At 36.6% G+C, this 461,373-nt stretch carries 440 protein-coding genes, 5 tRNA genes, 9 pseudogenes and 1 other annotated feature (2 of these 455 only partly in view); of the genes and pseudogenes, 171 read left to right on the top strand and 283 right to left on the bottom strand.

From position 1 onward, the window contains the following. The 7 genes from NBG71_RS03285 to NBG71_RS03255 form a co-directional block, all read left to right on the top strand. Nucleotides 1-751: the 3' portion of an anthranilate synthase component 1 gene (locus NBG71_RS03285; protein WP_235409970.1), read on the top strand. Its footprint begins 827 nt before the window's first position; 751 of the gene's 1,578 nt are visible here — the last part of the coding sequence; its start codon lies beyond the left edge, outside the window; it ends in the stop codon at nt 749-751. Then, complete coding sequence (locus NBG71_RS03280; RefSeq protein ID WP_250916531.1) at nt 751-1,344, top strand: aminodeoxychorismate/anthranilate synthase component II; 594 nt, start codon at nt 751-753, stop codon at nt 1,342-1,344. Before NBG71_RS03285 ends, NBG71_RS03280 begins: the two co-directional genes overlap by 1 nt. A gap of 1 nt (nt 1,345) precedes the next feature. Further along, the gene (gene trpD, locus NBG71_RS03275) at nt 1,346-2,344 is read left to right on the top strand and encodes an anthranilate phosphoribosyltransferase (protein WP_075672112.1); all 999 of its coding nucleotides are present in this window, start codon (nt 1,346-1,348) and stop codon (nt 2,342-2,344) included. A 4-nt stretch (nt 2,345-2,348) separates the two neighbouring features. Next, entirely contained in the window at nt 2,349-3,704 is a 1,356-nt protein-coding gene (trpCF, locus tag NBG71_RS03270) for a bifunctional indole-3-glycerol-phosphate synthase TrpC/phosphoribosylanthranilate isomerase TrpF (protein ID WP_075672114.1), read from the top strand. Between the two features lie 39 nt (nt 3,705-3,743). Beyond that, on the top strand, nt 3,744-4,934 hold the full coding sequence (trpB, locus tag NBG71_RS03265; RefSeq protein ID WP_036937130.1) for a tryptophan synthase subunit beta: 1,191 nt from the start codon (nt 3,744-3,746) through the stop codon (nt 4,932-4,934). Next, nucleotides 4,934-5,740, top strand: coding sequence for a tryptophan synthase subunit alpha (gene trpA, locus NBG71_RS03260; protein ID WP_075672116.1), 807 nt, complete (start codon nt 4,934-4,936; stop codon nt 5,738-5,740). Before trpB ends, trpA begins: the two co-directional genes overlap by 1 nt. A gap of 275 nt (nt 5,741-6,015) precedes the next feature. Further along, nucleotides 6,016-6,330 carry a BON domain-containing protein gene (locus NBG71_RS03255; protein WP_006536978.1) on the top strand — a complete coding sequence of 105 codons (315 nt, stop codon included), beginning with the start codon at nt 6,016-6,018 and terminating at the stop codon, nt 6,328-6,330. A 675-nt stretch (nt 6,331-7,005) separates the two neighbouring features. On the opposite strand, the gene ompW is transcribed toward NBG71_RS03255, so the two are convergent. Continuing rightward, complete coding sequence (gene ompW / locus NBG71_RS03250; RefSeq protein ID WP_006536979.1) at nt 7,006-7,641, bottom strand: outer membrane protein OmpW; 636 nt, start codon at nt 7,639-7,641, stop codon at nt 7,006-7,008. 435 nt (nt 7,642-8,076) lie between these two features. On the opposite strand from ompW, the gene NBG71_RS03245 reads away from it, so the two are divergent. Continuing rightward, nucleotides 8,077-8,850, top strand: coding sequence for a YciC family protein (locus NBG71_RS03245; RefSeq protein ID WP_075672118.1), 774 nt, complete (start codon nt 8,077-8,079; stop codon nt 8,848-8,850). 116 nt (nt 8,851-8,966) lie between these two features. Here the strand turns inward: NBG71_RS03245 and NBG71_RS03240 are convergent, their stop codons facing one another. After that, a complete protein-coding gene (locus NBG71_RS03240; RefSeq protein WP_223672446.1) occupies nt 8,967-10,787 on the bottom strand; it encodes a SulP family inorganic anion transporter in 1,821 nt (606 codons plus the stop codon). Between the two features lie 309 nt (nt 10,788-11,096). Here NBG71_RS03240 and NBG71_RS03235 point away from each other — a divergent pair. Further along, nucleotides 11,097-11,645, top strand: a pseudogene (locus NBG71_RS03235) (septation protein A); the annotation flags it as partial. Between the two features lie 372 nt (nt 11,646-12,017). Then, nucleotides 12,018-12,449, top strand: a complete 432-nt coding sequence (gene yciA / locus NBG71_RS03230) for an acyl-CoA thioester hydrolase YciA (RefSeq protein WP_006536988.1) — start codon at nt 12,018-12,020, stop codon at nt 12,447-12,449. 143 nt (nt 12,450-12,592) lie between these two features. Here yciA and tonB read toward each other — a convergent pair whose 3' ends face one another. Both tonB and NBG71_RS03220 read right to left on the bottom strand, forming a co-directional pair. Beyond that, the gene (gene tonB / locus NBG71_RS03225) at nt 12,593-13,312 is read right to left on the bottom strand and encodes a TonB system transport protein TonB (RefSeq protein ID WP_099659689.1); all 720 of its coding nucleotides are present in this window, start codon (nt 13,310-13,312) and stop codon (nt 12,593-12,595) included. Between the two features lie 112 nt (nt 13,313-13,424). Beyond that, nucleotides 13,425-13,607, bottom strand: coding sequence for a YciY family protein (locus NBG71_RS03220; protein ID WP_036913581.1), 183 nt, complete (start codon nt 13,605-13,607; stop codon nt 13,425-13,427). Between the two features lie 305 nt (nt 13,608-13,912). Here NBG71_RS03220 and cls point away from each other — a divergent pair, with 305 nt between their 5' ends. The 3 genes from cls (at nt 13,913) to NBG71_RS03205 (ending at nt 16,071) form a co-directional block, all read left to right on the top strand. Then, nucleotides 13,913-15,373 carry a cardiolipin synthase gene (cls, locus tag NBG71_RS03215; RefSeq protein ID WP_075672124.1) on the top strand — a complete coding sequence of 487 codons (1,461 nt, stop codon included), beginning with the start codon at nt 13,913-13,915 and terminating at the stop codon, nt 15,371-15,373. Between the two features lie 109 nt (nt 15,374-15,482). Continuing rightward, a complete protein-coding gene (locus NBG71_RS03210; RefSeq protein ID WP_369961051.1) occupies nt 15,483-15,812 on the top strand; it encodes an HI1450 family dsDNA-mimic protein in 330 nt (109 codons plus the stop codon). 61 nt (nt 15,813-15,873) lie between these two features. Further along, nucleotides 15,874-16,071 (top strand): hypothetical protein, encoded by a 198-nt coding sequence (locus NBG71_RS03205; RefSeq protein WP_075672126.1) that lies wholly within the window; start codon nt 15,874-15,876, stop codon nt 16,069-16,071. Nucleotides 16,072-16,159: 88 nt separating this feature from the next. On the opposite strand, the gene NBG71_RS03200 is transcribed toward NBG71_RS03205, so the two are convergent. From NBG71_RS03200 to NBG71_RS03170, 7 genes are all read right to left on the bottom strand, one after another. Continuing rightward, on the bottom strand, nt 16,160-16,591 hold the full coding sequence (locus NBG71_RS03200) for a carboxymuconolactone decarboxylase family protein (RefSeq protein WP_075672128.1): 432 nt from the start codon (nt 16,589-16,591) through the stop codon (nt 16,160-16,162). A 198-nt stretch (nt 16,592-16,789) separates the two neighbouring features. Further along, nucleotides 16,790-17,071, bottom strand: coding sequence for a hypothetical protein (locus NBG71_RS03195; RefSeq protein ID WP_075672130.1), 282 nt, complete (start codon nt 17,069-17,071; stop codon nt 16,790-16,792). A 171-nt stretch (nt 17,072-17,242) separates the two neighbouring features. Continuing rightward, nucleotides 17,243-17,698: a GNAT family N-acetyltransferase gene (locus tag NBG71_RS03190; RefSeq protein WP_191902037.1), complete on the bottom strand. Its 456-nt coding sequence runs from the start codon at nt 17,696-17,698 to the stop codon at nt 17,243-17,245. 202 nt (nt 17,699-17,900) lie between these two features. Beyond that, on the bottom strand, nt 17,901-18,440 hold the full coding sequence (locus tag NBG71_RS03185) for an Ail/Lom family outer membrane beta-barrel protein (RefSeq protein WP_075672134.1): 540 nt from the start codon (nt 18,438-18,440) through the stop codon (nt 17,901-17,903). Nucleotides 18,441-18,909: 469 nt separating this feature from the next. Continuing rightward, the gene (locus NBG71_RS03180; protein WP_075672136.1) at nt 18,910-19,227 is read right to left on the bottom strand and encodes a hypothetical protein; all 318 of its coding nucleotides are present in this window, start codon (nt 19,225-19,227) and stop codon (nt 18,910-18,912) included. 63 nt (nt 19,228-19,290) lie between these two features. Then, the gene (locus NBG71_RS03175) at nt 19,291-19,593 is read right to left on the bottom strand and encodes a putative quinol monooxygenase (protein ID WP_075672138.1); all 303 of its coding nucleotides are present in this window, start codon (nt 19,591-19,593) and stop codon (nt 19,291-19,293) included. A 273-nt stretch (nt 19,594-19,866) separates the two neighbouring features. Then, nucleotides 19,867-20,235 (bottom strand): hypothetical protein, encoded by a 369-nt coding sequence (locus NBG71_RS03170; protein ID WP_191902035.1) that lies wholly within the window; start codon nt 20,233-20,235, stop codon nt 19,867-19,869. Nucleotides 20,236-20,344: 109 nt separating this feature from the next. Here NBG71_RS03170 and leuE point away from each other — a divergent pair, with 109 nt between their 5' ends. Together leuE and ttcA are read left to right on the top strand one after the other, a co-directional pair. Beyond that, nucleotides 20,345-20,986 (top strand): leucine efflux protein LeuE, encoded by a 642-nt coding sequence (gene leuE / locus NBG71_RS03165; protein ID WP_083629078.1) that lies wholly within the window; start codon nt 20,345-20,347, stop codon nt 20,984-20,986. Nucleotides 20,987-21,333: 347 nt separating this feature from the next. Beyond that, complete coding sequence (gene ttcA / locus NBG71_RS03160) at nt 21,334-22,257, top strand: tRNA 2-thiocytidine(32) synthetase TtcA (RefSeq protein ID WP_075672144.1); 924 nt, start codon at nt 21,334-21,336, stop codon at nt 22,255-22,257. 307 nt (nt 22,258-22,564) lie between these two features. Here the strand turns inward: ttcA and zntB are convergent, their stop codons facing one another. Beyond that, nucleotides 22,565-23,548: a zinc transporter ZntB gene (gene zntB / locus NBG71_RS03155; protein ID WP_075672146.1), complete on the bottom strand. Its 984-nt coding sequence runs from the start codon at nt 23,546-23,548 to the stop codon at nt 22,565-22,567. 374 nt (nt 23,549-23,922) lie between these two features. On the opposite strand from zntB, the gene NBG71_RS03150 reads away from it, so the two are divergent. Both NBG71_RS03150 and NBG71_RS03145 read left to right on the top strand, forming a co-directional pair. Continuing rightward, nucleotides 23,923-24,264, top strand: a complete 342-nt coding sequence (locus NBG71_RS03150; RefSeq protein ID WP_075672148.1) for a DUF4377 domain-containing protein — start codon at nt 23,923-23,925, stop codon at nt 24,262-24,264. A 281-nt stretch (nt 24,265-24,545) separates the two neighbouring features. Next, nucleotides 24,546-25,106 (top strand): Ail/Lom family outer membrane beta-barrel protein, encoded by a 561-nt coding sequence (locus NBG71_RS03145; RefSeq protein ID WP_191902034.1) that lies wholly within the window; start codon nt 24,546-24,548, stop codon nt 25,104-25,106. A 593-nt stretch (nt 25,107-25,699) separates the two neighbouring features. Here NBG71_RS03145 and NBG71_RS03140 read toward each other — a convergent pair. Next, entirely contained in the window at nt 25,700-27,319 is a 1,620-nt protein-coding gene (locus NBG71_RS03140) for a peptide ABC transporter substrate-binding protein (RefSeq protein WP_075672153.1), read from the bottom strand. Nucleotides 27,320-27,552: 233 nt separating this feature from the next. On the opposite strand from NBG71_RS03140, the gene tpx reads away from it, so the two are divergent. Further along, a complete protein-coding gene (gene tpx / locus NBG71_RS03135) occupies nt 27,553-28,056 on the top strand; it encodes a thiol peroxidase (protein ID WP_099659684.1) in 504 nt (167 codons plus the stop codon). A gap of 68 nt (nt 28,057-28,124) precedes the next feature. Here tpx and tyrR read toward each other — a convergent pair whose 3' ends face one another. The 8 genes from tyrR to pspA all read right to left on the bottom strand — a co-directional run bounded on the left by tyrR (nt 28,125) and on the right by pspA (nt 34,878). Then, a complete protein-coding gene (gene tyrR, locus NBG71_RS03130; RefSeq protein ID WP_075672157.1) occupies nt 28,125-29,690 on the bottom strand; it encodes a transcriptional regulator TyrR in 1,566 nt (521 codons plus the stop codon). A gap of 153 nt (nt 29,691-29,843) precedes the next feature. Then, nucleotides 29,844-30,263 (bottom strand): hypothetical protein, encoded by a 420-nt coding sequence (locus NBG71_RS03125; RefSeq protein WP_083629079.1) that lies wholly within the window; start codon nt 30,261-30,263, stop codon nt 29,844-29,846. A 535-nt stretch (nt 30,264-30,798) separates the two neighbouring features. Continuing rightward, nucleotides 30,799-31,842, bottom strand: a complete 1,044-nt coding sequence (locus NBG71_RS03120) for a YcjF family protein (protein WP_075672159.1) — start codon at nt 31,840-31,842, stop codon at nt 30,799-30,801. Beyond that, nucleotides 31,839-33,233 carry a YcjX family GTP-binding protein gene (locus NBG71_RS03115; RefSeq protein WP_075672161.1) on the bottom strand — a complete coding sequence of 465 codons (1,395 nt, stop codon included), beginning with the start codon at nt 33,231-33,233 and terminating at the stop codon, nt 31,839-31,841. Before NBG71_RS03115 ends, NBG71_RS03120 begins: the two co-directional genes overlap by 4 nt. Beyond that, the gene (locus tag NBG71_RS03110; RefSeq protein ID WP_223672449.1) at nt 33,214-33,468 is read right to left on the bottom strand and encodes a phage shock protein PspD; all 255 of its coding nucleotides are present in this window, start codon (nt 33,466-33,468) and stop codon (nt 33,214-33,216) included. The genes NBG71_RS03115 and NBG71_RS03110 overlap by 20 nt, the downstream gene beginning before the upstream one ends. A gap of 118 nt (nt 33,469-33,586) precedes the next feature. Beyond that, on the bottom strand, nt 33,587-33,943 hold the full coding sequence (gene pspC, locus NBG71_RS03105; protein WP_075672163.1) for an envelope stress response membrane protein PspC: 357 nt from the start codon (nt 33,941-33,943) through the stop codon (nt 33,587-33,589). After that, on the bottom strand, nt 33,943-34,173 hold the full coding sequence (pspB, locus tag NBG71_RS03100) for an envelope stress response membrane protein PspB (RefSeq protein ID WP_069369279.1): 231 nt from the start codon (nt 34,171-34,173) through the stop codon (nt 33,943-33,945). The genes pspC and pspB overlap by 1 nt, the downstream gene beginning before the upstream one ends. 36 nt (nt 34,174-34,209) lie before the next feature. Beyond that, on the bottom strand, nt 34,210-34,878 hold the full coding sequence (pspA, locus tag NBG71_RS03095) for a phage shock protein PspA (protein WP_075672165.1): 669 nt from the start codon (nt 34,876-34,878) through the stop codon (nt 34,210-34,212). A 214-nt stretch (nt 34,879-35,092) separates the two neighbouring features. On the opposite strand from pspA, the gene pspF reads away from it, so the two are divergent. The 9 genes from pspF (at nt 35,093) to gstA (ending at nt 44,485) form a co-directional block, all read left to right on the top strand. Further along, nucleotides 35,093-36,088 (top strand): phage shock protein operon transcriptional activator, encoded by a 996-nt coding sequence (gene pspF / locus NBG71_RS03090; protein WP_099659682.1) that lies wholly within the window; start codon nt 35,093-35,095, stop codon nt 36,086-36,088. A 292-nt stretch (nt 36,089-36,380) separates the two neighbouring features. Next, nucleotides 36,381-38,066, top strand: a complete 1,686-nt coding sequence (gene sapA / locus NBG71_RS03085) for an ABC transporter substrate-binding protein SapA (protein ID WP_099659681.1) — start codon at nt 36,381-36,383, stop codon at nt 38,064-38,066. 3 nt (nt 38,067-38,069) lie between these two features. After that, nucleotides 38,070-39,035, top strand: coding sequence for a putrescine export ABC transporter permease SapB (gene sapB / locus NBG71_RS03080; protein WP_075672193.1), 966 nt, complete (start codon nt 38,070-38,072; stop codon nt 39,033-39,035). Next, nucleotides 39,022-39,915 (top strand): putrescine export ABC transporter permease SapC, encoded by an 894-nt coding sequence (gene sapC, locus NBG71_RS03075; protein WP_075672171.1) that lies wholly within the window; start codon nt 39,022-39,024, stop codon nt 39,913-39,915. The genes sapB and sapC overlap by 14 nt, the downstream gene beginning before the upstream one ends. Beyond that, nucleotides 39,915-40,916 (top strand): putrescine export ABC transporter ATP-binding protein SapD, encoded by a 1,002-nt coding sequence (sapD, locus tag NBG71_RS03070; RefSeq protein ID WP_075672173.1) that lies wholly within the window; start codon nt 39,915-39,917, stop codon nt 40,914-40,916. Before sapC ends, sapD begins: the two co-directional genes overlap by 1 nt. Continuing rightward, complete coding sequence (gene sapF, locus NBG71_RS03065; protein WP_075672175.1) at nt 40,906-41,715, top strand: putrescine export ABC transporter ATP-binding protein SapF; 810 nt, start codon at nt 40,906-40,908, stop codon at nt 41,713-41,715. The genes sapD and sapF overlap by 11 nt, the downstream gene beginning before the upstream one ends. 207 nt (nt 41,716-41,922) lie before the next feature. Next, nucleotides 41,923-42,711, top strand: a complete 789-nt coding sequence (gene fabI / locus NBG71_RS03060; RefSeq protein ID WP_075672177.1) for an enoyl-ACP reductase FabI — start codon at nt 41,923-41,925, stop codon at nt 42,709-42,711. Between the two features lie 245 nt (nt 42,712-42,956). Next, a complete protein-coding gene (locus NBG71_RS03055; protein WP_099659679.1) occupies nt 42,957-43,661 on the top strand; it encodes a DUF3592 domain-containing protein in 705 nt (234 codons plus the stop codon). A gap of 212 nt (nt 43,662-43,873) precedes the next feature. After that, the gene (gene gstA, locus NBG71_RS03050; protein WP_075672181.1) at nt 43,874-44,485 is read left to right on the top strand and encodes a glutathione transferase GstA; all 612 of its coding nucleotides are present in this window, start codon (nt 43,874-43,876) and stop codon (nt 44,483-44,485) included. A 68-nt stretch (nt 44,486-44,553) separates the two neighbouring features. Here gstA and pdxY read toward each other — a convergent pair whose 3' ends face one another. The 4 genes from pdxY to anmK form a co-directional block, all read right to left on the bottom strand. Further along, a complete protein-coding gene (gene pdxY / locus NBG71_RS03045; protein ID WP_075672183.1) occupies nt 44,554-45,423 on the bottom strand; it encodes a pyridoxal kinase PdxY in 870 nt (289 codons plus the stop codon). 122 nt (nt 45,424-45,545) lie between these two features. Beyond that, nucleotides 45,546-46,820, bottom strand: a complete 1,275-nt coding sequence (tyrS, locus tag NBG71_RS03040; protein WP_250916529.1) for a tyrosine--tRNA ligase — start codon at nt 46,818-46,820, stop codon at nt 45,546-45,548. 132 nt (nt 46,821-46,952) lie between these two features. Next, nucleotides 46,953-47,606 carry a pyridoxamine 5'-phosphate oxidase gene (gene pdxH / locus NBG71_RS03035; RefSeq protein WP_069369294.1) on the bottom strand — a complete coding sequence of 218 codons (654 nt, stop codon included), beginning with the start codon at nt 47,604-47,606 and terminating at the stop codon, nt 46,953-46,955. Nucleotides 47,607-47,649: 43 nt separating this feature from the next. Beyond that, a complete protein-coding gene (gene anmK / locus NBG71_RS03030) occupies nt 47,650-48,762 on the bottom strand; it encodes an anhydro-N-acetylmuramic acid kinase (RefSeq protein WP_075672185.1) in 1,113 nt (370 codons plus the stop codon). A 221-nt stretch (nt 48,763-48,983) separates the two neighbouring features. Here anmK and NBG71_RS03025 point away from each other — a divergent pair, with 221 nt between their 5' ends. After that, nucleotides 48,984-49,451, top strand: coding sequence for an outer membrane lipoprotein (locus tag NBG71_RS03025; RefSeq protein ID WP_075672187.1), 468 nt, complete (start codon nt 48,984-48,986; stop codon nt 49,449-49,451). 316 nt (nt 49,452-49,767) lie between these two features. Here the strand turns inward: NBG71_RS03025 and slyA are convergent, their stop codons facing one another. After that, the gene (gene slyA / locus NBG71_RS03020) at nt 49,768-50,196 is read right to left on the bottom strand and encodes a transcriptional regulator SlyA (RefSeq protein ID WP_075674400.1); all 429 of its coding nucleotides are present in this window, start codon (nt 50,194-50,196) and stop codon (nt 49,768-49,770) included. A gap of 451 nt (nt 50,197-50,647) precedes the next feature. Then, nucleotides 50,648-50,887, bottom strand: coding sequence for a DUF1289 domain-containing protein (locus tag NBG71_RS03015; RefSeq protein ID WP_109418925.1), 240 nt, complete (start codon nt 50,885-50,887; stop codon nt 50,648-50,650). A 185-nt stretch (nt 50,888-51,072) separates the two neighbouring features. On the opposite strand from NBG71_RS03015, the gene gloA reads away from it, so the two are divergent. Together gloA and rnt are read left to right on the top strand one after the other, a co-directional pair. After that, on the top strand, nt 51,073-51,480 hold the full coding sequence (gene gloA, locus NBG71_RS03010) for a lactoylglutathione lyase (RefSeq protein WP_036937247.1): 408 nt from the start codon (nt 51,073-51,075) through the stop codon (nt 51,478-51,480). Between the two features lie 96 nt (nt 51,481-51,576). Continuing rightward, nucleotides 51,577-52,215: a ribonuclease T gene (gene rnt, locus NBG71_RS03005; RefSeq protein WP_099659676.1), complete on the top strand. Its 639-nt coding sequence runs from the start codon at nt 51,577-51,579 to the stop codon at nt 52,213-52,215. Between the two features lie 125 nt (nt 52,216-52,340). Here the strand turns inward: rnt and NBG71_RS03000 are convergent, their stop codons facing one another. Together NBG71_RS03000 and NBG71_RS02995 are read right to left on the bottom strand one after the other, a co-directional pair. After that, nucleotides 52,341-52,682, bottom strand: coding sequence for a Grx4 family monothiol glutaredoxin (locus NBG71_RS03000; protein ID WP_006537039.1), 342 nt, complete (start codon nt 52,680-52,682; stop codon nt 52,341-52,343). Nucleotides 52,683-53,037: 355 nt separating this feature from the next. Further along, nucleotides 53,038-53,502 (bottom strand): OB-fold protein, encoded by a 465-nt coding sequence (locus tag NBG71_RS02995; RefSeq protein WP_075673238.1) that lies wholly within the window; start codon nt 53,500-53,502, stop codon nt 53,038-53,040. Nucleotides 53,503-54,048: 546 nt separating this feature from the next. On the opposite strand from NBG71_RS02995, the gene NBG71_RS02990 reads away from it, so the two are divergent. Beyond that, nucleotides 54,049-54,864, top strand: coding sequence for a sulfite exporter TauE/SafE family protein (locus tag NBG71_RS02990; protein ID WP_075673237.1), 816 nt, complete (start codon nt 54,049-54,051; stop codon nt 54,862-54,864). A gap of 142 nt (nt 54,865-55,006) precedes the next feature. On the opposite strand, the gene NBG71_RS02985 is transcribed toward NBG71_RS02990, so the two are convergent. Then, nucleotides 55,007-55,363: a hypothetical protein gene (locus tag NBG71_RS02985; protein ID WP_159242175.1), complete on the bottom strand. Its 357-nt coding sequence runs from the start codon at nt 55,361-55,363 to the stop codon at nt 55,007-55,009. A 373-nt stretch (nt 55,364-55,736) separates the two neighbouring features. Between NBG71_RS02985 and sodB the strand changes: the two genes are divergently transcribed. Continuing rightward, nucleotides 55,737-56,315: a superoxide dismutase [Fe] gene (sodB, locus tag NBG71_RS02980; protein ID WP_072062546.1), complete on the top strand. Its 579-nt coding sequence runs from the start codon at nt 55,737-55,739 to the stop codon at nt 56,313-56,315. Nucleotides 56,316-56,452: 137 nt separating this feature from the next. On the opposite strand, the gene cydH is transcribed toward sodB, so the two are convergent. Further along, nucleotides 56,453-56,536 (bottom strand): cytochrome bd-I oxidase subunit CydH, encoded by an 84-nt coding sequence (gene cydH, locus NBG71_RS18835; protein WP_103004765.1) that lies wholly within the window; start codon nt 56,534-56,536, stop codon nt 56,453-56,455. 268 nt (nt 56,537-56,804) lie between these two features. Here cydH and purR point away from each other — a divergent pair, with 268 nt between their 5' ends. Next, entirely contained in the window at nt 56,805-57,830 is a 1,026-nt protein-coding gene (gene purR, locus NBG71_RS02975) for an HTH-type transcriptional repressor PurR (protein ID WP_075673235.1), read from the top strand. Between the two features lie 26 nt (nt 57,831-57,856). On the opposite strand, the gene punR is transcribed toward purR, so the two are convergent. Continuing rightward, nucleotides 57,857-58,759 carry a DNA-binding transcriptional activator PunR gene (gene punR, locus NBG71_RS02970; RefSeq protein ID WP_075673234.1) on the bottom strand — a complete coding sequence of 301 codons (903 nt, stop codon included), beginning with the start codon at nt 58,757-58,759 and terminating at the stop codon, nt 57,857-57,859. Nucleotides 58,760-58,877: 118 nt separating this feature from the next. Here punR and punC point away from each other — a divergent pair, with 118 nt between their 5' ends. After that, nucleotides 58,878-60,095, top strand: a complete 1,218-nt coding sequence (gene punC / locus NBG71_RS02965; protein WP_075673233.1) for a purine nucleoside transporter PunC — start codon at nt 58,878-58,880, stop codon at nt 60,093-60,095. Between the two features lie 305 nt (nt 60,096-60,400). Then, complete coding sequence (gene cfa / locus NBG71_RS02960) at nt 60,401-61,555, top strand: cyclopropane fatty acyl phospholipid synthase (RefSeq protein ID WP_099659674.1); 1,155 nt, start codon at nt 60,401-60,403, stop codon at nt 61,553-61,555. A gap of 96 nt (nt 61,556-61,651) precedes the next feature. On the opposite strand, the gene NBG71_RS02955 is transcribed toward cfa, so the two are convergent. After that, nucleotides 61,652-62,308 carry a riboflavin synthase subunit alpha gene (locus NBG71_RS02955; RefSeq protein WP_196563475.1) on the bottom strand — a complete coding sequence of 219 codons (657 nt, stop codon included), beginning with the start codon at nt 62,306-62,308 and terminating at the stop codon, nt 61,652-61,654. Between the two features lie 313 nt (nt 62,309-62,621). Between NBG71_RS02955 and NBG71_RS02950 the strand changes: the two genes are divergently transcribed. From NBG71_RS02950 to NBG71_RS02930, 5 genes are all read left to right on the top strand, one after another. Then, nucleotides 62,622-63,995 (top strand): MATE family efflux transporter, encoded by a 1,374-nt coding sequence (locus NBG71_RS02950; RefSeq protein WP_250916528.1) that lies wholly within the window; start codon nt 62,622-62,624, stop codon nt 63,993-63,995. 148 nt (nt 63,996-64,143) lie between these two features. Further along, nucleotides 64,144-64,220, top strand: a tRNA-Val gene (locus NBG71_RS02945). A 30-nt stretch (nt 64,221-64,250) separates the two neighbouring features. Further along, a tRNA-Val gene (locus NBG71_RS02940) sits at nt 64,251-64,327 on the top strand. Nucleotides 64,328-64,794: 467 nt separating this feature from the next. Further along, complete coding sequence (gene pykF, locus NBG71_RS02935; protein WP_075673229.1) at nt 64,795-66,207, top strand: pyruvate kinase PykF; 1,413 nt, start codon at nt 64,795-64,797, stop codon at nt 66,205-66,207. Nucleotides 66,208-66,644: 437 nt separating this feature from the next. Continuing rightward, nucleotides 66,645-66,884, top strand: a complete 240-nt coding sequence (locus NBG71_RS02930; RefSeq protein WP_036913221.1) for an Lpp/OprI family alanine-zipper lipoprotein — start codon at nt 66,645-66,647, stop codon at nt 66,882-66,884. Between the two features lie 86 nt (nt 66,885-66,970). On the opposite strand, the gene NBG71_RS02925 is transcribed toward NBG71_RS02930, so the two are convergent. The 11 genes from NBG71_RS02925 to ydiJ form a co-directional block, all read right to left on the bottom strand. Next, nucleotides 66,971-67,498, bottom strand: coding sequence for a hypothetical protein (locus NBG71_RS02925; protein ID WP_075673228.1), 528 nt, complete (start codon nt 67,496-67,498; stop codon nt 66,971-66,973). A 153-nt stretch (nt 67,499-67,651) separates the two neighbouring features. Then, nucleotides 67,652-68,569, bottom strand: coding sequence for a L,D-transpeptidase family protein (locus NBG71_RS02920; protein WP_075673227.1), 918 nt, complete (start codon nt 68,567-68,569; stop codon nt 67,652-67,654). A gap of 116 nt (nt 68,570-68,685) precedes the next feature. Then, complete coding sequence (sufE, locus tag NBG71_RS02915) at nt 68,686-69,114, bottom strand: cysteine desulfuration protein SufE (RefSeq protein WP_075673226.1); 429 nt, start codon at nt 69,112-69,114, stop codon at nt 68,686-68,688. Nucleotides 69,115-69,135: 21 nt separating this feature from the next. After that, nucleotides 69,136-70,374, bottom strand: coding sequence for a cysteine desulfurase SufS (gene sufS, locus NBG71_RS02910; protein ID WP_075673225.1), 1,239 nt, complete (start codon nt 70,372-70,374; stop codon nt 69,136-69,138). Between the two features lie 11 nt (nt 70,375-70,385). Next, nucleotides 70,386-71,693, bottom strand: a complete 1,308-nt coding sequence (gene sufD, locus NBG71_RS02905; RefSeq protein ID WP_109418930.1) for a Fe-S cluster assembly protein SufD — start codon at nt 71,691-71,693, stop codon at nt 70,386-70,388. Then, entirely contained in the window at nt 71,668-72,414 is a 747-nt protein-coding gene (sufC, locus tag NBG71_RS02900) for a Fe-S cluster assembly ATPase SufC (protein WP_075673223.1), read from the bottom strand. Before sufC ends, sufD begins: the two co-directional genes overlap by 26 nt. A gap of 44 nt (nt 72,415-72,458) precedes the next feature. Next, a complete protein-coding gene (sufB, locus tag NBG71_RS02895; RefSeq protein WP_075673222.1) occupies nt 72,459-73,961 on the bottom strand; it encodes a Fe-S cluster assembly protein SufB in 1,503 nt (500 codons plus the stop codon). Between the two features lie 17 nt (nt 73,962-73,978). After that, entirely contained in the window at nt 73,979-74,347 is a 369-nt protein-coding gene (gene sufA / locus NBG71_RS02890) for a Fe-S cluster assembly scaffold SufA (RefSeq protein WP_075673221.1), read from the bottom strand. A 421-nt stretch (nt 74,348-74,768) separates the two neighbouring features. Beyond that, complete coding sequence (locus NBG71_RS02885) at nt 74,769-75,389, bottom strand: hypothetical protein (RefSeq protein ID WP_075673220.1); 621 nt, start codon at nt 75,387-75,389, stop codon at nt 74,769-74,771. 169 nt (nt 75,390-75,558) lie between these two features. Then, nucleotides 75,559-75,972 carry a 1,4-dihydroxy-2-naphthoyl-CoA hydrolase gene (menI, locus tag NBG71_RS02880; RefSeq protein ID WP_075673219.1) on the bottom strand — a complete coding sequence of 138 codons (414 nt, stop codon included), beginning with the start codon at nt 75,970-75,972 and terminating at the stop codon, nt 75,559-75,561. Continuing rightward, entirely contained in the window at nt 75,969-79,025 is a 3,057-nt protein-coding gene (ydiJ, locus tag NBG71_RS02875) for a D-2-hydroxyglutarate dehydrogenase YdiJ (RefSeq protein ID WP_075673218.1), read from the bottom strand. Before ydiJ ends, menI begins: the two co-directional genes overlap by 4 nt. A 216-nt stretch (nt 79,026-79,241) precedes the next feature. Here ydiJ and ydiK point away from each other — a divergent pair, with 216 nt between their 5' ends. Then, on the top strand, nt 79,242-80,354 hold the full coding sequence (gene ydiK / locus NBG71_RS02870; RefSeq protein WP_075673217.1) for an AI-2E family transporter YdiK: 1,113 nt from the start codon (nt 79,242-79,244) through the stop codon (nt 80,352-80,354). Nucleotides 80,355-80,809: 455 nt separating this feature from the next. On the opposite strand, the gene ppsA is transcribed toward ydiK, so the two are convergent. Beyond that, nucleotides 80,810-83,182 carry a phosphoenolpyruvate synthase gene (ppsA, locus tag NBG71_RS02865; RefSeq protein ID WP_075673216.1) on the bottom strand — a complete coding sequence of 791 codons (2,373 nt, stop codon included), beginning with the start codon at nt 83,180-83,182 and terminating at the stop codon, nt 80,810-80,812. A gap of 221 nt (nt 83,183-83,403) precedes the next feature. Between ppsA and ppsR the strand changes: the two genes are divergently transcribed. The 10 genes from ppsR to NBG71_RS02815 all read left to right on the top strand — a co-directional run bounded on the left by ppsR (nt 83,404) and on the right by NBG71_RS02815 (nt 94,853). Then, nucleotides 83,404-84,270, top strand: coding sequence for a posphoenolpyruvate synthetase regulatory kinase/phosphorylase PpsR (ppsR, locus tag NBG71_RS02860; RefSeq protein WP_075673215.1), 867 nt, complete (start codon nt 83,404-83,406; stop codon nt 84,268-84,270). A 121-nt stretch (nt 84,271-84,391) separates the two neighbouring features. Continuing rightward, nucleotides 84,392-85,438, top strand: coding sequence for a 3-deoxy-7-phosphoheptulonate synthase (locus tag NBG71_RS02855; protein ID WP_075673214.1), 1,047 nt, complete (start codon nt 84,392-84,394; stop codon nt 85,436-85,438). 260 nt (nt 85,439-85,698) lie between these two features. Then, nucleotides 85,699-85,881 carry a hemin uptake protein HemP gene (gene hemP / locus NBG71_RS02850; protein WP_075673213.1) on the top strand — a complete coding sequence of 61 codons (183 nt, stop codon included), beginning with the start codon at nt 85,699-85,701 and terminating at the stop codon, nt 85,879-85,881. Between the two features lie 81 nt (nt 85,882-85,962). Next, the gene (locus tag NBG71_RS02845) at nt 85,963-88,149 is read left to right on the top strand and encodes a TonB-dependent receptor domain-containing protein (protein ID WP_156733373.1); all 2,187 of its coding nucleotides are present in this window, start codon (nt 85,963-85,965) and stop codon (nt 88,147-88,149) included. A gap of 68 nt (nt 88,150-88,217) precedes the next feature. Then, nucleotides 88,218-90,245 (top strand): TonB-dependent hemoglobin/transferrin/lactoferrin family receptor, encoded by a 2,028-nt coding sequence (locus tag NBG71_RS02840; protein ID WP_250916527.1) that lies wholly within the window; start codon nt 88,218-88,220, stop codon nt 90,243-90,245. A 39-nt stretch (nt 90,246-90,284) separates the two neighbouring features. Next, complete coding sequence (locus NBG71_RS02835; RefSeq protein ID WP_250916526.1) at nt 90,285-91,334, top strand: hemin-degrading factor; 1,050 nt, start codon at nt 90,285-90,287, stop codon at nt 91,332-91,334. A gap of 15 nt (nt 91,335-91,349) precedes the next feature. Further along, nucleotides 91,350-92,165 carry a heme/hemin ABC transporter substrate-binding protein gene (locus tag NBG71_RS02830; protein WP_075673209.1) on the top strand — a complete coding sequence of 272 codons (816 nt, stop codon included), beginning with the start codon at nt 91,350-91,352 and terminating at the stop codon, nt 92,163-92,165. Continuing rightward, nucleotides 92,165-93,169: a FecCD family ABC transporter permease gene (locus NBG71_RS02825; RefSeq protein WP_075673208.1), complete on the top strand. Its 1,005-nt coding sequence runs from the start codon at nt 92,165-92,167 to the stop codon at nt 93,167-93,169. The genes NBG71_RS02830 and NBG71_RS02825 overlap by 1 nt, the downstream gene beginning before the upstream one ends. Then, complete coding sequence (locus NBG71_RS02820; RefSeq protein WP_075673207.1) at nt 93,166-93,960, top strand: heme ABC transporter ATP-binding protein; 795 nt, start codon at nt 93,166-93,168, stop codon at nt 93,958-93,960. Before NBG71_RS02825 ends, NBG71_RS02820 begins: the two co-directional genes overlap by 4 nt. Nucleotides 93,961-94,484: 524 nt before the next feature. Then, on the top strand, nt 94,485-94,853 hold the full coding sequence (locus NBG71_RS02815) for a helix-turn-helix domain-containing protein (RefSeq protein ID WP_069369334.1): 369 nt from the start codon (nt 94,485-94,487) through the stop codon (nt 94,851-94,853). Between the two features lie 87 nt (nt 94,854-94,940). Here the strand turns inward: NBG71_RS02815 and lplA are convergent, their stop codons facing one another. The 19 genes from lplA to thrS all read right to left on the bottom strand — a co-directional run bounded on the left by lplA (nt 94,941) and on the right by thrS (nt 113,536). Next, complete coding sequence (lplA, locus tag NBG71_RS02810) at nt 94,941-95,960, bottom strand: lipoate--protein ligase (protein ID WP_075673206.1); 1,020 nt, start codon at nt 95,958-95,960, stop codon at nt 94,941-94,943. A 77-nt stretch (nt 95,961-96,037) separates the two neighbouring features. Next, nucleotides 96,038-96,529 carry a C40 family peptidase gene (locus tag NBG71_RS02805; protein WP_036937364.1) on the bottom strand — a complete coding sequence of 164 codons (492 nt, stop codon included), beginning with the start codon at nt 96,527-96,529 and terminating at the stop codon, nt 96,038-96,040. A 149-nt stretch (nt 96,530-96,678) separates the two neighbouring features. After that, a complete protein-coding gene (arnF, locus tag NBG71_RS02800) occupies nt 96,679-97,077 on the bottom strand; it encodes a 4-amino-4-deoxy-L-arabinose-phosphoundecaprenol flippase subunit ArnF (protein ID WP_099659664.1) in 399 nt (132 codons plus the stop codon). Next, a complete protein-coding gene (gene arnE, locus NBG71_RS02795; protein WP_075673204.1) occupies nt 97,074-97,415 on the bottom strand; it encodes a 4-amino-4-deoxy-L-arabinose-phosphoundecaprenol flippase subunit ArnE in 342 nt (113 codons plus the stop codon). Before arnE ends, arnF begins: the two co-directional genes overlap by 4 nt. Further along, on the bottom strand, nt 97,415-99,079 hold the full coding sequence (gene arnT / locus NBG71_RS02790; protein WP_075673203.1) for a lipid IV(A) 4-amino-4-deoxy-L-arabinosyltransferase: 1,665 nt from the start codon (nt 99,077-99,079) through the stop codon (nt 97,415-97,417). Before arnT ends, arnE begins: the two co-directional genes overlap by 1 nt. A 7-nt stretch (nt 99,080-99,086) precedes the next feature. Next, nucleotides 99,087-99,980 (bottom strand): 4-deoxy-4-formamido-L-arabinose-phosphoundecaprenol deformylase, encoded by an 894-nt coding sequence (gene arnD, locus NBG71_RS02785; protein WP_109418938.1) that lies wholly within the window; start codon nt 99,978-99,980, stop codon nt 99,087-99,089. Between the two features lie 9 nt (nt 99,981-99,989). Further along, nucleotides 99,990-101,972 carry a bifunctional UDP-4-amino-4-deoxy-L-arabinose formyltransferase/UDP-glucuronic acid oxidase ArnA gene (gene arnA / locus NBG71_RS02780; RefSeq protein ID WP_075673351.1) on the bottom strand — a complete coding sequence of 661 codons (1,983 nt, stop codon included), beginning with the start codon at nt 101,970-101,972 and terminating at the stop codon, nt 99,990-99,992. Next, the gene (gene arnC, locus NBG71_RS02775) at nt 101,972-102,952 is read right to left on the bottom strand and encodes an undecaprenyl-phosphate 4-deoxy-4-formamido-L-arabinose transferase (protein ID WP_075673352.1); all 981 of its coding nucleotides are present in this window, start codon (nt 102,950-102,952) and stop codon (nt 101,972-101,974) included. The genes arnA and arnC overlap by 1 nt, the downstream gene beginning before the upstream one ends. After that, a complete protein-coding gene (gene arnB, locus NBG71_RS02770) occupies nt 102,953-104,098 on the bottom strand; it encodes a UDP-4-amino-4-deoxy-L-arabinose aminotransferase (protein ID WP_250916525.1) in 1,146 nt (381 codons plus the stop codon). It lies immediately after the preceding gene. Between the two features lie 134 nt (nt 104,099-104,232). Next, the gene (locus NBG71_RS02765) at nt 104,233-104,982 is read right to left on the bottom strand and encodes a vitamin B12 ABC transporter ATP-binding protein BtuD (protein WP_075673354.1); all 750 of its coding nucleotides are present in this window, start codon (nt 104,980-104,982) and stop codon (nt 104,233-104,235) included. A gap of 1 nt (nt 104,983) precedes the next feature. Next, on the bottom strand, nt 104,984-105,994 hold the full coding sequence (gene btuC / locus NBG71_RS02760) for a vitamin B12 ABC transporter permease BtuC (RefSeq protein WP_075673355.1): 1,011 nt from the start codon (nt 105,992-105,994) through the stop codon (nt 104,984-104,986). A gap of 361 nt (nt 105,995-106,355) precedes the next feature. Next, nucleotides 106,356-106,652, bottom strand: a complete 297-nt coding sequence (gene ihfA, locus NBG71_RS02755) for an integration host factor subunit alpha (RefSeq protein ID WP_023582381.1) — start codon at nt 106,650-106,652, stop codon at nt 106,356-106,358. A 4-nt stretch (nt 106,653-106,656) separates the two neighbouring features. After that, nucleotides 106,657-109,044, bottom strand: a complete 2,388-nt coding sequence (pheT, locus tag NBG71_RS02750) for a phenylalanine--tRNA ligase subunit beta (RefSeq protein ID WP_075673356.1) — start codon at nt 109,042-109,044, stop codon at nt 106,657-106,659. Nucleotides 109,045-109,058: 14 nt separating this feature from the next. Further along, the gene (gene pheS, locus NBG71_RS02745) at nt 109,059-110,042 is read right to left on the bottom strand and encodes a phenylalanine--tRNA ligase subunit alpha (RefSeq protein WP_023582383.1); all 984 of its coding nucleotides are present in this window, start codon (nt 110,040-110,042) and stop codon (nt 109,059-109,061) included. A gap of 100 nt (nt 110,043-110,142) precedes the next feature. After that, nucleotides 110,143-110,266 (bottom strand) — a sequence feature (Phe leader region). After that, on the bottom strand, nt 110,218-110,265 hold the full coding sequence (gene pheM / locus NBG71_RS18830) for a pheST operon leader peptide PheM (protein WP_120655563.1): 48 nt from the start codon (nt 110,263-110,265) through the stop codon (nt 110,218-110,220). It overlaps the preceding feature by 48 nt. Before the next feature lie 107 nt (nt 110,267-110,373). Continuing rightward, nucleotides 110,374-110,730 carry a 50S ribosomal protein L20 gene (gene rplT, locus NBG71_RS02740; RefSeq protein ID WP_006537111.1) on the bottom strand — a complete coding sequence of 119 codons (357 nt, stop codon included), beginning with the start codon at nt 110,728-110,730 and terminating at the stop codon, nt 110,374-110,376. Between the two features lie 42 nt (nt 110,731-110,772). Beyond that, on the bottom strand, nt 110,773-110,970 hold the full coding sequence (gene rpmI, locus NBG71_RS02735; protein ID WP_004263702.1) for a 50S ribosomal protein L35: 198 nt from the start codon (nt 110,968-110,970) through the stop codon (nt 110,773-110,775). Nucleotides 110,971-111,064: 94 nt separating this feature from the next. Further along, entirely contained in the window at nt 111,065-111,604 is a 540-nt protein-coding gene (gene infC / locus NBG71_RS02730; protein WP_036937410.1) for a translation initiation factor IF-3, read from the bottom strand. Nucleotides 111,605-111,607: 3 nt separating this feature from the next. Further along, a complete protein-coding gene (thrS, locus tag NBG71_RS02725) occupies nt 111,608-113,536 on the bottom strand; it encodes a threonine--tRNA ligase (RefSeq protein WP_075673357.1) in 1,929 nt (642 codons plus the stop codon). 628 nt (nt 113,537-114,164) lie between these two features. On the opposite strand from thrS, the gene NBG71_RS02720 reads away from it, so the two are divergent. Then, entirely contained in the window at nt 114,165-114,605 is a 441-nt protein-coding gene (locus tag NBG71_RS02720) for a PACE efflux transporter (RefSeq protein ID WP_075673358.1), read from the top strand. Between the two features lie 4 nt (nt 114,606-114,609). Here NBG71_RS02720 and NBG71_RS02715 read toward each other — a convergent pair whose 3' ends face one another. After that, on the bottom strand, nt 114,610-115,299 hold the full coding sequence (locus NBG71_RS02715) for an AraC family transcriptional regulator (protein ID WP_075673359.1): 690 nt from the start codon (nt 115,297-115,299) through the stop codon (nt 114,610-114,612). Between the two features lie 96 nt (nt 115,300-115,395). Continuing rightward, on the bottom strand, nt 115,396-115,734 hold the full coding sequence (locus NBG71_RS02710) for a tRNA-binding protein (protein WP_075673360.1): 339 nt from the start codon (nt 115,732-115,734) through the stop codon (nt 115,396-115,398). Nucleotides 115,735-115,998: 264 nt separating this feature from the next. On the opposite strand from NBG71_RS02710, the gene NBG71_RS02705 reads away from it, so the two are divergent. After that, nucleotides 115,999-116,592, top strand: coding sequence for a GNAT family N-acetyltransferase (locus NBG71_RS02705; RefSeq protein WP_075673361.1), 594 nt, complete (start codon nt 115,999-116,001; stop codon nt 116,590-116,592). 99 nt (nt 116,593-116,691) lie between these two features. Then, nucleotides 116,692-117,405, top strand: a complete 714-nt coding sequence (locus tag NBG71_RS02700; protein ID WP_075673362.1) for a MarC family NAAT transporter — start codon at nt 116,692-116,694, stop codon at nt 117,403-117,405. Here the strand turns inward: NBG71_RS02700 and NBG71_RS02695 are convergent. Then, on the bottom strand, nt 117,402-118,073 hold the full coding sequence (locus NBG71_RS02695) for a transglycosylase SLT domain-containing protein (RefSeq protein ID WP_075673363.1): 672 nt from the start codon (nt 118,071-118,073) through the stop codon (nt 117,402-117,404). The two genes, NBG71_RS02700 and NBG71_RS02695, sit on opposite strands and share 4 nt — an antisense overlap. Before the next feature lie 518 nt (nt 118,074-118,591). Between NBG71_RS02695 and NBG71_RS02690 the strand changes: the two genes are divergently transcribed. The 5 genes from NBG71_RS02690 (at nt 118,592) to NBG71_RS02670 (ending at nt 123,128) form a co-directional block, all read left to right on the top strand. Further along, entirely contained in the window at nt 118,592-119,449 is an 858-nt protein-coding gene (locus tag NBG71_RS02690; RefSeq protein WP_223672508.1) for a metal ABC transporter substrate-binding protein, read from the top strand. Next, entirely contained in the window at nt 119,446-120,333 is an 888-nt protein-coding gene (locus tag NBG71_RS02685; protein ID WP_075673365.1) for a manganese/iron ABC transporter ATP-binding protein, read from the top strand. The genes NBG71_RS02690 and NBG71_RS02685 overlap by 4 nt, the downstream gene beginning before the upstream one ends. A 2-nt stretch (nt 120,334-120,335) precedes the next feature. Next, a complete protein-coding gene (locus NBG71_RS02680; RefSeq protein WP_075673366.1) occupies nt 120,336-121,247 on the top strand; it encodes a metal ABC transporter permease in 912 nt (303 codons plus the stop codon). Further along, nucleotides 121,244-122,101 carry a metal ABC transporter permease gene (locus NBG71_RS02675; protein WP_075673367.1) on the top strand — a complete coding sequence of 286 codons (858 nt, stop codon included), beginning with the start codon at nt 121,244-121,246 and terminating at the stop codon, nt 122,099-122,101. The genes NBG71_RS02680 and NBG71_RS02675 overlap by 4 nt, the downstream gene beginning before the upstream one ends. 154 nt (nt 122,102-122,255) lie before the next feature. Beyond that, nucleotides 122,256-123,128 carry a fructosamine kinase family protein gene (locus tag NBG71_RS02670; RefSeq protein WP_075673368.1) on the top strand — a complete coding sequence of 291 codons (873 nt, stop codon included), beginning with the start codon at nt 122,256-122,258 and terminating at the stop codon, nt 123,126-123,128. A gap of 134 nt (nt 123,129-123,262) precedes the next feature. On the opposite strand, the gene NBG71_RS02665 is transcribed toward NBG71_RS02670, so the two are convergent. After that, a complete protein-coding gene (locus NBG71_RS02665; RefSeq protein WP_075673369.1) occupies nt 123,263-123,802 on the bottom strand; it encodes a YniB family protein in 540 nt (179 codons plus the stop codon). A gap of 200 nt (nt 123,803-124,002) precedes the next feature. Here NBG71_RS02665 and hxpB point away from each other — a divergent pair, with 200 nt between their 5' ends. The 4 genes from hxpB to NBG71_RS02645 all read left to right on the top strand — a co-directional run bounded on the left by hxpB (nt 124,003) and on the right by NBG71_RS02645 (nt 128,177). Next, the gene (gene hxpB / locus NBG71_RS02660) at nt 124,003-124,671 is read left to right on the top strand and encodes a hexitol phosphatase HxpB (RefSeq protein ID WP_099659656.1); all 669 of its coding nucleotides are present in this window, start codon (nt 124,003-124,005) and stop codon (nt 124,669-124,671) included. A 312-nt stretch (nt 124,672-124,983) separates the two neighbouring features. Beyond that, nucleotides 124,984-125,550, top strand: a complete 567-nt coding sequence (locus tag NBG71_RS02655; protein ID WP_075673371.1) for a metal-dependent hydrolase — start codon at nt 124,984-124,986, stop codon at nt 125,548-125,550. 243 nt (nt 125,551-125,793) lie between these two features. Next, the gene (locus tag NBG71_RS02650) at nt 125,794-127,185 is read left to right on the top strand and encodes an L-cystine transporter (RefSeq protein ID WP_072062594.1); all 1,392 of its coding nucleotides are present in this window, start codon (nt 125,794-125,796) and stop codon (nt 127,183-127,185) included. 128 nt (nt 127,186-127,313) lie between these two features. After that, nucleotides 127,314-128,177, top strand: coding sequence for a hypothetical protein (locus NBG71_RS02645; protein ID WP_238601659.1), 864 nt, complete (start codon nt 127,314-127,316; stop codon nt 128,175-128,177). 85 nt (nt 128,178-128,262) lie between these two features. Here NBG71_RS02645 and htpX read toward each other — a convergent pair whose 3' ends face one another. The 5 genes from htpX to msrC all read right to left on the bottom strand — a co-directional run bounded on the left by htpX (nt 128,263) and on the right by msrC (nt 135,187). Continuing rightward, nucleotides 128,263-129,141 carry a protease HtpX gene (gene htpX / locus NBG71_RS02640; RefSeq protein WP_250916524.1) on the bottom strand — a complete coding sequence of 293 codons (879 nt, stop codon included), beginning with the start codon at nt 129,139-129,141 and terminating at the stop codon, nt 128,263-128,265. A gap of 414 nt (nt 129,142-129,555) precedes the next feature. After that, nucleotides 129,556-130,908 (bottom strand): OprD family outer membrane porin, encoded by a 1,353-nt coding sequence (locus NBG71_RS02635; RefSeq protein WP_075673373.1) that lies wholly within the window; start codon nt 130,906-130,908, stop codon nt 129,556-129,558. 910 nt (nt 130,909-131,818) lie between these two features. Beyond that, nucleotides 131,819-133,879, bottom strand: a complete 2,061-nt coding sequence (prc, locus tag NBG71_RS02630) for a carboxy terminal-processing peptidase (RefSeq protein ID WP_250916523.1) — start codon at nt 133,877-133,879, stop codon at nt 131,819-131,821. Nucleotides 133,880-133,898: 19 nt separating this feature from the next. Then, nucleotides 133,899-134,594: an RNA chaperone ProQ gene (proQ, locus tag NBG71_RS02625; protein WP_075673375.1), complete on the bottom strand. Its 696-nt coding sequence runs from the start codon at nt 134,592-134,594 to the stop codon at nt 133,899-133,901. Between the two features lie 95 nt (nt 134,595-134,689). Further along, nucleotides 134,690-135,187, bottom strand: coding sequence for a free L-methionine (R)-S-oxide reductase MsrC (gene msrC / locus NBG71_RS02620; protein ID WP_075673376.1), 498 nt, complete (start codon nt 135,185-135,187; stop codon nt 134,690-134,692). A gap of 278 nt (nt 135,188-135,465) precedes the next feature. Here msrC and yebS point away from each other — a divergent pair, with 278 nt between their 5' ends. The 3 genes from yebS to NBG71_RS02605 all read left to right on the top strand — a co-directional run bounded on the left by yebS (nt 135,466) and on the right by NBG71_RS02605 (nt 139,435). Then, nucleotides 135,466-136,722, top strand: coding sequence for a membrane integrity lipid transport subunit YebS (gene yebS, locus NBG71_RS02615; RefSeq protein WP_099659654.1), 1,257 nt, complete (start codon nt 135,466-135,468; stop codon nt 136,720-136,722). Next, a complete protein-coding gene (locus NBG71_RS02610) occupies nt 136,664-138,982 on the top strand; it encodes a PqiB family protein (protein WP_075673378.1) in 2,319 nt (772 codons plus the stop codon). The genes yebS and NBG71_RS02610 overlap by 59 nt, the downstream gene beginning before the upstream one ends. Nucleotides 138,983-139,192: 210 nt before the next feature. Next, nucleotides 139,193-139,435, top strand: a complete 243-nt coding sequence (locus tag NBG71_RS02605) for a DUF1480 family protein (RefSeq protein WP_075673379.1) — start codon at nt 139,193-139,195, stop codon at nt 139,433-139,435. 303 nt (nt 139,436-139,738) lie between these two features. Here NBG71_RS02605 and NBG71_RS02600 read toward each other — a convergent pair whose 3' ends face one another. The 4 genes from NBG71_RS02600 to ftnA form a co-directional block, all read right to left on the bottom strand. Then, nucleotides 139,739-140,083 carry a YebY family protein gene (locus NBG71_RS02600; RefSeq protein WP_075673380.1) on the bottom strand — a complete coding sequence of 115 codons (345 nt, stop codon included), beginning with the start codon at nt 140,081-140,083 and terminating at the stop codon, nt 139,739-139,741. 47 nt (nt 140,084-140,130) lie between these two features. Continuing rightward, complete coding sequence (copD, locus tag NBG71_RS02595; RefSeq protein WP_075673381.1) at nt 140,131-141,027, bottom strand: copper homeostasis membrane protein CopD; 897 nt, start codon at nt 141,025-141,027, stop codon at nt 140,131-140,133. Then, nucleotides 141,027-141,419: a copper homeostasis periplasmic binding protein CopC gene (gene copC, locus NBG71_RS02590; protein WP_023582413.1), complete on the bottom strand. Its 393-nt coding sequence runs from the start codon at nt 141,417-141,419 to the stop codon at nt 141,027-141,029. Before copC ends, copD begins: the two co-directional genes overlap by 1 nt. Before the next feature lie 434 nt (nt 141,420-141,853). Further along, nucleotides 141,854-142,357, bottom strand: coding sequence for a non-heme ferritin (ftnA, locus tag NBG71_RS02585; protein ID WP_075673382.1), 504 nt, complete (start codon nt 142,355-142,357; stop codon nt 141,854-141,856). Nucleotides 142,358-143,060: 703 nt separating this feature from the next. Between ftnA and NBG71_RS02580 the strand changes: the two genes are divergently transcribed. From NBG71_RS02580 to NBG71_RS02560, 5 genes are all read left to right on the top strand, one after another. Next, complete coding sequence (locus tag NBG71_RS02580; RefSeq protein WP_250916522.1) at nt 143,061-143,495, top strand: universal stress protein; 435 nt, start codon at nt 143,061-143,063, stop codon at nt 143,493-143,495. Nucleotides 143,496-143,809: 314 nt separating this feature from the next. Beyond that, nucleotides 143,810-144,190, top strand: a complete 381-nt coding sequence (locus NBG71_RS02575) for a DUF2628 domain-containing protein (protein WP_075673383.1) — start codon at nt 143,810-143,812, stop codon at nt 144,188-144,190. A 241-nt stretch (nt 144,191-144,431) separates the two neighbouring features. Beyond that, nucleotides 144,432-144,983, top strand: coding sequence for a class IV adenylate cyclase (locus NBG71_RS02570; protein ID WP_075673384.1), 552 nt, complete (start codon nt 144,432-144,434; stop codon nt 144,981-144,983). A 336-nt stretch (nt 144,984-145,319) separates the two neighbouring features. Continuing rightward, nucleotides 145,320-145,919 carry an NADH:ubiquinone reductase (Na(+)-transporting) subunit E gene (nqrE, locus tag NBG71_RS02565; RefSeq protein WP_099659653.1) on the top strand — a complete coding sequence of 200 codons (600 nt, stop codon included), beginning with the start codon at nt 145,320-145,322 and terminating at the stop codon, nt 145,917-145,919. 687 nt (nt 145,920-146,606) lie between these two features. Beyond that, nucleotides 146,607-148,205: a methyl-accepting chemotaxis protein gene (locus tag NBG71_RS02560; protein ID WP_075672611.1), complete on the top strand. Its 1,599-nt coding sequence runs from the start codon at nt 146,607-146,609 to the stop codon at nt 148,203-148,205. Between the two features lie 74 nt (nt 148,206-148,279). On the opposite strand, the gene NBG71_RS02555 is transcribed toward NBG71_RS02560, so the two are convergent. Next, nucleotides 148,280-149,017: a phosphatase gene (locus tag NBG71_RS02555; RefSeq protein ID WP_075672612.1), complete on the bottom strand. Its 738-nt coding sequence runs from the start codon at nt 149,015-149,017 to the stop codon at nt 148,280-148,282. Between the two features lie 243 nt (nt 149,018-149,260). Between NBG71_RS02555 and NBG71_RS02550 the strand changes: the two genes are divergently transcribed. Beyond that, entirely contained in the window at nt 149,261-149,698 is a 438-nt protein-coding gene (locus tag NBG71_RS02550; RefSeq protein WP_109418964.1) for a type II toxin-antitoxin system HicB family antitoxin, read from the top strand. Nucleotides 149,699-149,768: 70 nt separating this feature from the next. Here the strand turns inward: NBG71_RS02550 and NBG71_RS02545 are convergent, their stop codons facing one another. The 4 genes from NBG71_RS02545 to NBG71_RS02530 form a co-directional block, all read right to left on the bottom strand. Then, entirely contained in the window at nt 149,769-150,632 is an 864-nt protein-coding gene (locus NBG71_RS02545; protein WP_099659650.1) for a lipase family alpha/beta hydrolase, read from the bottom strand. A 230-nt stretch (nt 150,633-150,862) separates the two neighbouring features. Then, complete coding sequence (locus NBG71_RS02540; protein WP_075672615.1) at nt 150,863-151,207, bottom strand: antiterminator Q family protein; 345 nt, start codon at nt 151,205-151,207, stop codon at nt 150,863-150,865. A 273-nt stretch (nt 151,208-151,480) separates the two neighbouring features. After that, nucleotides 151,481-152,257, bottom strand: coding sequence for a type I methionyl aminopeptidase (map, locus tag NBG71_RS02535; protein WP_075672616.1), 777 nt, complete (start codon nt 152,255-152,257; stop codon nt 151,481-151,483). A gap of 12 nt (nt 152,258-152,269) precedes the next feature. Further along, entirely contained in the window at nt 152,270-152,467 is a 198-nt protein-coding gene (locus NBG71_RS02530) for a ParD-like family protein (RefSeq protein ID WP_036913277.1), read from the bottom strand. Nucleotides 152,468-152,821: 354 nt separating this feature from the next. On the opposite strand from NBG71_RS02530, the gene NBG71_RS02525 reads away from it, so the two are divergent. After that, a complete protein-coding gene (locus tag NBG71_RS02525) occupies nt 152,822-153,577 on the top strand; it encodes a hypothetical protein (RefSeq protein ID WP_250916521.1) in 756 nt (251 codons plus the stop codon). A gap of 234 nt (nt 153,578-153,811) precedes the next feature. Next, nucleotides 153,812-154,351, top strand: a complete 540-nt coding sequence (locus NBG71_RS02520; protein ID WP_099659649.1) for an AAA family ATPase — start codon at nt 153,812-153,814, stop codon at nt 154,349-154,351. A 52-nt stretch (nt 154,352-154,403) separates the two neighbouring features. On the opposite strand, the gene NBG71_RS02515 is transcribed toward NBG71_RS02520, so the two are convergent. The 3 genes from NBG71_RS02515 to NBG71_RS02505 all read right to left on the bottom strand — a co-directional run bounded on the left by NBG71_RS02515 (nt 154,404) and on the right by NBG71_RS02505 (nt 155,711). Beyond that, entirely contained in the window at nt 154,404-154,649 is a 246-nt protein-coding gene (locus NBG71_RS02515; RefSeq protein WP_075672619.1) for a hypothetical protein, read from the bottom strand. Nucleotides 154,650-154,692: 43 nt separating this feature from the next. Next, the gene (locus NBG71_RS02510) at nt 154,693-155,082 is read right to left on the bottom strand and encodes a hypothetical protein (RefSeq protein WP_143484138.1); all 390 of its coding nucleotides are present in this window, start codon (nt 155,080-155,082) and stop codon (nt 154,693-154,695) included. Nucleotides 155,083-155,429: 347 nt separating this feature from the next. Then, a complete protein-coding gene (locus NBG71_RS02505; RefSeq protein ID WP_075672621.1) occupies nt 155,430-155,711 on the bottom strand; it encodes a DUF5339 domain-containing protein in 282 nt (93 codons plus the stop codon). Nucleotides 155,712-156,046: 335 nt separating this feature from the next. Here NBG71_RS02505 and NBG71_RS18910 point away from each other — a divergent pair, with 335 nt between their 5' ends. The 4 genes from NBG71_RS18910 to NBG71_RS02495 all read left to right on the top strand — a co-directional run bounded on the left by NBG71_RS18910 (nt 156,047) and on the right by NBG71_RS02495 (nt 158,034). Further along, on the top strand, nt 156,047-156,145 hold the full coding sequence (locus NBG71_RS18910; protein WP_438811288.1) for a DUF7832 domain-containing protein: 99 nt from the start codon (nt 156,047-156,049) through the stop codon (nt 156,143-156,145). A gap of 91 nt (nt 156,146-156,236) precedes the next feature. Beyond that, on the top strand, nt 156,237-156,476 hold the full coding sequence (locus tag NBG71_RS18905; RefSeq protein ID WP_438811289.1) for a DUF7832 domain-containing protein: 240 nt from the start codon (nt 156,237-156,239) through the stop codon (nt 156,474-156,476). 231 nt (nt 156,477-156,707) lie between these two features. Continuing rightward, the gene (gene yedE / locus NBG71_RS02500) at nt 156,708-157,793 is read left to right on the top strand and encodes a YedE family putative selenium transporter (protein ID WP_075672622.1); all 1,086 of its coding nucleotides are present in this window, start codon (nt 156,708-156,710) and stop codon (nt 157,791-157,793) included. Beyond that, nucleotides 157,768-158,034: a putative Se/S carrier-like protein gene (locus tag NBG71_RS02495; RefSeq protein ID WP_164530462.1), complete on the top strand. Its 267-nt coding sequence runs from the start codon at nt 157,768-157,770 to the stop codon at nt 158,032-158,034. The genes yedE and NBG71_RS02495 overlap by 26 nt, the downstream gene beginning before the upstream one ends. Before the next feature lie 211 nt (nt 158,035-158,245). On the opposite strand, the gene NBG71_RS02490 is transcribed toward NBG71_RS02495, so the two are convergent. The 4 genes from NBG71_RS02490 to NBG71_RS02475 form a co-directional block, all read right to left on the bottom strand. Next, nucleotides 158,246-158,467, bottom strand: a complete 222-nt coding sequence (locus tag NBG71_RS02490; protein WP_075672624.1) for a DUF465 domain-containing protein — start codon at nt 158,465-158,467, stop codon at nt 158,246-158,248. A 603-nt stretch (nt 158,468-159,070) separates the two neighbouring features. Next, nucleotides 159,071-159,412, bottom strand: a complete 342-nt coding sequence (locus NBG71_RS02485; RefSeq protein ID WP_196728925.1) for a hypothetical protein — start codon at nt 159,410-159,412, stop codon at nt 159,071-159,073. Nucleotides 159,413-159,538: 126 nt separating this feature from the next. Then, complete coding sequence (locus NBG71_RS02480; RefSeq protein WP_164530190.1) at nt 159,539-159,694, bottom strand: hypothetical protein; 156 nt, start codon at nt 159,692-159,694, stop codon at nt 159,539-159,541. A gap of 535 nt (nt 159,695-160,229) precedes the next feature. Then, a complete protein-coding gene (locus NBG71_RS02475) occupies nt 160,230-160,370 on the bottom strand; it encodes a hypothetical protein (protein ID WP_157954970.1) in 141 nt (46 codons plus the stop codon). A gap of 41 nt (nt 160,371-160,411) precedes the next feature. Here NBG71_RS02475 and NBG71_RS02470 point away from each other — a divergent pair. Further along, nucleotides 160,412-160,741 (top strand): annotated as a pseudogene (locus NBG71_RS02470) (HNH endonuclease). A gap of 214 nt (nt 160,742-160,955) precedes the next feature. Here the strand turns inward: NBG71_RS02470 and NBG71_RS02465 are convergent. The 9 genes and pseudogenes from NBG71_RS02465 to NBG71_RS02430 all read right to left on the bottom strand — a co-directional run bounded on the left by NBG71_RS02465 (nt 160,956) and on the right by NBG71_RS02430 (nt 165,427). Next, nucleotides 160,956-161,147, bottom strand: a complete 192-nt coding sequence (locus tag NBG71_RS02465) for a YqaE/Pmp3 family membrane protein (protein WP_004242485.1) — start codon at nt 161,145-161,147, stop codon at nt 160,956-160,958. A gap of 929 nt (nt 161,148-162,076) precedes the next feature. Beyond that, a complete protein-coding gene (locus NBG71_RS02460; RefSeq protein ID WP_075672627.1) occupies nt 162,077-162,460 on the bottom strand; it encodes a YgiW/YdeI family stress tolerance OB fold protein in 384 nt (127 codons plus the stop codon). A gap of 299 nt (nt 162,461-162,759) precedes the next feature. Next, nucleotides 162,760-163,204 (bottom strand): annotated as a pseudogene (locus NBG71_RS02455) (lysis protein). Nucleotides 163,205-163,206: 2 nt separating this feature from the next. Continuing rightward, a complete protein-coding gene (locus tag NBG71_RS02450; protein ID WP_162837602.1) occupies nt 163,207-163,365 on the bottom strand; it encodes a hypothetical protein in 159 nt (52 codons plus the stop codon). Then, nucleotides 163,347-163,586, bottom strand: a pseudogene (locus NBG71_RS02445) (glycoside hydrolase family protein); the annotation flags it as partial. The pseudogene NBG71_RS02445 and the gene NBG71_RS02450, both read right to left, overlap by 19 nt. Continuing rightward, nucleotides 163,574-163,771, bottom strand: coding sequence for a hypothetical protein (locus tag NBG71_RS18900; protein WP_191902015.1), 198 nt, complete (start codon nt 163,769-163,771; stop codon nt 163,574-163,576). The pseudogene NBG71_RS02445 and the gene NBG71_RS18900, both read right to left, overlap by 13 nt. An 80-nt stretch (nt 163,772-163,851) precedes the next feature. After that, a complete protein-coding gene (locus NBG71_RS02440) occupies nt 163,852-164,187 on the bottom strand; it encodes a c-type lysozyme inhibitor (protein WP_088495864.1) in 336 nt (111 codons plus the stop codon). 123 nt (nt 164,188-164,310) lie between these two features. Further along, on the bottom strand, nt 164,311-164,706 hold the full coding sequence (locus tag NBG71_RS02435; protein WP_159242163.1) for a subtilase family AB5 toxin binding subunit: 396 nt from the start codon (nt 164,704-164,706) through the stop codon (nt 164,311-164,313). 61 nt (nt 164,707-164,767) lie between these two features. Continuing rightward, complete coding sequence (locus NBG71_RS02430; protein WP_191902013.1) at nt 164,768-165,427, bottom strand: class I SAM-dependent methyltransferase; 660 nt, start codon at nt 165,425-165,427, stop codon at nt 164,768-164,770. A 305-nt stretch (nt 165,428-165,732) separates the two neighbouring features. Between NBG71_RS02430 and NBG71_RS02425 the strand changes: the two genes are divergently transcribed. Then, nucleotides 165,733-166,959: a phosphoadenosine phosphosulfate reductase gene (locus NBG71_RS02425; protein ID WP_196563464.1), complete on the top strand. Its 1,227-nt coding sequence runs from the start codon at nt 165,733-165,735 to the stop codon at nt 166,957-166,959. A 12-nt stretch (nt 166,960-166,971) separates the two neighbouring features. Next, complete coding sequence (locus tag NBG71_RS02420; RefSeq protein WP_075672633.1) at nt 166,972-167,613, top strand: IbrB-like domain-containing protein; 642 nt, start codon at nt 166,972-166,974, stop codon at nt 167,611-167,613. Nucleotides 167,614-167,743: 130 nt separating this feature from the next. Here NBG71_RS02420 and NBG71_RS02415 read toward each other — a convergent pair whose 3' ends face one another. The 4 genes and pseudogenes from NBG71_RS02415 to NBG71_RS02400 form a co-directional block, all read right to left on the bottom strand. Beyond that, nucleotides 167,744-168,202, bottom strand: a complete 459-nt coding sequence (locus NBG71_RS02415) for an Hsp20 family protein (RefSeq protein ID WP_156733358.1) — start codon at nt 168,200-168,202, stop codon at nt 167,744-167,746. A gap of 183 nt (nt 168,203-168,385) precedes the next feature. Then, nucleotides 168,386-168,526, bottom strand: coding sequence for a cold shock small protein YmcF (gene ymcF, locus NBG71_RS02410; RefSeq protein WP_419894679.1), 141 nt, complete (start codon nt 168,524-168,526; stop codon nt 168,386-168,388). Nucleotides 168,527-168,533: 7 nt separating this feature from the next. Beyond that, entirely contained in the window at nt 168,534-168,746 is a 213-nt protein-coding gene (gene cspE, locus NBG71_RS02405; RefSeq protein WP_191902007.1) for a transcription antiterminator/RNA stability regulator CspE, read from the bottom strand. Nucleotides 168,747-169,086: 340 nt separating this feature from the next. Continuing rightward, nucleotides 169,087-169,344: pseudogene (locus NBG71_RS02400) on the bottom strand (antiterminator Q family protein); the annotation flags it as partial. 16 nt (nt 169,345-169,360) lie between these two features. Here NBG71_RS02400 and NBG71_RS02395 point away from each other — a divergent pair. Next, a pseudogene (locus tag NBG71_RS02395) lies at nt 169,361-169,477 on the top strand (integrase); the annotation flags it as partial. 109 nt (nt 169,478-169,586) lie between these two features. Here NBG71_RS02395 and NBG71_RS02390 read toward each other — a convergent pair. Beyond that, a pseudogene (locus NBG71_RS02390) lies at nt 169,587-169,754 on the bottom strand (isocitrate/isopropylmalate family dehydrogenase); the annotation flags it as partial. A gap of 305 nt (nt 169,755-170,059) precedes the next feature. Here NBG71_RS02390 and NBG71_RS18825 point away from each other — a divergent pair. Continuing rightward, complete coding sequence (locus tag NBG71_RS18825) at nt 170,060-170,221, top strand: YnfU family zinc-binding protein (protein WP_215534280.1); 162 nt, start codon at nt 170,060-170,062, stop codon at nt 170,219-170,221. 443 nt (nt 170,222-170,664) lie between these two features. On the opposite strand, the gene NBG71_RS02385 is transcribed toward NBG71_RS18825, so the two are convergent. Beyond that, entirely contained in the window at nt 170,665-171,300 is a 636-nt protein-coding gene (locus tag NBG71_RS02385) for an NAD(P)-dependent oxidoreductase (protein ID WP_088495887.1), read from the bottom strand. 394 nt (nt 171,301-171,694) lie between these two features. Here NBG71_RS02385 and NBG71_RS18895 point away from each other — a divergent pair. Next, a pseudogene (locus NBG71_RS18895) lies at nt 171,695-171,867 on the top strand (IS3 family transposase); the annotation flags it as partial. A 605-nt stretch (nt 171,868-172,472) separates the two neighbouring features. Here NBG71_RS18895 and NBG71_RS02380 read toward each other — a convergent pair. The 26 genes from NBG71_RS02380 to NBG71_RS02255 form a co-directional block, all read right to left on the bottom strand. Continuing rightward, the gene (locus NBG71_RS02380) at nt 172,473-173,003 is read right to left on the bottom strand and encodes a hypothetical protein (protein ID WP_088495888.1); all 531 of its coding nucleotides are present in this window, start codon (nt 173,001-173,003) and stop codon (nt 172,473-172,475) included. Between the two features lie 368 nt (nt 173,004-173,371). Further along, nucleotides 173,372-173,671 (bottom strand): hypothetical protein, encoded by a 300-nt coding sequence (locus NBG71_RS02375; RefSeq protein WP_127913599.1) that lies wholly within the window; start codon nt 173,669-173,671, stop codon nt 173,372-173,374. Nucleotides 173,672-174,002: 331 nt separating this feature from the next. Next, a complete protein-coding gene (locus tag NBG71_RS02370; protein ID WP_193775174.1) occupies nt 174,003-175,628 on the bottom strand; it encodes a phage tail fiber protein in 1,626 nt (541 codons plus the stop codon). 13 nt (nt 175,629-175,641) lie between these two features. Continuing rightward, nucleotides 175,642-179,352, bottom strand: coding sequence for a TipJ family phage tail tip protein (locus tag NBG71_RS02365; RefSeq protein WP_250916520.1), 3,711 nt, complete (start codon nt 179,350-179,352; stop codon nt 175,642-175,644). 19 nt (nt 179,353-179,371) lie between these two features. Continuing rightward, the gene (locus NBG71_RS02360) at nt 179,372-179,965 is read right to left on the bottom strand and encodes a tail assembly protein (protein ID WP_250916519.1); all 594 of its coding nucleotides are present in this window, start codon (nt 179,963-179,965) and stop codon (nt 179,372-179,374) included. 56 nt (nt 179,966-180,021) lie between these two features. Continuing rightward, nucleotides 180,022-180,522, bottom strand: a complete 501-nt coding sequence (locus tag NBG71_RS02355) for a hypothetical protein (protein ID WP_250916518.1) — start codon at nt 180,520-180,522, stop codon at nt 180,022-180,024. A 90-nt stretch (nt 180,523-180,612) separates the two neighbouring features. Further along, nucleotides 180,613-181,320 (bottom strand): C40 family peptidase, encoded by a 708-nt coding sequence (locus NBG71_RS02350; protein WP_250916833.1) that lies wholly within the window; start codon nt 181,318-181,320, stop codon nt 180,613-180,615. Nucleotides 181,321-181,325: 5 nt separating this feature from the next. Next, nucleotides 181,326-182,075 (bottom strand): phage minor tail protein L, encoded by a 750-nt coding sequence (locus NBG71_RS02345; protein ID WP_161769478.1) that lies wholly within the window; start codon nt 182,073-182,075, stop codon nt 181,326-181,328. Continuing rightward, nucleotides 182,072-182,404 carry a phage tail protein gene (locus NBG71_RS02340; RefSeq protein ID WP_109409628.1) on the bottom strand — a complete coding sequence of 111 codons (333 nt, stop codon included), beginning with the start codon at nt 182,402-182,404 and terminating at the stop codon, nt 182,072-182,074. Before NBG71_RS02340 ends, NBG71_RS02345 begins: the two co-directional genes overlap by 4 nt. Nucleotides 182,405-182,406: 2 nt before the next feature. Beyond that, on the bottom strand, nt 182,407-185,673 hold the full coding sequence (locus tag NBG71_RS02335; RefSeq protein ID WP_250916517.1) for a phage tail tape measure protein: 3,267 nt from the start codon (nt 185,671-185,673) through the stop codon (nt 182,407-182,409). Between the two features lie 19 nt (nt 185,674-185,692). Next, nucleotides 185,693-185,959, bottom strand: coding sequence for a phage tail assembly protein T (locus NBG71_RS02330; RefSeq protein WP_250916516.1), 267 nt, complete (start codon nt 185,957-185,959; stop codon nt 185,693-185,695). 41 nt (nt 185,960-186,000) lie between these two features. Beyond that, on the bottom strand, nt 186,001-186,381 hold the full coding sequence (locus NBG71_RS02325) for a phage tail assembly chaperone (protein WP_250916515.1): 381 nt from the start codon (nt 186,379-186,381) through the stop codon (nt 186,001-186,003). Between the two features lie 2 nt (nt 186,382-186,383). Beyond that, nucleotides 186,384-186,851, bottom strand: coding sequence for a phage tail tube protein (locus tag NBG71_RS02320; RefSeq protein WP_036913331.1), 468 nt, complete (start codon nt 186,849-186,851; stop codon nt 186,384-186,386). 61 nt (nt 186,852-186,912) lie between these two features. After that, nucleotides 186,913-187,206 carry a hypothetical protein gene (locus tag NBG71_RS02315; protein WP_193017316.1) on the bottom strand — a complete coding sequence of 98 codons (294 nt, stop codon included), beginning with the start codon at nt 187,204-187,206 and terminating at the stop codon, nt 186,913-186,915. 93 nt (nt 187,207-187,299) lie between these two features. Continuing rightward, complete coding sequence (locus tag NBG71_RS02310) at nt 187,300-187,635, bottom strand: hypothetical protein (RefSeq protein ID WP_250916514.1); 336 nt, start codon at nt 187,633-187,635, stop codon at nt 187,300-187,302. Then, nucleotides 187,632-188,072, bottom strand: coding sequence for an HK97-gp10 family putative phage morphogenesis protein (locus NBG71_RS02305; protein ID WP_250916513.1), 441 nt, complete (start codon nt 188,070-188,072; stop codon nt 187,632-187,634). The genes NBG71_RS02310 and NBG71_RS02305 overlap by 4 nt, the downstream gene beginning before the upstream one ends. Next, entirely contained in the window at nt 188,069-188,392 is a 324-nt protein-coding gene (locus tag NBG71_RS02300; protein WP_250916512.1) for a phage head closure protein, read from the bottom strand. The genes NBG71_RS02305 and NBG71_RS02300 overlap by 4 nt, the downstream gene beginning before the upstream one ends. Beyond that, on the bottom strand, nt 188,389-188,697 hold the full coding sequence (locus tag NBG71_RS02295) for a head-tail connector protein (protein WP_023582511.1): 309 nt from the start codon (nt 188,695-188,697) through the stop codon (nt 188,389-188,391). The genes NBG71_RS02300 and NBG71_RS02295 overlap by 4 nt, the downstream gene beginning before the upstream one ends. Before the next feature lie 95 nt (nt 188,698-188,792). After that, a complete protein-coding gene (locus tag NBG71_RS02290; protein ID WP_250916511.1) occupies nt 188,793-190,001 on the bottom strand; it encodes a phage major capsid protein in 1,209 nt (402 codons plus the stop codon). A gap of 13 nt (nt 190,002-190,014) precedes the next feature. Then, nucleotides 190,015-190,659 carry an HK97 family phage prohead protease gene (locus NBG71_RS02285; RefSeq protein WP_170832166.1) on the bottom strand — a complete coding sequence of 215 codons (645 nt, stop codon included), beginning with the start codon at nt 190,657-190,659 and terminating at the stop codon, nt 190,015-190,017. Then, entirely contained in the window at nt 190,649-191,866 is a 1,218-nt protein-coding gene (locus NBG71_RS02280; protein ID WP_250916510.1) for a phage portal protein, read from the bottom strand. The genes NBG71_RS02285 and NBG71_RS02280 overlap by 11 nt, the downstream gene beginning before the upstream one ends. Next, nucleotides 191,866-192,045, bottom strand: coding sequence for a hypothetical protein (locus NBG71_RS02275; RefSeq protein WP_098943281.1), 180 nt, complete (start codon nt 192,043-192,045; stop codon nt 191,866-191,868). The genes NBG71_RS02280 and NBG71_RS02275 overlap by 1 nt, the downstream gene beginning before the upstream one ends. Nucleotides 192,046-192,054: 9 nt before the next feature. Then, on the bottom strand, nt 192,055-193,788 hold the full coding sequence (locus tag NBG71_RS02270) for a terminase large subunit (RefSeq protein WP_250916509.1): 1,734 nt from the start codon (nt 193,786-193,788) through the stop codon (nt 192,055-192,057). A 3-nt stretch (nt 193,789-193,791) separates the two neighbouring features. Further along, nucleotides 193,792-194,262 (bottom strand): phage terminase small subunit P27 family, encoded by a 471-nt coding sequence (locus tag NBG71_RS02265; RefSeq protein ID WP_250916508.1) that lies wholly within the window; start codon nt 194,260-194,262, stop codon nt 193,792-193,794. Nucleotides 194,263-194,475: 213 nt separating this feature from the next. Beyond that, nucleotides 194,476-194,823: an HNH endonuclease gene (locus NBG71_RS02260; RefSeq protein ID WP_109409618.1), complete on the bottom strand. Its 348-nt coding sequence runs from the start codon at nt 194,821-194,823 to the stop codon at nt 194,476-194,478. Between the two features lie 203 nt (nt 194,824-195,026). Next, nucleotides 195,027-195,299, bottom strand: coding sequence for a hypothetical protein (locus NBG71_RS02255; protein ID WP_088495905.1), 273 nt, complete (start codon nt 195,297-195,299; stop codon nt 195,027-195,029). Between the two features lie 142 nt (nt 195,300-195,441). Here NBG71_RS02255 and NBG71_RS02250 point away from each other — a divergent pair, with 142 nt between their 5' ends. Together NBG71_RS02250 and NBG71_RS02245 are read left to right on the top strand one after the other, a co-directional pair. Beyond that, a complete protein-coding gene (locus NBG71_RS02250) occupies nt 195,442-195,663 on the top strand; it encodes a hypothetical protein (protein WP_088495906.1) in 222 nt (73 codons plus the stop codon). Nucleotides 195,664-196,268: 605 nt separating this feature from the next. Further along, nucleotides 196,269-196,544, top strand: coding sequence for a glycine zipper domain-containing protein (locus NBG71_RS02245; protein WP_088495907.1), 276 nt, complete (start codon nt 196,269-196,271; stop codon nt 196,542-196,544). A gap of 422 nt (nt 196,545-196,966) precedes the next feature. Here the strand turns inward: NBG71_RS02245 and NBG71_RS02240 are convergent, their stop codons facing one another. From NBG71_RS02240 to NBG71_RS02160, 17 genes are all read right to left on the bottom strand, one after another. Then, nucleotides 196,967-197,497 (bottom strand): hypothetical protein, encoded by a 531-nt coding sequence (locus tag NBG71_RS02240; RefSeq protein WP_088495908.1) that lies wholly within the window; start codon nt 197,495-197,497, stop codon nt 196,967-196,969. A 2-nt stretch (nt 197,498-197,499) separates the two neighbouring features. Then, on the bottom strand, nt 197,500-197,658 hold the full coding sequence (locus NBG71_RS02235; RefSeq protein ID WP_196721869.1) for a hypothetical protein: 159 nt from the start codon (nt 197,656-197,658) through the stop codon (nt 197,500-197,502). After that, a complete protein-coding gene (locus tag NBG71_RS02230; protein WP_250916507.1) occupies nt 197,640-198,110 on the bottom strand; it encodes a lysozyme in 471 nt (156 codons plus the stop codon). The genes NBG71_RS02235 and NBG71_RS02230 overlap by 19 nt, the downstream gene beginning before the upstream one ends. Beyond that, entirely contained in the window at nt 198,110-198,379 is a 270-nt protein-coding gene (locus NBG71_RS02225) for a bacteriophage protein (RefSeq protein WP_036904926.1), read from the bottom strand. The genes NBG71_RS02230 and NBG71_RS02225 overlap by 1 nt, the downstream gene beginning before the upstream one ends. A gap of 147 nt (nt 198,380-198,526) precedes the next feature. Continuing rightward, nucleotides 198,527-198,934: a phosphate-starvation-inducible protein PsiE gene (psiE, locus tag NBG71_RS02220; protein ID WP_063109078.1), complete on the bottom strand. Its 408-nt coding sequence runs from the start codon at nt 198,932-198,934 to the stop codon at nt 198,527-198,529. 83 nt (nt 198,935-199,017) lie between these two features. After that, nucleotides 199,018-199,095: transfer RNA gene (locus tag NBG71_RS02215), tRNA-OTHER, on the bottom strand. A 339-nt stretch (nt 199,096-199,434) separates the two neighbouring features. Further along, nucleotides 199,435-199,575, bottom strand: coding sequence for a cold shock small protein YmcF (ymcF, locus tag NBG71_RS02210; protein ID WP_418312483.1), 141 nt, complete (start codon nt 199,573-199,575; stop codon nt 199,435-199,437). 7 nt (nt 199,576-199,582) lie between these two features. After that, nucleotides 199,583-199,795 carry a transcription antiterminator/RNA stability regulator CspE gene (cspE, locus tag NBG71_RS02205; protein WP_041701226.1) on the bottom strand — a complete coding sequence of 71 codons (213 nt, stop codon included), beginning with the start codon at nt 199,793-199,795 and terminating at the stop codon, nt 199,583-199,585. A gap of 311 nt (nt 199,796-200,106) precedes the next feature. Next, nucleotides 200,107-200,490 (bottom strand): antiterminator Q family protein, encoded by a 384-nt coding sequence (locus tag NBG71_RS02200; protein WP_198626546.1) that lies wholly within the window; start codon nt 200,488-200,490, stop codon nt 200,107-200,109. A gap of 28 nt (nt 200,491-200,518) precedes the next feature. Continuing rightward, nucleotides 200,519-201,544, bottom strand: coding sequence for a DUF968 domain-containing protein (locus tag NBG71_RS02195; RefSeq protein WP_250916506.1), 1,026 nt, complete (start codon nt 201,542-201,544; stop codon nt 200,519-200,521). Next, nucleotides 201,544-202,251 carry a phage antirepressor KilAC domain-containing protein gene (locus NBG71_RS02190; protein ID WP_250916505.1) on the bottom strand — a complete coding sequence of 236 codons (708 nt, stop codon included), beginning with the start codon at nt 202,249-202,251 and terminating at the stop codon, nt 201,544-201,546. The genes NBG71_RS02195 and NBG71_RS02190 overlap by 1 nt, the downstream gene beginning before the upstream one ends. 17 nt (nt 202,252-202,268) lie before the next feature. Beyond that, entirely contained in the window at nt 202,269-202,652 is a 384-nt protein-coding gene (locus tag NBG71_RS02185) for a RusA family crossover junction endodeoxyribonuclease (RefSeq protein WP_036904907.1), read from the bottom strand. 72 nt (nt 202,653-202,724) lie between these two features. Continuing rightward, entirely contained in the window at nt 202,725-203,816 is a 1,092-nt protein-coding gene (locus NBG71_RS02180) for a phage replication protein O (RefSeq protein ID WP_250916504.1), read from the bottom strand. Nucleotides 203,817-203,828: 12 nt separating this feature from the next. Continuing rightward, nucleotides 203,829-204,008, bottom strand: coding sequence for a DUF4222 domain-containing protein (locus NBG71_RS02175; RefSeq protein ID WP_069369408.1), 180 nt, complete (start codon nt 204,006-204,008; stop codon nt 203,829-203,831). Continuing rightward, nucleotides 203,998-204,177 carry a hypothetical protein gene (locus tag NBG71_RS02170; RefSeq protein ID WP_109395845.1) on the bottom strand — a complete coding sequence of 60 codons (180 nt, stop codon included), beginning with the start codon at nt 204,175-204,177 and terminating at the stop codon, nt 203,998-204,000. Before NBG71_RS02170 ends, NBG71_RS02175 begins: the two co-directional genes overlap by 11 nt. 88 nt (nt 204,178-204,265) lie before the next feature. Beyond that, nucleotides 204,266-204,724 (bottom strand): YmfL family putative regulatory protein, encoded by a 459-nt coding sequence (locus tag NBG71_RS02165; protein ID WP_135022262.1) that lies wholly within the window; start codon nt 204,722-204,724, stop codon nt 204,266-204,268. Nucleotides 204,725-204,775: 51 nt separating this feature from the next. Next, a complete protein-coding gene (locus NBG71_RS02160) occupies nt 204,776-205,009 on the bottom strand; it encodes a transcriptional regulator (protein WP_006533952.1) in 234 nt (77 codons plus the stop codon). A gap of 86 nt (nt 205,010-205,095) precedes the next feature. On the opposite strand from NBG71_RS02160, the gene NBG71_RS02155 reads away from it, so the two are divergent. Together NBG71_RS02155 and NBG71_RS02150 are read left to right on the top strand one after the other, a co-directional pair. Next, on the top strand, nt 205,096-205,803 hold the full coding sequence (locus tag NBG71_RS02155) for a LexA family transcriptional regulator (protein WP_234566516.1): 708 nt from the start codon (nt 205,096-205,098) through the stop codon (nt 205,801-205,803). Between the two features lie 124 nt (nt 205,804-205,927). Further along, nucleotides 205,928-206,131, top strand: coding sequence for a hypothetical protein (locus NBG71_RS02150; protein WP_250916503.1), 204 nt, complete (start codon nt 205,928-205,930; stop codon nt 206,129-206,131). A 212-nt stretch (nt 206,132-206,343) separates the two neighbouring features. Here the strand turns inward: NBG71_RS02150 and NBG71_RS02145 are convergent, their stop codons facing one another. Continuing rightward, the gene (locus NBG71_RS02145) at nt 206,344-206,838 is read right to left on the bottom strand and encodes a hypothetical protein (protein WP_250916502.1); all 495 of its coding nucleotides are present in this window, start codon (nt 206,836-206,838) and stop codon (nt 206,344-206,346) included. Between the two features lie 184 nt (nt 206,839-207,022). Here NBG71_RS02145 and NBG71_RS02140 point away from each other — a divergent pair, with 184 nt between their 5' ends. Beyond that, nucleotides 207,023-207,556 (top strand): hypothetical protein, encoded by a 534-nt coding sequence (locus NBG71_RS02140; protein ID WP_088495919.1) that lies wholly within the window; start codon nt 207,023-207,025, stop codon nt 207,554-207,556. Beyond that, nucleotides 207,549-207,965, top strand: a complete 417-nt coding sequence (gene ssb, locus NBG71_RS02135) for a single-stranded DNA-binding protein (protein ID WP_250916501.1) — start codon at nt 207,549-207,551, stop codon at nt 207,963-207,965. Before NBG71_RS02140 ends, ssb begins: the two co-directional genes overlap by 8 nt. On the opposite strand, the gene NBG71_RS02130 is transcribed toward ssb, so the two are convergent. Continuing rightward, entirely contained in the window at nt 207,962-208,123 is a 162-nt protein-coding gene (locus NBG71_RS02130; protein ID WP_193775177.1) for a hypothetical protein, read from the bottom strand. The genes ssb and NBG71_RS02130 overlap by 4 nt on opposite strands. A 167-nt stretch (nt 208,124-208,290) precedes the next feature. Between NBG71_RS02130 and NBG71_RS02125 the strand changes: the two genes are divergently transcribed. Then, nucleotides 208,291-208,533 (top strand): excisionase, encoded by a 243-nt coding sequence (locus NBG71_RS02125; protein WP_036894694.1) that lies wholly within the window; start codon nt 208,291-208,293, stop codon nt 208,531-208,533. Further along, a complete protein-coding gene (locus NBG71_RS02120; protein ID WP_250916500.1) occupies nt 208,514-209,641 on the top strand; it encodes a site-specific integrase in 1,128 nt (375 codons plus the stop codon). The genes NBG71_RS02125 and NBG71_RS02120 overlap by 20 nt, the downstream gene beginning before the upstream one ends. Here NBG71_RS02120 and NBG71_RS02115 read toward each other — a convergent pair whose 3' ends face one another. Then, nucleotides 209,642-210,283: a hypothetical protein gene (locus NBG71_RS02115; RefSeq protein ID WP_250916499.1), complete on the bottom strand. Its 642-nt coding sequence runs from the start codon at nt 210,281-210,283 to the stop codon at nt 209,642-209,644. 87 nt (nt 210,284-210,370) lie between these two features. Further along, a complete protein-coding gene (gene icd / locus NBG71_RS02110) occupies nt 210,371-211,624 on the bottom strand; it encodes an NADP-dependent isocitrate dehydrogenase (RefSeq protein ID WP_006537208.1) in 1,254 nt (417 codons plus the stop codon). A 138-nt stretch (nt 211,625-211,762) separates the two neighbouring features. On the opposite strand from icd, the gene rluE reads away from it, so the two are divergent. From rluE to NBG71_RS02070, 8 genes are all read left to right on the top strand, one after another. Next, complete coding sequence (gene rluE, locus NBG71_RS02105) at nt 211,763-212,392, top strand: 23S rRNA pseudouridine(2457) synthase RluE (protein ID WP_250916498.1); 630 nt, start codon at nt 211,763-211,765, stop codon at nt 212,390-212,392. Beyond that, a complete protein-coding gene (locus NBG71_RS02100; protein ID WP_223672471.1) occupies nt 212,385-212,834 on the top strand; it encodes an NUDIX hydrolase in 450 nt (149 codons plus the stop codon). Before rluE ends, NBG71_RS02100 begins: the two co-directional genes overlap by 8 nt. 109 nt (nt 212,835-212,943) lie before the next feature. Continuing rightward, nucleotides 212,944-214,047: a tRNA 2-thiouridine(34) synthase MnmA gene (gene mnmA / locus NBG71_RS02095; RefSeq protein ID WP_075672653.1), complete on the top strand. Its 1,104-nt coding sequence runs from the start codon at nt 212,944-212,946 to the stop codon at nt 214,045-214,047. Between the two features lie 2 nt (nt 214,048-214,049). Continuing rightward, nucleotides 214,050-214,679 (top strand): high frequency lysogenization protein HflD, encoded by a 630-nt coding sequence (gene hflD / locus NBG71_RS02090; protein ID WP_075672654.1) that lies wholly within the window; start codon nt 214,050-214,052, stop codon nt 214,677-214,679. Nucleotides 214,680-214,710: 31 nt separating this feature from the next. Then, nucleotides 214,711-216,081 carry an adenylosuccinate lyase gene (purB, locus tag NBG71_RS02085; RefSeq protein ID WP_223672472.1) on the top strand — a complete coding sequence of 457 codons (1,371 nt, stop codon included), beginning with the start codon at nt 214,711-214,713 and terminating at the stop codon, nt 216,079-216,081. A gap of 214 nt (nt 216,082-216,295) precedes the next feature. Further along, complete coding sequence (gene phoP / locus NBG71_RS02080) at nt 216,296-216,970, top strand: two-component system response regulator PhoP (RefSeq protein WP_075672656.1); 675 nt, start codon at nt 216,296-216,298, stop codon at nt 216,968-216,970. A 1-nt stretch (nt 216,971) separates the two neighbouring features. Then, the gene (phoQ, locus tag NBG71_RS02075; protein ID WP_099659585.1) at nt 216,972-218,435 is read left to right on the top strand and encodes a two-component system sensor histidine kinase PhoQ; all 1,464 of its coding nucleotides are present in this window, start codon (nt 216,972-216,974) and stop codon (nt 218,433-218,435) included. 183 nt (nt 218,436-218,618) lie between these two features. Continuing rightward, a complete protein-coding gene (locus NBG71_RS02070; protein ID WP_075672658.1) occupies nt 218,619-219,740 on the top strand; it encodes a ribosomal protein uL16 3-hydroxylase in 1,122 nt (373 codons plus the stop codon). Nucleotides 219,741-219,835: 95 nt separating this feature from the next. Here NBG71_RS02070 and NBG71_RS02065 read toward each other — a convergent pair whose 3' ends face one another. The 6 genes from NBG71_RS02065 to lolC all read right to left on the bottom strand — a co-directional run bounded on the left by NBG71_RS02065 (nt 219,836) and on the right by lolC (nt 225,946). Then, nucleotides 219,836-220,144, bottom strand: a complete 309-nt coding sequence (locus NBG71_RS02065; protein WP_075672659.1) for a hypothetical protein — start codon at nt 220,142-220,144, stop codon at nt 219,836-219,838. Nucleotides 220,145-220,505: 361 nt separating this feature from the next. Then, the gene (gene pepT / locus NBG71_RS02060) at nt 220,506-221,750 is read right to left on the bottom strand and encodes a peptidase T (RefSeq protein WP_196576439.1); all 1,245 of its coding nucleotides are present in this window, start codon (nt 221,748-221,750) and stop codon (nt 220,506-220,508) included. Between the two features lie 52 nt (nt 221,751-221,802). Then, nucleotides 221,803-222,660 (bottom strand): Sir2 family NAD+-dependent deacetylase, encoded by an 858-nt coding sequence (gene cobB, locus NBG71_RS02055; RefSeq protein WP_075673198.1) that lies wholly within the window; start codon nt 222,658-222,660, stop codon nt 221,803-221,805. An 85-nt stretch (nt 222,661-222,745) separates the two neighbouring features. Beyond that, nucleotides 222,746-223,993, bottom strand: coding sequence for a lipoprotein-releasing ABC transporter permease subunit LolE (gene lolE, locus NBG71_RS02050; protein WP_250916497.1), 1,248 nt, complete (start codon nt 223,991-223,993; stop codon nt 222,746-222,748). Then, the gene (lolD, locus tag NBG71_RS02045) at nt 223,993-224,703 is read right to left on the bottom strand and encodes a lipoprotein-releasing ABC transporter ATP-binding protein LolD (protein WP_229578446.1); all 711 of its coding nucleotides are present in this window, start codon (nt 224,701-224,703) and stop codon (nt 223,993-223,995) included. Before lolD ends, lolE begins: the two co-directional genes overlap by 1 nt. Nucleotides 224,704-224,743: 40 nt before the next feature. Then, complete coding sequence (gene lolC / locus NBG71_RS02040; RefSeq protein ID WP_075673196.1) at nt 224,744-225,946, bottom strand: lipoprotein-releasing ABC transporter permease subunit LolC; 1,203 nt, start codon at nt 225,944-225,946, stop codon at nt 224,744-224,746. Nucleotides 225,947-226,139: 193 nt separating this feature from the next. Between lolC and mfd the strand changes: the two genes are divergently transcribed. Continuing rightward, nucleotides 226,140-229,589, top strand: a complete 3,450-nt coding sequence (gene mfd, locus NBG71_RS02035) for a transcription-repair coupling factor (protein WP_250916496.1) — start codon at nt 226,140-226,142, stop codon at nt 229,587-229,589. Between the two features lie 70 nt (nt 229,590-229,659). On the opposite strand, the gene umoD is transcribed toward mfd, so the two are convergent. The 21 genes from umoD to yceD form a co-directional block, all read right to left on the bottom strand. After that, nucleotides 229,660-230,160: a flagellar biogenesis regulator UmoD gene (umoD, locus tag NBG71_RS02030; RefSeq protein WP_075673194.1), complete on the bottom strand. Its 501-nt coding sequence runs from the start codon at nt 230,158-230,160 to the stop codon at nt 229,660-229,662. Between the two features lie 854 nt (nt 230,161-231,014). Then, on the bottom strand, nt 231,015-232,322 hold the full coding sequence (locus tag NBG71_RS02025) for an NAD(P)/FAD-dependent oxidoreductase (protein ID WP_250916495.1): 1,308 nt from the start codon (nt 232,320-232,322) through the stop codon (nt 231,015-231,017). A 456-nt stretch (nt 232,323-232,778) separates the two neighbouring features. Then, entirely contained in the window at nt 232,779-233,318 is a 540-nt protein-coding gene (gene ycfP / locus NBG71_RS02020; protein WP_075673192.1) for an alpha/beta hydrolase YcfP, read from the bottom strand. After that, complete coding sequence (nagZ, locus tag NBG71_RS02015; protein ID WP_075673191.1) at nt 233,315-234,334, bottom strand: beta-N-acetylhexosaminidase; 1,020 nt, start codon at nt 234,332-234,334, stop codon at nt 233,315-233,317. Before nagZ ends, ycfP begins: the two co-directional genes overlap by 4 nt. Before the next feature lie 38 nt (nt 234,335-234,372). Next, complete coding sequence (locus NBG71_RS02010) at nt 234,373-235,272, bottom strand: phosphotransferase (RefSeq protein WP_250916494.1); 900 nt, start codon at nt 235,270-235,272, stop codon at nt 234,373-234,375. After that, nucleotides 235,250-235,831 (bottom strand): penicillin-binding protein activator LpoB, encoded by a 582-nt coding sequence (locus NBG71_RS02005; protein WP_075673189.1) that lies wholly within the window; start codon nt 235,829-235,831, stop codon nt 235,250-235,252. The genes NBG71_RS02010 and NBG71_RS02005 overlap by 23 nt, the downstream gene beginning before the upstream one ends. Nucleotides 235,832-235,848: 17 nt before the next feature. Next, on the bottom strand, nt 235,849-236,250 hold the full coding sequence (locus NBG71_RS02000) for a YcfL family putative periplasmic lipoprotein (protein ID WP_099659581.1): 402 nt from the start codon (nt 236,248-236,250) through the stop codon (nt 235,849-235,851). Between the two features lie 39 nt (nt 236,251-236,289). After that, on the bottom strand, nt 236,290-236,640 hold the full coding sequence (gene hinT, locus NBG71_RS01995; RefSeq protein WP_075673187.1) for a purine nucleoside phosphoramidase: 351 nt from the start codon (nt 236,638-236,640) through the stop codon (nt 236,290-236,292). Nucleotides 236,641-236,682: 42 nt separating this feature from the next. Then, nucleotides 236,683-237,468 carry a metal-dependent hydrolase gene (locus NBG71_RS01990; protein WP_196563442.1) on the bottom strand — a complete coding sequence of 262 codons (786 nt, stop codon included), beginning with the start codon at nt 237,466-237,468 and terminating at the stop codon, nt 236,683-236,685. Nucleotides 237,469-237,543: 75 nt separating this feature from the next. Then, nucleotides 237,544-238,527 (bottom strand): DNA polymerase III subunit delta', encoded by a 984-nt coding sequence (gene holB, locus NBG71_RS01985; protein ID WP_099659580.1) that lies wholly within the window; start codon nt 238,525-238,527, stop codon nt 237,544-237,546. Beyond that, nucleotides 238,524-239,171, bottom strand: coding sequence for a dTMP kinase (tmk, locus tag NBG71_RS01980; RefSeq protein ID WP_075673184.1), 648 nt, complete (start codon nt 239,169-239,171; stop codon nt 238,524-238,526). The genes holB and tmk overlap by 4 nt, the downstream gene beginning before the upstream one ends. A 2-nt stretch (nt 239,172-239,173) precedes the next feature. Then, nucleotides 239,174-240,196 (bottom strand): endolytic transglycosylase MltG, encoded by a 1,023-nt coding sequence (mltG, locus tag NBG71_RS01975; protein ID WP_075673183.1) that lies wholly within the window; start codon nt 240,194-240,196, stop codon nt 239,174-239,176. 17 nt (nt 240,197-240,213) lie between these two features. Continuing rightward, a complete protein-coding gene (gene pabC / locus NBG71_RS01970) occupies nt 240,214-241,041 on the bottom strand; it encodes an aminodeoxychorismate lyase (protein ID WP_099659577.1) in 828 nt (275 codons plus the stop codon). A gap of 134 nt (nt 241,042-241,175) precedes the next feature. Then, nucleotides 241,176-242,417: a beta-ketoacyl-ACP synthase II gene (gene fabF, locus NBG71_RS01965; RefSeq protein WP_099076186.1), complete on the bottom strand. Its 1,242-nt coding sequence runs from the start codon at nt 242,415-242,417 to the stop codon at nt 241,176-241,178. A 74-nt stretch (nt 242,418-242,491) separates the two neighbouring features. Continuing rightward, on the bottom strand, nt 242,492-242,728 hold the full coding sequence (acpP, locus tag NBG71_RS01960; RefSeq protein ID WP_004247087.1) for an acyl carrier protein: 237 nt from the start codon (nt 242,726-242,728) through the stop codon (nt 242,492-242,494). 157 nt (nt 242,729-242,885) lie between these two features. Beyond that, nucleotides 242,886-243,620, bottom strand: a complete 735-nt coding sequence (fabG, locus tag NBG71_RS01955) for a 3-oxoacyl-ACP reductase FabG (protein WP_075673181.1) — start codon at nt 243,618-243,620, stop codon at nt 242,886-242,888. An 8-nt stretch (nt 243,621-243,628) separates the two neighbouring features. Further along, complete coding sequence (fabD, locus tag NBG71_RS01950) at nt 243,629-244,561, bottom strand: ACP S-malonyltransferase (RefSeq protein ID WP_075673180.1); 933 nt, start codon at nt 244,559-244,561, stop codon at nt 243,629-243,631. A 19-nt stretch (nt 244,562-244,580) separates the two neighbouring features. After that, the gene (locus tag NBG71_RS01945; protein WP_075673179.1) at nt 244,581-245,534 is read right to left on the bottom strand and encodes a beta-ketoacyl-ACP synthase III; all 954 of its coding nucleotides are present in this window, start codon (nt 245,532-245,534) and stop codon (nt 244,581-244,583) included. Nucleotides 245,535-245,538: 4 nt separating this feature from the next. Next, nucleotides 245,539-246,576: a phosphate acyltransferase PlsX gene (plsX, locus tag NBG71_RS01940; RefSeq protein WP_075673178.1), complete on the bottom strand. Its 1,038-nt coding sequence runs from the start codon at nt 246,574-246,576 to the stop codon at nt 245,539-245,541. Nucleotides 246,577-246,600: 24 nt separating this feature from the next. After that, nucleotides 246,601-246,771, bottom strand: a complete 171-nt coding sequence (gene rpmF / locus NBG71_RS01935; RefSeq protein ID WP_006537252.1) for a 50S ribosomal protein L32 — start codon at nt 246,769-246,771, stop codon at nt 246,601-246,603. Nucleotides 246,772-246,776: 5 nt separating this feature from the next. Next, the gene (gene yceD / locus NBG71_RS01930; protein WP_036937758.1) at nt 246,777-247,310 is read right to left on the bottom strand and encodes a 23S rRNA accumulation protein YceD; all 534 of its coding nucleotides are present in this window, start codon (nt 247,308-247,310) and stop codon (nt 246,777-246,779) included. 141 nt (nt 247,311-247,451) lie between these two features. Between yceD and NBG71_RS01925 the strand changes: the two genes are divergently transcribed. Together NBG71_RS01925 and NBG71_RS01920 are read left to right on the top strand one after the other, a co-directional pair. Beyond that, nucleotides 247,452-248,051, top strand: coding sequence for a Maf family protein (locus tag NBG71_RS01925; protein ID WP_075673177.1), 600 nt, complete (start codon nt 247,452-247,454; stop codon nt 248,049-248,051). 46 nt (nt 248,052-248,097) lie between these two features. Then, nucleotides 248,098-248,499, top strand: coding sequence for a hypothetical protein (locus NBG71_RS01920; protein ID WP_075673176.1), 402 nt, complete (start codon nt 248,098-248,100; stop codon nt 248,497-248,499). A gap of 105 nt (nt 248,500-248,604) precedes the next feature. Here NBG71_RS01920 and rluC read toward each other — a convergent pair whose 3' ends face one another. After that, nucleotides 248,605-249,558: a 23S rRNA pseudouridine(955/2504/2580) synthase RluC gene (gene rluC, locus NBG71_RS01915; RefSeq protein WP_075673175.1), complete on the bottom strand. Its 954-nt coding sequence runs from the start codon at nt 249,556-249,558 to the stop codon at nt 248,605-248,607. A 531-nt stretch (nt 249,559-250,089) separates the two neighbouring features. Between rluC and rne the strand changes: the two genes are divergently transcribed. Further along, nucleotides 250,090-253,551 carry a ribonuclease E gene (rne, locus tag NBG71_RS01910; protein ID WP_250916493.1) on the top strand — a complete coding sequence of 1,154 codons (3,462 nt, stop codon included), beginning with the start codon at nt 250,090-250,092 and terminating at the stop codon, nt 253,549-253,551. Between the two features lie 172 nt (nt 253,552-253,723). On the opposite strand, the gene tmaR is transcribed toward rne, so the two are convergent. Together tmaR and NBG71_RS01900 are read right to left on the bottom strand one after the other, a co-directional pair. Beyond that, nucleotides 253,724-254,062, bottom strand: coding sequence for a PTS system regulator TmaR (tmaR, locus tag NBG71_RS01905; protein ID WP_006537261.1), 339 nt, complete (start codon nt 254,060-254,062; stop codon nt 253,724-253,726). A 256-nt stretch (nt 254,063-254,318) separates the two neighbouring features. Beyond that, nucleotides 254,319-255,581: an MFS transporter gene (locus NBG71_RS01900; RefSeq protein WP_075673172.1), complete on the bottom strand. Its 1,263-nt coding sequence runs from the start codon at nt 255,579-255,581 to the stop codon at nt 254,319-254,321. Between the two features lie 253 nt (nt 255,582-255,834). Between NBG71_RS01900 and fosA12 the strand changes: the two genes are divergently transcribed. Both fosA12 and sbcB read left to right on the top strand, forming a co-directional pair. Further along, a complete protein-coding gene (gene fosA12, locus NBG71_RS01895) occupies nt 255,835-256,245 on the top strand; it encodes a fosfomycin resistance glutathione transferase FosA12 (protein WP_075673171.1) in 411 nt (136 codons plus the stop codon). Between the two features lie 266 nt (nt 256,246-256,511). After that, entirely contained in the window at nt 256,512-257,942 is a 1,431-nt protein-coding gene (sbcB, locus tag NBG71_RS01890; protein ID WP_171880582.1) for an exodeoxyribonuclease I, read from the top strand. Nucleotides 257,943-258,008: 66 nt separating this feature from the next. Here the strand turns inward: sbcB and dld are convergent, their stop codons facing one another. Continuing rightward, nucleotides 258,009-259,769, bottom strand: coding sequence for a D-lactate dehydrogenase (gene dld / locus NBG71_RS01885; RefSeq protein ID WP_099659569.1), 1,761 nt, complete (start codon nt 259,767-259,769; stop codon nt 258,009-258,011). A gap of 230 nt (nt 259,770-259,999) precedes the next feature. Beyond that, entirely contained in the window at nt 260,000-260,887 is an 888-nt protein-coding gene (locus tag NBG71_RS01880; protein WP_099659568.1) for a LysR family transcriptional regulator, read from the bottom strand. A 148-nt stretch (nt 260,888-261,035) separates the two neighbouring features. On the opposite strand from NBG71_RS01880, the gene NBG71_RS01875 reads away from it, so the two are divergent. Together NBG71_RS01875 and NBG71_RS01870 are read left to right on the top strand one after the other, a co-directional pair. Then, on the top strand, nt 261,036-262,685 hold the full coding sequence (locus NBG71_RS01875; protein WP_250916492.1) for an alpha-keto acid decarboxylase family protein: 1,650 nt from the start codon (nt 261,036-261,038) through the stop codon (nt 262,683-262,685). A 329-nt stretch (nt 262,686-263,014) separates the two neighbouring features. After that, nucleotides 263,015-265,948, top strand: coding sequence for an autotransporter domain-containing protein (locus NBG71_RS01870; protein WP_342601543.1), 2,934 nt, complete (start codon nt 263,015-263,017; stop codon nt 265,946-265,948). A 386-nt stretch (nt 265,949-266,334) separates the two neighbouring features. On the opposite strand, the gene NBG71_RS01865 is transcribed toward NBG71_RS01870, so the two are convergent. From NBG71_RS01865 to yieE, 24 genes are all read right to left on the bottom strand, one after another. Further along, nucleotides 266,335-266,937 carry a hypothetical protein gene (locus NBG71_RS01865; protein ID WP_250916490.1) on the bottom strand — a complete coding sequence of 201 codons (603 nt, stop codon included), beginning with the start codon at nt 266,935-266,937 and terminating at the stop codon, nt 266,335-266,337. A 99-nt stretch (nt 266,938-267,036) separates the two neighbouring features. Next, a complete protein-coding gene (locus NBG71_RS01860; protein ID WP_250916489.1) occupies nt 267,037-267,564 on the bottom strand; it encodes a hypothetical protein in 528 nt (175 codons plus the stop codon). Nucleotides 267,565-267,847: 283 nt separating this feature from the next. Beyond that, nucleotides 267,848-268,048, bottom strand: a complete 201-nt coding sequence (locus NBG71_RS01855) for a hypothetical protein (protein ID WP_191901899.1) — start codon at nt 268,046-268,048, stop codon at nt 267,848-267,850. Between the two features lie 29 nt (nt 268,049-268,077). Further along, a complete protein-coding gene (locus NBG71_RS01850; protein ID WP_191901898.1) occupies nt 268,078-268,440 on the bottom strand; it encodes a hypothetical protein in 363 nt (120 codons plus the stop codon). 267 nt (nt 268,441-268,707) lie between these two features. Continuing rightward, nucleotides 268,708-268,968 (bottom strand): adhesin, encoded by a 261-nt coding sequence (locus NBG71_RS01845; protein WP_196729451.1) that lies wholly within the window; start codon nt 268,966-268,968, stop codon nt 268,708-268,710. A gap of 186 nt (nt 268,969-269,154) precedes the next feature. Further along, a complete protein-coding gene (locus tag NBG71_RS01840) occupies nt 269,155-269,394 on the bottom strand; it encodes a hypothetical protein (protein ID WP_109402977.1) in 240 nt (79 codons plus the stop codon). Continuing rightward, nucleotides 269,378-269,593 (bottom strand): hypothetical protein, encoded by a 216-nt coding sequence (locus NBG71_RS01835; protein WP_191901896.1) that lies wholly within the window; start codon nt 269,591-269,593, stop codon nt 269,378-269,380. Before NBG71_RS01835 ends, NBG71_RS01840 begins: the two co-directional genes overlap by 17 nt. Before the next feature lie 524 nt (nt 269,594-270,117). After that, complete coding sequence (locus NBG71_RS01830) at nt 270,118-283,383, bottom strand: hemagglutinin repeat-containing protein (protein WP_250916488.1); 13,266 nt, start codon at nt 283,381-283,383, stop codon at nt 270,118-270,120. Between the two features lie 79 nt (nt 283,384-283,462). Further along, nucleotides 283,463-285,175 carry a ShlB/FhaC/HecB family hemolysin secretion/activation protein gene (locus NBG71_RS01825; protein WP_250916487.1) on the bottom strand — a complete coding sequence of 571 codons (1,713 nt, stop codon included), beginning with the start codon at nt 285,173-285,175 and terminating at the stop codon, nt 283,463-283,465. A gap of 436 nt (nt 285,176-285,611) precedes the next feature. Next, the gene (locus NBG71_RS01820) at nt 285,612-286,778 is read right to left on the bottom strand and encodes a hypothetical protein (protein WP_075674300.1); all 1,167 of its coding nucleotides are present in this window, start codon (nt 286,776-286,778) and stop codon (nt 285,612-285,614) included. Between the two features lie 35 nt (nt 286,779-286,813). Next, nucleotides 286,814-289,399, bottom strand: coding sequence for a fimbria/pilus outer membrane usher protein (locus NBG71_RS01815; RefSeq protein ID WP_250916486.1), 2,586 nt, complete (start codon nt 289,397-289,399; stop codon nt 286,814-286,816). Nucleotides 289,400-289,451: 52 nt separating this feature from the next. Continuing rightward, the gene (locus NBG71_RS01810; protein ID WP_075674301.1) at nt 289,452-290,198 is read right to left on the bottom strand and encodes a fimbrial biogenesis chaperone; all 747 of its coding nucleotides are present in this window, start codon (nt 290,196-290,198) and stop codon (nt 289,452-289,454) included. 4 nt (nt 290,199-290,202) lie between these two features. Further along, nucleotides 290,203-290,895 carry a fimbrial biogenesis chaperone gene (locus NBG71_RS01805; protein WP_099660738.1) on the bottom strand — a complete coding sequence of 231 codons (693 nt, stop codon included), beginning with the start codon at nt 290,893-290,895 and terminating at the stop codon, nt 290,203-290,205. An 8-nt stretch (nt 290,896-290,903) separates the two neighbouring features. After that, nucleotides 290,904-291,446, bottom strand: coding sequence for a fimbrial protein (locus NBG71_RS01800; RefSeq protein ID WP_075674303.1), 543 nt, complete (start codon nt 291,444-291,446; stop codon nt 290,904-290,906). A 10-nt stretch (nt 291,447-291,456) separates the two neighbouring features. Continuing rightward, entirely contained in the window at nt 291,457-292,011 is a 555-nt protein-coding gene (locus NBG71_RS01795) for a fimbrial protein (protein WP_075674304.1), read from the bottom strand. Next, a complete protein-coding gene (locus NBG71_RS01790; RefSeq protein WP_099660740.1) occupies nt 291,989-292,687 on the bottom strand; it encodes a fimbrial biogenesis chaperone in 699 nt (232 codons plus the stop codon). Before NBG71_RS01790 ends, NBG71_RS01795 begins: the two co-directional genes overlap by 23 nt. 58 nt (nt 292,688-292,745) lie before the next feature. After that, nucleotides 292,746-293,297 (bottom strand): fimbrial protein, encoded by a 552-nt coding sequence (locus NBG71_RS01785; protein ID WP_075674306.1) that lies wholly within the window; start codon nt 293,295-293,297, stop codon nt 292,746-292,748. 575 nt (nt 293,298-293,872) lie between these two features. Then, nucleotides 293,873-295,252, bottom strand: coding sequence for an APC family permease (locus NBG71_RS01780; protein WP_075673567.1), 1,380 nt, complete (start codon nt 295,250-295,252; stop codon nt 293,873-293,875). After that, nucleotides 295,242-295,451, bottom strand: a complete 210-nt coding sequence (locus tag NBG71_RS18890) for a hypothetical protein (protein WP_075673568.1) — start codon at nt 295,449-295,451, stop codon at nt 295,242-295,244. Before NBG71_RS18890 ends, NBG71_RS01780 begins: the two co-directional genes overlap by 11 nt. 768 nt (nt 295,452-296,219) lie before the next feature. Beyond that, the gene (locus NBG71_RS01775) at nt 296,220-298,238 is read right to left on the bottom strand and encodes a ligand-gated channel protein (RefSeq protein WP_075673569.1); all 2,019 of its coding nucleotides are present in this window, start codon (nt 298,236-298,238) and stop codon (nt 296,220-296,222) included. A gap of 171 nt (nt 298,239-298,409) precedes the next feature. Further along, nucleotides 298,410-299,192, bottom strand: a complete 783-nt coding sequence (locus tag NBG71_RS01770) for an ABC transporter ATP-binding protein (protein WP_075673570.1) — start codon at nt 299,190-299,192, stop codon at nt 298,410-298,412. Further along, nucleotides 299,192-300,199 (bottom strand): FecCD family ABC transporter permease, encoded by a 1,008-nt coding sequence (locus NBG71_RS01765; protein WP_371317014.1) that lies wholly within the window; start codon nt 300,197-300,199, stop codon nt 299,192-299,194. The genes NBG71_RS01770 and NBG71_RS01765 overlap by 1 nt, the downstream gene beginning before the upstream one ends. 569 nt (nt 300,200-300,768) lie before the next feature. After that, nucleotides 300,769-302,256 (bottom strand): amino acid permease, encoded by a 1,488-nt coding sequence (locus NBG71_RS01760; RefSeq protein WP_023581400.1) that lies wholly within the window; start codon nt 302,254-302,256, stop codon nt 300,769-300,771. Nucleotides 302,257-302,374: 118 nt separating this feature from the next. Beyond that, nucleotides 302,375-303,268: a DNA-binding transcriptional regulator YeiE gene (gene yieE, locus NBG71_RS01755; protein ID WP_075673572.1), complete on the bottom strand. Its 894-nt coding sequence runs from the start codon at nt 303,266-303,268 to the stop codon at nt 302,375-302,377. A 184-nt stretch (nt 303,269-303,452) separates the two neighbouring features. On the opposite strand from yieE, the gene NBG71_RS01750 reads away from it, so the two are divergent. Both NBG71_RS01750 and nfo read left to right on the top strand, forming a co-directional pair. Then, nucleotides 303,453-304,547, top strand: a complete 1,095-nt coding sequence (locus NBG71_RS01750; RefSeq protein WP_171455282.1) for a YeiH family protein — start codon at nt 303,453-303,455, stop codon at nt 304,545-304,547. A 167-nt stretch (nt 304,548-304,714) separates the two neighbouring features. Beyond that, entirely contained in the window at nt 304,715-305,557 is an 843-nt protein-coding gene (nfo, locus tag NBG71_RS01745) for a deoxyribonuclease IV (protein WP_109419039.1), read from the top strand. Nucleotides 305,558-305,661: 104 nt separating this feature from the next. Here the strand turns inward: nfo and fruK are convergent, their stop codons facing one another. Next, nucleotides 305,662-306,600, bottom strand: a complete 939-nt coding sequence (gene fruK / locus NBG71_RS01740) for a 1-phosphofructokinase (RefSeq protein WP_075673575.1) — start codon at nt 306,598-306,600, stop codon at nt 305,662-305,664. A gap of 192 nt (nt 306,601-306,792) precedes the next feature. Here fruK and NBG71_RS01735 point away from each other — a divergent pair, with 192 nt between their 5' ends. The 3 genes from NBG71_RS01735 to yeiP all read left to right on the top strand — a co-directional run bounded on the left by NBG71_RS01735 (nt 306,793) and on the right by yeiP (nt 309,474). Next, on the top strand, nt 306,793-307,209 hold the full coding sequence (locus tag NBG71_RS01735; protein WP_075673576.1) for a nucleotide triphosphate diphosphatase NUDT15: 417 nt from the start codon (nt 306,793-306,795) through the stop codon (nt 307,207-307,209). 289 nt (nt 307,210-307,498) lie between these two features. After that, nucleotides 307,499-308,740 (top strand): tryptophan permease, encoded by a 1,242-nt coding sequence (gene mtr / locus NBG71_RS01730; protein ID WP_223673694.1) that lies wholly within the window; start codon nt 307,499-307,501, stop codon nt 308,738-308,740. Between the two features lie 161 nt (nt 308,741-308,901). Next, nucleotides 308,902-309,474, top strand: coding sequence for an elongation factor P-like protein YeiP (yeiP, locus tag NBG71_RS01725; protein ID WP_075673578.1), 573 nt, complete (start codon nt 308,902-308,904; stop codon nt 309,472-309,474). Between the two features lie 137 nt (nt 309,475-309,611). On the opposite strand, the gene NBG71_RS01720 is transcribed toward yeiP, so the two are convergent. Beyond that, nucleotides 309,612-309,866, bottom strand: coding sequence for a YmdA family protein (locus NBG71_RS01720; RefSeq protein ID WP_223673695.1), 255 nt, complete (start codon nt 309,864-309,866; stop codon nt 309,612-309,614). 339 nt (nt 309,867-310,205) lie between these two features. After that, nucleotides 310,206-310,517 (bottom strand): YmdA family protein, encoded by a 312-nt coding sequence (locus NBG71_RS01715; RefSeq protein ID WP_250916485.1) that lies wholly within the window; start codon nt 310,515-310,517, stop codon nt 310,206-310,208. Between the two features lie 347 nt (nt 310,518-310,864). On the opposite strand from NBG71_RS01715, the gene NBG71_RS01710 reads away from it, so the two are divergent. Together NBG71_RS01710 and mepS are read left to right on the top strand one after the other, a co-directional pair. Continuing rightward, on the top strand, nt 310,865-311,572 hold the full coding sequence (locus NBG71_RS01710) for a phosphatase PAP2 family protein (protein WP_075673581.1): 708 nt from the start codon (nt 310,865-310,867) through the stop codon (nt 311,570-311,572). A gap of 361 nt (nt 311,573-311,933) precedes the next feature. Further along, a complete protein-coding gene (mepS, locus tag NBG71_RS01705; RefSeq protein ID WP_075673582.1) occupies nt 311,934-312,548 on the top strand; it encodes a bifunctional murein DD-endopeptidase/murein LD-carboxypeptidase in 615 nt (204 codons plus the stop codon). Between the two features lie 121 nt (nt 312,549-312,669). Here mepS and NBG71_RS01700 read toward each other — a convergent pair whose 3' ends face one another. The 3 genes from NBG71_RS01700 to rsuA all read right to left on the bottom strand — a co-directional run bounded on the left by NBG71_RS01700 (nt 312,670) and on the right by rsuA (nt 315,464). Further along, a complete protein-coding gene (locus NBG71_RS01700) occupies nt 312,670-313,017 on the bottom strand; it encodes a YejG family protein (protein ID WP_075673583.1) in 348 nt (115 codons plus the stop codon). A 520-nt stretch (nt 313,018-313,537) separates the two neighbouring features. Continuing rightward, nucleotides 313,538-314,722 (bottom strand): Bcr/CflA family multidrug efflux MFS transporter, encoded by a 1,185-nt coding sequence (locus NBG71_RS01695; protein WP_229581648.1) that lies wholly within the window; start codon nt 314,720-314,722, stop codon nt 313,538-313,540. Between the two features lie 37 nt (nt 314,723-314,759). Next, nucleotides 314,760-315,464: a 16S rRNA pseudouridine(516) synthase RsuA gene (rsuA, locus tag NBG71_RS01690; protein ID WP_075673585.1), complete on the bottom strand. Its 705-nt coding sequence runs from the start codon at nt 315,462-315,464 to the stop codon at nt 314,760-314,762. A gap of 180 nt (nt 315,465-315,644) precedes the next feature. Between rsuA and radD the strand changes: the two genes are divergently transcribed. After that, on the top strand, nt 315,645-317,408 hold the full coding sequence (gene radD, locus NBG71_RS01685) for a DNA repair helicase RadD (protein ID WP_250916484.1): 1,764 nt from the start codon (nt 315,645-315,647) through the stop codon (nt 317,406-317,408). Between the two features lie 144 nt (nt 317,409-317,552). Further along, nucleotides 317,553-317,837: a 50S ribosomal protein L25 gene (gene rplY / locus NBG71_RS01680; RefSeq protein WP_023581385.1), complete on the top strand. Its 285-nt coding sequence runs from the start codon at nt 317,553-317,555 to the stop codon at nt 317,835-317,837. A gap of 82 nt (nt 317,838-317,919) precedes the next feature. Here rplY and yejK read toward each other — a convergent pair whose 3' ends face one another. After that, nucleotides 317,920-318,924: a nucleoid-associated protein YejK gene (yejK, locus tag NBG71_RS01675; protein ID WP_099660745.1), complete on the bottom strand. Its 1,005-nt coding sequence runs from the start codon at nt 318,922-318,924 to the stop codon at nt 317,920-317,922. Nucleotides 318,925-319,079: 155 nt separating this feature from the next. Between yejK and NBG71_RS01670 the strand changes: the two genes are divergently transcribed. The 4 genes from NBG71_RS01670 to NBG71_RS01655 all read left to right on the top strand — a co-directional run bounded on the left by NBG71_RS01670 (nt 319,080) and on the right by NBG71_RS01655 (nt 321,645). Beyond that, entirely contained in the window at nt 319,080-319,307 is a 228-nt protein-coding gene (locus NBG71_RS01670) for a YejL family protein (protein WP_004247042.1), read from the top strand. A 26-nt stretch (nt 319,308-319,333) separates the two neighbouring features. Further along, nucleotides 319,334-321,070 (top strand): LPS biosynthesis-modulating metalloenzyme YejM, encoded by a 1,737-nt coding sequence (gene yejM / locus NBG71_RS01665; RefSeq protein ID WP_099660746.1) that lies wholly within the window; start codon nt 319,334-319,336, stop codon nt 321,068-321,070. 86 nt (nt 321,071-321,156) lie between these two features. Next, nucleotides 321,157-321,233 (top strand) — tRNA-Pro (locus NBG71_RS01660). A gap of 178 nt (nt 321,234-321,411) precedes the next feature. Beyond that, nucleotides 321,412-321,645 carry a DNA polymerase III subunit theta gene (locus tag NBG71_RS01655; protein ID WP_156733253.1) on the top strand — a complete coding sequence of 78 codons (234 nt, stop codon included), beginning with the start codon at nt 321,412-321,414 and terminating at the stop codon, nt 321,643-321,645. 160 nt (nt 321,646-321,805) lie between these two features. Here NBG71_RS01655 and NBG71_RS01650 read toward each other — a convergent pair whose 3' ends face one another. Further along, nucleotides 321,806-322,279 (bottom strand): hypothetical protein, encoded by a 474-nt coding sequence (locus tag NBG71_RS01650; RefSeq protein ID WP_075673590.1) that lies wholly within the window; start codon nt 322,277-322,279, stop codon nt 321,806-321,808. A 762-nt stretch (nt 322,280-323,041) separates the two neighbouring features. Between NBG71_RS01650 and NBG71_RS01645 the strand changes: the two genes are divergently transcribed. Both NBG71_RS01645 and NBG71_RS01640 read left to right on the top strand, forming a co-directional pair. Next, the gene (locus NBG71_RS01645; protein ID WP_075673592.1) at nt 323,042-323,560 is read left to right on the top strand and encodes a ClbS/DfsB family four-helix bundle protein; all 519 of its coding nucleotides are present in this window, start codon (nt 323,042-323,044) and stop codon (nt 323,558-323,560) included. A 141-nt stretch (nt 323,561-323,701) separates the two neighbouring features. Then, nucleotides 323,702-324,283, top strand: a complete 582-nt coding sequence (locus NBG71_RS01640; protein WP_099659743.1) for a hypothetical protein — start codon at nt 323,702-323,704, stop codon at nt 324,281-324,283. Nucleotides 324,284-324,483: 200 nt separating this feature from the next. Here the strand turns inward: NBG71_RS01640 and NBG71_RS01635 are convergent, their stop codons facing one another. The 4 genes from NBG71_RS01635 to NBG71_RS01620 all read right to left on the bottom strand — a co-directional run bounded on the left by NBG71_RS01635 (nt 324,484) and on the right by NBG71_RS01620 (nt 327,168). After that, complete coding sequence (locus tag NBG71_RS01635; protein ID WP_075673594.1) at nt 324,484-324,840, bottom strand: MmcQ/YjbR family DNA-binding protein; 357 nt, start codon at nt 324,838-324,840, stop codon at nt 324,484-324,486. A gap of 283 nt (nt 324,841-325,123) precedes the next feature. Continuing rightward, nucleotides 325,124-325,303 carry a hypothetical protein gene (locus tag NBG71_RS01630; RefSeq protein ID WP_075673595.1) on the bottom strand — a complete coding sequence of 60 codons (180 nt, stop codon included), beginning with the start codon at nt 325,301-325,303 and terminating at the stop codon, nt 325,124-325,126. Between the two features lie 531 nt (nt 325,304-325,834). Next, on the bottom strand, nt 325,835-326,011 hold the full coding sequence (locus NBG71_RS01625) for a hypothetical protein (RefSeq protein WP_164530198.1): 177 nt from the start codon (nt 326,009-326,011) through the stop codon (nt 325,835-325,837). A gap of 221 nt (nt 326,012-326,232) precedes the next feature. Then, nucleotides 326,233-327,168 carry a 5'-nucleotidase gene (locus NBG71_RS01620; protein WP_075673596.1) on the bottom strand — a complete coding sequence of 312 codons (936 nt, stop codon included), beginning with the start codon at nt 327,166-327,168 and terminating at the stop codon, nt 326,233-326,235. 225 nt (nt 327,169-327,393) lie between these two features. Between NBG71_RS01620 and NBG71_RS01615 the strand changes: the two genes are divergently transcribed. Together NBG71_RS01615 and NBG71_RS01610 are read left to right on the top strand one after the other, a co-directional pair. Then, nucleotides 327,394-327,555: a hypothetical protein gene (locus NBG71_RS01615; protein ID WP_164530199.1), complete on the top strand. Its 162-nt coding sequence runs from the start codon at nt 327,394-327,396 to the stop codon at nt 327,553-327,555. 385 nt (nt 327,556-327,940) lie between these two features. Continuing rightward, nucleotides 327,941-329,365: an SMI1/KNR4 family protein gene (locus NBG71_RS01610; protein WP_250916483.1), complete on the top strand. Its 1,425-nt coding sequence runs from the start codon at nt 327,941-327,943 to the stop codon at nt 329,363-329,365. 614 nt (nt 329,366-329,979) lie between these two features. Here NBG71_RS01610 and NBG71_RS01605 read toward each other — a convergent pair. Beyond that, nucleotides 329,980-330,804 (bottom strand): class I SAM-dependent methyltransferase, encoded by an 825-nt coding sequence (locus NBG71_RS01605; protein WP_235907977.1) that lies wholly within the window; start codon nt 330,802-330,804, stop codon nt 329,980-329,982. A 453-nt stretch (nt 330,805-331,257) separates the two neighbouring features. Here NBG71_RS01605 and NBG71_RS01600 point away from each other — a divergent pair, with 453 nt between their 5' ends. Further along, complete coding sequence (locus NBG71_RS01600) at nt 331,258-331,569, top strand: YmdA family protein (protein ID WP_109419858.1); 312 nt, start codon at nt 331,258-331,260, stop codon at nt 331,567-331,569. 454 nt (nt 331,570-332,023) lie between these two features. On the opposite strand, the gene lpxL is transcribed toward NBG71_RS01600, so the two are convergent. The 5 genes from lpxL to NBG71_RS01575 all read right to left on the bottom strand — a co-directional run bounded on the left by lpxL (nt 332,024) and on the right by NBG71_RS01575 (nt 336,216). Next, on the bottom strand, nt 332,024-332,953 hold the full coding sequence (lpxL, locus tag NBG71_RS01595; RefSeq protein ID WP_075674312.1) for an LpxL/LpxP family Kdo(2)-lipid IV(A) lauroyl/palmitoleoyl acyltransferase: 930 nt from the start codon (nt 332,951-332,953) through the stop codon (nt 332,024-332,026). 462 nt (nt 332,954-333,415) lie between these two features. Further along, entirely contained in the window at nt 333,416-333,628 is a 213-nt protein-coding gene (gene cspE / locus NBG71_RS01590) for a transcription antiterminator/RNA stability regulator CspE (RefSeq protein ID WP_006537332.1), read from the bottom strand. Nucleotides 333,629-334,024: 396 nt separating this feature from the next. Next, complete coding sequence (locus NBG71_RS01585) at nt 334,025-334,882, bottom strand: alpha/beta fold hydrolase (RefSeq protein ID WP_250916482.1); 858 nt, start codon at nt 334,880-334,882, stop codon at nt 334,025-334,027. 261 nt (nt 334,883-335,143) lie between these two features. Then, the gene (locus tag NBG71_RS01580; protein ID WP_075674311.1) at nt 335,144-335,680 is read right to left on the bottom strand and encodes a GNAT family N-acetyltransferase; all 537 of its coding nucleotides are present in this window, start codon (nt 335,678-335,680) and stop codon (nt 335,144-335,146) included. 203 nt (nt 335,681-335,883) lie between these two features. After that, on the bottom strand, nt 335,884-336,216 hold the full coding sequence (locus NBG71_RS01575; protein ID WP_099659746.1) for an MliC family protein: 333 nt from the start codon (nt 336,214-336,216) through the stop codon (nt 335,884-335,886). Nucleotides 336,217-336,595: 379 nt separating this feature from the next. On the opposite strand from NBG71_RS01575, the gene NBG71_RS01570 reads away from it, so the two are divergent. Further along, nucleotides 336,596-337,492, top strand: coding sequence for an AraC family transcriptional regulator (locus NBG71_RS01570; RefSeq protein WP_075674309.1), 897 nt, complete (start codon nt 336,596-336,598; stop codon nt 337,490-337,492). Nucleotides 337,493-337,562: 70 nt separating this feature from the next. On the opposite strand, the gene NBG71_RS01565 is transcribed toward NBG71_RS01570, so the two are convergent. Beyond that, entirely contained in the window at nt 337,563-339,059 is a 1,497-nt protein-coding gene (locus NBG71_RS01565) for a C69 family dipeptidase (protein ID WP_075674308.1), read from the bottom strand. Nucleotides 339,060-339,508: 449 nt separating this feature from the next. Here NBG71_RS01565 and NBG71_RS01560 point away from each other — a divergent pair, with 449 nt between their 5' ends. Then, nucleotides 339,509-340,441 (top strand): LysR family transcriptional regulator, encoded by a 933-nt coding sequence (locus NBG71_RS01560; protein ID WP_250916481.1) that lies wholly within the window; start codon nt 339,509-339,511, stop codon nt 340,439-340,441. 51 nt (nt 340,442-340,492) lie between these two features. Here NBG71_RS01560 and NBG71_RS01555 read toward each other — a convergent pair whose 3' ends face one another. The 3 genes from NBG71_RS01555 to cbpA all read right to left on the bottom strand — a co-directional run bounded on the left by NBG71_RS01555 (nt 340,493) and on the right by cbpA (nt 343,298). Further along, nucleotides 340,493-341,767 (bottom strand): amidohydrolase, encoded by a 1,275-nt coding sequence (locus NBG71_RS01555; RefSeq protein WP_109419862.1) that lies wholly within the window; start codon nt 341,765-341,767, stop codon nt 340,493-340,495. Between the two features lie 281 nt (nt 341,768-342,048). Then, the gene (gene cbpM, locus NBG71_RS01550) at nt 342,049-342,354 is read right to left on the bottom strand and encodes a chaperone modulator CbpM (RefSeq protein ID WP_075673157.1); all 306 of its coding nucleotides are present in this window, start codon (nt 342,352-342,354) and stop codon (nt 342,049-342,051) included. After that, nucleotides 342,354-343,298, bottom strand: a complete 945-nt coding sequence (gene cbpA, locus NBG71_RS01545) for a curved DNA-binding protein (protein WP_075673156.1) — start codon at nt 343,296-343,298, stop codon at nt 342,354-342,356. Before cbpA ends, cbpM begins: the two co-directional genes overlap by 1 nt. A 364-nt stretch (nt 343,299-343,662) precedes the next feature. Between cbpA and NBG71_RS01540 the strand changes: the two genes are divergently transcribed. Then, nucleotides 343,663-343,995: a TehB family protein gene (locus NBG71_RS01540; RefSeq protein ID WP_075673155.1), complete on the top strand. Its 333-nt coding sequence runs from the start codon at nt 343,663-343,665 to the stop codon at nt 343,993-343,995. A 7-nt stretch (nt 343,996-344,002) separates the two neighbouring features. Then, the gene (locus NBG71_RS01535; protein WP_075673154.1) at nt 344,003-344,341 is read left to right on the top strand and encodes a DUF1869 domain-containing protein; all 339 of its coding nucleotides are present in this window, start codon (nt 344,003-344,005) and stop codon (nt 344,339-344,341) included. 68 nt (nt 344,342-344,409) lie between these two features. Here NBG71_RS01535 and NBG71_RS01530 read toward each other — a convergent pair whose 3' ends face one another. Continuing rightward, nucleotides 344,410-345,282 carry a LysR family transcriptional regulator gene (locus tag NBG71_RS01530; RefSeq protein WP_250916480.1) on the bottom strand — a complete coding sequence of 291 codons (873 nt, stop codon included), beginning with the start codon at nt 345,280-345,282 and terminating at the stop codon, nt 344,410-344,412. 100 nt (nt 345,283-345,382) lie between these two features. On the opposite strand from NBG71_RS01530, the gene NBG71_RS01525 reads away from it, so the two are divergent. Together NBG71_RS01525 and NBG71_RS01520 are read left to right on the top strand one after the other, a co-directional pair. Next, nucleotides 345,383-345,835, top strand: a complete 453-nt coding sequence (locus NBG71_RS01525; protein ID WP_250916479.1) for a multidrug/biocide efflux PACE transporter — start codon at nt 345,383-345,385, stop codon at nt 345,833-345,835. Nucleotides 345,836-346,001: 166 nt separating this feature from the next. Then, nucleotides 346,002-346,529, top strand: coding sequence for a DUF4303 domain-containing protein (locus NBG71_RS01520; RefSeq protein WP_156733218.1), 528 nt, complete (start codon nt 346,002-346,004; stop codon nt 346,527-346,529). Between the two features lie 349 nt (nt 346,530-346,878). Here the strand turns inward: NBG71_RS01520 and NBG71_RS01515 are convergent, their stop codons facing one another. Continuing rightward, complete coding sequence (locus NBG71_RS01515; RefSeq protein WP_099659750.1) at nt 346,879-348,006, bottom strand: ABC transporter substrate-binding protein; 1,128 nt, start codon at nt 348,004-348,006, stop codon at nt 346,879-346,881. A gap of 357 nt (nt 348,007-348,363) precedes the next feature. Here NBG71_RS01515 and NBG71_RS01510 point away from each other — a divergent pair, with 357 nt between their 5' ends. The 3 genes from NBG71_RS01510 to NBG71_RS01500 all read left to right on the top strand — a co-directional run bounded on the left by NBG71_RS01510 (nt 348,364) and on the right by NBG71_RS01500 (nt 351,812). Further along, entirely contained in the window at nt 348,364-349,563 is a 1,200-nt protein-coding gene (locus tag NBG71_RS01510; protein WP_159241921.1) for a ribokinase, read from the top strand. 53 nt (nt 349,564-349,616) lie between these two features. Next, entirely contained in the window at nt 349,617-350,804 is a 1,188-nt protein-coding gene (locus NBG71_RS01505) for a NupC/NupG family nucleoside CNT transporter (RefSeq protein WP_250916478.1), read from the top strand. 75 nt (nt 350,805-350,879) lie between these two features. Beyond that, entirely contained in the window at nt 350,880-351,812 is a 933-nt protein-coding gene (locus NBG71_RS01500) for a nucleoside hydrolase (protein WP_099659753.1), read from the top strand. Between the two features lie 442 nt (nt 351,813-352,254). On the opposite strand, the gene NBG71_RS01495 is transcribed toward NBG71_RS01500, so the two are convergent. Then, nucleotides 352,255-352,342: transfer RNA gene (locus NBG71_RS01495), tRNA-Ser, on the bottom strand. Between the two features lie 182 nt (nt 352,343-352,524). On the opposite strand from NBG71_RS01495, the gene tusE reads away from it, so the two are divergent. Beyond that, on the top strand, nt 352,525-352,854 hold the full coding sequence (gene tusE / locus NBG71_RS01490; RefSeq protein ID WP_023581360.1) for a sulfurtransferase TusE: 330 nt from the start codon (nt 352,525-352,527) through the stop codon (nt 352,852-352,854). A gap of 43 nt (nt 352,855-352,897) precedes the next feature. Here tusE and NBG71_RS01485 read toward each other — a convergent pair whose 3' ends face one another. Further along, a complete protein-coding gene (locus tag NBG71_RS01485; protein ID WP_075673147.1) occupies nt 352,898-353,179 on the bottom strand; it encodes an acylphosphatase in 282 nt (93 codons plus the stop codon). Between the two features lie 197 nt (nt 353,180-353,376). Here NBG71_RS01485 and hspQ point away from each other — a divergent pair, with 197 nt between their 5' ends. Next, nucleotides 353,377-353,697: a heat shock protein HspQ gene (gene hspQ / locus NBG71_RS01480; RefSeq protein ID WP_006537351.1), complete on the top strand. Its 321-nt coding sequence runs from the start codon at nt 353,377-353,379 to the stop codon at nt 353,695-353,697. A gap of 78 nt (nt 353,698-353,775) precedes the next feature. Here hspQ and NBG71_RS01475 read toward each other — a convergent pair whose 3' ends face one another. Continuing rightward, nucleotides 353,776-354,189, bottom strand: coding sequence for a CoA-binding protein (locus NBG71_RS01475; RefSeq protein WP_075673146.1), 414 nt, complete (start codon nt 354,187-354,189; stop codon nt 353,776-353,778). A gap of 137 nt (nt 354,190-354,326) precedes the next feature. Here NBG71_RS01475 and NBG71_RS01470 point away from each other — a divergent pair, with 137 nt between their 5' ends. After that, entirely contained in the window at nt 354,327-354,785 is a 459-nt protein-coding gene (locus NBG71_RS01470) for a methylglyoxal synthase (RefSeq protein WP_075673145.1), read from the top strand. Nucleotide 354,786: 1 nt separating this feature from the next. On the opposite strand, the gene helD is transcribed toward NBG71_RS01470, so the two are convergent. Next, a complete protein-coding gene (gene helD / locus NBG71_RS01465; RefSeq protein ID WP_099659754.1) occupies nt 354,787-356,838 on the bottom strand; it encodes a DNA helicase IV in 2,052 nt (683 codons plus the stop codon). A gap of 114 nt (nt 356,839-356,952) precedes the next feature. Here helD and yccS point away from each other — a divergent pair, with 114 nt between their 5' ends. Further along, nucleotides 356,953-359,121 carry a YccS family putative transporter gene (gene yccS, locus NBG71_RS01460; RefSeq protein WP_075673143.1) on the top strand — a complete coding sequence of 723 codons (2,169 nt, stop codon included), beginning with the start codon at nt 356,953-356,955 and terminating at the stop codon, nt 359,119-359,121. A gap of 70 nt (nt 359,122-359,191) precedes the next feature. Here yccS and NBG71_RS01455 read toward each other — a convergent pair whose 3' ends face one another. After that, nucleotides 359,192-359,800, bottom strand: a complete 609-nt coding sequence (locus tag NBG71_RS01455; RefSeq protein ID WP_075673142.1) for a TfoX/Sxy family DNA transformation protein — start codon at nt 359,798-359,800, stop codon at nt 359,192-359,194. A gap of 229 nt (nt 359,801-360,029) precedes the next feature. Between NBG71_RS01455 and sulA the strand changes: the two genes are divergently transcribed. Both sulA and ompA read left to right on the top strand, forming a co-directional pair. Continuing rightward, nucleotides 360,030-360,581 carry an SOS-induced cell division inhibitor SulA gene (sulA, locus tag NBG71_RS01450; RefSeq protein ID WP_075673141.1) on the top strand — a complete coding sequence of 184 codons (552 nt, stop codon included), beginning with the start codon at nt 360,030-360,032 and terminating at the stop codon, nt 360,579-360,581. Nucleotides 360,582-360,928: 347 nt separating this feature from the next. Further along, a complete protein-coding gene (ompA, locus tag NBG71_RS01445) occupies nt 360,929-362,020 on the top strand; it encodes a porin OmpA (RefSeq protein ID WP_075673140.1) in 1,092 nt (363 codons plus the stop codon). 200 nt (nt 362,021-362,220) lie between these two features. On the opposite strand, the gene matP is transcribed toward ompA, so the two are convergent. Beyond that, nucleotides 362,221-362,682, bottom strand: a complete 462-nt coding sequence (matP, locus tag NBG71_RS01440; RefSeq protein ID WP_075673139.1) for a macrodomain Ter protein MatP — start codon at nt 362,680-362,682, stop codon at nt 362,221-362,223. Between the two features lie 361 nt (nt 362,683-363,043). On the opposite strand from matP, the gene NBG71_RS01435 reads away from it, so the two are divergent. Together NBG71_RS01435 and fabA are read left to right on the top strand one after the other, a co-directional pair. Beyond that, complete coding sequence (locus NBG71_RS01435) at nt 363,044-364,786, top strand: AAA family ATPase (protein WP_075673138.1); 1,743 nt, start codon at nt 363,044-363,046, stop codon at nt 364,784-364,786. Nucleotides 364,787-364,869: 83 nt separating this feature from the next. Further along, nucleotides 364,870-365,388 carry a bifunctional 3-hydroxydecanoyl-ACP dehydratase/trans-2-decenoyl-ACP isomerase gene (gene fabA / locus NBG71_RS01430; RefSeq protein ID WP_023581351.1) on the top strand — a complete coding sequence of 173 codons (519 nt, stop codon included), beginning with the start codon at nt 364,870-364,872 and terminating at the stop codon, nt 365,386-365,388. A gap of 397 nt (nt 365,389-365,785) precedes the next feature. Here the strand turns inward: fabA and rmf are convergent, their stop codons facing one another. The 7 genes from rmf to rlmKL all read right to left on the bottom strand — a co-directional run bounded on the left by rmf (nt 365,786) and on the right by rlmKL (nt 374,598). Beyond that, nucleotides 365,786-365,956, bottom strand: a complete 171-nt coding sequence (gene rmf, locus NBG71_RS01425; RefSeq protein WP_023581348.1) for a ribosome modulation factor — start codon at nt 365,954-365,956, stop codon at nt 365,786-365,788. A 474-nt stretch (nt 365,957-366,430) separates the two neighbouring features. Further along, nucleotides 366,431-366,844, bottom strand: coding sequence for an ASCH domain-containing protein (locus NBG71_RS01420; RefSeq protein WP_250916477.1), 414 nt, complete (start codon nt 366,842-366,844; stop codon nt 366,431-366,433). A 112-nt stretch (nt 366,845-366,956) separates the two neighbouring features. Then, nucleotides 366,957-367,529: a membrane integrity-associated transporter subunit PqiC gene (gene pqiC, locus NBG71_RS01415; RefSeq protein ID WP_075673160.1), complete on the bottom strand. Its 573-nt coding sequence runs from the start codon at nt 367,527-367,529 to the stop codon at nt 366,957-366,959. After that, nucleotides 367,529-369,181, bottom strand: coding sequence for an intermembrane transport protein PqiB (gene pqiB, locus NBG71_RS01410; RefSeq protein WP_075673136.1), 1,653 nt, complete (start codon nt 369,179-369,181; stop codon nt 367,529-367,531). Before pqiB ends, pqiC begins: the two co-directional genes overlap by 1 nt. After that, nucleotides 369,174-370,463: a membrane integrity-associated transporter subunit PqiA gene (gene pqiA / locus NBG71_RS01405; protein WP_250916476.1), complete on the bottom strand. Its 1,290-nt coding sequence runs from the start codon at nt 370,461-370,463 to the stop codon at nt 369,174-369,176. Before pqiA ends, pqiB begins: the two co-directional genes overlap by 8 nt. A gap of 85 nt (nt 370,464-370,548) precedes the next feature. Next, complete coding sequence (locus NBG71_RS01400; protein WP_250916475.1) at nt 370,549-372,477, bottom strand: ABC transporter ATP-binding protein; 1,929 nt, start codon at nt 372,475-372,477, stop codon at nt 370,549-370,551. Nucleotides 372,478-372,483: 6 nt separating this feature from the next. After that, nucleotides 372,484-374,598 (bottom strand): bifunctional 23S rRNA (guanine(2069)-N(7))-methyltransferase RlmK/23S rRNA (guanine(2445)-N(2))-methyltransferase RlmL, encoded by a 2,115-nt coding sequence (rlmKL, locus tag NBG71_RS01395; RefSeq protein WP_075673133.1) that lies wholly within the window; start codon nt 374,596-374,598, stop codon nt 372,484-372,486. 107 nt (nt 374,599-374,705) lie between these two features. On the opposite strand from rlmKL, the gene NBG71_RS01390 reads away from it, so the two are divergent. Continuing rightward, nucleotides 374,706-375,830: a YcbX family protein gene (locus tag NBG71_RS01390; RefSeq protein WP_250916474.1), complete on the top strand. Its 1,125-nt coding sequence runs from the start codon at nt 374,706-374,708 to the stop codon at nt 375,828-375,830. A 269-nt stretch (nt 375,831-376,099) separates the two neighbouring features. Here NBG71_RS01390 and NBG71_RS01385 read toward each other — a convergent pair whose 3' ends face one another. The 3 genes from NBG71_RS01385 to pepN all read right to left on the bottom strand — a co-directional run bounded on the left by NBG71_RS01385 (nt 376,100) and on the right by pepN (nt 380,700). Further along, complete coding sequence (locus tag NBG71_RS01385; protein WP_164530391.1) at nt 376,100-376,651, bottom strand: cell division protein ZapC; 552 nt, start codon at nt 376,649-376,651, stop codon at nt 376,100-376,102. A gap of 218 nt (nt 376,652-376,869) precedes the next feature. After that, nucleotides 376,870-377,880 carry a quinone-dependent dihydroorotate dehydrogenase gene (gene pyrD, locus NBG71_RS01380; RefSeq protein WP_036912193.1) on the bottom strand — a complete coding sequence of 337 codons (1,011 nt, stop codon included), beginning with the start codon at nt 377,878-377,880 and terminating at the stop codon, nt 376,870-376,872. Between the two features lie 204 nt (nt 377,881-378,084). Further along, a complete protein-coding gene (gene pepN / locus NBG71_RS01375; RefSeq protein WP_099659759.1) occupies nt 378,085-380,700 on the bottom strand; it encodes an aminopeptidase N in 2,616 nt (871 codons plus the stop codon). Between the two features lie 340 nt (nt 380,701-381,040). Here pepN and pncB point away from each other — a divergent pair, with 340 nt between their 5' ends. From pncB to NBG71_RS01355, 4 genes are all read left to right on the top strand, one after another. Next, on the top strand, nt 381,041-382,255 hold the full coding sequence (pncB, locus tag NBG71_RS01370) for a nicotinate phosphoribosyltransferase (protein WP_075673129.1): 1,215 nt from the start codon (nt 381,041-381,043) through the stop codon (nt 382,253-382,255). 268 nt (nt 382,256-382,523) lie between these two features. Beyond that, nucleotides 382,524-383,924: an asparagine--tRNA ligase gene (gene asnS, locus NBG71_RS01365; RefSeq protein WP_159241913.1), complete on the top strand. Its 1,401-nt coding sequence runs from the start codon at nt 382,524-382,526 to the stop codon at nt 383,922-383,924. Between the two features lie 340 nt (nt 383,925-384,264). Continuing rightward, nucleotides 384,265-385,362, top strand: a complete 1,098-nt coding sequence (locus tag NBG71_RS01360; protein WP_109408808.1) for a porin — start codon at nt 384,265-384,267, stop codon at nt 385,360-385,362. A 448-nt stretch (nt 385,363-385,810) separates the two neighbouring features. Then, nucleotides 385,811-387,001 (top strand): amino acid aminotransferase, encoded by a 1,191-nt coding sequence (locus tag NBG71_RS01355; RefSeq protein ID WP_075673126.1) that lies wholly within the window; start codon nt 385,811-385,813, stop codon nt 386,999-387,001. Nucleotides 387,002-387,155: 154 nt separating this feature from the next. Here the strand turns inward: NBG71_RS01355 and NBG71_RS01350 are convergent, their stop codons facing one another. The 8 genes from NBG71_RS01350 to cmoM all read right to left on the bottom strand — a co-directional run bounded on the left by NBG71_RS01350 (nt 387,156) and on the right by cmoM (nt 399,014). Then, on the bottom strand, nt 387,156-387,806 hold the full coding sequence (locus NBG71_RS01350) for an MBL fold metallo-hydrolase (RefSeq protein ID WP_099659761.1): 651 nt from the start codon (nt 387,804-387,806) through the stop codon (nt 387,156-387,158). A 37-nt stretch (nt 387,807-387,843) separates the two neighbouring features. Continuing rightward, nucleotides 387,844-388,392: a peptidoglycan L,D-endopeptidase MepK gene (gene mepK, locus NBG71_RS01345; protein WP_099659762.1), complete on the bottom strand. Its 549-nt coding sequence runs from the start codon at nt 388,390-388,392 to the stop codon at nt 387,844-387,846. Between the two features lie 329 nt (nt 388,393-388,721). Next, nucleotides 388,722-390,449, bottom strand: a complete 1,728-nt coding sequence (gene ldtD, locus NBG71_RS01340; protein WP_250916473.1) for a L,D-transpeptidase — start codon at nt 390,447-390,449, stop codon at nt 388,722-388,724. Nucleotides 390,450-390,801: 352 nt separating this feature from the next. Next, nucleotides 390,802-391,515: an acid phosphatase AphA gene (aphA, locus tag NBG71_RS01335; protein ID WP_075673564.1), complete on the bottom strand. Its 714-nt coding sequence runs from the start codon at nt 391,513-391,515 to the stop codon at nt 390,802-390,804. A gap of 224 nt (nt 391,516-391,739) precedes the next feature. Next, the gene (gene mukB / locus NBG71_RS01330) at nt 391,740-396,200 is read right to left on the bottom strand and encodes a chromosome partition protein MukB (protein WP_159241910.1); all 4,461 of its coding nucleotides are present in this window, start codon (nt 396,198-396,200) and stop codon (nt 391,740-391,742) included. Then, nucleotides 396,197-396,928, bottom strand: coding sequence for a chromosome partition protein MukE (mukE, locus tag NBG71_RS01325; protein ID WP_109419886.1), 732 nt, complete (start codon nt 396,926-396,928; stop codon nt 396,197-396,199). Before mukE ends, mukB begins: the two co-directional genes overlap by 4 nt. Further along, on the bottom strand, nt 396,909-398,231 hold the full coding sequence (mukF, locus tag NBG71_RS01320) for a chromosome partition protein MukF (RefSeq protein WP_075673561.1): 1,323 nt from the start codon (nt 398,229-398,231) through the stop codon (nt 396,909-396,911). Before mukF ends, mukE begins: the two co-directional genes overlap by 20 nt. 9 nt (nt 398,232-398,240) lie before the next feature. After that, entirely contained in the window at nt 398,241-399,014 is a 774-nt protein-coding gene (gene cmoM, locus NBG71_RS01315; RefSeq protein ID WP_075673560.1) for a tRNA uridine 5-oxyacetic acid(34) methyltransferase CmoM, read from the bottom strand. A 375-nt stretch (nt 399,015-399,389) separates the two neighbouring features. On the opposite strand from cmoM, the gene elyC reads away from it, so the two are divergent. After that, nucleotides 399,390-400,220 (top strand): envelope biogenesis factor ElyC, encoded by an 831-nt coding sequence (elyC, locus tag NBG71_RS01310; protein ID WP_159241909.1) that lies wholly within the window; start codon nt 399,390-399,392, stop codon nt 400,218-400,220. Nucleotides 400,221-400,300: 80 nt separating this feature from the next. Here the strand turns inward: elyC and kdsB are convergent, their stop codons facing one another. The 11 genes and pseudogenes from kdsB to serC form a co-directional block, all read right to left on the bottom strand. Then, nucleotides 400,301-401,062 carry a 3-deoxy-manno-octulosonate cytidylyltransferase gene (gene kdsB, locus NBG71_RS01305; RefSeq protein ID WP_099659767.1) on the bottom strand — a complete coding sequence of 254 codons (762 nt, stop codon included), beginning with the start codon at nt 401,060-401,062 and terminating at the stop codon, nt 400,301-400,303. A 4-nt stretch (nt 401,063-401,066) separates the two neighbouring features. Beyond that, nucleotides 401,067-401,246 carry a Trm112 family protein gene (locus NBG71_RS01300; RefSeq protein WP_004244593.1) on the bottom strand — a complete coding sequence of 60 codons (180 nt, stop codon included), beginning with the start codon at nt 401,244-401,246 and terminating at the stop codon, nt 401,067-401,069. A gap of 415 nt (nt 401,247-401,661) precedes the next feature. Continuing rightward, complete coding sequence (locus NBG71_RS01295) at nt 401,662-401,877, bottom strand: cold-shock protein (protein WP_023581324.1); 216 nt, start codon at nt 401,875-401,877, stop codon at nt 401,662-401,664. Nucleotides 401,878-402,392: 515 nt separating this feature from the next. Next, nucleotides 402,393-403,382, bottom strand: a complete 990-nt coding sequence (gene lpxK, locus NBG71_RS01290) for a tetraacyldisaccharide 4'-kinase (protein WP_196563752.1) — start codon at nt 403,380-403,382, stop codon at nt 402,393-402,395. Then, complete coding sequence (gene msbA / locus NBG71_RS01285; RefSeq protein WP_075673555.1) at nt 403,379-405,124, bottom strand: lipid A ABC transporter ATP-binding protein/permease MsbA; 1,746 nt, start codon at nt 405,122-405,124, stop codon at nt 403,379-403,381. Before msbA ends, lpxK begins: the two co-directional genes overlap by 4 nt. A 36-nt stretch (nt 405,125-405,160) precedes the next feature. Continuing rightward, nucleotides 405,161-407,397, bottom strand: a pseudogene (locus NBG71_RS01275) (DNA internalization-related competence protein ComEC/Rec2). Between the two features lie 545 nt (nt 407,398-407,942). Further along, nucleotides 407,943-408,230, bottom strand: a complete 288-nt coding sequence (ihfB, locus tag NBG71_RS01270; RefSeq protein WP_004244587.1) for an integration host factor subunit beta — start codon at nt 408,228-408,230, stop codon at nt 407,943-407,945. 64 nt (nt 408,231-408,294) lie between these two features. Then, complete coding sequence (rpsA, locus tag NBG71_RS01265; RefSeq protein ID WP_006537421.1) at nt 408,295-409,968, bottom strand: 30S ribosomal protein S1; 1,674 nt, start codon at nt 409,966-409,968, stop codon at nt 408,295-408,297. A gap of 173 nt (nt 409,969-410,141) precedes the next feature. Continuing rightward, nucleotides 410,142-410,828, bottom strand: coding sequence for a (d)CMP kinase (cmk, locus tag NBG71_RS01260; RefSeq protein WP_075673553.1), 687 nt, complete (start codon nt 410,826-410,828; stop codon nt 410,142-410,144). Between the two features lie 311 nt (nt 410,829-411,139). Continuing rightward, entirely contained in the window at nt 411,140-412,426 is a 1,287-nt protein-coding gene (gene aroA, locus NBG71_RS01255) for a 3-phosphoshikimate 1-carboxyvinyltransferase (RefSeq protein ID WP_250916471.1), read from the bottom strand. 202 nt (nt 412,427-412,628) lie between these two features. Continuing rightward, a complete protein-coding gene (gene serC, locus NBG71_RS01250) occupies nt 412,629-413,717 on the bottom strand; it encodes a 3-phosphoserine/phosphohydroxythreonine transaminase (RefSeq protein WP_250916470.1) in 1,089 nt (362 codons plus the stop codon). Nucleotides 413,718-413,853: 136 nt separating this feature from the next. Between serC and NBG71_RS01245 the strand changes: the two genes are divergently transcribed. Beyond that, the gene (locus NBG71_RS01245) at nt 413,854-415,284 is read left to right on the top strand and encodes an MFS transporter (RefSeq protein ID WP_075673551.1); all 1,431 of its coding nucleotides are present in this window, start codon (nt 413,854-413,856) and stop codon (nt 415,282-415,284) included. Between the two features lie 68 nt (nt 415,285-415,352). Here the strand turns inward: NBG71_RS01245 and ansB are convergent, their stop codons facing one another. Continuing rightward, entirely contained in the window at nt 415,353-416,390 is a 1,038-nt protein-coding gene (gene ansB / locus NBG71_RS01240; RefSeq protein ID WP_083629111.1) for an L-asparaginase 2, read from the bottom strand. A gap of 228 nt (nt 416,391-416,618) precedes the next feature. Between ansB and ycaO the strand changes: the two genes are divergently transcribed. From ycaO to NBG71_RS01215, 5 genes are all read left to right on the top strand, one after another. Then, nucleotides 416,619-418,376, top strand: coding sequence for a 30S ribosomal protein S12 methylthiotransferase accessory factor YcaO (gene ycaO / locus NBG71_RS01235; protein ID WP_250916469.1), 1,758 nt, complete (start codon nt 416,619-416,621; stop codon nt 418,374-418,376). A gap of 672 nt (nt 418,377-419,048) precedes the next feature. Next, nucleotides 419,049-419,903, top strand: a complete 855-nt coding sequence (focA, locus tag NBG71_RS01230) for a formate transporter FocA (RefSeq protein WP_075673549.1) — start codon at nt 419,049-419,051, stop codon at nt 419,901-419,903. A gap of 54 nt (nt 419,904-419,957) precedes the next feature. Next, the gene (gene pflB / locus NBG71_RS01225; protein WP_075673548.1) at nt 419,958-422,240 is read left to right on the top strand and encodes a formate C-acetyltransferase; all 2,283 of its coding nucleotides are present in this window, start codon (nt 419,958-419,960) and stop codon (nt 422,238-422,240) included. Nucleotides 422,241-422,348: 108 nt separating this feature from the next. Beyond that, a complete protein-coding gene (gene pflA, locus NBG71_RS01220) occupies nt 422,349-423,089 on the top strand; it encodes a pyruvate formate lyase 1-activating protein (RefSeq protein WP_036938126.1) in 741 nt (246 codons plus the stop codon). 355 nt (nt 423,090-423,444) lie between these two features. Then, nucleotides 423,445-424,323 carry a BPSS1780 family membrane protein gene (locus tag NBG71_RS01215; protein ID WP_159241902.1) on the top strand — a complete coding sequence of 293 codons (879 nt, stop codon included), beginning with the start codon at nt 423,445-423,447 and terminating at the stop codon, nt 424,321-424,323. Nucleotides 424,324-424,409: 86 nt separating this feature from the next. Here the strand turns inward: NBG71_RS01215 and allD are convergent, their stop codons facing one another. Further along, on the bottom strand, nt 424,410-425,459 hold the full coding sequence (gene allD / locus NBG71_RS01210; protein ID WP_159363913.1) for an ureidoglycolate dehydrogenase: 1,050 nt from the start codon (nt 425,457-425,459) through the stop codon (nt 424,410-424,412). Nucleotides 425,460-425,863: 404 nt separating this feature from the next. Between allD and NBG71_RS01205 the strand changes: the two genes are divergently transcribed. Beyond that, nucleotides 425,864-426,196, top strand: a complete 333-nt coding sequence (locus tag NBG71_RS01205) for a hypothetical protein (protein WP_109419896.1) — start codon at nt 425,864-425,866, stop codon at nt 426,194-426,196. A gap of 114 nt (nt 426,197-426,310) precedes the next feature. Here NBG71_RS01205 and serS read toward each other — a convergent pair whose 3' ends face one another. The 5 genes from serS to lrp form a co-directional block, all read right to left on the bottom strand. Then, the gene (gene serS / locus NBG71_RS01200) at nt 426,311-427,600 is read right to left on the bottom strand and encodes a serine--tRNA ligase (RefSeq protein WP_069368177.1); all 1,290 of its coding nucleotides are present in this window, start codon (nt 427,598-427,600) and stop codon (nt 426,311-426,313) included. A 117-nt stretch (nt 427,601-427,717) separates the two neighbouring features. Further along, nucleotides 427,718-429,067, bottom strand: a complete 1,350-nt coding sequence (locus NBG71_RS01195; RefSeq protein WP_191902104.1) for a replication-associated recombination protein A — start codon at nt 429,065-429,067, stop codon at nt 427,718-427,720. 7 nt (nt 429,068-429,074) lie between these two features. Then, nucleotides 429,075-429,683, bottom strand: coding sequence for an outer membrane lipoprotein periplasmic chaperone LolA (gene lolA, locus NBG71_RS01190; protein WP_075672453.1), 609 nt, complete (start codon nt 429,681-429,683; stop codon nt 429,075-429,077). Nucleotides 429,684-429,796: 113 nt separating this feature from the next. Then, complete coding sequence (locus NBG71_RS01185; protein ID WP_250916468.1) at nt 429,797-433,540, bottom strand: DNA translocase FtsK 4TM domain-containing protein; 3,744 nt, start codon at nt 433,538-433,540, stop codon at nt 429,797-429,799. A 132-nt stretch (nt 433,541-433,672) separates the two neighbouring features. After that, nucleotides 433,673-434,167 carry a leucine-responsive transcriptional regulator Lrp gene (gene lrp, locus NBG71_RS01180; protein ID WP_004244566.1) on the bottom strand — a complete coding sequence of 165 codons (495 nt, stop codon included), beginning with the start codon at nt 434,165-434,167 and terminating at the stop codon, nt 433,673-433,675. Between the two features lie 544 nt (nt 434,168-434,711). Here lrp and trxB point away from each other — a divergent pair. The 5 genes from trxB (at nt 434,712) to infA (ending at nt 440,588) form a co-directional block, all read left to right on the top strand. Beyond that, nucleotides 434,712-435,671, top strand: a complete 960-nt coding sequence (gene trxB, locus NBG71_RS01175) for a thioredoxin-disulfide reductase (protein WP_075672457.1) — start codon at nt 434,712-434,714, stop codon at nt 435,669-435,671. Between the two features lie 141 nt (nt 435,672-435,812). Beyond that, entirely contained in the window at nt 435,813-437,582 is a 1,770-nt protein-coding gene (cydD, locus tag NBG71_RS01170; protein ID WP_099659775.1) for a heme ABC transporter permease/ATP-binding protein CydD, read from the top strand. Between the two features lie 2 nt (nt 437,583-437,584). After that, entirely contained in the window at nt 437,585-439,336 is a 1,752-nt protein-coding gene (gene cydC, locus NBG71_RS01165) for a heme ABC transporter ATP-binding protein/permease CydC (RefSeq protein ID WP_250916467.1), read from the top strand. Nucleotide 439,337: 1 nt separating this feature from the next. Next, a complete protein-coding gene (aat, locus tag NBG71_RS01160) occupies nt 439,338-440,030 on the top strand; it encodes a leucyl/phenylalanyl-tRNA--protein transferase (RefSeq protein ID WP_075672463.1) in 693 nt (230 codons plus the stop codon). 339 nt (nt 440,031-440,369) lie between these two features. After that, nucleotides 440,370-440,588, top strand: coding sequence for a translation initiation factor IF-1 (gene infA, locus NBG71_RS01155; protein WP_004244560.1), 219 nt, complete (start codon nt 440,370-440,372; stop codon nt 440,586-440,588). Between the two features lie 122 nt (nt 440,589-440,710). Here the strand turns inward: infA and clpA are convergent, their stop codons facing one another. Together clpA and clpS are read right to left on the bottom strand one after the other, a co-directional pair. Next, the gene (gene clpA, locus NBG71_RS01150; protein WP_075672465.1) at nt 440,711-443,002 is read right to left on the bottom strand and encodes an ATP-dependent Clp protease ATP-binding subunit ClpA; all 2,292 of its coding nucleotides are present in this window, start codon (nt 443,000-443,002) and stop codon (nt 440,711-440,713) included. Nucleotides 443,003-443,032: 30 nt separating this feature from the next. Then, entirely contained in the window at nt 443,033-443,347 is a 315-nt protein-coding gene (gene clpS / locus NBG71_RS01145) for an ATP-dependent Clp protease adapter ClpS (RefSeq protein WP_075672467.1), read from the bottom strand. A gap of 288 nt (nt 443,348-443,635) precedes the next feature. On the opposite strand from clpS, the gene cspD reads away from it, so the two are divergent. Continuing rightward, the gene (gene cspD, locus NBG71_RS01140; RefSeq protein WP_023581298.1) at nt 443,636-443,845 is read left to right on the top strand and encodes a cold shock domain-containing protein CspD; all 210 of its coding nucleotides are present in this window, start codon (nt 443,636-443,638) and stop codon (nt 443,843-443,845) included. Nucleotides 443,846-443,984: 139 nt separating this feature from the next. On the opposite strand, the gene macB is transcribed toward cspD, so the two are convergent. The 3 genes from macB to NBG71_RS01125 all read right to left on the bottom strand — a co-directional run bounded on the left by macB (nt 443,985) and on the right by NBG71_RS01125 (nt 448,845). Beyond that, nucleotides 443,985-445,931, bottom strand: coding sequence for a macrolide ABC transporter ATP-binding protein/permease MacB (macB, locus tag NBG71_RS01135; protein WP_250916830.1), 1,947 nt, complete (start codon nt 445,929-445,931; stop codon nt 443,985-443,987). Further along, a complete protein-coding gene (gene macA, locus NBG71_RS01130) occupies nt 445,931-447,040 on the bottom strand; it encodes a macrolide transporter subunit MacA (protein WP_250916466.1) in 1,110 nt (369 codons plus the stop codon). Before macA ends, macB begins: the two co-directional genes overlap by 1 nt. Nucleotides 447,041-447,168: 128 nt before the next feature. Beyond that, on the bottom strand, nt 447,169-448,845 hold the full coding sequence (locus NBG71_RS01125) for an ATP-dependent nuclease (protein ID WP_250916465.1): 1,677 nt from the start codon (nt 448,843-448,845) through the stop codon (nt 447,169-447,171). Between the two features lie 342 nt (nt 448,846-449,187). Between NBG71_RS01125 and NBG71_RS01120 the strand changes: the two genes are divergently transcribed. The 6 genes from NBG71_RS01120 (at nt 449,188) to artM (ending at nt 454,580) form a co-directional block, all read left to right on the top strand. Then, a complete protein-coding gene (locus NBG71_RS01120) occupies nt 449,188-450,090 on the top strand; it encodes a LysO family transporter (RefSeq protein WP_250916464.1) in 903 nt (300 codons plus the stop codon). Between the two features lie 52 nt (nt 450,091-450,142). Further along, the gene (locus NBG71_RS01115; RefSeq protein ID WP_250916463.1) at nt 450,143-451,600 is read left to right on the top strand and encodes a DUF2867 domain-containing protein; all 1,458 of its coding nucleotides are present in this window, start codon (nt 450,143-450,145) and stop codon (nt 451,598-451,600) included. 112 nt (nt 451,601-451,712) lie between these two features. After that, nucleotides 451,713-452,441 carry an arginine ABC transporter ATP-binding protein ArtP gene (gene artP / locus NBG71_RS01110; RefSeq protein ID WP_075672552.1) on the top strand — a complete coding sequence of 243 codons (729 nt, stop codon included), beginning with the start codon at nt 451,713-451,715 and terminating at the stop codon, nt 452,439-452,441. A gap of 14 nt (nt 452,442-452,455) precedes the next feature. Continuing rightward, complete coding sequence (artJ, locus tag NBG71_RS01105) at nt 452,456-453,190, top strand: arginine ABC transporter substrate-binding protein (RefSeq protein WP_023581291.1); 735 nt, start codon at nt 452,456-452,458, stop codon at nt 453,188-453,190. Between the two features lie 17 nt (nt 453,191-453,207). Next, entirely contained in the window at nt 453,208-453,912 is a 705-nt protein-coding gene (gene artQ / locus NBG71_RS01100; protein ID WP_075672479.1) for an arginine ABC transporter permease ArtQ, read from the top strand. Continuing rightward, the gene (gene artM / locus NBG71_RS01095; RefSeq protein WP_196563744.1) at nt 453,912-454,580 is read left to right on the top strand and encodes an arginine ABC transporter permease ArtM; all 669 of its coding nucleotides are present in this window, start codon (nt 453,912-453,914) and stop codon (nt 454,578-454,580) included. The genes artQ and artM overlap by 1 nt, the downstream gene beginning before the upstream one ends. Before the next feature lie 94 nt (nt 454,581-454,674). On the opposite strand, the gene NBG71_RS01090 is transcribed toward artM, so the two are convergent. From NBG71_RS01090 to NBG71_RS01075, 4 genes are all read right to left on the bottom strand, one after another. Further along, nucleotides 454,675-455,874 (bottom strand): multidrug effflux MFS transporter, encoded by a 1,200-nt coding sequence (locus NBG71_RS01090; RefSeq protein WP_250916462.1) that lies wholly within the window; start codon nt 455,872-455,874, stop codon nt 454,675-454,677. 105 nt (nt 455,875-455,979) lie between these two features. Next, nucleotides 455,980-457,113: a 23S rRNA (uracil(747)-C(5))-methyltransferase RlmC gene (gene rlmC / locus NBG71_RS01085; RefSeq protein ID WP_075672485.1), complete on the bottom strand. Its 1,134-nt coding sequence runs from the start codon at nt 457,111-457,113 to the stop codon at nt 455,980-455,982. Nucleotides 457,114-457,143: 30 nt separating this feature from the next. Continuing rightward, nucleotides 457,144-457,662: a type III secretion system chaperone family protein gene (locus NBG71_RS01080; RefSeq protein WP_075672487.1), complete on the bottom strand. Its 519-nt coding sequence runs from the start codon at nt 457,660-457,662 to the stop codon at nt 457,144-457,146. Nucleotides 457,663-457,829: 167 nt separating this feature from the next. Continuing rightward, nucleotides 457,830-458,132, bottom strand: a complete 303-nt coding sequence (locus NBG71_RS01075) for a YbjC family protein (protein WP_098943766.1) — start codon at nt 458,130-458,132, stop codon at nt 457,830-457,832. 171 nt (nt 458,133-458,303) lie between these two features. On the opposite strand from NBG71_RS01075, the gene NBG71_RS01070 reads away from it, so the two are divergent. Continuing rightward, entirely contained in the window at nt 458,304-458,567 is a 264-nt protein-coding gene (locus NBG71_RS01070) for a GrxA family glutaredoxin (RefSeq protein ID WP_075672491.1), read from the top strand. Between the two features lie 252 nt (nt 458,568-458,819). Here the strand turns inward: NBG71_RS01070 and NBG71_RS01065 are convergent, their stop codons facing one another. Then, nucleotides 458,820-459,245 (bottom strand): secondary thiamine-phosphate synthase enzyme YjbQ, encoded by a 426-nt coding sequence (locus tag NBG71_RS01065; protein ID WP_075672493.1) that lies wholly within the window; start codon nt 459,243-459,245, stop codon nt 458,820-458,822. Between the two features lie 239 nt (nt 459,246-459,484). Between NBG71_RS01065 and ybjG the strand changes: the two genes are divergently transcribed. Both ybjG and NBG71_RS01055 read left to right on the top strand, forming a co-directional pair. Further along, the gene (ybjG, locus tag NBG71_RS01060) at nt 459,485-460,096 is read left to right on the top strand and encodes an undecaprenyl-diphosphate phosphatase (RefSeq protein ID WP_250916461.1); all 612 of its coding nucleotides are present in this window, start codon (nt 459,485-459,487) and stop codon (nt 460,094-460,096) included. Nucleotides 460,097-461,008: 912 nt separating this feature from the next. Next, nucleotides 461,009-461,373: the beginning of an HAAAP family serine/threonine permease gene (locus NBG71_RS01055; RefSeq protein ID WP_075672497.1), read on the top strand. The gene runs 952 nt beyond the window's last position; the window shows 365 of its 1,317 coding nt (coding positions 1-365); its start codon is at nt 461,009-461,011; its stop codon lies beyond the right edge, outside the window.

Raw genomic sequence — 461,373 nt, 5'->3', positions numbered from 1 at the left:
CCCTTCACCACTTGCCGCTTATCAAGTGTTGAAAGATAAAAATCCAAGCCCTTATTTGTTCTATATGCAAGATGCCTTATTCACAGTATTTGGTGCATCACCAGAAAGTGCATTGAAATATCAAACAAGCGATCGACAAATTGAAATCTACCCAATTGCAGGAACTCGCCCAAGAGGACGTAATGCAGATGGTTCGATTAATACAGATTTAGACAGTCGAATTGAACTTGAAATGCGCACTGATACGAAAGAGCTTTCTGAGCATTTAATGTTAGTCGATTTAGCGCGTAATGATTTGGCACGTATTTGCCAAGCAGGTAGCCGTTATGTCGCAGAATTAACAAAAGTTGACCGTTACGCTTTTGTAATGCACTTAGTTTCAAGGGTCGTAGGCAAACTACGTGATGACTTTGATATTTTCCATGCTTATCAAGCATGTATGAATATGGGAACGTTGTCAGGTGCACCAAAAGTTAGTGCAATGCAATTAATTGCTCGTTATGAAAAAACAAAACGTGGTAGTTACGGTGGCGCCATCGGCTATTTTACTGGTGCAGGTGATTTTGATACTTGCATAGTTATTCGCTCTGCTTATGTTGAAAATAATATTGCAACTATTCAAGTTGGTGCTGGAATTGTGCTTGATTCAGACCCACAAATGGAAGCTGAAGAAACACGTAATAAATCACAAGCGGTAATCAACGCTATTTTACAAGCTCATACTGATACACAACAGCAGGAGGCTTGCTAATGGCGACTATCTTACTGCTCGATAACATCGACTCATTTACTTATAACCTTGTCGATCAATTACGTAGCCTTGGCAATAACGTTGTGATTTATCGCAATAGCGTCACAGCCGATTTTATTGAACAAAAGCTACGTGAGCTTGATAACCCGATCTTATTGTTATCTCCAGGTCCAGGAACACCTTCACAAGCAGGTTGTATGCCTGAACTGTTAAAACGTGTATTAGGCACATTACCTGTGATTGGAATTTGCTTAGGTCATCAAGCCATTATTGAGGCTTACGGCGGCAAAGTTTCCTCATGTGGAGAGATCTTACACGGCAAAGCGACATTAGCTGAGCACGATAACAGCGAAATGTTTGTGAATTTGTCTAACCCTTTACCCGTAGCTCGTTACCATTCGCTTTCAGGAGAACAAGTTCCAGAACAGCTCATTATTAATGCGTGGTGCGATAACACTGTTATGGCGGTGCGTCACCGTCAACATAAAACTTGTGGTTTTCAGTTTCACCCAGAATCAATTTTAACCACAAAAGGCGCACAACTTTTAGAACAAACAATCGCATGGGCATTAATTCCTAAAGGAGACGCATAAAATGGAAACTATCTTCAATAAATTATTTAGCGCACAACAGTTAACATTAGAAGAAAGTCAAACACTGTTTAGCGCCATTATTCGTGGCGAGTTAACGGAATCACAATTAGCGGCAGTTTTGATCAGCATGAAAATGCGCGGTGAACATCCTCAAGAAATCGCTGGCGCAGCGCGGGCATTACTTGAAAATGCACAACCTTTTCCTCGCCCTGATTACACTTTTTGCGATATTGTCGGTACTGGGGGAGATGGTGCCAATAGTATTAATATTTCAACAGCAAGCGCATTTGTTGCGGCTGAAGTCGGTATCAAAGTGGCGAAACACGGTAATCGTAGCGTATCTAGTCGCTCCGGCTCTTCTGATTTATTAGCGGCTTTTGGTATCCCTTTAGACAGAAGTGCTGATGATGCACGCCAATTATTGGATGAAGTGGGTCTATGCTTTTTATTTGCACCTCAATATCACAGTGGTTTTCGTTTTGCCGCACCTGTTCGCCAACAACTGAAAACACGCACATTATTTAATGTATTAGGCCCTTTAATTAACCCTGCTCGCCCACCATTAGCATTAATTGGTGTATATAGCCCAGAGTTATTGATGCCTATCGCAGATACGTTAAAAGTTTTAGGTTATGAGCGTGCTGCCGTTGTTCACAGTGGCGGAATGGATGAAGTTTCATTACATGCGCCTACTCAAGTCGCTGAATTACGTAATGGTGAAATTACACGTTATGAACTCACACCAAGTGATTTTGGTCTTCGCCCTTGTGCCATTACTGATCTAGAAGGTGGTACACCTGAAGTAAACCGTCAATTATTAGCAGATTTACTACAAGGTGAAGGAAAAAGAGCACATACCGAATCTGTCGCAGCTAATGTCGCTTTATTAATGCGTTTACATGGGCAAGAGGATTTAAAAATGAATACTGAAGTTGCTATGCACGCCATTTATAGCGGTAAAGCAATAAATCGTGTCACTGCATTAGCAACAAGAGGATAAGAGCATGACTGTATTAAACGCCATTGTAAAAGATAAAGCTGAATATCTGATTGCACGTAAAACAAACCAACCATTATCAGAATTTGTGCAACAAATAGTGCCATCAACACGTTCGTTTTATCAGGCATTAACTCAGCCTAATACTGTTTTTATTTTAGAGTGTAAAAAAGCATCACCCTCAAAAGGTTTAATTCGTGCTGATTTTGATCCTGCGACGATTGCAAAAATTTATCAACCTTATGCAGCTGCCATTTCTGTATTAACTGATGAAAAGTATTTCCAAGGGAGCTTTGATTATTTACGTCAAGTCAGCCAAGCAGTTCATCAACCCGTTTTATGTAAAGACTTTATTATTGATGAATACCAAATCTATTTAGCGCGTTTTTATCAAGCAGATGCCATTTTATTAATGCTTTCTGTCTTAGATGATGAGCAATATCGTGCGCTATCAGCCGTTGCTCATCAATTAAATATGGGTGTATTAACCGAAGTAAGCACAGAAGAAGAGCGTCAGCGTGCCATCAATCTTAATGCCAAAGTCATCGGTATTAACAATCGTGATTTGCGTGATCTCTCTATCGATTTAGCTCGTACCCAGCAGTTAAGCCAAGGATTGCCCAAAGATTCAATCGTGATCAGTGAGTCAGGTATTCATACCCACCAGCAAGTTCAAGAGCTAAGCCAATATGCTAATGGTTTTCTGGTAGGCAGTGCTTTAATGTCACAAGACAATATCGACCAAGCAGTGAGAGCACTCGTTTTGGGAAAGCATAAAGTGTGCGGGTTAACTCGTACACAAGATGTAAAAGCGGTTTATCAAGCAGGTGCTTATTATGCAGGGTTGATTTTCGCAGAAAAATCCCCGCGTAAGGTGACGTTGTCACAAGCGAAAGAGTTAATAGCACAAGCTCCCTTAGCGTTTGTGGGCGTGTTTCAAAATCAACCTATTGAGCTTATTTGTGACTATGCCGAAAAACTTAATTTATCTGCCATTCAATTACATGGACAAGAAGATGCGCAATTTATTGAACAACTTCACCAGAAAATCCAACCTAATTGTGAAATTTGGCAAGCGATAAATATGGCAAACCATACTGATATTCACCCCGTTGCACTCGTTAATAAATATGTACTTGATAACGGAACAGGTGGCACAGGAACAACATTTAATTGGCAAAAAATTCCTAATACATTACGTGAAAAAGCATTACTTGCAGGTGGTCTTAACAGTGAAAACTGTTTAGATGCGGTTAAAACAGGCTGTATCGGGCTTGATTTTAACTCTGGAGTAGAATCGGCTCCTGGCATAAAAGATATACAACGCCTGAATCAGGTATTTGCACAATTACAGCTAAGCTAAATCTCACAAAAATAAAATTTTAAACAGGATGACATCACAATGAGAAAACTTAACCCCTACTTTGGTGAATTTGGTGGCCAATATGTACCTGAAATCTTAATTCCTGCATTGGATCAACTCGAACAAGCTTTTATTGATGCACAAAACGATCCGTCATTTCAGCAAGAATTCCAAGATTTATTAAAAAATTATGCAGGCAGACCAACGGCATTAACGCTTTGCCGTAATTTAACAGAAGGCACTCGAACCCGTTTATATCTAAAACGTGAAGATTTACTGCATGGTGGTGCTCATAAAACTAACCAAGTATTAGGTCAAGCCTTACTAGCAAAACGTATGGGTAAAACTGAAATTATTGCAGAAACAGGAGCAGGCCAACATGGTGTTGCAACCGCTTTAGCCTGCGCACTGCTTAATATGAAATGCCGTATATATATGGGTGCGAAAGACGTCGAACGTCAATCACCTAACGTATTTCGTATGCGCTTAATGGGTGCAGAGGTTATTCCTGTTCACAGTGGTTCATCTACATTAAAAGATGCCTGTAATGAGGCTTTACGTGACTGGTCTGGTTGTTACGATCGTGCGCACTACTTATTAGGAACAGCGGCAGGCCCTCATCCTTATCCAACAATTGTCCGTGAGTTTCAACGTATGATTGGTGATGAAGCCAAAGCACAAATTCTAGAGCGTGAAGGTCGTCTACCGGATGCAGCTATCGCTTGTATTGGCGGAGGCTCTAATGCTATCGGTTTATTTGCTTCCTTTATTCCTGAAACTTCAGTGCAATTGATTGGTGTTGAACCTGCAGGTAAAGGTATTGAAACCGGTGAGCATGGCGCACCACTGAAACATGGTAAATTAGGGATCTATTTTGGTATGAAATCCCCAATAATGCAGACAGATGAAGGACAAATTGAAGAGTCATATTCAATTTCAGCAGGTCTTGATTTTCCATCTGTCGGGCCTCAGCACGCACATTTAAATAGCATTGGTCGTGCTGATTATGTTTCTGTTACCGATGATGAAGCCATTGAAGCATTCAAAGCACTTTCTCGCCGTGAAGGGATCATCCCGGCTTTAGAATCTTCTCATGCATTGGCTTATGCACTGAAATTAATTGCACAAAACCCTGATAAAGAACAGTTATTAATCGTGAACTTATCCGGTCGTGGCGATAAAGATATTTTTACTGTAAACGATATTTTAGCAGCAAGAGGAGAAATCTAATGAGCCGTTATCAAGTATGCTTTGAAGCACTAGCACAAAAACAACAAGGCGCATTCGTTCCTTTTGTCACATTAGGTGATCCTTCTCCTGATCTGTCATTACAAATAATTGATGCGTTAATTGAAGGTGGCGCAGATGCATTAGAAATTGGTATTCCCTTTTCCGATCCACTTGCTGATGGCCCTACCATTCAAGGCGCTAATTTACGAGCACTAAATGTAGGTGTAACCCCTACTGATTGCTTTGCACTTTTAGCAAGTGTACGTAAAAAACATCCTAATATCCCTATTGGCCTATTAGTTTATGCTAACCTCGTTTTTAGTAATGGCATTGATAATTTTTATAGTAAATGTGAGCTGGCAGGTGTGGATTCCGTCTTAATTGGTGATGTACCTCTGCGTGAATCAAAAGAGTTCCGAGAAGCAGCACAACGTGCCAATATAAGCCCTATTTTTATTTGCCCACCCAATGCTGATGATGAACTTTTACAAGAATTAGCAACATCAGGCAAAGGTTATACCTATCTGCTATCAAGAGCCGGTGTAACGGGTACAGATAAACGCGCAGAACAATCGCTGACACATATTACTGACAAACTAAAAACCTATAATGCCCCTCCGGCATTACAAGGGTTTGGAATTTCAGAGCCTAAACAAGTAAAAGAAGCTATTGCAAATGGCGCGGCTGGCGCAATTTCAGGCTCAGCGGTTGTGCAAATTATTGAGAAGAACCTACACCAGCCAGATATCATGCTTAAAGCTCTGATTCAATTTGTTAAAGAAATGAAAGCGGCAACCATTGCCTAACCTTTCTATTTGATCCGCTTTAGAAGAATAGCCTGCTATTTTTCTAAGCGGATTACTCTGAAATCCATATTGATTAACTCACGCTTTTTATTACCTATTTTGCTACTTAACCCACATAAAATGGTGCAATATTCCCTCTTCTCTTATTTCAAGAGTCTTGAACTGTACTGATAAAAATTTGGCAAAATTCTGTTTTTTGCACATACTTTATAAAGTGCTTTATATTTTCTTTTCAGAAATACTCAATCAATAATGTGATTAAAAGGAGTTTTATGATGAAACTATGGGCAAAAATATCCGCTGTTATGGCGGCGTTACTTATGGCGTTTACCTTATCTGCATGTTCACCTACTGCAACATCAGAAGGTACAGGAGGTTATTTTGATGACTCCGTGATCACCACCAAAGTTAAGACTGCACTAATAGGTGAAAAAAATCTTAACTCAACACAAATTAGCGTCGAGACATTTAAAGGTAAAGTTCAACTAAGTGGTTTCGTCTCTTCTCAAGCGGATGCTAATCGTGCCATTGAAACGACACGCAAAGTAACAGGTGTAAAAGGCGTTATCAACTCAATGGTTATTCGCTGATCTCCTCTTTATTCTAGTCTTCCTTTAGCCTTACTTTTTAGACCACCTTTTCGGTGGTCTTTTTTTGCCAAGTATTTCACTCTCAGCATTCGCTTTTATCATAAAGTAGATCAATTTTTATAAAAAACGCCAATGGATTAAAAACAGGTTATTTTTACCTAGCATTAATAACCGTTCACAAAAAGAGCAATACAAAAGAATAATTAATCATTTACTGATTGAAATTTGATCTTCATGTTTTTATAAACATGCCCTATCTTAAACCTCTTTTATTCTTCTTTTACTTCTTTCTATCTCTTGATAGATAAAGTACTTTTTCTAAAATCAGATTAAAAGTGCATTTTAAATACATCTATTTAATACTTTTTTTTCTTTATTAAAACCTCGTTATTTTTTAATAAAAAAAATACGCTTCTTTATCTTATTTAAAAAGCGTAAAACAAAAGATATATATTAAATACATCTTTATTGCTATTCTAATATTAAATGTTTTATTTAAAATGCATCTTTTTCTATTTATCTCTATTTTTAATTACTCATAAATAGTGTATTTAACAATAAACTAGAGGCTTTATATAATCTAAAAATGAAAGGCTTTATTCGAATTTAAAACATAAAAAAAGCGAAGATAATCTTCGCTTTTCATTATGAGATATTCTTTTAAAGAAAGAATAATTAGAAACGGTAACCCACACCAAACATAAATACAAATGGGTCTAGGCGTGTGCTGATTGATTGTCTGTCTTCACCAGCTTTAAATTTAACATCAGTTTCGATATTCATCCACCAAACAGACGCATTCAGCATCCAGTTTTTATCAAGGTTATAATCTAAACCTGCTTGTGCTGCAAAGCCCCATGAATCCTTGAGATCTAAGTCAGATAAACCAGCGCCTTTACCCGCTGAATTAAATTTCTCATCAAAGAATGTAGTAAAGTTAAGACCTGCACCTAAATAAGGACGTAGTTTGTCTTCACCATTACCGAAGTAATATTGTGCCATTAATGTTGGTGGTAAATGTTTAACAGTCGCAATCTCACCAAAGTTTGTTAATGATACTTTGTGCTCAAAAGGAGTAGCTGCTAATAATTCAACACCAATATTATCAGTGATCATATACCCAAAGGTTAAACCTAATTGGGTGTTATTATTAGCTTCAAAATGTCCAATACCTAATACATTATCAGAGCCTGCATTAGGACGAACTGTTGCAGTACCAGCACGGAATAAGAAATCACCTGCTTGGTGAGCGAAAGAAATAGAAGGCGCAAGAGTTGCAGCCGCTAAAATAAGCGCAGAAAGTTTTTTCATTATTTAACCCATTCCTGTAATAAGTAAAATCTCCGCTAAAAATATAACCATTTATTGATAATTATGATCTAATACCGATCACAACTTTGGAATTATTTTTGCAGAAAGTGTTATTTCTCTTTTTATTATTTATCAATGCGATTATTTATAATTGATCCACATCAAATTACCTATTAATACAATTTTTTCTTATAATTAAATTTATTCTTAGTAATACTTTTTGAATAAAAAAACATCCTAAAAAGATGTATTTAAAAATAAAGTTATTTTTGTGTTAATATGATGTTTGTTTTATTTTAAATATTGAGATTATTTTGATGAGCCATAGCAAGAAAAAAACCAAATAAGAGAAGTAAGAGAAAATATCCCTTTTTGCTGTTGTAAAAGGTACAATAGCGCGCATTGACACAGTCTATTCTTTATAGGAGCAGCTTCATGCCTACCACGGCACGCACAATCTACCGAGACAGTCTGAATTTTTATAAGAATGAACGACGTAGCATTGTTACCCTTTCCGCTATCCTTGCTGTTGTTTTAGCGATAGTTCATGTCTTAGTTGGCCCTAATCCTCAAGAATACCAATTGATGATTGAATTTGTGGCTAATTTTAAAAATACACAGCTTTCTTCTGCTTCTTCGGCTGAATTAGAAGCAATGTCAAACAGTGTCGTGGGTATCGCCAAAAAAGTGTTATCACTGTATGCATTTGAAACACTACAGCAAAGCATCTTGGTGCTAATCTTATTGATGTTCGCTATGGCAATCTCTGCAGGTCACAACGTTACCCTTGGTCAAACATTTAACGCATGTTTACCTCGCTTACCAAAAATGTTTTTACTGATTGTTCTGTGCTCTATTTTAATTAGCGCTGGTTTTATGGTGATGATTATTCCTGGCATCATTTTGCTAATCGGTTTTGCATTAGCGCCCGTTGTCTTAGTACGCCAACAAAATATGGGAAGTGCAATACGTTTAGGTTGGAAGGTTGGGTTTAGTGAGTCTGGCTTACTTATTCCTGCTTTAGGTATTTGGATCTTATTGCAGTTTGGTATTGGTTTTGTGAGTAATCTTACAATTCAACTGCCTGATCTTATCCATAACTTCTTATTTTATTTTCTGAAAAATATGGCTTCAGCATGGATGATTATTTACCTATTTCGTTTGTTTATGTTGGTTGAAAACAAATACACAACGCAACAAACACGTTAATTCATACAACATCTAACTACTCACAAAATTTACCAATAAAAAATCCCGTGTATAAGCTAGCGACTTATCACGGGATTTTGCTTTTTACTACTACTCGTAAAACTTAGCCAAAACACTTAAGGTGTTGGTGTATTTCCCTTAATTGGTACTTTTAATATCGCTTCTTCGTTATTTTCTGTTTCTTGGCTTCCAGCTTCTTGCTTTAATGCCTCTTTTCTTGCTTCTTTCTGTTTTTCTTTGATCTGCTGTCGGCTTTGATAAAGCCGGATCACAAAATAGAGATCGGGAGCGATAATTAAGTCATCTTCATTTAGTGAAATTCTATTACGTTCAATCCAACGATTTAGTTCGGTTCTGCGCCCTGCTAAAACCAATTTCACGCCTTTTATTCGCAATTCTCGTATTAGTTCATCAATAGCAGCAAACACGCTGACATCGTCATAGGTAAAGCTTACAGCCGCATCTACGGCTAACCATGCTGGTCGTTGAGGTGCACTATCAACAAGTTGAAGCACCCGTTTTTTAAAATAACCCACATTAAAATAAGTGAGTGGTGAATTAAAACGGTACATCATTAAGCCATCGATAGGCTCAATACCATTATCCTTATTCATTGAGTGAACCATTCCTTGTTCATCAACACCCAACAATTGATCGCTCGGACGAAAAACAATACGTAAAAATTGTAATAAACCTAATAAAACCGCAAAGCCGATGCCATTAATTAGTCCTGCCAATAACACAGCTAATAAGGTGAATGATGCCAATGTGAATGCTTGTTTATTACGTTTGCGATAAGACCAAATATGACGAATACTCAGCAATGACCATGAAGAGACGATCAACACAATTCCAAGTGAAGATAATGGAATATAGGCAAGAAAATCAGTCATAAATAATAGCACTAGCAGAATGACTAGTGCTGCGATAATAGAAACTAATTGTGTTTTACCACCAACAGAATCATTGACTGCGGTACGGCTACTTGCTGCACTTACAGCAAATCCTTGAGAAAGCGCTGCCGCAATATTAGCGATACCTAATGCTTTTAATTCTTGGTCCGCATCAACATCATAACCATTTTTGCTAGCAAAACTGCGGGCTGTCATCATAAAACTCACAAAGCTAATGACAGCCAAGTTTATGGATGGGACCAATAATTCTCGTAATACACCAGGATGAAACCCACTCATTGATACAACGGGTAGAAAGAGATCAACATTTCCCGCTTCTTTATTCACAATAGCAATACCATAGCTGGCTAAATCAAATTGCCAGCTAAGGTAAGTCATCACAACCATAGCAATTAATGGTGCCGGCCATCGGCTACGAAAATAGCGAATACCCAATAATAAGGCGAGTGTTATCCCAGACATCAATACCGTGGGTAAATGTGCATCCATTAATCGAAATGGGACTTCAATTAGTTTTTCGATTAAATGATCTGGGGAAGTTTCAAAACCAAATACTTTACTAATTTGTCCCACCATAATGGTGATCGCAACACCATTTAATAGCCCTTGAAGGATCGGACGAGACAGAAAATCCGTAAAAGCCCCTAATCGAAAATGGCTGGCTAAAATACACCAAAAACCCGTCATGGCTGTCATGATAATTGCAAGTTGCCATCGTGTATTTTCATCACCAGCAGATAATGGAATAACGACCGCAGCAATAACGGCGCACGTTGCAGCATCAGGCCCTGTAATTAATTGGCGAGAAGTACCAAATAATGCATAAATAATCATGGGGAAAATACAGGCATATAATCCAACAATAGCATTAATGCCTAATAATTCGGTATAAGCAATGGCAACAGGTAGCGCAACGGCAGCAACCGAAAGCCCTGCTTTTAAGTCATAGCCAAAATATTCGCGCTTATAGTTAAATAATAAGCCTAGTCCTGGCATCCATTTTATTATTCTTTTTCCGTTCATTGATTTCCTCTTATCAGAAATACTTTTTTATTTATGCATTCATCAAAAAGCGGCGAGTGATAATGATGAGTTAATGAATCATATACTAGAGCAATATTTAAATCCTCTTTCATAACTCAAGCTTGAGTTTTAATTTTACATAAATGCAATTACGTTGATTTTTCATTGAGTTATTTAAGATAAAAATAACGTTTTTTGTATAAATTAACACTCTGTCGTTAAAGATATGCAATTGTTTACCCATTTTCTGTCGCTTTGCATTAGAATAGCCAAGTTTATGAATTTAATTACCATAGGTTCCTATCTGTTATGAAAAATGGCTGGCTTAAGCAATTACTTGATTTTGCTCCACTATTAGTGTTTTTTATCTTCTATAAATGGCAAGATATTTTCTATGCTTCAGGTGCATTAATTATCGCGACGTGGATCTCAGTCGGCTTGACATGGCTTATTTTCCATAAAGTTGAGAAAGCGCCACTCATTACCGCCATTGTGGTCACTATTTTTGGTTCATTAACCATCTTCTTCCATTCTGCCGATTTTATTAAATGGAAAGTGACGGCTATTTATGCCATTTTTGCTATCGTTTTAATTGGCATGCAGTTATTTACGCCAAAAACGTTAATGGAAAGAATGTTAGGCAAAGAGCTTGCAATGCCACCAGCAAACTGGAAAAAGCTCAATATTGCATGGGTGATTTTCTTTTTTGCTTGTGCTCTTGGTAATATTTATGTGGCATTTTCTTTGTCGGAAGAGACTTGGGTTAATTTTAAAGTCTTTGGCTTAACTATTTTGACCTTTGTTTTTACTATCGCCAGTGTGGTTTATATCTGGAATAACCGTTTACCAGAAGAACAAACTGAAGACGAAACTACAGAAAATAATGAATACAAATTATCAGATGATATGACAAAACAAGCATCTAAACCGACATCACACGATGCTCATTCAAAATCTGAATAATCATTTTTATTTTATTGGGAGATATGTGCTCTAAAAATACCTCAAGTGCAACTATTAGAGTATAGCCAGTAGATACTCTAAATAATTTAAGTTGTAGCTAGGCGGCAAGCGAATGAGTCACTAGGAGCATACATAAGTATGTGACTAGTGTGAATGAGTGCCGTCAACAACGCTACAGCTTAAAGTATGACGAGTAACGCTGCAACTTGAAGTATGACGAGTAATTATCTCTTTGGTTTTAACATTATTTACAGATACTTTATACCCATGACTGAACAACAATCTTTGCCTAATGGTGAGCTCGTTTTACGTACTCTTGCCATGCCTGCTGATACTAACGCCAATGGTGATATTTTCGGTGGCTGGTTAATGTCCCAAATGGACATCGGTGGTGCAATTTTAGCGAAAGAAATTGCGTTAGGTCGTGTCGTTACTGTAAGCGTAACAGGCATTACCTTTCTTAAACCTGTTGCTGTTGGCGATGTCGTTTGTTGCTATGCCCGTTGCTTAAAAACAGGTAACTCTTCAATTACTGTTAATATTGAAGTCTGGGTTAAGAAAGTCGCCACAGAACCTGTCGGCCAACGCTATCGTGCAACAGAGGCAGTATTTACCTACGTTGCCGTTGATGAGAACAATTCAGCTCGTCGCTTACCTGAAGGTAAAGCACATTTCACGCTAACAAGCACAATGGAATAAAACACCATTACGACAATTCGCTTATGACGAATAGTGTGAAAGCATTAAAAATTGAAACTAAAAAAGGCACTTATAAAAGTGCCTTTTATTTATCTGGTATCAAATAGTGATATCGCTCTGTTTAAGCGCTAGTTTTATAAAAATTAGCTTGTTGATATTCCGGTCATTTTGAATTCAATCAGAACCACTTTTCCTTTATAAGGAATTTTTTCATAGCGCCATTGTCGCATGGCTCTTTTTACTTCTCGCTCAAACACGTTTTTAGGATCAGCAGAAATAATTTCTACATTATCGACTCTTCCATCAGCATCAACATCAAAGCGAACTTTGATTGTACCTTCCATACCTACCGCTCGTGCTCGTGGTGGATATTCAGGTAAACCTTGGCGTACTGCATTAGGTACTTTACCTTCCCCACTACTTGCCACTGCAACCGGTTTTTCATCGCCTTTATCACTTGGCTTTGCCGTCGGATTAAGATTTTTGAGATCATTACCTTTATTAACAACTAAAGGTTGTGGTCGCTCAACAGGCGGTTTTGGTTTATCCACTGGTTTTGGCTTAGGTTTCGGTTTAGGTTCTGGTTTTTTCTCTATTGGTTTTTCGATAATAGGTTTTACATCAGGAATAGGTTCTGGCTCTGGTTCAGGCTCAGGCTCAACAACCGGCTCAGGTTCTGGAGGAGTAACTTCTTCAACCACAGGTTCTGGTTCGCCAGCCGGTTCATCTGCTGCAAATGCCAACATCTGTATAGAGATAGGTTCAGGTGTAACTGGCTTATCTTCAACAACATATAACATAGCAGCCGCAACAAGTGAGGCATGTAGACAAAGCGATATGAGTACCCAAAGCTTCCAACGCATAACTGATCTTATTTCACCTAAAGAAAAAATATGCCCTTAGTTTAAATGCAAATAGCAATCATATTCAATAACGTTTAGTAAAATGATTGATATTAGCCACTAAAAAGTGAAATTATGAGTTCCATTCTATATGTTGGACAAATAAAAGTGCTCTGTGTTTTCTAGAAGTATCAAGTTTACGCAGTTTATAAATCCGAAAATTACGACGAGATTGCCCTTCTAACCATCGACGTCGTTTACGTATAGCTTGTCTCATCATTCGCCAGCGAGCTACTTCAGTCCTACTGTGTCTCATTCTATCAGCACCTATATTTTTGAATAAGTGGACTATTATAAGACGTTCATTTTGTGATCCAAGGGGGGATTTATGGTTTGCTTAAATTTCATCCATTATTTGAGCATTTCTCACAAAGATAAAATGAATAAAGAATTGTATCTTATTGCTTATTTAATGCTTATCTCTTAAGAAAGAGATTTGACAGAGATAATAATCCTGATTTAATAACAACATCCGGCAAATAACAAAAATAATGAACTATTTTTATTAAATTGCCTTTAGCTTATCCATGCAATTCATTTTCAACGGAAAATAGCTCTACTATGACAACATTTTATACTGTATTAAGTTGGCTAACCTTTTTCTTCTATTGGCTATTAATTGCGGGGGTCACATTTCGTGTCCTAATGCACCGACGACCTGTTACATCAACAATGACATGGCTATTGATCATTTACATCCTGCCATTAGTCGGGGTTATTGCGTATTTTGCTTTTGGTGAATTACATCTAGGAAAACGACGTGTTGAACATGCTAAGCAGATGTGGCCTTCAGTTGTTGCATGGCTTGAAGACTTGAAAAAATGTAAGCATATCTTTGCTACAAGTACGAGCGATGTGGCAACGCCTCTTTTCCAATTAACCTCTAAACGCCAAGGTATTAAAGGTGTTAAAGGTAACAAAATTGAACTTTTAACCACCTGTGAAGATTCGCTCAATTCAATTACACGCGATATTAATAATGCCCGTGACAATATTGAAATGGTTTTCTATATTTGGCAATCAGGTGGTTTAGTCGATGAAGTAACCGATGCCTTAATTAGAGCAGCTAAACGTGGTGTAAAATGCCGAGTCATGGTTGATTCTGCGGGTAGTTGGAATTTCTTCCGTACTAACGGCCCTGATGCAATGAGAGCTGCGGGTATTGAATTTGTTGAATCACTACATGTTAATTTATTCCGTTTCTTCTTACGCCGCATGGATTTGCGTCAACACCGAAAAATCGTATTGATTGATAACTATATTTCCTACACAGGAAGTATGAATATGGTTGATCCTCGTTATTTCAAACAAGATTCAGGTGTTGGTCAATGGATTGATATTATGGTCAGAATGGAAGGCCCAGTTTCGACCACATTAGGTATGATTTATGCCTTTGACTGGGAAATGGAAACTGGTGAGCGTCATTTACCCCCTCCTCCTGATGATAATATTATGCCTTGTGAACAAGAAAGTGGTCATACGACACAAGTCATCGCCTCAGGCCCAGGTTTTCCTGATGAGCTAATTCAACAATCACTTATTACAGCTATTTACTCTGCGAGAAAAGAATTAGTACTGACAACACCTTATTTTGTACCTAGCGATGATCTTGCCCATGCAATCTCAACCGCAGCGATGCGAGGTGTTAATGTAAGTATTATCGTTCCTCGCAGCAATGACTCATTCCTTGTACGTTGGGCAAGCCGTTCATTCTTTACAGAAATGCTCGAATCTGGTGTGAAAATATTCCAATTTGAAGATGGTTTATTACATAGCAAAAGCGTGATGGTTGATGGACAACTCAGTATGGTGGGTTCAGTTAACCTTGATATGCGTAGCTTGTGGTTAAATTTTGAAATTACCGTTGTCATTGATGATGAAGGTTTTGGCAGTGATTTAAGCATTGTTCAATATGATTATATTGCTCGCTCGACAGAATTAACTATGGATGAATGGGAGAAACGACCATTCTTAAATCGTGTATTAGAGCGTATCTGCTATTTCTTTAGTCCTCTGCTATAACAGAAATGTTATAATCAAAAGACTACTAAGAATGGGCAACAGATAACCGTGCCAAATTAGTAAAAATGCGATACAAATAACGTGATAATTATTGGAATAATAGACAGGCATTACCATGAATGAACCAACCTTAATCAGTGAAGACGACGCTTTAGAACAAGCTTATGATCTATTTTTAGCTCAAGCAGCGGATAATTTGGATGTTGCAGACCAATTATTGTTTAACCTGCAATTTGAAGAACGAGGCGCAGCTGAAGTGGTTCCATTAGGTAATGATTGGCAATTTATTGTTGGCCTGCCTGTCACATCAGCCCGTTTTAGCGAAGTAATTATTGGTCTTGCTCCAGACGATGATTCCGATATTGATGATATTTTTGGTCGTGTCCTAATTAGTCGCGATCCATTACAACCTATGTTCCATATTATTTGGAAATCATAATCACTTTTATCATCACCTGCTTAGATTTTAGCAGGTGACTTTTATTTCAACGAGAAATAAAATGAGTGAAAGCCACTTTATTATCGATACTATTTTTACCTTAGCTTTCTTTGGTGCATTTTATTGGCATATCTGCGTAGCTATTATTATCGTAATGCTCTTTGCTGTAATAAAAACACAAAAAATGTTATTTCGTATCTTATTTATACTCATTGCTTTAATTTTTGCTTATTTGCCCTTTATGCAATATCTTTGGTAAAATTAAACCTAAAAAATTAAAAGCGCTCTATCGGCGCTTTCCTCTTTATCATAATTTAATGATATATAATTTGCGTAGATAATACTCATTACTGGCGCAAACTCACAGCAATACGATTAAAGGCATTCATTAACCCAATTGCCAATGTCAGATCACTCATTTCTATGTCTGTAAAATACGCTTTAACCTGCTGATAAATATTATCATCTGTGTTTTTTGCTGAAATATTACTGACTGCTTCTGCCCATAATAATGCAGCTTGCTCTTTATCAGTAAAACGTTCGCTCACTTGCCAACCATTTAGTGCATCTAACTTATTTTGATCAACGCCATGATTACGCAATGAGTTATTATGCATTTCCAAACAAAAAGCACAGCCATTAAGTTGAGACACTCTTAAATAGACAAGTTCAATCAACGTTATATCCAATGAACTACCTTCTAGCGCAGTTTTACATTGAATTAAACCAGCATAAGCTTTAGGGCTTAGTTTTGGGTAAGATAAGCGAAGCTTTGACATAATTTCCTCACAATTCACAATAAAGGATAAACCCACAACTAACTGTATATAAAAACAGTGATAATATATTCAATTTATAGAGATAGGTTTATCAAATTTGTGGTATTTGCCTTTAGAGGTAATGATCTTCGGTATATGTGACTTAATTTACGACTTATTCTTTATTAGATTATTGTCACTTATTACGTGTAATAACAGTTACTCAAAACATTTAGATGAATGAGCAATAGTTAAAAACATTGTGCCTTCCCTTGTGAGTGTGCTGTCTTGCTTTATGGGTGGTGATTTGACCATTCTATCTATTTCCGTTGAAGAAAATTTATCACTCGCTTCATTATAAAAACACAAACATTGATCTTTACTCACGTTACTATAGACATTTAATGTATCCATACAATATTCAATAACTTTATTTTCTTGTGATTCAGAGCAAGCAGGTAGTAAAAATAAAGATAAAATAACAATTAAGGTTTTGTTCATAACTATGCCACTGTTGTGTTAAATTTATTTAATTATGAAAAAATTATTTCATTAAAACAGGGAAGTTATTACGATATAAATCAAATTTAAGTGGATAATTGTTATTTATATAAGATAAAAAGAGAGTTTTTTTATTTTCCTCCCTATTTTTTACCTTTAATATCTATTTATTTAGTATTTATACTTATTTTTATTTAATTTTAAATGTAACAATGGGAAAGGATTGCCTTGTCCATCTAATTCAGAACGTCCTATTTGCTCAAACCCAATATAAAAATAAAAACCAATTGCTTGAGGGTTCTGCTCATTTACATCTAATTCATCAATATGTAGTGTATTTATCGCGAAAGTTGTAAGCAATTTACCACAGCCATTCCCCCTAGAATTCGCATCGACAAAAAGCATCTCTAACTTATTTTCTGTTGTACCTAAGATCCCGTGAATAACATTATTATCATCTATCGCAATATAGGTATTAAGCATAGGAAAATACTGTTCTACAATATCTTTTTTGAGTGACAAAATGATATCTTCAGATAGAAATGTATGTGTGGCTCTAACTGATGATTCCCAAACTACAATCATTTCATTATAGTGCAAAGACTCTGCTTTTATTATAGTTAACATACTTCTCTCTCCATAAAATACTGCATCTTAGAGATCCATTATTAACAGTCAAGCCACCCAAAGAAAAAACACACATATTGTGTATATTAAATAAGTTTTGATAAGACAAAATCCCCAATATAGCGATAAGTATTTACATTCATATAAAACAAAAAAGGCCACATAACGTGACCTTTTAAATATATTATTTATCAGCTTAATACTAGAAACGGTAACCAACACCTAATATCCAAGTACCAAATTTTGCATCATCTATTTTTGAATATTCATAAGATGCATCAATGGCCACGTTTGGAATTGGATTGATTTGTAAACCTAATCCATAAGCCATAGACGATTTACTTAACTTATCATTGTCATTATCATAGAAAAAATTATCTTCTTGATTAATATGACCAAGGCCAATTAAACCATACGCACTAAAATAGTCATTAAAACGGTAGCTAGGACCCGCTGTTAATGAAACATAATCAATTTCAGTTGAACCAATTTTTCCCCAGCGGCCATAATAATTATAAGTTAATTTTGTATACGTTAGTGATCCAATAACTCCCCAGTTATTATCAAATTCATGATTATATTTAAAGTTAATTCCTTTAAGATCATCATCCATTTTATCATCAACTTTAATTGAAGTCTGGGCATAACCCACAGATAAAGTATTATCTAATGCTGCTTGTGCATTAAAAGAAAGTGTAGAAATAGCTAACAGTGAAGTTGAAATAAATAAATTACGACGCATCTTTATTCTCTATATAAAAACAAAAGGATAGACAAATGGAACTAAATTATAATTTAGCTCTCTTGTTAAATTGAGTGTAACACTCAATAAAATTTATTTATAAATAATACATTAGCAATAATATTTTATAAAGAAAATCTTATGATTAAAGTTATAATTAAAACACCATTTCTCTCAACAACAAACTTACCTTATTTTTCACTATTATTAAGTAAATATTAAGATCATAACATTATGAAAAAAAGACTAATTTTAATTTTCATCAGTTTTAATTTTCTTAAAACCACTATTGTCGTTCTATTTATGCTTAATCATTAGGATAAAAAAAAACTCACTAAGTCAAATTAACTTATCTTAGTCTATAAAATGTTAATTAATATTTAATATAAAATTTAAAACAGTATGGAAATAAGTTATTTTATTAATTTTAATACGTATAAAAAAACCACTTATAAAGTGGCTTTCTTTTTTATTTATTATTAGAAAGTTGCATTTTTAACCAAAAGCTTTGCTGACATAAATTAAAAAATTCTTTTCTATAAGGAGATATAGGTTTGTTATTCGATTCGACAATTTCCCAAGTGATCCAATGTTCTGGACATTGAGCGTCATTATCATAGTATTCTGTTTCTATCTCTTCTGTACATTTCAAAATGACACCATCAGGAAATAACCAAGTGTGGATTGCTCTGGTTATTTCTGTTAAGTCATCCAAAAGTTTCTGGGTACTTAAAATTTGATAGCTATCTTCTTGGTTTACAACTTGAGATATATACTTCGCTAACATCACCTTCTCTCTTGTTTTACTTTTTCTTATTTAATGTACCCACTATAAATTAGCCACTTTTTATTACTTTTGTTTTTCATCAAAAGCATCTGCCATAAGTAAAAATTTAGGCTCTGCTTTTGTATATGCATTAATCATAGGGACTAATCGCTGAAAATGTTCACTAGCACAATGCTCATCAAGTGCAGCATGATCAGGCCATTGTTCAACAAAGACAAAATGACCAGGATCTTTTTCATCAACGTATAGATTGTAGCTAATACAAAGAGGTTCTTTCTTAGTCGCCTCAACAAGTTCACGATAAAGAGGTAAAACAATTTCTATCGCTTCTGTTTTAATAAAATCTTCAGCTATCACTTTTAACATCGCATTTTCCTTACCGTAATTGATTGACAAAAACTGTATAAAAATACAGTTAAATGTAGTCTGATTAACGTAAGAGATCTACCCTATTTACATAAAAAAGCGCTTTTTTTTAAACAACAAAACTCCTCTAGCATCTCAGGCTATATCCTCTTTATCTTTCTTTAAACACTCAATTTCTAACCAATGCATAAATAGCTTTGCTTTGTGTATAAACGCCTCTATATCATCGCTTGGATTTATGCTTTCAGATAAAAGATAATTAATATTTTTATGTTACTCAGAGTAATTAGCCTCTAGTATTTTTACGTGATCCTTTAGTGTTTCAGGCCAATATTCATCTTTTTCACTACGCAAAATATTCACTGATCGAATTAATTTTCGAGCAATGGCTCTTTGTATATGACGCTTTTCAATAAGAAGATCTTTTTGGTATATTTGCTTAATATATCCCTCTATAACTTGAGCAAAATCACCATTGATTGCTAAAGCAATTTTTCTTGATGGAGCAAATGGCGAAAAATGTTGCGTCAAATCATCACCAAAAATACAACGACAGTGGTGTTTTAACCAATATCCCCAACTGTATAAATCATTTATTGAAGTGGTAAAAAAGTACCGTTTTAACCAGAAAGCAGTAAGCATCAAATATTTATCTTCTATATGAGTGAAAATATGCGTTTAAATAATGTGGATTCTCTTTATATAATAGCAATTCATTAAGTAAAGCAGAGAAGTGAGATTGGGGGTTAACGTGTGGCTTGAACAATTTGGTGTACTCAATATCTGGACATACCTTGCAGGCATGTTTTTTATTATTCTTGTTCCGGGCCCTAATACACTCTATGTGCTAAAAACAAGCGCATCAGGCGGTGTTCGAGATGGATATCGTGCTGCATTTGGTGTTTTCTTAGGTGATGCTATTTTAATTTTCCTCGCCTTTATTGGTGTTGCATCTGTAATAAAAGCCTCTCCTTTACTCTTTACTATTGTTCGCTTTTTAGGTGCTTTTTATCTTCTCTATTTGGGAATAAAAATTATTCATGCAACTTTTTTCTCCAAAAAAGTACATTCAGAACAAACAACAACTGTACAGAAACACGTTTTTAGAAAAGCACTTACATTAAGTATGACTAATCCTAAAGCGATTTTATTTTATATCTCATTTTTTGTTCAGTTTATCGATTTTAATTATGCACATACGGGATTATCTTATTTAATCTTAGCTTCCATGCTTGAAGCCTTTAGCTTTATCTATCTCTCTTTTCTGATATTTGGTGGTGTGGCCCTTGCTCGCTTCTTCGGCTCACGTAAAAATATCGCTAAACTAGGTAATGGTGTTATCGGGCTTTTCTTTATGGGATTTGCGACTAAATTAGCGACATTAACATCCTAAATTTTAGTAATTGACGCCTGATTAAGTCCTATACTGATTGCCAATTTCCTAGTAATGCAAAAATTTAATAGCCTTATTCAATTTATATAAGGCTATTACTTCTTACTTTTTACCACCTTGAAAGCGCATAACTGTAGTTATCTATATCGAAACCACCCTACCATCTGGTATCATTGTCGACTTATCAATTTTCTTGCCATAAATAACTTTGTTTTTCACACAACTTATCATTTGAGCCTATAAGATATTTTTTGATTTATCATGTTTTTAAGGTATCAAAACAGCGAAGAACAAAGCCTTGGTTAGCAAGTTACAGAATAATCAGCAACGATATAGAACCGTAAAAAATGAGCATCCCAAAAGAGCAGTATAATTTCAACAAACTACAAAAACGCTTACGCCGCGATGTTGGGCAAGCTATCGCTGACTTTAATATGATTGAAGATGGCGATAAAATCATGGTCTGCCTTTCTGGCGGTAAAGATAGCTACACGCTACTTTCTATCTTAATGAATCTGCAAAAAAGTGCGCCAATTAACTTTTCACTTATTGCAGTCAATTTAGACCAAAAACAACCTGGATTCCCTGAGCATATTCTACCTGAGTATTTAAATGAGCTTGGTGTGGAATATAAAATTGTTGAAGAGAATACCTATGGGATCGTTAAAGATATTATTCCTGAAGGTAAAACAACCTGCTCTTTATGCTCACGTTTACGTCGTGGTATTTTATATCGCACAGCAACAGAAGTTGGTGCAACTAAAATTGCTTTAGGCCACCATCGTGATGATATTTTAGAAACATTATTTTTAAATATGTTCTATGGTGGCAAGCTTAAAGGTATGCCACCTAAATTAATGAGTGATGATGGCAAACAAATCGTTATTCGTCCTCTAGCTTACGCTCGTGAAAAAGATATTGAGCGTTTCGCGCAAGCTAAACAATTCCCAATTATTCCATGCAATCTTTGTGGCTCACAACCTAATCTTCAGCGCCAAGTGATTAAAGAGATGCTAAGAGATTGGGATAAACGTTATCCTGGTCGTATTGAAACTATGTTTAGAGCAACTCAAAATATTGTCCCATCACATTTATGTGATACTCAATTATTCGATTTTGTGAATATCAAACATGGTGATGAAGTCATTAATGGTGGCGACTTAGCTTTTGATAAAGACGATATTCCCACCGTTCCAGTGATGTTCCAAGAAGAAGATGATGAACGTCCTGACTTTAGCCAAAATAAACTCGATATTGTTGAAGTGAAATAATGCACTATCTCCTAAGCCTTGCATTCGGGGCTTAGGATTTTTATGACTAAATAATATCCCACAGTAAATTTAAGCAAAAAAAAAACCGATGTTAATAAACATCGGTGTAATAATGGTCAATTATTCTGTATTAAGAACTCAATATGAGAAAAACTACAATTATGGAGCACAACGTTCATCGCTCAACGTTGTATTCACCTGCGAGAGTTATAATGCCAGATGTTCTATTTTAAAAAATTGATATATCTCAAACAGGGCTAGAGAATTCTTTTTAAATCCATTTAGTTACGATTAATTTGCTGAAAATTTACAACCATCTACTACGCTTTAACCACCAAGTAACAATCACAATCAAAACAAAGAGAGATAAACAAAAGATAGTAAAACCATAAGGAAACTCATTTCCGGGTATTCCACCTAAATTGACACCAAATAGCCCTGTTAGAAATGTTGTTGGTAAAAATAACATCGCCATTAGCGACATCGTATAAGTACGTCTATTCATCGCATCAGCCATCATTGATGTTATTTCGTCAGCAATCACCGCGGTACGAGAAATACTACTATCCAAATCCTCTAAACGTCGAGAAAGCCTTTCTGAAATTTCTAACATCGTAACTCTATCGCTATCACTCATCCACGGTAATTTCTCAATAGAGAGTCTTGAGAATACATCTCGCTGAGGCGCCATATAGCGACGTAAAACTATCAACTGCTTTCTTAATAATGCGAGTTCACCTCTCGCGGGTATTTGTTGGTCGAGGATCATATCTTCCAATTCAATTAATTGGTCATGTAGAGTCTCAACAAATTCGCCTATTTCATCAGTCACTGCATCAGCCATCGTAATTAGCCAATCACCACTATTTTCAGGACCATTACCTAGTTCTAAAGTATGAATAACAGAATCTACAGAATTAACTCTGCGGTGACGGCTTGAAACGATTGTTTGACTGTTAATATAAATTCTAAAAGCAACAAGCTCATCAGGTCGATCATTAGGATTATTATTAATTGTTTGCAGATTGATAACGATACCTTCACCAATGCGTTGTGCTTTTGGTCTGACGTTCTCTGCAAGCAATATATCTTTAGCAATAGGTGGAAGTAGCTCTGTCTCTTGTATCCATTGAGCACTTTGTGGTTTACGATAATCTAAGTGCACCCAGTATGGGTTTTCATTTGTTGCTACAGTCTCCGCTGTGATTTCTGTTGCGCCTCCATGCCCATTAAGTTGTGCTGTGTAAATAGCATCTGAATCTTGTATAACAGAGTCATTAATTGTTTTCACTTAGCTTCCTCCATAACTTTTGCTTTTTAAAGGTAATACTTGAACTCAATGCTCAACTGTCAAATATGATTGATCTACCTTCATTTTATAACGCTATGTTTTGAGCTGTTATTCTATACTTTTTTCTAGTTATCTGTATATCAACGCTATTTTTGTTTAATTCATCTAAAACTTCTATTTATCTTCATCACTTTAGGATTATTACACTAAATTAAATACTGATAGTTACGATAGGATATTAATACTTAGAGTAACAACAGGTAACTTATTTATAGGGAAAAAATTACCTGCTGTAATTTATAATAATTATCTGTCTGGTGTATACTAAATATTCTTTAATGCACTTATTGCACCCTAAAAATCAGGTCATCAATATGAAAAAATTTATCGCTATTCCTTTATTTTTGCTTTTAGCTGGATGCAATGATTCAACTTCAACTAAAAGTGCAAATACAACCCCAACTACGGGAACAACAAAAACGCTTCTAGTAGATTCACAACTGTATGATTGTGTTGGTGTGGCACCAATGAAGTGTATGAAGGTGAAAGAGTTACCTTCTGGCGAATGGTCGCTGTTCTATCAAAATATTGATGGTTTTGAATATAAAGCAGGTACTGAATACACATTAAAAGTTAATGTTACAGATATTCCTAACCCTCCAGCAGATGCACCAAGTGTGAAATATACACTGATTGAAGTTGTAGATAAGAAATAAAACGCCGCACTAAAATCTAGCTCACAATAGGTATTAAAACTTATTGTGAGTATTTTCACCTATTACACTCAATTTCCGCTACCTTCCATTTAAATAATAATGCCTCATTATATCACCACTTAAAATTATTAATAATTAGCTATTTATAATAATTTTATTCTTATTGAGTTTAAAAATAAGCACACAAACTTTTTTTAAGAGTAATTTCAATCAATTAATATTGAAATCAACATTTATTTTACTAAAAATAGCGTTCTACACATCAACATAGAAACCCTACAATGAATAAATCAGCCCTTATTTTAATTAGCTTTGCTTTATCTTATTCTTCTACATTACATGCCTATGATAAAACACATACCCTCTCTGCGGGTTATATTTACGGCAAAATAAAAAGTAACACAGCAAAAGGAGAGATAATCAGTTATCGATATGAAACAGAAAATACTTGGGGAATATTAATTTCTCTACTGCGTTTAAATACAAATCATAAAGAATATTTTATTGATCCTCGCTTTACTACACCATCAACAATAAAATACCGAACCAAAACCACAGGCCTATTAATCGGCCCAACTTATAGAATAACACCTGAAATTTCTGTTTATGCTCAATTGGGTCCTAATAAATTAAAATATCAAGAAGACAAACATCACCCTAAAATAAATACAACAGATTCTCATATTGTAAATACAACAAGTGTAATTGGTCAAATTGGCATCGATTATAATCCTGTTAAGAATATCTCGTTTAGCTTGGGCTATCTTTACTCTGATACCACAGCAAATAAGCGACATCTTGAATTAAGTGTTTTACAATTATCTCTAGGATTCCGTTTTTAGACGACTTTCTAATAAATATTGATAACCCGTAATTTTATTTAATAATAAAGAAAAATGAATAGATAGCTCTACTTTTAAGTGGCTCAAACACCATGATAAATACATTAGATTTTATTACAAGTAAGTATTTATATCTATAAATAAAGCAAGGCATAATATTTAACATCAAGCACATTGCACAATTAGTCAAAACAATGCCATAAAAATGTATTAACATAACTCTTGCAATGTTTATTCCTTTTGAGTCTCCTTCTGTTTTTATAACAGAGGGATTTTTTTGTTATAAATATTTTATTAATCACTGTAACAGTTAGATACAATAAAAAGCGTGCAAAGAAAGCCTTAAAAATATAATTTATATCCAGACAATAAATCACCCTGCTTTACTTTGCTACGCCCCTTTTTTAAAGGGGTTCTTTTTTTATTGATACTCTCTACTATCTTCTCATACTTCTTTATTTTTCTTATTATTGATACATGCCAACGTGTAAATCACAACACCTTTACATTCTATTTGTACATAAAATAAAAAAATGCCCCAAAATAGATATTAACTTTGAGGCATAATTTAAACTTTTAATTTAGTTTCTATGTTAGTGCTTCAGAATATAAAGCGTATGGCTATATGCAACATCTTCTGGATTCTTAATTGGGTAGCCTTTTAACCACGGCTTTATTAATCGCCCATTTGTATATTGATAAATAGGTGCTATTGGTGCATCTTCAGCAATTATTTGTTCAGCACGATTATACAAACTATTTCGCTCATTTGTATCAATAGCCATACTAGATAAGGTTAACACTTCATCATATTGCTTATTCTGATATTTAGAGATATTACCGGTGTGTTTAGAACCTAATAGGCTTAAAAAAGTAGAAGGCTCATTATAGTCACCAATCCATGATGCCCTTATAACATCAAAATCTCCTGAATTTCGGCTATCAATATATGTTTTCCATTCCTGATTACGTAATTCGACTTTCACTCCTAATTTTTTCTTCCACATAGAAGCAACTGCAATAGCAATTTTCTGATGATTCTCTGAATTATTGTATAGCAATGAGAGAGTTAATGGATTATGAGGGCCATATCCAGCTGCCGCTAACAAGATCTTAGCCTGACTGTCTAATTCATCTTGATTGTATTTATCATAAATTGTAGGTTCTGGGGTAAAGCCCGCCGTTACATCAGGTGTGAAACGGTTTGCTGATTTCTCCCCTGTTCCTAATACTTTATCAGTGATAATTTTTCTATCTATCGCCATCGCTAACGCTTTACGTACACGAATATCTTTTGTTGGCCCTGATTGAGTATTAAAAGCATAATAATAAGTTCCTAACTGGTCAGGAATATAAACCTCATTAGGAATATCTTTCATTAATTTATGATATAAATTTTTCGGGAACGACTCTGTAATATCAATATCACCAGCTAAATAACGTTTAGTCGCATGTGATTCATGATTAATAGGTACAAAAGTGACTTTAGTTAATACTGTATTTTTATGATCCCAATAATAAGGATTTGGCGTTAATACAATCTTCTCATTAACGACTCTGTCTTTTAAAACAAAAGCCCCATTTCCGACTAAATTGCCAACTTTGACCCACTCAGCGCCATGTTTTTCAATACTATGATGAGGTACAGGATATAACGAAAAATTAGTCGTCAAATTTGGAAAATAAGAAACTGGTCGTTCTAACGTAACTTTTAGTGTTTTTTCATCAATCGCTTCTACACCTAATGATGTTGGTTTTAATTCTCCATCAATAATTTTTTGTGCATTTTCAATCGATGCGAGTGAGGCATACCATGCAAAAGGTGAAAGATTTTTAGGGTCAACCAACCTTTGCCAACTATAGACAAAATCTGTGGCTGTTACTTTTTCACCATTAGACCATTTTGCATTATCACGTAAAGTGAAGATCCACACGCGATTATCTTCTGTGCGCCAACTCTGAGCAACTCCCGGAATGGGACGTCCATACTCATCTTCTATCGTCAACCCTTCAAACAAATCACGTTGCACTTGAGCTTCTGTTAACCCTACTGCATTAATAGGATCGAGTGATGCAGGCTCATCTTTTAAATGTCGAACTACTTCTTGCTTTTTATCGAGTATCGTTCCTGCAGGGACTACTGCCGCATTTACCTGTGATGTGAGCAATCCTTGAACGACAAGTGCACATGAGATGACGAATATTTTGCGCATGTCTGTTTCGTCCTGTAATCTGTATGAGAATGAACTGCACAATTATAAGAGCTTGATAAAAAGGCACAATCACTGATTACAAATATTTTATAAATTTTTATGTTTTTAGTGATGACTATGCCAATAGTGGCAAATTTTAATAAATTTTAATAATGGTTAAGCATTAACGAGAATTTTCGTTAATAATGAGTATTAATAACAGTTAGTCTGACAACTAATAAAGGAGAACAACAATGGCACATCAAGTTACTTTACAAGGAAATGCAGTGGCACTAGCGGGTAATTTCCCAGCAGTAGGCCAAAAAGCTGCAGATTTTTCTCTTGTTGGTAAAGATCTTAATGATGTTTCTTTAGCGAATTTTGCAGGTAAACGTAAAGTTCTAAATATTTTCCCAAGTGTAGATACCGGTGTTTGTGCTGCAAGTGTTCGCCAATTTAATAAAGTTGCAAATGAATTAAATAATACCGTTGTTTTATGTATTTCAGCTGATTTACCTTTTGCTCAAGCACGTTTTTGTGGCGCAGAAGGCTTAGACAACGTTGTGACATTATCTACAATGCGTGGTGCTGAATTCAAAGAAAATTACGGTGTTGCAATTGCATCAGGCCCATTAGCAGGCTTAACAAGCCGTGCTGTAATTGTTTTAGATGAAAATAACACCGTTATCTACACCCAGTTAGTTGATGAAATCACAACTGAACCAAATTATGATGATGCATTAAACGCATTAAAATAATACTGATAGAAAAATAGACGGGCATTATGCTCGTCTATTTTTATTATGCACAAAATCCTACAGCCAAATTAACCTTCAGACTTTTCGTTCTTTTTATTTGTTAGATTATATTCTCTCAGTTTATTGGCAATCGCTGTATGAGAAATACCTAAACGTTTTGCTAATTTCCGAGTACTTGGATAATCACGATATAAGCGCGTTAAAATTGAAGCCTCAAAGCGTTTTGTCATTTCATCTAATGAGCCTTCTAATAAATCCTCATCAAATAGAGCTTCATCTGTATGTTCAGGTAAAGTAATATCCTGAATTCGTAGAGTGTTTCCTACTAATTGCGCCATTGCTTGATAAACAGTATTTCTTAATTGGCGAACATTACCAGGCCAACCGTATTGCGTTAAATAAACTGATAACTCTGGTGATATTGCAGGTTTAGTTGCTTGCTGCTCAATGCAATATTGGTTAATAAAATGCATCGCTAACGGCATAATATCGGCTTTTCTTTCTCGCAACGGAGGTAGAGTTAAAGTTAATACATTCAGGCGATAATAAAGATCTTCTCTAAACAACCCTTTTTGTACCAATTCCCACAAATTTTTCTGCGTTGCACAAATAATGCGAACATTGACATTAACCTCGCGTTCCTCACCTACACGACGAAATGTCCCATCATTTAAAAAACGTAGAAGCTTAATTTGCATTTGAGGCGACATTTCACCAATCTCATCAAGTAAAACGGTTCCTCTGTCGGCCTGCTCGAAGAAACCTTTTTTTCCTTCAACAGCATTAGGGTAAGCTCCTGCAGCATAACCAAATAACTCACTTTCTACGACATCATCAGGCATTGAAGCACAATTGAGCCCCAAAAAAGGATTTCTAGCACGGGAACTAAGGAAATGACAGGCTTTAGCAAATAAATCTTTTCCTGTACCGGTATCTCCCACCAATAATAGTGGCGCATCCATTCTTGCCATTTTTTTGGCTCGTTCAACAAGTTGTTTCATTTGAGAACTAACAGCAATAATTTTCTCAAACTCATGATTATCACTGACAATTAATTTTGAATGATCATGAACAACATCTCGATATTTCAATAAAATAAGCGCACCAACACAATGATTAGATTGGTTATCATCTGCAAGTTTTATAGGTACTATTTCCATATCAAAATTTTGTTTTTTTAAATTGATAGGAATAATTTCAGCAGAAGGATCTTTTTGTTCTAACCAACGATGAATATTAAAACTAGGGATCAGTTGATTGAATGATTTCTCGCTATTATCGTTAGCATCCAATTCAAACAGTTGACGAGTTGCCGGATTTTGTAATTTTATTTGGCCTTTAATATTAATAGAAAAAACCGGAACTGGCACAGATTCTAGCAGTGTCCACATGGCTCGATGCTCTTGTTCTGATGGCATAAATGCAACCGTCCGAACATCGATAACACCATTTATTCGCCGTATTTCCGCCATTAGCGGTTGGAATATATCAAAATCAATCTGTGAAAAATTCAGGTAGATAAGGCCTATTGGAAATATTTCAATTCCACGTAAATCAATATTTTTTAATACTAGTAGATCTAATAATTCACGGGTTAACCCGATGCGATCTTCACAAGTGATCTCTAAACGCATTATAAACCTTCTTAATACTGAGTGACCCTGAACTGATTTTAGATATTATACATAAATATCAACCAAATAAAGAGCCTTGTCAGCAAAAGTTGACACCACTAGCATTTATTTTTACACAACTAAATTAATTTCCTGATTTTTAACCAAGATTATTTATGCTTTAAAAAGGCCAAATAAAGAAAATGAATAGGTTTTTATTATTTTTTTCAGTTCAAAATCGATAAGATATTCGACATCCTTGACTAAAGGGCTTAATTCTCGACGGATCACTTTTTTGATAGTTTTACATCCATTATCAAAACAGAAAAGGAGATATTCTAATGCATTTATTGCCTTTTCTTTCTTATCTGGCTCAGTTAGATATTCAAAAAATTGGGACATCTCTTTTATTTGAAATGACTTAGATTTCTTTTGATGTTGCCTCTTTTTTATCTCACAGATCGTTTCACTAAGGATAGGGATTAAAATACTAAGTTGATTATCAATATTTGAGACATTAAATGCCGAACTCAAATAGAGTTGACGCCTTTGTTTAGAAAGTTTTTTTATTACTGACATTTGTATTTCTTTCATATTTTAACCTAATTAGAAGGATTATTTATTAACCACTTTTCTATTTTTTATAAATAAAAAACTTCTCTATTTATTAAATAGCAAGTCGCTTACAAATTAGACATTTAAAAATATATTGAAAAAATAGCTTTGTGGTGCGTTTTTGAGATGGTATTTAACGCTATTTATCATACTAAACTCAATACTATTTTCTTTCAAAAAAGGAATATTATAAATAAAATTACAAACATTTCACTACAAGAGCACACATTAACATTTAAATACAATTAGTTATAAATTATCCTTTATCCATAATAACTTACTCTTTTTAAAATTTTTTATCACAATAATTTCTTATTGAAACAATACCTTCATTATCAATAAAATAATAAAAACACTTTATATTATTTAATGCCTTATTTTAAAATAATATCTTATTACTTCCTTCATTAGGGTTATTTTATATAAACAATACTTTTACCAATTTTTATACAAAAAAACCGCAGAAGGCTTCTACGGTTTTTATTTAAAATTGCTAAAAGGTAAGAATAATAATTTATTCCTTTTTCTTGCCACCAATTGTAGTTTTTAATTTTCCTATTAGCTCTTTTCTAAAATCGCCTAACTTAGGTTTATTATCATCAATCCACGGTAAAGGACGGCATAGTTCCATTGCTTTTATTCCTAAGCGTGCTGTTAGTAAACCGGCACCAATACCTTGAGCAGCTCTTGTTGATAATCGAGCTGCAAGATCTTGTGAAAGCCAGTCCATCCCGACTTCTCTAACCAGTTCTGTCGCACCCGCAAATGCAATATTAACCAGAACAAGACGAAAGAGTTTTAAACGACTATAGTAGCCTAATTCGATACCGTAAATCTCCGCTATGCGATTAATTAAACGAATATTACGCCAACCAATAAAGGCCATATCAACCATCGCCAGCGGACTAACCGCGATCATTAAGGTTGATTCAGCAGCAGAACGGCTAATTTCGGCTCTTGCTTGTTTATCTAAAATCGGTTGAACAAGTTGGCTATAAAGTTCTAATACCTCTTTATCATTATGTGTGTCATGTAATGCACTTTGCCAACGAATTAATGCTGGATGTTGAGAACTTATACCCGCTTGTTTAGCAAGTTTTTCACAAAATGGTCGACCATTTCCCATTGCATGGCTATAAAGTAATTCTTTTGCTTTATCTCTTTCATCTGCACGTTGGCGTAAACGATAAATACGACGCCACTCAGTTATAACTGATCCTATGCCAGCAACAACAATTAACCCCCCAGCACTAGCTGCACCTAATGCAATCCAATCAGAATTTATCCATGAGTCATAAATCCACTGTCCAGTTTGAGCAATAACACTAATCCCTAAAATAGTACTCGCAATCGTTAATAGCCGTTTCCAGACACTTTTTTTCGGTTTTAAAATTGATTGAACATCACCTTCTAATTGCCCTTCATTCTCTTCATCTAATTGTGGATCAATAGGTAAAAATTGCTCATTTTCATTAAAGCCAACACCTTTTTTCAAGATGACTTCTTCTTGAAGTATGGGCTCTTTAAAATCAATTCGCGATTTTAATGGCTCATTCATTTTAATTTATCCCCTAACAAGAATTCCATTGCACTATCCATACGAATATGAGGAACCGCACTATCTCGTGATATTTGCTGTGGTCTAAAAGATTCGAAACTAAAACCTTGTTTTTCCCAAAATGCTTTTTCTGGTAATCGCTTAGGAACCTCACCAGGGAAATACACCAAAGGTTTGTTATCGCTTAAACGAAAACCTTTTAATGCTGGAATTTTTTCACCGTGATGATCAACGATCCCACTTTCAGTCGCTGCAATAGAAGCGAGCCCCATGCAATCAATGCTGATCCCTTCAAAAATAGCATTTTGTTTAGCATCTTGAATAAGCTGTTGGAGCAATGACACTAAGTTTTCATGTTGATCAACAGTGATATGGTCAGCTTTTGTGGCTGCAAATAAAAGTTTATCGATACAAGGTGAAAATAAGCGTCTAAGTAAGGTTCTTTTTCCATAATGAAAACTGCGCATTAATTGTGTTAATGCTTGGCGCATATCATTAAAAACATCCGCTCCTTGATTTAAAGGTTGTAGGCAATCAACCAAAACAATTTGTCTATCAAATCCTTGGAAATGATCACGATAAAAGCCTTTTACCACATGCTGTCCGTAATATTCATAACGCTGTTTAAGCATGCCAATATTAGTACGTTTATCTGCGTTCTTTAATTTAGCAATATCATATTGTTGTAAATCAGCCCAAGGGAAAAACTGCAAAACAGGTGCTCCCGCTAATTCGCCTGGTAAAACAAAACGTCCTGGTTGAATAAAATGAAGCCCTTCTTTTTTACATGCTAATAAATAATCAGTGTAAGCAGAGGCAATATCAGCTAATAACGTTTCATCAGCTGGTGCAAAAGGATCACACTTTTTAAGAAGTAATTGCCAATTTTGTTCTGGTGATGTTCTTTGGCTATTGACCTTATTTATTTGCTCTGACCATTCAAAATAGTCTTGTTCGAGCATAGGTAAATCCAATAACCATTCGCCGGGATAATCAACAATTTCTAAATAAAGTGAAGATGTCTCTTTTATAAAACGTGTTAAAGATTCATTAGAACGATAACGAAGCTGTAAACGAATTTCACTAACCCCTTTAGTAGGAACAGGCCAACTTGGAGGCGTATGATAAAGCGATTCCATGCCTTCATCATAAGTAAAACGGGGAATATTTAAATTATGTTGAGGAATACGCTTTACACCTAGTAGCTGCTTATTTCGTGCTGCCGAAAATAGCGGTAAACGCGCCCCAGTGTGCACATTAATAAGTTGATTAACTAACGAGGTAATAAATGCTGTTTTACCACTTCGACTTAACCCAGTTACGGCCAAACGAAGATGTCTATCAACACCGCGATTAATAAAAGCTGTAAGTTCATTTTGTAGGCGTTTCATGTTTCTCCCAAGACACTTGACGCGATAGCTTATTAAAGCCTGCCTTAATAACAGGTTCAGCTATCAATAGAACCAGCCAACGTAGCGGTTTGCTACTTACTCGTTTTAATATACCGCCTGTAATTGCTGCTGGCCCAAATAAAGTGAATAACATTAACCCAAATGTTAACCCTTTTTTAGCTAGTTGGGTGAGTTTATTTGTTTTTAAAGAAACGAATACTTGATTAGAATTCACAATGCTCTCCTCAATCAAAAATTTTACTCTCTCATAATACAAGCGTTGAAAAGACAAACGAATTGAAAGAAAGACGCTCCTAAAATGGAGCGTCTTATCAGATTAAATGGCAAAAATATTACAAATCTCGAAAACGTTTATTTAGCTGATAAGTAGAAGAGGTAATATAACGTTCCATTTGTTGTAAACGTTTTTCACCTTGCATCAATTGGTTATCAACTCCGCTTAAAATTTCTTTTAAGCTCTCTTGCTGATCTTCACCTTGCTTGTAATTATCAGGAGCTGGCTCCATAAAGAAACTTAAGACAAGATAAGCAATAATAGTTAAACCGAAAAAGCCAGCAAACAGCGCAATCACCGCAATAACCCTGACAAGCAAAACAGGAATATTAAAATAATGGGCTAGGCCTGCACATACGCCACGGATCACGCCCTCTTGTGGCAAGCGATACAATTGTTTGCTCTGCATCGTCATTATGATTGCCTCCAGTTAGGATGTTCTGCATCAAGTATTTGTTCTAATGTCTTAATGCGCTCCTGCATTTGCTGAGCTTTATCCACCAGCGCGCTCAGTCGCTGCATTTCTTGTTGGGTTAGCTGAACATTACCTCCACCTTTCTGGCTGTTGTAATGCAACCACAGCCAGATAGGAAGAATAAACAAAATAAAAATGGTCAGTGGTATTCCCAGAAATATATAGCCCATTACATATCCTTTATAAGATGGTTATTACGCTTGCTGTTACTCTTTGTTGGTATTGATTTTAGCTTTTAATGCCGCTAATTGCGCGCTAATTTCATCATCAGCTTTTAATTCAGCAAACTGTTGGTCTAATGATTTCTCTTTACCTAACCCGTAACTTTGAGCTTCACCTTCCATATGATCAATGCGACGTTCAAACTGCTCAAAGCGCGCCATTGCTGCATCCATTTTGCCACTGTCTAATTGACGACGAACTTGGCGAGATGAGTTTGCTGCTTGATGACGCACAACTAAAGACTGCTGTTTTGCACGTGTTTCAGTCAGTTTGTTTTCTAATTCGCTAATTTCGCCTTTTAAACGAGTTAACGTTTCATCAATAATAATTAGCTCGTGTTTTAATGTGTCATTAACTGACGCTACACGTTGTTTTTCGATTAATGCTGCACGAGCTAAATCTTCTTTTTCCTTAATAAGAGCCAGCTCTGCTTTATCCTGCCAATCTTTCATCTGTTTTTCAGCTTGTTCGATACGGCGCTCTAATCCTTTCTTTTCAGCTAAAGTACGTGCAGAAGTTGTACGAATTTCAACTAACATATCTTCCATTTCTTGGATCATTAAGCGGATCATTTTCTCAGGATCTTCCGCTTTATCTAATAAAGAAGCGATGTTGGCATTAATAATGTCAGCAAAACGTGAAAATATACCCATGATGTCATCCTTAATAGCTATGCTAATTAGTAACGTTGAATTATTTCAATAATGGCGTACTGTCGTAACGCCTGCATACTTTTATTAATACAATTTGCGTGCCAACTTTTGAAATTCACTTAACTTATTAATAATTGGTGATTTATATTACTCGCCTATTTTTCGAACACCTGATAAACTGGCAAAAAACACCTCAATATGGTGGATTTAACCAATGAATGAAAATTTAGAGACAATAATCGGCGTTGATAGTCAATTTATTGATGTATTAGAACAAACTTCAGCACTTGCTCAATTAAAAAAGCCTGTATTAATTATTGGTGAAAGAGGTACAGGTAAAGAGTTGATCGCTCATCGATTACACTATCTTGCTCCTTGGTGGCAAGGGCCTTTTATTTCAATCAACTGCTCTGCACTTAATGATAATTTACTTGATTCTGAACTGTTTGGTCATGAAGCTGGTGCTTTTACGGGCGCTAAAAATCGTCATCAAGGCCGTTTTGAGCGTGCTGATGGCGGTTCTCTTTTTCTTGATGAACTGGCGACAGCGCCTATGCTTGTACAAGAAAAGCTCTTACGCGTCATTGAGTATGGTCATTTAGAGCGTGTTGGAGGCAGTCAATCTCTACATGTTGATGTTAGGCTTATTTGCGCGACAAATGCAGATTTACCCGCAATGGCAGAAGAAGGTAAATTTCGAGCCGATTTACTCGATAGATTGGCGTTTGATGTGATTAGGCTCCCCCCATTAAGAGAGCGACGTGCAGATATTATGTTGCTTGCTGAAAATTTCGCTATCTCAATGTGCCAAGAGTTAGGTTTACCCTTCTTTCCTGGTTTTAGTGATAATGCCTGCCAAGTACTTTTAGATTATTCGTGGCCAGGTAATATTCGTGAGCTAAAAAATGTTGTTGAACGTTCAGTTTATCGTCATGGAACCAGTGATAATGTACTCAATAATATTATTATTGATCCCTTTGCTGGACTTCAAACACCAAAAACACCCATATTAAAAAACTCACCTAAAGAAAATTTTTCAATACCTACATTACCGTTGAATTTACGCCAATGGCAAAATGATGTAGAAAAAAAATTAGTAAATGAAGCATTAAAAGAGTGTTTATATAACCAGAAAGAGGCGGCTGAAAAATTATCACTAAGCTACGATCAATTTAGAGGGCTAATTAAAAAACATCAAATAGTAACTTAATATATTGATAAATTTAGTTTTTTAAATCACTAGAGAATCTAGTAAACAATAGACAAAAAAAAAGCCAGCACCCGAGCTGGCTAGTAAAAAATACTGGAAGCAATGTGAGCAATGTCGTGCCCTTGACGGAAAACCTCTTACCGACAAAGGACAATACGGATGATAATCTTTATCATTAGCGTTTGTAAAGCATTTTATTGAGAATTTTTCTCACTTTGTTTTTTGGACTATTTGGGGATAGAAAGTTTTTTAAGTTACAATAGCAAAATCGTTTCTCTAAAAGACATTATTTATGCGCCCTATTTTATTTATTGGTACTTTGCTACTCACCTTTACAAGTGCAACTTGTATCGCGGATGTAGCACCCAAAACACAAGCGCCATCTATAACGCTTGAGCCAATTCCAATTAATCAAAATGGCTTTGTTTATTGTGTTGATGGCAGTGTAAATACCTTTAATCCACAATTATCAAGTAGTGGATTAATTATTGATCCTCTAGCTGCACAGCTCTATGACCGTCTTTTAGATGTTGACCCTTACACTTATCGATTGATCCCTGAAATCGCAGCTCGATGGGAAACATTAGATAACGGCGCGACCTACCGCTTTTATTTACGTAAAAATGTCTCTTTTCAACAAACATCTTGGTTTACACCAACACGAAAACTTACCGCTGATGATGTTATTTTTAGTTTTGAAAGGATGATTAATCCACAAAATTCTTTCAATCAAGTTAATGGCGGTAAATATCCCTATTTTGACAGCTTAAGTTTTGCCAATAATATCAAATCAATAAAAAGACTAGGCCAATACACTGTAGAATTTAGCTTAAAAGAGCCTGACGCTTCTTTTCTATGGCATTTAGCAACACATTACGCCCCTATTCTTTCTGCTGAATACGCACAGAATTTAGAAAAATCAGGCGATCAATCGCTGCTTGATTGGAAACCAGTAGGAACAGGTCCTTTCTTTCTAGATGAATATCAACCGGGACAATTTGTTCGTTTATTTAGAAATAAAGATTACTGGAAAGGCCAACCAAAGATGCAACAGATTGTTATTGATATGGGTGCAGGTGGTACAGGCCGTATATCTAAATTACTCACGGGTGAATGTGATGTTCTAGCCTATCCAGCTGCTAGCCAATTAAAAGTCTTACGTGACGATCCGCGACTAAGATTAACGTTGCGTTCTGGTATGAACATCGCTTATTTAGCCTTTAACACCAGTAAACCCCCCCTCAATAATCTTAAAGTTCGTCAAGCTATTGCTTATGCCATTAATAATGAACGTTTAATGGAATCTATTTATTATGGTACGGCTGAAACGGCAGCATCAGTACTTCCTCGTGCATCTTGGGCTTATGATAACCGAGCAAAAATTACAGAGTATAACCCTGAGAAATCGAAACAAATCCTTAAAGAGCTAGGCCTTGATGGACTGAAATTAAATCTTTGGGTACCTAGCGCTTCGCAATCTTATAACCCAAGCCCATTAAAAATGGCTGAACTTATTCAAGCAGACTTAGCGCAAGTTGGTATTCAAATGAATATTCGGCCTATTGAAGGTCGATATCAAGAAACGAGCATGATGGATCGCACCCATGATATGACCCTATCTGGTTGGTCAACTGACAGTAACGATCCCGATAGTTTTTTCCGTCCTCTCTTTAGCTGTGCAGCCATTGGCTCACAAACTAACTTGAGTCATTGGTGTTTACCTAGCTTTGATGATATTTTAAAAAAAGCGCTTTATAGTCAGCAACTTGCTTCAAGGATGGATTATTATCATGAAGCTCAGGATGTTCTTGCTCAAGAGTTACCGGTGTTACCTTTAGCTAATTCTTTACGTATGCAAGCATATCGTTATGATATTAAAGGATTGGTATTAAGTACTTTTGGTAATGCATCTTTTGCTGGAGTTTATCGAGAGGCAGAAGTAGACGAACAAAATCACAAGAAAGAGGCTATAAAATAATCCATGATTATTTATTCAATACGTCGATTACTTTTATTACTTGTGACACTGTTCTTTTTGTCGCTAGTGAGCTTTAGCTTGAGCTATTACACGCCCAATGCCCCGTTAAGTGGTGCATCACTCACAGATGCCTACTTTTTTTATGCCCATAATATGATCCACTTTGATTTTGGTATTTCCTCTATCAATGGTGAACCTATAAAAGCACAATTAGTGGAAGCACTTCCAGCAACCATGGAGCTTTGTACATTAGCCTTTCTTTTTGCCCTTATTGTAGGTATTCCTGCTGGTATTATTGCAGGGGTTTGGCGTAATAAATCCGCTGATATTATTATCAGTAACTTCGCACTCTTAGGTTTTTCTGTCCCTGTATTTGGACTTGCATTGCTGTTAACTCTTTTCTTCTCATTAAAGTTAGGTTGGCTACCTGTTTCAGGTCGCATTGATTTGCTTTATAACTTACAACCTATTACAGGTATTGCATTAGTGGATGCATGGTTATCTGATTCACCTTATCGTCAACAAATGATCATGAACGTATTGCAGCATCTGATTTTACCCGTTATCACGCTGGCTATTGCACCAACCACTGAAGTTATCCGATTAATGCGTAACAGTACTGAAGAAATTATGTCAGAAAATTACGTGAAGGCAGCTGCAACTCGGGGCCTCTCACGTTTTACAATTATTCGTCGTCATATTCTTCATAATGCATTACCCCCTATCATCCCTAAATTAGGCTTACAGTTCTCTACCATGCTTACACTCACTATGGTGACAGAAATTGTATTTAACTGGCCAGGGCTTGGTCGTTGGTTAGTCACAGCAATCCGCCAACAAGATTATTCTGCAATTTCAGCTGGCGTAATGTTGGTGGGTTCAATGGTCATTATTGTCAACGTCTTATCCGATATTGTGGGTGCAATGAGCAACCCAATGAAACACAAGGTGGGATATGCCTTTAGATAGCCAATTTTATAAAGAGAAAAAAACACCCACACCCGCAGCGGTGATTTGGCAATGTTTTTCTAAAGATGTTATCTCAATGGTAGGGTTTTATGGCGTTCTTTTTCTCTTAGCACTCAGTATTATAGGCCCTTATATTGCGCCTTATGCGCTTGATCAACAGTTCTTTGGCCATCAACTAACGCCACCGTCTTGGTATCAAAACGGCAATGTCTCCTATTTTTTTGGTACAGATGATCTAGGACGCGATGTATTTAGCCGAATTTTAATTGGTACAAGCATGACCTTTGGTGGCGCATTTATTGTCACTTTTGCAGCGACCCTAATGGGGTTAATTATCGGCTGTTTTGCAGGTATGTCCCATGGCTTAAAATCCGCCATTCTTAATCATATATTAGACACTTTGTTATCAATTCCATCCCTGCTGCTTGCTATTATTGTTGTGGCTTTTGTAGGAACAAGTCTTGGTCATGCCATGATAGCGATTTGGTTGGCGCTGTTACCTCGTTTAGTCAGAATGATTTACTCTGCTGTTAATGATGAATTAAACAAAGAGTATGTGATTGCTTCTCGACTTGATGGTGCATCAAACATTTCCATTTTATGGTACACCGTATTACCGAATATCACGCCTGTATTAGTTTCTGAATTAACACGTGCATTCTCAATTGCTATTCTTGATATTACAGCATTAGGTTTTCTTAATTTAGGTGCTCAACTTCCTTCACCCGAATGGGGAGCGATGTTAGGCGATTCCTTAGAGTTAATTTATGTTGCTCCTTGGACAGTCTTAATTCCGGGCGCCACTATTATGATAAGCGTTTTACTGGTGAACCTTTTAGGTGATGGTTTACAGCGTGCAATAAATGAGGGAGTTGAATAATGCCTTTATTAGACATACGCAATTTAACCATTGAATTTATGACTCCCGATGGCCCAGTAAAAGCGGTAGATCGTGTTTCTATTACCTTAAATGAAGGTGAAGTGAGAGGCCTTGTTGGCGAGTCGGGATCAGGTAAAAGCTTAATTGCAAAAGCGATTTGTGGCGTTACGAAAGATAATATCAGTGTGACCGCCGATCGTTTCCGTTTTGATGATATTGACTTACTTAAATTATCACCAAGAGCAAGGCGTCGTGTCATTGGCCATAATATCTCAATGATTTTCCAAGAGCCACAATCTTGTCTTGATCCCGCCACAAAAATTGAGCAACAGCTTATACAAGCAATTCCTGGCTGGACTTTTAAAGGACATTGGTGGCAACGATTTCATTGGCGAAAACGCCGCGCAATTGAACTATTGCACCGTGTGGGTATTAAAGATCATAAAGACATTATGCGTAGTTATCCTTATGAATTAACTGAGGGTGAATGCCAAAAAGTGATGATTGCTATTGCTATTGCAAATCAACCTCGATTACTGATTGCGGATGAGCCTACTAACGCAATGGAACCCGCAACACAGACCCAAATCTTTCGTTTACTGACTCGACTCAATCAAAATAATAATATGACCATTTTGTTGATTAGCCATGATTTGCAATGGATGAGCAAATTGGCGAATAAAATTACGGTTATGTATTGTGGGCAAACTGTCGAAACAGCATCCCCTGACGAGTTGCTAGTAACACCTTATCATCCTTATACTCAAGCGTTGATCCGCTCTATTCCTGACTTCACCAACTCATTGACACATAAGAGCCGCTTAAATACATTACCTGGTGCAATCCCCTCACTTGAGCACTTACCAGTGGGTTGCCGTTTAGGGCCTCGTTGCCCTTATGCACAGCGGCAATGTATTGAAGCACCTCGGTTACGTTTATTTAAAAACCATGCCGTGGCTTGTCATTTTCCATTAAATGTGGAGCCAACTGATGTTCGATAAACTGCTTGAGGTGAAAAACCTGTCAAAGACATTTCGCTATCGTACTGGATTATTTCGGCGTCAACAGTTAGAAGCCGTCAAACCTGTGAGTTTTACGCTAGAACCCAAGCAAACTTTAGCCATTATTGGCGCTAATGGTTCAGGAAAATCTACACTCGCGAGAATGCTATCAGGTGTAACTGAACCTACGGGTGGTGATATTTTTATTAATGGGCATCAACTCACTTTTGGTGATTACCCTTATCGTAGTCAGCGAATTAGAATGATATTTCAAGATCCCACTAACTCATTAAACCCACGACAGCGTATTGGTCAAACATTAGAAATCCCTTTACGCCTGAATACAGACTTAAGTGCAATTGAGCGTGAGAAACGAATTTATCAAACATTACGTCAAGTGGGTCTTTTACCTGAACATGCAAACTATTATCCTCATATGTTTGCATCAGGCCAGCGCCAACGAATTGCGCTTGCACGAGCATTAATATTACAACCTCAAGTTATTATTGCCGATGAAGCTATAGCTTCGCTGGATATGTCTTTGCGCTCACAAATTATAAATTTGATGTTAGAACTGCAAGAGACTCATAATATTGCCTATATTTATGTGACACAAAACTTAGGCATGACAAAACATATTAGCGATAAAATTATTGTGATGGATAATGGTGAAGTCGTTGAACGTGGCAATACAGCGGAAGTTCTTGCATCGCCATTACATGAAGTTACACGAAGATTAGTCGCAAGTCACTTTGGTGAAGCCTTAACAGCAGAAGCTTGGCGTCAAGATTTAACTTAAGTGTAAACAATATAAGCATAATGTTAATTGCACATTATTTCGCCCTTTTCCCTTAACTCCTCGGAGGTGCTAGGGAAATTAAACAAATTTACAAATGTCGTGGTAGAATCAGCCACGTTTATTAACAATAAGCGTGATAACCTAACAGATAAATAAAACTGTGAATGATGTTATTATCGCGATTTACGAAAAAACAAGGATACAGCTATGGGCTTTATGACCGGCAAACGCATTCTTATTACTGGTGTTGCTAGTAAATTATCAATTGCTTATGGTATTGCCAAAGCTATGCGTGACCAAGGTGCAGAACTTGCATTTACTTACCAAAATGAAAAACTTAAACCACGCGTTGAAGAATTTGCAGCATCATTAGACTCAAATATCGTATTAGAGTGTGATGTGTCAAAAGACGAAAGCATCGATACTATGTATGCAGAACTTGCAAAAGTTTGGCCAAAATATGATGGTTTTGTTCACTCTATCGGTTTTGCTCCTGCTGACCAATTAGATGGCGACTACGTTAATGCAGTAACTCGTGAAGGCTTTAAAATTGCTCACGACATCAGTGCATATAGCTTCGTTGCTATGGCGAAAGCAAGCCGTGAAATGCTCAATCCAAACTCAGCGCTGTTAACTCTGACTTATTTAGGCGCTGAACGTGCAATCCCTAACTATAACGTTATGGGTCTGGCGAAAGCTTCTTTAGAAGCTAACGTTCGTTATATGGCAAATGCTATGGGTCCTGAAGGTATTCGTGTTAACGGTATCTCTGCTGGCCCAATCCGTACATTAGCGGCATCTGGTATCAAAGATTTCCGTAAAATGTTAAACCATTGCGAGTCAGTCACTCCTCTGCGTCGCACTGTAACAACCGAAGATGTAGGTAATACAGCAGCATTCCTATGCTCTGACTTATCTGGTGGTATTACAGGTGAAATCGTTCACGTAGATGGTGGTTTCAGCATCGCTGCTATGAATGAATTAGAACTGAAATAATTCTGTTCTATGAATAATAAAAACCAGCCTCATTGTGAAGGCTGGTTTTTATTAAGTTGTTTCTACTGTTTTTACTCTTAACGCCATTAACTATCGAAATTTTATCCAATATAGTTCTTATCCTTTTCATTTTTAATAATGCTACGTTTTAGATAAATTTCACTTTTGTTTTTTTAGTTTATTCCTATAATCTTTTCTTCATATTAGCGATAAAATAATCACATATTAATAAAAGGATTTAATGTATGAAGAAATTCAAATTTCTGTTTTATATTTTTGCTCTTATTGGTGCGATTATTTTTATTGTAGCTTTATTTGTAATTAAATCTGAATTAAATGTAGTAAGGAATGGAATAGAAACAACAGGTATTGTTATTGACCAAAGTGTGAGTAAATCTTCTGATGGTGACTATTTTTATCACCCTATTATTCAATTCAATACTGAAGATAATCGAGAAATAACGTTTCGTTCACCAGAAGGTAGCAGTCAATCCCGCTTTTATCTTGGTGAAAAAATTAATGTTATTTATCTTCCAAATGATCCACAAAGAGCGACTATTAACAACTTTTTAGGCTTATATGGTGCTGGGACTATATTAAGTATTTTCGGGTTGTTATTTGCATCAACAGGGCTTATCCCTTTGTATTTTATCAGAAGAAGAGCTACAAGGGATCAACGATTAAAACGCGATGGAATGCCTATTAATGTAAAAATTTCTGAAATTATTATTAATAGTAATATCAGTTTTAATCACCGCTCTCCCTATCAAATTATTGCTGATTATCATGATACATTAAACAATCGATTAATTCGTTATAAGAGTGGTTATATCTTCTTTGATCCCACACCCTATATTAATAGAGAGCTTATTACAGTCTATGTTGATAAAAAGAATCCCAAAATTTATTACCTTGATATTTCATTCTTACCTTCGTTTGAAGAGTTATAATAAAATACTCCTTATATATTATAAATATAAGGAGTATTTATTTCGTATATTTTCATCAATTAACAGCCTTGTTCACAGATTTACAAAAGCCTTTTTTATTCGCATCATTTGAGTTTGCTAATTTCTTAGAACCTTTTATCATCTTATATTAGTGAAGATATTCTGATATCTGTAAGTTAATTCACCACCTTATTGATAGGGAGCTATTCAACATGAAATTGTACTACACACCCGGTAGTTGCTCGCTTTCCCCTCATATCGTTTTACGTGAAACAGGTTTAGATTTTTCAATAGAGCGCATCGATTTACGTGCTAAGAAAACAGAATCGGGGAAAGATTTTCTAACCATCAATCCAAAAGGCCAAGTCCCTGTTCTTCAATTAGATAATGGTGATATTTTGACTGAAGGTGTTGCAATTGTTCAATACCTTGCAGACTTAAAACCGGATAGAAATTTAATTGCACCACCAAAATCACTAGAACGTTATCATCAAATTGAGTGGTTAAACTTTCTCGCAAGTGAAGTGCATAAAGGCTATGGCCCGTTATTTTCACCAGATACACCTGAAAGCTATGTACCTATCGTTAAAACTAAATTAAAAAGTAAATTCGCTTATATTAATGATGTATTGAGCAAACAAAAATGCGCATGTGGTGAGCATTTTACAGTTATTGATGCCTATTTATTTACATTAAGCCAATGGGCACCGCATGTTGGTTTAGATTTAACTGATTTAACACACCTACAAAACTACCTAAAACGTATTGCACAACGCCCTAATGTGCACAGTGCACTGGTCACTGAAGGATTAATTAAAGAGTAACTTTTGATTTAAATAGCTCAAGTTATATAAAATAATTTGAGCTATTTTTTAAGCTTGTTATAGAACTATTAATCTATTTGTGTCGCACAGAATCTATGCGTTGGATGCACCATTTGATCTTGAGCCGCAACAAGTTGCAGTTCATACTCATTCATCTCTTTTGTTTTTAGCATCACTTCATAAACTGCCGCAGCAACGTGTTCCAATGCGGTTTGTAATTCAACACCTTTGAGTAAATCCACCAGCATTAAACCACTGGTTAAATCACCAACCCCCACAGGTTGACGCTCACCAAAATCGACTAATGGACGACTAACATGCCAGCTATGTTCTGCGGTTACTAACAGCATTTCAAAGCGATCATGACGATATCCAGCACGTGATAAGTGTTTTACTAATACAACTTTAGGGCCTTGTTTACACAATTCACGAGCGGCATTTACGCACTCATCAACATTATGAAGGGCTTTGCCACCACTTAATGTTTCAAGCTCTAATAAGTTAGGTGCAATAATATCACTAATAGGTAATGCTTCTTCACACAGCACACCTGAAACAGCAGGAGGAACAATACACCCTTTTTCAGGATGCCCCATTACAGGATCACAGAAATACCATGCGTTAGGATTCGCTTGTTTCACTTTTTTCACAATATCAACAATACGCAAACCTTGTTCAGCCGATCCTAAATAACCACTTAACACTGCATCACATTGTGAGAGTTTACCGATTGCGGCAATACCATCAACAATATCAGTAATGTGCTCTGCTGACATAACGCACCCAGTCCATTTTTCTGGATATTGCGTGTGATTTGAAAATTGCACTGTATTTAGAGGCCAAACATTCACCCCCATACGACGCATTGGAAACTCAGAGGCGCTGTTACCGGCGTGGCCGAAAACAACATGTGACTGAATAGAGAGTATATTTTTCATGACATAAACCGATTATTGTGAATACACACAACACCCAAGCTTTATCATCATAGGCGAGGTATATACGTTTATTTATTGTTATTAAGAAAAAGGGCAACTCATCGGCTGCCCTTTACTGTCAATTATTTCCAGATAACGAGGCAGTAATGTTTTTTACCGCGACGTAAAATGGAGTAATGACCAAATAAGAAATCTTTTTCTTCAAAGACGTATTCAGGGTTGTCCTGTTTTTCGCCATTAATTGAAACTGCGTTAGAGCCAATCATTGTACGAGCCTGGCCACGAGAAGGAACTAATTCTGCGTTAACCAGCGCTTGTTGCAAATCACTGCCTTTTTCTAATTCAATTGTTGGCATACCGTCTTGTGCTAATTGTTCAAGGTCAGCTTGTGTTAAGTCTGCAATTGCACCAGAGAATAAGCTTTCTGTAATACGTTTAGCGGCGATTAACCCCTCTTCACCATGAACTAAACCAGTAACTAGTTCTGCTAATACACGCTGAGCTCGAGGCGCTTGACCGCTATTTTTATCTTCTTCCTCAAGTGCATTAATTTCTTCAATACTCATAAATGTGAAGAATTTCAAGAAGCGATAAACATCAGCATCTGCTGTATTAATCCAGAACTGGTAGAATTTGTATGGGCTGGTTTTCTTAGGATCTAACCAAACCGCACCACCTTCTGTCTTACCAAATTTAGTTCCATCAGATTTAGTAATTAATGGTACGGTCATACCAAATACTTGTTTCTGATTGAAACGACGGGTTAAATCGATACCTGAAGTGATATTACCCCACTGATCAGAGCCACCGATTTGTAATTCAACACCTAAATGCGTATTTAATGACGCAAAGTCATAAGCTTGTAATAGGTTATAGGCGAATTCAGTAAAAGAGATACCCACATCGTCACGGTTTAAACGCTGTTTAACCGCTTCTTTGTTGATCATTTGGTTCACAGAGAAGTGTTTACCGATATCACGCAGGAATGTCAGCACATCCATTTGACCGAACCAGTCATAGTTGTTTGCTAATTCCGCACTGTTTTCACCACTGTTGAAATCTAAGAAAGGTGACACTTGTTTACGAATTTTTTCTACCCATTCGTGAACAGTATCTTGGGTATTCAGTTTGCGCTCGGTGGCTTTAAAACTAGGATCACCAATTAGACCCGTTGCACCACCCACCAACGCCACAGGCTTATGCCCGGCTAGTTGGAATCGTTTTAAACACAGCAAAGGAACCAAATGCCCCAAATGCAGGCTATCAGCGGTAGGATCGAAGCCACAATAGAGAGCGATAAGACCTTGCTCCAAACGCTCTACTAAAGCTGCCTCATCCGTGACCTGAGCAATTAGCCCACGCTCCTGCAATTGTGTGATTAGGTTCTTGCTAGACATCAATGACTCCATCGGTTTATTGTTTTTTGTCTATTTAAAATATAAGTGAAACATAAGTGGTATAGCATAAAGCGCCACTACATTAAGTACCAGTAGAAAAAGACTTTTTGAGGCAAATTTATTAACACACTATTAAGGTGCTAGTCGCTCAATATCCCATCCTTGTGGTGATTTTTGGTAGATAAAGCGATCGTGCAGACGATTTTCTCGCCCTTGCCAAAATTCAACAGAATCAAATGTCACACGATACCCTCCCCAGAAACTCGGTAATGGCACTTCTCCATTTTGGAATTTCTGCTTTAATTCTAAGAACTTACTCTCTAACACACCTCTTGCGGAAATGCGAGAAGACTGTTGAGAAGCCCAGGCCGCTATTTGGCTATCTTTAGGGCGACTATGGAAATATTTAATCACTTCAATAGGGGAAAGTTTTTCTGCTTTTCCTAAAAAACAGACTTGTCTTTCTAAGGGGTACCAAGGAAATAATAAACTGACTCGTTGGTTGTGCTCTAAATGACTCGCCTTGCGACTACCTAAGTTGGTATAAAAGACTAAACCATGTTCATCGAAATGTTTTAATAACACGATACGTTGGTAAGGCTGTCCATTTTCATCAACTGTTGCGACACACATTGCAGTAGGATCACTCAAACGCGCTTCACAAGCCTGCTTTAGCCACTTTTCAAACAAAACTAACGGCTGTTCAGTTAATTCATGACGTCGTAGTCCACCGTTCATATATTCACGGCGTAAATCTGCAACATCAATAAAATCAAGTTCTGTCATTTTTCACTCTCTCTTTTGAGAAACTGCATTCAGCATATCACGCTTAACGAGGATTTGTAGGGTAAATCGCCCCTAAAACAGTTTCTCTTGATGCCCCTGTTACGGAAGGTAAATTCCCTGATTCATTCGCAATAGTGCGAGCGGCTAGCCAAGCAAATGCCAACGCTTCCATGTCATCACCACTTAAACCATATTTATCCGTTGTCGCGACTTCTGTTCCTGGCAATAGTGAAGCTAAGCGATGCATAATCTGCCCATTTCGCGCCCCACCACCACAAACAAGTAAACGTTCGCATCCACCGTTTAGTTGGATTTGTTGCACAATACTTATTGCGGTTAATTCAACTAAAGTTGCTTGTACATCTTCAGGAAAAACATTAGGTACTCTTGCTAAATGGTAATTTAACCATTGTGTATTGAAATATTCTCGCCCTGTACTTTTAGGTGCTGAACGCGAAAAGTAAGGATCCGAAAGCATATCTTTCAATAAAATTGGGTTTACAGTGCCAGTAGCAGCCCATTTACCATTATCATCATAAGGTGTCTGGTTATGGATCCAATTCCAGCTATCTAATAACATATTTCCAGGACCTGTATCGTAGCCTTTAACTGCAATACCTGGTAATAACAATGAAATATTGGCGATGCCACCAATATTCAAAATAATACGTTTTTCAACAGAATGCCCTAATACAGCAAGATGAAAAGCAGGTACTAAAGGTGCACCTTGCCCACCGTAAGCAATATCTCTGCGACGAAAATCACCAACCGTCGTAATTCCTGTTAATGCAGCAACACGATTGTTGTCACCAATTTGCATAGTAAATGGCATATCACTTTCTGGCTCATGCCAAATGGTTTGTCCATGGCACCCTATCGCCGTAATATCACTCGCACTAAGTTTTACTTTTGCGAGTAACTCTATAATTGCTTGCGCATAAAGCTCGCCCAATTGGGCATCTAATAGGCCGATTTCATGCAAGGTAGTAGGTTGCCCTTGGCAAACAGCTAAAATTCGTTGGCGTAGATTTTGTGGGTAAGGCAGAAAATGATTTTCTTGTTGTGCAACGAACTTATTATTAATTGCAGCTAATACAACATCAACACCATCTAAGCTTGTGCCAGACATCACACCAATGTACCGCCCTGCTATCATGTTCTTTTCCTTATAATCAAGATGATGCAAATTTTTAACATATAATGTTATATTCTCTTTTTTCAGAAATCTCTTCTGTTTTTACTATCGGCCTTTACTATATAGTAAGCTATATATTATTAAAATCAGTGTCGACATACGCAAAAAACAAGCTATAACTGATACTAGATAACATTGGTATAATCTGAGCAACTCAACTCAGGTTTTCTTTAGGAGTGACTATGTTTAAGCATTTACTTATTGGTCTTTTTACAATGACTGTACTTACTGGCTGTGTGAATACAAATTCACTGTCCGGTGACACTTACACCGCAAGCCAAGCAAAACAAGCTCAAAATATTACTTATGGTACAGTGGTTTCTGTGCGTGCAGTAAATATTCAAGCGGGTAGCGATGAGAATATTTTAGGTGCGATTGGTGGTGCCGTTCTCGGTGGTATGTTAGGTAACACTGTGGGTGGTGGTACAGGCCGTAACCTTGCAACAGCCGCTGGTGCAATTGCAGGTGGTATGGCAGGACAACAAGCACAAGGCGCATTAAACACCACTAAGGGTGTTCAAATTGAAGTTCGTTTAGATAGTGGTAGAACTGTCGCTATCGTTCAAAAAGCAGATAATACTGTTTACAGCCAAGGTCAACGTGTTGCCGTTATTGGTAACGGAAATAACTTAACTGTTTCTCCTCGCTAATAATTAGCAATTAGCAACAAAAAACAGGCAACATTAAAGTTGCCTGTTTTATTTTATGACTTAATAATAAGTAACCGAAAGAGAGCGCGAATATATAATCTAGTTATCACAATTCAAACTATATAAAGATTTACGTTATATACTCGTCATATTTCAAGTTTCAGTGTTGTTGACATCGTTTACTCACACCAGTTACATACTTTATATGTCCTAGTGACTCATTCACTTGTTATCTAGCTGAGTACTGAACTCTTTAGAGTATAATTATCATGTAATTAATATGATTTAAATAGAATATATATTAAATTTGAAATTATTAGTCATTTAGCCTATTTATATTTTTTTCTAATTTTTTGATTGTACCTATTAACCTTTCGATTTCTTCTAGTTGGATACCACCTAATATCTCTCGTCTCGTTTTTTCTATCACTGTGTAAACCTCATTAATAAAAGGCTCAGATTCTTTTGTTAATTTTATACGTTTTGCTCTACGATCATTTGCACATGTATGCCGACATATCAGTTTTTTTTCTTCCAGTTGATCTAAGGTTCTCACTAAAGATGGTTGCTCGATTCCTATTGCTTTTGCCAATTGGATTTGTGACTGCTCTGGAGGTAATTGGCTGATATTATACAAAGTCACCCAATGGGTTTGGGTTAGTTTTAACGGTTTGAGACGATGATCAATTAAAGCACGCCATAATCGAACTAAACGCGCTAAATCAGCTCCTAATGTTGATTCCACTTATCTCTCCTTAATTAGCATTTTCAGTCAACTTATTACAAAGTTTAGATATTCATTTTTAATACAATATTTACCTATTCTTTTTAATTAAAATATTACCTTTAATAACTAATATAGTTATAATCCTATTTATTAGATAAGTAATTATTTTCCAGATATAATTAAACCATTTCTTTCTAGCAACGAAAGTCTATAAAGAATAACCTTGTTATAAAAACTAATCTATATTTTTTTACATAATAATTATTATTATTTTAAACTCAACACTAAAAAATAAGAAAAATATCATTATTATCAAATAGTTAAAAATAAAAAGCCAGAATGATACTTTAAAGTTATAACTTTATATTAATAAAGAAAAAATAATAAACCACATGACTACAATAAATAAAAACAATGAATTAAAAAAATAGTTAATTATTATTTTAATATTAAAAAATAAGTGGAATATTTAAAATAAATTGAGTTGTTCATTCTCTTTTTCAATTGAGGAACCCACTCTTTTTAATGTTCTTAAATAACGTTGCTGACAAAGTCGTAATATATTTCTTTTCTCATATTGATTCATTTTTGACCAATCAAACCGCTCTTGACGGCTACGATAACACCCCATGCAATATCCTTGTGCATTCATTTCGCAACGTCCAATACAAGGACTAGGAATATCAAAAAATTCTAATTGTTCTTGCATTTGATTTTCCCTCCCTATTGTTTGTTACAATAGAGTATAGTTAATAGAGATATTATCTGCACAACATGATTTATTGAACTGTTAAAGGCGTAGTAAAATTGAACTTTAGGGCTTTAACGCGTTATAGTACTCCGCCATCAGTTTATCTGTAGGGTTTAATCATTAGAAAAACACAAGAGGTTTATATGCGAGTACTTCATACCATGATCCGAGTGGGCGATTTGCAACGTTCTATCGACTTTTATACCAAGGTTTTAGGTATGCAACTTCTACGCACTAGCGAGAATGAGGAATATAAATACTCGTTAGCTTTTGTTGGTTATGGTGATGAAAGCACCGGTGCGGTTATCGAATTAACCTATAACTGGGGTGTAAACAGCTACGAAATGGGAACTGCTTTTGGGCATGTAGCATTAGGTGTTGATGATGTTGCTGCAACCTGCGAAGCCATTCGCCAAGCTGGCGGTAATGTTACCCGTGATGCAGGCCCAGTAAAAGGCGGCTCAACAATTATTGCTTTTGTTGAAGATCCTGATGGATACAAAATCGAGCTCATCGAAAACAAAAGTGCAAGTCACGCTCTAGGTAACTAATTTTTATTAAAACCAGAAAGATAACATGCTTATCTTTCTGGCCTTGCTGATTATCAATTTCCGATACTCTATTTTTTGTCGGATAAGTACAACTTAATGCCTGATATAAATAATCCCAATAAGCTTTGTAACCGTTTTCGGGGTTACTACCCTGTTGTCATCGATGTTGAAACAGGTGGATTTAATGCGAAAACAGACGGTTTACTTGAAATCGCCGCTATTACATTAAAAATGGATGAACAAGGTTGGCTAAAACCAGACAACACATTACATTTTCATGTTGAACCCTTTGATGGGGCTAATCTAGAACCTGCAGCCTTAGAATTTACAGGTATTGATCCGACCAATCCTTTACGTGGTGCAGTCAGTGAATATGAAGCCTTTCATGCCATTTTTAAAATGGTACGTAAAGGAATGAAGGATGCTGATTGTAACCGCGCCATTATTGTAGCTCACAATGCAAATTTTGATCACAGCTTTGTTATGGCAGCCGCTGAGCGAGCTGGATTAAAACGTAATCCTTTTCACCCTTTTGCCACCTTTGATACAGCAGCTTTAAGCGGATTGGTATTAGGGCAGACAATTTTAGCTAAAGCCTGCATCACTGCTGGTATTCCCTTTGATAGCAAATTAGCACATGGCGCGTTATACGATACAAATCGCACATCATTACTTTTTTGTGAATTAGTTAACCGCTGGAAAAAGCTTGGTGGATGGCCATTACCTACACCTTAAAATCATGGTGTCTCTGGTACATTTATGAATAACAGAAAAAAGCCAGTTCAATGATTGTGAACTGGCTTTTTTGTTGAAGATCTCACTATCTTTATACGTTTCAATACCGAAACGATAAAAATGAATTACTGTGCTTCTTCTTCACCACGATATTTATCAGCAGTCTCTTTTAATAACTTCTGTAATTCACCACGCTGATACATTTCTAAAATAATGTCACATCCACCGACTAATTCACCATCTACCCATAATTGTGGGAAGGTTGGCCAGTGTGCATATTTTGGTAATTCTGCACGAATATCTGGGTTTTGCAGGATATCAACATACGCAAAACGCTCACCACAAGCAGAGATAGCTTGAACTGCCTGAGCAGAAAAACCACAACTTGGTAATTTTGGTGAACCTTTCATGTATAAAATAATTGGGTTTTCGTTGATCTGGCGTTCAATTTTTTCAATAGTCGTCATTTGTAAGTCCTTACAGCCTTTTATATTCGATATGCTTTATAGGGGAAAACATGAAAGAAGAATACCACTTTATATTAGAAACCTCTATATAAGTTTAATTATCGATATAAAACAACAGATTGGTACTAAACCACAGTACTATTGATGAGAAAACACACAATGAAACATAAAAAACAAATCAATACGTTACAGATATTTATGAGTGTGTTTTATCTTGTTATTTCATCTCTTACTACCGATACAATCACTGAATAAAATGTTAGGAGAAATAAAAAGCCTCAATTAAGAGGCTGAGAGCATTTCAATTAAGAAAATTGTCAATGCTCGAATCGATTGGTTCAATTGAAATGACTTATTACTGTATGGTTCCGTTCTCTAAAAGGATCAAACAGCCCAGTGTATAAGTAATATCGCTTATTTCACCTTTTATTTTTGCAGTTTGTCCTTTCTTAATTTTAAGAACATTATCTTCTTCACTTGGTTTTAAAGTATATGAAGCACTGGCTTTATTATTAAATGAAATAGCAACAACTTTAGGTGGTGTTGGTTTATAGAGGTCATATCTGACTACTTCTTCTAAACTTGCGATTGTGGTCACTCTTCCTTCTAAAATAATCCACTTCCCTCTCCATTTTTTCTTCGCCGCAATCTCATTATCACTAAAATCCTTACATATTCCCGCATAAGTCGCTTCAGTTACTGGAGATTCCATTGATGGAACAATTTGGTTTACAGCACTATTAACTGAACGAATAGCCTCGTTTATTTTACACCCTGATAATAATGTGATCATAGATAATAATAACACCGTCTTCTTCATACAAATTCCTTTATAAAGTCAAAAAAAGATAGATAAAATATAAATTCAATAAGATAAAAATCTATTTTAATCAAATAAAACAACGCCCTTGCCTACATTATGGATAAATGTTTGACTCTTTCTAAATCGCTTAATATTTTGAGCTGACAGTATAGAACATAAAAAATAGTAATATAAGTTCTCGTTGTTTTATTTTAAATAAGAAAAATCTTGCCACCCTAAGCTTCCATAAATAAATAAAAATAAGATAGTCATATTTCGATTTGTTTTACCTATAAAATTAATTTTATTATTTTTATCTTGTGGTTTTAAAATATAATTTACTATTAAATCCAAGATTAAATATTTAATACATTCCTTTATTTGAATTATATTTAGCTATATATTCTTTTATATTTAAGAAGTAACAAGAGAAGAAATAACAATTTTCATCTCAAAATCAACACATTAATTTTCATAATCTATACATTAAGATAAAACGCTACCTTCTTAAAAGGATATAATGTATATAAATGGGTTTGTTATAAACCCTGATGAGTATTAACTATGGACATGATTTTACTGTTTCTTTTAGTGGGATGTATCACTGGCTTTTTTGCTGGGCTACTTGGCATAGGAGGCGGTGCAATCATTGTTCCGGTGGTTATGTATGTGGTCAGTCAACAAGCTATCCCAACAGATATGGTAATGAAAATTGCCTTATCTACCTCATTCTCTGTCATTATATTTTCTACAGCATCTTCAGCGTATTCCCATAACAAACATAAAGCTATTTTATGGCAGCAATTCCCTCTATTATCTCTCGGCACCCTCATTGGTATGTTCGTGGGAACATTTCTGGTACAAAAAATGTCAAACACGATATTACAAGTCGTGTTCTGTATTTTCATGGTATATACCATCTATGGGTTATTAACTAAAAAGAAAGAAGCAGAACGCATTGAAAATGTGAAAGATCCTACGGTTTCAAAGCCAGCCTTAACCATTGGTGGCTCTTTAATTGGCTTTATATCCAGCTTTATTGGTATTGCAGGTGGCACTATCACCATTCCTCTTTTAAGTCATTGGGGATTTAATACACGTAAATGTGTTGCAACCTCGTCTATGATTGGTGTCATAATTGCTTCTATAGGCACAATCATGGGTATTATCTATGGTTGGAATCAAACAAATATTGATAACTATTACTTCGGCTTTATCTATTTACCTGCCTTTATCGGAATAAGCATTACCAGCGTACTCTTCGCACCCATCGGTGTAAAAGTTGCTTATCGCCTACCAATTCCTAGAGTTCGCCAAATATTTGCATTATTTCTATTCTTAGTCGTCGTGAAAATGATGTATACGCTTATTATGGGATAATCGTGTGCTCTAAAAAATAATAGAATAGATGAGGGAAATAATTATTTTATTTTTCCTCATCTATTCCTATAAATAACAAATAAAACCAATGCAGTCTAAAATACAGCATATATCATAGCTAAAACAATTAGCTACAATATATTTATTTAGCATTAAAAACTGCTCCTTGTTGCCAATCAAGGACTGAAATTCCCATCTTATTTGCTAATTTAATAACAACAGGAAGAGCTTCATCTACTTTAGAGTAAACAAAACCAACGACTGGAATTTTGGTCATAAAATTATTGATTAAGGGCCCATCACACCATACGCTGTCATCTATTTCATCGTCAGGTAATTCACAAATACACGGATATAGATGAGAGATTTCTTGGTAAAAACGCAACATTAATGGGCTTAATTCCTGAATATCTTCATCGTCATATTTTTCAAAATATTCACACGCTTTTTCAAAATCATTCGGGATGGGAAAATCAAATAGTGCTACGTTATAACTCATTTTAACTCCTACACTCTATTTGTATAAATTCAATATGAAATACGGTTGCTACAATAAATATACAAATTTCATTAAATCACATAAATAGAATAAAATTTATACTCCCCCCATTTTTACATCTCTTCTTACAAATGCGCTTTTGCTACTTTACGTGCAGGCAAGAGGGATATACTCTTATGAATATAATTAATCTATATGGCTTATAACTATAGATAAAAGATATTTAGCTGTTATTTCAGCAGATTTTTGTTAAAATAATTAGCAAAATAGTAACAACTTAGTGATTCATTTGCCTCATTCTATCAATTCAAATGATTTTGATTGAATGATTTCAGGCACAAAACCCGAAATAGATAGTTTAAAGGAGTACGCAATGTCTTTCGAATTACCAAAATTACCTTATGCGTTAGATGCTCTTGAGCCACACATCTCTAAAGAAACTTTAGAATATCACTACGGCAAACACCACCAGACCTATGTAACCAATTTAAATAATCTGGTTAAAGGTACTGATTTAGAAAGCAAATCTTTAGAAGAAATCATCAAATCTACTGATGGCGGTATCTTTAATAATGCTGCTCAAGTATGGAACCACACTTTCTACTGGAACTGCTTAGCACCAAATGCAGGTGGCGCACCAACAGGTAAAATTGCTGATGCTATCAACAAAGCATTTGGCTCTTTTGAAGAGTTCAAAAAGCAATTCAATGATGCTGCAGCTAAAAACTTCGGTTCAGGTTGGACTTGGTTAGTTAAAAAAGCTGACGGTTCAGTTGCAATTGTTAACACCTCTAATGCTGCAACTCCAGTTTCAGGGGCAGACAAACCACTGTTAACAGTAGACGTATGGGAACATGCTTACTACATCGACTACCGTAATGCACGTGTTAAATATTTAGAAGAGTTCTGGGCACTGGTTAACTGGTCATTTGTTGAAGCTAACCTGGCTTAATTGAGCTTGATAATCAAAGGTGAGTGATTGAGATTCATTTTTGGTGACAAAATAACAAAGGGCCTTGAGCCCTTTGTTATATTCAGATATTCGATAATCTATTATTTAAATTGATCGAATATTCTATAAAGCAGTGATTAGAACAACATAGTCGAAAATAAAACAATCATAACAAGCGCTGCTACTGCTGTACTCAAACCAAATTTCAGATCCGTATCCATCTATTTCTCCCTCAAAATGATTATAATACACATTTTTAACCATAACCTTGTCATGGTTAATTATTATCACATATCAAAATTTGCTAAAATAGCGACCAGTGCACAATTTATAACATTGATTAATACTTTCACTTTTGAGCTAGATCATACAAAATTCACAGCTAATCGCTAAATTATTGCCAGTGTTTGCCCTATGTATGACTATACTGGCAGTTAAACCATAAAATTAGATAAAAGAGACCAATGAAGGTCAGGAGTTTTCCACACCATGGCAACAATAAAAGACGTGGCAAAACGCGCAGGCGTATCAACCACGACTGTTTCTCATGTGATCAACAAAACACGTTTTGTTGCTGAGAACACACGGGCAGCAGTTTGGGCCGCTATAAAAGAATTAAATTATTCACCTAGTGCCGTTGCGCGTAGTTTAAAAGTCAATCACACCAAATCTATTGGCCTGTTAGCCACGTCCAGTGAAGCTCCTTACTTTGCTGAAGTGATTGAAGCTGTTGAAAATAGTTGTTACAGCAAAGGGTACACACTGATTTTATGTAATTCACATAATAACCTCGATAAACAAAAAGCCTATTTAGCGATGCTGGCACAAAAACGTGTTGATGGATTATTAGTCATGTGTTCTGAATATCCCGATCACCTTCTTACTCTTTTAGAGGGCTATCGCAATATTCCAATGGTTGTCATGGATTGGGGTAAAGCGCGTGGCGACTTTACAGATACCATTATCGATAACGCTTTCCATGGTGGTTATATTGCGGGTCGTTACCTTATTGAGCGAGGTCATCGTGATATTGGTATTATCCCAGGCCCATTAGAACGTAATACAGGTGGTGGCCGCTTACAAGGTTTCTTAAAAGCCATGGAAGAAGCCAAAATCACAGTCAAAGACGAATGGATTGTACAAGGCGACTTTGAGCCAGAATCTGGCTATAAAGCTATGTACCAAATGCTAAACCAAAAACATCGACCGACTGCTGTCTTTTGTGGTGGTGATGTGATGGCGATGGGTGCAATTTGTGCTGCGGATGAACTTGGCCTGCGTGTTCCTTTAGATATTTCTATTGTTGGCTATGACAATATTCGAAATGCACGCTATTTTACACCCGCACTAACAACCGTCCACCAGCCAAAAGAACGTCTAGGCCAAATGGCATTATCGATGTTGCTTGATCGTATCGTCAATAAACGCGAAGACGCCCAAACAATCGAAGTTCATCCACGATTAGTTGAGCGCCGTTCAGTTGCTGACGGTCCTTTTATCGACTACCGTCGTTAATTCATATTTATTTAGCTACCTGATTTCTAGCGAAGCCATTCCTCATTTAAGGTTTGGCTATCTCCAAGATAATCTAACAACCATGTCAAAGCAGGTGATTCACTTTTATCGACCCACGTCAGGCAGCATGGGCTGTCTGGCAATGGTTGTGCCAGTTGCAAAGTTACCAACTTACCTTGTTCAATTAAAGGTTCAGCACGGTGCCAAGGCACCATTCCAACGCATAATCCCGCTAACAAGCACTCAAGCCCCATATCCCATGTCGGAACAACCATTCTACGCTGATTATTGAGTGCCCATGTGTCACGTTTTGGTAAACTGCGCGAGGTATCCTCTAAACATAAACTTGGATAAGGTCGCATTTCATCATCCGTTAGTGGATGTTGTGCTTTCACTAAAGGGTGATCAACATGGCAAACACAGCGCCAAGGCATAAATCCCATATCTCTAAAACTATAACGTTCACCGATTGGTGAGGCTCTTGTTGCACCAATGGCTAAATCAACACGGCCATTAACTAAGGAGTCCCATACGCCATTAAACACTTCAGGGTAGACATACAGTTCTATATCCGGAAAATGGCGGTAGAAGTCGAGAATAAGTTGTTGTGTTCTTTCAGGTTTAACTATGCCATCAACTGCTATACTAAATTGACCGCGCCATCCATTAGAAACCTGTTGACAAAGGTGCCGAGTGTCATTCATTTTTTTGATAACAGACCGTGCTTCTTTGATGAAAATTTTACCTGCGTCGGTTAATTCCACATCACGATGACGGCGCTCAAACAAAGGAACGGCAAGCCATTCCTCTAATTGCCGAACAGTGTAACTAACGGCAGATGGCACTCTGTGCAATTCTTGAGCAGCCGAGCTAAAACTTCCTGTTCTTGCGACTGCATCAACAACTTCTAAAGAGTATTCTGACCACATAGAGTTTATTCCTTTGAAAATTTTTCACAGCATTAACCAAATATTCCCGTTTCACAAGTAAAATAGGTCTTAGTTACAATATATAAAATGTTCTACATCACATAGCATAGAAAATAAAATGAATTCTAAAACATCCACACAATCAAAAACACCTATGAGCTTTATGGTGTACCTAGCCGGTTTAAGTATGCTAGGTTACTTAGCTATTGATATGTACTTACCTGCATTTGGTATGATGCAACGTGAGCTCTCTATCAGCGAAGGTGCTATTAGTAATAGCTTAAGTATCTTTTTATTTGGCTTTGCTGTTGCTCAGTTACTTTGGGGACCACTTTCTGACAAAGTCGGTCGTAAACCTATTCTTCTTATTGGTTTAAGCCTTTTCTCTTTAGGCTGCCTTGGTATGCTGTGGGTTGAAAGTGCAACTGGCTTACTTGCTATGCGCTTCCTACAAGCTTTCGGCGTCTGCTCTGCTGCTGTTATTTGGCAAGCTCTTGTCATCGACCGTTTTGATGAATCTCGCGCTCAGCACGTTTTTGCTTTAATTATGCCACTGGTTGCATTATCACCAGCACTTGCTCCTTTAATTGGTGCTTCATTATTAAATCACGGTGGCTGGCGTATGATTTTTATGCTGTTAATGGCCGTAACGTTAGTTCTCATGTTACCGACACTAATGCTAAAAAACATTAAACAAAAATCAATTACAGATGCAAACCAATCTTCTGCATCATTTATAACTTTACTAAAATCCCCTCTCTACACAGGTAACGTATTAGTTTACGCTTCTTGTAGTGCAGGTTTCTTTGCTTGGTTAGCAGGCTCACCAATCATTCTTGAAAAGATGGGCTACTCTCCACAGGATATCGGTTTAAGTTATATTCCACAAACTATTGCCTTTATGGTCGGTGGTTATGGTTGTCGTATTTTACTGTCAAAAATGACAGGTAAAACACTGCTACCACTGTTATTAATTGGTTATGCTGTCAGTATGACTGCCTTATACCTTGTTGCTAAATTTACGGAACCAACATTGACAACTATTTTAATTCCGTTCTGTATTATGGCTGCAATGAATGGTGCATCTTATCCAATCGCAGTATCTAATGCTTTATCTGCTTATCCTGAAATTAGTGGTAAAGCAGCTGCGTTACAAAATGCGCTTCAACTGGGTCTTTGTAGCTTAGCAAGTTTTATCGTATCTGCATTTATTAGCCAACAACCTCTGATTAACACCACAGCAATTATGGCGTTAACAGCAATTCCAATGGCAGTTGGCTACTTTATTCAGCGTAATAAATCTGTTACCAAACACACAGTTCAAACCGCAGAATAATCACGTTTATTCTTTTAAGAATTATCTTAAAAAGGCTGTTTTATAAAAAATAGCCTTTTTCTTTTCTAGAGAAAAACATTCTACGTCTCTATACTTACCTATACGCTGTAATAGCGTTTTATCTATTTTTCTTTCGGATTTTGAGGCATTAAGCAGATTATTAGCTGATTATGTCAGATTAGTTGTCTTATTAATTCTATTCGTTCAACCCATATTGAACACGATACCATTTTAATACTGTCAATCTGTACACACTCTTTCTTAGCTTATGTCTCAAAACCCGCTTAGTTTACGCCGGAGAGTATATGAGTACATCTTGTGTAGAAGAAGGCCGAAAGACCTCCAATGATCCTTATGAAAGGATTGCTACAGAGCTACTAACTCACGCTGATATTCGAGTTAATGGTTCAGAACCTTATGACATTCAGGTTCATAATCAAAATTTTTATAAAAGAGTATTGCAACAAGGCTCATTAGGTCTCGGTGAAAGCTATATGGATGGTTGGTGGGATTGTGAGCGACTGGATATATTCTTTCATAAAGTTTTACGTGCTGGCCTTGAAAATAAGCTCCCACAAAATCTACGTGATATTGTTAAGATTGCGACAGCCCGCCTTTTTAATCTACAAACTCAAAAACGCGCATGGATGGTAGGTAAAGAGCATTACGATCTTGGTAATGATTTATTTACAGCCATGCTCGATCCTAATATGCAATATTCCTGTGGTTACTGGAAAAACGCAGATAATTTAACTCAAGCTCAAGAACATAAATTAGATTTAATTTGCCGAAAATTAGATTTAAAACCAGGAATGACCTTATTAGACATTGGCTGTGGTTGGGGTGGACTTGCAGGCTATGCAGCCAAACATTTTGGTGTTTCTGTAACGGGAGTCACCATTTCTGGTGAACAGCAAAAATTGGCACAAGCTCGATGCCAAGGACTTGATGTAAATATTATTTTAGAAGATTATCGCGATTTACATGAAAAGTTTGATCGTATAGTTTCAGTGGGTATGTTTGAGCACGTAGGGCCCAAAAATTATGCCACTTATTTTGATGTGGTTCGTCGTAATTTAAAGGAAGAAGGTCTGTTTTTATTACACACCATTGGCTCTAACCGCGATAAAGTGAATGTAGATAGTTGGATAAGCAAATATATATTTCCTAATGGATGCTTACCATCTATTCAAAAAATTGCTCACGCAATGGACAGCAAATTTGTGATGGAAGATTGGCATAACTTTGGTGCTGACTACGATAAAACATTAATGGCATGGTATCAGCGTTTTTTAGCCTGTTGGCCAGATATTCAGTCTAATTATACACCGCGTTTTAAACGTATGTTTAGCTATTATCTTAATGCCTGTGCGGGTGCATTTCGTGCCAGAGATATTCAGCTATGGCAAATCGTACTAAGCCCTAAAGGTCATATTGGCGGTTTACAAATCCCTCGCTAATTATTCTTTTTATAAAAAGAGAAAAGCCAGTTTATCAATCAAACTGGCTTTTTCTTTAGTTCTGTTTTAAGAGCAACAACATTAATTATGTGAAGCTTATTCTTCATTTTCAATTTGTTGTGTTGCTAATAAAGCTTGCTGCTGTGCTTGTTGCGCCATAACGCGCTCTACTGTATCGACAATCGCTTGGGTTTGAGGATCAAGTTCAATATTGACTTTATCACCAAGACGTTTGCGACCTAATGTTGTTCTATCACGCGTTTCAGGAATTAAATGTACACAAAAACGGTTATTAACCACATCTCCCACAGTTAGGCTTATTCCATCAATACCAATAAAACCTTTGTGCAAAATGTACTTCATTAATGCTTTATCAAAGATGCGAAACCAAATTTGTAAATTATTTTCTGATGTAATAATTTTGGCAACTTCAGCAGTTGTTACAATATGACCAGACATAGCATGGCCACCAATTTCATCACCATACTTAGCTGCACGTTCAATATTCACTTCAGAGCCAACTTTTAATTCACCAAGGTTAGTTAAACGTAATGTCTCTTTCACTAAATCAAAACTAATATGTGTATCTTCAATTTTAGTGACCGTTAAACAGCAACCATTATTTGCAACAGAAGCACCTGTTTCTAAATTGCCGACTAACTCTTTGGGTAATTCAATGATATGGGTACGAAAATCGCCTTTATCTTCGATAGCAATAACCCGCCCTTTTCCCTGAACAATACCTGTAAACATCTTACATCTCCTTGGATCGATAAACTGGTAAACTCAATTTAGGCTTATGCTATAAAGGATAACATAGCTCGTATTAATACAAAGGAACAATTATCGTATTTATTCCTTGTCGATGATTGCCGTTAAATATAACGTAAAAACACCTAATAAATTATCAAAATCCTGTGTTTGAAAAGCTAAACTTCTTTCGTTGCTTATTAAACTTTTATCATTAGAATAAGCGGTCTTGAGGATCTCTTTACGTCATTTTAACAATACGACGTTTGTTCTCTTCCTTTCCTTTCGTTTTCTTATAATAAATAAAGGTGTATGCGTGCAGAAGTACATAAGAGAAGCGCGTAGCTTACTTGCTCTCGGTATCCCCGTTATCATCGCGCAATTTTCCCAGACAGCAATGGGTGTCGTTGATACTGTCATGGCGGGTGCTGTAAATGCCACAGAAATGTCGGCGGTGGCAGTAGGTACGTCTATTTGGTTACCAACGATTTTATTAGGCCAAGGCATATTAATGGCATTAACCCCAATCGTTGCACAATTAAATGGTTCAGGACAACGAAAACATATTGCTAATCGTACACAGCAAGGTTTTTGGCTCGCCACTTTTTTATCAATCATGGTAATTGCTGTTCTTTATAACAGCCGTTTTATTATTGAAGCGCAACATGATATAGAACCCGAATTAGCCGAAAAAGCCATTGGATTTATTCATGCCATTATGTGGGGGGCACCAGGTTGCCTTTACTATCAGGTATTGAGAAGCCAATGTGAGGGATTATCTAAAACGAAACCCGGCATGATAATTGGTTTTATTGGCTTGTTAATTAATATCCCTGTTAACTACGCCTTTATTTACGGTAAATTTGGTGCCCCACAATTAGGAGGAATTGGTTGTGGTGTTGCAACGGCCTCCGTTTTCTGGGCAATGTTCTTAATGATGCGTTATTACGTGCGTCGAGCGCCAACACAACGTGACGTTATGCCACAGAAACGTTTAGTAAGCCCTGATTTCCACACAATAAAACGTATTACGTTTTTAGGGTTACCTGTTGGCTTAGCCTTATTCTTTGAAGTAACTCTATTTGCCGTTGTTGCGTTATTAGTTTCACCTTTAGGCGTTACTGCGGTTGCCAGTCATCAGATAGCACTTAACTTTAGCTCACTGATGTTTATGTTCCCTCTTTCATTGGGGATAGCAGCAACCATCCGTGTCGGCCATAACTTAGGGCAACGCTCTACAGAGCAAGCGCGTACTTCAGCCATTACAGCGCTTGCTGTTGGACTAATGTTGGCAAGTTGTACCGCTATTTCCTCTATCATCTTCAGAGAAAAAATCGCGTTAATGTATAACGATAATATTGAAGTAGTGACATTAGCTTCTCATCTTATGTTATTCGCTGCGCTTTATCAGTTATCAGATTCTGTGCAAGTTATTGGCTCAGGTGTATTGCGGGGTTATAAAGATACTCGTTCTATATTCTTTATTACCTTTATTGCCTACTGGGTAATTGGGCTACCTTCTGGTTATATATTGGGGCGTACTAATTATTTTGTTGAAGCGATGGGACCTGCTGGTTTCTGGATTGGCTTTATTTTAGGTTTAACTGCCTCAGCAATTATGATGGGTTCTCGTATTTGGTGGATCCAACGCCAACCTGATGAAGTGGTATTATTACGCTCCGAGCGTTAAACAAAAACGGTTATTTAGGCAAAGGAATGACACAAATATCAACAAATAGCTTTAAATACGAGCAGTTGAATATAAATTTGTGTTTTTCCTCTTGCCAGAATCGAATCATCTCGTTAATATTCGTCCCCGTTGTCACCCAATAGATAATGCGTCCATAGCTCAGTTGGTTAGAGCACCACCTTGACATGGTGGGGGTCGGTGGTTCGAGTCCACTTGGACGCACCATTTATTTTTTCGACAACATCTCAATACAGTGCGTCCATAGCTCAGTTGGTTAGAGCACCACCTTGACATGGTGGGGGTCGGTGGTTCGAGTCCACTTGGACGCACCATTTCTCTTTCTCTATTTTCTTATTTTTACTCATCTTACCTACCCTACAAAATAATTAATTTAGCTTGCAATATTTTATTGCGCAACAAGGTGTTTAAAAAACAAGCAATCAGCGCCGTATTTTGATCACATCACTTAAATTTACCTTTTTTCGATTTTCTTCATAGAAATTAACCTCTATAATACGAAACATAATTTTGTTGAAAGGTTTCAGCGTATTGATTTACGGGCATCTTTAGAAAACAGAACAAATGAATCATGATAGACTATAATGTAAGATGTCTGCCAACCTTTGATACAAAATAGTGACAAGATTTTTATGATGTTGCTGAACCATTAACATGTTGCGCAACTTATCCATTAGATATGAGTTTGTACACCCTGTTTTGCACCGTTGATACTGTTAATAGAAAACAGCGACATTAATCCTTATTCATCCATTACAATACAACCATTAAATAGACTGCCATGAAAAAGACAAAAATTGTTTGCACCATCGGACCAAAAACCGAATCTGAAGAAAAACTGAATCAATTACTGGACGCAGGCATGAACGTTATGCGTCTAAACTTCTCTCACGGTGACTATGAAGAGCATGGCAACCGTATCAAAAACCTGCGTAACATTTGCGCTAAAACAGGCAAAAAAGCCGCTATCTTATTAGATACTAAAGGCCCAGAAATTCGCACCATCAAATTAGAAGGTGGTAATGATGTCGCTTTAGTTGCTGGTCAAACTTTCACTTTCACCACAGACAAAACTGTTGTGGGTAATAAAGACCGCGTTGCTGTAACTTACGAAGGTTTTGCTAAAGACTTAACTGTTGGTAACACCGTTTTAGTTGATGATGGTCTTATCGGCATGAAAGTCACTGCTGTAACTGATAAAGAAGTTGTTTGTGAAGTTTTAAACAACGGTGACTTAGGTGAAAACAAAGGTGTTAACTTACCTGGCGTTTCTATCGGTTTACCAGCATTAGCTGAAAAAGATAAACAAGATCTTATCTTTGGTTGCGAGCAAGGCGTTGATTTCGTTGCTGCATCATTCATTCGTAAACGTTCTGACGTTGAAGAAATGCGTGCTCACTTAAATGCACACGGCGGCGAAAACATCATGATCATCTCAAAAATTGAAAACCAAGAAGGTTTAAACAATTTTGATGAGATCTTAGAAGCATCCGACGGTATCATGGTTGCTCGTGGCGACTTAGGTGTTGAGATCCCAGTTGAAGAAGTTATCTTCGCACAAAAAATGATGATCGAAAAATGTAACGCTGCACGTAAAGTGGTTATCACTGCAACGCAAATGTTAGATTCAATGATCAAAAACCCACGCCCTACTCGTGCTGAAGCGGGTGACGTTGCGAATGCTATCTTAGATGGTACTGATGCTGTTATGTTGTCAGGTGAAAGTGCAAAAGGTAAATACCCAGTAGAAGCTGTGACCATCATGGCAACTATCTGTGATCGTACAGACCGTATCATGCAATCTCGTCTTGATTACAAACAAACAGCTGCAAAATTACGCGTAACTGAAGCAGTTTGTCGCGGTGCAGTTGAAATGGCTGAAAACTTAGATGCGCCTCTGATTGTTGTAGCAACTTTCGGTGGTAAATCAGCTCGTTCTATCCGTAAATATTTCCCAACAGCACCAATCTTAGCATTAACAAACAACGAAGAAACAGCTCGTCAGTTACTGTTAGTTAAAGGTGTAACCACTCAATTAGTTAACGAAATCGCCTCTACTGATGACTTCTACCGTATTGGTAAAGAAGCTGCATTAGCAAGTGGTTTAGCGCATGCTGGTGAGCGTGTTGTTATGGTTACTGGTGCCCTGGTTGATAGCGGTACAACAAATACTTCATCTGTTCACGTTCTGTAATTTTTACAGTACGAATACATTAAACGCCACTCAATGGGTGGCGTTTTCTTTACCTGTTTCCAAAAAAACCTCTTTTTCTGCTATTCTTTTTTAGAGTGATATACTTTCCTAATCTCATCTCTTACCCTACGTATTTATAATTATTTATCAATTAGTTGACGTGTAAATCACCTGTCTAAATTTGTGTAATTTTCAGTCAATAAATAGCTATTTAATGATTAGGATTTTTACTAATAAAGGTATTTTGTGAGAAAACACGCATTTATTGTGCTGAATATTTACAATATAAGTGTTATTTTTCCTATTGTTATAGGGAACGTAAGATACACTTATTACGAATAAATCCGGCATTTTCCTATATGTGTGCCATACTTATTAATGGTTTCATATAAATGCTACTTGTTCCTTTACACAAACTAATAATAGAGGTTGTAACTATGAAAGCGAAACTTGTACTAGGTGCGGTAATTCTGGCTTCAGGCTTATTAGCAGGTTGTTCTTCTAGTAATAATGCACAATTAGATCAAATCTCTTCTGATGTAAGCCGCCTGAATACTCAAGTCCAGCAACTAAGTGGTGATGTACAATCTGCTCGTGCCGAAGCTAAATCAGCTTACGACGAAGCTGCTCGTGCAAATCAGCGTTTAGATAACCAAGTCACTACTTATAAAAAGTAATTTGACTTACCAATAAGCTGAAACAGCTTTAGGCAAGCATTAATCGCAAAGCCCTAACATTGTTAGGGCTTTGTTTTTTTATAAGGTTATTGCTTATTGGTAAATTTATCGATATTAAGACCTTTTATATGAGCAATTAAATTATAATTCGTTGCTAGGTTTGAGCAAATGTTGATATTTTTATTAGCTTGAATAAGTAACGCCTTAAATGTATCTATAATTTTATTAACATATTTTTTTTGAGCTAATGTCAGCACAGTATAATCTATATCACTTACTTTTTTGAGTTCATTCTCTAGAATATAAAACAGCTCTGTCACTGATTTTGAAGATTTTGTGTAGGGTATTCTAGAACTAGCCGTATCCGGCAAAGTCTCTATTCCAATTAACTCATATTCCCTAGCTCCCTCTTTGGGAATGAGTCGTTGGAGGATCTCATCGCACATTGATTGAATATTTTCACTTTTTAGCTTTTTATCTCCAATTAAAAACGTTTTACAGCTATTTGTCACCTGAGATAAATCATTAAATAGTCCACTTAAACCATCTTCCATGCTAGAAGAGATATTACGATTTTCTTTTATTATGTGTCCATTATTAACTAAAACTTTCATTAAACTCCCTTATTATCAATAGAAAACATTTTGATGGTAAGGTATTTTTAGCACTATTGATTTTATAAAGAAGTCTTTTTTATTTTTTGAAACCTAAAACAAAACAGCCGCCTAAAGCACCTGTTTTGTTTTTAATAGTATCATCCTCACTGACTAGTAAGCAGTAACCTCTACCGGAATACCAGAGCGTCGAATAAGCTCTGCATCAGCTTTATCTTTATTAACCTTGCCACTCTCATACCAAGCATTAAATTGCTTTGTGAATGTAAGAGGCATGGTTTGTGGATCGTCATCTTCATTACGTGATAGTGGCTGATGAACTTCAATAAACTGTCTACCGTCTGCGGTTTCAGTAAATTTAATTGGTTTATTGATAACCTGGACTCGACTCCCTTTAGGTACCACGTTAAATAAGGTCTCAATATCATTTGGGCGTAAACGAATACAGCCTGAACTCACTCTTAAACCAATACCAAAATCAGCATTAGTACCATGTATAAGGTATTCACCTCGACTATGTGCCAATCTTAAAGCATATGCCCCCATTGGATTTTCAGGGCCAGCAGGAACGACAGCCGGTAGCGTGATCCCTTTAGCTGCATAATTTTTGCGAATATTCGCCGTTGGTGTCCAAGTGGGATCTTTAATTAATTGAGAAATCGATGTCACCATCTCAGGTGTTTCTCGCCCTAATTGACCAATTCCAATAGGGTAAACATCAACGGTTCCACCCTCTTTTGGATAATAATAAAGGCGCAATTCAGCAAGATTGATAACAATACCTTTTCGCACAGAGTCAGGTAAAATCATCTGCAAAGGGATTGTTAAGGTTTTACCTGCATCAGGCAAAAGAGGATCAATACCAGGATTCGCTTCCATCATATTGAGCAATCCCACTTGGTATTCGGACGCAATAGCCTCTAAAGAGCGTTTATCATCGGGAACTATATATGAAAAATTTTCACCAATAATACGCTGGCCATCAGCAGGTAGTAGATATTCTGTCGCATAAGATAAGTGACTACTCATCCCTAATAGCGATACACCTAAGAGAGTTAACCATTTTTTCATCGTTTATCCCGTGTGTTAGAAATAAAATAAACTGACTATTATGATGATAACATTATCATTGTTATGCTTTCATATAATAAGTCAGTTTAGAACATTAATGCGGGATCAGGTAACATTTATGCTACAGCGTATTCTGAAAAACGCGTAATAAGCGTTGTAACCATCGCATGTAAACCTTGCGTGCGAGATGGTGTTAAGTGGCTTTCTAGGGCTAATGATGAGAAGTAATGTTTGATATCTGTCTCTAATGCTTGTTTGATAGTTTTACCTTGAAATAAGATAATCACTAAGGCAACAAGGCCTTTTACAATACCTGCATCACTATCACCAGCCAGCACTAACTGTTTATTCTCATTAAGAGAAACCGCTATCCAAACTTGGCTTTGGCAACCTTCAATAAAATTAGCTGAAATACGTTGTTCATCCGTTAAAGGAGTAAGGCGCTCACCTAACTCCATCATATAGAGATAACGTTGTTCCCAATCTTGACAACGAGAAAAATTGCGTAATAGCTTTGCTTCATCTGGCAAATTGGCAACTGCCATGAATAACCTCTTTTTTAATTTTTAACCTAATAACATCTCAACACGTAATAGCGCATTAACCAACGCATCGATATCATTTTTATTGGTATATAAACCGAGAGATGCACGACACATCGCAGGAACTTGGTAATAATCCATAATTGGCATCGCACAGTGATGCCCTGTACGAATAGCAATACCATAATTATCAAGGAATGCCCCAACATCATAAGCGTGATGTTTGCCTAAATTAAACGCTATCACACCTTGTCGAGAATCATTGCCATAAAGCGTTAAGGATTTTACTTTTTGCAACTGCTCTTGAGCATACTTCATTATATGATTTTCATACTCAGCAATATTATTCATACCTAATTGTGAAAGATAATCTAATGCCGCACCTAAGCCAATCATTCCCATAATATTAGGTGTGCCTGCTTCAAAGCGCCAAGGCGCATCTGCGTAGGTAATATCGCCATTAATATGAACATGCTTTATCATTGCACCACCGCCTTCCCATGGCGGTAATTCATCCAGTATCGCTTTCTTACCGTATAACAAACCAATACCTGTAGGCCCATAAAGTTTATGTCCACTACAAACAAAAAAGTCGCAATCAAGTTGTGAAACATTAATTGTTTGATGCATTGCACTTTGAGCACCATCAACCAATATATGTAATTCACCACCTCGCTCAATTGCATATTGACGAGCATCACGAATAATTTGAGCGACTGGATTCACTGTGCCCAATACATTTGATTGATGAGTGAGACTGAGTAATTTAGTTCGCTCATCGATTAAGTGAGGTAATTGAGCAAAATCGAGCGTGCCGTCTTGTAATAGCGGTAACACACGAACATTAAAGCCATACTGTTTTGCCAACATATACCATGGAACAATATTTGCGTGATGTTCCATTTCTGTGATGATGATATTGTCACCATCATTCAAAAATCGTTGGCTATAAACGTTCGCAATTAGGTTGATCCCTTCCGTTGTTCCTTTAACAAAAACTATCTCTTCTTCACTATTGGCACCTAAAAAATCACAGGCTTTTTTACGGACATTTTCAACTAACATTGTCGCATTTGCACTTAATGTGTGAATGCCGCGGTGAACCGCGGCATATTGTGTTAAGGCAAATTGTTTTTCATGCTCAATGACACAAGCCGGTTTCTGAGCACTTGCGGCACTATCGAGATAAATCAGAGATTTTCCTTTCACTTGTTGTGAAAGAATTGGAAAATCAGCTCGCGCTTTTTCAATGGAATGCGTCATAATGCCTTATTTTATACCTCTAATAAGCGCTGATTAATTCTTTCTAATACCTGCGCTTTAATCACACTATTTTCTAGCGATTCAGTTAATTCAGCCGCAAATGCATGAATGATCATTTTACGGGCATCACTTAAGGAAATACCTCGTGAACGCAGATAAAATAGCTGCTCATCATCAATTCGTCCCACAGTAGCACCATGACTACACTTCACATCATCAGCATAAATCTCAAGCTGTGGTTTAGTATCAACTTGTGCTTTTTCACCCAGCAACAGATTGTTATTAGTCATTTGACCATCTGTTTTTAATGCTTGAGGTGTCACCGTGATCATACCGTTAAATACAGCTTTCCCTGCATCCATCGCAATACTTTTATGCAATTGACGACTCTGGCAATTTTTCTCACCATGAACCAACCATGTGCGAGTATCTGCAATCTCTCCGGCTTTAGGTAATACAACGCTATTCATCGAAAGCTCTGTATTTTCACCTTTTAATGCAGAACTTGTGTGATGACGACTTAGCTTAGCGCCTAATAAAAAAGCGTAACTGTTAACACGAGCATCACGGCCTATCGTCATATCATTATGGGCAAAATGCTGACTTACACCATTCTCAAAACTTAATTTGATATGGTTAAAAGAGGCATTATCACCGATCGTCGCGGTTAACCTTGCTCCTGTAAAATGGCGGTTTTCACTATCACTGCTAATATAGTGCTCTATCACTTGCATCTGGGTATTTGCACCAACATCAAGATGAAAACGATAATTTCCACTATTTACCTCAGCGCTTTGATCCCCTTGAGTAATATTGAGGATATAAAGTGGTTTATCCGCAATAACACCGTTTTTCAGGGTAATAAGCAAAGGATGTGGCGCTAAACTTTCAACTAAATGCAGGAAGATTTCACCATTTACCGCTTTAGGTAATTCACTTTGGTTATCGAGTAAAGTGACTTGATAAGGACCAAAGTCTTTACTGCTTTCTATTGGTGAAAATGTACCATTCACCATCACAATACGATAACAGTCAAAAGATAATGCATATTTAGCCATTAAACTTTGCACATCAAAAGGTGGCAATTGTTGATAGCGCAGACTGAGCGTTTCTTCTAACGGTGTATAATGCCAATCTTCATGGCGATAAACTGGGAAACCGATTTTCTCAACTTGAGACCAATGATTACGAGCATTGAGGCTATTATTACCTTTGCGTTGATGATATAACGCTGAAAACATTTTTAATGCTTGTTGATTACGCAATTCAACTTGGCGCTGTTTTTCACGCTTTTCATTGAGGGTCAATAAGCCAGCCATAACCTTGTTCCTCCAATTTTTGCGCCAATGAAAAATCACCTGATTTAATGATTTTTCCCTGATAAAGCACATGCACAAAATCAGGTTTAATATAATCTAGAATACGTTGGTAGTGTGTTACAACGATGAAAGCTCGCTTACCATCACGTAAGCTATTAACACCATTAGAAACGATTTTTAATGCGTCTATATCAAGACCTGAGTCTGTTTCATCTAAAATACATAACTCAGGCTCTAACGCAGCCATTTGTAAGATATCGTTACGTTTTTTCTCACCACCAGAAAATCCCACGTTAACAGAGCGTGTTAGCAAATCTTGTGGCATATCCAGTAATTTAATTTTATCTTCAATAAAATCTTCAAAATCAAAGCGATCTAACGGCTCTTGACCACGATATTCTCTCACTGCATTTACAGAAGATTGTAAGAAAAACTGATTACTGACACCGGGTATTTCAACAGGATATTGAAATGCCATAAAGATGCCTTCACCTGCGCGATCTTCCGGCTCTAACTCCAATAAATCTTTACTTTTAAAGGTAATTGAACCTTCATCAACTTCATATTCATCACGGCCAGCAAGCGTTGCAGATAGCGTACTTTTACCCGAGCCATTTGGTCCCATAATCGCGTGAACTTCACCTGCACGCACCTGCAAATCTAATCCTTTAAGGATCTCATTGCCTTCAACACTGACATGTAAATTTTTAATATCTAACATAATATATGCCTTCGGTATCTTTATACTCAGAATTTGGTTAATAGTTAACCGACGCTATGCTCTAAGCTGATTGCTAATAATTTTTGTGCTTCCACAGCAAATTCCAGCGGTAATTCTGAGAACACATCTTTACAAAATCCGTTTACAATCATTGAGATTGCATCATCTTCGCTTAATCCACGCTGACGACAATAAAACAACTGATCTTCACCAATACGTGACGTTGTCGCTTCGTGTTCAAGTTGTGCTGAGTTGTTCATTACCTCAACATAAGGGAAAGTATGCGCACCGCACTGTGTACCAATTAACATGGAATCACACTGGGTGAAGTTACGAGCATTTTGCGCACCAGGAAGTACTTTTACGAGCCCGCGGTAACTGTTTTGACTTTTACCCGCAGAAATACCTTTAGAGATAATGGTTGATTTGGTATTTTTGCCGATATGGATCATCTTAGTCCCCGTATCTGCTTGTTGATTGCCATTGGTTAAAGCAACCGAGAAGAATTCAGCGGTGGAATTATCCCCTTTTAAAATCACACTTGGGTATTTCCATGTGATCGCAGAACCCGTTTCTGATTGCGTCCATGACATTTTGGCGTTTTCGCCTTCACAGATAGCGCGTTTAGTCACAAAGTTCAGAATACCGCCTTCACTATCACCACCAGAGAACCAGTTTTGTACAGTAGAGTATTTTACTTCAGCATCTTTATGGATAATGACTTCAACCACAGCAGCATGAAGCTGATAGCTATCTCGAACAGGTGCTGAACAACCTTCGATATAACTGACATAACTGCCTTCATCTGCAACCAAAATAGTTCGTTCAAATTGGCCTGTTTGAGCGGCATTAATACGGAAATAAGTCGATAACTCCATTGGGCAACGAACCCCTTTTGGAATATAGACAAAAGTACCATCAGATGCGACCGCAGCATTCAGTGCAGCAAAGTAGTTATCATGGCTTGAGACAACAGTGCCTAAATATTGGCGTACTAGATCAGGATATTCTTGTATAGCCTCGCTAAATGAACAGAAAATGATGCCATGTTCAGCAAGCTCTTCACGATATGTTGTTGAAACAGAAACTGAGTCAAAAATAGCATCAACAGCAACGGCTTGCCCTTCTCTTACAGGTACTCCTAGTTGGTTAAAAGCATCTTCAACTTCTTTGGTTAAATAATCCTGTGCAGCTTGTTTATCGCTCGTAACAGCTTCATTTGTGCCACCAGCACAACTGCCGTTAGCACAACATGAACTACAAGATGGTGCTGAATAATAGCTATAATCTTGATAATTAAGCGATGGATAATCTGCTTTTAGCCAATGTGGCTCTTCCATTTCCAACCAATGGCGATAAGCATCTAAACGAAATTCCAGCATCCACTCTGGTTCGTTTCTTTTTGCCGATATTGCACGTACAACCGCTTCATTTAATCCTTTTTCTAAGGTGTCGGTTGAGATATCGGTATAAAAACCTTCTTTATAGTGGTGATCGCTTAACCATCCCTGAACTTCATCACCAATTTCAACATTGCTCTGAGACATAATCTGACTTCACTATGTTATACCCCGAAGCTCTCACCACATCCGCAGACGTTTTGAGCTTTAGGATTATTAAATTTAAACATTTGATTAAGTCCTTCACGAACATAATCAACAACCAACCCATCGATAAATGGCATTGCTTTTAATGAAACAAAGAGTTTTGCACCATTATGTTCATAAACAAGATCATCATCATTTGGGGTAGTAGCGAGTTCAATAACATAACCATACCCTGTACAACCAGAGGGTTTGATATTTAAGGAAAGCCCTTGTTTTTCAGGGTTTTTCTCGACTAAATGGCAGATATGCTTTGCCGCATTATCCGTTAATACAATGCCTTGCCAAGCTGTGTCATTAAGAGAAAAAGTTTCAACGTTGTTTGTCATTTCTGACCTCATTTCGAAAGGAGATTGATATCTTTCCTGACACTAATGGTAATGATAACCCTTATCACTTCAACCATGTCTTTTGAAAGGATATTCCGTAAATGTGTATTTTTTGTTCTATTTTTACGCTTGTTTTGTTAAAAAATCATGTTAACGCAATGTAATATAACACTTTTATATTTTTTCATTCTAAAAAATAAAACTTTTAATTTTTCTTATATTTCGCACAATACGCATATAAGTTGCAAAATAAATACACTTTATATGTTATCACTGAAATTTAGAGAAAAAAGCATAAAAATGTGCTTTTTACAGCTAGCTTATTGAGCCTATTCACATTCATTTTTATGCTTTTGATGAGAGAAGATAAGATAGCACCACTTATATGATGACCTCTTATTGGTTTGTGTGCTCTTCGATGTTATTTATTAATAGTGATGGTTTGAATATATTTGTTTGTACATTCAAGAATTTGACTGTTTTTTTGTTTGTTCGATTGGCTATTGAAGTTACTAATTAATTGCAATTGCCATACTCGATTCGTTTTAAGATCTGCCGCTAAAATACCTTCATAGCTCACGTTCTCTTTTGCATATTTCCCTTCAAAAAAGACATGTCGACTTTCCACATTTGGGATAGTTAATGGTTTTATCGATGTAGATATTTCATTCATGCCATCTATGATGGCAATATTATCTACAATACCTTGTGCTCCTGCATCCACATCATAACTCATTACATCGATCATTTTAAAATAAACCAGACGAACTTCTGTTAAATCACAAATAGGCTCTGATTTATAAACCATCATTTCTGTTGTGACGTCCTGAACATTATCAGGTAAGGATTTAAAATAATTTTCAGTATCTTCTCTACTCATTGTAAATGAGGTGGGATAAGCCATATTAAAACCAGAAATAGCTTGTATTGGAATATTACGTATATCATTACTCGTTTCAGAGGTAGAATTATTATCACATCCGCTGAGTAATAAACCCGCAATTAATAATACTGTGGTATTAAATTTATAAGAAGTTAACATTATTGATCGTCTTATCTTTTATTATGAAGATAATGATTATCATTAAAAATAAAATCTAAATAAAGAAATAATTTTATTTTCTCTCTGCTTTTATTTTTTAACATTATCTATAAACACAAAAAAAACGCATAAAGAGAGTATTTCACTTTATGCGTCTGTCTTTTTATTTTTAAGAAATAACAGATGTCGTTAATCTAGAAATACATACTTGACGATCTTTGTCATCAAATATTTCTATTGACCAAACTTGGTGTGAGCGTCCTAAATGAATAGGCTTACACACACCTCTTACTTTACCTTCTCTCGCTGAACGAATGTGATTTGCATTGATTTCTAACCCGACAATCTTTTGTTCACCTTCAGTACAAAGATAACCCGCAACAGAACCTAATGTTTCAGCTAAAACAACAGAAGCACCGCCATGCAAAAGCCCTAAAGGTTGTTTAGTACGGTGATCAACAGGCATTGTTCCTTCAAGATAATCATCACCAAGACATGTTAACTCAATGCCCAAATGGCTCATCATATTGTTTTGTCCAATATGATTAAGATACTCAATTGTCGTTTCACGTTTCCATATCATGGCATAATCTCCAAAAGTGCCTGTAGTGGGTGTTTTAGCTCAATATTATCAATACGTTTCACTTGACTACGACAAGAGTAACCTGTGCTTAAACAACGCATTGTTGGTAATGTTTTTAATGCATTTCCCCATGAGAGTTGATAAATGCCCAACGAGTTTTCATAATTATTTAGTTCATGTCCATAAGTACCTGCCATTCCACAACATCCCGTGCTCACAAATTCGAGTTGCTGCCCATAACGTTGGAAAATAGCCTGCCACTGTTTCATACTTTGTGGTAGCGCCGTCACTTCTGTACAGTGCCCGAAAAGATACCATTTTTCAGCATCATCACGAACTGCTATTGGCTCAGATACCAATTTACTTAGCCATTCATGAACAAGTTGAACATTAAAATCCCCACGCTTATCACCCAGTATTTCACGATATTCATCGCGATAACAAAGCACTAATGCAGGATCAACCCCTACCATAGGAATACCTAATTGTGCGACACGATTAAGCATGGTTGAGGTTTTTTGTGCCGTTTTACTAAATTGCTGTAAAAAACCTTTAATATGTTGCGCTTTTCCATTAGGTGAAAATGGCAGTAAAACAGGTTTAAATCCAATTTTTTCAATCAGTTTGATAAAATCGGCAACCACTTTTGCATCGTAATAACTGGTAAAGGGATCTTGTACCACCAGCACATGATGGCTTCGTTGCTTTTCAGATAAACGCTCTAAGTCTTCCAGCGTCATATCTAACGCTTTGTGCCCAGCCAATTGCTGTCTTAATGTAGGCGATGACAGCAAAGGTAAATCGACCATTCCTATCGTGTGTTTACTTAATGACTGCACCAATGGCTGTTTCATAAAAAAGTTAAAAAATCCGGGAGCCTTCGCCATAATCGGCGTTGTTAATTCAACATTCGCGACAATATGATCTTTTAGCGGACGTAAATAACGTTGGTGATAAAGTTCAGTAAACTTAGAACGAAACGATGGCACATCAATTTTAATCGGACATTGTGTTGAACAGGCTTTACAAGCCAAGCAACCGTTCATAGCCGCTTTCACTTCATGAGAAAAGTCATATTCGCCACGTTTGGCTTTCCATGTATTACGTGTTTTCTCAATCAAACCTCTTAAACTTGGTTTATTATTTTCAAAGCTAGATTCAAGTTGTTTTGGGCTAACGCCTTGCTCTGTCAATAAGCGTAGCCACTCTCTTACAAGTGCAGCTCGTCCTTTAGGTGAATGAATGCGTTGCCCGCTGATTTTCATTGAAGGACACATTGGGCTTTTGGCATCAAAGTTAAAGCAAAGTCCATTACCATTACAATCCAGTGCACCTTTGAAATCTTGACGCACAGATAAAGGGATTGTGCGATCAAAAGTACCTCGTTTGATGGTATCGACTTGCTTCATAGGTTCATCGACCTCTAATGGAGGGCATATCTTCCCAGGATTCAGTCTATTTCGAGGATCGAATACCGTTTTGATTTGACGCAGTTCATGATAGAGCGTTTCACCGAAAAATTCGGGGCTGTATTGCGCTCTAAAGCCTTTTCCATGTTCACCCCAGAGTAACCCACCATATTTGGCTGTTAACGTGACAATGTCGTCTGAGATAGATTTCATCAATAGTTCTTGTTGTGGATCACACATATCAAGAGCTGGTCTTACGTGCAATACCCCTGCATCAACATGTCCAAACATGCCATAATTGAGCTGATGACTGTCCAGTAACGCTCTAAATTCGGTAATATAATCAGCAAGATGTTCTGGTGGCACACAGGTATCTTCTACGAAAGGAATTGGCTTTGCTTGCCCTTTTGCATTACCTAATAAACCAACGGCTTTTTTACGCATAGCATAAATGCGATTAATATCCGCCAAATCTTCACAGACTTGATAACCGATAACACCGCCTTGGCCCTCTTTCATTAATGAATCTAAGCGTTGGCATAATGATGCGACTTGTGATCCGATAAGGTTTTCATCATCGCCAGCAAATTCAACAATATTAAGCCCTTGCATATCTTTATCAGGAATATCAGTGATCAACTCTTTTACAGAGTGCCACACGATATCTTCACGGGCGAGATTTAATACTTTTGAATCAACCGTTTCAACAGAAAGTGCTTTCGCTTTAACTAAAAAAGAGGCATTGCGTAATGCTGAATCAAACGAATCATATTTTACATTGACTAAACTGCGCTGTTTGGGAATTGGCGTGATATCCAGTGTCGCTTCAGTAATAAAAGCTAGCGTTCCTTCAGAGCCTGTTAAAATTCTCGTTAAATCAAATCGTTTCATGTCATCACTAAAGACATGACGCAAATCATACCCTGTTAAAAAGCGATTTAACTTAGGGAATTTTTCAAGAATAAGTTTTCGTTGCTCTTTGCAACGAGATAAGACGGTACGGTAAACATTGCCGATTGCGGAACTTTCTTGGGCAATATTTTCAGCTAGTGCCGTATCCATAGCTCGTGTTTCAAGCAGTTCACCACCTAACAAAACTGCCCTAACACCAAGAACGTGATCAGAGGTTTTACCATAAACCATTGAACCTTGCCCTGAGGCATCAGTGTTAATCATTCCACCTAATGTAGCGCGATTACTGGTAGATAGTTCTGGCGCGAAAAAAAAGCCATAAGGTTTTAAAAAGAGATTTAACTCATCTTTTATCACCCCTGCTTCCACTTTTACCCAACGCTCTTGCGGGTTTATCTCAATAATACGCTTCATATAGCGAGATAAATCAACCACAATACCATCCGTTAACGCTTGCCCATTAGTGCCTGTACCGCCCCCTCTAGGAGTCAGAGAGAGTGAATGAAATCGAGGTTCATCAACTAAGCGAGCAATAATAGTTACATCAGCGGTTGAGCGAGGAAAAACAACAGCCTGTGGTAATAACTGGTAAATACTATTATCTGTTGCCATAGTGAGTCTGTCAGCGTAACTGCTGGAGATATCACCGGTGAAACCGTTTTTTTGAAGAGTATCAAGAAATTCTGTTGTGAGTTCACTGACTTGCGGTGCTTGCGATATACGTGGGATCATTTGTTATAGCTCTTTAATCTAATAGTCCACATTGCTTAATTTTAGATGTTGAAATGTATGCTAAGAGGTACTTTGCCTCATTTTGTACTTTCAGACCGATACCTGTTCACCTTATCATACAATTCTGGCAAATTGCGTAGTGATATAAACAACGTGATATTTGCAATGTTTATTCATCTGCTTCTAGCATTTTTATTCGTGTAGGGATTTAAAACCATGGAAAAACCGCAGATCCATACAGATATACCAAAAGTTTTATTCACTGTTCTTTTTATTTCTTTTTTTATTATCGCCAGTTTTTGGATCCTAAATCCCTTTATTGTGGGTTTTATTTGGGCTGGAATGATTGTTGTTGCAACGTGGCCTTTACTTCTTATTATTGAAAAACGGGTAAAATACCGTTGGCTATCAACCATGATAATGATGATTTTGATATTACTGATCTTCGTTATCCCTATTATCTTATTAATTAGTAGTGTCATTGATAATAGTGCGCCTTTAATAGAATTAGCAAAATCACCTTCAAGTGTTCAGCCTCCTCAACTATTATGGCTTAACGATATCCCAATGATAGGGAGTAAGCTTTATGATACATGGCACTCTATCCTTGTCTCTGGTGGTAATGCGTTAATCTCAAAAATCCAGCCTTACGTCGGGCAAGCTGCAAATTGGTTTTTTGCTCAAGCCTTGAATATTGGTCGATTTGCCCTACATTTGGGTGTGATGTTGTTATTTTCCGGCTTACTATTTTTACAAGGCGAAAATGTCGTATCTTGGTTACGTCATTTTGCCATTCGTTTAGCCGGCCAGCGTGGTGATGCTGCAATCTTACTTGCATCCATGTCTATTCGCGCTGTCGCATTAGGGGTGGTTTTAACCGCCTTAATTCAAGCGATTGTTGGTGGTATCGGTCTCGCTGTGTCTGGCGTACCTTATGCGACTGTATTAACCGTCATTATGTTTATTTGCTGCCTTGCTCAAATAGGCCCTTTATTAGTATTGATACCTTCCATTTTATGGCTATTTTGGACAGGTGATACCACTTGGGGCATTGTTATGGTGATTTGGGGTGGCGCCGTTGCGACAATGGATGGTGTATTACGGCCTTATTTAATCAAAATGGGAGCTGATTTGCCTATGGTATTAATTCTTACGGGTGTTATTGGTGGGATTTTAACATTAGGTATGATTGGATTATTTATTGGCCCTGTTGTTCTCGCTGTTGCACATAGTTTATTAAATGCATGGATTAATGAAGTACCAAAACCTAATCCTGATTTAACTGAAACAGTAGAATTTATGAATAAAAACTTTATCGAAAAAGAATAAATAATAATAGAGCATGTAAGTGTAGCTACTTACATGCTCTAAAAATAACAGAGTAAAGTTTAATAAAGATTATCAATTTAGGAATAAACCATTATATTTTTATATTAAAACTTACAATTTGAAACAAATTACATTTTTTTAAACCCGTTTGTTACCAGCAAGTTATATTCACTTTCAAATAAGCTTATATTCTTTTTATTGAGATAATTCTTAGAGCATAATTAACGCATTTCTCTTAATATAAATATCAACGAAACAAATGTTTCATCGAATTAATAATTTTGCCTTTCATATTAATAGATTAATTGGCGAGATTAAAGAATATAAAATATTGCTGTGTGTAGTCTTTGCCTGTCAGCCCATGATAGGCTTTTTTTTTGCCTATTATTTAATAATTGTATAAAAAAAGCTCACATTATATTGTGAGCTTTTTATTTATAGCGATGATATTAATTCTATTGTGCTAATTTTACCCAAGTTTTAATTACAGTATCTGGGTTTAAAGATAAACTATCAATTCCCTCTTCCATTAGCCATTGTGCAAAATCTTCATGATCAGAAGGTCCTTGACCACAAATACCCACATATTTTCCATTACGTTTAGCAGCTTGGATTGCCATTGATAATAATGCTTTCACTGCATCATTGCGTTCATCAAACAGTGCAGAGACCACACCTGAATCTCGGTCAAGACCTAATGTTAATTGGGTCATATCGTTAGAGCCAATAGAGAAACCATCAAAGTGTTCTAAGAATTTATCTGCTAATAAGGCATTTGATGGAATTTCACACATCATAATGACTTTTAAGCCGTTCTCACCACGTTTCAAGCCATTTGCCGCTAATTCATCAATAACTTCTTCAGCTTGGCGTACAGTACGAACAAATGGGATCATGACTTCAACATTCTCTAAGCCCATATCATTACGAACACGTTTTACCGCTTCACACTCAAGCGAGAAACAGCGACGGAAATCGTCAGAAACATAACGGCCCGCACCACGGAATCCTAACATTGGGTTCTCTTCATCTGGCTCATAACGATCGCCACCCACTAAGTTGGCATATTCATTAGATTTAAAGTCAGATAAACGAACGATAACGCGTTTAGGCCAGAATGCCGCCGCTAATGTTGCAATCCCTTCTGTTAATTTACTGATGTAATACTCAACTGGAGATTCATAGCCTGCCATCATTTCATTGATTTCAGCTTTCAGTGCTTCAGTTTGGTCGTCATACTCTAGTAATGCGCGAGGATGCACACCAATCATACGGTTAATAATAAATTCTAAACGCGCAAGACCGACACCATCATTTGGTAAGCCTGCAAAATCAAATGCACGATCAGGATTGCCGACGTTCATCATGATTTTGAGCCCTAATTCAGGCATATTATCGATTGCGGAGCTCTGAATAGAAAAATCCAGTTTGCCATCGTAAACAAACCCGGTGTCACCTTCAGCACAAGAAACAGTTACAACTTGTCCTTCAGCAATACATTCTGTTGCATCACCACAACCCACAACCGCAGGAATACCTAATTCACGAGCAATGATTGCAGCGTGACATGTTCTACCACCGCGATTAGTTACAATCGCAGAAGCTTTCTTCATGATAGGTTCCCAATCTGGGTCTGTCATGTCAGTAACCAGCACATCACCCGCTTCAATCCTATCCATCTCACTTAAATTATGGATAACTTTGACAGCCCCCGTACCAATACGATGACCAATAGCACGGCCTTCAATAATAACAGAGCCACTTTCATTTAATTGATAGCGTTCCATTACTTGTTGGTTAGAACGAACTGTTTCTGGACGAGCCTGAACTATGTATAAACGACCATTATGTCCATCTTTAGCCCATTCGATATCCATTGGACGACCATAGTGACGTTCGATCAATACAGCTTGTTTAGCCAGCTCTTGAACTTCATTATCAGTCAAAGAGAAACGATTGCGCAGTGACTCTGGCGTATCTTCGATACGGACTTGTTTACCATGTTCAACGCTGTCTGCGTAAACCATTTGGATCTTTTTAGAGCCAAGATTACGACGAACAATAGAAGGTAGGCCTTTTGCTAAAGTTGGCTTGTGTACATAAAACTCATCTGGGTTAACAGCACCCTGTACAACCATTTCACCTAAACCATAAGCTGATGTAATAAACACAACTTGATCAAAGCCAGATTCAGTATCGATGGTAAACATCACACCTGAAGAAGCGAGATCAGAACGCACCATACGTTGAACGCCGGCAGATAATGCAACACCACGGTGATCATAACCTTGGTGAACACGATAAGAGATTGCGCGATCGTTAAATAACGAGGCAAATACGTGTTTGATTGCAACGAGTATGGCATCAATACCTTGAACGTTTAAAAACGTCTCTTGTTGACCAGCAAAAGAAGCATCAGGCATATCTTCTGCAGTCGCAGATGAACGAACGGCAAATGAAGCTTCAGATTCACCTTCACTTAATGTGAGATAAGCATCGCGAATGTCTTTTTCAAACTGAGGCGTAAAAGGTGTATCAATTACCCACTGGCGAATTTGATTACCTGCTTGAGCCAGTTGATTAACATCATCAACATCAACGCTATCAAGTAATTCATAAATACGCTGATTGATACCGCTCTGTTCCAGAAAATCATTAAACGCTTGCGCTGTGGTAGCAAACCCATTAGGAACAGAAACACCCAATTCCGCTAGGTTTGTGATCATTTCACCGAGGGAAGCATTTTTCCCACCAACACGATCAACGTCATTCATACCTAATTGGTTATACCAAAGCACATTGCACGGGGTGAGGCTATTGCTGGACATTGAGAACAATCCTTTTTTAAACAATTATGAGAGAGAGAGAAAAAAAAGAAAAACCCGCTGTCAAAACGACAACGTAAATAAGCGTATCACAATGTGATGCTGAATATAGAAAGGTGAATCGATCAACCAGAAAACTTTATTTTTTTATCCTTTATAATCACTAAAAATGCTTTAGATAATATTGTTTGATTTGCTAATTCAGCTAAAAAAAGGTGAGCGTTATGATATTAAGCTTGAATTCTATTAATTGTGATAATAATGAACCCATTGATAGAACAGTCTTTTTTATCTCTGATGGTACAGCAATTACGGCAGAAGTATTAGGTCATGCGGTACTTTCTCAATTTCCATTAAAAATGAAAAGTTATACATTACCTTTTGTTTCTACTGTGGAAAGAGCTGAAGAAATAAAACAGAAAATCTCTGAAATTTATAAAAAGAGTGGTGCTAAGCCTCTTGTTTTTTATTCTATTATCAGCCCAGAAGTTAAACAGATAATAAATAGTAGTGAAGGTTTTTGTCAGGATATTGTGCAATCTCTCGTAATACCACTTGAAAAAGAAGTAGGGATCCATGCATCGCCAAAATTAAACAAAACCCACGGATTAACTGAAAAAAACCTTAGCAAATATGATGCTCGTATTGCTGCAATCGAATACACCCTTTCCCATGATGATGGCATATCATTACGGAATCTCGACCAAGCTCAAGTGATCTTAATTGGTGTTTCTCGTTGTGGAAAAACGCCCACCAGCCTCTATTTAGCGATGCAATTTGGTATTCAAGCCGCTAACTATCCATTTACTGCAGATGATATGGATTTCTTAAAACTACCTGCGGAACTAAAAGAATATCAACATAAATTATTTGGCTTAACCATTGCACCAGAACGTCTTGCTGCTATCCGTGGTGAACGTCGTGAAAATAGCCGTTATGCATCAATTCGCCAATGTAGAATCGAATTAGCTGAAGTGGAAGCCCTTTTTAGAAAAAATAATATTCCTTATCTCAACACCACAAATTATTCTGTTGAAGAAATTTCAACCAAGGTAATTGATTCCATGGGATTAGCGAGAAGAATGTTTTAACTCTTTCTGGCGACTTTTTTATTCGTTTTTCTCTGTGAACGCTGTTGAAATTAGCTGAATTTCGTTTATTGTGATCTTAATCACTGGGTAGACTTACCCTGTATATTTATTGAGATGAATTATGTTAAAGACAGACGAACTACGGACTAAGGTGCTAGACAGTCTGGTAACACCAGAAACCTTAGCAAAAGAGTTCCCCATTTCTGATGAGATAACCCAAAATATCACATCAGCACGTAAACGAATTGAAGCGATCCTTACCGGCGAAGACAAACGACTATTAGTGATTGTAGGGCCTTGCTCTATCCATGATCCTAAAGCCGCCAAAGAGTACGCAACTAAACTTAATCAGCTAAAAGAGCGTTATCATGAGCGCTTAGAAATCGTCATGAGAACCTACTTTGAAAAGCCACGTACGGTTATTGGCTGGAAAGGCTTAATCTCTGATCCTTACCTTGATAACTCTTGCAATGTCAACGAAGGTATTCGCCTTGCGAGAAAGCTATTAATTGAAATAAATACATTAGGTTTGCCCACTGCAACTGAATTTCTCGATATGGTTACAGGCCAATATATTGCAGATTTAATTAGCTGGGGCGCCATTGGTGCAAGAACAACAGAAAGCCAAGTTCATCGTGAAATGGCTTCTGCACTCTCTTGCCCTGTGGGATTCAAAAATGGCACCGATGGTAATACCCGTATTGCCATTGATGCTATTCGCGCTTCTCGTGTAGGTCATACTTTCTTATCCCCTGATAAAAATGGCCGTATGACGATTTACCAAACCAGTGGTAATCCTTATGGACATATTATTATGCGTGGAGGTAAAAAGCCGAATTATCACGCAAGCGATATCGCTGACGCGGTGGATGCACTAAAACAAGTGGATTTACCAGAGTATCTTATTATCGATTTTAGTCATGGCAACTGTGAAAAAATTCATCGTCGCCAATTAGAAGTAGCCAGAAATGTTGGTCAGCAAATTAAAGATGGCTCACAAGCGATCGTAGGTGTGATGGCTGAAAGCTTTTTACAAGAAGGCTCACAAAAAGTCGTACAAAATAAACCGCTTAATTATGGGCAATCTATCACTGATCCTTGTTTAAGTTGGAATGACACAGAACAGCTTCTTGAGTTATTAGCACAAGCCGTTGAGAGTCGATTTTAATAAACTTATCTATTCAGGGGTAATCTTTACCCCTTTTATCTTGTCTTCTACTTTCATCCAAACTCCCCCTTTTATTGACATTATATTTTGAGAAAAATATAAGTCTCTTTTATTCCATTGTTTTAATTTTCATCGTATAGCGTTTAGTTATTCACAATATGGCTTAAATTTACCTGTTTAAGTTAAAAAAAGCTTGTCTAAACACTTTTGTTAACGATAATGATTATCATAATGATAACGCTTATTACTCTTGATATGTTATGAATAAAAAAGCTAATAATTTGGATAGTTCTTTAATTAAACAGAATTCTCATTCTTCGATAATTCAATCAATCAATAGCATTGAGTTATTGGGTAAAGATGGCGTGGTTTACATTCAACACAACGGAGAGTTGTATCAACTGCGTCAAACAAAGGCGGGAAAATTAATCCTGACTAAATAATCATTTTTGATAATAACTTGCAAGCCACCTACCCCCTCAGCTAGGCAGCCAGCTAAATAACTCCATATACAAGGACTTTTTATGGACATTTATGGTATGTGTATGCTGAAAAAACATTTCAAATATTCAGGTATAGCGACAGCTCTTTGCTTGTTGTACACCCCTATTGCCTCTGCACAATCAGACAATACAGAGATGGACTCTCTCACTGTTGTCGGTCATTCCATTGATAAAACAACTCACGACTTTCATTCCATTCTTGATAGTTCGATACCTCAAGCACAAACTGCATCAACCACTGGTGAAATGCTAAATAAAGTGGCTGGCGCAACCCTATCAGGAACAGGTGTTACGAATGGCGCGAACATCCTTATGCGTGGCTATGATCAAAAAGGCGTTAAGATCTTAGTCGATGGAATCGAGCAACCTTTAGAAAATACGATCAATAATTTAGGTGGTATTTTTCTCGATCCTTCATTAGTTAAACGTATTGATATAAAACATGGTTCATCCCCTGTGTTACACGGTAATGGGGCAATGGGCGGTGTTGTTTCATTTCAAACGCTTGAGCCTCGTAACTTATTAAAAATAGATGAGAAACTCAGTGCCAAATTATTTACCTCGCTTTCATCTGCTGATAGGCACTTCACTTATGGAGGGATTATTGCGGGACGATACGATATTGCTGAAGGTTTATTTGCTTACAGCCAGCGTCAACGAGGCCCTATTCACTTAGCTAATGGCAAAAAACTCGAAAACCACGAACATATTAATAATTTTTTTGCTAAAGCCTATCTCTATCCAACAGAAAATCAGACATTCATTTTTTCAGCACGACACTATGAGAATAAAGGTACTCAGAGAGAAGTTTTGCATCGCATGGGTGGGTTTGGTAAGAATGAAAGTAACCAAGTAGAACGCAAATCTGAACAGAAAAATTATTCTGTTACTTATCATTATGAGCCTGAAACACAAAGTTGGGTTAATTTAACCAGTCATTTGTATTACTCACAATTCAATATTAATCAAATATTTTTAACCGATACTTCCCTTTCTGATTATCAACGTAGAAAAAATCAACAAGGGAAAATAGGTAGAAATGAAGATCGGACACAATTAACTTATGGACTAAAAATTGAGAATAGCTCTCAATTTTCCTATTTAGATAAATTAAATCAAAAAATCATTCTAGGATCAGAAACTTATCAACAAAAAATGGTTTCTAACCAAGCAGCAAAGAATTTCCCTCTCGCAAAAATGGTTTATGTTGCTGGTTGGGTGGAAAGTCAACTATCAACACCACATTTACCTTTAGCATTAACAACCGGTTTGCGTTATCACTATTATAAAAATAAACCTCAAAGTGAGCTAAATTCGCTTTTAGCGGATTTTAAACAACATAAACCCGATTTTCATCAAACAAGTGAAAGCGATATTAGTAAAAATATTGCTCTAACCTTTACACCAACACAATGGCTACAACTCTATACCTCATATTCAACCAATATGAGAGTGCCAACGCTAAATGAAATGTTTAACGACTCTCTTCATTTTGAAATACCCGCTATTTTTGGTCGTACTGCAAAAGGATTTTGGATCCCAAACCCTAATCTTAGTCCTGAAAAAAATCGTACTTGGGAATATGGTGGAAAACTGACTTTTCCACACTTATTAGCATCTAATGATGAATTTTCTCTGAATGCGGCTTATTTTGATACGAAAACGATAGACTATATTACGTATGATATTTGGGATGCTAATGTATTAACGAAAAAACTTCACCTGCAAGCTATTAATATTCCACAAGCACTTATCGACGGTATTGATCTCGGCTTACGCTATTCACATCCATTAATTTCTATTGGGTTAGGTTATAACCGTACTCGAACCCTTGAATTAACTACACATGAAACCATTTCGCCTGTTCGCCCTGAAATACTCACAACCTTTATTCAACTTCCTATTGCTAAAACTTCCTTCTCATTAGGATGGTCAGGAAAATTTGCTAGTGCAACTGAAAATAAAGGCACACATAAAGGAAGAGCACCTCACGTAAAAGGCAAAACAACAAATCGAATGCAAGAGCTTATTGCTCAATATCCGGGCTATGGCATTCACGATTTCTCAATCAGTTATCAATCTCAAAACAATAAAGATATTCAAGCTGCATTGGTACTCGCTAATGCCTTTAATCGAGAATATTTCTCGGCATTAGGTGTGCCACAAGAAGGCAGAAATATCAAAATATCCGTCAGTTATCGCTGGTAGATAAGGAGCAATGATTTACATAACAAAGGGCTGTTTAACAGCCCATTAAATAACGGAGATCCATCTGCATGTCTCAGTCATCTTTATTGATTAAATTTAGTTTGCTGGCTGTTGCTGTCTCTTCTGCTTGTGTGTCTGCACAAGAGAAAATACAAACTAATGAGGGAAGAAAATCAGAGGTACTTACTGTTTATGCGACAGGTAGTGAACGCGATAGCTTTACATTGCCCATGATGTCAACGGTTATAAAAAATAACAATGCGTTATCAGAAACCGCAGGAAGTGCTTCTGAATTACTTCGTCATGTACCCGGAATTTCTATTTCGGGTGCAGGTCGTACTAATGGTGAAACCATCAGTATGCGTGGATACAGTAAAAATGGAATACTGACACTTGTAGATGGCGTGCGCCAAGGAACAGACACCGGTCATATCGACAGTATTTTTGTCGATCCTTTACTTATAAAACAAGTTGAAGTTATCCGTGGCCCTTCTGCTCTTTTATATGGTAGTGGAGCTCTTGGCGGTGTTATTGCTTACGATACTGTTGATGCAAGCGATCTACTTTCAAAAAATGAACAAGGTGGCGTACGTATTACTGGTCTTGGTAATACTGCTCAACATAGCCAAGGTTTAGGTATTACTGCTTTTGGTAGACACGATAACCTTGATGGACTTGTTACATTATCAGCTCGCGATAAAGGCGATACCCGCTACGGTGGCGGTTATCGTGCTCAAAATGACGAAACCATTATTAATCTTCTTTCTAAAGGGCGCTGGTTAATTGATGATAGCAACACGTTAAGTGGACAATTCCGCTATTATCATAACAATACAAATCAACCCAAAAACCCTCAAGTTCCCTCAAATCCTACACTTGCCAATGTAGAAACTGATCGCACCACAACACAAAAAGATGTTCAGCTAACCTATCAATTTGATCCTTCAGATTCACAATGGATTAATTTGAAAACACAGGCTTACTACAGTGAAGTTGATATCAATGCCAAAACGATACAAAAAGGTTTTGAAGGTCGAGAACAAAAAACCTATGGCGTAAAACTCGAAAACCGCTCACAAGTAGGTACATACAGCGTTGCATCACATGAATTGACTTATGGCGGCGAAGTTTATAAACAAAAACAATCACCAAGTCAAAATGCAGAAAGCTTCCCACAAGCCGATATCCGCTTTATGTCAGGTTGGGTACAAGATGAAGTCACTCTACGTGATTTACCTGTCTCCTTAATTTTAGGAACGCGTTTTGACAAATATAAAAGCCAAAACAATCGTTATGATGATATTACTGCGGATAAATGGTCATCAAAAGGAGCAATCAGTATTACACCAACTGATTGGTCGATGCTTTATACCTCTTACTCACAGGCGTTTAGAGCGCCAACTTTAGGGGAGATGTATAACGATGCAAAACATTTTGATGCACCTTTCCCCGGTGCGCCAACAAACTATTGGCGTCCAAATCCCAATTTAAAGCCTGAAACCAATTCAACAACTGAATACGGATTCGGTTTTCAATTCGACGACTTATTATCTAATAATGATAATCTGAAAATTAAAGCAGCCCATTTCAATACTCGTGCAAAAGATTATATTGATGCAGATGTTGCTATTTTTCAGGGATATACACAATCAACAAATATTTCAAGGGCAACTATTTGGGGATGGGATGTTTCTATGAGCTACCAATCAAAATTCTTTAATTGGGATTTAGCCTACAACCATACCAAAGGAAAAGATAATGCGACTAATGCCTCAATTACCTCAATTGAGCCAGATACATTAACCAGTCGCTTTGATGTTCCTGTACCAAATACTGATTTTTCTGTGGGTTGGGTCGGTCAATTTACCAAAAAAACGGATTTTACCAACCATGACCGTTTTAATCGCCCAACTAATCGCCAACAAGCGGGTTATGGTGTTAATGATTTTTACCTTCGTTATGAAGGTGATGCCTCATTAAAGGGGCTAACAACCTCATTTGTACTGAGTAACGCATTTGATAAAACTTATTATTCTTCTGCAGGTATTCCTCAAGAAGGCCGAAATGCAAAAGTACTTGTGAGTTATCAATGGTAATTAACAATAAAATCAACGATAGATACAATAGGAGTTTCTGTGAATAAACCTCTTTATGAGAGCTACCTGCAAGCAAAAGCGGATAAAAAAGCACCTTACGCCCGTGATCTGGCAGCATACTTAAATGTAAGTGAAGCCGAATTAACATATGCACGCGTAGGACATGATGCAAAACGCTTACGTAACGATGTACAAGAATTATTAAAATCCTTAAGTAAAGTGGGTGAAGTCAAAGCCATTACTCGTAATGATATTGCTGTTCATGAACATCTTGGTGAATACACAAATGCCCGCTTTAACGATCACGCAGGTTTAATTTTAAACCCGCGTGCAATGGATTTACGCTTTTTCTTCGCTTACTGGTCAAGCATTTTTGCATTTACCGAAGAGACATCAAAAGGGACGCGTTATAGTATTCAGTTCTTTGATATGCATGGTGATGCATTACATAAAGTCTATACGACAGATAACACGAATATGGATGAATGGGATGCACTTATTCAATCATTCTTATTGGAAGAAAACCCGGCTCTCGATATCACACCTGTTGAGCCATACTCAAACACACCTGTTAGTAATGAATTAGCAGAACAACTTGAACAACAATGGCGTTCAATGACTGATGTTCACCAATTCTTCAAATTACTAAAAGAAAATAACTTAAGTCGTCAACAAGCATTCAAAGCTGTTCCTGACGATCTTGCTTATCAAGTCGATAACAACGCCCTGAAAACCTTGTTAGAACTCGCCAAAGAAGCACAAAACGAGATCATGATATTTGTCGGTAGTCGTGGCTGTGTACAAATTTTCACAGGCCAAATTGACCGTCTAGTCCCTCATCAATTTGAAAATAGCGAACAAGTTTGGATCAATGTTTTCAATCCGGCTTTTACTCTTCATTTAATTGAAAGTGAAATTGCAGAAAGTTGGGTAACACGCAAACCAACTCAAGATGGATTTGTTACTAGCCTTGAGATCTTTGATAGCAAGGGGCAGCAAATTGCTCAACTCTATGGACAACGTACTGAAGGCACTGCGGAGCAACTACAATGGCGTGAACAAGTGAATACTCTCACTAAAATCGCCTAATCGGAGAATGATTTAATGAAAAAATGGCTTCTTTTGATCCTGTGTAGCGTAATGTCGTTCATCACTTCAGCTAATGAACGTATCGTTACTATTGGTGGTGATATTACAGAAATTGTTTTCGCATTGGGTGCCGGCGAACAAATTATTGCAAGAGACAGCACCAGCTTAGTTCCTGAACAAGTGAAAACACTTCCTGATGTAGGTTATATGCGAATGCTAAATCCTGAAGGGATCTTATCTGTCAAACCAACATTGATCATTACCAGCGAATTAGCTCGCCCTTCTTTGGCATTACGCCGTATTAAAGAAGCCGGAGTCGCTGTAAAAACCATTACAGGTACACATTCATTAGAAGCCATTAATGAAAAAATAGACACTATTGCGACTGTTTTAAATAAAGAACAAGAAGGCAATCAACTAAAAGAGAAACTCGCCCTCTCTATCAAGCAAATTTCAACCACTCCTATCGATAAGAAAATCATTTATATCATGAGTCATGGTGGTGTTATTCCAATGGCAGCGGGTCAAGATACTGCCGCAGATACCATTATTTCACTGGTTGGTGGTAAAAATGCTATGCAAGGATTTACAAGCTATCGCCCACTTTCTCAAGAAGGTGTTATTGCAAGCCAACCTGATATTTTGCTTGTAACCAAAGAAGGTATTAAAGGCATTGGTGGAATTGAGAAACTATGGGAATTACCCGGCATAAAATACACACCTGCAGGTAAAAATAAGCATTATGTTGTTGTTGATGACATGGGATTATTAGGCTTTACCCTTTCAACACCAGAAGTCATGCATCAAATTCGTCAAGCGTTGGAGCAATAATGTCTCGTTTTCGTTCACCGTGGATGAGTATTTTAGTTTTATTCTTTTTACTCACCACTGTTACATTAATTTCTGTGAATAGCGGAGCATTAGCCCTTTCGTTTCATACATTATGGAATAGTTCTTTTGATGATATGGAATGGCAAATTTGGCTAGATATCCGTTTACCTCGCGTATTATTAGCCATTCTTGTTGGAGGCGCTTTAGCAATATCCGGTGCGATAATGCAAGGGTTATTTAGAAATTCGTTAGCTGATCCCGGTTTATTGGGTATTAGTAGCGGTGCAGCACTGATGGTTGCCATCGTTATTATTCTACCCTTCTCTTTTTCACCAGCCTTTGCATTCTATAGCCATATTGTCGCCGCCTTTGTTGGCGGTTTAATTGTAGCTATGATTATCTTCTCATTACATCAATTGAGTGATGGTAATTTAGCGCGCTTATTGCTTGCAGGTATTGCTATCAATGCGCTTTGCATGTCCTTTATTGGTGTATTAAGTTACATTAGCACTGACCAACAGTTACGCCAATTCTCACTTTGGATGATGGGTTCATTAAGCCAGATTGATTGGAAAACCTTATCTATTGCTACCCTTGTGATCATTCCTGTCAGTATTTTGGCATGCTGGCAAAGCCATAAATTAAATCTATTACAACTTGGTGATGAAGAGGCACATTACTTAGGGCTAAATGTAAGAAGAACCAAGTTTATTTTGTTGCTTCTTAGCGCCATCCTAATTGGTTGTGCTGTTGCACTGAGTGGTGTTATTGGATTTATTGGACTTGTGGTTCCACACCTTATTCGCATGCGTATTGGTAGTAATCATGTATGGTTATTACCTGCCACCATTTTGGGTGGTGCAACACTGTTACTCGCCGCTGACACATTATCACGAACACTAGTATCTCCAGCTGAAATCCCTGTTGGACTCATTACAGGATTAATTGGTGGCCCTTATTTCCTTTGGCTTATCTTACGACAACCCGCAGGAAGAATGTCATGATTGAAAATCAAAACACGCCATTGCTCTATGGAAATAACTTAACTTATCAAATTGGCAACAAGATCATTATTGATGATGTGTCACTTTCACTTAATGCTGGGGAATTGGTTACCATTATTGGTCCCAATGGGGCAGGAAAATCATCGCTATTGCGCTTATTAACAGGCTATACAACACCAACGCAAGGTCAGTGTTATTTTAAACAAAAAACCTACTCACAATGGAATAGCCAACGATTAGCGCAAAACCGCGCCGTTATGCGACAAAACAGTCAGCTTTCATTTTCATTTTCAGTAGAAGAAGTGGTTGCTATGGGAAGAACGCCTCATGGACAACAACATAAGAAAATTGCAATTGAGACTGCTCTGCTCCAAACGGACTGTTTAAAATTTAAGGATAGAGACTATCGCCAATTATCAGGCGGTGAGCAACAGCGAGTACAGCTTGCTAGAGTTCTAGCGCAATTATGGCACCCTATGCCACAAGAAGCTGTCTTATTCCTGGATGAACCTACCTCCGCACTTGATCTTTATCACCAGCAACATAGCTTACGTTTATTAAAACAATTAGTAAAAACACAAAATCTTATGGTGTGTTGTGTTTTACATGATCTTAATTTGGCGTCTCTTTATGCTGATAGAATTTTATTACTGCATCAAGGAAAGTTAGTTTGTGAAGGTACACCATACGGTGTACTCACAACAGAGAATATTCAAAAATGGTATGGTGCAGATGTGAGTGTTAATACTCATCCAGAACATTTTTACCCTCAAGTCTTTCTACGTCCTTAAAAGAATGTTAACCGCGGTTATTTTTACTAAGTCACCTCTTAGCTTTATTTTTTAAGGGGTGACTTAGTTATTTTATTCTCAATAAACTGATCAATTGAAAATAAAATAGTGAAGGTACACCACGCAAATTGATTAATAAATCTTATTTTACTTTTTCAACATTTAGTCAAATAAATTGACTTTAAAATACACTTTAATCAATGATTAGCTTTTATTTCGCACAAAAAACATAACAAAGCTAAAAATAAAAGGTATAACAGAACTATTAGGTTAAAAAATAAATCAATAAATTCAACAAAGTAAAAGTCATACAAATTAACATCTTTGATCATAAAGATTCAGCAAACTGAACCTTACTTGAGCTATATAAGCCACACCTATCGTTGTGATAATGATTATCAATCACGAAAAGCACTTTTTGCCTACCTGTTATTTTCCCCATGCTTAAAATAGATTATAAATAACATACGTTACTATTCTATTTACTTGGGCACTGTGTCCCCACCATTTTTGTGGGAGGTTTTATGGCTGAAAATGTCGTTAATGATATTCTGAAATGGTTAGAAACCCAGTTACAACGTAACGAAGGTATAAAAATCGATACGATTGCAAATAAAAGCGGCTATTCGAAGTGGCACTTGCAACGCATTTTTAAAGATTTTAAAGGTTGTACATTAGGCGAATATGTTCGTAAACGTCGCTTATTAGAAGCGGCTAAATCATTACAAGAAAAAGATATGTCTATTTTAGATATCGCTTTAATGTATGGCTTTAGCTCTCAAGCAACATTTACACGTATCTTTAAAAAGCATTTCAATACTACGCCCGCTAAATTTAGAGAAAATGGCAAAATGCCAGACACTCATTGCTTTATGTCATGTGAAAATCACTAATCAATTTCACATCATATTATTCTTCATGAAAAAACCAGCTCTTTTAGCTGGTTTTTGTTTTTTATTATTTTCTAACATTGATAAAAATCACGCTATCGCTGCAACAAGCCATTCTTGAAGCTCATTAAGCTCTATTTTATTATTAGGATAACGCACAATGAGTTGCTCAATAAGCCCTTTTAGAGACTCAGGTGTATAACGTTCCCCTACCAACATCTCAGATAGTGCTTCTAATGGTGCGGGATCTAAACTGTCTGTATATATTTGGCTTCTGATAACATTACCACGCTCAATATCAAAATGCAGCTCAACCCCCCCCCATTTAAAACGGTTATCTAAAAGATGTGAAAATGCAGGAGCTTGCCCAAAATTCCATTCCCAACTACTTTGCTTAGCAAACGTTTCTTCAAAACCAGGTAAATCAGGTAATTTTTGTGGAGATATAATCTCTGCTTCTACTTGCTCACCATAGTATTCAAAAAAGCTTTCAGTGATAGTTTCACAAAGTTTTTCGTGGGTAATATCCGGTTTAAGCTCAACTAAATTAGCCACTCGGGAGCGTACAGAAGTGATCCCTTTAGCTTGAAGCTTTTTCGGATCTGGATTGAGGTAATTAGCTAATCTAGACAAATTAGCATTTATTAATAATGTACCATGATGAAAACCACGATCTTTTGTCTCTTTATAAGCTGAGCCTGAAACTTTTCTTTCACCATCATCTTGAGGAACCACTAAATCATTACGTCCTGATGCCGTAGCATTAATGCCCGCTTTTAATAATCCATCAAGAATAATTTGAGTTGAAATCGTTTTATTATACTCAGGCTTTCCTGCCATAAAGGTAAAACAGGTATTACCAAGATCATGGAAAACGGCACCACCACCACTTGAGCGACGAGCTAATTTCACACCATCTTCATCCATTTTGCGGGTATTACACTCTTTCCATGGATTCTGTGCTCGACCAATAACTACCGTATTATCGTTACGCCAAAGGAAAAGCACTCGTTGATCAGCGGGCATTTGTCTAAAAATACACTCTTCAACAGCAAGGTTAAACCAAGGATCATAAGACTCGGAAATTAACAGACGCAATTTGCCTGACATAAGGAATACCTATATGAAGAAAATAAGGTATAAGATACCATAACTCTCAATATATTAGGCTGTTAAATGGCACGAAACTACAATCGGCGGGCTTGCCAGAATGTTTTTTTCCAATAGACGTTATCAAGGGACGAACGAGTTACCCCTTTGCTAGTTGATGCGTGAATAAACGTATTATCAGTATCATAAATACCAACATGGAGCCCATTCTCACCGCCCCCCGTTTTGAAGAAAACCAAATCACCCGGCATTAAATCACTTTTGCTGATTTGTGTACCATATTTGGTTTGATCAATAGTCATTCGTGGAAGTTTTATATCAAAACGATCACTGTAAGTTTTATACACAAAGCCTGAGCAATCAATACCAGAAGGAGTCATTCCACCATAGCTATATGGCGTGCCATACCATTGCTCAAGTTGCGACTTTAATTGCACTATCACCATGATAGGATCGGAAAGTTGTGTTTTTAAGGGAGGAGCTGGTGGAATACGCTTCGACGGGCTAGATGAACACCCAGCCAGCAGAATAATACAGAGTAAGAAAGGATAGAAAACGGACTTTCTCATTACATCCACCATTATTGTTCCCATAGATTTTAAAATCTATCTGCTTTTTTAAGCAAAAACAAGTTATTGAAGATGAATGAGTGATGATTAATAGAATAAATCGCACAATTAACAACAAGGATCAGAAAATAAATTTTATAATCATTAATTTAATGTGATTGTGCCTCTTTCGTTTTTTGACTTATCAACCACACTCCAATCATAATAAATGCTACACCCGCTGTTTTTGTCCATGATGGTGTTTCTTGAAACCACGGTAATATCACTGCAAGAATATAAACAAACACATAACTCAAACTGATCAGCGGATAGGCTTTATTTAAAGGAATGGTACGTAAAGTGAATAGCCAGCAAACCATAGAAAGGACATAACCGACAAGACCAACAAACACGATAGCAATTGGCGCTATATTCGCCCATAACCATGTAATATCAAACCACTGTTTTTCTAGCTGTAGTTCTGGTAGTTCAGACATGCCAAACTTTAACAACAATTGAGCTGCTGTTACTAACAGTGCGCTTCCAATTGCCCATAAATAGCCTTTCATGCTTGTATACTCATCAATACAATGCCGACCATAATTGATGCGATGCCAATCCAATGTTTCACATTAACAGGCTCTTTATAAACAAACTGGCCAATTAATGTCACTACAATAAAATTAATGCTTAACATAGGATAAGCAATACTTAGTGGGAGAATTTGTAATAGTCGTAACCAAAAAAGCATCCCCAAGCCAAGCATTACAATGGCAACAAAAAGCCAGAAAATCGTTTTTCTGGCTTTTGTTAATGAATCACTTTGCCAGCTAACCACCGCTTGTTTTTGACACACCTGTCCTATGCAGGTCAAAAAGCTCACGATTAGCAATAAAACAAATGACATTAATTACGCTTCTCATAAGTTAAAATAGCAACTCGATGGTTTGTCACCAGTTCTTCGGGTCTTGGCAATTGTGCTAATTTCTTAGGATCTTTAAACGTAATAACAACTGAAACACGACCTTCTTTTCTTGCATCTTCTAACCACTGAGCAAAATTATCAGGTTTAATTAATTTATACTGAGAATCTGGATATTCTTCAACACCATAAGTTAATTCGCCCGTTCTTTCATAAAGATAAATATCGCTACGTTGTAATTCCCATGCTAACCCCGCACCAATACCTACACTATTACTCACAATGTATTTACTTGTGTTTAATGTCTCTATATTTTGGCGAATAAATTCTTGAGGTAATTTGCCATCTACGCTGCTATTCGGTATTGCTTGGCCAATACATAAGCTTACGCCTAGCGAACAAGACGCAGCCCATAACCAGTGTTTTCCATTAAGCGTAGAGCAAAGATAACCAATAATGCCCCATAATGAGAATGCCACTATAGCTAATACCCATTTAGACCATTCATATGGCATATAAATGGGTTTTGAGGAGACCAGCTGGATAACTAAAATAGCGATAACAACAGCAACACCAATAAAGATATTAATATAGCCGTTAATACGTAACGCTTTCATTCTAAATTTACGGGCACAATCTACGCCATATTTCGCCATTAGCATTGCTAGTGGAGCCATAAATGGCAGCATATAAGTCGGTAGCTTACCTTTCGCAACACTAAAAAATAAGAACGGAACGACAAACCAGCATAACAAGAAGAATAATTCAGGACGTTTACGTCTTTTCTTCCAAGCCCCCATTAATGCGCCCGGAAGTAATCCAAGCCAAGGGATCACACCTAATAAAACAACTGGGATATAGTACCAAAATGGAGCACTATGCTGAGCATCTTCACCCGAAAAACGCTGAATATGTTCAACCCAAAAGAAGTAATGCCAATAATCAGGCTCTGCTTTTGCAACAGCTAGTGCCCACGGCAAACTAATTAGTGCTGCACTAAATACAGCAAGTAAGCCATAGAGCAACATTTGCGTAAATTGTTTTTGATACAGTGTGATAGGTATCATGACAATGACTGGTATAGCTAACGCTAAAAATCCTTTGGTCATAAAGGCCATACCACAAGCAAGCCCTAATGTTATCCACGCTAATATCCTTGTTTTGACTGTGGTGGCTTTAAGCGCCCAAAAACAGCAAACCATACTCGCGGTAACCCAAAGTGCCAACATAGGATCTAATACACTATAAGTACCTACGCTAAACACTAAGAACATGGATAAATAGATTAAACTAGAAACAAAAGCGACTTGGCGGTTACGCCACATCATTCTTGCCAATAAATAGACAAGTAATGTGCTTAAGAGAATAGAAATAACAGAGCCAAAACGCACAGCAAAGTTGGTGTGACCAAAAATTAATTGGCTAACATTATTAATCCAATAACCTGCTACTGGCTTCTCAAAATAGCGAATATCGAGCATATGAGGAACAATCCAGTTCCCGCTCACCACCATTTCACGGCTAATTTCCGCATAACGGGTTTCATCTGGTTGCCATAATAACCGGCTGTTCAATGGAAATAAGTAGGTAAGAACAAAAAAAAGAGCCAAGAGGATGGCCCCGATTTTACTCGCCCGGTTATTCAACATAGTTTCGTTAGACCTCTTGTTGGCACCCTAACCAGCCTTCTCGACCTGGAAAGTCAGATCGAACAACTTTACCCATCGGAAGCGTTTCTTTATCTTGTGGTAATAAATCGCTTAACGGACAGAATTCGATGCCTTCATTTGCAATCATTGCCAGTAACTGCTCAAATTGAGCGGCTTTTGACATTCCTTCAACTTCGGTGTGGATAGTATAAACAGGTATTCCACTGTCTTTTTTGATTTCATCAATAATAAATTGATTAAAATCTTCATCCTTTACCTTTGTACCGACCACTTCATCATAAGTTGGTAATGTTACTGGAATTTGCACCGTACCGATAGAACCATTTTCTAAAATAGGCCTAAAAGGATGCGTTCCTCGACAATCGCTATTGTAATCGAATTGAAAAGTTTCTTTAACTGTTAATACGCGTTCATCTGCTCGCCATCCAGCAACTGCCGAACATTTTACAGGGTTTTCAAGTGCTTTTTCCAGTGCTTCAACACCTAAACGAACTTGTTGCATTAATTCTTCTGTTGACCAGCGTCCGACTTTTGCCTGCCAACCTTGATGATCCCATGAATGCAAGCCAACTTCATGCCCCGCATCTTGGGTTTCTTTCATCAAATAACCTAAATTCTTAGCAATTCTTTTGCCCGGCCATGCTGTCCCAGCTAATAAAATATCTAAACCATATAGTGACGCAGCATTTGATCGCAACATTTTCCATAAAAATTTGGGCTTTAAAAGGCGCCATAAATGGCGCCCCATATTATCTGGCCCGACACTAAAGAAGAAGCTGGCATGAATGTTATGTCTGGCAAATACATCCAGCAGTTGTGGAATACCTTGTTTCGTTCCTTGATAAGTATCCACATCAACTCTCAAACCAACTTTCTTCATTATTTTTTCCTATTTAGTGCCTAATTCTTCAACTGCACCACGTAAGAAGAAATCTAATGTTTCTTCTACTGTTTGGCGAGTTTCAATACTTGGTTTCCAATCCAATAAACGCTCTGCGTTTTTAATACTTGGCTTACGGTGTTCAACATCTTGGTAGCCTTTACCATAGTAACTGCTACTTTCAATCTTCTTAAAGCCTGCAAATGGAGGGAAATGTCCACGTAACTCATGTTTTTCGAAGCAATCTAACAGCATTTCTGCTAATTCGCGAATACTAGCTTCGTTAGTTGGGTTACCAATATTGATAATTTGACCATCACATTTGTTATCACGATTTTCAATAATACGGAATAAAGCTTCAATACCGTCATTGATATCAGTGAAACAACGTTTTTGCTCACCACCATCAACCAATTTAATTGGTGAACCTTCAACTAAGTTCAGAATTAATTGTGTAATTGCACGAGAGCTACCGATACGCGCTGAATTTAAGTTATCTAAACGAGGCCCCATCCAGTTAAATGGACGGAACAACGTAAATTTCAGGCCTTCTTTGGCACCATAAGCCCAAATAACTCGGTCTAATAACTGTTTAGATACAGAGTAAATCCAACGTTGTTTATTGATTGGACCAACAATCAGACGTGAATTATCTTCGTCAAATTCTTTATCATCACACATACCATAAACTTCTGATGTGGATGGGAAAATAATACGTTTATTATATTTAACACAATAACGTACAATTTTTAAGTTTTCTTCAAAGTCTAATTCAAATACACGTAATGGATTACGGGTATATTCAATTGGTGTTGCAATAGCAACTAATGGCAGAATAACGTCACATTTTTTAATATGGTATTCAATCCATTCTGTATGAATACTCACGTCACCTTCAATAAAGTGGAAACGTGGATTTCCAATAAAGCGCTCAATTGCAGAAGAACCGATATCCATACCATAGATATCATAGTTATCATCTTTTAATAGACGCTCTGTTAGATGGTTACCAATAAAGCCATTCACACCTAAAATCAGAACACGTTTACGACGTTTAACTTGTGCAGTTGCTTTTGGTCCAACACGAACATCCGTCACAATACCCATTTCAGCCGCTAAACGACTTCCTTGAACATAAAGACCATTTTCACTTTGACCAGTAACAACTTCAATTGCACCTTCTGCGCATGCAATCACTAAAGGCTCTGTTGAAATAACAGTACCAGGGCGTTTGCCTTGATTATCGGCAATAGTGCGTGAACGCCAGATAATCATTTTACGTTCACCTAAGAAAGTAAAAGCACCTGGGTATGGTTCTGTAACAGCACGCACTAAGTTGTGAACTGTTTTTGCATTTGCATTCCAGTCAATTAAACCATCATCCGCACAACGACGGCCAAAATAAGTTGCTTGGCTTTCATCTTGTGCCGTTGTTGAATAATCACCCGATACAATATGAGGTAATGCGCTAGAGAGTAACTTATCAGCAGCTTCTCTTACTTTTTCATGTAAAATCAAAGAAGTATCATTATCTGCGATAGTGACTTTTTCTTGAGCGACGATATCACCCGCGTCAGCTTTCGCTGTCATTTTGTGTAAAGTAACACCCGTTTCTGTTTCACCATTCACGATCGCCCAGTTAATTGGTGCACGACCACGATATTTTGGTAATAAAGAACCGTGTAAATTAAATGCGCCTTTAGGTGCCAAATTCAGGATCTCATCACTTAACATGTGACGATAATAGAAAGAAAAAATGACATCAGGTTTCATTTCACGAATACGTTCAATCCACAATGGGTGATTGACATTTTCAGGTGCAAATACTGTCAACCCCATTTCTGCACTCACTCGAGCAACAGATGAGAAGAAATGATTTTCATTAGGATCGTCAGTGTGGGTAAATACAGCCTGAATATCATAACCTGCTTTTTCAAGTGCTTTTAATCCAACACAGCCAATATCGTGATAGGCAAATACTATTGCTTTCATTAGTCTTTTTCCTGATCTTCGTTGGGTTTATTAACGCCAACCACTTTTTGGATAAAATACCGAGGACGCGCTCTTACATCATTATAAATTCGGCCTATATACTCACCTAATAAGCCCATTGCAACGAACTGCGCTCCGATAAACATAAATAAGATTGCAAAGAGTGTGAATACACCCTCAGCGGCCCACATCGCACCAAAAATAATACGCAAAATAATCAGCAGTAAGGCTAAAAGAAAGCCAGATACAGCAATCACACTGCCGACAATGCTTAATAAACGTAATGGTGCCGTGGTAAGACAAGTTAATAGGTCGTACATTAAATTAATAAGCTTTAAAAAACTGTATTTTGAATCGCCATACTCACGCTCAGCGTGAGCAACATCGATTTCAATAGTACGACGAGCGAATGTGTTCGCAAGAATGGGAATAAACGTACTTCTTTCGTGACACTGTAACATCGCTTCAACAATGTGGCGACGATAAGCACGAAGCATACAACCGTAGTCTCCCATAGAACGACCGGTTGCTTTAGTGATCATTGAGTTGATCATTTTTGAAGCAGTTTTACGAAACCATGAATCTTGACGGTTACGACGGCGAGTTCCGACAACGTCATACCCTTCTTCAGCCGTCGCGACAAGTCTTGGGATCTCTTCAGGTGGATTTTGTAAATCCGCATCCAATGTGATCACTAAATCACCATCAGCCTGATTGAAACCGGCCATAATTGCAGAATGTTGACCATAATTACGGTTCAAAATAATTGCAATAACGTGATTTTCTTCAATTGCAGCCGCTTCTTCTAACATCTTAGCTGAATGGTCACTGCTACCATCATCAACAAGGATCAGTTCATACTCTTGCTTTAACTGTTTACAGCTCTTAATTGTACGTTCTAAAAGCTGAGGAAGGCTCTCTTCCTCGTTATAAACGGGGATTACAACCGATACTTTCTTGATTTCATCAAATGTTGACACTTAAATATGCTCCGAAAGAATTTCATTGATCGCATCTACAACGCGAATAACATCTTCATTACTCATATCAGGAAACAGCGGCAGCGAGCATAACGTTGCAGAGTTCCATTCTGATTGAGGAAGGGATAAAGCAGGATAGCGTTCACGATAATATTTTTGTGTGTGCGCCGCACGGAAATGAAGCCCTGTACCAATATCTTTTTGCTTTAATTTTTCCATAAAGGTATCGCGATCGATACCACACACATTTTTATCGACTCTCACCATAAACAAGTGATTAGCATGTAAATGTGAATATTCAGGGACACTCAACATCTCTAATGGTGAGTCTTTGAGTTTTTCACGATACAGTGCAACTAACTCAGCACGTTTAGCATTCATTTCATCTAAACGCCCTAATTGCACCACAGCAATGGCTGCATGAATATCAGATAAGTTATATTTATAACCTGGCTCAACAACTTCTGCTTGAGGTTTACGTCCTTGAACTTGTCTATCAAAGGCGTCAACACCTAAACCATGGAATTTTAAGCAACGTACTCTATTCGCTAATTCGTCATTATCAGTAACAACCAATCCGCCCTCTGCACAAGTAACGTTCTTAATTGCATGGAAAGAGAAAATAGAGGTTCCTTTTTCACCAATCCATTCATTTTTATAGCGAGTACCAATAGCATGCGCAGCATCTTCAATCAGAGGAATTCCTGCATCTTGTGCAACTTTTCGTAAAGCATCAAGATCGCAAGGTGCACCAGCATAATGAACTGGAATAATTGCTTTCGTTCTAGGTGTAATGGCTTTTTTGACATCTTCTGCACTTACCATCAAGGTATCGCGGTCAACATCAATCATTGCTGGCTCTGCACCGAGTAACGTAATGATGTTCATTGTTGAAACCCAAGTTTGTGATGGTGTGATAACTTCATCACCAGCGCCAATTCCCATCGCCATTAAAACAACATGCATACCCGCAGTGGCAGAGCAAATTGCGATAGCGTGTTTGCTACCAAATTTTTCACAAAAATCTTGCTCTAATTGATGATTTTGAGGGCCTGTTGTAATCCAACCTGAACGCAGTACATCCTCAACGGCTTTGATTTCTTCATCGCCAATCGCAGGGCGAGAGAAAGGAAGGAAGTGACTCATAAAAATGTAGCCTAATTAATGAATGAATAAAAAAACAATTATATACAAACTATTGCTCACCGACATCCGTCTTATTAAGAAAACATTAAAAAAACCTTAATAATTACTTGGAGATAAGCTTAACAATAGCCATATTATTGCAAAACCTGCCAATCAATATGATCAACATCATTGATGCACTTGATATTTGTATTAAATGTAGTTGATAATAATTTTTCGTCCAATAAGAGTGCAGATGCGCCAGAATTAACCAAATATCCATTTTTTATGAGCCAAACTCTGTCTGCTTTTTGATAGGAATGATTCAAATTATGTGTACTCATAATAACGGCGCCACCTTGTTGGCAAAACTTATCAACCCACTTGTCCAAAATCGCCAACTGTACGACATCTAAATTATTAGTTGGTTCATCAAGTAACATTAATTTCCCTTTTAAATCATAACTTGACCATAATTGGATAAATGCACCAACAATTCTGACCCTCTGCCATTCGCCTCCCGATAAATGATGAATATTTTTTAACAATAATTTGTCAATTTTAAAATCATTTAACAGCATATTTAATTGCTGAACATCCATTTTCGACAATTTATGATATAGCGAGAGGTAATGAAAAACAGGCATAAATGACAAAGCTTCCAATTGTTGTATAACAATGCTCTGCATTCTAGAAAGATCATCATATTTATAATGTCTTATTGAAGTTTCGTTTAGAATAATTTTGCCACTAAAAGAAAACTCTCCTGCGATAGCCATTAAAAGCGTACTTTTTCCTGCGCCATTAGCACCAATTAAGTGGACTCGCTCGCCATAACTTACTTGCTCTGTAAATGCGTTAAGTCGATCATCAACACTTACATTATTAAGTTTAAGTAACGCCATATTACAAACGCCCCATCTCTTTGGTTGCCAATAACCAGATAAATAAAGGTGCACCAAGCGTTGCTGTAATCACGCCTATCGGAACTTCTGCACCATTTAAAATCAAGCGAGATAGCAAATCAGCAAGTAATAACAACCCGCCACCAGCAAGCGCACACGCGGGTAATAATGTTTTATAATGGGTTAAGCCACATAATCTTAATAAATGCGGTACAACAAGCCCTATAAAGCTTATAGCGCCCGCTAAAGCAACACTCAGCCCTATCAATAATCCAACGGCTAAAATAAACCAATTTCGCCATTGATTAACGGATATGCCTAATTGTTTTGCTCTAAATGAACCTAGTGATAAATAATTAAGAACATCAGCTTGTAGAATAAGGAGCAAGAGAATAGGCGTAAGAGCCCAAAATAAGACTTGATGGCGCCAATCAATACCGCTAAAACTCCCCATCAGCCAATACATTAATTGCCTTAAATCCAAAGCTGAACTGAAGTAAACCAACCAAGTCATTATCGCACTTGCCATAACACCCAATGCCACACCAATTAATAATAACTGAGCATTAGATAGTTTTCTTATTCGAGTAAAAAACATTAATAAAAGAGTGATCCCTAATGCGCCAAATATCGCCGCACTACTTATTAGCCAAGGGCTTAAACCAATTTGTAGAACAATAAGTAATACAACACATACTCCCGCACCACTACTTACTCCTAATAATCCTGGCTCTGCGAGTGGATTTTGGAATAGAGCCTGCATAATAGCACCAGCAATTGCCAAACTTGCACCAACAGTCACAACGGCAAGCATTCTTGGTAAACGAATTTGCCAAACAAATAAATTGGCTTCATCTGTTAACCATTGATGTGGAAATAACACAATCTCACCAACAGAGAGGGAAAAAATAAATAAGAAACATAATGCTAGTGCCATTAGAAACAGCTTTTTTCTGTCGCCAATGCGTTGTCTTTTAGTAAATTTAATCAGAGGATTAACTTCTTTATTCATTTCGTTCCCTATTCATGCAACAACGGTTCTTGCTATTCTTATTTATAAAGTTATTTTTTAGCAACATAACATGTTCGCATTCAATGATGAAAAACTAAATTGAGAACATACAAGCCTGTCTCTAATAATAAAGAAAAACTAGGATTAACTATCACAGTATTGATGTAAATAAGAGATAAAAAGGAAGGGTCAAAATAAGAAGTGAAAATAAAAACACGCTATCTAAATAAAAATATCCATTCAGACCATATTGATAAATATAAACCCCCAATACGGCTATCATCAAAATTAGATTTAGATACAGCTAGAAATGATAAAAAAACGGCTTTCAAAGAAAGCCGTTTTGGATGTTTTTTAAATCTTATTCTTTTGGTGTTGCGCTTTCAACCCGGCTTTTTAACTTTTGTCCTGGGCGGAAAGTAACAACACGGCGAGCTGTAATAGGAATGTCTTCCCCAGTTTTCGGATTACGACCTGGGCGCTGATTTTTATCACGCAGGTCAAAATTTCCGAATCCAGACAGCTTCACCTGTTCTCCATTTTCAAGAGAACGACGCACTTCCTCAAAAAAGGATTCTACAAGGTCTTTTGCATCGCGTTTGCTAACACCAAGTTTTTCAAACAGATTTTCTGCCATTTCAGCTTTTGTAAGCGCCATAGGTCTAGTCCCTCAAGGATGCTTGGAATCGCTGTTTCAATGCTGCTACACAGTTACTCACTGTTGCAGCAATCTCATCTTCTTCCAGTGTATGCTCGATATCCTGCAAGATTATGCTAATAGCGAGGCTTTTATAGCCCTCTGCTACTCCCTTACCACAATACACGTCAAATAAGTTTATGCCAACTATTTGATTTCCGCCAACTTTCTTACATTCGGCTAAAATATCTTCTGCAGCAACATCATTCGGAACAACTACAGCGATATCTCTACGATTCGAAGGGTAACGAGAAACTGCTTTTGCTTGTGGTAAACTGCGATTTGCAATTGCATTCCAACGTATTTCGAATACTACCGTACGACCGTTTAAGTCAAGTTTACGTTCAAGCTCTGGATGAACAACGCCAATACAGCCAATATATTCATTTCTCAGATAAATCCCAGCACTTTGTCCCGGATGAAGTGCTGAATGACTAGCTGGTTTAAATGTAATTTCATCTAGCTGGCCTGTCAATTCCAGAATTGATTCAATATTACCTTTCAAATCAAAGAAATCAACAGTTTGCTTATCTAAATTCCAATGTTCTTCATAACGGTTGCCCGCGATCACACCAGCTAACATAAGTTCCTGACGTATTCCATATTCTGCTTGATTATCAGGAACAAAACGCAGACCTGCTTCAAATAACCTAACTCTAGATTGTTGACGGTTCTGATTATATACAGTTGTAGTCAATAATCCGGTTAGTAGAGACAGTCTCATTGCTGACATATCCGCTGAAATTGGATTAGGCAGAATTAATGCTTCTTCATTTGGATGTAATAAAGATTGGATCTTAGGATCAACAAAGCTATAAGTAATTGCTTCTTGGAAGCCATTGTCTACTAGCATTGTTTTAACGCGTTTTAATGATAAGTTTGCTTCACGGTGATTGGTCATCACCAAGTCAGCGCGTAATGGCACATCTGGAATATTGTTGTAGCCATAAATACGAGCAACTTCTTCAATTAGATCTTCTTCAATTTGAACATCGAAACGCCATGAAGGAACTGTTGCTAACCAGCCGTCATTTTCAACAGAAACTTTGAAACCTAAGCGAGTTAATGAGTCCAGAACTTGTGCATCATCAATCACGTGGCCTAATAAACGGTCTAATTTTTTACGTGTTAATTTGACTGGTGCAATATTTGGTAAATGTGCTTTATTGGTTACATCAATCACTTCACCGACTTCACCACCGCAAATTTCTAGCAGTAATTTCGTTGCACGCTCAATTGCGTTGTATTGTAGCTCAGAATCAACGCCACGCTCAAAACGATGAGAGGCATCAGTATGCAAGCCATAACGACGTGCACGGCCTGTGATAGATAATGGAGAGAAGAATGCACACTCTAAGAAGACATTTTTCGTTTCTTCATTAACACCTGATGATTCACCACCGAAAATACCTGCCATACCCAATGCTTGTTTTTCGTCAGCAATAACTAATACATCATCTTTTAATGTAATTTCATTACCATCAAGTAAAGTCAGTTTTTCACCATCTTTACCCATACGAACAACTACAGCACCTTCAACGCGATCAAGATCGAACGCATGCAACGGTTGGCCCATTTCAAGTAAAATTAAGTTGGTAATATCAACAATTGGGTCAATAGAACGAATGCCACCACGACGTAACTTTTCTTGCATCCATAAAGGTGTTTTTGCTTTCACATTCATATTGGTGAAAACACGACCTAAATAACGTGGACACGCCTCTGGTGCTTCAACACGTACAGGGAATGTTGCTGATGATGTAGCCGCAACAGGCGACATATCAGGTACTTGGCATTCCATTTTGTTGATTACAGCGATATCACGAGCAACACCTAAAATACCTAAGCAATCAGCACGGTTTGGTGTAATGCTAATTTCAATCGCATTATCATTTAATTTTAAATATTCACGAATATCCATGCCAATAGGCGCATCAGCAGGTAATTCAATAATACCTTCATGATTTTCTGAAATTGCTAATTCAGAAAATGAGCACAGCATGCCTTCAGAAGGTTCGCCACGCAGTTTTGCTGCTTTAATTTTAAAATCGCCAGGTAATACAGCACCAACTGTTGCTACCGCAACTTTTAGCCCTTGGCGGCAGTTAGGTGCACCACAAACGATATCGAGTAATCTATCACCGCCTACGTTAACTTTCGTTACACGTAATTTATCGGCATTAGGATGTTGTCCACATTCAACAACTTCACCTACAAATACACCGTGAAAATCACCAGCAACAGCTTCAACGCCGTCAACTTCAAGGCCTGCCATTGTCAGTTGTTCAGAAAGCGCTTCGCTACTAATCGCTGGGTTTACCCACTCACGTAACCAAAGTTCACTGAATTTCATGAGATAATCCCACCTTATTTAAACTGTTTGAGGAAACGAAGATCGTTTTCGAAGAATGAACGCAAGTCAGTGACACCGTAACGTAACATGGTCAGACGTTCCATACCCATACCGAACGCAAAGCCTGAATAAACTTCAGGATCAATCCCTACATTACGTAATACATTTGGGTGAACCATACCGCAACCCAACACTTCTAACCATTTACCATTCTTACCCATTACATCGACTTCTGCAGAAGGCTCTGTGAATGGAAAATAAGAAGGACGGAAACGAATTTCCATATCTTCTTCAAAAAAGTTTTTCAGGAAATCGTGTAGTGTTCCTTTTAAATTGGTAAAGCTAATGTCTTTATCAACAATTAAACCTTCAATTTGATGGAACATTGGTGTGTGAGTCTGATCGTAGTCATTACGATATACGCGACCTGGTGCGATGATGCGAATAGGTGGCTGTTTATCTTGCATGGTACGAATTTGTACACCTGATGTTTGTGTACGTAGTAAACGTTTTGCATCAAACCAAAAAGTATCGTGGTCGGCTCTTGCTGGGTGATGAGCAGGAATATTCAACGCATCAAAGTTATGATAATCATCTTCAATTTCAGGGCCAGATTCTACAGAAAACCCTAATTCGCCAAAGAAAGTTTCAATACGTTCAATTGTACGAGTTACTGGGTGTAGACCACCGTTTTCAATACGGCGACCAGGCAAAGACACATCGATTTTCTCAGCAGATAAACGTTCGTTTAATAATGCTGATTCAAGATAATCTTTACGAGTATTCAGCGCTTGCTGAACCTCTTGTTTAGCCTGATTAATGACAGCCCCTGCAGCTGGACGATCTTCCGCGGGTAAGTCGCGCAGCGTGGACATCTGAAGCGTTAAATGACCTTTTTTCCCCAAGTATTCAACACGAACCGAATCCAGCGCAGCAACATCCTGTGCCTCTTCGATAGCTGCTTTAGCTTGAGCAACGAGTTCAGCGAGATGTGGCATCGTTTCCTCTTCCTTTGACCTGATGAGGTCTATTAGTTGTTATCAATGATGACGAATAAAATTGCCCTTTTTGGTTTCTAACCCAGTATTGGGATCTGAAAACAAAAAAGCCTCCATATTGGAGGCTCAGGCGCTACTTTTCGTTTCTTTTCTTACGCGCAAAAGCCCCCTTGAATTAGGCGCTAAAGTAAAAAAAGAAACGGAAAAAAGCGATATTTAACATTGATAATATCTCTTAAAATATTAACTTATTGAATTTATATCATTAAGCCACAAATTTAGACAAAATAAAAGAGGGAGAAAACTCCCTCTTCCATTGCTTAATAAATAATTAAGCCAGAGCACCTTTCGCTTTTTCAACTAAAGCAGCGAATGCTACTTTGTCGAATACAGCGATGTCAGCCAGAATCTTACGGTCGATTTCAATGGATGCTTTTTTCAGACCATTGATGAAACGGCTATAAGACATACCGTTCTGACGAGCTGCTGCGTTGATACGCGCGATCCACAGCTGACGGAACTGACGTTTTTTCTGACGACGGTCACGGTACGCATATTGACCAGCTTTGATTACAGCCTGGAAAGCTACACGATATACACGTGAACGTGCACCGTAATAACCTTTAGCTTGCTTTAAAATTTTCTTGTGACGAGCACGGGCGATAACACCACGTTTAGCACGAGCCATATTAAACTCCTAGATGTCTATATTCTGTTAAAAAAGTGATACTTATGCGTATGGTAAGCAAGCTACGACCAGACCTAAATCTCCTTTAGAGACCATGCCTTTTGGACGTAAATGACGTTTACGCTTAGTTGATTTTTTAGTCAGAATGTGACGGAGGTTAGCATGCTTGCGCTTGAAGCCACCACCAGCTGTTTTTTTAAAGCGCTTAGCTGCGCCGCGTACTGTTTTAATCTTTGGCATTTCTATAATCCACTTCGCATTGTTAATAACATAAAATAATAAGGCGAATAGCAATCAGCCTCTAAAGGCTGACGCTATTACTTGAATTGCCCGACTATTTCTTCTTCGGCGCTAACACCATGATCATCTGACGCCCTTCAATCTTATTAGGGAAAGATTCAACAGCAGCCAGTTCATCCAAATCTTCACGGATACGGTTAAGCATTTCCATACCGATTTGTTGGTGTGCCATTTCACGACCACGGAAACGCAGTGTGACTTTGGCTTTATCGCCATCTTCAAGAAAACGAATCAGGTTGCGTAGTTTGACCTGATAGTCGCCTTCATCTGTACCAGGACGGAATTTAACTTCCTTAACCTGAATAACTTTTTGTTTCTTTTTCTGTTCTTTGAGAGTCTTACTTTTCTCATAGAGGAATTTGCCGTAGTCCATAATACGACAAACCGGCGGCTCGGCATTAGGACTAATTTCAACTAAATCAGCTCCTGCTTCCTCGGCTTTCTCAAGAGCCTCTTTCAGACTAACAACTCCAATCTGTTCGCCATCTAAACCTGTTAAACGAACTTCATGAGCGCGAATCTCACCATTGATGCGATTCTGACGCGTTGATTGAATTCTTTTTCCGCCTTTAATACCTTATTCCTCCAACTGATGAAGACTTCTGCTTCTAATTTCTTGCAGAAGCTTTTCTTTAAATTCGTTAACGTCGATACTGCCAAGGTCTTTTCCTCGACGAGTACGAACCGCCACTTTGCCTGATTCAACTTCTTTATCGCCACAGACAAGCATGTACGGAACACGACGTAAAGTATGTTCACGAATTTTAAAGCCAATCTTCTCATTTCTCAAGTCTGCTTTTGCACGAATTCCGGCATCTTGCAATTCTTTGACGAGTTTTTGTACATAATCAGCCTGTCCATCCGTGATATTCATCACGACAACCTGCTGTGGTGCTAACCAAGTTGGGAAGAATCCTGCGTATTCTTCTGTCAGAATACCAATAAAACGTTCTAAGGATCCTAGCACTGCTCGGTGTAACATAACAGGTACTTTACGCTCGTTGTTTTCGGCAACATAAGATGCGCCTAAACGACCTGGTAGTGAGAAGTCTAATTGTACTGTACCACACTGCCATGCACGATCTAAACAATCGTAAAGTGTAAATTCAATTTTAGGGCCGTAAAACGCCCCTTCACCTGGCTGATATTCAAATTCAATATTGTTATCAGTTAAGGCTTTTGCTAAGTCTGCTTCAGCAACATCCCATAATGCATCTTCACCAATACGTTTTTCTGGGCGAGTTGACAACTTAACAACGATTTTTTCAAATCCGAAAGTAGAATATACATCATAAATCAATTTGATGCAGTCATTTACTTCACTTAAAATTTGTTCTTCAGTACAGAAGATATGCGCATCGTCTTGTGTAAAGCCACGAACACGCATTAAACCATGCAATGCACCAGATGGTTCATTACGATGGCAACTACCGAATTCAGCCATACGTAATGGCAAATCACGGTAAGAACGTAAACCTTGTTTGAAGATTTGTACGTGACCAGGACAGTTCATTGGTTTAATACAATATTCACGGTTCTCTGAAGATGTTGTGAACATGTTTTCTTTGTAGTTTTCCCAGTGACCTGTTTTTTCCCAAAGAACACGATCCATCATAAATGGACCTTTTACTTCTTGGTAATCATATTCTTTTAATTTACAACGTACAAATGTTTCTAACTCTCGGAAAATAGTCCAGCCATCATTATGCCAGAAAGCCATACCTGGCGCTTCTTCTTGCATATGATATAAATCAAGCTGTTTACCAATTTTACGGTGGTCACGTTTAGCTGCTTCTTCTAAGCGATCTAGGTAAGCTTTTAACTGTTTCTTATCAGCCCAAGCTGTACCATAAATGCGTTGTAGCATTTTATTGTCGCTGTTACCACGCCAATACGCACCTGCGATTTTCTGCAATTTGAAGTTATGACAGAAACGCATGTTTGGAACGTGTGGTCCACGGCACATATCAACATATTCTTGGTGATGATAAAGACCTGGTTGAGAATCTTGGCTAATATTTTCGTCAAGAATAGCAACTTTATAGTCTTCACCACGAGAAACAAATGTTTCACGAGCTTCAGCCCAGCTTACGCGTTTTTTAATAACGTCATAATCTGTTTTAGCCAACTCTAGCATGCGTTTTTCTAGAGCGTCTAAATCTTCCTGTGTTAGAGAATGGTCTAAATCCACATCATAGTAGAATCCATTTTCAATAACAGGACCAATCGCCATTTTGGTGTGTGGCCATAATTGTTTGATTGCATGTCCCAATAAGTGGGCACAAGAGTGACGAATAATCTCAAGACCTTCATCATCTTTTGCGGTGATAATCGCCAGATTTGAATCCTGCTCGATTAATTCACAAGCATCCACCAGCTCACCATTAACACGGCCTGCAATACATGCTTTCGCAAGTCCAGGGCCGATATCTGCAGCGACATCCATGACAGAAACTGCATTTTCAAATTGACGTTGGCTTCCGTCAGGAAGAGTAATAATTGGCATTTAAAATCCTTATTTACAGTGGTGACCCATACGCAAGATCACTTGTAAGCTTTTTATTTCATATATATTCAGTACGTTACGACAAGTTCTCACTTTACCTCGCGAGGTTTGCACACAGTTATGTACACATATTTATTTTATAAATACCCATAGCATCACTGAGCCTTATCGCAACTCAGGGAGGGATATTATCACAGACAGTAAAGATTTATACATTTATCTGCCTATATTTCCCCAAGAAGACACGAAATAAAAATAACAAAAAATCTCACTCATCACATTGTATTAATTGACTCGATACTCTTTTCTCTATCTCTTTTTTATCATCTATATTTTTGATGACATGATTATATTCAAGGTGTCAAAGTAAATAGCTAAAGCAGTTTTTTTCTTTGCCACGTTCATCAGCCAAATAATGATACCCGCTGCATTTATAATTATTTGTATTTACTAGATTATTATCTAATCACCATCCGAATCCACTAAGCATATTCTTGTTATAGGCAAACTTTGCCTTTTTTATAGGATTTCATTACCATCAGTACCCATTAAGCGGAAACCGTGGCTTTAAAAATAACATTCTCTGGGGCGGGCCAGAACTTTCATTGTTAACATAAAGGTGTATAACGTGTTTTATCTAAAGCCCCGACCTCGTAAGTTGGTCTATGCTATTACCTTTGAGACTCTCGCGATTTTATTAAGCACTGTTTTACTGGCAATATTAAGCCAAAGCCAATCACATAATTCACTGCCCGTTGCAATTGCTGTTTCTGTTATTGCTCTGATTTGGAATTATATTTTTAATTCTTTCTTTGAATTAATTGAGTCGAAATTAAGGATCAAAAAACGCACAGTCATGGTACGACTTACCCATGCAATAAGTTTTGAATTAGGTCTGTTCTTCTTTACCATTCCACTTTATATGTGGTGGTATAATGTAGGCTTTATCAAAGCAATAAGTATGGAAGTCACTATATTAGTGTTCTTCTTTATCTATACCTATTTATTCACACTCGTTTTCGATAAATTATGTCCTCGTGTTTATTCGACAGAAAACAAAGTGGTGTAATCGCTTAATCCTGCCGATATTCAGTAGGACTTTTATTAAAGTATTGGCGAAATGCCTGACTAAATGCAGAGTGTGAATCATACCCTACTGCTAGGGCAATATTTTCAATATTTACTGATGTGTATTTTAATAATTCAGCGGCTTTGCTAAGTCGCTGTTGAGTGACATATTGCATCACAGACACTCCCACCTCTGCTTTCATTTTTCTCTGTAACGTACTCGCTGATGTATTAAAAGCAGAAGCAATATCATGTGTTGTTAATGGTGTATGTAATTTATTCGCTAGCCAAGCATCCAAACTATCGCGCCAACCTTTTTGTATTTCCATTTGAGCAAGTAATAAGCGCGTGATCGTTGAATATTGATCTGGGGGTTGAGGATATTGATGTAGCCATTCCAATAACCCAATTGCTGCCGGTGATAATGCAAATTGCCCACCTTTCTCACTTAATTGCCATTGCGAGGTTGCTGGAAGTTCAAGAATAAGATTTTTATTATCTATATTGCCTGAAAAGGCATGATGAATAGTTGGAGGGATAATCAAGCAGTTTTGATTAGAAATCAGAAAGTCTTCTCGATTGAAATTAACTTCCATCGAACCCGAAAGCCCAAAAATAATCTGCCATAAATTATCATGCTGATGAGATACAGTCTCTTGTGTATAACATCGCAAATGCAATTGAGGTAATAACAAAAGACACTCCTTTATATCCATCCTGCTATTGAATAATTACTATATCAAAACTCAGCAGAACATCACTATTTAAGAGTGTCTTATCAAGATACTTATTTAAGCCAAACGAGAGCCATTTGGTAAAGGTAAGTTAAACTCAGCCAATACTATTGCCCCTGTTTCGTCAGGTGCCCCTGTAATTAAAACTTCAGATTTTATACCTGCAATACGTTTAACTGGAAAATTACATACACATAAAATACGACGACCAACAAGCTCTTCGGGTGTATAGTTTACCGTAATTTGAGCACTTGAACGCTTTATGCCTAATTCGCCCAAATCGACTTCCATAACATAAGCCGGCTTATTAGCTTTCTTATTTATTTCTGCGCTAATAATCGTTCCTACTCGCATATCTACACGTAGAAAATCACCCCATTCAATTAAATCTGTCATCTTTTTACCAATCTATTGTGTTTACGGTTATATCTCTATTACTGGATTATAGATTAACACGCATTATGCTAGCTCACCTGTGGTGAGGCAGTCATTCTCTGTTGAGAAAGAATCACTCACACTCTTTTTCTCTATTTTCATCATTCTGAATTTTGCTTATTTTCTAATAGCCTTTTAAATAACCATATCAATTCATAAATTTGTTATGTATAAAAAGTATTCTTAAGAAATGCAGTATTATTAACAACCCCAGAGAATATTATTATGAAAAAGATAACAGAGTGGACAACACTGGAAGGAAAACTTGTACGTTTAGTGCCTCTTAGCATAGAACACTATTCAGAACTCCATGAGCTAATTGAAAAAGATAGACCCGATGAGCTTTGGTATACCACCGTTCCTTCAGTAACAGATTTACAACGCGATATTGAGCATAAACTTCAATTGCAACAAAAAGGGTTAATGTTACCTTTTACCATAATTTCGAAAGCGAATAACCGTGTAGTTGGCATAACAACCTTTATGAATATTGATAGTCAAACACCAAGATTAGAAATTGGTTCAACATGGTATGCCAAAGAAGTACAAAGAACAGGAATAAACACAGAAGCTAAATACCTCTTACTTAAATATGCCTTAGAAGATTTACAGTGTATTGCTGTTGAATTTCGTACTCATATATTAAATCAAACTAGCCGTAGAGCGATTGAACGACTTGGCGCAAAACTGGATGGTATTTTGCGTAATCATAGATTAACAACAGGTGGTCAAAAAAGAGATACTTGCGTTTATAGCATTACTGATTACGACTGGGGATCGGTAAAAGTGCATTTAGAATGGCTTATGAAAAAATACTAATACACATTAAGAATATTACGAGGAAAATAACTTTTATCTCATTTAATTTGTTATCATAATTACTCCTTAATTATCTGTTATGGGGAGCTTTTATATTCCATGCACTCTGTTTACCAGTTTTTTCAGGCTATCGGTCTTGGTCTTATTTTGCTTTTGCCTTTAACTAATCCATTAACGACTGTCGCTCTTTGGCTTGGCCTTTCAGGCAATATGACAAAGGAACAACGTAATCAACAATCGTTAATGGCGTGTGTATATATTTTCCTCATTATGACCATCGCGTTCTATGCGGGGCGGATCATAATGACAACTTTTGGTATTTCTATCCCCGGTCTTCGTATTGCAGGCGGAATGATAGTTGCCTTTATTGGCTTTAGTATGTTGTTTCCAAACACACCTAATGTCGATGATCCTATTTCAGACGATAATAACCCACATCGTAATCCTAAAGAGACTAATATTGCCTTTGTTCCTTTAGCAATGCCAAGTACAGCAGGCCCCGGAACGATTGCAATGATAATCAGTACAGCAGCTTCAATCCCATCACGTACTGATATTGCACAATGGGTATTATATATTGCTCCTGTGACAAGCTTCTTTTTAATTAGCGTTATCGTTTGGGTATCACTTCGTGGCTCTACCCGCATTATGAAATATTTAGGCCACAGTGGTATTGACGCTATTTCTCGCGTAATGGGATTTTTATTAATCTGTATGGGCGTTCAGTTTATGATCAATGGTGTCCTTGAAATTATTGCTGATTTGCCTGCTTTATTAAAACAAGCTCAAGCAGCCGCTAATTTGCCAGATTAATTATCCCCTGCATGGTACGCCGCTCTCACTTTAGCTAAATAACGTGGTGCTTGAGATGCTGGATGATTTTTTTCAACATAACGATAAAAATCATCCGCGCTCATTGAATTAATTTTAGCGATAGCATTATCCCTATTCTTATCAAATGTTCTTAACAACGCACCAGCGCCATTCACATAAGCAAGGATAGTCGCATAATAAAGCGTTTCAGGATCAGCAATTCCGGCAAGATGACGTTCTCTTAATAATTGAATATAAGCTGTACCTAAATCGATATTAATGGCTGGATCTTTTAATTGAGCTGTTGTTGGCTGCCCTGCCTTGCCTCTATTTTGGTAAACATCTCTTCCCGCAGTTGATGCTTTAATTTGCATTAATCCAACTGCATTTGATTTGCTAATCACTTCAGGTCTAAAGTTTGATTCAACTTGGATAATCGCCTTAATTAATGTTTCATCAACATCGTAACGGCTTGATGCTTGCTGTATATGGTTATCAAAAGGTGTTGATTTCCATTGTGCCGTTGAGATTGAAGCATTATTAACGCGGTTCTCTACTGTTTTTTGGCTTAAAAATCGTGATGTTTCTTTTTGAATAGGTTGACGAGCATGATCCGCACAACCAGCAAGAAGCAAAATTACCAAAGAAAAGATGATTTTTACTTTCACGTTTTATCCTTTTGCATAACGTGTTGTACAAGATATATTTATATATCAAAGGGTTGCTGATATATTATTCTATTTCTACATAAAAATGCATGCTAAAATATGGCAAAGCGCAAGAAATAAATCAATCTATTACTACTTCTAGTGTGTGCGTTTTATCTCAAATCTATCCTATTTCCTGTTTTCTTCACGAAATCTCTCAATCAGAATATCTGTAATAAAAACAATTCACTGAGGGATAGCTATAATCATAAAAATAATCTCTCGCACAAATAGTTACGAACTATTGTTAATTTTTGTGACAAAAATCGACAATCTACTTAACATTTATTGGAATACATGTTGTTATCTTATTTCCAGTCGTTATCAAATGAAGCTTTTTACACAGAGATAACTTGACTTTTTTGAAATGATATTGATAATCATTATCAATTGAGAAAATAACTCTGCAACTATAAGGCAATAATAATATGGATATATTTCGCTCTATAAACAAACTTTCACTTACGGCTTTATGCCTTATGGCATCCGTATTTTTAACAGCACCAACACAAGCAAAAGATAAACTAAAAGTCGTCACCACTTTTACTATTATTCAAGATATCGCTCAAAACGTGGCTGGAGATGCAGCGATTGTTGAATCAATCACAAAACCTGGCGCTGAAATTCACGATTATCAACCCACTCCTAAAGATATTGTAAAAGCGCAAAAAGCGGATCTTATTTTATGGAATGGCTTAAACCTTGAACGTTGGTTTGAACGCTTTTTTAATGAATTACGTAACGTACCCGCTGTTGTTGTCACTGAAGGCATTACACCAATGGCAATCAGTGAAGGTGCTTACAAAAATAATCCTAATCCACACGCATGGATGTCACCAAATAATGCATTAATCTATATTGAAAATATTCGCAAAGCGCTTGTTGAACATGATCCAGATAATGCAGCTATTTATAATCAAAATGCAGCAAATTACGCAGAAAAAATTAAACAACTTGATGCACCATTAAGAGAAAGATTATCTCGTATTCCACAAGAAGAACGTTGGTTAGTAACGAGTGAAGGTGCATTCAGCTATTTAACCAATGACTACGGTTTTAAAGAAGTTTATTTATGGCCAATCAATGCAGAAGAACAAGGCACACCACAACAAGTTAAATATGTGATTGATACTGTTAGAGAACACAAGATCCCTGTTGTCTTTAGCGAAAGTACAATTTCAGATAAACCTGCTAAACAAGTCAGCAAAGAAACTGGCGCAAAATATGGTGGTGTTCTTTATGTTGACTCACTTTCCGCTGAAGGTGGTGAAGTTCCTACTTATATTGATTTAATTACTATTACAGTAGATACAATTGCGAAAGGATTTGGGCAATGAGTAATATAAAAGCTAATCCTACTTTGACTGTTGATAATGCCACTGTTACTTACAACAACGGTCATACGGCTATTTTTGATGCAAGCTTCTCTATCACTGGCGGCACTATTTGTGCCCTAGTGGGCATCAATGGCAGTGGTAAATCCACACTATTTAAAACCATTATGGGGCTGGTAAAGCCCTCTAAAGGTAAAGTGACATTAAACGATAATCCAATCCAACAGGCATTAAAACAAAATATGATCGCCTATGTTCCGCAAACAGAAGAAGTTGACTGGAATTTCCCTGTCCTCGTTTCTGATGTTGTGATGATGGGGCGTTATGGAAAAATGGGCTTTTTTCGTATTCCTTCAAAGCGCGACCATGAGGTTGTTGAAGCATCATTAGAACGCGTTGGCTTGTCAGGTTTAGGACATCGCCAAATTGGTGAGCTTTCAGGTGGTCAGAAAAAACGTGTTTTCTTAGCACGAGCAATGGCTCAAGAAGGTACTGTTTTATTACTTGATGAACCATTTACTGGTGTCGATGTTAAAACAGAGAATGCCATTATTGAGCTATTACGCAATTTGCGTGAAGAAGGCCACTTAGTTTTAGTTTCAACACATAACTTGGGAAGTGTTCCTGAATTTTGTGACCACGTTATTTTGATCAATAGAACAGTGTTAGACAGTGGTCCAACTGAAACGACATTTACACAAAAAAACTTAGAACACGCATTTGGTGGTGTATTACGCCACATTAGCCTATCAGGTTCTGATCTTCATGATGATGACGATCCTCGCTCACTCACTGTCATTACCGATGATGAACGTGCAGCCGTCTTCTATGGTCATCAAGAAGAACACACTCCAGCGCATCAAAGCCAGCGCAAACAAGGAGATTAGCCATGCTAGATTTACTCCTACAACCTTTTGAATATAACTATATGGTGAAAGCGATTTGGGTAAGCGCCTTAGTTGGTGCCGTCTGCGCTTTTCTTTCATCCTATCTTATTTTGAAAGGTTGGTCGTTAATGGGAGATGCCCTTTCCCACTCAGTTGTTCCCGGTGTTGCAGGGGCTTATATATTAGGTTTGCCTTACGCAGTCGGTGCTTTTTTTACGGGTTTACTCGCTGCATTATCAATGACATTTATTCGTCATATCACACGCCTTCGTGAAGATGCTGTTATCGGTTTTATCTTCTCCACTTTTTTTGCCTTTGGTCTGTTGCTGGTTTCTCTTAAACCGACAGCCGTCAACGTTCAGACCATTATTCTCGGAAATATTTTAGGTATTGCTGATGAAGATGTATGGCAAGTTGTGATTATTACAGGTATCTCTTTCTTAGTCTTATTTTGCATCTGGAAAGACTTGCTTGTAGTTTTCTTTGATGAAGTTCATGCAAAGTCAATCGGCTTATCACCACTAAAATTAAAAATTATCTTTTTTACTCTTTTGAGCGCGTGTACTGTTGCAGCGCTTCAAACTGTTGGCGCCATTCTTGTCATTGCTATGGTAGTGACGCCCGGTGCAACGGCTTATTTACTCACAGACCAATTTAAACGACTTGCAATTATTGCTATCTGTATCGGTACAATCACAAGTGCTGTAGGCGCTTATCTTAGCTACTTCTTTAATGGTGCAACAGGTGGCGTGATTGTTACAATGCAAACATCACTCTTTTTGTTGGCTTTCTTATTTGCGCCTAAACACGGTATGTTGGCAGCTCGTCGCCGTGCTCGTCAGAGTTCACAACAGTTGATCACACAATCTCATCAACATAAAGGATCAACAAAACAAGAAGAGGTGAAACTATGAATGAGTTGATGGAGTTTTTCATTGAGCCTTTTCAATATCCCTTTATGCAACGCGCTATTATTGCAGCCATTATTATAGGTATCGCCTGCGCTATTTTATCTTGTTATATGGTATTAAAAGGCTGGTCTTTAATGGGAGATGCTATCTCTCACGCCGTTTTGCCTGGAGTTGTTCTTGCTTATGTCACCGCCATTCCATTAACAGTAGGAGCCTTTCTTTCTGGGCTGTTTTGCTCGTTTGCAACCGGTTATTTAAAAGAGCACAGTCGTATTAAAGAAGATACTGTGATGGGAATTGTATTCTCGGGTATGTTTGCTGTCGGTTTAGTCATTTTCGCCAGTGTCGATACAGACCAACATTTAATGCATATTTTATTTGGTAATATTTTAGGCATTACGCCGGATGTATTAACTCAAATTAGTATTATCTGTGTAATCACCATCACTATTATGCTTATTAAGCAAAAAGATTTTATGCTTTATTGCTTCGATCCTAACCAAGCAAGAATTGTTGGTTTACCTGTCACGTTATTACACTATGGATTACTGTCTATTTTGGCATTAACCATCGTTGCCTCAATGCAAGCTGTTGGGATTATTTTGGTTGTCGCTATGCTTATTTCACCGGGGATCACCGCGTATTTATTAACACGTAGTTTTTCACGCATGATTATGTTAGCAATTGTATTTTCTGTCGCATCTAGCGTTATAGGAACATTTATTAGTTTCCATATTGATGGAGCAACAGGTCCATGTATTGTGCTAACGCAAGCTGTATTCTTTATTATTGCGCTACTCTGTAATCAGATTAAATTAGCAAAAATAAAGCGACAAACAAAACCCGCTAGCGCCTGATAATATTCTTTATCTTAGCAAAAACGGGATAATCATCCCGTTTTTTAGCTTTATACTTTATTGATTTAATTAAAGTGTTATTGTCATAGTATAAACATCGCTCGTTATTATTTTATTTGGGTCTACTAAGTAAACAACTTTGCGAGGTGTAAGTATGTGGCAGAATATAGGTCGTTTACTGGAATCAAACTTAGGATTTTCAGCAAAGATAAACGAAAAAATTCACCTTTCTAGTGGCGATATTCATCATACATGGAAAATTTATTATGGTGATACGCCTATTTTTGTGAAATCCAACTTGCGTGAATTTCTGCCTAATTTTAAAAATGAGGCAGAACAACTCGAAATGTTGGCAAAAAGCCAAACAATTCGAACCCCTCGGGTTCTTGGTATCGGTAATAGTAAAGATGCCAGCTTCCTACTTCTTGAGTTTTTGCCTGTTCAACCATTTACACCTCATAGTGCCTACTGCTTCGGACAACAACTAGCAAAGCTACATCAGTGGGAAGATCAACCTAGCTATGGCTTTGATTTCGATACTCAAATCGATACCACTCCTCAACTCAATAGCTGGGAAAAACGCTGGAATCACTTTTATTCGGAAAAACGTATTGGCTTTCAGCTACAACTGGCTTCCGAGAAAGGCATGATTTTTGGGGATATCGACGAGATCACTCAACTTATCAATCATCGCCTTGCTGACCATACCCCTCAACCCTCTCTGCTTCATGGTAACTTATGGCCTAAAAACTGTGCTGCAATTGGTCAATCAGAAGGTACGGTGTTTGATCCTGCTTGTTATTGGGGTGATCGAGAGTGTGATATCGCAATGTTACCGCTTTGCACAGCAGTACCTGCAAATATTTTCGATGGCTATCAAAGTGTTTGGCCGCTATCAGATAAGTTTTTATCACGTCAGCCTATTTACCAACTCTATTTCTTCCTTAACCGTTGTAACTTATTTGGAGGAGAAGAAAATTATTTAGAAGTTAGAAAAATAATTGACGACCTATTAGCAACACCTTAATAGGGAACGAGCGAAGTAGTGCTGAGATAAAATATATAAGCTAAAAATATAACCTCGCCAGATTCAGTTATGCGAGGTTTATTTTTCCCTTTAGTTAATATAAATGAACCGTCCTTGTTCACTTTAAAGCCGGGTTACCATCCTAAGAATTTCATCAAGAAATAGCCTATTGCAATGACAACTAGAGGTGAAAGATAAAGCACCATAATTTGCGTAAAGATAGTATGTCGAGGCAATTTGATATTCTGTTGTAATTCCTCAGCCGTCACACCACTTTTCATTGCACGTTCTATAATCAGCTGATCTTGTATATTTTCCTTCAGATATTTCACTTGGCGGTAAATTCGTAATCCTGATGCACTAAATGCTAAACCAATAAACATAAAAAGAAAGATAACAAAAAAAGTAATATTTTCTTGGCTAAATCCCATTTGTGTATTGGGAATAGGTGAATTTCGCCAGAAAAAACCTAAGAAAGGTGTATTAAATTGCACCATTTCCGCTAATACACGAAAAAAATCATTAATTACGGCATTTACACCATCACCACTTGGGCGTTGTATTGCAGCCAAACCTATCAATGATACAGCTGTCGAAATAAAGGCAGGAATAAAAATAAGCCAACCAAGTACACGCTTTAAAATGGCATACAATCCTGCATATTGATAACTCATCACATCCTCACTAAATAGAATTCGTCAATATTTATCTGTTTATCGTAGTCTAATTAACGGCTAATACGACAATAAATTAATAGTAGCTATTCTCTCTATTTATTTTACACAATAAATAAGAAACTGATTAAAAAGATTTTCCTTGCAACTCTTGCTACAATCGCCACTCGACAACATAGACCTTATTTATGGAGAGTAACATGTCTTTTAAATTCCCTATTGAAGCTGCAATATTTGATATGGATGGTTTATTAATCGACTCTGAACCATTTTGGCAGCAAGCAGAACATGAGGTCTTTGCTGAATTAGGCGTCGATTTATCTCTTGCCTCATCAATGCCCGACACGGTTGGATTAAGAATAAACGAAGTTATTGATTTATGGTATAGAGCATCACCTTGGCAAGGCGTTTCAAAACAAGAAGCAAAACAAAAAATGGTTTCTCGTGTTGTCAAATCAGTTGAAGAAACAAAGCCATTATTACCAGGTGTTGAACATGCTTTAGAACTTTGCAAATCATCAGGGTTAAAAATTGCACTGGCATCAGCCTCTCCTGACTTTATGCTTGAGCGTGTACTTGAGTTGTTTAATATTCGCCATTACTTCTCTGCCGTCGTATCTGCCGATGAATTGCCACACAGCAAACCTCATCCAGAAGTTTATCTAAACGCAGCTAAAGCTCTTAATCTTGATCCTATCCACTGTGTTTCATTAGAAGATTCTCGCAATGGTATGATTGCTTGTAAAGGCGCAAGAATGCGTTCTATCGTTGTACCTGCAACAGAACAATTTAATGATAAACAATGGGGATTGGCTGATGTGAAAATTGCGTCACTCAATGAACTAACGCAACTGCATTTATTAGGCTAATTTCCATAAATAAAAAGGATATCCTGCCTTGTAAGATATCCTTTTTATTCTATTTTTAATGTTCACAACTCTCCTCACTCTTTTTGTCTTTAAAGCCTACAATTGCGTATTTCGTTTAATGCCCACTTACCTTTATCATCTGACTTTTTAGTTTTTTATCCTAAATTCGATCATTTTTAAATCAATCGAATAAAACTTTTCTGTTATTCCTTAATATTTAAGACAATTTTTGTCTTTTTTGACTGTTAGTTATCGTCAAAACCTTTTATACTTTATTACTGTATAAATGAACAGCAAACGAACAGACATGGAATGACAGCTGAAGGACATCTACTTTTTTCTGTCGCAACACTTGTGTTAGCGCAGAAGCTTGAAATAACGCCAGCAATTGCTCATGGTGATTGGTTTCACATGATCCCTGCTGTCTTATTGGGCTCACTTCTTCCTGACTTAGATCATCCAGGTTCTATTCTTGGGCGATTATTCCGTATTATATCTCTACCTCTATCGAAACTCTGTGGCCACCGAGGTTTTACACATAGCTTGCTTGCATTTTGTGGTTTGGCTATTTTGTGGGAAACTCAAGTTTCACCGCATTGGGATATTTCTGCTGATATCTTTCATTCTCTTTTATTGGGCTATCTTAGCCATCTCATTGCCGATATGTTAACTCCCGCTGGTGTTCCTTTCTTATGGCCTTTAAAAATGCGTTTTGCATTACCTATTTTAGGCAAAAAGAATAATAAAAAAGGAGAGAGATTTATCTCTGTTTTGATCCTTGTTGGCGCCCTTTTTTTACCACCTCACCTTACTATTACCCTGCCTTCGCAAGTCAACAACTGGTTACAGATGTACCACGATAAGCGCACTAACTTTTAACACCCCCTGACAAAACACTACGTTTCTCTATCTATTTATAAATTATTACATCTTTTTATGCCTAATTTCCTTGTTTTTATAACCAAACGATTATATAAAATAATAATTAATTATAAAAAGTTATTAACAATCCTGTTACCATATAACGAATTGGTGCTGTTATATCCTTTCTTATTACCTAAGAACTCATATCGCATACAATCGTCGAAATTATATAAATAAAGATCTCGTTGGAGAGTTAAGATGAATTTTCCGTTAATCATTAACGTACTCGTCTTTGTTGTGCTATTACTCATCTTGGCTAAATTAAGTCAACGTCAGTGGAGCCTTTCAAAGAAAGTTCTTGTTGGTTTAGTTTTTGGTGTTGCTTTTGGACTAGCACTACACGCATTCTATGACTCACACGATCCTATTATTAAAGAATCTATTCTTTGGTTTAATATCGTGGGTAATGGCTATGTACAGCTGTTACAAATGATCATTATGCCATTAGTCTTTGCCTCTATTCTTAGTGCCGTAGCTCGTTTGCATCAAGCATCATCGCTAGGAAAAATTAGTGGCCTCACTATTGGTACACTATTATTTACCACTGCTATTTCTGCCTTAATCGGTATTGTTATTGCTAATTTATTTGGCTTAACAGCAGAAGGCTTAGTGCAAGGTGAACAAGAAGCACAGCGCCTGATTGCGCTTGAACAAAATTATATGGGCAAAGTTTCTGACTTAACGATGCCACAGCTTATTTTGTCATTTATTCCTAAAAACCCATTTGCTGATTTAACAGGTGCAAGCTCAACATCGATTATTAGCGTTGTTATCTTTGCTACTTTCTTAGGTATGGCTGCACTGAAATTACTCAAAGAAGATCAGCCTCGTGGTGAGAAAGTTTTAGTCGCGATTGATTGCTTACAATCATGGATCATGAAGCTAGTTCGTATCGTTATGATGCTGACACCTTACGGTGTAATGGCCCTGATGACTAAGGTTGTTGCAAGCTCAAATATGCACGACATCATTCAATTGGGAAGTTTTGTTGTTGCCTCTTACGTTGCTATTGGCTTAATGTTTGTTGTTCATGGTTTACTGGTGAGCTTTACAGGTTTAAACCCTATTAAATTTTTCAAAAAAGCGGGACCTTTATTAGCATTTGCATTCACAAGCCGTTCAAGTGCTGCAAGTATTCCGCTAAATATTGAAACACAAATTAAGCGTGTTGGTGTGCCAGAATCTATCGCAAGTTTCTCATCATCTTTTGGTACAACGATTGGTCAAAATGGTTGTGCAGGCATTTACCCTGCGATGTTAGCTGTGATGGTTGCACCTACTGTGGGTATTAACCCATTAGATCCAATGTGGATCGCAACTTTAGTTGCTATTGTGACTGTTAGCTCTGCAGGTGTTGCTGGTGTAGGTGGCGGTGCAACATTTGCGGCCCTTATCGTTTTACCTGCAATGGGCTTACCTGTAACATTAGTTGCTCTGCTAATCTCTGTAGAGCCGTTAATCGACATGGGACGTACAGCATTAAACGTTAGTGGCTCAATGACAGCGGGTACAATCACCAGCCAGATTATGGGACAAACGGACAAAACAGTCTTCAACCAAGATGAAGAAACTGAACTTACAGTAAAATAAACTTTATCTGCATCTATTGATAAAGCCAGTTCATTTGAGCTGGCTTTTTTTTATATCTATATTAAGTTATATATCTTCTATTTATGCCATTCATCAATATCAATAAAAAACGATAACAAGGAAAGATCGTGCAAAAAATTATGCGAGTTTTGCGTAAGCTCTATAAATATGAAAATAGTCAATATGATCCTGAACGCCAAGTCTCACTGTATCAGCTTGATATTCTTTCAGACAAAGAACGAACCTTGTTATCTGAGGCCAATTGGCAACCTAATATCATAGAAATATTTGCTGATCACTCTGATGTTATTTCAAAATTAAATAGCTTAAAAAACAATCCATTACTCACCCAGAAGCGTTGCTTAGATGCTTTTATTGCTGGTGTCGGAGGCAGTTATCTTAGAGGTCGCTCTGTTCTAGGTGCTTTTCATAAGTTACAAAATTTGCCATTACATGATTATGAAGAGAAACCTCAATATGCCTGCTGTTGGATTTGTAGTGATGGTGATCAACAAAAACATATTAATGACAGTTATTTTCAATATTGCCTCTATTACGGTAATTCTTATACAGGCAATCCCTCTTACGCTTACTTGAATTTAAAACATCTACTCACCGTCACGCCTGTTAGCCCAACACAAGCAGATAAAGAGACCTTCAAGCAATTACTCCAGTTATTACGCCATGCGCCTGAAGATGAAACACCGGGTAAATTTGAAAAGCGACTAAATGAGGCTAAATTAATTTCTGGTGATAGATATACCAAACGAGGTGTTCTGCACTCACTTGCCTTAATTGGTGTTATTCCTAATGCCTATATTCCATTATCTTTGGATCATTGGGCTAATTTCGGCGATATTACCATTGCAGAAAATCAACTTAATAACACCAAAGGTCGCTCTGATATGGAAATGCCGTGGGCGGGCTGGAAAGGCAATCTGAAAATTGACGAAGAAAAAGTGGCGATATACTTTGGCGAATATTTAGATTAAAGCTCCTGTTTTTTATAAATAGAAAGCGCCCAATACTTTCATATAGAGCGCTTTCATTTGAGAGTTCGCGATTAAACTTTCAACTTTATTTCAAATACTCACCGTTACGTAGTGCTTCAATACGCTTATCTAATGGTGGGTGAGATAAAAATAGCTCGCTGAATGACTTATTACGACCATTAATACAGAAGGCCATCATGCTGCTTTCTTCTTGTGGCTCGTAACTTGTTTTCAAGCGTTGTAATGCAGCTATCATTTTCTCACGACCAACAAGCTTTGCAGAGCCTGCATCTGCATGGAATTCACGATAACGTGAAAACCACATTGTAATAATACTGGCAAGAATACCGAACACAATTTCCAGAACCATTGAAACACCCATATATACCCACGGGTTTCCATTGCTACTTTCGCTCTCTTCATCATTAGAGATAAAGTTAGCAACGAATTGGGCAATGATACGAGAAATAAAGATAACGAAAGTATTCACAACACCTTGTAGCAAGGTCATGGTTATCATATCACCATTAGCAACGTGGCTAATTTCGTGAGCAATAACTGCTTCTGCTTCGTCACGGCTCATACTGGCTAACAAACCGGTACTCACAGCCACCAGCGATGCCTCACGACGAGCACCTGTCGCAAACGCATTAATATCAGGCGCATCATAAATAGCCACTTGTGGCATTTTAATACCGACTTGTTCAGATTGGCGTCTTACTGTATCTAATAACCAGCGCTCAACTTCTGAAGTTGGGTTTTCGATGACTTGACCACCCACTGAACGTAATGCCATCCATTTTGACATTAATAGTGAAATAAAGGCACCACCAAAGCCAAATAAGCCCGCCATGATCATCAAGCCTTGAACACTACGACCTTGTATACCTGTTAAAGATAAGATGATCCCAAAAACAAACATAACGGCTAAGTTTGTTAACAGGAATAACGCAATTCTCATCATATTGATACTGTTCCTATTTTATCTAATTATCACATTGCAAAAACTGTCTTATAAATAAGGCTTTTTTAGATTTTATCAAGCCCTTTAACTTATTTAATATTAAAAACGATATAACTTTACATTTTGATAAAAAAAATAGCCAGTGAACACCTAATATTAGGCATTATTAAAAAGTTAAGTATAAAGAGAGATTGATAATAGATGACGTGACTTTTCTGTGTTGTCGAACGGAAGGATTAACTTAGAAACGGTTTGTATCGTTTAATATAGTACTAATGGGTTTACCATAAAAAACCATAACTCTCGTGACACAAACAAAGGCAAAACAACTGTCTCTGCATTTTTATGCACGACTTACAATGTATGCAAGTCCGTGCATTTGATATAAGTAATAAGCTCAATTAACGCTATAAATTACATTTTGAAACGATATGTTGTTGTCATAGAGCCTGATAATGAGTGAGCTCGTTGTGAGTGACCATCATAAAGTTTTGGTGTGGTATAGTCGTTTTCTTGCTGGTGGTGCCAGCCAATACCACCGCTTAAGGAAACAGAAAGATTTTTGGTTGGCTTCCAATAACTAAATAAACCAAACTGTCCTTGTTTTAATCTTTCACCTGAATAACTAAACTCACTATAGTTAGTACGCGCACCAACAGACAATTCCTCGTTAACTTTATATGCTGCTTCTAATGCCCCCATTACTTCACCATCACGCACATAGTCAATATCTGCGTAAGCAGGTGAGTTAAAGCGTCCACGAGTATTACCAATTGGGTTACGAGCAAATTGACCAACTCCATTCGCTTTGCTCGCATCGGTATAAGTCACACCTGTACGAATTGTCCATGGAGACTCAGGAATACGCCACTCCATAGTTCCAGCGAAGTGCCATGCATCATTATCAAAATTACGCTTACCTTTATTGGGATCGCTTAATGTGCGTTTTCCATCACTACCGTAATCGTGATAATAAACAACCCCACCAATAGTCACATCTGAGGTTAATTTATATTTTGCTTCTAAACCGTGCTGACGGAATACATCATCTGCTTGACCATAGAAATAAAATACTTTTAATGGTTTAGAGTTGTAGTTAATACCACCAGTCAACACATGATCGATATTATGTCTAACGCCATTACCATCGCTGAAATACATTCTGTCGATATTTGGGCTATCACGACGCATTACTTTACCGTCAAGGAACAGTAAATCTAAGTTCCAGTCGCCCATTGCGGTGTTAGTTGCATAGCCATTATAGCTGTTTAATGATAAGCGTTGTGAGTTCGTAAATACACCCGTATTTTTCAGTGTAAACCAACCTGCTTTACCATTAATTAACACGGGATCTAAATCAAACTTAACTTTTGCGAAGCGTTGACCAATTTTGTTATAACCTTTTGCTTCACCGTCATCATTATATAAGATTGCACGAGAGGCGAAGTCTTTACTTGCGCCTAATTTGATACCACCATAATAAGAGACATCAAATCCGAGAATACCACCTAAATAACCTGATCTGAAATCAGCTTGGAAGTTTTGACCCCAAGCGTTAGCAACTTGCTTTCTATAACGTTGTTCTGTTTTATCAAAACGGTTTTCAGTTTTTAGGTATTTCCACATATTAATTGTAGAAAGTTCAAGTTCAGAATCTGAAATAAATGCGCTTTCTTTAATTGAGTTTTCCCAATTCGCAGCATTAGCAGCGCTCACCGCGAAAAAACAAGGAGACAGCATAAACAATACTAATTTTTTTACTTTCATCTTAATGCAACCTGGTTAATAAATATTTGAATTAAGTTATGCTGACTTATATTCAGCAAGTTTAATAAAGCACCATTTCTTTATTTAGCTAAAAAATAACCTTTGATTAAATTTATAGTTGCACTAATTTCAAGCAATAGAGTCATTTTTTGGCATAAAAAATCCAATATGGATATCTCACCATATTTATATTTACTTATTTTTTTGTAATAAAATTCCACAAGCAAATTGTAGATTATTTGCCTTTAGTCATTATCCCTTACGTAGAGAACCTTACTCTGAAAATATATATTTCAGTTATAACATTTTGCTCTAAAAATACATTTTGAACTCATAGAATAAAGATAACTCATCATTTAGGTAAGATTTTAGCTAATGCGCCAACATCCCAAAATGACGCAAATATTTCATAATCTGTATACTATAGTAATCTTATGTCAATTTAAGAGATCATTGTCACAACATGTTACATTTATTGCAATAAACACGCTATCAAATGAGATCTTAATCACAATAAATAACCACTTTATATTTTTATTCCACTTATAAGAAAAGAAACTCACTTCTTATCTAAAAATTAATCTAGTTTTCTCTCTTATAGCTTACAAAGTTATTCAAGATATATTTCGAATTAAAAATTAAGTTACATAAAGTTAAATTTAAATATCTATTTATTAATAATATTTCATATTACTGGTAACTTAATATACTAAATAACTAAAAATATGAATGATCCCTCCCCAAAAAGATATTACAGCTCTCTTAAAAAGGTTTTTGATGGAATGCCTGATAAACATTGATTAGCAATGATAATTTCATATCTCGATTAATATAAATATAAAAACCCCCCAGCAATTGGTTATCCAACTATTGGGGGGTTGCTTTAAGTATCGTTGTTATAACTGATAACTTAATTTAATAATTTTTTAGGTTTAAGCACTTTTGAGAGATCAACTGCAATTTTAGCAGTTTCATCTAAATAAGGATCTGGCCCCTCATAATCTTTAGGCAAATCATCGAGTGATTTCAACGCAGGCTTACCTTCTAATTTAAAACGCTCATTTATGCGGTTTAATTTAATAGCTTCTAGCTCTTTGTTTTCTTTCTCTCTTTCAGCGAAGTTTAAAATAACAAATTTATCTTCACCTTTTGCTTTCGCATCGTTATAACGCTGAATATCAGCAAAGATGTATGAAAACTCTCGGTCATTTGCAATGCGCTTAGTATGTTGTTCAGTTAATGGTGTTAACGCTGCTTTCAGTTTATCTGAATACTCAGATAGCTGATAACTTGCTGGAGAGATACTATCCCAAGGCAATGCGTTATCTTCAAAACTTTCACCCATTTCAGCACTATCAAAGCTTGGCAACAATAAATCAGGTGTTACCCCTTTGAGTTGAGTACTACCACCATTAATTCGATAGAATTTTTGAATGGTGTATTGCACTGAACCTAAACCTGGCCAATCAGGGCTTAGCATTTGATCGTAAACACGAGTTAATGGACGATATTGCTGAACCGTTCCTTTACCGAACGTTTGCTCACCCACAATTAATGCTCGTCCGTAATCTTGCATTGCAGCAGCAAAAATTTCAGAGGCAGAAGCACTAAAGCGATTTACGATAACAACTAGTGGCCCTTTATAATAAACCACATCATCTTTATCGAAATCTTGTCGTACACGACCATTGTTATCTCTGACTTGTACAACAGGACCACTTGGAATAAATAATCCTGACAGTGAAATTGCCTCTGTTAATGCTCCACCGCCGTTACCACGCAAATCAATAACCAAAGATGAAACATTGTCTTTCGCCACTTTTTGTAACTGTGTTTTCACATCATTGGTTAAACCAACATAGAAGCTTGGAATATCCAAAATTGCAACTTTATCACCATTAATAACTTTTTCAGTTAACTTAACAGCTCTGTCTTCTAAACGGATTTGCTCTCTGACTAAAGTGATTGTTCTTGGTTTAGCGCCTTTCTCATCAGAGATAACCTCTAATTTTACTTGGCTACCTTTCGGCCCTTTAATCAAAGCAACAATATCATCAAGTCGCCAGCCAACAACATCGACCATTGACTTGTTTTGTTGCCCTACTGCAATAATTTTATCGCCAACTTTCAACTCTTTGCTTTTTGCAGCCGGACCACCCGTTACCATAGAGTTGATCATTGGGTAATCATCATCCATCTGCAATACAGCGCCAATACCTTCTAAAGAAAGACTCATTTCAGAGTCAAAGGCTTCTGTATTTCTTGGTGATAGATAACTTGTATGAGGGTCAATTTCGCGTGCGAATGCCGACATAATGACTTGGAAAACATCTTCGCTTTGGCTTTGTGTTTGACGACGTAACGCAGCTTTATAACGCTTAGTTAGTGTCTCTTTAACATCGCTATCTGTTTTTTCAGATAGTTTCAGCGTTAGCCAATCATATTTTACTTTTTCATCCCAAAGTTTATCTAGCTCAGCTTGAGTTTGTGGCCATGGTGCTTTTGTTCTATCTAACTCAAACTTATCTTGACCAGTCAAATCCATGGGTTTATCTAGGCGGTTTAAAGCATATTGAAAACGTTCAAAACGTCTTTTTTGCGCTAAATTAAAGAGATCATAAAGGGGCTGAAGCTCACCTTTCTTCAGATATTCACCTACTTTGGTTTTTTCTTTATCAAATTGGGCAATATCTGATGCTAGCAACACATTGTGGCTATAATCTAATAAATTAAGATAGCGATTAAAAATCTTTTCAGAAAAGCTCGCGTCTAGCGAGAACTGACGGTAATGAGAGCGTTCAAAACGAGAAGTTACTCGCTCGCTCACAGTAGAATGTTGTGGCTCTTGCTTTAATTCGGGTAACTGATCAATAGTTACCATTGCTGGAGTGGCTGGTTTCTCAGCCATCACAACAGAAGTACCTGTTAACGTTAATCCGATTGCAAAAGCCACATTTAAAAGTTTGTTCATGCTCTGGTTGGCCTCCGTATCAGAACTTTAAATGTTCCGTGCGTACATTCATTGCCAAACCGTTAGGCAACTGTACACGTACACCCTCTTTCGCTATCTCTAGCACCGTCGCGTCCATCACGCTGCTACCAACGTTAACTTTCAGCGATTGACCAACAGTAAGAACTGAGGTGTCTTTCACTGGAATTAACTTTTCGGTATTTTGGCGTGGTGATGTTTTACGAGGTGTTTGAGTCGCTTTTTGAGGACGAGGCTGTCGCTTTTCACCCTCTTTAGGTGGCTGACGACGTGTATTATTTGGCTTTTTCGCTGCCGGACGTTTGCTGGTCTCCTTATCACCTTCAGCTTCGCGCTTCTTAGCACGTTGTTCTGCTCTCTGAGCTTGAACACGCGCCTTAGCTTCTGCTAATTGTGTACGAGCATGTTCGATATGCTCAGCTTCCAGTTCGCCGCAGTCATTACCATTCAAATCGACACGTTTTGCCCCTTCTTTAACTCCATAAAGGTAGCGCCAACTTGAGGTATACAAGCGTAATGCCGAACGTAACTGTGTTTTACTCAGTTGAGTTTCATCTTTTAGATCTTCAACAAGATCTTGAAAAATGCCAACTTTCAAAGGGCGAGCTTCGCCCTCAGCGATAAAACACTTAGGGAAACGTTCAGCTAAAAAAGCGATGATTTCTTTACTACTATTCAACTTAGGTTGATTTTCCATGAAATTTCCTGATTACAACGGTTTTGCCAACCAGCGCAGGCATGAACAAGCGACATTATAATAGTGTTGCCAACAATTTCTATGGCAAACGCCTGTTAACTTACACAAAATTCACAATATTTTGCTGTATGACAAGTTTTCAAATGCTCGCAGAGCACGTCACACAACGCTTTAAGCCCATTTTCATCTTTTTTATCAAAACGATCAAAAATAGGACTATCAATATCGAGAACGCCGATAATTTGTCCATTTACTTCTAAAGGTAGAACAATTTCAGACTGACTTGCACTGTCACAAGCAATATGACCACTAAATTGGTGAACGTCACTTACTCTTAAAATTTTGTTTTCAGAGTATGCAGTTCCACAAACTCCTTTCCCAAAACCTATTCTGACACAAGCAATTTTGCCTTGAAATGGGCCAAGGACTAATGAATCACCATCATTAAGATAAAATCCAACCCAATTTATCGTATCTAACTTCTCGTAAAGAAGAGCGCTGGCATTAGCAAGTGATGCGATAAGATCATTTTCACCAGACAACAAGGCTGACAAATTATCAGTGAGTTCCTGATAAAAAAGCGATTTTGGCATCATTTAACCCTATTTGCGTAACTAAAATAGATAACATACTCGTAATTTAGCCTATTTTATCTTGAGGTTGAATACTCCATTTTCAAGAATTGGGTAAAAAAACGATCATATTCCCTTAACACCCACAAAAAAAATCAGACACTTAGTATTGTAAAATGAAAGGCATAAATATAATAAAAATGATAACTTGTGAACCATTGAGTATAGGTGCTTTTTTTTAACTTAATCAAACGATAACTCTTAAGAAAACCAACTTAGGCGAATTAACGAGCAATATAGTGAACAATATCGTAACAAAGGAAAAGAAATCAATACGCTGTCAGGAGTGTGATCACCTCGTGACACTCCCTCTCACATTAAAACGTGGAGAGGATGCTTATTGCCCTCGTTGCCAAGCAAAACTTGCATCTTATCGATATTGGTCATTAACTCGTCTACTTATTCTCTCTATTACAATGCTTATTTTGGCATCAATAGCATTTACTCAGCCACTGATTAAAATCCATCTATTAGGCACAATGATAACGGCGAATGTACTTGACGGTATTCGCATGATGTCAGAGCAAGGTTCTCCTCTTACGGCAACGATGGTAGCCTTTTGTGCTATTGCTGCACCGCTTAGCCTCCCCATCGCTATTTTATATCTCCATTTAGGATCTCGCTTGCGCCTTAATCTTCGCCCGATCTTATTGATGTTAGGGAAACTGAAAGAGTGGGTAATGTTAGATGTTTATTTAATTGGACTTGGTGTTGCAACAATAAAATTAGGCGATTATGCAACTGTCTATATTGGCAATGGCTTAATTGCTTTTGTTTCTTTAATGATACTCAGCTTATTAATGCTAATTAACATTAATATGGACCAACTTTGGCAACGCTTTTACCCACAAAAAGAGATAGAAAAAAGCCCTGCAACTTGCCATGCTTGTCACTATCATTTTAAAAAAACACCATCAACGCACTGCCCACGCTGCAAATCTTGTTATACCCCAAGACAGCCAATGAGTTTACAAAAAACATGGGCAGCATTAATTTCAGCAATAATTTTACTAATACCTGCAAATTTCTTGCCTATCTCTATCTTCTATTTAAATGGTCAACGTAGTGAAGACACTATTTTTTCAGGTGTACTTTCCTTAGTGAATTCAGGCAATACACCAATTGCGATTATTGTTTTTATTGCCAGTGTTTTTGTGCCTTTTTTCAAAATTATTATTATGTTGGGCTTATTATTAAGCATTCATTTTAATTCTCGTATTGACCCTCTACTACGAATGAAACTATACCGTTTTGTCTCTTGGATAGGACGATGGTCAATGCTTGATCTCTTTGTGATTGGACTGATGATGTCATTGATTAATCGAGATCAGCTGATGACTTTCACAATGGGGCCAGCGGCTTTTTATTTTGGTACTGCGGTTATTCTTACTATCCTTGCCGTTGAATGGTTGGATAGTCGTTTACTATGGGATACTTATGCAACAAGAAGAAAACGACGTTCAGGACTCACAAGCCCAAATACGCCGCAAGCGTAAAATTTCGACATTTTGGCTACTCCCTGTTATCGCCATTTTTATTGCTAGTTGGTTGCTTTTCCAACATTGGCAAGATAAGGGCGTACAAATCACGATTGATTTTCAATCAGCATCAGGAATTGTCTCTGGCAGAACACCTATTCGCTATCAAGGTGTTGATGTGGGTCTTGTTAAAGATGTCACTTTAAGCGATGACTTACGTCGAGTTATTGTTACGGCTGATATCCGCAAAGATCTCGCGACCGCATTGCGCAAAAACACTCAGTTTTGGTTAGTTACACCTAAAGCCAGCCTTTCTGGTGTATCTGGACTAGATGCTTTAGTTGGTGGTAATTATATCAGTATGTTACCGGGTGACGGTGAAAAACAATTTAAATTTATTGCTCAAGAAGTTCGCCCTCAAGCTAATATCGATAAAAACCAGCAATTAATCACTTTGACAGCAGATAAACTGGGATCGCTCAATGTTGACTCTCAAGTTTATTATCGCCAAGTTCCTGTTGGTAAAGTGTATAGCTATGCAATTCGCCCTGATAATCAGGGTATTTTTATTGAACTTAGTATCGATAAACAATATGCCCACTTAATACGCCAAGATAGCCATTTCTGGAACGTCTCTGGCTTTCAAGGTAATTTCAATTTAAAAAGCGGTGTGTCTGTAAAAATGGAAAGTGTTTCTGCTTTAATCAATGGCGCAATTGCTTTTGATTCACCGGAAAACAGCCCTCCAGCACAAGAAAACCAGCAATTCGTTTTACAATCAGCTACCTCTGTAGATGCAGGCAAAGCAATATATGGTGAAGATGGATTAATTATTTCTCTAACCAGTGAAGAAAGCTGGGGAGTCGATGCAGGGCAACCTATTCTTTTCAGAGGAATTTCTATTGGGCAAATCATTCAGCGTAATATGAGCGATGATGGAGTTATTTTTGATGCAATTATTGCCCCTGAATATAAGCATTATATTTATGAAAATAGTAAATTTGTTGCCAATAGCCGAATCAACGTCAATATGGGTTTAAATGGTATTGAAGTTCAAGGTGCAACACCTCAAGAATGGCTTGAAGGAGGTATTCACCTCATTCAAGGTACTAAAGGGGCACCTAAAGAACAGTATCGCCTTTATCGTAATGACTTCTTTGCGAAAGCCAGTGTTAATGGTAATGAATTACCCGTGACACTCACTTTAAAAGCATCAAGCCTTCCCGGGATCCAAAAAGGTTCAGTGGTTCTTTATCATCAATTCCAAGTCGGTGAAATTACCGATGTTCGGCCTTTAATGGATGAATTTGATATTGATGTTTATATTTCTAAACAATATCGCCATCTACTCACGGAAAAGAGTGTCTTCTGGACTGAAGGGGCTGCTAAAGTATCCGTTAATGGCTCCGGGTTAACTGTTGAAGCAACACCATTAAATCGTGCATTAAAAGGCGCGATCAGTTTTGATAACTTCGAAAATATCAATAATAACGTTTCACGTTACAAACTCTACCCATCAGAAACTAGTGCACGAGCTATTGGTGCACAAATTACGTTAAAAACGTACGATGCAAGTAAACTCTCTGAAGGGATGCCTATTCGTTATTTAGGAATTGATATTGGTCAGGTCGAATCATTAATCCTTTCGCCAGATAGAAAAGCGGTAACTGTATCAGCAGTTCTCTACCCTGATTATGTCAAAACCTTTGCGAGATCTGGCAGTCGTTTTGCTGTTGTTACTCCTGAATTAACAGCATCAGGATTAGATAACTTAGATTCACTTATTCAACCTTATATTAAAGCAGAGCCTGGTAATGGTGGCGTATATCGTCAATTTGAATTGCAAACATCCAACATTACAGACTCACGCTATCTCGATGGATTAAATCTTGTATTAAATGCCACAGAGGCAGGTTCAGTACAAATTGGTACGCCAATTTACTATCGCGGTCTTGAGGTCGGCGCCGTGACAGGTCTTGAACTAGGAAACATGTCTGACAGAGTATTAATTCACATCCGTATTAGTAAAAAATACCAATACCTTGTTCGAAATAATACAGAGTTTTGGCTTTCATCAGGATATAACTTCTCATTTGGTTTAACTGGTGGTGTTATTCGTAGTGGTACATTCAAGCAATTTATACGTGGAGGGATCACTTTTGCAACACCACCTTCCACACCATTACAAGTGAAAGCAAAACAGGAACAGAATTTCATTTTAAATGATAAAGAACCAAAAGATTGGAATGAATGGGGAACGGCAATACCTAAACCTTAAAAATTAGATAATTCTGCCCTATTTCAGATAATTTATTTAAAGCGGATCACAAAAAATGATCCGCTTTTTTTATTTCGAAAAAACATTTTGGAAATAGGTTCCATTTATACTATGCTTAATTTTGTTTGGTCAAAAGCATTCTTTAAAATAAATGCCACCAATAAAACACAACGGAACACAACACGACATCGCTTAAACCGGAGCTTTATTATGAAAAAAACAACGTTGAAAATTGCTTGCTATGAAATTGAAGATATTACTTTGAAACACTCTTCCGATAACCAATTAACTTATATTCATATTCCATGCGATTATGATAAAGAGTTTTGTATGCAATTAGATGGATGGGATGAAAACACAAGTATTCCAGCCCAATTAAAAGATAAAAATATTCTGCTTTATCGCCATGCTTATGATAAAGATAGCCACCACTGGATCTTAAAAGTAGCGTAACAAGATGCTAAAGCGAAATAAAAAAAGCCAGATAAATCATTTATCTGGCTTAGGGAAATGGCTCATTGCGAGCCGTGCGCTAAAAAGTAATTGCTGATTACTGCATAAACAAAAATCGAGGACTAACTCAGACTTTTCTATCTCACAACCTACTGTTAAATATTAGCTAACAATATGTAAAGATCCAGTAAACAACCTACCAGCACACTATTTTCTATTCGAAAAAATTATCACTCTTAATTTTTGTCATTTAAATCATCGCGATAAAATAAAAAATTCTTAGCCATATTATTAATCACTTGATTAATTATTCTCGCAGAGCGACTTAATCGCATTTTGTATCACTTCTACTGATTTTTTCTTTTCAGGTGTATTCGGATCCGGCAGTAAAATAACATCAATTAATTGTGCTTTTACTTTTCCACTTTCCATTTGTTCCATTGCAATTTCATTAAGTGGATATTGCATCAGTGTTGCTGGGTTAATCACAAACCAAGCACCATCAGAACGACAATTAAGCATCACCTCTTCTCGTGTAAATGGCCAGTCGTCACCAAATTGAAGCTTACTGACCGTTGAAATAGGTGCTGCCGAGAATGCTTGAAAAGAAAACAGCATTAACATTCCCACTAATAAAAAACGTTTCATGTGGATATCTCACTTAAGACATTAGGTTTTTTCGATTATATAACAATCTATACAGGTGAGTTAATCGCAAAGATGGCGACAGTAAAAATAACCATTGTTCCAAGTAACAGTTCAAGCCAACTATTCACTAGTAACCATTGAAAATTATTTTTCTTACGGATATGAGGAACTAAGACATAACGATTGATTACGGCTAGACCAAGCATTAACACCACTAAACTAATTTTAAGCCATAACATACTTTGATATTCAGATGATAATTGTACTGCCGGCCATCCTGGAATTAACATTACGGCACTGATAATACCAGTAATTGTAACCAATAAAACGGCAATATGACCAAAAAGTGAAAATCGCTTCATTGTACCAATAATCGGTTTGATCATCCCATCTGCAAGCTCATCTTTATTCCGCAAAAACTGTAAACAAGCAACAAATGGCCATAAACCACCAAACCAATACGCGGCACTAAGAAGATGAACACTTTGATTCAGCTTATAAAATATCGCTTCTGAACCTGTAAACATTGCACCATGACCTATAGATGCATGTAAGATCAACATAATCGAAGCAACAATTAAAATAGAGAAGTTACGAACATAACGTTGGTGTATAAATAAAACAGCTAACGCAATAGTTGCCAAAACTAATTGCCATTGCCAAACTTGACCAAATGAAGTACCTAATACCGCTTTCCATATTTCAAATGACCAAGCATCTTCCCATCCATCGCCCATAATACCGGATTGTACAGCCATCCATAGATAAGTCGTAATAAAGACCGTGACAGAACTAATGGCTAATGCAGGACGCAAGCGAACTTGAATAAGAGGAATGAACTTATCTTTTGCAAGAATGGCAGCAGAGAAGCTCAGTCCGAACATAAACATGACTGCCACTAAATGGAAAAAACGGCATAAAATATAAACGTCTTCAGGTGTCATTATTTTACACTAAATTGATAAGAACCTTTTGTCTTGTGCCCATCAACAGAAACAACGTTCCAATTAACTAAATAGTTACCTTCTGCTAAATCACTTTCTAAAGGCAATAATAATTTAGTATTATTAACAGGGTCTAAACTCAATTTTCCTACGGTAATTTCTTTACCATCGCTATTAGTGACTTTGATTTTGCTAAAGGCTAATTCAATACCCTCAGAGAAGTCTAGCGTAATAACTTTAGGTGCTTGTGCTTGTTCAATAGCAGCACCTTCAGCAGGTAACTGTGATTTTAAGTGTGCGTGTGCTAATGCTTGTTGGTATGACATACCAAGGAATAAAACAGCAATAGCCGATAATTTACCCCAAGATGTCTTAAGTGTATTTAATGACATAATAACCTCTTAAATTACAGGTGATTTTTTTATTTATGAAAATATTTTATAGCAAATTTACGTCAAGATCTTCGCTTCTTGATATTAGAAATAAAAGGTTGTGAACTAGCACTCAAAATATATGTTATTTAGACCAGTTTCTGTTTCAAATATCACCCATTTTTACACTTCGAAAAAATATAATACCCATATTGACAGTCTAAACAGTTCAATACATAACCGAATACAACTAAAAGTAAAATAAACACCCTGTATAAATAATAATCAAAAAGAATTTTTAGGATAAAAATACGCAAACGAAAGTAAGGGAAAGATAAAAAATAGGAATAAGAATAGAGCTAATGCAGAAGAATAAAAAAACGCCCTGCTATTCATTCACAGCAGAGCGTAATAATTCATTTATTAACTTAAGCTGTCTAAAGCTTTATTAATAATTAAACATGTGCAGATGTTGATAAAGTGTTCAGATCTTTATCTAACAAGAATAAAGCCTTACCACTGTCACCAACCATTGCTAATTTATCTAGGATTGATTTGAATAATTTCTCTTCTTCATGCTGTTCTGCAACATACCATTGTAAGAAATTAAATGTTGAATAATCCTGAGTCGTCATTGCAACATGAGCTAATTTATTAATCTCAGATGTAATATGTTTTTCATGTTCGTAAGTTTTATCGAACAATTCAGATAATGATGAGAACTCAGCTGGTGGAGCTTCGATAGCGCCAAGTAAAGGCATTGCACCTGTATCACTTAAGTAATCAAATAAGCGGTGCATATGTTCCATTTCTTCACGAGAATGAGCTTTTAAAAATTTAGCTGCACCATCAAATCCTTTGTCATCGCACCAAGCACTCATTTGCAAATAAAGATTTGCTGAATAAAACTCTAAATTTAGCTGTTCATTCAATTTATTGATCATATCTTGATGTAACATATTTTACGTCCCTTGCGATAAAAATTAACATTATGGATATTATGCACACTTAAAAATAAAAATATAGCTATTTAAATATAGTTTTTGTTTATTTTTTCAATCTATTAACTGTAATAAAAATAAAAACCAATCTCATTTGTAATATACCTTTTCTCTATTTTAATGTTAAATAGTACTTATTATCATTAAGAGTGAATCCATATTTAATTATTATCATTAAAACAATGTAACGCATTGAAATACAATGACATAATATTCATTCTTAAATTTTAGCCTTAACTTTCATATTTATTAATTTTTTCTTTAGGCTCCGAAGTTCCTGTATTAAAGCTAAATAAAAATTATATTTCATCCATTAAAGAAGATCCAAAAACAAGCTTTACCATATATCAGAAAATATATGCAAAGTGATATCTATAATAATTATTATTAGAAAAATAAAGTATCCGTTCTATTGCTTTTTATCACTTCCCTTTTGCTATAATTTCTATTTGATATTGCTACATATTTATTGGTTCAGACCGCAGTTTTTTTCACTTTTTTTCATATAAAAAAACACATAACTCTCAAAAAATAAAAATAATTTCAATTTTTGTGCAGTTTTTCATTTTGACTGATAAGATTAGTAGGTAACTCATATTTGTATGCACAAAAAATTAATATTAAAGCCCTAATCATAATAAAAGGTTAATTAGGAGCCACTATGACAAAAACAGTGTTAGTACCCGTTGATTTTACAGAGCTTGGTTTATTGGACAAGGTTGTGTCTCATCTAAAAGCATTGTCTGTCGCTAACAAATTGAATATTCATTTTTTATCAGTCATTCCAAGTTATGAGTCTTTTGTCGGATTTGCATTCGCAGGCCAAGATAGACTAGCTAGTGACAAACAACGTATTGAAATTGCATTATCCACGCTAAAAGAAAATTTATCGCATATTGATATTCCCAATAGTACAACTCAATTTTATGTGTCAATAGGTAATCCTCGCGATAAAATTTTAGAAACCGCAAAAAAAATTCAAGCAGAGCTGATTGTCATTGGTTCTCGTAATCCTGGAATGAAAACTTATCTTCTAGGTTCTACCGCATCTTCCGTGGTCAGTTACGCAGAATCATCTGTATTAGTCGTGCGTTAATCACCCACTCCCTGCTTTTATAAGAAATCTGGTATTCGTCATAAGCCAGATTTCTTATTCTTTTCACCATAAAATCCATTCAAAATAATATTTTATTTTATTACTCTTATTTTTAAGAGTAGCAATTTAAAATATATTCTGAAGCAATAAGATAATTATTAAAAATGATTAAAAATACATTTGCTTTAATTCTTTTTATATAATCCTTTATATTAATCATCTCTTAATAAATTTATATTGTTCATAATGTTAAATTATGTAAAGATACTTTTCCATTAAGACTAAATTTAATCAACCGGGTAAAAGGAATTAAAATGAATAAAGAAATTTCCGAAAAATGGCAAGAGCGTTTTTCATTTTTTGATCAATATGGCTCACCTAAAACATCAGAATATAAAGCCGCTTATAAAGCACTTCCTTTTGGTAAGCGTATTCTTATCGGAATGAATATTTGGGCATTTTTCTTTGGTTTTATTTACTTTCTTATTTTAGGGTTATGGCGCAAGGCATTAACATTATTTGCTATTAACATTGCTATTTTTACTATTATTGGCTTTTTACCTGTAAATAACGGTGTTATCAATGCTGTAGGTATCGCAGTTAACGTTTTATGGGCTATAACAGCCAACTATGCGTATTACTTGAAAGAAACCAAAAATGATCAAAGCTGGAACCCGTTTGAAGGTGTTCTGTAATAATAAAGGGGCAATGGCCCCTTTTATTTTCTCTTATTCTTTTCTTTACTAATAACATGCTCCCTCCTTCTCCTTATTTCATAGACATTCTATCCATTACTCTATTTGAATATTTCCATATAATTCTCCATAATAATTTTTTTAAATAGAAAATAATGAAATAACACCAAAATTTCGTTTTTACCTCAGAAGGATACTTTGCTAATGCTATAATGCATTAACACTAAATTAGGGAAAACGTATGTCTAATCACTTTCAAGGTAAATTTGAAGCCGAACTAAAATACCACCTTCAAAATCCAAAAGAATTTATTAACGAATTAAAAAAATCAGGGGCCACATTATTTACGCCTGAGAATCAAGAAACCGATTGGTACATGGAGCATGATAATACTGAATTTTCAGCTCCTACTATCAGTTTATGTGTAAGAAGAATGCTCCCTGCAGGAATAAACCTTCTTATCGTTAAAGGCCCTGATTTAGCACAATGTGAAGCTGTTCGTATTGAAGATGCAGAAAAAACAGTCTCTATGTTCACGACACTTGGTTACCATTGTATTCTCAATTATACAAAATCAAGAGAAATCTATTTTCTAGATGAGTTTCATATCACTATCGATAAACTAGATAAACTAGGCTCATTTGCTGAATTTGCTATCATGACGGACGACCAAAACAAACTCTCACTGTACGCTGACCAGCTAAAGCACTTAGCCATAAAATTTGGTTTTACAGAAAAAGATCTTGAGAAAAATAACTATAAAACACTAATGTTAAATAACCTCAAGTCATAAACAATTTTATTCAGTAGATATCTTCATAAAAACTATCAAAATTCTCTAATCGGAGCACCGATATTCTATCAATAGATATTGGTGCTTTATCATTTCTAACATTGTTTTATCTTATCCATTAAAAAGTAAAAAATGACGAGTCGAATAAAAAATTTATTTGAGTGCCATATTTATTATATTTATCTTAGAATTTTATTTTTCTTATCTCAAATAAAGCATATTCTTAGTCAAAAAATGTCATTTAGGTCTAATTTTAAAGATATTTTTGTAATACCCCTTATATTAATACACTGTTTTTACTAGAATTAGTAAAAAAATATACTAATAGGAGGGTTTATGCTTGAAAATTACCTTAATATCTTTATTAAGGCGACTTTTGTTGAGAATATGGCATTAAGTTTCTTTTTAGGAATGTGTACTTTTCTTGCTGTTTCTAAAGAAGTAAAAACCTCATTAAAACTGGGTCTTACTGTTACTGCCTTACTTATTATTGCTACACCTATCAATAACTTAATCTATCATTTTATTCTAAAGAAAGACGCTGTAGTTGAAGGTATTGATCTTAGCTTTCTTAGATATATCACTTTTATTGGCGTTTTAGCAGCATTAGTCCAAATTTTAGAAATGTTTTTAGATAAATTTATCCCTTCGCTTTATCATTCATTAGGGATCTTTTTGCCTTTATTGACTATTCATTGTGCTATCTTTGGTGCCACCATTTTTATGGTTGAACGTGACTACACATTTACTGAATCAGTGATATATGGTGCTGGGTGTGGCATAGGTTGGCTACTTGCAATTATCGCGCTCTCTGGTTTACGTGAAAAAATGAAATATTCAGATATCCCCAAAGGATTGAGAGGGCTAGGGATCACATTTATCACGGTAGGATTAATGTCTCTTGGTTTTATGTCGTTCTCAGGGATTTCGCTTTAAACGCTTATTTTGCATCCAATTTTTATACATCATTAAGACCATCATTAATGTAAGCTTTATATATAAACGGGAGGGTAATATACTTTCCGTTTATAGTGATTTCATCTGTTTTCTTACTTTTTATATATTGTGATCTTTTTACCTCCCTCCCCTTTTTAACGTTAGACTCTCTTATTTATTCTTTTAAACCAACAAAAAATAATTTAATTTATTGCTGTTTTAATCATTATTACTTTTTTATTTTATAAATAAAAATACTTACACTATTTAAATCTAATTGTTTAAAAACAAACTAACCAGTCACATAAAATTAATAACAAATCAACAGGTTAAAACTTATTTATTGAGATAACTCTTTTATCTCATTTTTATCGTTTATCGTTAACTTTTAATATTTAAGATAAATTAATTAAAAATCAAAGTGTTGCAAGACCAATTGATATATTTAATAAATTTATTAATCAGAGCAATAAATAAGCATAAAGAATATTTATAAAATGCCGATACTATTTTTTAGTATTTGAAAAAATCAAAAGGATATATGGCATTAAATCAAAGAGTGACCTAGAAAAATATTTTTATTTTTTTCTTAATTCTTTGTCTATACCAGTTACAGGAAGTAAAAATAAAACTTAAAAATCAATAAACTACACAGTTATATTTTTATGAAAAAGGAAATAACATTACATGTTTAAGAACTTCAAACAACGTTATTTGCCAAACGTCTCTTTTACTCTATCGAGTTTAAAAACAACCACTTTAGTTTGGCTGATTACAGGCTCTTTAATCTTACTTCTTGGTCTAGCTTGTGTTTTATTCCTCTCTTCAGTCAATGATTACAAGAGAAACTTAAACACACTAAACAATATCTACCACGAACAATCACTATTAAATAACACTTGGGAAAACCTCTTACAAACGCGTAATACCCTAAATAGAGCCAGTTCCCGCCACTTATTAATTATTAATAAAATGGCTACTGCGAATACAGATATCTCTTCATTATTACAGCAAGCTAAAGAAAAACTTCAACTCGTTGAAAATGGGTGGGAAAGTTTCAAGAGTTTTCCTCATAATGTTGAAAATCAAACTTATATACAACAACTAGAGCAGAAATACACTGAGCTTAATGCCGCATTAATTGAATTTTTAGCCTTTCTAGAACAAGGCAAAACATACGAATACTTAAATCAACCAACACAAACCTATCAAGATAATTTTGAACAAGCTTATACTACCTATCATCAACAACTAGAAAATTATTACACGGCTTCATTGAGTGAAGGCGAGTTACTGTACGATAAAATTATTTATAGCTTAATTGTCATTTCAATATTAATTGTTATTTTTTCTTTCTTAGTTCAGGTTGTACTGCGAAAAAACTTTATTTCACCTTTAAATGCGATAATGAAAAATATCGAAGATATTAGTAATGGAGAATTAGCGACTGATGTCACCACAAAAGGTCTATTTGAAATAAATATTCTCACTACTAATATTCAAAAAATGCGAGACCAGATAAAGCGGATCGTCAATAATATCAATAACAGCTCCGGTCTTATTAATTCCGAACTAAGTGATATTGCTGTTATGAACAATAATCTTGCCATTCGAGTTGAACAACAATCAGCTGCTGTACTCGAAACCTCAGCAGGAATACGACAATTAAGTGTGACATCAAAACAACATGCAGAAAATACACAAACATCATGTGAGCTGGTAACAAAAGCAGATACGATGATCCATCAAAGTAATGAAATGCTCGCTAACGTTGTTGAAAATATGCATGAGGTTGTCACGTTCTCTGAACAAATTAACGATATTACCTCTACGATTGACAATATCGCCTTCCAAACAAACTTATTGGCTTTAAATGCTGCCGTAGAAGCGGCAAGAGTGGGTGAGCACGGAAAAGGTTTTGCTGTTGTTGCTAAAGAAGTAAGAGAACTATCCATTAGCTGTAACTTAGCATCAAAAGAGATAAAAATACTTGTCGCTAATTCAAGTAAAAAAATAAATCAGTGTTTTCAGTTAGCCGCTGACGCAAACGATAATATGATAGATATTTCTAAACATACTGAAAATATTAATGAAATGATCCACGATATTTCTATTTCTACAAATGAACAAAGTAATGGTATTGCCCAAATTGAAGATGCAATAAATCAATTAGATCAAACAACACAAGCTAACTCAACAATGACACGGGAATTAGTCAGTTCATTAGATTCTTTGCAAACACAATCAGATAGATTAAAACAAGAATTAACTGTTTTTCATCAGTAAGTATTAAATCTACCTACAGCATAAAAGCTATCTTAATCTTAGGATAGCTTTCTTATTACTGATTCAGATTAATATTAAAAATGGCTAAATTCAGGGATCTCTTTTTTACCATGTGATTTTAGAAAATCTAACACTCTTCTTGGAGTTACATTCAGTATACGCTCATGTGGAAAGTCTATTTGGGCTAATACTTCTAATACTCGATCAAAATTTCCTAGTGAAGAAGCTATATGTGAGTCAGAACCCAATGCAATTAATCCTCCTGCATCACGTACTGCTTTCGCTATTTCTATGCAGTTTTTCTCACTTCCTACTCTAGAATGAATAAATGATGAATTATTCATTTCTAAAGCAACGTTGTAAGTAGCAGCTGCCTTTGCGACTTCAGCAATATCTATTGGATATTTGGGATTGCCCGGATGCGTTACCATTTGAATACAGCCACTTGCTATTGTTGCAATTAGCGCTTTTGTATTATCAACAAGGCCTAATGAACTCATTACCGGATCATGAAAACCAGCAAGCACAATATCTAATTTCTTACTCATTTTCTCACTGCAATCTGTTTCACCTTTGATATTTTTAATATTCGCTTCTATACCATAAAGAATACCAACACCATCAATAATACGAGGGATCACAGGTAAGTTAGAAAAATGCCATTCATGAGGTGCATCATCCATATCTGGGCCATGGTCAGTAATTGCAAATAATTGAATTCCCTGCTTTTTAGCTTGTTGGAAATATTCACTAACTGTACTATAAGCATGTGTACTAGCAATAGTATGAGCATGTAAATCAACGGGATACATAAACAACTCCTTCCTAAAAATACCTAACAACTAACAAGCGATATACTATCAACCTCACTTTTTCTCACATTAGCAAGAAATGAAGATAATTTTTGATAAATATGTTTTAATCTTTAACATACTATTTAATATCAAGTAGATAAATAAAGTTTCACTTTAGTACTATACACAAGAATTTTGAAAACACATTATATTGTGTAATTTCATTTTAAATATGACTTTCAACTTTATAAAAGGTTATTTATGTTCAGCTATCCAGCAGTCGCTCATTTTGATGAAGAAAGTGAAACTTACGAAATCACTTACCGTGATTTCGATAATATACACGCTGTTGCTTATACAGAAGATGATATTGAACTAGAAGCCTCTGATATTTTGCATGTAGGTCTTGAAGAGTTTGTAGCGAGTAAACTACCTATTCCTACACCATCCAAAGCACAGGCAGGTGATTTCATTGTCTACTTACCTCTTATTAGCTGTTTAAAAATTGCGTTACATAATGCAATGTTAGAAACAAAGACAAAAAAATCTGATCTTGCAAGAAAGATGAATTTAACGAGTGCTCAAATAGAGCGTCTACTTGAAATTAATCAAACCTCAAAAGTAGATAATCTAGAGCAGGCACTTTATTTATTAGGCTATGGCATTTCTGTCAGCGTTAATAAAGATATCAATCAATAATAATAAAAATGGCTCTAAATTAATTAGAGCCATTCGTATTAGATTATTTCACAACCAGTATACAAGATAATTAAAGCTTTTTACTTGCTAAGAAATTCGCATGGTTTGTATAAATAGCAATAATATCTTCACCACGTCCGACTAATCCAGCAACCTGATTTACCATATCCAGATGATCTTCAGCATAATCATCTTTAATCAGTTTACCTAATCGCATACTTGTACGACCTACCAAGCCATCATTTTCACGCTCAGAAAAGAATGCACTTAATACACGCATTGCTGCATGAGTAGGATCTAGTAAATTGCCTTTTTCACCAGCGATCAAACCTTGGATATAACTACCAAATGAATAGTAATGAACGCCATTTACGACTTCTTTGCCTTCACCACCGCGAATGGCTGGCAGCCCTTGTGGATACTTTTTATTAAATTCCATCACATTTTCAGTTGTTAATGCTTCTAATGCAGCAATAGCATCTTGTGGATTACCTCGATTACCTGAAAATGTAGAAATAATAGTACCAATAGCTTTCATTACTGCATCAGCAATATATTCTGGCACACTATCCTTACGCATAATGCGTCGTACTAAATCTGCAATCTCTGAACCATGGTTTACACCATTAACAGAGGTAACAGAAGCAATACTTTTAGCATGCTTCGCAGCAACATAACGGCAAGCTAATGGGCCTTGGCTATGACCGATTAAATTTACTTTTTTTGCTTTCGTTTCTTTGAGAATTTTTTGCACAAATTCCCAAAGTTGTTCGCCACGAACTTCGTTCGAGTTAAATGCAGAAAGAGATGCAGTGAAAACTTTATGGCCATCCTTTTCTAATGCATCAGCGATACCATAAAAATAAGGATAGCCGACGATATCATCAAAACCAGATAAACCATGAACTAAAACAATTGGATATGTAGTTGACATATTTTTCCACTCCTTGGGTTTAAATTAATTTATTTAATTTGCTAAACATCCTATTAGCAATACTTAAAATAATAGTTAGAATACAACATTTAAAATACAATCTTTGAAGTAAAAAATTATAGTAAACATCGTATTTTGATAACTTATTTTTTCTAAGTGTTATTAGATTAAACTCTATTTTACGATCGTAAAGCATTATTTTAATCAGTTTCGATTTTTTACTGATAGTCTCAATTAACTCTAGAGAAAATTAGCATACCCTCAATCATTCCTTCCACTTTTTTTAGCTTTTTACCAATATATGTATCAGAACATTGATCATATTTTGCAAGCTGTATAAACGTTTTACCAAAAACATAATAATTAATAATTAACTGATAATCTTCTTTGTTGTACGCCATCAGTCTTTTCATTAAATCATTGATAACATTTGCATTATGATGAGTGCATTTTTTTCTTAATTTTATACGGTCTGGAATAACTTCTTTTTTATCATTATTCAATATATTAACAGCATCTTGATCATTGGCTACCCATGATCCCCACTCTTCTAAAGTTTTCGAAATATTCTCCATATTAACTTCCTTATTTTTTTCATAGAGTAACAATCGCATCCTGCAATCATTTAATAATGTTCCATTAATACTTAATAAGTATTGATATTAATATAGTGGCCAAAGTGTAATTTACAACTCGGATTTATAAAAATATGAGTTATAAACTTAATTTATTGATAGAAATGAAAAGTTAAGGAGATGCAACTAGCCACTTTAATTAAAAACTAAATTATTTTGAAAATATAAAGAATATTTTTTCTTAAAATGGCTATAAATATAAGAGATTTGCAATTATGGTAATACTTCTTCTGGACGTAAAGTGAGTACTTCATACCCTGTTGCTGTTACTAAAATAGTATGTTCTGATTGAGCGGATAATTTTTTATCTCTTGTCACAACAGTCCAACCATCTTTTTTGGTTTTTATTTTAGCGCCGCCTTGATTTATCATTGGTTCAATCGTAAAAGTCATACCTTCTTTTAATTCAATACCTTGCCCTTTAATACCATAATGTAATACTTGTGGCGCTTCATGCATTTCTCTTCCTATTCCATGCCCACAGTATTCTCTTACTACACTATATCCATGACTTTGTGCAAAGCTTTGAATAGCATGACCAATATCACCTAATGTCGCACCTGGTTTTACTTCCTTAATACCTTCCCACATTGCTTGATATGTTGTTTTTGCTAATTTCCGCGCAATAGGAGATGCCTCAGGCATAATATACATTTTACTAGAGTCAGCAATAAATCCATTTTTTTCTAGTGTGATATCAACATTAATAATATCTTTACTTTTTAAGCGCTCATCTGATTTTGGCACACCATGACAAACAACTTCATTTATAGATGTATTTAGCACATATTCATAGCCATATTGACCTTTACTTGCAGGTCTCGATTGAAGTTCATTGACAATAAAGTCATCAACCTTATCGTTAATTTCCAGTGTAGAAACACCTGGTACAATAAAATCATCAAGCATTGTAAAAACTTTCGCTAATAAGCGTCCTGATTCACGCATTAACTCAATTTCATCGGCCGTCTTAATCGTTATTTTATCCATTCTTCTTTCCTCTTATTCTACTTCTTGCTTGATGGCTTCTTTTTCCAACATTTCATTGATAATCATTGGAAACGTTTTATCTGGGTTTAACTCTGCCTGAATGCCAATTTTTATCCAAAACTCTGCCTGAGCATTAACAGAGCGAGACATCACATTGCTTGCTTTTCGCAAGTATTCATGTAATTCATCAGAAATTTTTACAATACCCACAACAATCCTTATATACAGATCATAATAAAACATATACGTTCTATAATAGAATCAAACTCTTCTTCTTTCAATTGCTATTAGATAGTTATCGTAGGCATAAAATGCCTAAATAAGAAAATAAGGGGAAATAGTACTCAAAATAAAGAAATCCTATTTTTTGCTTTTCATATATTTCATTTTATTCATCTACAAATTCATAATATTTGACTTCAAATTATCCTAAATTGCAGCTATTTCTCTTTAAATGTTACCACCCTAAGAATTAACTGAGAGACAAATTAAAACGCAAGCACTAATTTAATATTAATAAATTTTAGAAACGAATTTCGTATAAATACTAATGAAAGAAAAAATATGAATTTATTCAAAACTATCGCATCGTTTTTGTTACTGAGTAGTATTTTAATATTAACCTCAGGCTGTACAACAATTGGGAGAAACTATCCTACTAGCTCAAGTGTTGCTAATGACCAGACTGAAAATAGAACGCTTTCAACGAAATGGGGAGAAAGTTTATCTTCTGTTACTGAAAGTGTTGAAGCATATCGCTTATCAGAAACACCTTCACAAACAACATCTATATTTTATCAAAGTGATATATCTTCCAGTTCTTATTCAAAAATTGCACGTATTAGCGAAAGTCCAGTAAAGCTATCAATCTTAACTGAACACAGAAATATAATTCCATTATATCACGCTCAAAATAATCAATATTTATTATATGGAAAACAAAATGAGCGATATATTATTTTCTTACATAACACTAGCCATAAAGTAATATACGAAGCTGTTATTACTGTTGATGGACTAGATGTTATCAGTGGAACCGCTGGCTCTTATCAAAATAGAGGTTATTTATTAAGACCTGGAGAGACTCTATTTGTTGAAGGTTTTAGAAAAAATCAGCAACAAGTTGCCGCTTTTCGCTTTGGTGCACCTGAGGAAGGATATGTAAACTACAATGCTCAAGGTGATAAAAGAAATACAGGTGTAATTGGTGTTGCTCTTTTTGAATCAAAAGAAGGGACACAAGAAATAATCAGAAAATGTAGTTATTTACCAAACGCTTTCCCAAATAATAACTATGCACCAGAGCCTTGTATACCTTAATATTTATCAATGAAGTTTTTTCTTCTAAAAATAGCGTAAATTATTACGCTATTTTTTTGAGCTTCCATAAAATAAAACAGCTTGAGATTTATATTAACATTTAATGCTAATGCACTTTTTCTAGTTCTATTTTTTAGGTATATTTAATGTCTAACAGCTCCCGTATTAACTCTCCCTACATACCATCCTTATTCTCTTTTTCTTTCTAAATTATATAAACTTATTGGAGTTATTATGCCTGAGAAATCACATCGCATTATACTAACTGGTGGCCCCGGCTCCGGAAAAACCACACTAATAAACGAACTTAAAAATAAAGGCTATCCCTGTTCTTTAGAAGCAGGAAGAGCCATTATTCAAGACCAAAGTGTTATTGAAGGAAATGCATTACCATGGACAGATCCTAACGCTTTTGCCCAAGCAATGCTAATTTGGGAATTACGCTCATGGCATGAAGCAAGCAATAATAAAATTCCCTATTTCTATGATAGAGGCATTCCTGATATTGCAGGATATCTACTCCTATGTGGTTTAGCTATTCCCAAACATCTTGATAAGGCAATTACCTTATTTCGTTATGCTACAAATGTGTTTATAGCACCACCATGGCCTGAAATATACACTCAAGATCAAGAACGAAAACAAACAGAGAAAGAAGCAGAAGAAACCTATTTAGCAATGATAGCTGTTTATAGAAAATATAATTATAATTTGATAGAGATACCTAAAATAGAAATAAATGATAGAGCTAATTTTATTATTAATAAAGTTTAGAGAATGATTATCAGCCAGTAGTAATTACTGGCATAGATAATAGTATTAAATTTTAATAAGAAGCCATGATCTGTAAATCAGGTTTTTCTCCTCGCATAATAGCTCGCTGTTGTTCATGAACAGCTTCATTAATTGCTTTTTGCTCTCCTGGTGTTCGAGTATTCTTACCACAAACTAATGCAGAACACACTGGACTACCTATTCTATGACTTCCTGAATTACCCGTACTGAAAGTAACGTTATCAGTAGCACAACCTAGTAATAGAAATGATAATAATAAAGTGATTGCTATGCGCATAATTTCCCCATATGAAATTAAATTTTAAATTTATATTAAAGTATTAATAGGCATCAAAAGTATAATGTGGTTTTTGTTTCCATTTGAATTCAACTGTTTGTTTTTCTTCATTCCAAATAGGTTCAGGAACTGGCATGGTAAAACTTATTTTTTGAATAGGCTTTAATGTTGAATTATTATTGTTTAAATACTGATTATTTATTGATGGTATTTTCTCATTTAAACCGACTTTAAAAACTTGTCCAAGTCTTTGTTTTTCTTCTTGTACTTCTATTTCAAAACGAGATTGCTTTCCCAACATAAAAACTAAGTTACTATTTACCTCGTGACTATTAGGAGTGCGATTATCAGTATGTATCCCAATTAATTTGGCTTGAGTTGCCTTATTAGTGGTACAACCAGAAGTTATAAATACAGAAAGTAATAAAAACAAAAAGTAATACATAGATTAAATATCAATAAGAAATAGGAATAAATAATTATTCCACAAAATCAATTCATCAACAAAATAAATTTCACCATTTATATAAAAATAGAAAAACTCGCTCATAAAATGATGATATATAATAATTTTAGCTATAATCTAGTTAAAAACATAGAACAAAGAAAACACTTAACCAAAATAACAAGAGTTATAAAAAATAAACATATTCATGAATAATATGAATAAACAAAAATAATGCCTAAAGAAAATATATAGTAACTGGCTATATTAAATTGCTGTCATATTGAAATAAAAAGGAAACCAACAAGGTGTCCGCTTAATACAATAAATAAAATTTATTGAGCTGCTGACATTTTTTTCATTTGCTCTAAAGAATCTAAAGCTTGCTTACAAGTACTTTCTTGAACATCTTTAGGCAATGCTGCAAATTGTTCTTTAGCTTGAGCATATTGCGCTTTCATCGCTTCTGCTTGAGCCTTAGTTGCATCATTTTTTGCCATTAACTCAACATAAGAGTCAGTTTCTTTAAAATAGTCTTCACATGCTTTAGATAAATCAGCAGAAACAGCGATAGAAGAAATTGATAATAAACCCAATGCTAGAATAAGCTTTTTCATAAATATCCTTTAAGTATCATTTGCAGTTAGAAAGTAACTTCAATTATTTTTCTTAAGTCAGCATTATCTCAAAGAAGAATAAAATAGGGATAAGTATTATCTTAATTTAAAAAATATAATCATATCTAATAATGATTGAAATAAAAAAAGTCAAAATATGATAATTGAAATTAGCCCGTTATTCTCAGTTTTATTTTAACGTATTGATTTATTATTTTTAAACTAATATGTGATTGTTATCTACTAGTAATTTGATTTTTATAGCAATACTATTGTTTGTATATTGATAATACACACTATAATCAAATCATCTCCACTAACTAATAGGTAGAAAAGTGGAAATTGATAGAATCGGCTGGCACGCATATGGTGATTTTCCTGATGACCTACCACCTGAAAATGGAGGTATACATATAGGATTCTATTTGACTTAGATTATTAAAAATAGCTAGAAAGTGAAGACCAACAAGAAGATGCAATTGATGAGTTAGAAATGGTACGTAAAAGAGAAATGGATGGTCTGGCATTTCTTATCCAGTTTACGACAAAAAATTTATTAGTGATGACTTGAGTGATAAAGGATATGCTTTCACACAACATTATTACGGTTCAGAAAATAATAACTATTTCGAAGATTTCGAGCATGTTTTAGCCCAAGGACTCTCTTCTTCATGTTACGTTGAAAACTCATGGGATAATTATGACAAAATTGCACCTGTAATTACAGATGCATATACAAAATGGAAAAAAGAAATAAATAATTAAATTCACTGCGTTATAAAAGCCAATTTTCATTATTAGCAATAAGTTATTTAAATAATAATTAACTTATTGCGCATTTAATTAACATTTTTAAATTTTAAAACCTACCTTATTTAATTTATTAATTTTGACGTGATCTACATACAAGAATCGTGCGTTATTCTTATATATAGTTGCTCCGTACTTAATAGGTTCTATTAGTCAGGGGAACTCCCCCATCAACGGAGGCATTTAATGTCTATAAAATGGGTTTTAATTCTATCTGGATTGGTTATTGGTGCTATTGCGTTACTTCTTGGTATTAACGGAAATCCACCTAATATGGGTGTTTGTGTAGCTTGCTTTATTCGTGATAGCGCAGGAAGTATGGGCTTGCATCATACCGAAACAGTTCAATATCTTCGCCCTGAAATATTCGGTTTTATTCTTGGCTCTTTTGTTGCCGCACTTATCTTCAGAGAATTTCAATCAAAGGCAGGCTCTGCACCTATTATTCGTTTTACATTAGGCTTTCTAATGATGGTTGGCTGCTTAGTTTTTTTAGGGTGCCCATTAAGAATGGTGCTTCGTATCGGTGCCGGTGATTTAAATGCTGTAATAGGATTAGTTGGATTAATAATAGGAATTGGCATAGGTAGCTTATTTATTAAAAAAGGATTTTCTCTCCCAAGAAATTATCGTCAATCCCCTATAGAAGGTTTTATTTTACCTATTATATGTATATTCCTATTTGCTTTATTCTTATGGAACAGTGATATATTCAATGCCAGTGTAAAAGGCCCTGGAGCAAGTCATGCACCAGTGTGGATGTCTATTATCGCAGGACTTATTATTGGTTTTATTATTCAGCGCACAAGATTCTGCTTTATTGGAATGGCCAAGCATGTATTTTTATCGCGTAACTATAATATGGCGTTTGGTGTAATCGCATTAACACTTGTTGTTTTTTTAGGTAATCTTTATTTAGGCAAATTTAACCTTGGTTTTGAAAATCAACCCATAGCCCACAGCGATGGACTATGGAATTTTCTCTCTATGACGCTTGTCGGTCTATGTGGTGTATTAATTACAGGTTGTCCATTACGACAACTCGCTAATGCAGGTCAAGGTAACTCAGACGCAGCTGTAAGCGTCATGGGTATGTTGATGGGAGCTGCATTTGCTCATAACTTCTCTTATGCCTCAAGTCCTGCTGGTGTTACGGATAATGGTAAACTAGTTATTATTATTGGTTTATTGTTTGCTGTCATTGTTGCTGCTATTTATACCTATGCTGTAAATAAAGCAAAAGATAATGGAATTAGCAAAAATGACGCATAACCACTTATTTCTTTTTCATGAGCAATACGCTGTAAAAAAACTTCAGCAACAACTCCAACAAGATAATTTTTCCTCAAAAATTATTGATGCTCCACGAAAAATATCATCAGAATGTGAATTGGCCGTATCTATTTATTTTTCTAACGATGATATTTATAAACAGTATATTAATAATAATGTTAGGGCTGTTTATAAAATAAGTTCACATCATTTTGATGTACTTTGGAAAGACGAATTTTGACATAGTACATAATCAAATTATCATTATTATTTTTAGAACCTAGACAGTTAAAAGGCTACAAATGTAGCCTTTTCTTTATAAATAAAACCATCTGTTTTATATAACTTTTTATTCAAAAATAGATTGTCTTTCTAAAAACGAAAAACCATCCCTTTTTAGTTGGATGGTTTCTGCATCTTCATGTATTTATAGAGTAATTATTTTTTATTACTCACTCTTCTTCCGGCGGATTTTTGAGGATTTGATGAATTTCCTCTTTCAGTTTTAATTTTTGTTTTTTTAGCTCAACAACCTCTTCACCATATCCTCTTCTATCTTTATGCTCTAATCTAACAATTTTATGGTCAAGTTCGTTATGTTGTTCAAAAAGAGCACGAAAATGAGGATCAGTCTGACGAAGTTTTGAAATTAAATCACGATATTCTGGAAACATAAATAGCTACCTTCCTTATCAATTGTGAATTAAATACTCTTATAATATTTACCCAAACTGATTAACCTGTCATTGTCTTTATGTTAAAAATAAGACCAACATCAATTAATATTTTTAATTTTCAAAATAACTTAATATTTTTATATTATACACTCTCAGTAAAGGAGAACATGGCCCATCTATCACATAGCAAAAAGTAAAAAAATAGGTTGCTAAAGAGAATGAAAAAACGTCAATTTGTCTTAAAACTGGACGACATAAGGCAAAAAAGCACTTTTTACTAAAAAAAAAGCATTTATTGTTAATTTATAAAATGAAAATTCACTACATTTATACCGATCTCTAATAGTTTTTTTATACCCATCTATTCGAGTCACTAAGCCCAATGCCGCCACATTGGGCTTTTTTATTAACAATAGTTATTGATATCATTTTTCATTACAACATAATCAAGTTTATTTAGCTCTATTCAACTGTTTTTTAAGACTAAAATTATTTAATTTCATGTCACTTAATCAGTTTCAACTGGTACATATATCAGACTGTTATTAACCAATAAATTTTTTGTTCACATCTATCTCAGATTATTTCATTAAGTTAATATCATTTAAATAATAATGGTGAAGCAAGTAGCCCTACAACTATAGAAACTAAGCCATGCAATATTAAGGCTATTTTAATTCTTACTATGTTAACGTACTCTTTTTTACGATTATCTAACCATTCATGTAATGCAATAAAAAAACAGATAAAACAATAAATTCCCGCACCAAAAAGAATAAAAGCCGCTGTTATAGCTCTGGATAAACTTGACCAACCACCTGAATTAGAATGTGAGCTTAATTCATTGTAAATAAGCAATCCTACAACAACTAACGCCCCTACCCAAAATGCCATTAATATCCCCTTCCCCATCACCTTATTTTCAGTTTTATAAATATCCATACTTATTATTACCTTAAAAATTAACATGCATAAACTATAATCTATTATTACTATTGCTACTCTATTTTAGAGTATAAATAATAAAATAATGATGCCGACTAAATTCCTTCTTGTCGGCATTAGTAACTATTTATTAGGTGAAATATCTTGCTCTTTTAATTTAGAAAGTGCTAATTCTTTCATCCAATCTGCAAGTAGTGGTGCTGTTTTTATTGAATCTAATAATGCACGCTCTTTTTTCGTTAAACGAATAACAATAACTTCTGTTTTCATTGTAGACATAATAATTCCCCATTTGTAAAAGAGAAAATATTGTCATAAAACAGTAACAGAACGGTCTGACTTACATGCTTTTACAAAACCATCATTTAAAGATGAGTAGCAATACGCTCTTGATAGGATATTTGCGATAGAGTTCATTGCTTATTTTTAGGAAAAACATTAGTTTATCCACAATAAATAAAAAAACAAATCATACGTATACTATCTTTCATTGGTGTAGCTTTGATAATGAAGATCTAAGTGATTGTTGGAATATTACACCAATGATGCGAGAAATAGTTTTATCAAGAAATGCACTTAAAAAAACATTATTAGTTTTAATTTTTAGCTAGATGCTAACGATAAAATTTCATAATAAAAGATATTGACGTAGATATCACAATCAATATGTTAATCACAGTTAACTGATGGCTTATTTGTATTAGATCTATCAACATCACTCGTTAGATTTCATCTTCAGTGAAATGCCGAAGAAACTCATCGTGAACATAGGCCACAAAGCTAATACGCTACCCTAAATAACCTATTTTTGCCGCTATACGGTAATAGTTTGAAGACTGACGCGAATACTTTGTCTAAATTGTTCTGTTTGGCGCTGGCTACAGTTGATCGCATTTGTGAAATTCGCCGTATTCAGCGTCAAATCAATATTTAATCTACCTAATGCTCCCGCCATAAATTCAATCCTTGGTAAACTGATGTTGTCAGAAATAAACCATGAAAAAACGCAATGTCTATGGTGGTCGATGGGCTAAAGCGCGATTAGCGTTTCTTAATGAACATCCACTTTGTGTTATGTGCCAAGAGCAAGGACGTATTACTGCTGCCACAGTAGATTACTCCACATCGTCTTAAAGAAGCACTTGAATCAGGTGATAAAGAACATATCGTAAAAGCCCAAGCCTTATTCTGGGACGCAAAGAACTTCCAAACCTTCTGCAAACTACATCATAACTCAACAAAAAAAGTATTGAAAAGAGTGGCAAATTCATTGGCTGTAATGCGGATGGCATTCCACTCAATCCCAATTATCATTGGTATCAATAACACCATGAAATACAGAGTAGGGATGGGTAAAAGTTCAAATACTTTCACCCTGGTCCACTTGAAGGTGGTCATCAGTGTTCCGAAAACATCTCCGTTTGAATTGATGGATTTTATGCCGATGTGGAAGAAGAAAATCACGGAAGAAGAGGTGTGGGATAGCGTCACTGAGAGTGTATTAGCTAATCGATAGCCCCACATTTGTGGGGCTTAATCGTTAACCACCGCGAGACATTTTCTCAATTTTTTTATCCGTATTGTATTGAGAAAGGGCATAAACCGACCAGATAGCCGCAGGGATCCACCCAATTAAGGTGATTTGTAGGATAAGGCAAAAGATGCCAGCGAATGGGCGACCAATCGTGAAAAATTGTAACCAAGGTAGTAATAACGCCAGAATAAGTCTCATAAAACCCCCCTCTATTATTCGAAATTTCAGTTTATCAATAATTAAATCAATAGCAAATAACAAGGAGTATTGCATTTATTTAGAGTGAAAGTTTGTTTTTGTAGTGTGTTTCTATTGATGATTGCTTTCTAGTATAGCCACCGACAATAAATTACTTATTCTAGCAAGAATACCCATGCCTATGGCCTCAGCAATTAAATTTTCACAGAGTATCCTTCAAGTTATACAACTGCCATAAATAATATTCCTAGAAAAAGAACTATCAAGAAAATCTCTGTTATTCAATTTTCCATATCATTCTCTTGAGGTTATGACTCTGTTTTCGCTCTCTATTCTAATATCATTTAATCCTTGTTTAATTATTTATTCCATTTATAAATAATTATCTAACACCTATCGATGCCATCTGGTAAATATACTTACATATAACATCAGCATCCACATTATAAAACTTTCATTTATATTAAGACAAGAAATTAAGCGCATGAAAGCATTAATGACATTTAACTTCACCAACAAGCCAATTTCGAACACATTGATAGTTTTAAATCTATTTTAAGTTATCAAAAGCCCTGTAATTATAAATCACAGAGCTATTTTATTAATCAACAAAGATACCATTTTCATATATATACATTGTTTTTATTACAATGAACAAAAGAAAATTCGACACCTATATTTTCATTTACTGAAATAGCGTCATAACTTTATTAACACTATCTAAAATTTGAGAAATTGAATCTTGTTGAGATATAACATAATTATAGAGTAATAAAATTGAGTCACGATAAATAAAGGATATTGCAATTAAGATTATTATAAATAAATAACTAATCGGGCCTTTTAATAGTCTCATTATTACACTCCCTTTTATTTTTATAATTTCTTTTAAAATCAAGGCCATGTTTTGCACGACCTTGATTGAGTTGTTATTGCCCTACTAGGGATATTCTACCTACGTTTATTTCATCTTGAACTAGGTGGTTATCAATTCTTCCTTCTATCCGAATTTTTGTATCAGATGAAACATTAAGGCCATTCCACTTATCATTATCAATTTTTACACGGATACTTCCAGAATCATCTTTAAATTCATATACGTTATGGGTAATATTTCTAACAATAAATCCTTCGATAATTATTGTGCTATTATTTGGGAGATTATCTACATTTGATACACTAGTAACAGATGTTGATTGTGAAACAAACCCACCACTATTTACTTGATGATTACCATTATAATTAGCCATTGCGTTAAAGGATAAACTTAATACTGCCGCACTTAACATCCCAACCACTAATAACTTTTTCATAAATCCTCCTAGGGATTAATAACTATTTATTAAGGTTATTTGTTAGTCCTTATTTTTGTATCTGATTAGAGTATAAGTATGGAGTCAACTCCAGAGTCAATTAAAAAAAACACTATTTACAAAAAATAACAATTAAAAAATAAAATCTGACAATTAGATAAATTAATGAAGATTAAAATTTATAACCATATAATTAACAAGTATTAATACGGATTGAAAGCAATATTATTTTTAATAACCTAAAATTTAATTGTATTATTTATTTATCAAAACAATCACAAGCATTTAATTAATGATTTTTATTTCAAACACTCAGTTTTAATGTAATGTTGTAACCCTTTAATCATTTGCTCTGATTCTGTACTTCGCTCTCTGAGTAACCAATAATTTCTGATAGCGGTGTCAGTAGATCGGGCGGTGGTTGCCGGGAGTGGTTTTGCTTTTTGGGCACTCGGCTTTGATATACACCCGCTCAGGATGGTGCTCACTAATATCACGCAAGCGGCTAATTTCATTCTTAACATTCGCTAACTCCTGCGTATATTGCATATCCAGTTGGTTTAATCGCATTATGCGTGCTTGATAATCAGTATTAATAGATTTCTGTTCTTCGAGAGCCACAGTTAGTTTTTTGTTGGTATCTGTCAGTGTGGTAATTCTGTTAGCTTGCCAATTAATCACCCAATAACTACCCACAATAATGCCTACCATCGCAATGACGGTATAGAGTTTTCCGTATTTCATGATTAGTACCGATGATATGAGAGTGCAATCTGACAGCGCTTTTCTAAACTAACTTGGTCTTTAGTACATGAGTTATCAATCAAGAGATAAATGCCACCAGCTACTGTAATGAGTAATGCAAGGATAAAGCTGATAATGATGATTAAAGGTTTCCATGACATAGTGCTGACTCCGCCTCTCGACGACTGACAAGCCCTCGCCAGACCTTTCCGCCTGCATATACCCAACGTTTCATTTCTTCGCAGGCACTCGCTCTATCACCAACGTTTAGTTTTCTGAGTAATGTTGAGCGAGCAAATGCGATGGTACCCACATTAAAAGCAAAGGAATATAAAGCGGCTTTGGTGTAATCATCGAGTGGTACTTTGATTAATGCATCGACTTAGCTTTTTTTATTTCAATGAGATTATTAGAAATAACCATTAATGTGGCATTATTAATAGCCTCTAACTCACAGCTCGTTAATTGCATGTCAGCGGGCTGTTTTTGTAACTCTGCAATTTGTTGCTCTTGTTGTTTTACTCGTGCCGATAGTATACAAATTTTTATTTCTTGCTGAATGTCCATGCTTACCTCTTTTATACGAAAAAAGGTCACCGAAGTGACCTCTATAAGAACAATAAATAATTTTCAATAGAAGGCAACAATTAGCCAGCTTTGCAACCACTCAATACTGGTTTATCTTTTCCTTCAACTAAATCGGCATTGTCACCTTTAGTATAAAGTTTATAGGTGTAATTTTTATTCATTGCCTCATAGTTTGCACCAGAAGCCATTTTCATAATCTTCATTGGTATCATTTCATCCATTTGATTAATGATTGCATAGCTATCTTTTGCTGTATTTATATAAATGACTTCCATTATTTGATTGTTTTCACACGTATAAGAAATTTTGGTTATCTCATCAGCATTATCTGCCATAACAAAACTAGAAGACAAAATACCTACTGCAAAAAAAACACTTTTAAATAAAAATTTCATATAGTCTCCTAAATATCATTAAGTTAGCGTTTATAGAGTATTCTTTTACTCTCACTAATTTAAAAAAGTCTATCTGATACTCTAATGGGATTTATCTAATTTATAAAATTCAATATTAATCAATTAGTTATCTTTCACTGGTCCCATGCAACGACTATTATGACAACTAGCGAACCCTGCTATCGCTTTATTTGAATATACTCGAGTAAATTTGGGATGAGTCCAAACATTAGGTTGAACATATAACCTAAAGCTTTTACCTGTTGTGTAGTAATAATGTGCTTGCTGAAAAAAGTGCTCATAAGAAGAAGCCCAATCTGACTTGTTAGATACTGCACAAGCGATAAATTCACCACCATGATTCATGGCCTTAACACAAAAATACCGACCATCTTCAATTTTTCCCGAATTAAAATCCGTTAACGTAACATTAGAATAATATTCAATATTATGACTTAATGTATCTGTGGCAAATGCCGTTGGTGTTAATAATAAAAAGGTAAAAAACAGGCTACGCATTAACATACCATTCCTTAAAAAATAAAGATAAAAGTCCTCTAACCCAGAATAATATTTCTTATTATTTTTTATTCTTCGCCGTGAACAAAGCTACAGTACCTTGTACATGTATAGAGATGTCATGAAATAAAGAGGAAAGCATTTCTTCCAAAGAGTCCATCGAATCAGAATAATTGCAAAAAATACCTTTTTTGTTGTAAATAGACATTAATTTTTTACCAAAAAAATTATGTTTGACTCCCTGCCCTAAAATCGTTGTGCCATATAAAACCCCTTTTTCAGTCAGTAAATAACTTATATTTTCTATCGCTTTTTTCTTGTCACCCATCGTTCCTGGCAAACAATGTAGTAAATAAAACAATGAGATAGAATCATAAGATGCATTTAATTTATTAGAGAAAGGCTGAAAAACATCATGCTCGAGGCAATTTATTAATTTGTCATCAGGTATATACTTTTTAGTATGTTCCAGACTGTGCAAATTAAGATCAGTCAATGAGATTTCTTTTATATAACTTAATGATTTTTTTAAATAAAACCCCGTTCCAACGCCAATATCCATATGGCGATCACCGAGATGATTTTTAAAATGTGGAATTAAATATTTATTCGTATCACACTGCCATGCATAGCTATTAGAAATATTAAGCACCCACCAATCATATAGCTTCAATGACACTGGTGTATATACTTTAACTCCATCATGTGTACTTAATGTCATACAATACCTATCATAAAATGACTATTTTATTTTTTATTTATTGTATGAATAGTTGAAAATACCGAATAATAAATCAGGTAATATTTTTAAAATATTATCTACTCACTAAATCACTTTCTTTATTTATTTATCTTAATTATAAAAAATCTTTCATTATTAGAGACTATCAATAATAACAATGACATATGATTTATTATTCTATTTTTCAAGTAAATCTCAGTGATAATCATCAATCATCACTTACCTTTATAATCTAAATATGATTAAGTATTAATACTATTAACTAACTTATTCTGGTGATAGTTATGTCTTGCAAACACAAAATTCCTCTTGGAATAAATGTGCTAGATGCTACTCAAACGCGAATTGAATGGTTGTTTGATACTTTTGAACAAATCTCTCTCTCCTTTTCTGGAGGTAAAGATTCTACTGTTCTGTTTCATCTTGTTGCTGCAGAAGCAAGAAAGCGGCATCGAAAATTCAATGTCATGTTTCTTGACTGGGAAGTGCAATACTCCGCGACCATTAGCCATGTTGCAAAAATGAAATTTTTGTATGAAGACTGTACGGAGCGATTTTACTGGATAGCATTACCTATCACGACGGAAAGTGGGATCTCACAATATGAACCGACTTGGACAGCTTGGGAACCAGGAAAAAAATGGGTAAGGCAACCGCCAGAAGACGCAATCACTGATCCAGACTTTTTCCCTTTTTATCATCCGAATATGATTTTTGAAGACTTCACACCTGCATTTAATCAGTGGATCACAGGAAATCATCGTAGTTCAGTTATTTTATTAGGGATCAGAACCGATGAATCATTAAATCGCTTTATTGCTATCAATAACAACCAAAAACTACGTTATGCCGATGACATCCCATGGACAACGGCATCACCCGAAGGTTTTTATTATATGGCCTATCCTATTTATGACTGGCATGTAAAAGATATTTGGACATACATTTCACGTTTTAACCTACCCTATAATTCTATTTATGATCTAATGCACCAAGCTGGGGTTAGTTTAAGTCAAATGCGCATTTGTGAGCCATTTGGCCCTGAACAACGTAAAGGGCTATGGTTATACCATGTTTTAGAACCTGAGACGTGGAGTCTCGCTTGTGAACGAGTGAGTGGCGCTGATGCAGGTATGTTATACACCCATCCTCTTAATAAATCAGGCTTTTTTGGGCAACGTAAAATTAGTAAACCCGCCCATCATACATGGAAATCTTACGCCCACTTTTTACTAGCGAGCTTACCAGAACAAACAGCCGAACATTACCGAAATAAAATCGCAGTTTACCTTCATTGGTATGCTGAGCGAGATTACCCAAATGGAATACCAGATGAACAAGACGGTGATACTAGCAGTAAACAAATCCCGTCTTGGCGACGGATCTGTAAAACTATTTTACGTAATGATTTTTGGTGTAGAACATTAGCATTTAGTCCTACCAAATCACACTGTTATGACCGATATTGCAAACGGATACAGGAAAAACGTAAAAATTGGCAGTTGATTTAACAAGAGGTGAATATGACTATTGAAACAGTGTTTTCTTCGCTAAAAGATTATCTGCTAAAACTAAATGATGAGCAAAAAATTGAAGCTATCAACAAAATCAAATTATTTCTTCATCAAATTAGTCCATTCAAAAATGAACCTATAGATTGTGTTCTTTGGATAAAGCAAAATCAAGTCATAGCAAATGACTACAACCCTAATGTTATGTCTCCTACAGAAAAGAGATTACTCAAAACCTCATTGATAAAAGACGGTTATACTCAACCCATTGTAGTATTATCTGCACAACAAAATAAAACTAAACAATTGCAATGGCAAATCATTGATGGCTATCATCGTTATTTATTAAGTAAAGAAAATACATTAAAAAAACGAATTAATAATTATTTACCCGTCACTATCCTTGATGTTAAAAACCACACAATGTCAGATCAAATAGCCACAACTATTCGTCATAATCGAGCAAGAGGACAACATCAAGTCGCAGCTATGTCAGATATAGTTAGAGATCTATCCCGATTAGGATGGAGCGATAAACGGATTGGTGATGAACTAGGTATGTCACAAGATGAAGTATTACGCTTAAAACAAATCTGTGGATTAGCTGAATTATTTTCAAAGCGCCATTTTTCAGAAGCTTGGACAGTAAAATAAGAAATAATTATTTTCTATCGATAAAACTAATCAACCCAAGTTTGAATTAATCCAATTTAAAGCTCTTACAAAAACAATTAAGGCTACACATTATGCGTAGCCCTAATCTTATTCACGTTATCTAATCCAATTATTTTTTATCTTTATTTTCTATCGCTATTGTTTGCCGTTTTTCTTCTTCAGGCAACTCATACTCAATAGCAATAGTCAGAAGCCCACTTGATAAATCCGCTTTATCTATTTTAACATTTCTACCGAGGTCAAACTGCAATGTAAATTGCCCTTGAGATATGCCTCGGTGGAGCCATTTATCATTGTCTTCTTCTGATTTTTCTTCTTTTTTCCCTTCAATCAATAAACGGCTTCCTTTTAATGAAACCGATAAGTCATTTTCTTGATATCCAGGCACACTCACTGTCAGTTCATAATGGTTATCATCAATCTGTTTCAGGTTATAAGTCTGAATTGGTGATGCAATGGGCTTACTGCCTGTTAACTGACTAAACAGGCGATCTATCTGATCAAAACGATTTGAAAGTAAGTTGTCAGATAATGTTGGGAATAATGAAAAAGGTTTAATATTAGGCATATAACTCCTCCTTCAGTATTTAGTGAATTATGAGCGGTATCTTATTTGCCCAAAATATAAATATGAACGAGCGAAAGTTTTTCAAGCCCTAAAATCTAAATTTTTTATTTTTAACTAATATGAGATTGTAGATAGCAAAAAACCCCGCCGAAGCGAGGTTTTGTATATTCAACTATTTAATGCTTAACTCATTTGAGCTGTCATCACACTTTTGCAAAAGATACATTTTGCGCCGTGTGGATTGTTCACTGTGACATCAAATTGTGATGTTCTATATTGTGAACCGCGACAACAAGGGCATTTAAAATAGAGGCGAATAGTAATAGCGCCTTTAGAGAGCCACCACGTTTCCTGCTGCTGGGCCTTTCATACCATTTTCCATGGCGAATGAAACTTGTTGACCTTCAGCTAATGTTTTGAAGCTATCACTTTGGATTGCAGAGAAATGTACGAAGACATCTTTGCTGCCATCAGCTGGAGTAATAAAACCAAAACCTTTACCTTCATCGAACCATTTTACTGTACCAGTCATTGTATTAGACATAGAATTTCCTTTAATTTATTTAATTTGCCATAAGGCATAGGCGGTTTGTTTTGTATTTTTACTTATGGGAATTAATTAGAAGGAATTCACAATGAAGAGGTATCAAGGATAACGCTAAACGGGAACAACTTTAAACTTACTAACATAAATAGGTCTGTACTTCCAAACCAGTGACGCTATTAAGCCATAGAAAAATGCAGATAGCAAACTTTATTTTTTAGCGGTAAATCTGCTTAAGTAGACCTCTAAAAAACACAACCCCGTTATACTCACGAGGTTTTTAATAGATAAGAGGTATAATATCAAAACCATTATTAACACAATATATTGTGTTTTGTAATTACGCAAGACTATAAATGTGGTGTTTTCTAATTATTTTATCCATATCTAATTTTACGTTATCAACCGATAGACATCCCTCAATAAAGCCTTCCGCTGTCTGCAATCGCTTAGCCACTTCATTATGAGAAATACCGAGTTTTGAAGCCATTGAACGCAAAGGATAATTCTTCACATAGTACATAATAACTAACTGAAACAAGTAACTATTATTTACCTTTAAATGTAATACCGCTTTATTTATTTTTAAGCCATCATCATCAGAACATTGCTCTCAGCTTCGTCTTGAGCAAGGAATTAATACACAAAAATTATTGGGGCATAAAACACAAAATATGACTGATAAATACCACGACGATAGAGGCAAAGAATGGCAAATTATTGCTGTTTAATTGAACAGTTTTGGGGAAGAGTTTTGGGGATATTTTGGGGAAGAATTTTATAGTACAAAAAATAAACGGGAACTGATAAGCTCCCGTTAACTATTTATCAAATCAACAATTACATGTGTTTGATAATAGCGTCACCAAACTCGCTACATTTCAGTAGTTTAGCGCCTTCTAACTGACGTTCGAAATCATAAGTTACAGTCTTAGCGGCAATCGCGCCTTCCATACCTTTAATGATTAAGTCAGCGGCTTCTGTCCAACCCATGTGGCGTAACATTATATAAACCCACCACAATTAACCACTTGTTTATTAAGGAATATTTACCCTTAATAGACCCGAAAGACGATGATTATACCTTTTTATAACTAGTTGATTACCATAATGCTTTTATTGATTTTGATAACCACATATTAACTTTATGAAAGGGTAATTAGAGAATAAATAGTGATTACATAAAGAACGATTCATACACTAATCATATAGCTCAATAAAATAGGCCTTTACAAATAAAAGTATAAAAGTTGAGCTTTATAGTACGAAGTAACGTACACTGAATTACGATATCCCTATAATGGGTGAAAGATATGAAAGCTTTTAATGTGATAAGAATGTTTCAAGACGCACTAGTAGAAGTTACCTGCCCAAGCTGTTCTTACGTAGCTAAACAAAACAAACACAAACTTAAGAAAAACCTAATCCTATTATGCCCCAATTGTGGCTACATGTTTTATTTCAATAAAATATAAAAACAATACAGTAATCGGTTGTACAGTGAATATTAAACAACAGCCACCAGCATATTTGTGTGAGTTTTTTATATGGCAAATTAGTGAGTTATAAAGTAAGAAATTAGCTCATAGAGTGGTATTTGACCATTTTTTGTAAATCTAAAAAGGTAGTTAAAATCTTAAAAATCACTCGATTCTTATGAAATAATAAAGATGAAAACAAAAAGACTGAAATCCAAAATAAAGATGTGCAATGGAAAAGTCTTAACCAAATTATAAAAAGGGAAAAATACTTCAATCAGGAGCAGATAGAACCTAAGGAAAAAAGAGGTGGAAAACCAAGAACAACAGATACATGGTTGAACGAAAATGAAGAAGCGATAAAACGGCACATGAAGGATCTGTAATCACAAGCCGTTTAATATAAAAGTGCTATTCATACTTACGTTTAGAAAGAAAAGTTACCATCTAACAGATATACGCTTTTTCTTGTATTTTCCGGATAAAGCAACGTCAATCAATGCAGTTGCATAATCGGCGTAACTTATTTTACTTTCTCCATTACTATCTGTTGTAAAAAACTCGCCTTCAAGTATATATTTCCCTGTTTTCTCTCCATCAGAGATGAAATCAGCAGCAGGACTTAAGTAAATCCAATTAACATCAGAAGTAGAACGATATATAGCTAAACCTTTTGCCATCGCCGTGGCTACAGGTTTATAACTTTCAGGAAAACTTTCCGAATCTATTAGAGCATTCCCTTTTTCATCAATAAATAAGCTCCCAGCTCCACCAACAATAATGAGCGTTTGTGGTTTTCCTAATAATAAATTAACTAAATGTTTTGCTACTTTTTCATGAAGATTTAAAAGCGAAGCATCCCAAACTCCAAAGGCATTAACAATCAAATCATAATTTTTCAAATCATCATATGATAAATCAAAAATATCTTTTTCTATTATTTTGAAATTACCTTTTATGTCTGATAGGTTTTTCTTATCTCTCACAATGGCGGTAACGTTCAAGTTTTTTTCTAAAGCTTCTTGAAGTATTTTCTTTCCTGCATGACCACTAGCACCAATAATCAATATATTCATTTTGTCACTCCTTTAGTTTTTGTATCTCTGAACTTACATTATTTGCCCTTAAACCAAATGTATAACAGATATCCTGATTATTACAAAAAAATCATTACTACAACCCTTTTAACATAAAAAAGAAAAAAGCCAAATACGCATTGTCACATTATAGATTGATTGTTCTAACATCTGTACGTTAACAAAAATAAAGCTACTATAGTGAAAACCTATACATATGAAATATGGGGAAGATATATAACAATAATAGGTGAACACCTATTGTCGAACTATCATCGCAAGCTAATGCAATAAAGGATACAGTAAAAGAGGTTAATTCGGAGCGTAGGTTCAAAGCCTATCATGCCGTTCAAATGAGTCATAGGGGAGTTGTAATATAATGCGGTTACAGAGAGTTTTTTTTCAATTATTAAAATGGGAAAGAGCTAAGCGGAAGATCTACTAAACACGAGAAAAAGCTTTTGAATATATAGAAATGTTCTACAACGTAGACCCGGTTTCAATAATCAACAGTCACCTGTAAAGTATAAAAAACGGTATAAAGAAAGATTAGTTAGTGTCTATTGAATTGGTGCCTATTCATTTTCCTAATAGTTTGTCAGACTTATTTCCCGATAATCTATTAGACTTAACTTATGAATAAGAGCATTTTCAACTAGCTTTTATATAAGTAATATTACTACTAAACATACTTCAAACCATTTTTATTTGATATAAAAATATTTTTAAGGTTGTTGTAATTACCACTAAGTAGGAAAAAACACTTTTTGCATCCAGTTTTGTAGAAATTTCAGTGAAAATATTAATATCGCTAACCTTAGAATGAGTGCTTCTAATTTGAAACTGCGCTTAATTTTTTGCTTTTTCTATTACAATACCGTGATCTACTTGTACAACTTTGGCATATTCAATCTTATCTATTAGTAATTTTTGACATTACTAGAATCGCTACCATAACGATCAGAATGTATATATCTCAATTCCTCACCACATAAAATGGCATGTGAGAATTCTGGATAAGTAATTCTACTATAAGCGAATTGTTTTTTCATTCTAGCGAGTGAGGATAATATTTCCTAAAAGCTTAATATTTAAGTTTGAGGCTGGTTTTGAATATAGCGAAAACAAGCCGACAATGTGTATTTGTTATATTTTTCATATAAAACCCACTATTAAATAGGAGTGGGTATTTCTTCTAAATACTTCTCTATATTTTCTAATTCTACTTTTATTTTTCTAGCCATTAATTGTCTATATTTTTTTTGCTCTTCAATAGAAGAATATTGTTCCCCATACATTGATGTATAAGACCTATCGTTACCTGGAGCATTCATCGCATCAGTAACTCCTTCCATTTCACCTCTATATAATGATATTATTTCATAAGACGCTAATATTTTTGTATTTAATAGCTGTATATGAGCAGTTTTTTGTGCAATTTCACGCTGTTCTTCAGCTACAATCTCACTCTGAGAAAGTTCTTTTTTCTGAGATAAATACGTTTTGATTAAGAAAAATAGCATAATCATGGATATCAATGGATTCAAAATACCACCAAAATAATCCCCCAAGACTCCCCAATCAGATGGATCATTGGATATTGAGCCATTCCTGAAATTAAGAATATAGCTTCCAATTATAATGACCATGCATGAGATGAAAAATAGCATCATAAATTTTATAACTTTTTTTTCTCTTTTCATTTTACTACCACACCTTAAAATAGTTAAAGGAGTAGAATACTATTGAAATGATAAGTAACGCTAGTATGATTTCCGAAAATAATGATCTATCCATAAGTTAGCTATAATTCAAAAAGTTACTCATACCTGCTTTTTATAAATACTAACCGTCAGTTCACATATAGTACTTTACCTTGATAATCTTTTACACTTCATAGCTAAATTAGCTACCCCAAGTTCCTTATTTCAACTATTTTATTATCCAACTTACACCTTCACATCGATATAAAAATATTGCATTCCTAACGAGGCTCTTTATACCTGCCTTGTACTATTAAGAAATTAGGTGTTATACCTAATAAATATAAACCTCATTTTCCCACTATCTATTATTGATAGTCTTTTATATCAATATACTGCAACACATCATCCGTACTTGAATTTGCACTAGGTCCCAGCAATACCGTTAATTGCCATCGCATTGGTACGATTTTAGTGCCTGAACCGCAACTTCCCACTTCAATAACTGCATGTTGATAAGGAGATGTTAGTATAGAGTAATATCCGACAACTCGACACAGTGAAGCGCATTGGATACCCACCGATAATTCATTACCAATAGATCTACCATTAGAAAACCCTGTAATGGACTGAATTCTTAATGGTCTTGCACCTGAGACTTGAAGCAACTTGTCATTATTAAATATCTGAATACCCCTTTTTTTGGGTTTAACTTTATTATAATATGATGTTCTGACGAATAAATAACACTCAAAAAGAACATCACCGTTTTGTTGACAAGTAATGTTCCAATATCCATCCTTTTTTATAACCGAAATTGAAGCAGGAATAACCGACTGTATGGCTGTACATTTTGAAAAGACCATTGGTGGATCATCCGTTTCTTTTATTCCTGTATTATAATTTCCTTTTTTAATATTATTAATGCGTTTAAAAAACAAATGATTCTAATGTACTTAAATACTCCGCATTTTTCCATTAATTACTTTCAAACCATATTTACTCATTTATTTTAACCCCGCAATAATAATGCCTTTCAGCTTTCTGTGCTTCTTCCATCTCACGCATTCTCACGTTATAGATTGATTGCTCTGGCATCTGTACACGAACAGAAATAAAACGTCCATCAGGGATATCAATAGAATCCCCGTCGCTAAAGCCATCAATATCATTACGAGCAAACTCAGGTGCGTTAGGATGAGTACGGTGATACGTTTTAACGAGAATAGAGCCGTCTTTGTTGATTTTAGAGTTAACCCATATCAGTGGCTGTTTATTTACATCGAGTGGAATTTCAATACCGCCATCAACTCCACCCCAGCCTGCGTCTGAGTTAAAGCCCAGCACGCCTTCAATAAGATATTCACCTTGAGCTAATCGAGTAACCGTAGCCCCCTCTGATTCATCATTGGTTGTGAATGTGCCGTCAGAGCTGATGTCGATAATTGGAGAGGCTTTTTTGTAGAAGCCGTTAGAGTCTGGTTTAGCATTACCCGTATGAAGAATTTCATACGTACCAACCCAATTATCATTTTCTTTATGAGTGTATAAAAGCTTTTTATTTCGCCCAAATATTCCCATCTGATAAGACGTTGGTTGATGAGCGTGTGCTGATATGATCCCGTTGTAAACAGTAGATGGAAGATCATTATCAATTCCAGTTGATGTATAAAACCCGTTATCTAAAAAATCTGCTTTAGATGATTTAACTCCATCACTACGCACATTCATTAACTCAGACCAATAAGTCCAGTTATTAACATTTCGCATTCTATACGCTAGATTTTTACTGGATGCTTGAATTTGAAACACTTGCCCAGTTCCATCACTACCACCTCCTCTTGAGGATGATATTAATGGCCCAAAAGGGTTGTAGAAATTAACACTACTCCCACCCCCTGATGCCCAAAATCCATTAGTGTCTAAGTTATTTGCATTGGTGCTTTCGGCTTGAGTTGTGCCTGTTTTTGCATTTAAACCAATACCAAAATCACCAACACCCATCAGTGCCCTATTTCCTAGTTTCGGATCTGGAAATGTATAAATACAGTTAGTGGCACCTTCCCGTTTAACATAAATATCAGGATTCCCACGCCCCAAAGATATCCATGCCGCATTACTCTCATTGTTATTTACAACCCCGATGGCGCTACTTAAGCGCAATTCACCTTCAGCACGTTGAATGCCGCCTTTCTTAGTATCTAGCTTATTCGCAATATCTCCCTGCATCTTTTTAATACTATCAAGCGTGACAATTTCGCCATTTGGCATCTCAATTTTTGTTTGCCCCGTTTGAGTCATCCATGTGTTCATTGCATCAAGGAAATACTCAACATAACTATTAATAGCGACCATTGTTCTTGCTGCATCACTATTATTATCTGGCTCAGTAATATGAATTGAGAATGTTGTATTAGTTGCTGTTACTAATGCGGGTTGTGCTAATACTAATTCAGTATCGGAATTAACGGATTTAATCATATACGGAATATTAGTATTTCCCGATTTAATTAAAATAGTCATTCCGATATTAATAGCTGGATTATTATTTTTAAATTTAGTGCCAGTGCCTTTGACAAAAGCAGACCCTGACACTGTGTTAACAGTGCCTGTTGTGTATATCATGAATATGTTTTCCTTATTGCTTGCAGGCTAATAGTGTTATTTTGAAATATCTATCTTCGCTGTCATACCTAAATACGCCCGGCGTATTCGCTTTTAACGTTGTTGATGGAGAATTCCAATAAGTAAATTCTTCATAGTTCCCACCATTTTTAATTTCAAAGAACTTATTATCGTTTAACCACAATCGGCACCACTTACTATTATGAGTCGTCGCTATGGTGACTACTTGAATAACACGGTCAAAAGATTGTGCCGGTATCGTAATTGTTTCTCCATTACCAAGAGAATAAAACTTAACTATGTCACCTTCGATATTCTCCACTTTTAAAGTGCCCTTAATTTCACAATCTTCACCAATAATCACATTATTCATTGTGCCTTTAGTGGCTTTAATTTCTCCTCTAAATTTTGCATTATCAAATTCAGCATATCCATTTTTATTAATTATCCAGCCTGCTTTTCCCGCCACATAATTATTTGATTGAATAACATTTCCTATTTTTGCATTTGTAATCGAGCCATCTTCGATAAATAAATCTCGAACGAAGAACTGCCCATTTTTGGCATACATGAATAATTCCATCTTGCCATTTGCAGGGTTATACCAAGCAAAGTTATTTGCGTTATAGCCAAAGAATGACTCAAGCTTGCCATTCTTAACTTGAGCACTAATTACTTGTCCTGCTGCATTGTATTTCACGTTGTTATGAACAATCGTGATATTAATAGAATGCGTGACAACGCCATCGCCAGATTGACTAAATTCAGCCTGCATTTTTTGGTTAATCATGCCCTGCTGTTTGCCAAATTGAGCTTGCACTTGCTCCTCTGATTTAGCCATGGCTTTATTTGTTTCAGATATTGCCTCTTTATTCGTCGTAACATCAGCACGAATGCGACCAACTTCTTTATCTGTGTTAGCTAAATTTTGGTTAGTTGTTTTTAACTCTGTGCGGATCTCCGTAGTTGTTTGACCGAACGCTTTATTTAGCTCGGTAATTGACGTTTGAGTTTCTTTAATTGCAGACGTGTTATCACCAACAGCGGAGTAAATTTCTTTAACTTCCTGTGCCCAGGCTTCGTTATCCGTTGCACGAACTTGCCATAACTCGCGAATACCCGCTTGTGACTGACCGTGCTTCATTAACATACTTCGTGATAGTTGAGAATCAGCGTTACTAAGAAGAAGCGCCGTCTCAGCATTCCAATCCAAGCGTTCACTAAGTTGCTGACCGGCTTCAGATGACATAAAGTGTCCATCAAGCTCTGGCAATATCGTACCTACATCAAACTCCGATTCTCCCCGAATAAATTCAGTCCATTCAGATTGATTACCGGTTTTATCCACCAGCCTTGCTCTAAAATAAAATGCTACGCCTGCTGACAAACCTGCCATTTCATAGGTTTTAGATGGATATGGAACATCAGATAACAGCATCAGACCTTCACCATCATTGGTTTTACTGTACTGAATTTCAGTTTTTAATGTATCACTGGTGTTTTCACCAAACCCCCAGTCTAGCTTAATACCAAAGACTAATGGTGACGATCTAAAGTTAACCGGCTTGGGTGGGTTACCCATTTTTCCGGTTAACGTTTTTTCTTCAGAATATCCCCACCCGCTTGAGATCTCAGAGGCATTAATGGCTCGAACGCGGACTAAATATCGACCAGAATAAACACTAGGAACTTCAATAGAGTTAATGGAGCTACGAGGCATATTGACCCAATTACCTTCGTTTCTACGCCATTGCGCTTCATAAGAGATTGCGTTTTCAACTTGTGGCCACTGTGCTCGCATTGTTTCAAAGCTAACGCCTTGACTGACCATTGAGTAAGAATCAATGATAATGTTTTTCGGAACTTGCTGATTATTAGGAGGAATAACGCTAATGGGCCTTTCATCAATCAATGCTCCAGAATCAACATGTTCATATTTACTGGGATCATGCTGAATGGCGGTAATAGTAAATTGATTAGATTCATTTTCTGTAACACTAACAACGCGATATTGTTGTGCATACAGTTCTTCTGATTCAACAACCCACACACATTCTGTCTCTGGTGTCTCACTGTATTCCGTTGTAACAGTGATCACTTTTCCCGATACTGTTTGTATCGTTCTTGCTTGCGATTGTCCTGAAGGAAGATTGAGAATTAATCGATCACCACTCACAGCACTTGAAACACGGTCTAACGTGATATTTCTGCCATCGATGGCACTCACTCGACCACCAGTGACTTTTCCTGACAACAGTTCATCAGCAACAGCGATAATGTAACCGGGTTGTGGAATGTTCCCATCTAACCCGACAGAGAATGTCACCATTCTGTCTTTATTGTTTGTCAGTATTCCCCAGCGCCCTTTTCTGTTGGCTTCACTTTGTCGGGTGCAACCAATTGCCGTAACCTCCAATTGATTAAACCCAAACCGAGAAACTAAATCAGGTTCAAACACTGGCTCCATTGCATCAGCATATCCATTTTGCGGATCTGAATACGAAACCAATGCTGTGGAATACTTTTCTTTACTGCTACTGCTTGAATAAATAAATTTTCCATCAATCACATTAGCTCGGGTATAGCTATAATCGATATCACGAGGCATATCCGCTAATGTTACAATCTGACCGCCACCCCAATAGGTCATCCCTCGAAAGATGGCTGCAAAATCACGTAGCACGTTATACGCTTCATTTCTATCTTGCACATAAACATCACAGACATAACGAGGTTCTGTGCCGTCACCACCTTTTCCATCGGGTACCAATTGATCACAATACTGCGCTATACGGTATAACTCCCATTTATCTATCTGTTGTTGATTTATTCGTTGTCCAAGACCAAATCTATCGGAGATAACAATATCGTAGAAAACCCATGCGGGATTATTGGTCCATGCCCATTTAAAGGAACCATCCCACACCCCCGTATAGGTACGATCAATAGGATTGTAATTTGAGGGTATTCGAATTATGCGCCCTTTCGGTTTGCACGTTATTTGCGGAATAGAGCCGTTGAATTGTTTAGAGTCGAATTCAATATAAAGTAACGCTGTATGAGGATAGGTGAATTTAGCATCAATGACTTCAGTGTAACTTTGCAAAACAACCGTATCACCGATTTTACTGCTATTAGCATCATTAGATACCTTTCTAACACGCAGTGACCATGATGTTTTCGACTCAGGTAAATCAATTCGATGCGCGCGCTCATAACCCGAAGTCGTTTTTCCTTTCACGGCACTGTCAATAATAGTTTTCCAGCTACCACCGTCGGTTTGTAAATCAATGGCGTATTTAACTTCATTACCCACCAGATCCCCATTATCTTCTTGCTTGAATAATGAGGGCCACTTTAGACGAATCCGAATAGCCGATAATTGTGAATTAGTAAATGTATGAACCCACGGTGTTTTACTCGAAATCGTTGAGCCAACATTGATTTCATTTTCAGCGCTAGGCAATCCTTGAATGTAAGTCTGTGCTTGTGTTCCTGATCTAAAATCCCACATTACACCACTAAAATTTGCATTTCCTTCAGTGTCTTCTAACGGTGTGCCATCAAGAAAGATATTTTGTGCCGTTAACTCTCCGGCAAATTCTCCCTCACCCAATGCAATGAGTAACTTTGCTTTAGCAATAGATTGTAAATCATCGGGTTGTTCAACAGGCACACGAGGACTACCACCGCCCCCTTTTTGACCGTGAATTGTTTTTCTCATTAGATTATTCCAAATAGATTTATTGCTGATCTTCTACATAAATACCAGCCGAAATGATGGCACCACCAATAGTTCTTTCGCCATAAAGAACTGGCACAGGGTAACCTTGAGAAACGGTATTAGTAGGAGAGCCAAACGCATACGAAGGTTTGTTTTCACCCTGATCTTGCATTGCAAGACCTTTCGGTTGAGGTGAAAGCATTTGAATAACACCGCCGATAGCTACTGATGCGCCAACAGCAAATAAAAGGTTACTGGCCCATAATGCTGATCCCCAAGGTAACCATATAGCTGCAGCAACAAGGACGGCACCAAAAATAGTCTGAAAAACACCCCCTCTTTTACTCCCCATCACAACCGGAACGATACGAATAATTTCTTCTGATATCGGGAAATTAAGATCATCAACACCGATATTCTTTTTCCCTTTAAATACAGCGAATGTTAATCCTCGTGATTTGCTGGTATTTAAATACTGTTCAAATCCATTTAAGGTACAACAAAGTGCTCTGATTGCTTCTGATGTTGTCGTAATTATGCGCTGATGAGTTTTACCAAATGTTTTGCCTAATATTCCGCTTAACTCTATCGTTACCATTTTTTCTTCTTGCATAAAAACTCCATAAAAAAACCCGCACTTGGCGGGTTATATTTAAGATGTTTGAATGATTAATGATTTACTTTATTTTCAAAATCTTCAGTAAATTTTGATCTTAATGATTCTGGAAAACCGTTTGTTATAGCGTTTATATCCATCTTATAAAATGCTATTAACTGTGCTCCGTTATATGTAGGTTTTGATTTTTTCATTTCTTCGACAAACTTAGTTACTGCTTCTTCATCAAATTTCAGTCCATCACTTCCTCTAATGACAAAATTAGAAGCAGACCATTTACCTATATCAAAACATTCACTTTCAATTGATTGATTATTTATTTGTTGATTATTAGTAAGAGATGATTTACCTCCTCTAATTTCTTCAACAATAGCGCCACAACCTGCAAAAATAGAGCCTATTAAAGTTAAAAAACAACCGATGGACATAGAAACTACTGCATTAGGAAATAATCTAACAGAATCATATTCCGTTTTAATATTCATTAATATTATCAATCCGATAATTATACTGATAACACCAATAGCAAATGTAAAAAAACCAAATTTTTTCATTATCACTCCATATCAGTTTTTATAATTAAACGTGATCATGTTAATAATTTGATAATAAGAATGAAAGGCAAATATAGAAATAAATACTTTTTATTTAATTAATGATAAATGACGCAATATAATAATTGTTCTATCTCGCCAATAACCACCATAAGGAACTCGTTGGCTTAGTCTCCCATAAAGGTGATGCAACAACATACCATCATCCAGAATAATACCGGCATGATTTGCAACATTGGATTGAACCTGCATAACAACCATATCGCCTGCTTGTGGTTCACCTTCTACTTTCACAAATCCCGCTTCTTGCCAATTATCCATATAGCGATCTTCACCTTGCTCCCACCACAGATAATCAACACGATAATCAGGTAATACAATATTATGTGTCTGCTTAAAATAACTCATTATTAGGCCCCAACAATCCGTAAAACCAAGCACAAATGGACGACCAATAAGAGGAAGTTCGCCTCGAGGAAGAATTTCACGAAAATCCCCCTCGGGGTAACTGACAATATACCAAGGGATACCCAGTGCATCACATTGAGCCTGATCTAATTCAGAAGGTTGAGTCGTGGCATCTGGATGACTATGAACAATACCAATAACGACACCTTGGTCTTCACATAATGTATATTCTTGAGGAGAAATAACGAAGTGTTCTTGAGGTGTTGTAGCTACATTTACGCAAGGTAAATACGTCTTTACTCTGGATTTTTGGATGATAACGCCACATGCTTCTTTGGGATATTCCTTTTTTGCATGAGAAAATATCGCCTCTCGTATTTTCTTTTGCATCATTATTATTTCCGTAACAATGAGGTTCCGACAAAACCACCAAAAGGAAGAGGATTATTTTTACCAAATCGTGGTACACACCCCGTTTTCAATAAACCACTGCACTTATCTAGTGATGGATCATCAACAGGATTACCTTGTTTATCAAAATAACCATTTTGCCCTGCATAATCACACCCATCTCCCGATTTATATTGCCCTCGTAAACACCACGTACACATTGAATGTAGTTGCCGAGTGGGTATCATCACACCTTGTAAATCCATTGGGCTTGCCAGTGTAAATTCAACAAATTCATTTGTTTCTGCGCTTTTACTATCAATATAAAAGACAGATACTCGCTCTTGGGTGGGATCTGCAGAAGCATTCCCATCACTAAAATTTTCTGCATCGAGATAATGAGAAAGTGTATCGTGAATAATCACTTTCGCTTTCAACATATCATCATAATGCAGACATAATGCGGTTATTGAACTATCTAAATTAGCCACTGACAATTTAGGATTAGCACTAGAACCCGCTGTAGAAGACTCTAACCCTTCTATTTGAACTGGCCATGCCCCATATTCATTCCCTTGCCACCAAATGGACTTAGCCTCTATTTCTCCTTTAGCCTTTTGCATTTCCTCTTCCGTGATGGGAATATTGTATGCATGGAATCTCAGAATATTAGGAACACCAAATTCTGTACCATCAACTTCAAAAAGCCGGACAGTATTGCCCGGCTCTAATTTTTGATAATCGGCTGTGATCATGATTTAAATGCCTGAATAAAAACCAAAGAAAGGGTGTAATTTCCTGCGCCATTTGGAATGAGTTTGTGTTCATCACAACGATACAATCCAAGTGGCTCAAGAGGTGGTTTCCAGAAAAACGACTTTATTCCTGCGTGTTTATCAATAAAGTGACGGATAGCTGAAATGTAGTCTTCATCCCCCACAAACTCCATTGACCATTTCTGACTGCGTGAATTTAAACCATTACCAGAAACTTGTTCATAACCATCCCCAAACTTGACTTTCCTTGTGTTGTAAGAGACATCTTCAGTCGGGTTTACACGCGGACACCAAGTGAATGTTTCCATTTTTAACGGCCTCCTCGAGTTGCATTCCAAATTAAACCACCCGGTCTAATATCTTTAGACATTAACTCTCGGTAACGGCTATCAACAAATCGGCCAATCTCCGCACCAAACTGCTCGAATCCATTCGTCGATTGAGTTTCTGAATTACCATTACCGTCAATGGTAATGTAAACCTGTGGTGCTGAAGTAGCGCCCTGATTATTACCACCAACAACTCTAACCCCTAAGTTGCCATCTGCAGTTCGAGTTAATGGCATTATAGCTTCACTCCCTGCCTCGCCCATAAGTCCGAGATTAGGTGCACCACCCTTAGCAAAGGCAAAATAAGTGGGTGAGCTAACGATTTGATTACTATAAGAACCAAGGCTTTCTGAACTATGTACCCCACCTTTAGCATGGGCAACACCACCTAAAAATCCACCAACAGCACCCATCCAACCACCAGCACCGGCCATTGTATTAAGGCTATTCACTATTGCCGCATTAATGAGTACATTCTGAATAGATTTCAACACGCTAACAGACCAATCTTTCCAGCTGGCTTTATTACCATTTAATTTATCGCTGATCGTGTCAACCATTCCTCCCATTGCATTTTGAACAGCAGAGGCTGTTTGAGAAGCATAGTTACCACTTTCTTGAACCCAATCTTTCATTCCACGCGTTATACCTGCGGTCCAGTCAGATTCAGCAAGAGCAATACTTCGATATTTATTTTCCAATGCATCTAATGCGTTAGATCTGGCTTCAATATCTTCTGTTTTCTTTGCAGATTCATTATAGATACGGTCTATTTGCTGACGTTCATCAAAGTAGCTTTTATCTCTCGAACTCATGCTGTTAGTTTTGGTCACTAACGTAGCTTCATCGTTAAATTTGACTGTGGCTTCTTGCAGTTTTTTACGAGCCTCTTCCATATCACGATGCTTTTTGACGGCATCATCTGCTTTTTGTGTCCATTCTGCGAGAGCGACAGATGAGCGTTCAATCGCTTCTCTTTGCTTATCAGTCCATTTAGTCCCATTTTCATGTGATGCTGCATAAAGAGAAGCGGCTTTTTCGCCTTGTGAAGCCCTAACCTTCTGAACCTCTGTTGCCACACTTAAATCTGCTATTTTCCGCTCATATTGTTCTGCGGTTCTTTCAGCTTCTTTTTGCGCTTTTTCATAGGCGCTTTGTGTTGTCTTTCCTGTTTTAAGAGATTCATTTAGCTTTTCTCGATTTTGAAAAGCAGTCACTAGGTTATTAATATATTTCTGGCGATTTTCGGCATGTTCTGGCGTGTTGGTTAACCCCACATCATCGGCAGAAAATTCGGCCTGTTTAATAACTTTAACTTCACCCGTTAATGAAGAGAGAATTTTCTCTCGTTCAGAGTTATTTATTAGCGTTTGCTGTTTATCATCTAGTGGTGCATTAGGAATACGCATAGGAATATTGACTAATGCCTGCCGAGTAGCGAGCATATTGTTACCAATATTCATGATCTGATTGAACTTAGTTTGTTCAGCATTCATAAACACCAAGGCTTGATGAGCTTTGTTTTGCTCTGAAGCCTGTTGTCGAATTAAGAATACTCGTTGTTCTTCAATGTTTTTTAATGCAGACTGAATCCCTGTCGATTTCTCTTGCATTTGAATGAGGCGTTCTTTTTCTGCTGCAAGATCTTTTTCAGCTTCAGCTAATTGATTAACAACATCAGCTTCACTAGTTAGATGATTTATCATGAAATCACCCATCTTAGGTCCAGGTGATGCAAGTATCTGCTGGTAACCTCTAATTTGTTTCTCTAGATCATCAACTTTACCTTTTTGCTCTGTAACCAGCCTATTTTGTTCAGTGAGTGAATCGTTCGTTTTATCGTAATTGTCAGATACATCAGGAAGAGACATCTTTCTTAAATTCTCTTGTACCTGATTAATAGTTTCGGCATATTCTCGAGCAGAGCGCCTCGCTTCCTCTTGATTTTGATACATAATATACCAAGCAGATGCCCCAGCCATCACTAAGCCTGGAACACCTCCAATTAGCCCCATCGCGCCACTCATCAATCGAGAACCTGTTGATGTCACTCTATTAAGATTTTCTTGAGCAATACGTCTAGCTGCGATATTTCTATCTAACTTTGCCTGAGCCTGCGCTAATCTTTTCTCAGCTAATACCTGTTGCTCGACACTTTGTGCAGCAGATACGGCTTGCTGAGCGCGATAGACAGTTGCTCTTGATCTTGCTGTTGCAATTTTAATTCCTTTCAATTGAGCTTGAGCATGGGCTATTTCGCTTTTAGTTGCACGCCCAACCCCAATGGTTGCATTTGCCACACTCGTTGTCAGCCCACCAAAATAACGAGCCAAGCCTAGACCAATTAACACACCAGAAACAGAGGCTATAGCATCAATATTGTTCGCGATCCCCTCCATTACAGTTGACAATATACGCGTTGCACCTGATGTTTCATTAACATTGCCAATCCATGCCATGAACGCATTTTCAATCTTCTGTGCAGACCCACTTACCGTGGCTGGCAATTGCTCAAATTCAGCACGTAACTGTTGCGTATTCGTCAGGATAGGAACAATTTTATCCATCGTGAGCAGTCCGCTTTGCGACATTTCACGCAGACCACCAATCGTCGTTCCCATACCATCAGCCAGCATTTTTGCTAACCGCCCACCATTTTCCATGACGGCATTAAACTCTTCACCACGAAGAACTCCCGAACCTAATGCTTGACTTAGCTGTGTAATAACAGAGCTGGTTTCTTCAGCACTGGCGCCAGAGAGCTTTAATGAAGTTGCAATGGTTTCAGTGACTTTAGCAACATCACTTGAGGCATACCCCGCATCACGCATGGATTGTGCAACACGGCTGTATAGATTCGTATTCGCTGCAATCGATGTGCCTGTTCTTTGGCTCAGCGTCATTAACTCTTGCTGTGCTTGTTTAAAGTCTTCCATCGAGGTAGATGCTAATTTTAATCGACCGCTGAGTTGACTCCATACGTCTGCATAATTGATAAGTTGCTGTGTTGCAAAAGCCCCTGCAAATGCACCCGCAACGCCTGATACGGTATTTTTAATGGACGATAATTCACCATTTAGATCATGGATAGCGCGTTGCATTTCACGAGATGCACCACTGGCGCGTCGCCCGCCTTGCTCAATGATCCGATAATAGTTTTCCCCCATGCGCGAAGCACGCGCTATTTCAGATTGAAACGAGGAAGAATTAGCAGAAATTTTAATAATCAGTTCACGCAGTTTTGCCATTTTATCCTCGCAAAAATAATTAATTTTCTGAAATAGACTGAAAGAAATTCTCTAACCCATCATTAGAACCATCATCACTTTCTTGGGTTGCTTTGGGGTCCCACCGTAAAAGCACATCAGAAAGCGTGCATTTACCGCCTTGAGAGTGATAAATAGAAGAAACGATATGTGCTGTTTGAATATCACTACGAATATCACCGATGGGATTAATGCGATCAAAAGCCATCCACATCCGAAGCTCACTCAAGCTCATTTGGCTAGTGAGTTCATTAAGAGTGCGCCCCATACGGAGCGCCAATGTCATTAAAAAGAAAGTATCAGGCTGGGCTACTTTTTTTCTGCATCATCAACCGAAATGGTTAAATCGAGTGCTTGCTTTAATAAACGAGAATGCACTGGACCATAAATAGCCATCACATCGTTAATATCTGATTCATCAAAAACAACCTCTCCATCTTCATCGCGCAACACATCAATAAACATCACAACATCGGCACGTAAATTACGTTGTGCAATTTCAATGTCAGATAACGAATGTTCATCTTCAGCATTATCATGGTTAATAATTTCACGCCATTTCATCCATGCGGGTGATGACGGCTCACGAAGCATGATGACCGTATTTTCCCATTCAGCAACATTCACTTTCTTTGTGCGAAAGGCATTCTTTTCACTTAAAGCGAGTGATTTTAATGACGGTTTTTTCATGGTTATTCGCTACCTTTATTTAAATTAACAGTCCCGTTTTTAATCGGCTTAGATTTACCTTTTAAACGTAGGGTAAATGAAGCTGAAACCACACCTGAAGTAGAAACACTCCAACTGTTTTGACGCACTTCGGCTAAAAAGGCATAGCCAATCCCCGAAGGGAACTCCACTTTAAAGGCATGAACTTCATCATTTTCATACGCAGTACGTAATGTTTCTTGGCCTTCATCATCGGTGAAATTACCATTAATGGTGAGTTCTGCAGGTGCGGATAATCCATTGGTAACTTCTTGCTCCTCAGAGCAGAGCGTGGTGACATCAATATCTGATTTCTGCCCACCGGTATAACTGATTTCTTTTGTTGAACAAGAAATCCCTAAAAATACCGCATCAGCAGGGTTAACTTCAGTTGCGGGTAATTTCGAGACACTGATTTTAGTGCCTTGTGTTTTTTCATATTTACTAGACATGATCATTTCCTATTGGCATAAAAAAACCACCCGAAGGTGGCTTTAGTGTGATTGTGTTTAGTTAGTACGATGTATTTCTAACTATAATAATTTCATCTAACTTAGCTTGGGAGGCGTACTTATTGTATTCCTCCACTAATGACATAAGCTCTATATCTGCTTTTTCAATATCATCAATAGCCTTTCTTAGCTTTTGAATATCGATATGTTTAACTCTAGAAAGATCATATTCACTGGTTTTACCGCTTTTACAATCTAGGTTATTTAGTGCAATATTTCTTTCATTTGCTGCTTTTGATAAAGCTTCTTTTAGATGAGTGCATCGACCAAGTGCTTCAAAATTAATTTCTGACATTGTATACCCTCTTAGTACATACTGAACACTCATTACACTATACCTCCTGACTTCACCTCTTGGTATCAAATAAGTTTTAAAGATTACATCTCTCTATTGCCAAACTTGGCACTCAAATGTTGCTATAAACAATCCTGTATCTGGCTCGTAGTCTTGTTTCTCTGAAATTTCAACAGGGCTTAATTTTGTTAAGGCATTAGCAAATAACAAGCGAAGCTTTCTCGCCTCATCAATCGTATCGGCATAAACATCAACCTGAATATTCGTCATTGTTTCGGCTTGCCCCTTCAGTACATCGCCTTTGACATCGTACAAAGAGAAGACACACCAAGGCGCTGTTATTGCAGGGCTTGATTGTGGAGCAACATACGGAAAAACTTTATCAGGTAATACAGGTGATAAAATTGCGTAGATATCCGCCTCTGTCATTTTCCTAGCGCCTCATCAATCGCTCTATTTAATTCGCTAATGGCTAAATTGGCTGCCTTATCCGATTCACGATCAAAAGTGGGACGTATAAAAGGTCTTGGCGCCATTTTAGAAGTACCTTCTTCAAGAAAGCGCCAATAAAAGGCATTATTAGGATGATCACTTTTCATAGAGCTATCACTGTTTGTGCCTGATACGTTACTCCCTCGAACATAAACGCCCGAAGAAACCTCACCTTTATTGCGCATTCTGTGATTACGGGTCACTATATTTCGTGCTAATTTTCCCGTTTTTCGTGGCGCGGACGTTCTGATTTCATCACGTAATAACGTTGCAGCCGCATTGGTTGCTTTTCGCATCGCTTGATGACTTTCAGCTAGACTTAAAACATCTAACTCTCTTGATAAGTCGAGTAGATCGGAGAAATCCAAGTTCATGATTGTTTAACTCCTTGTTTGCATAGCAATTCTAATCGAGTCAATTTCTCATCAGGGATGACTGACTGAATATCATAAATTTGCTCACGCCAAACCATTCTGCAGGTACTGTTAATATCCGGTCGATAACGCATCCACACTCTAACGGTAACCTCTGACATTTCAGCATTAGCGGATATCAGCTCACGACCAGAAAGATGTTTTACTTCGCACCGCACTGAAGCGATATTAATCCACTCTTTTTTAAATTGCCCTGAAGGTAATTTAATGGGTACGTTCTGTTGAAATATGACAGTTTGGCGCAATCTTCCTGCTTTCATGATTGCCCTCGCATAGGTCTAATACGATATTCACGCAATGCATTACATAGTGACTCGGGGAGTGATTGACCTTCACGATTCTCATACCAAAAACCAACCATTTGCATGAGCCTTATTTTTATATCTTCGGAAAGAAGTAAGCCATAATGATCACTTTCAGGTATTTCATCATCATACAATTTTCGGTTTGTTAATCTTTCCACTTCTGCTATCGCTGATGATAGATTTTGTTGAAGCAAATCATCATCCTGATCACCATCGATATAGCATTGGCGTTTCAATTCATCGATAGTTGGGAATGCCATGAAACCTCCAATAAATCCTGCGATCTATCCCGATCGCAGGCACAAAAAAACCGCAATTAAGCGGTATATATAAAACTGAGATACATAAACTCAGATTATTTAGTGGCTCCAGCTTTCAGTAACTTCACCGCATTACTGTCAACCAACATAGAGCCAACGCGTTTCGTCGTATAGAAATGTACAAACGGTTTGTTGGTGTACGGGTCACGTAACATACGAACACCAATACGATCAAGAATGGTGTAACAGCGATTGAAGTTACCAAAAGCAATCGGCACAGCATCAGCAGAGACATCAGCAAATTGCTCATTTTCTGCAATGCCATACCCTAATAATGCAGAAGGTTGCCCTAATTGCAGACCGGGTTGCCACAAGTAATTACCTTGAGCATCTTTCAGTGTGCGAACTTGGAATAATGTATTGTTATTCATCATAAACTTAGCACCTGTACGATAAACCTTTCGCATGGTGTAAATCAATTTCATGATTTCATCCGCCGTGATTTCTGTCGGTTTTTTCAATAACAAATGCTGTAACTTACCCCACTCACGCTCTTTGTCGCCTTTATCGTCACTGCCGTATGCCAACAGGCCTTTAGGCTTTTTAATACCGTCACCGTGGGTAAATACCGCTTCTTCCTGTTCTGCAAATTCTGTGGCTAACTCACTGGTGATGAATTGCTCAACATTAAAAAAGGCATCATCAAGCATAGTTTGAGTAGCAGCAGGGTTGCCGTAAATTTCTCCCCATACAGGCTCAATAGAGGCGAGTTTTGATGTGTTGGTTTCAGGGCGTTTGTCCACTTCCCCAACCCATCCACTATTTGTGCCACCTTGATTAATCAGGCGTTTAAACTTCTCTGTGCCAACCGTAATCACATTACACTCTTGGCGCATAACCACTTCATCACGCAATGCCGTAATGATATTACGATCCAGTTCTTCAGGTACCGCATAACCGCCGTCAGGATCTGAACCGACCTGCATTGCTTTACGCTCTAATTCCGCAAGCCCATCATCTGTACCTTTACGCACAAATAATTCAAACGCGGTTTTGTGTTCAGAGACATCTTTATTCGTCACGTTACCATCTGGACGTTTTACCGAAGCAAGTTCCGCTTCTAAATTGCTTTTTAATTCATCCAGTTCTGATAATTTACCATTTAAGGTATCAACGGTTGCTGATAACTTACTTTTTTCAGCTTCAATCGCATCGATACGTTTATCATTCGACTTTTTAAATTCGTCAAACTGACCTTTTAATTCCTGAGCAACTTCACTGACATCTTTATGATCAATAGGCATAATTTTTCCTTTATTATTTAAAAATAGATTTCAATGTTTCTAATGCTTCTTGCTCAACATCACGCAGAGAAAGTGCATCGTAGCCTTTAGCCATAAAAGCCTTAGCTTGTGTTCGCGAAAGCCCAACATCGCGCAGGACTCGCTCAATACTTTTTTGTGTGGGTAATTCACCACGAGCAAATGCCGACTTCACATCACTGACTCGCGCTTCATCATTGGAAGGAAATGTCACTAAGCTGACTTCCCATAGGTCGATTTCTTTCAGTAGAAAGGCATCTTTACTGCGGTCATATTCATAATCTTTAAGAATGTAACCAATAGAAAGGCCGGAGAGTGATCCGGCCTTCATATGAGCATGTGCACGTTTAGATAAAGGATCGTCATCAATTAACAGGCGACCTTTTACATAGAGTCCGGTGCTGTCTTCTCTCATTTCGGTATAAATACCAATAGGCTCAGCCATTTGGTGTTGCCAAAGTAAAGCAGGTAACGCACCTTTTTCTTTCCACTGACTCAGGGAATTAAGAAAAGCACCCGGCATCACAATATCGGCATAACTGTCTTTTACCCCGAAAACGGAGCCATAGCCTTCAAACTCACCAGAGTCACTAACAGACTTAATTTTCAATGGCACATCAAGCCGTTGTTTAGTCGTCATCGGCATGCGCTTTCTCCTCTTGTTTTTGGGTTTCTGGTTTAGTGGTCATATTCATCGGTGTGAGATAAATATCACCACCCTCACGAGGATTTAACTCTTCGAGTTCACGACATTCATTAGGCGAATAAATCCCCCAGTTAATGCCTGTTGAGTAGGCTTCAAATCGCGATTTCATATCACCACGTAATAAAGCGCCAGTATTAAATTTGGCATAAAAAGCGCCTTGTTTACTGGCTTTTACCAACCCTGCATTAATGCGTTGCTCTATACGAATAAGGTAAGGAACAAGTGAGTAGTTAATAAAACCAATACCCAAGTTTTCAATGTTATTGAATGTGGCGCGATCGGTGTTTTGCACCATATGAAGAGGAACGCGAAAAATACGGCAAATTTCCTCTAACTGAAACTTTCGTGTTTCAAGAAATTGCGCATCTTCAGCCGATAAACTGATTTGTTGCCACTTCAACCCCATTTCTAAAATCATCGGTTTGTGTGCATTGACTAACCCTTGGTGCCGTTCACCGAAGTCAGATTTTAGTCTTTCGTAAGCATCATCTTTTAGATATTGATCCGTTTGCAATACACCACTTGTCACCGCACCGTTTCCAAATAAACGCGAACCATGCTCTTCGGTGGCTAATCCTAAACCAATGGCTTGACGTGCATAGGCGATCGGACTTAATCCCACTAAACCATCAAGAGTAAAAATCCGCACATGCCAGATTTCTTGCTGTGTCAGTGTTTCACGTTTACCATTTGGAAATGTCACCTGATACTCAGGCTCCCAATGGCTATTTAATTTTGGCGTGACACAACTAGGATCGAGAGGTAGTAATTCAACCACTTCGCCTAAGGCGTACACCTTATAAGCATAAAAATTCCCTCTTAAACACAAACAGGCAATTAATAGCTCCCAAAGCTCTTGAGGTGTCATGTAATTATTGGGCTTAACCGCCAGTAATTTGTGTAACCGTTCTTTGGTGGCGCGTTTATTTCCTCTTTCTAATTGTTCATATAAAGAGCATGGCAACATCCCGACCGATTCTGCAAGAACACGAATACAACTAAATACAGAAGTCAGTTGCATAGCGAGTTGTGTACTGACTCTTCGACCAGAATAAGTGTCATAAGACAATTCAATTAACTCACTCAATTCTGATGAGGTCATCTCTTTCTGAGATTTCTGAAATAACCCAGGAAAAAACATTATTCCTCCTTGTTATTTCTAGGTTGTCCAAGCGCTCTTGAAACAAGGTATGACCATAAAAGGCACAATAAACCCGCGCAAATATACCCCATCGGTGAGTAAATTAACCAAGCGCCCCATGACAACAAAAAGGCACCCGCAATCCCAACCAATAAGGCTGTTATTGTTAAAAATTTCATTAAATTTCCTTAGAGAGAGCGTAAACCTCGAGAAGCGAGGACATCAGAGAGGTTTTGTTCCTGATCTCCACCATTCACCAATAATCGACTCATACCCGTAAATAGTGCAACAGGGCCGTCAATTTTTGCCTCGGGTGTGGATTTATTAGGGAAAATATTGTCGTTTTTATCTGGTTTAACCGTGACGTTTGACATCATCCAGTTCATAACAGGGTGTTGACCATGATGAAACTTACCCGCATAAACCAGTGCTTCAATCTCTTTCATGGACTCAGAAAAGTTACGCACCGTTTGAGCAACCTCAACAAGAGGTAGCCCTTCTTCAGCCAGCGATAAACTAAATTGTGTCGCACTCCATGGGTCAAAACCTAGTTCGTTTAAGTTTTCGCCCGTCACCCATTCAATGATTTCTTCTTTAATTTGAGCATGATCGACAACTTCACCATCGGTTAATGTGAGATGCCCCATATCAGCCCATTTACGATAGAGTTCTGCCATTTGTTTAGAACAACGCTCAAGTCGGTCTTCGGGTAGCCAAAACTTAAAATCAGCATGAACATGACCGTTATCGGGCTGTTTCCATACTTTAGCGGCCGCACAAATATCAATTTTATTGGCAAGGTCAACACCGACCCATAACGGATAAGTTTGTAATTCCTGTTGTGATGCGAGTTCAGGAGCACTATCCCACTTCATCATATCCATCCATGAAGATTCAGCCGTGACCCAAATATTCATGTGTTTGGTGAAGAAGTTAATCCGTGCAGAAACCTGCTCTTTAGCTTTCTTGGCTAAACGGCGTAAATCATCCCAGCGCTTACAAACACCGAGACCCGGATTCGCTTTTTGCCACACCGTTTCATCAAAAGGATCATCGTCTTTATCTAAGGTGTAAATAATCGCGAAAAACGAGTCATCATCCACTTGGCCACGAAGCACTTTAATACCGTAATCCCGTAGTTCGTAACAAATCCCCTCTTTATTAAAGCCGGCTGTGGTGATCCCAAAAAGAAGAGACTGCAGACGCGCACCGGTGGCGGTTTCTAATACATCCCACACATCACGAGTTTTGTGTGCATGCAATTCATCAACAATGCCACAATGAATATTTAAACCATCAAGGTTGTTGGCATCACTAGAAAGCGGTTCAAACTTAGAAGCCGTTCTTTCTTGATAGATAGCGAGTTTATTAAACTCAAATAAGCGTCCAAGTGTCGCTTTGGACTTTTTCAGCATGTTCTTCGCATCTTCAAACACGATACGAGCCTGATCACGTGTCGTTGCTGCAGAATAAACTTCGGCACCGCCTTCACCATCGGCACCGGTCATATACAGCCCAATACCTGATGACAATGTGGATTTTGCATTTTTACGTGCAACTTCGTTGTAAGCGGTGCGAAAACGACGGACAAAGACAACATCACCATCTTCATCTATAACTTCTTTACCCGTTTGTTCATCAATTAACGGAATAACAAAACCAAAAATATTAATTAAGATAAATACATGCCAAGGCATTAAATCAATGGGTTTACCAGCTAATGCTCCTTTGACATGAGGAATAAAACTATAAAAATCGAGTATGTGCTGTGCGCGATCTTCAATGAAATAGATGCCACGCTCAGGCCCATGCTCTAAATCATTCAAAAACCGTTGGCACGCTAAACGTACCAGTTCGCACGCAACAATTTCTCCAGCAACCACCTGTTCAGCGTACTGAATTCCATCTGCTACGATTGCCATTCATCATTTGCGCTTTTTCAAAAATGCCTCAAAAGGATCTTCTTCGGCAGGAGTGTTCATAGTGACTTTTGCTCGAGAAGCGGGAGTCATTCCAAATTCACTTAACATGGCGCGAATACGTTTCCATGCGTCTGCCTTCATTGCAGCAGATGGATGCGCCTTTATCATCAATCCACTTTCTGTATTGTTTTTGTAGGTATAGCCTTCTTCATCGAGAACATCACAATGATGTCGATATTCAGTGTAAGCTTCGACGAGTAACTCCAATGCCTTAGCATCCATCTGACTCATGACACCCATTGTATCAAGTTCTTCAGCAATACGCTTAAACCAATACTTACCTTGCTTAGTGAAATGCTTCGGAGTTGGGGGTACCCCTTTTGGCGGTTTTGGCTCTTTTTTATTAATCGGTCGTTTTGATGGGTTACCCCTCACCAATTGCAGATGTGACGGGGTTTTAGGCGGTCCAGCCATAATAGAAATCTCCTATCAATAATCGCTTGGGGTTCCCCAAAAAAAGTTTTCTAACCTGCGGTGATGTGAAAAGAGGTAAGGGGGCGGTCCTATAAGGCGAAAGTGGTAGAGATTTGACCCTCCCCTCCTACCTACACGCTATAGTTTCAATATAAAATCAAATATTTTTATATCTTTATATATTAGATATATATCAATGACTTATAGTTTAATTTAAATTCTTTCTTTTGCTGTCTTGGTTCTGTGACATGGAATACATAATGACTGCAGGTTAGTGTCTGCATCAGTACCCCCATGCGCTTTAGCAATGATATGGTCGACTGTTTTCGCTTCAGTTGCTCGTCCGGCTCTTAAGCATTCTTGGCACAGATACTTATCACGCTTGAGTATACGTGCTCGTAACTTATCCCATTGGGCACCATAACCACGTTGATGACGAGACTTACCGCGCTGGTGGGTTTCCCATCCTAAGTTCTGATGATCTTCACAGTAACCGTTACGTTTTGTTGTTGTCTTGGCGCATCCCTGTTTACGACACGCGCGAGGTATACGAGGTGGCATGTGATACCCTATAACCTAAAGAGGATAATAATCCTCATTGATTTTAAAGGTGAGATTTCTCACCTTTACTTCTGACTACACCACGTTCTGTTATTTAAATCACTTATGGCTTGCGAAAATGCTTGATGCCGAGTTTCCATTACTCTTTTTAACTCATTGATAGCAACATCTTGTCGATTAGCTTACATGCGTAAATCTGCCATTTAAGCCTTGATGTCTGGTTCTAACTTACCGCCAGTAATTACACCGCTTAATACGGCATCACTTGATGCACAGCACTTTAGCTTTCCCGCATCAATAACAGCATCTTTCATAAAACAATTACCTAAACCTGCAATAAAGAAATCATTGCTTTGCTCAGGTTTAACACTGACCTTGATACCTACATCTTGCATTGGTTGCTTAATGCGGATTAGTTGTTCTTCTAACTTATCTAGGTTTGCTGTATCTACCGTTACTTTTAATTTATCTGACACAGTGCTCTCCAACAAAAAAGGCAGTACAATGACCCCTGATCAAATATCAGGGTATAAATAAATATCCATTAGATTATTTGAAGTATTCAGCCCTGAGAAACTTACTAAAGAAATGGCTGGTTTACTTCGCTATGAGGTTTGCATGAAACTAGAATTTAACAGTGTCAAAGTATTTTCTGAATTAATATCAGATCCCAATACATCTAATGTAAGGGTATCTCTCTACGGAATTAACAAAGATAATGGTGCAGAGGAGTTCACCATACATCTTTACGTTGATGACGTGAAAAATAAAACTATCAAAGAAATACATGAACAAGCTGAAGCTGAACTACTTGCAAGAATAGACTCATACGGAAAGTAACCGCTTTGGTTCTCCATTTGTTGCCTGTTGGTTGATGATATTATCCATTTCTTGTGAAAGCGCTTTTTTAATAATGTTTGATTCACAGTTCGTTGATTCCATATCATCGAGCTGTTTTTGTAAGTCTGTAATTTGTTGTCCTTGTCGTTCTACTTGTACTTATAGTGCACGAATTTCTATTCTTTGTTGAATATTCACAACGACCTATCATTAAAAAAGCCACCAGCTATTAACTGATGGCTATGAAACTTTACAAATATAAAGTGGCTATTATTTAAACAACAGTGTACTGTCGTTTAACTCATTGTGTTTCGCTTGAACTATAAAAATTGATAATTTTTTAATGTAATAGTTGCTCATCTCTGATGAGCTATTTTTTAAATTATAAAAATAACCCGATTACTCAGTGACAATAAAAGTCATGAATAATTATATTTTTAACAGTTTATAGTTAGTTTCCCTATTTTAATCTGCTCACTCCTATTCGGGTGATTACCAACCTTACATATACCTTTCTTATAGTGGCGATTATTTAATATTAAAACTATCTACCCACTTATAATTATATTTTTTGCACAAAACAAATTAACTATAGGAGTAACATTATGGGACTTTTTGAGAAAGCTGAAGGTAAAGCCACAGAAACCCTAGGTAAAGCACAAATTAAATATGGAGAAGTAATCGATTCTCCTGAGCACATAATAAAAGGTGATGCGAAAGAAATTTGTGGTGCTGGAAAACAAGTAACATCGCAATTACTCGATTCCGCACAAGAATGTGTCAAAAACACACAACTCGGAATTAAAAAGAATCCACTAACTTCGGTAGCCATTTCTGCAGGTGTCGGTTTTGTTATTGGTTATCTATTAAATAAAAAATAGTTTTTACAATTTTGTTTAATTCCCCTTCTCTTGTTGAAGGGGATTATCACAAACACTCCATTCTAATGTAATCTTGTAACTCTAATATCACTGACTCTAACTCTGCAATTCGCTCTCAGAATAACCAATAATTTCTGATTGTGGTGTTAGTAGGTCTGATGGCGGTTGCATCATCATGTATCACTACGCTACCTTAATCACTTACGGCTTCCCCGTCAGCCTGATGAAATCAACCATCCTTTCTACAGATACAAAAACACCAGCTATTAACTAGTGGCTATGAACCTTTACAAATATAAAATGGCTATTATTTAAGCAACGGAGTACGGTTGATGTTCCAGTGAAGAGCGACCTGTTCACTTGGGCAAAATAATAAGATCCATGTTATCTAAAACATTCAGACCCCCATTAAACCCGCGGGTCTATTTTTTTACTTTCTTCGCTTCAATTTCCCGTATTGCTTTTAATTGCTCATTAGCTTTTTCTATTGTCGATAACAAGGAAGGTATCCATAATACCACTTGGCAATATGTTAAAGTTCGGACGGTAGAGGCACTAACACTGGTTGAGTCAATGTCTTGGGTATCTCTATACATTGACCGTAACTCATAGGTGTGCTTGAGCAACCCATCAGTAATATGTTGAGGAACAAGCAAATCACAAGTCGGCTCTTTTTTAAGGATCGTTCTATATTCAATGATTTTCTCCTGTGATTTTGCATCTGCCTGAATGCCATAGCGGTAGGCTGTAGTCGCTATTTGATTAAATCTATTAAATTGAAATATCTGATCACTTAACAGCTTTGAGTAACTATTATTTTCTTTTGTTAATTGCTTATTCTCTACTATTAAATTATCTCTTTGAGTAATGATATCTTGTATGATGTTGGCAATATAACCACCAGCGACAATTCCTACCATTACAATGGCAATGTAAAGTTTCCAATGCTTCATAATTAGTACCGATGATGTGAGAGAGCTATCTGACAGCGCTTGTCTAAACTGGCTTTATCGTTAACACATGAATTATCAATTGAGAGATAAATGCCACCAGCGACCGTGATGAGTAATACGAGAATAAAGCTGATAACGATAATTAAAGGTTTCCATGACATAGTGCTGACTCCGCATCTCTACGACTGACTAACCCTCGCCATACCTTGCCACCCGCATAAACCCAGCGTTTCATTTCTTCACAGGCACCATACTGATCACCTGCATTTAATTTCTTGAGCAATGTAGAGCGTGCAAAAGCCGTGGTACCCACATTAAAAGCAAAGGAATATAAAGAAGCTTTTGTTTTATCATCTACCGGCACTTTAACCAGGACATCAACTTGTTGTTGAGTTCTAATAAAATCTTTCTGAAGTAACTCGTCACATTCTTGCTGTGTGTATGTCTTACCTTGAATAATGTCATTCCCTGTGTGGCCATAACAAACAGTCAGAATTCCAGCAACATCACGATAAGGTTCATAACGCACTCCCTCAAAGTAACCAATCACTGTTATCGCAATACTTACCGCACCAGCACTTGCAACTGCTGTCACCTTTTGTTTTAGGTTCATTAAATGTCCTTTTTAGCTTTAGTCAGCATCTCGCCAACTATCTTTTCTATGTCTTGCGGATCACTAGAACAATTACGGTGAACTAATTCAGCAAATAACGCTGTTCGTTTTCGTTGTTCTCGCTGTGTCATAAAATAAGTTGCTAATCCAAGGAGCATGCTGAATCCCATCCCTATTACAAATCCCCATTCATAAAGTGAGAGACTTGCAAAAAAGGCAGTTAAGCCAGCTGTTCCGTAGGTAGCATTGGTCAATTTTTCCATGCGCATAGTCACCCCCTACGGAGTGTCCGAGTTTAGTTAAAGAGATACAGATAAACAGTTTTTATGTGAAGTAATCAGTATGTGATTGATACTATGATCTACGTATATAAAAAAAGGCCGCACGTGGCGACCTTTTAAATGAGATACTTTAGCTTATTCTGGCTTCAATCTTTCTGCATTAGCAATATACAATGCAATAACTAGAATAAGGATTGTTCCTGAATATACGATAAGTAATTGCGGATTTTTATGTTCAACAACAATAAGTCTAATTACAGCTGTGATAGCGATGTAAATAAAATATTGTAATGGAAAGTGATAATTTGATTGAAAGTATTTAATAATTAAGGCAATAAACTCAAAATACAGAAAGTAAATGATAAGTCCATCAACTAATAAATAAATTGAAACTGGATCACTAACTGTAAACAACAAATTAGCAAGAATAATAGTTTCTTTAACTAAAAAAATTATTAAAATAATTGCAAGCAATATCAGGCCAACACTACTAATCCATTGTAAAACTCGACTAATTACTTTTGTTTGATTTAGTCCTGTCATAATAACTCCTAAGAGTTTATGCCCCTAATATCAAGTTTTCTATAGATTAAAATAAAAAATAGATGAGAAGCTTTATATTTAATTGGGCCGCCATCAAGGTATCGAACCTCGACTTTTAGTTTAAATAAAACTAAATACTCTCCCAGTTAAGCTAATGGCGGAATGAATTTACCTGAACCAACGAACTATCATAAATGCAACTAAGAGCAATAAAGCAATGATAATTACATTCCGTAAAAAAGTGGGGATTAGATGTAATAGCGCAGACCAATTCATAGGCATCTCCTTAGGAAATCATTCCTTTAGATACCACATCTATTTTCGATAAAAACTTGCAAATGCAAGGTTTGCTGTTGATAGCAATGAGGTATGTTTACTCTCCTAAGTTTACCACACACTAATGAATATGTACGTTTTAAAATATAAAGGGATCATCTTTAAATTTAAGCAACAAAAAAACCCCGCCAAAACGAGGTTTTATATATTCAACTATTTAACGCTTAACTCATTTGAGCTGTCATCACACTTTTGCAAAAGATACATTTTGCGCCGTGTGGATTGTTCACTGTGACATCAAATTGTGATGTTCTATATTGTGAACCGCTACAACAAGGGCATTTAAAATAGAGGCGAATAGTAATAGCGCCTTTAGAGAGCCACCACGTTGCCTGCTGCAGGACCTTTCATACCATTTTCAATGGTAAATGAAACTTCTTGGCCTTCCATCAGAGATTTGAAGTCATCACTCTGAATTGCAGAGTAATGTACAAATACATCTTTACTTCCATCTTTAGGAGTGATGAAACCAAAACCTTTATCATCGTTAAACCATTTAACTGAACCAGTCATTGTATTAGACATAGAATTTCCTTTAATTTATTTAATTTGCCATAAGGCATATGAAGGTTTGTTTTTTATTTTTACTTATGGGAATTAATTAGAAGGAATTCGCAATGAAGTGGTATCGAGGATAACGCTAAACGGTGAAAAACTTTAAACTGACTAACATAAATAGGCCTGTACTTCCAAACCAGTAACGCCATTAGGCCATAGATAAACTCAGATAGCAAACTTTATTTTATATATAAAAACCCCGCAAAAGCGGGTTTATAAGTTGGTTGACCTTGATGTCAGTCTTATCACAATATCACTTATTTTACGTACGTAAAGTTTTATATAGCTTTTTCCACATATTGATCCATCTCTAATGATACATCCAGCATCATCAACATACCTTCTATTATTCCTTCTGCCTTTTGTAATTTTTTACCTATATGCCCATCAGAACAATTGTGCTTGTTAGCAAGTTGCATAAATGTCATTCCGAATAAATAGTAATCAAGCAATAGGTCATGCATATCACTATTCTTTTTATTCAATTGCGCCATACAACTAGAAATAATTATTGCATCGTCTTCACAACATTGAGGACGTGCTTTAACTTTACTTGGTATTAGTCCACTAAATCCCGCAGCAATCGAATACCATTGGACCGACTCAGTATTATCTGCCGACCATGCTCCCCAACGTGATAAAACTTCCTGCATATCTCTCATGCCTAATACTCCTCGTGCCGTACACACGTTAAATAAATGCACCGATGCCTAACGAACGGTTTAAAAAATGAAATAACAATTCGAGTTGATTACCGTGAGTGGCTTCCCACTGTTTTGGGTCACGATGTAACTCGTCATGATGAATGCGACATAATGGAATAGTGAATAAGTCATGAGCCTTAGTACCCATACCGCCCATGCCATACCCAATAATATGGTGTGGATCATCAGCCTGTTGCCCACACACGCAACACGGTTGAGTCTTCACCCATTGCAACCATTGGGTATTTTCCCAACGTTGCATTTTAGGTTTAAGAAGAAATGACGCTGGTGGCTCCGGATCGATAGCAACTTTAATCACAGGTTTTATTGCATCTAAACGCTCATTCATTGCTGATAGCGCTGTCACATTACTTGGAATAATGTCAGCTTCAGGAAAACCACCATGAACTTTGCGTTCCTCTTGTTTATCTGACCAATTTAAAATCTGGCGTAATATTGGTTCAGGCAATTCATCAACCAAGTTATGCATAACCGCAAATGAGAAAAAATCTGGTATCGTCAGCTGGTGGCCACTATCTAATCTCAAACGACTACGAATAGTATCTAACATCCAATTGATACGATTTTTATGAGCTAATTCAGCAATCCAACCCGCAGATGAATGACGAATATGATTATCGTGATGCCAGCAAGTGCGAATAACTCCTTCTTCATTAAAGGTCGTAACTAACTCATGGTGATGATAATTGTCTTCGTCGTTATCAATCTGACAGTATTTGATATTACTAATAACCCACGAATCCATCGGTGCCACTTTATCAATGGTGTGGATCACTTTTTTGCTATTAAGAAATTGAATGATGTGCTTATTGTTTAAAATCGGCTGTTCATCGCCAGTTAATGCTCCCGACGGGAGAACATCTAAACTTTTCGGCACATCACTAATAATCACACGAGAATGTCGCTTAAATTGCTCAAGTAATTCAGCGCCTGGTTTAAGTAGTACAACACCAAGTTCTGGCTGAATGTAGGGAGTTAACAGTAATTTCATTAAATGATATCCCCTACTTTATATTCAGCCCATAACCCAGCGATCCACTTCACGCCTTTAGCGGTAAACCGTGGTTGTGCAAATGCATGGTTATTGGTTTGATTAGTGCCCGTTTTTATCTCAAAGCGACCAAGATCGACATGGGTTTGATAAGGCGTAAATGTATTATTCAAGCGATACATGATTTTCTTATCTATTAGAAAACAGCGAAAATCAGTTTCTTTCACCTGCAGTAATTTACATACTTGTCGAAATGTCATAGAACCAGTGGATAAAACATAATTATCAACAAACTGAACCTTAGGTGTGGCAATGGCCAGCTCACTTTCCAGTTTTTGTTTTTCTTCTGCCAAGTCCGCAGCTAATCGCAATGCCTCTGGTAATGTTTGAGGAATAATCGGTTGCATTTTTGACTCTAATTCCTGCCAGCGATCGACAATTTTCGCTGTGAACTGAGGTGATAATCGAGCCACCAGCACTAAGGAGTCTCTTTTATTAAAACGATATTCAGTATATTGATTGCCGTTATGCTCAAAAGGGAACTCAGCCAATGGCTGGGTTAAAATTCGAGCAATAAAAAGTCTATCTGCAGAACGTTTAACATCTGAGTGATTACTTCCAGTTAAACTGGCAATCTCTCTACTCGACATAGTTAATTCGCGATTTATTGCGGGTAATGCTGAAACTTCCATTGTTCTTTGCATCATGCTATTTCTCTCCACTTTTACTCGTGACCGTACATCACGTTATTAAATGAGCGGATAGTAATTTCTAACTTTCCACCCTTTACGACTTCCATTAGCATCACATCCATGTGCTTCACTTGCTGATCATCTTCCCAAATACCCGCGTGTGTTAATGCATCAAACGGGGCTTTTAAAAAGTTATCGATGTCTCTACGCTGTTTTGTTGGTGGGTATAAGCGAACCAGGACAGAGACATTTTCTTTAATTGCTTTAGGTTTTCGTTTTAGCTGCTCATACACAGAGGCAATCGTGTTAATTCGAAACTTACGCCCTTTTTCACTGATCAGCGTTCTACCCTTAATGTTTCGCCAATACGAGTTAACACTAGGTGGAAATGGCAACGTGAGCATGAGTTCAGGCATAAGTCCCCCATAAGCCAATCAGTAATGTCACTACAAACCAAAACCCAACGAACAAAATGTATTTAGTTAGCATTACTGAGCCTCCTGTGACATTTCGGTCGCTTGCTTCCAAATACTGTTCCATGCTTGGCGACCAGAAAACTCACTCATACGGCGAATACCTGTCTTACCCGCTAATTCAAGTGCAATTTCTTCAATACGGTTTTGAGGTTTAGAACGAGAGCCAATCAAGCGAGAGAAAGCGCTGTCACGTTCAACAGTATCAATTTGAACCTTTGGCTCATCCTTTGGTTTTTGGCTACGAACGATCAATTCATCAAAGTGTTTACGTAATTTACGAGGGCTTAAAATGTTTTGGTGCCAGAATGAATCTTTGTTGGCCCAGTCGAACAAAGCGCAAATTTGTTCATGGGTACGTCCATCGATTTGACGCATCAAACGAATATCGTTAGCCCAGTCATACCAAGTAGGCTCTAGCGCAGATGGATTCAGTTTTTTAACACGACCAAACATCCATTTCGCCGTTTTTAAATCACCTTCATCGCCCCATTTTTGAAAGTTAGCGCTGTAAATCACGGCTTCAGGATAACGAGTTAAAAAATCATTTTTCGGCTGGTCGCTGGATTCGCCAGAATTCTGCGACGAATGATCTGTTTTTGTTGTACTCTCTGAAGTAATCTCTGTTGTATTCTCTGTAAGAACAGGCCATTTTGACCCGTTCAGAACAGCGCATTTTGAACTGTTTGAAGGTTTCAATTTGCGCTTATCGATAAGGTCATTTTGAACTGTTCGATTAGATGAGTTATCGCTATTCGATTGGGTCATATTGACCTCATCGGTCAGCAGATGATGACCGTAGTTAATCGCATAATAATTAGTGCGGTCATGATTCGATTTATTGATTTGCTCGATGCGTAAAACGCCCTGCTTTTTTAAATTAGTAAAAGCACGTTTAATCGTTGATTCAGAGAAAAAAGGAAATTGATTCTTCCACTCTTCGACGGTGTTATAAATCCAGCGTGAGCCGTCATATTCAACACCTGAAGTAGTTTCAGTTAGCCAATATTGAATTTGCTGTAACAGCATCGCCTCATTTAAACCAAGACGTACCGCTAATTCAGGAATAACGACTAAAGGGCGACTTTTTAGTAATAATAAACTCATCTTGCCACCTCATTACTTAATACGTGTGTACTTCTCTTTAAATCGTTGTAAGGGTTCACATTGTGGATCGTCACAACCATCCAGCATAAAAATGACACGCTGTTTTTCTCTGTCATAACGAACAACATGGACAACGATACCCCTGTGATTTTTGTAGTAGCGATCAAGTTGGTTTGGGTTCTCATTGTTCATTGCCCGCCCTTAAACCATGTTTTGAATTGAAATCATCTACAAGCCAACGCATAAATTGGTAGTTTGTTTCTTCATAGCCTTCTGGTACTTTAATTTCATAGACAAAACGACCATCACGCATTGAAGCCCGTACTTGCGTACGGCATGCTAAGTTTGATAATCTACTCATGCTAATTTCTCTTCACACAATTGAAATTTGCAAACCGAAGCCAGAGGCCGTACACCTTTGGCTTCACCCTTTCTGGATATAGCCATCTTTAATTTCTCTTTTGATGTAACGAAACAAACGCATTCATAAATGTGCGGATCTGTGAAATTAATCCATCCAACATCATTTTTATCTTTCGCTCTTCTTCGTTATCAATAACGCCATCAGCCAAGCTATCTTTCATGAATAAAGCTAAACGCCCCTGCATTTCGTCAACACCACTACGCAGTACAAACAATTCCGTTTCATCCAGTTCCGCAGGACTAATTCTGTCAACGAGTAAACGATTTGATTCACGAGCGACAAATTCAGCAAATAAAACGGTCTTAGATATATCTTGCATCGCTAACAACTCGTTTAAATCAAATGAGCGACAACCGTTTTTCTCATAAAGCTTGTTGTTGAATGATGTTAAAGACAGACCTAGTGCTCCAGCCATTGCCTCACGTCCACCAGCTGTCGCCTCACACATTTCTTTCACTACCTGTTTTATTGATTGGTTACTCATTTCCTACCACCATTGATAAATTCTTGTAGTTAACTGCTTTAAACGGTTTTGTTATTGTTTTGGTAGACCATCGGTTTTATTTGGGTAGAGATCAGGTCGTAGTTGATGCGGTGATACAACCCAACCACCTAACTCACATAGTTGGATCACTCGCTCTGCTGGTACTTTGTTATTTTTAATCCAGTTAAAAACTGATTGAGGGGAATTAAAGCCAAACATTCGAGATACTGCAGATGGCACCCCGATTGTTCTAATTGCTTTTTCTGTATAATTTTCTTGGTGCATAGATGCCTCTCCTTAAGTGATACATCAATACTACTCAAAGTAGACAAATAAAACAACTTAAAATAGAAATGACAAGGGTGAGATTGGTGGATAGAATTCTACTTATGGTAGAAAATAACAAATACGATAGTTTCGCTAAACGACTAACTCAGCGAATGAAAGAGGTTAATGTAGATATTCGGCAATTGTCCGAACAAGTTGGTGTGTCTTATGAAATGGCACGTCGATATACATTAGGCACAGCCAAACCTAGAGATGATAAGATGGAATTAGTTGCTAAAACCGTTTTTTCAACCCCCGCATATCTTGACTATGGTGTAGGTCTACAAGCTGATCCGCAAAACGAATTTAATAAAGATACAGCCACAGTTAGACAAATCGAGGCTTTTGCGTCAGCAGGAAATGGCTATATTAATAATCCATTCCCAGAAGTAGTTAGATCAATAGAAATACCACAAGAACGTATTTATGAGTTATTTGGTCGTAGTAATCTAGACGGCGTAATGATCATCAATGTGGATGGTGATAGCATGACTCCCACACTGAACCCTAAAGACTTACTTTTTATAGATACCAAAATAAATCAGTTCAATGGTGATGGTATTTATATCTTTAACTTTGAAGATTCTACCTTTATTAAACGATTGCAACGCGTTAAAGGTAGGAAGTTAGCTGTAATATCAGATAATGATTTTTACCCTCCATTTTTTATTGATGATCATGAAATACATGAAGTTTATTTTCATGGAAAGCTTATAAGAAGCCTACCAATGTCATTTAAACAATTCGCATAAACATTAAAACCAACTAAAAGTTGGTTTTTTTATGCCTCCACTTTCTACTTTTAGTAGTTGACAATATCTACTTTTAGTTGCATTCTATTTCTAAAGCGAAATAAACTGTGTGAAGAGAGCAGCTATGACAACTGAACCAGTAATTATACCGCCAGCCAATTTCACTGATGCAGATGTTGTTGATTGGATGAAAGAGAAACTATCGTCTATCAAAGTCCTCGGTGAGTTAAACGCAAGATGTGAAGAGCTGGTGGATAAATTAGCAAGACTAGATGCTGAAATAGCAGAGTACACAAATAAAAGTGCTATTCAGATACAAAGTAAATGATTTTTATGTGTGAAGAGAATCAATTGTGTGGAGGGAAATTAGCGTGGGTAATACTACTAATGAAAAACAAAATATCAGGATCTATGCCTTAGTCTTTCATAAGAACGCGCTAACTCTGTCAACCGACAATCTTTATGAAGATTTTTGGTTAGAACTACATAAAACCGTCGGTTGGCTTAAGTTTGTAAAACATAGTGAAGAATCTGAATTTGTTAAGAACGGAGCACTGTTTGTAGCCACTGAACTGCGTCCGGTATCTGATTCAATCCCTTACCCAATAGTTGAAGCACGATGTGTTTTGTGGCGTCAGCGGGAAGCTCTTTTAAGCGCTGCAAATACCCTTTCCTTTCTTCTGGGTCAGGAACGTTTAAAGTAATGAAATCACGAATTTCATTTAATGTTTCATCATGCAGTCTGACAGTAATCACTTTGAGAGAGGTGGATATACTACCTTCCTCTGTAAGTAAATTTACAGCATGTCTAGTAGCTTTTACTAATGTAAGTTCAGGAAATGCACCAGCCATTACATGGATTACTCCGCCGGTTATCATTTCCTCTTCACTAAGATATGCAATATTTTTTAATAAGATATCATTATCAATGTCAGAAAGATCTGACGGTATATTTTCAGGCTGAATTGTATTGGGATAATCCTGTACTGCAACTTCTAGAATTCTTAGTTGTAATGCTCTGCTAAAACCTAACATCTTAATAATCTCTTGGTTGTGTAGGAACTTCCAAGAATACCACCACCGCCTGAGGTGGGAAAATAATCAGGCACAATATTTGAAGTGTAAATCCATTTTTATTTTTTATTAGCAACACCAGGGAAATTTAATCTCGATTAATTCGAGAGGAATTCTTATTACCTAAAAATTGTGTGGAGAGAATATGTCTTATATTGCAACAGCAACAAATAAACATTTTTATTATCTCGATGTACGGATCGAAGATATAGATATTCAAGATATTGCCAGTGGCCTTGCTAATGAATGTCGTTTTAATGGGCAGATTGATAATTTCTATTCTGTTGCTCAGCACTCTGTATATGTCAGCTATTTAGTTGCACCTGAATATGCTTTAGAAGCCCTACTTCATGATGCCAGTGAAGCCTATGTCAAAGACCTGTCATCACCACTTAAAAAGCTATTGCCTGAATATAAATTAATTGAATTACGTGTAGAAAAGATGATCCGCAAAAAGTTTGGGCTACCTGAATCTAAATCTGATGCGGTTCATTTTGCTGACTTAATGATGTTAGCCACAGAAAAGCGTGATTTAGAAATTGATACAGGTAGTAACTGGTTAATGCTTGAAGGTATTCCAGCAAGTGATTTTGTTGTTAACCCACTAACACCCCCACAAGCAAAAGCCTTATTCCTCCGACGTTTTAATGAACTTTATAAGGGAACTGAAAATGGCTAACGGATCAGTAAACAAAGTAATTCTTATTGGCAATTTAGGGCGTGATCCTGAAATTCGTTATCTTCCCTCTGGTGGTGCTGTTGCTAATTTAGCTGTGGCCACATCAGAAAAATGGCGCGATAAACAAACGGGTGAAAATCGCGAAAAAACAGAATGGCATCGTGTCGTTTTGTTTGGAAAGCTTGCAGATATTGCCAGTGGCTATTTGTGTAAAGGCTCACAAGTTTATATCGAAGGAAAACTGCAAACACGGGAATGGGATGATAACGGTGTTAAGCGTTACACAACTGAAGTTGTTGTAAAGGTTGGTGGCTCGATGCAGATGCTAGGTGGTGCAATTAAATCGACAGCTTCACAGACAACACCACTATCACAACCACCCGTAGGTTTTGAAGATATTCCATTTTAAGTAAAGTAAGTAAAAGCGATAACAAAGACAACGATGGTTACAATAAAAACTAGCGATATACCAACGACTAAATCAAGTAATGTGCTAGATATTTTTTCTATTTTATCTAGCTCAGAATCATCATTTAAATCTTTGTTTTCTTTTCTATTACCAAACATATATAAATTTCAATTAAAGTTACATTTTGTTTAACTATCTTAGTTAATCAATCAAATTATTCAACTTAAATAAAATAATTAAGATATACAAACACAAAATGGCTACTAGCTATTAGCATTAACTAATATCTATTTAAACTGTGTACGGACAGTGTGGAGAGAAAAATATGCAAATGTTGACTTTAGAGGAGTGGGCACAAGAAAGATATAAAAGTCGTCCACCAAAGTTAGGAACGCTACAACGATATGCTCGTGGTGGCCTGTTCTACCCACCAGCAAGGAAAGAAGGTGGCATTTGGCGCGTGAGAGAAGATGCCGACCTTGTCGGTAATTTGACATCACCAGTTATCAATAACAACGATAACCCTATTTTACAAAGGATCCTCAAAGATGGCTGCCAGACCTCGTAAGAATAACGTCAATATTCCAAATCTTTACCCTTTATTTAGTCGTAAAGCTAACAAGGTTTATTGGCGTTACCGCCATCCTGTAACAGGTAAATATCATGCCCTCGGTGATAATGAAGCCGAGGCGAAAGCAATAGCCATTGAAGCTAACACAAGGTTAGCGGAACAACGTAGCCGACAAGTTATGGCTATTGGTGATCGGGTGGCAAAAATAAAAGGTAAAGAAATTACGGTTAATACTTGGTTGGATAAATACTGGATTATTCAAGAAGAGCGTTTAAAAGAAGGTGATATAAAGCCGAATACTTATAAACAAAAAAGGAAGCCGGTAGATTTAATGAGGCAAGCCTTATCCATGAAACCATTACCCGCTGTTGATGCCAGAGATATTGCTGAAATTCTGGATGAATATAAATCTAATGGTCAGCACAGAATGGCACAAGTTATTCGCTCTGTTTTAATTGATGTATTTAAAGAAGCGCAACATGCAGGTGAAGTTCCTCCCGGTTATAACCCTGCCCTCGCCACTAAACAACCGAAACGAAAAGTAACTCGCCAACGCCTCAATTTTGATGAATGGAAAAAGATATTTGAGATTGCTGATAAACAACATCGTTATGTCGGGAACGCGATGTTGCTTGCATTAATTACTGGGCAACGATTAGGTGATATTTCCGCAATGAAGTTTAGTGATATTTGGGATGATCATTTGCATATTACTCAAGAAAAAACGGGTACTAAATTAGCTATTCCATTATCACTACGTTCTGAACAATTAAATATGTCATTACGTGATGTTGTTGCCCGTTGTCGTGATCGCGTTATTAGCCCTTATCTTATTCATTACTTTCATACTACTTCACAAGCTAAACGTGGTGATCAAGTTACTGCAAATACGCTAACGACTAACTTTAAAAAAGCGAGAAATAAAACGGATATTGATTGGGGAGAAGGAACACCTGCAACATTTCATGAACAGCGTTCTTTATCTGAAAGGTTATATCGAGCACAAGGTATAAATACTAAAGATTTGCTGGGTCATAAAAACCAACAGCAAACCGATAGATATCATGATGACAGAGGCAAAGACTGGTTATTAATAAAAATCTAATTATTTAGCACCTACATATAATTCAGAGTCATGGGATGTTTTATCAAAGCGCCTAATATTTTTTAAGATCTCGATCATCGCTACACTTGTTTTTTCTTCATTAGTCGAGATAGCATTTATAAAATAAGAAATTCGTGCCCATGACTTAAAATGTTCATTTTCAAGTTCAGCAGAAACAGATATAAGGTTGTTAAAAACATCTTTTTGATTGTCGCAATATTTCTTAACTTGTAAGATAACATTTTCATTTAAACCTTGTTGCTCTATATGTTGAATGAAGTTATCTAACATTTTCTGATTTTCGGTATAATCAGAACCATAAAATCTTCCTACCTTTAGATTTTCTGATAACCCATCACAAGCCTTATCAAGAAAAAAAATCAAAAACTCTCTTAAACGCCTTTCAACTTTTATTTTATTATTTTTACTTTCTCTCAATCGCCACTGATCAAAAATAAGCATAAAAATAAATAGTTCTATGCATACACCTATTAACTCAGGGATTATATTTCCAATAAAATAATTATTTTCATCTCCAACATATGCAAATAATAGACATAAAATAAAAAGTAATGTTAGAAAAGAAAAAAAATGCTTTTTCTCTATTTTATTTAATATTTTTAGAACATTTTGATAATTCATTTTGATAACTTTTTGATAACCATTTCAAAATTGACAATAAAAAACGGGAACTAATAAGCTCCCGTTAACTATTTATCAAATCAACAATTACATGTGTTTGATAATCGCGTCACCAAACTCGCTACATTTCAGCAATTTAGCGCCTTCTAACTGACGTTCGAAATCATAAGTGACGGTCTTAGCGGCAATCGCGCCTTCCATACCTTTAATGATTAAGTCAGCCGCTTCTGTCCAACCCATGTGGCGTAACATCATTTCTGCCGAAAGAATGATAGAGCCTGGGTTAACTTTATCTTGGCCTGCATATTTTGGTGCCGTACCGTGTGTTGCTTCAAATAAAGCACACTCATCACCTATATTTGCGCCCGGAGCGATACCGATACCGCCTACTTGAGCCGCTAATGCATCGGAAATATAGTCACCATTAAGGTTCATACATGCGATTACATCATACTCTGCTGGACGTAGCAGGATTTGTTGTAAGAATGCATCGGCGATAACATCTTTAACGATGATCTCTTTACCTGATTTTGGATTCTTGATTTTAACCCAAGGACCACCATCTAATAATTCACCACCGAATTCTTCACGTGCTAACTCATAACCCCAGTCTTTAAAGGCACCTTCGGTAAATTTCATAATATTACCTTTGTGTACCAATGTAACTGAATCACGATCGTTATCGATAGCGTATTCAATCGCTGCACGAACTAAGCGTTTAGTTCCTTCTTCTGAGCAAGGTTTGATACCAATACCGCAATCTTGTGGGAAGCGAATTTTGGTTACACCCATTTCATTTTGTAGGAATTTAATAACTTTATCTGCTTCTGCTGAGCCCGCTTTCCACTCAATACCTGCATAGATATCTTCTGAGTTCTCACGGAAGATAACCATATCAGTTAGTTCAGGTTGTTTAACTGGGCTTGGAGTGCCTTTGTAATAACGTACTGGACGTAGGCAAATATAGAGGTCTAGTTGTTGACGTAATGCAACGTTTAATGAACGGATACCACCGCCAACAGGGGTAGTAAGAGGACCTTTAATAGAAACACGATATTCACGGATAAGATCTAAGGTTTCTTCTGGTAGCCAAACATCTTTACCATAAACCTGCGTTGATTTCTCGCCGGTGTAGACTTCCATCCACTCAATCTTACGTTCTTTTCCGTAAGCTTTCTCAACTGCTGCATCAACAACTTTTAACATTGCTGGCGTGACATCGATACCGATACCATCCCCTTCGATATAAGGGATAACCGGATTATTTGGAACAACAAGCTTACCTTTAGCATCTAGTGTAATTTTAGCGCCATTAGCCGGAACAACTACTTTGCTTTCCATTTACCTCTCCTTTCATGTAAGCGCACGCTTTGTTAATTTTTTGTAAGAGACCTGTCAATACTACTTGATTATTCAGCTAACGCCAATCGCTTCTCTTTTAAGGTATAATCAATCTCCCATTTTTTACAAAAATTAACTATGGCAAATCAACTTAAAAATAGCGCTAAATCGAGAAAACACTACACTCCATCAGCACAAAGAAAACCAGTACGCCCAAGAGGTGAGCGTAAAGTTGTTATCTTCAACAAGCCCTTCGATGTTCTTGTGCAATTTACGGATGAAAATGGCAGAAAAACACTAAAAGATTTTATTCCTATTCATGATATTTATGCAGCTGGACGTTTAGATAGAGATAGTGAAGGACTTTTAGTCTTAACAAATGATGGGAAGTTACAAGCAAAATTAACACAACCGGGTAAAAAAACAGGAAAAATCTACTATGCTCAGGTTGAAGGCATTCCAAGTACGGACTCATTACAACAATTTAGAGATGGGTTAGAACTTAAAGACGGCAAAACATTACCAGCACAAATCGAAATAGTTGAACAGCCCGAATGGCTATGGGAGAGAAACCCTCCAATTAGAAAACGTCAAACTATCCCGACGAGTTGGTTAAAAATAACGTTATTTGAAGGTAAAAACCATCAAGTGAGACGAATGACGGCTCATATTGGTTATCCAACATTGCGTTTGATCCGATTTAGTATGGGAAATATTACATTGGATAACTTATTACCTGGTGAATGGAAGGAGATTGATTTTGTTTAAACCTCATGTGACTGTCGCTTGTATCGTTCATGCAAAAAATAAGTTTCTTGTTGTTGAAGAAACGGTCAATGGAAAAGCAACGTGGAATCAACCTGCTGGGCATCTTGAAGCCAATGAAACGCTTATTCAGGCTGTTCAGCGTGAATTATGGGAAGAAACAGGGTTAACACTTCCTGTTCAACATTTTCTTAAATTACATCAATGGATTGCGCCGGATAAAACCCCTTTTCTACGTTTTCTTTTTCTTATTGAGGCGCAAGAGCAATTTGAAACACAACCTCAAGATAGCGATATTAATTGTTGCCTCTGGGTTAGTGCTGATGAAATTATTCATAGCCAGCAACTACGTTCACCGCTGGTGAGGGAAAGCCTGTTATGTTATCAACAAGATGAACGTTATCCCCTCTCTATCTTGAGTAGCTTTGGAACTCCCTTTAACTAAATAATAGAAAAGGAAAAAACAAAGCATCAAAAACAGAGTAAGACTTGATGCACCTGTGTCAGTGATATGGTAAAGTATGGCGCTTATTTTTCCGCAGTGAGATCCAGTCATGTCAGATAACAGCCAAAAAAAAGTCATCGTAGGAATGTCCGGTGGCGTAGATTCATCCGTCTCAGCCTATCTTCTTAAGGAACAGGGATATCAGGTCGTTGGTCTGTTTATGAAGAACTGGGAAGAAGACGACGATACAGAATATTGCTCAGCCTCTACCGACCTTGCCGATGCACAAGCCGTGTGTGATAAGCTTGGTATTGAGCTTTATACCATCAATTTTGCCGCTGAATATTGGGATAATGTTTTTGAACATTTTTTATCTGAATATAAAGCTGGTCGTACCCCAAACCCAGATATTCTGTGCAATAAAGAAATAAAATTTAAAGCATTTTTAGAATATGCTGCTGAAGATTTGGGTGCTGATTACATAGCAACAGGTCACTACGTTCGTCGTCGCGATATTGATGGTAAAAGTCAATTACTTCGCGGTGTTGATAATAACAAAGACCAAAGCTATTTCTTATACACATTAAGTCATGAGCAAATTGCACAAAGCCTTTTCCCTGTTGGTGAAATGGAAAAACCTGAAGTCAGAAAAATTGCTGAAAAGCTTGATTTAGCAACAGCAAAGAAAAAAGATTCAACAGGTATTTGTTTTATCGGCGAACGTAAATTTACCGATTTCCTATCGCGCTATTTGCCTGCAAAACCCGGTGCTATCGTGACTGTTGATGGTGAAACTATTGGTGAACACCAAGGTTTAATGTATCACACATTAGGTCAGCGTAAAGGTTTAGGTATTGGTGGTACTAAAGATGGTGGAGAAGATCCTTGGTATGTGGTTGATAAAGATGTTGAGAAAAACATTCTTGTTGTCGCTCAAGGTCATGAACATCCAAGATTAATGTCTGTTGGTCTAATTGCTCAGCAGTTACATTGGGTATCAAGAGAACCTATAACTGAAGCTTTCCGCTGTACTGTTAAAACACGATATCGCCAACCTGATATTGAGTGTACAGTAACACCATTAGGTGAAGATAAAATTGAAGTCCGCTTTGATTATCCTGTTGCCGCTGTAACTCCAGGACAATCAGCCGTCTTTTATCAAGACGAAGTCTGTTTAGGTGGCGGGATCATTGAAACACGTATTCAGGAGTAGATGTGGCTAAAGATTTTCGTGATATAACACTTGCATTGGCAGGCATCTGCCAAGCAAGTCGTCTCGTTCAGCAAATTGCTTACCAAGGTAGTGCGAACGAGAACGATGTTGAAGTAATGGTTAACAGTGTTTTTAATCTCAACCCAACTTCAACACTAGATGTTTATGGCAATCAAATCAGCCACTTAAAATTAGGTTTTCAAACACTGAAAGCCATTCATCAGGCGGTAAGAAGAGAAAAGCTAACGCTTGAATTGATGACTTATCAGCAAGGTTTAATCAATCTAGAGCGTCTTATCAATAGAAATGATGATTACAGCTCACACTTATCGCAAAAAATTTCTCAACTAGAGCGCCAAAAAAGTTATTTTGAACCTATGTCTGAAGGTGTATTTAATGCACTTGCAGGCGTTTATGTTGATGCCGTTAGCCCTGTTGGCCCTCGCATTCAGGTTCATGGCTCTATTGATCTTTTAAAGAACCCTATTATTCAAGCTAAAGTTAGAGCGTTGTTATTAACTGGCATTCGTAGTGCTGTGCTCTGGCGTCAAGTCGGTGGTCGTCGTTTTGATTTTTTACTGCATCAAAAGACTATTCTGCGACAAGCTGATGATTTTCTCGCTCAATGTTAATACTTTAAATTCAACCTGGGAGTTGCCAACAATGGAATTATCTTCGCTGACAGCGATTTCACCGATTGACGGTCGTTACGGTAGTAAAACTTCGTCGTTACGTTCTATTTTTAGTGAATTCGGTCTTCTGAAATTCCGTGTACAGGTAGAAGTTCGCTGGCTACAAAAGCTGGCATCTTGCGCCGACATAAAAGAAGTTCCAGCCTTTGAAAAAAACGCAAACGATTACCTTGATGCAATTGTTGCTAACTTCAATGAAGAAGATGCAGCGCGTATTAAAACTATCGAACGCACCACTAACCATGATGTAAAAGCCGTAGAATATTTCTTAAAAGAAAAAGTGGCGACCATCCCTGCTTTACATCAGGTTTCTGAATTTATTCACTTTGCTTGTACTTCTGAAGATATTAATAATCTGTCTCATGCCATTATGTTAGAAACAGCACGCCAAGAGATCTTATTACCTGCATGGCGCGAACTTATTGATACCATTAGTAAAATGGCTCAGGAATACCGTGATTTACCATTACTTTCTCGTACTCATGGTCAACCTGCAACGCCGTCTACAATTGGTAAAGAATTTGCTAACGTTGCCTACCGTATGGAACGCCAATATCGTCAACTAACACAAGTTGAGATCTTAGGCAAAATCAACGGTGCAGTGGGTAACTACAATGCTCACTTAGCTGCGTATCCGGAAGTAAACTGGCATCAATTTAGTGAAGAATTTGTCACTTCACTTGGTATTACATGGAACCCGTACACAACTCAAATTGAACCACACGATTATATTGCGGAGCTTTTTGATTGTATTGGTCGCTTCAACACTATCTTAATCGATTTCGACCGTGATATTTGGGGTTACGTAGCACTAAATCACTTTAAACAAAAAACGATTGCGGGGGAAATTGGCTCATCAACCATGCCTCACAAAGTAAACCCAATTGATTTTGAAAACTCTGAAGGAAACTTAGGGTTAGCAAATGCAGTTATGGGACATCTTTCTAGTAAATTACCTGTTTCTCGCTGGCAACGTGACTTAACAGACTCAACAGTACTACGTAATTTAGGTGTTGGTATTGGTTATGCGCTGATTGCTTATCAGTCAACCATGAAAGGTCTTAATAAACTCGAAGTGAATGAAAGCCATCTTCGTGAAGAATTAGACTGCAACTGGGAAGTGTTAGCAGAGCCAATCCAAACTGTAATGCGTCGTTATGGCATTGAAAAACCTTACGAAAAGCTGAAAGAGCTTACTCGTGGTAAACGCATTACAGAACAAGATATGGCCGTTTTCATTGATGGTTTAGAACTACCGGAAGATGAAAAAGTACGCTTAAAAGCAATGAAACCTGAAAGCTATATTGGTTTTGCAACTCAACTTGTTGATAAGTTAAACTAATTTTCCTCTCTAAAAAGGCAGATAATTTCTGCCTTTTTTTATAACCAAAACACAGAGAAAACTATCTATAACTTAAACACTTTGCTGGATACAGTGTTTTTTAAGCGCTAGATTGTCTATGATGAGCCCATATTTTTATATAATAGTTTAACTATCATTTCCTGTATTTATTTTACAACAGTGAATTTTTGCTGATTGTACTCAAGGTGGAATAATGCGGATCTTAATTATTGAAGATAATATCTTACTTCGCCATCACTTATCTGTGCAATTTCGTGATGCTGGACATCAAGTTGATGCAGCAGAAGATGCCAAAGAAGCAGATAGTTTTATAGCAGAAGGTACACCTGATGTTGCCATTGTGGATTTAGGATTGCCGGATGAAGATGGTATTAGCCTTATTCGTAGATGGCGAGAGAATAATATCACCCTACCAATAATGGTTTTAACGGCCCGTGAAAGTTGGCAAGAAAAAGTCTCAGCATTAAATGCAGGTGCTGATGACTATGTGACAAAGCCCTTTCATTTTGAGGAAATTGTTGCACGTATTCAGGCTTTAATGCGAAGAAACATGGGAATTGCATCGCAAACTCTCGCCATTGAACCGTTTGAATTGGATTTATCACGTAAAGAATTCATGATTTCAGGAGAGCAAATTAAGTTAACCGCATTTGAATATACAATTTTAGAAACATTAATGCGCAATCAAAATAAAGTTGTTAGTAAAGATGCATTAATGCGTCAGTTATATCCAGATGCTGAATTAAAAGAGAGTCACACTATTGATGTACTGATGGGCCGACTACGTAAAAAAATCTTAGAAAAATACCCTGATGACGTGGTGGTTACAGTACGCGGGCAAGGCTACCGTTTTGATATGAAACCTTAATATGCAAAAAAAACAGCGCTCTCCGCTCTCATTACGAACTCGCTTTTTACTTGCAACTAGTGCCATTATTTTGGCACTTACACTCTCTTATGGGTTAGTTGCCATTGTCGGTTCGATTGTCAGTGTGGATAAAACCACTTTTATGTTGATGCGTAGTCAAAGTAATCTTTACTACAGCTTAGCGCAGTGGGATAGGAGCAAGCTGAATATTGAATTTCCAACAAATCTTAATAATAACAATACCTCGCTGGTGGTTATTTTTGATGATAAAGGTAGTGTATTATGGATACCGCCCGATTTACCGAAAGCTATACCTGATAGCATTAAACATAAATGGCGCCATGAAGAAGGCCTATTTGAAATCTCTGTTGATGTCAAAACAACACGTTTAATGTTACAGCAGTTACCGCAATATCGTGTTTATCTCAAACGCCTTGACGAATATTCCAGTAATGAGTTTTTAACTCACTCTGTTGTGATTAATCATTATCCTGCGGCTGATAATATGCCTTATATGGCAATCGCGGTTATCGATCCTATTCCTCAACGTATGCAAAAAGTCAGTCAAGTTTGGGATTGGTTCTTATATATCATTCTTGCAAATCTATTTTTAGTTGTCCCCTTAATTTGGTTGGCTGCACATTGGAGTTTAAGACCCATAAAGCAAGTTATTGAACAAATCAGTGCATTAGAAAAAGGGACTCGCAATGATTTGGATGAAAACCCGCCAACCGAACTAAAAGGCTTAGTGCGAAATTTAAATGTGTTATTGCGTAATGAACGCAGTCGTTACAGTAAATATCGTACAAGTTTATCTGATCTCACCCACAGCTTAAAAACGCCACTAGCTGTGTTGCAATCAACATTACGCTCTTTGCGATCAGGCAAGCAAATGACGATAGAGCAAGCTGAACCTATTATGCTCGACCAAATTGAACGAATTTCACAACAAATGGGTTATTACCTACACCGCGCATCCATTCATGGTGATCATGATATCACCACGCGAAAACTCCATTCATTGTCAGGATTGCTCGATAATCTTTGTAGTGCATTAAGTAAAGTTTATCAGTCAAAAGGGGTTGATTTAACACTCAATGTTTCACCTGAAATTATGTGGTTAGGTGAGAAAAATGACTTTATGGAAGTGATGGGCAATATTCTGGATAACGCCTGTAAATATTGCTTAGAATTCGTTGAAATCAACGTTAGCAATAATGAAAACAGCGTAATAATTATTGTTGATGATGATGGTCCAGGAGTCGGCCCTGAAAAGAGAGAGGCTATTTTCCAGCGAGGAACTAGAGCAGACACACTGCGTCCGGGACAAGGTTTAGGCTTATCGATCGCAGTAGATATTATTGAACAATACAGTGGCGAAATTATTATTACTGATAGTCCTTTAGGTGGTGCTCGTATCACCGTAACTTTTGCTGAGCAGCGACTTACCACTGATCGCGAATAATCCTTATTGATAAGAAACTTCTTTCTTTTTTCTTTACCGCCAAATATACAGCGTTATGTATGATATCTGTTCAGCTATTATCGTGTTACTCGCTATTACTCACATTGCTCAAAGGAATGTTTAGCAGGAAGTTAGAATTCATTATACTATGGCTTCAGGCTTCCCGAATTCAGGATATACACAATGGACTATAAACTTAATTTAGATTGGCAATCATTCCTCGAAAGCCATTGGCAAAAACGCCCTTTATTAATTAAAAACGGCTTCTCTCGTTTTGTTGATCCTTTATCTCCTGACGAACTTGCTGGTCTTGCAATGGAAGATGAAGTGGATAGCCGTCTTGTAAGCTGTCAAGACGGACAATGGGGAGTCAAACACGGGCCTTTTGAGCACTTCGAAGGACTTGGTGATAAAGACTGGTCTTTACTTGTACAAGCCGTCGATCACTGGCATTTTCCTAGTGCGGCATTAATGAAGCCATTTCGCGTGTTACCCGATTGGCGTATTGATGATTTAATGATCTCTTACTCTGTTCCCGGTGGTGGTGTAGGCCCACACCTTGATCAATATGATGTCTTTATTATTCAGGGGCAAGGTCGTCGTCGCTGGCGTGTGGGTGAAAAAATCCCAATGAAACAACACTGCCCTCACCCTGATCTGCTGCAAGTTGATCCTTTTGAAGCAATTATTGATGAAGAATTAGAACCGGGTGATATTCTTTATATCCCACCTGGATTCCCACATGAAGGTTATGCGATTGAAGAATCGCTAAACTACTCTGTCGGATTCAGGGCACCTAATGCTCGTGAACTTTTCAGTGGTTTCGCTGACTATGTGCTAGCAAATGATTTAGGTAGCTATCGTTATAGTGACCCAGATCTAACACCGCGTGAAAATCCAGCATTAGTGCAACATCAAGAGTTAAATAAACTCCATGATATGATGGAGGATTTACTTGCTCAACCAGAAGTATTCCGTCATTGGTTTGGTGAATTTATTTCTCAATCTCGTCATGAACTTGATCTCGCAGTTCCAGAACCTTTATATGAAAATGCAGAAATTCACGATTTACTGCAACAAGGTGAGCAACTTCATCGTTTAAATGGTATTCGTGCATTACGTGTTGGCGATAACTGTTTTGTAAATGGTCAATTGATGGACACTGACCATATAGAAGCCGTGGATGCGCTTTGCCAATATGATTATATTGATAAACAACACTTGGGCGATGCATTAGCTGATCCAAAATTTGTGCGTTTATTAACTCAGTTAGTTAACCAAGGTTATTGGTATTTTGAAGATTAATTATTACTAATTTCCAATAATAAGCTATAAAGCCCTGTCATATTAATGGCAGGGCTTCTTTATTATTAGATATACTATATATCTTATCTTAAAACTTAACGAATTAAATAATTTATCGATTCTTTTAAAAGTACTCTTGTATTACAAAAGAAAAAAGGGATAACAACGAAAAATGTACTCTGTAAGAAAAAAAGCAATAACGTATGCTTACTATTTGTTGCATAAAGAGAAAATGAGATTAAATAAGTTATCAGAAAATAGCTAGAGATAATAATAAATGATTGTTTTTCATGTGTCTTTATTAATACTTTATTTTCATTATTAATATTGATTTCTTTTTTATTATTTAAATCAATTTGTTTTTCAATTACAGGATTAACTAATTTCCCTGATGCCGTATCCATTCTACCATCCTTATATTATCATTTTACAATAATTATAGATGACATTAACTTGTTCTAATTTATCAATCTATTGCGGTAAAATAGCGTATATTTTAAGTTTGAAAAACTCATAATTAACATTCATATTATTATGAAGTGATTTTATTTTAACTTAAGAGACTCTATATAATTTATTTTATATTTCTTTTTAGTAATTTATTCTATTTTGTTTTATCAATATCACTTAAGATAAAACTGAAGGTAGCATGTTACATGAAGATTAAAAAGAACATAAATAAATAATCTTAGCTAACACTGCAAATAAAAAATGTAACCAAAAAAATAGCCGAAATATCGGCTATTTTTTTAGCTCAATAAGTAATTAATTAATCACTTTGGCTTTTTCTCTTTCCGCTGTAATTTCAGCGATACGCATAATCACACTCACCGCCGCTTCCATACCTTCTAAAGAGATAAATTCATGCTTACCATGGAAATTATAACCGCCGGTAAAAATATTAGGGCAAGGTAATCCACGGTAAGAAAGTTGAGCACCGTCTGTACCACCACGGATAGGCTTGATATTTGGTTCAATATCACAATCAATCATTGCTTGTTTGGCTATTTCAATGATGTGTGGGAATTGAACAACTTTATCATGCATATTGTAATAGCTATCATCAATAGTTAGCTCAATATAGCAATCAGGATGTAAACCTTTACCGACTCTCTCTGCAATCGCAATCATATTTTGTTTGCGTTTTTCAAATAAGTTACGGTTAAAATCACGGATAATATAATGCATTTCTGCTCTTTCTACCGAACCTTTGATACTTTGCAGATGGTAAAAACCTTCATAACCGTCGGTATTTTCTGGTGTTTCCTCGACAGGTAATTCTTGATGAATTCGCGTTGCTAATCCTAATGCGTTAACCATCACCCCTTTTGCACTGCCAGGGTGAACATTGTTACCTACAATTTTAATACTTACGGATGCGGCGTTGAAATTTTCATATTCCAGTTCGCCAACACCACCACCATCTACGGTATAAGCCCAGCTTGCGCCAAATGCTTTTAAATCTACATAATGCGCGCCACGCCCAATTTCTTCATCAGGAGTGAAAGCAATACGAATATCCCCATGAGGTCGATTCGTTTCTTTTAAGCGCACCATCGCAGTAATAATTTCAGCAATACCCGCTTTATCGTCTGCACCCAATAATGTTTTACCATCCGTAGTAATTAATGTCTTACCAATCATTGAATGTAAGATTGGGAACATTACTGGTGATAACACTTCATCACCAATACCCAAAGCAATATCACCACCACGATAATCTTCAAGAACTTGTGGTTTCACATGTTTTCCTGAAAAGTCAGGAGATGTATCAAGATGCGAAATAAAGCCAATAACTGGCACTGGCCAAGATACATTGGATGGTAAACTTGCCATTACACATCCTTTGTCACTGAGCATCACATCAGAAAAACCCAGTTTTTTTAATTCTTGAACCAATGCCTTGGCTAGTTTTAATTGTCCATCACTGCTTGGTGACATTTTTGAAGATGGTTTTGATTGTGTATCAAAATTAATATATTCAAAAAAACGTTCTAATAATTTATCCATTTTGCCCCCTAAGATCTCTCTAAGAACAATAATAGGGAACTCTATAAAATAATTATTGCGTCAAATCAGCTTTAGGATCATTAATTAATTCAAACAATTTATGAACATATTCATCAACTACCTGACTCGCAGGGCCATAATGTTTCTCTTCAAACTGGCTTTCAACCAAACTTGGCTCAAGATTTAACTCAACGGTATGAGCACCTGTTAAGCGAGCTTCATGGACAAAACCGGCTGCTGGATAAACATTTCCAGATGTACCGATAGAGATAAAAATATCAGCCTCAGCCAAAGCTCGATAAATCTCTTCCATGCCAATTGGCATTTCACCAAACCAGACAATATGAGGGCGTAATGGTGATGGAAATTGGCAACAATGGCAACGATCTGTTATTTCTAAGTCCCCTTTCCATTCAAATACTTGGCGAGATTGAGGGCAACGCACTTTTAGCAATTCACCATGCATATGCAAAATATGTTTACTACCTGCTTTTTCATGCAGATTATCAATATTTTGAGTTACCAGTAAAAAATTCTCTTTACCTAAACGTTGCTCTAGTTTTGCTAATGCATAATGCGCTTCATTTGGTTGAATAGAGGGGTGTTGCAATTGGCGACGACGTTCATTGTAAAACTGCTGAACCAATTGGGGATTGCGTTGATAACCTTCAGGTGTTGCAACATCTTCAACGCGATGTTCTTCCCACAATCCATCTTCTGATCGGAATGTTTTAATTCCTGATTCAGCCGAAATGCCAGCCCCTGTTAATACGACAACTTTGGGTAAATTCATTTCATGTTCCGTTTTATGGGTTAGATGAAAATAGCGACAACGTGAATGTTGTCTACGTAAATTCTTAATTTTACGAAACTTCCTAAGCCGACGATGACGAAGTTTAAGTTTCATCATTACAATCCTTGGTTTTCAAATTTAAATATCGCGTTTCTTATCTTCACTAGTTTAAGCGTTTTTTCTTCTTTATATGTCAATAAACTTATTGTCCACTTAAGATTCTTGCAGGATCTAGTTTAGTGGCTCGACGTGCAGGATACCAACTTGCAATCAGGCTTAAGATCACAGTGGTAATAAATACAGAGAAAACGTCAATTAAATGAACTTCTGAAGGTAGAAAATCAACGAAATAAACATCGCCAGACAACACACTATGTCCTGTTAATGATTCAATAACAGACATCAATGGCGTTAAATTATAAGCAACCAACACACCAAATATCACACCAGCGATACAGCCAATCATGCCTGATAATAAGCCATACCATAAAAAGATATTACGAATGTGGCTATCTCGTGCGCCTAATGTTCGTAAAATAGCGATATCACTACTTTTATCTCTTACCGCCATAATCAGCGTTGAGACAATATTAAAACAAGCGACGCCAATCACTAAGATCATCGACAAATACATAATGCTACGGATCATCTGAATGTCGCTATACATATAACCATAATCACTTATCCAGCTTTTTGCATAAACATATTCTTTGCTATTTAAACCTGCATTATGAATAATTTCATTGGCGAAAAAAGGATCTACCGTTTTCACTTCAATCCCAGTAATGCCTTGCCCATAATCCATATATTGCTGGGCATCTGCTAAAGGAATTAACGCTAATTGATGATCGAGCATACCACTAAGTTTAAATATGCCACTGACTTGTAAGCGAATACGTTTAGGCTGTAAAAGTTTAGTTGGATCATCATTATTAGGAATTAATACGGTGAGCCAATCATCCTGTTTGATCTTTAGTGCATCAGCAACGCCTTGCCCGATAATAATTTGTTGCTTACCGGCTTTAAAATCTTGCCATGCATTGTTTTGAACATATCGAGGTAACAGGCTGATATCACCTTGCTTCTCAGGTGAAACGCCCATAACTTGTACTGCCTTTAACTCTGTTCCTTTCTCTAACAGCCCTGTGAGTAAAACATAAGGAGCAGCAGCGACAACACCTTGAGTATTCTCGATACGAGGTAATGCTGATTGCCATTGCATAAATGGCTGCTCTACTGAATAAATTTGCCCGTGAGGCACCACCGATAAAATGCGATTTTTTAATTCACGTTCAAATCCATTCATGGCACTTAAGCCAATAATTAAGACAGCAACACCAAGCATAATGCCCAGTGTTGAAATAACTGAAATTAAAGAAACCATTCCCGCACGTTTTCGTCCTCTTGAAAAACGTAATGCGGTCACTAATGCAAGTGGCAATTGCGCCATTATTTCACTCCTGAAATTGCGTTTTGTGACTGTAGTTGACCATCTTTCATTTCAAGTTGGCGCTGAAAACGAGCAGCCAATGACAAATCATGCGTGACGACCAGAAATGCAGTTTGTTTTTCTCTGTTTAACTTAATCAACAATTCGAAAATCCCTTCTGCATTTTTCTGGTCAAGATTACCCGTCGGTTCATCAGCAAGAACTAATGCAGGATCGTTTACTAATGCTCTTGCAATCGCAACACGTTGTCTCTCACCACCAGAAAGCTCTGAAGGACGATGATGAGCACGATCTTTTAATCCAACCGATTCAAGTAAAGACATCGCTTTTTCTTTCGCCATTGAAGCGCTCGTGCCACCAATCATTAGTGGCATAGCAACATTTTCAAGTGCTGTAAAATCAGGTAATAGATGATGAAATTGATAAATAAAACCTAATTGGCTATTACGCAGATCTGCTTTTTCAGAAGAGGATAATTTATTAAGTGACTGCCCTTTAAAAAAGACTTCACCTGATGTTGGAGAATCGAGCCCACCCAATAAATGTAATAGGGTGCTTTTTCCTGAGCCTGAGCTTCCCACTATGGCAAGAAAATCGCCCTTATCCATTTTAAAAGAGACTGATTTCAACACTTGTGTGGAAATAGAGCCATCTTGGTATTGTTTACATAGGGCGTGGCAATCCAATAAACCATCTTTGTTAATTTGCATTTGTTTTTCTGATGCCATTGGCTGTTTATTCAAAGAAGAATTACTCATAACGTAGCGCCTCTGCTGGCTGAATAGCCGCGGCCCGCCAAGACGGGTATAAAGTGGATAAAAGGGAAATGATAATAGCGGAGAAACCAATCATAAAGACTCGTCCCCACTCAAGTGTTGCGGGTAACTCCACACCTTGGGGAATAAGTCCTACTGCTGGCATAATAACATTTAGTTGGCTCGAGAGTAATGCGCCTAACAAGCCACCAGCTACTGCCCCTAAAATACCTGCTCCTGCACCTTGTAGCATAAAGATAGACATAATCTGAGAACGTTTTAAACCCATAGTTTGCAAAATAGCAACTTCACCTTGTTTTTCCATCACCAACAAAGAAAGTGAGGTAATAATATTAAAAGCCGCCACTGCGATAATTAAGCTTAATAATAATCCCATCATATTTTTTTCCATTTTAACAGCTTGGAAAAATTCGCCTTTACGTTCGCGCCAATCTCTCCAACTTAGATTTTTATCTAAAGGTTGCGCACTGTATTTTTCAATATTAAGAGGATCAGAGAAGAAAAGACGCCATCCGGTAATATTCCCCGGCTGATAACGCATTAAACGTGCTGCATCTTGCTGATTCACTAAGATTTGTGAGGCATCTGCATCACCACTACTTTGGAAAATACCTTTAACAGTAAATAAGCGTTGGCTAGGTAATCTTCCCATTGGCGTTAATTGGCTTACACTTGGCACAATAAGGCGGATGTTATCCCCCTCTTTTGCTTTTAACTGTTTAGCGAGGCCACTACCTAAAATCACACCATAATCGCCCGCTTTCAGCATTGAAAAATCCCCAAACCGAATATGCTGCGTTAAAGGTTCATCTTGCTCTTTTTCTATACCCAGCATGACACCAACGCTGATATTATCTTTACTTTGCAAAACAACATCGCCTTCTACTAAAGGGGTCACGTTTATGATACCTTCACGCGTCAGTAATCTTTCAGCTATATTTGAATCTCGGGGTAATTGCCCGTTAGGTGATGTCACGATTGCTTGTGGAATATAAGCAAGAATACTTTCTTGCAATGAACGTTCAAAGCCATTCATGACAGAAGTCACTGTGATCAGTGCCGCTACACCTAACATAATCCCTAAAGCGGATAGCCATGAGACGAAGCGACCGAACTTATCGACCGCACGACCCCGCATATAACGGAGCCCTATATAAAATGAGACAGAATTGTACATGAAATCTGTGCTGTTCCTGTTGCTAATGCGAAGTGTTCAGGGATAATAAAGGGTAGTCTTACTGAATGGAACCACTCTATTCCCAAACTGTGGTTTTTCTTTTATCTTAACCTGCCCGCCAGTTTAAGCTTTAGCCATTAAGCTAAAGATGTGTTGGGAGTTAACTACAACAAAGAGTTCACATTACACGCTTATGTCCTCAGAATATCGTTATCAACTTCCTATAAAACAAGGGGATACTCGTCAGCTAGGTCAACTGACTGGCGCCGCTTGTGCTCTAGAATGTGCAGAGATCATCAAACGTCACTCTGGATTAGTCGTTCTTGTTACTCGTGATATGCAAAATGCATTACGTTTACAAGATGAAATCCGTCAGTTTTGTGATTATCCAGTAGAGACATTATCGGATTGGGAAACACTGCCATACGACAGTTTTTCACCTCACCAAGAAATAATCTCAAACCGCCTTTCTACGCTATACCGTATTCCATCACTTCTCAAGGGAATTTTAATCTTACCTGTCAATACGTTAATGCAGAAAGTCTGCCCTACTGATTATCTCGCAAGTCATGCGTTGGTAATGCAAAAAGGAGAGATACTTTCTCGTGATAATTTACGTAAAACATTAGATGAAGCGGGATATCGCCATGTCGAACAAGTATTAGAGCATGGGGAATACGCAACGCGTGGTGCATTATTAGACTTATTTCCGATGGGAAGTGAATTTCCTTATCGTATTGATTTTTTCGATGATGAAATAGATAGCCTGCGTACTTTTGATGTCGACACACAACGGACATTAACAGAAGTTGATCAAATTAATTTACTGCCTGCCCATGAATTCCCAACAGATGCAAATGCGATAGAGATTTTCCGTAGCCAATGGCGCGCGCGGTTTGATGTAAGACGTGATCCTGAACATATTTATCAGCAAGTAAGTAAACACATATTGCCAACGGGAATTGAATATTGGCAATCCCTATTTTTTGAACAGCCTTTATCTAACTTATTTGCTTATTTCCCTAAAAATACATTGATAGTGACGCAAGATCTGCAAGATTTTGCAGAAAAATTTTGGCAGGACATCAATCAACGTTTTGAAAGTCGTCGTGTTGATCCTATGCGACCACTGTTACCACCGGATGATATTTGGCTAAATGTTGATAAGTTTAATAAAGAATTAAAACAGTGGCCTCGTATTCAACTTAAAACAGAAACGTTGCCAGAAAAAGCAGGACAGACCAATTTAGGCTATCAACCTCTTCCTGATTTATCGATTAACGCGCAAAGCAAATCACCTTTAGATAACTTACGCCGATTCCAAGAACAATTTTCAGGTAGTGTGATTTTCTCTGTTGAAAGTGAAGGTCGACGCGAAACTGTACAAGAGCTTTTATCACGGATAAAAATAGCACCCAAGCAGATCATTGAATTATCTGACGCCCAAGAGAAAGGCTTTTACTTTATCATTGGTGCTGCAGAGCATGGTTTTATTGATAACCATCGCCAGTTAGCCATGATCTGTGAAAGCGATATGTTAGGTGAACGCATTAATCGCCGCCGCCAAGACAATCGCCGCGCCATCAATACAGATACCTTAATTCGTAACCTTGCTGAATTAAGCATAGGGCAACCTGTTGTTCATCTTCAGCATGGTGTTGGTCGTTATCAAGGTATGACAACCCTAGAAACGGGTGGCGTTAAAGCTGAATATTTGATGTTAAGCTACGCAGGTAATGACAAGCTTTATGTTCCTGTTTCATCACTGCATTTGATCAGCCGTTATTCTGGTGGTGCAGATGAAAATGCCCCATTACATAAATTGGGCGGCGATGCATGGGTAAGAGCTCGTCAAAAAGCCGCTGAAAAAGTACGTGATGTCGCAGCCGAGTTATTAGATGTGTATGCTCAACGTGAAGTAAAAACAGGCTTTGCCTTTAAAATGGACAAAGAGCAGTACCAATCTTTCCGTCAAAGTTTTCCTTTTGAAACAACGCCAGATCAAGAAATGGCTATCAATGCAGTACTTAGCGATATGTGCCAAGCTATTTCAATGGATAGACTCGTCTGTGGTGATGTCGGATTTGGTAAAACAGAAGTTGCGATGCGTGCCGCTTTTCTTGCAGTTAACAACAATAAGCAAGTCGCCATTTTAGTACCAACTACCCTATTAGCTCAGCAACATTTTGATAATTTCCGTGATCGTTTTGCTAATTGGCCCGTTAATATTGAGATGATCTCGCGTTTTCGTAGTGCAAAAGAGCAACAACAAATCACAGAAAAACTGGCTGAAGGAACAATTGATATTGTGATTGGTACACACAAACTCCTTCAACCGAATATTCAATGGAAAGATTTAGGGTTATTAATTGTCGATGAAGAGCACCGCTTTGGAGTTCGTCACAAAGAACGTATCAAAGCTATGCGCGCAAACGTCGATATTTTAACGCTAACCGCAACACCTATTCCTCGTACACTGAATATGGCAATGAGTGGCATGCGTGATCTTTCTATTATTGCAACACCTCCAGCACGTCGCTTATCCGTGAAAACATTCGTTCGTGAGTATGATGATTTAGTGGTGCGTGAAGCTATCTTGCGTGAAACCTTGCGTGGCGGACAAGTTTATTATTTGTATAACGATGTTGAAAATATCGAAAAAGCCCGCGAGAGACTGGCTACACTCGTTCCTGAAGCGCGTATAGGTATTGGTCACGGGCAAATGCGGGAACGTGAACTTGAGCGTGTAATGAATGATTTCCATCATCAGCGTTTTAATGTATTACTTTGCACCACAATTATTGAAACAGGTATAGATATACCCACTGCAAATACCATTATTATTGAACGGGCAGATCATTTTGGTTTAGCACAATTACACCAATTACGTGGTCGTGTAGGTCGTTCTCATCATCAAGCTTATGCTTATTTGTTGACGCCACATCCGAAAGCAATGACAAAGGATGCTCATAAACGTTTAGAAGCAATTGCTTCGCTGGAAGATCTGGGTGCAGGTTTTGCATTAGCAACTCATGACTTAGAAATTCGAGGTGCAGGTGAATTACTAGGTGAAGAACAAAGCGGTCAAATGAATACCGTTGGTTTCTCACTTTATATGGAATTACTAGAAAGCGCCGTAGAAGCACTTAAAGAAGGTAGAGAGCCATCACTTGAAGATCTCACCAATCAACAAACTGAAATTGAATTAAGAATGCCAGCCTTGTTGCCTGATGATTATATTCCTGATGTAAATGTCAGACTTTCATTCTATAAGCGAATCGCTAGTGCTATCGACTTAACAGAGCTTAATGATCTAAGAGCAGAGTTAATTGATAGATTTGGTAAATTGCCTGATGCTGGACGTTATCTATTGCGTAATGCCGCTATTCGCTTAAATGCGATGAGCTTAGGTATCACCCGAATTGAAGCACATGATAAAGGCGGCTTTATTGAGTTTGGAGAGAAAAACAAAGTTGATCCAGGCTATTTAATCAGCTTACTTCAGGAGCAACCAGCCATTTTCCGCTTAGATGGTCCATCAAAACTGAAATTTATTACAGATTTAACTGAGCGTGAAAAACGACTTACTTTTATTGATAATATGTTAAGTGCATTTGATGAACATAAAATAACCACTCTCTAATGGCTATTAGATCAACAAAAAGGCGTAATGGAAGTAACTTCATTACGCCTTTCTTTTTATATCATTAGGTTTATTCTTTGCGACAAGGCACTTTTTCATTCATAGAGCAATAAGGTTCTTGTTCTAAAATCAGCCTACCATCAGAATCTAATGCGATAACTTCACCTGGTTTAAATGTAGTTCTTACTTTGCCTGGTGTTCCGTCAATAGTATAAAGCACATCATAACCCACAATTCTGCGCTCTTGACGATAAATTGGAATGCACTCTTTAAATTGAGGATAAGGGAAATTAGCAATATTGCTGTTATTAAGTGCTTCAATCATATAAAACACTCGACACTCTTGCTCTGCAGGATGAAATCGTGACAATTTTTCTGGTGTAAAAGGTGTAGGTAAGCCAATTCGATGACAATACTCTTCTGTCACAAAAACGGTCGATTTAATAGGTGTTGCTGAAACGACATGAGCGTATTGAGGCTGGGGAAATACCCACCTCCATGCAATAAATGAAAGAATAGCTAATACAATGATTAGTCCTATTAGTGTGTACTTTCTGACATTAACACCCACTTTTACCCCTTTTTATTTGTCTTATCCTTAATTGCCACAGATACGTAATAAAAGCCACTATTTCACCCTAACTGGCTAATATATTTAGTATTCAATAAATGAATTCTCTTATCTGATAGCTTAATTCAACATCCATGCTGATTAACATAATAAGTAAACTACGTATTTATGACATGTTAAATACACCACTTATTTCTGTTTTAATTACTTAATTAAATAAATACTGACTACATTCTTAAGACTTACACATTATATTAAGATAGCTCTTAATTTATTAAGCTGAAAAAATAGAAATCGTTATACTATTTATAATATAGCATTATGATAACACCAAGTTAACAAATGTCGCCTAAAAATAGGAGATATTTCATATTTAACTCATATCATAAAATTTACTTTTAAGATTTGTAAAATTATTTTACTCACTTAAATACGAGTAAAAATAACAAGTTAAGCTTATCTCTAATAATTTTCACTTATTATCTTTCTAATACAAGTCTACGAAATACCATAACATTTTATTTGATGAATTAATGAATTAAACACCATTTTTTATTTAAGAAAAGTCTTAAATAATTTAGCGTAATAAATAAAAACAAATACTATCTTTAATATTACAAGTTTAACCTTAATAATAAAATTATATTTATCATTGTTCTATTGAGCTTTAGAGTTATTGGTTATTTTCGATATAAACAGATAAATCATCTAGTGCTTTATGCTAAGATTATTTACCTTATTTAGATATTCTCATTTAATTATTTAATTTAAAAGAAAAAATAGATAAAAAACCCTCATATTATATGAGGGTTTAAAAAAGTAACTTTTGTCTTATCTACAAAGCAAAAGATAAATTAATGAAGTTTCAACTTAGGTCTAATCACTCGATTGATTGATCCTACTAGCATCATAAGCCCTGTTTTGATGTAACCATGCAAAGCAATCTGATGCATTCGATATAAAGAGATATAAACAATCCGCGCAATGCGCCCTTCGATCATCATATCGCCCTTCATCAAATTTCCCATTAAACTCCCTACAGTACTGAACTTAGAAAGTGAAACAAGTGAACCATGATCGGTAAACACATAATCTTTTAGCGGTTTATCTTTTAACATTGCTAAAATATTGCTGTAACAACGACTTGCCATTTGATGAGCGGATTGTGCTCTTGGAGGAACAAACCCCCCTTCTTTTCGTGGACAAGATGCACAGTCACCAATCGCAAAGATAGAGTCATCTAAAGTTGTTTGTAAGGTGGGTTTAACAACTAACTGATTAATACGGTTGGTTTCTAGACCTGCAATCTCTTTCATAAAATCAGGTGCTTTAATACCTGCTGCCCACACCATTAAGTCAGCATCAATATGCTCACCTTCTTTGGTGTTTAATCCACCATCATCTGCGCTTGTGACCATAGTTTTGGTCATCACTCGTACGCCTAATTTTGTTAATTCTTGATGTGCAGCACTAGAAATACGCACAGGTAATGCAGGTAAAATACGTTCTCCTGCTTCAACTAACGTAATATTTAATGCTGAAGGCGCTAATTTTTTTAATCCATAGCTATTAAGTTGGCGTACTGCATTATGCAATTCAGCCGAAAGCTCAACACCCGTAGCACCACCACCCACAATCGCAATATTTACCTTACGATTTTCTTCTTGTGCATTGGTATCTGCTGAGTATTTTAAGAACAAATTCAACATTTCGTTATGGAAACGATGTGCTTGTTGCGGACTATCCAAGAAAATGCTGTTTTCTTTAATACCAGGTGTACCAAAATCGTTTGATTTACTGCCTAATGCCATCACTAAAATATCGTAGTCTAACGTGCGTTCAGGTACGAGTAGCTCTTGCTCTTCGTTATAAATAGCAGCCAGTGTGATGTTTTTCTGTTCACGATCAAGCCCCGTTAATGAGCCTAATTGGAAATTGAAATGATGGTTATAACCGTGTGCTAGGTAGCTTAAAGCATCAACACCATCATCTAAAGAGCCCGTTGCCACTTCATGTAGCAGGGGTTTCCATAAATGGCTATTGTTGCGATCCACTAAGGTAATTTCTGCTTTTTTGCTGCGTCCTAATTTATTGCCTAATTTGGTCGCCAGTTCTAAACCACCCGCGCCACCACCGACAATAACAATTTTTTTTAATGACATTTAACGTCACTCCATAAAGATATTTACTGTTGTTATTTAAATAGCCTTAGTGAAATCTACTTAAATAACGACAGTTAAATCGTTTCGGCTGTTATTTTTGTTCTTAAACAAGTTAATTGGAAAGATGGTCATACCAAAATTGATTTATATCAAAAATATTTGAATATTCATATCTATTTTTTGAAAAATAGAGTCGTTTTTTGCCTTTGAGTGATGAATAAATCACCATTAAAAACACAGGGGTATTCATTTTTATTAATAAATACAATGAATTAAAACAACAAGGATAAAGAGACCTGTTCAAATCAGTCGTGATAATTGAAATGATAAAAATAAAGGATCAAAACAAATGTTGAAAAAAGATAGATAGAAAGGAAAGTATGAGCATTTTTAGCTACATTAGACAAAAAAATGGATGGAACAAACACCATCCATTTTAAACATATGACTTTAGTCTTAGTTTTTGCTATTAAACGCTTTAATTTTAAATAGATGCTCAGAGAGGCTCTTAAATTTATGCGTTTGCACTTCATCCCAAATGACAGAGTAATAAGGCGATAATTCATCAGCGGAACGCTGATTATCTAAAATCTCATCATTACGAGATAAAATCACTAAAGCGTTATCTTTGTTTTTAGAACGAAAATCTTTAATACATTTCGTTGCAATATCTAAATATTCTTCAGGTCTGTCGATTTTGTCTGTCATGTTTTCGTAAGGAAAAAGATTAGGGTTAATCATTACCTGACGAATATTACATAAGAAACCAATACGCTCTGCCCAATATCCACCTAATCCTACGCCACAAATTAATACAGGCTCTTTCGTGGATTTAATCACTTTATCCGTTTCTTTCAGTAAGTGTTGCATGTCATGACGAGGATGCAACGTACTGTAGCTTAAAAAACGGACATCAGGATCAATAAACTGTAGCTGTAAAACTTTCTCATGATTTCCAGGACTTGTGGAATCAAAACCATGTAAATATATAATCATGCTCGCTCCTGCCATTGCTCCTGTAATTGGGTCAGCAACTGATTCGCTTTTTTCCAACGATCAGAGGTTTGTAGCTCACTCAATGTGTAACGACCTCGGTGATGGTACAATGTGGAAACGCGTTCTGCTTTGACTGAGGACAGGTTATCTAACACACTCACCGCCCCTTTTCGGTTATTACACACTAAAAGCATATCACAACCAGCATCTAGTGAACGTTGTGCCCTTTCTGCGTAACTTCCCATAATAGCAGCACCTTCCATCGATAAATCATCAGAGAAGATAACGCCTTGGAAGCCCAATTGTTCACGTAAAATGGATTTCAGCCAGTACGATGAACCACTAGCTGGACGCTCATCAACCTGAGAATAAATAACGTGAGCTGGCATAATGGCATCTAATAACTGGCGTTGAATAAAATCTTTAAAAATAGACATATCACGCTGGCGAATATCATTTAAAGAGCGATCATCGCGAGGCGTTTCTTTATGAGAATCTGCTCTGACCGCACCATGACCAGGGAAATGTTTACCTGTTGATTTCATGCCAGCAGAGCGCATACCTTTAATAAAGCTCTCTGCCATTGTCATTGCAACTTCCGGTGAATCATGGAAAGAACGCTCACCAATGGCAATACAGCTATGACCTAAGTCGAGTACAGGCGCAAAACTGATATCAATATCCATAGCTATCATTTCTGATGCCATTAACCATCCAGCTTCTTGTGCTAAATGGCTCGCTTGATAACCTTCATTTAATGCCGCATAAGATTGAGCGGCCGGTATACGTGTAAAACCATCACGGAAACGCTGTACTCGTCCCCCTTCTTGGTCTACTGCAATCACAAGGCGCTCATGAGATGCATCACGAATTTGTCGAACTAATTCATTTAATTGTTCAGCATCGTGGAAGTTGCGGGTAAAAAGGATTAATCCACCGACAAGAGGATGCTTTAAAATTTCACGCTCTTCACTATCGAGTTCATATCCTTCAACATCAAGCATTACCGGACCCATAACATTCCTCTCTTTGTAATTGTGACAAGATAATGTCTTTAACTCGTCAGACTAAAATAGCGACGTAAAGGTTCAGACATTATTAAAAATGATCCATCTTTTGTTTGTTGCCAACGAACTTCATACCACATTAGCATCATATAAAAAATGAATGGCTCTCTTGAAAGAATACGCTCTCTCAACTCCTTCACAGATGAAACATTCGTCTCTTTGAGTTGAGCATAATGACAATGATACGAACAATAATAATCTAAAAACAGATTTTGCTGCGATTCATTGAGTTGATTTGTTGCGAAGAACGTCATCAACGAATCCGCTGTATCAATATCGGCAGCATATTCCCAATCAATAAATTTTATACCGGAATCACTAAGAAGAATATTCTCAACGTGCAAATCCATGTGAGCAGGCGCGTATTTTATGAGATTGCATCGCGGTTGGCGTAAAAAATGTTGTTGTAAATGTAGCCATTTAGCAGACAAACGTTTCCTATCAATATTCTGCCAATAAACTAATAGCTCATGATTTAAGTTGAGGGGGAAACCTAACGGCGTGTGTTGATGAAGTATGGCTATTTTTTCAGCCAGTGGTTTTAAATAAGTGCTAAAAAGTGATTGATGGGTTAAATGTTCGCCCTGTAACCAATAAAGAAAAAACCATTCTTTATAACGAGTGGCAACTTTAGGTGATATGTCAGATCCTGAAAGCTGTTTTAAAATGGCGTATTCTTTTCTTCCATGTACATAAAGTGCTTTTTTTTCATCACCATAATAGCGAGCAACCCAATCTATATCTGCACATTGCACGCGAAAAGCGCCACCTCCTGATCCTTCTAATGCCGTAATTTTCCATTTACTTAATGCCGTTGCAGGAAAAAGCGCTTGCAAGGCATTAAGCAAACTTGAGTAATTCGGATCACTCAACCTGATGGCGTCCATTCCAAAGAATTTCACCAGAAGAAACTGACATTAATTGCATACTGATCACACGGTTATCTTTTCTACCATCAACGGTTGAGAATAAAATATAATCAGCTTTCAAATAACGGGCTAAACCAATCGCTGCACTACGAAGACCTAAACTATCTTCACCGGATAAACCAAGTGCTTTTCGTGCTGACATCATTTGTGTATAAGGCACGGTTTGTAATGCGCTAATACTATTAACTGATTCAATAATGGTATTGGTTGCATTTACCGCTTGAATATTCCCGCCTGAATTATTTTTAACATTATCAACAACGATAAGCTTACCCACTTCTAAATCACCAGTAACAGCCATTTCTCTAATTAAAGGAGTGACAGCTGCATTCCAATTAATACTCGTGATTTTAGGTGGTGTTGGCACAACTTCAATCGGTGGCTCTATGGGTTTAGGTGGCTCTACTGGCTCTGTAGGCGTAACAGGCTCAACAGGTACTGGCGGTTGTTGTGGCAACATGGATGGACAACCTGCTAATAAAAACACAGAGATCGCCACAAATAGAACTCTTTTCATGCTCGCGTTACCTTATCCTAAGTAAAGAGATAAACTCTGACATAACTAATGGTCTTATCTGGTATATCACCACTAATTTCGGTATCACCATCACCAAGAATAGTCACATCATTTACATTCCCAGCAGGGGAAACTTCAAGCCCTTGTTCGTTATACCAATAAAAACGATAGCGAATAGAGACAGGGTAAGATTGTGTATTTGATAACATGACTGTCGCTTTTGTGCCATTAGCATGGTGTTCAATAGTTGGCTGACCGGCAACAATGCCTACAACTAATACCGAAGGCTCCATAATAATAGCCTGCTGACGATTGAAATAGAGTTTATTATCTGAATGAGATGATAAACATCCTGAGAGCAATGTCATCATAAACACAGCGATAAGTAATGAACAAATGGTCTTACCTTGTCTTATCATGTATTACTTCCTGTTATCCTGCTGTTAGCATTATATCCATTATTGGTTTAATAGTGGCCCTAATGGTTTTCCGCCAAGCAAATGCATATGAATATGGAAAACTTCTTGTCCACCATGTTTGTTACAGTTCATCACCAAGCGATAACCATCTTCAGCAATACCTTCTTGTTGTGCAATTTTTGCAGCAACAACAAAAAGGTGTCCTAATACTTGTTCATCTTCCGCAGTAACATCATTTACAGTAGGAATAAGTTTATTGGGAATAATTAAAATATGAGTCGGTGCTTGAGGTGAAATATCACGAAATGCCGTCACTGTATCATCTTGAAAAACGATATTAGCTGGGATTTCACCACGAATAATTTTACTGAAAATTGTTTCTTCTGCCATTTCCATCACCTTATTATTTATTTTAATTCCTGATTAATTCTATTAAGCAGGTAAGTTTTGAATATGAAAGAGCTTAGCAAAGTTACGCGTTGTTTGTTGCGCCAACTCTTCAACACTCACCCCTTTTAAGACTGCCATATACTCTGCAACATCACGGACATAAGCCGGTTGATTTTCTTTTCCTCGATGAGGAACTGGCGCTAAATAAGGAGAGTCTGTTTCGACTAAAATTCTATCAAGAGGAACAATACGAGCGGCCTCTCTGATTTGTTCAGCATTTCTAAATGTCACAATGCCGGAAAAAGAGATATACATTCCAAGATCAAGTAATGCGGTTGCAGTCTCTTTATCTTCTGTAAAGCAATGCAGAACACCGCCACAATCTTGAACTTTTTCTTCTTTTAAAATGGATAATGTATCTTCACGAGCACTGCGTGTATGCACAATAACGGGTTTATTAACTTGGCGCCCAATACGAATATGTTCACGGAAAATGTCACGTTGTAGTGCCGCATTTTCTTGTTGGTAATAGTAATCTAGCCCTGTTTCACCTAAAGCTACAACATCAGGTGCGGTTGCTAAACGAGCTAATTCTTCAACATCATGACCTTCGTCTACATTTAAAGGATGGATCCCACAAGAAAAGGCAATATTGTCACGTTTGCCGATTAGCTCACGCATACTTTTAAAACCTGGTAATGTGGTTGCTACTGCTAACATATATTGAACATCACGCTGCTGTGCTTTTTCGACAACATCATCAATATTTTCATGTAATTTTTCATAATCTAAGCAGTCGAGATGGCAGTGTGAATCAACTAAAAACATAACTTACTCTCATTTATCTGGTACAACTTATAGGTGTTTTTTATTACAGCTAAATCATAATTAATATATAGCTAATTAATTTTTTGTGGCTAGCTGATTTTCCCAATCTAGCAGTTGTTCTACTAGTAACAATTCTCTATTTAATGCAGGAATGGTCATTAACTGATAACGACACTGTTTCCATCCATCAATAGTGGATAATAAAATATCCGAAGGCCATTGTGATAACGCCATAATCAATGCTTGCTGATCTTGGTTCATACAATAGGTTTGTGCATTGGTTTGATATTTTAATGCATCAAGCAGCAGTGATAACAACCAATACAGGCGATGCTCAGCATTATCTTGATTTAATTGTGGCAGAAATGCATATAAATTACGTTGTTGTATGCTGGTATATAACGCTTGGCAAAAAGTCTCTCTTTCTTTCCACTCATCTTTCAATAATGAAAGCGCCAAAATTGGAGCATTCTGCGATAAATTCAATGCTGTCACACTATTCGCATAAGGTATGTTTGGTAATTGTTGCTGTAACCAGTGCGTTGCGTGTTGAAGATCCGGCGTTGCTAAATGGTAATAAAAACAACGGCTACGCAATGTCGCTAATAAAACCTCTGGTTGCTGACAATTCAGTAAAAAATAGGTATTTTTAGGTGGCTCTTCTAACGTTTTGAGTAATGCATTTGCAGCAGCTTCTGTTAACGCTTCAACGTCTTTTATCCAAACTATTCTAGAGCCACTTTGCTGAGCATGATGTTCCAGCTTTTCAGTGACTTTTCTTATTGCTTCAATACCAATCGAGGACTTACCCTTTTCACTTTGTAAAACATGCCAATCAGGGTGTGTTTCAGCAAGCATCAATCGACAGCTATGGCATTCATTACAACTTTTTAATCCCTGTTTATTCTGGCACATTAACCAACGACTTAACCCATAAGAGAGTGCTTCTCCTCCCATGCCTTCTATCGCATGTAAAAGCAAAGCATGATGACCTCGCCCTTCTTGATACATGCTAATAAGTTGTCGATATGCCTGATTTAGCCAAGGATACCAATTCATAGTGATTTATTTTCCTGCTGAACTAGCCACGCTGTTAATGTTTGACGAATATCTGCTTGTACTTTTTCAATCGCTTGAGAGGCATCTATCGTAATAATGGAATCATCATCATTAGCCAATGCTTGATAACGTTCGCGAGTACGATAAAAGAAATCCATTGACTCTTTTTCAATTCGGTCTAGCTCACCTCTAGCACGCGCTCTGGCAAGGCCAATAGCAGGATCTAAATCAAGATATAAGGTTAAGTCAGGACGAAAATCACCAAGGACAGTATTACGAAGTGACAACATAAGATCTTTATCTAAGCCACGTCCGCCACCTTGATAAGCTTGTGAAGAGAGATCATGTCTATCACCAATAACCCATTGGCCATCCGCAAGCGCAGGTTTTATCACATTTTCTATAAGCTGAACACGCGCTGCGTATAGCATCAATAATTCTGCTTTATCCGTGACTTTTTCACCCTCAATACCTTGTTTAATAAGTTCACGTAATTTTTCGGCAAGCGGTGTGCCACCCGGTTCACGAGTAAATGCTAGGTTAGTAATACCTTTATCTTTTAGGGTATCAACAACCGTTTGGATCGCACTGGTTTTTCCAGCGCCTTCAAGTCCTTCAATTACAATAAATTTACTGTTGTTCATAATTATCTTTGTTGTAAGCGTCGATATTGTGCGACGGCTTTATTATGTTCATTAAGTGTGGTTGAAAATTTATGACCACCCGTTCCATCTGCAACAAAATAGAGATAACGAGTATCCGCTGGATGTGCAGCAGCTCTAATTGAAGCGACACCTGGCATTGCTATTGGTGTTGGTGGTAAGCCATCAATTTGATACGTGTTATAAGGTGTATAACCATTTAAATCACTACGATAAATCGTGCCTCTATATTTATCACCTAAACCATAGATAACCGTTGGGTCGGTCTGTAATCGCATATTAGTTTTTAATCGATTAACAAAAACAGACGCGACTTTTGTTCTTTCTGCATCAATACCCGTCTCTTTTTCAATAATTGATGCCATGATAAGCATTTCATAAGCCGATTTATACGGTAAATCACTATCGCGTTTAATCCACTCTTCTTCTAATGTTTTTTCCATTTGCTGGTAGGCGCGTTTTAAAATTGCGACATCGGTCGTACCCGCAGTGTAATGGTATGTATCAGGTGCAAACCAACCTTCTAGATTAGAAATTTCTGGTTTTATTCCTATTTCTTCACGTAACTTATCACTATCCATTGTGTGTGCGACAGCAGCAAGCTGAGGCGCTTGCTCAAAAATAGATTGCCAATCCTTTAAGCGACTTCCTTCAATAAAACGGATTGAGAACTGGGCTTCTTTACCACTTTTGATAAGCAGTAAGACATCATGCAATGTCATTCCTTTTGTTAAACGATAAGTACCTGCTTTAAATTGGCTTAATTCAGGTTTCACTTTTAATAAAACCTGAAAATAATCTCCTTCATTAAGCAGATTGTTTTTTATTAATAGTTGCTCCATAGCAACACGCCCTGTTCCTGCTGGTACAGTCAGTAGCATTTCATCTTGTTTTACAACAATATTTTCTTCTAGACCCCGAATATGTTGCATCATATACAATGCAGCTGCACCAAGGCTAATCAATAAGGCAAAAAAAACTATCCATACTATTTTTTTTATCTTCATTTATAACTCATTAAATTCTATTTAAGTGACAAAGTGTGTTGTAAAACAACATGATAATAATCCCTACTAGGGTATTTATAGCACTTATCATCTGAAAAAGTGATTTGTGAAACGGGGATCACTGGCATCAACGCATTTGTTAACCATATTTCATCAGCCTGATAAAGCGTTTCAGGTTTTTCTCTCACAATATCAATTTTCCAATGATTTTTTTGAGCTAATTGAAAAATAGATTGGCGCATAATGCCATTTACCCCTGAATTAATCAGATTTGGTGTAAAAAGACTATCTCCTTTGCGCCAAAAAAGATTCGCCGCATTAGCTTCAACTAAATATCCTTCATTATCACACACTAAAACATCATCAAATTCTGTTTTTTCTAAATGATATTTGATAAGGACTTGTTCTAGACGATTAAGATGCTTGATCCCAGCCAGCAAAGGATTTTGCCCTAAAGTAACAGGGCTAATACCAAGCGATACACCTTCGTTTTGCTGGCGGAGATAATGGGTAGGATAAGAGGACAGTGAGATTATTACCGTCGGTGTTATAAATCCATTGGAGGAATATCCTCGTCCACCATAACCACGACTAATAATAATTTTAATAACACTTTTTGTTTGAGCCAGAGAAGCCACATCGATGATCTGTTTTTCAAGTTCAGACCAATTAGGATGAGGTAAAAAGAGAGCGTTACAGCCTTGTTTTAAGCGGTTTATGTGTGCAGATAATAAAACGGGATCACCCAGTTCAACAGCCAGTGTTGTAAAACAGCCATCACCAAACTGTACTGCTCGATCACTGGCATCTACATTTTGTTGCTGTTGTCCATTTACCCAATACATCTAACACACCTTACATCTATGTTATTGATATCAATCCGCACATAATAAAACAACTGGCAGTAAAAGGACAAAATAAAAGACCCAGAATAATCCTGGGCCTTTAGGTATTTTTTCAACTTTCTACAAAAAACGGCTTATACGCGTTTAAAGAGAATTGAACCATTAGTACCACCAAAGCCGAATGAGTTACACAGAGCATATTCCATGTTCTCAACTTTACGTGCTTTATGTGGAACAAAATCAAGATGACAATTTTCGTCTTGATTATCTAGGTTAATTGTTGGAGGTACGATTTGATCACGCAGTGAAAGGATAGTAAAGATAGACTCAATTGCACCCGCAGCACCTAATAAGTGACCTGTCATAGATTTTGTTGAGCTAACTAATACATCAGTGCCTTTACCAAATACGTTTTCTACCGCTTGCGCTTCAGCAACGTCACCTGCATTTGTTGATGTGCCGTGTGCGTTGATATAACCCACTTCTGATGAGGCAATACCTGCATCTTTCAGTGCATTTGTCATCGCCAGCGCACCGCCTTCGCCATTTTCTGCTGGTGAAGTCATGTGATAAGCATCGCTACTCATACCAAAACCAACTACTTCAGCATAAATTTTAGCGCCACGGTTTTTAGCGTGTTCGTATTCTTCAAGAACAAGAACACCTGCACCATCACCTAATACAAAACCATCACGATCTTTATCCCATGGACGGCTAGCCGCTTGAGGATTATCGTTACGTGTTGATAATGCACGAACAGCACCAAAGCCACCCAAACCTAATGGTGTGGTTGCTTTTTCGGCACCGCCTGCCAGCATTGCATCTGCATCACCATAAGCGATAATACGTGCAGCATGTCCAATATTATGAACACCTGAAGTACACGCTGTTGCGATAGAGATTGTAGGGCCACGAAGACCATACATAATGCTTAAATGCCCTGCAACCATGTTAATGATGGTTGAAGGCACAAAGAATGGGCTAATTTTACGAGGGCCACCATTCATCATAGAAGTATGGTTTTCTTCGATAAGGCCTAAGCCACCAATACCAGAACCAATAGCAGCTCCGATACGACTTGCATTGGCTTCTGTTACTTCAAGACCTGAATCCGCAATGGCCTGCACACCTGCTGCAATACCATATTGAATGAAAAGATCCATCTTACGCGCGTCTTTACGCGAAAGATTATAATCTTCGTGATTGAAATCTTTTACCAATCCAGCGAATTTAGTCGCATGATGACTGGTGTCAAAATCTTCGATAAGGCCGATACCACTCTGTCCGGCACACACTGCTTCCCAAGAAGCTTCTGCGTTATTACCGACAGGAGATAACATGCCTAGTCCGGTCACAACTACACGACGCTTAGACACGCTTATCCTCCAAGGAGGGAAAATGTTTAGGATTAAAAATATAGGCGGTCGAGTGACCGCCTAGATTAGCAAGCTTATTTACCTGCGTTTTCAACGTAATCAATAGCAGCTTGAACTGTAGTAATTTTTTCTGCTTCTTCGTCTGGGATTTCGATATCGAATTCTTCTTCCAGAGCCATTACCAGCTCAACTGTGTCAAGAGAATCAGCGCCTAAGTCATCAACAAATGAAGCTGAATTTACAACTTCTTCCTCTTTAACACCCAGTTGTTCAACAATGATTTTCTTAACGCGTTCGTCGATAGTGCTCATACTATTAAATTTCCTATCAAAACTCGCTTGCGCGATGATTTTCTTAGTTTATAAATACAGGAAAAGATCTAACCAATCCCGACTGTGTGGACTACTTTATTCGCTATATTTTGCATTATATTGTACGCAAAAAGCAAATATAAAGACGTCCCCATAATTAGATCATGTACATGCCACCATTGACATGCAATGTTTCACCCGTGATATAGCTTGCTTCATCAGACGCTAAGAAAGCTACAGCACTGGCAATCTCTTTGGCATCACCTAAACGGTTAGCAGGGACTTGAGATAAAATACCTGCTCTTTGGTCATCTGTTAATGCTCTAGTCATATCAGTTTCGATAAAGCCCGGAGCAACAACATTCACCGTAATGCCACGGGAAGCAACTTCGCGTGCTAATGATTTACTAAAACCAATTACACCCGCTTTTGCCGCCGCGTAGTTTGCCTGTCCTGCGTTACCCATGGTTCCAACAACAGAACCAATGGTAATTATACGACCATGACGTTTTTTCATCATAGCACGCATAACTGCTTTAGACAGACGGAAGACTGATGAAAGATTAGTGTCAATGATATCTTGCCACTCATCATCTTTCATGCGCATCAACAGGTTATCACGAGTAATACCTGCATTATTGACCAAAATATCAATTTCGCCAAATTCAGCACGCACATCTGCTAAAAATTTTTCGATAGAGTCGTTTTCTGTGACATTTAACACAAACCCCTTACCTTTACCGTTTAAATATTCGCTGATAGCTTGCGCACCGTTTTCACTCGTTGCCGTACCAATTACTGTCGCACCGCGTGCAACTAAATCTTCTGCAATCGCACGGCCAATACCACGGCTTGCACCAGTAACTAGCGCTATTTTTCCGTCAAATCCCATGAGATCCCTCAGTCATTTCCTAATGCAACATCTAATGACGCAATATCATTAACTGCTGCAGCGTTCATCTCTTTAGAAATACGTTTTGTTAAGCCAGTTAATACTTTTCCTGGCCCGATTTCTAATAGTTGTGTGATACCTTTTTCGGCAATAAGTTCAACCGTTTCAGTCCAGCGAACCGGATTATAAAGCTGGCGAACTAACGCTTCACGGATTGCATTTGCATCAGTTTGCGCTATCACATCAACGTTATTAACGACCTGAATTTCAGGTTGTTTAAATTCAATTTCTTGTAATGCAACCGCAAGCTTATCAGCAGCCGGTTTCATTAAAGCACAATGAGAAGGCACGCTTACCGCTAATGGTAAAGCACGTTTAGCACCCGCTTCTTTACATAACACACCAGCACGTTCTACGGCTTCTTTGTTGCCCGCAATAACAACTTGGCCCGGTGAGTTAAAGTTTACAGGCGAGACAACTTGTCCTTGCGCTGCTTCTTCACAGGCTTTTGCAATAGCGTCATTATCTAAACCGATAATCGCATACATTGCACCAGTACCCGCAGGCACGGCTTCTTGCATCAGTTGACCGCGTAATTCTACTAGTTTAATTGCAGCTGCGAAATCAATAACACCCGCACACACTAAAGCAGAATACTCGCCAAGACTGTGACCTGCCATCATTTGTGGCATTTTACCTTGTTTTTCTTGCCATACACGCCAAATAGCAACAGAAGCTGCTAATAATGCTGGCTGTGTTTTCCAGGTTTTGTTTAGCTCTTCTTCTGGGCCATTTTGAACTAAGTCCCAAAGAGAATAACCCAATACATCAGATGCTTGAGCAAATGTTTCAATCACGATTGGATATTGCTCTGCAAGTTCTGCAAGCATTCCAACAGATTGTGATCCCTGACCGGGAAAAACCATTGCAAAATCAGTCATGTTTATTTTCCTGATAATATTAAAAACGGATAAGTGCAGAACCCCAAGTAAAACCGCCACCAAATGCTTCCAGTAAAATTAACTGACCACGTTGAATGCGATTATCTCTTACAGCTTCATCTAATGCTGTTGGGACTGATGCTGCTGACGTATTGCCATGGCGATCTAATGTCACCACTACTTTATCCATTGTCATATCCAGCTTTTTCGCTGTCGCTGAAATAATTCTTAAATTTGCCTGATGAGGCACAAGCCAGTCCAGTTCAGATTTATCAATTTTGTTAGCTTCAAGTGTCTCATCCACAATGTGGGCAAGTTCACGAACTGCGACTTTAAATACTTCGTTTCCTGCCATAGTAACGTAAGCAGGTAAATCGTCACTTTCTCTACTCTGATAAGGTAATGCTAATAGTTCACCAAAACGTCCATCAGAATGTAAATGGGTAGAGATAATGCCTTCTTCTTCTGATGCCCCAACAACCACAGCACCGGCTGCATCACCAAATAGGATAATCGTGCCACGATCTTCTGGATCTAAAGCGTGAGATAATCTGTCAGCACCGATAACCAATGCTTTTTTAACAGAGCCTGCTTTAATAAATTGATCCGCAATACTTAATGCATAAACAAAACCTGAACATGCAGCCGCAACATCAAAAGCAATACAGTCATTAATCCCTAATGCATTTTGAATTTGGCAAGCCGCGCTTGGAAATGCGTGTGAGCCCGATGTAGTTGCAACAATAATCAATCCAATGTCTTGCTTATCAATACCTGACATCTCTAATGCTTTTTCGCCAGCACCCGCCCCCATTACAGCAACCGTTTCTTCTTCTGCTGCAATTCGACGTTCATGAATACCCGTTCTGGTAACAATCCACTCGTCAGATGTTTCAACCATTTTTTCTAAATCGGCATTAGTTCGCACTTGTACAGGCAAGTAACTACCAGTACCTAAGATTTTTGTATACATTCTATCAATCGCTCTTGGGTAATACTGTTGTCAGCCGTGAAGCAATTCGCTCTGGAATTTTTCGCTCAACGGCATGAACAGCCTGTTCTATTGCTGCTGTAAACGCGCTTTCATTTGCGCCACCATGGCTTTTAATGACGATACCGCGTAATCCTAACAGAGAAGCACCGTTATACTGGTCGGGGTTCATATGTCCAAAACGCTTAATTAGTCGCTTTTGTAACCATTTCTTCAATATTTTCATCCACCACGACGTTTTTTTATTTTCGGTAGTAGAAGATTTAATCAATGAAAGGAAAACTCTGATAACTCCTTCCATCGTTTTAAGGGAGACATTACCTGCGAAGCCGTCACACACCAAAACATCAGTTTTGCCTGTCAGTAATTCATTACCTTCAACATAACCAATATAATTGATATTCGGTGTCGATTTTAATACCGTAGCAGCTTCGCGGATATTATCTAATCCTTTACTCTCTTCTTCACCAATATTTAAAAGCGCCACTTTCGGTGAATCAATCTCTGCTATCTCTTCGGCCATAACTGCGCCCATTACCGCAAACTGTACCAGCATTTTGCTATCACAATTAACGTTAGCGCCTAAATCCAGAACAACTGTCTTACCTTTTTTCTGGTTAGGTAATACCGAAACCAGTGCAGGACGATCAATTCCATCAATAGCATTAAGTCGAAGTTTTGCTAATCCCATCAATACGCCAGTATTACCTGCACTTACACAAGCCTGTGCTTCCCCTGTTTTCACGAGATCAAGTGCCACTCGCATTGATGTGCCTTTACTTGCTCTAATAGCCTGTGAAGGTTTAGCATCATTGGCGACAATATGTTCTGCGGGTATAACTTGTAAACGGGAGATTAGCTCAGCATTTTGATTTGCAAGCAGAGGGGAGATAGAGTCTGGTTGACCTACCAGCAATATTTTTAAATGAGGATTAGATGCCAGCGCCCGCAAACAAGCAGGCACTGTGATGCGAGGACCGAAGTCCCCGCCCATCGCATCTAACGCTATGGTTAGATTTGTCAAGGTATCAACGAGCTATAAAGCTAATTACTTGTTGATAACCTTGCGGCCACGGTAGTAACCGTCAGCAGTTACATGGTGACGCAGGTGAGTTTCACCAGAAGTTTTGTCAACAGAAACCTGAGTTACTGTCAGCGCGTCATGAGAGCGACGCATACCACGTTTAGAACGAGTTGGTTTGTTTTGTTGTACGGCCATTGACCTTACTCCTTAGTACTTTTCTTTAAACTGGCTAATACGGCAAATGGATTTGGTTTCTCTGATAATTCTTCAGGGAGTTCACCAAACACCATATCCGCGTCGGACACTTCACAGTGTTCAAAATCATGTACCGGAACTACTGGCAAGTTGAGGATTATTTCATCTTCAATCATCGCCAGCAAATCTATTTCACCAAATTCGTTTACATCGACTGGTTCATATTCTTCCGGTAATGCCTCGGCCCGTTCATCACTGACAACAGGGCTAAAACAATATGTTGCGTGAACATGATACGGAAAATGGCCACCACAACGCTGACATTCTAAAGTCACATCCACATCGGAATGTCCTTTAATCACGGCAAGACGTTGATGGTCAATATCAAATGATAAAGCCACATCAATATTACTGTCCACACTGACCACCGATTCAGCTAAGCGGCTTACTTGCTCTGGAGAATAATGACCGTCATAGTCTAAATTCTTTTGAGCTGCTCGCAGCGCATCAATGGTCAGGGGTAATTTTACCTTTTGCATAAGGCGCGCATATTATCTTTGTAATGGAATATAGTCAAAGAAAAAGGCGGGTTATCTACACCTTTCCACCAAAATTCGCTTTATCAGCGGCGCATAGTTTAGAATGTCAGGCATCATTTTGCTACGGATTTTAAAAAAAATATGTTGCCACTCGTTCTTGCGTCTACTTCACCCTTTCGAGCTCAGTTGCTGAAAAAGCTTGGAATGCCCTTTATACAGGCATCTCCAGAGATTGACGAAACCCCGAAACCCACAGAGTGTGCTCAAGATCTTGTCAGCCGCTTATCCTATGAAAAAGCCAGCGCTTTACAAGCAAAATTTCCACATCACCTTATAATTGGTTCTGATCAAGTTTGTGTGCTGAATAAAAAGATCACGGGGAAACCCCATAATTTTGATAATGCCTTTGCACAATTAAAACAAGCTTCAGGGCAATGTGTTTCGTTTTACACCGGATTAACTGTATATAATAGCCTAACTTTAGAACATCAAACGCATTGTGAATTATTTCAAGTTTACTTTCGTCATTTAACTGATGAAGAAATTATCAGTTATTTAAATAAAGAAATGCCTTTCAATTGTGCAGGAAGTTTTAAATCTGAAGGGTTAGGCATTACTCTATTTGATAAACTTGTTGGCGATGATCCAAATTCTTTAATTGGTTTACCACTTATCCGATTGAATAAAATGTTACTCTCGCAAAGAATAAACCCATTATTTTTCTCTGATGACCAAAAATAAATCTGATCATCTTATTTTTTAATCTTATGTAGCGATAAAGCGTATTATGAATAAATTAGCATCAGTCTTAACAGCTTTAGTGATGGCAACAGCATTAGTGGGTTGTTCTGATGAAAAAGATACTGAAATTTCAACAACGAAAACAACTACCACCGAAAATACTATCCAAGACAGCGTGATTTCAGACAAAAAAGAGGACAACACATCCTTATTTAAAAAGAACTTTGTCAGTAGTTGCATATTAGGTTCGGGTATTACTGATGATGCACTAATTCCTCAAATTGCCGAAGTGTGTGAATGCACTTATGACAATATTATTAAAAATTACGGAATAACAGAATTTATCCGAGTAGATATGGAAATGCGCAAAAATGGCTCAAAATCACTGCCTAAAGAGTGGGATATTGATAAAATTGTTGAGCAATGCATGACAAAAGTCGAAGGTTAGTCCTATTTTTTATTCACTTTCTTAGTGAATTAAGAAAAACAATACGCCCAGTTAACTGGGCGTATTGGGTATTCGGATTTTCTGCTGAAACAAAATATTTCAGGCTTAAGATTTTTGACTACGTAATACTTGTAAACAATGGCGTAACTGATTATCCATTGGCGCTTCAATTCGTATTTGTTCACCCGTTGAAGGATGAGTAAATGTCAAAGAACTTGCATGTAAGAATAAGCGCTTAAGCTTTGTTCCTACCAATTGTGAATCAAAATCACGATCACCATAGCGATCATCAAATGCGATAGGATGACCTGCATGTAATGTATGCACACGAATTTGGTGCGTTCTTCCGGTCACAGGGCTGGCTTTCACCAGTGTGGCAAATTCAAAACGCTCTTCAACCTTAAAACGAGTCTCTGAAGGTTTTCCTTCATTACTCACTTTAACCACTCGTTCACCACTTTGAAGAATATTTTTCAATAACGGTGCTTGAACAACTTTAGTATGAGATTGCCACTGCCCACGAACTAAGGCTAAATAATCTTTTTGCATCTGTTTTAAACGTAATTGCTCATGCAATGCACGCAACGCTGAACGTTTCTTTGCAATTAATAAAACACCCGATGTATCTCTATCAAGACGATGAACAAGCTCTAAAAAACGGGCTTCTGGACGTAATGCGCGTAGGCCTTCAATCACACCAAAACTTAACCCACTTCCTCCATGCACTGCGGTTCCTGAGGGTTTATTGATGAGCATTAAGTGGTCATCTTCATATAAAATACAATCTGCCAATGCCGAAACTTTATCAAGTTTTGGTGATACAGCGATCTCTTCTTTTTCTGATACCCGTACAGGAGGAATACGAATGCTGTCGCCTGCATTAATTTTGTATTCAGGTTTAATTCGCCCTTTGTTAACTCGAACTTCTCCTTTTCGGATAATTCGGTAAATCATACTTTTTGGTACACCTTTCAAGCGTGCCAGTAAAAAATTATCGATACGCTGGCCTGCTTCATCGCCATCAATGGTGACGAACTGAACTTGATTAAATGATTTCATAGTGGCGATTCTTTGGCTCTCTTAAAATAAAAATTACAAACAACTTTATGGTGCACAAAATAACATCAATTCTGTCGTCTATTTTAACCTGAATAATGGGAAAAAGACGAAACATTAGCTAATCTCTCATATTTATACAGAAAAAGTCACCAAAGCAGAAAAGTCATCTTGCTATAACCCTAACACCAATGGAATAATGCAGACTCTCCTGATTATGTTTATCAGGTATATTTATGAAAATTTTGTTTGTTTGATTTTCAAAATGCAGCAATGGCGTAAGACATAGTCGAAAATCAAACAATTTAGTATGCCATAAATACATCGCTTATTGAGTTGAAACATTGTGTTCAATTAAAGAGTGCTGAATTTTTGAACTAAAAATCAGACTCACCGACATATTGCACCTCTATACAATCGACAACCGTGAGGTTGACGCATTTGTAAAAGACACGAGGTCATCGGTTATCAATAGTGTAATTACGTATGTTAGTGGCACATTATAAAACGTGAAAATAACGAGTAAGTCACAATATGAAAAGAATGTTAATTAACGCGACTCAGCAGGAAGAGTTGCGTGTTGCCCTTGTCGATGGGCAACGTTTGTACGATCTGGATATCGAAAGCCCCGGTCATGAACAGAAAAAAGCGAATATCTATAAAGGTAAAATCACTCGAATTGAACCCAGCTTAGAAGCCGCTTTTGTTGATTATGGTGCGGAACGCCACGGTTTCCTTCCTATCAAAGAAATAGCCCGCGAATACTTTCCTAGTAATTATCACTCCCATGGTCGTCCTAACATCAAAGATGTCTTAAAAGAAGGCCAGGAAGTTATCGTTCAAGTTGATAAAGAAGAGCGTGGTAATAAAGGTGCAGCGTTAACCACTTTTATCAGCCTTGCAGGAAGTTATTTGGTATTAATGCCAAATAATCCTCGTGCAGGTGGTATTTCTCGCCGTATTGAAGGTGAAGATCGTACTGAACTTAAAGAAGCTTTATCTAGCCTTGAAATCCCAGATGGCATGGGTCTGATTGTACGTACAGCTGGTGTTGGTAAATCAGCTGAAGCACTACAACAAGACTTAAGCTATCGTCTAAGACACTGGGATGCTATTAAGAAAGCGGCTGAGAATCGCCCTGCACCATTTTTAATCCACCAGGAAAGTAATGTAATTGTTCGCGCATTCCGCGACTACTTACGTCCTGATATTGGTGAAATCTTAATTGATAACGCAAAAGTCGTTGAAATGGCGCGTAGTCATATTGAAGCGATTGGCCGTGGTGATTTTGCTAGCAAAATTCGCCATTACACTGGCGCCGTTCCTCTATTTAGTCATTACCAAATTGAATCACAGATTGAATCTGCGTTTCAGCGTGAAGTTCGCCTTCCTTCTGGTGGCGCTTTAGTTATTGATACAACTGAAGCATTAACAGCGATTGATATCAACTCCTCACGCTCAACCCGTGGTGGTGATATCGAAGAAACTGCATTTAATACTAACTTAGAAGCAGCTGACGAAATTGCACGTCAATTACGTTTACGCGACTTGGGTGGTTTAATTGTTATCGACTTTATTGATATGACGCCAGTGCGCCATCAGCGTGAAGTTGAAAACAGAATGCGTGAAGCTGTTCGTCAAGATCGTGCTCGCATTCAAATTGGACGCATCTCTCGCTTTGGTTTATTAGAGATGTCTCGCCAACGTTTAAGCCCTTCATTAGGTGAATCTAGCCATCACGTTTGCCCACGTTGCTTAGGTACTGGTACTATTCGTGATAATGAATCACTGTCACTTTCTGTGTTACGTCTTATTGAAGAAGAAGCACTTAAAGAAAATACCCATGAAGTGCATGCAATTGTACCTGTTCAAATCGCCTCTTATTTACTGAACGAAAAACGTAAAGCTGTTACCGACATCGAGTTACGTCAATCTAATGTCAAAGTGGTTATTGTTCCTAATGACCAAATGCAAACCCCTCATTTCTCTGTTATTCGTGTACGTAAAGGCGAAGAAATTACTTCCCTTAGCTACAACTTAGCGCAATTCCATGAAAGTCAGTTAAATGAAGCTGAAGACGATGTTGTTACAGAGCGTAAAGCACCTGAACAACCTGCTATTTCAGCCTTTGGATTACAAGAAGAACCTGTTGCTGAAACAGCAAAAAATAAAAAGGCGCCTCAACCGCAAGCTAAACCTGCTAAAACAGAAGAAGCTCAAAGTACTGGTTTCTTTGCTTCTATTGCAAAATTCTTCTCAAACTTATTTGGTAGCGAACCAGAGCCTGCGGTAACACAAGAAAAACCACAGGAAAACAAGAAAGAGAATAACGACAACCGTCGTGATCGTCGTAATAACAATAATCGACGTAACAATAATAATCGCCGTGACCGTGATAACGATCGTAATCGTGATAACGCGAATAACGAGGACAATCGCAAGAATCGCAATCAGAAACCACAAACAACTCCAACAACTGAAGTTAGTAGTGAACAAGAGATTGCAGAACGCGAAGCTCGTCGCCAGCAGCGTCGTGAACAACGTGCTGAACAGCGTCGTCGTCAAGAAGAGAAACGTCAACAGCAACAAGAAGCAGCTAAAGCTCAGGCAGCTCTTTCTGAAAATGATACGGTTGCAAAAAATAGTGCTGATGAGAAGAAAGAAGAACCTCGTCGCCCTGCTATGCAACGCCGTAATCGTCGTCAATTAACACAATCTGTACGTGTGACTGACAATGATAACACATTAGCCGTTGTACCTGTTGCGACCGAAAAAGCGGTTTCTGAACCACCAGTTGCAACTACACAAACTAAAGTTGCCCCAACTGAAAAACCAGCACCTAAAGTAGTTGCTGTTGTGAAAGTTGAAGCAAATGAAGCACAAGTTGTAAAAGCACTACCTGACGCAACTAAATCACAAGATGACAATAAAAACGAAGATAATAACGGGCAAGATAATGTTATGCCACGTCGTTCTCGCCGTTCACCTCGTCATCTACGTGTAAGTGGTCAACGTCGTCGTCGCTATCGTGATGAGCGCACCTTAACAGTATCACCAATGCCTCTGGCAATGGCAGTTGCTTCTCCTGAGCTGGCTTCAGGTAAAGTCTTCATTCGCTACCCCGTCACTCCTGTAAGTGATGCACCATTTATTGAGAATAATGTTGAAAACAACAATGACGTTTCTGTTGGAAACCACATTATTACTCATAAAGATCCACAAATGGTAGCTATCGCACCAGCGGCTTCAGAAGCCATTGTTGCTGATATCGCACAGACAGAAACCACGGAGTCAACTTACTCTGTTACAGTTAGCACTGAATCAACCACTGATGCTGTTGCTGAAATTGTTGCAGTAGAACCACAAGCTGAGCCTGTTGAAACTAACGTGATCAATGATGCAATCAATGACGTGAATACAGAAGAGCATGTTACTCGTAAAGAGAATATTTCAGCAGTATTGAATACCACTGAAGCTTACATGCATGAAACTTCACAACAAACCGAAACAAATATCGTGCCGGAAGAAGTTGCACAAGATACGGTTGCACCAGTAAAAAATGAAACATCAATATCTGAACCTCAACCTGTTGAAACAGTGATAGCAACTGAAGAAACTGTTGAACAACACAAAGAAGTTGCTGTTGAAAGTGTTGCTACCCCTGTTGTTGAAGCTGTTGTTGAAGCTGTCGTTGAAACTGTCGTTGAAGGTCAGCCAGTAGAAAGCGCAACACCGGTTGTGGAAGTTGAAGCAGTAACAGAGCGCAAACCAGCTGAAGTTGTTATTCGTCAAGAGCCTGTTGTAGCTGCACGCCAATTACATGCAAGCTCACCAATGACAAAAGCACCAGCCGCTGATGAAGCGCCTGTGGCAATTCAAATCAAAGCATGGGAAGCTCGCCCTGCTTTTGATAAAAAAGGCCGCTCAGGTGCAGGTGGACATTGTTCTACTAACCACGCTTCTTCAGAAATGACGAAAGCTGAAAGCAAAAACTGATAAAAAAGTGTTATTAAGAATATCTTGATAATACTTCTAAATTGAGAACCCACTATTTAGTGGGTTCTTTTTTTGGCAAATATTCAGTTAATTTATTTATTGTTGCCAAAAATAAAAAAGCCCCTGAATATTCAATTCAGAGGCCTTCAATTTCTTATTCTGAGTAAAGCAATCAATCTTTTAGATCAGGAATATTTTTAATTTCACCCATTGCTTTTAACTGTTTAGACAATTCACGGCGCTCTTTAGACAGATCGGCATTTTTAATAATGTAATCATCAACACGATCGTCATAATCACTACGCATATTAGCAATGATCCCCAGTACATCTTCAATCGACATACCTGGCTTAATGTATTCACTTAAGTTGTCTAATAAAAGAACACGTTTTTGGTTATCACGGATCTTTTTCTCATTGTCAGTGATCTCACGACGGATTTTGTTCTTACGACGATACATACGCACAAACTCCAGTACGTTTTGGAAAGACGGCTTGTTTGCGTTATCCATTTCCTACACCTTTACAATTGATATTTAAGATAAATAGTTCTGTTTAAGATTATCGCTTAATCGTGTCAATAAACAAGCAAAGTTTACAAATTTAATTGATTTTACTTAATTAACAATTAATTAGGATTATATACATTAATAAATATAGTCAACATTCTTTAACCCGTAAATGTTCACTTAATTAATGATAAAAAAATGGCTACACATTTTTACAGGTAGCCCAAATCGATACTACAAAGGATAAACTTATGAGCGATTAAATAGGTTGTGCTTTATTTTTATCTTCATATTGTAAGCCATCAAGTGGCAATAGTGCTTTCGCATCTGAACGTAAAAGCACAGCTGAGAGAAGTGTTGTTCCTATCACAATGCATCCCATCACCATGTAAGTTGGTGCAAAACCATAATGATCGTAACCATAACCCGCTAATGGTGATAATAATGTCGCTACAATAGAACTCACACATTGAAAACCGACTAAATAGAGTGTTGAAGATAAACGCTTATCAAAGTGTTGGCTGTTATATTTAAAAATTGAAATTAATAAAATCGGTAATTCAACCGCATGTAATAACTTCATACAAGAGATCAAGACAGGTCCTTCAACTAATCCAGAACCAATAATACGCGCTGCCATAACACTACTTGCTAGTAATAAGCCATTTTTAGCACCAATTCTATTTACAAGAAAAGGTGCGATAAACATACCACCAGCTTCTAAGAATACCTGCAATGAATTCAGATATCCGTACATCTCATTCCCCTGTTGTAAGGTCGCAAATTGCGATGAGAAAAAGACGGGAAATTGTTGGTCATAAACCCCATAAACACAAGTACCAATGACAAACAATATAAGTGCCCAAAAACGAGGTAATGAAAGTAAATTTAGGGCATCTTTGAGGGTAATCGCTGATGTTTTCCCATGTTCTAATTGATTAAATGCATCTGATTTATCGGTTTTTAATAGTGCTAAAAGAATTAAGAACACAATGCCAGAAATAGAAGCCATCACAAAATTGTAATTAGGATCGATATTTATATTGTGCCCGGCAATAAAAGTTGCTGATGCCCAACCTAACGATCCCCACATTCTCGCCCTGCCATATTCAAAACCACGAATACGACTAACACGCTCTGTATATGACTCTAATACGCCAATACCCGCATTAAATGTCATTCCAACATATAAGCCCCCTAAAATGGAGCCAACAAAAATATTCCAACGTAGTATTGATGCGAAACCTAGAAAAAAAGGCCCAGAAAGAATAAGCAATACAGCAATCACTAATAACAAATTCTTTCTTAACCCCAATTTATCCTGAATAAAGCCATATAAAGGTTGAGCACATAACGCAATCAGAGAAATTGCAGAAAATATTAATCCAGTATCAGTCGCTTTTAATCCTACATACTGATTTAACCAAATAGAAACTAATGAAAATGATGATGACCAGGTAAAAAAGAAGAAAAATAACAGTGCACTTAAGATCGCATAGTATTTTTTTGAGTCTTTATTCATTGTTTTAGTGCCTTATAAAGTCATTCCACCTCAGAATGTTAACGTTAACTTTTAAGTTAACAAACAATTATATCTCCTTAATGTGATATAAAGCACATAAGTTAACGTTAACAAATTAAACTATGTGTTCTAGATCCACTTTATCTTTTATTACCGTTATTCACAGTAAAACGCACAAATAGGTATCATATAATCCATTTTCTTTAGTTTCCTTTGCTAAAATAGCTGTATCTTTCATAACACTCTTAAAGACATGCTAACTGACTTAAACCACTTAACCCTCGCCGTCAATAATGTGAATAAAAGCTTTGCCTTTTATACTGAAATATTAGGTTTTAAGCCCCTTGCTTTATGGGATAACGGCGCTTACCTACAACTGGGTTCTTTATGGCTATGTTTATCTCACGATAAACGCCATATTACTGAAGACAGTGATTACACCCATTATGCTTTCAGTTTATCTGCAAATAATTTTGAAACCTTTAAACAGCATCTTTTATCCCATGGCATTACTGCATGGAAAGAAAATAAAAGTGAAGGTGATTCATTCTATTTTTACGATCCTGACCATCATAAACTTGAAGTCCATGTGGGTGATTTAAAAAGTCGCTTAGAAGCTTGTCGCCAGCATCCTTATTCAGGTATGCAATTTTTCAACAAATAAAAAGACGATAAAGATGAATAGCTAAAATAATACGATAGATATGCATGTTGCAGTTTTATTCTATTGTCATCCAAAAGATCAATATTAGTGGTGGTACGCTCCTACTTATCCTTACTGTGACACCCTATATTAAACACTACATAAGTGTGATTTGATCCGACATTTCACGTTTACCGCATTATGGTTTACCATGGTCTTAATTAAGCCCAATACAACTCATTGAGTAATGATTTAAAAAATCATCAATAAATTTACGGTAGGAAACCTTGTCTAATTCAGCGAAAACGCCCACATTTTACATCCATGACTACGAAACCTTCGGCACTAATCCTGCCCTAGATCGCCCAGCTCAATTTGCAGGTATAAGAACTGATATGGATTTCAATATTATTGAAGATCCTCTCGTTATTTATTGCAAACCTAATGATGATTATCTACCTCATCCAGAAGCCGTGATGATCACGGGAATAACACCACAAGTTGCGGCAAAAAATGGGTTGGTTGAAGCAGAGTTTACTCGCCAGATCCATCAAGCGTTTAGCCAACCTAATAGTTGTATTATGGGTTATAACAACCTTCGTTTTGATGATGAAGTTACTCGTAATATTCTTTATCGCAATTTTTATGATCCTTATGCTTATAGCTGGCAAAAAGGAAATTCGCGTTGGGATTTACTTGATGTTTTACGTGCCTGTTATGCATTGCGCCCTGAAGGTATTATTTGGCCTGAAAATGAAGACGGTTTTCCAAGTTTTCGTTTAGAGTTATTAACTAAAGCCAATGGTATTTCTCATGAAAATGCCCATGATGCAATGTCTGATGTTTATGCCACCATTGCGATGGCAAAAAAATTAAAACAAGCGCAACCGCGTATGTTTGATTATTTTTTTAATTTACGTGATAAACGTAAAGTTCAGGCACTCATTGATATTCCAGCAATGACACCGATTGTGCATGTTTCAGGTATGTTTGGTGCCGCACGTTCTAATTTAAGTCTTGTTGCCCCATTAGCGTGGCATCCTGATAATCGTAATGCAGTTATTGTGTGTGACTTAGCCGCAGATATATCTCCTCTATTAACCCTCGACTCAGACCAATTACGTGAGCGCTTATATACACCACGTAGTGAATTATCAGCTGATGAGCCACCTGTTCCAATTAAATTGTTACATATTAATAAATGCCCAATTGTCGCACCGCAAAATACATTAAGACAACAAGATGCAGATAGAATTGGTTTAGATGTTGATGCCTGTTTAAAAAACCAAGCGATCTTGTTTTCTCATCCTGATATACGCAATAAAGTCGTGGAAATATTTGCACAGCAAACACCTTTTGCTGTATCCGATAATGTTGACTCACAGATTTATAATGGTTTTTTCAGTGAAAATGATCGTAGTGCGATGGAGATTATTCGCTCAACACAACCACAGAATTTACCAGCTTTAGATTTAACGTTTGAAGATGCGAGAATGGAACCTCTATTTTTCCGTTATCGTGCAAGAAATTATCCTTCAACACTTGATTATGATGAACAACAACGTTGGTTGGCTCATAGAAAAGAGATGTTAACGCCAGAAAAACTAACCGAATATGTTAATACTATTCAGTTATTAGCTGAAGAACACGCTGATAACGAGGAAAAATTAAAACAGCTACAAGAGCTTTATTTATATGCTCAAGAGATTGCGAGTTAATTGATAAAATAAAGGCAGGTTTTATCCTGCCTTTATTGTTGCTTAAATAAGCTCAATATAAAACTATTATTCTTTATTCTCTGTATTAGCCTCACTATGAGCGTGTCCACAACCACACTCATCTCCCCAATATTTTAATTTTGAGGTTTTACCAATACCCGGGTTCATGCTATTGGTTGGGTCGTTATGTTTATAGAATGCTTTTAATTGAGGCTTAGCATAATACATATGACCCACGTTATGCTCTGCGGGATATTCTGCTCCACGTTGATCTAATAACGCCAACATTTCTGCTTTTAATGCCTTCGCATCAACACCTTTTTTAATAATGTAATCTTGGTGCATAACGTGACACATAAAATGCCCACAATAGAGTTTATAAAGTAATTTACTCTCTATTTCGGGTGGTAATTTTTCAAACCAATCTCTGTCATTTCGACGCAATGCAATATCTAATGGCAACACATCTTCTACGTCATTAACATGAACGGCATGATAACGGACAGCAGCACCTGCGGCGGCAAAACGATGCAAGAAGGCTTTATTTCCCTCTTCTTCAGTACATTCAAAATAATCGCCTGATGCTGATTTAAAGTATTCTTTTAAATAAGTCGCAGCTTCATCAATCCCATCATCAGCCATTCTTAACATAAGATGATGTTCATATTTGTCACGAAAATCTGTCATACGCTCTGGTAAATGAGCAGGCCATAGTTTGCTCATAAATTGCATGGTTCTATCTACCAAGTTTTTAGGTAAGAAAGGCACTTTATTTAATACCGCATCTACTCGCCCTTTTACGGCAAATAATATTGGCATTTTATCTGTGCCTAATTTATCAATCACCAAAAACGTATCTTTTCCATACACTTCAGCCATTTTATAATAGCTTCTGTGCATATATTCCCCAGCAACAGGTAGCTTTTTAAAATGACTTAAAATATGACGACGAATATCTTCAAGCTCGTCCGGATTATTCGTACCAATATAAAAAACCTGAGTGCGATGATCTGCTGGGAAAGTATCTAATCTCACGGCAAATACAGATAATTTTCCTGCGCTCCCGGCGGCTTCAAATAAACGACGTTCGTCATTATTAAAACGAGATGGTGTATTAGCATCGATATCGCGTATACGCTCATGATATTCATGGTCAGAAGCTAATTTTTCTGTCGTTTGTATCTGTTTCTCATGATAATGACGATTATCTAAATTAGTTAATATTTCTTCTGGCGTTTCACCTAAATCAATACCTAAATGGTTAACTAATTCAGCTTCCCCTTTTTCATTGACACGAGCATAAAGTGATAATTCGGTATATGCAGGTCCGCGGCGAACTAAAGCACCACCCGAGTTATTACAAATTCCCCCTATTACCGACGCACCAATACAAGATGATCCAATAACAGAATGAGGCTCACGCCCTAATGGCTTTAACACCTTCTCTAAATGCCATAACGTACTGCCAGGAAAAGCGATAACTTGGTTATGCTCTGAGAGAACCTGTATTTTATCTTGACGTAATGTACTAATAATTACGATATCTCTATCATAATCATCACCATTAGGTGTCGAGCCTTCTGTTAATCCAGTATTCGCCGCTTGCATAATAATAATTTTATCGGCTTCAACACAGGTTTTAAAAACTCGCCATTGTTCTAATAAATTAGCGGGAAAGACAACAGCTAATGCCTTACCTTGTCCTGAACGAAAACCTTTACGATAACGTTCTGTTTTATGTGCTTGTGTTAATACCTGTTTTTTACCAACAATACCTTCAAGTTTGCGAATAAAATGTTGATTTACAGAACTATTATTCTCATTCATTTTCCCTATCCTATTCCTGTCTTGTCTGATTACTCTTTTATTTGCCCGTTTTATTATTACTCGTAGGACTACGTGCAAAATATAAACTTATCATTTATGTAACTGCTTTTATACATCTATCCGCGTTTCTTAAAAAATAACATTTATTTATTTTTAATCATTTTATTATTTAAAGATAATTTTGATATTTATTTCTTAAATAGAATATAAATAAGCTCCATTTTAATGTTTTATTCTATTATTAGCTTTTTTCTTGCTAACTGTTCCCATGCTTGGCAACTGCGGCTTTTATAGTTATTTTTATTATTCGCTAGTGCTATTTGATATGACAATATTGGCTCGACCACTGGAACAACAACCAAATCATCAATAGGGTTTTTATTACACATGCTGTTAGGTAAAAGCGTTATTCCCACACCCGCTTTTACCATTGCAATAATTAAATCTAAATGATTGCTACGCCCCGCAATAATAGGCATTGTATTGTAAATACCACAAGCACTATAAATTAAATCATTAATACGAAAATCTTCAGAAAAGAAAATAAAAGGCTCATTAATCAACTCTTTAAAATGAACTTCCTTTTTTATAGCCAAAGGATGGGATGGCGACATTAATAACATTAAGTGGTCTTCTGAAAAAGGTATTAATTCAAAAGTATCTTCATTAAAAGGCAATACGACCGCGGCTGTTTCAACTCTTCCTTCTCTCATGGCATCGGCCATTTGCTTGGTGCCTAGTTCAAATATTTTTAGTTCAACCTGAGGATGAAGAGAACTAAATGCCATAATAATATCAGCAAAATAAGTCGAGGCTATTACAGGAGGTAATCCAACATTTAATACCCCTGTTAATGGCCCAGACTTATCCTGTAATGCTTTATTCATATTATTAAATTGCGCAAGTATCTGTTTTGCATGTTCAAATAGTATTGCACCATCATCCGTTAGCCTGACACCATCAACTTCTCTCACTAATAAAGTTACACCTAACTCATCTTCTAATTTTTTAATACTACGACTAATCGCAGGTTGAGTGATAAATAGTGCATCAGCGGCTCGGCTAAAACCATTTAATTGAACAACCTCAACAAAATAGCGCAATGTGCGAATATCCATTAGCAACGCTCACCTTATTACATTTAGTTATACCCTCAATGATAATAAACCATTTCATATCAAATGATATCCGCGATAAAACATTAAGCATAATGTAAAAGCATTCTTCTGTTTTTATAGACTATTATTCTGATTTTCTGGAGGTAATATGAATAAGACTGTCGTTGAATATATGTTAAACCGCTTATATGACTTAGGAATAAGTGATGTTTTTGGTGTTGCCGGCGATTATGCCTTTCCTATAGAAGACACTATTTGCAATAGCAGCCATATGCGTTGGATTGGTAACTGCAACGAATTAAATGCAGCTTACGCTGCTGATGGTTATGCCCGTATTAAAGGTATGGCTGCATTATCAACAACCTTTGGTGTTGGTGAATTAAGTGCGATTAATGCTATTGCTGGCTCTTATGCAGAAAACTTACCTATTTTTCATTTAGTTGGTATGCCAGCAAGTGGTGTACAAAAAAGTAAGCGTCTGGTTCATCACACATTAGGTAATGGTGATTTTGATATTTTTTATCAATTAGGCCAACGTCTTGCTTGTGCTCACACAATATTAACACCTGAAAATTGTATTACAGAAATGGAACGCTTAATTGCGACTGCATTAAAAGAGCGTCGTCCCGTTTATATTGGCTTACCTTCTGATTATGCCACTATGCAAGTGATAGAACATTCACCTGTTACCACACCGAAAAAACCAATGAGTGATCAAGAAATACTAGAAAAAGTGGTATCACTCATTACTGAAAAGCTTACACACAGCAATAATATCTGCGTATTACCAGGTATTTTATCCTCGCGTTTAGGGTTATCAGATAATGTTCAGTCTTTTATTAATAAAACCGGCTTACCTTATGCCACTATGTTTATGGATAAAAGTATTTTAAGTGAATCTCATCCCCAATATATTGGTATGTATGATGGCAAATTAATGACACCTGAAGTCAGAGAATTTGTAGAAAATAGTGATTACGTATTAGGAATTGGTGCAATGATGACTGATTTTAATACAGGAAGTTTTACTGCCAATATTAAATCAGAACAATTTATCAGCATCATGCCAGAATATGTTGAAACCGATTCCGTTATCTACTCATCGATTTATATGGAAGACGTACTCTCAGCACTGACTGAAAGGTTACCGAATAAAATCTATCATCAGATAAAAGCCAAAGGATTAGGTAAAGCGGTGTTATCTGATAATGGTAAAATTACTGCTCAGTATCTCTATCCTCATTTAGAAAAGTTCTTTAAGCCTAACGATATTATTATTGCTGAAACAGGTACATCATCAATGGGATTAGGTTTTGCCCTGTTACCAGATGGTGCACAGTTCCATAATCAAACATTATGGGGCTCTATTGGTTGGGCAACACCTGCATCATTTGGTGCTGCACTTGCAGCACCTAACAAACGAGTTATTTTAATTACAGGTGAAGGCTCACATCAATTAACCGTACAAGAGATTAGCCAATTTATTCGTTTTGGATTAAAACCAATCATCCTTGTTTTAAATAACGATGGTTACTTAATTGAACGATTATTATGTGATTACCCCGAAGCTTATTATAACGACCTTGCTCAATGGAATTATCATCAGTTACCTAAAGCTTTTGGTGCAAGAGATTGGCATTGTGAAAAAGTCACAACAATAGATGAATTAAATAAAGCACTTGAATTCGCTGGAACCGCAGAGAATGCCTCTTATATCGAAATAGTAACAGAACGATATGAAGCTTCTGAATTAGCACAAAAATTAAAAGAGTCTAAAAGTTCGTTATATTCATTCTAAAATAAATGAATAAATGAATAAATGAATAAATTAAGTATTTTAAAAGAGAACTGGATAAAAGATTAGCTAATCTTCTTTTATTGAGTTAGGTATAAATTAAATGATTGGCATGGTCTAATTTTTATTTTAAATATATAGAACATGCCAACATTTCATCCCTAAATTAATCTAATCATATTAAGATAGTCGTATGTTGCTAGTAGAAAACCATCAAGATATTCTTATTGAATAAATTAAAACCCACTTTAAATCCATCTCTTAATATAATAACTCCTGTCATAAAAACTAAACATAAATAATATAAATTAACTCCAAATTTTTTGGAGAATATGGCTTATTTTATGAAAAACATTGTAATACCTACCTCGTTAAGCTTCTTTTTTTTACTTTTTTCGAGTTCATCATGGTCTGAAACAGATATTTTACAAACCAAACAACGTATTATAGACCAACGTAATAATTGGCTAGAAGAGATCAAAACTGGTGTTATCACAGCTCCCCCTGAAAAAGAGTCAAAAACAGCCGAACTAGATAGAATAATAAGCAATAATTATCAAGCTATCACTGGTGAACGGAGGGAACTCGCCGAAGCTGATAAGTCACAGGATCATTCTTATGTTTTTAATACCTATGCCAATATTTTATTTGGCAACAACGCCAAGTCGATCAATTTTAACGATATTCAAGCTTACCAAGATCTGAACATATTACATAACACAGGTACATATGCTTATGATCCAAACAAAAAAAGAGCACGCTCGATAGATTTTATTTTAAAAGAACTTTTTTCACGTGGTCGGCCTTATCAGGTTATTGATAAAGAAGGTAATTATCTTGATAACTACACCAGTATAACAGGCTCTTCTTATCCAAGTGGCCATACGTGGAACGGGTACAAACAAGCTGCAGTGCTATCCATTTTATTCCCTGAAAAAGGTAGCGAAATATTTGCCCGAGCAATCGAATATGGTGAAAGTAGAGTCATCGTAGGAGCACATTTTGCAACAGATACCATCGCATCGAGAATAGGAAATTATTATCTATTATCACAGATGCTTGCCAATGATGACACTACCCGTACCTTTGTTAAGCTTGCCAAAGAAGTCCGCCAAAATGTCGCTAACCAATGTAAAAATCAAAATTGCTTATCACCGTCAAAAGAAATTACTAACGATGAAGCGGGTTATTATGGAACAAAAGATCCTGAAACTTCATCCCTAATTTCTCCCAATAAAATTCCCGGATCAGCCAGCAATTTACTGCGTTTACGTTTTGCATATTTAACCAAAGAGCAGAGGCAATCTATTTTAGCGAGTACAGCCTACCCAAGTAATTCTTTAGCTGGCTGGGCTTCAAACGAAAATGATCCAGATTCTAGCTGGGGATTAATTAATCTTCCTAAAACCTATAATGGACCTTCATATTTCTATAATCATTTTATTGTTAATCAAACAACTAATGAATTTGACTTCGCTGAGTTTGGTAAACTTGATGAATGGAAAAATGATATTAGTGGGCCTGGTAAATTAATCAAACAAGGCGATGGCACATTGATCTTATCTGGCAATAACCAGTTTGCTGGCGTCGAGGTTAATCAAGGCAATTTACTACTCACCGGTGAAAATAATTATTCAAAAAATTCTGCCATTAATGGGGGAACATTGTTACTTGAAGGGAAATTAAATTCTTTGCTGGATGTTAACAAAGGTACGTTGCTATTAAATGATGGAAGTGTAAATTCTCAAGTTAGTATCAATGACAAGGGTATACTTTCTGGTAAAGGAAAAATTAATCAGTTGAAGGTTAATTCAGGAGGCATGGTATCACCAGGCCATTCAATTGGTACGATAAATATAAACGATACTGTAATTTTTAATTCTGGTAGTCACTACCATGTTGAAATAAACACACAAGGTGATAGCGACAAAATAACCAGTCTCGGTACCGCAGTACTTAACGGAGGAACGGTTAATGTATCTCTTGAAAATAACCAAAATCTCCTCACAAAAAATGATGTTCAAAGTTTATATAACACAAAATATACCATTTTAACGGCAAATAAAGGTATTAATGGTAAATTTACTGATGTAAACCCAAACTACCTTTTTATAGGAACAACGCTATCTTATGATCAAAATGCAGTAATATTAAATATTGGAAGAAATAATACTGCATTTTCAAGTTTGGCAAAAACAAACAATCAAACATCAATAGCCAATGCAATAGAGGTATTACCTTCAGGGCATCCAGTCTATGAAAGCATTGTAAGAATGGATATAAAGCATGATGTCCGCTCTGCCTATGACGAATTAACAGGTCAAATTCATGCCGATGTTTTATCTAATCAACTCAACAGTAGTCGGCAAATAAAAGAAACACTCCTCACTCAGGTTAAAAATGCAGAAGACCTTAAAGGTGAAAAAGAAAGTATAGACAATAAAGGCAATGTCTGGGCTAAAGTTCTATATAATTGGGAAGATAGTTCAAGTGATGGTAATGCGAATAGTTATGATACTTCAACCTATGGCATACTATTAGGAGCAGACCAACGTTTTAATAACGATAAAATGTTACTTGGCATCGCAACGGGGTTCACCAAAACCTCTCTCTCGGGTTATAACAGTCACGCCAATAGCGAAAATTATCATTTATCACTTTATGGTGGTTATGATTTGGCCCCCTTCACCTTGCGTACAGGCGCATCTAATACGTTTCATCGTGTCCATACGTCAAAAACGGTCAACTATGCCTCACAATCAGATAAAAATAACGCGCACTACGATGGAAATACCAGCCAGATCTTTATCGAAGCAGCTTATCCGATAACTCTCTCCGATGCACAATTAGAGCCTTTTGTTAATTTTGAATACGCCAAAACAAAAAACGCTACCATTAACGAGCAAGGAGGCCGTGCAGCCTTGCAAGCCCATTCACAAAGTCTAGATTCAACCACATCTACTACAGGATTACGTTTAAATAACCAGTGGAAACTTAACAGTAAATCTAATATTTCTCTGTATGGTGAACTAGGTTGGTTACACCAATACAACGATGTGGAACGAGGTATCAATTTACGCTTCACTAATACCCAACCAACATTTACTGCTAATAGCGTTGATACGGCACAGGATGCTCTTGTAGTTAAAGCAGGAACAACCATTAAAATCAATGAAATATCAAGAGTATCAATTGGATATAGTGGATTAACAGCAAAAAATCAGCAAAATAATAGCGTTGATATGAAAGTATCTATCTCTTTCTGATTAAGATTTTTTGACACTCTCCTCATAATAAAGTGAAGTATTCAACGCGGATAGATGATAGGAATGAGGATCTTATTGAGGAATTCTTAACTCTGACTATAGCTCATCCACAATGATAAGTTGCTCTACATATTATGAGAGTTTAAAATTATCCTCTTATTCGTTATGTGGAGAGCGAATAAAGCAATTTAGGTAGAAGATTAAAATTTGTTGGCATAATGGCTATTTAAATAGCCATTATTTTTATAGATCTTTATATCTGCCAAAAAGATATTCCAGATTGCATTCAAACCAATCATCACTGTATTATACCAAAATATTTATTATCGACACAGATTATATTCTAGAAAAAATATCTTCATTTATATTTTATGAAAACCAAGGTATTAATTTTTACAATATATCCTTGGGAAATACTCATCAATTTTGTCGTTATTTAATATTCTTTCGATAGAAAAATCAACGATATCAGAAACTGCTATTCCATGACGTAATTCTTCAGGAAAGTCATGGATTGAAGCGTATATCGTTGGTACTAAGTACCTAAAATAATCACCCATTTTAGTTTTTCCAGTAAAACCAACAGGATAATCTTCCCCTTCCACATTCCCTTCTATACCGTGATATATAAAAAAGCCTTTTCTAGATGGCATATTAATTTCATTAAGTTCTCCACTCAGATGCCTATTTACCCAATATTCAATATCTTCTCTATGTTTGAAATCTCGATATACAAGAGATGAGTATAAATCAAGAATAGTTTTTCCATTTTTATTTTCAGGATATGTAGTGTATTTTTCTGATTCTTCCCACTTAAATTCATTAAGTTCATCTAATAAATTTTCAAAGTTATTAATTGATATAAGAGAATTAGGTAACCAACCCCAGCAATTATTAACCATTACAGCTATCTTTCCATTTTTATCCATTGCAAACCAAGTATAAATAGTACCAAAACCGGGTTCCCAATGACTGTTTGATGTATTCATTATTTTATTTCCTTTGGCCATGTGACTTTACAATTATCACATGTTTCAATAATTATCTTTTCTGAGTTTAAATTTCCATTCTTTTGACTAGATAATTCATTAATTGATGACTATTAATTCACCAACAAGATCATCTGTTATATCTTCAATAAACATCCGTGTATCTGTATTGACTAAGTTACGAAGGTGCTCATTAAAATTTAAACCTGTTGATATTACAGTTTCTTGGTTCTCATCATAATGATACACTAAATCATTATTAGCATTTTTAGTTAAGGTAAAAAAGTATTGCGTTTCATTTTCAAATGAGAATACAAATGGTTTTTCTTTTAGAAAATCATAATATTGCAGATTAAATAACTCTTCACAGAACGAATATTGAAAAAATATATGCGACCTAACCCCCATATTTTCTCGATAAAAAATTAGTGCATTATCACTAAACAATCCACCACTACATCTCCCTAAAGATATTAAGAAATTATATAATTGACCTTTTATTTCAACATCATAAAGTTTCTCTATTTTTTTTATTTCATCTATACTATAACCCTTTATTTTATTATAATTTATAAATAACTCAGGATAAACTGAGTGAAAGTAACAAATTTGAGTTTGCTTGTTCATGGTCTTTGCCCTGTTATTCCTTGATAGATATTTATGGTCAATTTAGGATTATTTTCTGAAAAATTTAGAGCTGTTTTACTACTTCCTATAGTTAGAAAATTTATCTTTAATTCTTTAAACTTTCGTTATTATCCCATTACCAAAATCCTTTTTATAAAAATTTATCTTAATGCTTTTATTATCTAACATCTTTTTCTTAAAAGTAATAGCTTTAAGTTTAATATTAATTAAATACTCTTTATCTTATTAACCACAGAATGAAGAAATATCCACTCAAATAGTTTTATTTTCTTAATTTATACTCAATGAACCAACTGCCAATACCAGCACCCACTCCCCCTATTGTAGCAACCTTAATGATTTTTTTTAATGAATCAAATGAGAAAGAGAAATCAGCACCAATAAATAACCAAAAAATGCCATGAATTGAAAAGTAGAATAATATTCCTATAAAAAAGAGTACAACTGAAGATAAAACTGCCACAACAAAAAAATTCAATAGAATTAATTTTATTATTCATTATTTTCATCTCTTTTTTGTTCATTAATATTTTTCATTATTTCTTGGATCTCTGAATTAGTCATTTCTGTTATTGCTGATGACCTTATATTGCCCAAAATGCTTGGAAGTGGATGGGGTTTCATATTTTTTGAAATCCCGAATAAACCTTTTATTGCTCCCTCTTGTAGTTCTGGATTATATTTTTGATCCCATCCTTCTGTTTTCCATAATTTATATTCCCTTTCATTTTTAACAAAATTAACCAGTTCCCGTCTATCTTCTGTACTTAACGAATCAAACCATGCTATCCATTTTAAAGTATCTACTTGATCAATTATACCTGCACTATATTTTTTAAATATACACTTATGCAACTGTAAAGATTATTTAAATTATCTTTTTTTCATTTCCGACAATTGAATAATAAAAACACTAATACCAAGAATAATTCCACCTCCTATGCTCATCCTTAATAATCGCTCTACTTTATAATCTTCAAATGATATTGACATTGGAATATCCGAATAAAAATAAGAAAAAACAAATAGAAAAAAATCAAAAGTGATCCCTATCAGAAATAAACCTCCCCCTCCTATAATGGAATATAAAATAATCATAAAAATAAAAAGTAACACTTTTTTTCATTTTTCTTCTCTTTTATCTATTAATTCTTGTAATTTAGATGCACCATATTCAGCCGAAAAACTACCACTCATATTACTAACTCCAGAAGAAATTTTACTTTCGGATACTTCCTGCATAATATAAGATTTTCCCTTAACCTCTGACTCTGAATATTTTCTCAACACTTCATTAAATCTGGGATTATTGCCTTTTGTTATTATCTTACCAACCCAATTAGTTACAGGTTTTACTATAAAATTACCTAATCCATACTCCATTAATGCTCCACTTCCTGTCGTGATTGCCCCTATTGCTGGAAGAGGTGATTTTGAATATCACGCTCAGTAACGTTATCGTTGGTTTCTAAAAGGATTGATGAGTACCACGGGCTAACAAGCCAAGGTTATTGAGACGGAGTGATAACCAAAAGAAAGATCCCACCATTTTGAGATGGGATCTTAACATCATCTACGTAACTTATATTCTATAAACCACATCCCTATTCCAACGACTAGCCCAGCCCATAGACTTGCTTTAATAATCTTTTTTAAAAACTCGATTGAAAAAATAAAATCTCCACCAATCAATAACCAAATTATACACTCACCTATGCTGTATATAACCAGCCCCATAATAAACAGGACTACCACACACAAAATAGTCATAACAAGAAAGTATTCAAATTGATTAGTTTTTTGATTCACTATTTTTTTCCTCAACTTCCTTAATTTTCTCTTGCATCAGAAAGTTTGTAGTCTCTGTTGTAAAGGCTGAGCCTATATTTCCCAAAATACCAGGCAAAGGATAGGGTTTCATATCTTTCGAAAGTCCATATAATCCTTTTATAGCTCCACCTTGCAATTTAGGGTTATATTTGGGATCCCAACCTCCTGTTTTCCACAATTTATATTGATTCCATCCATAACTTATAGGTTTATTGTTATTTTCTGAAAGGGTTTGATAGAGATTGCTCGTAATTTAAATTAGAAAAATATACTAATAAAATAATGCCAAAGTATTAGTACTAAATCACAAGCTCAAAACTGACTATTGAGAGGGGGGATGGCTGAATGAGTTTGATATTCCCCCCTCTTCCAGCAAATCAAATTGCTAATAATTCAGTTGGCTGAGGAGTGAAATAATCATACAAAACTTAGTGTAGCGCTCATTTTTTCTTTGTAAAAAAAATTAGTGTCTTTTATGTTCAAGATAACTGACTAAACAAGCCACTATGCTAAAGAAAAAACCAAATCCCATTCCCAAACATATATAATCTATAAAATTCTCTTTAGTAATAGAAAAAAGACTACTTTCTATTAAGAAATAGAAGATTAATTCTATTAGAGCTTTTATTATTAATAGAGTAAGGAAAACCATAAAAGAGAATGCAACCCAAAGTAGAAGAAAATATTTAAGCAATCTCATTTTTATTCCTCGTCATTCAATTTTTTTATTTTATCTATAACTATTTTATTCGCACCTTCGGAACCCAGAGCACCAGCACCACTTCCTATAATATTTGGTATTACTGATACACTCGGCGGAGCTGTAATTGATGGCATTACAACTAATGGACGCTCTTTAAGCCCGCTAGACCACGAATTATATTTATTATCCAGACGATGAGATAACCATTTTGTACCTCCATAGCCGACTGTTGAACCAACTAATGCACCTCCCATTGAGACCCAAGGTGATTCTCCATCAATTAAACTTGAAATACCAGCACCAGTAGTATTGGTTGTGAGCGTTCCCCAATACCCCATTCCAGGAGTTATTCCTCCTGTTAACAAAGAAGAACCAAAGCTTGCATAACTAAAGCTCGCTTTTGGGTCTGTATTAATATTATGCACCTGCATGACTAAATTTGCTGTGCCCGTAGTTGTTACACCTACCACACGGCTAGCAACAGTAGTGCTACCTAACCAACTCGATACATAAGGGCTAATAGCCTTACTCATTATTGGTAAACCTAATGCTGTCGTTGCAACAACGGCTCGTGGAATATTATTACCACGCTGTAATTCACTATAATTTTCAATGATAGGATCCAGTTTTCTGATACTATATTCAGCAATTGATTTGCAATGAGCATTACAATCTGCTGATTGAATAAGTAAAATTAATTCATCTTGTTGTTGAACCAAATGCTCTTTAGTAATCCTAGTTTCTATCGCTTTTTGCTGTTGTTCTGCATCGACATTATTTCCTAATTCAACTAAATGTTTCTTTTCCTCATCTGTAGAAGCAAGATAATACTTTTCAAGCCATGAAGTTATTTGTTTGGCTGTTAAATAATTATTCTCAACCACCACTTTCCCAGCTTGGGCGGCATTGGCAACTCCGGTGCTATTATCGCTGATTAAACCGCCGACAATCCCTGAAGTTAACGTTGCCCATGCACTTATATTCTGCTTTTCAGTCTCAGTCAGCTCTTCGGAGGTTTTGCCATAAAGTGAGTGCGATAAAATACCCACTGTTTCCCCTGTCATTGCGCCAGAAGCTTGCACTACTGCATTCTCACCTTTTGCCAGTGCAAGGCCTGCATTGAGTAATCCGTGTGCTATCGTGCGCTGAATATCACTTTCAACACTGTTGCCTTGAATTTGGTTTTTCACTTCATTAGCAAGATAAGGCGCGGAACCATTAGCAATCGCGGTAACAATATTGTTGCCCATTACACCTTGCGTAAATGCGGTGATGGCTTGGATAGCACGGGTATATTTACCCCCCGTACCAAAGTCGGATTGGTTAGTATAATCCTGTAAGGCTTGCTGGAAGAGGTGATTTTGAATATCACGCTCAGTAACGTTATCGTTAGTTCCTGAAAGGGCTTGATAGAGATTGTCGTAAGCCGTATCAGAAAGATTATCGAGTTTTGAATCAGCTTTCGCTTGGTTCGTACCACGAATAGTGTCCACCGTGGTTGCTAAGTCGATAACCTGCGCCCCAATTTCGCCCACCAACTGTTGTTTTTGTTGGCGATTTTGCTCTTTTTCTTTGTCAAAGATTTTATTTAACGTGCTGTGAGCATTATCGGTATCTTGGCTTAATTGCGCGATATCTTGCTGTTGATTGTCGCTATCACGCACTGTCCATGTCCCTTGTGATACCGCAGATTGAGTGGTGTTTTCAGCGCTATCACTATGGTTGCCTGCCATAGCTAATGCATGGCCCATATTCGCCAGCATATTCCCTTCAACGCCACCTGAAGTACTTACACCACCAGATTGATGCTCAACTTTATATTCTGCGTAATTATGGATATCACTAAAGCCTAATGTACCTGTATCTAACTGATTATTTTTTGCATCAGCTTTACTGCTGATCACCGCACCATCAAGCTGGGTATGTTTACCCACGGTAAGATCAAATCCTTGATTGCCTGCAAATAAGCCGGTTTGTTCTTCCACTGAACGGTATTTACTGTCCATTTTATCGCGACTAAACGAGATATTGGCTGAACCTCCCGGTGTGCCCATCACATTGACACTACCACCCACACTTTCGCTCGATTGCTTCGATTTGTAGTCATCAATGGATTGCTGGCTTTCAAGATGTAAATCCCCACCCACTTTCGCAATAACTTTATCACCTTGAGCTTGTGCGCCTTTTAGGGTTGTATCTTGACCACTTTGTAAGGTGAGAGTTTGCCCTGCATTTAGCGTCGTATTGGTGTAATAGGTGTGATCGCCCTCTTCAAATCCCTTACCTCGACTACCATTAGCATTAATGTTAACGCCAACACCGCCAGAGCCCACTGTCACACCAACGCCAACAGAAGCGCTTTTACTTTCGTTTTTGCTGTCTGTTGTTTCTTGGTTTTGTGCTGACTGTAAAGTGATATCACGGGTAGCAATCAACGAGAGATCGTTGCCAGCTTGCAGTTCACTGCCCGTAACAGTGATATCGCCTGTTTCTTTACCTGTTGCGATGATAGAGAGGTTTTCACCTGCACTTAAACTACTGCCTTGAGCAATATTTCGTTGGTGTATGGTTTCTGATTCAGACGAGCTTTTACCATAAGAAACATTAGCGCCAATTAACGTTGTGCTTTCATTATCTGTACCTGATTGGGCATTATCTAACGCCACAGCCCCCACTGCTTGAGCCCCCGAAAGTCCAGCTTTGATACTTTGTAAGGTACTAATTTGGCTATCATCAGTTTCTTTAGCGGCTTTGTATCCTGCAATAGCGCCATTAATGGCACTTCCTGCCGTACCGCTTAGGGCAACCGTCACACCACTTTGTTTACTTTTGGTTCGACTTAATTCGGTATAGCTATTTTCAGAAGAAGAAATATCAACAGAATCCCCAGTAAGAGATATCTCCTTTTTGGCAATCATTTCGCTGCCATCTATAGTGAGATTATCACCCGAATTTATGCGAATATTGCCCTCGGTACTGCCGATTACACTGCCTTTATAAGTAATCGCATCACTGTTATTCAGTTGTTCAAAAGTTGATTTTCCGACGGTAAAACCAATACCGCCAGTACCACCAATCCCTGATTTTTTGATCTTTTCTTCATAAGATTGGAACTCTAATTCTTGTGCCGTTGTTAGTGATAATTGATTACCTGCATCAAGATTAATATCTTGTGTTGCTATAATTTCACTGCCTTGTGCCGTTAAATTATTGCCTGCAGAAACCGAAATTTCATTCCCTTTTAATAGAGAGCCTGTTGCTTGTTTATTATGAATTTCAGCATGTGTCGTGCGTGTTTCCGATGAACCAAACGATTTGTCTTTTGTGACACTATGGGCAATTTGATCAATTGAGGAGTAACCACTATTTAGCGAAATATCATTACCTGCATGTAATCCTAACAGTCCTGTGGCTTGAATATCTGTTGCTGTAAGATGAATATCCTTACCCGATTGCAATGTAATATCACCCGCATAAAGACGAGAACCTATCTCTTCTTGCGTGGTTTTATGCAGATAGTTTTTACTATCCCAATCTATATTTTCTTGGCGAACCGTATTGATAGTTCCTAACTCAATATTTTCACCTGCATTTAATAAAACTCGACTATTACCACCTGCTAAAATATCTGTTGCCGTCAGTTCTAAGTTACGTGTTGCCTTTAATGCAATTTCGCCATCAGGCTCAGTTAAATAAATGGCAGCACCACGATTTATCCATTGATTAGTCTCATCACCCTTTGTTGTTGCAGTACTAATAAGAGAATCACCGGCTTGCAAATTAACGCGACTCTGCCCTGCAATTTGGCCACCCTCATTTTTAATATCATGCAACGCTGTTAAATCAACGGTCTTTCCTTTTATAAGACCTTGGTTTATTAAATTATCTGTTGATACTTGTAATCCATTTTTACTTAAAATAGTACCTTGGTTTTTCAGCTCTGGAATATTATTTAAAATAACTTCACTACCTGAAAGCAATGCGCCACTATTTTGCAAATCACCAGGTAATACTCTGGCATAAACTTGTGGCACCAACACTTTTTCAACGGAACCATTAGGTAAAGTGATTTCCCTGCTGGTTAATAGCACCATATCAGCCGTGATCATTGCCATTTGTTCTGGTGTTAGTGTTACACCCGGTTTAATACCAAACTCTTCACTAAAACGAATACCTGCATCCATCAATGCATGATATTGCTGCTCATTATCATTATGCCCATCTAAATATTGATTACCCGTTAATTGGATAATTTGATCGCGTACTATGCGTTGTTCATAGAAACCATCACCAATACGTTTATGTGTATTATTGTGATCAACAGATAATGCATTCTGCATATAATCTGAGCTTAACCACTCTCTTTTATTGGTAAAACGAGAGTCTGTTTCAACAATATATTGGCTATCTGTTCCTTTCTTTAAGTTAAATAAACGATTCTCAGGTAATTTCAATATTGGTGCTACTGTTTGAATATTAACCTCAATAGTTTTATTTTCTGTTGGTTTATCTAATTGAGGTACTGTAATAATTTTACCAATAGGCTGTTGCACTAAAGGCTGTTTATCTACATGTTTTATTTCAGGTAGGATTAATTTTGGCTGATTAATTTCAGTTTGTTTAATTTCAGTAATAGAGACTTCATTACCTACTTTTAAAGCTTTATTTTCAGCTGTTTTTTGCTCAATAGTTCCATCAAGTTTTTTTGTCTCTATCTTCCCTGATAAGATAAAATCATTTTGTTCAGTCAATAAATTATCTTGATGTTGTGTTAACGACAATTCATTAGCTAATTTTTCGGTACTTTTATCTAAGGTAATAGAAGCAATATTTTCAGTATGAACATCAATATTCTTTTCTTTAATAGTTAGAAGACCAAATCTTGGCTTAGCCGATATAATAACTTCATCAGTTTTACTTGCTTCTGGACGTTTATCTGACGTTTGATTACTGTTTTCTTTATATTCTAATAAGCCCAATGGCAAATCAGTAACCACTTCAAACGGCCCATATTGAGAATGTGAAGTAGAGCTACTTTTTTTCTTACCTCCTCTACGCTTACCTGGGCGTTTATGCTTTATTGCTGTACCTTCATGGTATTCAATATGTTGCCCAGCAGTTTCCTGATTATTAATATGCATTCCATCAATAATCAGTTTTCCGCCAGCAATAATATGGCTATCTATATTATTTAAATTATCACCTTTTAGAGTGATATCTTTGCCCGCTAATATTAATGCGGGATCACGGTGTAATAATTTAGATTCTTCTGTAACGATATTATATTTAAATTCATAAAAATCTTTATATTGTCTACCATTAACATGTAATAAATGTTCACGCGTATTGATGTTGTACCAAATTTTTTCATCATCAGCGTCAAATTTATCACTACTGTAATCAACACCAAATTGATACATTGGAATTTCAGACACTTTTTCAGGATCACTTATTTTTAAATAGAGATCACGATTATTAATTTCTGAAATATGGGCAAACAAATTCCCATTTGCTTCAATTGATGCACTTTCATTATTAAGGACATCAGCAGCGATACTTTCTGGCAGATTTTCGGTATCAAAACCAGCAATTGCCATATCATCGCCACTATAAATCAGGGCATGATTACGATTATTTATCGTATTACTGAAAAGTTGTAAATTTTCACGAGATGCTAATACTGGCGCAATCTCATCAAGTTTCGCACTATTATCAAATTGCTGACTTTTTATATAAATATTATCGCCATATATACGACCACCAACTTGGTTATAGATTGTCGTTGCAATTAAGGAAAGTTTTCCCCCAAAGGCATCAATCAATCCTGTATTGTGCAGATTATCTGATACTGTAATCGCTAGATTTTTAGCACTCACTTCACCATTACGTTTTTCATACTCATCAGCACTTCTTGCAATACGTGCTGTAATGATCTCATTATTTTTTACAGGTTCATAATTAGTAAAGCTTGTTGCTTTCAGTGAAAGTTGCTCACCTGCATAAATAAATCCACGATTATCAATTCTTTGTTCTGAAGAAAATATTAATGAATCTTGAGCTTTAATTGTGGCATTTTCATCTAATACAAAAGCATTCTTGAGCTGAATTTCACTGTTACCTCCCGAGATAACGTCACCATCGCCGGTTAAATTTTCAGCCCATAAGCAAAGCTGTGACGTTGTAGCTAACAGCCCTTTTTTATTATCAATGGCTAAGTTATTTTTTGGTGATCCACCTATAGTTAATTCATTTGCAGAAATCAAACCACTTTGATTATTTAGTTTTTCTGCTGGTATTAATTTTAATAATTCACTCGCCTGAATAACACCTTGATGATTAAAAAGTTCATTAGTTGAAATATGAATATTACTTGCCTTTAGTCCTAATTCATCATTTTGAGTTTGTTGGTTATCTAGTTTCTGAGCATTGAGGACTAACAAACCTTGAGATTGAACTTGTCCTAATTGGTTATTAAAACCTTGCTCCAACGTAATATTGATATTATTTCCGCTAACAATACTTCCGTCTTTATTATTTACACTATTTCCTTGAATAAAAAGATCTTTTTTAGATAACAACGTTCCTTGTTGATTATCTAATACTTGTTTATTTAATTGAATATTAAGCTTTTCAATTGCTTGAATATGGCCTTTTTGATTATTTAAGCTACCAATATTTAATTGTGTTTCCGTACCACTAATTACGTTACCTTTAGTATTAATTAGTATTTTTTTATTTGTATTTACTGATAGCTGATCATCGGACTGTAATAATCCTTCTGTATTATCTAATTTTTGAGCACTAATTTTTAAAGTCGATTTTGCATATAATGTACCTTGATTATTCTGTAAATTAGCACTATTAATCGTTACCGCATTATTTGCAGTAATGCTACCGTATTGATTATCTAATATGCCGCTTTTTAGCCAAATATTATCAGAAGAAACTAAATTACCTTCACGATTATTGAATAGAGAATCACCATGATTTATTTTTAATAAACCCCAAGATGAGACTTTTCCTTGAAAATTATTTAGTTGGGAAGTTGTTAAATCTGTTTTTCCCCCAATAGTGACTAATCCCTGTTGGTTATTTATTTTTTCAAAGCTAGTTAGATCTAAATTTCCTACTACTGAAATTAATCCTTCCTGATTATTAAGTTGTTTAACTTTCAGGTTAAGATCATCTTTAGCAACAATACCTGAAGTTGCTTTATTATCAGTATTCTTTAATTCGCCATCAGCATAAATTGTTAATACTTTTTCCGCATAAATCAGACCTTGATTATTATTAACATCTTTTGTTTGTAATTTCAGCTTATCACTATTACTTGCAATAGTGCCTTTTGTGTTATCGAGTTGTTTTGCTGTAATATCAGCATATTGATCAGATGCAATCTTTCCAAAGTGATTAATCAAATCACCACTATTTATAACCAGTTTAGCTAAGGTACTTATTGTTCCATTTTGGTTATTAATTTTTTGTTGTTGTGCTTTAATGATTAAGTCATTTTTCGCAGTAATTACACCTTTCTTGTTTTCAATTTCTGCTGTGGTCAGATTTAACTTACCATATTGACTACCAAGCTGTGCTTGGTTATTAATCAATTTACCACTTGTGATATTAACGTTATCGTCCGAAACTAATCGTCCTTGAGTATTAATTATATCACCCGTTTTTAGTATCAACGGACCTTTACTAATAATACCTTTAGTCAAGGTTTGGCTATTATCTAATTGATTACTTTGAGTATCTAACGAGAAAGAGCCTGCCGAATAAAGTGTCCCTTTTTGATTGTTTAGTGCTTGTGTTACTAATTTAAGGCCATTAGATTGACTGGCAATTTCGCCATTTTGATTATTTAATCCAAAACTATTAAGTAATAGTGATTTTGCAGAAAATAGATATCCAGACTGGTTATTTAATTTTCCCGTATATAAATTAAGTGTACCTTGGCTAATCACACCTGCATTAGATAAAGAGTTACTATTATCAAATTCATTATCATGAGTGGTAATAGTTAGATTATTATTAGCACTAATTAATCCATTTTGATTATTAATAGCCAGACTTTCAATAGAAACACTCTCTTGCAAGCTCCCTATTTTTCCTTTTTTATTATTAATATCTTGAGTAAAAAGGGATTGCTTTGCTGTCGATATTATTTTTCCATCTTCATTAATAAAATCACCTACATGGATCGTTAACTCTCCTTTGCTAATAATACCGCCACTCTCTTTTGTGTGACTATTATCAAAATGTTGATCATGAGTGTTAATTTCTACATTTTTTATCCCCGTGATTAAGCCTGAATTATTAATTATTTCACCACTATTGATAGTGATATTGTCAGACTGGCTAACTATTACACCCTGCTGATTATCTATTTTCTGTTTGTGGGTATTAATATCCAATAAGGAAAAAGCACTTATTAATCCTGAAGAATTAAATAATGATTGACTGTTTACTATTAATTTTTCAGCTTGGCTTGCTATTGTGCCTTGCTGATTATTAATTTCATTCAAAGATAGCTGATTATCTTTTTTGGCAATCAAACGACCCTGTTGATTATCAAAGTTTTTCGCTGTAATTTCAATATTACCATGGCTAATAATACCTAGCTCATCAACTGTTTCATTATTACTGAGTGACTCTTTTAGTATTATTTTGAGTTCTTCTGATGCGTAAACTAATCCTTTGTTATTATTAAGCTGATTTCCTGTTAAGGTTAGATTATTTTGTAAACTAGCAAGTCTTCCTTGTTCACTATTTAATATATTAAAAGTTATCTTTGCTAAGCCTTCAGCACTTAAGTTACCTTGCACATTAAAAATATTACCTGCATTTAATAATAGATTTCCTTTGGTTAAGATCCCCTTATTATTCTTAGTATCGCTGTTATCAATATCATGATCTTGAGTATTAACAAGCATGTTTTTAAGAGAATAAATCAACCCAGATATATTATTTATAGCCGTTGAGTCTACCGTTAACATGCCATTATCAGCAGATATAATTCCATTATTATTAATTATTTTTTGCTGATGAGTATCAATATTCAGGTCAGTTTTAGCAATTAAATGACCTTTTTCATTATTTAATTCACCACTTTTTAAGATAATATTTTTTTGACTAACAATACCACCACTTTGGCTAGTATCAGTATTATTAATAGTATATTTATTGGAATCTAACTCTAAAGTACTTTGTGCTGATATAACACCATAACGGTTATCAATTTTATAGGTATTTAGTGTTACTGATGATTTTTCACTCCCTAAACGCCCTTTGTAGTTAATTAAATCACCCTGAGATAAAATACCGACACTATTTTTCCCAATAATTTCGCCTAATGTATTATTAAATTGGCCATTATTTTCAATCCTAATACTATCACGTCCTTCTATTTTTCCTTCTGTATTATCTATATTATTATCGGAGGTTACCGTGATAGCTTTATTTGAGGAAATCTGCCCCCGAGCATTATTTAAGCTGTTTGTCGTTATATCTAAAGAATGAGTGCTGGATATTTGACCTTGTTGGTTATTTAAATCTCCATCACTCGTAATATTAATTGTATTTTTACCAACTAATTTACCTTTAGTATTATCTATTGTACCGCTTTCAATCGTAAGGTTATGTTTACTAAAAATTTGGCTACTATTTTGCTGGCTTTGATTACTTAAATGTTCACCTTGTGTATTAATAGTAATATCATAAGCACTGATTGAGCCATCATCATTATTTATTGCTTTACTAGTAATAGATAAATTATTATTTAGACTACCTAAAATTCCTTGTTTATTAATAAGATCACTACTTTCTAATATTAATTTTTCACCAGAAACAATACGCCCTTTGGTGCTATCAATATTTCCACTAGTAATAGTTAATAACCCTTGTGCTTCAATACCTTGGTCGTTCTCTTTCGTAAAGTGATTGATTAATTTATCACTTAACGTTAATAGCAAATTTTTAGAAGAAAAGAGATGGCCTTGAGTATTATCTAACGATAATCCTTTAAATGTTAAACTCGATAATTCACTAACAATTTTACCTGTATTGTTTTTTACAGTTTGGGTTGTTAAATTTATAGCTTGCTTAGCAAGCATTTGTCCTTGTTGATTATCAAGCTCTCCACTCTCTAGTGTTAATTTTCCTTGACTAACAATACCACCACTCTTTTTTGTCTCACGATTATTGATTATTTGCTGATGGCTATTAATTGTTAAATCTTTACCTGTAATAATTAACCCTTGTTGATTATTAATTTCACCCGTTTTTAAATCTGCACCTTCAGTTAAACTTATTTTCCCTAATTGGTTAATCAAGGTAAATTTACCTGTGTTCAGATCTAACGTTTTTCCATCAATAATACCTTGCTCATTATCTAGCCCTTCTGTTGTTAACAATACGGTTTTTCCGCCAATATCACCTTTATAGTTATCTAAAAAACCCGTATTTAATTGTAGTTTTTGACTGGCCTGAATACCTTGATTATCTTGTGTATCCCGATTAATAAGCTTTTGTTTATTAGTATTTATTGTAATATTTAATGCGTGTATTAATCCTGAAGTATTATTCCAGCCTTGAGTCTCAGCAGTAAAATTCGCCTTAGTTGCTATTTGACCTTTTAGGTTATTGACTGTTTTTCCTTGTAAGTCAATTGTTTTTCTGGCATTAATAACGCCTTGAATATTATTAATATTTCCTGTTAGTAAATTTAATGCAATACGGCTAATTATGCCGCCTGAATGCTGGGTATTTTGATTATTTAATGTATATCCTTTGGTATCAATCCACATGTTACTTTCAGATTGGATACTACCTTCACTATTATCGATACCTTTTGCTGTAAAATGGAGCGTATCTTGAGCAAGAATAATGCCTTTTTTATTATTCGCCTCGTTACTCAACATTATATTTAATGTATTCGCACCAATTTCACCTTGCTGATTGTTCAATCGACCTGCTTGGATTTGACTATCTTCAGACGTAATAATCTTACCTGAATGATTATTCAGCTCATTCATTAAGGTAAGTGAAATATTTTTTTCAGCCTGTACAAGACCTTTTGAATTATCTAATTGACCTGCATCGATTTTATTCTGAGCAGTTGCAATTAATTTACCTTCAGTATTGATCAAGTCTTGTTGCGTTGTTATAGCAAGATCATTATTTAATGTTCTGATTTCGCCTTGATTATTATTAATTATACTTGCTTTAAGCGTTAACTGATCTTGAGTCTGGATTTTACCTTGTTGATTACTGAGTGTTTGTTTAACTGTAATAAATGTTGTCTTATCTCCTGTTTGCTTTAAGGTCGCATTATCATGATTCAGATTAGTTGCAGTAATAGTTATATTATCAGCCTGCGTTGTTGCTTTTTCTAAATCAAGCAGTTGACCTTGTAAAGATAAGTCTCCTGCTGATAATAATGTTCCCTCTCTTCCAGAAAGATGCTGGGTTTCTATAGCTAATAACCCTTGTTTGGGTAAAGAAATAATACCTTGCTGGTTATTCAGTTCGGTTGTTTTTACTATTAATTGATTACCTAAACTTTGAATATTTCCTTTTTGGTTTTTTAATATTTGGTTGTTAAAAGTCAGCACACCTCGTGCGTTAATTTCACCTTGTTGATTATTTAACTCATTTGCATTGAAAGATAATTCACGAGAGCCTGTTTGTGTAATTTTCCCCTTGGTATTATCAATCAATTGAGGTGCCATAAGTGAAACCGTTTCACCTTTAATTTCACCGTGACGATTTGAGATATAAGTACCCGCATCAAGCACTATATTTTCAGCATTAACCTGAGCTGAGTCAGAAGTTACGTGGCCTTCTGCCGCTTTTACTTGCAGTGATTTACCCTGAGTATGACTATTTGAAAGATCAATACTCTTAGCATTAAAAGCAATATTACTACTACTTAAATGTTGGCCCGCAGAATTTAATTCGTCCTTTATATTTAATGTCAACGTTGCAGGTTTTGAGATATTACCTTTATTATCAACGCCAGCACCTAACTGGCTTTTTTTCTCTGCCAAATAGTTTTTAGCATCAATCTGAATATTTTCTTGTGCAAGAAATTTACCTGCTTCCGCTTGAGAAACAGTTCCTTTTGCATCAACTTGAATATTATTTTTAGCTTGTAACGTACCACTATTTGCTAAATGGTTTTCAACAGTAACATTTAGGTTTTGCTTACCAACGATAGATCCCTGATTGTTAAGGCTCGTTGTTTTTATATCTAATTCTGAATAAGATTGGATTTTACCACTATTAACTAACTGCCCATTTTCATTAAGCGTTAAACCACCAATATCAGCACCAATTTCTCCAGCATTATGTACACCTACACCATGCTCAGTACCAACAAGCTTTATTTTATTGGCATACATACCCCCAACCAGTGCAACATCAATTGCATAGTCAGTTTGTTTTTCAGCTTTATCATCTTGATTTACAATATTACCTTCGTTATCTAATATATTTTTCCCTGTCGTAATTTCTAATTTATTAGCTTGAAGACGTGAGTTTACTTCTACCGCTCGCGCTAAAATACGCGTGTAATCACTCGCTGTATCATTTAATCCATTTCCTGAAATAACAATTTTACCATTGTTAATTTCATATCCAGTGATTGCACCATCTTGCGTTAGTGCATTACCTGCAACTAATGTGGTATTTACTGCATTAATAAAGCCACAACCTTGGCAACTGATCCCTGCTGGGTTTGCAATAATAATTTCAGCACGTTGGCCTGCAACCTCAATAAAACCATTTAATTGGCTCGGATTTTGGCTATTAATTTCATTTAAAATAACTTTAGCTTCACCATTAACGAGCCAAGGATTGCCTGTTATCATTCCTGCTAACTGAGTTTGCGTATCTTGCAAACTGTTATTTAAAATTGCGCCCTTATTATCGACATCAAATTGTGTAAATTGGTTACGAGAAACACCATGTTGATTCGGTTGCTGAATGTTAACTTGAGCAAGCCCATTACTTGTTTGTAATACCGTTGCTTGTTGATTTTGGGGCGCATGTTGATCAGCAATAATTTGACTTGCTTGTGCTGAAAAACTCACTAATCCCTGCATTAACAGTAAAATAAAGGCCACACTATTAAGTGATGTACGAATAGGCGATGAAATAATATTATTTCGTTTATTATTTTCACCACTTGATTTAGTTAATTCAGAAACGACAACCATTAACTGTCGTGTACGATTATAAATAACGCGATAACATAATTTATTCATGTGTTAGATCCTTGCCATCAAGACAACAAAATTTTATTTGATTATTATTTTTTATTTAATATTTGAGTTAATTTTGTATTTAATAATTAAAATTAATACTAAATCCCAAATTAACATAATCCGTTTTAAAGCCATCAGGTTTAGATAATGGCGTGCCAATAAATGAATCATATTTTATTGTGGATGAAAATAACGAACCTTTTATACCCACAACACCACCAGCAAGATGTTTACCTAATAATCGAGGATTATCCGTATTTGTTTTTAACTCACCATAGTCCGCACCAAGGTAAATAAACTGTTCTGTTGCAGGATATCGCCAACTCAATGTATTTTGTAAAAACCAACCTTCATTTGCACTTAGCGTTCTTTCACCATCAAATCCACGAATAGACCAACGATTACCAATTGCAAATTGATCAATGGGGGTTAATGCATCGTGAGTCATTTGTTTGCGATAGCTTGCTTGGTATTTAAATTGCTGTTGGGCAATAGATATTGGAATATCTAATTCAGCTCGCCACGTTAAAATATTCGCTTTATCTGTTGCATAGTAATTATCAAGATACTTTTCTTCGTAAGCCGCCATTGAACCAAACCAGCGAGTTCCTTTTTGGTAATTTATACTACCGTCCAAAGTCCCAAAGCTAAAATATTGACGATGAGAGAGATTCACTAGCCAATGGCTCACTCGTCGGCGTTGTATTTCAATTTCGGTATTATCAATATAATTTCGTAATACTTTGGCTTGAACACCATAACGTAATGTTGTTTTACTATTTTGATTACGAAAGAGAATGTATGACACACCTGCATTAACGCTATCACTTTCTCCTGAATAGAGGATATCTTTAATATGGCCTGCTACTGTCTGAGAGTAATCATATTTAGAGACGTTAATATCGAATAACCAATAGCCAAAAGGCACTGAATAATGCGCCATAATATTTTGATTATTCTTACTACCAACAAAGTCTAAATCACGTTCTGTTGATAAATAGAACAAATCACTCAGCGCTAAAGGATTATCTAGTGCGAACATTAAACCACCTTGATAACGCCCTGTTGCAGGTGATCCGGCATCATTTATCCACAATGAAGTATGCCAGAAACGAGATTGTGTTCGCTTTATCACAATGTCGCTTTCGCCTGCATTTTCACCTGGCTTAATTTCCATTTCTGCACTAACAACCGGTAATCGTTGCAGATTTTCTAACCCTTGTTCAATATCTCGTAAATCGAGTAGTTGTTTTTTATGTGCAGGCATACTGGTATACAGCAAGGCGTATTTATCAGAGTCATCTGTAAACTTAACATTGCGAATAATGCCGGGAACTATTGTTAGATATAAAGTTCCGCGGCTAATATCTTGTTCAGGTACAACAATACGCGTGGTGATCCACCCATGCATTAATAGCCGATTTTGCATACGAGTCACTAAAGCGTTTATTCCTTTTACCCCCAAACATTGTCCTATAAATTCAGTTTTTAAAAGGGATAAATTAACCCAATGGGGAATAACTTCGGCATTTGTTATTTCAATGTGCTCTATTTGGAAGCAAAGCTTTTCTTCTGTTTTATTCTCTGTTTTTTCATATTTTCCAATATCAAAATATATATTAGGTATTTCAGGTGTTAATTGTTGATAAAGTGCTTCTTGTTGGCTTTGATTATGCTGTTGTTGCTGATTAAAGATTTCAGTCGCTTTTTCAGAAGCATCTACTGAAGATATGGGAATATTAAATAGCGTAAAAAACACCCATAAATTTAAAAAGAGTATAATTTTTTTCATATTGTGCAATAAATAGAGTGTGTGATTTTAATTGTATTTAAGATACATCTAATCTTTAACATTATTAATATTAAAATATATAAAGTAAATATCAAAAAACGAATAACAAATAAAATACCGCAACTTTGACAATATAAAGATTAAAAAAATCAACTTATGTTAAAAAATTAGCCTTATATAATCAAAAAAATCACTTAATAAATTAATTAATATTAATCTTAATTAATTATAAAAATTAAAATAAATTGCACTTTAAATTAAATTATAGCCTTTTATTTAGTTTAAATAACTTAAATTGAAATAATTTATTCATTATTGAAATTCTTATTCGAGTTAAAATAAACTCTTAGCTTAAATCAATAGAAATAAAAATATCTTCCATAAAAAAGTGGACCTTAAGGTCCACTTTTATTTTTCTTTTCTAAATTTGTGATTTTTATCCACGGACAAAAATATTCACATCTACTTTTCCGCGGTATTCACCTGCTTTTGTCCCATCTGGTTTGCAAAGAGCCCATTTGATACCAAATATATCAGGTTGATTATTCCCCATATTGGTTCCACTTAGCTCAATATCAGTATTATTGAACTTTAATAAGTTGTTATTATTTTCATCAGCACATTTTAAATTTGGTATTGAAGTTTGCTTATAAGGCAATCCTATAACCCAAGGCTTTTTGTTAGATACAGTACCATTAATAGGAGCTAAGACTAATTTATTTACATTACTTGGGTCTAAACTTCCCTCTTTAATCACCGCTGACATATTTACAGGGTTACCTGTCCCCCCACAGGATAATGTAAATACAGAGTCTTTAATGACTTCATTTGTAAATGTCATATTTTCATTAATTTGTTGATTAGATACACCTGTAACAGCACAAGAACGTTTTACTGTTACATCAGCAATTACGTTAACTTGTGAAAAAAAGTCACCACTAGCACTCCGACCAAAACTACCTACATAAAAAGGAGTGCCTTTATACGTTAACTTACCTGGCGTTAAATTAGCATCAATATAAACAGGAAATGAACTTGGTGTTGTGACACTAACAACTTTTGAGCCACCACCAGGAACTGTTGTCGTTGCATAATTATGTGGCACAAAACATACATTAATACTAGATGATTCTTTATCAACGAGACTACTATTCACCTGAAAAAATTGCCCCGAATAAGCACTTTGATAATTAGAACTAAAATTAGATAAACTGACATTGAAGTTAAATTGTGGTGTTACATAAACTGCCGTACTTGTATTATTGGAATGCGTTAATTTTAGACCGTATTTATTAGTTTGCCCTGGAATTTTAGAAACAAATGTAGAATCACATCTCGTTTTTGACTGACTTAAAGAAATAATCGCATACTTAGTATCCCAAGAAGAGTTACTGCTATTATCATAAACAGGACTCCCAGGAAAACTACTATTCCCAGTCAATGTACCATTTATATATTGAACTTGTGTAGGGCTAATATTCATATCAATCACCCCAGTTAAGCTTAATGTCATAGCCCCCCTATCTGTTCCAGCTAAAACATTAAATGACGAGGTCATTAATACTGAAGTTAGTGATGCCATCATTAAATTACGCATTTTCATTGTTATGCATCCACCTATAAAATAAGGATTATTTTTTATTGGCAAGAAAGAGATAAAATTCTTATTGGTTGCTTGCTATTGACTTCAATATTACTTAAGCCACTATATGAAACGTTGCAATTTTGCTGATTTTTATTACCCCATTTCACTAACAACTTGCCATTATCAGGAAGCCCACTCATATAAAGCTGGCCATTTTCACCAACAATACCTGTATTCAAATCATTAGGATTATCAGCATCAATTAACGTAGCAATAGCGCCAAATGGGATAACACTTTTATTCTGAGAAAGATTTAAAATAGCCTGGAAACCAATCTTTGTTTTAAAGGTAACCTTAACAATAGCGCCTTTTGTCGGAACTACATTTTGAGATGTGGATTGTAGAGTCGTATTATCAGGCAATGTATTTACATTTAATGCAATTGTGTTTTGGCGATATTCTGTAAGATACGGTGATAACGCATATCCCTGTCCATTAATCGCACCATTTCCTGAACTTAATTCAGTACCTTTTGCTCCAGGCGCTTCAACAATGGCCATACTATTGCCCATACTTCTACCTAGCAATAAACCACCTGAATGTAAAAGCAAACCACCATTCATGCTGCCATTAACATTATAGTAGTCACTTGAATAATTATAATTTAGAGAGGATGTACCGTAGTTACCTGAATAATTAGCATATACTGAGCCATTATTAGATTGGCCTTGGTTAGCCCAAGATTGAGAAATACCATAAGATAAGGAGTTATCAAATGCACTACCAGATAATCCGACTTGCTGGTTAGTTCTTCCATTATTATCATGGTTTATCATGTAAGTACTATTAAAATTGCTGAGCGCAGGCGAATTACTAAACACACTAAATGGAACGCTCACATTAAAACTAATTTGCCTATTTTCAGGCCAGCTATCATCTGATTTTATTCTATCAATACTGTAATTAACGCCAAAGTTAATACCACGAATATTGCCATTATATCCTGTCGTAAGTTGAGTAACATTCTTATCTTGTTCCCAATAATTATAACGGCTACCAGATAAATAAATACTACCGTACTGACCTAATGATTGTGATAATGACGTTGTAAAACGACTTTTTTCTCGTTCACCTAACCACGGTGAAGTACCATCTTTTAACCGATAATCTTCAGTATTAAATTGATTAAAATCGTAATAATCTTTAGTTGAAAAACGTAATGCAGTTAAGTCAACAGAGGTTCCTGTCGTGGTCATATTCTTAGAATAGCGGAATCGATAAGATTGCCCATTTTGGGAGCCTATTGTATTAAAGTCAGCATGAGCATGTGTGATATCTGTAGACAGAGCCCCCCAATTACCTAATGAAATTCCTATCCCAGAAGAAATAGCATAATAATCTTTCGCACCTAATAACCCACCATAAAGAGTGACATCATGAGGTAAACCATAAATACCACTAGCAAGCAGAAAATCTGCTTTTTTAGAACCAACCGTTGTGCCACCATCAAATCGCCCAGTACTAATTTCATATTTCCAACCACCCGGTCTTAACATGACGGGTAATGATGAAAAAGCAACTGTAAATGTCCTTTCTGAACCATCTTCTTCTTTCACTGTGACATCCAAGTTCCCTCCTGAACCACTCGCGTAAAGATCGGTTATTTTAAATGCGCCGGGTGCAACATAAGTTTGATAAATGACATTCCCATTTTGTCGGATAGTAATTTGCGCATTAGATTGAGCAATCCCACTCACATCTGGAGCAAAACCTTGTTGACTCGCTGGCAACATCTGTTCGTTAGAAACTAAACGCATACCTTTCATTGGTATACTATCAAAGACATCATTTCCGGTTGTAGTTTCACCAATAATAAATTCCGATCGTAAAGAATAAAGATTACGAGAAAGATATGTATTAGAAAATTTATTACTATTATTACTTTGAGTCTCTACATTATTTGAATTTCGGGTATACGTCTGTGTCATTGTCGAACGTAAACGCCAATCATAAAGATTAAAACCAGCTCTTAGTTGAGCAAAGAAATTATCATTTTTTTGTTTCCCATTATTATTAACTTTATCAAAATGGCTATCGTTAGAAGAATGCCCTCCACTAAACATATAATTGATAAACATGGCAGAAACACCACTATCAAAAGAGGCGGGATCAATATAGCCAACAGCATCATTGGACATAACAATTTGAGGAAAACTAGTGATTAGTTTTAATTCTGCTAAATTTACTTTTATTAATGCATCAGGAATATATTCATTAATATCATAAATAACCTGATCACTCTTTAACATATTTAACTTAGGTATCACTTTAGTATTAACACCTAATTCATCTAATAACTCTCGGGTTATTTCAGGCACCACTTTATTATTAGGCCCTTTTACCAAATTAATAATGAACTCACCATTATTATTACTATTGACATAAACTAATAAAGATATTTTACCTTCAGGTAACGCATCTTTTTGTGAAAATTGGCTTAAATCAATTTCATTTGCAGATGCACCTAATTGCCCATCAAGTAATGCGGGATCAAAATAATCCTCTGCAAAAGAATTAAATGAGAACAAAATAAGTGATGTAAAAAAACTGTATCTAAACATTGCCATTGATTTATTCATTTTTACACTCTTAACCTTTAGCTTTATAAAAACATATATTTTTATAAATTTATTAATTTACTGTTTTCATTTTTTCATCTAATGGGAACATAAACTCATCTAATACTTGCCAATGAATAGATGTAACATTTTTTTTATTAAAAAATAAGTATTCTTGTGTACCAAATGGAGGTACATTTTTCGATAACTCTTGCAGCTCTATCTCTTTTCCATTTATTTTTATTGTGTTAAAAGCCAAATAAATAGGTGAATCATTTTTAGCAATTATCTTATTACCATCAATTGATAATGATAATTTTTTTTCTGCATCTTTTATTTTTATACCTTCAAGAGATTTTGGCCGGTAATATACTTTAAAGTTTAATGCTCTAATAAAATTCATCTGCACATTTGGAGTTTCTTCCGATGTAGATGGTATTAATCGAAATTGAGAAATATAAACACTCTCTCTATCTGTTGGTAATGCACTTTCTGAGCCAGTAAACTTAATTACCCACTCATAGTATTCCTCAGGCTCTATTTTTTGTAATAATGGAGTTAAAATAAAAGGAGGGTTCTCTTTTTTATCAATTAATTGTAACCCCGTAGATTCATCTAACCATCTCATACTCGCTTGAACGAGATACGCTTTTTTTTCATTATTTCTTAAACCGATAGAAATGCTTTTACTACCTTCATTATATGTCATTCTTTGTAATGAAAATTCAAATGCATTATTAGCAGACCATGCTAATTGGCAATAAAAAAAACCTAATATCAAAGCAGCAATAGAAAAAATACGACTATTTAAAACGTTCATTTCATTAGTCCTTATATTTTAATTCTTTTGATAATTCACCATAGTCGTTAATTACATGCCAACTAGCTTCTTTTATTGATACTTCTACCAACTCAGCTTTGCTATAAGGTGCTAACAAGAGAGTTTTATTATATTTTTCATTATTAACTTTAATTGATGTTAATGTCATATAATACGGTGTTGGGTTATCTAAAAACCACTTTCCTTCGTTTTTTTTAATAAAGATTTTTTTGTAATCTTGTTCTGAAGGTCTTGCTATATTTTCAGGTCGATAAATTACTTTAATCACAAAATTAGTTATTAATACTAGTTTTGATTCCTGTGATTCACTTTCATCAGGTCGTTTAGTAGAGGGGATAATTTTTGTATTCAAATAAAAGAGTGACTCTTTGTCATTGGGTAAATCTTGAGTATCTTTTAATAAAATACGTAAAGATGATACGCTCCTATTCTCTAAACGAAACACAGGAGGAGTAACAATAAAATTAGATGACAAATTTCCATCAATTTTTTCAGTAACGCCAGCTTGTATTAAATAAGGTTGATTATCATCATTAGAAATATATACACTTTCACTTGAACTACCTTCAGAAAAAATAACACGTGTTTTTCCTAAACTAACCCCTTGAGCGTTAGCATTAAAATAACTAAAAGCTAATATTAAAACCATGGAAATTTTTATAATAAAATTATTCATATAATATCTTAATCAACGATATACGAAAAAGTTAACGTTGCCGAAAACTCTCCAGTTTCAGGATCACAAACTGTAGGGTCTTTGCATTTGACATAGGTATAAAGTGTTTTTTCTAATTTATCTATACTTATGTTATTCCAAACCGTATCTTCAGATTTAAAAAAATCCGTATTAGTATTAGATTGAGCAACATTATTTTTGCTTGATATTCTGATACCAAAACTTTTATTGAGATCATCATTAAAAGTAATCGTATTTAAAGTGCTTTTTGCCTTCATCGTCACATAGGTATCAAAAAAGTCATTCGTTTTACAGTCACTCAGTAATACCTTTATCGGGATAGGTTCTATAAGATTATTTTTAATTTTATTCGATTGAATACTACCAAAATTAACTTCATTGTTACTTGTTCCTGAAACTGAGAGCTTGCAGGTCTGTTTATCAATGGTTACTTTAAAGTCAAATTCAATACTTTGAGCACTAAAACTAATAAAGAGTGCTGGTGTAATAAATAAACTTAACAAACTCCTTTTCAATAGAAATATGTTCATATTTACTTTCTCAAGGTTGTATAAGTGTTAATGCTAATATTGCTTTTAGCGTACCGGGATTAACCGCTGAACTATCTTTCTTAACGAGCTCCACTTCAAAATCTTTATTTTTATTACCATTTCCCGTTGTAATATAAACAGAACTTGTTCCAGAGTTAAAATTAACTAAAGAACAATGATCACCTTGACAGTCATATAGAGCAAAACTCGCATTAGTTGGATTATTCACCGGTGATATTTTGTTATTTGCAATTTGTGTTCCTGAACCCGCTTTTATAACAACTTCCATATCAGGTGTTTCATCAACATAATCTTGACAAAGATAGTTAACAGAAAAAGGTATTTTGTTTTCTTCTTTTACACCTATTTCATCAACATTTTGCATTAATGTTGATTGAGAAAATTTCACTGTTTGGTCTGATAAAGTAAAAGCACATGTACCTTTTGTTACTGAACCTTTTACAATGACAACCGCAGAGTCATCAACAGCGCTATACCCATAAAATGAGATACAACTTAATAATGCTCCCAATACAATTAGTTTAAAATGTGGCTTTATGTTCATTAAATCCACCTAAATCATCTATTGTACGCCATTGAACACTTCCTTTATTTACACCTGTAGGTAAGGCATATTTTATCGAACTATAAGGTGCGATCATGGCATTGTTATTAGCCAAACTAACATCTAGCTTTATATTATTGACAGAGAACCCAGCAAAATTGATGTAATAAGGGGAATTATTGACTACCTTTAATTGTTTCCCTTCCACACTGAATTTTAATTTCTTTTGCGCATCCTCTGACGTCATCGGTAAGTTTTTAGGTCGGTAGAAAAGCTTTATGACATTATCAAATCCTACACTTAGACCCGCTGTGTCAGAATTATTGTTTTGTCCAGGGATCATCTTTGCATGAAAGTAAAAAATACTTTCTCTATCTTTCGGTAAAGAATTGCTCATGGCATAAATTTTTACTTCATGCCTTGATAAACTATTAATTCTGAAAAGAGGTGGAGTGACTTGAAATACAACTGGATTTTCATCAGAGGAAATATAGGCTTGTACCAAATAATTTACTTTTGGTTCTTCATTACGAACGATAACACCTACACTATTCTCACCTTCAGGATAAATAATACGTGTAGCGTTTAAACCCACACCTTTGGAATAAGCGAGTGGAGATATAATCATTAGTAAAATAACAAAAATTTTTCTTATTCTGTTTGTAATTTTAATCATTATATTTCTTCTTTAATGAGAGGCTCTATTTAATAGAGCCTCTAAAAATTAAGTAATATTAGTTATAAGCAACAGTAAAAGTAACTGGTACTTTTAATTCATCACTAGTTACTGCACCATTTGTTAAATACAAACCAGCTGTCATCGGAATACGACCAGTGCCGTCTTTAATGATCTCTTGTCCTAATGTCAGACCTGTTTCAACATTTGGTTTAACTAAAGTATTACTTGCTGTTGCTAGCAATTTTACAGCTAAAGAAGCTGCTGTTGCGTTAGCAAACATTTCAGAATCAAAGTTTGATTTATTACCACGAGCATAAAGATTGATTGTTCCATCAGCTGCTAATGCTGCTGTACAATTAGAAAGCTCTAAATTAAACGTCTTGTTATCTCCTAATTGATCACCGACGTTTTTGCCAGTCACTTCATCACTTGTGAAGGTTCCCCAATCAATTCTAGAACCTTCTGTTGTTGAAGAAACATCACAACTTGCGGCACGAATTAATGCTTCGAATGACACCGTTGTACCCTGTGTCGCAGCAAAAGCATTACCTGCAACCATAAATCCAGACAACACGATAAACGGAGCAACTTTCTTAATTAAAGACATATTGTTACCTTTCGTTTTTAAATAAATCGCCTATTGGAATTAGTATTATTCCCTTAATCATCTTAATTAGATGTGAATTAAGAAAATATATTTTCTAATCCTAATTAAAGAGTAGCACAACAATCAAAATTTACTCATAGAGTAAGTTTAAATTGCATAATGATAATTATTTAAAACACTTTATTTATAAAGTATTTTCTTTATTTTTAGGATATTTGACTAATCTTTAATTGAGCATCAATATAATACTTAAAAAGTAAAAAAATATATTTTGAATATATAAAGTTTGTTTTTCATATATATAGATATATTCAAACTAATATAAAAATTGTTTAATTTAACTTAAACAAGTAAATTAACCTAATTATAAATACTTAAGAAAAACCCTAGCCCCCATATAAAATTATTTTTAATTTTTTTATTTGAATGAGTAAATACCCTTAATCTTATTGTATATAAATCAATCAACTGGTTATTTATTATCCTGCTTGATTCTAATACTGTTTATTCAATACAAAAAAAATGGCCTCATTGCTGAGGCCATTTTATTTATCATTATGACAATTCTTAGAATATTACTTTTCTGGCATCTGTGGCATTGGTCGACGGAACCGACGCGTGATCCACACCATATAAAGTATACCAATTGCACCCCAGATAAGACCTAATTCCATAGAACCTGGTTCAAGGTTTATCCACAAGACACCCATTGTAGCGGCACCAATGATAGGTAATATCAGGTAATTAATATGATCCATTAATCCTTTATTACGACGCTCGCGAATATAGAACTGTGAAATAACAGACAGATTCACGAAAGTAAACGCAACTAACGCACCAAAGTTAATTAATGCCGTAGCAGTCACTAAGTCAAAGAACACAGCACCTAAGGCTAAGAAACCCACTAATAGCACGTTAAATGCAGGAGTGCGCCATTTAGGATGTACGTAACCAAATGTCTTCTCCGGGAATACACCATCGCGACCCATAACATAAAGTAAACGCGCAACACCTGCGTGAGCCGCCATACCTGATGCTAATACAGTCACACATGAGAACACTAAAATAATAGACTGGAATAAAGCACCAGCAACATACAGCATTATTTCAGGTTGTGACTCTTCTGGATTCTTGAATCGTGAAATATCTGGGAAATACAATTGTAAAAAGTAAGAAACAGCAATAAAGATAATCCCACCAATCAGCGCAGTTAAGAAAATCGCTTTAGGGATAACTTTACCTGCATTTGGTGTCTCTTCTGATAATGTACTGATACCGTCAAAACCTAAGAATGAGAAACAGAGTATTGTCGCTCCGGTTATCATAGGTATAACTTCAGCATCAACAGACGCAAACGGTCTAAAGGTCCATAACTCCCCTGCACCTTCTCCGTTATATACACCGTGAATAAGTAATCCAACAAACACAACCATTACTGCAACTTGTACAATAACAATTGCTGTATTTAAGTTAGCAACAACGTTAATACCACGTAGGTTAAAGAACGTCATTAAAGCCACTAAACCAAATACAAAAATCCACGGTTCAACGCCCGGGAATATTGCTTGCAAATAGATTTTCGCCAATAAGATATTGATCATTGGCATAAATAAATAGTCGAGTAAAGATGACCAACCCACCATAAAGCCAACATAAGGACTCATGGATTTTTGAGCATAAGTATACGCAGAGCCAGCTGAAGGAAAACGCTTAACTAATTTTCCATAGCTTACAGCTGTAAATAAAATTGCAATCAATGCAATCGCATACGATGTTGCTACGTGACCATTGGTAATGCCAGAAACGATACCAAATGTATCGAAAATAGTCATAGGCTGTAAAAAAGCAAGCCCCATCATGACTACCTGCATTAGCGTCAAGGTTTTACGTAGTTGAACTCGATTGTTAGCACCAGTTTGGTTAGTGCCGATAGAGGAGATGACGTTATCTGACATTAGCGAACCCTCCCATAACCTCGGTTTGAGTATTAGATAAACTCAACCGACAGTTACTGGGAAGACTTCGCATCTGCCTATAAACAGAATAGAATGAAGTTTTTAAGGATGTGTATGTGTTTAGGAGACGCCGTGCTCCGTAGTCATCATTGCCCGCAGTGCCGTTAGGCCCAACTGCGAAAGAGAATAAATGTACCATATTAGCATTCCTCTATCATGACAACCCTTTCTCTAAGGGGCTGGCTGCTAATCAAATTATGTTATCTATTCAGACTCAAATGAATCTGACCTCTTGGTGTAGTAATAAGTAAAAATGCAAAAAAAAACCGATGCACTTTAAACGCATCAGTCATATTTTTAGTGGGCGCATTTTGCACGTCTCAGACTTAAATAGCAATACATTTTCATCAAAAAGCCCTCTTTTTTTACGATCTTTTCAATTCGCAAACTAAGTCAACATATGACGCCACATTTAATTAACAATAATTGTGCTTTTATCACAATCATTAAGCTTTAAATATTTCGAAAGTCTTTACTACTTCGAAGGGGACAAAAACATAATACATTGATAAGTAAGAATTAAACCTTACAACAAAATTTACATCATCAATAGATCATCAAAATAAAGCATTTAAAATGCATTAATAAGATTAATGCTAAAGAATTGTTAACTCACACTTCTTTTTACCCTCAAAAGTAGACTTTTAATAAAAAATGTCTATTTTTTAACAGCCTATTTTATATAAATAAAAAGTAAGAGAATAAATTAAGAAAAAAACGGTAGATACTAAGTAGAAATAACAATCTAATACTCAGAATAAAACGATGAATAAGATGAATTATTGAGCTAAATATAAACCTCAATATTTAAATTTTCCAGTACTAATTTTGAACAAATAAAAAGAAATGAATGATAAAAAAAGACTCCACAAGTGGAGTCTTAGTGACACAAACTGAGGGTGAAAAATTAGAAGTTATAGTTCAAACCAATATTGTAACGACGACCTTCTAAAGTAGTATTAAAATGTTCTTGATCAATACGGCGATCTAACACGTTATAAACACCACCAATAACATTTAGTTGCTTGGTTAAACTGTAGCTGGTACCAATATCAACAAACGCATAAGAAGGCGTGCCATGTGACATAGAAGTACGTGATAAGTAATCAGAGGTTTTACCACGGAAGTTAATACGTGCCCACGTTTCCATTTCTGGCGTTGTTTCCCAGTTTAAGGTTGCATTAGCCATATGACGAGGCTGTTTATTCAGTGGTTTACCTTTGAAATCACCGCTTTTTTGTTCAGTATCCGTAAAGGTATAGTTAGCCGCTAAATTCCACTCTGGTGATATTGTCCAGTTAAAGGTCGCCTCAATACCACGCATATTCGCTTTATCTACGTTAGTTCTATCACTAACAAAGTCATAAGGTTTCCCATTATTGCCAACACCGTCTGCTAATGTACAGTCACGAAGATCCGTCATTTTAGAACCGTCTTTATTTGTACGGCTGTCACAACGGCGTTCTTCCATAATCTTATCTTTAAAGTCGGTATTAAAAAGACCTAAACTTGCCGTCAGATTTTCACGGTTATCCCAGATAATTGAAATTTCTTCAGTGACTGATTTTTCAGGTTTCAAACTTGGGTTACCGTAAATAACAGCATCATAATTACCGCCACCCGTACCTTGACCCCATGATGCCGTTGCTTGGCGTAGATCCGGTGAACGATAACCAGTAGATACGCCACCTTTTAATGTCCACTCATCAGCAAGATGCCATACACCGTATACTCTAGGAGTCCAGTGAGTACCAAAGTTCTCATCTTTATCCATACGTAAGCCACCCGTTAAGGCGAAATCGTTAGTCATTGCCCACTCATCTTCAGCAAATAACGCCCAACTATAACGATCTAGCTTGTTACCACCTTTAATTTTATTACCTTCGTCTTTTAGCTCTTCATAACGATATTGTGCTCCCACACTTAATGTATGGTCACCTAACATAAAGACGGTTTGATTACGCACTGTTGTGTCGTCATAATCCATCTTACGAGATGGGTTACGGCTCTCATCACGCTGAACATACGTATTCATCGTACCAAAATCATAAACACCATCATGAGTTAACGCATAATGGGTTAGCTCATAATCAGTAAAGCTGCTTTCCGGTGCTTTTCCTCGACTAGGTAACCCTGATTTTGAATGCCAAACGCGAGAATCACGATGTTGGTTATCTTTTTTAAATTCAAAATCAATCGTGTTTTGTTCATCTGGTGTCCAACTTAAAGTACCACCACCCGTTGCTGTGATTTGACGGTTATAGCCATTCACAATTTTGTCTTCACTACGATGAGAATATTGCCCTTGAATTTTTAAACCAAGTACATTATCAATTAATGGACCACCAGCATAAAAACTCCCTTGATTAGTATTACCTGAATCTTTACGCTCTGTAATAGTACTGTCTGCACGTAGACTAAAGTTCCACTCTTTTTGCGCTTTACGGGTAATAATATTGATAACCCCACCCATTGCATCTGAACCATATAAAGAAGACATTGGGCCACGTACAACTTCAATACGCTCAATCGCAGGTAAAGGTGGTAACCAACCTTGTTCAATACCAGAGTTATCACTATTAGGGCGCGTTTCACGCGAGGCAATACGCTTACCATCAACAAGGATCATGGTATATTTTGCATCCATACCACGAATACTGATATCAGAGCTACTACCTCCCCCCGTCACTAATACACCTGGTACATCTTTTAGTGCATCGGTGACATCACGGTAAGATTTAGTTTCTAGTTGTTCACGTGTAACAACAGAAACCGATGCTGGGGCATCTTCAACCGTTTGTTTAAACCCAGCCGCTGTTGTAACAAGCAGTTTTTCTACATTTTCTGCGGATGCAGTCATAACAAAACTTGATGCAATAGCTGCAATAACGCCAAGCGCGATTTTATTTTTATTTAACACTACCATTCCCGATTCTCCAAGAATATATATTCTCTCAGTTTTATATAGATGGACAGATCGACAATTGCTCAGAAATTAGGGTAATAAATAAATTTAATTACCCTTGGTTATTTTAATATTATTTTTATATCCCTATTTACTGCATCCCTATATTTACTTCTTTTCTCTTTTACTTCTCTATATTTTATCCACTAAACCATCAATAATAATTTGAGGTATTCCTTGTGAACAATATTCCAATCTACCTTGAACACCATAAACATCAGCAAGGCTTTGTGCTGTGATAACCTTATCCGGCGCGCCTTGTGCAATTAATTGCCCTTGTTTTAACATTAATATATGTTCGCCATGTCGTAAGGCGATATTAATATCGTGAACAACAACAACAGTAATAATATTTCTACGATGCGTTTCTTTAGCGACTAAATCCATTACATGGTATTGGTAATTAAGATCTAATGCGCTTAATGGCTCATCCAATAATAATAAAGAAGGTTGTCTAATTAATGATTGAGCAAGCCCAACTAATTGTTTTTGACCACCCGATAATTCATCTAAATAACGTAATGCTAAATGCTCGATACCTAATTGACGTAATAAGTGCATTACCTGAGCTTCACTATGTTCATTATGTAATCCACCTGAAGCTCGCTGCGCCACTATAATGGATTCTAAAACATGTAAATGAACACCCGCCGGCAATGTTTGTGGCAAATAGACTACATTTTGCGCACGTTGTGCAAAATTCATCGACGCAAGATCGTTGCCATCTAAACTGACAATACCTGATGATTTATTTAATCCCGCCAACGCCCTTAGTAAGGTTGATTTTCCGCTACCATTTGGCCCCAATAATACAGTGACCTTTCCTTTTGGTAATGGCTCTACATCCAGCGTCTTAATGATAAGATGTTTAGCATATCCAGTACTAAAATCTTGGATCTTTAATCCTTCCATCATTAGATATTCCCCCTATGACGTAAAATCATACTGAGGAAAAATGGCACGCCCACCAGCGATGTCACGATACCCACAGGAATAATGACACCCGGTATTAAATTTTTAGAAGCAATTGATGCCAATGATAAAACTAAAGCACCTATTAATGCACTTGCTGGTAAATAGAATCGATGATCTTCACCAAACATCATGCGAGCAATATGAGGTGCAACCAAACCAATAAAGGCAATGGGCCCAACAAAGGCAACTGCAAGCGCGGTTAAAATACTAATACGCAATAATGAACCTAATCTTAAACGCTTTACATCAATACCAAAGCTAATCGCTCTATCTTCACCTAATCGCAATGCAGTCAATTTCCATGAGCTCATCCACGAAATCACCATAATGACCGCAAATGCGCCAGCCATAATACCGAGTTTTACCCATGTTGCCCGCGCTAAACTTCCCATAGTCCAGAAAACTAGACCTTGGAGAGTATCTTCTGTTGCAATAAATTGCATCATGGAGACTAATGCATTGAAGGTAAACACCATAGCTATACCAAACAGCACAACACCCGATGTTGGAACACGTGTCCAGCGAGTTATTCCGTCTAATAATAAGGCTGATAATAATGCAAAGAAAAACGCATTCGCCGAAATAAACCATTGGTCAGGAATACCGGGAATACCAATACCTAAAACAATCGCCAATGCAGCACCAAATGAAGCTGCATTTGATAAACCCAATGTAAATGGGCTTGCTAACGGATTATTTAGGATCGTTTGCATTTCTGCACCCGCTAATCCTAGCGACATCCCTACCACAACCGCCATTAAGGCATAAGGTAAGCGGATATCCCATACAATCACTCGAGAACCCGCATCAACAAGCTCAGGTTGAAAAAGGGTTGTTAATAATTTATCAAGTGATAAACCAGAAGGCCCCATAGTGAAATCTAACACCACTGAACCACAAATAATTAAAATGATAACTCCCAACCATAGCATGCGTTTATTCATCATTTTTCGATAATGGGCTTTCACATTATCTGATGTATTTTTTTCATGCTCTTGTGTGGTGAGTCTCTCTGACATAATACTCATATCAATTGTTGTACCTAGTTTTTTTTCTACGTTGTTCTGTTCTTACCAACCCATTAAGTAAGCAAAAACATACCGTACAACCCATCAACTGTTTTTTATGTACAAAAAGCCAATTATTAATTTGAGACAATTTATTCAACAAAGAAGTGAGTCGCCAAATTATTATACGGTGAATTATATTCGCTATGTAATTTATTATATGGCGATGAGCTGTTGGTTGGCTGTATTGAGCACTAGAAGGACTAATTATTATCAGACTCATTACATTAAGCATATTATTTACAACTAATAGCGCCATTATTTTATTTTTCAGCAAATAAATTGTACGCCAACAATAAAGCAAATAATAATAATTATCAATGCGATTGCCGATATAATTAAAGTTTTTGTATGTTTTTTTATAATTGACAGGTCAAAAAATAGAAAAACGCCCGTTTTATAGTGATCACAATCACAAAAACGGACGTTTTAATAGCTTGATTTATAGGTTATTTTTTATTCGCAATATGTGTTGGAAATTCCATTTCGTTATAACGAATAAAGCGGGTTTTCTTCACAATCTTATAAGTAAACCAAATTAATAAGAATAATGGGATACCAATATAGGTTGCAATTGCACCATACCAATCAATCGTATCTTCTAAGAAAGCTTGGTAATTTTGACCTAATGTAATAATTAAACACAATATAAAGGCAAAAATAGGACCAATTGGGAAGAAGCCGGAGCGATAAGGTAAGTCATTTAAATCACGACCTTGTGCAACATAACCTTTACGGAAACGATAGTGGCTAATCGCAATACCTAACCATGCAATAAAACCAGTCATTCCTGAGGTATTCAATAGCCACAAGTAAACAGTTTGGTTTCCGTACATTGAACTTAGGAAACATAGGCCAGCAACAACCGTTGTCGCATAAAGCGCATTGCGTGGCACACCATTTTTAGACAATTTACCAAAGCATTTTGGTGCTTTGCCTTCTCTTGCTAATGTAAACAGCATACGCGTTGATGCATACATGCCTGAGTTACCAGCAGAAAGTACTGCCGTTAAGATAACTGCATTCATGATAGCTGCTGCAGATAATAATCCCGCATTTTTAAAGACTAGTGTAAATGGACTAACGCTAATATCACCTACATCATTACGCAGTAAATTAGGATCAGTGTAAGGGATAATTAAGCTAATAATTAAAATCGCGAAGATATAAAACAGTAAGATCCGCCAGAACACTTTACGTACAGCTTTGGGAATATTTTTAGCCGGATCTTTAGATTCACCCGCCGCAATACCAATCAATTCTGTACCTTGGAATGAGAAACCAACAATCATGGCAACACCAATCATGGCAGCAAATCCACCCGCAAAAGGTGCATCACCAATTTCCCAATTGTGCCAACCTGCGTTTTCGGCACCTTTCATAATGCCAGTGATCATCGCAATACCCACAATAATAAAGATAATTACTGTGGAAACTTTGATCAAAGAGAACCAATATTCTGCCTCACCAAACCCTTTTACAGAGATATAGTTGAGTAAGAAAATAACACCAAGGAATAGAGCACTCCAGATCCAACCATCAACATCAGGGAACCAATAGAGCATCACTAATTGTGCAGCAACAAGGTCAACAGCAATTGTAACTGCCCAGTTATACCAATAGTTCCAGCCTAATGCGAAACCAAAACCTTCTTCTACATACTTAGAGCCGTATGTTGAGAATGAGCCGGAAACAGGCATAAATGCGGCTAATTCCCCAAGGCTTGTCATTAGAAAATAGACCATTAGTCCAATTAATGCATAAGAGAGTAATGCCCCACCCGGCCCTGCTTGAGCAACAGTTGCGCCAGATGCGACAAAAAGTCCTGTACCAATTGAACCACCAATAGCAATCATCGCTAAATGTCGCGCTTTTAACTCTCGGCGCAAAGTGCGTACTGCGCCCGAACCAGCAGTACTATTTTGTTGTTCTGACATAACATTCCACTTTTATATTCACTTTTCTAACGAGGATTGTAGCAAATCTGTCGTTCGTGAATAGCAAGGATCTAGGATTATAAGATACCTTCATGATCGGGCGTCAATTATTAGCAATTTATGAAAAATTGCCGATTAAGTGTTCAGCATTACAATATGTCAGAAGTTTTTTCAGTGCATCAGAGACATGTTTTTGGCGATGATAAACCAGATATAGGGTACGTTGTAATGCCAACCCTTCTACTTTTATCTCTTTTAATGAACCATTATTAATCTGCTCTTCAATCACTCGGCGAGATAAACAGCTGATCCCCATTTCATACATAACGGCATGTTTTATTGCTTCTGAGTTACCTAATTCCATTTCAATGCGATAACCTGGTAAAGAAGCAAATAGAAGATGGTTAAGCACATCTCGAGTTCCTGAACCATTTTCTCGTAAAATCCAAGGAGCTGACTGTAAATCAGTTAAAGTCACTTTTGATGCTTTAGCTAACGGATGATCGGGAGAGCAAAAAATAACCATTTCATCTAAAAGCCATTTCTGGCTAATCAGTTCAGAACTTTGACAAGCGCCTTCAATTAGCCCTAAATCAACACGGAATTCGCTCACTAACTTAACGACTTCTTCGGTATTTCCAATACTCATTTCTAACGGAATATCAGGATAATTACGATGAAAATTCCCCAGCATTTGAGGAAGAATATAATTACCTATTGTTGTACTTGCAGCGATGCGCAAAGCACCATTCCCAGCTTGGAATAATTGCTCAACTTCGGTTGCTCGTTCGAGTAAAGATAGTGCTCTAGGATAAAGTAATCGTCCATGTTCGTTTGTGACAAGCCGTTTTCCCACTCTATCAAAAAGCTGCACACCGAGTTGGCTTTCGAGATCAGTTAAAGAAGCACTGACAGCAGATTGAGATAAAGCAAGCTGTTGTGATGCTTGCGTTGTAGAACCACTCTTGAGAACTTCAGTAAAGACTTCCAGTTGCCGCAACGTAATTCGCATATCCATTCCACCTTTGAGCTGTCATTGTAATAACATACTATCCACAAACCAGTAACATACCAAGTACATTTAAGAAAATACACCTATATTAATTTTACTGGTTATTATTATAAAAATAATGAGTTTAATAAATAAGATTGATTGTTATATGCTTATGCAAAATTCATATAAGCAAGGTTTTTCTATGTCAGAGCAAAGTCAACCTATTACATTGGCGAAAAAATGTTTCACTCCAGTCTATCGCTGGCTTCCTGGTTTATTACTAACAGGCGTATTAACTGCGCTTGCTATTTATATTGGTGATATTCCTTGGTTTTCGAGTATGGGTTTAGGCGCATTAACGCTGGCGATCCTATTCGGTATTATTGTAGGTAATACCTTTTATCCTGTCGCAAAACCGTATAGTGACGAAGGTGTCAAATTCGCTAAACACTATTTATTACGTACAGGTATTATTTTGTATGGTTTTAGACTGACTTTTCAGCAAATTGCAGATGTAGGTGCAACAGGCTTAATTATAGATGCCATTATGCTGACATCGACTTTTCTTATCGCTATGTGGATTGGCCGCAAATATTTCGGCTTAGATGAACAAACTGTCATTTTGATTGGTGCGGGTAGTAGTATTTGTGGTGCGGCGGCTGTTATGGCGACAGAGCCTGTTGTTAAAGCACAAGCAAGCCAAGTTGCCGTTGCGGTTTCTACTGTTGTAATTTTCGGAACTATCGGTATTTTCCTTTACCCTTGGTTCTATCATTTAAATGCATTTGCAGGCTGGTTACCCTTTACAGAAGAAACCTTTGGTATTTTCTCCGGCTCAACTATTCACGAAGTCGCTCAAGTCGTCGCTGTGGGACACTCAATTAGCCCTGATGCTGAAAATGCTGCGGTTATTAGTAAAATGATCCGCGTAATGATGTTAGCACCGTTCTTAATTATTCTTTCAACTTATTTAAGTAAGAAAAAAAGTAAGGCAAACAATGGCGTACAAGCGACGGAGAAAAGCCCAATTACTATTCCTTGGTTTGCCGTATTCTTTATTTTAATGGCAGGTTTTAACTCTTTAAATTTAATTCCAGCGTCTATTGTTAGTTACATTGTGACTATTGATACCATTCTCTTAGCAATGGCGATGGTAGCATTAGGTTTAACAACGCATATTAGCGCTATCCGACAAGCTGGCGTCAAACCATTATTATTAGCCTTATTCTTATTTTTCTGGTTAACCCTTGGTGGTGCGATAATTAATATCTTTATTCAAACAGTGTTGATGTCTTAATAAGAATATCGATATAAATAATCCCCCTTAAAATTTCGCCTTGAGAAGTACTTTTCATTATTGCGCAACTATTTTTAGTTGCGCTTTTTTGCTTTTATCACCTCAATATGATGTTATACGCTGTATGTTTGTTATCATGGTGTGAAATAAATCTAAGGAGAGAAATGATGAAATTTGTTGGCGCACATGTCAGTGCTGCTGGTGGCGTCGATCAGGCGGTATTACGCGCACATGAAATAAAAGCTACTGCGTTTGCCCTTTTTACTAAGAATCAGCGCCAGTGGAAAGCGGCACCATTATCCGCAGAAGTCATTGATAAATTTAAAAAGAACTGTGAACTTTATGGTTATACCCCTTCTCAAATTTTACCCCATGACAGTTATCTCATTAATTTAGGTCACCCTGAAGAAGATGCTCTTGAAAAATCAAGAGACGCATTTCTGGATGAAATGCAGCGTTGTGAACAACTGGGTATTGAGTTACTTAATTTCCATCCAGGAAGCCATTTAAATAAGATTGATGTTGATAAGTGCCTACAAAAAATAGCCCAATCAATTAACATCACTTTAGAAAAAACTAAAAATGTCACTGCCGTGATTGAAAATACAGCAGGGCAAGGTACAAATTTAGGTTATCGTTTCGAACATCTAGCCGCCATTATTGATGGTGTAGAAGACAAATCTCGTGTAGGCGTTTGTATTGATACTTGCCACACTTTTGCCGCTGGTTATGATCTAAGAACAATTGAAGATTGCGAAAAAACATTTGCTGAATTTGAAAAGATAGTTGGTTTTCAATACCTAAAAGCAATGCATCTTAATGATGCAAAAAGCGAATTAGCCAGTCGAGTAGACCGTCACCACAGTTTAGGTGAAGGGAATATTGGTAAAGTCCCTTTTAGCTATATTATGCAAGATAAGCGTTTTGATGGTATTCCGCTGATTTTAGAAACCATTAATCCAGATATTTGGCCTGACGAAATTGCTTGGCTAAAGTCACAACAGCACTAGAAACAGTAGCAGCATTAATAAAATTTGCGGTTTATACAATTTTCGTTTTTTATAGTTTTCGTTTTATACTGTTTTTGTATTATAGTAATAAACCGCAAATTATCTTATTTAATCGGTGTTAGCTCTATCTTAGCCATCATTTCAGCGAGTTGACTTCTGTCTTTTATTCCAACATCAGGCTGACTGACTGATAACGCAGAAATCGCAGTTGCAAGACGCAAAGTATGCTCACTCGTTTGACTCATTAATAAACCATACACTAATCCAGCAACCATCGAATCCCCTGCACCAACGGTACTTATCACATCACAATGTGGTGGATTTGCCAGCCATGCACCAGATGCATTTACCCATAAAGCCCCTCTTTCACCCAGTGAAATAACGACATGTGCTATGCCTTTATCGCGTAGTTGATGAGCGGCTTTAATAATATCTGCCATTTCAGTTAGTGAATGCCCTACCCACGCTTCTAATTCACGATGATTAGGTTTTATTAGCCAAGGTGCTGCTTTTAGCCCTGCAACTAAAGCATCACGACTACTGTCGAAAATGATGCACGGACATAATCTTCTTAGTTTAATCATCCATTGAGTAAAGGCTTCAGGATCAACGCCATTCGGTAAACTTCCACTGACAACAACCATATCGAAATGCCCAAGCCAATTAAGTGAATCCGTTGCAAAACGCTGCCAATCTTGCTCTGATACGGTGAATCCTGAAAAATTAAAGTCAGTGACCTGCCCTTTTCCTTCGGTTAACTTGACATTAATGCGTGTTCGTCCTGACACAAGATAAAAACGGTTAGCCATCCCATTTTCACTAAAGAAGTGCTGAAATTCTTCTTGATTTTCACGTCCCATAAACCCGCTAACAGTAATATCAATGCCCAAATCACGTAAGACTTTTGCGACATTATTACCTTTACCCGCAGGATTAAGCCCAGCAGTTTGGACTAAATTAACACCACCTACATCAATAGCTGGACAAGCACCAACAAGATCATAAGCAGGGTTTAAGGTGATCGTAGCGACACGGCGACTCATGCCTTCACTCCCCAATCATTTTTATTATGAATATTTAGGGTGCTATATATAGCATCAATTAACCTTTTATTCAGTGAATTTGGTTTTTTATCCTTGCACTCGCTCCCTCCACAAAGGAGAATATTGCCCGTAAAAAACGACTTATTTCATACATTAACTATAACTATATAAAAAAGAAAAAAGGAGTCTTAAATGTCAGTCGTAGTCGGTGTTGGCGTAATTATCACTAATAAAAATGGTGACGTGTTATTAGGAAAACGTTGTGGAAAACATGCCCCTTATTGGTCAATTTTTGGTGGACATGTTGATGAAGGGGAAACTTTTGAGCAATGTGCTATTCGCGAAATAGAAGAAGAAATTGGGATTGTGATCACTGCGCCACAAGTGATTGGTATCAGCAATAATCTAGAAACTTACCAGTTAGAAGGTAAACACACAGTCTCTATTTGTATGATCGCACAACACCAAGGTGATGAGCCTAAATTGATGGAACCAGATAAATGCTCTGAAATCCGCTGGTGTTCTCCAGATGATTTACCTGAACCACACTTCGAAGCTAGTCGCAATTCTATTGCATTATGGAAAAGTAAGCAGTTTTATCAAGGTTAATTAAAAACACCCTATCACGTTCATTATTCTGGATCTTTTTGTTCAGAATAATGTTCGAATTATCTATTTCTGCGTAAATTTTCACTTATTTATCGCTGTGTTTCTTTATTATTTCTGATAATCCTCACACTAATCTATTGATTTATATAACCACCTTTTCCTACTGTATTATTTTTACTCACTTTTTTCTTTTATAAAGCACAATAACCTCTATTTACACCTTTATAGCAAACGTGTATTCTTTACACCATCAAGCTAGTACATTGAGTCAATTTTATAAGGACATCTTATGTCAGAAGTCACATCAATAACAAAGCGCCCATCTGTACTTGGTGGCGCAATGATCATTGCAGGTACCGCTGTGGGTGCAGGCATGTTTTCCATTCCTATTGTGACTTCCGGTGTCTGGTTTACCGGTTCTATTTTTCTTCTGATCTACACCTGGTTTTGTTTATTTATGTCTGGGTTAATGATTTTAGAAGTAAACCTTCATTATCCTTTAGGCTCAAGCTTTCATACCATTACCAAAGACTTATTAGGAAAAGGCTGGAGTACAATTAATGGACTATCGATTGCGTTTGTTCTTTATATTTTAACTTACGCTTATATTTCTGCTGGCAGTTCCATTATCGTGCAAAACTTTGCAGGTCTGATCAGTGTACCACAAGCCATTGCCGGCTTAGTCTTTGCCTTAATTGTTGCTTTTTTTGTTTGGTTATCAACACGTGCTGTGGATAGGCTTAGCACTATTTTAATTGGCGGTATGGTAATTGCCTTTGTGTTAGCCATTGGTGGCTTATTTACGGAAGTAAAAATGCCTGTGTTATTTAATACCAATGAAAGCAATGCGAGTTACTTACCTTATGCTTTAGCAGCATTACCTTATTTACTAACCTCGTTTGGTTATCACGGTAATATTCCGGGCTTAGTAACGTATTATCGTAAAGATGGCAAAGCCGTCATGAAAAGCTTGCTTATTGGCACATTGATTTCACTGGCGATTTATATTTTATGGCAGTTTGTTGTACAAGGTAATATTCCTCGCGAAGGTTTCAAGCAGGTAATTGCTGATGGTGGGAATATTGGTAACTTATTAGCACAGATGCGCTCAACAACCGCCAATGCCACTGTATCAATGTTATTAGACTTGTTTTCTTATATGGCATTAGCAAGTTCATTCTTAGGCGTATCATTAGGATTATTCGATTATTTAGCGGACTTCTTTAAGTTTTCAAATACAGGAAGTGGTCGATTTAAATCTGCATTAGTCACATTTATACCACCGACTATTTTAGCAATTATTTTTCCTGATGGTTTCTTATATGCCATTGGTTTTGCAGGACTTGCAGCAACGATTTGGGCTGCGATTATCCCTGCATTAATGGCAAAAGCAAGCCGCGAGCGTAATCAAAGTCAAAGCTTTAAAGCTCCCGGTGGTATGTTTATGATTGGTTTCGTTATTTTATTTGGTGTTATCAATGCCAGTGCACATATTTTAGCGAACTTTAATCTTCTTCCTATCTACCGTTAATTTCTTTTCTAAAAGTTAATATCTAAAGCCAGCCCATACTTGAGCTGGCTTTATTTTTTTATCAAATCTTATAAAAAAATGTGCGAATAACTTGCCAAGTTTCTGCACTGCGAGTAATTTTGTCGCCATTATCGTCAATGTTATTTAATGGAAGGTTTTATATGGCAAAAGCCAATGAAATTAAACGTGGTATGGCTGTTAGTTATAACAACAAATTATTACTGGTAAAAGATATCGACATTCAAGCACCAAGTGCTCGTGGCGCAAGTACGCTGTACAAAATGCGTTTTACGGATATCCGTACAGGCCAGAAAGTAGAAGAGCGTTTTAAAGGCGATGATATGATTGATACCATCAGCTTAACACGTCGCGCTGTTAGCTTTTCTTACATTGATGGTGATGAGTATATCTTTATGGATAATGAAGATTACACACCGTATACCTTCAAAAAAGATCAAATTGAAGATGAATTACTGTTTATTCCTGAAGAAGGCTTAGCAGGAATGCAAGTATTAACAATGGAGGGTCAAGTTTTAGCATTAGAACTGCCACAAACTGTTGATATGGAAATTGTTGAAACTGTTCCAGGTATTAAAGGCGCATCTGCAAGTGCTCGTACTAAACCTGCGACATTACCAACAGGGTTAGTTATTCAGGTTCCTGAATATCTTTCTACTGGCGATAAAATTCGCATTCATATTGCTGAACGTCGCTATATGGGCCGTGCTGACTAATCAACAGTCAAAATACTCATTAGCGCATAGCTAATGTTGCTTTAAATAGGTCAGATAATCGTAAAGAAACCCAATGTGACAAACGATTATTTGACTTGTTTATCTTTACTACCTACTTCTATTTCCCCACAGATGCCTTAAAAATACTGAACGTCAATAACACCATTCTTTTGGGTATTATCCATCCAACGGATCTCAGCCTTGCCCATATCTTGAGGCAAAATAATAGTTTGTTGGGATTTATCAAAAGACGCTGGAATGATGGGTTGAGTAGATGTAAACACTTTGTTGTGTTTGTAACATTGATATTCAGCTTTATCAAGTGTGTAATTCATTTCACATGCAGGATCCACAATCGCACCCCGCAGATAAATCTGCCCTGTTGTTTGCATGGGATCAGACGCCCAAGCCAATGATATCGAACTGGAAACGAGAAGACTGCATACTACGGTCAGATATTTTCTCATAACGACCTCACTTCTTGTTTGCGCTAGCAGGTATGGGGATCACACCTACCCGACATATTTTCATCATAGCAATAAAATATGACATTCATATAGACATAAGAAGAATATTTGATGTCTATCAAATATAAACGCTCGATATTTATAAATAAGAAATCAACGTTGATAAAACTTAAGCCAAATATTTAAAATAATAAATAACACTATAGAGAAGCATTAAAAAAAATTTAATTAACTCTATAACTTTTATTATTTAACAATGAAAATTTAGTTATAAACAACATTCATTATAGCTAAATGATCATTTATCCATCTAATATTGATAGAACCTTTATTGTTAATCAGTTTAGAGCTAAAGTGCTTATTCTTTTCTAACTGATATTGAGATTCTTGCATTTCACTACCATTCCAACAGCTTGTTTTAAAAGTATTTTTATCCGCATCCATTAAACAATTGCCTTCAACAATTGCACCAACAAAAGTGATAGTTCCAGAGCCGATGACTTTATTTTCTTTACTAAAAGATGGAATGCTAAATAATAAAGATAAGCATATAGCTGTAATATATATCTTTTTCATTTTGAATCTCCTTTGTTATTGGAGTGTAAGGAGTCACAAGCCAATATGTTATTAAAGACATAACTAATATCGGCCTGTAACTTTTTTTATTTAACTTTTATCTTTAATTAAAGAATAGAAAACAATTATAAATTACTCAAATTACGACTATCGAAAAAAAATACCTAAAATTTAGGTTAAGTAGAGATTAACGAGGAGCAACAAAAAAGAAACAAAAAAATAACATCCACTTAAGCGATAAATTGCAAAGATATATTTTTTTATTTTGACTATAGTCCTATCATTAAATTTTGAACCTTTGTGACAAGTGTCACAAAAAAACACTTAAAGCTTGCCATTTGATTACTATGAAACTTTCTAATTTTCGCCAAAAAGCACTTGTTATTTTTTTACTTAATCTCACAGGATTAATTATTTTTCTCTCTTGGTATCTTCCAGCACAACATGGATTCTGGCTATCAATAGATACTCGTATTTTTTATTTTTTTAATCAGCACATTTTACCAGATACTTTTTTCGCCTCTTTTGTGGCTTATATTAATAATAGAAAGTTTGACTTGGTTATTTTGTTGGCAATGGGCGCGTTGTATTACAATACATTCCGTAAAAAAGATTATATGGGCAAACGCCATCTTATAATTGTGGGATTAGTGATGGTAATAAGTGCAGTGCTCATCAATCAAATTGGACAAAATATTCCAATTGAAAGACCAAGCCCGACACTTCATTTTCAAGATGTACATAGAGTGGGTGTTGTGACAGGTATTCCAACAAAAGATGCCTCTGGCGATAGCTTCCCAGGTGATCATGGTTTAATGCTACTTATCTTCTGTAGCTTTATATTACGTTATCTCTCGTTTCGTTCTTTCTTATGTGCTCTTCTTATTACAGTCGTATTTTCATTACCACGAGTTATGGCTGGCGCACACTGGGCATCAGATATCTTAGTGGGTTCTATTTCTTTAACTTTAATTACGACGAGTTGGTTATTAATTACACCATTATCGGATATAATTATCAGACAATTAGAAAAATATCTTCCTTTTAAAAAATAAAAGAGAAAACACATCTAATTAATAAAAAAAGAATGAGTGTAATATTGCACTTATTCTTTTGGTCATTTTTTGACAGTTAAATGATATTATTATGACAAAATGAGATCTATTTTAAGTATTAGCACTTTATTATCTAATGTTTTGTAAATTAAGCTTCTTTTCTCTCGCCATTTAGTCCCTATTTCTGTACACTTTTCTGGTTTCCTCATTATTTATTGTTTAATGTGGATATTTACGTGCTTTAGAGCACGTTTTTCGCGAAATAAGGTTGCCAGAGTTAAATTACACTATATTCTCTGGTTATTTGGTGAATAATTCATGTGCACTTCTGCACGTAAGGATGTAAGGGAAATCTGTCACAATGAGAACAAAACCGTATATGAGAATGCTTAAGCTCATACCGGCGTTCATTGTTGTAGCTACGCTATCGGCATGTAGCTCACAGAACGCAAATCCACGCTTAGCGAATTCAAGCACCACCCCACTTAATACATCATCAAGCACATCTATTTCCCAAGCATCACAAGATGAATTTGAATCATTGGTGAAGAATCTCGATATAAAATCTAAGATACTTGACCAATATGCAGACTGGAAAGGCGTCGCTTATCGTTTAGGCGGAAACACTAAAAAAGGCATCGATTGTTCTGCCTTTGTTCAAAGAACCTTTATTGACCAATTCGGTGTAGAACTCCCTCGCTCAACTTCAGACCAACAGTTCTCTGGTACTCAGGTTAATAAATCAAAATTACAAGCAGGCGATCTCGTTCTATTCAAAACAGGCCGAACTATGCGCCATGTTGGGATTTACATCGGTAATGATAAATTTGTACATGCATCCACCAGCAATGGTGTGACAGTGTCAGAAATGTCTAATACCTACTGGAATAAACGTTTTTATGCAGCAAGACGTGTTATAGAAAACAATGATGCCACACTTGTTGAAAACAACCTTTCGCAGAATGTATTAAGATAATTAATTCCCTTATATCTTATTGCAATAAAAAAGCCTCATTAATTAATGAGGCTTTTTTTATATTCTTTATCATGCTTAAACCACACTGTGGCTTTATTGGTTTTATAACATTAAGTAAGTGTTATAAATAAGAATATGCCGTTGGGAATGGCTCAGCAATAGCGACACCAGCATTTTTTAAGCAACATAAAGCAGCACATTCATCGTCACTATGAAGGAAAAGGCAAGGAGCTCCATCCCATTCAATCACAACGCTATCAATATGAAGATTACTCAGATACTGACGCAAATTCTGTATTGCTTCATCCAGTGTCATACCATCATGACTTAACAATTTTAAGCCAATCAGCGTAGTTTGCTTTCCAGCATCATTTTCAGGCAGTATTTCTACTCTTGTGCCTGCAAAGCCTGCTAGCCACCGATAACTCAGCGGCAGCTTATGAACTACCGAAAGTTGTACATTATCCACAAATCAATCCTGTTTCATCAACACGTTAATTTAATACATCATCAATACGAGTTTGAACTGACTTGCTCACACGCATATTAGAACTTTGTTAATTATAGAATACGATTGTTACAATTGTTTTACAAAAAAAGCGAAGAGACGTATCAAACCATTCATTTAGTTTAGTATTTACAGGCATTCATACCTGTGATGCTTAATCCCTTCAATTATTCTTTCATTTATTTAACATTTTATCAACCATATAAAATAATTGTATAAAATATTACGTATTCAAGTAAAACAATCCATCAATTTTTATCACGATACTTCATATCAACAAAACAATAATAGATGATTATTAAAATAAATTTTACTTAATTTAACAAAATAACAACATTAAGTATTGATTCAAATCAAAAAATTACACTAATTTGAAACGATTCATGAAATATCGCAGAGGAAAATGTGGTGTTTTTAGAGGAAACAGAGGCAGAAAAAGAGGAGCACGCTATAAATTTCTGTTATTTATAGCGTGATATTCTTATTTATAACGACGTGCAAGTAAGATGAAACCCATTGCAAACAGTACACAAAATGCCATAGAGCTTACCATTGGCCATTCTGATTTTGCTGGTAACATAGCAATAGCTGTTCCCACTAAAGCACCAACACCAAAACGCACTGTTCCTGCAAGAGAAGAAACCGTCCCCGCCATATGAGGATAGTCGTCAAGAATAACAGCCATCGCATTCGATGTGATCATCGCAATCCCACCCACATACATTGCTACACCCACAACAAGGAAATAGAAATGTAAATGAAGAGCGACCACCAGTAATAAAAAGATCCCCATAACACATTGAATCGTTAAGCCTAGGCGCAACATCTTCAATGCACCAAATCGGCGAACATATCGCCCATTGATACTTGTCATTACAATTAAGAAGATGATATTAAAACCAAAATATAATCCAAACTGATCAAATGGAATGCCATGTAATTCGATATAGACAAAAGGGCCAGCACTAAGGAATGAAAACATGCCAGCAAAAGAAAAACCTGAAGCCAAAATATAACAAAGGACACGACGTGTTCTAAACAGACTAATAAATTGGCTAAATGTTACTCTTAAGCTAAAGCGTTGGCGGCGCTCTTTTGGTAATGTTTCTGGAATATAAAAAGCAATTAATGCAGATGCAATTACAGCAGCTATCGCAATACTCCAAAAAATAGCATGCCATGAAAACCAATTCATCACCCAAGCACCTAATAGTGGTGCTAATAAAGGTGCGATGGTCATAACAAGTGCAACAAAAGACATACTTCTAGAGAAATCATCTCTAGAGAACATATCTCTCATCAATGCATTAATCACAACACTTGCCGCGGCTGCCGCAAAGCCATGTAAAAAACGCATACCAATTAGCATATCGATTGATTCAGATAATGCACATGCACTAGAGGCAAAAGCAAAAACAATTACGCCACCCAAAATGACAGGCTTACGCCCCAAGCTATCAGCCATAGGTCCATAGACTAATTGCCCAATAGCAAAGCCAAAAATATAGATACTTAATGTCATTTGCACTTTGCCACTAGGCACACCAAAATCTTGCGCGATAGTGGGTAAACTTGGCAAATACATATCTATAGCCAATGGCATAAGCATGGAAATAAGTCCCAGTATTAAAATGAGACTAAGGTACGACGAACGTTGCTGTTGCACGCAGATAAACTCCCAAAAACGACAGGATAAATAATAATTATTGAGGTAGGTGAATACTGTTGATCTCTTCTTCTGTTAATGGACGATATTCGCCCTCAGCTAAAGTCTCATCTAATGTGATATCCCCAATACGCTCACGATGTAAAGCACTTACATGATTACCCACTGCTGCAAACATACGTTTTACTTGGTGGTATTTGCCTTCACTAATAGTGAGTTTGACTTCTGTTGGTGTAATAATTTCTAACGTGGCTGGTTTTGTTAGATCTTTTTCACCGTTAAGTTGAACACCTTTTTGGAATCGTTCAGCGACACCTTCTGCAATTGGCTCTTCTAGCGTAACCAGATAGGTTTTCTCACAGTGATGTTTTGGTGCCGTAATACGGTGTGACCATTGACCATTATCTGTTAATAAAACAAGCCCGGTTGTATCAATATCTAAACGCCCAGCAGCATGTAATTTATGGGCCAAAGGTTCATCAATAAAATAAAGGATAGTCGGATTAACAGGATCGTCTGTTGAACACACATAGCCGATTGGCTTATTCAACATAAAGTAACGAGGCCCTAAAATTTGAGTTAAGACATTACCGTCGTAAGCTACTTCTTGCTCTGGCGCAATTTTGGTTGAACCGCTTTTCACCATTTCGCCATCAATTGTTACAAGCCCTGCTCTTAATTCACGAAGGATCAAGCTACGGCTAATACCCAATTGCTGGGACAAAAATTTATCTAATCGCATGAATTTCTCTGAAAAATGGAAGAATACCATCTGATATGAGGTATCTATTAAAAATGAATATTAACAATAAAACAACTAATTAATTTATAAATAAACTATCACGTCCTTTACTCCCCCTTATTCGCGCTACTTATAAAAAAATGTTACGCTGACGCCCTGTTTGATTTCTTATGTAGAGTTATGGCTTTTACACTCAGACCTTATCAACTTGACGCTGTTAACGCGACAATCTCTTATTTTCGTCAACACAATACACCTGCGGTAATTGTATTACCTACTGGCGCAGGAAAAAGTTTAGTGATTGCAGAACTGGCTAAAAGAGCGCGCGGGCGTGTCTTGGTTTTAGCACACGTAAAAGAATTAGTAGAACAGAACCATAGCAAATATGAGGCTTATGGTCTATCTGCGGATATTTTTGCTGCGGGTTTACAACAAAAAGAGAGTAGCGGAAAAGTGGTTTTCGGCAGTATTCAATCTGTTGCCCGTAATTTATCGCAATTTAGTGATACTTTTTCCCTTCTTATTATTGATGAATGTCATCGCATTAGTTTGTCTGAAGATAGCCAATATCAGCAAGTCATTAAACAATTACAATCCATTAATCCACAATTACGGATCTTAGGATTAACTGCAACACCTTATCGCTTACCTACAGGCTGGATTTATCAATATCATTATCACGGTATGATCAGAGGCAATGAAGATTGCTTTTTCCGTGATTGCATTTATGAATTGCCTTTGCGCTATATGATAAGCAATCATTTTTTAGTTCCGCCAACTCGCCTAGATATGCCTATTTTGCAATACGATTTTAGCCAAGTAAGAACAAGTCAAAATGGGATATTTAATGAAGAAGATCTAAACCGTGAAATAAAGAGACAAAAACGCATCACACCTCATATTGTTGCTCAAATTATTGAATATGCACAAAATTACCGAGGTGTAATGATATTTGCGGCAACGGTTGAACATGCAAAAGAGATCCTTTCTTTTTTACCACAGGATGAAGCAGCGCTAGTCAGTGCTGATACCCCCTCTTCTGAACGTGACCATCTTATTTCTCGTTTTAAACAGCAACAATTACGCTATATGGTTAATGTTGCCGTATTAACAACAGGTTTTGATGCTCCACATGTTGATTTAATCGCTATCTTACGTCCCACTGAGTCTGTGAGTTTATACCAACAAATTGTAGGGCGAGGATTAAGATTATTTGCAGGAAAAACCGAATGCCTAATTTTAGATTATGCAGGTAATCCTCATGATCTCTATCTACCCGAAGTCGGTACTAAAAAACCCAATCCGAATAGTAAGCCGGTACAAGTTTTCTGTCCTATTTGCCAATTTGCCAACACCTTTTGGGGCATTGTAGATGCTGATGGCGATATCATTGAACATTATGGTCGACGTTGCCAAGGCTGGGAGCTCAATGAACAAGGGCAAAAACAGCAGTGTGAATTTCGTTTCCGCTTTAAATTGTGCCCACATTGCAATGAGGAAAATGATATTGCAGCACGTCGCTGCATTCATTGCGACGAAATCTTGGTTGATCCTGATGATATGCTTAAAGCAGCATTAAAACTCAAAGGAGCATTAGTCTTACGCTGTGGTGGAATGCAATTTAAATCGGGAAATGATGTTAAAGGTGAATGGTTAGAAATTAATTATTACGATGAAGAAGGCACCTCCGTCTCTGAACGTTTTCGACTAACAACTCCTGCTCAACGAAAAGTATTTGAATTAAAATTTTTACGTGAACATCAACGCGCACCAGGCGTTCCTTTTATTTGGCATAATGCCAACGACATTATTAAGCAATTTGATTTGTTGCGTCACCCTGACTTTATTGTCGCTCATAAAGGTAAAAAAGAGAGCTTCTGGAAGATAAGAAATAAGATTTTTGACTATGCTGGTCGCTACCGAAAAGCAGATACCTTGTATTAATCTGGATTTATATTTGCTGTTAGGGGACTTTTTCGTTAAAATGCGCCCCGCTTTATCTATTTTTAGATAAACCAAATCTCGAGCTTGTTGCTGGGTCGCCTGTAACAAGTATGTATTTTCTTTCTTTTTTATAAGAGAAAAAAGATGTTAACTATCAAAGCAACTGTACGTAAAGAGCAGGGTAAGGGTGCGAGCCGCCGCCTGCGTGTGGCTAACCGTTTTCCGGCTATCGTTTATGGCGGAAATGAAGAGCCAATCGCTATCGATTTAGATCACAACGAAGTTATCAACCAAGAACACAAATCAGAATTCTATTCAGATTTCGTTAACCTGGTAATCGATGGTAAAGAAACTAAAGTTAAAGTTAAAGCAGTGCAACGTCACGAGTATAAGCCAAAAATTACTCATATCGACTTCCTGCGCGCTTAATAAGCCACCCTTCGAGCTTTATTTTTCGGGACGCCGAGCATATAACGCCACTTATGTGGCGTTATTTGTTTCTACTACTTAATTATTTTTCTGATGCTCTACGTTGTAGCTGATCACGTAAATTAGGTGGTGTGCCTTTAATGGTGAGTGTATCTGTTGCTGGATCCCAAAATATTCTCTCCCCTAATAATTTCGCATCAAAATTCACAGTTAATCCACCACCGCTTCCTGAATACTTCATCAGTTGACGTAACGTACTGCGATCTGCTGGAAATGTTTCAGCTAATTCATAGCCTTTTTCTTCAGTAAATTGAGCGAAGTTTTGGTCGCCTAGAGACGGTAATTCTTCAGCAAGCTCCGTTAAGGCAATTTCTTCGCCAGATTGTAATTGCTCATTACAGTAACTATATACTTGCTCACGACAAGTTTGACGCTCTTGTTTGCCCATGTCTGAAGCTTCGCAGAAATCATCAACTGCTTGCAATAAGCCTTTATTTTGAACTTTGGCGTTTAAACCTTCTTGCGCACCTAAAAAGTCCATAAAGAAATCAGAGACTTTACGTCCAACTCGACCTTTTAAAAACGTTAAATAACGTAAAGAGTCGGGTGCGGTTTCCCACTCAGTTAAATCGATACGAGCAATAATATCTGCATGAGGAATATCTAAATAACGTGTTGATGACACATCTAGGCTGTCGTTTACCCACATACTGTTACAACTGCTCAGTACAGCGATTAAAAGGTAATCTACCGCTAAATAGCGATAATGACAAAATAGAACGGTACCACCTTCTGCAAAAGGATATTTTGCTAATTCGTCTTTCAGTCTCACCGTTGCTGCTCGTGAAAAACCTAAAAAATTCTCTTCACCTTTACGTTGTAAACGCAACGCTTCTGCTAATTCACTTTCTTCATTAAACAGACCATAAGCTTTATTTTTTGCACTGTATACACGATGTAACTCTTCAATCATTTCCTGAACAACTGGTTCAATTTCTAAGAGTGAATCACGTAGCACAACTTCTAATGTCTGCTCATCTCGCTTAATAAGTTGATGCAAAACTAATTGGTTAATATCTAGACTCATGGTCGTCCTCTTTTATTGCGTCTCTTTCTCGTGCGCGTATTCAAACACTCCCTACTTTCAGTATCAAGGGAAAATTAATTAATTTAATAGCGGAAAAAGCCCTAGTAATACGGTAATATATAGCGTTTTATCCATTTAGTAGGAATTCAGATTTTATGCCACAAAAATCCCGTTATAGTGATGAACAAGTTGAGCAATTACTTGCAGAACTTGTCAGCGTTCTTGAAAAACATCATACTCCTACAGATCTTTCTTTGATGGTGTTGGGGAACATGGTGACAAACTTAATTAATACAAGTATTGCCCCTGCTCAACGAATGCTGATTGCTGACTCCTTTGTTCACGCATTGCGTGCTTCAATTGATGAAGGCAATATTCACTAATAAACACAGAAAAATTATTTATAGACATGGTAACGAGACCTCAGTCCTATCGTGAAAAAGTATCCCAAATGATCAGTTGGGGTCACTGGTTTGCGCTATTTAATATTATTCTAAGCTTACTGCTTGGAAGCCGTTACCTGTTTATTTCTGATTGGCCTGCAACCTTTGCTGGTCGTTTTTACGCTATTGTGAGTTGGATGGGACATTTTAGTTTTATTGTCTTTGCTATCTATATACTCATCCTTTTCCCCCTCACCTTTGTCGCTGTTTCTCAACGGCTACTTAGAGTTATTTCCTGTGCCCTTGCCAGCGCAGGATTAACTATCCTTATTTTTGATATCGCCGTTTACCAGCAATTTCAACTCCATTTGACTCAACTTGTTTGGGATCTCGTGATTAACCCAGATGAAGGTGAAATGGCGCGAGAATGGCAACTTATTTTCATTGGCATTCCCATCATCTTTCTGATTGAAATGCTTTTTGCAACATGGAGTTGGCAAAAATTACGCAGTTTAAATCGCCAACGCTGGGGTAAACCATTAGCGGGTGTCTTTATTACTTGCTTTATAGTATCTCATTCTATGTCAATTTGGGCTGACGCTAACTTTTATCGCCCAATCACCATGCAACGTGCTAATTTGCCGTTATCCTACCCAATGACAGCGCGTAAATTCCTTGAGCGCCACGGTTTTATTAATCAATCAGAATATGAGCAACGTGTTATCAGTGAAGGTAATCCAGCTGCACAAGGTATCACCTACCCTCTTGCTCCATTAATCTATGCCAAGGATACCTATTCTTATAACTTGCTGGTGGTGGTGGTTGATGGCTTAGGGACTGAAGAGGTGCCTGAATTGCCAAGCTTGCAACAATTTGCACAAAATAACCTTTATTTTTCGCGTCATTATTCATCAGGTATAAATAATGACACTGCATTATTTGGACTATTTTATGGTATTTCACCTTCTTATTTAGACAGTGTATTAAGTAGCAGAAAGAACTCTGCGCTTTTCGATGCGTTAAGTTATCGAAACTATCAATTAGCCATGTTTTCAACGAATGGTTTCCAAACGCCACTGTTTAAACAAGCTGTGCTATCAGATTTCTCCCTCCCAACATCACGTAGTGGTAATAATAATGCCACTATTGATAGTTGGAGTAATTGGTTAGTCAAAAACAACCAAACAACTCCTTGGTTCTCTTTCTTACAAATTAATGGTCATACCAATAATGCGTCTCAACGAGCCACATTAAATGATCAACTAGAGACAATATTTAAGACATTACAAGAAACCAAAGTACTAGATAATACTGTTGTGGTTGTCACTTCTAGCTATCATCAAGACAACGATAAGAAGCAAACTAATCAATGGCTGTCAGATAAAACCACCTTTAATTTAAGCCAGTCACAGGTGCCATTAATGATACATTGGCCAAATATGACGCCACAGGTTATTGATCGAATGACAAGCCATCAAGATGTAATGACGACCTTGATGCAGCATGTGTTACATGTCATTAGTCCAGCAGACAACTATTCACAAGGTGAAGATTTATTTGCAAGCACTCGTAATCATCCATGGATTTTCACAGGCGATGAAGAGGCATTTGTGGTCTTTTTACAAGATAATACCTTGTTGATAGATAAGCATGGTCGATACGCTTTATTTGATAAATCAGGACAAGAGATCAGTTCTGCAAAACCTGATTTAAAATTGTTACTGCAAGTTCTGGCTGAACAGAAGCGTTTTATTGAACGCTAACGCTATTAAGTGACGCACAAAATTACGTCACTTAATTAGCAAAGGGTTGCTTTAGCACTCAAAAACAGTAATATACAGGGCACAAACGGCATGTAGCGCAGCCTGGTAGCGCACCGTCATGGGGTGTCGGGGGTCGTAGGTTCAAATCCTATCATGCCGACCAACAATATTTAAGAAAACCAACCACTTACGGTTGGTTTTTTTATACCTGAAATTTGCGAGGGGTAAAACTGGTGTAAAACTGGTGTAAAACCCCCATCAGATTTACCCTAGTTAAAGCTCAATTCTCGCCCTATTTCTATGCTATAATTCACCTCAAACCCATTAACAGAGCTTATCAAATGAAAAATCTAGCTGAGCTAACTCAGGAAGAAAAAGACAAAATTAACGTCGATCTATCTGCGAGTGGTATTGCATATAAAGAACGTTTAAATATGCCAGTTGTAGCCTCGGAAATAGAACGACAGCAACCAGCACATTTGCGTGAGTATTTTAATGAACGGCTAGCTTTTTATCGTGAGAGAAGTAAGAAATTGCCGGACGGGAATTCAGTACAGTATTTAAAAGCGAAGTAGTATTAATAAGATTATAAAACTTATTCTTGCTCATCAATAAATAATTCAATCTTGGTAACGCCAGACTCCCTTTACCACTTACGTTGTTTCACTTTACGTTCTACTACTGTTTTTGCCATTGGTCTTGCCTCTCTTAGCAGTACAACTGCTCACAAATAATTTAATCACTAAAGTTAAATTCAAATAAAAGAGAACCATGCTTGGAATGAATCACAAAATTATCCCAGCGTATTGCGTACCAAATTGGCGGGATCATATTCACCCTATATATTGAAGAACCTATAGTGTATGGCTGAATTAAATCTCTAAAACCAACGACTAAATTCTTTAGTAACTCCGAATGCCTTGCAGCAATACCAAGCTGAAAAAACCATTCTTCCACTATTTTAATCATATCGTTTTCACTGAGTTGCTCTAACGAAACGTTCCAATGCTCAATGGAATGTTTATCGCTATGAGGAATAATCACTGACTGAACCGAACTAAGTAACGTCGTTTTTTCTTCCACATAAGTGCATTCATAGTCAGGAGCAACATTTGGCTCTCTGTTCAGTGACTCAACAGCACATAAGTAGCCATTGATTTTCTCAACATCCAACAAAACAAGTTCTTTCGGCATCGGTTTATATTTCATTTTTCATCACTTTCATTTGGTTTAGATATCAATTATATACAATGAATTCAGCTAATTTAGGAACTGTATTCAACTACATAAAATGTATTATTTAAATTTATAATCAAAGTGTTAGATACCTTAAAGTCAGTTTTATGGGGTATCAAGAGTTGTAGGTTCAAATCCTATCATGCCGACCAAAATTCTTTAGAAAAACCAACCTCTTAAGGTTGGTTTTTCTATGCCTGAAATTTGCTTGGTGTAAAACTCCCATCAGATTTACCCTAGTTAAAATCCAATTCTCACCTATTTCTGACGGAAATTTGGAACCAACGGTGAATGGACAGATAATTAAATTTAAAAGCACAAATGAACATATTGAAGCTGATATTTTACTCTGTTTTGATCCCATTTTTTATATATAAAATCAGACGGTATTCCTCCTTCAACAAGGTGGAACTCATAGCTGATAGATACCTTATATAAAATATTAAAAAATAGCATAAAGTCTAAATTTCAAGATATTCCTATCTCTTTTATATTAAACAAGTGAGTTAATTAACAAAAACAGCTCCACAATCGCGGAGCTCTGATAAAATTAAGTGTGGTAAAGAATAAATCGCTCACTATTTAAAAATAGAGATCCAATTATATTCAAAAATTAACGGTTACACTGTTTATAAAAGAGTCTTTCCCATATTGTGGTGGATAGTACATAATTAATTTGTTTTCAAACACTACACCCCCTTATAATTTCTCTATTTTAATGAGATGGAATTCCTTATGAGCGTACCACAAACAAAAGTTGAATTACTCTTAGCTATTGATAAAAATTTCAATAAATTAATTAGTTATCTTAATGTGATACCGGCAGAAATCACCTCAGAATATTCAATGGATGGGCACGCCAAAGGAACAGAGATGAGTGTTCGTGATCTTGTTTCATATTTACTCGGATGGAATTCTCTTGTTGTAAAATGGATCACATCTGATGCTAAAGGTCTACCTGTCGATTTTCCAGACACGGGTTATAAGTGGAACCAACTTGGTCTTCTTGCTCAAAAATTTTACTCAGATTACAGTGAATTAAATTATGACTCGTTAGTAGCTGAACTTCAGACTACAAAAAATGAAATTGTGAAGCTTATTAATGAGAGAACTGATGATATTTTATATGGCAAACCATGGTACACAAAATGGACGATGGGTAGGATGATATCATTTAACACATCTTCACCGTATGCTAACGCTAATGGGAGATTAAGGAAGTGGGCAAAAAATAATAATATCAAATTAAAATAAGTATCAGCGTCAAAATTATACGTGGTATTTAAAAACAGAATAGTGCCGATGATCGATAGGACTGACCGACTTATATAATCACTCTGTTATCAATTTCTAATATCTAATTGGTATCTTGTTGTTTTTATAATGGATAGTAATATGAACGACAAACAAAAAAAGAAAAAGTTGCTAACATTTATATCCCCAGTATTATCTTTAGTGATATCGCTCTATCTCAGTATATCTACATTTGGTTATGATAATATTATTTGGTTAGCTACTTCTTCTGCCATTTTCTTTATCAGTATTATCGTGTTGGTGTCTTCTTTAGAAATTTCAATAAAAGTTATTTATTTTAAGCAACTATCATTTTTATATACTAATAAATTTGTCACTTTAATCTTTACTTTAATGAGTTTTATAGCAACCGCCATCGTGCTGATAATGATATTCCACGAAGAAGAAATACCTGCTAATTTTTTTAACAGCCTAGAGTTTGTTGCTTTACTTATCGCCTATTTTACTTTCCTTTTAGTGTCTATTTTTGTTTCTTACGTGTATTGCATGATCAATAGTGATAAGAAATTCTTTTTATTTTTTCTATTTATTTTATTAGTAATGATGATCTTTAAAGAGAGTGATGCTAATTTTATAATATTTTATTTGCTTATTTCCTTCATTATATTTTTTGGAGGAATAACTATTATTACGATAAGAAAGGCTTTTTCTCATTATGATTAAGTCGTTTTTTAACAAGCTATCATTTATATACTCACCGATTTTTACATTCTCAGAGGCTTACTCAAAAAGAAGATGTAAGCACATTTAAAATGACTAATATTAGATAAAATTCAATAAAGGCGTATATGAAAATGCTATATAATAAATTAACTTATATAATTAGAAAGTGTTTAAAAATTGAGTAAGCTATATTAATAAAATTATTGTGTCAAATTATAGCTTTCAGAAATTAAAGATTTTAATTCGTTATCATCAAATTCAGATGAGAGGCTAATAGAAATCCAATGCTCTTTATTCATATGGTAAGCTGGGTATACTCCTTTTTTCAATCGTAATGATCCCGTTAAATTTGGCATAACTTTTAAATTTATAACATCGACCATATTCCTACTACCATTATCAGATAATTTACTTTCTAGAACATCCATTATAGCTGCGAACCACTTCGAATTACTATTATGCCTAAAAACTATATAATTTGGATATTTAATCCATAAACACTCAGGCTCTGCATTATAGTTTTCTTTAATATAATTAATTAATTCTTTTCTATTCATCACAGCCTCATCTCATAAATTATCTGAATATAAATATAGCTCCGTATACCTTAAGATTCCATTACTTTTTTTCTCTTTTTTATTTGTCATCTACCCGATGCACCCTTTTATTCTTACTATTTTTTATGAAGTTATTATTTAATACCCTCAATTACAATAATAATGCGTACCTTATTCTTATACTGGAAATTTAAAAAATTTCTATTAATATGCCATGTTTTATATTTATGCATATAAAAAGGCCACTTAGGTGGCCCCAAAAGCAATCATTTATTTTAACAACTTAAAAATTTCCTTTACTACGTTGCTGTTCAATATAAATATTCTGATTAGTCTTAATACTATTTAATGTGCTATCAGAATATGGATCCTCTTTATGGCTTTTACTTTCTTGAGATTCTATTGCTCCAGTTGATGAGCAAGCAGAAATCAAAAAAACACTCAAAAGCATAAGTAATCTCATATCTACTCCAAATAATATTTAAAATTAATAACTAATATTTAGATTAAAAATAAATAATTTAGTTCATAAAAATTAATCATCTTAATTTTTACACTTGCTCTCAATATGGTTATTTAATTAATAACACATTGATAAAAAAAGAAAAAATACAGATGCTTGGCCTGCGTTAAAAGAAGCATGGTTTGGAGATAAAGAGAGAGCTATTGCAACACTTTTAGTAGATAGTCAGCAACAACATAAAGACAATCTGAAAGATGTTGATGATTGCGTTTTATTGAGCAAAATCGGTGATTTTCACATTCATCTAATGCCAAATAATTCAGGTGAACATTTCAAACCGTTATGCTAAGGTTATCAACCTATTGATATTGAAAAGATTTAATAATAAATTTTGCTACGCTGTTATTTTTCAGCATAGTAAATTATATTAGTTACGCAATCATCAATTTATTTTAAATATATATCAGTTTAAATCACATGGATATCTCTATTAAGAATAGACTCTATCATATTTGCTTGTTATTTTTATTATTAAAAATTCATTAATTTTTTAAAATAAAAACCTTTCTTAGTTTTTGGGAATTTATTCCCATAATATATTTTCCGTTCGTAATCTCGGCCAGCATAGTGATTATCACCATAAAATTGACCATATAATGCAGTTTTAGGGCACACATCGTCAGAAAAAAATTTATGATTATTATCCACTTCAATTTTCCTTATTTAAATTAAATTTTCAGCCTCTTTAAATTAATTATAAACATTTTAAATTTATAATTTTCAGTAATTATTTAATACCATACCACTCTTATAAAATAGATCCAGTATTGAGCGATTTTATTATTTAAACTGAATTAAAAACATAATTAGACAAAAGAAAAATTGAGTGTATGCTATATATACCAGACACTCAATTCATTAAAAGTATCTTATTTATTATCAACACTCTTATTAGCTATTCCAAAAGGAATATGCACCGAAGGTAATTCAGATGATGATTTTAAATGCAGTTTTTGGTCATCAAAGAATATATGTGGTTTTAAAATTCTCAGAACATTAGCTTTCTCTACCCCACCCATAAAAAAAGCTTCATTGACAGAAATTCCCCATGCTCTCATCGTGTTAATAACTCGTTTATGAGATGGTGCATTGCGCGCAGTAACAATAGAGATCTTAAGTAATGGAATATAAGTAGGATCTTGTTTTACTTTCTCTAATTCCAATTTTTGAATATCAGAAATACGCAGTAAGAATTTTTTTAATGGTCCTGGGTTATGAGGTACATCAACCATTTTGGCTTCATGATTATGAAATTGAGACAATTCGCCTGAAGTTTTATAAATAACCTCTGCTTCATCATCAGCAATCACACCATCAAAGTCAAAAGCAATTCTTAATTCATCAGCATCATCATCATTAACATGACCGGCTAATATCTGCCCTGCTGGATAATTTGCATTAATCGCTTGTAAAACATCATCATGATCAGCAGATAAAAATAACTCTATATCAAATGCTGGAATATAAATATGAGGCGATTTTCCTTGAAGAAATACAGCTCGAGTGATCCCTAAGTTATAATGTTCAATAGAATTCATCACTCTTAATCCAGTGTCGGGATCATTTCTGGATAATAAAATAACTTCAACTAGAGGATCGTCAGGTCTAATGTTATTTAATTTCAAAAGGCGACTAATAAAAGGAAATGCAACACCTTTATCCAAAGGCATATCCTGCATTTTATGTTGATACTTTCGATAAGCTTCCTCCCCTTGTGTACGAAAAATATTATCTGATTCTTGCAAATCAAATAATGCACTAGAAGAAAGCCCTATGACTAATCTCTTCGTCAAATCATACGCCATCGCAAAAATTCCCTATTAGTTCCTTTTATTCTTCATAATATCACTCTTTCAAAAGACTGAAGATAAGAAAACTTGTACACAAAAGTGCAGACAAAATAATACTGTTTACCTACTTATGAGCATCTATCATCAAATTATATACCACACCAAATAGTAGTGATTATCATTTGCATTTAGTGGGTATCCTTATTATTGTTATGACTATCATCAATAAGGAGAAAACTCATGGTTAAGAAAACGATACATTTACGCTCGAAACACTTTAAAGATTTAGTCAATAAAATGAAAAAAATGCATGCTGTTAAAAATACAATAAGCCCTCAATCAGAAAATAGTGATCTTATTGTTATTAATAATAAAATTCCCACTTTGGTTTCTATAAAGTAAGAGAACTTATTGACTTTTAGTGTGAATAAATAGTGACCATAATCTTCATAGGGTTGACATATCAAATGATAATGATTATCTTTTACCTTGTGAATAGTTGAGTATTTTACTTGGTTTTTCACAACGACATTGCTCACATTGCTTCTAGTATTTATTGACCAACTCTCCTAGCGTTGGTCTTTTTTTATCTGCATAAAACCATACGCCACTTAACACTAAATGAAGGATAAGCTTTCATACAAAATGCTATTATCTTATTGAAGCTAAAATAGTTTATAGTAAAAATTAAGTAAGATAATAATATTGTATTTGGTTATCACTGTCTAAAAGGATTATGAAATAACCACTTTATAATTAAACCATACATCGATAGGGATTTTAAATTATGGGTTTTATTTCCTCGATCATTAGAAAAAACAAAGAGCTAACACCAGAGCAGCAATGGGAGCAACTTAATAAAAAGTATGCAGATAATCCTATTGAACGTATCCGTGAGAAATTAGCACTAGTTACTAGTATTGATCATGAATATAAAGAGTTTGGTGCTGATAATCATAAATATCAGCTAAATTCTCCGCTATCAAAAGAGAAAGTTAATCAGCTACAAGCAAAAATAGGATGTGAATTTCCTGAAGATTATATCGCTTTTATAACTCAAATTGGCAACGGCGGCACCGGCTCTTATGGTGGCGCTGGCCCTTACTATGGCCTATATGCTTTTGATGATGCAATCGATAGGAATGGCATACAAAATTGTGCCCTACCTTGCTTACTTAGCCCTAAAATGGATATCGATGAATGGAAAGCATTATGTCATGTACCCGAAGACTGTAGTGATGAAGACTTTGATACTATTTGCGATAGAGTTCATCAAGGTACGCTTTATTTAGGTACTTGTGGTTGCGAATACGATCTATTATTAGTAGTTAATGGAGATTATAAAGGGCATATTTTATATACCTCCGATTGGGTTAATTCAGATACTCCTTACACATTTTCCTATGAAACTTCATTTTCACAATGGTATGAACGTTGGTTAGATGAAGTAATTTTAGGCTATGACACAAGCTGGTTTGGTCATCGAATGGGAGGTAATGAAGAAATGTTACTTCAATTTGCACAAAATAATGAAGATATTACGAAAAAAATTAGTGCAATTAACTCACTAACTAAACTACCTGAATTATCCAACAATAGTTTGGATTTTTTAGGGCAACAACTACAAACTGAAGATATTGAATTATATAAAGTTTCATTAAATGTTTTAGCCACCTATTTTAAAGAACAAGCACTGCCTTATATTCAGCAAGCTTTAGTTGCTCCATTTGATGAAAAAACAGATATCGTTATTCCTATTATTTACTTTAAATATAAAGATCAATATACTCTTTTCAAAGAGAGTCTTCTCCCTATACTTAAAGTAACTAATAACGAAGATACACTGCGTTTTATCGGTTATTCTTTGACCGAATTAAACGCTATTTTAGTTGAAGATTTTCAACCATTCTTTACTCACCCAAATGTAGAAATAATAAGAAGTGCAATTTATGCGGCTTCACATGATATTAATTTAAAAGATAAAATATCAGCGTTTTATGAACTTGCAATCTCTGAGAATGAAGAGATCAGCTTAGGTGCAATTCAGGCATTATCGAGATCAAATTATATCAATAATGAGCTATTGGATTATTTAAAAAAAGCTTGGAAAATGTATCCTGAAGAAAAAAATCCTTATATTCGTAATAATATCTCTTCTTATATCGCAAAACTATCCCCATCAAACAATATGATTGATGTAAAACAATGGTAGTTGATGGATAGACACCCTATCATCTTCTTGCATCTATTCTAATCAGGCAATAACCAATCATTATCATTGCCTGCCTTTCACCTAAAATAGTTATAAATACGTATTTTTGTTGTTTTAAAAACTAAGGTATTTATCAATACTCTCAGCTAAATGTATATAAATTTTATTGTTAAATTAACATGATTATTAATTACATACTCCAACCCAACATCCCCAACAAATTAAAAATCAATTAAAAACAATTAATTACATTATGAAAATATCAAGTAACTATGATTTTTTCAAAAAATACTTTTAATTTCACACTTATTTTTATTATTTTTTTAAAAGTTTGTTACAGATTGATATCTTTTTTTCCCTTACTATTGGTTTTAGTATTTCATCACTGATAGATATTTAATTTTCCCCCGCCTTGTGCGGGGATTTTTTTATCTTAAGAACTCACTTTAATACTAGCAAATAAAATCACTATTTCTTTAAAACTAAACGTTCTCTTGTTTTCTTTTTTCATAGCAAAGACAACATTTGATCTTTTCAAAAAAGTAGAAAAAATACTAATGACATTAAAAATGGCCATTATTTTATGGCCTTATTGTCAATATCCTGTTTGATTTCTATTTATAAGCTTCAAAAGTAATAATTTCTGTTTCGTTATTTGGTTCGCGTAAATATTGATAATCTCCAGAAATTGTTATTTTCTCAAAGCCAATAGATTCAAGGAGTCGTTTAAATTCATACACACCAAACCATTTCAATTTAAACACTTCCCATTCACTTTCAATTATTTTCCCATTTCTCCATTTATCATAACGGTGATGAGATACTGTTAATTGATTAATATAATCTATTTCAGCATTTACTATCTGTAAGGTAATTAAATCTCCTTCCGACGTTTCGAATTGTCGACTAGAACACTGGCCTTTAGTAAAGGTATGCGCCAAACTAATGTCAATTAATAAACGTCCATCTGGATTTAATGCGTTATAACATTGTTGAAGTGACTGTAATGCTTTTGTTTCGCTATCTAACAATAAAAAAGTCCCAGTCGGAATAATTATTGCATCAACAAGAGTCTCAACTTGGAATGTCAACAAATTATCTTTAGTCACTTTATCTTGAGAACATCCATTTCTTCTTAGATTTTCCATACAGAAATAAAGCATCTCATCTGAAAGATCAAATCCTTCTACATTAAATCCAGACTTTAATAAAGGGATCAAAATACGCCCAGTTCCCACAGCGGGTTCTAAGATTTTGCCATTAACATCCTTAAGACGTTCTTGATAATATTCTACGTCACCAAAACTACACCCTATAGGTTTATCTATTTGGTAAACTTGGGCTGATAGCGAATGATAACTCTGCATAAATAGTCTATTCTCTTTTTGTTGTTTATTTTTAATGATAATAAAGTGATAAATTAATATATCAATACTCAACCAGATAAAAACCATCAAATAAAGATATAATTTTTACTTTTATAGTCACTTCGTAGAAATATTTTGACAAATTTTTTTGAACTCTGAAATTACTCATTTTATAAGTTTTCTATTTTAACGACAAAATGTATCACTAAAAAATTAAGCAATTTAACTAATATCAAAAAAAGTTAACTTATTAACAAAAATAATAAAAAACAAGTTTATTTACTATATTTCAAATAGTTAGACAACCTTAAATTAATTTATGCTAATAATAAAGTACTGAAAAAATCACAAAATCATTCATAAATCTTTATCTAGCTGTCATTAACCATCAAGATTTTTTACAGATTGATATATTTTTTTCCTCTAATATTCCTTCCATCAACTCGGTACGAATAGATATTTATTTATCGAACACAATAAATAAATCAAAAGCTAACCAAATAAAGAATATTTGAGGAATATAGAATGAAAAAGAATTTTATTATCGGAACTTGTTTAGCACTTTTATTATCAGCTCCAACTATGGCAAATAACAATAAAGTCATCGGCTCAGGAACAATCACATTTATAGGCTCTATTGTAGAGGGAAATTGTATGACTGAATCAGTAGGAAATACTTTTAAAGCAAATTGCTGGAATGGAATTGAAATGGAAGAAACTTTACATAAAATCGAACCTAATAAAATATTTAATGCTCAATTAGGTGAAAATAAAGGTTCAATGAGTATGAATTGGATCAAAGAAAATGTAGGGATAATGGATATCGTATATAATTAATATAGCACCTTTAAAATCCTATATTTTTAATAAAAATTAATCTCTATTAAATAGAAATAATATTTATTATTAAATAACGAGTATATATTTTCCAAGAATTAGAATTCATTACTATATAAATGGTATTTTCTATTATGGTCATAATATATTAGGCAGATATAGTTTATTTCTATATCTGCTAACTCTGTTTTAACTTATTTATAAAAATTCTTATCTTCTTATCTTCTTATCTTCTTATCTTCTTATCTTCTTATCTTTACTTTATCACCCTTATTCTTATCTTCTAAATCCATACAAATCCTAGGGTTGACAAGCCGGATGATAATGATTATCTTTTACCTTGTGAATAGTTGACTATTTTACTTGGTTTTTCACAACGACATTGCTCACATTGCTTCCAGTATTTACTGTGACCAACACATAATGTGTTGGTCTTTTTTTTATATATTAATCATTAATTATAAAAACTGGCTTCACCTGCCGGCCGAGTTTTAAAACGACGGTGAGCCCATAAATATTGTTCTGGCGCCCGCATAATTTCAGTTTCTATCAGCTTATTCATTCTATCCGTGTCATTTTGAATATCCTCAGAAGGATAATTAACTAATTCTTTACCAATGATTAAGCTGTACTTTTTACCTTTCTGATTTTCATTTCTAACTAAAGTGACAGTTAAAGAAGGTGCTCCTGATAGTTTCGCTAGTATTGCAACCCCTTTTGAGGTTGATGTTTTTTCAACAGAAAAGAAAGGAGAGAATGTTGTTCCTTTTAAACCAAAGTCTTGGTCTGGAGCAAACCAAATTGCTTTTCCTTTTTTTAACTCCATAACCATAAACTTTAGATTACGTCTATCTATCATGCCTTTATCTGAACGGCATCTTGCTTTAGTTTGGATAAACTCCATCGCTTTATTATTATGTGGCCTATACATCGCATTTACAGGGAAACAAAGCCCCATAATACGCCCACCTAATTCTAGTGACATAGAATGTATACCAATGAGTAAAATTCCAGCTTTTTTATCACTTGCATCAGTAAAATTGGAGATCCCCTGTACTTCAAAGAGGTTTTTTAATCGACGATCACTCCAGAACCACGCCATTCCTGTTTCAAATAATGCGACACCTAGTGACGATAAATTATCCATAACAAGCTTGTTAATTTCATTTTCATCTTTATTAGGGAAACATAATTCTAAATTTTTCTTTATGATAGAAACTCTTCTTTTGACAAAGAAACGAGATAACAATCCGAGATGTTTACCTAAAAAAAGCAACCACGAATAAGGTAGCTGTACTAATAAAAAAAGGATAAAAACACCAAACCAAGTTAAGAAATATTTGGGATGTAATAAATGCAATGAAAAAATATTTTTAGCGTACACAAGTTTGTCCTTTAGGAACTAAAAAGCATTTAAGCCACATTGAATTAGACAATAATTATTTAAGATAAGTCATTAAATATTACTTTTATTTTTTATCTTAAATTATTTTTTTATGATTTATCTGATATCTTTTATTCTAATAAAAAATTTTTCTTTCTTTTGATTGAGAAGGTAATAACTTAATGCCTTTATTTAACCATTATAAGGATTTCTTTATTAATTAATGTATTTATCTGTAAATTTTAGTGGTAATTAAGGTAAATACACTTCTAATAATTAAATTAACTCACATCAAATATTTACATAACTTTAATAAAATTATTTTTTACACTTTACTAAATAAACTTTAAAGTTAAATAGACTGGAAATTGATATAAAAAAACCCCACCGAAGTGAGGTTCTTTAAGTCTTACTTGTATTGATATTGCATCAGCAATATACACAGTAATAAAACTCAATATATTACAGAGCGATTACGTTCGCTGCTGCTGGACCTTTAGCGCCATTTTCGATAGAAAATGAAACTTCTTGGCCTTCTTTCAGAGATTTAAAGCTGTCGCTTTGGATCGCTGAAAAGTGTACGAATACGTCTTTGCTACCATCTTTAGGAGTGATAAAGCCAAAACCTTTATCATCGTTAAACCATTTTACTGTACCAGTCATTGTATTAGACATAAGATTTCCTTTAATTAATTAGTTTGCCATAAGGCACTGTTTTCGGTTTGATTTCGGATTTTTACTTATGGTCACTATTTGAAGGAATTCGCAACGAAGAGGTATCAGGGATAACGCTAAACGGTGAACTACTTAAAACTGCACTAACATAAATAGGTCTGTACTTCCAAACCAGTGGCGCTATTAAGTCATATAATTCATTTTATAGCAAATTATTTTCATCTTTATTTTAAAAATAACTTTTTACACATTAAATTAGAAAATAATTATAAGATAAAAACAATTATCTATTTCAGCTATCTCTTTATTTTAATTTAAGAATATGAATAAAAAAGTAGATACTGTTATTTTTTAAGATAACTTGTATCTACTTTATCATTAACGTACTACATCATCTTAATCAGCAAGTTCTAATAAAATTTCTTCTGTTTTTGTCCATAGAAGTGCTCCTCCTTCTTCTGGCCATAAATGACGCTCTGCATTAGGAAAACGTTCAAATAATAATTCGCAAAAATCAGGAGAATGAACTGTGCTGGTATCCTTCATTCCATACCATAAAGTTGTTGGTGTCTTTATTTCTTCAGGTGAGAATCCCCAAGGTTGCATCACAATCAGCAAATCCTGAGTGTATCCATCATTACCTTGTTTAAAGGCTTCCGCCATACATTCTTGATAAACAGAGAGAAAATCAGCTGAGTTATAAATAGCCAAATCGACATCAGCACTGTAATTTAGAATAAAATCCATTAACCATTTAGCTGTTATATTTTGCTTAATCCAACTGGTTAACAGATCTGGTGTTCCAACAGCTTGACGTTGCATATTGATAACATCTTCTGTTAGCTTTTTTTGTGTATCAGGATAATCAAATTGATCTTGTCCTGCGACAATCAGTAATTTATCAACATGACAATAAACACAAAGCGCCATCGCAAAAACAGCACCTTGTGAAAACCCCATAACATTAATATTTTTGATACTAAGATGATCTAATAAAAATAAAATATCTTCAGAAAAAGATTTTAACGATTTTTTAGGATCAAAAGTAGAATCACCTAATCCAGGACGAGTTGGCGCAATCAGTCGAATATTAAGTCTATTTAAGAGGTCAATGTCTACACCTAATAAACCGCTCATACCTGCACCAGTACAAAATAATACTGGCTTACCTTGCTCTGGACCAGATTCATACCACGTTAAAATTCTATTATCTGGTAATGACACATTACATTTTCTTGAGTTTTTAATTTTCATTAGATTTTGTCTTTTATTAATTTTTGATAACACATTACCTGCCATATTGGATAGCAATGCCTATTTTAAATTTCTACTTTTAAAAATTAATGTTGAGACTAGCTAAGGGTAAGACTTCATATAAACTCGCAATAAATTTTGTTTCGTTGCAGATAAATGGATAAACCGAAATTTATTTTTTGTTTTTTGAAAAACAAAAAATAGTAAATTTTATACTACTCTCTATGAGTATAATCAAATTAGCTGTAATAAGTAAGGGCTCTACCATTGATCGCCACTACGATAATCACAATATAACGATGAAGTTAAATCAATTTCATTTATGGTACTCAATGCCATAATTCCTTCATCATCACCCTCTGTTTGTTTGTAAACACCCTGGTTTAATTCAAAGAGCTTACCTTCCCATTTATGCCATCCTAACAGAGAATATAACTGCACACCTTTCTCAGAAGCAGAGAGTAGTCCAAGTTGATAACAAGACTTGATAATATCATTTGTTTGAGTCATTAATTCTTTACCTATTCCCTGTCGGCGATAGTCCTTTAAAACAGCCATTGCCTCAACATATCCTACCGATATAGGGTTATTATCAATCGCCATATTTCTTTGAACAATAGCAACATGTCCTACCATTTTTTCTTGATAATAAGCAAAAACATGCATACCACCTAATGCATGTTGAAAGTCATCTAATGAAAAACCATCACCAAAACTTTCTATTAACAAGGAATATAGTATTTCTTTCTCTATTTTGGATAAGTGACAAGTATGTTTGGATGCATATTCAATAATCATAAAAAAACCATTTAGCAATCACAATAAGACTATTTTTATAACTGATTTGTTTTTTTATAACCAACTTATTTGTGTGATAAAAAATGCATTATCATTTTTCTATACTTATTGTTTTTTATTTTTAACTATTATATTTACTTAATCTTTTTCTTAATAAAAAAGGACAATAAATTGTCCTTTTTTATTTATAACTGGTTTCTACGTTATTTTACTAATATGCAGGTACGACCTTTATCTTCAGCAACTCGCCCATTAACTGCATCATCTTCTGAAATGGTTGCTAAATTAAATTCATTTTTTCCTTTACCCCAAATTTGGAAGTTTTCACCAACATAACGAGCACCACTGGCCGCAACAGCTTCTTTTAAAACAATAATTTCATCGCTGTAATACATAACAGCTAGCTGTTCATTGGGGAAAGAAACTCTGATTTTTTGGCCTTCACAGTTATAAGTATCCGTTTTAGCTGCCAAAGCAGGAGCTGTTATTAATGAAGAAACTAAAGCAATAGCAGAAATAGAAAGTAACTTATTCATTTACATCTCCTAAAATAACCAAGTAAGGTTTTACTAATAAATTTAGACTAGACTTTATCTTTTAAAGATAAAATAGGATATCTCCGCATTTTATTAAAATTAAAAAATATATGAATATTTTAATTTAAGATTAATTTTAATAAAAAATAATCAATCATTGATGATTGAGTTAAAATACAATTTTTGAATTAATGTTAATTTTAATTCAAATAAATTAAAATACATAACTTTACATTACTTCCCGCCTATTTTACTTTATTCAATGCAACTATCGCTATACGATATGCTATTATCCTAACACCTATAAATTTATTGTAGTTCAATAAATTAAGTCGATCTTGTTGAAAAATATCGATAGAAAAAAATAATAGGAATATTCATGCTTCAAGAGAATGTCGTCAAAGATATCATTGTATGGATCGAGCAAAATCTTGATTCACGTTTATCATTAGATATCGTTGCTGAAAAATCTGGCTATACAAAATGGCATTTTCAGCGCTTATTTAAAGCATATACAGGAATATCTTTAGGAAAATACATACTCGCCCGCCGTTTATCTTGTGGTGCTTATGCCTTACGTATAACACGCTGCAGTCTGCTAGATATTTCATTGAAATACCGATTTGACTCTCAACAAACATTTTGTCGCGCATTCAAAAAACAATTTAATATCACCCCTTCCGAGTATAGAAAAAAACCTGGTTGGGATATTAGCGAACTTATTTTCCCAGCACTAGAAACTGTTGAGCTAAAAGCTAAATATGAAGTCGTTACCTTTCCGCCTCTAAAATTAGTTGGCATGTCACACCATTATAACAAACCTATTTCAACGTGGAATTCAGACAAAAAAAGGTTCAGAAGAGAATTTTGGCTTAAATTCCTGAAAGATGTAAATACTATACCGACCGAGTTATATGCAATGCACAGAGCATCTGCAAGTACATTAGATGACACAATGTATATTTATAGCACTGCTGTTGATAAGAAAAAGCTATCAACAATATCTAATACCTCAGCAATGTCACAATTAGAATTACCTAGTGGTAATTACTTGAAAATTACTTTTTTCATTGATGAAATTTTAGACTCAATAACAGGTTATGATGACATTATTTATACTGTGTATACCAAAGTTTTACCAAAAATGAATTTATTACGTAGGCCTGGCCCTGATATTGAACGATATACACTAAAAGAGTCAGTGAGTTACGATAAACTACTTGATAAAAGTGGACCTTATTTGAAAGAAATTAGCTATTACATTCCTGTCATTTAATCGTTTATTATTGAAAAGATCCCAAATCGGGATCTTTTATTTAATCTGTATTTAGAACGATATTTCTCTATCAGTCTTTTTTAGACTTGTTAGCAAAGAAAATATCGTCTTGGATATCTTTTGTTCTTATTGTAAACAATTCATTCATTAAACTTTCAGTTAATCTTTCAGCATCAGCCATGACTCGTAGATTAAATTCATTAAGCATTTTATCTGCGCCAGTTTTATCTGTTTCCACCATAGTGAGATATTTAGCTTCCATTTCTTTTTGCTCTAATGCAGTTTTTGCTTCCCACTCTTGATAAGCTTTTTTCACTATTGGTGCGAGTTTTGGATAATCTGTCATTACTAATGTTTGTAACTTACGATATTTCCAGTAAATAGAATCACTATCCGCTTGATTGTTTCCTATTCCATAATGTTGCGGATAAGCTTTCAACCCACTGTAATACGGAACAAATGCAGTTAAATCCGCCATGCCTAAACCAACATAGGTCACTTCACCTATTTCCTGAGGAAGCTCAGGGCGAACTTGCATAACATGCGCTTCATAAGTTCTGAATACACTGATTGGACGCCAAGATTCTTCACCATTTAATCCATTAGTATATGGGTCGTGCTCTGTTCCTTCAAAGTGATTACGTAACATCGCTTTAGCTTCTTCAACAGATACTTTTTTTTCTGGTGTTAATAAAGGCGCGAAATTACGACCATCATCCACAGCTTGTTTTAATGATGGATTAAATTGTTGCTGAATAACCCACACACGCGGATCATTATAAGTACGATCTCGTTCATCATCTCGTGTGTAAGCTTTTGAGAAATTAAACGCCCCTTCTTTTTCAGGATTATATAGCCCTTTCTCAACAGCAAATTCCACTAGATTTTTAGAGCCTAAAACATCATCACTGTTAATATCGTAGTGTTGTAATCGGCCTTGGTTTCCTGTCGCAAAGTACTTATCTTTAGGTAATTTTTGTGCAATCCAATGATGTCCTGTTCCTGTTTCTAAATACCAAAGCTCATTTTTATCAACAACAGCAACACCAAATCCCTCACCTGCACCTTGTTTTTCAATAATACTTCCTAATAATTCCACCGCTTCACGAGCTGTTTTTGCTCTTGAAAGTAAGACATCTGGAATATCATCTTCAGTTATTCCAGTCTCTTCAACATAGGGATCAAAAGAGAGCGCTTTAGGTGAAGCAAAAATAGATTCTGTACCACTAACCCCCACACCCAGTTCATTAAATCCTGTTGCACCATGGAGTTGTGTTTTCCAATTCGGTACAGTGGTATAACGTAATGAATTCTTAGGTAATGGATAAGTGAAATTATTAGCACCATTATGCTCTTTGGTGCTGTAAATACCCATTTGATTCGTTTTAGCCGGATGAATAACAAAATGTTGTGCTTTTAATGCATCGCTATCTGCGCTACGAGCAATAATCAACGAACCATCATTTGTCGCTTCGCTTCCCGCTAACAACGTTGTACAGGCTAAAGCAGAAGAAACTAATGCAATATTAACGGATAAAGCAATAATACCTTTTTTGAATAAAAACATAAAACTCCCCCATTTGCTTGTTATTTATAATTTATATATCAATTAAGTATCTTTTTAGAATCAAAATAAAAAACTAGATAGCTAATTTTATGCGAAATATTAACAATGAAAATGTGTAGGTTTCCGTGATTTACATCTCAATGATTATTATATTTTGAAATAAAAAATTAATTAAACACATCATATTAATATCAATAAGATTTATAAAAAGATCTATTAAAATAAAAATAAAAACAAAATATTTGTTATTATTTTTTTAGAGATGTAATTTAACTAACGCTTATTTATAACAAAGCTCTTTATTATTAAATTTAATGACAACACATTAACTCTGATGATAATTTGTGTTAATAAAGAAATTAACTTTTCTTTCATAACTATTGTTTAACAATCAATTCATTAACGGTATAATCGTACATAAGATAAACTGACTAAAACAAAAAAATACAATGGCAATTAATATAAAAAGAACTTCTTGGTCAGGGGGATGGGCAACTTTACGTGACCTTGAAATTATACAAACCGTTATCGATCAGGGAAGTGTTACTAATGCAGCAGAACAGCTGGGTATTTCTCAACCAGCAGTAAGCCAGACATTAAACCAGATCGAAAAACGTTGTGGTAAAAAGTTATTCACTCGTGAAAATAATAAACTAATCCCAAACTCTGATGCCTTATTGCTTTATGAAGAGATCGCCAATATCGCTGAATCTTTCAGTCGATTGAGCCATTTTCACCATCAAGAAAAAAAACGAAGTCTGCGAATTCTAGTTCCACCGACATTAGCCTATGGTTTTATCAATCAAGCCACTGCTCTGTTTATCAAAAAATATCAAATTAATGTCCATTTAGAAATATCTAGAAGTGAGCAGCTACTTTCTTTAATAGCAAAAGAGCAAGCGGATATTGTCATTACTGATAATATGACCATTAATAGCAATTATAATTTGACTCAAACTCCGATAAGAGAAACTCGAATTATTTGTGCAATCCCTAAAACACATGAATTATCTACAAAAAATACCATCACACCTGATGACTTACATGAACAGTCTTTTATTGCTTTAGTTAAAAGTAATATTGGGCGCACAGTTATTGATCGAGCGCTCAATAAATCAAAATCTAAGCCTAACATTATTGCTGAAGTTTCTGATCAAGATACAGCTATGACATTTGTAAAAAATAGCTTAGGGATCAGTTTAATTAATTCATTTCCTACTATTGAAACAGAAGATATTGTTTATAGAGAATTTACACCGACGATTATGAGTAATATTTGTTTTTTTACATCGAAAAAAACAGAACATGAAGCACAACTTTATATTGAATTTATTAAAGAACATCAACCTGATGCCTCTTTATTTTCGATCCCAATTAAATAATTATTAAGGTCTCATTCTATACAATATCGACAAATAGAAGAGACCTTTCTCTTATTTATGCATCTCAAGAAGAGAGAGAATACCTTCAGTAAAAAGTGTTAACCCGATGGAAAGCGCCTCTTCATCGATATCAAATTTTTCTTTATGATGTCCATCACTCTGATCTGCGCCTACTAAGAAGAATATCGCTTTTCCTTTTTTCTCTTGTACCCTTCTTACCATTAATGAGACATCCTCACTTCCTCCTAAAGGTAATACGATATTTAATAAATTTGGATGCGTATCAACAACGCCTTGCATGATATCTATCATTTCTCGATCATTTCTGAAATTTGTCGCTTCGCCCGTAATATCTATTTTTGTTTCTAATTGGTAAGTAGTTGCAATACCATCAACAGATTTTTTTATACTATTAAATAAGTATTGTGTTATTTCAGCATTTTGCCCACGAACTTCTAGTTGCATTTTCGCAGAGCTAGGAATAAGGCTACGATTTTCACCTGCAATTAAGGTTCCAATATTTACTCTCGTCATACCTTTGCCATGCCTTGGTATTGCTAATATCTCATTAGCTAAGAAGCATGCTCCTGCTAATGCATTATTTCCTTTTTCTGGTTCATCAATAGCATTGGTAGATCTTCCTTTTAAAAAAATATCTAATTTAGTGGTACAAAGAAAATCAAAAGGATCGAGTGCGATTTCACCTTTTTTCAAATTACATCCAATATGCATCCCCATAAAATAATCAGTATCATCTAATACTCCACTGTCGCTTATTGCTCTTGCACCTCTCACTCCTTCTTCTGCGGGTTGGAATATCAATTTATATTTCCCACGTAAAGCGTGAATGTTTTGTTTTAACCAATGAGCAAGACCAAGCCCTATTGCAGTGTGCCCATCATGACCACAAGCATGCATTAATCCAGAACGGCACGAAGCAAATCCTTGTTTATTAGGCAGATGAGTATCGTCATTTGACTCTTGAACATAAACACAATCAATATCGAAACGAAACGTAAATGTCGGGCCAGGAATTTCTGTATCAATAATAGCCATACACCCTGTTAAACCATCCATTTCAGCCAATAACTCAGTACTGATCCCTTTTTCTTCGGCTATTTTTATGGCCTCTCTAACTAATTTTTCATCTCGACCTAAAATACTTTCTCGGCAAATAATATGAGGTCCCGCTTTGACATCAATATTCATCTCTCGCAATACGCTGATTATCGTGCCTGTCGTCACAAATTCAGTCCAGCCAATTTCTGGAAACTGGTGAAACATTCTACGCCATTCTATTAATTTATTGATTTGGATAGATTTCATTATTTTTCCCTTACAAAAATAAACCTATTATAAAAAATAAAGACAATAAGATAAGTATTTTGTTATGAGAATCATAATTCATGGGTTATTTTATGAATATGATCTAGGTACCATTTTTCTTAGTTTTAAAGAAAATTGTCTAATCGTAGAAATCAAAAGGAATAATAAGAAATAACTTTTATAATCAATCAATAAGGAATTAAAAAACAAGTAAAAATAAAATTTAAACAAAAAAATAGCCACTAAAGTGTTTACTCTTTTAGTAGCTATTTGATTAATGATTATTCATTTATAAATCGCATTAACTGCTGACGTAATTGCTTATTCTCTTGTTTTAGCTGTTCATTTTCATCTAATAAAGTCAGTGCTATAGCGATGCCGTGCCAATCTAATGCGAGCTCTTTATGAAGCTTTAATGCACGATGTGTCACCACGATAGCATTATCATCGAAAAACCACTCTTGAGTTTCAATTTCTAACGGCTCAATAACGCCAAGAGCGACAAATTCTTTGAGTTCATCATTTGATATTCCAGTATGATGACAAAACTCAGTAACAGTAAATACGGTTGTTGTTAAGTGACCCATTATTTATTCTCCCAGTCTTTACGTGGATTATAATCGGTCTGACTATCTGCAATTTGTTGCCATAATTCGCGTGTCTTTTCATCGGATTTAGGTGGCATAACAATTTTTAAAATTGCATATAAATCACCGCTAGCCTGTTTACTAACTAACCCTTTTCCTTTAATACGTAGTTTTTGTCCTGCCTGACTTCCCGCCGGAATAGTTAACAAGATTTTTTCTTTTATTGTAGGTATAGGAATTTTTGCACCTAATGCAGCTTCCCAAGGTGCAACTGGAACAACTATTTCTAAATCATGACCCTTAATATCAAATAGAGGATGAGGCGCAATACGAATTGTTAGCCATAAATCACCATTCTCTCCACCATTTTCACCTAGTGTTCCTTGACCTTTTAAACGAATACGTTGCCCATCAATAACTCCGGCTGGAATTTTAACATTCAAAGTTTTAGGGATCTCTTTTTCCAAAATTCCAAAAACATTATAAACAGGTAAGTGATAACTAATCGTACGCTTATGTTCTTCCTGCGATTCTTCTAGAAAAACGGCTAATTCTATCTCTAAATCATGTCCACGCTGTTTAGGTGCTTGTTGAGTTCGACGACCTTCAAATGGAGAGTGTTGACCAAAAAATGAAGCATAAAAATCATCAAAATCTTCTTGGCTAAAGCTTTGTTGATTTTTTGTATTCGAATGTTGTTGTGTAAATTGCTTAAACTTAGGATCGTTACGATGAGCCCAAAGCTCATCATACTCAGCTCTTCGTTGTTCATCGCCTAATATTTCCCAGGCTTGAGCAATTTCTTTAAAACGCTCTTCAGCATTTGGCTCTTTACTTACATCGGGATGATATTTTTTCGCTAAACGGCGATAAGCTGTTTTAATCGTTTTAGTATCATCAGTGGGTTTGACACCCATTATGGTGTAGTAATCCTTTAATTCCATAGTGACATCTCAATTATGTTAAATAATGAATTAAATATTAATACCCTAGACTTGGTTAATTATAGAACAAACAAATTATGTTGATGAGTAAAAACTCTATAGTAACACCAACCAAACGCCTAAAAAACGACCGCAATTAAAAAATAATTTAATTTTTAAAAAATAATTTAATCAAAGAAAACATGATATTAGTTAATCTAGCACTATATTATTATTTTTTTCTTTAAAATTGCATTTGAAATACCTTATTGAAAGAGGTAGATTTTATTCAACAGCACAATAGTTTATTGCATTATTAACGATAAATTTTCTTCTTAAATAATAAGAAAATAAAAAATGAGACACTCATTTTTAGAGAGGTAAAATGGAACGAATTATAATTCCCACTCACTATATTCATGTGCGATCAACGCCACTTTGGACTAAAGACACTGCGCCTAAATCTATTTGGGAAAGACATTTAGATAAAGGAACTCGCCAAGGGGTTTACCCAAAGCTATCTGTGATGCAAGGAGTAATTGTTTATTACGCATATACAGATGAATTTAGCCCAGAGCCTACAGAAACGTTAGTGATCCATGCCGGTGAGTTTGGTGTATTTCCACCAGAGACATGGCACAAAATAGAAGCTCGAACTGAAGATACTGTTTTTAATGTCGATTTTTATGTCGATCCTAAAATACTTGCCGAAGGTTAATAATAATATGGAAAATGAAAATAAAGGCTATTTATTAGAATTAATTAATGCCAATGGCCAAGAAAAATCTCAAAAAATATTTCTAAATCCTAAAATTTTATATATTCCAGAAATTGCTAATAAAGAAGTTTTACTTCTAGTTAATGAGCTAAAAAATAAGGTAAATATTGACTCACAAGAACTTACCTTAGTATTAACAAACAAAAATAACGGTGTTTCTGTTGATAAAAATAGCTTTTTAGCTGATTTATTAGATGCTGATATGTCCAGTTTAATGGTGAAAGATCTTATCAATATTGTACGTGGTTATGATATGGATGAAGAAACCAATGTTTGTGGTTGGTGATCTAGCGTAGTGAAAGGAATATATCACCTTTACTATATCTATTGATAATGAAGGTGATTGATTAATACTTAGAGAGTAAATTGAAGATCATTTTTTAATAGCCTATCTATCATCCAATACCCTGCTTTTCCTGGTGGCTTGCTTCTTGACCACACTAAATCAATGTCTATTTTCTTGGGAAATTGGTCATAATCGAGGCTGACTAACAAATCATGTCCAAATTGCTCAACTAACCATGTGGGTAATATTGCCCATCCCATTTCTTGCTCTGCCATTTCAAGTAATAATAAATAGTTAGGTGCTAGCCAGTTTTTCTCACTATTAATGGTAAATTGGGCACTACTGCTTAGTTTTAATTGACGATGCATTGTTAAATGTTGATAGTTGATTTTCTTTTCTCTTACAAGTGGGTGCGTTTTATGTGCATATAGTCCCAACTTACCACTTACAGGCAAACGAGCGAAAGCAATATCAGCAGGATATTCTACTCGTGATTCCATCATACCAATATGCGCCTGATTATTTTGTAGCATATTAATCACATCATCATTCTCTGCAACAAGAAACTCAAATTCAAGATGTGGGAATTCTTTATCTAGAATTTTCAAAAGTTGCTCTGAATAAGGTGGTTGATACATATCAGAGAATACACAACTTAAACGAGGCTCCATTTCAGGCGATAGTTCTATTCTTAATGCCTGTAATCGTTCATCAGCCGATAATATATCTTCAACCAAGCTTAACACTTTTTGTCCTGCAAAAGTCAGTGTTGACTCTCGCCCTTTACGCTCAAATAGTTCAAATCCCATGTCATCTTCGAATCCGGCGATAGTACTACTGACCGTAGATTGGCTTTTATTTAATTTTCGTGCTGCTGCAGAAAATGATTTTAACGAAGCTACTTCAATGAATGTACGCAAAGTTTCTATAGAATAGTTCATTATGGTATCGGTTTTTTCGATGGCTCTTATTTTGTATATATACAAAATATCACCAATAATTGCACTCGTTTTTTGCTAAATAATTAATTTGAGGTGGGATATGAGCCAATATCAAAAAACATTTACTGAGCGCGTTTTTCACGCTGTTTCATTTGAAGTGATAGCCATCGCAATAACAGCGCCACTTAGTGCATGGGTTTTGGGTCGCACAATTTTTCAAATGGGAACTGTTGCTATTGTTTTATCAACATTAGCTATGTTATTGAACTTATTTTATAACATGATTTTTGACCGCTATTGGCCTTTAATCAAAGGCCTAAGGCCAACGAAAATACGAGTCATGCACGCCATTGGCTTTGAATTAAGTTTTGTGATCATTGGGTTACCAATATTGGCATTTTTATTAAATATGTCACTGTGGAATGCATTCTTATTAGAAGTTGGCTTCTTTGCCTTTTTCCTTTTCTATACCTATGCATTTAATCTTAGTTACGATAAATTACGTGAAAATTGGTTTAATCGTAAAGAAAAACGGGTAATTGCACGTCAATAATTACACAAAAACACCTTTTGAACTATCATTAGGTGTTTTATCACTAATCAAAAGTAGGAACTCATTATTTTATATCATTAAGTTATAATATTAATATACTATTCTAATTATCTTCATGCAGAGCAATTATTATGATTGTCGCTGTATCTAACTGGATTATGATTCAATGATGATATTAAATGATGAAATAATTAAAAATATAAAAAATGATATTGTCTCTTTTGCAATAACAGAAACAGAGAAATTTTTAACAGAAAAAAGTGGCGAAGTCTTTTACGCCTTTGCGTTCGATTTAAATGCCGCATATGGAGAAGTAAATCTTTGCTTTAACACTGAAGAATATTTTCAAAAAACATTAAAACACTATCAAAATCAATCTGATAGTCACATTTATCATTCAAATGAAGAGATAAAAAGCTTAAAATACAATACAGGTGATTGGGAATACCAATGCTTTAGTACTATTTATCCTATCGATGAAACATACTTAGAACAACTTTATCATACGTCTTATGAAGACGGCTCTTACTCTCACGTTTTAACAAAAATTATTTACATATTTTCAGAATGTCTAACCCTGTTTAAGCAAACAGAGACTTACAAAAAAATCCCAAAAACTGAGGATTTTATTGCTTTTACAATTGATCATGATGAAGATGTTGAAGATGCTTTAATGCGTATTGGAAAATATTAATAAAACTGTATAGAACGATAAATATCGTAGATGTTCAAAAATAAAGCGATAACCGAACGGTTATTTATTATTGACACAAGAAGAGTATCAATAAATGATCTTTTTTATTAGTTCTATACTTTTTGCAATTTTTTTGACCACTATATTAGCCTATTGGTGTTTCTCTGCACTTTTTCCTAAAGCGCCACCCACAACACTTTCTTGCCTTTTAATAAGAACGATTCTAGGTGTATTGCTCATTATTATAATGATCAGCCTTATTTTAACTTTATTAAGTCAGATACTCTGATTGGCCGAAGTGTAAATGAATATAGAAAGCCCTTAAAAACAAGGGCTATAATTAAAATTTTTATTTATCTGCTTTTGCTGCCCAAAGAAATTGAGCATTAGGTAATGTGGTATATTTTTCTATTATCTCTTTATAGGTGTTTTCTGGCTTTAATTCTGCAAATTGTTCAGGGTAAATGAAGGTTGCTAAATATTCTAAACCAACGATGTTATATGGATGATTATAGAAATTGTGGTATATACCATATAATCGCTCATTTTCAACTGCTGCGATCTGATTAAATCCAACTCTGCTCTTCAATCGTTTGAAACCTTCCTGAGTCTCTTTATTAGATACCCCATAGCCAAATGGTGCAGCAATATTATTCTTATTGATCCAGCGAGATCCCGTTACAATATATACATCAGGTTTAGTGCTAATAACCTGCTCTAAAGAAATAACACCCGAAGCGCCTGGTAAGAAATGACTGCCTATATTGTCCCCACCAACAGCTTGGATCAACCCCCCCCACCCTGCATTATTATGTGTAAAGCAGCACCCATCACCGTTAGCTCCAGCCTTTGCTTCTACAAATACACTTGGTTTATTTTTAATTTCTTGAGTTTTATTTTTAATACTATCTAAGTGCTGTTGATAAAAGTCTGTATATTCTTTAGCTTCACTTTCTTTATTTAAAATAATACCAAGAAGCTCAACACTTTCTTTCGTGTTTTTGACTGGATCTAAAAAAGTATCAACATAAATAATAGGAATATTGGCCTCTTTTAAAATGCTGACAACGCCCGATCCTTCTAATGCGGGTTTGGCTCTTAATTGAGCGATCAAAACATCAGGTTGTTGCGCAATAACTCGCTCTGCATTAACTTCACCTTTGTCATTAAATCCCATATCAGGGATCGCATTTATATTAGATTTCCATTTCTGTTCTAATAAAGAAACTGTCTGTGGATCCGATTTTTTTAGATTATTATTCCATGCTACAACTCTTTCAAACGGGTTATTTCTATCAAGCAAAGCCAGCGTTAAAATATCTCTACCATCTTGTAATACAATACGTTTAGGTTCATGTTTTAACGTTATTTTTTGCCCATCTGTATCGGTAATTGTAACTGGATATGTTGTAGCCAATGCGGTAAAAGGAAGTAATGCAGAAAGGGATATTGCTAACAGGTGATATTTATTTTTCATAGTATACTCTCCATAATAGAGAGTTAATGCTAACAATTATCATTAGCATCATCAATAAAAATCATCTTTATCTGACTACCAAATAAATTCGTTTTAATAGAACGGCATCCAACAATAAATATTCGGGTCTGATATGGTTTCGCTAACCACTTTGACGTTAAATGGACGATTTTAACTAACCCGTCCATTTAACATAAGCAAACTGCGTTATCCAAATATTCTCCTTAAAATTTATCTAAACGGACAGATAATTGTCCAATTACGAGCAAAAAACGTGACTACTCATGCAGAATAAACTTAATTAATCTCTATCATCTTAACAAATGGTAAAACATTTTTTAACAAATGAGGGGTGATATGAAAAAAAAGAGTAGTATTGCATTTATCAGAAAAAAATTAGTGAAAGATAATTCTATCTACGTAAAAGAACTCAGTGCTCTACTTCATGTATCGGAAAGAACCGTAAGAAGATACATAGATGAATTACAGTTATTAGGTATAGCAACTAAATTTCATGGTGGAGTGAGATTACAAAAAATTGAATTAGAACCAATAATAAATAGAACTATTGATGAAACCAGAATGCTTCAAATTGATTGCGAAGAACAAGGTAGAGATAAAAAAACTGCAAATAAATGTTCATTATATATTTTAGGATCTTTCAATTTAGATGTTGTCACAGAAGTTGAAAGATTTCCTTTTGTTGGAGAGACAATCAAAGCAATTTCGACAAACTTTTTCCCTGGAGGGAAAGGTGCAAATCAAGCGGTTGCGGCTGCTGAATTAAATGATCATGTACATTTTTTTGTTAAAGTAGGCGACGATTCATTTGGTGCTACTGCAGAGAAATATTTCGGTACTACAAAAATAAGTTCATATACATTAATTAAGGATGCCAATGCAAAAACAGGAAATGCATTAGTTATGGTTGAGAACGCTACTGGTAACAATAGCATTGTTATTGATCTAGGGGCTAATGCAACAATCACTAAAGCTGAAATTCTTTCAGATATTAATAATCTACAATCGGCAAGTGTTTTTCTTACTCAATTAGAAAATAATATAGAAGCGACCAAGTTTGCGATTGAAATAGCAAAAAAATCGGGATGTTATGTCATTCTTAACCCAGCGCCCTATTCAGATCAAATTGTCTCACATTTGCCATCTATTGATTTATTAATACCAAATGGAACAGAAGCAGAACTAATATCAAACATTAAAATTGATAGCGTTATTTCAGCACAGGAAGCCATAAAAGCAATACACAACTTAGGTGTTAAAGAAATAGTAATGACACTTGGTGACAGTGGTGCTCTTTATTTCAATGGTAGCACGATGAAATATTACAAAGCGATGAATGCATCTGTCGTTGATACAAGTGGTGCTGGTGATGCATTTACAGGTGCTTTAGCTGCAAAATTAATAGAAGGTAAAAATATGGATGAAGCAATTAAGTTTTCTATTGCTTATGCATCATTAGCCGTTGAAAAAAAAGGTGCATCATCAATGCCATCTAGAACAAGTGTTGATGCCAGATTAAAAAAAGAGCGTATGTAAGGGAAGTGCACAAATAACCCACCCCGTTAATAAATTATATAATCGAGGTCGTTATGAAATATTTAATTTTCATTATTAGCCTTCTCTTAATTTTTATAGTGGCATCTTCTATTAGTTTTAATGCTAATAAAATAAAAAGAAAATTTATTCCTATTATTATTCTTTTATTAATAGAGGCCTCCGTTGCTTTTATACTTCTACATACATCTATTGGGATCTCAATACTTAATACGACGAATATAGGTATAGAGTATTTAGTACATCATGCAAATAAAGGAATTGATTTTGTATTTGGAGATATAAGCACAAAAACACCTATTGTGTTCGTTATTGTTGCTCTAATGCCTTTAGTATTTATTTGTTCAATTATTGGGATATTAAAATATTTTGGTATTCTACGTTTGATTATTCTTACTATCGGATACCTTATTAATAAAATAGCCAAAGTAGGTAAACTTGAATCGTTTTCAGCAGTTAGTGCTGTCATTGTAGGTATGATGGCCGTATATGTTTCGATTAAAGAATACATACCCAATTTAACAAAACCACAGATGTATACAATAGCTGCATGTTCGTTGTCTACTGTCGATATCGCAATATTGGGCGCTTATACTCAAATGTTATCACCTCAGTTTGTATTTATTGGTGTTTGCCTAAACTTTTTTAGTACTTTCGTTATTGTTTCCATTATTAACCCTAATGATCCTATTGAGATATCGAACCATTTTTCTGGCCCTAAAAATGAACATCATAGTTTTTTTGAAGTACTAACAGAGCATATGCTCGATGGTTTTAAATTAATTCTAGCGATAGTTCCAATGCTTCTTGGCTTTATTGCTCTAATTAGCATGTTGAATGATATTTTTTTACGCCTCATAGGAATAAGTTTCCAAGGCCTTCTTGGTTATATTTTCTCTCCTATTGCATTTGTGCTTGGTGTCCCTTGGCAGGACAGTATTGAGTTCGGGCAAATTATTGCCACAAAAATTTTAACGAATGAATTTGTTGCAATGGTTGACTATATCAAATTGGATGATCTGAGCCCAAGAGCAGATGCCATTATCTCTGTATTCCTAATTTCGTTCGCAAATTTTGGTTCAGTCGGAATGATTATTGCTTGTGTCGCCAGTATCAGTAAAGAACATGGAAAAATAGTAGCGGCGAATAGTTTTAGACTGATTGTAGGTTCAACGTTAGTGAGTTGCTTATCTGCAACTATGGTCGGTATTTTTATTAATTAATATTTAGTTTATGAGTCATATTTTTAATTCTAGTTGTTATTCAATATGTTACGTAATTTATCAAAGGAGAAGTATATGACTAAAATTATTATAGATTGTGATCCAGGTGTAGATGACGCTATTGCTATTTTACTGGCGTTGGCATCACCAGAAATAAAAGTATTGGGGATCACAACAGTCGCTGGAAATGTTGAGTTAGATAAAGTTCATGAGAATGCTCGTAATATTCTTTCATTTGTGTCTCGACCTGATATTCCTTTAGCCAGAGGGTGTGAACGACCTTTGATAGCACGTCGGGGAAATAAGACACAAGTACACGGTAATAACGGCCTTGCTGGTGTGATGTTACCAAAATCTAATTACACTTATCCCGATATACATGCCGTCGATTTTATTATTGATACTGTGATGTCTAATCCTAAAGAAGTCACTCTTTGCCCGACAGCACCACTTACTAATATCGCCATGGCAATGCTAAAAGAACCAAGACTTAAGGATAATGTGAAAGATATTGTTCTAATGGGAGGGGCTGCATTTTGTAATGGGAATATAACACCAGCAGCCGAATTCAATTTTTATGTCGATCCACACGCGGCACATATTGTCTTTGATACAGCAGAACACATTACTATGTTGGGATTAGATGTCACACATAAAGCTGATATTCGAGCAGGTTTATGTCAGTCGTTAGAGCAAGGTAATGTCATTGCTAGAACAGCAGCAAAAATGTCTCGTGGATATGCTGCATTTGATCCCTTCTTACATGATCCTTGTGTAATAGGTTATCTAATCCGCCCGGATATTTTCACTGGTATAAATGGACATATTGATATTGAATATGAATCACGCAAACTTTTTGGTTTAAGTTTTGCAACAGTCCATGATGATCTAAGACCACCTAAAAATAATAGCAATTTAAATGAATGTCGTATGAATACGATGATAATCACCGATGTTCAATCGGAGAAATTAATGTCACTAATATCTGAACGAATTTTATCTTTGTAAACTACAATCAAATAGAAAAATACAGAGAAGTGTAGCTTCTCTGTATCAATTTTTATTATATTATTTAAAAGTTAAGGTTACTTTCTCTCAATAATAATTGATTAATATTTTATTGAAAATTAAACAAAAAATATCCTAAAATACCAACAGGCCTAATTAAACTAAAGGCAAAGACTATCAACGCTATCTCAGCTATACCAGCAGTAATTGAAGTGGCTTTAACAAAAAATTCGTTTCCATACTTTCAATTGTTAAATATACCTTGAGTATATTAGAGTTTCTAAAATAACTTAACAACCACTCTAGCTATACAAAAAACTATACAAAAAACTATACAAAAAATGGTAGAGCTTTCAAGAGACATCAGAAAACAATGATTTTGTTGTAATGCTTGATTTTACTGGGATTAGGAGACTTCAGGAGACACTAGGAGATGATGAGATGGCGGAGGAGGAGAGATTCGAACTCTCGGATGGTTTCCCATCGGCGGTTTTCAAGACCGCTGCCTTCAGCCGCTCGGCCACCCCTCCGCAATTGGGAGCAATATAAACACCTAAGCTTATGTTGTAAAGCCCTTATTGTACTGTTTGCCGTAAAATTAAACGCATTACAAGTCAATGGCTTAATTTATCAACGATTTATGGGTTCTACTTGGGTATTTTCCTTCTTTTTGCTAAATTAGCGGTATTATTTTTGATTGGTTGCTACTCACATGTTTGTATTTAACGGAAAAGAAATCGAGACAGATAGTCACGGTTATTTAAAAAATAGCAATGAGTGGAATGAAGATATGGTTCCAACATTAGCTGAACTAGAAGAAATTGAGCTTACAGAACAACATTGGGAGATTATCCGTTTTGTTCGCCAATTTTATTTAGAATTTAATACCTCTCCTGCTATTCGTATGCTAGTAAAAGCACTTGCACAAAAATATGGCGATGAAAAAGGGAATAGCCGTTATCTTTATCGTTTATTTCCTAAAGGCCCTGCAAAACAAGCTACAAAACTTGCCGGTTTACCAAAACCCGTTAAATGTATTTAAGATTATCTTTCGATAAAGATAATTAGAAATCATTAAAACAATATTACTCATAATGGTGGATTGAAAAGTCTGCCATTTTTTCATATTCACAAGATGTTGCTGACCAAAATGTAATTTTTGCACTTCTTGGGCCACCAGCTTCTAACCAATCCTCAAATTCTTTTAACGCATTTTCTTCCGCGAAAGCCTTTACTCCCACGCTACCATCATCACGATTCCAAACATATCCTGTTATTGGTTGTTTTTTCATCCATTGATAAGTAAAAAAACGAAAACCAACACCTTGAACTCGCCCTTGAATAATATATTCTCTACCGATTTTCATATGCCCTTCTAATAGTATTTTTCAAATAAAAATTCTGTCTAGGTTATTGTCTTTTCTTTATACAATAGATAATCTGATTTTGTGAGGTTCTTTATTCATAATGAAAGCAAAGGATTATATTTTTTTCAAATCCTTGAAATTTCACTTTGTGCCCTCATATATATAACCAATAAGCAAGGCTATATGGAGGTGATACTATGATGACCGCCAGCAAATTTGGGATAGGACAGCAAGTTAGACATAAATTACTCGGCTACTTAGGCGTTGTTGTCGATGTGGATGCTGAATATTCCCTTGATCAACCTAATGAGGATGATATTGCATCTAATGTGACCTTGCGAGCAGCACCTTGGTACCATGTTGTGATGGAAGATGATGAAGGACAACCCGTTCATACTTATCTTGCTGAAGCGCAGATAACTTATGAAGTTTCAGATGAACACTTAGATAATGACTCATTGGATGAGTTATCACAGTCAATTCGTAGCCAATTACAGGCACCACGATTAAGAAATTAACTCAATTAATCTACATAAGTAGTGATCTGAATGAAATGACAATCGCCGATTTGTTTTCGGCGATTTTATTTTGGTGTATTACCAAGGAAGGCCATGCGCTTCAATTTCTTTTTTAGGGCAGCGATCCATTACCACACGTAAACCTGCATCTTCAGCTAAATCTTTAGCCTCTTCATTAATAACACCAATTTGCAACCATAATACTTTGGCTTTAATTTCAATTGCTTCTTTTGCAATTTCTAATGCAACATCAGATTGACGAAAAACATCAACCATATCAACAGCAACAGGGATATCTTTTAATGAAGCATAACATTGTTGCCCCAATAAGGTTTGCCCTGACATACCTGGATTAACAGGAATAACATCATAGCCTTGTTCTAATAGGAATTTCATGACTTTATAGCTTGGGCGATCTTCTTTATTACTCGCACCAACAAGCGCAATGGTCTTAACGCTTCTTAAAATGTCATAAATGTCTGAATCCACCATTTATCTACTCCGTTCATCATGAAGATTGAAAATATTATGATACATCATAGTATCTTGATCTGTTCATAGCTTATAAGATAAAAAAAAGGTATTTTGAAAACTGGAACAATAACTATATTTATTTTTAAAGGTATCAAATGGAACAAATTGACCGCACGCTCTTAAAAGAAAAGAATATCGCGCTTGTTGCCCATGACCACTGTAAAAGCTCATTACTGGAATGGGTTGAAAATAATCGTGAACAACTGTCTCTACACAAGTTATTTGCAACAGGAACTACTGGTAATTTAATTAATCACCACACTGGCCTTACTGTTACTCAAATGCTAAGTGGCCCAATGGGCGGCGACCAACAAATAGGTGCAATGATCGCCGAAAAGAAAATTGATATTATGATTTTCTTTTGGGATCCATTAAATGCCGTTCCACACGATCCAGATGTTAAAGCTCTTCTACGCTTAGCTACAGTCTGGAACATCCCAGTCGCAACAAATCGTGCAACTGCGAACTTTTTAATTTCATCACCTCTCTTTTCACAAGAATCTACAATTAAAATTCCAGATTACGAAGGTTATTTAAAAGAGAGATTAAAATAATCTAAGGTTTTCGCTGTATAGGAACACCTTGAGATTTTAGCTCTGAAACAAAACAAGATGGCTGTTGTTTATTAAATAATAGCCATACTTGTTTTTTTGCTCTTGTTAAAGCGACATACATTAAACGTCGTTCTTCTGCATTAGGATAATCTTCAACACTAGGCAGTAATGCCAATTCAATAATCGATTCTCTTGCCGGTGCTGGAAAACCATCTTTACCTTCTTGTAAACCTAAAATAATAACGTAATCCGCTTGTTGCCCTTTTGAAGCATGAAAAGTCATAAATTGTAGGTCTAATTTAGGCCAACGTGTTTTTGCTTTTTTTAATAATTCTGGTTTTAAATAGTGATAACGAGCGAGTAAAAGAATAGTTTCATTTTCTTCTACATAACCACTCATTTTATTTAGTAAATTTTCAAGTTGATCGTCAGATAACAGTGCAACTGACTTTTTATTACCTTTCACTAAGCTATTTAAAGGCTTAGATAATTGAGTTGGGTTTTGTTGAATAAACGTATTGGCAATATTTCCTATCGTGTCATTAAAACGATAAGTCGTATCTAGTGCGCATTCAGCACCTTCGCCAAAAGAGCGATGAAAAGAAGTCGTTAATAATAATTCTGCGCCACTAAAACGATAAATGGCTTGCCAATCATCGCCCACGGCAAATAGAGATGTTTGTTTATTTTGCTGTTTTAATGCCGTTAATAATGAAGCTCTTAAGGGTGAAATATCTTGGAATTCATCAACAAGAATATGTTTCCATGGGCTAATAAAACGCCCTTTTTCAATCAGATTAATAGCTTGATGTAATAAGCCCGAAAAGTCGATCGCTTCTTCTTCTTTTAATGCCGTTTTCCAAGCTTTTAATAATGGTGATAATAATTTTAAATATTTTTTAAAGGCTTCTGTATATTCAGGCTGTACACTTTCGATCAGAGATTTTTGGCTACCACCGTGCATTCTTAATAAACCAACCCAACGCTCTAATCTTACAACAACTTGGTTTTCTAATTTTTTATCATGCCAAAACTCACCGTCGGGGATATCCCATTCAAATTCTTGAGATAACCACTCTCGCCACCCTTTTGCTTGTGCTTTTTTCTGTTGGCACTGCTCTCGCCATTCACCTAATAATAGAGATCTTCTTTTTTCACTATTTGTTTCAAGCTCACTAATTTTAGGTTGCTTTTTTGTCGCTTGTTGAATAATGGATAATGCTAGTGCATGAAATGTTTTTGCCATAATATCGGCATTTAAACGACTAGAAAGTCTTTCATTCATTTCTTGTGCAGCTTTACGCCCAAAAGCAAGCAATAAAATTTGAGCAGGTTGCGCTAACTGACGACGTAATAACCAACCTGCTCTCGCGACTAATACTGATGTTTTACCACTTCCCGCACCCGCTAGAACAAGGATATTTTCTTCACCATTAATTACGGCTCGACATTGTGATTCATTTAATGGTGATGATTCAATCGTATTAAAAAATTCCGCATGTTCACTTAATATTTGAGTTACCCATGCAGAGTTTTCTTTATTAATAAGTGTTTCACCTTGCTTTAGCCATTCCAAACATTGCTGGTAAAGTGTTTGGCAATTATCAAATTGAGTAAGGCGTTCAAGAGGAAGAGGAATAGCAGAAAAGCTTTCTTTGATAGATTGTTGAATTTCACTCAATTTAGACTGTTTTATCCATCTATTTGATTGAGTGATTTCATTAATATTATGGAGCTGTTTCTCAAGAACCTGAGCACTTATTTCGCTCATTTCTTTGCTCCAATTTTGCCATGTTTGATAAAGATAACGATAAAACTGCTGAGTTTCTTCCCAGTCTGTTCCATGTAATCGAACAACTTTATCTTCAGGCAATAAGAATTCTAATTCCCCCCACACAATCCCTTTTTTACAAAAAATATTAATCAATTCGTTAAAAGGAATTAAATACTGATGTTTTTCACCACTGACTTCAATACCTGCATTTAACAATTTGACTCTATTATAAGGATGTTGTGCTAAACGTTGTCCCATCGGGGTGGATTTCAGTTCCATACGTAATTCCTGCAATAAATAACAAATAGTCTGTTGTTAAGCTCTTTTTAATCGGTGATAAACCCTATATTCTAAGAGGTAATTATCTTCATCTTGTTTATTTAAGGGCTTTTTGTGTTCACTTTGCTAAATGGCGCCCGCCGATTTATCTATAATAGCCACTTTTTATATTATATTCGCATAATAATCGCGCTTACAGGAACGACTTTGTTTCCTTGGATTTTAGGGCAAGAGCCTAAATATACAATTCCTCTAACTTTAGGCGTGGTAGCGGCTGCATTAACTGACTTAGATGATAGGCTCGTTGGCCGTTTAAAAAACCTCGTTATCACCTTATGCTGTTTTCTTCTTGCTTCAGCATCAATAGGGCTGCTTTACCCATATCCTATTTTATTCTTTTGTGGTTTAGCCATTTCTACTTGGGGATTCATTTTATTAGGTGCTTTAGGGCAACGTTACGCGACTATTGCTTTTGGTGCTTTATTAATCGCAATTTATACTATGTTGGGTATGCCTATTTTCCCTGAATGGTATGAACAACCCGTTTTATTACTGTTAGGGGCTATCTGGTATAACTCTTTAACATTAGTTGGTCACTTATTATTCCCAATTCGTCCAGTTCAGGACAATTTAACACGCTGCTACCAACAACTTGCAACTTACCTCGAAGCTAAAGCAACATTATTTGATCCTGATATTGAAGATGACTATCAACATTCGCTTTATAATTTAGCAATGGCAAATAGCCAACTAATTGACACTATGAACCAAACTAAAGTTACATTATTAAGTCGATTAAAAGGTGACAGGGGCCAACGTAGTAGTCGTTTCACACTTCATTACTATTTTGTTGCTCAAGATATTCATGAACGAGCAAGTTCGTCACATGTTCAATACCAACTATTAAGTAATGAATTGCGACATAGCGATGTGTTATTTCGTTTTCAACGTCTACTTTCTATGCAGGCACGAGCTTGTGAACAAGTTGCACAATCTATTCTTTGGCATAAAAAATATCAGCATAATCCTTCATTAGAACGCGCTATAAATTATTTAGAAAATGCATTAAATCATTTAAAAAACACGACTTCAGAGCCTCAATTAATAACACCTTTAAATAACTTACTGCAAAATCTTCAAGGTATTGATGCGCTTTTACGAAGTATTAGTACAGAGCAATACCAAATATCTCATGACCAAAAGGAAGAGACGCAACTATCTGATGATGGTTTAACTGGGTGGCGCGATATTGCACTAAGAATAAAAGAGCACCTCACGCCTAAATCGGCACTTTTTAGACATGCCGTTAGGATGTCACTCGTGTTATGTATTGGTTATGCCATTATTCAATTTTTCCAATTGGATAGAGGCTATTGGATATTATTGACCAGCCTGTTTGTTTGCCAACCCAACTACAATGCTACTCGTCGACGTCTTACCTTACGTGTGAGTGGTACTATTATTGGTATTTTAATCGGTTTCCCTATTTTATATTTTGTTCCTTCAATCGAAGGTCAGTTAGTTTTAATTGTGATAACTGGTACGCTCTTTTTCGCATTTAGAACCATACAATATGCACATGCAACACTATTTATTACTTTATTGGTTTTATTAAGCTTCAATTTACTGGGTGAAGGCTATGACGTTGCCCTCCCTCGTATTATCGATACCTTGATAGGCTGTGCTATAGCATGGTTTGCCGTCAGCTTTATTTGGCCTGATTGGAAATTCCGCCAATTGCCTGTTGTTATTCAAAAAACAATGACAAATAACTGCTATTATCTTGATGCCATCCTTATTCAGTATTACCAAGGAAAAGATAATAGCTTGAGTTATCGAATTGCTCGTCGAAATGCCCATAGCAGTGATGGTGAGTTAGCATCACTGATCTCCAATATGTCATCAGAGCCAAAAAGTTATCAAGCTTTCCAAGAAGTCGCTTTCCAGTTGCTTTGCTTAAATCATACTTTACTCAGTTATATTTCTGCACTTGGCGTTCATCGTTCAAAAATAGAAGATGAGAATGTACTCACTTTGCTTAATGATACTGTTTGTTATATCGATTCGGCTTTACGTCGAAAAAAACTTCAAAATGAAGAGGTTAAGCAATCTCATGTAGAATTAATTGAAAGGATCAATCTATTACCTAATTCAGATAATCCTCGTATTCAATTAGTACTCACTCAAATCCGATTACTATTAGATTTACTGCCACAAATTATTAGTTGTATCCAAATTATTGAGCAAAGCGAATCAAATAGCCTACATCAACCTCAAGTCTAATCTCTAATTGACGTTATTTTCTCTAATTCCCATAAGCACATTAGAGAAAATAACGGTCATTACTTTTATCTTATTGAAAAGACAATTCGTTATACCAATTTAATAACTCCATTTTAAGTTGACTAGGCAATACTGAACGATGGCACCCAACAATTGCTCCTGCCAATGAAAGTAAAAGTTCACTATTTCTCAAATTTTGGCTATGCATTAGTTTTAGATAACACGCTTTAGCACCGATTAAGCGCAGTTCTTCAACTTGATTAATACCAATTTGATTCAATCTTTTTTCTAATATCACACCTAGATTAGGTAAGTCTTTTATTCTGCAAGGCTTCTTTCGTTGCCCTAAATATTCTTGAATACTGTAGTGATATGACATATCAATATATTGATCTAATTTTTGCTGATTTTCCCATAACGAATCCGTTATGTGGTAATAACGCAATATGATAGGAATTCCTTTTTTCAAATAGGTATAGGAACTCATTTTTGTTGCCTTATAGAGAGTTTCTAAAAAACCACTTCCTTTTAAATAAAACTCATTACCAGACGTGATAGCAAACATAACCTCATCAATCATTAAGCTAACACCACCAAATTGAGACTTTGTCGTTAACTCTCCATATTGCGCAATACGCGATAACAAATGAGCCTTCCTTTGCTCAGGTAAAAATAACATTGAAACTCCAACACAAATTTTAAGATTAAATTTTATCTTTGAATTCAAAAACATGCATAAGACATAGCAAGAAAGACAATAAAGAATTTCCTTTTTATTGCCAATAGTTAACGACTTAAAAATAGAGATTTACATGAAATTTGAGAGGAACTTTCAAAAAAATGAGCTTGATTTAAGCGAAATATAGAGATACTGTATATTCATACAGTGCATATGGAACGAGGTAAATATGAAACTCTCAACATCATCTCCGACAAGACAGAACGCCATTCTCCAAGAGATCTCAAATGAGGTATTACCTCTATCTATCCCTTCAACAGTGGCGACTTACGATAGTAATAATAAACAAGGCATGGTGAGTGAACTCCTCTACCAAAATCCGCTCGTCATTAATCACATACTTTTACCACTATTGAAACAGTATAGTCATGAATCACGCTGGTTATTGTGGTTAAACCCACAACAAAAGCTAAATCGTACTTGGTTAAAAAATGCAGGATTACCACTTAACAAAATAATCCAATTAAATCATATAAATATGATAACCACTGTTGATTTAATGGAAAAAGCACTGATGAGTGGTAATTACAGTGTAGTACTCGGTTGGTTACCAGAAATATCGTCAGAAGAGATGAAACGGTTAGAATCTGCTGCCAGTAAAGGAAAAACCCTCGGGTTTATTATGCGACAGCAAATTAATACGAATATCCATTTAGAAAGTAGTAATGCATCTAAACGACATTTGAATTCCGTAAAAATTCATTCAATTCACTACCATTAGTGAAATTTAAGAGTTTTCCTAATACTCAAGATGCCCTGATATCATTTAAGATAAGTCAAATGTATTTATAACCTAAATCATATAGTTACAATAAATTTAACAAAAATACAGAATCTTTCCCATTGTGGAATAAGGCGGATCTTTTTAAAATTTTAAGTCGAATTTTAAAGGATTACTTGTAACTTTTTAAGTTCATTGTAGACTTTATGTCGTTAAGGTTATGCTTTAAATCCCATTTTTGGGATCATCATTTGATGAAAGCATTGGATTCCTAACAATAATTTAACCAAGGGCAAATAATAAGGCTTAAAGCCAAATGCCTAACTTGGATGATAACGAGGCGTAAAATGAAAAAGACAGCTATCGCATTAGCAGTGGCAGTGGCAGCTTTCGCAACTGCAGCGCAAGCAGCTCCAAAAGACAATACCTGGTATACTGGTGGTAAATTAGGTTGGTCTCAATACCAAGGTACTAGTAACCATTTCGGTGAAACTTCTATCGGTAACGGTAACACTCACCGTGATCAGTTAGGTGCAGGTGCATTTGCTGGTTATCAGTACAACCAATACTTAGGTTTTGAACTAGGTTATGACTGGTTAGGTCGTATGACTTATAAAGGTTCATATGACAACGGTGCATTCCGTGCTCAAGGTATCCAATTAACCACTAAATTAAGCTATCCAGTAATGGATGACTTAGACGTTTATACACGTTTAGGTGGTATGGTATGGCGTGCAGATTCTTCTGCAACTAAAAACGCTACTTCTTTATCTCCAAAACAAGAACGTTTCTCTAATAACGACACTGGTGTTTCTCCAGTATTCGCATTAGGTACTGAATACGCGATCACTCCAAACATCGCAACCCGTGTTGAATATCAGTGGATCAACAACATCGGTGATAAAGGTACTCTGAATGCACGTCCAGATAATGGCATGCTGAGTGTTGGTGTTGCTTACCGCTTCAACCAAGAAACTCCAGCTCCGGTTGTAGCTCCAGCTCCAGTTGTAGCTCCAGCTCCAGTTGTTGAGAACAAAACCTTTACTCTGCGTTCAGACGTTCTGTTTAACTTCAACAAATCTACTCTGAAAGCTGAAGGTCAAGAAGCTCTGAATGGTCTGTACAATGAACTGGCTAACATCGACCCAACTCAAGGTCGTGTAGTAGTTATTGGTTACACTGACCGTATCGGTTCACAAAACTACAACCTGCCTCTGTCAGAAAAACGTGCTCAATCTGTAGTTGATTACCTGGTATCTAAAGGTATCCCTGCAAACAGCATCTCTGCAGAAGGTCGTGGTAAAGAAAATCCAGTTACTGGCAACACATGTGACAACGTTAAAGCTCGTTCAGCTCTGATCGATTGCTTAGCGCCAGACCGTCGTGTTGAAATTGAAATCCAAGGTACAACTGAAGTTGTTGTTCAACCTGGTCAATAATTCATATAGTAGAATAATCTACTGTTGATGAATTCAAAACCCTGCCAATGGCAGGGTTTTTCTTTATAGAGATAAAATTAAGGTAGGAACATAAAGACAAAAATGTTTTCGAACAGGTATGAAATATCACAATAAAAACAGAGAACAAAAACAACTATAAAAATAAATTATCAAAGTCGGTTAACCAAAATTAATGCAACTCATTTTTCTTTATCGCGTTCTAATAACTCAATAAGCCCATCTTTTAAACTATGCACTTTCAATGCATATTGTTCTTTTCGCTCTGCATCTTCAATTAATTGCACTATCGTTTCTGATAATGTGATCCCTCTTCGTTGTGACAATGCAGATAAACGTTGCCAAACTTTAAACGTTAAGTCGATTGATTTTTTGCGTGTATGTTGATGCTCAGCATTAAAATAACGCTTTCTACGAGCACGAATAGTTTGCTTCATCCGATTAGATAAATCAGGATTCATATGCAGATCAATCCACTCTAAAACTTTTAATGGTTGCGATTCAAGAAGCAACAGTTGCTCAATAACTTCATCAGCGGCACTTTTTTCTATATAACGGGTAATTAATTCACCTTCACGGTGTTTTTTTACTAGATAAGCCCACTTCCAGCCACATTCTAGATTCTCTAATTGTTGATATTTCATACAAAATCCCGTGACAACGTAACTATATAGTAGCATATCAGCAATTTTACAAAAATACTGCCACTGAACCGAAATTTTTTGACTATTTTATAAGCGAAGTTATTTTAGATAATCTTGCTTATCAATTAATAACAAGCCTTGATAAGGGATAGTTTTCTGAGCACGTTATGATAGAATCGAGCGTCGCTATCATAAAACCTTAATGACCACTTATTAGCTCGTGTTTATAAGGTCGTAGCGATACATATTCCCTGCCTATGCAGTTGATGACAGTTAAAGAACCGTCTTATTGCAGGATAGATATCAACTTATACGATATCTAATTATCTCTTTTCACTAATCAATAATAAAAACGGTAACCTTGAAAAACAACGAATTAGAATGGCAGGCGTTACGTCCTGATTACGCCTCCTACCAAACTTTCTTTCAAACAGCATCTCAATTACCTGCATCTCTACTTCGTGAGGTTCAACCTCGCTTGTATGAAAGCCTGCAATGGTTAAACAATGCAGATTCAGGGCAGTTTATGCTGTTAAAAGTGGATGATTCTGCTGCTTACTTTGATATGTTGACAGACACATTAACGCAATCAGGGATCAAAGCTGATCCTATCATTGGCAGTTATCAAGCAGAAACCAATAAAATCAATTGGCAAGAAAATGTACTCGGCGCATTTTCATCATCAGAATCTATTACTTGTTGCCAATGGATAGAACCAGAACAACTCTTTGGTTCATTCTATTGCCATAAAGACGAAGTTACTCTTAGCCCAGGCTTATTGCATAAAGTAAATGGAGGCATTTTAGTCCTCTCTATAAAGTCTTTACTCGCACAACCACTAATGTGGTTTCGCCTTAAAAAAATGGTTGAAGAGCAGCGTTTTGAGTGGCTTGTCTGGAATGACAATCAGTCTCTACCTTTACCTATTGAAAGTATGCCACTCAATCTTCGTGTGATTTTAGTTGGTGATAGGCTAAGCCTTGAAGAGCTTGAATTTATGGAGCCTGAGCTAAGTAGCACTGCTTTATATGGTGAATATGAATACGACATGTATTTAGAAGACGAAACAGCACTTGCCCAATGGTGTGGCTTTGTAAATTCACTGTGCCAAAAATATCGACTCCCTTCTCTATCTGCGGATGCTTGGGAAGTCTTGCTAACACAAGCCGCAAGACAACATGAAGATCAGCTAATACTGAGCTTAGATTTAGAGTGGCTTTTACGCCAGCTCCGTTATGCAATACGTTTTAATCATGAGGCTTATCTAACTGCTGATGCATTAAAAAAAGCAGAAGAAAATCGCCTATGGCGACACAGTTATTTGTTAGAGCGTAGTCGTGATGAGATTTTACAAGACCAAGTCATGATACAAACAGAAGGTGAAGCTGTAGGCCAAATCAATGGACTTTCTGTCTTAGATTACCCGGGATATCCTGATTTAATCGGAGAACCAACTCGCATTACCTGCGTTGCACATATAGGTGATGGTGAATTTACGGATGTTGAGCGAAAAGCTGAGCTTGGTGGCAATCTTCATGCTAAAGGAATGATGATTATGCAAGCTTACTTGAACTCAGAATTACGTTTAGACCAACCACAACCATTTAGTACCTCGATTGTTTTTGAACAATCATATGGCGAAGTTGATGGTGATAGCGCCTCTTTGGCTGAATTATGTGCATTTATTAGCACGCTGGCACAACAACCTATCGATCAGCAAATTGCCGTTACAGGTGCAGTCGATCAATTTGGTCAAGTTCAACCGATTGGTGGCGTAAACCAGAAAATCGAAGGCTTCTTTGATATCTGCCAACAAAGAGGGTTAACCGGTGCGCAAGGCGTGATTATTCCTCTTGCTAATATTCGTCATCTTGTACTTAGCGAAAATGTGCAGCAAGCAGTAAAAGAAGAGAAATTTCATATTTGGCCTGTCACTCATGTAGCAGAAGCAATAACGCTACTGACTCGTCAGCCATATTATGAAGAGCAATGTGAACCAGAACAATCAGACTCACACTTGTTAGCTGTTATTCATGATCGTATAACACTCGCAAATAATCAGGATAGACCTAAATTACCTTGGTTCTTACGTCTATTCAGATAATTCTGTTTCAAGTGATCGGAGTTGTTCAGCGTACAAGTGTAAGCTATTCTGTTGTCTTACACTTGATAAAGGCTATATAGACAATGGTTGATAAACGCGAATCTTATTCTAAAGAAGACCTCATTGCTTCAGGCCGTGGTGAATTATTTGGCCAAGATGGCCCACCACTGCCATCTGGTAATATGCTAATGATGGATCGCATCATTAAAATGACAGAAGATGGCGGCACCCATAATAAAGGCTTTATCGAAGCAGAATTCGATATCAAGCCAGATTTATGGTTCTTTGATTGCCACTTCGTCAATGATCCTGTTATGCCAGGTTGCTTAGGCCTAGATGCCATGTGGCAACTTGTTGGCTTCTATCTTGGCTGGCTTGGTGGTGAAGGTAAAGGCCGTGCGCTTGGTGTTGGTGAAGTTAAATTCACCGGACAAATATTACCAACAGCAAAAAAAGTTACCTATAAAATTGATTTCAAACGTGTTATCAATCGTAAACTGATTATGGGTATCGCCGATGGTGAAGTGTATGTTGATGGTAAGCTAATTTATGAAGCAAAAGATTTGAAAGTTGGCTTATTTAAAGATACTACAGCATTCTAAGATCGATAATTTCAAAAGTTCATTATAAAAATACCGTGTAATATAAAGTACACGGTATTTTTTATCTATTCCAATAGTCTATTTTCCCTTTATAACAAATCAATTGGTTATAAAACATAAGTATAGAATTCTTACTATTTATGGTTTTCGCTTACGCAAAAGTTTTCATGAAACAAAATTCAAAAAGTAATAATATAACGTAAAAAGGCTTACAAAATATGTAAGCCTTTTTATATCCAAATTGATTGTTTGTTATTTATACTCAAATTGTCCTATGCTCAATGTGTACATAGGAATGTATATAAATAACCCTCGTTTTGATTGTCGGTAAAATCTTAGTGATAATATTTAATAGAACTAAAAATAAGCTATTATCTATTTCACTACGACGGGTTATTTATTTTACCAGACTCGGGCGATCTTCCATGGCCTGTCGCCAGCCTCCAAGCCAATGTGAACGCGCATCAATGGCGAAATAAGGGCAAAGTTCTTTTGAACGACCTTGCATACCAGCTTGATAACCTTTCGATAATGCTCTTGCTAAACGATCTCGTTTCTGTCTTTTCATATCTAGACAACCCTCACGTTCTAAGTTTAAGCGGAAAGATAATGATTGTTTTTTCAACAATCACTATAAATTGATACGCTTTATTGAGCATTTAAGCAAGTAAAGAAGTTAATACAAATGTCATATTTGTGATGTTGAGCCAACCGTAAGTTTGATAACTATTGTTATCATTTATTTTGTTTAATGCTTCAATTGAAGTATTAGCTAGTTCTTTTAATGAGCTATATTATGTGTGAACATAGCTAATTGATATTTAACAAAAAAAATCAAATGAAAAATAACCTTTTTAGGTTTATCTTACGAAACCAATAAATTAAATAAGAAAAAATGATATTTTTATTTAAATTTATGTCAATATGAGACTTATTTTATAAATATAACTTTTTGCTCTATTTTTATTTTCTTGTAGAAAACTCTTTTTAATTACCTTTGTTTTATTAAGGAATTAGCTATTGTTGAAAATAAAAGAGGCTATTAACACCTCTTACATACTTCTATTAATTCAAACTCTTCAAATACCAACTCCATATCTTCAGAAAAAGTCCCCTCCCGACTAAAAAATTCTTTGTGCCCTTCCTGCCAATGCGCCAAACTTAAATCCCCTTCACCTTCTCTCTTAGCCAATTCTTCGGTGACTTCGTCAAAACGGATTAACTGTAAAGAACGTGTGCGAATAACGCAAACAGGTTCATTTTGACTGTTTAGAATAATGTTAAAGCCCCCAATAACAGGAATAACGCTGTCACTAAAAAAGCCATTTAATGAACTACACGTTGCCGTTTTTTTTCCTTCTACCACCAGCATAGCCAGATCATCCGCTAACTGCGCATTATCACCAAATGACCAACTGATCGCCGTAGGATATTTCTTTTTGAGGATTTTTAACATGTTCTTCCCTTTGTTTTTTTAATAAACAAAACCCAATATTCAATTTAAATACTATTTAAGAGAATATTGGGTTTCAATAAACGAAAACTTAAACCAATAGATACTAAGCTGATTAATATTGAGCTTGAATTGCTTTCGCTATATCAGAAACAACTTGCTCCCATCCCTGTCCTAATGTACGCACTAAAGCTGGATAACCATCTTCTGTTTGCGTTAAAACTAAAGAGAATGGCTGATTAATCACTTTATTGTTCTCAGTATAAATCCAGTCACCAGAAATAATTACCTGTCCATCATAACGGCCTTGGAAATAATTAACGGTAACCGTTAGCTTCGCCAAATTATCTTCAACAGGTTGGTTAGCAACAACGGTATCTGGCAATGCTTTTGTTAAACCTGAAATAAGGTTCTGTTGTAATTGCTGATCAAGTGGATTGATCCATAGGTGCTGATTAGCCACGGTATAGTTAATATCCGTCGTTTGATAAACAATTCCAGCATTGACTAGCATATTAGATAAACGGATCGGCTGAACCCAAATTTGAGGCTTCTTAGCTGACTGTGTTACCGAAACATGTTCTGATACGCCACCTTGATAAACATCTGGCAACTGATAATACGTTTTATTAGTCTGACTTGAACATGCCGTTAACATCAACACAAATATACCAATGATGTATTTCATCATTTTTCAGCCCTCTTTGGTTCTGGATCTTTACCTTCCTTCGCTTCGAAAATCAATGCGTTGCTCTTATTGTTCAATGTTTTCAATAAAGGCTGCATCTCTCTTAACACTTGATCAAGCTGTTGCATATTATCAATCATTTTTCCATAAGCAGGAGAACCCGGCTGGAAGCCTTGCATACTACGATTAATCTCTTTCAATGACTGCTGAATATCATTAGGAAGATTTCTAAATTCATCACTACCAATCATGGCATTCAATGACTTCAGTGTTTCCTTAGCTTCACTGACGGCTTTTTGGCTTTCAGATAATGTTGCTGTCATCTCTTTAAGCATTGGTTCAACAGGAAGATTGTTGATCTTGTCCAGTGATGTCATCACTTTTTGCTGAATTTGCGCTAAACCAGAACTGACAGTCGGAATTTGTTGGTAGCCAGCAACGTCTTGAGGGCCTTTCCATTGCATTTCATCAGGGTAGAAATCAAGGTCAATATAGAGTGCCCCTGTTAAAAGGTTACCTGATTTTAATGATGCTCTTAATCCATTGTTAGAAGCATTGGCTATTTCTTTGACGAAATCAAAACTTTCACCGACATCATTAGCAAAACGCTCTGGTTCAACATGAATAAGTACGGGGATGCGGAAATCTTTATCAAGCGATTGTTGCATACCTTTAGTGTAATAAGGCACTTGAACAACCGTTCCCATACGAATTCCTCGGAATTCTACTGGAGCTCCAGCTTGTAATCCTCTTACAGAATCAGAGAAGAACATAATGTAACTACGATAATCTGTATATAACGAATTTTGAATACTCTTTTCATTATCGTAAAGCTTAAATTCTGTTTTAGGTGCGATAGGATCACCTGGTCCCCATCCTGCGGGAACATCAAAACTCACGCCACCACTAAAAAGTGTAGAAAGAGATGCCATCTCAACACGAACACCCGATGAAGACATATCAAAAGCGATGCCAGAGTCTTTCCAGAATCGAACATTTGATGTCACCATTTTGTCATAAGGTGCTTTGATAAAGAGTTGATAATGCATGTCTCGTTTATCAATATTGAATTCGCTCGTTTCAACAGAGCCAACTTGATAACCTCTAAATAAAACCGGATCACCCGCATTTAATTGGCCGGCTCTTTCACTAACTAAATTAATGCGAATACCTTTTGCATCTGGAGAAGCTAACGGTGGCGAGTCGAGAAGATTAAATTCATTTTCTTCTTTACCTTTTAACCCTGGTTGTAACTCTATATAAGCACCGGAAAGTAAAGTGCCTAATCCCGTTACTCCCTCTTTACCGACTTGAGGTTTTACAACCCAAAATGCTGTATCTGCGCGTAATAATTCTTTCATCTCATTATCAAGACGAGCCTTAATAATAACGCGACTAAAATTACTATCGAGCGTGACACTTTCAACTAGACCAATATCTACACTGCGACTTTTAATTTTGGTTTTACCCGCTTCAATGCCATCTGCATTATAGGTAATTAATGTAACTTCTGGACCTTGATGGCTGAAATGATAATAAAGTATCCACGCACCAATCAGTAAGGTGACAAGTGGTATGATCCAAACTGGAGACCAGCTTTTTAGCTTGTTAATTTTTGCTTCAGTTAAAGCAGTTTTATTCTTTTCAGTCACCCTTAGGCTCCTTAATCGTGGGTTTATCATCATCGGTTGTACACTTATCCCACGTCAACCGAGGATCAAACATCATTGCAGAGAACATAGTTAACACTACTACCAATGCAAATAGCACCACTCCAAAATCAGGATAGATGCTCATCAGACGTCCCATTCTGACTAATGAAGCTAAAACAGCAATTACGAAGACGTCAATCATCGACCAACGCCCTACATATTCAACAACTTCATAGAGAAAATGCATTCTAGCAGGATCTCTTTTCCCATTAGATTTATGTGCATCCCAACATAACCAAGCAATAGCGACCATTTTTAAACTGGGTACCATAATACTGGCAATAAATATCACCATTGCGACAGGATAAGAGCCATCTTCCCATAACAAAATAACCCCAGCCATAATGGTTGAATAAATGTTATTACCTAAAGATTCAGTGACCATAATGGGTAATAAATTAGCGGGGATATAAAGAATTAATGACGTAATCAACAAAGCGACCGTCCATTGTAAACTTTTAGGTCTTCTTGCATGTCCTTTCACTTCACAACGGCTACATTCATATTGATCTGCAGGTAAAATTGCCGTACATGAACGGCATAATCTAACCCCTTGTTTTAACCCAGATTTACCTGATTTAATATCAGGATAACTTGGACGAGGTTCTAATTTTTCCCATAAAGTATGTCTATCAAGACACTGGAATGCTCGAATTTGAAATAAGCAATAAAGCACATAAGGCAGGAAACTAAGTCCTAGCCCAATATCACCATAAGCCATTAATTTCACAAAGCTAACTAAAATTCCTGCAAGAAAAATCTCTGCCATACACCACGATTTTAATTGGAATAAAATACGTGATAACCAAATTTGTAGCTTTCTAGGTAATTGAATAGGTATACAAAGAAGTAAGATTGCTACCATACAAAAAGCAGGCACAATTTGGACAAATAGTAGGAAAAATGCACCTAATTCGACGTAATTTTCACTGAACATAACTGTTGGGATTTGCATCAATGTAACATTGTTAGCGATACCAGCAACTTCCATGCTCACGAAGGTAAACTGACTTGCCATTAACAGCATAAATAATGCACTGATAGCTAATGCAACAGGTTGATAAAAAGGCTGACGCCAACGTGCAGTTAATACGGTATGGCAACGAGGGCATGTTGCTTTTGTTCCTTGCACCAATTGAGGAACACTGACCACCAGATCGCACTGAGGACATAATATTTGCTCATGTTTATGTTCATGACGATGTTGTTGACCAGAGCACACTGCGACACCTCTTATTTAGAATAATCAATAAAAGAATATTTGTTCCACAAAATAAAACGGGGCGTGATGCCCCGTTTTCGGTTGGCTATTCGCCGTTTTGCATCAATTCTAGCTCTTGCCATCTATCAAAAGCAGTTTCAAGCTCTTGTTCTTTATCTGCAAGCGCCTTTAAAACTTTTTCTGTCTCTTCATGAGGACGCGTAAAGAAATCCGCCCCACTCACTTCTTCTTGTAACGCACTTAACTCCGTTTCCAAGCTTTCTAATTTTGCAGGAAGTTGCTCCAGTTCTCGCGTCAAATGATAACTTAACTTGTTAGTGCGAGTGTTCTTTTTAGAGCTATCTTTCGCTTTTGCTTCTTTTTCAGCTTTTTCTGGTACGTTACGTGATTTTTTTGCCTCACTCTTTAGTGAAACCGACTGTGCTCTTTGTTGCTGAGCATCAAAATATCCACCAACATAGCTGTTAATAACACCATCACCTTCAAAGATCCAACACTCAGTAACACTATTATCAACAAATTCACGGTCATGGCTAACCAGTAAAACAGTGCCTTGGTAAGCATCAACGAGTTCTTCTAGCAATTCCAATGTTTCAACATCGAGATCATTAGTTGGCTCATCGAGAATAAGTAAGTTACTTGGTTTTAAGAATAAACGCGCTAGCAATAGACGGTTTCTTTCACCTCCTGAAAGTGCGCGAACAGGTGTCATTGCACGTTTAGGTGGGAATAAAAAGTCTTGCAAATAACCAAGTACATGACGAGGACGACCATTTACCATTACTTCTTGCTTACCTTCAGCAAGGTTGTCCATCACAGTTTTATCTGGATCAAGTGCTGCACGGTGCTGATCAAAGTAAGCGACTTCAAGCTTAGTACCACAATGAACTCGCCCGCTGTCTGCTTTTAAATCACCTAGCATAAGTTTCAATAAAGTGGTTTTACCGCAACCATTCGGCCCCACCAGAGCAATTTTATCGCCACGTTGTACTTTGGCAGAAAAATCACGAACTAACTTGCGGGTTCCAATACTATAATTAACATCTTCTAACTCGAATACGATTTTACCAGAACGCGTAGCTTCTTCGACTTGCATACGTGCACTGCCTAACACTTCACGGCGTTCACTACGTTCAACACGTAATGCTTTTAGAGCACGTACACGGCCTTCGTTACGAGTACGCCGTGCTTTGATACCTTGGCGTATCCACGCTTCTTCTTGCGCTAATTTACGATCAAACTCTGCATTTTGTTGCTCTTCAACACGCAATGCTTCTTCTTTGCTTTCAAGATACTTATCGTAATTTCCTGGCCATGAAGAAAGTTTTCCTCGATCAAGATCGATAATACGCGTTGCCATATTACGGATAAATGAACGGTCATGGGAAATAAATACGATACTTCCTTGGAAATCTTTTAAGAATTTCTCAAGCCAAAGGATCGTTTCAATATCAAGGTGGTTTGTTGGTTCATCTAAAAACAGCACTCTTGGTGCGCTGACTAACGCACGCCCTAAGGCTGCTTTTCTTAGCCAACCACCTGATAAAGAAGAAAGCTCAGCTTCACCATCTAAACCAAGTTTTTCTAGCACTTCTGCAATTCGGCTATCAAGCAACCACAAATTACGGTTATCAAGTACTTCTTGTAGCTCCGCCATTTTATTGAGGTTTTTATCAGAAGGATCTGTCTCAATCAGCTTAGAAATATGGTGATAAGCCGTTAGATATTTAGCATCTTCTTCAACACCTTCTGCAACAAAATCAAAGATTGTACCTTCAATATCTCTTGGGGGATCTTGCTGTAAGCGAGCGGTCACAAGATCTTGCTCATAAACAACTTGACCATCATCTAAAGGTTGCTCTTTAGATAACACCCTTAATAACGTTGATTTACCCGCACCATTACGCCCAACTAAACAAACGCGCTCATTTTCTTCAATAAATAAATCAGTGTTATCTAATAGAGGGGCATCACTGAAAGATAAATACGCCCCAGTCAAACTAATTAACGGCATTGTAAATTATTCCTCACCAGCATGAGTTAACAGCCAGCAATTGTGAATTTGGCGGTTACGCGCAAAATCTTGTGATAATGTTTTCTGTGTTATCTCTTTTGCACATAACCCAATTTTTGCTAACTCGTCATGTTCCATTTTGAATCCACGTTTGTTATTTGAGAACATAATTGTTCCGCCTTTTCTCAACAAACGTTTTAGATGTTTCATCAATTCAATATGATCACGTTGAACATCAAAGGTATTTTCCATACGCTTTGAGTTAGAAAATGTAGGCGGATCAATAAAGATCACATCAAATTGTTCATTGCTTTGCATTAACCATTGTAAACAATCAGCCTGCATTAAACGATGTTGTCTACCAGATAAGCCATTTGCTTGGAAGTTTTTCTCAGCCCATTCAAGGTAGGTACGTGACATATCAACTGTCGTCGTACTTTTTGCACCACCAATCCCAGCGTGTACAGATGCAGTACCGGTATAAGCAAAGAGGTTTAAGAAATCTTTTCCATTGCTCATTTCACCTAGCATTTTTCGTGCAATACGGTGATCTAAGAACAGCCCTGTATCAAGATAATCTGTTAAGTTCACCCAGAATTTTGCACCAAATTCGTCAACTAAGAAGAAATCCCCCTTTTCGGCCATTTTTTCATACTGCTGTTTGCCTTTTTGACGTTGACGGGTTTTTAAAATCAGTTGATCAGAACGTAATGCCAGTACTTCCATTGTTGCGCTAATTACATCGAATAAACGCTGACGAGCTTTGTGTTCATTAACTGTTTTAGGTGGCGCATACTCTTGGATAACTACTTTATCTCCATAGCGATCCACAGCAACATTATATTCAGGCAAATCAGCATCGTATAAACGATAACATTCAATTTGCTGTTGTTTTGCCCATTTCGCGAATTTTTTCTCGTTTTTACGTAAACGGTTTGCAAAATCTTCCGCAAGCCCAGTGTTAATCGTTGATGGTGTATCAGAAAGTAAATAGTTCTTTTGTACACAATCAAGAGGACCATTTTTTGCTTTGAACTCTCGTTCAGCACGTAATTGAATGCAGCTTAGCAACTCTGGTGATGCACTAAATAGTGACAATCTCCAACCTGGGAAGTGTGCTTTTACTGCTCTTCCTAATTGGCTATGTAATGCAATTAATGCTGGTTCACTTTCTAAGCGCTCACCATAAGGTGGGTTACTGATAATTGTCCCTTTGATTTCTGCTGAAACAGGGTTTGTCAGTTTAGCTGCATCACCGTGAGCAAATGTGATCAGTTCGGCAACATCGGCTCTGCGTGCGTTGGCTCTTGCCATATCCAATACGCGCTTATCAACATCAAAACCATAGAAACGCGCTGTGGTATTCTTTTTACCTTCACGGAAACGGGCAAAAGCTTCATGGGTCACTTCTTTCCATAACGCTTCATCATGACCCAACCAATGACGGAATCCCCAATGCACACGATTTAATGCTGGAGCACAATCAGTCGCCATCATTGCGGCTTCAATTAATAATGTGCCGGAGCCACACATTGGATCGATCAGTGGTGTGTCCAGTTTCCAGCCTGAACGCATAATAATTGCGGCAGCTAAATTCTCTTTTAAAGGTGCTTGCCCTGTTAAGTCACGGTAGCCGCGCTGATGTAAACCATCACCACTTAAATCTAAAGATAGCGAGGCTTTTTCTTTATGAAGATGAATGGTTAAACGGATATCAGGAGATTGTTTAGCGACATCCGGACGTTGCCCTATTTTACGTTGGAATGAGTCAACAATGGCATCTTTCGCTTTTAATGCACCATATTGGCTATTACGAATAATGTCATTCGTACCATTAAAATGGATAGCAAAAGTCTGATCAACAGTAAAAATCTCACTCCAATCAATTGCCTGCACACCAAGGTATAAGTCTAGATCACTATAAACATTGAACTCATTTAACGGCAACATAATGCGCGATGCTAAACGACTCCAGAGTAAAGACTGATACATGGTTTTATCATCAGCACGAAAATAAACACCGCCTTGAGTTATCTGGCAAGCCTGAGCACCAAGGTGTTCAAGTTCAGATTTTAATAGTTCTTCCAGACCTCGGCCTGTGCTGGCAAACAGAGAGCGCATAATATTGTTACCACCTAAAATAAAATTGTTGGGCATTATAGCTAATTGTATTACGTTGTCATAAAGTTACTGGCTATAAAAAATAATAATGTCTTTTGGGAGCACCGATGATCAACGTTTCACGCCTTTATATACACCCAGTTAAATCAATGAAGGGAATTCGACTTTCTCATGCATTTGCTCGTGAGAGCGGATTCACGTTTGATCGCGATTTTATGATAACCACCCCAGAAGGGACGTTTATCACGGCACGAAAATTTCCCGTTTTGCTGTGTTTTATTCCCACTGTCATGGCAAATGGTATTTATATTCAAGCACCTGATGGTGAAGGTATTGCTATCACCTATCAAGATTTTGAGACCACATTGCAACCGACAGAAGTTTGGGGCAACCATTTTACCGCGTATGTGGCACCAGATGAAATAAATCAGTGGTTCAGTCGCTATTTAAAAATGGATGTTCAACTTCGTTGGACTGGCGAAAAATCGACACGCCGAGTGAAAAAAAATCCAGAAACCGCTGTTTCTTTCGCTGATGGCTACCCTTACTTATTAATTAATGAAGCCTCATTTCAATACTTACAACAGCGCTGTCCTGCTTCAATTAATATTGAGCAATTTCGAGGCAATATCCTCGTAACTGGTGCAAAGCCTTTTGAAGAAGATACTTGGCAGACTATTCGTGTTGGCTCTGTTGTGATGGATCTGATGAAACCTTGTAGCCGTTGCATCATGACTACAATTAGTATTGATAAAGGCATTAAGCATCCTAACACAGAACCACTCGCAACACTGCAAACATTCCGTAGTGATGAAACTGGTGATGTCGATTTTGGTCAAAATATCATTATTCGTCAAACGGGTATTATTCGTGTAGGAGATACTGTTGAGGTATTAGCTTATAAAGAAGCGAAACAATATCTTGTAACAGCTCCTGTGGAAACACAATCAGCGCCTATCATTGAAAACACACAAGAACAGACTGTCAGCATTGAATTTAACGGCGAGGTTTTTGAAGGTAATAACCAAGAAGTTCTGTTAGAACAGCTTGAAAATAATGGTTATGCCATTCCTTATAGTTGCCGAGCTGGCCTTTGTGGCTCTTGTGTTATCCAATTAGATGAAGGTGATGTTAATGCATTAAAAGCTGGCGCAATTAAACGCTCAGGTAAAATCTTAGCCTGTAGCTGTGTTCCTAACGGTAATGTCAAACTTTCGCTTAATAAAAAATAACACTTATCTTTATCGCAAATTAAAAGAAGGTAATTTGCCTTTACCTTCTTTTTTATTTTAAATAAAACAGTTTGTTTAATAAGAATTATCTTATTAAAAACTCAATAATGAATTATCAATAAACTTATTTATTTGTTTCTAGAAAATAGATACAGAAAGAGAATAATGAGGATTTGATTTTGGGGAGTTTTGTTTGAGATGAATTTGTTTTTAGAATGTTATAAATAATGAGTAACGATAAAAAGAGTAAGTCCTTTTTACTCTTTTTGTTAAATAACTTTCTCGTACAAAAATGATCCTGACTCTGACTCTTTATGGTAATTGCTTAACCTATCATTCATAATTTTTATTGGGTCACAAAAATTAAGTGTTCTATCAAATAATGTTAACTGCGGTTGAGCTAATAAACATAAACAAGCTTGAGCCCCCACTTCAATCACTAAAAAAAGAGCTATTTCGTCTTTTTCCTTTAATGAAGCTTCTACCACTTGAGATAAATAAGGGTTGATTTGATTATTGTTAACTTCAAAATACCAACTCTTAGGCATCAGTGGCTTTAAAAAGCGATGGGCTATTAATGCATTTAAAGCTAATTCAGCTCTTGATTCTGATGGCATATCTATTTGTCGAATTTGCTCATCGTATCCATAATAAAGAGCTGCATCATCGACGGTAAAAGATGCTGATTGCCGAGCACTTTCACTCAACATTTTGCTTGGAAAGCGGGAACGAAAAACCATACCATTTGCTAAATCAAGCATTAATTTTTGTTGCTCAACATCAAAATACCAACGCCAGCGATCATCGGGTTTTATTATCACTAATTAATCCCCCTTCGATTCATTCCCTGTTTTATACTCTGATAAACAATCAAAATTAAATGACCTAAATAAAATATTTAATATCACCTAACAAAAACAGGATTCATTTTACTATTAATTAAGCACAATCAGTGCAATTTAATAAAAAATAACCAACTAGGGGCAATATAAACGAGTTAGAGGCAGAAGAAAAGCCCCTAACTCATTATAAAATGTATTTAGATATGATTAATTATAGATTTGATAAGTGCAGGACCTTGATAAATGAATCCTGAATAGACTTGAATAAGAGAAGCACCTGCATCCATTTTTTCTCTGGCTGCTGTTAATGAATCAATTCCACCAACGCCAATAATAGGTAATGCACCTTTTAATTCTTCATTTAATTGGCGAATTATTTGTGTACTTTTTGATTGTACCGGGCGACCACTTAATCCCCCTGCTTCATTACAGTGATCTAATCCACTGACTAATGATTTATCTAATGTGGTATTTGTCGCAATAACACCATCAATATGGTGACGGACTAAGCTATCTGCAACTTGAATTAATTCTTCATGTGTTAAATCAGGTGCAATTTTAACAGCAACAGGAACATATTTTTGGTATTTTCCCTGCAACTCTAATTGTTTATTTTTAATTGCTGATAGCAGATCGTCTAATGCTTCACCGTATTGTAGAGTACGCAAACCGGGGGTATTTGGTGATGAGATATTGATTGCGATATAACCGGCATGAGCATAGACTTTTTCCATACAAATCAGATAATCATCTTTACCTTGCTCTACTGGGGTATCTTTATTTTTACCGATATTAATCCCCAGTACGCCACCATAACGAGATTGTTTTACATTTTCAATTAAGTTATCGACGCCAAGGTTATTAAAGCCCATTCGGTTAATTAAGCCTTCAGCTTCCACTAAGCGAAATAAACGAGGTTTGTCATTTCCTACTTGAGGACGAGGTGTCACCGTACCAACTTCAATAAAACCAAATCCCATTGCACCCAATGCATCTATACAATCACCGTTTTTATCAAGACCGGCAGCAAGACCAAGTGGATTTTTAAATGAGAGTCCCATACAGGAAACGGGTTTTGAAGGAAGTGACTGCTGAATAAGAAATTGAAATGGGGAATGAGATAAACGTTTTAACTGACGGAAGGTAAAATCATGGGCTCGTTCAGGATCTAGCCGGAACAATGCCTTCCTTACTAAGGAATAATACATACGATCTCCATTGAGAATATCGGGTATTAGGAATGATATGTCTACGACAATTTAAGCGTCGTGCATCATATAGATAAAAGCACGAAAAGTAAACGTTTCAATTTCACAATTCGCCATAAAAAATCCCCAGACTATGCTGGGGATCTAATTATCATGCTGATTTTATACTATTCACTCACTCATAAAGTGATATAAAACGTAATATTAATCAGCTAAAGCTTTGGTGATTTTCTCATATAAATCACCTGATAAATTCTCAAGTTCTTTCAGTTTTAATAACTCTGTACGCATTTTTTCTTGGCGTGTTGCATCATAACGTTTGAGACGGATAAACGGCTCAATAAGACGTGATGCAACTTGTGGATTACGGCTATTTAAGTCAGTCAGAATTTCTGTCAATAATAAGTAACCAGAACCATCTTCAGCGTGGAAAGCGACTGGGTTATTATTTACAAATGCGCCAATTAACGCACGAGTACGGTTAGGGTTTGCAAGTGTAAATGAGCGATGAGATAACAGACTACGTACTGTCTGTAACACATCTGTTGCTGGACTCATGGCTTGTAAACTAAACCATTTATCCATCACTAAACCGTCTTGATGCCATTTATCATCGAATTCTTGTAATAACGCATCTTTGCAAGGTAACTGAGCCATTACAGCAGCGCTAAGTGCGGCTAGCGCGTCGGTCATGTTATCGCTGTTGTGATATTGCGCATCAACAAGTTTGTTGCCTGTTTGCTCATTTTCAACTGCTAAATAACCTAAGCAAACATTACGTAAATCACGTTTTGCAATATCATCATGATTAACACGATAAGCACCAATATGCATTGAATGATAAACAGCAGAAAATTCATCGGCCATTTCAGTTGCCAGTGTTTTACGGATAAAACCAAGCGCTTTATGGATAGCGACAGGATCAATAATACTAAATGATTCGCCCGCTTCAACATCTGTTGGTAATGTCAGAATAAGTGCAGCTAATGCCGGATCAATATCTTTATCAAGTAATACTGCACGGAAAGCATCAACCACCATTTCAGGCAAAATGCAGGTTTCACCCTTTTGAACTCGAGCAACATTTTCTTTTATATAGCGACCTAATAATGCTTGGGCTGCATCCCAACGTGAAAATGCATTACGTGCATATTTCATTAAGAATGAGAGTTGCTCATCCGTAAATGGATAGTCTAGTTTTACAGGCGCAGAGAATTCACGTAATAAAGATGGGATCGGTTGTTCTGGCACATCGTCAAAGATAAAGTGTTGCTCTTCACGTACCACATTTAATACATTAGAAATAGTTTGACCTTGTGAACGCAGTGGGATCACATTGCCTTTGCTATCATACAATTCAATATCTAATGGAATATGTAACGGCTGTTTTTCAGTTTGATCTGCTGTCGATGGCGTCATTTGACTAACAGTTAAAGTGTATTGCTTTTTATTAGCATCATAACTATCACGAACTGTCAGTTGTGGCGTACCTGATTGGCTATACCAACGACGGAATAAAGTCAGATCAACATTAGAGGCATCTTCCATTGCTTGAATAAAATCGTCACAAGTTGCAGCACTACCATCATGACGATGAATATACATTTGAATGCCAGCTTGGAATTGCTCTTCGCCTAATAAGGTGTGGATCATTCGGATCACTTCCGAACCTTTTTCATATACCGTTAAAGTATAGAAGTTGTTCATTTCGATCACACTGTCAGGACGAATTGGATGCGCCATAGGGCTTGCATCTTCGGCGAACTGAGCAGTACGCATCACCCGTACATTATTGATACGATTAACAGAACGAGAGCCTAAATCAGAGCTAAATTCTTGATCACGGAAAACCGTTAAACCTTCTTTTAGGCTTAACTGGAACCAATCACGACAAGTGATACGGTTACCTGTCCAGTTATGGAAATATTCATGACCAATAACAGACTCAATTCCTAAATAATCTTTGTCCGTTGCCGTTTCACTTTTGGCTAGTACATATTTAGAGTTAAAGACATTCAGTCCTTTATTCTCCATCGCACCCATATTAAAGAAGTCAACAGCGACTATCATATAGATATCGAGATCGTATTCTAAATTAAAGCGAGATTGATCCCATGCCATCGCATTTTTCAATGATGTCATTGCCCAATCGGCACGATCTAAATTACCTTTATCAACAAAAAGCTCTAAAGCGACTTCACGACCGCTTTTGGTGATAAAAGTATCTCGTAATACATCAAAGTCACCCGCCACTACCGCAAATAAATAACTTGGTTTTGGATGTGGATCTTCCCATGTTACCCAATGACGGCCATCATCAAGTTCACCTTGTGCAATACGGTTACCATTTGACAATAAATAAGGATACTGTTTTTTGTCTGCGGTAATTGTTGTGGTGTAGCGAGCTAACACATCCGGTCTATCTAAATAGTAGGTAATATGGCGGAAGCCTTCAGCTTCGCACTGTGTACATAATGCATCACCAGAAACATACAGCCCTTCTAATGCTGTATTAGCCGATGGATTAATCTCGTTAACAATTTTTAATGTAAATTGCTCTGGCAATTGTTCAATGATGAGTTTGCCGTTTTCTTCTTTATAGTGTGTCCAAGCAACATCATTTACTGCAATTGACTTTAATGTTAAGTCTTCACCATCTAATACCAATGCTGTTGCATTTGAGTTTAGACGTTTACATTGACTGATCGCTGTAACCTGAGTGTTTTCTTTATCTAAGATAAAATCAAGATGTAAATCGGTGATTGTGTAGTCAGGGGCACGATAATCTTTGCGAAATTTCGCGATTCTTTGTTGTGTCATAGAAAAAACCTTTTAGTTAACACGACTATTTAACGGTTATATTACCAAAGCTTACTCGTCAAAAATCTGTTTAGCCAGTCGAATATTCAATTGAAAACATCAAAAGTCAACAGAATGTTAACAGTTTATTAATACATGTAATCAATTTATTTGGTAAATGATGCTAATATACTCCCAAATTATGTTTAACGTGGTAAACTCATCTAAGTTTTACAGCTTGTTTTTATGTCGCAGAGAAATATTGTTGAATAGTGACGCTTTGTCGTCATATTCGGGTATACTCTCCAACCTTAACGATTTAGCAGACATAAAAACGCTCCGTGAGGATGCTTGACGCGCTATGATTTTAGACGCTACACCGATTATTACATCACTGTTGGATACCGATGCATATAAGCTCCACATGCAACAAGCGGTTTACCACCATTATAGTGATATTCCTGTCGTTGCTGAGTTCCGTTGCCGGAGTGATGAACGTCTAGGTGAATATGCAACAACCTTACGCCATCAAGTTAATATGATGGCAGACCTGTCATTAACGAATGAAGAATTTGACTATCTTCAGAGTCTCCCCTTTTTCAAAGATGACTATCTGCAATGGTTTAAGCATTTCCGTTTTAAACCAGAACAAGTCGAAATTTCAACAACACCTGAAAACCAACTAACGATCAGAATAACAGGCCCTTGGCGTGAAGTTATTCTATGGGAAGTTCCTTTGTTGGCTTTAGTGAGTGAAATTGTACATCGTGCTCGCTCGCCTCAAGTCACTCCTGACGATGCAGTTAATCAACTACGTAAATTAATTGATATCTTCTACCGTGATGCTGCTGAGCAACAGATTGACTTAGCTGATTTCAAATTGATGGATTTTGGCACTCGTCGCCGTTTTTCTTATGATGTTCAGTGTGCCATTGTGGATGAGCTGAAAAATCATTTTCCCTATCTTATTGGTACAAGTAACTATCATTTAGCTGAACGGATGCAATTAGCCCCAGTGGGTACACAGGCTCACGAGTGGTTTCAAGCTCATCAACAGATTAGCCCTGAACTAGCAAACAGCCAGCGCGCCGCCTTGCAGTCTTGGTTAGATGAATATCCAGATCAATTAGGTATTGCATTAACAGATTGCATTACAATGGATGCGTTTTTGCGTGATTTTGATAAAACCTTTGCAGAGAGCTACCAAGGTTTACGTCACGACTCAGGAGATCCAATTGAATGGGGTGAAAAAGCGATCGCGCATTACGAAAAATTGGGCATTGACCCAATGAGTAAAGTATTAGTCTTTTCTGATAGTCTCGATTTTCAAAAAGCACTGGTACTTTATAAACATTTCCATAAGCGTATTCGTTTGATCTTTGGTATTGGTACTCGACTTACTTGCAACATTCCTGAAATCACACCGCTTAATATTGTGATTAAGCTGGTGGAGTGTAATGGTAAGCCAGTTGCTAAATTATCAGATAGTCCAGGCAAAACCATTTGTGAAGACAATGACTTTGTTGACAAGCTACGCAAAGCCTTTGATGTTCCTTTGGTTAAACAAGCCTGTTAATTAACGAAAAATCTTTATAAATAAAAGAAAGGGTAATAATTGCCCTTTCTTTTATTATACCTCTGCCATAACCACTACTTTCATCAATATTTCATCTATTTTTATCAATTTATTTTATACAAAAGCTTTTCTCTTCTTTATTGACTCTTTAAACTAAAATTTCCTACTTGTTTCCTGCGCTATTGCAAGTAACATAGAAAAACTGTCCGACAGGGGCAGAATGAATTAACCAAACAATTATTTTAATTAAACGAAGAGAGATTTATTTATGATCGTTGCGCCTGTAGTCGACGTACTGCAAGGCCGTATCGCGGTTGGCGAAGACGTCACCGTTCGCGGTTGGGTACGTACAAGAAGAGATTCAAAAGCTGGTATCTCATTTCTTACCGTCTATGACGGTTCCTGCTTTAATCCAGTACAGGCCATCATTAATAATAATTTACCGAATTATCAAGATGAAGTGCTGCACTTAACCACAGGCTGTTCTGTGGAAGTCACCGGTAAAATTGTTGAATCTCCGGGCCAGGGACAGAACTTTGAAATTCATGCCACCAATGTTGTTGTGGTAGGAATGGTCGATGATCCGGAAACTTATCCGATGGCCGCCAAACGTCATAGTATTGAGTACCTACGTGAAGTTGCTCACCTACGTCCTCGTACTAACTTAATTGGTGCAGTTGCTCGTGTTCGTCACACATTAGCACAAGCACTACATCGTTTCTTCAATGAACAAGGCTTCTTCTGGGTTTCTACGCCACTGATCACAGCAGCTGATACAGAAGGTGCAGGTGAGATGTTCCGTGTCTCTACATTAGATATGAACAATCTGCCACGCACAGATAAAGGCGAAGTCGATTTCAGTGAAGACTTTTTTGGCCGTGAAGCGTTTTTAACTGTTTCTGGTCAGCTAAATGGTGAAACTTACGCTTCTGCATTAAGCAAAGTGTATACTTTCGGTCCAACATTCCGTGCTGAAAACTCAAATACCAGTCGCCACCTTGCTGAATTCTGGATGGTTGAGCCTGAAGTGGCATTTGCTGATCTTAACGATATCGCAGCACTTGCCGAAAAAATGCTGAAATACACCTTTGCGGCAGTGTTAGCAGAGCGTAAAGATGATATGGAATTCTTTGCACAACGTGTCGATAAAGACGCTATCACACGCTTAGAGAACTTTATCACTTCTGATTTTGCTCAAATCGATTATACCGATGCGGTCACTGTGCTTGAAAACTGTGGTGAGAAATTTGAAAACCCAGTTTATTGGGGTGTTGACCTCTCTTCTGAGCATGAGCGTTATCTTGCAGAGAAACACTTTAAAGCACCTGTTGTTGTGAAAAACTACCCGAAAGATATCAAAGCATTCTATATGCGTATGAATGAAGACGGTAAAACAGTTGCAGCAATGGACGTATTAGCGCCGGGAATTGGTGAAATCATCGGTGGTTCTCAACGTGAAGAGCGTTTAGATATGTTTGATAAACGTTTAGACGAAATGGGAATGAGCAAAGAAGACTACTGGTGGTATCGCGACCTGCGTCGTTATGGCACTGTACCTCATTCAGGATTTGGTTTAGGTTTTGAACGTTTAGTTGCTTATGTGACCGGTGTCGCAAACGTTCGTGAAGTTATTCCATTCCCACGTACACCAAGAAATGCAGATTTTTAATTTAGTGATTAATTAGTATTCAACTGGAAATTTGCATTGCTGTTTTATTGTACTAGTTTTACTTAAATGAAGAAGCCAACCTCAAGGTTGGCTTTTTTTATGCATGGCTGTTATTTGATTCAAAAGTTCCCCAAAATACACACTTTGAAATACATAGTTACAATTTGTTACACTTTTTTCGTTTTTGTAGCAAATTGGGGGTAGATAAAATTTTTTACCAATGGAACACTGTCACCCGACACAGACGACACTTAACTCTCATAAATAGTTCCATAAAAATTAAGAAACTATTTCTGGCAGTGGCAAAGGTGTCTGAATAACACCAATGAGGGTAATAATAATGATGAAGCGCAATCTTCTTGCAGTGGTAATCCCAGCGTTAATGTTTGCTGGTGCAGCAAACGCAGCTGAAATGTACAACAAAGACGGCAACAAAGTAGACATCTACGGTAAAGTTGACGTTCGTCATTACTTCGCTGATAAAGACTCAGGTGAAGACGGTGATGCATCTCGTGCACGTATCGGCTTCAAAGGCGAAACTCAAATCAATAAAGATTTAGTTGGTTTTGGTCGTTTCGAATACGAAATCCGTACAAGTAACGCTGAAGGTGACACTGATTCACGTGCTCGTTTTGCTTATGCTGGTTTTAAATTTGCTGACTACGGTTCACTAGACTACGGTCGTAACTACGGTGTAATTTACGACACCAACGCATGGACAGACGTACTGCCTTTATGGGGCGGTGACTCCATGGCACAAACTGACGTTTACATGACTAGCCGTACTACTGGTGTTTTAACTTACCGTAATACTGATATGTTCGGTTATGTTGATGGCCTGAACTTTGCTCTGCAATACCAAGGCAAAAACAACGAAAATACTATCAACAATCGTGATGGTAAAAAAGCTAATGGTGACGGCTTCGGTTTCTCTACAGCTTATAACTTAGGCTGGGGCGTAACTCTGGGTGGTGGTTATTCAAGCTCTGCTCGTACTTCTTGGCAGCAAGATAACAGCACTGCTAAAGGTTCTCGTGCAGAAGCATGGAACGTTGGTGCTAAATTCGCAGCTAACAATGTTTACTTAGCAGCGATGTACGGTGAAACTCGTAACATGACTAGCTTCAATAAAGGCATTGCTAACAAAACTCAAAACATTGAGTTAACTGCGCAGTATGACTTTGCTGATTTAGGTCTGAAACCATCTTTAGGTTATGTTCAATCTAAAGGTAAAAGTCTGAACCAAACAACAGACACTGGTATTGCTTATGTTGGTGATGAAGATTTAGTTAAATATATCTCTGTAGGTTCTTTCTACAAATTTAACAAAAACATGACTGCAGTTGTTGATTACAAAATCAACCTGCTGAAATCTGATAACAAACTGGGCATCAACGACGACAACGTAGTTGGTTTAGGTCTGACTTATCAGTTCTAATTACCGCTTAGGTAATTAAACAGTCAAGTTAATTGATTTGAAAAGCAACACTTCGGTGTTGCTTTTTTATTTGTCCCCTTACTTCCAATCTTAATCTCTTGTTATTTAGCTCGCTTTTTTCTTCTTATTCTTAATATTTTCTTTCTTTTTATTTTTGCATTTGCAGTAGATCTGTTTATTTATTCAATGAAAAATATCGTAACTTCTTTATTTTTAATAATCTCAAAAAGTTTATCATACTAAACAATTATGTCTTTTTAGTGATTATTTTTACATGTTAATGTAATCACAGGATATTCACTTATTTACATCTTGATTTGCTATTTATTCTCACTTAGTTCACAACTTCTTGTTAATTTATCTACAAACAGTTGGCAAAAAGGCCTCATAGCGTTACTCTTGATACTCATATTTCGGCTTCGTTTTGAGCTTAGGGAACAATTACACTATGTTTGAGAAAATCATTGCTGCACCAGCCGATCCTATTCTAGGTTTAGCTGATAGTTTCCGTTCTGATCCTCGTGAAAACAAAATTAACTTAGGGATTGGTGTTTACAAGGATGAAACAGGCAAAACCCCTGTTTTGACCACAGTTAAGAAAGCAGAAAAATACCTGTTAGAAAACGAAACCACTAAAAACTACCTTCCTATTAGCGGTATCCCTGAATTTGGCAATGTGACCCAAGCACTTTTGTTTGGTGAACAACATCCTATTATCTCTGAAAAACGCGCACGCACAGCTCAAGCCCCAGGTGGTACAGGTGCATTACGTATTGCTGCTGATTTTATTGCTCAACAAACCACTGCAAAACGTGTTTGGATAAGTAATCCAACTTGGCCTAACCATAATAATATTTTCCAAACTGCGGGTCTTGAGATCTGCAATTATGATTATTACGATGCAGAAAATCATGGGTTAGATTTTGAAGGCATGTTAGCAAGCCTTGCTAAAGCTCAAGCAGGTGATGTTGTTCTGTTCCACGGTTGCTGTCATAACCCAAGCGGTATTGATCCAACTGAAGAACAATGGCGCCAATTAGCTGAACTATCAGCAGAAAAAGGCTGGTTACCTGTTTTTGACTTTGCATATCAAGGTTTTGCTCGTGGTCTAGAAGAAGATGCACAAGGCTTACGCCTCTTTGCAGAAAAAAATCCTGAGCTTATTGTTGCAAGTTCATATTCTAAAAACTTCGGTCTTTACAATGAGCGTGTAGGTGCATGTACCATTGTCACCAAAGACAGTGACACTGCTGAAAAAGCCTTTAGCCAAGCAAAAGCAATTATTCGTGCAAACTACTCAAATCCACCAGCACACGGTGCTTCTGTAGTAACAACTATTCTTTCCAACCCAGAGTTAAAAGAAGAATGGGTTGAAGAGCTAACAACCATGCGTGAACGTATTCAGCGTATGCGTCAACTGTTAGTAACCACGCTACAAGAAAAAGGTGCTAAGCAAGACTTTAGCTTTATTATCGACCAAAATGGTATGTTCTCATTTAGTGGTTTAAATAAAGAGCAAGTTGAGCGTTTACGTGCTGAATACGGTATTTATATCGTGGGATCTGGTCGTATTAACGTTGCTGGTTTAACTCTTGAGAATATGGTTCCACTATGTGAAGCCATTGTTGCAGTACTCTAATTACCTTCTAAAGTGTAATTAAGATAAATGCCACGTTATTAACAACGTGGCATTTTTATTTAACGTAATAGAAATACAAATTATATTTTTTACTGATAAAAAAGCTCTTTATAATAAAGAGCTTTCATATTTATTCGCTTATATCAGCGTACTATTACCAGATTGGCATTTCATCTTGTAAGAAAGGGTTATATTGGCGTTCATGCCCTAAATTAGACATAGGGCCATGTCCCGGAATAAACAGATAATCATCGCCTAAAGGTAAGACTTTATTTTTGATTGAAGCAATAAGATCAGCATGGTTTCCACGTGGGAAATCGGTACGACCAATACTTTCTTTGAATAATACATCTCCCATAGAGATAATCTTATTCTGATGATTTACAAAAATAATATGCCCCGGTGTATGCCCAGGGCAATGTAAAACAGCTAACGAAATTGTTTTACCGATTGTTACGGTATCACCCTCATTTAACCAACTATCTGGTGTAAATGATTTTCCACAAGGAAAATTAAACATACGACACTGCTGTTCTAATTCCTCTAATAAGAAATTATCATCTTTATGAGGACCATAAACAGGAACATTGAAGTGCTCGACAATTTGAGAGGTGCCTGCAATATGATCAAAGTGTCCGTGTGTTAATAATACTTTGGTTAATGTTAATTGGCGTGCCTCGATTTCCGCAATTAGCGTTTCGACATCTCCACCGGGATCAACAATTGCCGCTTCCTTCGTTTCATCGCACCAAATAAGGGTGCAATTTTGCATATAATTTGTCACAGGTACAATGTGATACATCATGAATCACTCCACTCTCTATTAACTAATTCTCAATAGATTACCATGAGCGAACAGGTCCTGTATCAATATGCACAAAATTACTTCTTGGATAATAGCCTACACCACCCGCTTTCATTCTTAATGCGACTTGACGAACTTTAGAAAGATCCGTGCCCACTAAACGAAAATCCATTGCTTGTCCACGTGTATGATAACTTTTCTTTGCTACACCACTACTGTTTTGGCGCAAATTATTATTAGTGACTAATGAACGATAACCAGAAATAAGTTCAACAGGCTTATTGTTATTAAGCATGACTTGCAGTAAATAGATTTGGTCAAACAATGCGGGATCGATGGTTTTGATTTTGTTTTGACGATAATCTCTAAAAAGGTGGTTTAATTTAGCAAGTTCATGTTTATTATAGCGTTTTCCATCAAAAAACTCGGCTTTAATAGTTTCACCGGTATTTAAATTATTAAAGCGAAGAATTTTTGGACGAGGTGTTGCTAATGAAGCAAATGCATGAGAAGGCAATAACCCTAACCCCACTGCGGCCATACCAAGCCCCAGCCACTTACGGCGATGCGAATCGATGATATCCATAGTATATGCACTCAACAAATTATTTCAGGAGGAAGAACCTTTATTATGACAATATTTTTCTCGAATTGTTTCTTATCGTTTGTATAGTATTGTAAATAACACTTCATTTCAATTTAATGCCATTAGTAATTTTATAAATTTAGTTATTTATACTAATCTCTATTTTTATCATTCTATTTTTAATGGAAATTTTAAAAATATTTTATAATTTATTATATTTCTAGTTATCTTATTAACGACCATAAAAAAACATTTTTATCCTATTGATTTATATAAAAATAAAGGACAGCTGAATTAGCTATCCTTTATTCAATTTATATTTATTTATATTAAAAGTATTTCTTAATATTCTCTAAATAAGGTTGTGCATTAGTAATGACTTTGTCATAACTATAAATATCTGCACGATATTGAGGTGCATTTTCCTGAGCCACCCATGCTGTTTGATAATATAAATAAACCGGAATACGTTCAGGAATTGGCGCATATTGTGTTGAACCACGTTTTAATGCTGCATCAATTCTATCTTGTTTCCATCCTGCATCACCCAATAAAATTGAAGCAAGTTCAGACGCTTTATTAACACGAATACAGCCTGAACTTATTGCTCTCATATTTTTTGAGAACAGTGAATGGTTTGGTGTGTCATGCAGATATATCGCATCTGAATTTGGCATATTAAATTTATAACGCCCTAATGAGTTTGTTGGCCCCGGAGCCTGCCAAATTCGGTAAGGGAAGTTATTTGCGCTCATATTTTGCCAATCAATGTCATAAGGGTTAATAGGATAAGCATCATTCCCCCACCCTGAATAAATAGTATATCCCTTACGACTAAAGTAACTAGGATCTGCTTTACCTCTAGGTACAATATCTTTACGAGTCATACTTGTTGGCACATTCCAAGGTGGATTAACCACAACATTATTTAATGCGCTACTCATAATCGGTGTTTTTCTATCAGGGCGACCGACAATAACTTTTGAATCAAGAATAAGCTCGTTATTGGCATAAAAATAGAGTGAAAAATCAGGAATGTTAACCCAAATTCCTGTATCTCCAATGGCAGGTGTCAGGCGAAGACGTTGAATATTTAATGCCATAATACTCGCACGTTGTGCCGGTGTCATATTTAACCACACTCGAGTTTGTCGCCCAATAATCCCATCAGGCTCTAACCCATGCGCAGTTTGAAATAATTTAACAGCCGCAACTAAAGGTGCATCATAAAGAGTTGTTGCTATTTCCTGCTCATTCGCATCTAGTTCAGGAATTAATTTTAAATTACGTAAAATCTGTCTTAGAGGGATAACTTCTTGTGATGATTGATTTGGCTTTAATGATGTTGTTCCTTGCATTTCTGGCCAAACAACTGAGCTATGTAACTGCTTACGCACTTCTTCTTTCATTAAGTTGTAATAAGGATGAGATGGTGCATAAGAAATAACAAAACTACCTAAGGTGTTATTTTGGATATTTTGCTGTAATTCTACGACTGATTTATCAGTGGGTGATGGTAATGTTTTCATCACATTACGATACAGTAAAGATATGCCTGATTTATTCACTTGCTCAACAAAACTGATATAGCCTAAAAAAGCATCTGATAAAATAAGATCACGTGCTTCTTTTGTTAATTCAGGCGTTCCTAATTGTGTTAACCATTGCCCAAATTGGGGCTGAATACCTGAAATAGCGACTTCAGCAATTTGTTGCTGTAATTGCTGTACTATTTTTTCATCTTGCCAGATTAATGCTAAGTTATTCGCTTGGTAAACTTTCACTAGCTGGGCTAAATATAACGGTTCATATCCTGTTGGGATCCACGATTGCAATTTTGTTCTTGCTTCTAACTCGGTCACTTGTGGAATATTCATTGCTACAATTGCAGGTGCTGGCATAGCTTCATTAGCTACAGGAACTAATGTCGTGTTTTCTGTTTCGGGTGCAGATAAAGTCACTGACTCTGTTTCTGTGGCCATTGCATAATGCCCAGAAAGGAGTGTACCTATAACAACTGAATATGCGATTGCTCTTTTAATTGGTTGATACGCCATAAATCCTCTACCCTCATTCCTTATTATTATTTTGGTATCCTAGAATATTAGATGAGCTTGGAGAAGAGTTTTATAGGAATAAACTAATATTTTTAAAGTTTTGTAAGCCCCTGATAGAAATTTGATTTTATTTCATCAAAAAAAGACTATTTAGTCTTTTTTATATTCAAAATATATAATTTAATTAAAGGCACAATAAAAGAACAAAAAACAGACAAATTAAAAATAGACTATTAATGAATAATAAAGAATTGTGAATGGATAATAAGATTATTTAAATGGAAGGTATTTTAAAATAGAAAAAGGCGCAGTTTCCTACGCCTTACAAATAAAGGTAAACAAAGGGTAAAGATTAGTACTCTGAATTGATAACTACTTCTTCACCAAATTGACCTGCTTTTGGCAGTGGTTGGTAAGAAGAGTTAGCTGCACGCAGAATACGGATACCACGGATGTTCAGCTCATCTGCTGCTGCGATATCTGCATCAGCATCACCGTAGTAAATTTTCAGTTTATGATCACGCATCCAGCTTACTTTATTATTTGCGCCAGGTTGGTCACCAGCAAAAATAACAGGCTGCATTTTATCAGCAGGAATGTTTAAGCCTTCTTGTACATACTTGGTCACAGTCTCAGTTTTAGTCTGAGTACGACCAGTAATGAAATAAACAGTATCACCACGTTTTAAGTGCATTTGAACAAGATCGATACCGACTTGTTTAGGCATACTGAATTTATCCCACTCGTTATTCATTTTTTCCCAGAATTCTGGGTTTTTCAGGTAGCTGAAATCGTTTGGAGAATATTCCAGTTTACCGCGGTAAAAACCTGGGCTTGAGAACAGAACGGTGTCATCAATATCAAAACCCACAGCCATTGGTGCTTGGCCTGCTAAGCTTTTCTCGATATCTGCAACAGAAACCCAGTTAATTGGTTGCTGTTGTGCAAGTTGTGCAACCGTAACACCAGGGCTTACCACTTCTGGCATATGAACTTTTGCCATTGCTGCGCCATTTAAGCTTAACGCCAAAGCAATTGCACTAAAAGCTAACGTGACTTTACGCATTCTCTTTCCTTTAAATTTTTATATTAATCACATACGGGAACAATCATAAACATCATGATTACATTTAAATGAGATATAGCGCACGTTATGCTACTTATAATTTCATTTTTTTGTTAATTTACTTTCATTTTTTGATCTATGTAACACTTTAAAAAAGAAGGCGCTATAAGCATAAGCCCGTAGCGCCCTTGTTCTTGCCCTTTGAGGCGAATAATGAAATAAAATTATTCTGTTATTTCAGCAACATTTGATGATGCAATTTTATCTTTTTCAGCCTGTTGACCAAAACCTTTTAATCCAACAACGTGTACATGCTCAGTACCATTGAACACTTTACGTACTAATTTATAGGTTGTTCCTTTTTCTGGGCTGATATTTTCTGGTGCTGCAATAATTAATTGCATATCAAGACGATCACAAAGCTCAAATAACGTTGCGATAGACTTCGCATCTAGACGTGCTGCTTCGTCGAGGAAGAGCAAACGACAAGGAGAAATATCTTTTCCTCTTAAACGTCGTGATTCTTCTTCCCAGCTCTGTACAACCATCACCAGAATTGACATCCCTGTACCAATTGCTTCACCAGTTGATAAAGCACCACTTTCTGCTTTTAACCAACCTTCTGGTCCACGATTAACCTCAACATCCATTTCAAGGTAATTACGGTAATCTAACAGCTCTTCACCCACAGTTTGTGGCATACGTTGACCAATATCTACTTGAGGGTTTAAACGCTGATAAAGTTTCGCCATTGCTTCGGAGAAAGTCAGGTTTTGGTTTTTAAATAGATCTTGATACTGGTTATCTTCTTCTGATAACACATCCAATAACACTTGGTGACTTTCACGGATATTGACGTTGAGTCGGACACCACGCACCTGACCAAATGAAACCGCTTGCAAACCTTGGTTTAGCATACGAATACGGTTTTGCTCACGCTGAATAGTTTTACGAATAATATTCGCGACGCTTCGTGAGCTAATCGCTAATTTTTGCTCACGGCTAGTTAACTCTTCAGTTAAGCGAGCAAGCTCGATTTCCATCTGTTCAATTGCATCAACTGGATCATCCGTTTTAATGATGTCTTGGCGAATACGTTCTCTTAAATGCTGATATACCGCAATAAAGAACTGAACTTTACGATCGGGATATTTCGCATCTTCTGAGCGACGTAGCGCATCACGTAAATATTCATTATCAGCAACCGCTTGGCGTAATGCACCTAACGCTTTATCCGACATTGAACGTAATTCATCAGCAGAAAGATAAGCAAAGTCTCGACGATGTAAACGACGCTCCATTCCATTTTCTTTTACTAATCGCATAACCGCGCACCAACCCGCTTTTGCACTCACAACATGCTCACGAATTTGAACGTAGTCACGTTCCAGTTTACGAATTTTCTTGGTGAGATTATCTCGCTCAGCTTCACTTAGTGCGATATCTCGCTCAAGTTGGCTAATACGTGTACGGTTTGCACTTACTGCAGAATAGCGTTGATCGCGCAGTTCTTTGGCTCTGGCTTCTGCACCTATATCAATATGGATCCCTGTATCACGCATCTCTTGCTCAAGCTCTCTGAGTAATTCAGATTTAGTATCAAAGGAGCTTTTTAATGATGCGAGTACTTGATTAAATTGAGCACATTGCGCTTGTTGCTGACGATAAAGTTCTCTTGCTGTAGCGCGTTCTGTTTCTGCCATTTCTAAGCGGTGACGTAGCTTCTCGTTAAGATCACTATTTTCACTGACAATTTCAACGGCATCGCTATAACTAAAGTGAGGACGGCGCTGTACCACTTCCACCAGCAAGAAAGCTTGTTGCTGATAACGTTGCTGTTCTGCTTTTGCTTGTTCGTAATCTTGGGCTAATTGTTCATGCGCTTGTGGATCACTTTGCAAGATTGAAGCGATAGGCTCTAACGTTGCTAATGCTTTTTCATGACGTTGCAAGTGACGCATTGACTCTTCAGCGGCATACAGCTCTTCACGTAACTCTTCAACACGATCAATCAGTGTTTCATCCATCAAGATATTAACTTGAGGAATAAGTTTATTAAGAAGATTTAGAGATTCTTTAGCGCGCGCATAATGTTGACGCTGTTGCTGAGTACTCTCTTCGTATTGTGTTAATGCTCTTTCTAGCTCGTTACGTCTTTGGTTGAGTTGACGAATATCCTCTTCAGGATCCGCCTCAAATGCTACAGAAATATGTTGTCCCACAAACTGACTAAAGGCATGGTGAGCACGTTGGATCTTCTGTACATCAAAAGCTTGTGTCGCGTAAAGTTCAGAAAGCTCATCGCGCTGGCGAGATAAAATTTCTAACTGATTTTCACGCGCAGCTCGACCAAACAGCGGGATTTCAGGATAGCGAGAATAACGCCATTGTCTATCAGAACTTTTAATAAGAACGGCTTTATCCAACTCTTGCGCATTAAATACACTGTCATCGAAAGATTGTGGATCACCTTCGATAAAATAGAGATCTTCAGGGCAATCATCTAGCGTTTCTAATTGCGCCTGAACTTGTGATAGATCTTGTACAACAATCGCATGACGTGCTGGACCATATAATGCAGAGAAATAAGGCGCATCATCTAACGTAATATCATCATAAATTTCTGATAATAAAACACCATTAAAGCGTTCAGCTAACGTAATTAATCGCCCATCTTCAGCACCACTTGGCTGACTTAAACGTTCAATTTGCGCTTCAGTCTGTTGTTTACGAGTTGCAGTTTCATCACGTAATACAGTGGCTTCACGCTCTTTTTCAAGTAACTGTTGCATATATTCTGTTACTTGATGACCGGTTTCAAAAGATTGACGAGTTTGCTCACATAATTGTGTTAACGCATCTTGTGCCGCAAGCCATGCAGGTGCTTGTTTTCTCAGTTTTTCAATTTGTTGTTTAAGTTGATCTAACTCTTGGCGCATTTGCATGCGCTGCTCGCCAGATTCATTAACGTAATCGCTAAGCTCTTCAATTTTTGCTTCTAATTCATCTTGAAGAATTAACAGATCATCAGGCTCCATCGATTTACCATGATGTTTGTTAAATTCTTCAAGTTGACGTTCTGCATTGTTTCGCTGATGTAAACGCTGTTCTAATTCAGCTAATTGCATACGAATAGGATGAACCCTATCCGCTTGATGTCGATGAGAAGACCACTCACGTAATGCCGTTTTTGCAGCATCCCATGCATTTTGACGTTCAACTTCACCAACAATTGAACTCACCAGTTTATAGGCTTGATCGAATTGTGTTTTCGCTGCTTCAGAAACATTAAGTTTCTGCTCCATAGAAAGTAATGAATGCGTAATGGTTTGAATTTTTGCTTGGATCCGTTCAGCCCATTGCTCTGCATTAGTTTCATCTAAATCCGTAATATCACATTGTGCTTTAGCACGTTCTAAAGCCTGCACAGCTTGGCGATATTGAATAGCTCGTGTTTGTTGTACGTCTAATGCTTGCTGATAGTCTGCTAACTGATTTTTCAGTTCATCGACTTCTTCTTCTGCCGCTTCTACACGTGCTTCAAGCTCTTCTTTCTTAGATGCGGCTTCTTCAACCACTTCGCTTTGTTCTTCTAAGCGAAAAGTTATCTCTTCAACATCAGCAACATAGCGGTCAATTTTCTCTTGTTGGCGAACTGCATTTTGTACTAAATTTAATCGGTCACTTGCCGCTTGATAATCCGCTTCAAGATCAGAAGATAATGCTTGTTGCTCTTCTAATTCTTTACCCATTTCAACAAAACGATACGCTTCACTATTAATGGATTTACGCTGGCTCCATAACTCACGGCGCACGGTTAAAGCTTCATCTAAATGAATTCGTCGTTCATTGGCATGACGCATATAGTCAGCAGCAACATAAGATGTCGCTTCTGTAATTAAGTGCTTAAATAAGTCACGATCAGATTGAGTGACACGAATGGCTTCAAGCGTCATTCGATTTTCACGCAATGCACCTTCCATATCTTGGAAAGCTTTTCTTACACCGCTATTCTCAGGCAGTAAATAATCACGTAAAGAGCGTGTAATCGCACTTGAAATACCGCCATACAATGAGGCTTCAATTAAACGATAGAATTTGGCGCGATCACTCGCTGAACGTAAACGTTTAGGAATAACCCCTAAATCAAACATCACCGCATGGAAATCAGTGATAGAGTTAAATTGTCTGAAAACAACCCCATCAATGGCTTCAACTTTTTCTTTTAATTCATTCAGCGGTAAAACACGAGCTTGGCGATCCGCAACAGCTTGAGTCAAAATTTCTGTTGGATTTTCTGCCATTGGCAGCCCTTGGATCATAAAGGGTTTGATATCAACTTTCTTATCACGCCCTGCAATTTGCTGTAAACGGACACCAACCACAGCACGTAAGTGACGCGAGTTAATCACATCCAATACGGCATAACACACACCAGGACGCAGTTTCCCGTATAGCCCTTTATCACGTGACCCGCTTGTCGATCCTGCTTCTGTGGTATTACGGAAATGAAGCAAAGTAAGATCAGGGATCATGGCTGTGATAAATGCAGCCATCGTGGTTGATTTACCCGCACCATTACCACCTGATAACGTAGTCACCAACTCATCTAAATCAAAAGTACGAGCAAAAAACCCATTCCAGTTGATAAGTGTTAATGAGCGAAATTTTCCCCGTTCAATCATTTATTTTCTCCCTCCGCATCATTTTCACTGGATTGTAATTGCTCATCTTCATTTTCTTCATCATCGTTGAGAGTTTCTGAGCTATCTTCAAGCGCCATTGCTTCACCATCACGGATCATTCGCATTTGAGCCTCAAGTGGAGAATCGCCACTACGCACATCGGCACCAAAGCGGAAAACAGATTCGGTAATAGAAAAACGTTGCATATCATTTAATAAGAATGAAATCATGCCTAAACGACGTAAACGATTTAGCGAAGTTCTCATCTTTTCTTGTAATTTTTGCAAATCAAGATCAGAACCTGTTGAGCGCTGATTCACTAAACGTAAAAGCTTGGTTTCATCTGCTAATGTTCTTAATTCATCGAACAGCTCTTGAACGGTGAATATTCCCTGATTCGCTAATCGTTCAGGGCTAAGATAGAGATAGCAAAGAATTTTCCCCACCAACATATCCATTTCAGAGAGAACAGAGCGTGGAATAAGTGTGGTTGAGCGAGGCCGCAAATAGAAGAAACCTTCTGGTGCACGAATTAATTCGACGTTATAACGCGCATAAAAGTCTGATAACTCATCTTGGAAATCCATCAAGAAAGCATGATTATCCAGAGAGTCTATACCGATATGTCGACCTGCACGTAACTGGCTATCCAGTTCAGGAAAAAGTGAGTTCGCTAATGCCTGCGCCAGTTTTGCTGGCATAAATTGTTCAGTATGTATCGATGACATGCGCTTGTACCTTAGCTCCATATTCGTTAATTTCTGACCATTTTGCAGGTAATCCTGCGAGCTCAGCTTTCGCCACACCTAATCGTACTGCTTGATCAATAACAATACGTGCAACATCGAAATGTTTCTGTTGCGGATAACGATTAAGGTATTCAACTAACACTGAACTGAGATCTAATGCTCGTTGTTCCAATTTGTAAGAAGCAAGCTCTTGCTCTACCCATTGCGCTATTTGTTCATTCACTTCACTGAACATTTGATATTCAAGCTCTTCAGGTAACTCACCCGTGACTTCTTCATCACGTAGAACCAGTTCTTCATCACGCATATCAAACAACCGATCAGCATTAGCGTAAGTTAATGCCCATGGGCTGTCGAAATAGTTTTGTACGGATTGACGTAAACGACGAGAGAAAATACGGTTTTTATCCATATCAATCGCTGTACGAATAAATTTATGGACATGTCTATCGTATCCAATCCATAAATCAATAGATTGCTGACCCCAACTAATAATGCGGTCTAACTTGCTTTGAAGTTCAAATACTAATGTATCAATTTGCTCAACATGACCAGAATTCATGTTTGCTTCTTGAATACGTAAGAGATTCGCTTGAAGTTTATCACCAGCAGCTTCAAGGGTATCTTGTAGTTCTCTTAATGTACCCGAGGTTTCAGATAACAATTGTTCACAACTTGAAATGGCGGCTTGCCAGTCTTGGTTTAATAGCGCAGCAATATCTTCTTTTACTGTATTTTGTTGCTCATCCATGATCCGCTGAGACAAATCAATGCTATCGAAAATTTCTGCCACTGAATATTTTAAAGGTGCAAAAACGTTGCGATGCCAATGATATTCATCACCACCATCTTCCGCAGAGCTGGCTGCTGAATCCAGCTCACCCGCCACAATGGAAAGTTGCATAGATAGGCGCAATGATGAAAATTCACGTTGGCGAATATAGTAATCACTAATTCCAATACCCAACGGGGTTAAACGGTATATTGCATTACCTTCTACCAATTCACTGGTAAAACGGTTAAAAAGTCGCTGCTTTACCATGTCATTAATGGCATTATTTGCACGAACTTGGATTGATTCTGCGGGTTGTTCGAAGCCTTTACATACTTCTCGAAAGGCATCAATTAACTCCCCTTCACTGATTTCGCCATCAAGGCGCTCGCTGTTTAATACAGCGACAGCCATCAAAAAAGCTAATCTTTCTGGTGGCAGTGAGATTGAGAAATCATTTTTTCTCGCCCAAGACACTAACTCAGGAACTGTCTGGGTAAAATCACTCATAGTACATCCTTAATTTACACGCTTTTGTGCCATGACATGAATGTAACGCCCCAGACTGATATAGGGCTCTTGCCGACAATATCGTTGCTCTAATGCAAGCAACGATGGAAAATCTTTATTTTGTAACTGACGACTTTGCAAATAATCATGGAAAACACGGACACCCGTTTTTCCTAATATTGTCATTGAAAACTCATCTAGCCATTGATAAACATCTTCGGGTTGCAATGGATTTTGAGGTGATAGCGATTTTTTTCTTCTACGCGGGATCTCAGGATTTGCCAGATGAAAATTCCCTAAAATCGCATTTCTCATGACAATGCCATTCGCATTGTAAAACATCAGCGATAAGATACCATTAGGTAACAACATATCGGTAAGAACATTTACGGCGTTTTTCTGATCCGTGATCCATTCCAATACTGCATGAAATAGAATTAAATCAACCCCTTCATCTATATGCTCTTTAATCTCTTGAGCAGCACAACAAATAAACGCCATGTTCTCGACAACACCCTCTTCAATCGCAGCCTCTTGTGCACGATTAAGCATCTCTTGTGATAAATCACATAAGATAATTTGGTGTCCTAATTTAGCAAGCTGACGAGAGAAATAACCTTCACCTCCACCTGCATCTAAAATACGCAAACTTCGACTAGGTAAGAGGGCCAATAATTGTTGTAAATCTTCCCAAATCACCGCTTGACGTATTTTACCCTTTGTTGTGCCATAGATATTGCGGGAGAATTTATCTGCAATATCGTCAAAATTACGATCTGACATTAAAACGCCTCATGATAACAACTTACTACTTGCGCTCTTTGCGTTCTGATAAATTCAAAAATATGAGACACTGTACATAAATAAAGACGGCAATTTTACCAGTGTTCTATGATACTGACTGTTTTCTCTCAAGAAATAAGTCATGAATCAGATTATTCGCAAAGCGCAGTATAAATATAACGCTTATTAATGAAAAAATTAACGTTCAAACGTTTATCGTTTTATAAATAATTAAACGGTTCTTTATTTCTATTGATGAAAACTTAGTGAAACGTTGTTGTGTTAGCTATTTTGACACAACGTCTTGGAATTCCCCTAGTTTTCACTAAGCTTTCACTATCAATTGCATGTATTTCACTCAATCTAGGATGATTTATGCTGTTTTTGCTCAAAAAATATGTTGCAGGCTTTCTGATGCCCTTGCCTTTGCTCTTATTAATCGCCTTTTTTGCATTAGCACTACTTTGGTTTACTCGTTGGCAAAAAACTGGAAAAAGCCTACTCACTGTTGTGCTTGTTCTGTTAACTATTTTAGGCATACAACCTGTTGCCGATACACTATTAATGCCTAGTGAAAAAGAGTATCAAGCTCGTTATGAATTACGAGAAAATTCGCAACAAGATGTGAACTACATTGTTGTTTTAGGTGGTGGATTTACTTATAACCCAGATTGGGCCCCCAGTTCTAATCTTCTTAATAATAGTTTATTTCGTGTTGCTGAAGGTGTAAGACTTTATTATCGCAATCCTAATGCGATAATGATTTTTACAGGTGGTGCCGGTGCTAATCAAATAAGTAGTGCAGAAGTAGCAGCTCAGGTAGCGCAATCTTTGGGTGTACCTGCTGAGAGAACTATCGCATTATCAACACCGAAAGATACTGAAGAAGAAGCCTATGAAGTTGATAAATTAATTGGTAAGAAACCATTTTTACTTGTGACGTCTGCCAATCATTTAGCACGCGCGGAACGTTTCTTTTTAGCCCGAGGCATGAAACCTATTGTTGCACCAGCTAACCAACTGGCTATCTCTTCACCATTACATCCTTGGGAAAAATATTTTCCTTCTGCGACTTATTTTCAACACAGTGAACGTGCATGGTATGAGTTTCTAGGGTCGGTGTGGCAATCAGTAAAACCAGCTGGCCAACCCGCAATTATTCCTGAAAATGAAAGTCATCAATCTGATAAAGAAGAAAACCAATAATTAGAAATATTTTTGCTAACTGATGCAAAAACAGCACTTAATTTAAGTGCCGTTGAAATTTATTTGTTACTGTTAAAAAATCAGAACTCTTGGTTAAGTGCTCGATATGCAGCTCTGGCGGCAACAAGATCATCTTGAGTATCTACACCCACACCCGGAACTTCTAATGCTTTTGCAACATGGATTTTTTCGCCATACCACAGCACTCGCAGTTGCTCTAACATTTCAATAGATTCTAATGGGCTTGGCTCCCAAGTAATATATCGACGAATAAAGCCTGCACGATAAGCATAAATCCCAATATGACGAAGATAATGCTCACCAATTTCATCATGTGATAAATTAAAACGGTCTCTTTCCCAAGGAATGGTTGCACGAGAAAAATAAAGTGCGAAACCTTTTGCATCCATCACGACTTTCACCGCATTAGGGTTAAAAGCTTCTTTTGAGTCAACAATAGGCACTGCTAATGTTGCCATTCCTGCACCACAACTCGCCAAATTTTCGGCTACTTGAGTAATAATCACAGGGGGAATAAGAGGCTCATCACCTTGTACGTTAACGATTATCTCATCATCCGAAAATTTATATTTTTCAATGACTTCCGCTAAACGTTCTGTGCCCGAATGGTGATCTTCGCGAGTCATGCAGGCTTCTCCACCCGCATTTTCAACTGCTGCAACAACATCTAAATTATCGGTTGCAACAATGACACGGTTTGCACCAGAGCGCATAGCTTGTTCCATTACACGAACAATCATAGGTTTGCCATGAATATCCGCGAGGGGTTTACCCGGTAAACGGGTCGATGCATATCGACCAGGGATAATGACCGTGAACATGAAGTTACTTTTCCTCTTCTAGTGATAATTCTCTTGCTTCATTCTCTAGAAGAACGGGGATATTGTCACGAACAGGATAAGCTAAATGATCAATTTTGCAGATAAGCTCTGAATTTTCTTTATCAAAGATAAGTTTGCCGTGGCAAACTGGGCAAGCAATAATTTCGAGTAAGCGGTGATCCATTTTGTCCCTCTCAAGGGTTAATCATTTTATATGGCAAAAGGATATCATAAGGAATGATCAGCGTTAATACTCAAAACCTCCCGTTTAGTGATAATTCGAAAATTATTTTAGTTATTAATAAATTTATTATTTTCTCTTTTACTATAAGCAACAAAAAAGCCACATTAATGTGGCTTTTTATCGTTGAGTCTGCAACATCATTAATAAAGAATTACATTCAGCTTTTATTGATAATAATTTAACCTTTTCATTATCTTTATTGCATTCTAATTAACGAAACGACTCTTTTATATTACTTATTCGGCTTGGTGATAAACTATTGTCGCTTATCCACCTCAAATTAGGTATAAACGATAATTTAATCTTAATGCTAAACTATCGTTTTATCTACATATTTAACAAGGCTAAACCTTATTTAAAACCCGATAACATCAGCGGCTTCTAAACCTGCTGCTGTTCTGATAACAGAAAACTCAACATCTTGACCTTCTGTTAGTGCTTTATTTTTTGTATTGGCAATCGCTTTTTTATTGACATAAACTTCTTGTTCAATATCTCTTGCAACAATAAGACCATAACCTTTGTTATTGTCGAACCATTTTACGCGACCCATTCTTAATTGTAATGTCATGATAGATAAACTCCTTTTGTTCTTTGTATAGTTTTATTTTCCTATACAAATGCATCCTACTTTTTATTAAGTCTTCTTATATAAAAACCCCAATTAAATTCTGAACACATTAATTTAAGTAGTGCATTTTATTATTCGATATAAATGTTCAAAACCGTGATAGCTAAGCTTAATAAATATTATAAAGCTCAATAAATACTTACAGTATCAATATGACAAAAAGATGACATAATGATATTGGTTGCACACTGATAAAAAAGATAACCAAATATAGAGATAATTAGTCACCATCAGAAATTATTTTTATCATCCGTTGTGCACAAAAGCTGATGCTATTCACTGCACAAAATATTAACCCTACATTCAAGATCCACAAACTCTCCACACAAGGCTTTTGAGTAGATAGGGTAGTGGCGAATTAAATTGAACTACGACAAAAGCGATATGCGACTGTAGGTAGGTAATCTTTTATGTAACGCTATCCTGATTTCCACTATAAATATCATTGTTTCAGATCAGATACAAGTTTTTTTCGAGCCGTAAATTAAATTGCTAACTTGTTTTAGCACAGATTGACTATTTAATTCAGCGCTAACGGGTAAATACCACCAATTATCTTGAGCAAAATGCTGACATTTAACAGCATCCTTTTCTGTCATAATAAGAGGTTCTAAGTCAGGTGTTAAATCCTGTAATTCTTGAACACTGTAATCACTATGATCACTAAATGCTTTTGTTGTAATTAACTCTATCCCTTTTTCATGTAACGAGTTAAAAAACCTAGGAGGATGACCAATTCCAGCGATAGCAACAGCCTTTTTAATTTGCTGAACTGGTTTTTTTTCTCCTGTTTTAAGATTAACTGCAGTATCACCTTCCAGCACCATGCCAATCTCATTATTCTGGCTTATTCCACCATTCACGATAATTGCATCCACAGAATCTAATCGCCCTGCACGCTCTCGCATAGGACCTGCAGGTAGCCACCAACCATTGCCGAATCGACGTTTCCCATCAATGACAACAATTTCATAATCACGTTGTAATGCGTAATGCTGCAAACCATCATCAGTGATGATCACATCAAGCTCATGTTGAGCTAATAACGCTTTTACTGCATCTCGTCGATTAGGTGCAACTGCAACGGGAGCACCTGTTCGATGATAAATCAATACAGGCTCATCACCTGCCATGGCAGGTGTCGTATCTGATGACAAAAGTAATGGATAATGGTCTGATTTTCCGCCGTAACCACGAGAGACAACTCCTGGTTTAAACCCTTGTTGTATTAATTGCTCAACAAGCCATATCACAACAGGTGTTTTGCCATTCCCGCCTGCAGTTAAATTGCCAACAATCACAACTGGAATTGGGGCTTTCCATGATGCTAGCCATCCTTTCTGATATGCAAAACGCCTTAATAATGTAAGCGCGCCATACAACCATGAAAATGGAAGCAGTAGGATATAAAACCAAGATTTACCAGACCAAATCCGTTCAATCATTTGCCAAATTGCATCCTGTGAAGTTGTGCATAAATACCTTGTTTCTCAATCAAATCAAGGTGTGCGCCACGTTCAACAATTTCACCATCTTCAATAACTAATATTTCATCCGCTTTTTCAATAGTTGATAAACGGTGAGCAATCACTAAAGAGGTTCTGTTTTTCTGTAATTCATCAAGTGCTGACTGGATAGCACGCTCTGATTCTGTATCTAGCGCTGATGTAGCCTCATCAAGAATGAGGATTGGCGAATCTCGTAATAACGCTCTTGCAATTGCAATACGCTGACGTTGTCCACCTGAAAGTAATACACCATTTTCACCAATTTCAGTATCTAAGCCTTTATCCATTTTTTGGATAAAATCCATTGCATGTGCCATCTTCGCCGCTTTTTCAATATCTTCACGGGTATACTGATCTTCACATGCGTAGACAATATTATTTGCTACGGTTTCATTAAAAAGATGCACATTTTGAGAAACCAACGCGACTTGATTACGCAAAGATTTCAATGTGTATTCACGAATATCATGACCATTAATTAATATTTCACCTTCATTAATGTCATAAAAACGCGTGATCAGATTTGCAATCGTAGACTTACCAGAGCCTGAGCGTCCAACTAATGCAACAGTTTTACCTGCTGGAATGGTAAATGACATATTTTTCAGTGCTGGCGTATCTTTCGTGACATATTGGAAAGTCACATTACGGAATTCAATATCACCAGTTGGTTTTTTTAGTTCAAGCTTACCTGTGTCTTTTTCTTGCTCCATATCGAGGATAGTAAATAGCGTCTGACAAGCAGCCATACCACGCTGGAATTGAGCATTCACATTAGTCAGTGATTTCAATGGACGCATTAATGCAACCATTGAGGAGAATACAACAGTAATTGTACCTGCTGTTAATGTATCCATTATCTCAGGGAAACTCGCTGCATACAGAACAAATGCTAATGCAAGAGAAGCGATTATCTGAATAATAGGATCTGAAATTGATGATGCGACAACCATACGCATACCTTGACGGCGAATATGATTGCTTACATGGTTAAAGCGTTTATTTTCAACTTCTTGACCATTAAAAATCAGAACTTCTTTATGCCCTTTTAGCATTTGTTCTGCGCTAGTTGTCACTTGTCCCATGCTATTTTGGATACGCTTACTGATCGTTCTAAAACGAGTCGATACTATACGAATAACAACAGCAACAATAGGTGCGATAACGATAAGGATCAGGGATAATTGCCAGCTATAATAAAACATCAAACAAAATAGTCCGATGATATAGGCACCTTCACGTACAACGGTAATTAATGCGCCTGATGATGAAGAGGCAACTTGTTCTGAATCATATGTGATACGAGAGAGTAAAGTCCCTGTTGATTGCTGATCAAAAAAGCTCACCGGCATTCCCATAATATGAGAAAACAGTCGGCGACGCATATTCATTACAACTTTTCCAGAAACCCAAGAAAGACAGTAACTTGAAATAAAGTTAGATATACCACGCAGAGCTATCAGACCAATAACGGCAAAAGGCATCCATTTTAATACGTCATTACTGGCTTTACCAAAACCTTCATCAAGAAGTGGTTTTAATAAAGAAATCATAAATGCATCCACACCCGCATTGATGATTAATGCAATTGCAGCAGTGATTAAACCAGCTTTGAAAAGCCGGATCATTGGCCATAAGCGGCGGAATGTTTGCCACGTTGATAGATCTATATCATTCATATATATTACCAAACTTTTAATAATTAGCCGGTCATTCTACTCGGGAAACGTCAAAACACCAAACCACTGATGATACCAACGAGGCAAAATATCTCGCCTATAGGTAAATACATCAATATTATCTTGATTAAACTCGATAGAAACTTGCCCACTAATAGAGGTTGTTAGCCAATTAATAGCTTCTTTTTTATAACGATGATGTACTTTATCAGAAGGCAAACGCCAAGGGCTATAACGAGCGGCAGAAACAAGTGCAAATTTTGGTGATACTGCTTGAATAAACATCAATGTGGATGATGTTTGACTACCATGATGAGGAACTTGTAAGACATCTGCTTTTAGTTGATCTTTTTTTACTCTTACCAATTGAGCTTCAGCTTCTTTTTCTATATCTCCAGTTAGTAGAATATTGTATTTCCCATCACTAACATTGATCACACAGGATTGATTATTTTTCGGGGAGAGTAATTTATCCAGTGGCCACAATGCATCAAATTGAAGCCCTTTCCACTGCCATGATTTATACTTAAGCAAGGTAAATGCGAAGGTTCGTCAAAACTACTACGAATGCTTAAATTAGGATAAGTTTTTATTAAATCTTCCATTCCTCCTGTATGATCAAGATGATCATGACTAATGATCAATGCAACTGGCGTAAGTCGATGATGTCTTAAATAAGGAATGATGACACTCTTTGCAATCGAACCTCCATTTTTCCAACGCATTCCCGTGTCATAAATAACCGCTTCCCCTTCTTTTTCAAGAATAACTGCTAAGCCATGTCCAACATCTAACATAGATATTCGCCATTGGTAACGTGAAGAGGCAATGAATTCACCGTATAAAATAGTACCAATAGCCACAATGCAAATAAAATGATAACGCCACCATGACATTTTTATGATTAAAATAGTACCAATCCCAAAAAATCCTAATAATAAAGGAATGGCACCACTATTTTGCCAATATGGTAAAAATAAAGGAGCACACCAAAAAGCAAGGTTAATAGAAAGATCAACCCAGTGCCAGATTATTGGTTGTAAAAATGAGAGAAAGAATGTCAATAATCCGAGCATTATTAATGGCACAGTAATAAAAGAAACAATAGGAACAGCCCATAAATTAACGATAAAACTAAAAAAATTAGCGCCATTAAATAAATATAATTGGAATGGTAATAAAATAATTAATAAACCAAATTGTAAATGTACCAACCTTAAAATAAACCACCGTTTTTGATGGTTATATTTAGCTTTTAATGGGTACATCCAATACCAAAAGATAATGGCAAATACAGCAGAAAATGAAAGCCAAAAACTAGCTGAAAGTATAGAAAGAGGCTCAATAATAAGAATAAGTGCCGCACTCCAAAGTGCCCATTGCCAAGGTAAAAATAATCGACTCCCCCAATGTAAAATCACCCAAACAGTTAATCCAATAACAGCTCTTGTTGCTGGTATTCCCCAACCTGATAACGCAGTATAAAAAACACCACATAGCCAAGCTATAACTAATGGAAACCTTGGATTAATCCATCTGATAGGGAAAAAAAATTGAATACCTCTTGCAATAATCCAACCAAAAAAGGCTGCTAACCCTATATGTAAACCCGATATCACAATTAAATGGGCAATCCCTGTTTTCATATAGAGATCTTTTTTCTCAGGTTCAATATATCGCTTATCACCTAAGACTAAAGCAATAATTTCACCTTTATTTTTTGCTGTTTGCCAATGAGCGGTGATTTTCTGAATAAGTTGAGTACGTAGTGATATATCATCCCGGATAAACTTGGCTGTCATCACTTTACCCGTTAATGTTTCCTTCACAGAAACGGCATATTTTTGGCTATCAAACCCACCTTCATTTAAATAACTATGTACAGCTCTAAATTGAATCTTAAACTTCCAATATTGTCCTACAGCTATGTTTTTAGGCGGGCTTCGCCAATATACGTTTGCATACACAGATGATGAAAAGAGCGTCGTCTTCGTAATGGGTATTTTGATAATAATATTGCCATCTGTTAATTGACGATACTCCATAACCTTGGTTTCAAATGTTGCCATATTATCAGCAAACTGTTCTGTTCTCGTCATTAACGATGACGCAACCATATTTGAATAAACCCAGAAAAATAGAAATATCGCTGAAAAGCGACATAAGCAAAAAGGAATAAATAATAAAAATAGTGCAACAAGAATAATAATAGAATAAATAGTCTGACTAAAAAGCGTATATTGAACTAATAAAGGTAAGCAACCTAATATCATTGCCAAAGCTATATTGTCTAAAGTTAACTTCGTGAAATAGAGTCTTCGAAAATAGGCTGAATGAAAGCACCTCCGTTTTATTGATACCATCTTTAATTCAAAAAACTTTATCATTCGATTCAATAAAATCATTTCTAGCATCCTTGCCTACAATCATTCTTTAAATATCATGATGTTATCATTTAATTAAAGATAGGCTTTTAGGTCGTTTTTTAGTGATGCTTTATAAAAAGAAAAAGATCTCTTGTTACATACAATAATTTTTGAGAAGAAACTCGTAAAAAGAAAAACAACTAAGTGATATAGGTAATTAGATAGAGAAATTAAAATGAAAGCAGAATAAAGTAATAAAAAAGAAAGGTGCTAGTGAGACAAAATCAATAAAACGAATCGTTCAATCTAAGGTTGGGATTGAAAATGGAAGATGAAAAAAATTAGGGAGCAGAAAAATAAACTAAAAGTGATAATAATGGGTAATAAAAAACGGCACCTAAGTACCGTTTTTGAGAAAGTTAACTAACATCGTGCCATTTCGACAGGAATTATTATTCCGTATAAATATTTACACGGTCACGTAACTCTTTACCTGGCTTAAAGTGTGGAACGTATTTACCTTCCAGCTCTACTTTATCACCAGTTTTCGGGTTACGACCCGTACGCGGCGCACGGTAGTGTAGAGAAAAACTGCCGAATCCGCGGACTTCGATACGCTCACCATCAGCTAAAGTATCAGCCATATGATCAAGCATTTCTTTTACAGCTTCTTCAACCGTCTTAGCCGAAAGATGAGATTGTAGGCCTGCAAGTCTCTCGATTAACTCAGACTTGGTCATATTACCTCCCTAAACTACCGATAAATAGGCAACGATTAACGTTGCCTTCCGTTAATAACTTAAATTATTCGCCTTTAGCTGCTTTGAAAGCTTCAGCCATAGCGTTATTTGAAAAACCAACTTCTTCTTTGTTGTTTACAGAAGCGATAGCGTCTTTCTCGTCTGCTTCGTCCTTAGCACGAACAGATAAGTTGATAACGCGGTTTTTACGGTCAACGCCAGTGTATTTAGCTTCTACAGCTTCGCCAACATTCAGAACCAGAGTTGCATCTTCAACGCGGTCACGTGAAGCTTCTGAAGCACGCAGGTAACCTTCAACACCGTCAGCTAATTCTACAGTTGCGCCTTTAGCGTCAACAGCAGTTACTTTACCAGAAACAATAGCACCTTTTTTGTGAGCAGACAGGTAATTATTGAATGGATCTTCTGATAATTGTTTAACGCCCAGTGAGATACGTTCACGTTCAGCATCAACTTGCAGAACTACAGCAGCGATTTCGTCGCCTTTTTTGTATTCACGAACTGCTTCTTCACCTGCAACATTCCAAGAAATGTCAGATAAATGAACCAGACCGTCGATACCGCCGTCTAAACCGATGAAGATACCGAAGTCAGTGATAGACTTGATTTTACCTTCAACACGGTCGTTCTTGTTGTGAGTTTCTGCAAACTGCTGCCATGGGTTAGATTTGCACTGTTTCAGACCCAGTGAAATACGACGACGTTCTTCATCGATGTCAAGAACCATAACTTCAACAACATCACCAACGTTAACAACTTTAGATGGGTGAATGTTTTTGTTAGTCCAATCCATTTCAGAAACGTGTACCAGACCTTCAACACCTTCTTCGATTTCTACGAAGCAACCGTAATCAGTCAGGTTAGTTACACGACCAGTCAGTTTAGTACCTTCTGGATAACGTTTAGCGATAGCTACCCATGGATCTTCGCCCAGTTGTTTCAGACCTAGTGATACGCGAGTACGTTCACGGTCGAATTTCAGGACTTTAACAGTGATTTCGTCGCCAACATTGACAATTTCGCTTGGGTGTTTAACACGTTTCCAAGCCATATCAGTGATGTGCAGTAAGCCGTCAACACCGCCCAGATCAACGAATGCACCGTAGTCAGTAAGGTTCTTAACGATACCTTTAACTTCCATGCCTTCTTGCAGGTTTTCTAATAACTGATCGCGTTCTGCGCTGTTTTCAGATTCGATAACCGCACGACGAGACACAACAACGTTGTTACGTTTTTGGTCTAATTTGATGACTTTGAACTCAAGCTCTTTGTTTTCCAGATGAGTTGTATCGCGAACTGGGCGAACGTCTACCAGTGAACCTGGTAAGAACGCACGAATGCCGTTCAGTTCAACAGTGAAACCACCTTTAACTTTACCGTTGATGATACCAACAACAGTTTCGTTTTCTTCGTAAGCTTTTTCCAGCATCAGCCACGCTTCGTGACGTTTAGCTTTCTCACGAGACAGAACGGTTTCACCGAAGCCATCTTCAACCGCGTCCAGAGCAACATCAATTTCGTCGCCCACTTGGATTTCTAATTCGCCTTGAGCGTTTTTGAATTGTTCTACAGGAATAGCAGATTCTGATTTCAGACCTGCATCAACCAGAACAACGTCTTTATCGATAGCAACTACAACGCCGCGAACGATAGCGCCAGGACGAGTTTCGATTGTTTTTAGGGATTCTTCAAAGAGTTGAGCAAAAGATTCTGTCATGTTAATGATCTTCAAGTAAATTTAATTAACGTCCATTTAGCATCCGGCCGAATGGGGTTGTTTCACATACCTCGTTACATCCTTTGTGACAAGGTCATCGGGCATTGTTGTGTTTTCATTAACACGTCAACCCGATTTTGATAATTACCTAGTATAAACGAAATAAAAATTAATTACGCTGATAATTGCAGATTTTTTTTAGCATAAGTCAACGATTTTTCAATGACTTCGTCAATAGACAAGCTTGTAGAATCGAGAATTAATGCATCTTTCGCCGCAACAAGTGGCGCAACAGCACGATTCCGGTCACGGTAATCGCGTTCTTTTATCTCGGATAAAAGGCGCTCAAAGTTAACATTAAAGCCCTTTTCCTGCAACTGTAACATGCGACGACGCGCGCGCTCTTCTGCACTCGCTTCTAAAAATATTTTCACTTGAGCATCAGGAAAAACGATTGTGCCCATATCTCGACCATCGGCAATTAAGCCCGGCGCTGTACGAAATGCACGCTGGCGACGCAATAATGCTTCTCTTACTCGAGGAAAAGTTGCAGCTTGTGATGCCGTATTCCCAACTGTTTCTGTTCGAATTTCTGTTGAAACATCTTCACCTTCTAGAATGACACTTAAGCCATTCTCATTAGGAATAAAACGCACATCCAAATTTGCCGCCAAAGGTACTAATGCATCTTCGGAAGTAATATCAACGTGATGATGTAAAGCTGCTAATGCCAATACACGATAAATAGCGCCAGAATCGAGTAAATGCCAGCCAAATGCTTGCGCTAATGCTTGGCATAATGTTCCTTTACCTGCTCCGCTAGGCCCATCAACAGTTATAACAGGGACGATAACCGCCATGAGTTTCTCCTTTTCGTGGGTACTGCATTTCTGTGTTTGTTGCTCTTATTACATTGATATAATAGGCATAGTATTCAAACAGAGAAAAACAGTATTAATATATGCGCGACATTATACGCATACAATGTATAGGAAGAAACAAGCAGATAAGCACTAAAGAGTCTTATTTAATATTATTTTTTGAGGTGGCGTATTTTTTAGAAAAATTAATCTAATTATAATAAAAAATCGGCAGTATTGTTCTCCCAAAGATTCAATACTGCCGATTTAACTGATTTAATTTTGACTCATTTTAATTAATGATTTTTACATTAATTATTACGTTGAGAAAGTGTTTCTAATTTCTCAAAATAATCAGGGAAGGTTTTTGCGGTACATCCCGGATCAAGAATAGTAATTGGTGTATCAGAAAGCGCTACCAGCGAAAAACACATCGCAATACGATGGTCGTTATAAGTTTCAATATCCGCAGTGGTTAACTGTTTTGGTGGTGTTACTTTTAAGTAGTCGTGCCCTTCTTCAACAATCGCCCCCACTTTTTGTAACTCTGCCGCCATTGCTGCTAATCGGTCAGTTTCTTTTACACGCCAGTTATAAATATTGCGGATAACCGTTTCGCCTTCAGCAAAAAGTGCCGTAGTAGCAATGGTCATTGCTGCATCAGGGATAGTATTCATATCCATATCAATGCCTTTTAACGTTCCACGCTCACACTCAATATAGTCCTCACCCCAGCGTACTTTTGCACCCATTTTTTCAAGTACAGAAGCAAAGTGAATATCTCCTTGTAAGCTATTTTTACCAATACCTGTAACACGTACCGTACCGCCTTTAATAGCAGCAGCAGCTAAAAAGTAAGATGCCGATGAAGCATCACCTTCTACAAGGTACTTTCCTGGTGATTGATATTGTTGGCCACCTTTTATAATAAAGCGCTGGTAGTCTTGGTTTTCAATTTTTCCACCAAAGGTATTAATTAATGCTAAGGTAATATCAATGTAAGGTTTTGATACTAATTCGCCTTTAATGGCGATAGTCGTATCTTGCTCTGCCAAAGGTGCCATCATTAATAAAGCTGTCAAAAACTGGCTAGAAACACTACCATCAACCTCAATATTGCCACCTAAAAAACCACCACTTAAGCGAATTGGTGGATAATCAGTCTGTTCAAGGTAGTCAATTTTTGCACCACCTTGGCGTAAAGCGTCAACTAAATGCCCAATTGGACGCTCTTTCATACGAGGTTCACCAGTAAGAACAATATCATGCTGACCGAGATTTAATGCAGCCGCTAATGGGCGCATTGCTGTACCAGCGTTACCTAAGAAGAGTTCTAATGGCGAATTTGTTTTAAATTCACTTCCTAGTCCTTCAATATCACATACCGTATTGTTATTTGATAATTGATATTGCACACCTAATGCTTTTAGTGCATTAAGCATATGACGAATATCATCACTATCTAATAAGTTAGTTAAACGAGTTTTACCTTTAGCTAAAGCCGCTAATAACAACGCACGGTTAGAGACACTTTTTGATCCTGGTAAATTAATAACACCTTCGATATGAGCGATAGGTTGTAATGTTAACGATTCCATAAACAGGTAAAAACTCCAATAAACAAGTAAATTAAGCGGGGGATGCTGTTTAATTAAATATAAAATTATTTAGGCACTTATATTTTTATTTATTATTCTGTACTTGGTAACTCAATTTTAATTATTAACATCTTAAAGATTGAATAATAAGAAAACCTGTATTTTAAGCAGGCTTTCTTATTCTAGTTCTAGATTTTATTTATTACGCATGGCGTCGTTCAAAATCAGCCATAAAGTCGACTAATGCTTGAACACCTTCCAATGGCATTGCGTTATAAATTGAAGCGCGCATACCACCTGATACACGGTGACCTTTTAATGCGACTAAACCTTGAGCTTCTGCCTCTTTTAAAAATACGGAATCCAGTTCAGGAGAAGACATTTGGAAAGGCACATTCATTAGTGAACGATTTTCTGTGGCAATACGGTTGATATAAAAATCACTATTATCAATTGCACTATAAAGAAGCGCTGCTTTTTCATAGTTACGTTTTGCCATCTCTTGTAAACCACCTTGCTCTTTCAGCCATTTAAAGACCATACCTGATAAATACCAAGCAAAGGTAGGTGGTGTATTAAACATGGAGTCATTTTCAGCAAGCACTGTGTAATCAAACACAGAAGGTGTTTCTTTGCGCGCTTTACCTAATAGATCTTCACGAATAATGACAATAGTTAACCCCGCAGGACCAATATTCTTTTGTGCACCCGCATAGATAACACCAAAACGGCTAACATCTATCGGTTGAGATAAAATCGAAGATGAGTAGTCAGCAATAACAATTTTGCTATCATCAAAATCTGGCTCTTCATGAATGGCAATACCATCAATGGTTTCATTTGGGCAATAATGCACATAAGCTGCATCAGCGCTTAATTGCCACTCTTTCATTGGTTTAACACCAATTTTGCCATCAACTTCTGTTTTAATTTTAATTATATTTGGCGAACAATATTTTTCAGCTTCTTCGGCTGCACTTTTTGCCCAATAACCACCATCAATATAATCAGCGCTTACTTTATCGCCTAATAAATTGAGAGGTAAAGCAGCAAAATGACCTCGAGCACCACCGTGACAAAAAAGAATTTTGTAGTTTTCTGGCACATTGAGAAGATCACGAAGATCTTGTTCTGCCTGATGAGCAACTTCAAGAAACTCTTTACTGCGGTGGCTAATTTCCATAATCGAACGCCCTAGTTCATGCCAGTTGCATAATTCTAATTCTGCACGACGAAGGACTTCTGCCGGTAACATAGCCGGACCTGCACTAAAGTTATATACCTGACTCATTCAAATTCACCCTATCTGAATATGTTTTTACAAAATGACCTTTATCGGTTGTATCATTCCCGTTAAATTGGCGCAATGATTATTGTGAACTAACGCATAATATGCAGAGCATAAAAATAATGGCTAGGAGTGTTTTATGTCGGGGAGTGTAAATAAAAAAGAAGAAGCAAGCTGGGGAATGCTTCTTCATGGAAAAAATAGTCTAAAATCGCTCGCTTTAGCAGGAGGTGTCGCATTACACGCAATTAATGTCTATATTACGATCACAACGCTACCTTCAATTGTACGTGATATCGGTGGGCTTAATTTATATGCATGGAACACCACTGTTTTTATTCTGGCGTCAATTCTCTCTTCTGCATTAACTTCACGATTACTGAGTGCATTCGCCCCTCGCAATAGTTATCTTTTTGCCACTATTTGCTTTTTAGCAGGCTCTGTTATTTGTGCAACAGCACCTTCAATGCAGATATTACTTTTAGGGCGATTTATTCAAGGGGCTGGCGGAGGAATGTTGCTGGCACTTGCTTACTCTTTAGTCAGAGTCATGTTCCCTCAACCACTTTGGTCCAGAGCTATGGCGTTAATGTCTAGTATGTGGGGAATATCGACACTATTAGGCCCCGCATTAGGTGGAATATTTGCTGAATATGATGTTTGGCGTGGTGCATTTTGGTCTATTTTATTTGTAGGCATTCCTTACGCTATTTTATTATTTACTATTCTTCCTACCGAGAATAATACTGATAATATTGTCGCCAAAACGCCATTACCTTATCAACAGCTTATTTTATTAATGCTCGCTGTGTTATCTATTTCTATTGGTAGTCTTTATAACGTTATTTTATATAACACCTTATCCATTATATTTGCGGTGATCTTTATTTTACTGTTAGTCAATATTGATAAAAAATCAAATGATGGCTTATTTCCTAAAGGGACATTTTCTTTTTCTGCACCATTAGCACCAATATATCTCACTATGGCTTTATTAGGGATAAGTGTACAAACAGAAGTCTTTGTGCCCTACTTCTTGCAAATTATCCATAATATTACCCCTCTGCTTTCGGGTTATTTAGCTGCATTGGTGGGTGCAGGTTGGTCTTTCTCTGCCATTGTGTCTTCATCAAGAAAACAACATACTGCTCAAAAATTAATGCGTTTTGGTCCAATGATTAACTTTTCAGCCATTGTGATCCTTGGCTTATTTATCTCTAATGTTCTAACCATACCTTATGGGCAAATTATCATTATTTGTATAGCCTTATTTTTTACAGGTGCCGGTATTGGTATGGCGTGGCCTCATTATTTAACTCGTGTATTGCATGTTTCTCAAGGGCGAGAAGCTCAAAAAGCAGCAACATCTATTACCACAATCCAATTGTTTTCAACGGCTGTTGGTGCCTCTATTTCAGGAACGGTGGTTAATATGGCTGGGTTAACAGATCCGGGTGGCATGATAGGCGCTCAAAATGCGGCACATTGGCTCTTTATTGTTTTTGCAATAACGCCATTAATTGCTTTTTTTACCGCAAGAGTTGTTGTCTCTCGAGCCCAAACCAATTAGCCATTTCACTCTTTAAAAATAACAAAGCCTCATAAATGAGGCCTTGTTATTATTCAAACTCTTTTAAATTAATACTTTTCGAAATTCTCTTGGATCTTCGCAGGCTCTTGCGTTTGTGTTAAAGATAATTGTAACAATACTCTCGCTTTTTGTGGGTTTAAGCGCTCTGATGCAACAAAGCCATATTTTGCATCATCAACTTCACCATTTTGTGTAGTAAAGCCTACTGGTACACGGCTTGCTCGCACAACAACCACACCTTTTTTAGCGCCATCAGCTAAAGTATCAAAAATATCAGTATATAAGTTACCATTACCAACACCTGCGCTGACAATACCTTTATAGCCATTATCAATAAAGGCTTTTGCTGGTAAATTAGAGGCATTGGAGTAATTATAAACAATACCAACTTTTGGTAATTCAGTCAGTTTACTGACATCAAATGCGGGTTTATCTGCTCGAGGTAATGCTGCAGTGTAGTAATGAACCTTACCATTATGCACATAACCTTGAGCACCAGCGTTAACGGGTTGGAATGCTTGAACTTCAGTCGTGTTCATTTTCACAACATCTTTACCACTGATAACCGCATTATTCATGGTTACTAATACACCACGATCTTCAGAGGCTTTATCACTCGCAATCACAACAGCATTAAATAAATTTAAAGGGCCTTCAGCACCTAATGCTGTTGCAGGACGCATTGCACCCACCATAACGACAGGTTTTTTACACGCAGTGGTTAAATCAAGAAAATAGGCTGTTTCTTCCATGGTATCTGTACCATGAGTGATCACAAAGCCGTCTGTTTTATCGCAGTCTGCATTAATTTTATTAGCCAGCTTAAGCCATACTTGGTCATTCATATCTTGAGAGCCGATATTCACGACTTGCTCGCCTTTTAAATTGGCAACTTTTTTAGCCTCAGGTACTGCATTAATCAATGTATCAATGCCTAATTTACCTGCTGTATAGCTTGATGTTGTTGCGGAATCGCCACCACCAGCAATTGTGCCACCTGTTGCTAAAATAGTGATATTAGGTAAGGCAAAAGCAGAACCACTGATTACAGCTAACAGGCTGGCGAGCAATGTTTTTTTCATCATCGAACTTATCCCTTATGAGTTTATAAATAAATCCAATTATGATGATTTAAAATTATTAATTCCGTGATAAATCGAACGAATTTATTAAAAAAACTCATATATAAAACAAATTATGAGTTATAAATATAGTTAGCCTTGGGTAAATGAGAGAAATTATTAGTGCATCACAGGGGATTTCAGTATCATGTGCCCCTAACTATCACCAGCAAAATATTGATGAAACCTGCCATGTCACAAACATTTATTCCTGGCAAAGATGCCGCACTGGAAGATTCTATCGCTAGCTTTCAGCAAAAATTAACCGACTTAGGATTTAACATTGAAGAAGCTTCATGGTTAAACCCTGTTCCTAACGTTTGGTCTGTTCATATTCGCGATAAAGATTGCCCTTTATGTTTCACCAACGGTAAAGGAGCCAGTAAAAAAGCAGCATTAGCCTCCGCATTAGGCGAATACTTTGAACGTCTCTCAACCAATTATTTCTTCTCTGATTTCTGGCTAGGTGCTGATATTGCAGAAGGTGAATTTGTTCACTATCCAAGTGAAAAGTGGTTCCCACTAACAGAAGATGATTCTGTTCCTGCGGGCTTATTAGATGCTCGTTTACGTGAATTTTATGATCCTGAAGGTGAGTTATGCGGTAGTGAGTTAGTTGATTTACAATCAAGTAATCATGATCGCGGAATTTGCGCACTACCATTTATACGTCAATCTGATGAAAAACCTGTTTATATTCCTGTAAACATTATTGCTAACTTATATGCATCTAATGGTATGTCAGCAGGAAATACAAAGAATGAAGCGCGTGTTCAAGGATTATCTGAAGTTTTTGAACGTTATGTAAAAAATCGCATTATCACTGAAAGAATTAGCTTACCTGAAATTCCTAAAGAAGTTTTAGCTCGCTACCCTGCTGTTATTGAAGCGATTGAAACATTAGAGAAAGAAGGTTTCCCAATCTTTAGCTTTGACGCATCTTTAGGGGGACAATTCCCTGTTATTTGTGTTGTGTTATTCAATCCACAAAATGGCACATGCTTTGCCTCTTTTGGTGCTCACCCTGATTTTGGTGTAGCTTTAGAGCGTACTGTCACAGAACTATTACAAGGCCGTAGTCTTAAAGATCTCGATGTCTTTAATCCGCCAAGTTTTGATGATGAAGAAGTCGGTGATCACACTAATCTTGAAACGCACTTTATTGATTCAAGTGGTTTAATTAGTTGGGATCTCTTTAAGAAAGATGCCGATTACACATTTGTTGATTGGAACTTTAGTGGTACGACAAAAGAAGAATTCCACACCTTAATGTCACTTTGCCAACAATGTGATGCAGAAGTCTACATCATGGACTACTCACACTTGGGTGTTTACGCTTGTCGTATTTTAGTACCTGGCTTATCAGATATTTATCCCGCTGAAGATCTACAGTTAGCCAATAACATTATGGGTGTACATTGGCGTGATACTATTCTTTCGTTACCAACAAGCGAAGGCACTAAAGAAGAGTACCTTTCTCTTATTGGTCAGTTTGATGAAGATGGCTTAGATGACTTTACACGTATCAGAGAGATGATTGGTATTGCTCCGGGTAAAGATAATGGTTGGAGCCATTTACGAGTAGGCGAATTAAAATCAATGTTAGCGCTTGCAGGTGGCGATCTTGATCAAGCGCTTGTTTGGGTTGAATGGACTCAAGATTTTAATGCTTCTTTATTTACACCTGAGCGTCAGAACTATTATCGCTGTTTACACAATCTCTTATTATTACAACAAGAGACTGAACGTGAACCAGCACAATATATGCACGCATTTTCTCGTATGTATGGCGAAAAAACATTACAAGCAGCCTTAAACGCAATGCAAGGTAAACAAGCATTTTACGGATTACAAACTATTGATCCTGATTTAGCTAATTTACCTATTCATCAGTCGCTACTTGCAGCCTATGAGAAATTACAGAAAGCAAAACGTCAATCGGCTAAATAAGCCTATTTTGTTTAAGGTTATTTATTAAATAATAACTAAATTTAACTGAATAATAAGCACGTATTTAAATTGAAACACTCTATTGAAAAGTAGAGTGTTTTATTTTGTTGAAAATAAATTTTTGACAATTTTGTCAACTTGACAAATATGCCATCCGACAAAATTGTCAAAATATGGCAAAATTGACGATTTGAGATATTTAATGCGACACTATAAATATATATTGAACTTTTGCACTAATAATATAGCTTAAATACAGTTTAAATTGCTATTTGTTTAACCAGATCTCAAAAATTTAAAAACCTTATTTTTATAATGGATATATGTCTGGAGTAATCAATAAAGATTAACCACAAATAAAGTAATGTTTATATTTATGACAAAAGTAAATAAGGCGTTAAATTTGATTTTTAATTCTTAACATACGGGGTTTAAATAATACTTTATATTTACTTTTTACTTTATTTATCCAGCTAGTCTAAAATTTTTTGATAATTTTTAAAAAATTTTTTTATTTTATTAATCAAATAGTTATAGCTAAAATAGCGGGTTTTTACGCACTAAAAACAGGATTCTAATGAGCGACCATGATCCATATCAATTTTAGAAGTAAGCCCCTTTGCTACTATTATTGCGTGCTATAATTATTCCAACATATAAGAGAGTGTTAGTATGAAAGCTGACAGCCCTTTTAATTTATTATCACCTGCTGATATGGCAAAAGTTGCCGATGATGCATGTTGTTATAAAGCAAATAAACAGATCCCAATGACTTACTTATCTGCATTTACTGCGGGAATGTTTATATCAATTGCTTTTGTTTTTTATATTACTGCTACTACAGGTACCGCATCTGTTCCTTTTGGGCTGGCTAAATTAGTCGGTGGGATCTGCTTCTCTCTGGGGTTAATGCTTGTTGTCGTTTGTGGCGCGGACTTATTCACCTCAACTGTTCTTACTATTATACCTAAAGCAACCGGACGTATATCTTGGGGCAAAATGTTTGCTAACTGGATAAATGTCTATCTTGGCAACTTTGTTGGCGCACTCTTTTTTGTCGCCTTAATGTGGTTTGCTGGTCAACATATGGCAGCAAATGGGCTTTGGGGGTTGAATGTTTTACAAACTGCGCAACATAAACTAGAGCACACGTTTATTGAAGCAGTTTGTTTAGGTATTCTAGCTAACTTAATGGTTTGTCTTGCAGTATGGATGAGCTATGCAGGCCGTACGCTGATTGATAAGCTTTTTGCACTGATTTTACCTATCGGTATGTTCGTTGCTAGTGGTTTTGAGCACAGTATCGCTAACATGTTTCTTATTCCTTTAGGTATTGTTATTAAGAATTTTGCACCAGCAGAATTCTGGACTAAAGTAGGTGCATCATCCGAACAATTTTCAAATTTAACTGTATCAAATTTTCTCTCTAATAATTTATTACCTGTCACTATCGGTAACATTATTGGCGGAGCAGTCCTAGTCGGTCTGGTATACTGGTTAATGCATCTGCGCGGTGATAAACATTAATCCGTGCAGGTATGACTGATTTCTTAAGTTCCATTGTAAAAAGGTAGAAGTATCATGTCTGATTTAAATGAAAAATTTGCTGAAGCATGGAAAGGTTTTTCTGAAGGTGAATGGCAGAACGGTGTTAACGTTCGTGACTTTATTCAAAAAAACTACACTCCATATGAAGGCGACGAATCTTTCCTAGCAGGTTCCACTAAAGCAACTGATACACTTTGGGAACAAGTTATGGAAGGCATCAAAATCGAAAACCGCACGCATGCGCCGGTTGATTTTGATACTTCTGTTGCTTCAACTATCACATCTCACGATGCGGGTTACATCACTAAAGATTTAGAACAAATCGTAGGTTTACAGACTGATGCACCTCTGAAACGTGCGATCATCCCATTCGGTGGTATCCGTATGGTTGAAAGTTCTTGCCATGCTTACAACCGTGAGCTGGATCCAGAACTGAAAAAAATCTTTACTGATTACCGTAAAACTCACAACCAAGGCGTTTTCGATGTTTATACTCCAGACATCTTAAAATGCCGTAAATCTGGTATTTTAACAGGTTTACCAGATGCATATGGTCGTGGCCGTATCATCGGTGATTACCGTCGTGTAGCACTGTACGGTATTGAGTTCCTGCGTAAAGATAAATTTGCCCAATTCACCTCTTTACAAGAAAGAATGGAAAAAGGCGAAGATCTGGAAATGACTATCCAACTGCGTGAAGAAATCGCAGAGCAGCACGCTGCTTTAGGTCAAATCCAAGAAATGGCTGCGAAATACGGTTACGATATTTCTCGTCCAGCTCAAAACGCTAAAGAAGCAGTACAATGGACTTACTTCGGTTACTTAGCCGCCGTTAAATCTCAAAACGGTGCTGCAATGTCATTTGGTCGTGTATCTACTTTCTTAGATATCTACATCCAACGTGATATTGATGCAGGTTTACTGACAGAAGAACAAGCTCAGGAATTAATTGACCACTTAGTCATGAAATTACGTATGGTTCGTTTCTTACGTACTCCTGAATATGATGAGCTGTTCTCTGGTGACCCAATCTGGGCAACAGAATCTTTAGCAGGTATGGGTTTAGATGGCCGTACTCTGGTAACTAAGAATACTTTCCGTTTCTTAAATACCCTGTACACAATGGGTCCATCACCAGAACCAAACATGACCATCCTGTGGTCAGAACAACTGCCTATCAACTTTAAAAAATACGCAGCGAAAGTCTCAATCGATACTTCTTCAATCCAGTACGAAAATGATGACTTAATGCGTCCTGACTTCGACAGCGATGACTATGCAATCGCATGTTGTGTTAGCCCAATGGTTGTTGGTAAACAAATGCAGTTCTTCGGTGCTCGTGCAAACTTAGCGAAAACCTTACTGTATACCATCAATGGTGGTGTTGACGAAAAACTGAAAATCCAAGTAGGTCCAAAACATGCGCCAATCATGGATGAAGTATTAAACTTCGATACCGTGATGAACCAAATGGATCACTTTATGGATTGGTTAGCAACTCAGTACGTCACTGCGCTGAACGTTATCCACTATATGCACGATAAATACAGCTATGAAGCAGCTCTGATGGCACTTCATGACCGTGATGTATATCGTACAATGGCATGTGGTATCGCAGGTCTGTCTGTTGCTGCTGACTCACTGTCTGCAATCAAATATGCAAAAGTTTCTCCAATCCGTGATGAAAACGGCTTAGCGATTGACTTCAAAATTGACGGCGAATACCCACAATTCGGTAACAACGATTCTCGTGTAGATGACATCGCTTGTGACTTAGTTGAACGTTTCATGAAGAAAATTCAGAAACTGCGTACATACCGTAATGCGGTACCTACACAGTCAATCCTGACTATTACTTCAAACGTTGTTTACGGTAAGAAAACAGGTAACACTCCAGACGGTCGTCGTGCAGGCGCACCATTCGGACCAGGTGCTAACCCAATGCACGGTCGTGACCAAAAAGGTGCAGTAGCTTCTCTGACTTCTGTTGCGAAACTGCCATTTGCTTATGCAAAAGATGGTATTTCTTACACCTTCTCAATCGTACCTAATGCATTAGGTAAAGATGATGATGTTCGTAAAGCGAATCTTGCTGGTCTGATGGATGGTTACTTCCACCATGAAGCAGGCATCGAAGGTGGTCAACACCTGAACGTCAACGTGATGAACCGTGAAATGCTGTTAGAAGCAATGGAAGATCCTGAGAAATATCCTCAGTTAACTATCCGTGTTTCTGGTTATGCAGTTCGCTTTAACTCACTGACTAAAGAGCAACAGCAAGACGTTATCACCCGTACATTTACACAAACAATGTAATTAAGATAACTATATGCATTTATTTACTGAGAAAGTAGATAAAATCGCTTAGAATAAAGGCCCCTACTTCGGGGCCTTTTTATTAGACAGTTTTGGAGTAACCCTGTTATGTCCGTACTTGGTCGTATCCACTCATTTGAATCCTGCGGTACTGTTGACGGTCCCGGAATACGTTTCATTGTTTTCTTTCAAGGATGCCTAATGAGATGCCTCTATTGTCACAACCGTGACACATGGGATACTCATGGTGGGCAAATCGTCACAGTTGATGAACTAATGAAAGAGGCGGTTACCTATCGTCATTTTATGAATGCTTCTGGCGGCGGTGTTACTGCTTCAGGCGGCGAAGCAATTTTGCAAGCAGAGTTTGTACGTGATTGGTTCCGTGCTTGCCAGAAAGAAAATATCCATACCTGTTTAGATACTAACGGCTTTGTTCGTCGTTATGACCCTGTTATTGATGAATTAATGGATGCCACCGACTTAGTGATGCTCGACCTAAAACAAGTCAATGATGAGATCCATCAGAAACTGGTTGGTGTATCAAACCAGCGTACACTTGAATTCGCACGTTATTTAGCAAAACGAGGCCAAAAAACATGGGTTCGTTATGTGGTTGTGCCTGGTTGGTCTGATGATGATGATTCTGCTCATCGTTTAGGCGAGTTTATTAAAGATATGAAAAATATCGAGAAAGTAGAACTTCTTCCTTACCACGAACTCGGCAAACATAAATGGGTAGCTTTAGGAGAAGAATACAAACTCGATGGTATTCATCCACCGTCAAAAGAGACGATGGAAAATGTAAAATCAATTCTTGAGTCTTACGGCCATAAAGTCATGTATTAAGTTTTTCTATTTGAAATTAATTTAAGAAGCAGTGTTTTTAAGCACTGCTTTTTTATTTATAGAGTAAAACTATATTGATACAAGAAAGTTCTATTTTCATTTCTCTTTGTTCTTTTCATTTTATGTATCTTATTCTTAAAAAGAATTTCTAAAAATAATGTACCTTTCATGAGATTAATGATTTTTGCGCTATTTTTTATTGTTAAAGATGAAATATATCAACAAACCTAAATCGCCTTTATAAGATTATCCTTAACCTATATTAGCTTTAATACAGTTGATTAATAACAAAACAAAAAGATATTATAGAGGGCTTATATTTATAAACAAAGATATCGGGATTAAGGTACAGGAAATGGAACAAGACAACAATTCATCGCTAACAGAGCCACAAGAGGTATTCACGCCTATTCCTCAAGCTCGAGGTGCCTCAGGTGGTGTTCGCTGGCTAGGACTGGGATGGGATTTAATAAAAGAACGTTTTTGGATGTGGATAGGCGTTATTATTATCTACTTTATTGTTAGCCTTATTATATCGACCATTCTTGGATTTATTCCGCTAATTGGTCCAATTATCTCACCTTTTGTTACTACTGTATTAGCTGCTGGTGTCGTCGCAATTGCTCACCAACAGTATGAAACTCAACGTATTGATGTTGATTCCTTATTTGTTGGTTTCTATAACAAACGTTATCTTAGTTTGATGGGGGCTTACGGTATTAGTTTTCTCATTTTACTTGTAGGCTTTATTCTTGCATTTATCGTCAGCAGTGCCGCCATGATGGATGTTTTTTATGCTATCAATAGCGATTATCCTGAAGAGATTATTGTTGAAATGTTGATGGATAACTCATCTGGATTTATATTATTTTTTGTTATTATTGCTATTTTTGGCACATTGAGTACAGCCGCCTATTGGTTTGTCCCGGCTCTTGTATTAGTCAACGGCTATAAAGCATTCCCTGCGGTTAAAGCAAGCCTTTCAGCCGTAAAAATAAATTTAGCGGGTGGGTTCTTCTTCTTTATTTTACTGTTCTTTATTATCGCTATTAGTGTTATTCCATTTGGTTTAGGGCTATTAATCACTATTCCTCTTTCTTACACTGCAATGTATGGCTCTTATCGTGATATTTTTTATCACCATAATGTAAGTAGCCAAGGAAATAATGGTGGAAATGGAACAATTTCTCTTAATAAAACCGCTGAATCTAATATTGGTAAATTAGTTAGTTAATTATTAACATTAACTTACTTAAATAAAACAGCAGTAGAGCGTAAACTCTACTGCTTTTTATTGTCTAGAATAAATAGCTATTATCATTAACCCGCAAATGGGTCTTTATTGTTATAGGATTTGTTATAAAGCATATCAGATATTAAATAATCATAAATTTCATCAACAATTTCAATGCCTTCTTTCTCGCTTCTTTGCTCTTCTATTTGACTATTCTCACCAGGATAGAGAACTTTATCTACATTCGGTGCAGGTTTAATTGCATTTAATTCGCCCATAACCTGTGAGATATGTTCTCTAAATAGAGTAGCATCAGTAAAGAAAGCGGGATTAATCACAATATGCAATTGACCCAATTCTCGCCCTTGTGTTAAATCGTGATACATCGAACTGACATGTTTACCAAAAGGAAGCCCAAGTAAAACACCAGACAACACATCAACCATCATCATTAAGCCATAGCCTTTAGGGCCTGCAATAGGCAATAACCCTTTTACTGCAAAGGGATCGGTTGTAGATTTACCACTTTCATCAACAGCCCAAGTATCGGGAATATCGACATGGCGTGAACGCGCATCTAACACTTTACCCCATGCCTGCACGGTTGTCGCCATATCAAATGTAATATGTTTATCACCTACGCCTGGAGCAGAAAATGCAATAGGATTTGTGCCGTAATAAACTTCTGAGCCACCAAAAGGAACAACCATTGGATCAGATTGGCACAACGAAATACCTACCATACCCGCTTTTGATGCTTGTTCAACAAAGTAAGACAGTGCTCCACTATGACCAATTCGTCTTACACCAACAACAGCAACGCCCTTGTCTTGTGCCATTTTGATAGCACGTTCCATTGCATCTTTCGCTGCAACATGCCCTGCACCATTATCACCATCAAATACAGCGCTACAAGGTCCCGTTTCAGTATAAGTAAAATCAGGACGCTTATTCGTACCACCCTTACTTATCCGCTCTGCATAATACTCTACACGTACTGCACCATGAGAATGAATACCTTTGGCATCAGCATGGACTAAGACATCAGCCACCGTATCCGCATGAGACTCACTTAATCCTGCATGATGTAATTTATTTTTTATTAATTGATGTAACTGCTGTTTAGAAACTATCATAGAATATGCTCTTTTGTAGGGTTCTAATGAAATAGAAACGTCATAACGTAACTGAGGTAAATTCGAGCGATAGGTATAATTTAGCAACATAAATTAGATATGCCGTGACCAGTTTAACCAACGTAGGATTGCGTTATATTTTTATTTAATCCTACTTTATTTAGTAAGAATTTTTTTATAATCATCTTTTTCTACATTTTATAACTATATTTAGATGACACTAAGAAGGCTAGAAAATCTTTTATTAAGAATAAATGGTGAAAACCTAGCTATCACTTTTTATTTAATTACAATATTATGCTCCCTTTTTATGTTAAAACATCCAAGTTCTTGTACATTCTTTTTGAAAAGTTAAATCTGTTTCAGTAGTCTGTAGAAGAATTAAAGTTTTTGGAATAAATAAAATGATAAATAAAGAAATATTAAAAAACTTAAAGTACTTTGAAAAAACACCATTAATTCATTATATTAATTATTCTCTAACTGAAGAGGCAGAAAGAAATATATTAAATGGTTGGTTACCTTCATGTATGGAAGATAAATGGCTCTCTTATAGTATAGAAAATTGTATCTATGTTCACCGTAGTTGGAGTGGACATTTAATGTATAAATTTACTATTCATAATAAAACCATTGATTATATAGAAATTGCAATGGACGATTTTGTTAATATGGAAAACGAAAGAAAAATAGAGATATTTTTTTCTCTATTACCTTATTTATCTAAACCTCATTGAGATATTGTGCATTAAATAAAGATATACCTTTTAATTTCTTTCTATATCATTAAACAAAAACCCCCTGCCTAAGCAGAGGGTTAAATTATTAATACTCAATTAATTAGAGAATTATTAACCGATATATTCTAAACCGTTCATGTATGGACGTAACACTTCTGGAATTTCAATACGGCCATCAGCCATTTGATAGTTTTCCATAATTGCAACTAAAGTACGACCTACAGCTAAGCCAGAACCGTTTAATGTGTGAACTAATTGCGTTTTCTTGTCACCTTTAGCACGGAAACGCGCTTGCATACGACGAGCTTGGAAATCCCAGCAGTTAGAGCATGAAGAAATTTCACGGTAAGTATTTTGAGCCGGAACCCATACTTCTAAGTCATATGTTTTACGAGCGCCAAAACCGATATCACCAGTGCAAAGCACAACTTTACGATATGGCAGATTCAGTAGTTGCAGCACTTTCTCAGCATGGCCCGTTAGCTCTTCTAATGCTTCCATTGATTTTTCAGGATGAACGATTTGAACCAGCTCAACTTTATCAAATTGGTGCATACGAATAAGGCCACGAGTATCACGACCATAAGAGCCTGCTTCTGAACGGAAGCAAGGCGTATGCGCAGTCATTCGCAATGGTAGATCGTCTTCTTCAAGAATAACGTCTCTTACCATATTTGTCACAGGTACTTCCGCTGTTGGAATAAGCGCGTATTGGCTTTCTGCTTCTTCTTCTAACGGTTTAGTGTGAAATAAGTCTTCACTAAATTTAGGTAACTGACCTGTACCGTACAGCGTTGCGTGGTTAACCAAGTAAGGAACATACATTTCTTGGTAGCCGTGCTCTTCTGTATGCAGATTCAGCATAAATTGTGTGATAGCACGATGTAGACGTGCAATTTGACCTTTCATCACAACAAAACGTGAGCCGGTGATTTTCACCGCTGAAGCAAAATCTAAACCATCTGTTAGTTCACCTAAAGTCACATGATCTTTTAATTCAAAATCATAAGTCTTTGGTGTGCCCCAACGAGAAACTTCAACGTTTTCGCTGTCATCTTTGCCATTTGGAACAGCATCGTCTGGCATGTTTGGAATAGTTAAAACGTAATCACGAATTTCCGCTTGAAGCACTTCAAGTTCGGCTTTTGCAGCTTCAAGTTTTTCACCTAACAGGTTAACTTCTTGACGAAGTGGCTCAATATCTTCACCACGCGCTTTTGCCGCACCAATGGACTTCGATCGAGAATTACGTTCTGCTTGCAGGGATTCAGTTTCAACCTGTAACACCTTACGGCGTTCTTCTTGTTGACGGATTTTTTCCACATCGAGGGTGAACCCCCTGCGAGCCAGTTTTTCGGCGACCGCGTCTAGCTCATTACGCAGTAGATTTGGATCGAGCATGCTTATCCTGTGCTTATTGATAGATTAATAAAAACCTTCTCTCCTATCTTATAAAAAGATACCTGAGACAAGGCATAGTTAAGAAATTAATGATAATTTAATAACCTTACCGCATCTTTACATTTTGCGATAGCGTTTTGTAACACTATTTTGATCTTGTTGAGATAGCCAGTCTAATTTCTCTGCAACCTTGATCTCTAACCCTCTTTTTACTGGGTAATAGTACTGCGTATTTGCCATTTCTTTAGGGAAATAGACCTCTCCAGCAGCATAACCATTAGGCTCATCATGAGCATAACGATATTCAGCACCAAGCCTCATTTCTTTCATTAATTTTGTTGGTGCATTACGTAAATGCTCAGGTACATCATAATCTGGCTTACTTTTTGCATCGACAATAGCTGCTTTAAATGCGGTATAAACGGCATTACTTTTTGGTGCGCAAGCCAGATATACAATTGCTTGAGCAATAGCGCGCTCACCTTCTGCGGGACCCACTCGAGTAAAGCAATCCCATGCAGCAATTGCCACTTGCATAGCGCGAGGATCAGCATTTCCCACATCTTCTGACGCAATCGCCAATAACCGACGAGCCACATAAAGCGGATCGCCACCCGCTGTTATGATCCTTGCATACCAATAAAGAGCAGCATCAGGTGCAGATCCCCTGACTGACTTATGTAATGCAGAAATAAGATCGTAAAAGCGATCACCTTTATTATCAAAACGAGCACTACGTTCACCACTGATTTCTGTCAGTAATGCCGGCGTTAATACTCGTATTCCTTGATTATCAACCTCAGCAATATCCGCCATCATTTCAAGTAAATTTAATGAACGACGTGCATCACCATTAACCAGTTGTGCAATCATTTTGCGCGTATCATCTGGCAAAATAATATTACGCCCGCCTAAACCTCGTTCTGGATCGTCTAGTGCTTGTTGTAGCACTTGCTCAATATCAGCTTCGGTTAATGAACGTAATAGATAAACTCTTGCTCTGGATAGCAACGCGGAATTTAATTCAAAAGAGGGATTTTCTGTTGTTGCACCAATAAAAGTGATCGTACCGTCTTCAATATGAGGCAAAAAAGCATCTTGTTGACTCTTATTGAAACGGTGAACCTCATCAACAAACAAGATCGTTCTGCGCCCTGCATTGCGGTTTTGACGTGCAATTTCAATAGATTCTCTGATTTCTTTAATACCCGATGTCACCGCAGATAATCGTTCTATATCAGCTTGCGCGTACCGACCAATGATCTCAGCAAGGGTTGTTTTACCCGTGCCAGGAGGCCCCCATAAGATCATGGAATGCAATTGACCCGCTTTAATTGCTCGAGGTAATGGCTTACCTTCGGCAAGTAAATGAGTTTGTCCGATATATTGTTCCAACGTTTCAGGTCGCATTCTTGCGGCTAAAGGTTGAAACTCATTGCGTGAAAAATCGAGTGATAAATTACTCAAAATATCCTCACTGACGTTGGTCATCCACAGTCACACCCGCAGGAGGTGTAAAGCGAAACGCGGAAGCATCGATTGGCGCAGCAGTCTGTGCAGTCAATTGGTAATTACTGACTTGACCGTCTTGTTCTGTGGCAGCGAATTGCTGAATTTGTCCATTAGGTAATACAGTTATCGTAAAGTGTTTTAAGTTATTTTCTACTTTAGGAGTTAACTCAAAACGATCACCAGACTGTTTTACATCATAGTTTTGCCACTCTTTACTGTCATTACGGGCGATCAGCATAAAAGGCGTATTGGTTGTAGCACTTTCAAGCCAAGTTGCTGTGACTTGCTCGACAAAAGGGTTATAAAACCACAATGTTTTACCATCGGAGATTAGCGTACTCTCATCCGGAGCAGTCATTTGCCAATTAAACAAATCAGGGCGTTGTACTTTTAAACTTCCTTCCCCCTTTTGGATAAGTGAGCCTTCATTGCTGGTCACAGTTTGACTAAAGTTTGCTTGAAAACTATTTACTTTATTTAATCGTTGTTGCAAATCCTGACGTGCATCAGCCCAAGCGGCTTGGCTACTTATTAATGTCATCGCACACACTGCAAATAATACTTTTTTCATTCTACAAGCCTCGGCATGAGATAACGCCGACATAATGTCGGCGTATAAATTATTGATGATGTTGTGCAGATTACCATGCTATCTCATTAGCTGATAACTGTGTTTTCAAGATATTACATATCTGAAGGTGGTGGTGAAAGTACATCACGAGTATTGTTGTGGTTTGGCGCACTCACAATACCTTGCATTTCCATCTGTTCCACAATTCTTGCCGCGCGGTTATAACCAATTCTAAATTGGCGTTGTACACCAGAAATAGAAACACGTTGTTTTTCAACTACAAATTCTACGGCTTGGTCAAACAAAGGATCAAGCTCTTCACCATCATCATATCCACCGCCACTATTGCCTTCACCTTCTTCGCTACATTTTGTAATGGCTTCAATATATTGAGGACGACCTCGAGCTTTCCAGTCAGTTGCTACGGCATGGACTTCATCATCACTAACAAAAGCACCATGAACACGTTCAGGCACAAAGCCATTAGGTGCATAAAGCATATCACCCATGCCTAGTAATGACTCTGCACCACCTTGGTCTAAAATAGTTCGAGAGTCGATTTTACTCGATACAGTAAATGCGATACGGCTCGGAATATTAGCTTTAATTAAGCCTGTAATAATATCAACAGAAGGCCTTTGTGTCGCAAGCACAAGGTGAATACCCGCAGCACGTGCTTTTTGCGCTAAGCGAGCAATCAACTCTTCAACTTTTTTACCTGCTGTCATCATCAAATCAGCAAATTCATCAACGACAACAACAATATAAGGTTCTTTTTCTAACGTTGGTATTTCTGTTGCCATACTGTCGCTTGGTTTCCAGAATGGATCAGGAATAGGACGTGCCATTGCTTCAGCTTCTTTAATTTTTTCGTTATAACCTGCAAGATTACGCACACCTAATGCTGACATTAGTTTATAACGACGTTCCATTTCAGCCACACTCCAACGCAGAGCACTTGCGGCATCTTTCATATCAGTAACAACTTCAGTTAAAAGATGTGGAATACCTTCATAAACTGAAAGCTCAAGCATTTTAGGATCAATCATAATAAAGCGAACATCCTCTGGTTTCGCTTTATAGAGAATGCTGATGATCATCGCATTCACACCGACAGATTTACCTGACCCCGTTGTACCAGCAACAAGTAAGTGAGGCATTTTAGCTAGATTGGCAACAACTGGCTGACCGCCAATATCTTTACCTAAAACAACGGTTAATGGAGAACGGCTATCTCTGAATGCCTCGCTATCTAACAATTCACGCATATATACGGTTTGACGTTTTTTGTTAGGTAATTCCAGTCCTACATAAGGTTTCCCCGGAATAACTTCAACAATACGTACCGCAATAGCAGACAATGAACGCGCTAAGTCGCGCGATAAATTTGATATACGTGCGGCTTTTACACCCGGAGCAAGTTCAAGTTCAAAACGAGTGATAACAGGCCCCGGTGAAATACCAACAACCTTGGCTTTAACTCGGTAATCATTAAGACGTGCTTCAATAAGTTTACCAATACGCTCAAGCTCAAACATATCAACAGGTTCATCTTCTACTGGCGGTGTTGTTAGTAAATCCAGAGAAGGCATTGGTGTTGTTGGCTTTTGCAACGGCCTATCATTACGCATCAACAATGGATGAATTAAAGATTGTTGCTGTTGCTGTTGCTGTTGCTGTTGCTGTTGCTGTTGCTGTTGCTGTTGCTGTTGCTGTTGCTGTTGCTGTTGCTGTTGCTGTTGCTGTGCAAAATGCTGCGCCATATTAGACTGTGGCTCAATACGTGATTGAGGTGCAGCTTGTGGTGTAACAGGTTCAGAAACAATTGGTGTAAATACTGGCTCTATCGGATCTTCATCCAATAGATCATCAATTGGTGAGAATGCCTCTAATGCAGTGAGCTCTCTTTCTAGCTCAATTTTAGGGCTGTACTCTTCCTCTTCTTCATCTCGAGGTGAAATTTGTAAAAATGCATTGCTGGCTGGGTATTCAACTTTTTTCTCAATAGTTTGTGTCGGTTGCGCTGATTGTGAGGCAAACGAATGTTGAATATGAGGCTGATAACCCGTTGTTGCTTGCAATGAAGGCGCTGATGTTAATATTTGAGGTAAAACCTCATCTTCGTCATCATCTAACGAAACATCATCGCCATAACGATCCTGCAATTGTTGCTTAAATTGTGCTGCCAACTGTTGCTGATATTGCTCATCTTCATCAATATCGTTGTTATTTTCTTCTGTGGAAGAGAATGTATTCGCGGTAACTGTTGGCTCATCACGATATTCATCTTGTTTATGACCAAATGAAGATATTGGTGTTGTGATACTTGGCTGATGAGGCTCAATAATATCTTCAGGATCAGTACTATCGTTTTCACCATAACGTTCACGTTGCTGTTCGAGGAATTGCTGGCGCAACTCTTGTTCAAAATTTGCTTGTTCTTGAATATCAGCTAACTCATCTTCAGGTTCAGACTGAATAGCCTCTTCACGACGACGTAATTCAGCTTCGCGTTGTGAAGGAATATGAATGCCATAAAGCTCACGACGTGTAGGCAACCGCACTGGATTTGGGCGAGGTAATTCAGGGCCTAATCCTTGTTTAACTTGAGAACCATGGCTAACAAGAGCACTAGTCGTCACACCAGCTACCACCGTAGCTGCTTGTGTTAAAGAGTCTGTATCAGGTGCTAGCGAGAATGTAGGTTCAACTTCTTTGCCTGCTGGCATAAAACTATCTGTTGATACAGATGATGGCTGTGCCATAGGTTCATTTTCAACATATGGCATTACAGAAGGTGTACTTTCTTCTGGTATCGAGGACAAAGCAGAATCCTGAGGAGCATTCACTTCTGATTGAGCTTCTTTTTTTAAAAATGCTTCTGGAATATCAAAACGATAATGTTCTGGTTCTTCTGTATGAGTTGGTTGCGAAACGGGTGCTGACACAAGAGGAGCTGGTTGCGGTTGCGTCAATGTTTGTACATGTTCATCTGCTATATCATTAGTTGCAGAGAAAGATGGCAAATCATCTTCTTGTTCTGCTTTAGGTTGTAATGCGTCTGTCTCTTGCTGACGAGCTAGTTCAAGTGCTGAAGGTGCAGAAAATAAAATATCATCACTCTCTTCTGTTCCTAATTCAGATTGCTGATTTTCTTTTTGATTTGAATTTTCAGCTATTTCTGTAGCAACATCTTGAGTGCCATCTTCCTCTTCTTCATCTGCGTAATCAGCTTCATTTTGGCCTCTATTGGTAATAAAACCAACACTTCCCAAAATAACGGCACCAATTTTTTCTGTGATTGTTAACCAAGACCAACCAGTAAACAGAGTAAAACCAATAGCCCAAACAGATAACAGGGCAAGAGTAGCGCCTAAAACATTAAACCACGGCAATAGAGCTTTGCTAAACAAGCTTCCAATTACACCACCAGAGCTGAAATTATAGATATCATCAAAATTAAGATCAGCTAATGCACAAGAGGTAAAGATCAGAGCCAAGGCACCAATCGTGCGAAGTGCAAGGGAAAAGAAGTCGGTGTATTCACGGTTTTGTTGGTAGCGTAGAGAATTCCAGCACCCAAAAACCACGACGACAGGAATTGCATAGGCAAGTAAACCAAATGCAGAAAATAGAATATCAGCTAACCATGCTCCGATACTGCCGCCTAAATTCTGGATAGGCTCATTCCAAGTGGTTTGTGACCAGCTAGGATCAGAGGGATGAAAGCTAAGTAATGAAACCATTAAAAAGACAGCGCCAATGCCGATAAGGATGAGAATAGCCTCCCAAATACGGCGACGGTTGCTTATCTTTGTTAAACGAATATTTTTATCTTCTGTATATTCCTGGCTCAAAGAGGGCTCTCCAGGTTTAACTTAGGGTGAATTAAAACGGAACAACGCTGAGATGTCCCAGCGTTGAAACTGTATGCATAAACAGGAGTGTACCTAAATTTTTCCTGTTTTGCACCAACCTATTAAGTTGGCTTAGCGAGTTTTAATTACAAGGCGGTTACTTTGTTTAACTTCTTCCATAACCACGTATGTACGTGTGTCATTAACACCCGGAAGACGTAACAGTGTTTCACCTAGTAATTTACGGTAAGCGGACATATCAGGTACACGAGTTTTCAACAGATAGTCAAAATCACCAGAAACTAAATGACATTCTTGGATTTCTTCAAGTTTCTGAACAGCCATATTGAATTGTTCAAAAACATCTGGTGCACCACGGTTTAGTGTGATTTCCACAAATACTAATAATGATGCATCTAAGTAATGTGGGTTTAACAGTGCTGTATAACCAGAAATAAATCCTTGGCGCTCTAAACGACGTACACGCTCTAAACAAGGCGTTGGTGATAAGCCTACACGTTTAGATAGCTCAACGTTTGAAATACGACCATCTTTTTGAAGCTCATTTAGAATATTCCGGTCTATTCTATCAAGATCTTTACCCGGACGTTTTTTATTATCAATCATCTCTATACTCTCTTTCTCTTTTTCTCTTACTTTATTTTCCTATACCCATACCTGTACACCATCAGCATCACTGTCGAAACTTCGGTATCAAACGGTCAGAGCAAACTACCAATCTATTTTCTTTTAATGCCAGATAAAAGTTCTATTTTATCTAAATACTCATTAGCAAATATCGTAAAGTAACTATCCTATACCCTGTCTGTCTAAAAAATATTACGTATAACATCCGAGGATAATTATCTTTAACAATCATGTTTTCGCAAATGTACAGCGGATTGTCAAAGCAAATGAGTAAAAATCAGAACAAGGCGCTATGTTATTCTCTATATACGCAAGATAAACATCAATTGTAAAGCAAAATGTTTCAGGTTAATTCGATGATGTTAGCCCAATATAACTCTATAATTATTAAACTATATTAGTATTAACTATTGCTAAAATAGCTAAAATATTATGTCTATTTCTCGTCATTGGCTTTTTTTAACGTCTTATTTCTCCTACAATCCCTCAATTCGCATCACGCCTAATCAGAGATGAGGTACACATGAGCACCATCAAACATAGCAAACTTATTATTTTAGGTTCAGGCCCTGCGGGTTATACCGCCGCCGTTTATGCTGCAAGAGCAAACTTAGAACCAGTACTGATTACGGGTGTTGAAAAAGGCGGTCAGCTGACAACAACAACAGAAGTCGAAAACTGGCCCGGAGACCCTGAGGGGCTAACAGGTCCTGGCTTAATGGACCGCATGTTTCAGCACGCTGAGAAATTTAATACAGAGATTATCTCTGACCATATTAATAAAGTCGATCTGAAAAACCGCCCATTCCGCCTATTTGGTGATGAACAAGAATACACTTGTGACGCATTAATTATCGCAACGGGTGCTTCTGCACGCTATATCGGTTTACCTTCAGAAGAATCTTTTAAAGGCCGAGGCGTTTCTGCTTGTGCAACCTGTGATGGTTTTTTCTATCGTAACCAAAAAGTTGCCGTTGTCGGTGGCGGAAATACGGCTGTAGAAGAAGCTCTTTATTTATCTAATATTGCATCAGAAGTTCATCTGATCCACCGTCGTGATTCTTTCCGTTCTGAAAAGATCTTAATTAACCGTTTAATGGATAAAGTAAACAGTGGCAATATTATTTTGCATACTGATCGTACCTTAGACGAAGTTCTTGGCGATGATATGGGTGTAACGAAAGTTCGCTTAAAAGACACTAAGAGTGATAAAACCGAAGAATTAGATGTTATGGGCGTCTTTATTGCGATTGGACATAGCCCTAACACCGCTATTTTTGACGGTCAATTAGAATTAGACAACGGTTACATCAAAGTACAATCAGGTACTCAAGGTAATGCAACACAAACCTCTATCGAGGGTGTTTTTGCAGCTGGTGACGTAATGGATCACATTTATCGTCAAGCAATTACCTCTGCTGGCACAGGCTGTATGGCTGCTTTAGATGCAGAACGTTACTTAGACGCACTAAAATCCAACTAAAATCATCACTTCCTTTCAAGGCGCTATTTCAGTAGCGCCTTTTACCATGTAACATACTAGCCTGGTTGCCAAAGCGTATAACTACTTACCCTTGGCCTTTCTGATACTTTGTATCTCACCTGCAGATTTGAATCTTTTCTTATGGATAAAACTAAACAAAGTGAATTGGTTCGATGGCTGAAACAGCAAAGTGCTCCAGCCCGTAGATGGCTACGGCTATCAATGATCCTAGGTGTTGTAAGCGGTTTATTAATTATTGCGCAAGCATGGTTATTAGCTGTTTTACTTCAAGCATTTATCATGGACAGTCTAAGTCGTGATACGCATATACCTACCTTTCTCACCCTTATTGGTATTTTTATCTTACGAGCTGTGGTGATGGCAATACGAGAGCGTGTAGGTTATCGCTGTGGTATGGCGGTCAGGCAACAAATTCGTAAAATTGTTCTTGATAGACTTGAAGAGCTAGGCCCTGTTTGGGTTAAAGGTAAACCAGCGGGGAGTTGGGCAACAATTATTCTAGAACAAATAGAAGATATGCAAGATTACTATGCGCGTTATATTCCGCAAATGTATCTTGCCACTATTGTGCCTATTCTTATCCTTATCACCATCTTCCCTGTTAACTGGGCTGCTGGCTTGATCCTATTTTTCACCGCCCCACTGATCCCGTTATTTATGGCATTAGTTGGATTAGGTGCAGCAGATGCTAACCGTAGAAATTTTCTCGCATTAGGTCGTTTAAGTGGTAATTTCCTCGATAGATTAAGAGGATTAGATACATTACGGTTATTTAACCGTGGTAATGCAGAAGTTAAACAGATTACTGAAGCAACAGAAGATTTCCGTAAACGAACAATGGAAGTGCTAAGAATGGCCTTCCTTTCATCAGGTGTATTGGAATTCTTTACCGCTGTTTCCATCGCAGTTGTGGCGGTTTACTTTGGTTTTTCTTACTTAGGTGAGCTTAATTTCGGTAGTTATGGTTTAGGTGTTACCCTTTTCTCAGGCTTTTTGGCGTTGATCTTAGCCCCTGAATTTTTCCAACCGTTGCGTGATTTAGGAACGTACTATCATGCAAAAGCACAAGCGATTGGTGCGGCTGAATCTTTGGTTGAATTTTTAGAAGCCGAAGGTGAAAAGCCACAATTCATAGGCAATGAGCGTATCAATGCAACAGACAGTATCGAGATAACAGCCCATGAGCTAGAAATTCTATCTCATCAAGGTGTCAAACTGGCGGGCCCATTAAACTTTACCATTAATCCTAATCAGCGAATTGCGATTGTGGGTCTTAGTGGTGCAGGTAAAAGCTCGTTGTTAAATGCACTACTCGGTTTTTTACCTTATCGTGGCTCATTAAAAGTTAATGGTATTGAATTAACACAGCTCTCCCCTGAAGCTTGGCGTCAATGTTTAAGCTGGGTTGGTCAAAATCCTAATTTACCAGAACAAACCTTGCTGGATAATATTCGCTTAAGCAATCCTAATGCCAGCGATGAACAAATCAATCTTGCCATTGAAAAAGCCTATGTCAGCGATTTTATTAATGAATTACCTGACGGCTTAAATACGATTATTGGCGATAGTGCTGCACGCCTTTCTGTTGGTCAGGCTCAGCGTATTGCTGTTGCTCGTGCTTTATTGTCACCTTGTCAATTTTTGTTATTAGATGAGCCTGCAGCAAGCCTTGATTCTCATAGCGAACAACGTGTGATGCATGCGCTTAATAATGCCTCATTAAATCAAACGACCTTGCTTATTACTCATCTACTTGAAGAGACTTTAGGTTATGACCAAATTTGGGTGATGGAAAAAGGCCAAATTATTGAAACTGGTACTTATGCATCGTTAAGCCAACAGAATGGCGCTTTTGCTCGCCTTCTTGCTCATCGTAAAGAGGAACTTTAATCATGAGAGTATTGCTTCCTTTTCTCGCACTCTATCGCCGTCACGGGTTTATGTTATTGCTAGGGATTATTCTTGCTATTCTGACTTTACTGGCGAGTATTGGTCTTTTAACACTATCAGGCTGGTTTTTAGCGGGTACATCTCTTGCTGGTTTTGCCGGCATTTATAGCTTTAACTATATGCTACCTGCGGCAGGTGTTCGAGGTGCGGCAATTTTTCGTACTGCGGGTCGTTATTTTGAAAGGCTTGTCAGTCATGACGCCACGTTTCGCGTATTATCGCACTTGCGCGTATTCACCTTTAAAAAGATCCTCCCTCTTTCACCGGGTGGAATAGCTCGTTTTCGTCAAGGTGAGTTGCTTAACCGCTTAGTTGCTGATGTTGAAACGCTAGATCACCTTTATATTCGCGTTATCTCCCCTATCATTGCCGCTTTTGTTGTCATTATGACAATTATGTTTGGCCTTGGTTTAATTGATGCTCGTTTGGCCAATACGCTAGGTGGCATTATGCTTACCTTGCTGATTGTTTTACCTTTCGTATTCTATTATGCAGGTAAACCTATTGGACGAGATCTTACTGATTTACGAGGCCAATACCGCACAGTGTTAACCAGCATGTTGCAAGGACAAGCTGAGCTAACTGTTTTTGGCGCATTACCTCGTTTTAGACAAAATTTAGCGCAACTTGAAGCTAAATGGCTACGCAGACAAGCACAACAGGCAAACTTAACAGGTTTATCGCAATCATTGATGATCCTCGCATCAGGACTAACAGCGACATTAATTTTGTGGCTAGCAGCTGACGGTATCGACAATAGCTTTATGCCTGAAGCGTTAATTGCCTTATTTACATTTTGTGCATTGGCAGCATTTGAGTCATTAGCCCCTGTTACTGTTGCTTTCCAGCATTTAGGACAAGTAATGACATCAGCAACACGTATTTCTCATTTAATTGAGCAAAAACCTGATGTCACTTTTCCTAAAAAAGGGGGAGAAACAAACAATAGCGCTACACTGATAATGCACAATATTTGCTTTACTTATCCAAACCAGCCAATGCAAGTCATCAATCACGTTGATTTAACGATTGAAGCAGGACAACACATTGCCCTATTAGGGAAAACAGGTTGTGGTAAATCGACACTATTGCAGTTAATCAATCGCGCTTTTGATCCGACTCACGGCACAATCAGCTTAAATAATTTACCTATTGCTGATTATGGTGAAGAGACATTACGCTCAATGATGTCCGTTGTTCCTCAACGCGTTCATGTCTTTAGCCATACATTAAGAGAAAATTTATTGATGGCAAAAGAACAGGCAACAGATGAAGAGCTTAAACATGTTCTTCAGCAAGTCGGTCTTGGGCAACTACTTGAAAATGATGAAGGCTTAAATGCATGGATGGGTGATGGTGGTAGACAGCTCTCTGGTGGCGAGCAGCGACGTTTAGGACTTGCAAGAGCCCTACTCCACAATGCACCTCTTGTATTGCTTGATGAGCCAACAGAAGGCCTTGATGCCGATACAGAACAGCAGATCCTCGCACTCTTGCATCAGCATTGCCAAGGTAAAGCTGTATTAATGATCACTCACAGACTTCACGGTTTAGATAAAATGGATAAAATCTGCGTTATGGATGGCGGAAAAATCGTTGAAACAGGCACTCATGCTTCGTTGTTACAACAACAGGGGCATTATGCTAAATTTCATCAAAGACAGGCTCTATTAACACCAGTTCACGAGGCATAATATGCCGTTGTTTCAATTAGATGATTGTGATTTGGATTTTCCAGAGCCTCATTTAGCTTTAAAAGAGCCCAACGGCTTATTAGCGATAGGGGGAGAAATCTCCCTTTCGCGATTACGTGTTGCGTATCAATCGGGTATTTTTCCTTGGTACTTCCCTAATGAAGAACCATTATGGTGGTCACCCGATCCAAGAGCCATTTTACCCGCTGGTGATTTGCATATTGGGCGTAGTTTACGTAAATTTATTCGTCATCAGCCTTATAAAATTACACTTAATCATGCCTTTGCTTCAGTGATTGAGGCGTGTTCTGTACGTGAAGAAGGAACATGGATAGGCCCTGATATAAAAGCAGGTTATGAAGCTCTCCATCAACAAGGTGAAGCCCACTCTGTTGAGGTTTGGGAAGATGATGAGCTCGTTGGAGGGTTATATGGAGTAAATATGGGTGCTGTTTTTTGTGGCGAGTCTATGTTTAGCCGTAGGGATAACGCCTCTAAATGTGCCTTTATTGCTTTTTATAACCATTTTCTTCGTTATGGGGGTCAACTATTTGATTGTCAGGTGCTAAACTCTCATACTGCCTCGTTAGGTGCCTCTGAGATTTCACGTGAACATTATTTAATTGCGTTATCTCGTTGGAAAAAAGTGATTATTGATAAAAAGTGTTGGTATCAGCAATCGTTGGAATTATAATCACTGCTTGTTTTTGTAAAGCCCTTCTTATTTAAGACAGAATTAAGAATGTCATTCTGTTATTTATGCAAAAAGGTTTATACAAAAATTTTATCTTACACACCCATTATGTGGTTAGGGTGCTGTTATTTTATTGCTACAAATACCACAAAATAAAGAATTACAACTTCTGTTATTACTTTTACTTTAGCAAAGTAAAACGCAAGTTGCGGTAAGGATGTTAAATACAATAGCAAGGTGAACACCATTGCTATCCAATAACATTCCTTTACATAGGACAATATTTTCGGCATTATCTTGCCGTTTAAAAAATATGGTTATTAAAACTTAGAGGATTAGATGGCCAAAGAAGACAACATTGAAATGCAAGGCACAGTACTGGATACTCTGCCAAACACGATGTTCCGCGTAGAATTAGAAAACGGACACGTCGTTACCGCTCATATCTCAGGAAAAATGCGTAAAAACTATATTCGTATCCTGACAGGCGACAAGGTTACCGTTGAGCTGACCCCATATGACCTGAGCAAAGGCCGTATCATCTTCCGTAGCCGTTGATCCCAATCTGTTCTCTCCCGTTATTGTCATATAACGGGTGAAAAAAACACCACAGGCAAGGCATTTATTGATGCTCACCTGTGGTGTATGCTTTTATAGCTTAGTGAAATTAACCGCTATCCTTAGATAACGGCATCTTCATTCTTGGCCAATTTTTCTTGGCTAACAAACTCATAATTCAATTTGCCTGCCAGTTTATCTAGTGTCACAGAAACCGATCCACCATTAACAAGAGAACCGAATAAAATCTCGTTAGCTAATGGTTTTTTCAAGTTTTCTTGAATAACACGCGCCATTGGTCTTGCACCCATCGCTCTATCATAGCCTTTATCACACAACCATTGGCGTGCTTCTTGGCTCACTTCTAGCGATACCCCTTTATCATCTAACTGCACTTGTAGTTCGACAATAAATTTATCCACCACCATAGAGATAATTTCTGGCGATAATGCATTAAACCAAATAATACTATCTAAACGATTACGGAATTCAGGTGAGAAGGCTTTTTTGATTTCAACCATCGCATCAGTGCTGTTATCTTGCTCTGTAAACCCTATTGATTTACGTTGTGTTTCACGCACACCTGCATTGGTTGTCATCACTAAAATGACATTACGGAAATCTGCTTTACGACCATTGTTATCCGTTAATGTACCGTTATCCATTACCTGTAACAGGATATTGAACACATCCGGATGTGCTTTCTCAATTTCATCAAGTAACACTACGGAATATGGATTTTTAATGACAGCGTCTGTTAATAATCCCCCTTGATCAAAACCAACATAACCAGGAGGAGCACCAATTAAACGGCTGACCGTATGTCTTTCCATATATTCAGACATATCAAAGCGTAGCAACTTCACATTTAATGCTTTAGCTAGCTGTACAGTGACTTCCGTTTTACCTACCCCAGTAGGGCCTGCAAATAAGAATGAACCCACCGGTTTATTATCTTGGCTTAATCCTGCTCGACTCATCTTTATCGATTCAGACAAGGCATGGATCGCTTGATCCTGACCGAATACCAACATTTTTAATTGGTTGTCGAGATTTTTTAGCATTGATTTATCACTGCTAGAAACTGTTTTTTCAGGAATACGTGCAATTTTAGCTACGACTGATTCAATATCTGAGACATTAATAGTTTTTTTACGTTTGCTTGGTGCAACTAAACGTGTTTTTGCGCCTGCTTCATCAATAACATCGATAGCTTTATCAGGTAGATGTCTATCTGTGATGTATTTAACCGATAGGTCCACCGCTGCCTGAATGGCTTTATTGGTATAACGTACATCATGGTGTGCTTCGTATTTTTGGCGCAATCCTTTAATGATCAAGACGGTCTCATCTGGGGATGGTTCAGTCACATCAATTTTTTGGAAGCGACGCGCAAGCGCTCTGTCTTTTTCAAAGATATTACTAAATTCTTGATAAGTCGTAGAGCCTATAACACGAATTCGACCACCAGATAACAATGGTTTAATTAAGTTTGCCGCATCAACTTGCCCACCCGATGCAGCTCCCGCACCGATAATGGTGTGGATCTCATCAATAAATAAGATGCTTTTTTCATCTTTTTCGAGGGTTTTCAGTAATGCTTTAAAACGTTTTTCGAAATCGCCACGGTATTTAGTTCCCGCTAAAAGCGAACCAATATCGAGTGAATAAATAGTGTAACCTTTCATCACATCAGGAACATCATTTTGCTCAATACGCCATGCAAGCCCTTCTGCGATAGCTGTTTTACCGACACCTGATTCGCCCACTAATAATGGATTATTTTTGCGGCGACGACATAACACTTGGATTGTTCTTTCTAATTCAGCTTGACGCCCAATTAGGGGATCAATTTTACCTTGGCGCGCTAACTGATTAAGGTTAGTGGTAAAATTATCCATATGATCGTCGCCTTGCGGCATCTCTTGTTGAGATTGCGCATTCATATCATTCATGTCAGAAAGATCTTCGTTTTGTTGATCTTCTTTCGAAATGCCATGAGAAATAAAGTTAACGACATCAAGGCGACTAACGTCGTGTTTACGTAATAAGTAAGCTGCGTGAGATTCTTGTTCACTAAAAATAGCCACCAGCACGTTAGCACCAGAGACTTCGTTTTTGCCTGATGATTGAACGTGAAAAACAGCGCGCTGTAATACACGCTGAAAACTCAGCGTTGGCTGTGTTTCTCTGTCCACATTTTCAGGCAAAATTGGGGTTGTTTTACGAATAAAAACTTCAAGTTCTTCGCGTAAGACTGCCAGATCGACTTTACAAGCTTCCAATGCTTCGCGTGCCGATTTATTACTTAATAGCGCCAACAACAGGTGCTCTACAGTCATAAATTCGTGTCTGTTATCACGGGCTTTCGCGAATGCAACATTAAGACTCAGCTCTAATTCGTGATTAAGCATAAGCACCTCCTCCTTAAAAGACTAACCGGATCATGCCTGTTCAAGAGTACACAAAAGTGGGTATTCATTTTCTCTCGCATACAGATTAACTTGAGCCACTTTTGTTTCGGCAATATCCGCACTATAAACCCCACAAACTCCTTTTCCTTTATGATGAACGTCCAACATAATTTGTGTTGCTTTTTCCTCGCTAAGGAAAAAATACATCGTAAGCACTTCTACAACAAAATCCATGGGGGTGTAATCATCATTATTCAAGATCACCTTATACATTGCTGGTGGCTCATTTTTCTGATGAACATCTTCCCTTAACGTGGTTTCTGTTAAAAAATCAAACTGACCCATTGTTTTGCATTACTCATAGTTTTATTAAACGTCACTTTCAATTATGACATTTAGTTTACCATCTCACAGGAAAGTCTGCCTATCAACGCTTTTTTATTCCTACTTTTTACATTCAAAAAATTACAAAGCGTTAGCTACATCAAAATTTCACCTACTCGAAACACTTTCTATCCCCCTCACCTCTTGACGATTGAAACAATAAAATAGAGTATGTTTTATGAACAGCTCAGTAAATATACTGAAAGTGATGTTAAACAAATAAATACAAGTATATGAGAGAAGCTAAGTATGGAGACAGGTACAGTAAAGTGGTTCAATAATGCTAAGGGCTTTGGTTTTATTACCCCTGCAAAAGGTGGCGATGATATTTTTGCCCACTATTCAACAATCAGAATGGAAGGTTACCGCACACTTAAAGCGGGGCAGAAAGTTAATTATAGCACGATAAAAGGGCCTAAAGGTGATCACGCTGACCTTATCATTCCTATTATTGAATAGAAGATAATTTACAGTATAAATACACCCGATAAAAATACCTTTTACTCTCAATAGTTGGGTATTTTTAGCTAAATAGAATACCTAATTCATTCAAATAAAAGCCCTTTATATTTTAAGGGCTTTTATCTTATAGTTTGGATTATTCTCTCGCTAGGGCATCTATTGGGTTCATTTTTGCTGCACTTCTTGCTGGTAAAAATCCAAAAATAACCCCAATGGCCGTTGAACAAACAAAAGCACTCACTAATGCAATAGGCTGGAATACAAAATGCCAATCAGGCAACATAATACTTGCCACCATAGCGATACCAAATGAAAGGCCAATTCCTAGTGTTCCTCCGACTAAACAAACTAATACAGACTCGATAAGGAATTGTTGCATCACATCACTCGCTCTAGCACCAACAGCCATTCTAATACCAATTTCTCGCGTTCTTTCTGTTACTGAAACCAGCATAATATTCATTACACCAATTCCACCTACCACTAATGAAATAACGGCTACTAAAGTGAGAAATAGTTGCATTGTTTGAGTAGTACTTTCGGCAGCCTTAATAAAGCTATCAAGGTTATAAGTAAAAATATCTTTTTTACCGTGCCTAATCGTTAATAAACGAATAATTTGTTGTTCTGCAACACTGGCGTCATAACCTTCAGTTGCTCTTACTGTAATACTATCAAGATAGCTTCGATTTAAAATACGACTATTTAATGTGCTGTAAGGCACCCATACTTTGAGGGATTGACCATTACCAAATGCCGATTTTTTCTCAGCAATGACGCCAACAATTGTAGAGGGAATATTGCGAATAATGATTTGTTCACCAATAACCTCTTTTTTGGTAGGAAAGAATCGTTGACGCGTATTTTCATCAATAACAACAACTTGAGCTTGTCGTTGGATCATATCAGGTGTAAACGAGCGGCCTTGCGAAAACTTCATGGCATATACAGTGAAATAGTCGTCACTCACTCCCGCAACAGATGCCGGTGAATCTTGGTTTCCACGGCGTAATCGAGTACTAAATTGAACTTGTGGTGTAACAGCTTGTACATAAGATTGTTGCTTTAAAGCGAAAACATCTTGCAGTGTTAATGATTGTCTATCTTCCGGTGAATCACTCCCAAAATCTTTTCCGGGATAGATATCAATAGTATTAGAGCCAATCGCTTTTATATCTGCCAGCACCATGCTTTTAGCTGCATCACCAATCACAATAATCGTAACGACAGAGGCAATACCAATAATAATACCAAGCATCGTTAGCAGAGTGCGTACTTTGTTCACCACCATTGCACGCCAAGCCATATCTAATGCTTGTGTAAAACGCCCAAATATTTGCCCCAAATAAGAAGACGTTAAAACAGGTGTTGTCTCTTTTTTAACTTTACTTGCCGTTGTTTGATGGAAATTATCATTAATAATTTTACCGTCTTTTATCTCTATAATGCGCTCAGCCTGTGCCGCAATCACAGGATCATGGGTTACGATAATCACCGTATGCCCTTGCTCATTGAGTTGCTTAAGAATAGACATAACTTCTTTACCAGAATGGCTATCCAATGCACCTGTTGGCTCATCAGCAAGAATGACCTCGCCACCATTCATCAACGCTCTCGCAATACTTACACGCTGTTGCTGACCACCAGAAAGTTGATTAGGGCGATAATCAACGCGATCACCTAATCCTAAGCGCGTTAATAATTCGCGAGCTCTTTCTTTTCTTTGGGTAGCATTTTTATCTGCGTAAATCGCAGGAATTTCGACATTTTGCTCTGCAGTTAAATGGGACATCAAATGGTAGCGCTGGAAGATAAAACCAAAATGCTCACGGCGTAATGCAGCAAGTTGGTCACCTTCCATTTTCGCAACACTTTGACCTGCAACTTTATATTCACCGCTACTTGGTTTATCTAAGCAGCCTAAAATATTCATCAACGTCGATTTACCAGAGCCAGAAGCGCCAATAATCGCTACCATTTCCCCTGCATTAATCGTTAATGAGACTTTATTGAGAACAATGGTTTCCTCTTCACCATTGGTATATAAACGACTAACCTCATTGAGCTCTAATAATGCAGGCATCATGCTTCTCCTGAAGTTTCACCCAGAATAACCTCATCGTTTTCTTTTAATCCGCTGAGAACTTCTGCATAAACATCAGTACGCATGCCTATTTTTACTGTGCGTTTTTCTGGCTGACCATTAACTAATACATCAACATAATATTCATTAATTCCTGCATCATCACCTAATACAGAAAGCGGAACAAGAAGCACATCTTTCTTATTTTCGATAAGAATTTTAACTTGCGCTGTCATTTGTAAACGTAATAAATGCTGTTCATTAGGTACTTCAAAACGGGCATAGTAAAAAATAGCGTCATTAATTTTTTCGGGTGTAGGTAGGATATCTTTCAACTTACCGCTGAACGCTTTATCGGGCGCACCTAAAACCGTAAAAGAAGCACTAAGCTCAGGCTTTAAATAAATGACATCAGCTTCTGATACTTCTGCTTTTACCAGCATCGTGTCTAAATCAGCTAGTGTTAAAATAGTCGGTGCTTCTTGCGCAGCAATCACCGTCTGGCCTTCAAGGGTTTTAATAAAAGTGACAACTCCATCCATAGGCGCGGTTATCCGTGTATATTGCAGGTTAGTTCTCGCCGTATCTAGTGTAGCTTGGTTCTTTTTAATTTGTGCTTGATAAGTGATGATGCGTGCTTTTTTAACTTCAACATCCGTTTTAGTACGATCAAGTTCATCTTGTGCAATTGCATGAGTGCCAATGAGCTTTAATTGGCGTTGATAAGTTAATTGAGCTAAACGCAATTCTGCCTGTGCTTGTTGAAGGTTTGCTCTAAGCTCATTGTTGGTTTCCTGCGATTCAGTGACTTCGTTTTGCGCTTTCTTAGGATCAATAATCGCTAACAAATCACCCTTTTTAACTACATCGCCCTCTTTCACAAACAAAGTTTGTAACTGGCCACTGACCTGCGCACCCACATCAACTTTACGCACTGCATCAAGCTTACCCGTTGCAGTGACTTCTTTAGACAGAACACCTCTTGTGATCTGTTGTGTTTGATATATTGGTGCCTTCTCTTTTGGCCAAACAAAATACGTAGCGATTGCGGCAACAACTAAAATAAGGGTAAACATTCCCCCTCGCTTTTTTAAAGATAAAAAAGCCATAAAATTTCCTTCTAAACATAAAGATGCGATAAATCATACAAAGCATTAGCTATGAGACTTTATTCTCATAGCTAAATAAAATAAGTGTAGATCTCGTGAATTTATCTTGCTTATACAAGTGTTGCGAATTAATTCGCCTTACCTCTTGCAAGCCATGCCACACGAGAAAACATACTTTTCAGTATGGATGGGATGGAATCTACTCCACGTTGAGCTGCATTGTTAGCCACCGTTAGTGCTAGATCAGGCTTGGATGAACGTTGAATAGCTTTAATGATCACGCGTCGAGTTGGCCATTTTTCATTATCTGGCACACCTGCAACATCATGATATACATTACGAAAACCTTCTTTGTATAAAAAATGTTCCATATCTAATGCAGGAAGCTTCGTTAATCTATCACGCTCTGCGTCATTGCTTTTTAACGCAAAATCCTTAACGGTAGCGGCATATTTCTTACCTGCTTCATCACCATCCACTAAGGTATGCCATTCTATACCCATATAGGTTGCGTACTTTAATAATGGCTTAAGTCCACATTGAGCAAACTCAATGACTTTTATTCCTTCCGCTTCAAAGAAATAATTACATTGTCTTGCCAATTCGTTCATTAACCAAATCTCTGTTTCACCTTCGACCAATAACCAACAACGTGCAAATAACGCAGAAGGTCGGTTATAACGAATATGAAAAGAGATACGTCGCTCTTCATCAGAATGAAGTTGCTGATCCCCTACGCGGTAAGCAGCGACTTTATCGGTATCACGTACTAAACGGCAAACGCTCTCTAATGGAGCAAGTGACAGCAACTCACCTGAGTTTGTGGTTGTGATCCGTTGTAATGAAAAAAGATTGAGTAATCCCCAAGCCACCGAAAGCATAATAGGATGCAAACGTGTTTCTGGGTTTTCAACAATCACGATAGGTCTTGCATAAGGATCGAGCGCGACACTACCACGAGACTGCAAGATAGAAGAAAACATCCCCAAGATTATTAATCGAATACTTCTCTGATTAGGTTTTGCCAACACTTTATTAATATTTTCTAAAGCATGCCAGCCACGAACATGAGGCTCATTGACTTTTCGATGCCGAGTTCGTGATTTAAACAATAACGAGCCATGATCTGCAAAGTAGTGCCCTAATAACTGTTGCATTGCATCCAGCCCTTCACGTAAATCCTCATCTGATAATTCATCAGGATTTTTGACTAAGGCTTTGGTTAACTCGCTCATTTTATTATTAAACGCTTCTCGATGAGGATTATTATGAGAATCGATAACATCGGAAGCAAGATCACGAACAAAACGCGCATCTTGTAAGCGAAGTACAGGATAAAGTCTAACAATCTCTGCAATAATCTCTTGAGTTTGTCCATTAAGCAAACGAATTTGCTTTCCTTCTTTATCAAGAAAATAGCGGAATGTTTTTACATTCTTCTGCTCATCTAATTCAGCACTGATCCGGTAATAGATATGTTTAAGATCATCACCATTTTCGACCCACACAGGCGCTATTTTATGGAAACGGTAAGATCGATGACGTCCAGGGCGAGATTCGGTAAATGTTAAAATAATTTGTAGGCTTTTTTTGCCATTTTCTTCCGGCTCATTCGGCAAACGATGGAAATCATCAGGGGTAAATGCATATTGATAGGTTTCAATACCCAAACTGAGTGTTAACGCATCAAGTAATGAACTTTTACCCCACGCATTTTCACCCACTAAGACTGTATTCATATCAAGAGGTAATGAAAGACGATTAAGTCCACGGAATCCAACTATTTCCACTCTTTCTAAATACATAAATTCCCTCGTTAGTTACGACTAAGCTATGGTTTTATTTTATTCTTCCTATCTGCATTTTATGCTTAATCAGCTAATAATTTCACTTAATGGATATTTTCATTAAATCACAGTTCAAGATAGCCGTAATAAAATTTACTCAACTATTCGATATATACCCATTTTGTTCGCTTTTCAATCAATTAAAGTCACTTACACCTAAACGTGGTAGGCTCGTTACCTTTAATAAATATTTTAGGCTTATCTTAATTTCTGTATCCACAACATAATAAGTAAATGTTATAATCCTAATCACGTTATTAGTTTATTTTATAATTTGAGCACACTCAGTAAGGAATAGAAATGCTATCAGGGTTATTGATTATCCTACTTCCGCTTTTTGTAGGGTATTTGATTAAGTTAAACAATCGCCCATTACTTCATTTGGCAAACCGCCTACTTAGCGCGATGGTTTACGTTATCCTATTTCTAATGGGCGTAAGTTTAGCCATGCTAGATAATATTGGCGAAAACTTAGTCTCAATTCTTTCTTATGCCAGTGTTTTCTTTTTATGTACCTTTGGCGCCAATTTACTATTTTTATGGCTACTGGATAAAAAAGATCCTTGGCATGTCCCTGCCCATAAACAGTCCAAACCTCCTTCTCGCATAAAAATGGTACTTGAATCACTGCAGTTATGCGGTGTCGTTGTTGTAGGTTTCTTTGTCGGTTTAACAGGCTGGTCAATTTTTCATTATGCCTCTCATGCCAGCCAAGGCGCACTTATCTTCTTACTTTGGTTGGTCGGTTTACAATTACGCAATAGTGGAATGAGCCCAAAGCAAATTCTTATCAACCGTCGTGGAACAACTGTTGCCGTCGTTATGGGGGGTAGCGCACTTGCTGGGGGAGCTTTAGCGGCTTACTTACTAGGATTACCGATGAAAATGGGATTAGCCATTGCATCCGGTTATGGGTGGTATTCATTATCAGGTATTGTGCTTACCGATGCATTTGGCCCCGTTATTGGTAGTACTGCATTTTTCAATGACTTAATGCGTGAGTTAGCGGCAATCATGCTTATTCCTATTATTGTTAATCGTTATAGAAATACAGCATTAGGGATTTGTGGTTCAACATCTATGGACTTTACCTTGCCTGTTTTACAAAGAAGTGGTGGTGTATCCATCGTTCCTGCGGCTATTGTGCATGGATTCGTTTTAAGTTTAATCACACCAATCTTGATGGCGTTCTTTACTTCATAGAAAAATCAGTAACAATAGAACGATAACGTTCTCTTTTTACAATGGATTAACAATGAATCAACAGCGTGTATTAGTACTTGGTGCAAGTGGACATATTGGTCAAAATCTTATTCCAGCTCTGATAAAACAAGGTCATCAGGTCACCGCTGGTGCCCGTAGAGTTGACTGGATGATGTCTCAAGGTTGGGAAAATACGCGCTGTATCTTTGTTGATTTACATGATCCAGAAACCTTAAACAAAGTAATGCATGATACTGATATCGTTTATTACCTTGTTCATAGTATGGGTGATGCACATAATTTAGTTGAACAAGAGCGTAAAGCAGCAATTAACGTTGTAGAAGCGTTAGAAGGCACCGATGTTAAACAAATTATCTTTTTAAGTGCCTTACAACATGAAGATCAACAATATTCCCCTCATCTTATTGCCCGAAAACTTACAGGTGAAGTGTTAAGAACCAGCACTATTCCTGTGACTGAAATTCGTACCTCAATGATTGTTGGTCCCGGCTCTGCTGCCTTTGAGATTATGCGTGATATGGTTTATAACCTTCCCATTCTTACACCACCACGTTGGGTTCGTTCTAAATCCTCCCCTATTGCTCTCAAAAACTTAATTCACTATTTAACTGAAATTATTCATCATCCCACTCATCAACATCGTATTTTTGATGCAGGTGGTCCTGAATACATTAGTTATCAAACCCTTTTTGAGCGCTTTATTAAGATCTCAGGTAAAAAGCGAGTGCTGATCCCGCTACCTATGCCGGGTAGTCTTATTTCTGCGGGTTTTATCAGTATGATAACCTCTGTACCAACCTCTATTGCTAAAGAGCTTATTCAAGGGCTTAAATACGATCTCCCAGCCAACGATGAGCCATTACGTAAACTTATTCCTCAAACTCTCATTAAATTTGATGAAGCAGTACAAGAAACACTCGCAGATGAAGAAGCCGCTTTAGACAACCAAGACTGGGGTTACTCTCCGGCTGTTCGTAGTCGCTGGAAACCCGGTTATGGTTATTACCCCAAAAATGCAGGTTGTACAGTATCTACACCAGCAAGCGCGGCATCTCTTTGGCGTACAGTACAACAAATCGGCGGAGAACAGGGCTATTTTTATGGTAATGCGCTATGGAAAACTCGCGCCATTATGGACGATATTGTTGGAAATAAAGTCACATACGGACGCCCTTCCAGAGAAACGTTAGAGCTTGGCGACATGATTGATGGTTGGCGAGTAATCAAACTAGAGCCAGAAAAACAGCTCACACTATTATTTGGAATGAAAGCTCCCGGTTTAGGCAGACTTTCTTTCACGATCCACGACAGTGGTAATCTTCGCTCAATAGATGTTCGCGCTTGGTGGCACCCAGCAGGTTTTAGTGGATTGCTTTATTGGTTTGCCATGATGCCTGCGCACTTATTTATTTTCAAAGGTATGGCTAAAATAATAAGTACTAACGCTTACAAACTGGATAAAAATTCACCTGGCAGTGAAAAAAAATAGCCGAATTACCCATTTTTACGTAAAAAAACCACTTTATTATGCAGTTTTAGTTGCATAATTATTCTTACCGTTTTATTATTTGAACCAGTTAATGACTATTCAGAAAAAACGCATGAGTATTCAATTAAAAAACATAAATTGTTTCTACGGTTCGCACCAAGCACTCTATGATATTAATCTAGAATGCTCAGCTGGTGAAACGATGGTTCTATTAGGACCAAGTGGTGCAGGTAAGAGCTCATTAATGAGAGTTCTTAATTTATTAGAAATGCCACGTTCAGGCGAATTAGAAATTGCGGGTCTGCATTTTGACTTTAGCCAACAGCCTAACGCAAAGGCAATTCGTTCATTACGCCAAAATGTGGGTATGGTATTTCAACAATACAATTTATGGCCACATTTAACGGTTCTTGATAATTTAATTGAAGCACCTTGTCGTGTATTAGGTTTATCAAAACCGCAAGCCAAAGAAAAAGCGATGAAATTGCTTGAGCGTTTACGTTTGAGTGATTACGCAGGACGTTTTCCTCTGCATTTATCTGGAGGACAACAACAACGTGTTGCTATTGCAAGAGCATTAATGATGGAGCCTCAAGTTCTCTTATTTGATGAACCTACGGCAGCATTAGATCCTGAAATTACAGCTCAAGTTGTTGATATTATTAAAGAGCTATCTGAAACGGGTATTACACAAGTCATTGTGACCCATGAAGTTGAAATTGCACGCAAAGCCGCGAGCAAAGTTGTATATATGGAAAACGGCCGTATTATAGAGCAAGGTGATAACCATCATTTCACTGCTCCACAAACGGAAGCTTTTGCTAATTACTTGTCACACTAAATCAGGATCAGACAATGAAAAAAATATTATTTGCAGCACTTCTGACCAGTATTACACTTTCTGCAACTGCGGCTGAGAAAGAGACAATTCGTTTTGCAACTGAAGCAACATATCCTCCATTTGAAATGATTGATGCGAATAATCAAATTGTGGGATTTGATGTTGATTTAGCAAATGCAATGTGTGCAAAAATTAATGCTGATTGTACCTTTACCAATCAGTCATTTGATAGTTTAATTCCTAGTCTGAAATTCCGTCGTTTTGAAGCGTTAATGGCGGGTATTGATATTACGCCAGAGCGTCAAAAACAAGTTGATTTCACCGATTCTTACTATGATAACTCAGCAGTATTTATCACAGTAACCGGTAAGATTTCTGATGTAGCGAGCCTAAAAGGCAAACAAATTGGTGTGCAAAATGGGACAACCCATCAGAAATTCATCAATGAACAACACAAAGAGATGAAAACTGTTCCTTATGACAGTTATCAAAATGCGGTATTAGACCTTAAAAATGGTCGTATCGAAGCTATCTTTGGTGACACTGCGGTTGTTAATGAATGGCTGAAAAAGAATCCTGAATTAGGTATTGTAGGCGACAAAGTTGCAGATCCTAACTACTTTGGTACAGGCCTTGCGATCGCAGTAAGAAAAGGTAATGCTGATTTACAAGATAAATTAAACAAAGCATTAGCTGAAGTAAAAGCTGATGGCACCTATGATGTCATTTATAAAAAATGGTTTGAATAACAATAATAGCTTAATAGATGAATGAAATAACAACTCTAGCAGGTGCGGCCGTCACAACGGTCTCACTTGCTATTTCTGCTCTTATCCTCGGATTAATTCTAGCCATGCTGTTTACAGCTTGGGAATCCGCGAGATGGAAAGCCTTTGCTTTCTTAGGAACATGCTGGGTAACACTAATTAGAGGACTACCAGAAATGCTGGTGGTTCTTTTTGTCTATTATGGCACCCTACAAGGTGTCATGATGCTAATGGATGGAATTGATCTCGGAGCTTTCACCTTACAAGTTGATTTTGGTGATACTGAATCATTACCTTTCTATTGCGGTGTTATCGCTCTTTCACTTCTTTATGCTTCTTATGCTTCGCAAACTTTACGTGGTGCATTAAAAGCAGTACCAACAGGACAATGGGAAGCCGGCCAAGCATTAGGTATGGGCCGTATTACTATTTTCTTCCGCTTCATTATGCCTCAAATGTGGCGTCATGCTTTACCGGGTTTAGGTAATCAGTGGTTAGTTTTATTAAAAGATACCGCTTTAGTCTCATTAATCAGTGTTAATGATTTAATGTTACAAACACAAAGTATTGCTAACCGAACTCAAGAGCCTTTTACTTGGTATAGCATTGTTGCATTGATTTATTTGGCAATTACTTTGGTCAGTCAATATATCCTGAAATGGTTAGAAATGAGAACGACTCGATTTGAACGGAGTGCCTCATAATGTGGGATTATATTGTTGATATTTTACCGGGATTACCAACAAGCCTGTCTTTAACAGTCGTGGCTCTATTGGTTGCATTTACACTTTCAGTTTTAATGACTTTTGTTTTGGCACTCAAAACACCTATCATTAGCCAAATAGTCAAAGCCTACATTACCTTATTTACGGGTACGCCTTTATTGGTGCAGTTCTTCTTAATCTATTATGGTCCAGGGCAATTTCCTGTGTTGAAAAACTTCCCAACAATGTGGGAGTTATTATCAACGCCGTGGTTCTGTGCGATGGTTACATTAGCATTAAATAGTGCAGCTTATTCAACCTTGCTTTTTTATGGTGCTGTAAGAGCTATTCCTTCTGGACAATGGCAATCTTGCCAAGCATTAGGAATGTCACCAGTACAAACAGCAAGAGTGATATTACCTTACGCATTTAAACGTGCGCTTTCATCATATTCAAACGAAGTAGTTTTGATATTCAAAAGTACCTCACTTGCCAGTACTATCACCTTACTTGAATTAACAGGTTATAGCCGACAAGTCTTTGGTCAAAGCTATGATGTGATGGTTTTTGTAGCAGCAGGTATTATTTATCTGTGTATCAACGGAATACTGACACTCTTAATGCGATTAATTGAGAAGAAAGCGTTAGAGTTTGAGCATCGTAATTAAAAACGAGTGAGCCAAACTGTCAATGTAAAAACACCCCAGTATTTTTCACTCTGGGGTGTTTTTTTTATGTTTGAATAAACAATAAATATATGTTCTATTCTTGCGTAGCCTGTTTTTCTATTAGCGCTTCTTTGTGGCTTACTCGATAAGCATTCAATGCTAATAAACTGCCCAATAACATCACAATTGCTAACGCTAATTTAGGTTGCACTGGTGAAGCCAGTGCTGTTAAACCAAAGGCTGCACCACCCGCCATCTGAATAAAACCCACTAATGCAGAGGCAATACCTGCCGTTTGTGAATAAGGCTCAAGAGCATAACTTGTCGCAGGCCCCATAATAAAAGCAAGACCAGCGCAAGCACTTGCGACAGGCAACATATAAATCAACCAATGATTTTGTAATTCAGCAGGGAAAAATATCAAGCTACCTAACAAACTCACACAGCCTAATACCATTAACCCGCTCCCTAAAATCAAACAAATAGGTCTACCAACACGGTGAATAACGCGGTTTGCATAAAAACTGACAAACATTATCCAAAAGCCATTTACACCAAAAACAATAGAAAAAATCAGTGCTGATAGTTTCGCATCATTCATTAATACAATTGGAGCAAATGATACATAAGTTAATGCCATTCCCATTGTGCCCGCATTCACTAAAGCAAAAGTCAAAAAGCGTTTACTGCATAAAATCTCAAAGTATGTTTTACCTAATTTTTGCTTTGATTGAGTTGTATTTTCAGGCTTTGTTTCTGGTAAAAAACGGGTGATCAAGATTAATACAAACACTGAATAGAAAATTAAGAACCCGAAAGGTGCTCTCCATCCCCAATACTCTGCCAATAATCCACCTAATAGTGGCGCCAATGCAGGAATGATATTGAGTGTACCATTTAGAAAACCGAAAACACGGGCAGCTTCATTACCATTAAAACAGTCACGAACGCAGGTAAACGCCACAACGGAAGTACAACACACCGCTGAAGCTTGTAATAATCGTGAAATAATAAAAAGCGCTGAGTCTGTCGAAATCGTTGCTATGATAGAACCCACAATATAGATAAAGATCCCAGCGATAGCGATAGGTTTACGACCAAACTTATCCACCAAAGGCCCCGATATAAGTTGCCCTACACCTAAGACTAAAATAAATAAAGCAATAGTAGATTGAATAAGGGATATACAGCTCCCTAAATCTTGGGCAATCGCAGGTATCGTCGGTAAATAGAGATCGATCCCCAAAGGCCCCAATAACACCATCACTAATAACAACGCTTTTAAATTCTGCATAAAATAGAATGCCCATCTAATAAAAAAGAAAACGCCCGATGTTATCCATCGAGCGTTAAATGCTGATTTATACTAACACTCAATCACTATTTTGTAATAAATATCTTAGCTGTCTTGTAATACCAATAACGTAAGGACTTCATAATGGGAAGTATGAGGAAACATATCAAACAACTGCACTCTATCTATTCGATAGTGAGAAAGTTGCTGAATATCTTTTGCCATCGTTTGAGCATTACAACTTGAGTAAAGGATAAAGCGAGGTTTCATTTTATTGAGATAATCGCACAATGCCTCACCAATACCTCGCCTTGGTGGATTAACAAGCACTAACTCAGGAACAGACTCTTTAGCTAAGGCATAACCTGTTGAATCTAATGCTTGAAACTCGACATGCTCTAACCCTAATTCCTGAGCTGATAAACGTGCACATTCAATAGCTTCAGGACTAATTTCAATACCTGTTAATTGGGTTGATTTATCCGCGCAATGCAACCCAAAGCCCCCTGAGCCACAAAACATATCCCACAAATGCGTGATATTTAATTCTCTTACCCAACGACCGGCTGTAGCATAAAGTGATGAAGCTACCGCTGGATTGGTTTGAAAAAAACCTCTAGGCCGAATATGCAATGGAATTTGGTTAAATGATTCATCCAAGAACGTTTTTTCTGTCAGAATAATTTCCTGTTCACCTTCCAAAATAGCCATATGCACAGGTTGAATATTAACAGAGATAACCGCTAATTGAGGCAATTGCTCTTGTAACCAAGGAAGTGCTTTACGAAGTTGTTCTAGTTTTTTTTCTGAACGCAAAACAAAGCGCAACATCATGGTGTTATTACTTCGGCTTTCAGTTAATAAAATAAACTTGAGTTCACCACGGCGGCGTTCAATGTCGTAAGGTACTAGCCCTGCTTTTGCAATAAATATTTTCAAAATAGAAAACACGGGTACAAAAGAAACTGGATATAGTGGACATTCGCATAAATCAACAGCGATACCGTCTTTAGTTTTTAAGCCCAAGACGGGTCTTTCAACACTCCCACTGACTACCATCTTTGCTTTATTACGAAACTGCGCTTGTTGGCTTGCAACAGGCGCTAATTTATCAAAAGCATAATCTTCTGGAAGTAATGCTAATAGACTGTGCTGTTTTTTCTTGATTTGTTCAGGATAAGCAAGAGAAAGCCATTCACAAGAATGACATTCACCCGCACTAAATCGTGCGCATTGCATAAGATTTTATGACCGTTATGGAGATTAGTATTAATGTACAGTATAGGAGGAGTCGGTTGATGTGCTATTTATCTCAACATCTTCGTCTTCATCATCTTCTTCGTTTTCACTTTCTTGTTTTTCACCATACAAGAAACCGTTATTAAAAATTTCGCTAACGACTTCAGCAGATTGCTCTTCTGCTTTTTGTAAGAACAGGTCGAATTGATTCAGTGAAATACCTGCGGCAACCGGAAATGATTGGCAGAAAACTAATTTTGGTAAGTTCTCATCACTAATTTCTAGAAATGTTTTAATAAATAAAGAGCTTGCATTAATTTGGCTAAGATTAGCCATTAAAGGCACTATTGCTGAGGGTTTTAATTCAGCGATAGCGGTAAATACAAGTACATCCTCAAGAATATCAATTTTGGCATCAAAAATACCACTGATATATTGAAGATGTGGTAAATGTAACGCCTGACAAGAGTCACATTCATAGTAAGCAATCTGTAGTTCATCAAGCCAAGACTTTAGCTGATCCAGATCGGTAGTCACAACAGCGTTCATTCAAATAACCTTTACGCGCAAAAAAAAGAGTGCCTGTTGGCATTGATGCTATTTTGCCACTTTTTCTATCTTGAAGGCACTAATAAATAGAAAAACTAAGAAAATTAAGCCAATTTACATATTGGATTTTCTTAGTTTCTAATGCATTTTTGAGAAAAAACAGTTAACTATTCTTCGTTATTCTCTTTTTTCTTTTTGCTCTTTGCAGATTTATGATCAATTCCTAAAAAAGTTAATCGATAAATAGCACGCCATACAATATGGATAGCAGGCGGGATCATGCAGATAACGCCCAAAACAACTAGCGTTAATTGTCCTGTATACGTTCCTAACCACTGCGGAGAAGTCATATATTGGTTGATATAAAGATAAGCAACCACTAATAAAATAATACCGATTATCTCAATGATGATAATGGGTTTTGGCATATCTGACAGTGATTTCATATCTCGATTTGAAGGCTTTTCCATTTTTTCTCCGCTAAATGCTGTATCGCAGTCCTATCTCATTATTCGGCAAATTGGTATAATTTATCACACTAAAAGGCAATAACTGTTTTTGTTTAGCCTAATAAAAGGGCATAGTAACAACCAATAGAAACTATTATGCCTGAATTTTATTTCTTCAATAAGGAGTGTCGTATGTTTGTTGTTATTTTTGGTCGTCCGGGTTGCCCATATTGTGTACGTGCTAAACAACTGGCTGAAAAACTATCTAAACAACTTGATGATTTCGATTTCCGCTATGTAGATATTCATGCTGAAGGAATTACAAAAGCTGATTTATCTAAAACTGTCGGAAAAGAAGTTGAAACTGTGCCACAAATTTTTATTGATGAAAAACATATTGGTGGTTGCACAGATTTTGAAGCTTATTCAAAAGAAAACTTTGGTATTTCAATTTAGTTCAAAAGCGCTAAAACAACTTATTTATCAATATGTTTTAGCGCTTTCTCTTTTTTTAACTCCCTATTTTTTCTTTATTTTTCCTCTTTTCTAAAAAAAATTCTATTTTTTTTCATTAGTCTGCGAACTTTCTTTCTAACTCGGAGTCTGAATTAGTGCCACTGCTTTTCTTTGATGTCCCCAAATATTGAGGAGCCCGATAGTTTCAACCCTTTTGGTGAAATAGCTGTCGGGTTTTTTATTGCCTGAAATTTAGTAACACTCACCTTGCAAGGTTACGATAATACGACGACTACCGCCATGATTTCGATGTTCACCAAGATAAATCCCCTGCCAAGTTCCTAAATTCAACTCACCTTGACTAATAGGAACCGTAACACTTTGTCCAAGTAAACTACTTTTAATATGCGCTGGCATATCATCACTGCCTTCATAGCTGTGAAGATAGTAATCTTCATCCTCTTTTACGCTTTGATTAAAGAAGCTTTCAAAGTCACTTCGCACTGTTGGATCCGCATTTTCATTAATCGTTAATGAAGCCGATGTATGTTGAATAAAAAAATGAGCAATTCCGATTTTATATTGTCTTAGCTCTGGTAATTCTTGAATCAATGCTTGTGTAATTAAGTGAAATCCTCTTGGCCTTGAATTAAGGACAATATTTTTCTGGAACCACATAAAGTTATACCTCGTTGACGATAAGAAAAAGAATGATGTGAGAGCAATAATATAAGCGCAATACTCTTTTTAAGAGTGCTTTAGCTCGGTTTGATATAAAACTGACAAATCTTTTAAAAAAAGCACAATTAAATAAGAAAAAAACACTTTACCCCTATTACTCCCTCATTTACCCTTAAAAACTTGCGTATTATGTATCATAAACATCGCTTATCAGTACGACATGTATGGAGCCTACTTTGCTGGAACAATTCAATTTAGCCGTATTTTCAATGATGAATGCAACACCTGCGGCATCTCCTTTAGAAATCGGTACGGCGATAGTTATTGCTAAGTACCTTGTCTATCTTTTTCCGTTATCTTTAGTGTTCTATTGGTTATGGGGTAGTGAAAGCCATCTTAGTCAACAAAGAACATTAGCATGCAAAGCAGCTGTCTCTTTAGGGATCGCACTTTCTATCTCTTGGATGATTGGTGCTATTGCTCCTCATGAACGTCCTTTTGCCACCAACATTGGTTACAATTTTCTTGCCCACGATGCGACACCATCATTCCCAAGTAACCATGGTACATTTGTTTTCACCATTGCTTTAGCTTATCTCTTTTGGCATAACAGCAAACGTATTGGATATATTATGCTCGGTTTAGGTGTTGCTATTGCTTGGGCGCGTATCTATCTTGGCGTGCATTGGCCAATCGATATGATTGGTGCTTTTATCGTTGCTCTACTTTCTTGTGGCCTTTGCCAGATCTTCTGGTCTAAAGGTGGCGATATACTCCAAAAATGGGTACAAAGGCTCTATCAGCTCTGTTTTGCCTATCCTATTCGTAAAGGTTGGACAAAGGCCTAACCTTTCTAATACTGAAAAAGACCACATTTATTGTGGTCTTTTTTATATTCAGCTTAAGTAATACCGCCTTTCAATATATTAATATATAAATAAAAATATTCTCTATTATTATATTATTTGTCTAGAAAATAAATTTGTTGTTATTTTAATCAAAATAAAACTTTTATATTCGTTATATAACAACCTACCAAACTCATTTATTAACAAATTCGCTGTCGTATTTATAAACAATATTCTACTTATAAACGAAATATAGTTATATTCATTTCATAAAATAAAAGAAATTCATTAATAAATAATCATATCACATCGTTTCTATATTCTTTTGTCTACTTTTAAACATTAATTAAAGAAAATTATTTATTGTTACATTTCAATAAGATAAATGGTTAACGTAATGTTTTAATTGTAAATAAAAATAACCTAATTGATTTTAATCATTTATTTCCCAAATAATAAAAACACCTAAAAATAATCATTAACATATGAATATTTAAGTATTTAGCTTTATTTTATACTTACTTTAAAATTGGAAAATTATTTCAAAATGTTTTAAAACCCCCCCTCTAAAACACAAAATATAAAAAATGTTACATTTTCAGGTTTTTCAGTTATATTTAGCATTTGAGATGGTGATCACGGTAGTTTATCCTGAAAAACACTATATTCTGCACCTCTTAAGTCTGGATATAAACTTATTGAATATTTTTTCAAATTTTGAAAGAGCTTAATTCTTTTGAAATTTAAAGATTTTTATCTGTGGTAATTGAAGATATTGAGATAACACCAGGTACTCAATGCACTCATTTATTCATAATTAAATTTATGCCGTGATTTTTTCTAAAAAGAAATACAATCGCGCTCTTATTTTTTATTCATTATTTTTTTTACCGCGTTATTTCGGAGAGTATTATGGATACAACCAAAGTTGGTTCTATCGCGTCGGGTAACACCCAAGGTGATTACAAAGCATGGCGTAAGTCAGATACAGTATGGATGTTAGGTTTATACGGTACGGCTATCGGTGCTGGTGTTCTATTTTTACCTATCAACGCAGGGATTGGTGGTTTAATTCCTCTGTTGATCATGTTAGTACTTGCATTCCCAATGACCTTCTTTGCACACCGTGGTATGTGCCGCTTTGTGTTATCAGGTAAAAATCCAGGTGAAGATATCACTGAAGTTGTTGAAGAACACTTTGGTAAAACAGCAGGTAAATTAATCACTCTGCTCTATTTCTTCGCAATTTATCCTATTCTATTGGTTTATAGTGTTGC

The organism is Proteus sp. FZP2095, assembly GCF_023701425.1.
GTDB lineage: Bacteria > Pseudomonadota > Gammaproteobacteria > Enterobacterales > Enterobacteriaceae > Proteus > Proteus cibarius.
The sequence above is the reverse complement of the archived record's forward strand: the minus strand, read 5'-3'. Positions and strand labels throughout refer to the sequence as shown.

Excerpts from the sequence above, each read along its gene's own strand:
- NBG71_RS03280 (WP_250916531.1), top strand. The coding sequence starts at position 751 with ATGGCGACTATCTTACTGCTCGATAACATCGACTCATTTACTTATAAC.
- trpD (WP_075672112.1), top strand. The coding sequence starts at position 1,346 with ATGGAAACTATCTTCAATAAATTATTTAGCGCACAACAGTTAACATTA.
- trpCF (WP_075672114.1), top strand. The coding sequence starts at position 2,349 with ATGACTGTATTAAACGCCATTGTAAAAGATAAAGCTGAATATCTGATT.
- trpB (WP_036937130.1), top strand. The coding sequence starts at position 3,744 with ATGAGAAAACTTAACCCCTACTTTGGTGAATTTGGTGGCCAATATGTA.
- trpA (WP_075672116.1), top strand. The coding sequence starts at position 4,934 with ATGAGCCGTTATCAAGTATGCTTTGAAGCACTAGCACAAAAACAACAA.
- NBG71_RS03255 (WP_006536978.1), top strand. The coding sequence starts at position 6,016 with ATGAAACTATGGGCAAAAATATCCGCTGTTATGGCGGCGTTACTTATG.
- ompW (WP_006536979.1), bottom strand. The coding sequence starts at position 7,641 with ATGAAAAAACTTTCTGCGCTTATTTTAGCGGCTGCAACTCTTGCGCCT.
- NBG71_RS03245 (WP_075672118.1), top strand. The coding sequence starts at position 8,077 with ATGCCTACCACGGCACGCACAATCTACCGAGACAGTCTGAATTTTTAT.
- NBG71_RS03240 (WP_223672446.1), bottom strand. The coding sequence starts at position 10,787 with ATGAACGGAAAAAGAATAATAAAATGGATGCCAGGACTAGGCTTATTA.
- yciA (WP_006536988.1), top strand. The coding sequence starts at position 12,018 with ATGACTGAACAACAATCTTTGCCTAATGGTGAGCTCGTTTTACGTACT.
- tonB (WP_099659689.1), bottom strand. The coding sequence starts at position 13,312 with ATGCGTTGGAAGCTTTGGGTACTCATATCGCTTTGTCTACATGCCTCA.
- NBG71_RS03220 (WP_036913581.1), bottom strand. The coding sequence starts at position 13,607 with ATGAGACACAGTAGGACTGAAGTAGCTCGCTGGCGAATGATGAGACAA.
- cls (WP_075672124.1), top strand. The coding sequence starts at position 13,913 with ATGACAACATTTTATACTGTATTAAGTTGGCTAACCTTTTTCTTCTAT.
- NBG71_RS03205 (WP_075672126.1), top strand. The coding sequence starts at position 15,874 with ATGAGTGAAAGCCACTTTATTATCGATACTATTTTTACCTTAGCTTTC.
- NBG71_RS03200 (WP_075672128.1), bottom strand. The coding sequence starts at position 16,591 with ATGTCAAAGCTTCGCTTATCTTACCCAAAACTAAGCCCTAAAGCTTAT.
- NBG71_RS03195 (WP_075672130.1), bottom strand. The coding sequence starts at position 17,071 with ATGAACAAAACCTTAATTGTTATTTTATCTTTATTTTTACTACCTGCT.
- NBG71_RS03190 (WP_191902037.1), bottom strand. The coding sequence starts at position 17,698 with ATGTTAACTATAATAAAAGCAGAGTCTTTGCACTATAATGAAATGATT.
- NBG71_RS03185 (WP_075672134.1), bottom strand. The coding sequence starts at position 18,440 with ATGCGTCGTAATTTATTTATTTCAACTTCACTGTTAGCTATTTCTACA.
- NBG71_RS03180 (WP_075672136.1), bottom strand. The coding sequence starts at position 19,227 with ATGTTAGCGAAGTATATATCTCAAGTTGTAAACCAAGAAGATAGCTAT.
- NBG71_RS03175 (WP_075672138.1), bottom strand. The coding sequence starts at position 19,593 with ATGTTAAAAGTGATAGCTGAAGATTTTATTAAAACAGAAGCGATAGAA.
- NBG71_RS03170 (WP_191902035.1), bottom strand. The coding sequence starts at position 20,235 with ATGCTTACTGCTTTCTGGTTAAAACGGTACTTTTTTACCACTTCAATA.
- ttcA (WP_075672144.1), top strand. The coding sequence starts at position 21,334 with ATGAGCATCCCAAAAGAGCAGTATAATTTCAACAAACTACAAAAACGC.
- NBG71_RS03150 (WP_075672148.1), top strand. The coding sequence starts at position 23,923 with ATGAAAAAATTTATCGCTATTCCTTTATTTTTGCTTTTAGCTGGATGC.
- NBG71_RS03145 (WP_191902034.1), top strand. The coding sequence starts at position 24,546 with ATGAATAAATCAGCCCTTATTTTAATTAGCTTTGCTTTATCTTATTCT.
- NBG71_RS03140 (WP_075672153.1), bottom strand. The coding sequence starts at position 27,319 with ATGCGCAAAATATTCGTCATCTCATGTGCACTTGTCGTTCAAGGATTG.
- tpx (WP_099659684.1), top strand. The coding sequence starts at position 27,553 with ATGGCACATCAAGTTACTTTACAAGGAAATGCAGTGGCACTAGCGGGT.
- tyrR (WP_075672157.1), bottom strand. The coding sequence starts at position 29,690 with ATGCGTTTAGAGATCACTTGTGAAGATCGCATCGGGTTAACCCGTGAA.
- NBG71_RS03125 (WP_083629079.1), bottom strand. The coding sequence starts at position 30,263 with ATGAAAGAAATACAAATGTCAGTAATAAAAAAACTTTCTAAACAAAGG.
- NBG71_RS03120 (WP_075672159.1), bottom strand. The coding sequence starts at position 31,842 with ATGAATGAGCCATTAAAATCGCGAATTGATTTTAAAGAGCCCATACTT.
- NBG71_RS03115 (WP_075672161.1), bottom strand. The coding sequence starts at position 33,233 with ATGAAACGCCTACAAAATGAACTTACAGCTTTTATTAATCGCGGTGTT.
- pspC (WP_075672163.1), bottom strand. The coding sequence starts at position 33,943 with ATGACGATGCAGAGCAAACAATTGTATCGCTTGCCACAAGAGGGCGTG.
- pspB (WP_069369279.1), bottom strand. The coding sequence starts at position 34,173 with ATGGGCTATATATTTCTGGGAATACCACTGACCATTTTTATTTTGTTT.
- pspA (WP_075672165.1), bottom strand. The coding sequence starts at position 34,878 with ATGGGTATATTTTCACGTTTTGCTGACATTATTAATGCCAACATCGCT.
- pspF (WP_099659682.1), top strand. The coding sequence starts at position 35,093 with ATGAATGAAAATTTAGAGACAATAATCGGCGTTGATAGTCAATTTATT.
- sapA (WP_099659681.1), top strand. The coding sequence starts at position 36,381 with ATGCGCCCTATTTTATTTATTGGTACTTTGCTACTCACCTTTACAAGT.
- sapB (WP_075672193.1), top strand. The coding sequence starts at position 38,070 with ATGATTATTTATTCAATACGTCGATTACTTTTATTACTTGTGACACTG.
- sapC (WP_075672171.1), top strand. The coding sequence starts at position 39,022 with ATGCCTTTAGATAGCCAATTTTATAAAGAGAAAAAAACACCCACACCC.
- sapD (WP_075672173.1), top strand. The coding sequence starts at position 39,915 with ATGCCTTTATTAGACATACGCAATTTAACCATTGAATTTATGACTCCC.
- sapF (WP_075672175.1), top strand. The coding sequence starts at position 40,906 with ATGTTCGATAAACTGCTTGAGGTGAAAAACCTGTCAAAGACATTTCGC.
- fabI (WP_075672177.1), top strand. The coding sequence starts at position 41,923 with ATGGGCTTTATGACCGGCAAACGCATTCTTATTACTGGTGTTGCTAGT.
- NBG71_RS03055 (WP_099659679.1), top strand. The coding sequence starts at position 42,957 with ATGAAGAAATTCAAATTTCTGTTTTATATTTTTGCTCTTATTGGTGCG.
- gstA (WP_075672181.1), top strand. The coding sequence starts at position 43,874 with ATGAAATTGTACTACACACCCGGTAGTTGCTCGCTTTCCCCTCATATC.
- pdxY (WP_075672183.1), bottom strand. The coding sequence starts at position 45,423 with ATGAAAAATATACTCTCTATTCAGTCACATGTTGTTTTCGGCCACGCC.
- tyrS (WP_250916529.1), bottom strand. The coding sequence starts at position 46,820 with ATGTCTAGCAAGAACCTAATCACACAATTGCAGGAGCGTGGGCTAATT.
- pdxH (WP_069369294.1), bottom strand. The coding sequence starts at position 47,606 with ATGACAGAACTTGATTTTATTGATGTTGCAGATTTACGCCGTGAATAT.
- anmK (WP_075672185.1), bottom strand. The coding sequence starts at position 48,762 with ATGATAGCAGGGCGGTACATTGGTGTGATGTCTGGCACAAGCTTAGAT.
- NBG71_RS03025 (WP_075672187.1), top strand. The coding sequence starts at position 48,984 with ATGTTTAAGCATTTACTTATTGGTCTTTTTACAATGACTGTACTTACT.
- NBG71_RS03015 (WP_109418925.1), bottom strand. The coding sequence starts at position 50,887 with ATGCAAGAACAATTAGAATTTTTTGATATTCCTAGTCCTTGTATTGGA.
- gloA (WP_036937247.1), top strand. The coding sequence starts at position 51,073 with ATGCGAGTACTTCATACCATGATCCGAGTGGGCGATTTGCAACGTTCT.
- rnt (WP_099659676.1), top strand. The coding sequence starts at position 51,577 with ATGCCTGATATAAATAATCCCAATAAGCTTTGTAACCGTTTTCGGGGT.
- NBG71_RS03000 (WP_006537039.1), bottom strand. The coding sequence starts at position 52,682 with ATGACGACTATTGAAAAAATTGAACGCCAGATCAACGAAAACCCAATT.
- NBG71_RS02995 (WP_075673238.1), bottom strand. The coding sequence starts at position 53,502 with ATGAAGAAGACGGTGTTATTATTATCTATGATCACATTATTATCAGGG.
- NBG71_RS02990 (WP_075673237.1), top strand. The coding sequence starts at position 54,049 with ATGGACATGATTTTACTGTTTCTTTTAGTGGGATGTATCACTGGCTTT.
- NBG71_RS02985 (WP_159242175.1), bottom strand. The coding sequence starts at position 55,363 with ATGAGTTATAACGTAGCACTATTTGATTTTCCCATCCCGAATGATTTT.
- sodB (WP_072062546.1), top strand. The coding sequence starts at position 55,737 with ATGTCTTTCGAATTACCAAAATTACCTTATGCGTTAGATGCTCTTGAG.
- cydH (WP_103004765.1), bottom strand. The coding sequence starts at position 56,536 with ATGGATACGGATCTGAAATTTGGTTTGAGTACAGCAGTAGCAGCGCTT.
- purR (WP_075673235.1), top strand. The coding sequence starts at position 56,805 with ATGGCAACAATAAAAGACGTGGCAAAACGCGCAGGCGTATCAACCACG.
- punR (WP_075673234.1), bottom strand. The coding sequence starts at position 58,759 with ATGTGGTCAGAATACTCTTTAGAAGTTGTTGATGCAGTCGCAAGAACA.
- punC (WP_075673233.1), top strand. The coding sequence starts at position 58,878 with ATGAATTCTAAAACATCCACACAATCAAAAACACCTATGAGCTTTATG.
- cfa (WP_099659674.1), top strand. The coding sequence starts at position 60,401 with ATGAGTACATCTTGTGTAGAAGAAGGCCGAAAGACCTCCAATGATCCT.
- NBG71_RS02955 (WP_196563475.1), bottom strand. The coding sequence starts at position 62,308 with ATGTTTACAGGTATTGTTCAGGGAAAAGGGCGGGTTATTGCTATCGAA.
- pykF (WP_075673229.1), top strand. The coding sequence starts at position 64,795 with ATGAAAAAGACAAAAATTGTTTGCACCATCGGACCAAAAACCGAATCT.
- NBG71_RS02930 (WP_036913221.1), top strand. The coding sequence starts at position 66,645 with ATGAAAGCGAAACTTGTACTAGGTGCGGTAATTCTGGCTTCAGGCTTA.
- NBG71_RS02925 (WP_075673228.1), bottom strand. The coding sequence starts at position 67,498 with ATGAAAGTTTTAGTTAATAATGGACACATAATAAAAGAAAATCGTAAT.
- NBG71_RS02920 (WP_075673227.1), bottom strand. The coding sequence starts at position 68,569 with ATGAAAAAATGGTTAACTCTCTTAGGTGTATCGCTATTAGGGATGAGT.
- sufE (WP_075673226.1), bottom strand. The coding sequence starts at position 69,114 with ATGGCAGTTGCCAATTTGCCAGATGAAGCAAAGCTATTACGCAATTTT.
- sufS (WP_075673225.1), bottom strand. The coding sequence starts at position 70,374 with ATGACGCATTCCATTGAAAAAGCGCGAGCTGATTTTCCAATTCTTTCA.
- sufD (WP_109418930.1), bottom strand. The coding sequence starts at position 71,693 with ATGGCTGGCTTATTGACCCTCAATGAAAAGCGTGAAAAACAGCGCCAA.
- sufC (WP_075673223.1), bottom strand. The coding sequence starts at position 72,414 with ATGTTAGATATTAAAAATTTACATGTCAGTGTTGAAGGCAATGAGATC.
- sufB (WP_075673222.1), bottom strand. The coding sequence starts at position 73,961 with ATGTCTCAGAGCAATGTTGAAATTGGTGATGAAGTTCAGGGATGGTTA.
- sufA (WP_075673221.1), bottom strand. The coding sequence starts at position 74,347 with ATGACAAACAACGTTGAAACTTTTTCTCTTAATGACACAGCTTGGCAA.
- NBG71_RS02885 (WP_075673220.1), bottom strand. The coding sequence starts at position 75,389 with ATGTTAACTTCTTATAAATTTAATACCACAGTATTATTAATTGCGGGT.
- menI (WP_075673219.1), bottom strand. The coding sequence starts at position 75,972 with ATGATATGGAAACGTGAAACGACAATTGAGTATCTTAATCATATTGGA.
- ydiJ (WP_075673218.1), bottom strand. The coding sequence starts at position 79,025 with ATGATCCCACGTATATCGCAAGCACCGCAAGTCAGTGAACTCACAACA.
- ydiK (WP_075673217.1), top strand. The coding sequence starts at position 79,242 with ATGGAAAAACCGCAGATCCATACAGATATACCAAAAGTTTTATTCACT.
- ppsA (WP_075673216.1), bottom strand. The coding sequence starts at position 83,182 with ATGTCCAGCAATAGCCTCACCCCGTGCAATGTGCTTTGGTATAACCAA.
- ppsR (WP_075673215.1), top strand. The coding sequence starts at position 83,404 with ATGATATTAAGCTTGAATTCTATTAATTGTGATAATAATGAACCCATT.
- NBG71_RS02855 (WP_075673214.1), top strand. The coding sequence starts at position 84,392 with ATGTTAAAGACAGACGAACTACGGACTAAGGTGCTAGACAGTCTGGTA.
- hemP (WP_075673213.1), top strand. The coding sequence starts at position 85,699 with ATGAATAAAAAAGCTAATAATTTGGATAGTTCTTTAATTAAACAGAAT.
- NBG71_RS02845 (WP_156733373.1), top strand. The coding sequence starts at position 85,963 with ATGGACATTTATGGTATGTGTATGCTGAAAAAACATTTCAAATATTCA.
- NBG71_RS02840 (WP_250916527.1), top strand. The coding sequence starts at position 88,218 with ATGTCTCAGTCATCTTTATTGATTAAATTTAGTTTGCTGGCTGTTGCT.
- NBG71_RS02830 (WP_075673209.1), top strand. The coding sequence starts at position 91,350 with ATGAAAAAATGGCTTCTTTTGATCCTGTGTAGCGTAATGTCGTTCATC.
- NBG71_RS02825 (WP_075673208.1), top strand. The coding sequence starts at position 92,165 with ATGTCTCGTTTTCGTTCACCGTGGATGAGTATTTTAGTTTTATTCTTT.
- NBG71_RS02820 (WP_075673207.1), top strand. The coding sequence starts at position 93,166 with ATGATTGAAAATCAAAACACGCCATTGCTCTATGGAAATAACTTAACT.
- NBG71_RS02815 (WP_069369334.1), top strand. The coding sequence starts at position 94,485 with ATGGCTGAAAATGTCGTTAATGATATTCTGAAATGGTTAGAAACCCAG.
- lplA (WP_075673206.1), bottom strand. The coding sequence starts at position 95,960 with ATGTCAGGCAAATTGCGTCTGTTAATTTCCGAGTCTTATGATCCTTGG.
- NBG71_RS02805 (WP_036937364.1), bottom strand. The coding sequence starts at position 96,529 with ATGAGAAAGTCCGTTTTCTATCCTTTCTTACTCTGTATTATTCTGCTG.
- arnF (WP_099659664.1), bottom strand. The coding sequence starts at position 97,077 with ATGAAAGGCTATTTATGGGCAATTGGAAGCGCACTGTTAGTAACAGCA.
- arnE (WP_075673204.1), bottom strand. The coding sequence starts at position 97,415 with ATGTCATTTGTTTTATTGCTAATCGTGAGCTTTTTGACCTGCATAGGA.
- arnT (WP_075673203.1), bottom strand. The coding sequence starts at position 99,079 with ATGTTGAATAACCGGGCGAGTAAAATCGGGGCCATCCTCTTGGCTCTT.
- arnD (WP_109418938.1), bottom strand. The coding sequence starts at position 99,980 with ATGAAGAAAGTTGGTTTGAGAGTTGATGTGGATACTTATCAAGGAACG.
- arnA (WP_075673351.1), bottom strand. The coding sequence starts at position 101,972 with ATGAAAGCAATAGTATTTGCCTATCACGATATTGGCTGTGTTGGATTA.
- arnB (WP_250916525.1), bottom strand. The coding sequence starts at position 104,098 with ATGAGTCACTTCCTTCCTTTCTCTCGCCCTGCGATTGGCGATGAAGAA.
- NBG71_RS02765 (WP_075673354.1), bottom strand. The coding sequence starts at position 104,982 with ATGGCGTTACTTAAACTTAATAATGTAAGTGTTGATGATCGACTTAAC.
- btuC (WP_075673355.1), bottom strand. The coding sequence starts at position 105,994 with ATGAATAAAGAAGTTAATCCTCTGATTAAATTTACTAAAAGACAACGC.
- ihfA (WP_023582381.1), bottom strand. The coding sequence starts at position 106,652 with ATGGCGCTTACAAAAGCTGAAATGGCAGAAAATCTGTTTGAAAAACTT.
- pheT (WP_075673356.1), bottom strand. The coding sequence starts at position 109,044 with ATGAAATTCAGTGAACTTTGGTTACGTGAGTGGGTAAACCCAGCGATT.
- pheS (WP_023582383.1), bottom strand. The coding sequence starts at position 110,042 with ATGCCACATCTCGCTGAACTCGTTGCTCAAGCTAAAGCAGCTATCGAA.
- rplT (WP_006537111.1), bottom strand. The coding sequence starts at position 110,730 with ATGGCTCGTGCTAAACGTGGTGTTATCGCCCGTGCTCGTCACAAGAAA.
- rpmI (WP_004263702.1), bottom strand. The coding sequence starts at position 110,970 with ATGCCAAAGATTAAAACAGTACGCGGCGCAGCTAAGCGCTTTAAAAAA.
- thrS (WP_075673357.1), bottom strand. The coding sequence starts at position 113,536 with ATGCCAATTATTACTCTTCCTGACGGAAGCCAACGTCAATTTGAAAAT.
- NBG71_RS02710 (WP_075673360.1), bottom strand. The coding sequence starts at position 115,734 with ATGACAGATTTAATTGAATGGGGTGATTTTCTACGTGTAGATATGCGA.
- NBG71_RS02705 (WP_075673361.1), top strand. The coding sequence starts at position 115,999 with ATGAAAAAGATAACAGAGTGGACAACACTGGAAGGAAAACTTGTACGT.
- NBG71_RS02700 (WP_075673362.1), top strand. The coding sequence starts at position 116,692 with ATGCACTCTGTTTACCAGTTTTTTCAGGCTATCGGTCTTGGTCTTATT.
- NBG71_RS02690 (WP_223672508.1), top strand. The coding sequence starts at position 118,592 with ATGGCATCCGTATTTTTAACAGCACCAACACAAGCAAAAGATAAACTA.
- NBG71_RS02685 (WP_075673365.1), top strand. The coding sequence starts at position 119,446 with ATGAGTAATATAAAAGCTAATCCTACTTTGACTGTTGATAATGCCACT.
- NBG71_RS02680 (WP_075673366.1), top strand. The coding sequence starts at position 120,336 with ATGCTAGATTTACTCCTACAACCTTTTGAATATAACTATATGGTGAAA.
- NBG71_RS02675 (WP_075673367.1), top strand. The coding sequence starts at position 121,244 with ATGAATGAGTTGATGGAGTTTTTCATTGAGCCTTTTCAATATCCCTTT.
- NBG71_RS02670 (WP_075673368.1), top strand. The coding sequence starts at position 122,256 with ATGTGGCAGAATATAGGTCGTTTACTGGAATCAAACTTAGGATTTTCA.
- NBG71_RS02665 (WP_075673369.1), bottom strand. The coding sequence starts at position 123,802 with ATGAGTTATCAATATGCAGGATTGTATGCCATTTTAAAGCGTGTACTT.
- hxpB (WP_099659656.1), top strand. The coding sequence starts at position 124,003 with ATGTCTTTTAAATTCCCTATTGAAGCTGCAATATTTGATATGGATGGT.
- NBG71_RS02655 (WP_075673371.1), top strand. The coding sequence starts at position 124,984 with ATGACAGCTGAAGGACATCTACTTTTTTCTGTCGCAACACTTGTGTTA.
- NBG71_RS02650 (WP_072062594.1), top strand. The coding sequence starts at position 125,794 with ATGAATTTTCCGTTAATCATTAACGTACTCGTCTTTGTTGTGCTATTA.
- htpX (WP_250916524.1), bottom strand. The coding sequence starts at position 129,141 with ATGATGAGAATTGCGTTATTCCTGTTAACAAACTTAGCCGTTATGTTT.
- NBG71_RS02635 (WP_075673373.1), bottom strand. The coding sequence starts at position 130,908 with ATGAAAGTAAAAAAATTAGTATTGTTTATGCTGTCTCCTTGTTTTTTC.
- prc (WP_250916523.1), bottom strand. The coding sequence starts at position 133,879 with ATGAACAAACTTTTAAATGTGGCTTTTGCAATCGGATTAACGTTAACA.
- proQ (WP_075673375.1), bottom strand. The coding sequence starts at position 134,594 with ATGGAAAATCAACCTAAGTTGAATAGTAGTAAAGAAATCATCGCTTTT.
- msrC (WP_075673376.1), bottom strand. The coding sequence starts at position 135,187 with ATGCCAAAATCGCTTTTTTATCAGGAACTCACTGATAATTTGTCAGCC.
- NBG71_RS02610 (WP_075673378.1), top strand. The coding sequence starts at position 136,664 with ATGCAACAAGAAGAAAACGACGTTCAGGACTCACAAGCCCAAATACGC.
- NBG71_RS02605 (WP_075673379.1), top strand. The coding sequence starts at position 139,193 with ATGAAAAAAACAACGTTGAAAATTGCTTGCTATGAAATTGAAGATATT.
- NBG71_RS02600 (WP_075673380.1), bottom strand. The coding sequence starts at position 140,083 with ATGAAACGTTTTTTATTAGTGGGAATGTTAATGCTGTTTTCTTTTCAA.
- copD (WP_075673381.1), bottom strand. The coding sequence starts at position 141,027 with ATGACACCTGAAGACGTTTATATTTTATGCCGTTTTTTCCATTTAGTG.
- copC (WP_023582413.1), bottom strand. The coding sequence starts at position 141,419 with ATGTCATTAAATACACTTAAGACATCTTGGGGTAAATTATCGGCTATT.
- ftnA (WP_075673382.1), bottom strand. The coding sequence starts at position 142,357 with ATGTTACATCAAGATATGATCAATAAATTGAATGAACAGCTAAATTTA.
- NBG71_RS02580 (WP_250916522.1), top strand. The coding sequence starts at position 143,061 with ATGACAAAAACAGTGTTAGTACCCGTTGATTTTACAGAGCTTGGTTTA.
- NBG71_RS02575 (WP_075673383.1), top strand. The coding sequence starts at position 143,810 with ATGAATAAAGAAATTTCCGAAAAATGGCAAGAGCGTTTTTCATTTTTT.
- NBG71_RS02570 (WP_075673384.1), top strand. The coding sequence starts at position 144,432 with ATGTCTAATCACTTTCAAGGTAAATTTGAAGCCGAACTAAAATACCAC.
- nqrE (WP_099659653.1), top strand. The coding sequence starts at position 145,320 with ATGCTTGAAAATTACCTTAATATCTTTATTAAGGCGACTTTTGTTGAG.
- NBG71_RS02560 (WP_075672611.1), top strand. The coding sequence starts at position 146,607 with ATGTTTAAGAACTTCAAACAACGTTATTTGCCAAACGTCTCTTTTACT.
- NBG71_RS02555 (WP_075672612.1), bottom strand. The coding sequence starts at position 149,017 with ATGTATCCCGTTGATTTACATGCTCATACTATTGCTAGTACACATGCT.
- NBG71_RS02550 (WP_109418964.1), top strand. The coding sequence starts at position 149,261 with ATGTTCAGCTATCCAGCAGTCGCTCATTTTGATGAAGAAAGTGAAACT.
- NBG71_RS02545 (WP_099659650.1), bottom strand. The coding sequence starts at position 150,632 with ATGTCAACTACATATCCAATTGTTTTAGTTCATGGTTTATCTGGTTTT.
- NBG71_RS02540 (WP_075672615.1), bottom strand. The coding sequence starts at position 151,207 with ATGGAGAATATTTCGAAAACTTTAGAAGAGTGGGGATCATGGGTAGCC.
- map (WP_075672616.1), bottom strand. The coding sequence starts at position 152,257 with ATGGATAAAATAACGATTAAGACGGCCGATGAAATTGAGTTAATGCGT.
- NBG71_RS02525 (WP_250916521.1), top strand. The coding sequence starts at position 152,822 with ATGAATTTATTCAAAACTATCGCATCGTTTTTGTTACTGAGTAGTATT.
- NBG71_RS02520 (WP_099659649.1), top strand. The coding sequence starts at position 153,812 with ATGCCTGAGAAATCACATCGCATTATACTAACTGGTGGCCCCGGCTCC.
- NBG71_RS02515 (WP_075672619.1), bottom strand. The coding sequence starts at position 154,649 with ATGCGCATAGCAATCACTTTATTATTATCATTTCTATTACTAGGTTGT.
- NBG71_RS02505 (WP_075672621.1), bottom strand. The coding sequence starts at position 155,711 with ATGAAAAAGCTTATTCTAGCATTGGGTTTATTATCAATTTCTTCTATC.
- yedE (WP_075672622.1), top strand. The coding sequence starts at position 156,708 with ATGTCTATAAAATGGGTTTTAATTCTATCTGGATTGGTTATTGGTGCT.
- NBG71_RS02495 (WP_164530462.1), top strand. The coding sequence starts at position 157,768 with ATGGAATTAGCAAAAATGACGCATAACCACTTATTTCTTTTTCATGAG.
- NBG71_RS02490 (WP_075672624.1), bottom strand. The coding sequence starts at position 158,467 with ATGTTTCCAGAATATCGTGATTTAATTTCAAAACTTCGTCAGACTGAT.
- NBG71_RS02485 (WP_196728925.1), bottom strand. The coding sequence starts at position 159,412 with ATGGATATTTATAAAACTGAAAATAAGGTGATGGGGAAGGGGATATTA.
- NBG71_RS02480 (WP_164530190.1), bottom strand. The coding sequence starts at position 159,694 with ATGTCTACAATGAAAACAGAAGTTATTGTTATTCGTTTAACGAAAAAA.
- NBG71_RS02475 (WP_157954970.1), bottom strand. The coding sequence starts at position 160,370 with ATGGCGGGAGCATTAGGTAGATTAAATATTGATTTGACGCTGAATACG.
- NBG71_RS02465 (WP_004242485.1), bottom strand. The coding sequence starts at position 161,147 with ATGAGACTTATTCTGGCGTTATTACTACCTTGGTTACAATTTTTCACG.
- NBG71_RS02460 (WP_075672627.1), bottom strand. The coding sequence starts at position 162,460 with ATGAAAAAGTTATTAGTGGTTGGGATGTTAAGTGCGGCAGTATTAAGT.
- NBG71_RS02450 (WP_162837602.1), bottom strand. The coding sequence starts at position 163,365 with ATGTCATGGAAACCTTTAATCATCATTATCAGCTTTATCCTTGCATTA.
- NBG71_RS18900 (WP_191902015.1), bottom strand. The coding sequence starts at position 163,771 with ATGGACATTCAGCAAGAAATAAAAATTTGTATACTATCGGCACGAGTA.
- NBG71_RS02440 (WP_088495864.1), bottom strand. The coding sequence starts at position 164,187 with ATGAAATTTTTATTTAAAAGTGTTTTTTTTGCAGTAGGTATTTTGTCT.
- NBG71_RS02435 (WP_159242163.1), bottom strand. The coding sequence starts at position 164,706 with ATGCGTAGCCTGTTTTTTACCTTTTTATTATTAACACCAACGGCATTT.
- NBG71_RS02430 (WP_191902013.1), bottom strand. The coding sequence starts at position 165,427 with ATGACATTAAGTACACATGATGGAGTTAAAGTATATACACCAGTGTCA.
- NBG71_RS02425 (WP_196563464.1), top strand. The coding sequence starts at position 165,733 with ATGTCTTGCAAACACAAAATTCCTCTTGGAATAAATGTGCTAGATGCT.
- NBG71_RS02420 (WP_075672633.1), top strand. The coding sequence starts at position 166,972 with ATGACTATTGAAACAGTGTTTTCTTCGCTAAAAGATTATCTGCTAAAA.
- NBG71_RS02415 (WP_156733358.1), bottom strand. The coding sequence starts at position 168,202 with ATGCCTAATATTAAACCTTTTTCATTATTCCCAACATTATCTGACAAC.
- cspE (WP_191902007.1), bottom strand. The coding sequence starts at position 168,746 with ATGTCTAATACAATGACTGGTACAGTAAAATGGTTCGATGAAGGTAAA.
- NBG71_RS18825 (WP_215534280.1), top strand. The coding sequence starts at position 170,060 with ATGAAAGCTTTTAATGTGATAAGAATGTTTCAAGACGCACTAGTAGAA.
- NBG71_RS02385 (WP_088495887.1), bottom strand. The coding sequence starts at position 171,300 with ATGAATATATTGATTATTGGTGCTAGTGGTCATGCAGGAAAGAAAATA.
- NBG71_RS02380 (WP_088495888.1), bottom strand. The coding sequence starts at position 173,003 with ATGAAAAGAGAAAAAAAAGTTATAAAATTTATGATGCTATTTTTCATC.
- NBG71_RS02370 (WP_193775174.1), bottom strand. The coding sequence starts at position 175,628 with ATGATATACACAACAGGCACTGTTAACACAGTGTCAGGGTCTGCTTTT.
- NBG71_RS02365 (WP_250916520.1), bottom strand. The coding sequence starts at position 179,352 with ATGAGAAAAACAATTCACGGTCAAAAAGGGGGCGGTGGTAGTCCTCGT.
- NBG71_RS02360 (WP_250916519.1), bottom strand. The coding sequence starts at position 179,965 with ATGCAAGAAGAAAAAATGGTAACGATAGAGTTAAGCGGAATATTAGGC.
- NBG71_RS02355 (WP_250916518.1), bottom strand. The coding sequence starts at position 180,522 with ATGAAAAAATTTGGTTTTTTTACATTTGCTATTGGTGTTATCAGTATA.
- NBG71_RS02350 (WP_250916833.1), bottom strand. The coding sequence starts at position 181,320 with ATGCAAAAGAAAATACGAGAGGCGATATTTTCTCATGCAAAAAAGGAA.
- NBG71_RS02345 (WP_161769478.1), bottom strand. The coding sequence starts at position 182,075 with ATGATCACAGCCGATTATCAAAAATTAGAGCCGGGCAATACTGTCCGG.
- NBG71_RS02340 (WP_109409628.1), bottom strand. The coding sequence starts at position 182,404 with ATGGAAACATTCACTTGGTGTCCGCGTGTAAACCCGACTGAAGATGTC.
- NBG71_RS02335 (WP_250916517.1), bottom strand. The coding sequence starts at position 185,673 with ATGGCAAAACTGCGTGAACTGATTATTAAAATTTCTGCTAATTCTTCC.
- NBG71_RS02330 (WP_250916516.1), bottom strand. The coding sequence starts at position 185,959 with ATGGGGCGCACTCTTAATGAACTCACTAGCCAAATGAGCTTGAGTGAG.
- NBG71_RS02325 (WP_250916515.1), bottom strand. The coding sequence starts at position 186,381 with ATGAAAAAACCGTCATTAAAATCACTCGCTTTAAGTGAAAAGAATGCC.
- NBG71_RS02320 (WP_036913331.1), bottom strand. The coding sequence starts at position 186,851 with ATGTCTAGTAAATATGAAAAAACACAAGGCACTAAAATCAGTGTCTCG.
- NBG71_RS02315 (WP_193017316.1), bottom strand. The coding sequence starts at position 187,206 with ATGTCAGAAATTAATTTTGAAGCACTTGGTCGATGCACTCATCTAAAA.
- NBG71_RS02310 (WP_250916514.1), bottom strand. The coding sequence starts at position 187,635 with ATGACAGAGGCGGATATCTACGCAATTTTATCACCTGTATTACCTGAT.
- NBG71_RS02305 (WP_250916513.1), bottom strand. The coding sequence starts at position 188,072 with ATGAACTTGGATTTCTCCGATCTACTCGACTTATCAAGAGAGTTAGAT.
- NBG71_RS02300 (WP_250916512.1), bottom strand. The coding sequence starts at position 188,392 with ATGAAAGCAGGAAGATTGCGCCAAACTGTCATATTTCAACAGAACGTA.
- NBG71_RS02295 (WP_023582511.1), bottom strand. The coding sequence starts at position 188,697 with ATGGCATTCCCAACTATCGATGAATTGAAACGCCAATGCTATATCGAT.
- NBG71_RS02290 (WP_250916511.1), bottom strand. The coding sequence starts at position 190,001 with ATGCCTATTGATCATAAAGATGTCAGTGAAGTTGCTCAGGAATTAAAA.
- NBG71_RS02285 (WP_170832166.1), bottom strand. The coding sequence starts at position 190,659 with ATGACGACTAAACAACGGCTTGATGTGCCATTGAAAATTAAGTCTGTT.
- NBG71_RS02280 (WP_250916510.1), bottom strand. The coding sequence starts at position 191,866 with ATGTTTTTTCCTGGGTTATTTCAGAAATCTCAGAAAGAGATGACCTCA.
- NBG71_RS02275 (WP_098943281.1), bottom strand. The coding sequence starts at position 192,045 with ATGAAATTTTTAACAATAACAGCCTTATTGGTTGGGATTGCGGGTGCC.
- NBG71_RS02270 (WP_250916509.1), bottom strand. The coding sequence starts at position 193,788 with ATGGCAATCGTAGCAGATGGAATTCAGTACGCTGAACAGGTGGTTGCT.
- NBG71_RS02265 (WP_250916508.1), bottom strand. The coding sequence starts at position 194,262 with ATGGCTGGACCGCCTAAAACCCCGTCACATCTGCAATTGGTGAGGGGT.
- NBG71_RS02260 (WP_109409618.1), bottom strand. The coding sequence starts at position 194,823 with ATGCCACCTCGTATACCTCGCGCGTGTCGTAAACAGGGATGCGCCAAG.
- NBG71_RS02250 (WP_088495906.1), top strand. The coding sequence starts at position 195,442 with ATGAAACTAGAATTTAACAGTGTCAAAGTATTTTCTGAATTAATATCA.
- NBG71_RS02245 (WP_088495907.1), top strand. The coding sequence starts at position 196,269 with ATGGGACTTTTTGAGAAAGCTGAAGGTAAAGCCACAGAAACCCTAGGT.
- NBG71_RS02240 (WP_088495908.1), bottom strand. The coding sequence starts at position 197,497 with ATGAAGCATTGGAAACTTTACATTGCCATTGTAATGGTAGGAATTGTC.
- NBG71_RS02235 (WP_196721869.1), bottom strand. The coding sequence starts at position 197,658 with ATGTCATGGAAACCTTTAATTATCGTTATCAGCTTTATTCTCGTATTA.
- NBG71_RS02230 (WP_250916507.1), bottom strand. The coding sequence starts at position 198,110 with ATGAACCTAAAACAAAAGGTGACAGCAGTTGCAAGTGCTGGTGCGGTA.
- NBG71_RS02225 (WP_036904926.1), bottom strand. The coding sequence starts at position 198,379 with ATGCGCATGGAAAAATTGACCAATGCTACCTACGGAACAGCTGGCTTA.
- psiE (WP_063109078.1), bottom strand. The coding sequence starts at position 198,934 with ATGACAGGACTAAATCAAACAAAAGTAATTAGTCGAGTTTTACAATGG.
- cspE (WP_041701226.1), bottom strand. The coding sequence starts at position 199,795 with ATGTCTAATACAATGACTGGTTCAGTTAAATGGTTTAACGATGATAAA.
- NBG71_RS02200 (WP_198626546.1), bottom strand. The coding sequence starts at position 200,490 with ATGAGAGATATGCAGGAAGTTTTATCACGTTGGGGAGCATGGTCGGCA.
- NBG71_RS02195 (WP_250916506.1), bottom strand. The coding sequence starts at position 201,544 with ATGAAATTACTGTTAACTCCCTACATTCAGCCAGAACTTGGTGTTGTA.
- NBG71_RS02190 (WP_250916505.1), bottom strand. The coding sequence starts at position 202,251 with ATGATGCAAAGAACAATGGAAGTTTCAGCATTACCCGCAATAAATCGC.
- NBG71_RS02185 (WP_036904907.1), bottom strand. The coding sequence starts at position 202,652 with ATGCCTGAACTCATGCTCACGTTGCCATTTCCACCTAGTGTTAACTCG.
- NBG71_RS02180 (WP_250916504.1), bottom strand. The coding sequence starts at position 203,816 with ATGAGTTTATTATTACTAAAAAGTCGCCCTTTAGTCGTTATTCCTGAA.
- NBG71_RS02175 (WP_069369408.1), bottom strand. The coding sequence starts at position 204,008 with ATGAACAATGAGAACCCAAACCAACTTGATCGCTACTACAAAAATCAC.
- NBG71_RS02170 (WP_109395845.1), bottom strand. The coding sequence starts at position 204,177 with ATGAGTAGATTATCAAACTTAGCATGCCGTACGCAAGTACGGGCTTCA.
- NBG71_RS02165 (WP_135022262.1), bottom strand. The coding sequence starts at position 204,724 with ATGAGTAACCAATCAATAAAACAGGTAGTGAAAGAAATGTGTGAGGCG.
- NBG71_RS02160 (WP_006533952.1), bottom strand. The coding sequence starts at position 205,009 with ATGCACCAAGAAAATTATACAGAAAAAGCAATTAGAACAATCGGGGTG.
- NBG71_RS02150 (WP_250916503.1), top strand. The coding sequence starts at position 205,928 with ATGACAACTGAACCAGTAATTATACCGCCAGCCAATTTCACTGATGCA.
- NBG71_RS02145 (WP_250916502.1), bottom strand. The coding sequence starts at position 206,838 with ATGTTAGGTTTTAGCAGAGCATTACAACTAAGAATTCTAGAAGTTGCA.
- NBG71_RS02140 (WP_088495919.1), top strand. The coding sequence starts at position 207,023 with ATGTCTTATATTGCAACAGCAACAAATAAACATTTTTATTATCTCGAT.
- ssb (WP_250916501.1), top strand. The coding sequence starts at position 207,549 with ATGGCTAACGGATCAGTAAACAAAGTAATTCTTATTGGCAATTTAGGG.
- NBG71_RS02130 (WP_193775177.1), bottom strand. The coding sequence starts at position 208,123 with ATGTTTGGTAATAGAAAAGAAAACAAAGATTTAAATGATGATTCTGAG.
- NBG71_RS02125 (WP_036894694.1), top strand. The coding sequence starts at position 208,291 with ATGCAAATGTTGACTTTAGAGGAGTGGGCACAAGAAAGATATAAAAGT.
- NBG71_RS02120 (WP_250916500.1), top strand. The coding sequence starts at position 208,514 with ATGGCTGCCAGACCTCGTAAGAATAACGTCAATATTCCAAATCTTTAC.
- NBG71_RS02115 (WP_250916499.1), bottom strand. The coding sequence starts at position 210,283 with ATGAATTATCAAAATGTTCTAAAAATATTAAATAAAATAGAGAAAAAG.
- icd (WP_006537208.1), bottom strand. The coding sequence starts at position 211,624 with ATGGAAAGCAAAGTAGTTGTTCCGGCTAATGGCGCTAAAATTACACTA.
- rluE (WP_250916498.1), top strand. The coding sequence starts at position 211,763 with ATGGCAAATCAACTTAAAAATAGCGCTAAATCGAGAAAACACTACACT.
- mnmA (WP_075672653.1), top strand. The coding sequence starts at position 212,944 with ATGTCAGATAACAGCCAAAAAAAAGTCATCGTAGGAATGTCCGGTGGC.
- purB (WP_223672472.1), top strand. The coding sequence starts at position 214,711 with ATGGAATTATCTTCGCTGACAGCGATTTCACCGATTGACGGTCGTTAC.
- phoP (WP_075672656.1), top strand. The coding sequence starts at position 216,296 with ATGCGGATCTTAATTATTGAAGATAATATCTTACTTCGCCATCACTTA.
- phoQ (WP_099659585.1), top strand. The coding sequence starts at position 216,972 with ATGCAAAAAAAACAGCGCTCTCCGCTCTCATTACGAACTCGCTTTTTA.
- NBG71_RS02070 (WP_075672658.1), top strand. The coding sequence starts at position 218,619 with ATGGACTATAAACTTAATTTAGATTGGCAATCATTCCTCGAAAGCCAT.
- NBG71_RS02065 (WP_075672659.1), bottom strand. The coding sequence starts at position 220,144 with ATGGATACGGCATCAGGGAAATTAGTTAATCCTGTAATTGAAAAACAA.
- pepT (WP_196576439.1), bottom strand. The coding sequence starts at position 221,750 with ATGGATAAATTATTAGAACGTTTTTTTGAATATATTAATTTTGATACA.
- cobB (WP_075673198.1), bottom strand. The coding sequence starts at position 222,660 with ATGATGAAACTTAAACTTCGTCATCGTCGGCTTAGGAAGTTTCGTAAA.
- lolE (WP_250916497.1), bottom strand. The coding sequence starts at position 223,993 with ATGGCGCAATTGCCACTTGCATTAGTGACCGCATTACGTTTTTCAAGA.
- lolD (WP_229578446.1), bottom strand. The coding sequence starts at position 224,703 with ATGCAAATTAACAAAGATGGTTTATTGGATTGCCACGCCCTATGTAAA.
- lolC (WP_075673196.1), bottom strand. The coding sequence starts at position 225,946 with ATGTACAATTCTGTCTCATTTTATATAGGGCTCCGTTATATGCGGGGT.
- mfd (WP_250916496.1), top strand. The coding sequence starts at position 226,140 with ATGTCCTCAGAATATCGTTATCAACTTCCTATAAAACAAGGGGATACT.
- NBG71_RS02025 (WP_250916495.1), bottom strand. The coding sequence starts at position 232,322 with ATGTCATTAAAAAAAATTGTTATTGTCGGTGGTGGCGCGGGTGGTTTA.
- ycfP (WP_075673192.1), bottom strand. The coding sequence starts at position 233,318 with ATGATTATATATTTACATGGTTTTGATTCCACAAGTCCTGGAAATCAT.
- nagZ (WP_075673191.1), bottom strand. The coding sequence starts at position 234,334 with ATGGGTCCGGTAATGCTTGATGTTGAAGGATATGAACTCGATAGTGAA.
- NBG71_RS02010 (WP_250916494.1), bottom strand. The coding sequence starts at position 235,272 with ATGGACGCCATCAGGTTGAGTGATCCGAATTACTCAAGTTTGCTTAAT.
- NBG71_RS02005 (WP_075673189.1), bottom strand. The coding sequence starts at position 235,831 with ATGAAAAGAGTTCTATTTGTGGCGATCTCTGTGTTTTTATTAGCAGGT.
- NBG71_RS02000 (WP_099659581.1), bottom strand. The coding sequence starts at position 236,250 with ATGATAAGACAAGGTAAGACCATTTGTTCATTACTTATCGCTGTGTTT.
- hinT (WP_075673187.1), bottom strand. The coding sequence starts at position 236,640 with ATGGCAGAAGAAACAATTTTCAGTAAAATTATTCGTGGTGAAATCCCA.
- NBG71_RS01990 (WP_196563442.1), bottom strand. The coding sequence starts at position 237,468 with ATGTTTTTAGTTGATTCACACTGCCATCTCGACTGCTTAGATTATGAA.
- holB (WP_099659580.1), bottom strand. The coding sequence starts at position 238,527 with ATGAATTGGTATCCTTGGCTAAATCAGGCATATCGACAACTTATTAGC.
- tmk (WP_075673184.1), bottom strand. The coding sequence starts at position 239,171 with ATGAACAACAGTAAATTTATTGTAATTGAAGGACTTGAAGGCGCTGGA.
- mltG (WP_075673183.1), bottom strand. The coding sequence starts at position 240,196 with ATGAAGATAAAAAAAATAGTATGGATAGTTTTTTTTGCCTTATTGATT.
- pabC (WP_099659577.1), bottom strand. The coding sequence starts at position 241,041 with ATGTATTGGGTAAATGGACAACAGCAACAAAATGTAGATGCCAGTGAT.
- acpP (WP_004247087.1), bottom strand. The coding sequence starts at position 242,728 with ATGAGCACTATCGACGAACGCGTTAAGAAAATCATTGTTGAACAACTG.
- fabG (WP_075673181.1), bottom strand. The coding sequence starts at position 243,620 with ATGGGATTTGACGGAAAAATAGCGCTAGTTACTGGTGCAAGCCGTGGT.
- fabD (WP_075673180.1), bottom strand. The coding sequence starts at position 244,561 with ATGACTGATTTTGCAATGGTTTTTCCCGGTCAGGGATCACAATCTGTT.
- NBG71_RS01945 (WP_075673179.1), bottom strand. The coding sequence starts at position 245,534 with ATGTATACAAAAATCTTAGGTACTGGTAGTTACTTGCCTGTACAAGTG.
- rpmF (WP_006537252.1), bottom strand. The coding sequence starts at position 246,771 with ATGGCCGTACAACAAAACAAACCAACTCGTTCTAAACGTGGTATGCGT.
- yceD (WP_036937758.1), bottom strand. The coding sequence starts at position 247,310 with ATGCAAAAGGTAAAATTACCCCTGACCATTGATGCGCTGCGAGCAGCT.
- NBG71_RS01925 (WP_075673177.1), top strand. The coding sequence starts at position 247,452 with ATGTTGCCACTCGTTCTTGCGTCTACTTCACCCTTTCGAGCTCAGTTG.
- NBG71_RS01920 (WP_075673176.1), top strand. The coding sequence starts at position 248,098 with ATGAATAAATTAGCATCAGTCTTAACAGCTTTAGTGATGGCAACAGCA.
- rluC (WP_075673175.1), bottom strand. The coding sequence starts at position 249,558 with ATGAAATCATTTAATCAAGTTCAGTTCGTCACCATTGATGGCGATGAA.
- rne (WP_250916493.1), top strand. The coding sequence starts at position 250,090 with ATGAAAAGAATGTTAATTAACGCGACTCAGCAGGAAGAGTTGCGTGTT.
- tmaR (WP_006537261.1), bottom strand. The coding sequence starts at position 254,062 with ATGGATAACGCAAACAAGCCGTCTTTCCAAAACGTACTGGAGTTTGTG.
- NBG71_RS01900 (WP_075673172.1), bottom strand. The coding sequence starts at position 255,581 with ATGAATAAAGACTCAAAAAAATACTATGCGATCTTAAGTGCACTGTTA.
- fosA12 (WP_075673171.1), top strand. The coding sequence starts at position 255,835 with ATGCTAACTGACTTAAACCACTTAACCCTCGCCGTCAATAATGTGAAT.
- dld (WP_099659569.1), bottom strand. The coding sequence starts at position 259,769 with ATGAATGAGAATAATAGTTCTGTAAATCAACATTTTATTCGCAAACTT.
- NBG71_RS01880 (WP_099659568.1), bottom strand. The coding sequence starts at position 260,887 with ATGGATATTCGCACATTGCGCTATTTTGTTGAGGTTGTTCAATTAAAT.
- NBG71_RS01875 (WP_250916492.1), top strand. The coding sequence starts at position 261,036 with ATGAATAAGACTGTCGTTGAATATATGTTAAACCGCTTATATGACTTA.
- NBG71_RS01870 (WP_342601543.1), top strand. The coding sequence starts at position 263,015 with ATGGCTTATTTTATGAAAAACATTGTAATACCTACCTCGTTAAGCTTC.
- NBG71_RS01865 (WP_250916490.1), bottom strand. The coding sequence starts at position 266,937 with ATGAATACATCAAACAGTCATTGGGAACCCGGTTTTGGTACTATTTAT.
- NBG71_RS01860 (WP_250916489.1), bottom strand. The coding sequence starts at position 267,564 with ATGAACAAGCAAACTCAAATTTGTTACTTTCACTCAGTTTATCCTGAG.
- NBG71_RS01845 (WP_196729451.1), bottom strand. The coding sequence starts at position 268,968 with ATGGAGTATGGATTAGGTAATTTTATAGTAAAACCTGTAACTAATTGG.
- NBG71_RS01830 (WP_250916488.1), bottom strand. The coding sequence starts at position 283,383 with ATGAATAAATTATGTTATCGCGTTATTTATAATCGTACACGACAGTTA.
- NBG71_RS01825 (WP_250916487.1), bottom strand. The coding sequence starts at position 285,175 with ATGAAAAAAATTATACTCTTTTTAAATTTATGGGTGTTTTTTACGCTA.
- NBG71_RS01820 (WP_075674300.1), bottom strand. The coding sequence starts at position 286,778 with ATGAAAATGCGTAATTTAATGATGGCATCACTAACTTCAGTATTAATG.
- NBG71_RS01815 (WP_250916486.1), bottom strand. The coding sequence starts at position 289,399 with ATGAATAAATCAATGGCAATGTTTAGATACAGTTTTTTTACATCACTT.
- NBG71_RS01810 (WP_075674301.1), bottom strand. The coding sequence starts at position 290,198 with ATGAACGTTTTAAATAGTCGTATTTTTTCTATTGCTGCTTTGATATTA.
- NBG71_RS01805 (WP_099660738.1), bottom strand. The coding sequence starts at position 290,895 with ATGAATAATTTTATTATAAAAATTTCCATGGTTTTAATATTAGCTTTT.
- NBG71_RS01800 (WP_075674303.1), bottom strand. The coding sequence starts at position 291,446 with ATGAACATATTTCTATTGAAAAGGAGTTTGTTAAGTTTATTTATTACA.
- NBG71_RS01795 (WP_075674304.1), bottom strand. The coding sequence starts at position 292,011 with ATGAACATAAAGCCACATTTTAAACTAATTGTATTGGGAGCATTATTA.
- NBG71_RS01790 (WP_099660740.1), bottom strand. The coding sequence starts at position 292,687 with ATGATTAAAATTACAAACAGAATAAGAAAAATTTTTGTTATTTTACTA.
- NBG71_RS01785 (WP_075674306.1), bottom strand. The coding sequence starts at position 293,297 with ATGTCTTTAATTAAGAAAGTTGCTCCGTTTATCGTGTTGTCTGGATTT.
- NBG71_RS01780 (WP_075673567.1), bottom strand. The coding sequence starts at position 295,252 with ATGTCAGATAACGTCATCTCCTCTATCGGCACTAACCAAACTGGTGCT.
- NBG71_RS18890 (WP_075673568.1), bottom strand. The coding sequence starts at position 295,451 with ATGGTACATTTATTCTCTTTCGCAGTTGGGCCTAACGGCACTGCGGGC.
- NBG71_RS01775 (WP_075673569.1), bottom strand. The coding sequence starts at position 298,238 with ATGGTAGTGTTAAATAAAAATAAAATCGCGCTTGGCGTTATTGCAGCT.
- NBG71_RS01770 (WP_075673570.1), bottom strand. The coding sequence starts at position 299,192 with ATGATGGAAGGATTAAAGATCCAAGATTTTAGTACTGGATATGCTAAA.
- NBG71_RS01765 (WP_371317014.1), bottom strand. The coding sequence starts at position 300,199 with ATGATGAATAAACGCATGCTATGGTTGGGAGTTATCATTTTAATTATT.
- NBG71_RS01760 (WP_023581400.1), bottom strand. The coding sequence starts at position 302,256 with ATGTCAGAACAACAAAATAGTACTGCTGGTTCGGGCGCAGTACGCACT.
- yieE (WP_075673572.1), bottom strand. The coding sequence starts at position 303,268 with ATGCGAATTACGTTGCGGCAACTGGAAGTCTTTACTGAAGTTCTCAAG.
- NBG71_RS01750 (WP_171455282.1), top strand. The coding sequence starts at position 303,453 with ATGTCAGAGCAAAGTCAACCTATTACATTGGCGAAAAAATGTTTCACT.
- nfo (WP_109419039.1), top strand. The coding sequence starts at position 304,715 with ATGAAATTTGTTGGCGCACATGTCAGTGCTGCTGGTGGCGTCGATCAG.
- fruK (WP_075673575.1), bottom strand. The coding sequence starts at position 306,600 with ATGAGTCGCCGTGTCGCTACGATCACCTTAAACCCTGCTTATGATCTT.
- NBG71_RS01735 (WP_075673576.1), top strand. The coding sequence starts at position 306,793 with ATGTCAGTCGTAGTCGGTGTTGGCGTAATTATCACTAATAAAAATGGT.
- mtr (WP_223673694.1), top strand. The coding sequence starts at position 307,499 with ATGTCAGAAGTCACATCAATAACAAAGCGCCCATCTGTACTTGGTGGC.
- yeiP (WP_075673578.1), top strand. The coding sequence starts at position 308,902 with ATGGCAAAAGCCAATGAAATTAAACGTGGTATGGCTGTTAGTTATAAC.
- NBG71_RS01720 (WP_223673695.1), bottom strand. The coding sequence starts at position 309,866 with ATGCAAACAACAGGGCAGATTTATCTGCGGGGTGCGATTGTGGATCCT.
- NBG71_RS01715 (WP_250916485.1), bottom strand. The coding sequence starts at position 310,517 with ATGAAAAAGATATATATTACAGCTATATGCTTATCTTTATTATTTAGC.
- NBG71_RS01710 (WP_075673581.1), top strand. The coding sequence starts at position 310,865 with ATGAAACTTTCTAATTTTCGCCAAAAAGCACTTGTTATTTTTTTACTT.
- mepS (WP_075673582.1), top strand. The coding sequence starts at position 311,934 with ATGAGAACAAAACCGTATATGAGAATGCTTAAGCTCATACCGGCGTTC.
- rsuA (WP_075673585.1), bottom strand. The coding sequence starts at position 315,464 with ATGCGATTAGATAAATTTTTGTCCCAGCAATTGGGTATTAGCCGTAGC.
- radD (WP_250916484.1), top strand. The coding sequence starts at position 315,645 with ATGGCTTTTACACTCAGACCTTATCAACTTGACGCTGTTAACGCGACA.
- rplY (WP_023581385.1), top strand. The coding sequence starts at position 317,553 with ATGTTAACTATCAAAGCAACTGTACGTAAAGAGCAGGGTAAGGGTGCG.
- yejK (WP_099660745.1), bottom strand. The coding sequence starts at position 318,924 with ATGAGTCTAGATATTAACCAATTAGTTTTGCATCAACTTATTAAGCGA.
- NBG71_RS01670 (WP_004247042.1), top strand. The coding sequence starts at position 319,080 with ATGCCACAAAAATCCCGTTATAGTGATGAACAAGTTGAGCAATTACTT.
- yejM (WP_099660746.1), top strand. The coding sequence starts at position 319,334 with ATGGTAACGAGACCTCAGTCCTATCGTGAAAAAGTATCCCAAATGATC.
- NBG71_RS01655 (WP_156733253.1), top strand. The coding sequence starts at position 321,412 with ATGAAAAATCTAGCTGAGCTAACTCAGGAAGAAAAAGACAAAATTAAC.
- NBG71_RS01650 (WP_075673590.1), bottom strand. The coding sequence starts at position 322,279 with ATGAAATATAAACCGATGCCGAAAGAACTTGTTTTGTTGGATGTTGAG.
- NBG71_RS01645 (WP_075673592.1), top strand. The coding sequence starts at position 323,042 with ATGAGCGTACCACAAACAAAAGTTGAATTACTCTTAGCTATTGATAAA.
- NBG71_RS01640 (WP_099659743.1), top strand. The coding sequence starts at position 323,702 with ATGAACGACAAACAAAAAAAGAAAAAGTTGCTAACATTTATATCCCCA.
- NBG71_RS01635 (WP_075673594.1), bottom strand. The coding sequence starts at position 324,840 with ATGAATAGAAAAGAATTAATTAATTATATTAAAGAAAACTATAATGCA.
- NBG71_RS01630 (WP_075673595.1), bottom strand. The coding sequence starts at position 325,303 with ATGAGATTACTTATGCTTTTGAGTGTTTTTTTGATTTCTGCTTGCTCA.
- NBG71_RS01620 (WP_075673596.1), bottom strand. The coding sequence starts at position 327,168 with ATGGCGTATGATTTGACGAAGAGATTAGTCATAGGGCTTTCTTCTAGT.
- NBG71_RS01615 (WP_164530199.1), top strand. The coding sequence starts at position 327,394 with ATGGTTAAGAAAACGATACATTTACGCTCGAAACACTTTAAAGATTTA.
- NBG71_RS01610 (WP_250916483.1), top strand. The coding sequence starts at position 327,941 with ATGGGTTTTATTTCCTCGATCATTAGAAAAAACAAAGAGCTAACACCA.
- NBG71_RS01600 (WP_109419858.1), top strand. The coding sequence starts at position 331,258 with ATGAAAAAGAATTTTATTATCGGAACTTGTTTAGCACTTTTATTATCA.
- cspE (WP_006537332.1), bottom strand. The coding sequence starts at position 333,628 with ATGTCTAATACAATGACTGGTACAGTAAAATGGTTTAACGATGATAAA.
- NBG71_RS01585 (WP_250916482.1), bottom strand. The coding sequence starts at position 334,882 with ATGAAAATTAAAAACTCAAGAAAATGTAATGTGTCATTACCAGATAAT.
- NBG71_RS01580 (WP_075674311.1), bottom strand. The coding sequence starts at position 335,680 with ATGATTATTGAATATGCATCCAAACATACTTGTCACTTATCCAAAATA.
- NBG71_RS01575 (WP_099659746.1), bottom strand. The coding sequence starts at position 336,216 with ATGAATAAGTTACTTTCTATTTCTGCTATTGCTTTAGTTTCTTCATTA.
- NBG71_RS01570 (WP_075674309.1), top strand. The coding sequence starts at position 336,596 with ATGCTTCAAGAGAATGTCGTCAAAGATATCATTGTATGGATCGAGCAA.
- NBG71_RS01565 (WP_075674308.1), bottom strand. The coding sequence starts at position 339,059 with ATGTTTTTATTCAAAAAAGGTATTATTGCTTTATCCGTTAATATTGCA.
- NBG71_RS01560 (WP_250916481.1), top strand. The coding sequence starts at position 339,509 with ATGGCAATTAATATAAAAAGAACTTCTTGGTCAGGGGGATGGGCAACT.
- NBG71_RS01555 (WP_109419862.1), bottom strand. The coding sequence starts at position 341,767 with ATGAAATCTATCCAAATCAATAAATTAATAGAATGGCGTAGAATGTTT.
- cbpM (WP_075673157.1), bottom strand. The coding sequence starts at position 342,354 with ATGGGTCACTTAACAACAACCGTATTTACTGTTACTGAGTTTTGTCAT.
- cbpA (WP_075673156.1), bottom strand. The coding sequence starts at position 343,298 with ATGGAATTAAAGGATTACTACACCATAATGGGTGTCAAACCCACTGAT.
- NBG71_RS01540 (WP_075673155.1), top strand. The coding sequence starts at position 343,663 with ATGGAACGAATTATAATTCCCACTCACTATATTCATGTGCGATCAACG.
- NBG71_RS01535 (WP_075673154.1), top strand. The coding sequence starts at position 344,003 with ATGGAAAATGAAAATAAAGGCTATTTATTAGAATTAATTAATGCCAAT.
- NBG71_RS01530 (WP_250916480.1), bottom strand. The coding sequence starts at position 345,282 with ATGAACTATTCTATAGAAACTTTGCGTACATTCATTGAAGTAGCTTCG.
- NBG71_RS01525 (WP_250916479.1), top strand. The coding sequence starts at position 345,383 with ATGAGCCAATATCAAAAAACATTTACTGAGCGCGTTTTTCACGCTGTT.
- NBG71_RS01520 (WP_156733218.1), top strand. The coding sequence starts at position 346,002 with ATGATGATATTAAATGATGAAATAATTAAAAATATAAAAAATGATATT.
- NBG71_RS01515 (WP_099659750.1), bottom strand. The coding sequence starts at position 348,006 with ATGAAAAATAAATATCACCTGTTAGCAATATCCCTTTCTGCATTACTT.
- NBG71_RS01510 (WP_159241921.1), top strand. The coding sequence starts at position 348,364 with ATGAAAAAAAAGAGTAGTATTGCATTTATCAGAAAAAAATTAGTGAAA.
- NBG71_RS01505 (WP_250916478.1), top strand. The coding sequence starts at position 349,617 with ATGAAATATTTAATTTTCATTATTAGCCTTCTCTTAATTTTTATAGTG.
- NBG71_RS01500 (WP_099659753.1), top strand. The coding sequence starts at position 350,880 with ATGACTAAAATTATTATAGATTGTGATCCAGGTGTAGATGACGCTATT.
- tusE (WP_023581360.1), top strand. The coding sequence starts at position 352,525 with ATGTTTGTATTTAACGGAAAAGAAATCGAGACAGATAGTCACGGTTAT.
- NBG71_RS01485 (WP_075673147.1), bottom strand. The coding sequence starts at position 353,179 with ATGAAAATCGGTAGAGAATATATTATTCAAGGGCGAGTTCAAGGTGTT.
- hspQ (WP_006537351.1), top strand. The coding sequence starts at position 353,377 with ATGATGACCGCCAGCAAATTTGGGATAGGACAGCAAGTTAGACATAAA.
- NBG71_RS01475 (WP_075673146.1), bottom strand. The coding sequence starts at position 354,189 with ATGGTGGATTCAGACATTTATGACATTTTAAGAAGCGTTAAGACCATT.
- NBG71_RS01470 (WP_075673145.1), top strand. The coding sequence starts at position 354,327 with ATGGAACAAATTGACCGCACGCTCTTAAAAGAAAAGAATATCGCGCTT.
- helD (WP_099659754.1), bottom strand. The coding sequence starts at position 356,838 with ATGGAACTGAAATCCACCCCGATGGGACAACGTTTAGCACAACATCCT.
- NBG71_RS01455 (WP_075673142.1), bottom strand. The coding sequence starts at position 359,800 with ATGTTATTTTTACCTGAGCAAAGGAAGGCTCATTTGTTATCGCGTATT.
- sulA (WP_075673141.1), top strand. The coding sequence starts at position 360,030 with ATGAAACTCTCAACATCATCTCCGACAAGACAGAACGCCATTCTCCAA.
- ompA (WP_075673140.1), top strand. The coding sequence starts at position 360,929 with ATGAAAAAGACAGCTATCGCATTAGCAGTGGCAGTGGCAGCTTTCGCA.
- matP (WP_075673139.1), bottom strand. The coding sequence starts at position 362,682 with ATGAAATATCAACAATTAGAGAATCTAGAATGTGGCTGGAAGTGGGCT.
- fabA (WP_023581351.1), top strand. The coding sequence starts at position 364,870 with ATGGTTGATAAACGCGAATCTTATTCTAAAGAAGACCTCATTGCTTCA.
- rmf (WP_023581348.1), bottom strand. The coding sequence starts at position 365,956 with ATGAAAAGACAGAAACGAGATCGTTTAGCAAGAGCATTATCGAAAGGT.
- NBG71_RS01420 (WP_250916477.1), bottom strand. The coding sequence starts at position 366,844 with ATGTTAAAAATCCTCAAAAAGAAATATCCTACGGCGATCAGTTGGTCA.
- pqiC (WP_075673160.1), bottom strand. The coding sequence starts at position 367,529 with ATGAAATACATCATTGGTATATTTGTGTTGATGTTAACGGCATGTTCA.
- NBG71_RS01400 (WP_250916475.1), bottom strand. The coding sequence starts at position 372,477 with ATGCCGTTAATTAGTTTGACTGGGGCGTATTTATCTTTCAGTGATGCC.
- rlmKL (WP_075673133.1), bottom strand. The coding sequence starts at position 374,598 with ATGCGCTCTCTGTTTGCCAGCACAGGCCGAGGTCTGGAAGAACTATTA.
- NBG71_RS01390 (WP_250916474.1), top strand. The coding sequence starts at position 374,706 with ATGATCAACGTTTCACGCCTTTATATACACCCAGTTAAATCAATGAAG.
- pyrD (WP_036912193.1), bottom strand. The coding sequence starts at position 377,880 with ATGTATTATTCCTTAGTAAGGAAGGCATTGTTCCGGCTAGATCCTGAA.
- pepN (WP_099659759.1), bottom strand. The coding sequence starts at position 380,700 with ATGACACAACAAAGAATCGCGAAATTTCGCAAAGATTATCGTGCCCCT.
- pncB (WP_075673129.1), top strand. The coding sequence starts at position 381,041 with ATGATTTTAGACGCTACACCGATTATTACATCACTGTTGGATACCGAT.
- asnS (WP_159241913.1), top strand. The coding sequence starts at position 382,524 with ATGATCGTTGCGCCTGTAGTCGACGTACTGCAAGGCCGTATCGCGGTT.
- NBG71_RS01360 (WP_109408808.1), top strand. The coding sequence starts at position 384,265 with ATGATGAAGCGCAATCTTCTTGCAGTGGTAATCCCAGCGTTAATGTTT.
- NBG71_RS01355 (WP_075673126.1), top strand. The coding sequence starts at position 385,811 with ATGTTTGAGAAAATCATTGCTGCACCAGCCGATCCTATTCTAGGTTTA.
- NBG71_RS01350 (WP_099659761.1), bottom strand. The coding sequence starts at position 387,806 with ATGATGTATCACATTGTACCTGTGACAAATTATATGCAAAATTGCACC.
- mepK (WP_099659762.1), bottom strand. The coding sequence starts at position 388,392 with ATGGATATCATCGATTCGCATCGCCGTAAGTGGCTGGGGCTTGGTATG.
- ldtD (WP_250916473.1), bottom strand. The coding sequence starts at position 390,449 with ATGGCGTATCAACCAATTAAAAGAGCAATCGCATATTCAGTTGTTATA.
- aphA (WP_075673564.1), bottom strand. The coding sequence starts at position 391,515 with ATGCGTAAAGTCACGTTAGCTTTTAGTGCAATTGCTTTGGCGTTAAGC.
- mukB (WP_159241910.1), bottom strand. The coding sequence starts at position 396,200 with ATGATTGAACGGGGAAAATTTCGCTCATTAACACTTATCAACTGGAAT.
- mukE (WP_109419886.1), bottom strand. The coding sequence starts at position 396,928 with ATGTCATCGATACATACTGAACAATTTATGCCAGCAAAACTGGCGCAG.
- mukF (WP_075673561.1), bottom strand. The coding sequence starts at position 398,231 with ATGAGTGATTTTACCCAGACAGTTCCTGAGTTAGTGTCTTGGGCGAGA.
- cmoM (WP_075673560.1), bottom strand. The coding sequence starts at position 399,014 with ATGTCAGATCGTAATTTTGACGATATTGCAGATAAATTCTCCCGCAAT.
- elyC (WP_159241909.1), top strand. The coding sequence starts at position 399,390 with ATGCTGTTTTTGCTCAAAAAATATGTTGCAGGCTTTCTGATGCCCTTG.
- kdsB (WP_099659767.1), bottom strand. The coding sequence starts at position 401,062 with ATGTTCACGGTCATTATCCCTGGTCGATATGCATCGACCCGTTTACCG.
- NBG71_RS01300 (WP_004244593.1), bottom strand. The coding sequence starts at position 401,246 with ATGGATCACCGCTTACTCGAAATTATTGCTTGCCCAGTTTGCCACGGC.
- NBG71_RS01295 (WP_023581324.1), bottom strand. The coding sequence starts at position 401,877 with ATGACATTACAATTAAGAATGGGTCGCGTAAAATGGTTCGACAATAAC.
- lpxK (WP_196563752.1), bottom strand. The coding sequence starts at position 403,382 with ATGATTGAACGGATTTGGTCTGGTAAATCTTGGTTTTATATCCTACTG.
- msbA (WP_075673555.1), bottom strand. The coding sequence starts at position 405,124 with ATGAATGATATAGATCTATCAACGTGGCAAACATTCCGCCGCTTATGG.
- ihfB (WP_004244587.1), bottom strand. The coding sequence starts at position 408,230 with ATGACCAAGTCTGAGTTAATCGAGAGACTTGCAGGCCTACAATCTCAT.
- rpsA (WP_006537421.1), bottom strand. The coding sequence starts at position 409,968 with ATGACAGAATCTTTTGCTCAACTCTTTGAAGAATCCCTAAAAACAATC.
- cmk (WP_075673553.1), bottom strand. The coding sequence starts at position 410,828 with ATGGCGGTTATCGTCCCTGTTATAACTGTTGATGGGCCTAGCGGAGCA.
- aroA (WP_250916471.1), bottom strand. The coding sequence starts at position 412,426 with ATGGAATCGTTAACATTACAACCTATCGCTCATATCGAAGGTGTTATT.
- serC (WP_250916470.1), bottom strand. The coding sequence starts at position 413,717 with ATGAGTCAGGTATATAACTTTAGTGCAGGTCCGGCTATGTTACCGGCA.
- NBG71_RS01245 (WP_075673551.1), top strand. The coding sequence starts at position 413,854 with ATGTCGGGGAGTGTAAATAAAAAAGAAGAAGCAAGCTGGGGAATGCTT.
- ansB (WP_083629111.1), bottom strand. The coding sequence starts at position 416,390 with ATGATGAAAAAAACATTGCTCGCCAGCCTGTTAGCTGTAATCAGTGGT.
- ycaO (WP_250916469.1), top strand. The coding sequence starts at position 416,619 with ATGTCACAAACATTTATTCCTGGCAAAGATGCCGCACTGGAAGATTCT.
- focA (WP_075673549.1), top strand. The coding sequence starts at position 419,049 with ATGAAAGCTGACAGCCCTTTTAATTTATTATCACCTGCTGATATGGCA.
- pflB (WP_075673548.1), top strand. The coding sequence starts at position 419,958 with ATGTCTGATTTAAATGAAAAATTTGCTGAAGCATGGAAAGGTTTTTCT.
- pflA (WP_036938126.1), top strand. The coding sequence starts at position 422,349 with ATGTCCGTACTTGGTCGTATCCACTCATTTGAATCCTGCGGTACTGTT.
- NBG71_RS01215 (WP_159241902.1), top strand. The coding sequence starts at position 423,445 with ATGGAACAAGACAACAATTCATCGCTAACAGAGCCACAAGAGGTATTC.
- allD (WP_159363913.1), bottom strand. The coding sequence starts at position 425,459 with ATGATAGTTTCTAAACAGCAGTTACATCAATTAATAAAAAATAAATTA.
- NBG71_RS01205 (WP_109419896.1), top strand. The coding sequence starts at position 425,864 with ATGATAAATAAAGAAATATTAAAAAACTTAAAGTACTTTGAAAAAACA.
- serS (WP_069368177.1), bottom strand. The coding sequence starts at position 427,600 with ATGCTCGATCCAAATCTACTGCGTAATGAGCTAGACGCGGTCGCCGAA.
- lolA (WP_075672453.1), bottom strand. The coding sequence starts at position 429,683 with ATGAAAAAAGTATTATTTGCAGTGTGTGCGATGACATTAATAAGTAGC.
- lrp (WP_004244566.1), bottom strand. The coding sequence starts at position 434,167 with ATGATTGATAATAAAAAACGTCCGGGTAAAGATCTTGATAGAATAGAC.
- trxB (WP_075672457.1), top strand. The coding sequence starts at position 434,712 with ATGAGCACCATCAAACATAGCAAACTTATTATTTTAGGTTCAGGCCCT.
- cydD (WP_099659775.1), top strand. The coding sequence starts at position 435,813 with ATGGATAAAACTAAACAAAGTGAATTGGTTCGATGGCTGAAACAGCAA.
- cydC (WP_250916467.1), top strand. The coding sequence starts at position 437,585 with ATGAGAGTATTGCTTCCTTTTCTCGCACTCTATCGCCGTCACGGGTTT.
- aat (WP_075672463.1), top strand. The coding sequence starts at position 439,338 with ATGCCGTTGTTTCAATTAGATGATTGTGATTTGGATTTTCCAGAGCCT.
- infA (WP_004244560.1), top strand. The coding sequence starts at position 440,370 with ATGGCCAAAGAAGACAACATTGAAATGCAAGGCACAGTACTGGATACT.
- clpA (WP_075672465.1), bottom strand. The coding sequence starts at position 443,002 with ATGCTTAATCACGAATTAGAGCTGAGTCTTAATGTTGCATTCGCGAAA.
- clpS (WP_075672467.1), bottom strand. The coding sequence starts at position 443,347 with ATGGGTCAGTTTGATTTTTTAACAGAAACCACGTTAAGGGAAGATGTT.
- cspD (WP_023581298.1), top strand. The coding sequence starts at position 443,636 with ATGGAGACAGGTACAGTAAAGTGGTTCAATAATGCTAAGGGCTTTGGT.
- macB (WP_250916830.1), bottom strand. The coding sequence starts at position 445,931 with ATGCCTGCATTATTAGAGCTCAATGAGGTTAGTCGTTTATATACCAAT.
- macA (WP_250916466.1), bottom strand. The coding sequence starts at position 447,040 with ATGGCTTTTTTATCTTTAAAAAAGCGAGGGGGAATGTTTACCCTTATT.
- NBG71_RS01125 (WP_250916465.1), bottom strand. The coding sequence starts at position 448,845 with ATGTATTTAGAAAGAGTGGAAATAGTTGGATTCCGTGGACTTAATCGT.
- NBG71_RS01120 (WP_250916464.1), top strand. The coding sequence starts at position 449,188 with ATGCTATCAGGGTTATTGATTATCCTACTTCCGCTTTTTGTAGGGTAT.
- NBG71_RS01115 (WP_250916463.1), top strand. The coding sequence starts at position 450,143 with ATGAATCAACAGCGTGTATTAGTACTTGGTGCAAGTGGACATATTGGT.
- artP (WP_075672552.1), top strand. The coding sequence starts at position 451,713 with ATGAGTATTCAATTAAAAAACATAAATTGTTTCTACGGTTCGCACCAA.
- artJ (WP_023581291.1), top strand. The coding sequence starts at position 452,456 with ATGAAAAAAATATTATTTGCAGCACTTCTGACCAGTATTACACTTTCT.
- artQ (WP_075672479.1), top strand. The coding sequence starts at position 453,208 with ATGAATGAAATAACAACTCTAGCAGGTGCGGCCGTCACAACGGTCTCA.
- artM (WP_196563744.1), top strand. The coding sequence starts at position 453,912 with ATGTGGGATTATATTGTTGATATTTTACCGGGATTACCAACAAGCCTG.
- NBG71_RS01090 (WP_250916462.1), bottom strand. The coding sequence starts at position 455,874 with ATGCAGAATTTAAAAGCGTTGTTATTAGTGATGGTGTTATTGGGGCCT.
- rlmC (WP_075672485.1), bottom strand. The coding sequence starts at position 457,113 with ATGCAATGCGCACGATTTAGTGCGGGTGAATGTCATTCTTGTGAATGG.
- NBG71_RS01080 (WP_075672487.1), bottom strand. The coding sequence starts at position 457,662 with ATGAACGCTGTTGTGACTACCGATCTGGATCAGCTAAAGTCTTGGCTT.
- NBG71_RS01075 (WP_098943766.1), bottom strand. The coding sequence starts at position 458,132 with ATGGAAAAGCCTTCAAATCGAGATATGAAATCACTGTCAGATATGCCA.
- NBG71_RS01070 (WP_075672491.1), top strand. The coding sequence starts at position 458,304 with ATGTTTGTTGTTATTTTTGGTCGTCCGGGTTGCCCATATTGTGTACGT.
- NBG71_RS01065 (WP_075672493.1), bottom strand. The coding sequence starts at position 459,245 with ATGTGGTTCCAGAAAAATATTGTCCTTAATTCAAGGCCAAGAGGATTT.